The following is a 456,223-nucleotide window of genomic DNA, read 5'->3' as shown; positions in this document are numbered from 1 at the left end:
GCGTCCTCGAGGGTCCGGCGGGGGTGATCCGCCTTGGCAAGCCCGAGCAACGTGTTTGGCACATGTTCTACCAGTACGCCGATGAGCCGGGTGGGCCGAGCCGCTGGGGCCACAACATGAGCGAAGGCGACCCGTTCAGCTGGTTCGAGTGCAACGACGCGATCGTGCCGATTGACGACGAGACGCACGTGCGCGCCGGTGCCGTGGTTGGCAGCGAAATCAACGACGGCGGTGTGGACTTTTACTTCACCTCGCGCACCGACGCCGGCAACACGATTCAGCTCGCGCGCGTCGATGACATTGACGCGCTGTGCGACGACCTCGACGAAGACGTACGCGTCTCCGCGGCCGTCGAGCGCCTAGGGGTCGTTGTCGATGACGCGGGCGAGTACGGCAACTTCCGCTCCCCCTGCGTCATTCCTGGTTGGGACAGCGCCGCCAACCGCGACGAGGGCCATGAAGGCTGGCTCATGCTCGCCGTGTCCGGCCCCACCGACCACCCGAAGCCGGTGGTCCTGCACTCCGCAGACGGCCGCGATTGGACCTTCGACGGCCCGCTCGAGTTCGACGGCGATCCGGGCTTAGACTTGGACGATTCGCTAGTCGCCCCGCGCCTGGTGCGGCTGCGCGACGAGGTGGACGACAACATTTACGACGTCCTGTTCCTCACCATCGAGCGCGACGGCAAGGACATCGCCTGCTACATCATTGGCACGCTCGAGGGCAATGTGTTCCACGTGGTCACGCCGGGTCAGCTCTTCGACCACGGTCACGACTTCACCCGCCCGCGCAACACCAACTACCCGCGCGACGTGGAAAACGAGCTGGGGCGGTACGACCGCGCGTACCTCTACGGCTTCATGACCAACTCTGGCCGCAAAGGCGACCCGACCGGCGAGCCGAACTGGGACGCAGAGGGGTGGGCCAACGCGCTCACACTGCCGCGCCGCGTCACCCTGCAGCACGGACACCTTTATCAGGTGCCGGCGCCGGGGCTGCCGGAAGCGATCGATGCGTCCGAGCGCGCGCTGCTGTGGGCGGCGCTGTGCGACATCCCGTCCGACTCAGCGATTGTCGCCGAGGTGCTCGACGCGTCCGGCGAGCCAGCTGCGCGGATCCGCCACAGCGGCGACCAAATCGAGCTGGACCGCTTCGACGGGGAGCCGAAGACGGCGCAGCTGCACGACGATGACGAGGACAACATCACCATCATCGTCGACGGCTCCACGCTTGAGGTCTACGCCGGCGGCGGCAGCGTTGTCATGTCCTCGCGCTTCTGGCCTACAGGCGGAAGCTCCGGCATCCGCGTGCGCACCAACGGCGACGCCGAGATCTACAGCGAGTGGCGCCGCGGCTACGCCGCGCTGCGCTAACATTCAGCTGGGCTAACACTCAGCGGCTCCCCGCGCCGCACCGCGTCCACTCGCCCGCGTTCACCCGCGCCTACGCCTTGCGCAGGCGGATCAGCTGCGCGCGGGCGGTGACTTCGAGACGCTCCGGCAGCGCGGCCACGCGCTCCTGCAGCGTCGCAGGGTCTACGTGGCGAGCGGACGGACTCATACCCACCTGCGCAGCGATGGCCTCGCGCTCGAGCTGCATCGGGAACTCGATCAGCTCGGCGTCCCCCACCGGCGTCAGGTAACCCTGCGCCTGCTCGAGCATCCGCTCGAGCTTGCCTTCCTCCACGCCCAGGATCCCCAGCGGCTCCCGCAGCTCGTCGAGGTGGCCCTGGTCTGCCGTTAGGATGACTGCCTCGCCACCGTCGACAAGCACTCGGCGAAATTCCGCCGGGTTGCGCGGAGCGAAGATGACTGTGATGGCGTGGGCGCTACCGTCGATAAGCGGGATGCGCTCCCAGACATCGGCGACGACCGCGCCGACCCGCGGGTGCGACTTCGCGAGGTGCTTTGCGGCCGGCACGGAAATGTCGAGGCCGACACCGCGCGAGCCCTCAACCGTGTCGAGAGTGTGCGAGAGGTAGTAGCCGGTGCCTGCGCCGACCTCCAAGATGACCGGCTCGGCGACGTCTGGGGCCGAAGTCTCCAGCACATCCTCGACGGCCTCCGTCACCGCCTCGACAAACGGGGCGAAGTAGCCCTGCGATAGGAATGCTTCGCGCGACTGCACCATCTCAAGGGAGTCGCCGTCATGATTCAGCCCCTTGCCGCCGGCGAGCGTGACGTACCCCTGGCGGGCAACGTCGTACGAGTGGCCGGACTCGGACACGAGGCGGGAAAAGTCGTCCGCACCGCGCAGCGGGGACAGGTCGACCGGGTCAGCCAGCACGTCGACGATATCTTTGAGCATGGACTGATAGTACCGCGCAGCCTCAGCGCGGTTGAAACGCGCTACTCCGCAGCGTCGAGCAGAAGCTGGCCTAGTTCGGCGGCTTCCTCTTTGCTCATCTCCACCACAAGGCGGCCGCCGCCGTCGGACGGGATGCGCATCACAATCTTGCGGCTTTCTTCAACAGCCTCCATCGGGCCGTTACCGGTGCGCGGTTTCATCGCTGCCATGCGTCGGTTCTCCTTCGGGTCTAACCACTACTTCCGGAGAGTCTACGCTCTTTTGCGCGTCCCCATCTTTGCCTGCCGCCACGGACACCGTTCCAGCGGCCGGCTGAGCTGGCGTTTCGCTCGTTCCCGTCAGCTGCGCGATGAGCGCATCCACCTGGTCCATGCGGTATCCCCGGTGCACCACCTCGAGCTGGATGTCGTCGACCCGCCCCTCCTCGACCGCGCGGCGGTTCGCTTCCTTCACGTCGGCAGTTTCCATCATCGGCGGCAGCGCTTCGCCCCGGCCGAACACCGCAGAGAACAGCCACAGGCCGAGCACACTGAACACGATCAGCGCGATGATGAGCATGATCCAGGAAAGCATGGGGCTTATCCTAGCTGGCCGTCCACGGCGGTCGCTGGTCCACCTCCGCACCGAGGCCCGCCCGATTCAGTATGGTGCGCGCCACCACGTCCGCCATCGGCGCCAGCTCAGCCAGCGGTCGGTTGCGGTGGGTGCGATGGCCCAGGTCAGTCTGGGCAATGCTTATCGACGCCCCGTTAGCCGCCACATCGATCAACAACCCGACGTCCACGCCGTAGCCCGCAACAAAGGGCAGTTCGAGGGCGGTGCTGCGGCGGATGGCGTACTCGCCAGCAAGCGGTTGGTCGATGTGGCCGAGTTCAGGGAAGAACGCGCGCAGCAGCGGTTTGGCGGTGAGTTCGGTGACGCGGCCCCCGCCGCGCCCGTGCGCACCCTCGTCACGGGTGTAGGTCGCCTTCACCAGGTCGATGCGGGGCTGGGCCTCGGTGGCACCGTCGGCGAACGGCGCGACGAGGGCGTCGATCCACCACGGCTCGACGTTGGTCACGTCTGCGTCGACGAACACGACGACGTCGCCGCGGACCGCGCGCACCCCACGCCACAGCGCCTCGCCTTTGCCGGGCACCGGCTCACGCGGGTCCACGTCGCGCCAGTTCACCACCGTCGCGCCCGCCTCGGCGGCGACCCGCGCAGTCGCGTCGGTGGAGTCGGAGTCGATGACCAGCACCTCGCCCGCGCCAGTGCCTGTGGCTGCGCCAGTGCCTGTGGCTGCGCCAGCGAGAGCGTCGGATGAAAGGCACGCGGCCACCACGTGCGCGACGGTGGCCTCCTCGTTGAGCGCCGGGATCACCACGCTCACCGCAGGCGATGGGGCCGCCGACGCGGGCGCGGACTCTGTCGGGGTCACGCGAGGCCCCTGACGGTCGCCAACGGCGCGGCGGTGCCCTGGATCGCGGCAGTCATGCGGATCACGTCGACGGTCTCGCGCACCTGGTGCACGCGGAACGCAGCAACGCCGCGCGCCGCGGCCCAAGCGGTTGCAGCGAGTGTGCCGGCGACGCGCTCGTCCACGGCGCGGCCCACGGTCTCGCCGACGAAGTCCTTATTCGACAGCGCCATAAGTACTGGCCAACCCGTCGCCACTAGCTCATCGACGCGGCGCAGGATCTCGAGTCCGTGGAAGGTGTTCTTGCCGAAGTCGTGGGTCGGGTCGATGAACACGGCCGCTTCAGGCACACCGACCGAGACCGCACGCTCAGCAAGGGCGGTGGTTTCGCGGATGACGTCGGCCACGACGTCGTCGTAACGCACGCGGTGCGGCCTGGTTCGAGGAACCGCTCCCCCGGTGTGCGAGCAGACGTAGCCGACCTTGTTTGCGCCGGCGACCTCGACGAGTTCCGGGTCGAAGCCAGCCCAGGTGTCGTTCACCAGCGTGGCGCCGGCGTCGATCGCGGCCTGGGCCACGCTCGCGCGCCAGGTGTCCACGCTGATCGTCACATCCGGATGCGCCGCGCGCACAGCCGCGATCACGGGCGCGACCCGATCGATCTCCTCACGCTCGTCGACGTTGTCGCCGGGGCCTGCTTTGACTCCGCCGATGTCGATGATGCTCGCGCCGTCGATAATGGCCTGGCTCGCGCGCTCGACTGCTTTGTCCACCGCAAAGGTCGCGCCCTTGTCGTAGAACGAGTCGGGGGTGCGGTTCACAATCGCCATGACTGCGGCGAGCTGGGATGCCATCGGGCTAGCGGTTTTCCTGCTCGCCCCGCTGTTCGCGCAGGCGGCCGTCTGTCATCACCTTGTGGGCATCGACGATGTGCTGGACGGCCTCGTCGACGGAGTCAGTGACAATGAACAGCTCGTCGTCGCCCGGCGAGATCAGGCCGCGGGCGAGCTGCTGGTTGCGCATCCAATCGACAAGCCCGGACCAGAAGTCGGTGCCCATCAGCACGATCGGGAAGTTGGTGACCTTGCCAGTCTGCACCATGCACAGCACCTCGAAGACCTCATCCATCGTGCCGAAGCCGCCCGGCAGCGAGATGAACGCCTGCGAGTACTTCAAGAACATGGTCTTGCGCGCGAAGAAATAGCGGAAATTCAGACCCAGATCGACCCAGTCGTTCAGGCCCTGCTCGAAGGGCAACTCAATGCCCAGGCCAACGGAGATGCCGTCGGCCTCATGCGCGCCACGGTTCGGGCCCTCCATCAGGCCCGGGCCGCCGCCGGTGACTACGGCGTAGCCAGCCTCGGTCAGCGCTTTGCCCACCTGGCGGGCCTGCTCGTACTCCTCAGTCCCCTCGCCCAGGCGCGCCGAGCCGAAAACGGTGACGGCCTTCGGCAGCTCGCTGAGCGCATCGAAGCCGGCGACGAACTCGGACTGGATGCGCATGACGCGCCACGGATCGGCGTGCTTCCAGTCGTGGTCGGCATGGCCCATGGATTCAAGTAACCGCTGGTCGTAGGTGGTTGGCTGCTGAGCCTGCTCGCTGCGGACCATTATCGGCCCGCGGAGTTTGCGTTCGCGGCCTGGCCTGGGGGTGATGTGAGGGGCCATGGAGGTAGGTGTGCTCCTTGTATTGGTTGTCGCGCTGGCGGTTATCGCGTCAAGTACTGCAGCAGCTGCTCCGACACGTGCCGGATCTGCGCCGTTGGGCACTGTTCGTCGCGCTTGTGGGCGTACCCCGGGTCGCCGGGCCCGAAGTTGACAGCCGGGACACCCAGACTAGAGAAGCGTGCAACGTCCGTCCAACCGTATTTCGCCCGGAAGTTGCCGCCCACGGCCGCGACCAAGTTCGCCGCGACCGGGTCGTCCAACCCGGGCAGGGCTGCAGGCGCCACGTCGTCGTAGGTGAGCGTCAGGCCGTCGTCAAGCGAAAGTGCTTCCTCGAGGTGGGCCTTGGCCTCCTCGATCGAGCGATCCGGCGCGTAGCGGAAGTTGATGGTCAGGCGCGCGAAATCCGGGATGGTGTTGGTGGCCACGAAGCCTTCCATGCCCACAACGTTGAGGCCCTCGCGGTACTCGCAGCCCGCGATGGTGACGGTGCGCGGCTCGTACGCCGCCACCCGCGTGAGCACCCCGGCGAGGTTGTGCGCGGCGTTTTCCCCCAGCCAGCTGCGCGCGGAGTGGGCGCGGGTGCCGTGCGCGTCGACGAAGACGCGGATCGAGCCCTGGCACCCGGCTTCGATGATGCCGCCGGAGGGCTCGCCGAGCAGTGCGATGTCGCCCGCGAGCAGCTCCGGGTGGTCGCGCTCGAGGTGGTAGAGGCCGTTGAACTCGGTGGCTACCTCCTCGCCCTCGTAGGCGATCAGTGTCAGGTCGAACGCCGCGCGCTCCGGGTCCTGGCTTAAGCGCGCGAATGCGCCCAGGTAACACGCCAGGCCGGACTTCATGTCCACCGCGCCGCAGCCGAACAGCGTCTCGTTGCCGTCGACGTCGGGGCCGATGCGGTGCGGCGTGTTGTCCGCCAGCGGCACCGTGTCCACATGCCCCGCCAGCACGACGCGCTGCTCGCGGCCGAAATTGGTGCGCGCCACCAGCGTGTTGCCGAAGCGCTGCACGTCCACGCCCGACAGCCCGCGCAGCTCGGCCTCAAGCACGTCCGCGATCGCGGCTTCGTGGTGGGACGGGGACTCGATATCGATGAGGGTGGCGGTCAAGGCCACCGGGTCGTCGTTAAGCACAAGCCCTTATTATGGGTGCATGCCGCTAGGAGCTCAAGGTACAGGCATTGCAAACATTGCGATCGACGGCACGGTTCTGGACACATGGTTCCCGAGCCCTTCGCTTATCGACGGCCCGTTAGATGCCCCTTCTGGCACCCACCGCGTCTCCGCGCGCGACCTGTCCGACCGGTTTCTGAACCTGGTCGGGATGGATCATGACCGCCTGGTGGAGCTGGTGCCGGTGCAGACCCGCATTGCGGATCTGTCGGAGCCGCCGGTGGACGCGCACGACGTGTATCTGCGGCTGCACCTGCTCTCACACCGGTTGGTACGCCCCGGCGAGATCAATATGCACGACTGCCTGGAGCACCTCGTGCCCGTGGTGTGGACGAATAAGGGGCCGTGCCTGTCCGACAACTTCGAGTACATCCGGACGAATCTGCGCTCGCGCGGAATGATCCAAGTGTGGTCGATTGAGCCGCTGCCGCGGATGGTGGACTACGTCGTGCCGTCGGGTGTGGCGATCGCGGAGGCCGAGCGCGTGCGGTTGGGTGCATACCTGGCGCCGGGTACATCCGTGGTGCGCGAGGGGTTTGTGTCCCATAACGCCGGGTCGCTGGGGCCCGCGAAAATTGAAGGGCGGATGTCGTCGTCGGTGACGGTTGGCGAGGGCACCAAAATCGCGCTGTCCGCGAACGTGATGGCCGACGAAGGCGAGGGACGCAACCGGCTGCCGCTGCATATTGGGCGCGACTGCGTGCTGCGCCACTCGGCGGGCCTGATTGGCGTGGATCTTGGCGATAACTGCGAGGTCGGCCTCAACGTAGTGCTCGCGCCCGAGACCGTGGTGTTCGACGCGCGCGTTGGCGAGCAGGTCAAGGCGCGCGAGCTGTCGGGGCAAAACGATCTGCTGATTGCGCACGAGCCGTTCTCGAACTCGCCGGTGGTGCGCACCAGGCCGCAGCGCGGAACCGATCTGCGCGAGCCGTAGTTTCCGAGGCGGGTGCAATGGGCCGTCGATAAGCTTTGCGCCGGGCCTTTGGACTGACCCGCAGTGGTTGGGTGCGGTGAGGTGCAGTTTAGAGTGAGGAGCATGTCATCTACGCTTCCCGCTGCGTCTACCGAGACTTCGGAGACTGCGGCGACCTCGCTCGGGCGGGGATTGAAAACGCGCCACCTGACCATGATGGGGCTCGGCTCCGCGATCGGCGCCGGGTTGTTCTTGGGCACCGGCGTCGGCATTTCCGCTGCCGGACCTGCCGTGCTGCTGGCGTATGTGATTGCCGGGGCCATCACCGTGTGCATCATGCAGATGCTCGCGGAGATGGTGGCGGCGCGGCCGTCGTCGGGCACGTTCTCTACTTATGCCGAGATGGCGTTCGGGCCTTCTGCCGGCTTCACCATCGGGTGGCTGTACTGGTTCATGATGATCATGATCATGGCCGTGGAGATCACCGGCGCGTCCGCGATCATCGCCGCGTGGTTCGGCATTTCAGCGTGGATTCCGGCACTGGTTGCCATCGTGTGCTTCACCCTGATCAACTTCGCTGCGGTGAAGAACTACGGCGAGTTCGAGTTCTGGTTCGCGCTGATTAAGGTGCTGGTGATCGTCGCGTTCCTGGTGCTGGGCACGCTGCTGTGGCTAGGCCTGCTGCCGGGGACGTCGTTTATGGGGCTGGAGAACGTGCGCGAGGTCGGGTTCATGCCCAACGGCTGGGGTGGCGTGGCGACAGCGCTGTTGGCCGTGGCGTTCGCGTTCGGCGGCATCGAGCTGGTCACCATTGCCGCGGCGGAGTCCGAGGACCCGGAGGTGGCCGTCCACTCTGCGATCCGCACCATCATCTGGCGCATTTCGGTGTTCTACATCGGGTCGGTGCTACTGATCGTGCTGCTGCTGCCGTTTGAGCAAATCGGCGGCGCGTCGAACGCCTCCGAGTCGCCGTTCACCGCGGTGCTCTCGATGGCGAATATCCCGGGCGCGGTTGGAATCATGGAGGCGGTTATCGTCATCGCGCTGCTCTCGGCGTGCAACACGCAGGTTTACGGCTCCTCGCGGTTCCTGCACAACCTCGCGGTGCGCGGCGATGCCCCACCGGCGTTTGCCGCCACGGATGCGCGCGGCGTGCCGATGCGCGCAGTGATCGTCTCTGTGCTCTTCGGCTTCGGCGCGGTGGCCTTGCAGTACTGGAACCCGCCGGGGTTGCTCGCGTTCCTGCTCAACGCGGTCGGCGGCTGCTTGATTGTGATTTGGTTCGCGATCGCCTTTTCATTCCTCAAACTACACCCGCAGCTCGTTGAGAGCGGCGAGCTCACCCACGTGCGCATGTGGGCCCCGCACTGGCTGCCGTGGGCAACGATTGTGCTCGCAGCCGGCATCGTGGCGCTCATGCTCACCAACCCGGACGGCCGTTTCCAGGTCATGGCCGTTGCCATCGTCGTCGGCGTGATCGCCGCCGCCGGCGCGATCTGGACCCGCACCGACACCTTCGCGCGCAACGCCGCGCCGGAAAGGACCCACCAATGAGTGGCAGCAAGACCTCCGCCAGCAACGAACCCGCCCGCGGCAGCGCCAGTACCCGCGGCAGCGCCAGTACCAGCGGCAGCGCTAGTACCCGCGGCAGCGCCGACGCCGCCTCCGAACTCGGCACCGGCCTGAAGTTGCGCCACCTGACCCTGATGGGCCTGGGCACCGCCGTCGGCGCGGGCCTCTTCCTCGGCGTCGGTGTGGGGATCCGCGCCGCCGGTCCGGCAATCCTCATCGCGTACGTGATCGCCGGCGCGATCGTGATCTCCGTGATGCGCATGCTCGGCGAGATGGCGGCAGCGCGCCCGAGTTCCGGCTCGTTCGCCACCTACGGCCGCCAGGCGTTCGGACACTGGGCGGGCTTCCTGCTCGGCTGGATCTACTGGTTCCTGCTCATCATGGCCTGCGGCGCGGAAATTACCGGCGCCTCCGCCATCATGGCTGGCTGGTTCGACGTGCCGCAGTGGCTGCCGGCGCTGATCGTCGTCTCAATCCTCACCGCTGTCAACCTCGCGCAGGTCAAAGGCTTCGGCGAGTTCGAGTACTGGTTCGCGATGATCAAAATCGTAGTCATCCTCGCTTTCCTGGTCATCGGCGCCGCGCTCTGGCTCGGCCTGCTGCCCGCCTCCGGGTTTGTCGGCTTCGAAAACGTCCGCGCGTCCGGCTTCGCCCCCAACGGCATCACCGGCATCGCGGCGGGCCTGCTCGCCGTCGCCTTCGCATTCGGCGGCATCGAGGTGGTCACCATCGCCGCTGCGGAATCCGAGAACCCCGCCGAATCCGTCAAGCGCGCAGTGAACTCGATTATCTGGCGCATTGCCCTGTTCTACGTCGGCTCAGTCGTCGTCATTATCCTGCTCCTCCCCTACGCGCAGATCGACGGCGCCAACACCGCCGCAGAATCCCCCTTTACCCAGGTCCTCGACATGGCGAACATCCCCGGCGCCGCCGGATTCATGGAGGCCGTGATTGTGCTCGCGCTACTCTCCGCGTTCAACGCGCAGATCTACGGCACCTCCCGCATCGCCTACCAGCAGGCGCTCGAAGGCGACGCCCCGCGATGGATGGCCAGAACCAACGCCAACGCCGTGCCCACCAACTCCGTGCTGGTCTCGGTTTTCTTCGCGTTCGCCGCCGTCGGCCTGCAGTGGTGGAACCCGCCCGGCATGATCGACTTCATCATGGCCGCGACCGGCGGTTGCCTCATCGTCACCTGGATCATGATTACGCTCAGTTACATCAAGCTCCACCCCCAGATCCACGGCTCAGCAGTCCAGGTCCGCGGCGCGTCGTGGGTACCGTGGACCACCCTCGTCGCCCTCCTCGGGCTGACAGGGCTCATGCTTTTCGACGACTCGTCGCGCTCCCAAGTCATCGCAGTCAGTGTCCTCTCCGCGATCTTGATTGCACTGTCGTTTACCACGCGGAACATCCCGCCGCTTGCGCGCGCCAACAACACCGCAAACAACGCAGCGCGAGCCCACGCTGAGACCTCCGAGACGGTGCTTTAAGGTGGATGCCATGACTGTCTCCTTCGCATCCGGACGCGGCCTGGCATCGATCGCGCAAGACGGCACGGTATTAGATGTCTGGTTCCCGGCGCCAAACGTCGATAAGCAAGTGTCCGAAACTGGAACCCACCGTGTGGAAGAAGCCGACTCGCGCTTCGCACACCTAGTGGGGCGCGACGAAAAGCGCAACGTCGAGCGAGTGGCCGTGGAAACCTCGATTGCGGACCTCGCTGCGCCGGCAACCGACGCTTACGACGTGTACCTGCGCCTCCACCTGCTGTCGCACCGCATTGTGCGCCCGCACGAGCTGAACATGGACGGCGTGTTCGGGCTGCTGTCGAACGTGGTGTGGACGAACCACGGCCCGTGCTCCGTGGCCGATTTCCAGACTGTGCGCGGCCGCCTCGCGGAAGATGGTCCGGTCGTGGTGTACTCCGTGGACAAGTTCCCGCGTATGGTGGATTACATCGTGCCGTCGGGCGTGCGCATCGGCGACGCGGATCGCGTGCGCCTGGGCGCGTACCTAGCCGAGGGCACGACCGTGATGCACGAAGGTTTTGTGAACTTCAACGCTGGCACGCTCGGCGCATCGATGGTCGAGGGCCGCATTTCCGCAGGCGTTGTGGTCGGCGACGGCACGGACATCGGCGGCGGCGCGTCGATTATGGGCACGCTGTCCGGCGGTGGCAAGGAGACCATCACCCTCGGCGAGCGCTGCCTGCTCGGCGCCAATGCGGGTGTGGGCATTTCGCTTGGCGACGATTGCGTGGTCGAAGCCGGCCTGTACGTCACCGCCTCCTCCAAGGTGGTCCTGACCAGCGAGGTCGCGGGCGCGCTGGGCAAGGAAGCCGGTGCCGAGGTCAAGGCGCTGAAGCTGTCCGGCAAGAACGGACTACAGTTCCGCCGCAATTCGCTCTCGGGCGCCATCGAGGTCGTGCCGGCGAAGGGCATCGAGCTCAACGAAGCGCTCCACGCGAACTAGCGTGCCCGCAGCTAGCGTGCCCGCAAGCAGCGTGACCGCCGAGTTCTCCTGGCCCATCCCCTGCCTGCCACTGCGCGACGGCGAGCTGGAGCTTGTGCCGTGGGGCGAGGTGGCGTCGATAAGCAATGTGCGCGAGGACCTTGTTGAGTCCTGCAACGACCCGCGCATGGTGCGCTGGACGCAGGTGCCGCACCCGTACACCGAGGCGCACGCCGCGGCCTTCCTGGAGATGCCCGCGAACGAGCTGCGGTGGGCGCTGGTGGTCGACGAACGCTACTGCGGCAACGTCGCGCTGCGGCTCGTGTCGGAGCAGCATCGCGCAGCGGAGTTCGGCTACAACGCGGCGCAGTGGATGCGTGGCCGCGGCATGATGACGCGCGCCGTGCATCTGGTAACCGAGCATGCGTTTGCGCACAGCTTCCACCGGCTGGTGATTCGCGCCAACGTGGACAACGCTGCCTCGCGCCACGTCGCCGAGGCGTGCGGCTACACCCTCGAAGGCGTGTTGCGCGGTGCGGAGCTGTTGCACGGCGAATTCGTCGACCTCGCGCAGTACGCGCGCCTGACCGCGGATTAACTTCTTTACAGAACCGGTTGTTTCGTTTATTGTGCGGGGTATGGCGTTCTCCGCACTTCTCGAAGCGATGTCTAGCTCCGCGCTGGACTCGCTCGTTGCCTTCGACCGCGACGCCGCGCTCGCCGCAGGTCTCGAGCCCAACAAAGTGCGCAGCTGGGGCCTCGTCCACAGCGCATACTTCGGCCCGACCAAGTTCACCCGCAAGCAGCAAGAAGCCGTCGCCCTCGCACGCGCCGGCAGGTTTTCCCTCGATCAGCTCGCCCTCATCGAGCGTCGCATTTCGCATTTGCTTATCGACGCCCAGTGGACAACGCGCCTCCAACTCCTCTCCCGCCCGTGCACGTACGACGCCCTCGCGCGACGTATCCGCCAACTGATCCCCGCCGAGCAGAAGCCGCCGAAGAAACAGATGTCCTTCTCTGCGTCCAAGGCAGGGCTGCGGCGCATGAGCGTCACCGCCGACGAGCGCGACATGGCCGACCTAGAACACCGCCTCACCCGCGACATCGACCCGTCGAAGCCGGTGTCGCCACAGATGCTCGACGCCTTCATCGATCTCCTCCGCAGCGCCGCCCCCGGCGACAACTCCAGCGGCAACTCCGGCGAACACCCCGCCGCCACCCCAAACTGCGCCGACTCGCCCGCCACCACCAGCCCGGCATCGCAGCCGCGCGTGCCGTACGCCAACCCGCGCCCGATCATCATCGTGCCGCTGGAAACTCACCTCAAGATCCTTAGCGGCGAGGGCGACGACGTCCGCCTCGGGCTCACCGACGGCACCACGATGACTGGCGCCGAATACCTCGAGGCGCGTTATGGCAAGGAGCTCGAAGTTGCGCTATTCGCCGCGCAAGACGGTGCGGTGAACCTCTACCGCGAGGTGCGCCTAGCTAACCAGAAGCAGCGAGACCTCGCAAGGATCTCGATGCCAATCTGTCCAGTGCCCGGTTGCCGACACGGCGCCGACTCATGCGAAATCCACCACATCAAAGCGTGGAAACACGGCGGTGAAACCAACATCGCCAACCTTGCCCCACTGTGCCGATATCACAACCGGGTCAACGACGACGACCCTCAGCGTCGAAAACGCGGCCGCATAGAAATGGTGCGCGGAACCCCGACGTGGTGTTCGCCGCGCGGCTATCACGTGCGCAACACGCTTCACCCGTTTGCAGCAATGCACCTGCTATTCGGCTAGCCGAGCTTGCAATTATCGACGTCTGCAATTACCCGGGCTAGCGGGTTTGTACACCTACCGAATTTGCTCGCACACCGATTCTGCGCGCCTACGATAGGGCTGATCAGTTTACTGGGACAACTTTCGGCTTCCCGAAAGTCCAGAACTTATTGATGATGAAGTTCACCGGCATCGCCACCAACGTGGAGATCGCCTGCGCCCAGTACGACTTGGTGCGCAGCCCGGTCGAGTCGTCAAACACGCTGTCCGGCAGCGCGATCGGCGAGGACGGGTTCATGAGCAGTGTCATGCAGGTCAGCGAGACTACGAATGCCACCACACCGGTCGCCAGGAACGGGAAGTAACCGCGCAGCCACGACCGCTGCTCCACGTGGCGGAACGTCCACGAACGGTTCAGCTGGTAGTTCCACGTATTCGCCACCACAAAGGCGATGGTGGATAGCACATGGTACCAGCGCACATTGAAACGCGTGCCGAAGAGGTTGAAAAACACGTCCGTCTCGTGAATGCCAATGCCGGAGTCCAGCAGCTTCTTGCACACATAGAACACGGCAAGGTTGACCAGCACCCCGGAGCCGCCGACGATGCCGAACTTCACGAACTCGCGCAGCCCCACCGCCAAACGGTGAGCGCGCGACGTGCCTACGCCAGCTGTGGCGACGGCGTTGGTACTGCGTGGTTGTGCTGCTCCCGTCACTGCGCGGTGGTCTCCTGGCCGGCGTCACCGGCGGTGGTCTCCTGGCCGGCGTCACCGGCGGTGGTCTCCTGCGCGGTGAGGCGGCGCACGGCGTCGGCGATCTGCTCGTCGGAAGCGGTCAGGGCGACCCGGACGTGGTTCGCGCCAGCAGGGCCGTAGAAGTCGCCGGGCGCGGCCAGGATGCCGCGCTCCGCGAGCCAATCCAGCGCCTCGCGGGAGTTCACCCCATCCTTGCGGCACCAGAGGTAGAGGCCGGCCTCGGAGTCGTCGATAGTAAAGCCCGCGCTGGTGAGCGCCTTGAGCAACGCGGCGCGGCGCATGGCGTAGGCGGAAGCTTGCAAGCGCTCGTGGAGGTCGTCGGCAAGCGCCGCAACCATCGCGTGCTGGACGGGGCCCGGCACGATGAGGCCGGCGTGCTTGCGCACCAGGAGCAGCTCCTGGACCAGGTCGCGGTCGCCCGCGATCGTGCCGGCGCGGTACGACGCGAGGTTCGACGTCTTCGATAACGAGTGCAGCGCGAGCAGACCCGTGTTGTCACCGCCGGAGACCTCGGGGTGCAGCAGCGACACGGGCTGGGTGGCCCAGCCGAGGCCCAGATAGCACTCGTCGGACGCGATGATGGCGCCGGTCTCACGGCCGAACTCGACCCACGCGCGCAGCTCGTCGGCGCCCATCACCCGCCCCGTCGGATTCGACGGCGAGTTCAGAAAGACCAGGGCGGTGTCTGTCGGGGCGGTCGCGGGGTCGTCGCAACGCTGCACCGTGCACCCAGCCATAAGTGCGCCGACCTCGTACGTGGGGTACGCGACCTCCGGGATGACGACGGTCTGGCCGCGCAGGCCCAGCAACGTCGGCAGCCACGCGATCGCCTCCTTCAGCCCGATGACCGGCAGCACCGACTCAGTGTCCAGGCCCGCGATGCCGAAGCGGCGCTCGAGCGCGTCGACGATGGTGCGGCGCAGCTCTGGGGTGCCGGCGGTCTGCGGGTAGCCGGGCTCCGCGGCGTGTTCGGTGAGCGCGAGCTGAATCGACGGCGCGACCGGGTCGACAGGCCCACCCACGGACAGGTCGATCAGTCCGCCAGGGTGCGCGGCGGCGGTTGCCTTGACGTCGGCGATCGTGTCCCAGGGGAAATCGGGCAGCGAAGCACCCAGCGGCGTGCGCTGTGTCATCGCCTACTCCTGGTTCTGCGGCGGCAGCTTCGCCACCATCGGGTGGTCGAAGTCCAGTGGGCCAGTCTTCGCGGCGCCGCCCGGCGAGCCGAGGTCGTCGAAGAAGCCGACGTTCGCGTCGTAGTACTCGGCCCACTCGTCGGGGGTGTCATCCTCGTAGAAGATGGCCTCGACGGGACATGCCGGCTCGCATGCGCCGCAGTCGACGCACTCGTCGGGGTGGATGTAGAGCATGCGCTTGCCCTCGTAGATGCAATCGACGGGGCACTCCTCCACGCAGCCGCGGTCCATCACGTCGACGCAGGGTTGGGCGATCACATAAGTCATACCGTTCAGTATGTCACTTGACAGTGGCGAGGGGCCAAATTATCCCCACCAACAACAGGAGCATTTCGCTTATCGACGGCCCCTTGCCCACCATCATCCAAAACCCAACGGCCCAGACACCCAGCGGCACCAGCTGAATCCAGCGGTTTTGCGTCCACAGCTTCGCGGTTCTGCGGAGCACCGCGTTGAACCATCCGGCGAATACTATTCCCAGCGGCGTCCACAAATAGCCGACCTGCAGCATGACCGCGATGGCCGCGAAGACGGACAGCCAGACGAACGCCTGGACGACCTCGCCGCGGGAAAAGTCTCGGTAGAAGTCGTCGCGGTAGCCGGAGGAGGTCATCTATTTGTCGATGCCGGCGAACAGCGCCGCCGCATCACCCGCAACGGCACCATTGTCCTCGGTAGGGAGCGGCGCACCTTCGCCGAGCTGGAAGTGCTCGACGCGCTGGATGGGCTGCACGATGAGGTTCGACAGGGCGTAGTAGACCACGGGCTGCGCTGCGGCGGATGAGACCGTGGCGGATAAGTGCGTGGCGGATACGTGCACGGCGGATGAGACCGTGGCGGGGAGGGCGGCGTGCGGGTTGACGTCGGTGACCTGGCCGTCGGCGATCCACAGCTGGGTGGCGTGGGCGCGCATGGATTGGACTTTCGCTGAGTACGAGGCGTCGTTAAGCGAAATGCTCAAGTCGGACGAGCTGACTCCATCGAGCTCACCTGGCTGAGGGAGCCGCCACCCTGCGGGGGCTTCGGTGGGCATGAGCGCGGCGGTTTCGTGCTCGAGGCGGACGGCCCAGAGGATGCGCGGGATGTCGGTGAGTTTGGCGGCGGCGTGGGTGATTTCGTGGGCGCGAATGTGATCCGGGTGGCCGTAGCCGCCGTCGGGTCCGTAGGTGATCACGACGTGGGGGCGCTCGGCGGTGAAAATGGCAGCGAGCGCGTCCACGGCGGTGTCGCCGGAGTTGACGAACGCGCGGGAGTGCTGGCTCGCGGCCGAGCCCTCCATGCCGGAGTCGCGGAAGCGGCCGGCGCCGCCGAGGAATGTCCCGCGCGCGCCGAGCGCGGCGAGCGAGGCCCGCAACTCGTGGATGCGGAAACCGCCCAGCTGGTTCGCTTCGTCGGCGACCAGGTGTTGGTAGGGCTCGCCGATGACCTCGCCCTCCTCGCCGAGGGTGCACGTGACGACGAGGACGTCGGCGCCGCGCGCCGTGAGTGTTGCGATGGTGCCGCCGGTGGTGATGGCCTCGTCGTCGGGGTGGGCGTGGACAAGCACGACGCGGTAGCCTGCGAGGTCGCGTTGGGGGCGGGTGTGGGTGTGGGGCTGGGTCTGGGTCTGGGTCATTGTGCGAGTGGCTCCTTCTTGCCGGCGTTGGCTGGGGTGGTGACGCGCCATGTCGGCGCGGTGGCAAGCCCGCCGTCCCAGTTCTTCAGGTTGGGGTCGGGGCCTTCGATGCCTTGGCCGAGCGCGGCGACGCGGGTCTCGGTGACGATAGGCACCCAGAGCGCCTCGGCCGCCTCGATCTGCGCAAAGATCGCGACTGCGTCTTGGACGCTGGTGGTGCCTGCGAGGACGTCGGCGGCCAGCTGCTCGGTGCCGGATGAGCAGTAGCCGGATAGGTTCGCGGCGCGGAAGGCGTGCGCGGGGCAAGCGGCGCGGCCAGCGATCTCGGTGATGCTCTCGGGGTTGGCGGGGCTCGCGACCCTACTCGTGCTGGTGGAGCTCGAGGTGTCGTTGGGGTTGGTCGCGCTGGTCGCGTTGGTCGCGTTGGTCGCTTTGCTGGCGGCGAGGGCGGCATCGGATACTCGCCACCCAAAGACTGCGTCGATGGCGCCGGCCGGGAGCAATTTACCCATGATGGTGTTGTTGTCGGTGCCGACGAACTTCGCCTCGATACCCGCTGCATTGAGTTGGTCGACGAAGGTCTTCCCGGCGGCGGCCGCTGCTGGGTCGGCAGCGTCAGCAGCGACGCGCAGGGCACCTTGTTTTGCGATGTACGCCTCGAGCGCTCCCCCAGCGATTCCGCTCTCGCTAGAGGTGGGTTCACTGGAGGTGGACGCGCCTGAAGTGGACGCGCCTGAAGTGGACGCGTCTGAGGGGAGCGCAGCTGGAGCGGCGCCAGCTGGAGCAGCACCGGCGGGGGTTACCGCGGAGGGAAGCGCCAGATCGGTGGAGCGGTTGGTGGCGATGGACGCGAGCAAGGGGGCGTCGATAAGCGAAGCAAGCTCCTGCCGAGCCTCAAAAGTGACGCCCGCGGTGAGGGTGACCCCGAGGGTGCGCGGGCCGTCGGTGGTGAGGACCTGCGTGTCGGGTACGAGTTCGAGGACGCGGTGCGTGGTTTCATCGGGCGCCATGTCCACGAACGCGATTTGGCCGCTGCGTAGCTGGTCCGCGGTCTGCGTGGTGGTGCGCGCGGGCTGCAGGTTGAGGATGTCGATGCGCGCAGGCGCCGGCCCCCAAAAGCGGTCGTTGCGGTTCAGCGTAATGGTGCCGCGGCCGCGGTCGACGCCGGAGAACAGGAAGCGGCCCGCGGACGCGGGGATGGAATCGTGCAGCGCGGTGGCGAAGTCGGAGGCGTCAGCGGCGAGCAGGTGCGACGGCAGCAGGTGTGTGAACAGGCCGCGGATGTCGCGGATCGGCGTGCGGAAATCGACGTCGACGGTCTTGCCGCTGGGGCCGGAGACGCGGATGTCGGCGATGGCGTCGTAGCCGTAGGCGTTGATGGTGCCGGGTGTCGTGCGCATCGCGCGCCAGAGGTAGATGAAGTCGGCGCCGCTGATCGGGGTGCCGTCGGACCACTGTGCTTCGGGGTCGATGACGTAGCGCACGGTCGCGGCTTTGGACGAGCTGGGCAGGCGGGTCGCGGCGAGCAGCAGATCGGGGTTGCGCTCGCCGTCGACGAAGGCGCTGGGCAGCACCAGGTCAGCGATCGAGCGGACCGTGGCCTGCTCGTCCGCGGCTAGGTGCGGGTTGAAGCCGGCGCGCACCGGGTCGACTCCGACGCTCACCTCCACTCGAGCGGGGCGTTCGCTTGTCGACGTCGCGCTTTCCGTCGTTTCCGCCAGTCGCTCGAGCTCCTTCTCGGCTTCCTCTTCAGTAACCAAAGGGGGCGGCGCGGGATCCGCCGCGCACCCGGAGAGGGCCGTAAGCGCGGTGGCCACGGTCAGTCCGGCGAGCGCGGTGAGCGCAGCGGTCGCAGTGGTCGCAGTGGCCGCGAGGCGCGTGCGCGGGTGACGCGTCCGCGCCGAGCCTTTGCGCGCGGGGTGTGTGAAGCGAGTCATCGACGGGAATTGTAATCCACGCCAGCTTCCCTCCCCACGCAGCGCTCGCGTGGGTTGCGTGCCCGGTTGCAGGTGCGCGAGCAGCTACTTGTTGAGCTGCTTTGCGCGGGAGCGGGCGCGGCCACGCTCGGTGGCGTTGAGGATGATCTTGCGCACGCGCATTGCCTCGGGGGCGACCTCGACGCACTCGTCGTCGTCGCAGAACTCGATGGCCTCGTCGAGCGAGAGAGTGCGCGCCTTCTGCAGTGTGACCGTCGCGTCCGCGGTGGCGGAACGCATGTTGGTCAGCTTCTTTTCCTTGGTGATGTTGATGTCCATGTCCTCATCGCGCGAGTTCGCGCCGACGACCATGCCCTCGTAGGTTTCTGCTCCCGGCTCGACGAAGAAGTCGCCGCGGTCCGCGAGCTGCTGCAGCGCGTACGCGGTGACCTGGCCGGAACGGTCGGCCACGAGCGAGCCGGTCGGGCGGCCCTTGATCTCGCCGGCCCACGGACGGTGCTCGATGGAGTACGAGTTGGCGATGCCAGCACCGCGGGTCTCGGTGAGGAAGGTCGTACGGAACCCGATGAGGCCGCGCGACGGAATGTCGAACTCCATGCGCACCCAGTCGCCGGAGCCGGTGTTACCCATCGAGGTCATGTTGCCCTTACGGTTGGCCATGAGCTGGGTGACGGCACCCTGGTGCTCGGAAGGCACATCGATGACGACGTGGTCGTACGGCTCGTACACCTTGCCGTCGATCTCCTTGGTCACCACCTGCGGCTTGCCCACGGTGAGCTCGAAGCCTTCACGACGCATCGTCTCAATGAGCACGGTGAGCGCCATCTCGCCACGGCCCTGGACTTCCCAGGCGTCGGGGCGCTCAGTCGGCAGCACCCTGATGGAAACGTTACCGATCAGCTCCTGGTCCAGGCGGGCCTTAACCATGCGGGCGGTGAGCTTGTCGCCGCCGTTGCGGCCCGCCATCGGCGAGGTGTTCACGCCGATGGTCATGGAGATCGCCGGGTCGTCGATCTTGATGCGCTCCAGCGGCTCGACGTTCTCCGGGTCGCAGAGGGTGTCGCCGATCATGATCTCGTCGATGCCCGAGACGGCGGCGATGTCACCTGCGACGACTTCGCCGGTCGCCGGCACACGGTCGAGGCCCTCGGTGACAAGGAGCTCGGCGATCTTGACGTTTTTAATGTGCTGTTCGTCGTCTGCGTCGTAGTGCACCCACGCGACCGTCTGGCCCTTCTTCACCGAGCCGCGGTAGACGCGGATCAGCGCGATACGGCCGAGGAACGAAGACGAGTCCAGGTTGGTCACCTGCGCCTGGAACGGCGCGTCGATGTCGGCGGAAGGCTCCGGGAGCACGTCGTAGATGACGTCGAAAAGCGGCTGCAGATCCTCGTTGTCCGGCAGCTCACCGTTGCCCGGGTTCTCCAGGGACGCGCGGCCGGCACGGCCGGAGGTGTAGAGGACGGGCAGCTCGAGCAGGTTTTCGGCGGCCTCGGCGGCCTCCGGGTCTTCGAGGCTTGCGCCGAGCTCGAGGAGGAGGTCCTGCGCCTCTTCGACGACCTCGTCAATGCGTGCGTCCGGGCGGTCGGTCTTGTTCACGCAGATGATCACGGGCTTCTTCGCTTCGAGCGCCTTGCCCAGGACGAAGCGGGTCTGTGGCAGCGGACCCTCAGAGGCATCGATGAGGAGCACGACGCCGTCGACCATGGACAGGCCGCGCTCGACCTCGCCACCGAAGTCGGCGTGGCCCGGGGTGTCGATGACGTTGATGACCAGATCGCGGCCGTCTTTGCCGGCACCTTGGCGTCGGATCGCCGTGTTCTTCGCCAGGATGGTGATGCCGCGCTCGGATTCGAGCTCGCCGGAGTCCATCACGCGGTCGCCGTGCTCGCCGTGGTCGCCGAACACGCCGGACTGCTCCAGCATGGCGTTGACCAACGTGGTCTTGCCGTGGTCGACGTGGGCGACGATGGCAACATTGCGGAATTCAGGGTGCGTCACTGAGCCGCTACTCCTTATATATAGGCGGAATTAACGGTTAAACACTACCGCGCGAGGGGTCCAAGCGCTGAATGGCTTGCGAGGCGTGGCAACGAGGCGTCGATAAGCGAAAGCTCTTTTTCCTGAGTTCGCCTTGACGTTGGGAATATAGTGACTATTGTTACGGGAGTTACTGTAGGTGTTTGTAAGGAGAGCTGTGCGCTTTTCCCGATCACTCGCGCGCGCCGCGGCGCTGGCAACCGCCCTCTGTGCGGGCGCGACTTCCGTGACCCTCCCAGCGGCTCATGCCCAGTCCTCCCAGTACATCGACGGCCTCGGGCGACCGACGGACTACACCGTTGCCCGCGTGCACGAGTTCGCCGACAGTCCGCTTGTGCCTGAACCCGCGGCCAACGCGTTGCGAACCGCAGTGAGCTTCTACGCCGGCACCGGCGAGATTGGCGGACCCCCGCTTCCGGACGACGCTCCCCCGTTCACCCAATTCCTCTGGCCGACCGTGTCGAGCAATTGCATCGGACCTGGCCTGCACTCTACTGCCTCAGCGATCGCGATTCCAGGGCCCACCCGGACTCCGGCACCCGGCGCCGTGCCTGGTCAGACCACGTTTGTATTTACGGCCTTGGGCACGTCTGCCGCCGCCGAGCAGCAAGGTTTGATGCAGGTGTACTGGATAAACCTGAACACGTTCAGCACCGGTGTAACGTCACTTGATAACAATCTGATAAATCCTTCAGGACCGGCAACCTTGTCCGGTACCGCGAACACTGGCCACGGGCAGGTGCTCGCGGTGGTTAACGGCGGTGTCCGCACCACCGATAACGTCTGTAACTTCGCCCCGACCGTCGCAACATTCTCCGTGAGGTAACCATGCACACCACGAATGAGGAGCACATGAACGCCGATCTTCACCCCGTGAAGCAGGAGACGTTCGACACGACGTCGAAGACCAACATCGACCCGAAGGGCTTCTTGCGCGAGGTTGATACTTTCCGGGTGACGGAGTTCGGGCTGTACATGGCACGCGGTGCGAACCACCCGCGGTTCGGCTACTTAGAGAGTTGGCTGCTGCCGACGTTGGGCCTGCGCGCGAACATCTTCCACTTCCGCGAAGGCGTGCAAATGGAGCAGGACTTCTATTTCGACATTGCTGACATCGACGTTGAGGGCGACGTGTGGACCACCCGCGACCTGTACGTCGACCTGGTGTCCAACACCGGCAACCCGATTGACGTGCTGGACATCGACGAGCTTGCCGCGGCGACATCGGCCGGTTTGATCACGGCGGAAGAAGCAGAAAAGGCTATCGACGCCACGCTGAACGCCGTCGAGGGCATCACCCGCCACGGCGACGACGCGATGGAGTGGCTTCGTGCCCTGGGCATCGAGCTGACTTGGGCCGAGGAGGTCGAGCTCGCGCCGGTGGGCTAGCGCCGGGCTGGCGCCGGCGGGCTGTTGGCTTCAGCGGGGTGCGCCCGCGCGGCTTATTTAAACGTTTTCTTCGACCGTCCCAGCAGAAGCATGTGCCTGCGGTGGGCGGTCGCTTGGCATTCCATTGGCTCTTGCCCGAATGTGACTGAACTTTAATCTTGAAAAACGGGTGATACAAGCCAAACGCCGACCCGTCAAGCGAGGTCGTGCTCTCAGTCCGCGACCTCAACGTGTCATTTCCGTCAGAAGCAGGTGTGGTCTCAGCGGTACGCGGCGTTGACTTTGATCTCTACCGCGGCCGCACTCTAGGCATCGTGGGTGAATCCGGTTCAGGCAAGTCCGTGACCTCGATGGCAATCATGGGTTTACTTCCTGAGTATGCAAAGGTCACCGGCTCTGTGATGTACGGCGGCGAGGAGTTGCTGACCAAAACGGACAGGCAGATGTCCAAGATCCGCGGCAATGAGATCGGCATGATCTTCCAGGATCCGCTTTCAGCACTCACGCCGGTATACGACATCGGCACGCAACTTGTCGAAGCCCTCCAAGCACACAACAACATCTCAAAGAAGGCGGCACTAAACCGGGCGGCGGAGCTACTCGACCTCGTTGGTATCCCCGAACCGCAAAAGCGCTTGAAGTCGTTCCCCCACGAATTCTCCGGGGGTATGCGCCAACGAGTTGTCATTGCGATTGCAATCGCGAACAACCCGAAAGTGCTCATTGCCGACGAACCCACCACTGCGCTCGATGTCACTATCCAGGCGCAGATCCTCGACGTGATCAAGGTCGCTCAGCGCGAAACTGGCGCCGCGTGCATCATGATCACGCACGATATGGGCGTCGTCGCTGGGACTGCCGATGATGTACTGGTGATGTATGGTGGGCGGCCTGTGGAAAAGACTGATGTGCATACTCTTTTCCACCAGCCGCAGATGCCCTACTCGATTGGTCTGCTCGGCTCGACCCCTCGTGTGGATCAACCGTCAACTGAGCCCCTAACTTACATTGAGGGCACCCCACCGAAACTGGTGAACATGCAGCACAGGTGTCAATTCGCGCCCCGCTGCCCCATCGCCATCGAGCAGTGTTTGGACGGCGAACCACCGATGGTCCCGCTCAGTGGCCACGTGCCACATGAAGTCGCTTGCATCCGGCACGCTGAAATCCACGACGGCAAGCTCAACGGCAAGCCGCTTTACCCCACGCCGAAGCTTCCCGACGACTCGCTTGCCGGTGTCCCCCGCGACCAACGCGAGGTCACGCTCGAAGTGGAGAACTTGAACAAGGAGTTCCCCTTGACCAAGGGCTCGCTGGTGAAGCGGCGGGTGGGCACTGTGCATGCAGTGAAGGATGTTTCGTTCGACTTACGCGCTGGCGAGTGCATGGCAATTGTCGGCGAATCAGGGTCCGGCAAAACCACCACGTTGCTGGAGATTATGAACCTTGACCCGGCACCAGACAGCCGCATTGTGATCTGCGGTGAGGACGCGTCGAAGTTCACCACCGCTACGCGGCAGAAGGCACGCCGCAACATCCAGATGGTGTTCCAAGACCCAATGAGTTCGCTCAACCCTCGCATGACGGTGAAAGAGATCATTCGCGAGCCACTCGATGCGCTTGGGTACGAAGGTGACAAGGATGCACGGGTTACTGAGCTCATGCGCACTGTAGGACTCGACGAGTCTCAGATTGACCGCTTTCCTGGCCATTTTTCCGGTGGCCAGCGACAGCGCATCGGCCTTGCCCGGGCACTGGCTACCAACCCGGCCGTGATCGTGCTTGATGAGCCTGTTTCGGCACTCGACGTCTCCATTCAGGCGGGCGTGATCAATTTGCTTGAGTCACTCAAGCGCGAGCTCGGGCTGTCGTACTTGTTTGTCGCTCACGATTTGTCGGTGGTGCGCCACCTCTCCGATCGCGTCGCGGTGATGTACAAAGGCGACTTTGTCGAGTTTGGTGAGTCGGACGCTGTATTCGACAACCCGCAGCACCCGTATACCCAAGCGCTGCTGTCGGCGATCCCAATCCCGGACCCGGACGCTGAGCGCAATCGAACCCGTGTGAAGTACGAGCCGGTAGAGAACAAGTCGAAGTAAGTCACGGTAGGCTGTGCACTCGCATCTTACGCCTACTGAAAGGACCCGCCCATGGCCGGTGGCTTGCTCGCCTTGCTTGACGACGTCGCGCTGATCGCACGCACTGCAGCATCTTCAGTCGACGATGTCGCAGCTCTTTCAGCGAAAACATCTGCCAAGGCTGCTGGCGTTGTCATCGACGATGCCGCGGTGACCCCGCAGTATGTTTCCGATGTCACCCCGGCTCGCGAGCTGCCGATGATCTGGAAGATCACAAAGGGTTCGCTGCGCAACAAGCTCGTGATCATCCTGCCGATCGCGCTGTTGCTGAACGCTTTCGCGCCGTGGGCACTCACTCCCCTGCTCATGGCCGGCGGTACCTACCTCTGTTTCGAGGGTGCGGAAAAGATCGCGCACAAGCTTGCCGCAGATAAGCATGCTGAGGAAGAGCGGGCCGTCAACAAGACCCCGCAAGACGAAGACACGTTGGTGAAGAGCGCGATCACCACCGACCTCATCCTGAGCGCGGAGATCATGATTATCGCGCTCGATGAGATCGCGAACGAATCGATTTGGATGCAGGCCGCAGTTTTGGTCGCGGTGGGCATCTTCATCACCCTCGCTGTCTACGGCGCGGTTGCGCTTCTGGTCAAGGTTGATGACATCGGCCACGGCATGATTCGCCGCGGCAACGCCCCCAAGACAGGACGCGCGTTGGTTAAGGGCATGCCGTACGTGCTCAGCGCCATCGGCATCATCGGCACCATCGCCATGCTCTGGGTTGGCGGCCACCTCATCGTGCGGGGTCTCCACGAGGTGGTGGGCTGGCACTGGCCACACGACCTCATCGAGCGTCTATCCGAAACCGTCGGCGGTGGATTCTCCGGTTGGCTCGTTGACACCGGCGTCTCGCTGGTGTTTGGCCTGATCACCGGGTTCATCGTGCTCGCGATCGTGCAACTGGCGAAAAAGTTCATGCCTGAACGGGACGAGTCGGCTCCGGGCCGGGAGGCTGCAAGCACTGCCTAGTCTCGGCTCTGCCGTATGATGAAGAACCTGAGTGGGTCGGGGCGGGATGAGATTCGCTGAAGGAGGCACCATGGGTCCGAGGATTTACCCTTTGGCGCCTGCGACCTGGGGAGAAGGCGTTGAGCTGCCGGTTGACAACGTCGTACAAGCACCACTGTTCAACGACTTCGCCGGCATGGCTGGCATGGCGCATGAAGAGGTTTTGCTTCAACCCAACCCGCTCAGTGGCTCGTGGCGGGTGCGTCTGCTCGGGGCGAGTATCGACGATCAGGAGACCGCGCAAGGCCGAGTGATCGGCGAGATTGATCCCTACTATCGAGAGCGCTTCACCGATATGCGGCGCGTCGATGCGTCACTACTGATGCCGAAAACCAGCGCAACTGTTGCGTGGGATGAGGCCGCAGGCCAGTTCGCGGTTCGCGTGCTGCTGCCTCCCCCATTGCTCGCCGTGCCGCGTAACGACGCGCCGGACGACACCCTGACACTGCCTTCGGGCGAAATGCTGGTCGTTGACACCTCGATGGGGGAATACACCCGAGAAGAAATCACGGCCCGCTCGCCAGGCCAATGGCTGGTAGCCCTCCACCACATCGGCAGTCTGGTTGCAATCACCTTGGGACCGAAACTGCTGGGCGCGATCCGCGGGGACGAGGCGACACAACTCATCTCCTACATGCAGGCCACCCACACTGATTCCCAGGTTCCGCAGTTATACGCGCGCGCCGTGCTACTGCAGGGCATGGCGGCACTCGATGTAGCTGAGCCGAGTGAGGACAACCCGGCATATCCGGTGCAGCAGCTGAAAGTACCCGACGTGCGTTTGGCAAAGCCGTGGTCACTCATCGAGTTCCCCGACAACACCTGGGGTGTCAGCGTGGAGCGTGACCACGTTGCGGATCCTGGCGATTACCTCCACCCGAAGCACACTGCACGGTACGTCTCCCTCGCTGGGATTGAGCGTCCGGACAGCGTTGCTCCTACGACAGAGGAGTTCGAGAGTGTGCAGGTTGCAAAGCCTCAGCCTCAGCCGCAACCGGTATCGCAACCGGTGCTGGAGCCGCAGCACCCAGAGCCGGTCGAGCGAACAAACTCGGCGCCGGAAGACACTGCGCCGGAAGACACTGCGCCGAAAGACACTGCGCCGAAAGATGTTGTGCCAGAGGAAGCGGTGCAGGAACCGGCACCGGAATCGCCCTCGCAGACGGAAGCCGTGCCCGAACCTGAGCCTGATGACGAGCCCGAGATTGAGTTCACCCCCGAAACAGAGCTGGTCCCAGAACCTGAGTTCGTGCCCCAAGTAGACTTCTCGCAGGAGTTCTCGGTGGAGTCGCTCCTTGCTTCCGCATCTGTTCCGAAGCTGGCGCCAGAACCCGAGCCAGAACCCGAGCCAGAACTCGAGCTGGAGCCAGATCATGCGCCCGAAAACCAAGACGACGAGGAGTTCTTCATCGACTTGGATGACCCCAACCTCTCCGAGGTTGAAAAGGTAAGGCTGCGGCGGAAGCAGCGAGAACGTGAAGGGGGTGGGCGCCACCGTCGTTAAGCGAAAAGCTTCGCTACGGTGGGAGTTGTACCTAACCGGTGAGCGAAGGAGCGATTATGAGCAACGACCACGGCCCGAACCCATACGTGGTGGATATTGAAAAGGCGACGCTGGACAACGAGGCCTTCCGCGACACCTTGTGGACCGGCAAGAACCTGCAGCTGACGGTGATGACCATCCAGCCGGGCGGCGAGATCGGCGCCGAGATTCACGACGACCACGACCAGTTCCTGCGCCTCGAAGAGGGCGAGCTGCGCGCAATGATCGGCGCGAGCGAGGATGATCTCGAGGTCGACCAGGTTGTCGGCGCTGACTGGGCGGCGTTCGTCCCGGCCGGCAAGTGGCACAACTTTGTCAACGAGTCCGAGAAGCCGGCGAAGCTGTACTCGATCTACGCTCCGCCGGAGCACGAGCCGGGGACTCGCCACGAGACTAAGGACGACGCGGACAACGACCCGCACGAGGACGCAGGCGTGTAACCCGCCTCCCCCGCAACCTGTGAAACGCGGTTCGCCCTACTGGGCGGGCCGCATTTTTGCTACATTCGAGATGTTTTGCCCCGCAAGCCAAAGGTAGCTATCGCGATGTCTCGCACTCCCCTTCCCCGCCTTACCGGTGCCGTGAGCGCCGCCACCGCATCCGCACTCATCCTTACGGCAACGGTGGTGCCCGACGCGCTCGCGCAGTCAAGCTCCAGCTCCGGTTTGAGTTCGGAACTGTCTAGCTCCTCCGGCCCAACGGTGGACAACTCCGCCCCGCCGCAGAAGCAAGCGTCGCAGCCGTACACCATGCCCGACGGCACCGTGGTGCAGATCATGGACGATGTTGCCGGCAAGCACTCGCGCCACGTCGGCCTCGGAGCGACTGACCTGGGCACGATGGCTCCGCTGGGTGGCGGCGAGTTCGCGATGATCTTCGGCGACTCTTTCAGCGGCCAGCGCTTCGGCGAGGGTGACTGGATGAGCCCGGTCGGCGTCGTCGCGCGCATGAACGAAGATGGCTTCATCGAGATCATCCGCCCGCTCAACCGCGGCGAGCGCGTCGAGCAGACCGTCGGGTACCTGCACGAGGATGAGCTCACGCTGATTCCGTCCGACGTGATCAACCTCGACGGCACGCTGTACATGCAAGCGATGTGGAACCACGGCATCGGCAACGTGCGCGACACCGAGATCTTCAAGTCCACCGACGGCGGCAAGTCGTGGAGCTCGATCGGCACCACCTCCGCCGACTACATGAGCGGCATGGGCAACCTCATCTCCTGGGAGAAGGGCCCAGACGGCTACATCTACGTCGTGTCCACGCAGTTTAAGCGCGACGACCCGGTGTACCTGTCGCGCTTCCGCGAGCAGGACATCGCGGACCGCTCGAAGTGGCAGCTCTTCGACCCGGCTTCGGGTAAGTGGGGCGACTCGGGCGCACCGATCCTTAGCGGCTCGAACATCGAGGCCGGCGAAATGAACCTGCGCTACATCCAGGGCAAGTGGGTACTGGTGATGTTCAACGAGGCGACCTTGGCAATCGAGGTCCGCATCTCCGACACCCTCGCGCAGGATTGGGCGAACGTCCCGGTGGCGACGGTGGCCAAGCACGGCCCCTGGTCCAACGCGCAGACCCCGGGCAATTTCTCCCAGCCGTATGGTGGCTACATCGTGCCAGGCTCGACGATCGCGGACATGGACATCGTGGTCTCGCAATGGAACACCGACACCCACGCCCGCTACATGTCCACCCAGTTCAACGTGAAGGGCTTGGACAAGTTCTTCGGCATCAACTCTGCGGCGCTGCCTGCGGATGAGACTCTCTCCGTCACGGAGCGCCCGGCCGCGCAGGTCATCCCGGAGACCCAGGCCGAGGACTCTCTGGTCGAGCAGAAGCCGCAGCGAATGACCCTGTCCTCTGAGTCGAACGATTCCGCAACCACCGCGGTAATCGTGCTGAGCATCCTCGCGGTGCTTGGCGGTGTCGCCACCGTCGCGTTGCCCACCGTGCGCCCGCTGCTGCCGCCTCAGGTCCAGCAGATGTTGCCTTTCTAGGAGCTTTTCGCTTGTCGACGACCCCTGCAACGGCCACATCCGCATCACCGTGGCCCGCTCTGTGGTCGATGATGCTGGGGTTTTTCATGATCCTGGTGGATTCGACCATCGTCTCGGTGGCAATCCCCGCGATCTCGTCAGGCCTGGACGCGACGTATAACGAGGTCATCTGGGTCAATAGCGCGTACCTTTTGGCGTACGCGGTGCCGCTTTTGATCACTGGCCGCCTCGGGGACCGATTCGGGCCGCGCACGATCTACCTCATCGGCCTCGCGCTCTTCACCGCATCTTCGCTCGCCTGCGGGCTGGCTAGCTCAGCCGCCGCACTGATCACCGCCCGCGCGTTCCAAGGCCTCGGCGGGGCGCTGGTCACCCCGCAGACAATGTCGGTGATGATCCGCACTTTCACACCGAAGCAGCGCGGCAGCGCGATGGGCGTGTGGGGCGCGACCGCCGGCCTCGCCACCGTCACCGGCCCGCTGCTAGGCGGTGTGCTTGTCGACGCCGGCGGCTGGCCGTGGATCTTCTGGGTCAACGTGCCAGTCGGCGTTGTCGGCCTCATCCTGGCAATGACTTTCGTGCCGAAGCTGGAGCAGACCAACCGGCGCTTCGACTGGGCCGGCATGGCACTCAGCGCAATCGGCATGTTCTGCCTGGTCTACGGCATTCAGGAGGCCCAGCACTTTGGCTGGGATTGGCGCGTGTGGGCGCTCCTCGCAGTCGGTGCGGTAGCCATGGTGCTGTTCGTGCGCTGGCAGGCGAGCCGCGGGACGGACGCGCTCGTGCCGCTGGAGTTGTTCGCCAACCGCAACTTCGCTCTCGCCGGCGGGGTGATCGCCACTGTCGGCTTCGCGGTGTCTACGTTCGCGATCCCGTGGATGATCTACGTCCAAACCGTCCAGGAGTTCACGCCTACACACGCCGCGCTGCTCATCCTGCCGTCGGGTGCGGTGTCGTTCTTCCTCTCCCCCGCTATCGGCAGGCTCACCAATACTCACGACCCGAAGCCGTTCGCTATCGCGGGCCTCACCATGGCCGCCATCTCGATCGGTGCGGCGGCGCTGATCACCACCCCCGCCGTCGACGCGCGCTGGATGTACGCCATCTCGGTGCTCTACGGCGTGGCCAACTCGATGATGTGGGGCCCGCTGTCCATGGTGGCCACGCGCAACCTGGAGCGCCACCTCGCTGGCTCCGGCTCATCGGTGTACAACACGATGCGCCAAATCGGCGCCGTCATCGGCTCGGCCGCGATCGCCGCGATGATGTCTGCCCAACTGGCACGCCAGCTGGGCGAGGATGCGGCTGCTCGGGTGGGCGGCGGAGCGTCGATAAGCGGACCGCTCCCCGAAACCCTCCACGAACCTTTTGCTGCGGCGATGAGCGCAACCATCTGGCTGCCCGGCGCGGTGATTGCGGCGGGTGCGGTGCTCGCCTGCTGCTTCCACCGGACGCAGTCGTGGAGCGAGTGAGAAAGCCCCGGGCGTCGAAGAAGCGCATCGCGGGCACATACCCGATTTACACTGGCGAGGCATCGATCGTCGCGGACCCGGCGCGCGACGGCGGATACGTGCTCGAGGTCAACCGCGTGCCGTCGTCGTATGTCGTGCCCGGCGCGCCCGAGGTGCTCGAGTACGACTACATGCGCTGGATCGCAGGATTTGCGGAGTCGCACGCGCTGCGCCCTGAGGGCGCGGTGCATCTCGGTGCGGCCGGGTGCGCGCTGCCGAGCTATTTCGCTCATCGCTTCGGCGGCGAGCAGGTCGCGGTGGAGATCGACGCCGAGCTTGCGGAGCTCGTTCGGTGGGCATTCGACCCGCCGGTTGCCATTCAGGTTGCGGAGGCTCGGGCATTCATCGATTCGCTTATCGACGCCCCTTCCAACGCCCCGACCCCTGTGCACGCAATCACCCGCGACGTCTTCGCCGGACCCGACACTCCCCGCGCGCTGACCACGGTGGAGTTCTTTCGGGCGGTGCGTTCGGTGCTAACGCCGGGTGGGCTGTACGTGGCGAACGTCGGCGACCGCGCCGGGTTGGAGGAGACGCGTGCGGAGCTCGCGGGGCTGCGGGAGGTGTTCGCGCACGTAGCTGTGGCGGGTCCGGAGGAGATGCTCGCCGGACGCGCCTACGGCAACGTCGTGATTGCCGCGTCGGACGCACCCCTCGCGTTCAACGGCGAGGTGCCGTGGCGCGGCAGCGACCGCGACGGAGCTTGGATGGCGGACCGCATCGCGGGCGCCGCCCCACGCCACGACTGAGCTGCCAGGCGTTACGAAGTGGGCGCTAGAAAGCGAACTCGGTGCCCAGTCGCGGCTGGTAGAACACAGCGCGCTCCGCGGTGATTTCGGTGAAGTGCGGCGAGGTGACCTCTCCCAAGGCCGCGACGTAGTCCGGCACGATGGCCTTCGGCAGGCGCAAGCCCATCGTCAGGTGGGGTACCCACCGCTCGCCGCGCCCGTCGGGGTTCATCGCGCTTAAGCGCCGGGCTGCGCGTTCGAGCTCATCCGGGGCCTCAAGCAACCACGTCACTGTCTGCTTCGATTTAGTGCCGAAGATGACGACGCCAGCTCGTCGTAAAGCTTCTGGCAAAAGCCCCGGGAGGAGTTCTGCTGCTTCCCCCACCACCCGGGTGTCCATGGTGGGCGCGAAGGTGATCGAGACGTGCGGGCGCTGGTGCTGCTGCGGGAAGCCACGCTCCGCTAGGGCAGCGTAAATCGCCCGGACAGCCTCCTCTTCCTCCTTGGGGAGGCGAAGCAGGATGTTCTCGGGCGATCGCTGGGACACGCTTGGAAGCTTAGCCAGCTCGGCCGCGCGTGTGGCAGTCGCAGACTCCAGTTAAAGCGCCCCCGCTAGTATCGGATGCACCACGTTTTACTGGTGAAAGGAACGAAAGCATGCAGAACGATCCAGCAAAGCCCGGCTACACCACTGAGGGCAGCACGAACAAGCCGATCGATCACGACGACGACCAGTTCGCGCAGGACACCGGTTCGGCTTTGGGCTACGGCCAGGAAGCTGACGACTCTGTCGAGGAGTCGCAGCTCACCTACGACATCAGCCAGGACGACGACGGCGAGCACCCGACAATCCGCGACGACAAGTAGCCGCTGAGCCGGTCTCGCGCGAGATCAACTGGCCAGCTAGACCTCCCAGCGCACCTCGCTGGGGTCCAGGTCATCGCGCCATCCGCGCCACGACGCCTGGCGCACCTTCTTGCCTCCAGTCGCGCCCGCAAGTGCGACCTCGGCAACATACTTCGGCGTCACCCAGAAAACGCCTTCGGTATCGGACTTCGGAACGTCCACCGGGGGCGTTTTCCGCTGGCTGCGCCGCAGCTTCCTCTCAATCTCCGCGAACTGCCCGGCAGAAAACCCGGTGCCCACCCGCCCTGCGTATGCCAGCTCGCCGTCCTCATCCGGCACCGCCACCAGCAGCGACTTGCCCTCGCGCACCCCAACAATCACCACCGCTTGGTGCAGCGCCCGCTTGATCTTCAGCCACGCGCGGCTTCGTTCTCCAGGCTCGTACACAGAGCTTGTTTGCTTTGCGACGACCCCTTCCAGCCCCATTTCCTCAGCCACCCGCCAAGCAGATTTGAAGCTGCCCGCATGGGCGGGAGGCACAACAATGTGCTCGCTCTCCCCCAGCGCTTCCAAAGCTTTACGACGCTCCGTGTACGGCTCGCCAGTGAGGTCGCGCTCTCCGAGGCGCAACAGGTCGAACGCCATGTAGCGCAGCTCGACACCCTCGGTGGCACCGTGCTTGTCCACGCCGTGCAGCGCCGAGAAATCGGGGCGTCCGTCCTCGCCGAGGGCGATGAGCTCGCCGTCGACGGTGGCGTCGTCAAGCAATTGCTCGAACTCCTCGATGTGGGGGAAGAGTGAGGTGTAGTCCTTGCCGTTTCGGCTGATCAGGCGGGTGGTGCCGGCGCGGGTGTCGGCGATGATGCGGTAGCCGTCCCATTTCATTTCGAACGCGAAGGTGGCGCCGTCTTTGATGGCGAGGTCGATGTCGGCTTTGGTGCCGGCGATGGCAAGCATGGGTTTCGGCGGGGCAAGCTCACCCGGCGCTGGCGTGGCCTCGTCCGGCTGACGCTTCATGAACTTCAGCAGCCAGTGGTTTTCCTCCGCATCGGTGCGAATCAGCGCAAAGCGGCGCGGGACCCCGCCGAGACCGCCGTCGTCGCGGCCGAAAAGCACGGCGATGATCTCGTCGTCGCGCCACTTCTCAATCTCGCAGGTGCCGATGTCCCAGATTTTCACATCTCCCGCGCCGTACTGGCCCTTCGGAATCGTGCCTTCGAACCAGGCATACTCAATCGGGTGGTCTTCGGTCTGCACGGCAAGGCGGTTCTTTTCCGGGTCGAGCGGCGGACCCTTCGGCACGGCCCAGGAGACGAGCACGCCATCGTGCTCAAGGCGGAAGTCCCAGTGCAGGCGGCGCGCGTGGTGCTCGCCGATCACAAAGATGGGCACCCCGTTGCGCGGACGTGGCGCGGCCTCGGGCACGGGCTCGCCGGTCTTCGTCGCGTCACGCATGGAGCGGTAGGTGGCCAGGCGGTCGCCATCCGACCCCGGCGCCTCCCCACCCCCAAGCACGGCGATCGGATTGATGCCGTCCTGAACGCGTTCCATCACCTCCCCGAACTCGAGGTGCTTCAGTCCCGGCTCCGCGACCTCCTCCCAGGTCCGCGGCGTCGCCACCGTGGGCCGCTCCCGCCCGCGCAGCGAGTACGGACTCACCGTCGTCTTGTTGCCGTTGTTCTGGCTCCAGTCGAGAAAGATTTTCCCGGCGCGCTCCGTCTTGCGCATCACGGCCGTCACGCGCTCCGGGTATTCCTCCTCCAGCGCCTGCGCAAGCGCCTTCGCCACCTGGCTCACGCCCGCCGCATCGGTCTCCCCATCCAACCCCGCGTAGATGTGAATGCCTTTCGACCCCGACGTCACCGGCACACTCACCAGCCCCATCCCGTCGAGCACCTCTTTGCACGCGAGCGCGATCTCCGCAGTCTCCACGAGCGTCACGCCCTCGCCGGGATCAAGGTCGAGCACAAGCCGATCCGGGTTCAGCTTCGAATCGCCCGCACCGAAGCGCCACTGCGGGGTGTGCAGCTCAAGAGCGGCAACTTGGGCGAACCAAGCAAGCACGGCTGGGCCGTCGACAAGCGGATATGTATTCGTCGAGGTCTTGTGCTCGATCTCCCCGGTGGTGACCCAGCTCGGTGCGGAATCCTCCAGGTCTTTTCGGAAGAAGCTTTGCTTATCGACGCCATCTGGCCAGCGTTTTCGAGTCACCGGCCGGCGCGCGATCTGGGCACCATGACATCGGCGACCTCGAGGTAGTAGCGCATGACGTCGGCCTTGGTGGTGCCTGTGGCCGGGTAGAGCACCTTGTCGAGGCTGCTGACCTTGAGGTCGTGCCCGTCAACGCGCACTTTTGTGCTTTGCTGCGCCACGCGCTTGCCTCCCTCCTGTTTCCGTACACTTTTGCACATGCGCGCAATCTGGACCGGCTCAATCACGTTCGGCCTTGTCAATGTTCCCGTCAAAGCATTCGGCGCGGCCGAAGACCACGACATCTCCTTCCACCAGGTCCACGACAAAGACGGCGGGCGCATCCGCTACGAGCGCCGCTGCGAGGTCTGTGGAGAGAAGGTCGAGTACAAGCACATCGATAAAGCCTTCGAGGAAGACGGGGATACGGTCGTGCTCACTGACGACGACTTCGCTTCCCTGCCCGAGGCCGACAACGACGAGATCGATGTCGTACAGTTCGTGCCCGCGGACCAGATCGACCCGATCATGCTGGAGAAGTCTTACTACCTCGCGCCCGAGGGCAAGACCCCGAAGTCGTACCTGCTGCTTCGCCAGACGCTCGAAGACACCGAGTTGATCGCGGTGGTGCGCTTCGCGCTGCGACAGAAGACGCGCCTTGGCGTGCTGCGGGTGGTGGGCAAGGTCATTGTGCTGCAGGGCATGATGTGGGCCGACGAGATCCGCGAGCTGGACTTCGACGGCGAGTTCAAGGGCGTGAAGTCCCGCGCGAAAGTGTCGAGCAAGGAACTGGAACTGTCGCAGCAGCTCGTGGAGTCCTACGCCTCCGACTTCACGCCGGAGGAGTTCGAAGACGACTACCAGATTGAGCTGCGCAAGCTCATCGACGCGAAGTTCGAGCAAGGCGACACCATCGACACCGAAGCCACCTTCGGCGAGCAGCCGGACGATGAGGACGACGACGACAACGTGGTCGACCTCATGGAGGCGCTGAAGGCGTCGCTGGACAAGCGCGGCGGCAAGAGCAGCGGCAAGAAGAAGTCGACGAAGAAGAGTAGCGCGTAAATGGCGAAGAAGATGAAGGACTACTTCGACGCGGAGGCGGCGAAAACGCTCGGCGACCAACTGGGCATCGACGGCGACGAGTACGCCGCCTACGTTGTCCCGCGCGTGGGCGAACTGGAGATCCTCGACCGCGTCACCGTCTTCGCCCAAGCGCTGCGCGATCGGCTTCCGGAGGATTATGCCGAGGCGGTAGAAGGGGTCGTCGATAAGCTTGGCCCCGAGCTTCAAGAGGGCGAGGGCTACTTCAACCATGGCTTCCACCTGTGGCCGGTGAGCCGCTATATCGAGCTGTACGGGCTCGAGCATCCAGATGAGTCGCTTGATGCGATTGAGGCGTTGACCCGCGCGTTTACCGGTGAGTGGGCGATGCGCCCCTACCTCGAGCGCTACCCGGAGCTGACGCTTGCGCGCGTGGACGAGTGGTCGCGCTCGGAGAGCCACAATGTGCGCCGCCTGGCCTCCGAGGGGATTCGGCCTCGCCTGCCGTGGGCGCGGGTGCACACCCCGTTTGTGGCCGACCCCTCCCCGATCATCCCGGTGCTGGACCGGCTGTACGCGGATGAGTCGCTGTTCGTGCGCAATTCGGTGGCGAACAACTTGAACGACATCACGCGCACGCACCCTGATCTGGCGCTGGAGACGGCGCGTCGGTGGGCGGCAAGCGATGCGCCGCATGCGGCGTGGGTGGTCGAGCGGGGCCTGCGCGGGCTGATCAAGCAGGGCCATCCGGAGGCTTTGGGCATCGCAGGCTTTGCGACGGGTGACGCGATCCAAATCAGCGACGTCGAGTTCCCCGAAGCTGTCGCGGTGGGCGACGCCGCGGTGCTCACGGTGTCGCTGACCAATACCAGCTCGGAGCCGCAGGAGGTGCTCGGCGAGTACCGCGTGTACTTCCTGAAAAAGAACGGCACCCGGCGTCCGAGCGTCTTCCGGTTAGGAAAGTTCACGCTCGCGCCGGGTGAAACCCGCGTGGTGGAGAAGAACCATGTGTTCCGCGTGACGAGCACGCGGACGTACTACCCCGGCACGCAGGCGCTATCCGTGGTGGTCAACGGGATGGAGAGCGAGCTCGAGAAGTTCGAGCTCACCACTGCGTAATCGCAGCGAGTAATGCCCTACTCCCCGACTACATCCCGGTGATGCCCTTGAGGCGGTCGATGTGCTGCGATGCCTCGGCCTTGGTCATGTTCGCAGGAAGCTGCTCCCCAGCCTGCTTGGCCAAGGTGTCCAGGTAGGACTTCTGGGATTCGGTCATCGGGTCGTCGCCGGAGACCCAGTCGGAGGGGTCCTTCTCCAGGGTGTTGTCGCCCTGTGCGTCGCCGGTCGCGCCGATCATCTCGCCACTTTGTGCCTCTGCCTGCTGCTGACCCTGCGGCTCCGGTTCCGGACCGTCGAGCTCCGGGTCGTACGGGGCCTCATCCGGCAGTGGCGCCGGCGGCGGCACCTCACCCGGGGTCTGCTGCGGGTCGAGCTGCGGATCATAGTTGTCGTTCACGGTGCGCTCCTTCGGCGGGCGTGTGCGTTCGGTCAGGTTCCCGCCATCCTACTGACTCGATGCAGATCGGGTTTTGACCTTCCGCGTTTGTTTTCCATACAAGGCCAAACGGAAAATTTCGTTTACACCGCGCCCACGAACGTTCGCGCCGCGTACTTGTTCTACAGCACCGGCAACCGCGCTACGTCGAGTCCAAGTAGCAACTCACTCCGGGGGGCGCCCTGCCCCCAGCATTTCCTCGTAACCGTCAATTTTTCCCACCCCCTAATCCACTTGCTCCTTGTATCGGATTTAGGTTTGCCTTACCATGTTCCAATACTGGCTTAATTAGCCTAGGCTTACTCAAATCCCAAGGGGTTGAATTGAAGATCTCTCTCAAGGTCGCCACTGCGGCGATCGCTATCACCACTGCGCTTGGCGTGACCGCCTGCTCAGATTCGTCCGGGAATACGGCACAGACATCCGTGACCGGAGCTCAAGAATCACAATCGACATCATCGTCAGAGCGAACTGCTGATGCCGCGCTCACAGTCACCGACGCTGCTGGGCGCAAGATCGAATTCGAGGAAATGCCCGATCGTATCGTTCTTGCAGAGGGCCGCGCTGCGTACGCCACTGCCCTTTTGCAGGAGAACCCTCTGGACAACATCGTCGCGTACGGCCAGGATTTGGAGACTGCAGCGGGAGCTTTCCGCGAGAAACTCTTCGAGCTCCAACCCGAGGCAAAAGACATGCCTGTGATCGGATCGATCCAAAAGGGAGACGTGACCGTCGAGAACCTTCTGGCACAGGATCCAGATGTGGTGATCATGACCCTCGATCAGAAAAAAGCGGTTGAGGAAAGCGGGTTCATTACTGATCTGGACTCGGCTGGCATCACCTACGCCTTCATCGATTTCCGCCAAAAGCCGCTCGAGAACACCACCGTGTCGATGACCCTGCTCGGCGACCTCCTGGGCCAGAGTGAGCGCGCGGAGAAGTACAACGAGTTCTACAACGCGAAGGTCAAAGACATCACCGAGCGGGCCGCTAAGACCTCCAACAAGCCAGATGTGCTGCTCTGGACCGCAGCGGGCTACAACGATTGCTGCGCAGTGGCAGGCGACGTCCACCTAGGCACCCTGGTCACCGCCGCGGGTGGTCACAACCTCGGCCCCGAGGTCATTGGGCCGGAGAACAAGACCATTACCCCGGAAAAACTCGTGGAGCTGAACCCAGAAAAAATCATCGTCACCGGAGGCGAATGGGCACGCGACCCGAATAAGACCGACACGTTCCGCCACGTGGAGCTGGGCTATCAGTCCACTCCCGAGCTCGCGTTGGAGACCTGTGACGGCCCATTGAGCAAAGCCGGCATGGAGCTTCTGGACGCGCCGAAGAACGGTAACTACTTCGCTGTCTACCACCAGTTCTACGACAACCCGTTCAACGTCTTCGCCCTCGAAGCATTTGCTAAGTGGATTCACCCGGAGGAATTCTCCGACCTCAACCCGACCGAAGACTTCAAGCAATTCCACGAAGACTGGATGCCTTTCGACTACAGCGGCGTCTTCTTCATCGACCCGGCCAACCCTGACGAGAGCTAGACCGTGACAACTCAGGTATCTCCGGCGCTGCAAGCGCCAGACGATGCTCGCCAAGCGGCGATTGAAAGCTACCGTCGGCGCGGACGCAAAAAAGCAATCTCCATTGCTGGGTTGATCGTCGCGGCGTTCGCGAGTTTCATCTTCGCCGTGGTGGTCGGTCCAATCGATATTGCCCCTGCGGACGTATTCAACGCCGTCTTCCGCCCAGAACTGGTCGACGAGCAATCTCGGGTGGTGATCCAGACGCTCCGCCTCCCGGCTGCAGTGATGGCCGTGCTGTGCGGCGCCGCACTCGGTTTGGCTGGCGGCCAGATGCAAACGATCTTGGATAACCCACTGGCGGAGCCCTTCACTCTGGGCATTTCGGCAGCTGCCGCGTTCGGAGCTGCACTGTCTATCGTGATGGGCTGGACCGTCATCGCCAATCCCCAGTTCAACCTTGCGCTGATGGCAGCGCTGTCAGCGCTTATCGCAGTGGCCATTGTTGCTGGAGCGTCAGTGTGGCGCGGTGCTACCGCAGAATCGATGATTCTGCTGGGCATCGCCCTCTCGTTTTTCTTCCAAGCTCTACTTTCGCTACTGCAGTACGGTGCAAACATCGAGGCCCTGCAGCAAATCGTGTTTTGGACAATGGGTTCGATGCAGCGCGCGAACTGGAGTGCGAACATCATCCTCGCAGTGGTGGTCGCAGCTGCGATCCCGTTCTGTATTGCCAACTCGTGGCGGCTCACCGCACTGAGGCTTGGCGACGATCGCGCTGCCGCCCTCGGCATCGATGTCAAACGCTTGCGCATCACTACCCTGCTCGTCGCGTCTTTCCTCGCAGCGGCTGCCGTCGCGTTTACGGGAATCATCGGTTTCGTTGGTCTAGTAGGACCACATGTAGCGCGAATGCTCGTCGGCGAGGATCAAAAGTACTTCCTCCCTGGCGCAGCCGCCGCAGGTGCAATGTTGCTCAGCCTCGCGTACGCCGTAAGCCTGTCAATTATTCCTGGCCTTGCCATTCCGATCGGCATCATCACTTCGTTGGTCGGCGTGCCATTCTTCGTCTTCCTCATCTTCACCCGCGCAAAACGGAGGAGCTGACATGATCGCGGCGCAGAATCTCTCAGTCGGCTACGGCCGCACCACAATCATCGATGACATGACCTTCGACCACCTGGAAGCAGGCAAGGTGGTTGGCCTCCTTGGACCCAACGCCGCCGGCAAGTCCACCCTGGTGAAGACCATCGCCGGTATTAAGACACCGACCGCGGGCAGCGTCTCGATCGTGGTGAACGGTCGCGAAGTGACCGGCAAGGCACGCACCACCGCCGTCGGGTACGTCCCGCAGGACATGCTGACCACGGCTTCGCTCACCGCATTCGAGTCCATCATGGTTTCGGCACGTCGCCGCGGGGAATCAGGCTGGGATCCGATCGGCGCAACTGCGGACATCATGGAGCGCCTCGGTATCACCTACCTTGCAGACCGCATGGTCTCCGACATGTCGGGCGGCCAACGTCAGCTCGTTGGTGTAGCGCAGATGTTGGTACGCTCCCCAAGCATTTTGCTTCTCGACGAACCAACGTCCGCCCTCGACCTGCACCACCAGGTGCATCTGCTCCAGCTTGTACGCGACGAGGTCGTGGGCACAGAACGGGTTGCGCTGGTGGCAATCCACGACCTGAACCTCGCGGCCCGCTTTTGCGACGAGTTGCTGGTGATCAAAGCAGGCCGGGTTGTGGCACATGACGTTCCGCATGAAGTGCTCACACCCGACCTGCTGGAGAAGGTCTACGGCATCCGGGCCCGGATTCTCGACGATAGCGGCGTGCCCGTCATCTGCCCGGTATAAGGAAGGCGTTTACCCCTCCCACTGCGGGTTGGCGGTGTCCACGCCGTCTGCGGCGGCCTGAGCTTCAACCAGCTCGAGCAGGTACTCCTGCGCACCGCCGTAGGCGTCGTGGAAACGCTCATCGGCCACGTACATGCGCGCGAGGATGAGCTGACGCGCGGGCGTTGCTTCGTACCACTGACCGATCATCTCGCGGTGGCGCTGTACCAGCGCTGCTGCCTCAGCCGAGCCAGCCGCTACCCCACCGTCGCGAGCGGCAACAAGGTCAGCTGCAAACGCGTCCTGCTCCTCGCGCAACCGAGCGAAGTCCTCTTCGCCCATCTCGGACAGTCGCTCTTGTGACTGCGCCCACTCGGCGGTGTCGCCCCAGCGCTGCTCTGCTTCCTCCTGGTACGCCGGCATATCCTCGCCGAGGTATCGCTTCATTGCGTCCATATCGACACTTCCTTTCTTCGTTTGGTCAATCAAGGTCATGACCGCATCCAGTTGGCGATCCAGCACGTCGCGCTTTGCGGAAAGCGTTTCGTGGTGGTGGCGTAAGGCGTCGATAAGCATGTGCTCCGATGCCCCGAGCAAACCGGCGATCTGTGCAAGCGGCACACCCACGCTGCGGTAAAGCGCGATCGCCGCGCCGCGTTCGAGGTCGGCCTCGGAGTAGGCGCGGTAGTCGCTCCACGTGCGGGCGGGCTCGATCAGGCCGAGCTCCTCCCAATGCCGCAGTGCTTTCGCTGTCACTCCGAGCGCCTCGGCCGCTTCGCCGATGCTGTACCAACTGGATTCGGTCATGTGCAGAAGTGTCATCCTTTCCGTCGGGGCAAGGTCAAGCGCAAGTTCGATATGCTTGCGATCATGCAGGATAACCCGGAAATCCGAGTGGGCCACGCGGATCGCAACGCTGCTCTCGAGCGCCTGGGAAGCCACTTTGCCGACGGGTATCTGGACTTGGGCGAGTTCGAGGATCGCACGGCACGCGCGGCCAATGCGCGCACGCGCGGCGAGCTTGATTCGCTTTTCGACGATCTGCCAGCCGCGCCTCCCGAAACAGCAAACGCCCCGGTGCTGCGCGGGAACGATGGCGTGGACACGAGGCAGGCCGAGGTGATTGAGGTCGAGCAGAAGTTAGTGCGGAAGAAGCGCATTGACATGATCATCGGCGGTCTCTGGGGCGTGACGGTGGGCGTCTTTTTGATGCTCGGCGTGGTGTTTGACGTGGAGTTCGCGTGGATCGTGTTCCCGATCGCCGGTGTGCTGAACGTGATCCTTGCGAACGCGTACGGCATGAGCGGCGACGAGATCCGGGCGCTGAACGACCTTGAACGTGAACAGGGCCAGCAGCGCGCGGAGCGGATGCGCATAGTGATTGAGCGTAGGAAGGAACTGGGCGGACAGTAGATACTTCAGGCTCAGCTAAGATCGGCGACGATTGCTGAGACGACGTTTGGAGTTGATACCGCCTTGTCCGATACCCCCGAGACCCGAATTGGCCATGCAGACCGCAACGCCGCGCTAGACAAACTGGGGACACACTTCGCGGACGGCTACCTGAACCTGGGCGAATTTGAAGACCGCACAGCGCGGGTGGCAAACGCCAGCACCCGCAGCGAACTCGATGCCCTGTTTGCCGATTTGCCGCAGGGGCCGGCCTCGCCGACAAACCTTCCTGCAACGTCCAGCGCCGGGTCGACCAAGGAGGCGACTCCGGTCGACCCTGTTGAGGCTGAGCTGGAAGAGAAGCTAGAGAGCAAGAAGCGGGTCGACGCCGTGACGATCGCGCTGTGGCTCGCTGGCGCGGGCGGCGTGTTCCTGACGAATAAGTTCGTCGCCGTCGACTTGATGTGGATCATGCTGCCGGTTGCTGTCGTGCTCGCGGTGGTGACGTACGTCCTCTACGACCGTGCAGGCCTGAGCTGGAAAGAAATGGAAGTGCTCGAGGAGATCCAGGAGGAGCGCGAGAAGGAGCGGGCGGAACGCCTCCGCATCGCAGATAAGCGTCGCAAAGAATTGGGGAATTAGGCCCTTTCACATAGTAGTCTTTACTTCTATGCTCCCACCTCCGGGTCGTCGACAAGGCAAGCTCGCCGCAGGTCCTGAAGAGGTGGCGCTCGAAGGGACGCCCCTGGGCTACACCAGCGGCCAAGGGAACTGGTACTGCGACCGCGGCTCGGGCAGCCACGGCAGGCGCACCAGCCGGCCCGCACGGCTCTTCAGCGCTTCCACCTCGGGATCGGTAAGCAGCTCCGCAACCTGATCAGGCACGGACTCCGTCAGCGGTTCGATCGCGGCCAGCCACTCGTCGGGAATCGGAGTGTGTGCAAATTCCCAAATCACCGTCCGCAGCTTTGGGTCCTCGTGGAAGCACAGCCCCTGGTCAATCCCCCACACTCGCTCGCCGCTCACACCGCTCTCACCGCGGTCGCCAATCTTGCCCAGCAACACGTGCCCTGACTTGCGGTCGGTGTTGTTCGCCAGTAGATCAAACACCGCCAGCTTGAAGAACTGCTCGTGCAAATCCTCGCGCGTCTCCACCAGCGGGAAGTAATGCGACCCGTCGTTGTCCACGTAAAACTGCAGCGACCCCACCCCGAACGGCTCTACGTCGCGCACCACCGTCGGCGGCACCTGATTCCACCCCAGCCACTGCGAGAGCAAGAAGGCCGCCCGTTCGCGCCGCCACAATCCAGGCAGAAAATCGTGCAGGTATTGCTCCCCCGCTTCGGGTTTGTAGATCGCCCAGGCGTAGTCGTCGTCAAGCGAAAGCTCCACGATAAACGCCGCGTTGGATGACTCGGTGATCTGCCCGACAAAGCCCACCTCGCCGTGGGTCAGCAGGTTCAGCTGGGCCTCAAAGTTCACGGCTATCAGAGCTCAAGCTTTGCGACGGACCCTGGTTCCGCCTGGGCCTTTTGAAACTCGTCCAAGGGTTTACCGGCGAAGTGAGTCAGCGCAGCCTTGATCGGGTCGGCGTGGGAGAAGCAGGCGACGACCTGGCCCGGGTGCGCGGCCGCGATTCGCTTCAGGCCCGCGACGATGCGCTCCTGCATCTCCACGAAACTCTCCCCGCCGGGAAAGCGAAACTGGCTCGGGGTTTTCTGCACCGTCTCCCACTCGGGCAGCTTCGCCAGGTCGGCGAGCTTTTCTCCGGTCCATGTGCCGAAATCGGCTTCCAAGAGAGCGTCCTCAAGCAGAGGCTCTTTCCTGAACTTTTCCGCGAGCGGCGCGGCGGTTTCCTGGGTGCGCTCGAGCGGCGAAGTGAAGATCGCGTCGACGTGCTCGATGCCCTCGGCGACCTTGCGTGCCTGCTCCTGGCCTTTTTCTGACAGGTGGAGGCCCGGCGCGCGGCCCGGCAGGACGGTGCCGGTGGTCGGCGTCTGCCCGTGGCGGATGAGGAGGATGGTGGTGGGCATAAAGTTGGGAACCTTCGGACTTAGCTTGAGCGGCTCAACTTCGAGATCAACGGGAAGCCCCTCGATCAACAGTTCATCCACGTCTAATTTCTCTGAACCATCCACGGCCCGCTCCTTTTACTGCGACTGGCTCCCCAGTAACGAAGCCGTTCGCGATTCTACGAGTCTCTACTTGCGCGCGTGACGGGCGTACCCTGTCCACCATGAGCCAAGCTCCAAGCCTGTCCACCCTCGGCGAGCTGCGTGCCACCGGGGCAACCTACAAGCCCGTTCGCCAGGAACTGCGCGACAACCTGCTGGCCAAACTCCGCACTGGTGAAGATCCGTGGCCGGGCCTGCACGGTCTCGAAAACACTGTCATTCCGCAGGTAGAGCGCGCAATCCTCGCCGGGCACGACATCGTGCTGCTCGGCGAGCGCGGCCAGGGCAAGACTCGCCTGTTGCGCACGCTCCCATTGCTTCTCGACGAATGGACGCCCGTCCTTAAAGACTCCGAGCTGCGCGAGCACCCACTGCACCCAATCACGGACGCCGCGAAGCGCCGCATCGAAACCGACGGCGACGCCACCCCGATCACCTGGCTGCACCGCTCCGAGCGCTACTCGGAGAAGCTGGCCACCCCAGACACCTCTGTCGCGGACCTGATCGGTGACGTCGACCCAATGCGCGTGGCCGAGGGCCGCCGCCTGGGAGACCCGGAGACCATCCACTACGGCCTGATCCCCCGCTCCAACCGCGGCATCGTGGCCATCAACGAGCTGCCGGATCTGGCCGAGCGCATCCAGGTCGCCATGCTCAACGTCATGGAGGAGGCCGACATCCAGATCCGCGGCTACATGCTGCGCTTGCCGCTGGATGTGCTGGTGGTCGCCTCTGCGAACCCGGAGGATTACACCAACCGCGGCCGCATCATCACCCCGCTCAAAGACCGCTTCGGCGCGGAGGTGCGCACCCACTACCCGCTTGAGCTGGACGCGGAGATCGCCGTGATCCGCCAGGAGGCCGACTTGGTGGCGCAGGTCCCGGACGTGATCATGGAGATTCTCGCCCGCTTCACCCGAGCGCTTCGCGAGTCCGATGCCGTTAATCAGCGCGCCGGCGTCTCCGCCCGTTTCGCAATCGCCGGCGCGGAGACGGTCGCCGCCGCAGCCCAGCGCCGCGCTGCCGTGCGCGGGGAGGACGAGGCCGTGGCCCGCCTGGTCGACCTCGAAGCCGCCGTCGACGTCCTCGGCGGCAAGGTCGAGTTCGAGCACGGCGAGGAAGGCCGCGAGTGGGAAATCCTCGAATACCTCCTGCGCAACGCCGTCGCCGAAGCTGTGCGCGGACGCATCCGCGGCCTCGACTTCGGCCCGCTCATCGAAGCGCTCGACGGCAACACCTTCATCACCACCGGCGAGCAGGTCACCGCTCGCGAGTTCCTGGAAGGTTTGCCCAGCTTGAGCAGTTCGCTTTACGACGACCTGTCGAACGCCTTCGACGCTTCCAGCGACGGCGAGCGCGCCGCCGCGATCGAGCTGGGCGTGGAAGCGCTGTACCTGACGCGCAAGATCTCGAAGGACTCCGGAGAGGGCGAGACAATCTATGGCTAACGCCTATTCTTCGCGCGGGCCAAGGCGGGGCGCCCGTTACCGCGCGTATACGCCGGGGCCGGACCCGCTGGCTCCGCCGCCGGATCTGGCCAAGGCGGTGCGTGCCATCGCGAACGATGTGATGGCGGGCTACTCGGCGGAGCAGGCGCTTCGCGAGTATCTGCGGCGAGGCGGTCAAGGCCTCGAAGGCTATGACGATCTGATGGCGCGTTTGGCTGAGCGTCGACAAGCAATGCTTGCGAAGCACAACCTGACCGGAACCTTGCGCGACGTGCAGAAACTGCTTGATGAAGCTGTACTTGCGGAGCGCGGCCAGCTCGCGCGCGACGTGGAGATGGACGACCTCGACCGCTCCATGCGCGAGATGACCTTGGACAACCTGCCGGATTCGCCTGCGGCTGCCGTGAGCGAGCTCGGCGAGTACGAGTGGGCTTCGCGCGAGGCGCGTGAGAAGTTCGACCAGATCAAGGACCTGCTCGGCCGCGAGATGCTGGATCAGCGTTTCGCTGGCATGAAGGGCGCGCTGGAGAACGCGACGGATGAGGACCGCGCGGCTGTGGCCGAGATGCTGCGCGACCTGAACGTACTGCTGGGCAAGCACCGTGCCGGCATGGCCACCGATGCCGACTTCGAGGAGTTCATGGCCAAGCACGGCCACCAGTTCCCGGAGAACCCGAAGAATATCGACGAGCTGGTGGAGCTGCTCGCCCAGCGTTCGGCCGCCGCGCAGCGCATGCTGAATTCGATGACGGAGGAGCAGCGCCGTGAGCTCATGGAACTCGCCGCCCAGGCTTTCGGCTCCGAGGAACTGATGAACCTGGTCTCGGAGCTGGACGCAAACCTGCGCGGGATCCGCCCCGACCTCGATTGGACCTCCGGCGAGCAGTTTTCCGGCGACGATCCGCTGGGCCTCGGCGAAGCTTCTCGCGCCATGCGCGACATCGGCCGCATGGACCAGCTCGCTGACACGCTTGCTGGCGCGCGCCCCGGCGACATCGATTTGGACGACATCGCCGACCTGCTCGGCGAGGACGCCGCCACCAACGCCCAGATGCTCAAAGACCTCGAGCGCGCACTGCGAGACTCGGGCCTGCTGAACAAGGGAGAGTCCGGCTCACTGCAGCTTTCGCCTCGCGCAATGCGCATGCTGGGCAAAGCATTGCTTGACGACGCCGCGCAGCACCTGTCCAACCGCGAAGGCCAGCGCGACACGCGCCTTGCTGGGCAGACCGGTGAGGCCACGGGCGGGACCCGGCCCTGGGAGTTCGGCGACACGCAGCCGTGGGACACCACCCGCACGATCACGAACGCGATCCAGCGCACGGTGGCCGAGGGCGGTGATCTTGCTGGCGGGCTTGCAGGCGGCGTGCGCATCCAAGTCGGCGACATCGAAGTCGTCGAGACCGAAGCGCGCACCCGCAACGCCGTGGCGCTCTTGGTAGACACCTCGTTTTCCATGGCGATGGAGGGTCGGTGGACGCCGATGAAGCAAACCGCGCTCGCACTGCACCACCTGATGTCCACGCAGTTCCGCGGCGACGAGCTCACGCTCATCGGTTTCGGGCGCTACGCCCAGACGCTGTCAATCGAGGAGCTCACCGGGTTGCCACCCATCCAGGAGCAAGGCACGAACCTGCACCACGCGCTGTTGCTCGCGGAGCAGTTCTTCACCCGCCACCCCGCGCTCGACCCGACGCTGTTGATTGTCACCGACGGCGAGCCAACTTCGATGCTCACCGAATGGGGCGAAGCGCACTTCAACTGGCCAACCGACCGCATCACGCTTGCCCGCACCATTGACGCGCTCGATTCGGTGACTAAGCGCGGCGCGCGCATCACCTTCTTCCGGCTTGCCGACGACCCGGGCCTGATCGCCCTCCTCGACGCCATGGCAAACCGCGCTGGCGCGAACGTCGTCGCACCGGACCTGAACGAGCTCGGCGGCGCTGTCGTCGGCGAGTACTTGCGTGGCTGGTTCTAGCCATCTCCCTTCAGCAGCCGCGCCGCCCCGCCCGCGCCGTGCCCGCACCGCGCCTCACTTCGCCTCCGGTTGTAGACCACAAGAAAATCGCTCCACAAAAGCCCAGGTGAGCTGTGTTGAATGTGACTGGAGTGATCCGGTTCTGGCTGAGGTCTACAACGCTGAGGTCTACAACGGACCGAGCGCACCAACCGGAAGAAATAGCTCGCCCTGCGGGATCCAAGACACGGTCTTAGACTTTTCTCAGCGTTCGTGCGGTGAATCCCGCACCGCTGACTTCGCCTCTTCCCTGTTATTTGCTGAGCTCGAAAGGTCCCGCACACTATGCGTACCCGTCGCTTCCGCCTCAACGTAGCCACTATCACCACCGCGACTGCAACCGCCGCCGCAATTGCTGTCTCCGGCACCACCGTTGCCGTTGCACAACCCGCAAACGCTGGCACCGCCCAGCTGACGATCTCCAACATCACCGATTTCCACGGTTACTGGAACACCACCCAGCGCGTTCCGGGCGCAACTCACCTCAAGTGCGCCGTCGACCGCGCTGCAGAGGGTCGCAACCACATCTTCACCTCCTCCGGCGACCTGATCGGCGCTTCCCCTTTCGAGTCGATGCTCCTGGATGACGCTCCGACGATCGACGTGCTCAATCTCATGGGACTCGAGGTCTCCGCGGTGGGCAACCACGAGTTCGACCAGGGCGCGGAGGACTTCTCCAACCGCGTTGTCAACGAGGCGAACTGGAGCTGGGTTGCGGCGAACGCCGACAGTATCGACGGCACCGAGGAATACGTGATCAAGGAAATCGACGGCGTCAAGGTCGCCTTCGTAGGCACGATTACCGACGACATGCCGAACCTGGTCAACCCCGCAGCAATCGCTGGCATCACGTGGAACAACCCCGTCGCTGTCACGAACTCCGTTGCAGACGAGCTGAAGAACTCGAAGAAAGCAGACATCGTGGTCGCGCTCGTCCACGAGGGCGGCATCAAAGCCAGCGAGTTCTCCGACTCCGTCGACGTCGCCTTCCTGGGCCACTCGCACCAGGTGATCAACGAGCCGGATAACTCCCCGGTGCTCATCCAAGCTGGCGAGTACGGCAAGAACCTCGCCAACGTCGACATCAGCTTCGACCGTGCTACCGGCGAGGTCACCTTCGACAAGGTCGAGCTTCTCGATGCCGACCAAATCCGCGCCTGCGATACCCCGCAGCCAGAGGTCGAGGCGATTGTGAAGGAAGCAGTTGACGCCGCGAGCGCCGAGGGTAACCGCGTGATCGGCAAGGTGGACACCCAGTTCTACCGAAACGGCGCACAGGAGTCGCAACTGAACAACTTCATCGCTGAGGTGACTCGCCAGGGCGTGACTAACAACTCCGCTGTCAAGGTCGACATCGGTGTGATGAACGCGGGCGGTGTGCGCGCAGAGCTCGAGCCGGGCGAGGTGACCTACGCCGAGGCGTTCGCGATCCAGCCATTCGGTAACGAAAACACCTACATCGAGCTCAAGGGCTCCGACTTCCTCGCGGCCCTCGAGCAGCAGTGGCGCGAGGACCCGGACCGTCCGATGTTCCCGCTCGGCATCTCCGACAACGTGACCTACACCTACGACCCGACCGCACCGGTCGGGTCCAAGGTCACTTCCGTGACCATCGACGGCAAGCCGCTCGATCCGGAAGCAACCTACATCGTCGCCGGCTCCCAGTTCCTGCTCAACGGCGGCGACAAGTTCGAGGCTTTCACTCGCGGCAGCGCGCAAGCCAACTTGGGCTACATCGACGTCAACGCACTGGTGGAGTACCTCGGCGCGAACGAGAACCCGACCCCGCGCACCAGCCAGTCCAACATCGGCGTCCACCTGCCTAAGTCGCTCAAAGCCGGCGAAAAGGCGACCATCGAGCTCAGCTCGCTGCTCTACGCCGATGGTGAATCCGCGTCCACTGTTACCGTCACGCTTGGCGACGCCACCGCCTCTGCTCCAATCACCGCCGAGACCGGCGGCGCAACGCAGAATGAATACGGCGTTGCCGCCGTTGAGCTCGACGTGCCCGCGGGACTGACCGGCACGCAGGAGCTGAAGATCACCACCGACGCCGGCACCGAGGCCGTTGTCCCGGTTGAACTCGGCGCGGCGACTACCGCCCCTGGCACCGATGACTCCAAAGGCGACGACTCCAAGGACGGCGACTCCAAGGACGGCGACAAGAAGGATCCGTCACACACCCTCCAGCCGGTCAAGGAGAACCCGGTGCTGACCATCGCGCGCATCGCGCTGGTCGGTCTGGCCTCGATTCTCGGCCTGATCTCGCGGTTCATCCCGGCGTTCCTGCGCGGCGGCATCCTCGCCTAACCTAGTGACGCCGCAGCGCCCAGAAACCGGCGGCAAGGAGCGCGAGCACGCCCAGCCCGAGGGCTGCGTAACGCAGCCACTCGGTGGACCCGCCGCTTGCGGCTCCGGCGCTCGGGGCGTTGCCACCAGCTGCGGTGCTTTCCGGTTCCTGCTCCCCCGCGACTGAGCGGATCCACTCCGCCTGGTCCGCCACCGGCGCGACCGCAACGGCGGAGTTGCTCTGCATCTCCTCCTCGGTGGGGTTATCCGGGTCTTCAAACAGGCCTGCGGACATGATGCCCGCAACTTTCCCGTCGGCGAAGATGGCACCGCCAGAATCACCCGGCTGGATGCGGGCTCCGTCTGCGAGGGTGACTTTGGCGGCTACCGGGGCGTCGTAAAGCGAAAGCTCTGATTCCCCCTCGACCTTGCCTTTTGCTGAGGGCAGCTGGGTTGAACCGCCGGAGCCGTCGCTCGACCAGCCGTAGATGTTGACTTCGCCGCTGGGTGCTTCAGCGGCGACCTCCGCGAAGTGCGAGAGCCGCATCGGTTCGACGGTGTGCATCAGTGCGATGTCGCCGCGGGGCGCGACTTCGACGCGATCAACCTGGTAGACAGCCTGCGAGTCGCCTTGGCCGGTGCGTACGGAGCCGCCGGGTTTGCGCGCCATGTCGGTGCAGTGCCGGGCGGTGATTACCCAGTGCTCGGCAATCGCGGTGCCGGTGCACACGCCGTCTTTCGGGTCGGAGTCGTCGACGCGGACGGAGACCACCGGCTCGGTCTCGGGTGAATCACCGGCGAAGGTCGTGCTCTCCATTGCCAATGCGGGCAGGGAGCTCATGGCCACCGTAGCCACCATCGCCGACGTGTCCGCCGCCCGGGTGAATACTTGCTGCTTCATTCTTCTTTCCTTCCTTCATTGCGCGCTTCTCAATCGCGCCTGCGCCGGATGCCACGAGGCGTCGCACGGCGGCTTCGACCGGCCCCCGCCGGAAAAACTGCAGCCACACGGTGGCAAGCACCGCGGCGACGGCAAGCGTGATCCACAGGCCGACGTAATCCGCAGTCACCACGTGCAAGCAGTACAGGGTCAGCGGCATCGCGCCCATGCGCGGCAGCACCCGTTGCCACGGTTGCGCCGCCAGGCAGCACAAAGCGCACATGCCGATCGCTGCCCCTGCAGACCCGACCACGTCAATCACCCCGCCCGTGTGCCCCTCAGCGTCGAAGAACCAGGGCAGGTACATGTACCAGCGCGCCAGAATCGTCAGCGCCATCGCCACCGGGCCAAGCGCCGCCGCCACAACGCAACGTCGGGTGTGGCCGATGATGTAGCGCTGCGTGAGCATGCCGGCGAGCATCAGCGCCGCCCACATGAATACGGGGTATGGCTCGCTGATGGGCCACAAAGTGCCGTCGTCAAACTGCCACACCAACCCGGACACGACGGTGCAGGCGGCAATCACACCGGCGATCACCCGCCGGCCCCACCGCGGCGCCCACGCCAGTGCGATCATGCAGATGCCAAGCGTGCCCAGCACAACGTAAATCGAACCGGCAAACGGCAGCAGCGCAAGGTGCAGCGCGATCAAGATCACGCCGCGCACGATGAAGTGCACCGGTCGCGCACCGCGCCCGGCCATGAATCCCATAGACACGCCGGCAAGCAGCGCGAACAGGGCAGACGGAAAGCCGTACACCACCTCCGCCGCGATCCCGTCCGAGTATGTCAGGTGCGCAACCATCATCCCGATCAGCGCCACCGCGCGTGCAACGTCAACTCCGATGACACGGTTGGTCACAGGCTTTTCCATTGGCATCTGCATGGCACGAAGCATAGGTGGGCCCAATGTTGCGACGGCGTTAACGCGTGTGCAACAGCCTTCGATTTAGCATCGTGACCATGACAGTTCGCGTTCTTGTGGTTGATGATGAGGTCTACCTCGCCGAAGCAATCGGCACCGCACTCGCTCGCGCAGGCATGGAGGTCAAGCTCGCCCACGATGGCCAGGAGGGACTATTGCTTATCGACGCCTTTGTGCCCGACGTTGTCGTCCTCGACCGGGACCTGCCCGGCGTGCACGGCGACGACGTCTGCCGCCGCATCAGAAGCGATCACCCGTCCACCCGAGTCATCATGCTCACTGCCTCGGGCACGCTGGATCAGCGCTTGGAGGGGTTCTCCCTCGGTGCCGACGATTACCTGCCGAAGCCGTTCGAGCTACCGGAGCTCATCGCGCGCGTGGAGGCACTCGCCCGCCGCACCGGACCGGCCCCCGGGCGCAGCGGGGCGGCCGACCTCCCGCGCGGCGAGGTCTACCGCTGCGGCAACGTGCGCATGGACACTTTCCGCAAGGAGGTCACGCGCGCCGGCGACCCGGTCGCGCTGAGCCCGAAGGAGTTCGCCATCCTCGAAGTCCTCATGGCCGCAGACGGCGGCGTCATCTCCGCGGAGGAACTCCTCGAAGAAGCGTGGGATGCGTACGCGGATCCGTTCACGAACTCGCCGAGAGTGACCATCTCGCACCTGCGCCGCAAACTCGGCGACCCGTGGATCGTGCACACTATCCCGGGCTCTGGCTATTACGTTGCTACGGAGCCACGACCATGAAGCGGCTCGGTTTGCGCGCCCGCATCACGGTGCTCTTCGTCCTCACGGTCCTCGGTGTCGGCCTCGCACTGATCGGCCTGGTGTACCTCTACCTCAAGCTCACCCCGGTGCCGTTCCAAGCCGTTCTCGGCGGAGAAGATTCCGGCGCGGTCATCGACGCCGCGGTGCCCATCACCGAAGAGATCCTCCGTGTGGTGCTCACGATTTCGCTTTCCGTGCTCGGGGTTCTCACCGTGCTTGCCGGGCTGACCGGCTGGTTCGTCGCAGGCATTGTGATCCGACCGCTGCGAGACATCGCCGCTTCAGCTCGCGAGGTCACCGCGGGCAAGCTCTCCACGCGCGTGCGTTACGACGGCCCCCGCGACGAGGCGGCCGAACTCGCCGACGCCCTGAACGTGATGCTTGATTCCCTCGCCGCCCAGGTGGCCGCGCAGCGCCGCTTCGCCGCAAACGCCTCGCACGAGTTGAAGACCCCGATCGCCACCATCCAGACCATGGCCGATGTCGCGCTGGAGGACCCAGATACACCCGTCGACGAGCTCCGCCGCACTCTCACCCGCGTGCGCGAGGTGAATGCCGGTCAGGCTGACACCGTTACTTCCCTGCTGGCGCTCGCCGACCTCGACGCCGGCCGGACGCTTGAGCTACACCCCGTCAACCTGAGCGAGCTCGCGGATGCGATCGCCAACGTCCACGGCATTGAGCGCACCGATATCGAACCTGGCCTTTACGCCACCGGCGAAGGCGAACTCGTGCGCCAAGCGGTGGATAACCTGGCGCGCAATGCAGTGCGTCACGGCACCCCGGGCACCGCCGAGTTGAAGGCATACCGCGCCTCCGAGAGCTCTCCCGACGACGCCCCGGGCACCGTGATTGTCGAGATCAGCAATGACGGCCCGCACCTCACCGCCGAAGACATCGACCAGCTCACCGAACCCTTCGCCCGGTCCCGCACCGGCGGCGGCCACGGTCTCGGTCTCGCACTCGTGAGCGCCATTGCCGATGCGCTTGAAGGCGAGCTGACGATAGTGCCGGGGCGGGTTGGAGGGGTCGTCGTCAAGCTTGAACTCCCTGCTGCGACCGTGCAGGACCGCTAGCGTTGGCACCATGGCTGACTTGAGTCTTGGAGCCCTGCTCGAACTGGAGCGAAGTGGCTGGGACGCGCTGTGCGAATCTCGCGGCGGGGCATTCTACGGGGAGCTGATGCTTGACGACGGGCTGATGATCCTGGTCAACGGGTTTGTCCTGACCCGCGACGCGGTGGTTGAGTCACTAAACGGCGCGTCCGCATGGGCTTCCTACGAGCTTTCGGACGCGCGCGTGGTGCCGATGGGCGAAGATGCCGCAGCCCTGGTTTATCGCGCAGAAGCGAGGCGCGAAGGCGAGGCACCCTTTGAAGCGATCATGACCAGCGTATACCACCTGGTAGATGGCATGGCGCGGCTGGCGGTGTACCAGCAGACCACCGCGACACATTAACGCTGCTGAGTGAATGGCGGGACTTAGTCCAGCTCGCGAATGTAGCAGAGCATACGGTAATCCTCTCCTGCCTCGAAGTTCGAGAACCCGTGGCGCTCGTAGAACCGGCGCGCGTCCACGTCCGGTTCATCGACGTTGATGTGGATCTCTTCGCAGCCGCGATGACGAAGTAGCTCCACCATCCGCGCCATCATTGCCGTGCCAATCCCCTGCCCCCGCAGCTCAGGAGCCACATACAGCTCCTCGAGTTGGGCCAGCGGCCCATCGAAATACGGTGTGGGACGCAGCGTCAGGTACGCGAATCCTGAAGCCCGATCGGGTCCGGCGAGGATGACGATGACGTCGTCAAGCTTCAAAAGCTCCTCGAAGCGACGGGCGAGGATGTGCTGCGGCGGCGCGGGAGTGTCGAACTCCGCGTTGAAGTCGCGCAGAAGCTTTGCGACGATTCCCCCGTCGCCCTCGCCCGCCGTGAAGACAGGGATCATAGCGCGATCCCGCCAACGAGAGCAGCGGCGATTACCACAGCCCAGGCGGGCAGTTTGAACGAATGCAGCGCGACAAACGCGGCGGCCGCAACGCCCATGGTGCCGGGGCTGTGGACGCCCGCGGTGAAGACGGGGTTGTAGAGCGCCGCGGCGAGGATGCCGACCACCGCGGCGTTCGCACCTGCGAGCGCGGAAGCTGCCATCGGGTGCTGGCGCAGCCGGTCCCAAAACGGCATAACGCCGATGACCAGCAGCGCAGCGGGCAGGAAGATCGCGACCGTTGCGATCGTGGCACCCCAGAGCCACGGCACGCCCTCCGCCGATGCGCCGAGGAAAGACGCGAAGGTGAATAGCGGGCCCGGCACCGCTTGGGCGGCGCCGTAGCCGGCGAGGAAGGAATCGTGGTCCACCAGGCCGGTGGGCACCGTTGCTTGCTCAAGCAGTGGCAGCACGACGTGGCCGCCACCGAAGACGAGCGCACCGGCGCGGTAGAAACTGTCGAAGATGCCCACGCCGGTGTTGCGCACCGCACCAGCGATCATCGGGAGGAAGACGAGCAGCGCCCCGAACGTCGCGAGTGCGACGGCGCCCACGGTTCGGGACTGGGTCTTGGATCGGGTTGCGGCGACATGGTCGGCGTCGTTCTCGCCGTTCCGCTCGCGGCCGAACAGCAGTACCCCGGCGACCATGCCAGCGGCGATAACGCCTACCTGCGTGAATGGGTTGGGCACCAAGAGCACTACGAGAAAGGCACCGAGTGCGATAGCGGCGCGCCAGGCGTCGGTAATGATGCTCTTGCTCATGCCCATGACTGCCTGTGTAACCACGGCCACCGCCGCGGCTTTCAGTCCGGCGAGCCAGCCCGCATCCGAGATGTCGCCGAGCCGAGCCACACCGAGTGCGAATGCCACCATGAGGATCACCGACGGCATGGTGAACCCGATCCACGCGGCGAACATGCCTGCGTACCCGGCGCGCTTGAGACCGATCGCCATGCCTACCTGGCTCGAGGCGGGCCCCGGCATGAACTGGCACACGGCGACGAGGTCGGCGTATTCCTCCTCGGTCATCCACTTCCGGCGCTGAACAAACTCGTCGCGGAAGTACCCGAGGTGCGCGGTCGGGCCACCGAACGAGGTGAGACCGAGGCGGAAAAACACGGCGAGAACTTCAAGCACGCCCGCTACCTTACGGCTGTTGCTGGCGAGCTGCCGGTTCTTAAACGATCCGAGCGCCTGCGGTGAGCGGCACGATCGGCAGAAAGCAGCTCGGATTGAAGCAGCACGTAAGGCGAAGCAAGAAGGTACCGACGCTAGTCTCGTTCCCATGACGCAGACATACACCTGGGAGCACTGGGACGACCCCAATATCAAGAACGTCGCGGAGGTCGCATTTACTGACGACGGATTGACCGCCACCGGCACGCAGCACGGCAACGGGTACCGCGCAACGTGGACCCTGGACGCCGCAGAAGAGTGGATCACCCGGCGCGTCACTGTGGAAGCGCAGGGAGACGGCTGGTCTCGCGCCCTGGAGCTCACCCGAAACGATACCGGCGAGTGGTCGAGCGACACTACCCTCACCGGTGCGCAACCCGCCGATCTGCCGTCCCCTGGCATCGCCGACGGGGTTGATCTCAGCGAGGCGCTGGACTGCGACCTCGGTCTGTGCCCGATGACCAACACCATGCCGATCCGGCGGTTGAACCTGCTCACGGAAAATGTCCCGGATACACAGCTGATCATGGCTTGGATCGACATGCCTTCGCTTCAGATCATCGCCTCAGATCAGTACTACGGCTCCATCGACGAGGACACCGTGCACTACCGAAGCGGCACTCGGGGCGTCGACGTCGAGCTCGAGGTGGACCATGATGGCGTGGTCATCGTCTACCCCGACATGGCCCGGCGCGCATAGCCCCCTTGGACCGTAATCTCGTAGCGGCGGGTGCCAGCCACGCGGTGAGTATCTTGCCCGATGGCAACGTCGTTGCCGCAGGCGCGAACTTCCTCGGCCAAAGCGATTCCGGTGCTTGGCAAGACATCATCTCGATCGCCGCAGGCTGACGATTCAGTGTCGATTAGCATCTTTTCCCCTCAGCGCTTGCACTCGAGATGGAATACGGAATACATTGTATTCACCATGCATAAGGAGTGTTTATGGCGACTATGACTATTCGTATGCCGGATGAAGACGCAGAGCTTGTACGCAAATTCGCAAATTTCGAGGGGGTTACCCTTTCTGACTTTGCTCGATCAGCGATCCTCGAAAAAATCGAGGATGCCTATGATCTGCAGGCATTGCGGGAGGCGATCGCAGGAGATTCAGGAGAGCGGTTCAGTATCGACGAGGTTCTGAGTGAACTCAGGTAATCAGAGAACCTATCGTGTCGTACTGACAAGCAGCGCGCGCGAGCAGCTACACAAGATGGATCCATTCGACGCGATGATCCTTGCCACCTGGATCAAAGACAATATAGACGGCTGCGCAGATCCACGGGCATTCGGAAAAGGTCTATCAGCTAATCGATCTGGCGAGTGGCGGTACCGCGTCGGCTCTTACCGCATCTTGGCAGTAATCGAAGACGAGATTGTCACCATCGAGGTTTTTTCGATAGGGCGCCGCGACAAAGTGCACGGCCGATAATCCTGCCCACTTTCGAGGCACGGAGGAACGGCTGGATGGTCAAAACGCGACAGCCGCAAATACCGGACTATTGCAGGTGCGGCGCCACGCGCCAACAATGGGGACTATGAACAACACCGACTTCGCCATCCGCCAGATCACCTTTGACTGCCACGATCCCTCTAAGCTCGCCAAGTTCTGGTCCGCTGCAACTGGCTGCGAGATCGCTGCCGACTACGGGGACTTCGTCATGGTCGATTCCACTCCGGCGCTGGGGTTCCAGCGCGTCGAGGACCCCACGCCAGGGAAAAACCGCATGCATATCGACGGCGGTGGAGCCGACCGCGAAGCGATCGTTCAGCGCCTGAAGGGGCTGGGTGCGACGGAACTCGGCACTCACAAGGCACCGGGACTCGTTTGGACTGTTATGCAGGATCCTGAGGGCAATGAGTTCTGCGTGGGCAGCCCCGAAGCCTAGCTACACGTTAGATTTGAACTCCACCGCTACGCCGAAACACTTTGGAGTGGCTGAATATTCTCGATCTCGGCGAGGATCTTGTCCTTTGCCACGTCCAGGTCGTACTGGGTCTGCAACCCAAGCCAGAACTGCGGGCTCAACCCAAAAAACTTCGCTAAACGAAGCGCCGTATCAGCGGTGATCGCACGCTTTCCATGAACAATCTCGTTAATCCGACGAGGGGGAACACCAATGGAGACCGCGAGCTTGTACTGGGTAATGCCCATCTCCTTGAGGAAATCCTCCATCAGGATTTCCCCCGGGTGCACTGGGGGCAGCTTGTCAGTGGTAGTCAACGATCTCAACCTCCTCTGGCCCAGCTGCAGTCCATCGGAAGCAGATCCGCCACTGGTCGTTGATTCGAATACTGTACTGACCCCGCCGATCGCCTTTCAGGGCCTCGAGACGGTTCCCCGGGGGAACTCGCAGCTCGTCGAGGCTCTGCACGTACCCAAGCTGGCGTAGCTTCCGCAATGCCACCGAGTGAATGCGCGAATCGATTGAACGCACCCGTTCTCGATTCCAAAGACGCTCAGTGTCCTTATCAGCGAACGACTGGATCATTTTTCACCCTACCCCCCATAACGCGAAGCGTCAATAACGCTACACGTTAAATTTGAACTCCACAGTATGTCGTTGCAAAGTTACTTTCTCATTAGCCTGCAACAATCAAAAAACAGTAATTTGCGTCATTACACAGAGAACATATGGGGCGCACGGAAACACGCATAGGTTTTGCGGGATGGGCGTGGACGCCAACGTGAAGATTCTGGAGAACTTCGCCACCCGCGTCGCCCCCGCCTTGGGGTGCCAGCCGAACCGCGAAGGCCCAGTCACCGGCTATCCCATCGGCTAGTTCCTGCAGGTCGCAGACTCTTCGCGTTCTTGGCAGTTCAGCCAATCTTGAATAGTTCAGTGACTACTGTATAGTTCAGCACATGCTGACTATTGCTTCACGCCTCGACGTCATGAACCGGCTCGGCCGGGCCATGGCGGATCCGACGCGTTCCAGAATCCTGATGACCCTACTTGATGGCCCGAGCTACCCGGCCATGCTTTCGCGCGACCTGGACCTAACCCGCTCGAACGTCTCGAACCACCTGACCTGCCTGCGCGACTGCGGCATCGTCGTCGCCGAGCCAGAGGGCCGCAAGACCCGCTACGAAATCGCCGATCCGCACCTCGCGGCAGCGCTCGACGCGCTGGTGAACGCGACGTTGGCTGTCGACGAAAACGCCCCCTGCATCGACCCTGAGTGCTCCGTGCCCGGCTGCGGCGAGAAGGGAGCGGACGCATGAGCTCGGCGTGTGGGTGCGAACACGAACCCGCCAAGGAGATCGAAGAGCTCGATCGGCCATGGTGGAAGGACCCCGAGTTGCTACTGCCAATCTTCTCCGGCGTAGCCCTCTGCATAGGCCTGGCGCTGGACTGGACCGGGCTGGAGACACCCGCAACAGTACTGTTCTGGGTCGGCCTGCTGCTAGGGGCGTATACCTTCGCGCCCGGCGCAATACGGAACCTTGTCACGAAGCGCAAGCTCGGCATTGGCTTGCTGATGACGATCAGCGCGGTCGGCGCGGTGATCCTCGGTTACGTCGGAGAGGCCGCGGCGCTAGCGTTCCTGTACTCGATCGCCGAGGCACTGGAAGACAAGGCGATGGACCGGGCCCAGGGCGGACTGCGGGCACTGTTGAAGTTGGTACCGCAGACCGCGGCGGTGCTGCGCGACGGCACAGCGGTCGAGGTCGCAGCGAAGGACCTCGTGGCTGGCGAGCTGATGCTCGTGCGCCCCGGGGAGCGGATCGCCACGGACGGCATCATTCGGTCTGGGCGCTCCAGCCTTGACACCTCAGCGATCACCGGAGAATCCATTCCGGAGGAGGTCGCGCCCGGCGACGAGGTGCCCGCGGGAGCGATCAACTCCGCCGGTGTGCTGGAGGTCGAAACGACCGCAGCTGGAACGGACAACTCACTGACCACACTCGTGGACCTGGTCGAGCAGGCGCAAGCGGAAAAGGGCGACCGCGCCCGGATCGCCGACCGGATTGCCCAACCCCTAGTGCCCGGAGTGATGATCCTGGCGGTGCTGGTCGGCGTGATCGGCTCGCTGCTGGGCGACCCCGAGACGTGGATCACGCGTGCGTTGGTGGTTCTGGTCGCAGCGTCGCCGTGCGCGCTGGCAATCTCCGTGCCGCTGACGGTCGTGGCTGCGATCGGCGCGGCCAGCCAGTTTGGCGTGGTCATCAAGTCCGGCGCGGCGTTCGAGCGGCTCGGCGGCATCCGTCACTTGGCGGTGGACAAGACCGGAACCCTGACCCGCAACCAGCCCGAGGTTACCGGCGTGGTCCCGGCAGGGGGATTCGATCAGGCGCAGGTGCTAGCCTTCGCGGCGGCAGTTGAGCAGCAATCGACGCACCCCCTCGCCGCGGCGATCGCGGCAGCGGGGCCCGAAGCGCCCGCCGCCCTGGACATCAGCGAGGAAGCCGGACACGGCATCAGCGGCACCGTCGAAGGTCGACGGGTGCTGGTGGGCAGCCCCCGGTGGATCAACGCCGGGCCGTTGAAAGCAGACGTTGAGCGCATGGAGTCCGAGGGCCAGACCTGCGTCCTGGTCACCGTCGATGGCGCCCTCGCCGGGGCGATCGGGGTCCGCGACGAGCTGCGGCCCGAGGTACCCGAAGCCGTACAGACCCTGCACGCCAACGGCGTGGAAGTGAGCATGCTAACCGGCGACAACACTCGCACCGCCCGGGCGCTGGCTGCAATCGCCGGAATCGACGACGTGCGCGCCGAGCTGCGCCCAGAGGACAAGGCAAGCATCGTCGCAGAACTTTCCTCCAAGACGCCGACGGCGATGATCGGCGACGGCATCAACGACGCTCCGGCACTGGCGGGCGCAACGGTGGGCATCGCGATGGGAGCGACCGGCTCTGACGCCGCGATCGAGTCCGCTGACGTCGCCTTCACCGGCCACGACCTCCGGCTGATCCCGCAAGCGCTGCAGCACGCCCGCCGAGGCAGCAGGATCATTAACCAAAACATCGTGCTGTCTCTGGCCATCATCATCGTGTTGATGCCGCTGGCGATCAGCGGCGTGCTGGGCCTGGCCGCCGTCGTGTTGGTTCACGAGGTCGCCGAAGTCATCGTGATTTTGAACGGCCTGCGAGCTGCGCAAGCGAAGCGCTAAGTCGAGTTACGTGGACCGCGCGCTACGGGTCTCCAACGCGGATCGTGGAAGGATCCAGCTGCTCAGGGACCAAGCGTCATCTCAAAACTTTTGCTACCGAGCTTCATCGACACGGCCCGCGATTACCTGGGCAGTGTGTTTGGCAAAGGGCCCCACACCCATCAGCGTTGCCGATCCATCGCCGGTCCAATTGCCGTAACCGACTAGATGCAGATTCTTCACCGCGGTTTCGCGGCCGCGCATGAGGTGGCGGAATGGGCCGAGGGCCGGACGGAAACCAGTGCACCAGATCAGGTGGTCGTGGTCGAGCTCGCTCAAGCTATCAAAGATGGGGGTAGCGGTGAGCTGACCGGAGTTGCGGAGCTCACGTAGATGAGGAAGCGCGACAATGTCCCCGAGGTTCGGGCCGGAATCGCCGCCGAGAATCCGGCGGCGGCTGCGGAGAAAGAGATCGCGGCCATCGACATCATCAGGCATCCAGCGCGGCCGCTCAAGTGTGAACCATGTGACCTCCGACGTCTCGATGAGGTCAGCGGCGATCTGGGCACCCGAGTTCGCCCCACCGACCACCGCGACCTTCGCGCCGCGGAATGGTTCGGGGCCCGGGTAGGTCGCCGAATGCGACTGGTGTCCGCGGAAGGTACCGGGATAGTGGGGCACGAAGGGCGCGGACCACGTGCCTGTGGCCGCGACAACGTGCTCCGCTGTGACTTGACCAACGGTCGAATCTAAGTGGAACACCCCTCCCTCATGGGACACGCTGCGAACGTGCACTGGGCGCCTAACCGGGAGGTCGTACCGTTGTTCGTAGCGTTCGAGGTAGTCGATGACATGGCTTGCCGGCGGGTACCCCGGGTACTGCGGCATCGGCCAGCCGGGCAGATTGGAAAACTCCGCGGCGGAGAAAAGCGTCAGTGAAGGCCACGTGTGCAACCACGCTCCGCCGGGTTCCTCTTGGTTGTCCAAGATCAAGAAGTCCACTTCGTAGCGTCGCAGGTAGTATGCCGTGGCTAGGCCGGACTGGCCACCACCGACGACGATGGCCGTGTGATGCTCAGCCAATCGATCATCTCTCCGTAATCACCACATCGGGCAAATGCCCACCCAGTTGTGTCTCCGCGAGCTTACCCTCCACAACCGTTGCCTCGCTATACGTTGAATTTGAACTCGACGGCGTGTCGACGCAAAGAAACCTTTCCGCTGAGGACAGCAAGTAAATCCAGAGGAGTACCGCAGGATGCGGTCATGGCGCTATCGCTCCCGGAACATCTAGCAACTCAGAAAACAAGAGGGCACGGAAAGATGCGCGCCAAATGTACATATTTTTCACGTTGCAGGACTACTGGGGAGATTCACGCAAGAACGGTTCCGGCGACGGCACAGCGAGGACATGGCGGAGTGTCTGCTGCATCGTTGCCGCGAAAATACGCAGAAGTTACGAAACCACATCACCGCAGGTCGCAGTAGGCATTTACGGGGTGTTTTGTAATCTGTAAACGAAACGAACAAAACTACAAAACACAAAAACACATGTTGAGCTGCGTAAATGACCACCGCCGAACACCAGGGCGCCTGAGCGGTAGAAGCTGTCGGAGATGCCCCAGCTCGTGCCCACGCGTCCTGCCAGCGGCAGCAGTGCCAGCAGGGCCGCGAACACAGCGAGCGCGCCCACGCCGACGGTGCGGCTGGCGGCGGGGGTGCGGCTGGGGGCCGAAGGGGCGTCGATAGGCGAAAGTGCGAAGGTGGCCACGAGCATGCCCGCAACGATCGTACCGACCTGGGGCCGCGGGGTGCGGCACGAGTAGCACGATAAGGAAGGCAGTGAGCGCGACGCCTGCGCGACGACTGCGACCGCCGCCGCCTTGAACCCCGCGAGCCAGCCGGCGTCCGAGATGTCGCCGAGGCGCGCCACCCCGAGCGCGAACGCGACCATGAGGACCACCCTCGGCAGCGTGAAACCCACAAACGCCGCGAGCGTGCCACCGTATCCCGCACGCTTCAGCCGATTGCCATGCCGACCTGGCTCGACGCGGAGCCCGGCATGAACTGGCATAACGCGACGAGGTGCGCGTACTCGTCGTCTGAGAGCCACTTTCGCCTCTCGACGAATCCCTCACGGAAGTACCCCAAATGCGCCGTCGGTCCGCCAAACGACGTTAGGCCAAGGCGGGTGAATACGTGTAATACCTCAAGCACAAGATGTGAGGCTAGCGGTCGGCGCCACGCTGAGCAGGTGCCCGCGTGTGACCCGACGCGGCGCGGGGTAGCACTGCAATCACCACGGCGGAAGCCGCCGCAGCAGCCGCGAATGCCGCCACGGCGCTCGCAGCCGAATTCGGGATTCCCAGGGCTTGGACCGAGCCGAAGGTGTTCCACGCCGCGTGCACCGCAACCGCGACCCAGAGGCTGTTGAACGCCCACACCAAAAGCGCGTAGAGCAGCGCGTCAAGGAAATAATGGGCGAAGGGAACCGGTGAGCCGTACGCCTGCGGGTGCATCGCCACGAACGGGATTGCGGCGAGCGCCGCGCCCACGGCCGGGTGCTTGGTCCACGCCGTGAACGCCTGGAAGAACACGCCACGAAACGCCATCTCCTCCGCGAGCGCGGCGAGCACAATAGCGACGAGCTCTAACGGAGAATCGCTCCGAATATCTCCGATAATTTGGTCCCAGGACGCGCCGTAACCGACCACGCCGACCGCGCCCATGACAGCGGCGATGACCAGAAACGCCAACGCGTACGCGGCGAACGGCACCCAAGGTTTCGTTCCTGTTCGCGCCGTGAACACCGACGCAACCGGCCTGCGCCCGATGAACCGGACTGCGACGAGCACCGCCAGGATCTCCACGACCACGGAGCCGTACCCGAAGTACTTGTCCGCCGCACCGCTCGTCGTATCCACTCCCGCGGCTTCAAGAGAAACACCAATCACCGCGACGAACGCGACGGTGAGCACGGCGACCGCGACGATTTCGGCGAGCGGCCTCCACCAGGCGTAGTTGGGTTGGTTTCTTGACGCGAACGCGTACTCCCCCGCGTGTGACACTGTGACGAAACTCCTTCTCGCGGTTACAACGACCGGGCCATCATACGCCTGTCTGTTGATACGTTCACGGGTCGATCAGCCCCGGCGCGGCGCCCGCGCTAGACTCTGCCCGCGGAAAACCACAATCGAGCACGGATCGCGTATGGGGGTCCCCTGTTGCACCACTTCAGCCCGCTGTTTGAGATGGGTCCTGCCCGGCGTGCCGGCATCCTGGGGTTGATCTCCGTGACGATTTCCGACCCCCTCACCCACTCCTACTGGGCCATGGTCGCCGCCGTCGCGCCGCTGGTTAACCCCCGGTTCAAACTGCAGTACTACCGCGCCATCGAGCGCGTCCTGGGCACCCTCACCGGCATCGCGGTAGCCGGCTTTTTGCTGTCCCACCCAATGCAGGGCTGGCAGATCGTCGTGTGGATTGTGATTCTGCAGTACCTCACCGAGATGTACGTGACCCGCAACTACACCATCGCCGTCAGCTTCATCACCCCGACCGCCCTGCTGATGGTGCAGACGGTCGAGGCCTCCCCCGTCTGGCGGATGCTGCTCGCCCGCACCGCGGAGACCGTCATCGGCGCGTCCGCGGCGCTCGTCGTCATCGCGGTCGGCTACGTGCGCAAGTACCCAGAGGTCGTGCTGCAGCGGCGTTAGCGCAGGTGCTTTGCGACGAATTTGCCGCCCGCCAATACTACAGTTTCTGGACATGGAGACTTCAAGCAAGGACCTGGCTTTCCTGGCAGATGGAGAGGGTCTGCTGATCCTTAGCGAGGAAGACCGCTTTCCCGCTACTTCTGCACCCGCGTTTTCGCCTGCGTCACCGCAAGTGCTTTTCCGCGCTAACAATGTGCTGAGCACGATTTCAAACCGGCAGTTCAAATCCGGCAAATATTACAAAGCTACGGACGAAACTGCGAAGCTGCTCCAGCATCGCACGTCGTCTGGACCGGTTCCTGGAGTCCTACGCCGAAGCGATCTTGGACTCGCTGACAATCCAAGTCGATTCTTCAAACACACCTCGTTTCAAGAGGTCAAGTTTTCACCCGCCATGACTTCGACCGCCGCGGGCATCGCAGCTCAGGCCGCAATTGAGGCAGCAATTGCTGAAATCAAGGAGTATCTAGAGGTCATCGATGAGAAGCTTGATACTCTCCTCCGGCAGCGCAAGGTTGACGCACTAGCGCAGCTTGGGGGTATCCAGTACGCGATTGAAGAAGCGGACGAACTTTACCGGCGCAGCAGTAGCGTCTCCTCTACTACTTGGTCGAAGGTCGACCACCTCGGATCAGCGCTCAACGGCATCGAGTCTTACGCCATCGAGCAACTCGATGACGCCGTTGATCAGCTCCGGAAGCAGAAGAACAACTCCAAGAAACTTGAAACCCTCCTAGCTGGGTTGAAAGGCGATCTGCCGCTTTGGCTGGGTGTGGCTGCTCGGAGCATCTACCTCCATGATCGGATGTATGTCTTGGAGATCGCCCACGTGAATGAGTTTGAGCCCCGCCAGCTGGATTCTCACCGAGAGGGAATCCACGACGCGCGCAAGGATCGATTGGAATCGACCACCCGACGTCTGCTCGAGATGGATACAGCCGTCCGTGAGACAGCCAAGTTGAGTAATCAGGTCTGGGTCACAAACCCGATTCGTGCTCGCCACATCACCGCGCAAGCGAACGAAATTCACGACATTATTAGTGCGTTTGCGCAGCATTTGCGGATGGGCGTAGAAGACGCAGAGCGTCTCCGCGTCCAGGGATGGCGTCAATCTGTGGTGTCGCTAGCAGGCGACACCGTCGATGCTGCGAACCGCGCCCGCCAATCGGCGGTGGATCAAGCGCAAAAAGCCACTGAGAAAATTCGCGACATGAACGACGACCGACTGCTTGCAAAGGCCGCAGAAATCGAAGCGCGACGGGAGCGGGAGGAGCAAAAAGCGCTCGAGTCGACCGGCGACGAAGATCAATCTGCGACAGAAACAAGCACGACTCGACGCGGTTTCGCTTTCCGTCGAGACGAGAAGAAAGCATAGAGGTTTTCTCCACGAGATCGGTAGCAGTTATGTTTTCGAGAATCCGTTTGAGCAGCGAGGAAGCATCACTCGTAACGAAGCTTGCGCGTGCTGAGGGCGTAACTGTTTTCCGAGTTTTGCTCGATTCGCCATCGCGGAAAGAATCGAAGATCTTCAAGACCTGCAGGAACTTCGCTCAGCCGTCGAGATTGACTCCGGTACGAGGTTCACGATGGATGAGATTTACCGGGAGTTCGGTCGCTGAGACTTGCGTTGCAACTGGGCTGCGGTGTTGACGCAGGACGCAAGAACGTAGGGTGTTGGGCATGCAGGACCTGACCATCGCACCCGGCCCGGGTATCCCCGGCGGCCTCGTCGTCGCCGCCGCGGATCTGACGGAGCGGTTCGCGAAAGCGTCGGGCCCCGGCGGCCAGGGCGTCAACACCACCGACAGCAAGGTGCAGCTCTCCATCGACATCGCGGAATGCGCATCGCTTTCCGACGCCCAACGCCGCCGCGCCCTCCACAACCTCGAACACCGCCTGGACGGCACTGTGCTCACCATAAGCGCGTCGACGCAGCGCTCACAGGTCCGTAACCGCGCCGAGGCGCGAGAGCGCATGGCCACCCTATTGCGGGAGGCGCTCGCCCCACCGCCTCCTCCGCGGCGGAAAACGAAGCCGACGCGCGGCTCGGTGCGGCGCCGTCTCGAAGCGAAGAAGCGGCGCTCGGAGCTGAAGTCGACGAGGCGTAAGCCCCAGCTGTGATTTCGGTGGAACTTCGCCAAAGTTACGAGGGTTTGGTCGGTTACCGCATTCAGCTAGCCCATTGGTGAAGCTCACATTGAATTTGAGCTCCACCGAGCTTCAGGCAATACCCGTCTTCCTCTAGAAGTTCCAATGATTTCCGTATTACGATTAGTTTCTATGAAAACGATTAATGGCCAACCGGTGAGCGAGGCGCAAATTGACAGGTGGGTAACCGAAGCCGAAAACGGTTACGACGTGGAGACGCTGCGCCGACGAGGACGGAAGCCGCGAAACAACGACGCGGCAAAAGTGATTTCCATCCGACTCTCGCCCAAAGAGATTGCGAACCTCGACAAGTATGCCGCTGCCCACGGTTGGTCACGGTCGCAGGCGATCCGTGAAGCTTTGAAGAACACGATCTAAAGATGGAAGTCCGACGGAGCGCGACCAAGCACGGCATCGAGCCCGAAGATTCCATTGTCGCGGCGACCTCAGGCTGCGCATTTCACGCTCCGCTAGACGATGAAAATCCTCAACGAGAGCTCCGTCTTGGATTCGACACTTCGATGCGCTTACTTGAGCTCGTCGTTCTCCTTTGGGATGACGGAACGGAGACAATCATCTATTCAATGAAGGCACGTAAGCAGTACCGGAGCCTTCTCGGCTAATCGGAATACAGGTTCAATACGAACTATGTGTGACACAGTCTCCGCTGTCAGCCAGATAAATTTCGGCTGTAACGGTCCCTCTAAGCTCACCGAATTCTGATCCGCCGCAACAGGATGCCAGATCGTCACCGACTACGGAGCCTTTGTCATGGCCGACTCCACCCCAGGCAACGAGTTTTGCGTGGGCAGTCCCGAAGCGTAACTACACGTTGAACTTGAACTCGACGGCGTGTCGGCGCAAAGAAACCTTTCCGCTAAAGACAGCAAGTAAATCCAGAGAAGTACCGCAAGATGGGGTCATGGCGCTATCGCTCCCGGAATATCTAGCAACTCGGGAAGCAACAGGGCACGGAAGGATGCGCGTTCAATGTACATATTTTTCATGGTGCAGGGCTACCTGCACACCCAGTTCCAAGCGGATACCTTCTCCCCCAATCCCGATGATCCCGACAAGCTACGCTGCCGCCCCGGCATTGCGTACAACACCGACCCGTCGAACAGGTACAAGGATGATCCGAAGAAGGGCAAGCAGATCAGTGGACAACATAAAACGCTGACGGCGCAAAAGGGCCTGCGCGAACAAATGCACTCGCTCGGTTACCCGGTCGAGCTCGAAGTCTCCGAACGACACAACGAGTCACTGAACCCGGACCGCTACGCTGAGCAGCAAGACTGGGAGCGTGATCTCGCGAACCGAGAGAGCGAAGTCGAACTGAAGCGACGCTCCGTGCAACGTGACATGGACGCGACGCAACGTGATCGCAAACAGGACGCCGACGAGCTCAAGAAGGCACAGCGTATCCAACAGAACGCCGAAGAGCAGGCCCGCAAAGTTGCTGACCGAGTATTGCAGGAAGCCCGTGAGAAGGCCGAGCAAGACGCCGAGCAGATTCGCAGCGACGCACGCAAGGAGGCGGAGCACGTCGAAGGCCTAGCCGAAGTGGTGCGACCAGAGGGAGAAGAAACATCCACCCCGGTGCACCCGCTGCGGTGACAACGACCCATCGCCCGCAGCAGGTCGCAATCGTCACGGTTATCCCTCTTTTTCAGATTCCTGTCCTCGGGATCAGAAAAAGACGGGGACCTGTCATAGGTCAGTGAGCATCTGCTGCATCTGGGCGATCTCGGCCTCCTGGTCGTTGATAATTTGTTCGGCCAGGGTGATCGCATGGGGATTCTGGCCGTCAGCAACCTCGTCACGGGCCATGTCGACCGCACCTTCGTGGTGGGCGGTCATCTGCTCCAGGTAGAGGCGGGCAGCCTCGGTGCCCTGGGCTTCCTCGAGGGCTGTCATGTCCTCCTGGCTCATCATCCCGCTCATGCCACCCATTTCCCCGTGATCCATTCCACCCATCTCGTCCTTGGTCCCCATGCCCCCGGAGTCGGTGACCGGCTGCTGGCCCCAGGCCTCGAGCATGGCGTTCATCCGGTCAACCTCCGGTCCCTGGGCGTCAATAACCCCCTGGGCAAACTCCACGACCTGGGCGGGGATACCCTCCTTGGCCAGGAGCATCTCACTCATCTCCACGGCCTGTTGGTGATGCGGGATCATCATCTGGGCAAACATGATGTCCGCGTCGTTGTGATCGGCGGAGATCTCCCCGTCCGCCTCAGTCGTCGCCGTGGTGGTCTCGGTCGTCTCAGCGGTAGTCGTCGCAGTGCTGGTGGCCGAGGTGGTCGCGTCGGTGTTGCCTGACTCGGTGGCCTCACCGCAGGCGGCCAGCGCCAGGGTGGAGGCCACGGCGAGAGCGGAAAGAACAAGGGTGCGCTTCATCGTGGAGCCTTTCAGGGTCATAGGGGGGCAGTGGAGAGAAGTAGTGGATCAGCGGACGGCGGTGGATGCCGGAGTAGGCGTGGTGTGTTCCTCCTTCGACTCGGTCGGAGCCAGGTGGGCCGGATCCAAATCAATGCGGCGCAACAGCTGGGCGTTCAGGGCCACCACGATGGTCGAGGCAGACATCAAGATCGCGCCCACGGCTGGGGACAGCACGAACCCGATCGGGGCGAGCACGCCGGCGGCCAGCGGCACGGCGAGGATGTTGTAGCCAGAGGCCCAGATGAGGTTCTGGATCATCTTGCGGTAGCTGGCCTGGGACAGCTCAATCATCGACAGCACTGCCCGCGGGTCATCACTGGCCAGGACCACTCCGGCGGATTCCATGGCCACATCCGTGCCGGCCCCGATGGCGATACCGACCTCCGCGCGGGTCAGAGCGGGGGCGTCGTTGACACCGTCGCCGACCATGGCCACGCTCAGGCCACGCTCCTGTAACTGGGTGACCTTGGTGTCCTTGTCCTGGGGCAGGACCTCGGCGAAGACCTCATCGATCCCCAGGTCCTGGCCAACCGCCTGGGCCACCTGCTGCGCGTCACCGGTGATCATCGCGACCTTCACCCCGCGGTCCTGCAGGGCTTTCACGGCGGCGTGGGATTCGGGGCGGATCTTGTCCTCGACAGCCACCGCACCGATGATCTGACCGTCGCGGACAATATGGAGCACACCGGCCCCACGCCCGGTCCAGGCGCTGGTGGTGTCGGTGAGCTCGGCCGGGGTGGTGAGGTTAAGCTCGCGCAGCATGTTCGGCCCGCCCACGAGGATCTCAGCGCCATCGACAGTGGCCCGGACCCCCCGGCCGGAGGCGGCGCTGAAACCAGTTGCACGGATTTGCCGACGGGAGGCCTCGGGATGGGCGGCCGCGGCCGCCACGATGGCGCGGGCCACGGGGTGCTCGCTGTCGGCCTCCGCGGCGGCGGCCAGGGCCAGCAGCTCGCCCTCGGTGACGCCGACAGCTGCCGCGACACCGGTGACCGCGTGCGCCCCCTCGGTCAGGGTGCCGGTTTTGTCGAAGAGCATCACGTCGATGGTGCGCATCCGCTCGAGCGCCATCCGGTCCTTGATGAGCACCCCGGATTTCGCGGCCCGCTCGGTGGAGATCGCAGTGACCAGCGGAATCGCCAGGCCCAGGGCGTGCGGGCAGGCGATGACCAGTACCGTGACTGTGCGCGCCACGGCATCGTCCGGGCTGCCGATGATGGTCCACACCACCGCGGTGATCAGAGCGGAGATCAGCGCGAACCAGAACAACAACGCCGCCGCCCGATCCGCCAGGGCCTGGGCCCGGGAGGAGGACTCCTGGGCGTCGGCAACCAAGCGTTGGATCCCGGCCAGGGCGGTGTCCCCGCCGGTAGCCTCCACCCGGATACGGACGGTGTTGTCGGTGGCCACAGTACCGGCGACCACCTTGTCACCGGTGTCGCGGAAGACGGGACGGGATTCGCCGGTGATCATCGCCTCATCGAATTCGGCGGCTCCGTCGAGGATGGTTCCGTCGGCCGGCACCCGGGCACCGGCCCTCACCAGCACGACGTCGTCGACGACCAGCTCGGAGATGGCCACGGTGCGGGTGGTCCCGTCGATGACTTTCTCGGCCTCATCCGGCAGCAGGGCAGCCAGCGCGTCAAGCGCGGAGGACGCGGCCCCGAGAGCACGCATCTCCAGCCAGTGGCCCAGCAGCATGATGGTCACCAGCAGGGCCAGCTCCCACCAGAAGTCCAGGTCAAAACCGCCCAGCCCCAGAGTGGTGACCCAGGAGGCGACAAACGCCACGGTGATGGCCATGGCGATCAGGAGCATCATCCCGGGTTGGCGGGATTTCAGTTCGTTCCATCCACCCTTGAGGAAAGGCGTTCCGCCGTAGACGAAGATGATCGTGCCCAGCACCGGGGGGATCCAGGTGGATCCGGGGAATGCCGGGAGGTGGTAGCCGAGCAGCTGGGCGACCATGGGGCTGAAAATAACGACGGGAATGGACAGAATCAGCGACCACCAGAAGCGGTCCCGAAACATTGCGGTGCTGTGTCCGGCGTGTTCGCCGTGACCATGAACGTGGTGGTCATCGTCCAGGGCGGAGTGCGGGTGATCGTGGGGCATCGCCTGGCCGTGGGTGTCGGCATCTACGTGGTGTTCGTGGCTGGCATGATCCGGGTGGTGGGTGTGGTCTGCTTCCGGAGCGGGGTGATCACCATGGTGATCGCCGGAATGGTGGGGAGTGCTCATGACGTTCCTTCCGCTCAACCCGGTCGGGGTCGAGATGATGGGCAAAACTGATCAGGATAAGACGGTGTAGCCGGCCTCCTCGATGGCCCGACGAACCATCTCCGGAGGTACGGCACCGGTGACCGTGACGGTGGAAACACCACCAGCAGCGAGATCAATCTGGACGTCGTCGACCTGGGGGAGGGCCTGAAGGGCCTGGGTCACGCTTTTCGCGCAGTGCCCGCAGGTAAGGCCGGTGACCTGGTAGCTAGGGGAGGCCCCTCCTGCTGACGAGTCGCTGGCGGCAGGGATGGAGGCGGTGTCGGCACGTGAGGCAGGTCCGCAACAGCTGCAGCCGTGGGAGGCCATCGGCAAGAGGCGGGGCGGGGAGGTGATCATGGGAAAGCTCCTATGGGTCGGTGGGATGCGGTAACGCTCGCTAGCATATACCCCCCGGGGGTATATTTTCAAGGGGTGCAGGGCACGGCCCTCACGCGGGGCAGGGTGTGGTCACCGAGCAGCCTCCTCACTGTCGGGAGGGGACAGCGGGAGGCGGAGGGCAAACACCGCTCCGCGACCGGGTCCGGGGGAGGTGGCGGTGAGAGTGCCGCCGTGGGCCTCGATCAATGCCTTGGAGATGGTCAGACCGATACCGGCCCCGCCGTTGTCCCGGCTGCGGGCGGCATCCCCCCGGTAGAAGCGTTCAAAGATGTGTTCGAGCTGGCCAGGTGGGATGCCCTCGCCGTCATCGGCGACGTGGATGAGCGCGGTGGACGCCCCCTGTCGGTGGACGCTGATCCGGACCAGCCCGCCGGCTGGGGTGTGCCGTAGCGCGTTCGACAGGAGATTGCTCATCACCTGGCCGAAGCGTTGCCGGTCCACGAGCACCCGGGCGGTGTCCGTAATGGTCTCGACCTGTAAATCGACGCCTTTGTCAGCATAAGCTTCCCCCGCGGCAGCAGCGGCGGTATGGAGCAGATCCCCGAGCCCTTCCTCCGCCAGGTCCAAATCGATCCGGTGTTCCTGGGCCCGGGAGACATCGTCGATGTCTTCCATCAACCGGGTCAGGCGGGTGAGTTGGTCAGCCATGATCGTGTGGGTGGCATTATTCCAGTCCACGACCCCGTCCTGGAGACCATCGAGGTAGACCGTGAGCACCGATAAGGGGGTGCCCATTTCGTGGGCCAGATCAGAGAGCATCTGGCGGCGGACCTGTTCGGTGTGTTCCAGCCGGTCGGCCATGGTGTTGAAGGCATGCGCCAGGGTGGTGACCTCGGGGCCTGCTTCTCCGGCGGGCACACGGATACGATAGTTGCCGGCCGCCAGGCCGGTAGCGGCGCGGGTGAGATCCTGCAGGGGGATGCGCAGGCGACGCGATAACCACAGGCTGGCCAGCAGGGCGCTGATCAAGGCGGTGGGCAGGGCGACGGCCAGGGTGATCAGGTTGGCGTCCCGGTAGGCCTGCCCGGCATGGAACAGCTCCAGCGAGGGGTTCTCCTGGCCGGTCATCAACATATGATCATGGAACAGGGTCGGGCCCACCATCGTGGCCACGGCCGCGGCCACCAGCAGGCTAATCACCGCGACCAACACCTGGGCGGCCAGGAAGCGGAAGGTCAGGCCGGGTCCGTGATTCATGGCTGCCCCACCCGGTAGCCCACGCCACGCACGGTGTCGATAAACCCCCGGCCCCGGGTGTCGGTGCCGAGCTTGCGACGCAAGTTGCCGATGTGGACATCGACGATGCGTTCATCACCGACCCAGGTGGTGTCCCAGACCTCGGTGACCAGGTCGTGGCGGGTCAGCACCTGGCCGGGGCGCAGGGCCAGGGCAACCAGCAGCTCGAACTCCGTGCGGGTGAGCTCCACGGTCGTCTCCCCCACCCGCACCTGATGGGCGACGGGGTCAAGGATGAGGTCACCAACGATCAAGGGGGTGGTCACCTGCGGTGGGGTGATGCTGGTGCGCGGGCGGCGCAGCACCGAATGCACCCGGGTCACCAGTTCCCGGATGCTAAAAGGTTTGGTGATGTAGTCATCCGCCCCCAGGGTCAAACCGCTGATCTTGTCGTCCTCGCTGCCACGCGCGGTGAGCATGAGGATGTAGCAGTCCGAGAAGGTGCGGATCCGTCGGCACACCTCCAGGCCGTCGAGTTCGGGCAGCCCCAGATCCAGCACCACAACATCGGGGGAAAAGCGACGGGCCTCGTCCACGGCCTGGGTGCCGGTGTGCGCCTGGCGGGTATCGAAGCCGGCCCGGATGAGGTAGGAGGCCACCATCTGAGCCAGGGGTTGTTCATCATCGACGACCAGCACCCGCCCCGGGGGCGTGGCGGTGGTCGGTGTGCGGTCAGCCATAGACCCCAGTATCACTCCGTCCAGGGGGAATACCACCCTCGCTCAGTGCCCGGCGGGGAAATCTTCATCAAATCTTCAAATATCACCCTTCGACCGCCGTCACCCCTGTGCCCCACCCCGGGCCGGCGGCATCGCCTCCCCTGGTCGGTTCAGCAGGCGCCACCAGGGATTTTCACTGCCTGCACCGCATACCCGGGGCGGGTAGAAGGACATCGCCCACGGCTGTGGGGTGGTGTCTCGGTGGTGACCCAGCCCACCGAATTCACCCCCTCTTCGCCCTGCTATAACGCTATGAGCAGGGTATTTGGCTTCTAGTCCGTCCGGCACCCGTGCTAGATAAAGGTATGGCATCGACCTTGAGGCGGTGTCTTCTCACAGTGTTGCCACGATCCAAGGAGATTGACGTGAAACGAGCAGCGATCGCAGCCGCCGCCCTTGCCCTCGCCCTCACGGGGTGTTCGGCCGCCGACCCGGAACCCACGGCCGACGGGACGGTGTCCCAGGATACATTCCTGACTACCCATGGCCTGGCCGACATGGACGCGGTGGAGATCATTGATCACCTCGACCGGCAGAAGGTCGCTGAGCGTCCCACGGATCTGATCGCCTCAGTGCGTGCCGATGAGCTGCTGCTCTCGAGCGGTGACCAGGAAGTCGTGGTCGATCTTCCCGACAATCAGACGTATGTCTCGATCGCACCCTATCTCACCTCCACCCACGACTGCTTTTACCACAGCCTCACGACCTGCCTGGGGGAACTCAGCAATGAGGACATCCAGGTCACGATCACCGATGAGGCGACCGGTGAGGTGCTGGTGGACGAGGCGACAACCACCTTCGACAACGGGTTTATTGGCTTCTGGCTTCCCGATGATGTCACCGGCCTGATTGAGGTCAGCTACCAGGGGCGTACCGGCACCACGGAGTTTTCCACCACCGACGACGGTGCCACCTGTGTCACAGACCTGCGCCTGACGTGATGGCTCAGCAGGGTCCTCACCTGCGCCTGTCTCCCGTGTCACTGAATACTTACACCAGGAAGGTTAAATCATGACGAACGCGTTTTCCCGACGACAGTTTCTGCTCGGCGGGCTCGTCCTCGCCGGCACCGGCGCCCTGGCCGCCTGCACCAGCGACCCTGGACCCGCTGCCTCGGCACCAGGTCCCTCCCTTCGCCCCACTCCCACCCCCACTGCGCTCGGTGAGCCGACGGTGCGCCGGACACTGACCGCCCGGCCCCTCTCCCTGGATATCGGCGGCATCGAAGCCAACACGTGGGGATACGTCTCTGACACCGGGGATGCGGCCATTGAGGCCACCGCCGGCGACGTCCTGCAGGTCGATATCACCAATGAACTGCCTGAGAGCACCTCCATCCACTGGCACGGCATCGCACTCCACAACGCAGCCGACGGTGTGCCCGGCATGACCCAGGACCCCATTGAACCTGGCGAGTCTTTCTCCTATGTTTTTGAAGTCCCCCACGGTGGCACCTACTTCTACCATTCCCACACCGGCCTGCAGCTTGATCGCGGCCTCCACGCCCCTCTGATCATCCGTGACCCGCAAGACGCTGAGGACCAGGACGTCGAGTGGACCATCGTGCTCGACGACTGGGTCGATGGCATTCAGGGCACTCCCGACGATGAGCTCGACAAGCTCACCGGAATGGGTTCGGGCGACCATAACGGGAGGATGGGAATGGGAGGTCACGGCCAGATGATGCACGGCACCCCGGACCGGGTACTGGGCGGGGATGCCGGCGATGTGATGTATCCGCACTACCTCATCAACGGACGTATCCCCCGTGCTCACCGGACCTTCGAGGCTCGCCCGGGCGACAAGGCCCGCCTGCGGTTTATCAACTCCGGCGGTGACACCATCTTCAAGGTGGCCCTCGGTGGTCACCGCATGACCGTCACCCACACCGACGGCTTCCCTGTCCAGCCCAGGGAGACCGAATCGATCTACCTGTCGATGGGCGAGCGTGTCGACGTCGAGGTCATCCTCGGCGACGGCATATTCCCGCTCACGGCTTTGGCGGTGGGTAAGGACGACCGCGCCTTCGCCGTCATCCGCACCGCCGGCGGCCAGGCCCCCCGCCCCGATGTCGACTTCCCCGAGTTGTCGTCCACCGGACTGCTTCTGTCCTCCCTAAAGCCAGCAGACCGTGCACTCCTGCCCGAGGGCACACCAGACCGAGAAGTCAGCATCGACCTGGGCGGGCAGATGATGCCGTATGAATGGAGCATTCTCACCGACGGCCAATCCTCCTCCGCAACCGTGCAGGAGAGCCAGCGCCTGCGGATGGTCATGCGCAACAGGACCATGATGCCCCATCCCATGCACATCCACGGCCACACATGGGCGCTGCCCGGCAGCGGCGGGCTACGCAAGGACACCGTCCTTCTCCGCCACGGTGAAACCATGATCGCCGACCTGATCGCTGACAACCCCGGTGAGTGGGCATTTCACTGCCACAACGCCTATCACATGGAAACCGGGATGCTCAGCTCGCTTCGCTACGAGTAACCCCCCACAGCAGGGTTGAGTGCCGAGGTGGGCAGAGTCGCTGCAGACCACCCACCGGGCAGCACGATGACCTCCCTCGGTGTTGTGGTCTTCCGGGACAAGCAGAACACCGTCTTCTTCCCCACCGCCCCGGAATAAGGAGATCTAATCCATACCGAGCACACCCCCGCAGAGCCGCCATCGCGGTTGCCGCGGTGCTCACCGCCGTGACCCTGGTGGCCTGTTCTCAGGCGACGGCGCCCGAAACGCCGTCGCCGTCGGGGGCACCTTCCAGTTCCACTCACCAGGAGGCCAAACCGAGATTATCTACGCAAAGGAGGAACGTGCCCCGCTGCCGGACTTCTCCGGCCCGTCACTGAAGGAGGCGGGTGATGAGATCAGCCTGTCTGATTTTGAAGGCGAGGTCGTCGTCCTCAACGCTTGGGGCCAGTGGTGTGCACCGTGTCGGGCGGAAGTCGATGACCTGCAGCTTGTCCAGGAGACTCTCGACCCCCTCGGTGGCACGGTGCTGAGCATCAACGTCCGTGACTACAACCAGACCATCGCCCAGGACTTCAAACTCGACAACGCGGTGACCTATCCCTCGATCTACGACCCGCCGTTTCGTATCGCTGCGGCCCTGGGTGGGGTGCCGACCTCGGTCATCCCGACCACCATTGTCCTGGACCGAAGCCACCGCCCGGCCGCGGTGTTCCTGAGGGAAGTCACCGCCGATGACATCCTTGATGCCGCCCTGCCGCTGGCCGAGGAGGCACCAGCATCATGACCGTCGATGTGATGGCGTAGTTGGCGATCGGCCAGCAGTTCGCCGACGCCTCGGCCACCGGGCCACTGATGATCGGCATCCTGGCTGCGGCAGCTGCGGGTCTGATCTCGTTCGCCTCCCCGTGCGTCGTACCCCTGGTACCCGGGTATATGTCGTATCTGGCCAGTGTGGTCGGCGGGGAGGTCGACTACGACGCCGAGGGGGCACGGTGGTCACCAAACGCCAGTGGGCGGTAGCGGGTGCGGCCGGGTTGTTCATTCTCGGCTTCACCATCGTCTTTGTGCTGGCCACCGTCACCGGGGGTGTCCCCCGAGTAGTGGACACGGCGTTGGTGTCAATCTATTGCGCAGTAAACGTGCCTATAGAATGGCTGGCCACTTCACTGTTTAATTAACGTGTCAATGAAATAGCTGCCTAGTACATAGTGCAATCTACGTGTCAATAAAGTGGCTGGGACAGTAGAGAGCACGCAAGAAGGGCCAATTGAAGCAGCAATGCACTGCACGCTGGCGATATCGCGCATGGAATTACCGCGTTCGATAGCACGATAGATACCAAGTACAGCCTCCGCCTCAGCAGAGATGATCTCACCTGTTGAGCTGTAGCCAATAGGACGTGCACCGCCGGAACACCAGCGCCCTTGCTCAGCACGCTGCTGTTGGGCGCGTAACTGCCTAGCCCCTTTACGCTCGACTTCACCGCGTGCCACGGCCGCCTTGATGCGCGCGAACATCCGGCCTCCGTCAGTACTGAGGTCCGCATCATCATTCGCGGTGACAAGCTTCAACCCGTGCTCTTCTGCTCTGTCGATCCACTCTTCGAGCTGCGCAGGCTGTCGTGTTAGACGATCCAAGTCCCAGCAGATAATTGCGTCTAGCTCGCCTCGCTCATAGCTAGGACCATCGCGTCGTAGTCAGGACGTGCCACGTCTTTATTAGAGGCCGAGATCGACTGATCCACATAGGTGGGCACGACAGTCCAGCCACGCTGCTTTGCAATCGCTTCACAGTCTTCTCGCTAACGCTCGATGGCAAGACCGTCCATTGCAGCATCGAGCGAGATGCGACGGTAAATGGCAGCACGTGTTGTCATATGACTAACACTGGCGCGCCTTACGTTACGTTGAACTTGAACTCCACGGTATGTCGTTGCAAAGTTACTCCCTCTCGTTAACACCATCAAAAGGAGTGTTATCCAATGAAAGCGTTCGGCTTCTTAAGCTTCGGGCATTACGCCTTCGGCAGCTAGTGCGGGCCATCTGCGGAAAAGATCGGCAAGACTCGTCTGGAGATCACCCAGGCTGCGGACGAAATCGGCGTGAACAACGCGTCCTTCCGAGTCCACCACTTCGCGCTGCAGGCCTCCGCCCCGATGCCGCTGCTGTGTGCTATCGCGACCACCACCAAAATCATCGAGGCGGGCACCGGCGGCATCGACATGCGCTAGCGCATATCGGGGTTGTAGCGTTTGAGTCATTGACTCCCGCCGTCTACAAGTACCTACACACTTGATCGGTGCTGCACGTTTCAGGATCCGGGTGCGCGGCGTCCTGGCTAAGGTCCGCGATAGTGTCGCGCAGCACGGAGAGCTGCGCGATCTGCTGCTCGATCTCAGCGAGGCGCACGTCAAGCAGGTCGCGCACGTGCTCGCAGGGCGCATGGCCGCCGTCGCGGATGTCGAGGATCTGGCGGATCTGGGCGAGGGTGAGGCCCGCGGCCTGGCCGCGGTGGATGAAGTCGATCCGAGCGACCGTCTCGGGCGCGTAGTCGCGGTATCCGGACGGCGTGCGCTCGGTCGGGGGCAGAAGGCCCTGTTCCTCGTAGAAGCGAAGGGTCTTCGCGGTAGTGCCCGCCCTCTCGGCGAGTTCTCCGATCCACATTGCTGTCTCCCTCCGTGGCCGCGCTTGACCTTCCCCTGCACTGGAAGGTCCAGTATGGCTGAGACAGAGCAGAAAGCCAAGAGTTGACAGGAGTAGCGATGCCTACGAAGTACGATCTCGCCATCATCGGATCGGGAGGCGGCGCGTTCGCCGCTGCGATCCGCGCCAGCACGCTCGGGAAGTCGGTGGTGATGATCGAGCGCGGGACGCTCGGCGGCACCTGCGTGAACACGGGCTGCGTCCCGTCGAAGGCGCTCATTGCCGCGGCCGGCGCGCGGCACGTCGCGATCGACGCCGCAACCCGGTTCCCCGGGATCGCGACGACGGCGGATCCCGTCGACATGCCCGCGCTGATCGCTGGGAAGCAAGCGTTGGTGGAGTCGCTGCGCGGCGAGAAGTACGCCGACGTCGCCGACTCCTACGGCTGGCAGGTCCTCCGCGGCGACGCCTCGTTCGTGGGCACCCCTGATGCGCCGGTTCTCGATGTTGCCGGATCCGACGGAAGCGTCGAGACCATCGAGGCCCACCACTACCTGGTCGCGACTGGTTCTCGCCCGTGGGCACCGCCGATCGACGGCCTGGAGGAGACCGGATACCTGACCTCGACCACGGCGATGGAGCTGACGGAGGTCCCCGAGTCGCTGCTGGTGCTCGGCGGCGGCTACGTCGCCCTGGAGCAGGCGCAGCTGTTCGCCCGCCTCGGCTCGCAGGTCACGCTGCTCGTGCGGTCCCGGCTCGCCTCGAAGGAGGAGCCGGAGGTGTCGAAGGCGCTCCAGGGGGTGTTCGCCGACGAAGGCATCCGCGTCGTCAGCCGCGCAGTGCCCACCCGGGTCTCCCGCGGCACGGGAGGCGAGGCCGTCGTGACCGCCGCCTTGTCCGGCGGCTCGCAGGAGTTCCGCGCCGACCAGGTCCTGGTCGCCCTCGGACGCCGTCCCGTCACCGATGGCCTGAACCTCGATGCGGTCGGGGTGAATACCGGAGACTCCGGCGAGGTGGTCGTCTCCGACCGGCTGCAGTCCTCGAACCCGCGGGTCTGGGCCGCGGGCGACGTGACCGGGCACCCCGAGTTCGTCTACGTCGCCGCCCACCACGGCACCCTCGTCGCCGAGAACGCGTTCGCCGACGCCGACCGGTCCGTCGACTACGCCCGCCTGCCGCGGGTGACGTTCACCGGGCCCGCGATCGGCGCGGTCGGGATGACCGAGAAGGACGTCCTCGCCGCGGGGATCCGCTGCGACTGCCGCGTCCTGCCCCTGCACCACGTGCCCCGCGCCTTGGTGAACCGCGACACCCGCGGGTTCATCAAGATCGTCGTGAACGCCGAGACGAACGAGATCCTCGGCCTGACCGCCGTCGCCAAGGACGCCGGGGAGCTCGCCGCCGCAGGCGTCCACGTGCTCGGCAGGACCGTCGCCGAGGTCGCCAACGCCTGGGCCCCCTACCTGACCATGGCCGAGGGCATCCGGATCGCCGCGAAGGCCTTCACCACCGACCCGTCGCTGCTGTCGTGCTGCGCATGAACGGCAACGCAGGCAATCGGGGAGATCTCATCCTGAAGCAGACGATGAGCGCCGATCAGGACCGCGACGAATGGCGCGCCGGTCCCGTCGTCGCTGCAGTGACCGGGCTGCTCTTGCTGGCATGCTGCGCGCTTCCGTCGCTGCTCTGCTGCGGCCTGCCGTTCATCGCGGCGGGCGGAGCACTCGCAGGCGTCGGTGGGCTCCTCGGTAATCCCTGGATCATCGGTGCCGGGACCGCCGTCGTGATGGCCGTCATGGCGGGGATGCTCGTCAGGCTACGGCGGCGGCACCGGCGCCGCAGGTCCGGCTGCTGCGAAAATCCTTCGACCGCTGATCGGAACCGGTAGTTCGAGCGGATCCAGCGATCACTGCCACCTGCGGAGGCCGCTGAAATCGAAGCCCGACGGGAGAAGGAGGAGCAAAAAGCGTTCGAATCAACCGGTGACGAGGATAATACTGAGGCTGGATCCCGGCCGTCGCGACGCGGTCTCCGCTTCCGCCGAGACGAGAAAGGGTTGTGGGCACCTAGGCTGGGCGGCATGAACGACCTGACCATAGCGCCCGGCCCGGGGATCCCCGACGGTGCGGTCATCGCCGCCGATCTCGCGGAGCGTTTCGCGAAATCGTCGACTCCAGGCGGCCAGGGCGTCAACACGACGGACGGCAAAGTTCAGCTTTCCATCAATGTCGCCGAATGCGCATCGCTTACCGACGCCCAGCGTCACCGTATCTCGCGCAACCTCGAGCACCGCCTAGACGGCTCCGTCTTTACCGTGACTGCGTCGACTCAGCGGTCTGTGTTTCGCTCCTGGTCCTCTCGCTTGCACCTGCGACACAGCCTCGTGCCCCGGGCCGTAGCGTTCGGGGGAGCACAATAGCCCCAGTCCTCATCACGTCCCGGGATCAAAGAGTTCATCGCAGAGGTTAAGCACTACACGTTGAACTTGAACTCGACGACGTCGCCGTCGACCATGACGTAGTCCTTGCCCTCTTGGCGGACCTTGCCCTTGGCGCGGGCCTCAGCCATAGTGCCCAGCTCGTCCAGGTCGTCGAAGGCCACAATCTCCGCCTTGATGAAGCCCTTCTCAAAGTCGGAGTGAATCACGCCGGCCGCCTTCGGCGCGGTGTCACCCTTGCGGATGGTCCACGCACGCGCCTCCTTCGGCCCCGCGGTCAGGTACGTCTGCAGGCCAAGCGTGTCAAAACCAGCCTTGGTCAGAGTCTGCAAGCCCGGCTCCTCTTGGCCGACTGCGGCGAGCAGCTCGGCGGCGTCTTCGTCGTCAAGCTCGAGCAGCTCCGTCTCGGTCTGGGCGTCGAGGAATACAGCCTCCGCCGGAGCGACTAAGTCACGCAGCTCTTGCTTCTTGGCATCGTCGGTGAGCACCGCCTCGTCGGAGTTGAAGACGTAGAGGAACGGCTTCGCCGTCATCAGGTGCAGGTGGTGCAGCAAGCCGAGGTTGACTTCCCCGCCCTTGGAAGCGGCGAAGAGCGTGCGCCCGTCTTCAAGCACGGCCTGCGCCTTCTTCGCTTCAGCAGCCTGCGCGGCGACGTCCTTATCCTTGCGGCCGTCCTTCTCCAGACGCGGCAGGGCCTTTTCAATGGTCTGCAGGTCCGCGAGGATCAGCTCGGTGTTGATCACGTCGATATCGTTAGCGGGGTCGACACGGCCGTCAACGTGAATGACATTGTCGTCGCTGAACGCGCGTACGACCTGACAGATCGCGTCCGCCTCGCGGATGTTAGCCAGGAAGGCATTGCCCATACCCTCACCTTCAGACGCGCCCTTGACAATGCCGGCGATGTCCACGAAGGACACGGTGGCGGGCAGAATCCGCTCGGAGGTGAAAATCTCCGCGAGGCGGTCAAGGCGCGGGTCCGGCAGCTCCACCAGGCCAACATTCGGCTCGATGGTGGCAAACGGGTAGTTGGCAGCCAGCACCTCATTGCGCGTCAACGCGTTGAACAAGGTGGATTTACCAACGTTGGGCAGACCGACAATTCCAAGAGTAAGGCTCACGCTGGGCAATCCTAGCCCACGGCAGGTCACGGTCGTGCAGGTGGTTTGGAAAGCAATCGTCGCAAAGCAAATGCCCGTAGTGCACAATGGTGCGGGTGAGCACAACCAAGAACGATGCCGACGACAAGCAGGTAATTCGGGGCGCGGCGGAAGACCACGGCGACCGGGTTGATCGTGGCTTGGTGCTCAACGAGTGGGTGAAATCCACCGCAATGTTCGCGCTGCGGATGATCATCATCGCGGTGTTCCTGTACGCCCTCGCGCAAGTAATCGGCGCGTTTTGGGCCGGCATCTTGCCGATGGTGCTCGCGCTGATCATCTGCACCGTGCTCGCGCCGATCGCGACATGGATGCGCCGCCGTAAGGTGCCATCCGGGATTGCAGCTGCGATAACCCTGCTCGGTTTCGTTGCAATCATCGGCGCGATTTTCATGCTCATCGCCCCGGATGTCGTGGCCCACTCGCGGGTGCTGTACCTGCAAGCTTTGGAAGGCATCCAGCGTCTGCAGCTTTGGCTGCAAGGCGAGCCGCTCAATCTCAACCCGGATGACCTCAACCAGGCGGTCAACGAGATCGCGCAGTGGGTGCAAAACCAGGCGGGTGCGATCGCCGGCGGCGTGATTTCGGGCATCGGCACAACCGCAGGCCTCGCCGTCACCCTCGTCGTCATCATGGTGCTCACTTTCTTCTTCCTCAAAGACGGCCACCGTTTCCTGCCGTGGCTGCGTTCCGCATCAGGCGGGCGCAGCGGCCTGCACGCCACAGAGCTGCTCACTCGCGCATGGAACACCCTCTCCGGGTTCATTCGGGCACAGGCAATTGTTTCGCTTATCGACGCCCTCTTTATCGGCGTTGGTATCTGGCTCGTGGGCGTGCCCATGGCGTTCACCCTGTCGGTGATCACGTTCATGGCCGGGTTCATCCCAATCGTCGGCGCTGTGGTCGCCGGCGCGCTCGCGGTTCTGGTCGCGCTCGTGTCCCTCGGCTTCACCAAAGCGCTGATCGTGCTCGGCATCGTCATCCTCGTGCAGCAGCTCGAGGGCAACGTTCTCTCCCCCATGCTCCAATCTCGCGCGATGAACCTCCACCCCGTCATCGTGCTGATCTCGGTGACCATCGGCGGTGGCTTGTTCGGGCTTGTCGGCGCATTCCTTGCTGTGCCGGCCGCGGCAATGATCGCGGTGGCCTACCGCTACATGCTGGACATGCTGCGCATCCACTCCGGCGAGCGCAAGGCCGAAGAGATCGACTTCCTCACCCCCGAGGGATTGGCAATTGCCCAGATCGAAGAGCGTGAATCGGTTTACGCGCGTAAGGAGTGGCGCGGCGAGCGCGACTGGTCCGCCTCCCCCGTCATTGATGACGTCGTCGAGCCTGCTGCAGCGACGAGCCGCGGCAGCACCAGCTGGGCGAACTTGCGCAAGCGCAGCGCCAAGATCCGCCGTCAAGGCGGGAAGCGCATCGCAGAAACGTTCGAGAAAACGGCGCGTAATAGAGACTCGAAGTCGGAGTCGTCTGATTAGCTAGCGGTATGCCTACCGCCACCGGACTCCTCATCTTTCTCACCGGCCTGCTGCTCGGCGTCCTCGCAGGCGGAATTGCAGCACTCACGTGGGCGCGCCGCACCGCCCCAGAGCCCACGCCCAGCGCGCCCATACCCGACATGCGCCCGATCGTCCGCTCCCTCGAGCGCATGCAGGACCAGCTCGGTGCGATGGAACGCGATCAAGCCGTCTCCGTCTCCGCGCTCGCCGGGCAAGTCCAAGCCATCGGCCGCACCTCCGCGCGTCTCGGCGATCGCACCGACCAGCTCCTCAACGCACTTCGCTCGCCCCAAACCCGCGGGCGGTGGGGCGAAATGCAGCTACAGCGGGTGGTTGAGCTCGGAGGCATGCTCGAGCACGTCGACTTCGAGGTTCAAGAGCACATGCTTATCGACGCCTCGGTGGTACGCCCCGACATGATCATCCGCCTTGCACAGGGGCGCATGATCGTCGTCGATGCGAAGGTGCCGTTCAGTTCCTACCTCGACGCGCTGTCGACGGAGGATCCGGAAGAAAAGCAGGGGTACCTGCGCCGCCATGCCCATCTGCTGCGTGCACACGTGGACACCCTCTCGAAGAAGCCCTACATCGAGGCGTTCCAGCCCACTCCGGAGTTCGTGGTGATGTTCGTGCCCGCCGACCCGTTCCTCGACGCTGGTCTGGCGATCGACCCGGAGCTGCTCGACTACGCTTTTGCCCGCGACGTCATCATTGCGACCCCAAGCAGCCTGTTCGCGCTCCTCCGAACCGTCGCACTCGGATGGCGCCAAGACGCGCTGAACGAAAAGGCGCGGGAGATTCAGCGCCTGGGTACGGAGCTGCACCACCGACTCGGGGTCATGGGTGAGCACTACAACCGCCTTGGTGCGTCACTCGAGAAAGCGGTTGAAGCCTTCAACGCCACACTTGCCTCAGTGGATTCGCGGGTGATGGTCACCGCTCGCCGCCTCGAAGAGCTTGACGTGCCTGGTAAGCGCAGTGCCTCAGCCGCCCTAAAACCGGTTTCTGTCACCCCGCGCAAAGTTGATATTGGCTGAATCGATGGTTGAGACTTGGCCGCGGGGTAGACTCTTTCAGCGTGTCCCAAACGCCGAACCGAACCCGCCACGCAACAACGACCACGTTCGTTGGTTTGCCGACAGGTTCGGCGATTGGAATTAACTTTGCGGCTCTGTTCACCGGGGCGTTGATCGCAGTCTGGACCGGTTCCATCGGCTGGCCACTTTTGGCCCTGTTCGCGGCGGCCGTGATTATCACAACCACGGTCGTGAACCCGCGCGGTATTTACCTCACCGTGGTCACAGCACCACTGCTCTTCTTCATTTCTGTGATCGCGGTCGGGTACCTGCTGTCGCGGGATCAATTGTCCACAGGTGGAACCTCCTCTCGGACAGCCCAGCTCCTCGTGGTCTACCCGCTTGTGGAGTTGTTCCCTGTCCTGGCCGCAGTCACGCTCGGCGCGATCATCATCGGCTGGGTTCGCATTCGCTTGATCAAGCGGCAAAACGACGCGCTTCTCGAGCGTGAAACTGCGGAGCGCAGCCGCGCATCGGAAAGCAACCGGCGCACCAATATCGAGGGGCGGCGGGCTCGCGAGCGTTCTCGCGCGGTGTCGGTGCAAGAACTTGTCAGCCGAGAGCGCGACCGCAGCGGACGCGCGAGGTCAGCACACGGCGGGTCGACGCGAGTTGTCAATCGCCTAGGTGACGACCTCTACAGCGAATAGCTATTGCTTCGCCGGTACGCGCAGATCGCGGGGCAAGGCGAAGGTAATGGTCTCCACTGTGGTGGTGACTTCCTCCACGTTGCTAAAGCCCCGCTCATCAAGGTGCTCAACAACCTGCTGCACGAGGATTTCCGGCACCGATGCACCCGAGGTCAGTCCCACAGTCTCGACACCTTCAAGCCAGGCCTCATCGATTTGGTGCGCGTAATCCACAAGGTGCGAGTCCTTTGCCCCCGCCTCGAGCGCGACCTCAACTAGACGCTTCGAGTTCGAGGAGTTCTGCGAACCAACGACAATGACCAGGTCACAGCGCGGTGCAATGTTCTTCACCGCAGCCTGGCGGTTCTGCGTCGCGTAGCAAATGTCGTCGCTTGGCGGATCCTGCAGGTGCGGGAAGCGCTCCTTAAGCTTGGTGACGATCTCCATCGTCTCGTCCACACTCAGCGTCGTCTGGCTGAGCCACACAAGCTTTTGCTCCGGCGCAAATTCCGGCAGCGCCTCGACGCCTTTAACTCCGTCAACGAGGTGGGTCACTTCCGGCGCTTCGCCGGAGGTGCCCTCGACTTCCTCATGGCCTTCGTGCCCGATGAGCAGAATCTGGTAGCCGTCGCGCGCGAATCGCTTCGCCTCGTTGTGCACCTTGGTCACCAGCGGGCAGGATGCATCAAGCGCGAGCAGATTGCGCTTCACCGCGGATTCACGGACGGCCGGGGAAACGCCGTGGGCGGAGAATACGACGTGGGCACCTTCCGGCACCTCCTCGTTCTCTTCAACAAAGATGACACCTTGGTCCTCGAGGGTGCGGACGACATATTTGTTGTGCACGATTTCCTTGCGCACATAGATCGGCGCACCGTACTTCTCCAGCGCTTTCTCCACGGTCTCCACCGCGCGGTCGACGCCAGCGCAGTAGCCGCGCGGCGCGGCCAGAAGAACAGTCTTACCCTGATCAGTCATGGAACCGACCCTACCGAAGTTGCGTCTAAAACCCTAGATACCAGCAGCGCTCGGAAGCGGCGCTCTAGCCTATTGTTAAAGATTCTCGACGGCTTCAAACGGTGCGGGACGACAGTGCGAAAAGGAGATGATGGTGACGCAGGCGAGCAAGCAAGCTGACGATGCTGCCGGTTCTAAGAGCTCCGCTGAACAACCCTGGAGCGTGTCCAAGCTCAACACAAGCGTGAAAGGCTGGATTGAGCGCCTCGGCTGGCTGTGGGTGGAGGGCCAACTCACCCAGGTCAACACCAAACCGACCTGGAGCTTTTCCTACCTCACCCTGCGCGATACACAAGCGGAAGCGAGCGTGGAGCTGATCGCCGACACGCGTCTGCTCACATCGATGCCCAGTCCACCACGTGACGGCGACCACGTCGTGGTGCACGGCAAGCCGAACTTCTTCACCAAACGCGGTTCGTTCTCGATGCGGGTAAGCGAGATCCGCCACGTGGGCGCTGGCGAGCTGCTTGCGCGGATCGAGGAACTGCGCCGCAAACTGGCGGCTGAAGGACTGTTTGCGCCAGAACGCAAGCGTCCCATCCCCTACCTTCCAAACAAGATCGGCCTGATTACCGGCAAAGGATCGGCGGCAGAGCGCGACGTGTTGAGCGTTGCGCGTGGGCGCTGGCCGGGTGTGAAGTTCGAAGTCATCAACACCGCGGTCCAGGGCGTGCGCACGGTTCCTGAGGTCATCGCTGCTTTAGAACGATTGGATCGTGACCCCGAGGTAGATGTCATCATCATCGCCCGCGGCGGCGGCTCGGTAGAGGATCTGCTGCCGTTTTCAGAAGAGGCATTGCAGCGAGCAGTCGCAGCTGCCGGCACCCCGGTGGTATCTGCGATCGGACACGAACCGGATAGCCCAGTACTCGACAACGTGGCCGACGTGCGCGCTGCGACACCGACTGACGCGGCAAAACGAGTCGTGCCAGATGTCGCAGAGCAAATAGCTTGGGTTGCGGAGATGCGAGACCGCAGTGCCGCAGCATTGCGCGGCTGGGTGCAGCGCGAATTTCAGGGGCTGCAGAATATGCGTTCTCGTCCCGCGTTGGCTAATCCGCTTGCGTCGATCACGCAGCGCAGCGAGGAGATCTCGCGAGAGATCCAACGGATGCGTCGGGAAATCTCGTTGACAGTGCAGCAGCAGAGCGCCTTGGTTGCATCCTTGCGCGCCCAGGTGGCAACGCTTGGCCCATCGGCGACGTTGGCGCGGGGATACGCCGTCGTCCAAGTCCTGCCACGCGATGGCAGCGGCCCCGAGGTAGTGACAAGCATTGAACAGTCCCCGCCCGGCTCACAACTGAGGGTGCGCGTTGGCGACGGCTCCATCTCAGCTGCATCGATGGGTGTCACACGCGCAGACTAAGCAGCGCAAAACGGCGTTTCTATAAAACCAAGTTACAAACCAAGGAGACTTTGAAATGGCAGAGAACACATTCGGCGCGGGCCAGGCCGGAGCAAACGCATTCCCAGATCCAGAATCGCTGAGCTACGAGCAGGCGCGAGCCGAGCTAGTCGAGACAGTGAAGATTCTCGAGTTAGGACAGATGAGCCTGGACGAATCGCTGAAGTATTGGGAGCGCGGCGAAGCGCTCGCAAAGCGCTGCGAGGTCCTGCTCCAAGGTGCTGCCCGGCGCGTTGAGGCCGTGGTCGGTGAGCGTGAGGAAGCATCATCAAGCGCTGACGACCCTGACAACGCTGACAACTCTGCCGACGCTGAATAGGTTTTCCTCGCCGCGTTGGCTACTGATTAGCGTCGGCGTCAATTGGGTCGGCCGCCAGCGTCGCGGCCACCAGAGCACGGAACTCGTCATCTGTACCCGCTCCGGTCAACACCAACCGAGCATCACCGGCATCAACGGCCCAGATCGGCCGCACATCGGCGGCGTCGGAGCGCAACACTCGAGCAGTCACACCCTCGACGACTTCCGAGCTTTCAATTGGTCGAGGCTGACTGTCTTCTGCAGCAATCGCTGCATCCAACTCAGCACCCGTTTGGGTCAACTGGAGAAATCCGCCGTCGGGCGTAACCCATCCCACCACCGGTGCCGGTTCCTGATCAACCATGCTGCGCCGAGCGGAATTGGTCACCCACCCTTCAGGCAACTCCGGGTAGCGGACCGGGAAGTCCACCGCCCGAGCTTCGAGCTCGAGGAAAGTTCGGGCGTCGACTTCCTGCACCGGCCCTTGCTCGGGGCGTCCGGGGTTATAGGTACACAACCCGGTCGCACCCACCCCAATCAGCATCAGCACGACTACGACCGCGACATTGAAGAACATGTCGCGGCCGTCTTGAAACACACGCGGTTTGCTGTTCTGAGCCACGCGTTTCAGTATCGCACGGTGGTCAATTGCACCTGCTGACGCACCACTGAACGCGCTGTCGATCGCCCGCTACCAAGCTGACCACACAGCGCCTATACAGCGAGTATCCACGCAGAGCATCAAATGTACTGAGGTAACTACACATTTGTTTTCAGTTCGTTATAACATTCATGCATGCAGAATTCTCGTCGCCGGCTCGTCGCGCTTGCCACGGCCGCCACACTCTCGCTGTCGCTTGTCACTGTCCCATCCGTAAGTGCCCAAGAAGCCGCCAGCCCACTCGTCGATGCCTCTCCCGCCCAGCCTGCACAGCTGGACGTAGAAGAGGGTGCCCCTGTCCAACCTGAAGCAGCCGACGCTGCTCCCGTGGACGCCGCTCCCGACCAACCCGCAGCTGCGCAGCCCTCCGCCGCGAGCCCCGCCACGAAACCAACCGCCTCGAACCAGTCGGGGGCCGGTACCACCGAGACGCAAACTTCCGGCTCCCGCGCCAGCCGATCCAGCGCCCAGAACTCTCAGCCCACCGACATTGGCCGTACGCTGCTTTACGAGTTCAGCCAACTACCGTTCATATCGCTGGGCCTGCTGCGCGTGCTCGGCGGCGTGTTCGGGAGCCGGAGCACCCAGCTTCTGAAGGACTTCCAACAGCCGCCGGAGAATTTCCCGTACCCGATCGACACCTCCATTACCTCCGTCTCGCTCGTCTCCCGTGAGACCGCGTCGATTTACCCGCGCGCAGAAGAGCGTCGCCTGGAGCGCTGGACCGTCGCATCGCCGTCGATGGGCCGCAACATCACTGTCGACGTGCGCTTGCCGCAGCCGACCGGTGAGCCGGCTCCGACGCTGGTCATGCTCGACGGCCTGCCGGCACCGACCTACTCCGGCTGGCTCCGGGAGTGGAGCGGCACCGACTTCGACCGCGTGCTCGGCGATGAGAACGTCACTGTCGTCTTCCCGCTCGATGCGGAAGCCACTTGGTACACCGACTGGATCAACGACGATCCGGTTCTGGGCCGCCAGAAGTGGGAAACCTTCATCACCCAGGAGTTCCTGCCGCTGCTTGATGCGCAGCCGGACATCAACTCCAACGGCAAGCGCGCCATCGCGGGTCTGTCCATGGGCGCAACCGGTGCGATGAACATCGCCAACCGCCACCCCGACAAGTTCGACGCGGTCATCGGCCTTTCCGGCTACTACTCCACCATGGACACCAACGGCCGACAGGCCATGCAGTTCGTTCCGGGCTCCCGCGGCGCCAACGTGCAGAACATGTGGGGCCCGTACGGCAGCACCGAGTGGCGCCGCCACGACATCACCCTCAACCCGAGCGGTCTGCGCAACCAGGCGGTCTACCTCGTCGCTGCCACCGGCGGCATCTACCTGAACCAGCACTACTCCGACGCCACCACCCGCGGCCTGGCCATGGGTTCGGCCATGGAGGTGCTGGCATACGAGAGCACCCAAAAGCTCGACAAGGCTATGAAGAGGGCCGGCATGCGCCACCAGAAGGTGGTCTACCGCGACCGCGGCACCCACAACTGGGAGATCTTCCGTGTGGAGCTCGAGGACGCGTGGGCGCACATCCGTCCTGCGCTGTTCTAACTCTGCTCTAACTCTGCGTGATACTCACCTGTTCGGCCTTTCGGGGTCGACGTAGGCGTCGTCAAGCAAAAGCCCCAACTGTGGGGTGGGCTGGCGGCGCCTCTTGCTTTCCCCTCCCCTTTTAAGGTGTGAAACCACCGCTTTGGTGCCAGAGAAAATGCCAGAATGAGGGGTGTACTGTGGCGCGCGCTAGTCGCGCCTGCCCAAAGTGACGACGAAACTTGCAACCCGCCTTCAGGAGGCCCTGTTCAATGACTGATCCGCAGACCGAATACTTCCCGGACCGCAACCTTGCGATGGAGCTCGTCCGCGTGACGGAGGCGGCAGCGCTTGCCTCTGGCCGCTGGGTTGGTCGCGGAAAGAAGAATGAGGGCGACGGCGCCGCGGTGGACGCGATGCGCAAGATGATCAACTCCGTGAACATGGACGGCGTCATCGTGATCGGTGAGGGCGAAAAGGACGAGGCGCCCATGCTGTTCAACGGCGAGCAGGTGGGTAACGGCCAGGGTGCGCAGGTGGACCTCGCAGTTGACCCGGTTGATGGCACCCGCCTCATGGCCGAGGGCCGGCCAAACGCGATCTCTGTAATCGCCGCTGCAGACCGCGGCTCCATGTTCGTACCAACGGACGCGTTCTACATGAACAAGATCGCTGTAGGCGCCGAGGCCAAGGGCACGATCGACATCACCGCACCGGTGGCGGAGAACATCAAGGCCGTAGCGAATGCGAAGGGCATCAAGCCGGCTGATGTCACGGTTGTCGTGCTCGATCGCCCGCGGCACAAACAGCTTGTCGACGACATTCGTGCGGCCGGCGCAAAGGTTCGCTTCATTATGGACGGCGACGTGGCCGGTGCGATCGCTGCAGCCCAGGACACCAACTCCATTGATATCGCGATGGGCGTCGGCGGTACCCCGGAGGGTGTTGTGGTGGCGTGTGCGATGAAGTGCCTCGGCGGCGAGATCCAAGGCCAGCTGGCGCCGCAGAGCGACGAAGAGCGCGAGAAGGTGCTTGCTGCCGGCCACGACCTGGACCGCGTGCTGATGCTCGACGACTTGGTGACGTCTGACAACTGCTACTTCGCAGCCACCGGCGTGACCAATGGTGACATGCTGCGCGGCGTGTCTTACCGCAAGAACGGTGCGACCACCCGCTCGCTGGTGATGCGTTCGAAGTCCGGCACCGTGCGCTACGTCGAGTCCATTCACAAGCTGGCGAAGCTGCAGGAGTACTCCGTGGTGGACTATTCCGAGCCGAGCAACTAGCTGCGGAATGTTTGCCCTCGGTTTCGGCCGGGGGTTTTACGCGCTCAGTCCTGCAAGGACAATCAGTCCGACTAGCAGATTGTTGCACACGTGGGCGATGATGCTGGCCCACAAGGAACGGTGTCGGCGCGCCACCAGCGCGAACGCGATGCCGCCGAAAAACGCGTGGAGTACTTGGACAGGCTCCAAATGCAGGACGGCAAAGATCGCCGACGAGAGCAACACGCTCCCAAATGCGGGCATGATCGTGTCGAAGTAGCCCATCACCATGTGGCGGAAGATGAGTTCCTTCAAAAGTGGTGCGAGCACTGCGCCTACCACGAATACCTTGAGCAGGGATGCAGGCTCCATCCCCACGTTAGAACCCAATCCCCCATTCTCGATGGGTTCCAAGCCAGCTACGTGCGAGACTACCTGCGTCAGCAAAGGCACCGCGATGAAGATGAGCGGTAGCTCCCACAGAATGTGCCAGGCGTCTCTGCCCAGCGGCCGTAATCCGGCTCCCAGCCCCCGCTTTCGCAGGTACCAAACCAGTAGCGCAATTGCTCCGAGATGCATCGCGAAAAGAATCGCGGTCTCCGTGGCTTGCAGCGCCTCGCCGTCGAGGCCCAAGCCACTGATCAGTCTTCCCCCCCCCCCACCCACCTGATACCGAAAAGGCCGATCATCACACCAAGGGCGACGGCGAGATCGATCAACTGAAATCGCGGCTGTACGTTCGCGCCCGCCGTCACAGCGCCCCTCAAAGTGGGGGTCTTGTTGGTGTTACGTTCGGGCATAACGTCTCCTCAGCGTGGTCGATTCGGGCATAATCGTGCAGTGGAAAGGCACGCGCAGACTGCACTCTATGCGACGTGTACGCGATAGTTGCAAAGGACAATCATGGCTGATCAGGAATACCGCATTGAGCACGACACCATGGGCGAGGTCAAGGTCCCCGTTGACGCCCTGTGGCGCGCGCAGACCCAGCGCGCGGTGGAGAACTTCCCCATCTCGGGTCGCGGTCTCGAGGCTCAGCAGATCCGCGCGCTCGGTCTGCTCAAGGCGGCGTGTGCACAGGTGAACAAGGACCTGGGCAACCTTGACGCGGAGAAGGCTGACGCGATTATCGCCGCCGCCAAGGAGATCGCCGATGGCCAGCACGACGACCAGTTCCCGATCGACGTGTTCCAGACCGGTTCCGGTACCTCCTCGAACATGAACACCAACGAGGTCATTGCATCCATTGCGAAGGCGAACGGTGTCGAGGTCCACCCGAACGACCACGTGAACATGGGCCAGTCCTCCAACGACACCTTCCCCACCGCCACCCACGTCGCCGCCACCGAGGCCGCCGTCGAGGACCTCATCCCGGCGCTGAAGGTGCTGCACGAGTCTCTGGACAAGAAGGCCAAGGAATGGCACGACGTGGTCAAGTCCGGCCGCACCCACCTCATGGACGCCACCCCGGTCACCCTGGGCCAGGAGTTCTCCGGCTACGCCCGCCAGATCGAGCTGGGCATCGAACGCGTTGAGAACACCCTCGTGCACCTCGGCGAGCTGGCCATCGGTGGCACCGCAGTGGGCACCGGTATCAACACCCCGGCCGAGTTCGGCGGGAAGGTTACCGAGGAACTGAAGAAGCTCACCGGCGTCGACCAGCTCTCCGAGGCCAAGAACCACTTCGAAGCACAGGCCAACCGCGACGGCCTCGTCGAGTTCTCCGGTGCCATGCGCACCGTGGCTGTGTCCCTGTACAAGATCGCAAACGACATCCGCCTGATGGGTTCCGGCCCGCTTGCCGGGATCGGTGAGATCCACCTGCCGGACCTGCAGCCGGGCTCCTCGATCATGCCGGGCAAGGTCAACCCGGTACTTTGCGAAACCGCGACCCAGGTTTCCGCCCAGGTCATCGGCAACGACGCCGCGGTCGCCTTCGCTGGCACCCAGGGCCAGTTCGAGCTCAACGTGTTCATCCCGGTCATGGCCCGCAACGTGCTCGAGTCCGCGCGCCTGCTGGCCAACACCTCCCGCCAGTTCGCGACCCGCCTGGTCGACGGCATCGAACCGAACGAGGAGCGCATGCGCACCCTCGCTGAGTCCTCCCCGTCGATCGTGACCCCGCTCAACTCCGCGATCGGCTACGAGAACGCGGCCAAGATTGCGAAGCACGCTGTCAAGGAGGGCATCACCATTCGCCAGGCCACAATCGACCTCGGCTTTGTCGACGGCGAGAAGCTCACCGAGGAAGAGCTGGACAAGCGCCTCAACGTGCTCGACATGGCCAACACCGACCGCAACTAGCGTTAAAGGGTTTGGCGAGACGACTTGCCGAAACGCAGTACAGCCCCGGGGTTTTCGGATCCCGGGGCTGCTTGTTTTCCGTAGTTTGTCTATTCGCTTGCTCGCTCCACTAGCTCGGCAGCAGAAACGGGGCCACCATCCGCCTCGAACTCACGCCGAGCTTCCTCCAGCAGCGCTGGATCATTTAGCACGTCAGCGACAACCTGTGCGAGACCCACAGCTGCGTCGACCGCCCCATCCAACGCGGCATTCGAGATTGCCGCCTCAGCGAAGTCTGATGTGTGCAGAGCCGTCCCCTCCTCCGCAATCTTGACCATTGGATGAATGCCGGGAACGAGGTAGGAAACGTTGCCGAAGTCGGTCGACGCGGCCTGCGAATCGGGAAGAATGCCACCTGGCAGCACCCCACGGCCGCGGCGAATCTGGGTCGCACCCCAACGAGCGGCAAGTACATCATTGTTGCGAACAGGAAGCGACATCGGGTGATTGTCCCACTCCACTTCCACCGCCGTGCCCGTCATCAGCGCCGCGCCGGACAAGATGTCGTTAACGCGCTTGCTCAGATCCATCAGCGTTTCGGTATAGAGCGAACGAACGTAGATCTGAAGCGTTGTAGATTCCGGAATGATTGAGGCTCGCGCGCCTCCGTCGGAAATGATGGCATGCAGGCGGTCGGAGGGCGGCATCTGCTGCCGCAGCAACCCGAATCCTTGGTACGCCAGAGTCGCGGCGTCCAGCGCGTTGCGTCCCATATATGGCTGCATCGATGCGTGAGCGGCGACACCGGTGAATGTGGCCGTGAGTGTTCGGCGACCAACCCAGACATGCGACACGAGGTCGTAGGAAAATGGGTGGATCATCACCGCACAGTCGATGCCGTCCAACATCCCGCCACGGATCATGTACTCCTTGCCGGAGTGCCCCTCCTCTGCCGGAGTTCCCAGGAACACGATGCGTCCTGAACCGCTGCCAACTGCTCCGAGGAAGGCCCCGACGCCCGCTGCTGCGATCACGTTGTGGCCACATGCGTGGCCGATTCCGGGTAGAGCGTCGTACTCAGCAAGCACTGCCACCGTCGGGTGAGTGGCTGGATCAAAGTCTTCACTTTGCCATTCAGCTCGAAGCGCGGTCTCCACTTCGTGCGCGCCCCGCTGCACATCGAAACCGTGGCGTTCAAGATTGTCCGCGATCACCGCCTGCGCGTGATGCTCTTGGAACGCTTCTTCTGGGTGGGCATGCAGATCCCGCACGATGAATTTCAGATCTTCGCGCGCATTCTCAACCCGCGCCTCGACTTCACCCCACACAGTCTCGCGGTTGGGGTAACCGGATTCAACTTCGAAGGTGGCATCTGCGGTTTCCAGACGATGCTGCACAATGGCATCCATCTGGTCCAAGAATGCACCGGAAGGCGTGGTGGGTTGATCGGGAGCGTGGCGGCGTGGGTTCATAGTGTGAAGCTCAGTTACTCGGATTTAGGCGGTATCGAGGGGAAAAATCGATTTCCATCGAATATTTCTCCCAGAGGTTAGCAAAATCGAGCGGTCCGGAGAGTGTGACTGGTAGAACAATGAGGCATGAGTTCGAAGAAGAGCACACCAGGATTCGGGTCCGATGCTCCACCCGGGTCCAAGAAGACGTCGGCTGAAGCTAAGGCCTCGGATGCCACAGCAGCTGACACCACAGAGCGGTCGGACAACTCCGCGTCCAGTTCGTCTTCATCTTCCCCAGCGAACAAGACGGCCATGGATCGAGTACTCGGCGCAATCGAGTACGTGGGCAACAAGCTGCCCGAGCCGTTCACACTTTTCCTCATCCTCTTCCTGATCACCGCCGTTATTTCGACGGTGCTGGCGTCTATGGGCGCGGAAGTGCAGATCCCGGGCGAAGAAGAGACGGTGAAAATCAAGGGCTTTTTCACTGGTGAGGGCCTGACCTGGTTCACTACGAACCTTGGCCCGAACTATCTCGGCTTCCCACCGCTGGTCACGGTGCTGACAATTATGTTGGGCGTCGGCGTGGCTGAGCGTTCCGGGATGCTCTCGGCACTCATCCGCAAGCTTTTCGGATCCGCAAACCGCGCTGTCTTGCCGTACGCGGTGGGCATCATCGGCGTCACCGCGTCGGTTATGGCGGACGCTGCCTTCGTCGTGATTCCTCCGCTCGCCGCGATGGTGTTCAAAGCTGCCGGCCGCCACCCTGTCGCAGGTCTGCTTGGCGGTTTCGCGGCGGTGGGTGCGGGTTACTCAACCGCGCTTGTGCCCACCTCCCTCGACGCCTTGTTCGCAGGCATCACCAACGCGGTGATGCAGACGCTGCCCAACCTCGACGCGACGGAAGTCAACCCGGTCTCGAACTACTACTTCAACATCGCCGCGTCCCTCGTGCTGGGCATAATCGCGGGCTTTATCACGGACAAGGTGCTCGAGCCGCGCATGCACAAGCTCGACGTCCCGCAGGAGATAGCCGACGGAAACGACATGGACACCGACGCGGACGGAAATCCGATCTCTGCGCAGCTGACCAACGAAGAAATCCGCGGCCTCGTCTTTACCGGCATCGCAATGGTGGTGGTCACCGCGATTATTCTTTTCGCGGTTCTGCTTCCGGACTCACCGTGGCGCAACGAAGAGGGCGGCTTCCTGCCCAAGTCGCCGCTGCTGCAGTCAATCGTGTTCATCGTCTTCACGTACTTCCTCACAATGGGCGTGGTCTACGGAGCCGTCGTCGGCTCGATCAAGGGCGTGAAAGACGTCGTCGACATGATGACGTCTGCGATGGGCGACCTACTCGGGTTCCTAGTGCTCGCGTTCATCCTGGGCAACTTCATCGCCCTGTTCAACTGGTCCGGAATTGGCACGTTCTCCGCCGTCAAGGGCGCCGAGTTCCTCGAATCGACCGGAGTCACCGGATTCGGCGCAATCCTGGCATTCATCATCCTGGCGTCGCTGCTGAACCTGCTCGTCATTTCCGGCTCCGCCATGTGGACGCTCATGGCCGCGGTGTTCGTGCCCATGTTCGCGCTCATCGGTTTCGAGCCCAGCTTCACCCAGGCAGCATTCCGCGTCGGCGACTCGGCTACCCAGATCATTACCCCGCTCAACCCCTACATCATCGTGATCCTGACGTTGCTTCGCCGCTACGAGCCCAAGGCCGGTCTGGGCACGCTGATGTCCCGCCTGGTGGTTTTCGTCATCCCGTTCTGGACTGCGTGGGCCATCTTGCTGTTCATTTGGTACACGTTCGACCTCCAGCTCGGCCCTGGCTCCTCGATCTTCCTGGGATAAGCGGAGCGCCAACGGTCCTTAGCTAAGATCTATCCCCAGCACTGCCCACACTCAGAGCTGGGGATTTTCTATGGCCGATTCGTTCTCTGAGCTGCGCGGCTCCGGCGGCTCAAACAAGCCGTGGATCGCCGCCGGCGTCTCCGCACTCGCCGTAGCGCTGATCATGATCGCGCTCGCCGCGGCCTGGTGGTCAGCTCAACCCCAATCAGAGCCGAACCCACTCCCAGCAACCGTCACGGTCACCGCGCAGCCGGACGCACAGGCCACAGCCCCGGACGAGCTCGCCCCCGCCAGCACCTACTCCGGCAGGTTCAACTCACTCGACCCAGCCACAGAAACTCAGTCGTGGGTCGCGGTCGCCACATTCGGAGGCGGCAGCGCCACACTCACCTATCCAGACTCAGGGTGCAGTGTGCTTATCGACGAATCCTTGGACAACCACCCACTCACCCAAGCGTGCATCACTACGCCGGGCACCACAGGCACGTGGGAGATTGACGCATCCGAAGCAGGCCTAGTACACATGACGTTCCTGGAGGACAACCAGCCTATCGCCGGTGGCACACTTTCTATCGGCCTACCTGGTTAAAGAGGCGTTGCGCGCGGGGCGTGTGTCCCACCGGGGTGAATGTCTGCGGGGCGGCGAGATCGGTCCAAGCGACCTCACCGCCACCACAGACACACTGGTCAGTTGAGGCCCATGAACATGTAGACGGCACTGATGAGGCCATCTTCGTCGCGAATGATGACGTCGGCGCCACGGCCGACCACGTCGCCCTCGGGGTTGGAGACGAGGGAGGTCAGGTAGGTCGCCTCCGCGTTGTCGACCTGCTGTCCGTACGAGAACGACATGCCCTTGTCCTCGATGACGTCCGCTCGCACGCGGGAGATGTGCTGGTCGATCTCGTCGATGCCGGTAAGGGTTTTGCCGATGGAAGAGACGACCATCTTGCCCTCGGGCGCGAAGAGGCTTTCAATGTTTGCACGGCGCTGCTGCGCGTCGGGCTCGGTCCAGATCTTGAGGTAGTCCTGCGAAAAGGTGGACTGTGACATGGGGTTCCCTCCGGATGTGGGTCGGGGTGTCCCGGGCCGGGCGGCCGGGCTGCACCCAAGTGTGCCACATGGAAGGTTTGTTTTGCCTCCGTAAAGTTGGGTGGGCGATGAACGCGCCGATTTGCAGGTGCTTGCACCGAGTGTAATATTGCACTCCGTGCAAAACGATGGAATCCGCGATAAGAAGCGGCGCGAAACCAAGCGGCGCATTATCGACGAAGCGGTGAAGCTGGTCCAAGCCAACGGTTACGGCAGCGTCACGGTCGAAGATATTTGCCGGTCCGCGGAGATTTCACGTCGCACGTTTTTCAACTACATGGACTCGAAGGACGAGGCTGTTCTCGGTGTGTTTCCGTTCGCGTTCACGTCGGCATCGCTGGAGCGGATCCGGACAACGCCGACGGGCAACATGATCGACCTCATCGTCACCAGCTTGGAGACGGTGGAAGATGCTTACGGCCCCAACCAAGAAACCCGCCAGCGAATGCTGGATAACAACCCGGAGCTCCTCCACGCGGAAGCGGCGAGAAAGCGCGGGATGTTGACGGATCTCGGCCGCGCCGTAGGCGATCACCTCGAGCACTTCCCCGCCGACAGAGTTACCGATTGGGGGGTTCAGGAGGAAGCCCACATGATCGTGGGCCTGTTTAGTACCGCCATGGCACGTTACCTCTGGAACCCCTCCACACACGAAGATCCCCTCGAAGGACTCCGACACACCGCGCAACGCATCACCACTTACACGAAGGAACTTCAATGGTAGAAACTCCGACCACCTCAGCGCCTGAGGTGGAAGAACCGCAGCACAAACCAAACGTCGGCTGGGTCTTTGCTGCCCTGCTGACCACGATGCTCATGAGCTCGCTGGGGCAAATGATCTTCTCCACCGCGCTGCCGACCATCGTCGGCGAGCTCGGCGGCGTAGAGCACATGAGCTGGGTCATCTCCTCATTCCTGGTTACCATGACCATCGCAATGCCAATCAACGGCAAGCTCGGCGACATCCTCGGCCGCAAGTGGCTCTACATCGGCGGCATTGCGCTGTTCATCATCGGTTCGGCCATCGGCGGGTTCGCCCACACGATGGAACTGCTCATCCTCGGCCGCGCCGTGCAGGGTCTCGGCGCAGGCGGGATGATGGTCAACTCTCAATCCATCATCGCCGAGGTCGTCCCGGCCCGCGAACGCGGCAAGTACATGGGCGTGATGGGTGCCGTCTTCGGCGTCGCATCCGTCCTCGGCCCGGTACTCGGCGGCTGGTTCACCGACGGTCCCGGCTGGCGCTGGGCACTGTGGATGAACATCCCGCTTGGCCTCCTCGCAATGACTATCTCAGCGATCGTGCTGAAACTGCGCCGCGGTTCCATCAAAGACCTTGAAGCCGACTGGCTGGGCACCTTGCTCATGGTGGTCGCCACTACCGCACTTATTCTCACAACCACCTGGGGCGGCACCCAGTATGAGTGGGCCTCTCCCACCATCATCAGCACCGCTTCGATCGCGCTTGTGGCTGCGGTGGCGTTCGTCTTCGTCGAGCTGCGCGCAAGCAACCCGCTTATCCCACTGGACCTGTTCACCAACCGCAACATGGTGCTCACCACGACAGCAGGCACGGTGCTCGGTTTCGCCATGACTTCGGCTTTGGCGTACCTGCCCACCTACCTGCAGATGGTGCACGAGCTCACGCCTACCGAGGCGGGCCTGATGATGCTGCCCATGGTCATCGGCATGCTCGTGACGGGTATGGCCGTCGGCTTCATCATCTCCAAGACCGGCCGCTACAAGATCTACCCGCTCGTGGGCATGGCCGTGACCACGGTGGGGCTGTACCTCTTCTCCACGTTGCAAACGGAAACGACGCTCACCCGGCTCGGGATCTACATGTTCGTCTTCGGCTTCGGCCTGGGCCTGGTCATGCAGGTTCTCGTGCTCATCGTGCAGAACTCCTTCCCCCTTTCTGCCGTCGGCACCGCCACCAGCACCAACAACTTCTTCCGCCAGATCGGATCCGCCATCGGTGCCTCGCTGTCCGGTTCGCTGTTCATCCACAACATGCGCAGCCACCTCGAAGACCGCCTCCCGCAGGCACTCACCGAGCTTGGCCCAGAGGAAGGCCCCAAATGGGCGGCACAGTTCAACAACGGCGCAGCAAACAGCCTCACCCCGGAGCTGGTTTCTCAGCTCCCGGGGCCGCTGCGCGAGGTCGTGCTCTCAAGCTACAACGACGGTTTGACCCCCGTGTTCTTGCTCATGGTCCCGCTCGCTGTGCTCGCGCTCGTCATCTTGCTCCCAGTCAAGGAGGAACCACTCAAGGAAGACTTGAGTTAGCTTGACGACGAAAAAGCCCCAACCGGATGATTCCGGTTGGGGCTTTCGACGTGAAAGAGGGCAAACCCTACTTCTTGGTCACCAGCGCCTCGAATGCGTCGGTGGAGCCAGCCTCGCGCTTCCACTCGATGGTGCCGTTCTCGAACTCCTGGTTCCAGCCGGTCTCATCGGTGTTCGGGGTCTCCGGCATGGTCGGGAAGCCGAGCTCGCGCGCACCGTCAACGTCGTTGATCCAGACGTTTGCGATCTCGCCCCAGATCGGTGCGCCACCGGTGGCCTCGTTCCAGGTCACGTAGTGCTCACCGTCGTAGGAGATGATCCAGCCGCCGTCGGTCTCCTCAGCAGCGATCGGCTCGCCCCAGGACGCCTCGCCGTGCTTGTCGATGGCATCGATGACGCCCTGCGGCACCAGCGCGGTCTCGCCGCTAGCCAGTGCGAGCTCCTCGGTTGCCTCAGCACCATCTGCAGCAGCGGCGTCGGACGCAGCGCCGGACTCAGCAGACTCGGATGCATCGGAGCTTACGGTCTCGGTCTCCTCAGCGACGGTCTCGGTGGAGACGTTGGTCTCGGTTGCGGTCTCCTCCACAGTGGTGGAGGTGTCGCCGTCGTTGGAGCACGCGGCCAGGCCGGTTGCAAGGCCCAGAGCGGCAACGGAAACAATGATCTTGCGGTTCATCATCTTGATAATACCTTTCTCCTATTTTCGAGCTGCATTCCATTATGCATACACCTATTGTTAGACAACCGACCGACACCCCTTAATGGGGGCGACGAGTCCGCTTCCGGTTGCGTGAATGCTCGCGATGGACTTTCCCTTTACCACGAATGCGTGAGTTTGCAGAACTGCGCTTCTCTTCCGAACCCCTACCCCGCGATGAACGCACCGTTCTCCCCTTTGCAACGCCAACGAAGTCCTGCACGTCCTCGGCATCTCGCTCCTTGCGCCACACCAGCCCGATCTGCGTCTCCCCGTCCGCAGCGCCTTTCAGTTCAAGCGGCACCACCTGTTTCTTGCTCAGCGCCTTGAGCAACGGCAACGGTGCACGCGCAACACCGACATTGGCGGCGACCACCTGGAGCGCCGCCCGCAGCTCGTCGACACTGGCGGCGGAGTCCGCCCCCGGCAAGTAGGTGAAGTTGCAGATCTCGCCGTCGAGGTCGCGCTCGGCCACAGCCTCACCCAGCTCCGCGAAAATGGAATCCTTCGGCACCGCCACGCCCGGGGCTTCGTCGTAAAGACGCACGACGTGGTGCTCGTCCCCCACGCGTGGATCGGGAAGACGCATGAGTGCGATGTCTGCCTGCCCCGTCTCGGCCTCCTCGCCGGCGGCGAGGAGGCGGAAAGGATCGGTTGAAGGGACCGTCGATAAGCGATTGCCCGAAAGCTCCTCGTAGCGGCGAAACCATTTCCCCGGCTCGGTGCCCGTGACAAACGCGATGGTGAGCATAGGCTTCGATGCTACCGTTTGAGCCATGAGTGACCAGCAGCCTTCCGGCACCGCAATGAAGCCAGCGACCGCAGCGAAAAAGCTCGGCATCTACCTCCCCGCTACCCCAGAGGACTTCCAGCAGGGTGCAATTACCCATGCTGAGCTGCGGGATCTGCAAAACAACCCGCCGGAGTGGCTGGCGACCCTGCGTCGAGAAGGGCCGCACCCGCGCCCCGAGGTGGCGCGCAAACTCGGGATCTCGATTACGGCGCTGAAGAACAACGACATGGACGAGCCGTTGACCACCACGCAGATCAAAGCGCTGCTTGAAGACCAACCCGAATGGCTGCAAAAGGCCCGTGCCTCCTTTGCGGAGGAACACGGGCAGGAACACGGGCCGGCGGCAAACTCTGACGCTGAGGCTGCTGAGGGCTAGAGCATCTTCCAATCCTCGATGCCTGGGTAGAGCGGGTACTTCTCACCCAGTGCGGCGGAGCGCGCCTTGAGCGCCTCGAGATCGGCGCTCTTGCCCTTGATCAGCGTCTCGGCGATGATCTCCGCAACCTCGCGGAAGTCCTCCTCGCCGAAGCCGCGGGTCGCCAGCGCGGAGGTGCCGATGCGCAGGCCGGAGGTGACGGCTGGCGGACGCGGGTCGAACGGCACGGCGTTGCGGTTGACGGTGATGCCCGCCTCGTGGAGCAGATCCTCCGCCTGCTGGCCGTCCATTTCGGAGTTGCGCAGGTCTACAAGCACGAGGTGCACGTCGGTGCCGCCGGAGATGACGCTGACACCGGCTTCACGTGCGTCGTCGGCAAGCAACCGCTCCGCGAGAATCCTGGCGCCGTCGATGGTGCGCTGCTGGCGATCCTTGAACTCCTCGGTGGCCGCGATCTTGAACGCGATGGCCTTTGCAGCCACGACGTGCATGAGCGGGCCACCCTGCTGACCAGGGAAGACAGCGGAGTTGAGCTTCTTGTTCAGGTCCTCATCGTTGGTCAGGATGAAGCCGGAGCGCGGACCGCCCAGCGTCTTGTGCACAGTGGAGGAAACCACGTGTGCGTGCGGCACCGGCGACGGGTGCAGGCCAGCGGCGACCAGGCCAGCGAAGTGCGCCATGTCCACCCAGAGGTACGCGCCGACCTCGTCCGCGATGGCGCGGAACTCGGCGAAGTCCTCGTGGCGCGGGTACGCGGACCAGCCCGCGATGATCACCTTCGGCTTGACCTCGCGCGCCTGCTCGCGCAGCTTCGCCATGTCGATGAGGTGGGTGTCTTCCTCCACCTCGTAGGCGGCGACGTTGTAGAGACGCCCGGAAAAGTTGATCTTCATGCCGTGGGTGAGGTGGCCGCCGTGGGCCAGCGACAGGCCGAGGATGGTGTCGCCCGGCTCAGCCAGCGCCATGAGCACGGCCGCGTTCGCCTGCGCGCCGGAGTGTGGTTGCACGTTCGCGAACTTCGCCCCGAACACTTCTTTGGCACGCTCGCGGGCCAGATCTTCCACCACGTCGGCGTGCTCGCAGCCGCCGTAGTAGCGACGTCCTGGGTACCCCTCGGCGTACTTGTTGGTGAACACGGAGCCCTGCGCCTGCAGCACGCTGCGGGGCACGAAGTTCTCCGACGCGATCATCTCCAGCGTGGTGCGCTGGCGCTCCAGCTCGCCCACGATCGCGGCGTGCACTTCAGGGTCGTAGGTTGCAAGGTCCTGGTAGCGGAGGTCTTCAGAGTGGTTGTCGGGCGCAGACACGGACGTTTCCACCGAATCCTTTCAAGGTTTGGAATGAAGGTGTTTGGAATGAAGGGGAGAAAAACAAACTCAGTCGTTTCTTTGCAGTATAGGCACCCGCCCACCGCGCGCCCCGAAAGTCACCTGAGTGAACCAGGGTGCGACAATGGAGCACATGTCTCGACCTCCGCGCGGCTTCGACTCCAGCCCGTACCTTGACTTCCACCGCAATGATTGGAAGCAGCGTCGCGCGGCCATGCCGCAAGTGCTCACCGAGGCAGAGGTCGAAGAACTTTCCGGTATCGGCGAAAACCTCGACCTGAAGGAAGTCGAGGACATTTACCTACCGATTTCGCGCCTGATCCATCTTCAGGTTCAAGCCCGCCAAGAACTCATCGCCGCGACGGAGAGCTTCCTCGGCGACGACCCTGGCCACGTCCCTTTTGTCATCGGCATCGCCGGCTCCGTCGCCGTCGGCAAGTCGACTACCGCGCGCGTGCTGCAGGTATTGCTGCAGCGCTGGGAGTCGCACCCGCGCGTCGACCTGATCACCACCGACGGATTCCTGCTTCCCACCAAGGTACTGCGTGAACGCAACCTGCTCAGCCGCAAGGGCTTTCCCGAGTCCTACGACCGCCGCAACCTGCTGCGCTTTGTCACCGAGGTCAAGTCCGGCTATCCCCTGGTCAACGCGCCGATCTACTCGCACAAGGCCTACGACATCCTGCCCGGCGAGCACATTGAGGTGCGCCGCCCGGACATCCTCATCCTCGAAGGCCTCAACGTGCTGCAAACCGGCCCCACCCTCATGGTCTCGGACCTCTTCGACTTCTCCATCTACGTCGACGCGAAAACCGAAGATATCGAGCGCTGGTACATCGAGCGCTTCCTCAAACTGCGTTCCACCGCGTTCCGCGAACCGGGCGCGCACTTCGCGCGGTTCGCCGATCTCGACGATTCCCAGGCCACCTTCCGCGCCCGCGAACTTTGGCAGACCATCAACTTGCCCAACCTGGTAGAAAACATTCTCCCCACCCGCGTGCGGGCCTCACTCGTCCTGCGCAAAGGCTACGACCACACGGTGCAGCGAGTGCGCATGCGCAAGATTTAGAGCCATTCGCTTATCGACGGCCCCTACTTACCGAATCGGCGAGACCGCTGCGAATAGTCCCGAAGCGCTCGAAGGAAGTCGATCTTTCGAAACGCGGGCCAGTACGTGTCCGTGAACCAGATCTCTGAATACGCCGCCTGCCAGATTAAAAACCCGGAGAGGCGCTGCTCGCCCGAAGTGCGGATCACCAGATCCGGATCCGGCTGGCCCGAGGTGTAGAGGTGTGCACCGAGCGAATCCACCGTGACCCGCTCACACAACTCGTCAATGCTGTCGACATGATCCGCCTCTGCCGCAATGAGAGAGCGCACTGCGTCGACAATCTCCTGCCGCCCGCCGTAACCGACGGCGATATTGACAGTCAGCCCGGCCTTTTCTGTGGTGGCATCCGCGGAGCGTTGCATCCGCCCCGCCACCTCAGGTGGCAACAGGTCGAGGTGGCCGACCAGCTTGACGCGGCACGAATAGTGCTCGGTGGCTAGATCATCAATCACGTCGGAGATGATGGTGAAGAGCAGCTCGACTTCCTCCGAAGTGCGCTGGAGGTTCTCGGTGGACAACAGGTAGATGGTGACCACCTCGACGTCCATCTCCGCGGACCAGCGCACCAATTCACCAATCTTCGCGCCGCCTGCGCGGTGGCCGTGGGAAATGTCGTCGTACCCGGATTCACGCGCCCACCTGCGGTTGCCGTCGGCCATTACCGCGATGTGTTTTGGGCGCGGCTTGTGGCGAAGTTCGCGCATGAGGCGAGCTTCGTACAGCGGGTAGAGAACTGGATCGAGCACTGACACAGTTCGATATCCTACCCCGGCGAAAGTGGCCTACAGGAAGCGCTTCTGCCGCCTGTCGAGCACACCCGCGGCCGCCATAGCCTCGTCGATCCCCTGCTCGTCGAACGGGTCCAGCCCGTGCATCTCAGCAAACGCGCGGCGGCGCTGGAACCTGGAGTAGCGCCGGTGGAAACGGAAGCCGATGAACAGTACGACTACGAGCAGCACGACGATCAGAAGCAGACCGATCGGTGAAGCCTTGCCAAAGTCGGGCCCGCGCGGCACCTCCGGCTGCTGGGCCAGAACGAACCAGGTCGCCTCCGTCATCGCGTCGCTAAATTTAGTCCCCATTTATTGCTCCGCCTCCTCCGCGTCGGACTGGGAAATACCGGCAAACAGGTCGTCCTCGGGTAGCGGCGAATCCACACGTGAGCGCGCGAGCTCGAACTCCTCGGTAGGCCAGACCCGTTGCTGGTCCTCAACCGGGCTCGCCAAGAACGCGCCAGCCGGGTCGATTTGCGTGGCGTGCGCGGTCAAAGCCTGTGCGCGGCGATCAAAGTACGGCGCGCAGTTCACCTGGGTGGTTACCCGGTGCATGACGTCGCCCTCATTTTCTTTCCACCGCTTGATCATGAGCTCGTATGGGCTTTTGCTCCCCCGCTCCAGAAGCAGCTCATGAAGCAGCACCATGCGCTGGAGGATGAAGCCGTGGGTGTAGTAGAGCTTCAGCGGTGTCCACGGTTCCCCGACCTCGGGCGCAAAGTTCGCATCCCCGGACTTCTCCCAAGCGATCATGGACGCTTCGTGCACCATGATGTGGTCTGGGTGCGGGTATCCGCCATTTTCGTCGTAAGTGATGATCACGTGCGGGCGGAACTCGCGGATCGATTGTACGAGCCGCTTTGCGACCTCGTCTTTCGGCTTGGTGGCAAACGAGCCTTCCGGCAACGGCGGCAGCGGGTCCCCCTGCGGCAGACCGGAATCTTCGTAGCCAAGCCACTCGTGCTCAATCCCGAGCGCGCTGACCGCCTCAGCCATTTCCCCTTTTCGCACCTCGTAGATGTTTTCCAACACTCCAGGGCGCTCCATTGCCGGATTCAGAATGTCACCGCGCCGACCATCGGTACAGGTCACCACTTTGACCCGGTGGCCTTCCGCCGCGTACTTCGCCATCGTGGCGGCACCCTTCGAAGACTCATCATCGGGGTGCGCGTGAATTGCCATTAGGCGCAGGCCAGACACTCGTTCTCCAACTTTTGTAGGGGGTAAAACGTTAACGCCGCCTTATCTTAGTACGATCAGTGGAAAATCCATCCTTCGATTCCGCCACCGATTTCTCTTCGAGGTTGTCCGATAGTGTCCCGCCGCCCGCCTAAGCCAACTCCGCCGCAGCCGCGCCAGCGCGCCCGCTACGGCTCCAGCACCGGGTCACCAAACGCGGAGGGCTCTGCTGGGAAGGGCGTGAGCGGTAAGGTCATTGCAATTTTCGCGGTGGCCATGGTGCTTCTCGTCGTCGTTATGGCCGGCCAAGCATTCATCAGGGCCCAGTCGCGCCCGGTGACAGCGGAGTTCATCACGCAGGAGCGTATCGACGACTCCACCGCACGTCTTTGGATCGAGGTGGACCGCAAAGACACCACGGTCGACGCCTACTGCGTCGTATTTGCCGTCGATTATGAGCATGCGGAGGTCGGCCGCCGCGAAGTGCTCATCCCCGCGGGAGGCGAAAAACTGCAAAGCGTCGCCGTTGATCTGCCCACCCGTGCACCGGTGTCCTCGGGCCGAATCTACGGATGCTCGCAAGACGTGCCGTTCTATATAGATACGGCCAACTCTTACCTTGGCGCTCGCTAGGCCGCTCGATAGGCGCAGATAGCCTGGGGGTTCCTGCCTGGGAGCACTGCGGCTGTGTTAGGATTTCGGCTTGACAACCTGACGATGCCCAGCTCGCCGACGGCGTGCGGGCTCGTTTGACGTATGAGGGAAGGTTTGAAAGACCCCATGGCTGAGACCCAGCAGCAGTACATCACCCCCGAGATGAAAGCGAAGCTGGAGTCCGAGCTCCAGCAGCTCATCGACAACCGCCCGGTCATCGCTGCCGAAATCAATGAGCGCCGCGAAGAGGGCGACCTGAAGGAAAACGCCGGCTACGATGCCGCCCGCGAGCAGCAGGATCAGGAAGAGGCTCGCATCAAGCAGATCTCCGAGCTCCTCGCTAACTCCACAACCGAGCGTTCCGGTGTCATTGAGGGTGTGGCTCACGTGGGAAGCGTGGTGCACGTGTACTACGACGGCGACGAGAACGACAAGGAAACCTTCCTGATCGGTACTCGCGCCGCCTCGACCGGCAACAAGGATCTGGAGACCTACTCCGAGAACTCTCCGCTCGGTGCTGCAGTTGTTGGTGCGGCTGAAGGCGAGACCCGTTCCTACACCGCCCCGAACGGTCGCGAGATTTCGGTGACGATTATCTCCGCAGAGCCTTATGATTCGGATAAGGCTTCCACGCCGCGCGCAAAGTAGCGCACAGTTCCCAAAATCAAGACGACATTTTAAGGACTACCCGTGACCTCCACCTCCGCACGTAAAGTCGCCGCTGGAGTTGCAGCCGTCGCCGCACTGGCCATCGCCGCTTGCTCCCCTCCGCACGAGAACCCCTCTGCCTCTGGCAAGGTTGATACCGCAACAAGTCAGAACCCGGATTCTTTGGCTGGATCCGACCTCGCGGGTGAGACTTCTGCGGCATCCGTGACCAACGTGACTGCAGCTGAATCCGTGCGCGAGTCGGCGGGTGCAAGCTCCACCGCTGCAGCGGGTGAGCTTCCGAAGTTCAACAACTGCGATATCACGGGTGTTGAGCGCCCGTTTAGCCTGAACCTTGATTGCAAGGGCAACAAGGATCGCCTTGAGGACATCGTGTGGGACGAGTGGACCGCCACCGGCGCTACCGGTACCGCGACTCGCATCACGGTTGATCCGGAGCGCGTGATGGAGGGGTCCACCGTTACCCTCGGCGGCCCGCAGGTTGTTGATGGCGAGCTGGTGTTCACCACCATCACTGTCGACGGCAAGCCGGAGAACCCGGAGTCCGGCATCTAGCCATATGCCGAGTAGAACGGGCTCAAACAAGGTTTGGATCCTTGCTTGAGCCCGTTTTCCTTGCAACCTTTCTAACGTGCTGGCGGTGCAACTTCCGAGCGGCGTCCGCTCGTCCACGGGTCAACCTACCGGCGCCGCAATACTGCCACGGCGACTGCGATAGCTGCCAACAACACCACGATGCCGATGCCAATTGCGGCGGTCAACATGCCTCGTGAGCCGGAACCCCCGTCGCCCGTCTCAGGAGTATCCGACTCTTCCGATTCGGCTTGGGTGGTTTCCGATTCTGTAGCCTCGGGCTCCTCGGAGCTCCTCGTACTTGGCGGCGTATCACTGGGCTCCGGGCCGTCCTCGTCGGTAGGACGCCATTCCGGACCATTAGTGGTCTGCCCGTCTACGGCGAAAGCGATCTCGAAGGGCTGCTCAACGCCCATGAGTTCCTCGCCCTCACCTTGGTCCATAGCAAGGCCCACGTAGTAGTAACCGGCATTGGCAATCTGCTTGCCGGTGGATCCATCCTCACGATTGCGAAAGTTAACCGTGTCTCCCGCAACCGCGCCTTCAGCTGTATAACTCGTGGCAAAGAGGGCGAGATCCGTGTCTAACGTCGCGCGGAACGGCGAATAAAGATTCGCGTTCAACGATTCGCCTGTTTCTCGTTCAGCTACCCCCGTCCGGTAGTTGATGACTGGCCGTTGGCCGTATTCGACCGGAATTTTGTAGAAGCGGTATTCACCTGGAACGATCGCGTCTTTGTATGCCCCCGGCTCCACCTCAACTGCGTTGGCAAAACTAGAGCCCCCGTGGATCTCCTGTGCGCCATTAAAATCGAGCTGGTCCTCGCTATCCATCGGCTGTTCAGGTGCAGCAAAATCTGCAACTTCTGCTTCGTCGGGGATCGGCTCGAAGTTGATCACCACTTCGACATCGACTGCTTCTTCCCCCGATCCCTGAGGCCCATAGGTCAGCTCACTCGCACCGTAGGTGAGAAAGATCTCGTCTGCTACCGTCCAGTGCGGTTCACAACCTCGCTCCTCGCGAACCGGCTCGATTCGTCGGACGTATGCTTCGGGGGTGTTGTCCGCGTTCCCCCGCGACCTCCCCCCGTCGCCGGACCAAACGCCACCGGCCACTCCGCCGCAAGATTCATTGGCGTTAATGAGCTCGGTTCTTCCCACCTCAACATCGACATCGCGAGCCCGTCCAGAGGTGGAACGCTTGGGGATTACAGCGGTTGAAATGATCGCATTGTGGTTTTTGGGAATAGCGATCTTAAAGTAGCGCTGCTCCACCGCGTCCTTTGGGTTCTCTCGAACTTTGGCGGTCACTGTTGTGCGGTACCGCCCCTCCCCCAGCCACTTGGCATTCTCCGGGGTGTCGGAATACTCGAACTCCGTACCAGCAGTCTTGTACAAGCTGGCATCACGCTGCGCGAGAAATTTCAACGAATCAGCTAAGGATCCAGCGTCGTCCGCCTCCATAAAGATGCCACCAGCAGCATCGGCAATGCACTCGAGCTCTTTGCGTGCTTCCTCGTCCGTCTTGAAACCAACCGTATGGATTGTCAGATCGATTCCTTCATTGGCCAGCTCCTTCGCCACTTCGCATACCGGCGGCGGAGCACAAGTGTCAATACCGTCGGACACCAAGATGATCGTGCGCTCACCCTCGTTGCCAAGCTCTTTCGCTGCAGCCCTCAACGCGTTGCCGATCGGCGTATACCCACTCGGCGTCATCTCGTCAATCTTTGTGATCATCGCTTGCTTATCCAATTCGCCCACCGGCACCAGCGTCTCGATGTCACGACATCCGCGCTCACGATTGTCTGGCGCACTCGACTCTCGCATCCCGTACGCCAATAGCCCCAGGTTCGCGGTCTCTGGCAAGGAGTTCACAAGATCACGGGAGGCTTGCTTGGCCGCATCCATGCGAGTTCCACCATCGACATCCGCATCCGCCATCGATCCTGACGCATCGATCACCAGCGCAGCCTTATTTTCTACGGTCGCCTCGCTCGCGGAGGCGTTTCCGGGTGGTGTGGATAGAGAAGAACTCGTGGCAGAAGCGCTGCTGTCATGCTGCGCTTTCGAATCACCCGGGGCAAAGATGCCCCACACAACTACAAGCGCCAGAACAAGAAGCGCCGAAGAGAAACCTACTGAGAATCTGCGCGTCATTTCCATGATCCTTAGAGAGCCAGTAACTAGGCCGGTGTTCTAGGCGATCATATTCATTAATTGTCATCTACGCCACACTGACGGCGACGCTTTGGACGCACCGAGCGTCTCTCGAGAGGGGCGACACTTCTACCTTTTTCACTGTTTCACCGAGACCCCTACAAAAGAGAAAAGGCTGATCGAAAGTACGATCAGCCTTTTCTAGAAGTCGACGGGGTGTCCCACCTCAGTTAGATCGCTCGACCATGCATCTTCTCAAAATCGATACCGTGGCCCTGGCCGGAAAGGAAGAGTGTGGTGGAATCGAGCTGGTAGAGCTGCGGGTTGGAGCGCAGGATCAACTTCAGGTCGTCCGCATCCTTCTGGGTGCCTGGCTCGCAGGCCAACTTGGTTTCCGCTAGGTCACTGATGCGGAGGGCACCAGTGTTGTCGATCTGGTAGTTGGCGGTACCCGTGTTGCAGCCGTCGTTGTAACTCAACAACCCGTTCTCCCGGAAGTCGACCGTGATCTCGTGATTGTTCTTGACTCGCAGCGTGGAGTCCAGTGCTGACCCGAGCCGCTCACCCTGCAGCTGATCACTTTCCTCGGGGATGGGGCGGATCAGATCCGAGCCAACTGGGGCATCGGGGGCCGGTGCAGGGCTTCCCCCGCGGTCGCGGAAGAGATCTGAGCTCATCTGCACAAACTGGTCGATGCTGGAGGTGGCAGGTCGCTCCTGAGCCTCGGCTGCACCGACTCCGAGCACGCCACCCGCAAGGGCTACGACTGCGGTCGCTATGGACAGTTTCCTTAAAGACTTGGCTGAAGTAACCATGTGCCGGATGTTACTGATTGGGATCGCTGCCACAAGGGGCTCGAAATGACGCTCATCAACCTTCAATCCAATTTTGATCCAGTTTGACGCTCTTCGTCAGGTCAAGGTTCCTCCATTTACAACCGCGAAGGCAGGGTCTGAAAATTACAAAAGCCCGGCCGGCGAAACGCCGACCGGGCACAAGGTTTGCTCGTAGCTCTGAGCTGAACAATGCGGAGCGTTAATCTGCCACAGTACTTAGCGGTCAGCGAAGTACGACAGCAGACGCAGGATCTCGGTGTAGAGCCAGACCAGGGTCACTGCCAGGCCAAGCGCAACGCCCCATGCAGCGCGTTCCGGTGCACCGGTGCGCACCAGCTTGTCCGCCATGTCGAAGTCCTGCAGAAACGCCAGTGCGGCGAGGACCACGCACACCACACCGAAGATGATGGACAGGGTACCGCCGTCGCGCAGCGGAGACATACCGGTGAAAATAGCGAGCAGGAAATTGCCCAGCGCCATGATTAGGACACCGAAGATCGCGCCGGTGAGGACGCGGTTGAAGCGGTTGGTCACCTGGATCGCGCCGGTGCGGTAGACGAAGAGCATGCCGATGAACACGCCGATCGTGCCGATGATCGCCTGGCCGATGAGTGCGCCACCGTCAGCACCTGCAACGGTGAACCGGCCAGCAATCATGAAGGAGAAGCCGCCGAGGAACAATCCCTCAAAGACTGCGTACACCAGGGTGATGACCGGCGAGCCGAACTTCGACCCGAAAGAGTGCACCAGCACGGTGATGAACGAACCGATTGCACCGACGATGGTCAGAATCGACGCGAGCGGTTGGAGCCCCGCAGCCCACAGGAAGAACGACGCCACCGCAGCGACGATGATGACGGCGAGCGTGATGCCGGTCTTGGCAGTCACGTCCGCCACGGTCATCGGGCGCTGCTGCTCGCCCATCTGCGGCATCTGCGGCGCCCCTGCGCCATAGCCGTCTTGGTAGCCGTAGCCCTGCTGCTGGTAGCCATAGCCGTTCTGGCTCTGCGCACCAGGCAAGTTTGTTAACACAGGGTTGTTGCTGCTCACGTACCCCAGTCCTTTCAGATTCTCTTGATACTTCAAGTTTTAAGACGCTCACGAATATATCTGGAAACGACATATCGCGTGAGTTGCCCCACTCGTCAAAACTCAGGTTTTTCAAAGACAACTCATCAACTTTAACGTCACCAGCGGTGTTTTAGTTCCCGCGTCGTTTGCCGGGTTGTGCGCGGTGCGTAGATTGGTGCCCATGCGGTGGTTGTCGGAGTTCGCCTCGCGGGTGAAGCGTGGGCCTCGCCTCGGCGGTGATGCGATCCTCGAGCACATCACCGCGCTCACTGGCGCCGAAGATCCCTTCGTGTTTCATTACGACGAGCTCGAAGTCTTGGCCTACCACGTGGAAACTCCGCTCCCACATACCCTGTACGTCACGTTTGGCCTCTCCCGGGTGCGCACCGCAGTGCCCACCGCGGGAACGCAAACTGAACTCACACTGCGTACCCCGGCCGATACCCCGGTGCCGTATGAATGGCCAGCACGCCAACTCGCGACAATGGTGCGCAACGTCCGCCGCTCCGGCTATGAGATTGCTCCGGGCCACCACATGCGCATGCGCTCCCCCGTCACCGACGATGCCGTAATTGAGGCGTTCACCTTTGTCACGGATCCGGTCCTCGGTGTCATCGACCCGCCTACCGGCATCGTGCGCTTCACCTACGCGGTGGGGCTCACCGCGCGCGAACTCGAAGCCGCGCTCGCTTGGGATCCACTGCGATTCACTGGGGTACTTGGCGACGTCGTCCCGCTCGGGATTAGCGACCCGGCGCGCGACGACATCTTGAATGACATTCACGTGCGTGCGCGGGTGGAGCGAGGAATGCGTGATGAGGGATCGTCGATAAGCGCAGTGCACGCGAAACTGCTGAGTGTTGATGCGACCGGCCGCATCGACTTGGATGCGCGAGCGGCGCAGGCGCTGATTCGCGCGGCGCGCTACCGGCTGCCCCACGGTCACTCGTTTGCACTGGTATGCGAGAGTGCCTGGGTGTTCTTGCACCCGGAGGGATCATTTGAAGCCGATGCGGAACACATCCAACTGGCCGCCACGAAGTCGCTGATACATGAGCTCAACGCCACCTTAGACACCGCCCCCGGGGTGTACCGATTTTCGTCTGCGCCGGTGACAATTCATGTTGTGGATGAGCGAACCTAACTAGGTTGGATAGACGTGATTGAATTTTCGCGGGTCTCGAAACGCTACCCCGGCTCGCAGACCCCGGCCGTTGCAGACTTTTCCCACACCATTGAAGAAGGTGCCACCACCGTCTTCGTCGGCCCGTCTGGATGCGGCAAGACAACGCTGCTGCGCATGGTCAACCGCATGGTGGAGCCAACCGAGGGCACGGTGCACGTACGAGGTGTCGACGTGAAAGATGTCGACCCGGTACAGTTACGCCGCAGCATCGGCTACGTCATGCAGCACTCAGGGCTGATGCCGCATCGCACGGTGACGGAAAATATCGCCGACATCGCGCGCCTTGGCGGCGCCTCAAAGCGCGAGGCCCGCGCCCGCGCCGCGGAGCTGCTGGAACTGGTCAATCTCGACCCCGTTCTGGGCACGCGCTACCCTGCCGAGCTTTCCGGCGGACAGGCGCAGCGCGTCGGTGTCGCGCGCGGGCTTGTCGCTGACCCGGACATTTTGATCATGGACGAGCCGTTCGGCGCTGTCGACCCCGTCGTGCGGCGCAACCTGCAGCAGGAAATTTTGGCGCTGCGCGAACGGATCCACACCACGATTCTCATGGTCACGCACGATATCGATGAGGCGTTTCTGTTGGGCACCGAGGTGGTGCTCCTCGGGCCTCAAGCCCGCATCGAACAAGCAGGCGCCCCCGAGGCGATCGTGGCGCATCCCGCCAACGACGCGGTGCGCGATTTCATCGGGATGGATTCGCGCAGCCTGACCGTCCGCGAACGCGACGGGGAACGCCTGGTGGTCGACGCCATGGGCAACATCAAGGGTGTGCTGCGGTGAACTGGCACTGGCTGAGCGCGAACTCCGGTCGCATCGCCGAGCTCACATGGATGCACCTCAAGATTGCGCTGCCGGCGATCGTGCTGGCGTTTCTCATCGCCGTGCCACTGGGTTGGGCCGCGCACCGCTTCCCCGCCGCACGAGAGGCGGTGGTGGTTGCAACCGGACTCATCTTCGTGGTGCCCTCGCTAGCCATGTTCATTTTGATGCCCTTGGTGCTGGGCACGTCCATCCTCTCCCCGCTCAACGTGGTGGTTGCGCTCACGCTCTACGGCATTGCGCTCATGGTGCGCGCCGCCGCCGACGCCTTCGACGCTGTCCCGTCCGCGGTGCGGCAATCGGCAACCGCCGCGGGCTATGCGCCAGCGCGCCGGGTGTTCGCCGTCGATCTGCCGCTCGCGGGACCGGGCTTGCTCTCCGGCATCCGGGTGGTCGCTGCATCCACCATCAGTCTGGTCTCCGTGGGCGCGCTGATTGGCGTTCCATCCCTGGGCACGCTGTTCACCGAGGGTTTCCAGCGCAGCTTCCCCACCCAGATTCTCGCGGGAATCATCGGCACCATCGCCCTCGCGGTGCTTATCGACGTCGCGCTGGTGCTGCTCGGCCGACTGGCCATGCCGTGGACAAGGCGGGTGGGCTGATGCAATTCCTCCTGGAAGCTTTCGAGTACCTCACCGCGGCCGAGCACTGGTCCGGCCCCAGCGGGTTTCCCGCCCGCATCGCCGAGCACCTCGGCTACACCCTGCTCGCGGTCATCCTGGCCGCAGCGGTGGCGGTGCCAATCGGCGTTGCCGTCGGTCATAGCCGCAAGGGGGCGAGCGCAGTGCTCGCGGTCGCCGGCGCCATGCGCGCGTTGCCGGCACTCGGCATGCTCACGTTTTTCGCTGTCACCCTCCCGCGCGGGGTCACCGCACCGCTCATCCCCGCCACCCTCACGCTCGTGCTCCTCGCGGCCGCACCGCTCGTTGCCGGCATCGTCGCCGGTTTTGACACCGTCGAGCGCGACGTCGTGCTCTCCGCCCGCGCTGCTGGCTACAGCGAGGCCCAGATTCTCACTCGCGTCGAGCTTCCCTTGGCGGCCCCGACGATCGTCGGCGGCCTGCGGTCCTGCGTGGTGCAGGTTCTCGCCACAGCGACGGTCGTCGCATTCATCGGTCTCGGAGGGCTGGGGCGATTGCTTATCGACGGTCTCGCGGTACAGGATTACCCCCGCATGATCGCAGGAGCAATCGCGGTGATCGCACTGGCGCTTGCAGTGGACCTCCTCCTCGCCGCAGTGCAGCGAGCGGTACGCCCTACAGGAGTTGAGCAACTGCCAGGTTCACCGCTTAGCGTCTGAATCTGTCTACAGTCGTTGTGTATGACTGCACGCATAACCAAAACCGCATCTGTCCCCGCTTTCGCGGCTGTCGCGACGCTTACCTTGGCGTCGTGCGCCAGCGAAGACCCGACAGCTACCACCACTGCCCCGGGCACCGACACGGAAAGCGCAGATGGCACGGTGAAAATCGGTACCGCGAACTTCCCCGAGTCTGAGATCATCGGCCAGATCTGGGCGGAGGCACTGCGCGAGGCAGGATTCGACGTAGAGGTCACCTCCGGCATCGGCTCGCGCGAGGTCTACATCACCGCGCTGGAGGAGGGATCGATCAACCTCGTGCCGGAGTACTCCGGCAACCTCACCCAGTACTTCGGTGAGCTCCCGGCCGGCGCCGACGAAGACGCTGTGCGCGACGCGCTCAAATCTGCACTGCCCGAGGAGCTGAACGCAGGCGACTTCGCCCCCGGCGAATCCAAGGATGCCTACCGCGTGACCAAGGAAACGGCCGAGAAGTTCAACCTGGTCACCATCGGGGACTTGGACAACCTCGACACCATCACCATCGCTGCGCCCCCGGAGTTCGCGGAGCGCCCTTACGGCCCAGAGGGTCTGACCGGCGTCTACGGCATCGACGCTTCCAAAATCACCGTCACGCCGATCTCGGACGGCGGCGGTCCGCTCACCGTTGCGGCACTGCTGGAGGGCACCGCGGACGCCGCGAACATCTACACCACCTCGCCTGCCCTCAACGACGACGGTGAAGAAGCGGATCTGGTGACCCTGGAGGATCCGGAAAACCTCATTCCGCCGCAGAACGTCCTCCCGCTCTACCGCGCGGGCGAGCTGCCGGACGGCGCGCTCGACGTGATCAACTCCGTCAACGCAATGCTGACCACGGAAGATCTAGTCTCGATGAACCTGCGCAACGTGGGCAAGGAACGCGCAGAGCCTGCGCAGATCGCAAAAGAGTACGTCGCCGACCGCACGTAGGCCCCGGCGCCACCATGACCCGCCCAATTATCGTCTGGTTCCGCGACGATCTGCGCCTGACCGACAACGCCGCACTGCACTGGGCAGCCGAACGCGGCCCAGTGGTCGGGCTCACCGTCGACGAAACGGTAGGTCGGCCGCTCGGTGCGGCTGCGCGCTGGTGGAGGCGCCACAGTGAGGCGTCGATAAGCGAAAAGCTCCCCTTGATCCGAGCAAAGGGTGACCCGCGAGCGGTAGTCCCCCGCATCGCGCAGGCGCTGGGTGCGGAGGTGACCTGGAATCGCCGCTACCACCTCACCGACGTCGACGCGGCCGTGAAAGAGCGCATTGGGGCGACCTCGCACCCCGGTTTCCTGCTCAACGAGCCGTGGGAAGTGGTCACGGGATCAGGCACCCCATTCAAGGTCTTCACCCCCTTCTACAAAGCGGTTCAGGCATTGCTTATCGACGCTCCCCCGCACCCGCTCGAAGCCCCGCAGTTCGAGTCCGCCGACGTGGATGTCGCTGCGCTGTCGGACGCGGACGAGGTCGAGGAACCGGCGTGGAGTCAGACCTTGGCAGCGCACAACACCCCCGGCGAGGACGCGGCGTTGGCACGGTTCCACGAGTTCCTCGAGCGCCTGCGCGACGGCGGGAGCTACGACAACAACGACCTTGCTGGCGGAATGACGTCTGGTCTGAGCCCGCACTTAAGGTTCGGCGAACTCTCGCCCGGGTACGTGTGGGCCGAAACTGCCGCGCTTGCCGACGAGTACCCGGCAGCGGCACCCCACGCGTGGGCGTTCCTGCGGCAGGTGGTGTGGCGCGAGTTTGCCTGGCACCGGTATTACCACGTGCCGAAGATGGAGACCCACAACGTGCGGGGCCAATTCGACCACTTTGACTGGGCGTGGACCGAACGCGCTGTGCCGAGTTCGGACAAGCACGCGTTTGCTCACCAGGCGATGGATCCTGAGGCGGAGCACTTGGGCGAGCTTGCGCAGTGGCAGCGCGGAGAAACGGGTGTGCCCTTGGTGGATGCCGGGATGCGCGAACTGTGGGCGACGGGTGCGATGCACAACCGGGTGCGCATGGTGGCGGGCTCGTGGCTGACCAAGAACTTGGGCATCCATTGGCGCCACGGCGAGGAATGGTTCTGGGACACCCTGGTAGATGCAGACGTGGCGTCCAACCCTTTCAACTGGCAGTGGGTGGCCGGCTCCGGCGACGACGCGGCACCGTACTTCCGCGTGTTCAACCCGGAGCTACAGCGCGAGAAGTTCGACCCAGACGGCACCTACGTGAGTAAATGGGTGCCGGAGGCGTTGACGCCGATGTATCCGGAGCCGATGGTGGACATCAAAGAATCGCGCAAGCGGGCGCTCGCCGCCTACGACGATATGAAGGCCGCCACCGAGTCGTGATTCCTACTGTCGCCGTTGTTGTTCCCTGTTTGAACGACGCCGCGCTTCTCAAGCGCTGCCTGCGCAGCTTCGCCGCCCAATCCAGCCCGCCTGAGCACGTCATTGTGGTGGACAACGGCTCAACGGACAACAGCGCGCAGGTTGTTGCTACCGACTTCGGCGCGCAGGTGGTTAGAGAGCCTCGCCACGTCGATTACTTGCACGATTGCAAAAATAAGGGAATGCTAAGAGGCAATGGTTACTGCACGACAGGCCCCACATGGCGCCTAACCCAGCAGCGTCGTATCTTTCGCGCTACGACGACATGTGTGACCACGCCGCCGCGCAGGTCATCGCTCGCTACTCCACCAGTTTCTCCCTGGCCACCCGCTTCCTCGAACCGGGTCTGAAGCGCGACATCCGCAACCTCTACGCCATGGTGCGCATTGCCGACGAGATCGTAGACGGCACCGCCGCTGAAGCCAGCACTGACCCAGCTACGCTTCTCGACGCCTACGAGGCCCAGGTCCGCAGCGCGCCCGAGATCCGCTTCCACACCGACCCCGTCATCCACGCCTACGCCCAGAGCGCACGGCGCTGCGGTTTCCGCGATGAGCTCGTGCAGGCTTTCTTCGCCTCAATGCGCCGCGACCTAGAGCAGACCACGTATACCGACACGGAGTTCTCTGACTACGTCTACGGCTCCGCAGAGGTCATCGGCCTGTTGTGCCTGAGCGCTTTCCTCGTTGACTACCCAATCACCGCTGCTGATCGAGAAGAGTTGGAGTGCGGTGCTCGCGCACTGGGCTCAGCATTCCAAAAGATCAACTTTCTGCGCGACTTCGGCGAAGACTTCGGCACGCTCGGCCGCAACTACTTCCCGCAGTTCAAGGGGCATTCGCTTGACGACGGCACCTTGCGCGCCCTCATCGCCGACATCCGCAGCGAGCTCGACCACGCAAAGTCCACGATCCCCCTCCTACCCACCTCGGCGCGCCCGGCGGTTGCCGCGGCCGAGGCGCTGTTTCGCGAGCTGACCGACATGGTCGCCGCCACGCCCGCGAGCGAGCTCGCGCACACCCGCATCAGCGTGCCCAACCGGCGCAAACTCTTCATAACCGCACGCGCTGTCGCCCGTTCCAGGCGCTCCGTGAAGAAACCCCCGCTGCAGAGACGAGACCGAACATGACCAGCTTCACCCACATACCAAGACATGCGATCGTGATCGGCGCTGGTGTCGCCGGCTTATCCACGGCGGCACTGTTGGGCCGCGACGGATACCAGGTCACCGTGGTCGAGCGCCTCGACTCACTCGGTGGACGCTCGGGTGAAGAAGCAGTAGACGGTTTCCGCTTTGATACCGGCCCCTCGTGGTACCTCATGCCAGACGCCTTCGACCACTTCTTCGCGCTGTTCGGCAAACGCACCGAAGACATGCTCGACCTGGTTGAGCTGCAACCGGCGTACCGTCTCTTCCCGGAAGGTCACGAACCGATTGACGTGCATTCGGGCCGCAACAACGCCGAGGCGTTGTTCGAGTCGATCGAGCCCGGGGCGGGAGCCGCCCTCCACGACTACTTGGATTCAGCCGCCGAGACGTATGACATGGCGCTTGAGAGGTTCTTGTATACGAACTTCGATTCGCTTGAAGGGTTCGTCGATAAGCGAATGCTCCGTCGCTACGGTGACCTGGCGAAATTCTTGACTGTTCCGCTCGACCGCTTTGTGGCCAAGCGGTTCAAAGACAGGAGGCTGCGGCAGATGCTGACGTATCCGGCGGTGTTTTTGTCCTCGCACCCGCGCCGCACGCCGTCGATGTACCACTTGATGAGCCACACGGATTTGGTGCAGGGTGTGCAGTATCCGCAGGGTGGGTTCACTGCGGTGGTGGATGCGCTGCACACGCTGGCGGTCGAGCACGGCGCCCATGTGCGGTTGGGCGCGGAGGTTGCTGCGATTACGTACGAAGGACGAGAAGCGACCGGAGTTCGACTGACCGGAGGCGAGGAGCTGCGCGCGGATGTCGTGGTGTCGTGCGCGGACCTGCACCACACAGAGACGCGGCTGCTGCCAAAGAAGTTGCGCACCTACGACGAGTCTTATTTCGCGCCGCGCGACCCTGGGTTGGGCACGGTGCTGGTGATGCTGGGCGTTAAGGGCAAGCTCGAGCAGCTCGAGCACCACAACCTTTTGTTCAGCGAGGCGTGGGAGGCGGATTTCGACGCGGTATTCGACGGTCCGGTGTCGGCGCGACCGCTCGGTGCGTCGCATTCGATCTACGTGTCGATGCCGTCTGCAACGGATCCTTCGACTGCGCCTGAGGGCTGCGAGAACCTGTTTCTGCTGGTGCCTGTGCCTGCGAACGAGGATTTGGGGCACGGCGACATGTACCGCGAGGCAAGCTCGGAAGCTGTTTCGCGGATTGCCGATGCTGCCGTGGATCAGCTCGCGTCTTGGTGCGAGATTCCGGATCTGCGTGAGCGCATTGTTGTGCAAAGAACGCTCGGACCCGCGGATTTTGCCGAGCGCTACCACGCGTGGCGCGGCGGATCGATCGGACCGGCGCACACTTTGCGCCAGTCGGCGTTCTTCCGCGGATCGAATGCGTCGAAAAAGCTTGACGGGCTGTACTACGCCGGTGCAACGACGCTGCCGGGCGTGGGCGTGCCGATGTGCTTGATCTCTGCCGAAAATGTGGTGAAGCGGCTACGCGGGGATCGCTCACCGAGCGCGCTCCAGGTGCCGCTGGCCGATCGGTCCCCCAACTCGAAGGCGTAACCGACACGCGTCCTTTGCGATCCTCCCCTGAACGCGTCTTCGTGCAGAAATGACAAAAGCCGACTCGGAGTACCAATCCTCGTACTCTTCGTCGGCTATCTGCCGGAGTTCGGCGACCAGCCCAGGGTGCGTTCCATGAACCTACGGAGCGGGCTCACATCCCGACTATCAGGGTCTGCATTTGCATTTTGACTGGCCGCTCGAGGCGGGGTGTCATCCGCAGAGGATGACACTACCTTTTCATCTTTCCGATCGTCTTCGCTGTCAGCATCGGAACTGCCAGCATCGGGGCGGTCCCCGGAAGCCGCAAGGGCCTTGTCCTCTTCGCCTTCCTGCTCACGCTTCGAATTGGAATCGGACCGGGAGACGGTGGCCACGTAGCCGGCCATGATGTCGGCTGCGGTGCTGTCACCGATACCACCGTTGTCGCTGGCGTTAGAAGTGGTGCCGGAAGCTGCGATGGTCGCAACCTTAAAACCAGTATCAGCGCCGTCGGCAGACGTTGGTCGAACGACGAGAGGACTCTCAGCTATTCATGCGAGGTCGTATTCGCGGACCTTGGTGATCACGGCCTTACGCATGAGGGCGAGGTTGCTCTGTGCGGAGTTGACTGCCAGGTAGATGAAGGTGTCCTTGTCCAGGAACTTAATCAGGTGAAGCTGGCCGGTCAGGGTGAGCAGCATATCCTCCAGGGTCGCGTTGATCGACAGCGCGTCCATGGTCTTGAACTTTGCCTTCACCATCTCAGAGTTGTACGCAGCTGCGACATCGAGGTCGAAGTCCGGGTACTTGGACACGGAAGCCAGGGACATACCGGTGTCGAGGTCAACGATGGATGCACCGATGAATCCGTTGAGATCCTCTGCGAGAGAGTTCAGGAAATTGTTCAGTGTGTCCTGCTGAGTCATTTGAAACCTTTCGGCTAGTCTCGTTCTTACCAAATCTTAGGGTAAGGTCGACGTTTAGATTTTACGGGCGAAAACGAGACTAGCTTTCCCAGAGATTTTCTTCAACGACACGCGAAAAATATCTGCTAATTCTGGGAGAAAATTAATGTCCCTCACTTTGTCAGCACCCATCGACAACGCAGCTCCGTTCATCATTCCGGACGACGCAATCATCGGTTCACACTCGGATTTCGAGGTAGTTTTCCTCGGCCCGGTCGGCATCGGCAAGACCACCGCAGTACGCACGCTTTCCTCCGTTCCTGCAGTAAGTTCGGAGGTTCTGGCCGTCAGCGGTGAAGACTTCGTAGCACAGGAGAAGAAAACCACCACGGTCGGTATTGATATGGGCATGTGGGAGCGCCCGGACGGTTCGCAGGTAGCCCTTTTCGGCACCGCGGGCCAGGACCGTTTCCATTCATCGCGTACCCCCGCCCATAACCCCGAGGCAGGTATTGTCCTGATGCTTTTCGGCTACGAGCACATGCTTCGCGAACAGCTCGAGCTGTGGGTAGACATTTTGGACCAAAAGCGGGCGCTACACCGTACGGTAGTGGGAGTGAATTTCGTCTCCCAGGACGAGCCGGACCCGCTGCAAACGGTTCGCGAGATCCTGAACTCGATGGAACTCGGCGATATCCCCGCACTCATGGTGGACCCGCGTGATCCTGGAGACGTTGCTTCCATTGTCGAATCGGCACTGCAACAAGTTGAAAGGTTTCTGTAGCCCATGCAACGGGACTTCCCGACCCTGAATGATGACTGGAAGGAAGAGATCGGCCGCCACCGCCAGGTGCGCGGTCACGATTTCGACAACAACGAGCTCGCCGCCGCGGCTCTGCCGGCAATGGCGCGGATGCGCGAGAGTGTTCCAGGCCTCTACGCGGTAGCCCTTGGCACCGGTGACGGTATGCACGTGTGCTCGCTCGGTCTCCCGGATTCGCAAGCCGCCTCTGAAATCAGCGCGCTGAGTTCTTCAATGCTCGGAGTCGCCGAAGCCCAGGGGCGAGTGCAGCGCCCGGACCAGGGCGATGCCCAGCCCGGCATCGTCACCATTTCCCGGCCGAACAACGAGTTCGTGTCGCTGGTCAAGATCGATCATGCGCCGGTCGGCCACCTCGTCCTCACGATCTTCGCCCGCGAGACCCAGCTCGGCATGGTCGTGTACCACGCCCGCCAGCAGGCGAAAGAGATGAGCGATTGGCTCAGCGAGGAATAGCCCCCACCCCGTCAGTGCCCCCAGTCGTGTCTGGTTCCATGACATCGTTCCGCATGTCTCATGAGATCGTTCCGGTCTGGCTAGGCGGTATGTCTCACCACATCGTTCCGGTGGGCAACCCGTGCCCGGAAACCGTCCCGCGACGGTGTGAACTGATGTCTCGAGACATCGTTCCGGCTCCGGACAATCCTTGCGCATGCGAAGCGCCTAAACAGATGGATTCGGCCCCGTGGCAGATGCGTCACGTTCATGGGCCGTCAATCGCTAGATCCATTGGGACCGTCTGAACGAAGCTGCTCTGGCCCAATGCCGGGCACGTTCAAGGGCCGCAGGAGGACCATGCCGGAGCGGTCCATCTCCCTATCTGAATGCTGCGCTCAACCCACTCTGGGGCACCCAAAAATGACGAAATCTCGAGACACGACCGGAACGATGTCTCGAGACAACACACAGTGCCCCCAGTCGGACTCGAACCGACACTTGGCGGATTTTAAGTCCGCTGCCTCTGCCAATTGGGCTATAGGGGCCAGTGCTTATCGACGGACCCTTGTCCGACGCATCGCACAAGAAGCATACGGCACGGCTTCCGGCCCCTCAGAACCGCCTTGGTTACAGCACCTCCGTGGCGGTTGCTGAACGGAATTCTCTCGCACAGCGAGGTTGCTAACGCAGACCTATTATTACTGTGCGCGATTTAAGACGCGCCTGAGGTTTTGCCAAACACCACGACTCCGGGAGAACACCATGAAGCTGCCTCCGCAGTTGCAACACTTCCTCAATTCGCCCCAGCTCCAGCAGGCACTTGCCGTCATCGTCGGCCTGCTCGCTGCCACCGGCCTCTTCGGCGCGTTCATCGGTGGTGGCAGCTCGAACCCGGACGGCTCGAGCAACAACGGTTCAAGCTCCGGTGGCAACGGCACCGTCACCGCCACGGCCTCCGCCACTCCGTCTGCTTCCGCGACTTCGTCTGCTCCGGAACCGAAGGCGTCCAACGCGGTGCTTGAGGCGCGCGCCAAGCTGAGCGCCACCTACCTGGCCGAAGGCCCGCAGTCCGGCAAGGACACCAATGCTGCCAACGGCCAAAACCCGCCGTACGACGGCCAGGTTATCCCGGGCTTCTCCGGCGTGCAGGAGATCGGCGACGGCACCTTTTACGGCCTGCCTGATAACGGCTTCGGCGCGAAGGGGAACTCCTCCGACTTCCTGCTGCGCATCTACACCGTGAAGCCGACCTGGGAGACCGCAGACAACGCCGCCAACCCGGAGAAGGTTGGCGGCATCCAGGTACTCAACTTCATCCAGCTCAAGGACCCGAACAACGAAATTCCGTGGGACATCGTGAACAAGGACGATGCGAACCGCCCGCTCACGGGCGCCGATTTCGACCTCGAATCCTTCTGGGTTGCGGAGGACGGCACGTTCTGGATCGGTGAAGAGTTCGGCCCGTACATCCTCCACTTCGCCAAGGACGGCACCCTGCTCGAGGCACCGTACGCGCACCCGAGTGTGAAGAGCCCGTCGAACCCGACCCTGGGCACCGAGACGGCGAACCTGCGCAACTCCAAGGGCTTCGAAGCGATGGCTAGCGACGGCCGCTACCTCTACCCCATCTTCGAGGGCTACGTCGACGATGCCCAGAACAAGAAGGCGCGCGTCATCTCCCAGTTCGACATGCAGACGCAGCAGTACACGGACAAGTCGTGGACCTACCTCACCGAGGACGACGACTCGCTGATCGGTGACGCGTTCCTGACCAAGGACGGCACCCTGCTCGTCCTCGAGCGTGACGATGCCCTCGGCGCGGAAGCAAAGCTGAAGAAGATCTACGCAGTGAAGAACTTCGGCGATTCCACCCCGGCCGGTGAATTGAAGAAGGAAGAGCACGCAGACCTGCTCAAGATCGCGAACCCAGGCAAGATCGGCATGGTGTCCGACAAGGGCGCGTACGGCGTTGCCGACCCGTTCTCCTTCGCATTGCGCAGCGTAGAGACCATCATCCAGCTCGAGGACGGCCGCTACCTCACCGCTTTGGATAACAACTTCCCAGGCGATGACGGCCGCTACTCCGGCAAGCCGGACGACACCGAAATCATCATCTTCTCGGTGAAGTAACCCGCACGATTCACGACAACCCGCGCGTTATCCCATCTGCAAAGGGATCGCGCGGTTTCGTCAGAGCCGAGGCGGCTGAGCGCCCACGCTTGGCTACTCATGGAAGGACAGCACCCCGGTCGGCTGGCCGGTGAGGTTGTCGGTGTCTACCGCGCTCGAGCCCGATACAGATACCTTGGGGGCATCGAACATCTCGGTCAGGAAGTCGGACACCCACTGCAACAGCGCGGTGTCGCGCAGGTTCGGGCTGTTGATTGCCTTTGATTCGCGTGGCATCGGTACCTGGAGCGTCTTTGCCGCAGCGCGGTAGTTCGCACCGGGATATAGACGCTTGAGGCGCACCTGCTTGGAATCCGGGAGATCAACGGGGTGAAGTTTGAGCCGGGTGCCCTGAGTCAGGATGTCGGCAACACCCACCTCACGGGCCTGGTGGCGCAGCCGGGCAACAGCCATGAGGTATTCCACTTCGGTCGGCAGCGGTCCGAAGCGGTCCACCATCTCATCCGCGACGGTGCGCAGCGCATCTTCGCTGCGGGCCTCGGCAAGTTTGCGGTACACCTCGAGGCGGAGGCGCTCGGAGTTGATGTAGGACTCCGGGATGTGCGCATCGACAGGCAGGTCGACGCGGATTTCCTTCGGCCCCTGGTCGGTAGCGTCAACCACCTCGCCCTGCATGAGCGCCTTGAACGTCTCCACCGCCTCGCCGACTAGGCGGACGTACATGTCGAACCCGACTCCGGCGATGTGGCCGGACTGCTCAGCACCCAGTACGTTGCCGGCACCGCGCATCTCCAGGTCTTTCTGCGCCACCGCAATGCCCGCGCCGAGATCGTTATTCTGCGCGATGGTGGCGAGGCGGTCGTAGGACGTCTCGGTCAGTGTGTACTCCTTCGGGTACAAGAAGTAGGCGTACGCACGCTCACGCGAGCGCCCCACACGACCGCGCAGCTGGTGCAGCTGGCTCAAACCCATGTTCTGCGCATTTTCGACGATTAGCGTGTTCGCGTTCGCGATGTCGAGGCCGGTCTCCACAATCGTGGTGCACACCAGCACATCGAAGTCACGGTTCCAGAACCCCTGCACCGTCTGCTCGAGCACCTGCTCGCTCATCTGCCCGTGGGCGACCACGACTCGCGCCTCGGGCACGAGTTCTCGCACTTGGCTTGCCACTCGCTCGATGTCGGCGACCTTGTTGTGGATGTAGAACACCTGGCCGTCGCGAAGCAGCTCGCGGCGGATTGCAGCCGCGACCTGTTTGTCCTCGTGCGGGCCGACGTACGTCAGCACCGGGTGGCGGTCCTCGGGTGGAGTGGTGATAGACGTCATCTCGCGGATGCCGGTCAGGCTCATTTCGAGGGTGCGCGGAATCGGCGTCGCAGTCATGGTGAGCACATCGACGTGGGACTTCAAGGCCTTGATGTGCTCCTTGTGCTCCACGCCGAAGCGCTGCTCTTCATCGACCACGATGAGGCCCAAGTTCTTCCACTGCACACCGGTTGCCAGGAGGCGGTGGGTGCCGATGACTACGTCGACCGAGCCGTCGGCAAGCCCAGCGATGATTTCTTTGGCTTCCTTCGTTGAGGTGAAGCGAGACAGCTCACGCACGGTGACCCCGAAACCGTCCATGCGCTCGGAGAATGTGGTGAAGTGCTGTTGCGCAAGCAGCGTCGTGGGCACCAGCACCGCGACCTGCTTGCTGTCCTGGACCGCCTTGAACGCGGCGCGGACTGCCACTTCGGTCTTGCCGAAGCCGACATCGCCGACGATGACGCGGTCCATCGGCACGGGCTTTTCCATGTCCTCTTTCACCGCTTCGATCGCCGCGAGCTGGTCCTCGGTTTCGACGAACGGGAACGCGTCTTCCATCTCGTGCTGCCACGGCGTGTCAGGGGCAAACGCGTGGCCCGGCGCGGCTTGGCGCTTTGCGTAGAGCTCAATGAGCTCGCCGGCGATCTCGCGGACCGCGGCGCGGGCCTTACGCTTGGTGGTCTTCCAGTCGGAGCCGCCCATCTTGCTCAGGTGCGGTTGCTCGCCGCCGGTGTACTTGGACAGGAGGTCAAGCGACTCCATGGGCACCCACAGCTGATCAGCGGGTTGGCCGCGTTTGGCGGGCTGGTATTCGAGCACGATGTACTCGCGGCGCGAGTCCTCATCGCCGGCTTTGATGGTGCGCTCAGCCATCTTGAGGAACCGGCCAATGCCGTGTGTTTCGTGCACGACGTAGTCGCCCGGCTGCAGCGCAAGCGGATCAACGCGGTTGCGGCGACGCGGCGCGCGGCGCTTGGCACCCGCAATGTCGCCGACGCGGTTGCCGGTGACGTCGGTTTCGGAGACCATAACTAGCCCGGGGGTCGAGCCCTGGGCAGAGAAGACGAGGCCTCCGTGGTTGAGGGCCTGGTACAGCGTCACCGCGCCTTCGACGGGTTCCAAGCCCGGCGTGGCGATGCGCGCCGAGATGCCGTGCTCGCGCAGGCGCTCCGCGGTTCGTTCAATCGTGCCCTTGGCTGGGGCCACAAACGCGGCTTTGCCGTGGTTGTCCTGCACGTGCAGCTTCAACGTGGCGTAGAGCTGCTCTATGGCCTTTTGATCGCCCTTGGGCGCGGGAGCGGCATCGAACTCAAGTGGCAGCGTCGCAGCGTCGTCGGCCACGAACATGCCGGGCGGGGCAAACGTCCACCACGCGTTTCCGGCCTTGCGGGCGGAAACCTCCAAGGATTCGAACGAGCGGTAGGACGATGCCGAGACATCAACGCCCTCGACAGCGACCGGGCCGTCTGCACCCATGGCGGCCGCTTCCCACCCCGCTTCGAGAAATTCACGGTCGGTGGCGGCCAGGTCCTCGATGCGCGCACGCACCTTCTCCGGGTTGGTCACCAGCACAACCGCGCCGGAAGGCAATAATTCCGGGAGGACCGCCCACGGCTGGTCGGTGAGCGCTGGCAGCAGCGCCTCTTCCCCATCGGCGTGGGCGCCTTCGGCCAGGCGGCCAAGCAGGCTCACCAACGTGGGGTTCGACGGGTAGGCGCGGGCGAGTTCATCGGCCCGCGTTTTGACGGAGTCGTCGATAAGCAACTGTCTTGCCGGGTAAAGCTCGACGGTAGGGGCTTCCTCGATGGTGCGCTGGTCGGCCACCGCGAAAGTGCGGATGTCGGTGACCTCATCGCCCCAGAACTCGATGCGCACGGGGTTGAGTGCCGTGGTGGGAAAGACGTCGATGATGCCGCCGCGGGTGGCGAACTCACCGCGGCTGGCGACCATGTCCACGTGCGTGTAGGCGAACTGCTCGATCTCGCGGACCAGCCCGGTGAAATCGCGTTCCGTGTCCACCGCCACAGTGATCGGCGCCGGTGCGGGCAGCGCGGGCTGGCACACGGCGCGGGCGGCGGCGACAATGACGCGGGGCAGCTCATGCAGCACCTTGGCGCGGCGACCCACCACGTCGGCGGCGGGCGAAAGCCGCTCGTGCGGAAGTGTCTCATACGACGGGAAGTGGGCGACGCGGTTCTCCCCCACGATGGCTTTGAGCTCCGCCGCGAGATCCTCTGCCTCGTGCGCGGTGGCGGTGACCACCAGTGTCGGCGCTTGACGCGCGATCGCGCCAACAACCCACGGGCGGGCTTGATCGATCGCGGTGATGTGCAGTGCTTCGTCGCCGACTCGCGCGCCGACGCCTTGCAGCTTCGGGTCGGCGAGCGCGGAGGTCAACACACCCGCAAGCATCGGAGGAGCGGTCTGCGGTGTCGGGGAATCGCCTGGGGTCATTCGTCCTTCTCGGAATGTTCTGTGTGGTCTGCTTGGTGTGCGTGGTCTACTTGATCATCGGGGGCGACGTGCGGCAGGGCTTCGAGCCCGCGCAGGCCGTTCCAGCACAGGTTTGCGATGTGTCTGGCCACCGAGTGTTTGTCCGGCGTGCGCTCATCCAACCACCACAGGGCGGTGTTGGAGACCGTGCCAACCAGAGCCTGACCGTACAACGTCGCCGCGTCCTCATCTAATCCCCGGTGGTTGAACGCCAACGCAAGCAAATAGGACACTTGCGCGGTGACCCGGTTCAAGATAGTGGAGTAGGTTCCTTCCTCCCCCGGCACCTGACCGTGCGCGAGGATGATGAACCCGTCGGTGTCATCTTCAACGTAGGTCAGCAGTGCGAGCACGCCGCGCTCGATGCGCTCGCGCCAGCGGCCCTCCTGGATCGCGGCCACGATGGCTGCCTGGAGGCGTTCCATCTCCCGCTCGATCACGGCGCGGTAGAGCCCCTCTTTGCCGCCGAAGTGCTCGTAGACAACGGGCTTGGAGACGCCGGCCCGGCTCGCGATCTCCTCGACTGAAGTGCCGTCGTACCCGCGCTCGGCGAACACACAGCGACCCACGTTCATAAGTTGATCCCGGCGCTGCGTGCCGGTCATCCGTTGACGAGCCATGGAATGCAGTTTACGGAACCGTAGCTTTGTACGGAGTGGCAGCTTCCGGCTAGCCGTTTAAACCCAAACCGATGCTCCAACCGATGCCGAAGACGGTGACGGTACGAAGGGTGTCCTTCCAGTGCTACCCGCGTCTTTGGGTTCACCGGGCGATGGTCTACACTCTTCTACTGTCTTTCCCCATGGTGTAATTGGCAACACTACGGTTTTTGGTACCGTCATTCTAGGTTCGAGTCCTGGTGGGGAAGCTTTTTTCGTCTGCAAGCGGGAAGGCTGAATCCAGATGGCACGCACCATCACAATCGACCTTGACACGATGGAGATGACCTCCACCGCCGAGACGCTGGGAAACTCCGAGACGCTCACCGCCGGGATCGGCATGATTTTGACCAGCCTGAAGCACACTGCGGCATCTGAGGGGTGGGACGAGGCGAACCGCATCGGCGGTGAAGTGTGTGCGTTGATTGGGCAACTCGTGGACGAAGCGCAAAGTTCCTAAGCCACCCCTAAAGGGGTGTCCCCAAGCCCACACTTGGGACCGTGACTATTTTTGGTCTTTGAACTGTCAATCACCTGTGTCGCCGTTTCCGCGGACACACTGATGAGAGGAACGTCCACAAATGAGCACCGCAACCCCGAACCCGAACGATCCGAACCGCGCGAAGGACACCACCGCAGCTCGTGCTGCGAACGAGCGCGCCGAGACCTCGCCGGATCCTGACCCGAGCGAGATCGAAGAGCAGATGCCGACCGGCCAGAAGAAGTTCCCGACCTGGCTCATCTGGATCGGCCTGGTCATCCTGGCATTTGCGCTGATCTGGGGCTTCCGTTCCTGCTCCGACGACTCCGACGAGCAGCCGATCTCTCCGACCGCCGACGCGACCGCGACCGCGACCGCCGCAGAGAGCCCAGCAGCGGAGCAGGAGAACCCGGACACCGCTACCGAAGAGGTCACCGAGGACGCGCCTGCCACCTCGACGAACTAAGCGCCCGAAATTCTTCCGCGGCGCGGAAACCTGGAACCGGCGTTTCTGGGTTTCCGCGCTGTTTTTTCGTCATTAAGCGACAAGCCCCTAGTGCCCTGCAAGCTGCGGGGACTGGCCCGGCTCGACCACCACGAACTGGCCCATCATGCCCTCGTCCTCGTGGAAAAGCATGTGGCAGTGGAACATGTAGGCGAGCGTGGGATCCGGGTAGTAGCCGAATTCGACGAGCAGCTCCACCGTGGCCAGCGGCGGGATGTTGATCGTGTCGTGCCACCCGTGGGTGAACGCGAGCTCGCCGCCATCTACCCCCACAACCTTGAATCTCGCGTTGTGGATGTGGAAGTTGTGCGGCCAATCGTCGTTCTCGTTGGTCACCCGCCACAGCTCCGGCCCCTTATGGTCCACCACCACATCAACCCGGTGCATGTCCATCGATTGCTCGTTGATCTGGAAGCCGTTGAGGCGAAACTCCCGCTCGGTTTCAGGAGCAGTTTGCTTATCGACGGCCTGGGCAACGAGCCGGCGCGGCAACTGCGGAGCCTCGGCGGCGTCTTCCGGTGGGCCGGTGATCTCGAGCAGGTCGAACGTGTCATGGAGCCCGAAGCCGTCCGCCGTCTTGCCTTTTGCCACGCCGCCGGAGCGCAGCGTGAGCTCCTCCCCCGGCTCGAGGTCCACGATGATTTCGACGCGCTCGCCGGGGCTGAGCAGCACTGTGTCGACTTCGACTGGCGCCTCGAGGAGCCCTTGGTCGGTGGCGATGACATGCACGGGCTTCCCCAGCATGAGGTTGTGGAAGCGCATCGTCGCGCCGTTGAGCACACGCAGGCGCACACGCCGGGTGGTTGCCTCGAAGCGGGGTTTGGTGATGCCGTTGATCAGTGGCGTATCGCCGAGGAGGCCGTAGGTGGAATCGATCGTCTCGTCCAGCTGGCCGTTTTCGGTGAACTTCGCGTCCGTGATCACCACCGGGATGTCGTCAACGCCGTAGTTGTTGGGCAGCTCGAGGGCGTCCGCCTCCTCGTCCGCGATCACGATGGCGCCGGCAAGACCCCTGTAGGCGTGCAGCGCGGAAACCTCGTGCGGGTGCGGGTGGTACCAACACGTCGCCGCCGGCTGGTCGACGTCCCAGGCAGGCTCCCAGGTCTCGCCGGGATCGAACATCTGCGCCGGTCCCCCGTCGGCGGCCGCGGGCAGGTGCAGGCCGTGCCAGTGGACCACGGTCGGCTCCGAGACTTCGTTATGCACCGTCATCTCGATGCGATCGCCGCGGCGCATGTACAGCGTCGGGCCCAGCCACGCGCCATTAAAGCCCCAGGTTGCGGTCATGGTGCCCGGGACGATCTCGAACTCGCCCTCCTGCGCGGTCAGCTCGAAGCGCCGGGTGGTGCCGTCCAACTCTCCCTCCTCGAGCGGCGGGATGGGCAGCGGGCGCGCCTCCGCGTCGACGCCTTTCGGCACCGCCTGGTCAGAGCGCGTACCGCCGGGCCCTGCCGGCCCATCCATGTCTGTGCACGCGGCAAGCAGCGCACCGGTAGCAATCAGCGTGCCCTTGAAAAACGTCCGCCTGCCAAACCGCTCGTTCACCAAAACCTCCTGCTTAGCCGACACTTATTTCTGCGCCTCTACTCACTCGACCCTACTATCCGCACTATGGCAGACACCCCCGGCGATCACGCCCCCGCCAACGAAGAACGCAACGCGAAACGCTTCATCTGGTCCAACGGTTTGCAAAACGTCGGCGACCAGATCGTCGCGCCCAAAACCGTCCTCCCGTGGCTGTTCACCGCCGCGGGCGTGCCCCACATTTTCACCTCGCTGCTTGTGCCGGCCCGCGAGTCGCTCTCGATGCTCCCCCAGGCATTCCTTTCCCCCTGGGTCACCTCGCACAAATCGCGCAAGCGCGTGTGGCTCATCGGTTCATGGGGCCAAGCCATCGCCGCAGGGATCATTGCGCTTTGTGCTTTGCTTTTCGACGGCTGGCTGCTCGGCATCGCAGTCGTCATCCTCTTAGCCATCCTGGCGCTCTTCCGGGCGCTGTGTTCCATTGCTGGCAAGGATGTGCAAGGCCGCACTATCTCCAAGGGCAACCGCGGGCTGATCACGGGCCGGGCCACAGCGCTCGCGGGCGCGTTTACGCTAGCGATCGGTTTGATACTCATGTTCCTGCCAGATGAGCTGCCCGCCTGGGGGCTCGCAGCGCTGCTCGCGCTCGGTGCGTCGACCTGGGCCTTCGCTTCGCTGGTGTTCCACGGAATTGAGGAACCGGAGCCGGAGAAATCCGACTCCAACGGCGCCGACATGCGGCAGGTGTGGGAGTTGGTAAAAAGCGACGCGGACCTACAGCGCTTCTTGCTCGTGCGTTCGCTCATGCTGGTCACCGCCCTCTCTACCCCGTTCATCGTGGTGCTCGCGAGCGAGCGGGGTGCCAACCTCAGCGGGCTGGGTGCCTTCATCATCGCCTCCGGCGGCGCATCGCTGCTTGGTGGCCGGATCTCGGGGTTGTGGTCGGACAAGTCGTCGAAACGCACGATGGCCTGGTCGGCTGGCTTCGCTTCCGCGGTCTTGGTCGCGCTGGTCGCGTCGGCACGGTTGGCGCCGGACAACGTCAACGCGTGGGTCTTCCCCGCCGGGTTCTTCCTGGTCAATTTGGCTCACACCGCGGTGCGCGTGAGCCGCAAGACCTACCTCGTCGACATGGCCGAAGGTGACCGCCGCACCGTGATCACCGGCGCGTCCAACACGGTGATGGGCGTGGTGCTGCTTGTCGTCGGCGGCATCTCCTCCGTGGTGTCCATCTTCGGACCGCAGGCAACCTTGCTCTTCCTGGCAGTGGTGGGTTTTGCAGGCGTGTTCGGCGCATCCAGTTTGAAAGAGGTCTCCGCGCAAAACGCTGAAAACAGCTAGGCGTTAAGCTGGTCTGCGTTCCCGTGAACTGTCCCTTCCCTTAAAAGGAGAACCCGAGTGGCCAATCACTCCGAACGCGCCGTAGTCGTCCTCGCGGCAGGTGCCGGCACCCGCATGAAATCTGACCGCCAGAAGACGCTGCACGAGATCGGCGGGCGCAGCCTGTTGTCCCACTCGCTGCACGCGGCAGCAGGCGTCCACCCGACCTACCTCGTGGCCGTGGTCGGGCACCAGCGCGATCAGGTCTCCCCGGAGGTCGAGCACATCGCCGAGCAGATGCAGGTTGAAATCCGCCAGGCCATCCAGGAGGAGCAGAACGGCACCGGCCACGCGGTCCAGATTGGCCTTACCGCCATTCCGGAATTCAATGGCACTGTCGTGGTGACAAACGGTGATGTTCCGCTCTTGACGGCTGAGACCATTGAGGCCCTCGTCGATAAGCATGAGCGTGAAGCTGCTGCGGTGACTGTGCTGTCTCTGGAGTTTGAGAACCCGACCGGTTATGGGCGCATTATCCGCGACCAGACTGGCGATGTGCGCGAAATCGTCGAGGAGAAAGACGCCAACGATGAACAACGCAAGGTCAAAGAGGTCAACTCCGGTGTCTTCGCGTTTGACGGCGCGGTGCTGCGCGACGCGCTGACCCGCATCACTTCCGACAACGCACAGGGCGAGCTCTACATCACCGATGTGCTGGGCATTGCGCGTGGCGACGGCAAGAAGGTCGCCGCATTCCTCGCCCCTGACGCGCGCGAGCTGGCTGGCGTGAACGACCGTGTGCAGCTTGCCGAGGCTGGCAAGGAACTCAACCGCCGCCTGGTCGAGCGCGCGATGCGCGACGGCGCAACCGTGATTGATCCGGCAACCACCTGGATCGGTGTGGACGTAGAGATCGGCCGCGACGTGATCATCCACCCGAACACTCAGCTGTGGGGCTCGACCGTGATCGGCGACGGTGCCGTGATCGGCCCGGACACCACGCTCACCGATATGGAAGTGGGCGCTCGCGCAAAGGTCGTGCGCACCCAGGGTGAGCTCGGCGTGATCGGCGAGGAGGCCTCCGTCGGCCCGTTCACCTACATCCGCCCGGGCACCGAGCTGGGCGCGCGCGGCAAGCTCGGCGGCTTCGTCGAGTCGAAGAACGCCAAGATCGGTGAGGGTTCCAAGGTGCCGCACCTGACCTACATCGGCGACGCAACCGTGGGCGTGGAATCCAACATCGGCGCTTCCTCCGTGTTCGCCAACTACGACGGCGTGAAGAAGCACCACACCACCATCGGCGACTACTGCCGCACCGGCTCGGACACCATGTTCGTCGCACCGGTTAGCGTGGGTGATGGCGCATATACCGGCGCGGGTACAGTTGTTACGCAGGATGTGCCGGCTGGCGCGCTTGCCATTAAGGAAGGTCGCCAGCGCAACATCGAAGGATGGGTGGAAGAAAACCGCCCGGGCACCGATGCGGCCGAGGCCGCGAAACGAGCACGAGAGAAATAAAGGACGGCATCTGAAGCTATGACTGGTTACTCGACCGAAAGCCACAAGGACCTCAAGGTTTTCTCCGGCCGCGCCCATCCCGAGCTGGCCGAGGCTGTGGCGAAGGAACTCGGTATCGAGTTGGTGCCCACCACCGCCCGCGACTTTGCCAACGGCGAGATTTTCATCCGCTTCGAGGAATCTGTGCGTGGCTCCGACTGCTTTGTCATGCAGTCCCACGACAAGCCGCTGAACAAGCAGATCATGGAGCAGCTCATCATGATCGACGCGCTGAAGCGCGGTTCCGCGAAGCGCATCACCGCGATCCTGCCGTTCTACCCCTACGCGCGCCAGGACAAGAAGCACCGCGGACGCGAGCCGATTTCCGCTCGCCTGATCGCGGACCTGCTCACCGCCGCGGGTGCGGATCGCATTGTCTCGGTGGATCTGCACACTGATCAGATTCAGGGCTTCTTCGACGGTCCGGTGGATCACATGCACGCCATGCCAATCCTGGTGGACTACATCAAGTCCAACTACTCGATGGACAACCTCTGCGTGGTCTCCCCGGACGCTGGCCGTGTGAAGACCGCAGAGAAGTGGGCGAACGCGCTTGGAGACGCACCGATGGCCTTCGTGCACAAGACCCGCGACATCGACGCAGCCAACAAGGTCGTGTCCAACCGCGTAGTTGGCGAGGTTGAGGGCAAGGACTGCATCCTCATGGACGACATGATCGATACCGGCGGCACCATCGCCGGCGCGGTCGGCGTGCTCAAGGAAGCCGGTGCGAAATCCGTGGTCATCGCGTGTACCCACGGTGTGTTTTCCGACCCGGCCCGCGAGCGCCTCAACGACTGCGGTGCTGAGGAAATCATCACCACCGACACCCTGCCGCAGAACACTGAGGGCTGGAAGAACCTCACCGTGCTCTCCATCGCACCGCTGCTGGCCAAGACGATCCGCGAGATCTTCGAAAACGGCTCGGTGACCACCCTTTTCGAGGGCCAGGCGTAGCAGTAGCCGGTCCCGAATAGCACCATGCGCCCCTCCTACAATGGGGCGCATGTTTCGTGCTGACCTTGAATCCCTGGCTGCTTATGTGCCCGGCGCGCGCAACGACCGCGCCGTGAAGCTGTCCTCCAACGAGTCCGCCGAGGCCCCGCTGCCCGGCGTAACCCAGGCAATGGTGGATGCACTCGCACAGGTGAACCGCTACCCCGACATGGGCGCGGTGGAACTGCGCGAGGCGCTGGCCGCGCACCTCGGTGTGACCGTCGAACAGGTCGCGGTTGGCACCGGGTCATCCGCGCTGTGCCAGCAGCTGGTCACCGCAACCTCCGGGCCGGGTGACGAGGTCATCTTCCCGTGGCGCTCATTCGAGGCATACCCCATCTTTGTGCAGGTCGCTGGCGCTACTGCGGTGCCCGTGCCGCTCACAGAGGACTACCGCATGGATCTCGCGGCGATGGCCGACGCCATCAGCGAGAACACCAGCATGATCTTCGTGTGCAACCCGAACAACCCGACCGGCACCACGATCACTTGCGCCGAGTTCACCGAATTCATGTCACGCGTTCCCGCCGACGTCCTTGTTGCGCTTGATGAGGCGTACTTCGAATACAACCGCGCACACGACACCCCCGTCGCCACCGAGGAAATTGCGAAGTACCCGAACGTGGTGGGGCTGCGCACGTTCTCCAAGGCCTACGGGCTCGCCGGGGCGCGCGTCGGCTATGCGTTCGGCCCCGCCCCCATCATTGAGGCACTGAACAAAGTCGCCGTCCCATTCTCGGTCAGCACCCCAGCACAAGCAGGTGCTGTCGCATCGCTTTCGCTTGACGACGAACTTTCGGACCGCATCGACGAAACCTGCACCGAGCGGACTCGCCTGGTGGAGTTCTTCGCCGAGTACGGCACCCCGGCGACGGAGACCAACTTTGTGTGGGTCCCCGCGGACGGTCTGCCGGTCGCTGCGAAAGAATTCGCAGCCGCCCTCAGCGAGGCCGGAGTGCTCGTGCGCGCCTTTGACGACGGCATCCGGATCAGCGTGACCAACGCGCACGAGACCGACGCGTGCATTGCTGCCTGGGAGACCGTGGCAGGTAGCTACCGCTAGGAGCTGCCGCTAACGGCTGCCGCTATCGGCGCACGTCGTCACCGATCACCGTCGGCAAGACAAGCGGAGCCTCGCCGAGCAACGCGCGTAGGTTGCCGTCACGTTCGACTGCAGAAGTGACCGCCTTGACTTTCGACGACTTGCGGTCGTTGTTGTTGCCGTTGCCCGCGGCACCTGCCATGGGTGCACCACCGACTGCCATGGCACGTGATTGCTGGTTCGCATGGGTTTGATTGCCGTGAGCTGAGCCATTCGCACCGTGGGCAAGTCCACCGGCACCGAGTCCGCCACCGGTTGCTCCTGCGCCCGCCCCTGCTCCGGCACCGAACCCGCCACCCATCGCACCTCCGAGCGGCATGCTTGTAGGCGCGAAGCCAGCTCCGCCGCCGATGCCGCCGCCCATTCCGCCACGCGGAATCGCGCCGCCCTGCCCGGCACCGCCTGCGCCTGGCAACGGAGGACGCGGTCCCCCAGCTTGGCCCGCCAGGGGTTGCATGACGGGAATCTCACCTCGGCCGTTAATGCCGCCACCGGCCGCGCTACCGCGCTGGCTCTGTGCTGTCGTCGCTGCGTTCGTGGCGCCAGGCGACAGTGGAGAATAACCCGCGCCACCACCAGCACCGCTTCCCAACGCGCCCGCGGCACCCCCGCCACCCGTCGGCGCAATCATGCCACCCGCAGGGCCAAGACCACCGGCTCCACCTCCGAAGATGCCGGTGGCCCCGTTGCCCGCCAAGCCATTGAGCGAACCAGTGTTCTGCGCCAGGTTGCCGAGTGCAGAACCGGGAGTGAGCGAAGGTGGCATTGTGGGAGCCGCCACCGATGCCGCCTGGGTCCTGGTTTCACCGGCAGCGATAGCTGCCAAAGTGTCGGGGTTCGGCTGGCCGTATTGGCTGATGACCTCACTCGGGGTCTGCGCGCGGGCGAGATCACCGTATCCATTTGCCGTCAGCGCTTCGGCCACGATTGACGGAAGCGGCGAGCGATCGAACGTAGGTGCATTTGGCTCAGTGATCTCGTTGATGGAAAAAGGATCTCCCGAGATCGTTGAGAGGTCAGGTAGCAGCTTGTCGAAGCGCGGAACTGTTGTCGTCAGCGATGCCGTCGCACGCGGCGAGAACGCGGCCATCACCGCGCGTTCAAAAGCGAGCTTCAGCTCCGGCTTTGGGATTGCCATGTACGTCGCGTAGGACGCCGCAGCCATGGTGGATTCAGCAGAAGTCGTTGCAGCGAGTGCGATGTTGTGTCCAGCCATCTGCGATGCGTGCATCGCGTACTGCGCTCCGGCCCGCTGGATCTGGTTGATGCGGGCATCGCCGTTGCGAACCCACTCTGTCTCCATCGATGACCCAAGCAGATTCTTGACACCGTATAGGGAAGTCACGCTATCGGTAATTTGAGTAGCGACGCCGTTCCAGAACACCGATTCAGCATGTGGGGCTGCCACATTCGAGGCCATAAACTGGTTATGCAGAAGCGGCAAGCTGCGCTGCGGTAGGACAACGGGTTCCTGCGGAATGAAAGGTGATGCCTTGGCGTTGACCGATTCCATGTTCGCGAGAAATTGGCCCATAATTCCGTGAAAATCGACATTGGGCACGTGAAGAGAATCAAAGGTGCTGGCGAAAGATCCGTCGGCTCGCTGAGCATTCGCAACGTTTGTCTCCGTGATCTTCGCGGCGTCCATGACGTGATCAGCAAGGGCGCTAAAGGATTCCGGCGAGTAAAAGTTTGAAACGGTTTCAAGTTTGCGCCCCATCTGCTTGAAGCCCGAAACGGGCGAGAAGCTAGCTAGGCTCGAAAGCTGGTGGTTGCGACGCGAGCGAACTAGTTTCGCTGACTCTACTTTCAGAGCCGAGACAGCCCTTTCCAAAGATTCAACATCGAGACGGATTTGATACCCCACAGTTCCCCCATTTGAATTAATTCATCGTCTGCGTGGAAGCGGTCACAACAAACGCTACATCCACAAAGTCCACCCGACTAGATCAACGGTGCGCACTAAAGTGGACGATTCACTCTTGCCCGTGGGCTCTGAACAACTGTTCCGTCATATCGATTGCAATTCGGCAGATATCATCCTGGGAGACCCGACGCGACATGCCCCCAACCGCCGCACCTATGCCTCCGCGCAGTGTGTCGATTTGTGCGTAACAATCACCGTCCACGCCATCCTTAGGCCCGTAGACGATTATTTCTGGGATCAGTGCTGAGGCGTATTGGTGATGGATGACTGCTGCTTCTTCCAACATCCTTCGATTGAGGCTGCCGTTAGAGAAGCTTTTGACAACGTACTCGGAGTCACTGGTTACTTCGCAGATCGATATGGCACCGAATTCGTTAACCGAGTCGAACTCCGGCAGCCTTTCAAACCCCGCCTCCGCGTACTCCGCTTCCGTGATCTCGGTGCAGGGGTCGAAGAGGTCATCACCGAGCGCGTAGGGGTCGAAGTCCCCGAACTCCAACACCCCGCTCTCAAAGACAAACGCGCGCGGCGAGCCAGCCGCTGGGGTCACGGTTTCGTTGGGCGAATTTCCATCGGGCGAATCAGTGGCAACCTCAGTGAACGCCGGCTCGGCTAACTGACCGTCCCCGCTTACCGTGCAGCCAGCTAACGCCAGCGCGAGCAGCAAGACAGTCGTACCAATTTTGCGCATGAGCTCATTCCCCCTGAAAGTGACGCGGTCCCGCCTATAGTGCCCTATCCCTAGCTGCGTTGCTGGCTGGGAAGGCGTTGCTATGAGCCGTCGATAAGCAAACTAGCTCTTGGCGTGCGGGTCGCGAACGCCGATCATCTTCGCCTCGGAGTACTCGAGCATGCCCTCCTTCACGCCTTCGCGGCCCAGGCCGGAAGCCTTCAAGCCGCCGACCTCGAGGTTGTCCAAGGCGCGCCAGAGCATGTCCGGGTTCTCGGAGAAGACGTAGGACGCGAGCCCGTACTCGGTGTGGTTGGCCAACACGGTATCCAGTAGATTTTTCGTGTTAGCATTTCGTCTCCTTCGCCTGCGATCCGCGCCTTCCGGTTTATCAGCACCCAGGCGTGTCACGCCGGAAGCTGACTTAGCGATAGAAGAGTGGACGCGAGCTACATTTTGAGCTTTTCGCTTATCGACGATCTTTTGAACGCCCCGGAGGCCCCATGACCGTTTCCCACACCACGCCCGCGGAGCGCCGCCGGGTCATTGCCGCCACCACGATCGGCACCGCTATCGAGTGGTACGACTTCTTCCTGTATGCGGCAGTCGCCGGCTTGGTGTTCAAGCAGACGATGTTCGCTCCGCTTGGTGCTGCCTCCGCAACGATTGCGGCGTTCATGACCGTCGGCCTGTCCTTCCTGTTCCGCCCGCTGGGTGCGATTCTCGCGGGCTACTTCGCAGACCGGTTCGGCCGCCGCGCGGTGCTCATGGTCACCCTGTTTGCCATGGGCCTGGCTACGACGCTGATCGGCCTGATACCCACCTACGCCACCATCGGATGGCTGGCGCCCGCGATCCTGGTGATGCTGCGCATTATCCAGGGCATCTCTGCCGGTGGCGAGTGGAGTTCGGCAGTGCTGATGTCTGTCGAGCACGCCCCCGTCGATAAGCGAGGGCTCTTTGGCTCCGGCCCGCAGGTCGGTGCTCCCGCCGGCCTGCTGCTGTCTTCGGCCGCTCTGGCTTTGATGAACATGATTGCGCCGGGCGACGCCTTTGTGGAGTGGGGCTGGCGAGTGCCGTTCCTGTTCTCCCTTGTCTTGATGCTGCTGGGTTGGTGGATTCGTACCGGTGTGGACGAATCCCCGGTGTACGCGGAGATGGCGCAGGATCGCTCCCACGAAGCGAAGAACCCGCTGGGCACGCTGTTTGCCAACCACTTCCCGCTGGTGATCACCGCTGCGCTCGCGTTCGCCGCGAACAGTGCGGTGGGCTACATGACCACCGGCGGTTACGTGCAGAGCTACGTGACCAACCCGGATGGCCTTGCCATCCCGCGCGGTGACATCCTGTGGGCCGTGACCGCATCGGCTGCGACCTGGATGATCAGTACCGCGTTCGCCGGCTGGCTGTCGGACTACCTGGGCCGCACCATCACGCTCACGATCGGTTTCGTGGTGCAGTTCATCGGCGTAGCTGTGCTGTTCCCATTGGTGGACACGGGCGAGATTGCGAAGATCTACGGCGCGCTGATCTTCCTGGCAGTGGGCATTGGTCTCTCGTACGGACAGGTAGCGGCGCTGTACGCCGAGTTCTTCCCGGCATCGGTGCGCGCCTCCGGAACGGCGATCAGCTACGCGCTCGGCGCGATCCTGGGCGGTGCCTTCGCCCCCACCATCGCAGCCCGCCTGTACGAGTCCACCGGCGGCAACCGTGCGATTACCATCTACCTGCTGGTGATGACAACGGTCGGCCTGTTCATTTCCATCATCATGCGCGAGCGCAAGGGCATCCCGCTCGGCCACGAATACGAGGACATTCAGTCCCAAGGTCATTTTGTGTGGCAGCCGCGCCCTGCTAGTCTGTAGCGGTCTCGGCGAGGGCTGACATTCCGCGAAAGAACGAAGCCGTTATCGACGCGATACGATCCTTATCCTGCGATCACTCGACGAGCACGTACCCGTTGAAGTGGTCGCGGTTTTGTTTCCTCGCGGCCCTTCTCATTCAGACAGAAGGAGCATCACCATGGCTATTACCCCGCCGATTGTGAAGGCTGAACGCCGCGAAGAGTTTGGCAAGGGCGCTGCACGTCGCCTGCGCCGCGAGGGCAAGATCCCGGGCGTTCTTTACGAAGCCGGCATCGAAAACACCCACTTTGCGGTTGACCGCATCGAGATCACCGCGCTGGTGCGCAACAACGGTACCAACGCAATTCTGGAGCTTGAAGTCGACGGCACCAAGCTGCTCTCCATGGTCAAGCACATCGACCAGAACGTGCTCACCCTGGAGATCGACCACATCGACCTACTGGGCATTAAGCGCGGCGAGAAGGTTGTCGTGTCCGTCCCGGTCATCACCGAGGGCGAGACTGCCCCGGACGCAGTGGTCCTGCAGGAGGCCACCGAGATCGAGATCGAGATCGACGCGCTGAACATCCCGGACGAGATCTCCATCTCCATCGAGGGCAAGGAGATCGGCGACCAGATCTTCGCATCCGACATCACCCTGCCGGAAGGCGCAGAGCTCATCTCCGATCCGGAGACCCTGCTTGTCAACGTCACCTTCGAGCAGGTTGATGAGGAGCTCGAGGAAGCCGCTGCCGAGGCTGAGGAAGGCGGCGCAGAGGCTGGCGCCGATGCGGACGCAACCGTCGAGATCGCCGATGGCGGCGAGGGCGACGAAGGCGCTTCCGAGTAAAAGCATTTCGCTTATCGACGGCCGGCGGGAACGGTGTACAACCGTATCCCCCGGCCGTTTGCCGTTTTGGGGCTCAGCGCCACACGGCGGCGCGAAAGTTTTCAGTCCTGCGCGTCGAAGGTTTGCCGGTGCTGCTGGATATCGGCGAAGTTTGCCTCCACCCACGTCCGCAGCGAGACCATCGGTCCAACCAAACCGCGGCCGAGCTCGGTGAGCTCGTACTCGACGCGCGGCGGTGATTCGGCGTAGGACTGGCGCGCAACGATACCTTCACGCTCTAGGGCGCGAAGCTGTTCAGTAAGAACTTTGGCGCTGATGCCGCCAACCTCGCCCCGCAGATCGCCAAATCGCTGAGGCCCATCTTGCAAGCTGTTGACCACGAGCACTGTCCACTTGTTCGCAATGGTCACCAGCGCGGATCGCGAAGGGCAGGTGGCGAGCATGACGTCCCAGAGCTGCTCACCGGCTTGTTTCTCAGACACGGGCCCAGTGTATCGCCGGGCCTTGACATTCAGTCCCTGGGCAGTAGCATCCTCCATTAGTTACATTTTGTAACTATCACCCTCTATGGCTCACCAAGGAGCAACCATGTCCTCTGCGCTAAATACCGTGAACATCTATTTCTCCAACCTCGCCGAGGGTCGCGTCCCCGAAGCGCTCGCTCTGCTCGCCGACGATGTCATCTGGCACCAGCCCGGCGCGAACAAATTCTCTGGCACGCACACAGGCCCCGGTGCAGTCGCCTCCATCCTTACCCAAATGGGCGAGGACACTAGTGGCACCTTTATCGTCGCGCCGACTGGCCCCGCGATGGTCAACGAGGACCACGTAACCGTGCCACTTTCCTTCAGCGGCACTAAGGGCAGCCAGTCGCTCGATCAGCCCGGCATTGACCTGCTCATTGTCCGCGACGGCAGGATTGCTGAGGTGTACCTGTTCTCTTCAGACCCCGACGCAGAAGACCGGTTCTGGGGCAACTAACCGCCGATGCCTACACTGGCTGGCGTGAGCGACTCCCCCGTCTTGATCGTCGGCCTGGGCAACCCCGGCCCGCAGTACGCATCCACCCGCCACAACGCCGGCGTAGTGGTGATTGAGGAGCTGCTCGAGCGCGCCACCCCCATGGCTGCGCGGCTCTCGGTGCACAAGCGTACAAACACCGAGGTCGCCGAGCTCGCCGCCGGCCGCTTGACGCCGGACCGCCAGGTCGTGCTCGCCCGCACCCGCGCGTTCATGAACCTCTCGGGTGGACCGGTGAAGGCGCTGCTCGATTACTTCCGCGTCCAACCTGCTGACCTGTACGTGGTCTACGACGAATTGGATCTGGAACTCGGCGAGGTCAAGCTGCGCCTCGGCGGCGGCGATCATGGGCACAACGGCTTGAAGTCGGTGACCAAGTCGCTCGGCGGCAAGCCCTACAACAAGCTCGCGGTTGGTATCGGTCGCCCGCCCGGACGCATGGCACCGGCAGACTACGTGCTCAAGCCATTCTCCGCGAAGGAGCAAGTCGATCTCTCAATCGCAGCCGCTGATGCCACCGACGAACTCCTCCGCGCCATCAACTGATCAGGCAGCGCCCCTGCCTCTGCCCCAGGCCCTCTACCTCTTCTCCCCATGCGTGCCAACCCCTCTACATCCAATGTAGAGGGGTCCGTCTTTTGCGTATCCGCCACCTGGGCTTTTCGCCTTCGATGTGCCGACCCCTCTACAACCGTTGTAGAGGGGTCGGGTGAGGGAGGTGCGAGGCACCGCATTTTGGGATTTCGCAGTGTCGATTAGGACTACCCTGGCTTCATGCGACTTGCCACGATCAGAACGAGCACAGCAAACGGTGACACCACCACCGCAGCGCGGATCGACGGCGACGGCACCGCGACCGCAATCAAGGGTTACGCCGATGTCGGTGCGCTGCTCCACGAGCCAGAGTGGGCACGCATTGTAGCGCACGCCGAAGGCGGGCGACTTGATTTCACCGAGCACCACCTCGCGCCCGTGATTCCCCGCCCGGGCAAGATCATCTGCGTCGGGTTGAACTACGCCAAGCACATCGACGAGATGGGGCACGACCGCCCCGACGTGCCCACCCTGTTTATCAAGTACCCGGAAGCATTGATCGGTGCCCGCGATGACGCGGAAATCCCCGAGTTCAACTCGGCCACGTTGGACTTTGAGGGGGAGTTGGCGGTGGTCGTCGGCAAGCATGCGCGCCATGTGCGCGAGGCCGACGCGGAGCGCTACATCGCGGGCTACACCGTGATCAACGATTACACGCAGCGCCACTTCCAGAAGCGGACCCAGCAGTGGCACCAGGGCAAGTCGCTGGAGAAGACAGCCGGGTTCGGCCCTTGGCTGGACACCGACTGGCGGCCGGGGCCGACGCTGACCACCACCGTCAACGGCGAGGTCATGCAGCACGCACCCACGGACGATCTAGTGTTCTCGCCGGCGAAGCTGGTGGAGTTCATCTCGCACCTCTACCCGCTGGCACCCGGCGACGTGATCGCCACCGGCACTCCGGACGGCGTGGGCCACGCGCGCGACCCGCAGCGCTACCTTGCCGACGGCGACACGGTCCGCGTGGAGATCGAGGGCCTAGGCCACATCCAGAACACCACGCGCGTGCTCCCGACGAGCTAGCGGTACTGCGAGGAGAGCATAGCCTGCAGGCGCACCTCGGCCTCGGCGATCATCTGCAGCGGGAACAGCAGGACAATGAACGGTGCCGAGCTGAGCATGACACCGCCAAACTTCTCCGTCGGGTGCATGTCCGGACCACCGATGAGCTGATCGAGGCCGTTCAGGAGGTTGCTCACCAGGGTGCTGTAGAGCCACATCGCGCTGCCGCCTTGCGGAACATCGTCGGCAGCAGCAGCGGCTGGGGCGAACGCGCCCGTTGCAAGCGCTGCGGAGGTTGCGGCGGCGACGGCGAGTTTCGAAAACTTCTTCATGACTTCCTCTCCGGTTCTCTTTTGTGTACCTACCTATTCCTTCGCCGACTCTGGCCCGGACGTTAACAACCGCTCGATCTCTCCCGCGGGCGCCTCCATGAGTTCCCCCCGATCAGCGCCCACGAGGCAGTAGTCGTTATCGCTGGTCATCGGCCGCAAGTACGGGTACACCGGCGGCATGTCCGGGTGCTCCCGCGTGAACTCCGACTCCAACCCGCGCGCCCACCGCCCCGAAAACGCCCGGGTGAGCACACTTTCTCTGTCACCCCGCAGCAGCTCGCGGTTGCGCTCGGAGGTCCCGGCCTCGTCCGCCAGCAAGAAAGCAGTCCCACACGACACAGCCACAGCACCGAGAGCAAGAAGCTTATCGACGTCTTCTTTCACCCGCACTCCCCCAGCAGCGATCACCGGCAAACCCATCGGCACGATCTCCTCGAGGAGCCGCTCGAGGCTTCGCGCATCGGGGTCCTCGGCGACGGTCCAGGTGCCGCGGTGTCCGCCTGCCAGCGGTCCTTGCACGATCAGCCCGTCGGCGCCGTTTTCTTTCGCGGTTTGAGCGTCGCGCGGGTTGGTCACCGTTGCCCACGCTTCCGAGCCGGCCTCGTGCAGCTGATCGATCTGCGCGGAGGTGAAGCATCCGAACATCGATGCGACGATCGCGGGAGCGGCTTCGCATACAGCTGCGAACTTCGCTTCGAAGCCGTTGGTCAGGTCCACGTCGGGGACTGTGGTGTTGAGTGAGGTGGCGACAACGTGGGCGTCGTCAAGCAAGAGCTCTTCTTGAGGGAGGAAGAGGTTGGCTCCGAACGGTGCCTGGCACTCGGCAAGCCACTCGCGGGCTTGCGCTGGGGTGCACGAGCCGAGTGCGAGGAAGCCGAAGCTGACCGCGTTGACTAGGGCAGGAGTGGTGGGCCCGCCGGCCATGGGGGCTGCAAGGACGCGTGGGAGTTGCATGCCTCGCGAGTTTAATAGGCCTCGTCCTCGGTTGCCGACATCCACGGTTCAAGGCCGTGGCCGCAGCCGAACACGTAAAACCAGCTCCCAAGCGGCGGGATTCCGCCTTGGCCGAACGACTCCGTAGCGTAAGCCTGCAGCAGCGCGCCGTAATCCCTCAGTGTGCCAAGGTATTGATCCTCGAAATGCCGCGAGTCGACGACGCCATACAGCGCTCTGACTCGCTGGCTCAGTTCTACCAACGCGTCGCGCAGCTGCAGGTGCGCGAGTGACGAGGTCTGGCAGGCATTCTGCGCATATCGAAGGTCGCGGTCGAGGCTTTCTAGAACAGTGAGCCGCGCGTGCAAATCGCCCTGTTCGAAGGCGGCGAGGATGCGGCAATCGGCGTGGATGCGAATCAATCGCCGAGCGGATCGCATGGCGGCGTTGACCTGGCGGCGTCGTTTGGAGCGCGGCATCGGGGCAATCTCGTTGCGCGCTTCCTGCCACTGCGCCGCCACTCCCGCAGCGAGCGGTGTACGGAGCTGCGTAACCATCCGGTCAATCTCAGGAATGAGCGAGAGTGCGTGCTGGTACAGCTCATCGTCTCGACGCTCAGTGTGCGACGGGGATGTGTACCTGCCGTGCGTGTCCAACCTGCGAACCCGAACGTCGTCTACCAACGCCAGAATGGTGAAGAAAGCAGCGACGGCAAGGATGATGGTGAGCCAAGTCATGGGATCACCCTGCCGGTCTCCCGGAGCGAGGGGATGAAGCGGGTGAAAAACAGACCAGTGTTGCTGTAGGTGACCTCGCAGCTGTCGCCATGGAGATCGATCTGAGGTTCGCATTGGCGCCAGACGCTGTATCGGGGGATGAATCCTCCCTTGCCCGCTCCGGGGAGGAAGTCGCTGTGCCCCAGCAACGGCGGCGAGAGTGTGAGCTCTTTGGGCCGGCTGAACGGTTCGTACTTCTTCGCAAACGCGAGGTCATTGTCCAGCCGTTGCCGCGCCACAGGCCCAAGCATGCCGACGAGGTGGGCGTATTCATGGATGAACGCGTCTGACCCCAAACGCCTCTGCAGGTGGAGGATCTGTGCCGTTACCTCGTCGGCTCCGTAGGCGGCGGCCTCTGCAAACAGCTCCATGACCGCTTGAGCGCGAAGGTGCTGGTCGCCCTGCTCTAGGCCCAGCACGTAGGCAGCGTTTTGCGGTGCCACGCGAATCTGTTCGATCACGTCGCGGGCAGGTGGTTCCGCGGCGAACCGGCGTTTGAGCACTTCCCATTCCCGCCGTGCTTCAGCGGTAATCAACGGAGTACTGGGCATGCGTTGCAATATCGCATCGACTTCACGAATGCAGCGCTGTGCATTGAGATGTTGCTCGGCGCAATACGCCGCATCGGCTTCAGCTTGAGCGCGTTTTTGCTCGCGGCCGGTGCGAGCGATGGCCACGATCAGACCCGCGAACATAAGCACCCCTACGAGGAACGTGAAGAGATTTGCCATTTTGCTCCTCTGAGTTCACCACCGCGATCGCTGCTACTTCGGCGCGAATTGTAATCCTGCCTCAGGGCGACCGCGACAGATGCGGGCCAAGCTCGTCGGCTACTCCGTGACACGGTGCTTGTCCAGGGAATACGCTGTCGTCCACGGCACGAGACCGTGGGTGCAGCCGAAGACGTAGAAGATGCTGCCGATGGGCGGGGGCTCAAACGGTGCGTCTGCTCTCATGCGCTTGAAGCACACGGGCCGCGCCCTTACGACTAGCGCCGCGTAGTCGCGCACCAGCGAGAGATAGTCGTCGAAGAAACGGGGCGATTCGACCGTGCCTTTCAACGCGCGGGCGCGATCCGCAATGGCGCGAAGCTCGTCGCGGATGCGCAGCTGTTCGAGGGTCAGCGTCGGGCACTTTGTGTCTGCGAAGCGAAGATCCCGGTCGAGCGTTGCCACGATGGCCAGGCGCGCGTCCGGGTTCCCCTGCTCCGCGGAAAGCAGCGTGGCGCAGTCCCGGTTAATGCGCATGAGACGCTGCGCGCAGCGCATTGCTGCTCGTACTTGATCATCGTGGTCATAGTTGGGAAGCGCGGGCAACTCGCTGCTCGCGATCGACCACTGCTGCGCGATGCCGGCTGCAAGGGGCGAGCGCAATTGCGCAACCAGCTGGTCGGTGTGCGGAATGGAGGCTAACGCTTGGCGGTAATACTCTTCGTTTCGCCACTCGGTCCTTCCGCCAGTTTTATAGGTGCCGAAGGTATCCAACGCGTAGTCCGAGTCCGCAACCCGGTGTTCGGACCGGCGCAACAGGAAATACACGTAGGCGAACAACAGGACAATGCATACGAGGACGATCGTGGCGAACATCAGCGCACGTCCTCCGCCGACGGCAAGAATCGGGTGAACAAGATGGCCTCGCTCTCGTAATTCACGCGGCTGTTTTCTCCGCCGATGTTGATGTGCGGTTCGCACTGACGCCACGCGCTGTAGCGGGGAATGAACCCGCCGAACCCCGCTCCCGGGACGAAGTCGCGGTGCCAAAGGGAGGGAGGCTTCACCTCAAACTTGGCTGATCTGGAGAACGCATCGATCCCGCGCAGCACCCGCATCTCGCGCTCCACCCAGCGCTGCGTGACCGGCCCAAGCAACGCGGCGATCTGGATGTACTCGTTCGTGAAGGTGGACGAGCCCACGTTGGCACGCAGTTGGTCCGATAAGAAGGCCGCATCACGCGCGCCATAGGCGTGCGCCTCCTCCCGAAGCTCGTTCACCGCCTGCACCCTCAGTTGCATGTCCCCCTGTTCGATGCCCTGCAGGTACATGGCGTTCTGGCGTGCATTGCGGATGCCATCACACACTTCGCGCGACTCCAGCTCGGAGTCGAGTCGACGTTTGAATGCCTCCCACTCGGCCCGCATTGCCCCCGCAACCAAGGGTGATGCCGCCAAGTGCGCAAGCGCAATGTCCACGTCGCGGGCCCAACTCTGGGCGAACGCTCGGTGATCCGCGGCATACTGCCGGTCGGTCTCGGCTTGGGTGCGCCGCTTGCGGAGTTCGGTCAGCAGAATTACCCCGAAGGAGATCGCGATGACAGCAACGACGAACCCAAAGAAGACTAACTCTGCAACCACGCCGATCCTCCGATCATCACCCGCGCCACAGTGCGATGCGGTCATCGTACGTTTGACGCCTACCGTGCGCTCGTTCACCGAGCGCACACGTTTCCTACACTGAGGGTCGTGCTCACATTCATCCGCGCGATGTTCCGCGCCCGCTCCAGCTCCCCCACCAAGACCGCGTCACCGCAGGATCTCGTAGCCGACCTCGCGGCTGACTGGCTGGTCGTCGGCCTCGGCAATCCCGGGGACAAGTACGCCGCAACCCGCCACAACGTCGGCTACATGGTGCTCGACGAACTCGGCGCGCAGCTTCAACCAGCGCGCGGATTCAAAGCGCTCGTCGACGTGCAGAACAACACGGCCTACGCCCGCTCCACCACCTACATGAACACCTCCGGCGAGGCCGTCGGTCCCCTCGCAACCAAACTCGGCATCCCACCGGAGCGCATCATCGTCATCCACGACGAACTCGACCTCCCCGCCGGCAAAGTCCGCGTCAAACTCGGCGGCAACGAGAACGGCCACAACGGGCTGAAGTCCATCACCGAAGCCCTCGGTACGCGCGACTACCTGCGGGTTCGCGTCGGCATCGGCCGCCCGCCCCAAAGCACGGCAGTCACCGATTGGGTCCTCGGTCCAGTCGAAGAGGACATCGAGGCCCAGCTCCAGCTCGCAGCGGAAGCTGTCCATTTGCTTATCGACGACTCATTGCAAGCCGCCCAGAACACCATCCACGCAAAGTCCTAGTCTTGTTACCATGCCGCTATGCCCTACCACGCCATGATCGACAGCAAGTTCCCTCCCGCGGACGGCCTCTACGAATCCGCGGAGACCTCCAGCAGTATTTCCCTGATGCTCTGCCACGGGTGGAGCAGCGATGAGATCACCACGTGGGTTGAGGACGATGACGAGCCAATCTCCGACCCAGAGGCACTTGTCGAGGAGGTTCGAGAAGAGTATGCCCGCGTGATCCCGAAGGCGTCAGAGGACGCGCAGCGTATGGAGAATCTGCGGGAAGCGCTCGCGAAGCGCGATCTCTCCTTTTCATTCGACGAGGGATACGACAAGAAAGAAGCAGCCGAAGACGGCGCTGAGAAGGCCCAGGAAGCAGGCCACAAAGGCTACGCCTACTGCACCTCGCAGGACGTGGATACGGTGATCCACATCGGGGAGCTCTACTTCGGTTTCAGCTCGCTCGACAATCCGGGCTCGGAGTCGGACGCAGAAATCGGCCGAGAGGTCTTCGAAGCGCTAGAGGAAGTCGGGTTCTCCCCTAGCTGGAACGGCAAGCACACCGGTCGCATCGAGTGCACGGGGGTCGTGTTCGAGCTTCCGCTCGCGGACTAGTCCAGCTGCCCCGCCAGGTCGCTGAGCATCCGGTCGAGGTCGTTTTGCTTCTGCTCGCGTGGGGCAAAGGTGGCGTCCGACATGTCGTCGATAAGCGAAAGTGAAACCTGATTGCGGATGTCGAACATGGAGAAGTTGGAGACGATGACCCGCCAGTGCTCGACGGCGCGGATGCCGGTGTCGAAGCCGTAGCCGACGAAGCCGACCGGCTTGCCCAGCCATTCCGGGCCGAGCGAATCGAAGGCGTTTTTCATGGTGCCGGGCACCGAGCGGTTGTACTCGGGGGTGATGAAGACGTATCCGTCGCAGGCGTCGATGGCCTCAGACCAGCGGGTCACCGCTTCATCGTCGTACTGCTTGTTCGCCGCTCCGGGCGGCGTGGTGGACACGAGGTGGGGGACGTCGAAGTCCGCGAGGTCGATGAGCCGGTAGTCATGGTCGCCGCGGGCCTGCGCGCTCTCGAGCACCCAGTGGGCGATCTGCTCGCCAGCGCGGCCTTCACGGACGGAACCAAGGATGATGCCAATTGTTGCCATGCGGAGATAGTACCTAGAATCTGCTAGTTATGACCGCCACCCTCGCCGAAGCCGCTCGCCGTCGCACATTCGCCGTTATCGCCCACCCGGACGCCGGTAAGTCGACGCTGACAGAGGCTTTGGCGCTGCATGCGCACATGATTTCTGAGGCCGGCGCGGTGCACGGCAAGGCGGGCCGCAAGTCGACGGTGTCGGACTGGATGGAGATGGAAAAAGAACGCGGCATTTCGGTCGCGTCGTCCGCGCTGCAGTTCGAGTACGCACCCGAGTCTCACGAGGGCGAGCCGTTCGTGATCAACCTCGTGGACACCCCTGGCCACGCCGACTTCTCCGAGGACACGTACCGCGTGCTCTCGGCGGTCGACGCCGCGGTGATGCTCATCGACGCCGCAAAGGGCCTCGAGCCGCAGACGCTGAAGCTGTTCCGCGTGTGCAAGGCGCGCGGGTTGCCGATTGTCACCGTGATCAACAAGTGGGACCGCATCGGCCGCGAGCCGCTCGAGCTAGTCGACGAGATTGTTACCGAGATCGACCTGCAGCCCACGCCGCTGTACTGGCCAGTCGGCGACGCGGGCGACTTCCGCGGCCTCGCCCGTGTCAATGGCGACGGCGAGGTCGACCACTACGTCCACTTCGTGCGCACCGCGGGTGGTTCCACCATCGCGCCCGAGGAGCACTTTTCGCCCACTGAAGCGGCCGAAAAGGAAGGGGATGCCTGGGAGACAGCAGTTGAAGAAGCAGAGCTGCTCGCCGCAGACGGGGCCGTCCACGACCAGGCGCTGTTCGAGCAGTGCGTGACCTCGCCGATCATTTTCGCGTCCGCGATGCTCAACTTCGGCGTGCACCAGATCCTGGACACGCTGTGCGCCATCGCACCGGCACCAGAGGGCCGTGAGGCGGATCCGGCGGCAGTCGAGGCGTCGACAAGCGCAATGGATGCGAACCGACCGCTGGACAGTGACTTTTCTGGGGTGGTGTTCAAAGTGCAGGCGGGTATGGACCGCAACCACCGCGACACCCTGGCGTTTATGCGAGTGGTCTCCGGCGAGTTCGACCGCGGCATGCAAGTCACGCACGCGCAGTCGGGCCGCAGCTTTTCGACGAAATACGCGCTGACCGTGTTCGGTCGCTCCCGCGACACAGTGGAGACGGCCTACCCGGGTGACATCATCGGCCTAGTTAACGCGGGCGCGCTTGCGCCGGGCGACACGATCTACGCCGGCAAGAAGGTGCAATTCCCGCCGATGCCGCAGTTCGCGCCGGAGCACTTCCGCACCCTGCGGGCGAAGAGCTTGGGCAAGTACAAGCAGTTCCGCAAGGGTCTTGACCAGCTCGACGCTGAGGGCGTGGTGCAGATTCTGCGCAACGACACCCGCGGTGATGCCGCGCCGGTCATGGCCGCGGTCGGCCCGATGCAGTTCGAGGTCATGCAGGCGCGCATGGAGCTGGAGTACAACGTGGAGACGGTCACGGAGGCAATCCCCTACTCCGTGGCACGCCGCACCGACGAGGCCTCGGCGCCGGAGCTGGGCCGCCAGCGCGGCGTGGAGATCTTCACCCGCTCCGATGGCGAGCTCATTGCCCTCTTCGGCGACAAGTGGAAGCTCGCGTTCGTGGAGAAGGAGCACCCCGAGCTGACCATGGAGCCGCTGGTCGCCGACTAGATGCCGCTCCGGCCGCCGCCGCGGAGTTCCGCGGAGGCTTAAATGTTGCACACTGTCTGCAACTTTGCATACACTGTGCAACATGTCTGAATTCCTCTACCGTCTAGGCAGCTGGTCATACAAAAAAGTCTGGCCGTTCTTAGTCGTCTGGCTCATCCTCTTGGGTGCCCTCGGTTTCGGCGCCGCGAACTTTGCAACATCCCCCAGCCCCACATTTTCCATGCCTGACATGGACTCCACTGTCACGCAGGAGGAGATGAATGAGCGCTTCGGCACCGACGAAGACGCTATGAGCGTGCCTTCCGGCACCATCGTGATCAAGGCGCCGGAGGGCACAACGCTGAAGGACCCAGAGGTGATGGCCGAGGTTGATGCGATGCTCGACGAGCTCAAGGCCACCGGCGATTTCCGTGAACCCGAGGCGATTGTCAACCCGGTGCTCGCCGCCGGTGGGATGGCTCAACAAATGGGCGAGGCCAAGGCTGCCCAGGGCATGCCGCAAGAGCAGATCGAGGCGGACCTCGCGGCGCTGTCGCCGCTGAGCCCGGACGAAACTACCGGCACCGTCAGTGTCACATTCACCGATGACACCGTAATGGACATTCCGGCGGAGACGCTCGACGAGGTGGAGAGCATCCTCGAACGCTACGACAACACTGACCTCACGGTGAAGTACAACGGCAACGCATTCACCAGCGCAGTAGAGATGGACGGCACCTCCGAACTGATCGGCTTGGCCGTCGCTGCACTTGTTCTGTTGGTGACATTCGGTTCCCTCGTCGCGGCCGGCCTGCCACTGATCAGTGCCGTTATCGGTGTCGGCGTGGGTATCCTCGGCATCCAACTGGGCACCCTGTTCACGGATTCGATTTCTGACATGACGCCGATGCTCGCATCCATGATCGGTCTTGCAGTGGGCATCGACTACTCCCTGTTCATCGTGGCGCGCTTCCGGAACGAGCTGATCTCCTCGTCTGGCCTCAATGACCTAACGCCGAAGGAGCTGGCGCAGGAACTGAAGAAGATGGACAAGGCTAAGCGCGCGCACGCGATGGGCTTGGCGCTGGGCACCGCTGGCGGATCTGTCGTCTTCGCAGGCACGACCGTGTTAATCGCGCTTGCTGCTCTGTCAATTATCCGTATCCCGTTCCTCACCACCATGGCGCTCGCCGCAGCTGCGACTGTCGCCATAGCGGTGCTGGTGGCTTTGACGTTCCTGCCGTCATTGCTCGGCCTGCTGGGCACCCGCGCATTCGCGATCCGCATCCCCGGCCCGAAGGTGCCGGACCCGGAGGACGAGAAACCGACCATGGGCCTTCTGTGGGCGCGCCAGATCCGCTCCCGCCCCTGGCTCAACCTCATCGCAGGGGTGGTACTGCTCGGCATCCTCGCCATCCCCGCCGCCAACCTGCGCCTGGCCATGCCGACGGACGGCACCGCGAAGCTCGGCTCCCCGCAGCGCGAAGCCTATGAGCTTATCGACGACGCCTTCGGCCCCGGCCGCAACGCCCCCATGATCGCCTATGTGGATACCGCCAACGTCGCGGAGCAGGACCGAATGGGCGCCTACCAGTCGCTACTGCAGGACTTTGCTGGCACTGAAGGCGTGGTCAACGCCCAGATCGTGCAGACCACCGACAACCTCGACGCTGCCCAGGTACTGATCACCCCGGACTCTGGTGCCACCGACCAGGCCACCACCGACACCCTGGAACGCCTGCGCGAGTTCAAGCAGCCGTTCGAGGACGAAACCGGCGCCACGTTCGGCATCACCGGCATCACGCTGATCTTCGACGACATCTCGCAGATGCTCTCCGACGTGCTCGTGCCTTACATCGCCATCGTGCTGGGACTTGCGTTCATCGTGCTCATGCTGGTGTTCCGTTCCATTTGGGTGCCGCTGATCGCCGCGCTCGGCTTCGGTCTGTCCATGGCGGCGACCTTCGGCGTGACCGTGGCCATCTTCCAGGAGGGCATGTTCGGACTCATTGAGGATCCGCAGCCGTTGCTATCCTTCCTGCCCATCATGCTCATAGGCCTCACCTTCGGTCTGGCCATGGACTACCAGGTGTTCCTGGTCACCCGTATGCGCGAGGGCTACGTCTCCCGAGGCAAGACCGCTGGCAACGCCGTTGCCAACGGCTACAAGCACGGTGCTCGCGTGGTCACCGCGGCCGCGCTAATCATGATCTCGGTGTTTGCGGCGTTCGTGCTCATCGACGAACCGTTCATTAAGGCCATGGGCTTCGCGCTCGCCGCAGGTGTGCTTATCGACGCCTTCGTGGTCCGCATGACCCTGATTCCGGCGGCGATGTACCTGCTCGGCGACCGCGCCTGGAAGATCCCGCGCTGGTTGGACAAAGCGCTGCCGAACCTGGATATCGAGGGCGAGAAGCTCCACCGCGTGTACTCGCAGGAACAGCAGCCGGTTAGGGTATAGGTCATGAGCCTGCGCGAAGAGAAGAAGGCTGCGACCCGCTGCGCCATCTCGGAGGCGGCTGCGACACTGCTGATCGAGGAGGGTACGGACGCGGTCACCGTCGCGCGGGTGTCCGAGCGCGCGGGTGTGTCCGCGCGCACGTTTCACAACTACTTCGCGGACATTGACGAGGCGCTCGTGGAGTTCCTGCGCAAGGTATTTGTCACCATTGCTGACCAGCTCGCCGCGATGCCCGCGGAATTTTCCGCAGCGGAAGCGATGGAAGCCATCTTGATCGACGCACTCAACGAAGACGGCTTCGAGCTCTATTCCGCCTCCACGCTGGTGCTCATCGGTGACCGCACCCGCTCCGAATCCAAGGCTCCCCCGAAGGAGGAGGCCATGAACGAGCTGGCCGAGCCGCTGGTTACCAGTATGCGCGGGCGCATCCCTGGCGCCACACGTTTCGACGCCGAGGTGCTGCTCAGCGCGTACGGTGTCGCGGGCGCCACAGCAGTCAAGACATACCTTGCGCTCCCGCAGCCACGGGACCCTGACGAAGGGTGCGCCCTCGTGCGGCGGGCATTCGAGGTGCTTCGCGACGTGCGCTAGCGCCGCTTGACGTTCCCTTTTCCTTGCAGAGCGCGGGCTATGGGCCGCATGCCCGACAGCGGCATCCGCTGAGATTGAAAGGACACCTCCTGTGGGTTTTTGGCTAACTGAACTCCAAACGCTTGAAGCGTTGCTCGGCGAGATTGAAAGCAACCCAGACGCGCTAGAGAACCTCCGTCGAGTGGATCAGACCCTGTCGCCGGGCAATACCGCGCCGTGGGCGATCAATGAGGTGGTGACCGTCAGTTTGCACCGGATGTTTTTGTACCCCACACCGAAGGAGTTCGATCAGCAACGCTCCGCTGACGAAGTTTCTCGACGGCGCGAGCAGGTGCTCGACGCTCTGCGCCAAATTGGCGGCGATGCAGCCACGGTAGCTGCATCGATCGTCGAGAAGCTGAGCACGGGGGAAACGCCGATCAGCACCCCCGCATTCTGGGACGCGTACTTCGACTTGCTCGAGTCTCCGTCGGAATTCCGCGTAGAGCCGGTGGACAACAATCGTGAGCTTGGAAACAAGTTTGGCGACACTAGTTGGTACTCTATTGAACTTTTGCTCAGAGAACGCAAAATTAAGCAAGCATGCGAGACGGCCCGGCGCCAGTACAAACGTGACGACGCACGTAAGCGCAAGCTGTCCTCGTGGGAAGACGATATCTATCGACGCGTGCTGCGGGAAGCGGAGACTGTAGAGCGGCTTGAAGAGAGGGCGAGACGTAATGCCGCGTTGCTGAAGATCGCGGAGCTTGAAGAGACGCTGCGCGAGCTGCACGAGCGGGTCATCGACTCCCCCACCGCAACAGAACTCAAAGGGCAATTGCCTGAGCTGCGCCGGCACGCCTCATACTTGTCAGCCTCGCCGCACAGCTCGGAACTGGTGAACCTGCAATTACTTGAAGACGTCAGGTTTCAGATCTCGGCTGGGTACTACGCACTCTGCAGTGCCCTTGCCATATGCATGATCATTCGCGCGATCACTGAACTTGGAGCTGAAGATCAACCGCGCGGAGGAGTCTACGGCCTCATTCCCGCAATCGCTGGAGTCCTCGTGGCCTTCGGCTTTGCACGCATGTTGCAACAACGAACCCCGCACGCGTGGGCGTGGGCACCTCTGGCGTTCATCGGCAGCACCACACTCATGTATGTCTCGTTCGGCGAGTGGTGGCTGGTCTTAGTTGCGACAGTCATCTTCTTCCTCGGGCTACTGCTCATGGAGCGGCCGCAGGCCCGACTGAGGGAATGGGAAAGGTGGAACGACTTCGTCCATCAATCATTGCGGCTTACCGGGGAGGACAACGGCGGCGGCATCCACACTGTCGTGGCGATTGAGGATTCCTACCCGTGGATTGTCACCGTTGAACCGCTTGAGGGAGCACCGGAGCCGTTCTCCCGGATCACCGAAGAACTCGAACCGGAATTTGGGATCGGCGACTACGTCATCCTCACCAGAGGGGGCTCGGTCCATGCCTGGTCGCACCCGTTGAAGTTCGTACCAAAACGCACTTACCCCGGCCAGAACAGAACGCCGCAGGCATTGCCGCCGAAGCGGGCGTGATCGGGCTACGGGGTGAACCTGCGGGCGTGTGGTCCGAGTACCTCTTGTGTCATCGCTGCAAAGTCCTTAGGGCTAAGTTTGCCCGCACCTGCCGGAAGTGAGCCGAGGTACGGCACCCCGGTCACGCGTGGCAGCTCTTCAACATTGAGCGCGGTGGCCAGGTCGGGCTCAGCGGGCATTGCCCCGCCGACCAACCCCAGAACATCCAGCCCTCGCTGACGGGCATGCACACACGTAAGCTCCGCGAGGTTCAAGCTGCCCAACCCCAGCGAGGTCACCACCACTAGCGGTGCGTCGAGCTCCACGGCGACGTCGGCAAGCGAGTAATCATCCCCGATGCGTACCAGCAGACCACCGGCTCCTTCAACGAGCACCGTGCGATCGGGTGCATCGAGATCTCGCACCCACTGAACGACTTCCCTTAACGACGGTGCCTGCTCCCCTGCTCGGCGCGCTGCAAGGTTCGGTGCCAGGGGCTCGGGGAAACCCCATCCCTGCACAGTAGGCAACCCGGTTAGCCTGGTCACGGTGGCAGCATCGCCTGGATCGGTCGTGGTGCCGGTTTGCACGGGTTTCGCCGCGATGACGTTGTAGCCAGCCTGGTCGATGACGTTGGCCAGCGCCGCAGTGGCAATGGTTTTTCCCACATCGGTGTTCGTTCCGGTGACGCAGATGATCATGCTTCAACCCTTCCCGCTGCGTCCACCGCTGCCGCGATGCCGCCACAAATCTTCGCTACTTCATCCTCGGTACAGATATACGGCGGCATGGTGTAAATCAGCCGCCCAAAAGGACGGATCCACACGCCCCGTGCCATCGCGGCCTCGGTGGTTTCGCGCATCGGCACGTCACGGTCCATTTCAACAACGCCGATCGCCCCGAGCACACGAACATCGGCAACCCCCGGCGCACCGCGCAGCTGCCCCAGCCCCCGCTCGAGACCCCGCTCGATCGCCGCTACCTGCTGCTCCCACTCGCCCTCTGCAATCATCGCGAGCGACTCTGCCGCCACCGCGCACGCGAGCGGGTTCGCCATGAATGTCGGACCATGCATGAGCGCTCGGGGCTGCATCCCCGCCGCAATCCTCTCCGTAGCCAGGGTTGCAGCCTGCGTGGTGAACCCGCCGGTCAGCGCCTTGCCCACGCATAAAATATCGGGCACAACCCCATTCGACACCGTGGTGAACAATTTCCCAGTGCGTCCGAAACCGGTCGCGATTTCATCGGCGATGAGCGGCAACCCGGCGCCGTCGCAAAGCTCGCGAAGCCCCTGCACGAGCTCGGGGTCGTGGAACCGCATGCCACCTGCGCCCTGCACGACCGGTTCGATGATCACCGCCGCGATTTCGTCGGTGATCAGCGATGCGAACTCCTCAAGGTAGGAGCTTCGCTTGCTTGTCGACGCCCCCGTGACCGGCGGCGCCGGCGCGAACACCTGTGATTGCAGCGCCGAGCCCCAAAACGCGTGCATGCCACCGTTGGGATCGCACACGCTCATGGTGGCGAACGTGTCGCCGTGATAGCCCGAGCGCCAGGTGAGGAACTTCGTGCGTTCCGGATGACCGGTGCCGCGCGCGTATTGAAGCGCCATCTTCATCGCAACTTCGACCGCGACCGATCCAGAATCGGAATAGAAGACTTGGTTGAAGTGACCGCCGGTGAGCTTGAGCAGCTGCTGCGTGAGCCGGGCTGCAGGTGCGTGGGTGAGCCCGCCGAACATCACGTGGCTCATTCGGTCGATCTGCGCCTTCGCCGCGTCGACCAGGCGAGGGTGGCCATGCCCGTGGATGGCGGCCCACCAGGAACTCATGGCGTCGATAAGCGTGCGTCCATCTTCGAGCGTGAGGTACGCACCACCCGTTGATGCGACGGGGTAGGTGAAAAGTCCTGGCTCGGCGTAAGGGTGCCAGATGTGCGCCGCATCGATCGCGGCAATTTGCTCCGGTGCAATTTGCTGGCCCACCTCTGCTCCCTTCATGACGTCCCTTTGAACAGTGTTCAGAATTTTGCCGAATTCGACCCTAGCAGTCTAAAGCTGCGTGCATACTGCTCTTTGTGACTCAACTTGAACACCGTTCAACCGCTCGTGCCCGCACCCCTTCCAAAGGCCCTGTTGTCGCTGCACTTGCTGGCGTGGAAGCCTGGGAGCGCTTCAGCTTTTACGGGATGCAGGCCATCCTGGTCTATTACCTCTACCGCGAGCTGGGGATGGCAGAAACGCAGGCCACCGCACTTGTCGGCGCGTACGGTGCGTGCCTGTATCTCTTCGCCTACGTCGGCGGGTGGTTCGGCGATCGAGTCTTCGGGCCCGAGCGCACGCTGCTCACCGGTTGCGGTTTGTTGGTTGCCGGGCACCTTTGCCTGGCGTTCATCCCCGGGTACGCCGGCCTTGCCGCGGGCCTGCTTGCGATTGCGCTTGGCTCGGGGCTGCTAAAAACCGCCGCGATCACCTTGCTGGGACTTGCATTTCCGGACCGTGCTGGCTCGCGGGATGCGGCGTTTCAGATCTTTTACCTGGGAATTAATGTGGGCGCGCTCTTCGGACCACTTTTGACCGGGTGGTTGGCGCAGCAGTACGGCTTCCATGTTGGTTTCGGCGCCGCTGCGGTGCTCATGGTTGCCGGAGCCGTGATGTACCTCGCCTTGCGTCCAAAGGTGCTCGCTGTCCTCGGCCAGGAAGCAATCGGGCGCCCGGCGCAGCCGATTGCTTCGAAACGCGCCGCTTCGATCGTCGCCGCTGGAACTGCCTTTGTCGCGCTCATTTTGGCCCTGTTGGCCACGGATGTCCTCCAGCCCGACGGGCTCGTGATGGGTCTGCTTGCTCTCACTGTGCTCGCGGCAGTCGGTCTGTTTGTGCAGGCACTGACCTCCCCGGAGACCACAAAGGAGGAGCGCTCCAAGGTGCTTTCGTATATCCCGCTATTCATCTGCTCCACTGCGTACTGGGGTCTCTTCGCTCAAACCGCAGGTGTCTTCGCGGTTTACTCAGATCAACGCCTTGATCGCACCATTGGCGATTTCACCATCCCGGCGCCGTGGACGCAGTCTCTCAACCCGTTCTACATCCTGGTGTTCTCACTGCCCATCGCGTTTGCGATGGCCCGGTTCGCGCCGAGACGTCATGTCGTCATGGGCGGTGGGCTCGCGCTCGCCGGGGCTGGGATGTTCCTTTTGCTGCCGTTTGTGGGCGGCGGTGAAGCCAGCACACCCTTCCTCGCGCTTGCCGGCTGCGTGCTGTGCATGTCGCTCGGCGAACTGTTCATCGGCCCTGTCGGCATGTCCTCTACTGGAGCGCACGCTCCGGCGGCGTTCCGAACGAGGTTCGCGGCCTTGTACTTCCTCACCATGGCAATCGGCACATCGCTCGCAGGTACCGCATCGGTGCTCTACGATTCAACGAACCCGTCATCCGAGCGCGCCTACCTGCTCGTTGTCGGTCTAGTTCCGGTTGTTATCGGGCTCACCGTTGCGCTGCGCGGAGCACGCGTTGTGGCCCGCGCGGAGAAGTGATCATCCTAGCCAGAGGCGGCGACGCCGATCCAGAATTCGACGGAGGTCGCGGACCCGGCGCGGGTCGAATTCTGTGGCGTTAATTATGCGCTCGGGCGCATCCTCGGTCGTCTTGAGAGCCAACTCCATCACGCGTTCCGCAGCTCTTTGTGGTAGCCCAATCTCTGCACAAAATGCACGGAAGATTTTCGCGCTGATGTTGTCGTTTCTCCCTTGTAGCTCCAGAGCCATCGTCGTATCGCCATACGGGACAGTCGAGGGAATGTCGTAGATCGGCGCGGGTTCCGCTGCTCCGTTGTGCCAGATCAACGAGACATTCTTCGCGTGAAGATCGCCGTTGCCGGTAAGCCAAGCCAAAGCAACCTGGAATGCAACGGAGCGCGCAGTGAGCACAGGCGACGCACTCACCGATTTCAATGCCTCAACGACATCTTCCATGGGCGGGTCATACTTCGCACTCGGGTAAAGACCCATGATCTGCGCAGCATCCTCCATGTGGAGGCGTCGTTTTCCCTCCCGGTCAAAGCGAGTGACTAGCAAACCGGGGCGCCCATGCACGTCATGGAGCAGTTGCGTTTCGGCTAGTGGAAACCCTGTCCCGCGTGCAATGTCGAAGCACGCGGCCTCATTCTCAACGAGTTTCGGAAACTCTGGCGGGGAGACCTTAAGTATGAACTCATTTCCGGCTCCCGCCACCGGTGCCGCAATGATGCGCGCCGAGGCCTTATCCTGCACACCCGGAACCGCCACCGGATCAGGGATACCGGAGTCGGACAGGGCTTTGCTGAAGTCCAATTCGCCGCCCAGGTCAATCATCGCTGGCGCACCAATGGGCTCTTCCCCGTGAGGTATAACCTGGACGTCGCCGATCGTGTCTGCGCCAACGGCGATTAGCAGCGCTAGTTCGTCGTCAAGCGAAGCTTTCACCTGTCGTTTAAGGGCAGATAGCCTCCTGCCCTCAGGAAGCAGGTTGGTGAAGAACGCCGGAAGCGCTCCGGCCACGCCGATGTAGTGTCCACCGTCGAGAGGCAACGTTGTCGCAACAGGGCTCTTGGCGGATTCGAGATACCGAAATTCAACAATGCCCCCCTCGGATTTTGCGAGGTGGCCGACGAGCTCCTCATTCCGATAGACATCGGCTGCAATCACGATAGGACTCCCCGGTGGATGACGGGCTCGAGATCAAATCCAAGAGTTGTAAGCACCGCGATCACCTTGCCGATCTCGGCTGAAGGTTTGCCTTTTTCCATTTCTCGTACAAACCGGTCTGAGACACCTGAGAGGTCGGCAAGGTCTTGTTGCGTCAGGCCCTTATCTTTGCGGTTTATTCGGACGAACTCACCCAGCTCCGTCACATCCATATCGAGCCACTCACTTCCATCGGAACGCTCACTCCGTTTAGGCAAGCCTGCGTCGCAGTATAGCTATAAACCGCTAAAAAACAGAGCGTTCGTTCCGATCCGGGCTGGTTCCGTGAGGAACATTAACTTGTTCGCACAAAAACGGAATGCTCGCTCCGTCTACGGCGTAAGTGCGCCGCCGGTGACTGCCAGCGTCTCCCCCGATACGTAGGACGCATCCTCGGAGGCGAGGAACACGTACGCCCCGGCGAGCTCCGCCGGCTGGCCCGGACGACCCATGTCGGAGCCCTTACCGAAGTTGTCCACCACTTCCTCCGGCTGGCCCTCGGCCGGCTGGATCACGGTCCAGATCGGGCCCGGTGCCACCGCGTTGACGCGAATGCCCTTCGACGGAAGCAGCTCACCGGACAGTCCCTTGGCGAAGTTGTTGAAGGCCGCCTTGGTCATTGCGTAATCAAGCAGTTCCTTCGACGGGTCGTACGCCTGGATCGAGGTGGAGAAGATAATCGACGACCCCGGCGGCATGTGCGGCACAGCCGCCTTGGTCACGCGGAATGCGGAGTAGATGTTGGTCTTCATCGTGGCGTCGAAATCCTCGTCGGAAATCTCGAGCACGCCATCGTTCCACACCTGGCGCGACGCGTTGTTCACCAAGATGTCGAGACCGCCAAGCTCATCGACGGCCTTTTGCACCGTCTCCTCGCACACGGAGCGCTCGCGCAAGTCACCCGGAATACCGACAGCTTTCTGGCCAGCGTCCTCGATGGCGGAAAGAATGCGCTCGGCGTCTTCCTGCTCTTTTGGCAAGTAGGCGATGGCCACGTCAGCACCTTCGCGCGCGAACGCAATCGCGGTCGCCGCGCCAATGCCGGAGTCGCCGCCGGTGATCAGTGCTCGACGGCCCTGGAGCTTGCCGGAGCCCTTGTAGGTGCTCTGGCCAAGGTCCGGCTCGGTGGTCATTTTCTCGTCGAGACCGGGATCCTTTTGGCGGTCTTCCTTGTCGAATTCGGAAGGGTACTTGGTACGGGGATCAATAAGTGCCATAGCGGCCAGGCTACTCGCGTTCTTCATCTTGGCGTCGGGCCTGAATTTCGGCCACTGTCTTGTCCGCCCACGCCAGCGTCTGCAGCCGCCACTTGGCCCCATCGTTGGAACGCGGCGGGGCCTGGATGAGGTGCCCAGAATCGAGCCCGGCCTGGAGCTCCTTCGCGCGCAAGATCTCGGCGTCGATCTTGACCCCCTCGAGCAGCACGATGTTCATCACCCACAGCAGGCCGAGTACAGCCAAGACGGTACCGAACGCACCGTAGGGCGAACGCACACCGATCGCGGACAGGTACCAACTGAACAGACTCCAGATGGTTGCAATGACGACCAGAGCGAGCGTCGAACCAACGGTGAGCAACCGGAACCGCCCGGGTTTGACATTCGGGGCGAGGAAGTACAGCACCGAAATCAGCGCGATTGCAGCAACGATAATGACAGGCACGCGCGCGTACGCCCACACCGGCAAGAAGATCGAGGTGAGGTACTCCAGCGTGTCCTCGAGCTTGAGAGGCGCGGCGAGTGGACCAAGAACGGCAGTGACGATGGACTCGGTAAGGAACATGCCCATGAGAATGAGCACTGCGCCAACTACCATCACCAGCGTGATCAACCACATGGTCAGCCACGTGATCACGATGTTGCGGCCCTCGGTGCGCCCGTAAATCAGGTTCGCGTTGCGCGAGAACGAGCGGACATAGGCGGAAGCCGACAAAAGGGAAATAATCACAGAGATCGTCAACGCAATCGTGGACTGCGCCGGCGTACCGATGATGTTGAGCACGAGTTCCAGCGCCTGCTCCTGCAGCTCGGCCGGGACATATTCCGTGACCAAGCCAGTGATCAGCGACTCGGCCGCCGCCTCATCACGCGGCAGCAACAAGGTGATGATGGAGTACGCAGCCAAGAGCATCGGCGCCATCGAAAGCACGGTGTAGTAAGTCAGCGTTGCCCCGCGGTCCACCATTGCGTCGGGACCCCAGTCGATCACGCAGCGCTTCAGCACCAACTTCCACCCGGGCTTAGTGAGCCGGTTGCCGCGCCGCAGCGGCTCCTCCTCGCGCGGCTGCGCCACGCGCAGCTCCCCCGTTCCATACGGCAGGATCATTTGCGCACGGTGGGAGGTTCCCTGAGCAAGCTCGTGCTTATCGACGTCCTGCGTCATCCCCGTTTCACCTTCTCCAAGGCCTTGCCCTTCGCAAGTTCGTCGACAAGCTTGTCCATCATGCGGATCTTGCGCATCAGCGGGTCGTCGACCTCCTGGACCTTGACCCCGCAGACGCTGCCGGTGATGAGCTCCGCGCTAGCGGGCAGCTGGGCGGTGTGCTCGAAGAACTCGCGAAGCGTCTGCTCCCCTGCCGCCGCGAGCTGATCCGGGCTCAACCCGGTGAACCACCCGAGGACGTCGTCGAGCTCGCCGCGGGTGCGATTCGTGCGCTCAACTTTGGCGACGTAGTTGTTGTAAATGTCGCCGAATGGGTAGGAAAAGACGCGCTCGAGCTTCGGGTCAGTCATGCTTCGAACGCTACACTTTCGGCCATGGGTTTTATGGACCGTGTGCGGGGCGTTTTCGGTGGCGGCGATACTGCGTCGGGCCTTGTCGAGTTGCCTAGGCGGTATGAGCGCGTCGTCGTTAAGCAATTGCTCGTGCACACTGCGAACCTCTCCCCTGACACCGATGAGAAGCTGGTGATTATCACCACTACCCCCCAAGCGCTGGAGGAGCTACGTGCCCTTCGCGGGCCCCTGCAGCTTGCCGCCGAGGGCCAGCGCCCGGTGACGTTTGTGCCTTCGCACGCGGCGTCGGCTCCGGTGCTGGACCCGAAGCAGGGGTGGATCATTCCGGTCTCCCCCGCCGCCGCTGCGGAGCTGCAAGCGCTCCCCGCCGGGCCAGGCGAGCACGAGCTCACCACAATTCACGTGGGGCTCGTGCTGCAATAACCTCGGAGCGACTTAAACCAGGCCGATCCAGTTCCAGTACGTCGCCGACAGCAGCAGGATCAGCAGGTAGCCGACCACCGTCAACGGAATACCGGTACGTAGGAACTGCTGCGGGGTGAACGCGCCGGTGCCGTACGCCAGCATATTCTGCGGCGCGGAAACCGGAAGTAGGAAGCCGAAGCAGATCACAAACTGCTGGATGATCACGAAGCCGAGGCCGCCGTTCGGCGCATCCAGGGTCGCGGCGAGCGCGATGAACACCGGAATCAGCGCAGACGCGAGCGAAGTCGCCGAGGCGAAGCCGAGGTGGATGACGATGTTGAACAGCGAGACAATCGCAATCGTCGCCAGCATTGGCATCCCCGCCAGGCCCAGCGCACCGAACGTCACCTCGGAGAGCCAGGTCGCCGCGCCAGTGTTCAGGAGGAACGTGCCGAGTGAGATGCCAGCAGCGAACACGACCAGCGTGCCCCAGTTGATCTTCTCCTGCGCATACTTCCACGTCATCACACCAATCCCCGGCATGAGCATGACGCCCACTGCGACGATGGTGATCACCGACGAGCTAATCGGGTGAAGCACATCCTCGGTCGCCCAGAACAGCAGCAGGGACACAGCGATCGCGGTCAGTCGCTTCTCGGCACCAGTCATCGGGCCCATCTCCGAAATTTGCTTTTCGACGAGCTCTTTACCGCCAGTAATCGAATCAGTTTCCGCCTTAATCGCCCACCGCATGATGAAGTAGAGGGCAATCGACATGAGGATGGACCAGGGTGCCGCCCACATGAGCCACTGACCCCAGGAGACGGACTGGCCCATCTGGTCCTCGATGAAGCCGATGGCAACGAGGTTTTGCGCCGCGGCGGTTTTGATGCCGACGTTCCAAATCGAGACCGCCTGCGTTGCGGTGATCACCAGCAGCGCTCCGAGTTTCGAGTCCGTGGGTAGCCCGAACGCGGCGACCATGCCGATCAGAATCGGTACAACGGCACCAGCGCGCGCGGTTGCCGACGGCACGAAGAACGCCAGCACAATCGAGATCACGATCGCGCCGATGACGATGTTGGAGACCTTCTCGCCCGAGATCTTGAGAATGTAGAGCGCCAAGCGACGGTGCAACCCGGTCGCCTGCATCGCAGTGGCGAGCGCAAGCGCCGCAGCCACCAGCGCGACCGCCGATGACGAGAATCCTGTCATCGCGGTGGACAACGCCGTCTTCGACCCCACCATTTGACCAGGGTTTTCCGGGTCGGGCGCGAACGTGAGCAAGATCGAAATGAGGCCAACGATCATCACCGCACTGACCGGGTAGGACACCGCCTCGGAGACCCACATGATGACGGCAAATGCGAGCATTGCCAGCGCGATCTGGCCAGTCGCGTCGAGGCCGGGAATCGGGACGAGCAGCACCGCAATCAGGGCGACGAACGCGAGGACGAATGCGATGTTCTGACCGGTGGTGCGTTCCTTTGGCGCTTGCGCTGCGGCGGTTTGGCCGTCGGCTTTAGCGTCGGCATCTGGCACTCTGGCGCCACCGGCGCCGCCGTTGACTTTTGTAGTCACGGTGGTTCCTCCTCCATATTCAAATATTCAAGGTTCACCACCCACGTTAATAAGGTCTCAGACTCACTCCAATGTGATTTTCCTTTCAACTACACAAGTCAACAATGTGGATGTAGAAGGGTACGCAATCGCGCTCGAACCGACCTGCGGTTTTATACCCCCGGCACCCCGACCCTTCTACAATCTCGCAGATGATTTCGCGCCTGGATTCGCACTTGGATGGCAGACGCATTCCCCGACCTCGCGTTCGCGGCCGAAGCTAGGCCCGGCCACGAGACCACGCTGACCAGAGCTGCGCATAGCGGCCGCCTTGGTCGAGGAGTTCAGCGTGGGTGCCGCGCTCGACTATCTCGCCAGCGTCCATCACGAGGATGAGGTCCGCTTCCGCCGCCTGGTCCAAGCGGTGCGCGATGACCACCGAGGACCGGCCCGAGGTAACCACGCGGGCTGCGTCTTCGAGTGCGCCTGCGCCGGCGGATCCGGCTTCAGCGGTGGCCTCGTCCATGAGCACAATCGCTGGGTCGAGCAAGTGGATGCGCGCTAGCGCGAGCTGCTGCGCTTGTACGGGTTCGAGGCGCATCCCGCGGCTGCCGACGATGGTGTCGAGGCCATCGGAAAGCGTTGCAAACCAATCGGCGCCGACGTCGGCAAGCGCTTGCTCAAGCTCTGCATCTGTCGCGTCGGGTTTGGCGATGGTCAGGTCTTCGCGCAAGGTTCCGGAGAACACGTGCACTTCCTGGGATACAAGCGCGAGGCGGGCGACGCGTTCTGAGTCGGAAAGGGCGGTGACGGAGGTGTCGTCGATAAGCACAAGGCCCTCGTCGGGGACCCGCAAACCTGCAAGTAGTGCCGCAACCGTCGACTTGCCAGCACCCGAAGCGCCGACGAGCGCGACCTTTTTGCCTGGCTGGAGTGTGAAGTTGATGTTGCGCACAGCCCAGTCGTCGCCGTAGCGGAACCAGACGTCGCGCAGCTCCGCGCGGCCGGCGGGTGCGGGCGCGTCGCAATCCGGCACCCGCGCGGGCGGGTTGTGCACTACGCCGACGATGCGTGCGAGCGAGGCGTAGCCGGAGTTGACCGTGTCGAGGGTGTGGATAATGCCCATCATCGGCCTGCGGATGCGGATGATGATCATCATCGCGCCCGTGACCTGGCCGATCGTGAGCTGGCCACCGCGCACGGCGAAATAGCTCATGACAAGGCCGACGATGAGCATGCCGGCCTCGATGATCGTCATTTGCACCTGCGTCACCATCATCGTGCGTCGCGCGCGGTAGCCGTTTTCCACGACTCGCCACGACGATTCCCCGATGCGCTCCTGCGCGCGGTCTTCGCGCGAGAACGCGTGCAGCGTTTCCAGGCCGTGGATGGATTCGAGCATGCGCCGCGCGCGCTCGGCCATCGAGGCGCGCTCGTTGGCGTAGCGCTCCGGGGCGCTCTTGAGGTACTGCCGAAAGCTGAGGAAGTACGCCGGGCCAGCCAGCAGCGGAATGACGGCGTAGTACGGATCGAGGCCGATCAGAGCGATGGCGGTTGCGCTGAGCACAAAGATCGCGGAGGTGACATCGGGCAAGGTTTGAGAGATTGACGACGACAACTCGGCGACATCATCGGTCGATCGCGACAGCAAATCCCCGGAGCCGGCCTCCTCCACGCGGTGGGTGGGCAGGTGCAGTGCTGTATCGACCATATCCTCGCGCAGGTTGCTGATCGCTCGCTCCGCGACTGTGGACAGCAGGTAGAACCCGACGGCGTTGAGCCCAGCGCTGACCACCGCCGCGATGGACACGCCCGCGCCGATCCAAAGGATGCGCGTGACCATGTCTGCGCCACCCGCGAGCACGACGTCGACGACGCGGCCGAGCAGAATCGGCACCGCCATTGAGCCGAGTGCGCCGATGGAGAGCACAACTACCGAGGCCCAGAACCGCCCGCGCGCCTGCGGAATCCGGCTAAGTTGCCGCGAAACTTCCTGGCGGACTTCGCTGCCTGACGCTGTGGGGAAGCGCATGTTATTCCGCCACCGCCTTCCACGCCGGCGAGGAGGAGTAGACCACGGTGGTCTTTCCGGCACGCGTCTTTGCGACGTTTACGGCGATCACCTGCTCGGTCACGGAGTCAACCGCGGTGGTGGGATCCTGCAAAATGAGCACGTCTGGGTCGACGGCGATTGCACGGGCAAGGGCGACGCGCTGTCGCTGGCCGCCGGACAGGCCCGCGCCGTTCTCCCCTACTTCGCGCTCTGCGGCGGCAAGGATGTCGCGGCCTGCGGCGACCACGAGTGCGGCGCGAGCGGCATCCGCGTCATCGGCAACGTTGCCCAGCACGGTGCCTTCAAACAAGTGCGCCGCGTGCGGGGCGACCAACACCTCAGTGCGGTCGAGCTGGGCCAAATCCGCGGGTGGAGTGCGGTCGATGACTGTGAGGCCGGGTGGGAACTGTGGTGCGGGCAACGGGGCGTCGATAAGCGAAGGCTCTTGTAAAAGCCGGGTGATGCGGCGCGCACTGGCCTGAGCTGGGGCGAGGCGCGCGGCGATGTGCTTGCCTAGGAATGTCATGGGCGTGATGACGAACTGGGTGACACCGAGGATGGTGATGAGATCGCCGACGCTGATCACCCCGCGGGCGGCGAAGATCGCGGCCGCGATGGTGGCGGCGATGATGTAGAGGGTGCCGAGTGATTCGGTCGTCGCGTCGAGGCGGGCGTGCGACGCGTTGGCCCGGATGGTGGCGAGACGAGCGCGTATCGACGCTTCCTTGTACCTGCCGCTGACTACGTCCACCGCGCCGAGGCCTTTGATGATCCGCAGGCCTTCGACGACATCGGTGGCGGTGGCGGCGGCATCTGCGAGTGCTTTTTGGCGCTCGCCGGACCGTTTCTGGAGCGGTTTGCCTGCGGCAATAGTGCCAAATACGACGAGTGGGCCGCCGGCGAGGATGGCAATGCCGAGCGGCAGGTGGATTGAGCCGACAACGTATGCGACGTACGCGATGGTGAGCAGGTGGCCCACCGGGAAGACCATGAGGAAGACCGCTTCGGAGACGCGTTTGACGTCGGTGGATGCGATGGACAGCAGCTCACCTGGGGTGTAACGGGTGGCGCCGCCAATGCCGCGCGGGTCGAGGATGCGCGCGGTGACTGCCATGCGCAGGTCATGGCCGACGGTGAGGACTGCTTTGGAGAGCCAGCTGCGACCGAACCATCCGCCAACTGCGCCGATGGCCATGACGATTGCGAGCAGGGCGATGTAGCGGGTCAGGCTGGCGAGGTCCTGAGTAGCGATGGCGGTGTCAATTGCGCGGCCGACGATCACGGGCGCGGACGCGTTGGTGACCATCATCGTGGTGATGCCGAGTGCCGCGGGCACCGAAAAGCGGGCCCGGGAGTTCAGGGTTTTCCAAAGCCAGCGGGGGTCGTCGGGGCGGGGCAAGGTGCTCACCGGCCTAACCATATTCGACGTTGCCGACACGACCTTGGTTCCGACGGGTTCCAAATGCCCGTTCGAAGCCGGCAGATGGCGTGTGGGGGTTGTTTCCTAGAGTTCGGGTCATGGAGGAGCAACGCATCATCGCCAGACTGCGCGAGTTCAGCGCAACGCAGCTTGACCAGGTAGCCAAGCCTGTGTCCATCGCGCGTGCGACAGACATTCCGGGTGACTATATTGCCCTGCTCGAGGTGCAAGACGATGAACTACAAGCCCAGATTGTTGGCACGCAGCCGTATCTGATCACCCTCCGCCTGACGGCGAAAGGAGTCAGTGCAAGCTGCACCTGCTCGGTGCGCGACGAGTGGTGCAAGCATGCGATCGCGGTCGCAGTCCACGCCGCCGAGCTCAAGCCGGGAGGGCACCCGCTACTCGACGCCGCGCTCGACAGGATGACCGCGGTCGAGCTCGTTCAGCTCGTCAACGCGTTGCGCGCGGAGCTCCCCCAGGTCGAACCAGTGCTCACCAGACTTGCCATGCCGCATTGGTTCGATCCCAATTTTTCGGAAGCAGGCGGTGCGAAAGAGACCCACGCCGTTTTGCGCGAGCAATTCCTCGCCGAGCCGTCGATCGCAACTTTCGCCGCCTACCTCGACGCGCCGGAGCAAACCTACATCGAGACTATGATCACCCTCGCCGAACTGGGCCGAGACACTGACTACGCCACCTTCGAGCTCATGGCGGCGACAGAGTTCTCGCTCTACGAAGAGGGCCTGCTTACCATCGAAACCTCCAGCGTCGACTCCTTTGTTGCAGCCACCTGGGCGGTGGGCGTCGAGCTGCCCCGCGACCCAGTGACTGCGGTGCGGCGCCTCTTCGCTTACTTCCGCCTGTGGCTTACCCAAGCATCGTCCGAATTGCCGCCGCCGCGAACGCCCGATAGCGCCGCCCACGTTGCACTCCGGATCGCGCAGCTCCAGCTGTTGCTGATGCAGGTCGAAGATCCTGACCTGGCCACCGACGGCCTTTACCAGTGGGAAGGCCAGCTCGACCTACTGAGAAGCGAATTCCAATTCTGGCCGCACTTCGCCGATGCCCTTGCAGACTATGAGCTTTAAGACACCGTCCCACCGCGTCAGCGCTACCCTGGCTGGCATGACACCCCTGAGTTCAACGCTGCACCACAACTTCCACTCCGGCGCGCAGGATGTGCGCGATTTCGCGGCCAGTGACTTGGCCGCCCAGTGGATACCCGGATCTTGGCGGCAATCCCTGACGGATCTGTCCTACTCGGTGACCGGCCTGTGGGATTCACTGGTTCGCGCTCTCATGCTCGTTCTGTAGGCGCAGGAAATTCAGCTACCACGGGGGGAGACGTGGCCGACACCGAACGGACTCAGAGCCAACTCCGTAACCCAGTCAAGGTAGAAGAGAAAGAGAGTTAGCCCATGTCACATCTATTACCGCAGCATCAGTATTTCGAGAGAACTTACTGGTTTAACAAGTTGGCGGAATTTCTCTTTTTGCCATTCTGGGGCACAGGCTTGTTCGTGCTCTTCTTCCAAACTGGCTTCGATTTCTTCAAATCGTTCGCCATCTTCATCGCCGTGATCTGGTTCCTCATCACGCTGAGCACGCGGAGTGAGCACGCAGAAGATGAAGCGGTTGGTACCGGGCTCAGTCTTGGAGCCGGCTTCGCGGGAGTTGTGCCTGCCCTGGTGTGTAAGTGGGCATTGCGCAAGGTTACAGGGTGGAGGGCTCCGAAACCCGTGACGGCAGAAGTGCTTTCGGATTTTGCGATGCTGTCGGGTACGTTTGCGGGCACCTTTGATAACAATGTGCACGTGACCGACCCCCGCGGTGCAACGCTAGTCCTTGGTCCGCCCGGTTCAGGGAAAACATCGTGCGTGATTGCACCGACTGTGGCTATTGCTACTGGGCCGGTCGTAAGTACATCAGTGAAGTGGGAGGTGCTGTATGACACCCACCAGACCCGTTCGAAGCGAGGCCGTATTTGGGCACTCGACCTGGGCAGCGGCATTCCCGATGGAGCATTGCGCGTGCGGTGGTCGCCAGCATGGAGTGTCTCTGGATGGGACTCTGCCCGTGTGATCGCGAACGAGTGGACGGCACCATATGCGGTGGGTTCGCCTAACGGTGACTGGATTGATTCGGCGACTGAGTGGCTCGCAGTCTTCCTTTTCGCAGGCCAGTACGTTTCTTTGCCGACGTTTGCTGCTTGGTGCCGGGAAACCGAGGGGGCATTGGACCAGGTTGAGAACACAATTCTGCAGCACAGGACCGACCCAGAGGACGTTGACGCAGACTTAGCCCTTTCGACGTTGCGCGGGATCAGGGCCACACCGGATAAAGAGCGAGGATCAATCGCTTCCACGCTGCGTCGGCTAACTTCGGTTTACAACTCTGCCGCGGTGCTGTCCAACAAAGGCGAGGACTTCGACCCTGCGCGATTCATACGCACGTCTGACACGCTGTACATCGCAGCGTCACCGGAGGAGCAGAGCGTGACCGCAGGTCTGATAATGGCGCTTTTGTCGGCGATTACCCGGGAGCGAAAACGAGCTGCTAATGAGGGTGAGGACCTGGACTGGTTGAACGTCGTGGTGGATGAAGCAGCGCACGTGGCACGTCCGCCTTTAGACACTTGGGCCTCGCAGTTCGGCGGGCAAGGCATTGCGCTAACGGTGGGGCTGCAGGATCTCTCGCAGGCACGCGCGGCATGGCCAGGAATTAACTTTTTGGGGATGTTCCCGTCCGCCATTTTGATGCCAGGTATTCGCGACGATCAGACGCTTCGTACCTTTAGCGCGATTGCCGGAGATTTTGACCGCCAAGTTATTTCCAGCTCATCGGGCACGAGCCGTCCGGACTTTTGGTCGAGGAGCAATAACGTTTACCACTCCGACACGCAAAGCGTGCACACCGAGCGGACGAATATTGTGCCCGTTGAAGCCATCGCGCAGATGCCGATGGGCGAAGCAATGTTGTGGGAGGGAAGCGCCTGGAAGTTCATCGGAACGTACCCGTGGTCGAGCGAGTTCTTTGATGGGTACCGAGAGCGTGTGCCGCAGCAGTGGCGCGAGGTCGAGCAACCCCGTTCGTTGCTAAAGAACGCGACTGACCAGCCCGGTGACGAGCTTCTCCGAGAGGCAGAGCAATACCGCGCTATCGCCGAAGGCCGCGATCCTATGCACCCGGATTAAGACAATCGCACAGCGAGCCTTTTCATCCGGCGCGCCTGCGCGTGTCCGGGTAACGTATCCGGGAAGTTGTTTTTCTAATCATGCTTGGAGCTCTTTCGTGAAAATTGCAGTACTTGGTGGGGACGGATTCTGTGGCTGGCCCGCTTCGCTGCACCTGTCGGACATCGGACACGACGTGGTGATTGTGGACAATCTCTCCCGCCGCGCAATCGATGAAGAGCTCGGCGCCCAGTCGCTGACACCAATCGCCACTATCGACGTCCGCTTGGCCGCGTGGAAGGAAGTCACCGGTAAAGAGATCGGTTTTGAAAACATCGATGTCGCCCAGGATTACGAGGGCCTGTACGACTTCATCACCACCTACGAACCGGATGCGGTGATCCACTTCGCTGAGCAGCGTGCGGCGCCGTACTCGATGAAGAATCACCGCACGAAGCGCTACACGGTGGATAACAACGTCAACGCCACCCACAACCTGCTCGTCGCCATCGTGGAATCCGGCCTCGACATCCACGTTGTGCATCTGGGCACGATGGGCGTTTACGGTTACGGCACCGCGGGCATGCAGATCCCGGAGGGCTACCTGGACATCCAGGTCGACGCTGGTGAGAACGGCATTGTGGAGCAGCAGATCCTCTACCCCACCAATCCGGGGTCGGTCTACCACATGACCAAGGTGCTGGATCAAAGCTTGTTCGCGTACTACGCCAAGAACGATGAGCTGCGGATTACGGACCTGCACCAGGGCATCATCTGGGGCACCCACACGCCGCAGACCGAGCGCGATGAGCGTCTGATTAACCGCTTCGATTACGACGGCGATTATGGCACTGTGCTCAACCGCTTCCTCATGCAGGCCGCCGTCGGCTACCCGCTCACCGTGCACGGCACCGGCGGGCAGACCCGCGCCTTCATCCACATCCGCGACATGGCGAAGTGCATCCAACTCGCGGTGGAGAACCCGCCCGCCAAGGGCGAGCGCGTGAAGATCTTCAACCAGATGACCGAGACCCACCGCGTCCGCGACCTCGCCGAACTGATCAGCAACATCTCCGGCGCCGAGGTACAGATGGTGCCCAACCCGCGCAAGGAGTCAGCGGAGAACGAACTCCACGTGGCCAACGACACCTTCATCGGCCTGGGCCTCGAGCCGACCTACCTCGCCGAGGGCCTATTGCAAGAAGTCGAAGATGTCGCGCGCAAGTACTCCGACCGCGCCGACCGCAGCAAGATCCCGGCGCGTTCCCTGTGGACGAAGCAGCAGCACGAAGGCGTGCCGGAAGGCGAGAAGTAACCGCAGTGCGCATCGCCATCCTCACCGAGGTCTTCCTGCCGAAGATCGACGGTGTAGTCACCCGCACCATCCGCCACCTCGAAAAGCTTGCAGAGCTAGGCCATGAGGTGCTCATTTTCGCCACCGGCGACGCTCCGGATGAGTATGCGGGGTTCGACGTGGTGCACGTGCCGTCGTTAAGCTTTAAGCCCGTTTACCCCGAGATCCAGTTCGGCCTGATCACTCCGGTGATTCCGCGCAGGCTCGCGCAATTTCAACCCGATGTGGTGCACGCGATCAACCCGATCTGGACTGCCGGTTGGTCGAGCCTGATCGCGAGCTTCCAGGACCTGCCGCTTGTCGGTTCCTTCCATACCGATGTGCCCGAGTACACCCTCAAGCTGGGCATTCCGTGGGCGAAACCGGCCGCCGAGTGGGGCTTGCGCACCTTCCACGGCAAGGCGCAGTACAACCTGGTCACCTCCGGGCCGATGATGGAGCGCGCAGCGAGCTACGGCATCCCCAACGTCGAGCTGTGGCCGAAAGCAGTGGACACGGTGAGTTTCGCGCCGGGGAAGCGCACCGTGGACATGCGCGCCCGTCTCACTGGCGGCCACCCCGACGCTCCCCTGGTGATCTTCGTCGGTCGTGTTTCCGCCGAGAAATCCGTCGATCGCTGCCTGCCGATTATGGAGGAACTGCGCGCCCGCGTCCCCGGCACCCGCTTCGCCGTCATCGGCGATGGACCCCAGTTCCGCGAGATCAGCCAACTCTTCAACCGAGATTGGATCACACTCACCGGCTACCTCTCCGGCGCTGAGTTGCACGCGGCCTACTCGTCCGGCGACGCACTGCTTTTCCCCTCCACCACAGAAACGCTCGGCTTCGCGGCACTCGAGGCATTCGCGTCCGGCGTGCCGGTGGTCGCCGCCAAGGCCGGCGGCTTACCCTTCGTCGTCGACGACGGCACCACCGGGTTCTTGGTCGAGCCCTCCCTGCCCGATTCCGCGTGGGCGGAAAAGCTCGAGCAGTTGCTTATCGACGCCCCCTTGCACACGCAAATGGCACAAGCAGCACGCGCCGAGGCAGAGCGCTGGAACTGGCGCACCTCCACCGAGGCCGTTGTGGAGGTCTACAAAAAAGCGATCACGGCACGCCGCGCGCTACATCGCTAAGCGTGCCGAGCCGCTGAAGGGTGCGGCAATCGGCTACTGGATTTCAGCCGGCGCCTTGCGGGCCGGGTAGATCTTCGGGCGCACGCCTGCGATGTCCTCAACCACGCGCACAACCTGGTTGGAGTAGCCGTACTCGTTGTCGTACCAGACATAGAGCACCAGGTGATTGCCGGAGGCGATGGTGGCCAGGCCGTCGACGACACCTGCGTGAGTGGAGCCTAGCAGGTCGGTGGAGACCACCTCTGGCGAGTGGATGTAGTCAATCTGCTGGCGCAGCTCGGAATCGGTGGAGACGCGGCGCAGGAAGTTGTTTACCTCGTCCTTGTCCACCTGCTGCTCCAACTCCAGGTTGATCACCGCCATGGACACGTCCGGCGTGGGCACGCGGATTGCGTTACCGGTGAGCTTGCCGGCGAACTCCGGCAGCGCCTTCGAGACGGCCTTCGCTGCACCGGTCTCGGTGAGCACCATGTTCAGGCCAGCTGCCCGGCCGCGGCGCGGGCCCTTGTGGAAGTTGTCGGCCAGGTTCTGGTCGTTGGTGTAGGAGTGCACCGTCTCCACGTGGCCGTGGACGACACCGTAGCGGTCGTTGATCACCTTGAGCACCGGGGTGATGCCGTTGGTGGTGCAGGACGCGGCGGAGAGGATCTTGTCGTCGCCGATCATGTCCTGGTTGATGCCGTAAACAATGTTCGGGATGTCACCCTTGCCCGGTGCGGTCAGCAGCACGCGATCCACGCCCTTGGATTCGAGGTGGCGGGACAGACCATCGCGGTCGCGCCATGCACCGGTGTTGTCCACCACGATGGCATTGTCGATGCCGTACTGGGTGTAGTCAATCTCCGACGGGGAGTCGGCGTAGATCATCTGAATCGGAGTGCCGTTCGCCCAGATAAGGTCATTCTCACGGTCCACGGTGATCGTGCCGTTGAACGCACCGTGCACCGAGTCGCGGCGCAGCAGGGACGCGCGCTTCACGATGTCCTCATCACCCTTCTTGCGCACCACGACGGCCCGCAGGCGGACACCACCGTAGGTGGCCTCGCGGGCGATAAGGATGCGAGCAAGCAAGCGGCCGATGCGGCCGAAACCGTAGAGCACGACATCGCGACCCTCGAGTTCGGAGGAAGTACCGACAACCTCGGCGAGCTGCTCCTCCAGGAACGCACGCAGATCCTGCTGGTCAGATTCCTTGTACAGGTGCGCCAGGTGGCCGAGGTCGATCGAAGCGGTGCCCAGGTCCATCTCGACGAGTTCGCGCAGGATCGGCAGCGTTTCATCCAGCGGCAGCTCCTTTTCCACAATGCGACGTGCGTAGCGGTGCGCCTTGATGATTTCGATATCGGTCAAGCCGATGAGCAGACGGCCGTGAATCGAGGTCACTGCGTTGTGTTCGCGGTGCAGACGGCTGATCAGCGGCAGCATCTCCTGCGCGAGCTCAATCTTGTGGTTCCAGTCGTCGCGGGGGGTGGTGTCCACCTGGTTCTCGGTCACGTCGCTCCTTAAGCGGTCATTGAAATCAATCACGTATGTGGTTTTTGGGGGCATACTCTGCTCAAACCGTCCCCCCATACTAACGTCCAAGCCAAATTCAGGCGCGGTAAGGGAAGACGGATATTCACCCGCCATTCATCGCGCGGTAACTCCGCGGCGGTAGCTTGGTGGGCGCGCCCGCCACCCAATCTGAGGAGCCTGTTTTGACCACCCTGACCGCGTCCGCAAAAACCACCCGCACCGCTCTCGCAATGTCGCTTGCTGCCGCTCTCGCCGCGCCGCTTATGGCCACTCCGGCGCTCGCGGCTGAGAACCAGACCACCTACTACTCCACCAAGCAGCCGTATTCCCCCGCCGCTCCGATCTCTAGCTACAGCCAGCCACCTGCCGGTTTCAAGCAGATCTACACCTCAACCGTGAACCGCCACGGATCGCGCGGACTCTCCGGTTTCAAGTACGACGACCTCGCGCTGCAGATGCTCCTTGAAGCAGAGAAGCGCGGCCAAATTACCGACTTGGGCAAGCGCCTTATCCCGCAGGTCAAGGCGATGACGAAGGCGAACGAGGAGCTCACCGGGCCAGAGACCGGCTACGGAAACCTCACCGTGTTCGGCCGCGAAGAACTCCAAGGAATTGGCGAGCGGAACGCAAAGCGAAACACCGAGCTGCTGAACGCGATCGTCGGTTCTGACGCAAAGGTCAAATTCATGTCGTCCGGCGAAGACCGCGCGACGGAATCCGGCTGGGAGTTCGGCCGCAGCCTGCTCGCGGCGAAGCCTGAACTGGACAGCCACTTGATCGACGGCATGGAAGACGACCACGTCAAGATCGAGGCTCGAACCGACCTGCTCAAGGCCCACGGTGACAAATCTCTCGACAGCTACGAGCGGTACGCAGCGTGGGAAGACGGGGAGATCGTTGAAGCGAAGATCGATGAGGCCTATGCGAAACCAGCTTCCCGCGAAGCGTCGCAGAAGCTTCTGCTGAAGATTTTCACGCAGGACTTCGTCGATGGCATCGACGACGGGTCCCTCACCTTCACTGCCCAGAACGGCAAGAACACCGTGGAAGGCGTTGCCGACGCTGCGCTGCAGTTCTACAACCTGTACATCATCGCCCCGGCGATGGATCGCGAGGCAGCGAAACCCGCCGAAGGGTGGATCTTCAACGAGTTCATGGACGATGAAATCGGCCCCACCTTCGCGTACCTCCTCGATGTCGAGGACTACTACCAGAAGGGCCCCGCCAACGAAGGCGAGACCGTGGCGTACGACAACTACGCTCCGCTGCTGGACCACATGATTCAAGGTGTCAAGGACCGCGCGGCCGGCGGCGAGATCGCCGCCGAGTACCGGTTCAGCCACTCCGGTGCCATTGTTCCGCTCGCAGCATTGCTGAAGCTGCCGGGCTCCGAGAAGGGAGTGCCGGCAGATGAGCTCATGACGTATGAGAACTCCAAGTGGCGCGGCGACACCGTCGATCCGATGGGCGCGAACATCCAGTGGGATGCGTTCCAGAATGACCAAGGTGTCACCCTGGTTCGCATGCTGTACAACGAGGCTGAGATCCCGTTCCACGCTGGCTGCATGCCGGTGGTAGATGGTTCCGCGTTCTACACCATCGAGGAGCTGGCCGACTGCCTGCCGCTCGGTTCGACCTCGGACCACTCCAAGGCTCGCCCGGACATCACGCCTGGCACCGATACCCCGGCCAAGGATGGTTCGTCGAAGGACGGCTCGGCGGAGAACGGCTCCACCGGAGACGGTTCGTCGAAGCCCGGTGCCATCGCCATCGCCGTCACCGCGGTGCTCGCTGTCCTCGCGGCACTCGGATTCGGCGCATGGCAGCTCGGCGTTATCGGCGCTGGCTTCTAGCTACTTCAGCACGTCGCGGTACTTCTCCGGCCCGGGCTGCTCGACGAACTTCGGCTCCTGGTCCTTGTCCACCAGTACCGCGCGCACGCCTTCAGCGAAGTCGGGCTCGCGGCGGATGAGTTCGCCGAGCACGCGCTCGTTCTCCAGCGCGCCTTCGAGGTCGTGCTTCGCGTTCGCCTCGAACAGCTCGGCCGCAGCCACCAGCGCCGACGGCGACGCTTTGGCGATCAGGCTGCGCACAAAGTCACCGAACGCGCCCTCAAGGCGCGCCTCGATCTCGGGCCAGGAGCCGTCGAAGGTCGCTTCAATATCGTCGAAATACTGCGCGATTGTGCTTGAGGACGGCGCTACCGAGGCGTCGTCAAGCGAAAGCTCCCCCTCCTCCACGATGCGATCGAGCAAACCGTCGAGCGAGGCGACCTTGTGGGTGGCGAGGCCGAGCTCGAGCATGTCGTCCGGGGTCATGCGGTAGCCAGTGAGGCCGAGGAATTTGCCGAGGTTTTTCGACGGTCGCTTCGGCAGGTTTTGCAAGGTCCAGCTCATGCCGACATCGGTGATGTAACCGATGTTCATCTCCGGCATGGAGGCGAACGCGTCCTCGGTAACCACGAAGTGCGAACCGTGCGCGGACACGCCCATGCCGCCGCCCATGATCACGCCGTTGGCCAGGGCGATGTAGGGCTTGCCAAAATTGGCCAGGCGCAGGTTCATGTCGTACTCGTCGGCGAAGAACTGATCCACGGTGGCCTCGTCGCCGTCCAGGATCGCCTGCCGGGCGTACTTGACGTCGCCGCCCGAGCAGAAGTGCTTGGAGTTGGAGGTAGTTACGACGCGCTCGACCTGGTCGTCCTCGGCCCACTCGCGCAGCGCCGCGTCGATGATCTTGATCATGTCGTAGTCCAGCGAGTTCAGGCCCTTCGGGCGGTTCAGCGTGATCACGCCGGTGGTGTTGCGGACCTCGGTGAGAACCTTGGCTTCGGTGTCAGTGTTTTCGTTCGGTGCAGTCATGCGACCAGTGTTCCACATCACACCGCGGCGCCGCACCGCATTGGCGGTACCCTGGCCGATATGCACACCCCCCGACTTGTAGCGCTGGATATGGACGGCACATTGCTCATCACAGGGGGTGACATCCCGCAGAGTTTCTGGCCGGTGCTCACCCAGTCTCGCGAGCAGGGCATGACCATCGCGCCGGCGTCCGGTCGCCAGCTAGCTACGTTGCGGGACATGTTCGCGCAGGATGCGCCGGATACGTTCATCGCGGAAAACGGCGCGGTGGTATGGCACGAAGGCGAGGTCGTCTCAACGACTCCGATGCCCGAAGCCCCGGTGCGCCGCCTGGTTGAGGCGTTGGAGTACGCGCCGTTTACCGCCTATGCAGTGGTGTGCGCGCCAGAGGTCTGCTTCACCCGCGAGAATCTCCCTGCGGAAATCTCGGAAGAAATCAACAACTACTACCACTCGCGGAAGGAGCTTGCTTCGCTTATCGACGCCCCGTTGAACGCCACCGTGAAACTAGCCCTGTACATCCAGGGCGACGCTGAAACGGAGGCGCTCGACTGGGTGAAGGATCGTGTTCCGGAGCTGCGTGTGTTGCTGAGCTCGAAGCACTGGATCGACATCATGCAGCCAGATGCAGACAAGGGCCGGGCGCTTGAGGCGCTTGCACAGACTCTCGGCATCGATGCAGCCGACACTGCCGCTATCGGCGACTACCTGAACGATCTAGGCATGCTGCAAGCAGCCGGCCATGCGGTGGCGATGGGCAACGCGCACGAGGACGTGAAAGCGATCGCCGATGAGGTGTGTGGGACTGTCGCGGAGGAAGGGGCCGTGGTCAAGCTGCGGGAGTGGCTGGCGTGATCGACTTCTCTCAACCGGCCGACGTGGTCGGTCCGCAGCTGCTCGGCTGCGTGATCACCATGAACGGCGTGAGCATTCGCCTCACCGAGGTGGAGGCCTACCTCGGTGCCGCCGACGCCGCCGCCCACACGTTCAACGGCATGACCGCGCGAAACGCGACCATGTTCGGCCCACCCGGACGGTTGTACGTGTACTTTTCCTACGGCATCCACCACAACGGCAACCTTGTATGCGCGCCCGAGGGCGATGGCCAAGGGTGCCTCATGCGCGGCGGTGAAGTGGTCGCTGGTGAAGACCTCGCCCGCGAGCGCCGGCAGCGCCCGGATCGGGCACTCATCCCATTTGCAAACCTTGCGCGCGGGCCCGGCAACCTCGGCCAGGCGCTGGGCCTTCAGCTTGAAGATAACGGGTCGGAATTCGAGCTAGCGATGCGCGACGCCGAGCCGGAATGGGTTGCCGGCCCGCGTATCGGGATCTCGAAAAACGCCGGCGCGCCGCTGCGGTTCTGGATCCCGGGCGACCGCACGGTGTCCACCCCGCGCGGGTATCCGAAGATCGCGCTGTAAGGGCGCTAGTCTTTCTTTTTCTTGCCCTTCTTAGCGTCTTTCTTAGCCGCCTTCTTCGCGGCCTTCTTCGGCTCGACCTTGCGCTCCTCCAACTTCGCGGCGGCATCGGGCACGTAGCGGAATTCCTCACGCGGCGGGCGCTCGTAGCCGCTCGGCTCAGGCCGCTCCGGGATCTCCGGCAGCTGCGGCTCAAGGTGCTCATACGGCACCGTTGACAGCAGGTGGGAGATCACGTTGATGCGTGAGCGCTTCTTGTCCTCGCTCTCCACCGTGTACCACGGCGCGGACGGGATGTCGGTGTGCAAGAACATCTCATCCTTGGCGCGGGAGTACTCCTCCCACTTGGTGATGGATTCCAAGTCCATCGGAGAGAGCTTCCACTGGCGCAGCGGATCCTGGCGGCGCGATTCAAAGCGGCGGTACTGCTCCTCGTCCGACACGGAGAACCAGTATTTGCGCAGCATGATGCCGTCTTCCACCAAGAGGCGTTCAAAGATCGGCGCCTGGTGCAGGAACCGGCGGTACTCCTGCGAGGTGCAAAAGCCCATCACGCGCTCTACGCCGGCGCGGTTGTACCAAGACCGGTCGAAGATCACGATCTCGCCGGCAGACGGCAGCTTCTCCACGTAGCGCTGGAAGTACCACTGGCCCTGCTCGCGCTCCGTCGGCTTCGGCAGCGCCTCGATACGGCAGGTGCGCGGGTTGAGGTACTGCGTGATGCGCTTGATTGCGGAGCCTTTACCGGCGGCGTCGCGGCCTTCCATGATGACCACGAGGCGCGAGCCGGTCTGCACGACCCACTCCTGCATGGAGACGAGCTCTGCTTGCAGTCGTAGCAGCTCCTTCTCGTATGCCTTCTTGGACAGCTTCGGCGGTTTGCTGGCAGACGTTTCGCTCATGCGGACAACCGTAGCGGATGCCCATGGCGCCACCCGGAAGATCCCCTATCATCAGTGCCATGTATGGGTTCGAGCGGTTCGATGATTCTTTGTTCTGGACATTGACCTCACCCGAGGGGGCGACCTCAATGGTGGTTGGTACGGTGCACGTGCTCGACTCTTCGCACATCTCGATGCCGCTGTCTGAACTGGAGGCAGAGCTTTCGCGCCTCCGACACCTGTATGTGGAAATTGATCCGGAAGAGATGAAGCGTTTGAAGTCCGAAAGCGAAGCGGGCGGACTCGGCGTCTTTGCCTCCGCAGGTGGCACGCCGGCTACACCAAAGCAATTGCAGCGCGTAGCAAAAATCGCCGAATCATCTCCGCGGCTCGCCCCGCTGAGCGACCAACTCGCAACTTTGCCCACCACCATCCTCACCCATCTGATCAAAGTGGAAACCCAGTTGCGCTCCGAGCTGTTTGAAACCGCTGACCTCGAGTTGGAGGATCACTTCATCGCCTACGCCACCGAGCATGACATCCCGGTCTCGGGCCTCGAAGAGGCGGCGGACCAGTTCGCGCACGTCAACGCTGACGATGATCTCGATGCCGCCCTTGACGCCTACGACGACCCGCAATCGGAGGACATGTTCCTCAATTACGCTTTCCAACACCCGGAGCTGCTCAGCGGTGCGGAGATGCGCTCGGAGGCAATGGTGACCCGCAACGCAGCACTCGCCGTCGCGCTTGAGACGAAGTTGCGCAAAAACCCTGGGCTTGTCCTCATCGGGGCTGCGCACCTGCCCTTAGACACGGGTGTCCTCGCAGTGCTGGAGAACAAGGAGTGGGATGTCGGCCGCGTTGAGTTGACCGTCGAAAATCGCCGTTAACCCTCGAGCTTCTCCCCTGCCTCAAGCCACTCAAGCTCCAGTTCCTCGCGGGCCTCGCGCAATTCGCCGAGCTCGCGGGTCTTCGCCCCGATCGCCTCGAAATCGCCCGTCTCCGACAGCACCGTAATCTCCGCCTCTAGTGCCTCGGCCTGCGCGTCCGCCTTCTCCAGCTTGCGCTCCAGCGCGTTCATCCGCTTGCGCAGCTCGCGCTCCTCTTGGGAAGACAGGGCTTTTGGCTTATCGACGGCATGTTGTTCCGCCCCAGGCGCCTCCCCCAAATCCAACACGCCAGCATTGCTCTGCTGCGCGGCGCGCCGATCCAGGTACTGCTGGATGCCGCCGGGCAGGTTCGTCAGCTTGCCGTCGCCGAAGAGAGCGTAGGTTGAATCCGCGATGCGTTCGATGAGGTAGCGGTCGTGTGAGATCACAACGAGGGTGCCTGCCCAGTTGTCCAGGAGGTCCTCGAGCTCCTGCAGGGTGTCGATGTCCAAGTCATTCGTGGGCTCGTCGAGCAGCAGCACGTTCGGCTCGCTCATGAGCACGCGGGTGAGTTGCAGGCGGCGGCGCTCGCCACCGGACAGGTCTCCGACCGGGGTGCGCTGGCGCTTCGGAGAGAACCCGAGGCGCTCCGCGAGCTGGGACGCGGAAAGCTGGCCCTTGCCCAGCTCGATGTAGGTGGCCACGTCTTCGACGGCGTCGATCACGCGGCGGGTGGGATCGAGATCGTCGAGCTCCTGGCGCAGCCACCCGATGCGGGTGGTCTGGCCCTCGATGCGCTTGCCGGCCGCCAGGGGGTACTCCCCCGCCAGCGTCCGCAGCAGCGTCGTCTTGCCGGATCCGTTGACGCCCACCAAGCCGAGGCGCTCGCCCGGCGCGAGCCTCCAGGTGAGATGGTCCACCAGGGTGCGGCCGTCCGGGGCATCGATGCGCGCATCTTCCAACTCGATGACCACGCGGCCCTGGCGCTGCTTGGAAAACGCCATGAGCTCGACCGAGTCGCGCGGAGCGGGCACGTCGGCGATCAACGCTTCGGCGGCCTCGATGCGGTAGCGCGGCTTCGAGGTGCGCGCTGGGGCTCCGCGGCGCAGCCACGCCAGCTCCTTGCGCGCAAGGTTGCGGCGGCGCTGCTCGATCGCGTCGGCCTGGCGGGCGCGCTCCGCACGCGCGAACGTCCAGTCGTTGTACCCGCCCTCGTAGACGTCGACCTGGCCGTCGTGGACCTCCCACGTGAGGTTCGCCACGGTGTCCAGGAACCAGCGGTCGTGCGTGACCACCACGACCGCGAGCTTGCGCGAGACCAAGTGGTCGGCAAGCCACTGCACACCTTCGACATCGAGGTGGTTCGTCGGCTCGTCCAGCACCACCAGGTCCAGGTCCTGCACCAGGGCCGCAGCGAGGTTCACGCGCCGGCGCTCGCCGCCCGAGAGCGACCCCACCGGGGTATCCAACCCGAGCTCGGCCACGCCGGTGCCCTGCAGCACCTCGCGCACCTTAGCATTCGACGCCCACTCAAACACCTGCAGACCAAGCGGCTCAACCACGGCCTGACCGACGGTGACCGCGCTATCCAGCTCGAAGCGCTGGGTCACCACCGCCATGCGCAGCGAGGAGTTGTGCGACACGCGGCCCGCATCCGGCTCCTCAATGCCGGTGAGCACCTCCAGCAACGTCGTCTTGCCGCCGCCGTTCACACCGACGATGCCGATGCGGTCGCCGGACTGCACACCCAACGAAACGCCGTCGAGCAGGGTTTTCAGCCCCCAGGTTTTGGAAACGTTTTCCAGGTTGATCAGGTTAGCCATCGCGAAAACATCTTACGGGGCGAGCATTGCGTGCAGACTCCGGTCCCGCTGCAGCTGCGCCACAATGTGCGCGCAGGCCAGCGCGTCCGAATCTGCCCGGTGGTGGTTGAGTACGAACCCCGGCGCGCAGTACCCCGCCACCGTCGGCAAGCGATGATCCGCCAGCTCCGGCAGCATCCTGCGGCTCAACCGGCACGTGCAGTACATCCGCTCGGGGAACGTCCCGGTGAAGTAATACCGGTCCAGTCCGCGCCACACCGACGCGTCAAACGTCGCGTTGTGCGCGTACACCGGGGCGTCGCCGACGAACTCCACCACCGCATCCGCGATGTCGAACCAGCTCGGCGCGTCCTCCACATCGCCGCGATAAATGCCATGAATGTGGCTGAACTCGAACGCGATGTGCTCCTCCGGCGGCCGCAGGAACGTGCACAGCTCATCCACCACCTCACAGCCGCGCACCTTCACCAAGGCCACCTGGCACGCCGAAGCGCCGCTCACACGGTTCGCGGTTTCAAAATCCACGCACACATACTCGTCGCAAAGCAATTCGCTTAACGACGGCACGTACTTCCCCGCTTTCCGCTTTCCCGACCCCGCCACGCTTGTGGCTGGCTGCAGCTCAAGGCGCGGATCGACCCCGGAAGTGGCGCCGTCAAGGTGGTAGCGCAGGGCGTCGAGAAGCATCATGTCCCGAAATCGTACACCTGTTCTAACGCGCGTTCTACAACAAGGTGGCACCCGCTGCCGGGCCATGCGCCGCGATGAGTTCGTAGCCGGAGAACCGCCCGGCAAGCGCATCGCGCACTTCGTGAGCGTGGTCGCTGTCGCGGCACAGCACTGCCACAGTCGGGCCGGAGCCGGACACTATCGCAGCTAGTGCCTCTGCTTCCCCGGCGCGGATGAGCTCTGTGAGCTGCGGGCGCATCTCGAGCGCGGCAGCCTGCAAATCGTTGTGCAATGCCCCTGCCAGCACCTCGGGATCGCTCGAGGTGAGCGCCTGCGCAACTGTGGTGGTGTCGAGATGCGGCACGAGTGCGGGATTGTCGTGGCGCAGGTCGTCCAACACGCCGAAGGCCTCGCCGGTGTTGATTGCCACGCGCGGGTTGACAAACACCCACCAAAACTCGCCGCGGCCAAGCATCTCCACTAGGTCGTCGCCGCGGCCGGTGCCCAGCGCGTTGCCGCCCATGAGGGCGAATGGCACATCGGCCCCGAGGTTCTTGGCCAGCTCGGTGAGCTTGTCCTGGTCCAGTGCGGTGCCGCTGTAGTGCTCCAGGTAGGCGCTCGCGGCAACGAGCGATGCAGCCGCGTCCGCGGAACCGCCCGCCATCCCGCCCGCTACGAAGATGGCTTTGTCCACCTCGATGCGCACCTTCGGCAGCGCAACCGGGGTGAATGCGGCGCGGTGCGCCTCTACTGCTGCGTCGACCGCACGCCATGCCAGGTTCGATGGGGTATCGATCTGCTCGCTGAGTTCCCCCTCGAGCATCCAGTGTGTAGTGATTCCGCTGACGACACTTTCCCCTTCGCTCGCAGCGGCGTCGTCAACCACGAGGCGCACCACTTCGCGTTGGTCGACGGCCTGGAAGACGGTCACAAGGTCGTGGTAGCCGTCGGCCCGAGCCTCGCCGACGCCGAGGTGCAGGTTCACCTTGCCCGGCGCGGACGCTGAAAACTGGTTAGGCACGCTGCTCCCCCAGACGGACAAAGTCCTCGACACCGAGTGCCTCGCCGCGGAGCCCTGGGTCGATGCTCGCGGCGCGCAGGGCATCTTCGGCTGCGGCCGGAGTGCCATACACCGATGCGAGCGTGGAGCGCAGCGTCTTGCGACGCTGCGCGAATGCCGCGTCCACCAGGGGAAATACCGCATCGCGAAGCGTGCGGTCGCAGGTCTCGGAGACGTCGATACGCACGAGCCCCGACTCGATGTTCGGCGCCGGCCAGAAGACGTTCTTGCCGATTGTGCCCGCGCGCGAAACCTCGCCGTAGAACGCGGCCTTGACGCTGGGCACGCCGTAGATCTTGGATCCGGGTTCGGCAGCAAGCCGGTCGGCGACTTCCTTCTGCACCATGACCAGCACGCGTTTGATGGACGGAAACTCCGCCAAAAGGTGCAGCAGAACGGGCACGGAGACGTTGTACGGCAGGTTTGCCACGAGCGCGGTCGGCTCCCGGTCGAGGTCTTCCGCGCGCACCTTGAGCGCGTCCGTGTTGATCACGGTGAGCCGCTCCGCGAATTGTGGGGCGCGGGTGTCAACGGTCTGTTGCAGCCGCCCCGCCAGGCGCGGGTCGATTTCCAGCGCGATGACGTGTGCAACGGAATCAATCAGGCCGAGCGTCAACGACCCCAGGCCAGGCCCCACCTCGACGACTACATCGGAGGGCGAAAGCTCCGCGGCCGCGACGATGCGGCGCACTGTGTTTGGGTCGTGGACAAAGTTTTGGCCGAGCTTTTTCGTCGGCGTCACGCCGAGCTCGCCAGCAAGCTCGCGGATCTCAACGGGGCCTAGCAGGTGGGAATCGCTCATCCCGGTCGAAGTTTAGCGAATGCCCAGCTTTGCGGTGCATGCAGGCCATGCGCCCCAACCCTGGGAAGCCTGGGTGCGCTCCGCAACAGCGATCTGCTGCTCGCGGGTTGCCTGGTCAGCAGTCGGCGCGTACTGGGTGCCACCATACGCAGCCCACGTGGAGGCGGAGAACTGCAAACCACCGTGGTAGCCATTGCCGGTGTTAGTGGACCAGTTTCCGCCGGACTCGCACTGTGCAAGGTTGTCCCACACGGAGCCGTTCGCAACCGCCGGTGCCGCTGCACCGGTGTTGCCGCTAGTCGGCTTGGTGCCGCGGGCGATGGTGGCCGGCTTGCCCTTGATGGTCTCACGCTCGCGCAGGATCTCGTCGGTCTCAACTTCACCGTTGACGATCACGGTGTTGCGAATGACCATCCGCTCGTTCGGCTGGCCCTTTTCGCGGACCTCCTCGATGCCCTCTTCAAGCTCCGGGTCGTCGATATAGTTCGCCGGCAGGTCGGTCTTAATGATCTCGGAGCCGCGCTGCACCTCAACTCGGTCGAGCACGATCTCCATGTTCGGGGTGATCGGGTCGGTCAGCGCGTGGTTTAAGCGGTCGTTGGAGTCGACGGTCACGCCGCGCGACGAGAGCAGCTCGCCCACGGTCTTGGCGGCCTGGGTAGTAAGGACAGTGTCCCCGGCAACGGTGATTGCAACTACTTTCGGAGTGGTAACGTCCACGGTCAATCCCTCGGTGACCGGCTCAGAACGGTCAATGTCAGTGGCGGCGTCCACACCCACACCAGCCTCAGCCATCAAATCCCCCACGGTTTCGGCGGTCGAGGTGAGCTGCTGCTGCACACCGTCGACTACCACGGCGACCGGCTTCGCCGTCCGCACAGTCACAGTATCGCCATTAACCACCTTGTCGGTCAGCGCCGGGTAGACCAGGTCTTGCGCACCGTATGATACCCCCGCAGCTTGAAGGGCGCCTTCCACGTCGCCCGCGAAGGTCTTCAAGTTGGTGGCTTCGCCGTTGACATCGACAACGATGTCCTTCTGGGCGGCTAGTGCAGTGCCCGTACCGCCAACCACCACGGCGCCTGCCAGGACACCCGCTGCCACGCGCTTCGGTGCGGAGTTCGCCGGGTTCAGACGCTGGGTCGAGTGTTTCGCCGAGTGAGCAGACATAGAGAAAAGACCCATCCTTAAAGGTTTAGGATTTTTGTTACTAGGTCACAATACGATAACGGGTTCATTACTTTCAAGCCATTGCCTCAAATTGGCATGAATTCACACGCCGTAGACCTGCGAGAACGTCTCTCCCGCCTCTCGGGCAACTTGAGTCACATCCACACCGCGGGCCTCTGCAACGATCTTCGCAGTGTGGCCGATAAACGACGGCTCGTTGCGCGCGCCCCGGAACGGTTCCGGCGTCATGAACGGCGCGTCTGTCTCAATGAGGTACTGCCCCGCCGGCGCCAGCGCAGCAGCCTCCCGCAGAAACTCATTGCGCTTGAACGTGACGTTGCCCGCGAAGCTCAGCACGTAACCGCGATCCAACGCCTCCCGCGCCACCTCGATCGGTGATGAAAAGCAGTGCAAAATCACATGTTCCGGGCGCGGCGAATCGTCCAAGATTCGCATCAGCTCTGCGTCGCCCTCCCGATTGTGAATCATCAAGGCCTTGCCGGATTGCACTGCCAAGTCGATGTGCCAGCGCAGCGCCTCCTCCTGGACCTCCAGGGGCGCGGTGCGGTCCGGATCGTGCTTTAGCCAATACGTGTCGATGCCCGTCTCCCCGACCGCAACGCAGCGCGGATCAGCGGCCATCTCGGCAAGCCGGCTCCGCGCGCCGTCGTCAAGCTCTTGAGCTCTGGTCGGGTGAATCGCGCAGGCCGCAACCACCCGGTCGTTGAAATGCGCGGCCTGCAGGGCGAGCTCTGCCTCCTCGAGCCCATCGCCGACCGTGCAGATGCGCTCAACGCCCGCCTCGACCGCGCGGGCGACGATCGCGTCAACCTCCTCCTTCGTGCGCGCCTTCGCCGATGCGAGGTGGGTGTGCGCGTCGATCAGCCCGTCGATTCGTTCGGCAGGCACGGGTGTGGGTCGTGGCTTCTTGCTCATAGAATCCAAGACTATGGCATTCCGCGACATCGACCCCGCCACCCAAACCCAAATCGAGTCCGACCTCGCCGAAGCCGCCGGACGCGGCATCAACGGCTCCCCCACGGACATCGTCGGCAGCTTCGAAGCCGAGCTCACCGACTTCCTCGCGCTTCCCGCCGACGTGCAGCGCGCCTACCCGCGCGGCGAGACCGCCCGCATCTACGCCACGGCACTCGGCCAGTCGCTGGTTCGCGAGGGCTACCGATGGCAGTTGCTTGACGACGACTACGGCACCGATTTGGTCGTCGTGAACCCGGACGCAGGCGACGAGAAGTACATGGCGCCGCTCGTCGTCGTGCACGCCCGCTTCGACGACGAGAAACCTGGCAAGCTCACCACGTTTTTGGCGCAGTTCCTGTGATCACTCCTACGACCACTCCTACGACCACTCCGCACAGCGGCGAGCCGTCGATCATGCCGTACGTGCGGCCCGAACTGCGCCGGCGCGCCAGGCTCATCCCGCACCCGCCGGTGCAATACCGCACAGCCCGCTGGGTCACCTCGAACGGGCAACTGCTCTTTCCCACCCCGCGCCGCGAGGGGGTTGACGTGCTCCGGCGCGGGCACTACCTCATTTTCCGACCTCACAAGCCCAAGGGAGCCCTCCTGTGGCTCCACGGAGGCGGCCACATCATTGGCCACCCCAGCCAAGACGGACCGATGTGCGCCAACACCGCCGCAGAGGTGGGCGTGACAGTTGTCGCCCCGCGCTACCCGCTCTCGCCCGCGCACCCCTTTCCCACCGGCCTCAACTTCGCGCTGGAAGCGTGGGCGTGGATGCATGCGCACGCCGACGAGTTTGGCGCACCGTTTGCGATCGGCGGCGAAAGCGCCGGCGGCGGATTGGCTGCGGCGGCGTGTCAACAGCTGCTCGATGAAGGCGGCCCACTGCCGCGTGCACAGTGGTTGTTTTGCCCGATGCTTGATGATCGCCCGACGGCCGATCGCTGCCGCGACCTCCCGCGCGACCGGCCCGTGGCAAACAACGCGCAAACCCGGTTTGCCTGGGCCTCCTACTTAGGCCAGTCGCCGGGAGCAGTTGTCGTACCACAGTATTCGGTCCCCGCCCGGCGAGACGACTTGCGCGGGCTGCCGCCTGCATGGCTGTCCGCCGGGGATATCGAGCTGTTCTACCCGGAAATCTGCGAATACGCCCTGCGGCTGCGTGATGCCGGCGTGCCAGCCCAGCTGGAAATCATCGAAGGTGCTCCGCATGCGGTTGAGCTCTGGGCGTTTGACATAGGCGTCGTCAAGCAAATGCTTGCTTCTGCGCGCCGTTGGCTCGGTGACCAGCTGAACTAACTGCGAACTTGCGAAGTAGGAGCTACTGCACCGGCGCCCACTCTGGGCCGGTCTCGCCAAGCTCCGGATCCAGCTTTGCAATCAGCGGCTGCGGCTTTGACAGCTCCGTGCCCGGGGTGACCTCGACGCGCTCCCACACGGCCTGCTCGGCGGTGTAGTCGCCGGTGATGATCGGGTAGGTTTGCCCCTCCTCCGGCAGACCGACGCCAACCAGGTTGTAGTCGGCGGTGTGCTCGGCGTCGTCGACTACGTCCTCCACGCGCGGCTCTGCGGACCACACGCCGGTGCGGCCGAGCGTCGCGTGCACCCGCTGCGCTGTGTGCGGCAGGAACGGGGTGAGCATGGCGTTGCAGTCGCTGACCACCTGCAGTGCGGTCCACAGCACGGTAGCCAGGCGCTCGCGTTGCGCGTCGTCTTTGGCCAGCTTCCACGGCTCCATCTCGGCGATATAGGCGTTCGCCTCGCCGACGACGTGCATGATCTTGGTAATCGCGGACTTGAAGTGCGCGCGCTGCAGGTCCGCACCGGCGGATTCGAAAGTCTCTTCCGCCAACGCCAGAATCCGCTGGTCCGCCTCTGTGAGCGGGCCCGGCACCGGCACCTGGCCGAAGTTCTTGTGCGCCATGGAGACGGTGCGGTTGACCAGGTTGCCCCAGCCGTTAGCCAGCTCGTTGTTCACGCGACGGACGAACTCGTCCCAGGTGAAGTCGGTGTCGTTGTTCTCCGGGCCAGCAACAGCGATGAAGTACCGCAGCGGGTCCGGGCCGAACTCGGCCAGGAAGTCCTTGACATAGATGACCACGCCTTTCGACGAGGAGAACTTCGAACCGGACATGGTGAGGAACTCGCTCGACACGACCTCCGTCGGCAAGTTGAGCTCGCCTAGCTCGCCCGCGGTGCCGCCCTTCGCCCCGCGGCCGGCATAGCCCAGAAGTTCCGCGGGCCAGATCTGGGAGTGGAACGTGATGTTGTCCTTGCCCATAAAGTAGTAGCCCTCGGTGGCCGAATCCTGCCACCACGCCTTCCACGCCTCCGGGTCGCCGGAGCGGTGCGCCCACTCGATCGAGGCGGACAGGTAGCCCACCACCGCGTCGAACCAGACATAGAGCTTCTTCGACGGGTTGTCCTCCCAACCCTCAACCGGCACCGGGATGCCCCAGTCGATGTCGCGAGTCATGGCGCGCGGGCGCATGTCCTCAAGCAGGTTGAGGGAGAACTTCAGCACGTTCGGGCGCCAGTCTTCACGCGCGCGCAGCCACTCCTCCAGCGCATCGTGCATTGCCGGCAGGTCGAGCAGGAAGTGCTCCGTCTCCACGAACTTCGGCGTTTCGCCGTTGATCTTGGACACCGGATTGATCAGGTCCGCCGGGTCGAGCTGGTTGCCGCAAGTGTCGCACTGGTCGCCGCGCGCATCGGTCGCACCACAGATCGGGCAGGTGCCCTCGATGTAGCGGTCCGGCAGCGTGCGCCCCGTCGACGGCGAGATCGCACCCTGGGTGGTTTCTTTGACCATGTACCCGTTGTCGTACAGGCCGCGGAAGAGCTCCTGCACCACCGCGTAGTGGTTGCGCGTCGTAGTGCGGGTGAACAGGTCGTACGATAGGCCCAACCCCGCCAGGTCCTCAACGATCTGGCGGTTATAGCGATCGGCGAGCTCCTTGACGGTCACGCCCTCCTTATCCGCCTGGACCAGAAGCGGCGTGCCGTGCTCGTCGGTGCCGGAAATCATCAGCACGTTCTTGCCGCGCATTCGCTGGTAGCGAGCGAACACATCCGATGGCACGCCGAAACCTGCAACGTGCCCGATGTGGCGCGGCCCATTCGCGTACGGCCACGCCACGCACACAAGAACATTCTGAGAATCAGTCATGGTTCAAAGCTTAAGGCACTCGAGCTATTTGCTTTTCGACGATCCCTTGAACACGCCCGCGACCTGCTTGCGGCGCTGTTCGAACTCGGCTTGGTCGCGCAGCGCGCGTCGCTCGATCGCCAGCTGCCGGGCGAACCGCTCCTGCTCCTTTTGCGCCAGGTAGATGGAGTCGTTCGAGATGTCCTTCACGATGGCGAACATGAGTGCCACCAGGATGATCAAGAACGGAGCGACAGCCACGATGGTGACGTTTTGCAGGTTGTTCAGCGCGTCGGAGCCACCGGCGATGAGCATGACCAGGCCGACACCTGCGGTGGCCAAACCCCACACTGCCGCGAGCCACGGGCTGGGGTTGGTCTTGCCGTTCTGGGACAGCGACGCCATCACGGTGGATGCGGAGTCGGCAGAGGTGATGAAGAAGGTGCCTAGGAGAATCACGGCGAAAATGCCCATGAAGAAGCCGCCGGGCAGGGTGTGCAGCAGGTTGAACAGCTGCTCCTCGTTGGAATCGCCGGTGATTGACTGGCCGGTCTGCTCCAGCTTGATGGCGGTGCCGCCGAAGATGGCGAACCACACGGTGGACACGCCGGAAGGCACCAGCAAGACGCCCAGGCAGAACTCGCGGATGGTGCGGCCGCGGGAGATGCGCGCGAGGAAGGTGCCCACGAACGGAGTCCACGACGCCCACCATGCCCAGTAGAAGATGGTCCAGCCGGAGAGGAACTCGCCGGCAGTGCCGTCGGCGGACTCGGCGGTGCGGGCCGCCATCTCGAAGAACTGTGAGAGGTAGGTGCCCACAGAAGTCGGCAGCATGTTCAGGATGGTCACGGTTGGCCCGAACACGAACACGAAGATCGCCAACAATGCGGCGATGACCATGTTGAAGTTACTCAGCCACTGGATGCCCTTGCTAACGCCGGACATGGCAGAAAGCAGGAACGCCAAGGTGAGCACGGCGACGATGCCAACGATCATCGTGGTGGAGGCGTTGCTGACAAAGCCGGAGGCCTCCAGGCCGGAGGAAATCTGCAGCGCGCCCAAGCCCAGGGAGCAGGCGGTGCCGAAGATGGTGGCGAAAATTGCGAAGCCGTCAATCAACTTGCCCAACCAGCCGTCGGCACGCTCCTGGCCGATCAACGGGACAAAGGCGGAAGACAGCAGCTGTTTGCGGCCGAGACGGAACGTGGAGTAGGCAATTGCCAAGCCAACCACGGCATAGAGGGCCCATGGGTGCAGCGTCCAGTGGAACATGGTCTGCCCCATCGCGGTGCCCACCTCGTGCGGCTCGTGGCCAGGCACGCCGTCGAGGTACATCGCCAGCGGCTCCGAGGCACCGAAGAACATCAGGCCGATGCCCATGCCGGCGGCGAACATCATTGCGATCCACGACGTGGTTCGGAACTCCGGCTGCTCGTCATCCGCGCCGAGTCGGATGGAGCCGAACTTCGACAGTGCGATCACCAGAATGAAGACCACGAACACCGTGCCGAAGAAGATGAAGGCCCAGCCAAAGTTCTCCATCAGCCAGGCAAAAGCCTCCGAGGCGAAGGTGTTGAAACTCTCGGTGGCCGCCAGAGCCCATGCGACGATGGCCACGATAATGATGAACAACGGAGCGACGATGCCCCAGGACACCGGGGCGTTCTCCACGTCGGACTGCATCTCGACGTTGTTTTCCGGCATCGTCACATCTGAAAGGTCCCCGCGCTGATCGGCGGCGATCAACGCCGCGAGCTCACCCGTGGCGGTCGCTTCTTGCGCTTCGGGTTGATGTTCTTGCTTCTCATCTCGTTGTGACATCACGTCTCCTGAATCGAATTGGGAATATCAAAGCAACACGCAGGCTAGCTGAGATTTCGAAGGCAAGCGAGTTCACTCTTGGGAATTGCTGAGGGCCAACAACGCGGCGTCGTAAAGCGAACTGCTCTTGACTCCATGTGACCTAGCGACTTCCTTGACGGCATCCTTCATTCGCTGGCCATCGTCGACGCGGCGTGCAACCTCGCGAACGAGATCCTCGGGCTCGGCCGCTTCCGGCTCACCGCCTTCGATGACGACCGTGATCTCGCCGCGCACGCCGTCGGCCGCCCACTCGGCGAGCTCCCCGAGGCCCGCGCGGCGGACTTCCTCGTAGGTTTTGGTCAGCTCGCGGCACACGGCCGCGCGGCGGTCCTCTCCCAGGATCCGCGCGGCGTCGGCAAGCGTCGCCGCAATCCGGTGCGGGGATTCGAAGAAGCACACTGCGCGACGCTCGTTTTTCAGCGACTCCAGCCACGCCTCGCGCGGGCCAGCCTTGCGTGGGGCGAAGCCGTCGAAAATGAAGTGCGCCACGTTGAGGCCGGAGAGCGCAAGCGCCGTCGTCACCGCGGACGGGCCGGGGATGCACGTCACCGGCACCTGCGCGTCGTGCGCGGCCGCCACGAGCGCAAGACCCGGGTCCGACACGATAGGCATGCCCGCATCCGTGACCACCAGCACCATCCCGGTGCGAGCCTCCCGCAGCAGTTCCTCGCGGCGGGCATCCTCGTTGTGGTCGAAGTTGGACACGTAGCGCCCGCGCGGGTCCACCCCGAGAGCCGCCGCGAGCCCCTTCGCCCGGCGCGTGTCCTCCGCCGCGATCACGTCCGCCTGGGCGAGCGCGTCGCGCAGCCGCTCGGACGCGTCTTGGATGTTGCCCAGCGGAGTTGCCGCGAGCACCACGCCGGTTGTGGGCAAAGACATGTCTGTGACCGGAGGGACCATAGGGCTTGATCTTAGCTGCGCCCGGCTACAATCCTTCGGCGTGAGTACCGTCGCGCCGAACCCCACCACGCCCGCGCCCAAGCCCGTGCGCCCAAAGCGGCCCGCGCCGCAAGCGCCGGTGACGGTGCCGTGGTCGAAGCACGACACGCAAGCCACCATCGTCATCGCCGCCTTCGCACTGTTCACCCGTTTTCTCGGGCTGACCCAGCCCACCAGCGGCGGCACGCCGATTTTCGACGAGAAGCACTACGTACCCCAAGGCTGGGATATGGTGCGCAGCTCCTTCAACCCCGTCCTCGGCGGCATCGAGTCCAACCCGGGCTACGGCCTGGTCGTGCACCCACCGCTGGGCAAACAGCTGCTTGCCATGGGCGAGACGCTCTTCGGTTATAGCCCGCTCGGCTGGCGCATCATGACCGCGCTGTTCGGTTCAGCCGTGGTCGTCTTCGTGTTCCTCTTGGGACGCCGGCTCAGCCAGTCCACCGCCATCGGCATTCTCGCTGGAGCCATTGCGCTTTTCGACGGAGTCTTGTTAGTCGCCTCGAAGTTCGGAATGCTCGATATCTTCCAGGTGCTCTTCATCGTGATCGCATCGTGGACGCTGGCCGGGGACATGCGCCAGGTGCACCATCGCTGGCACGACGCGTGGCTGGCCGGGGAGGTGCAAAAAGCTGGGCCGCTGGGTCCTCGCGTGGGTTTTCGGTGGTGGCGCTTCGCTACCGGCGTGTTGCTGGGCCTGGCGCTGAGCGTGAAGTGGTCGGGGCTGTACTACATCGCATTCTTTGGCCTGCTCGGTTCGTTCTGGGACCTGTGGCTGCGCAACCGCTACGGCGTGCAGAAGCCGATCGTAGGTACCTTGCTGCGCGATGTGCCTTCTGCGCTCGCGTCGATCGTGTTGCTGCCGGCTGTGCTCTACCTCTGGTCGTGGCGCGCGTGGTTCGCGTCTGAAACCTCGGTGTACCGCCACGCGAATGTGGACGGCACGGTTGCAGATTCGGACTGGCCGTGGCTGAACCTTCTGCCGCCGTCGGTGGGCAACTGGCTGTACTACCACTTCTCCGTGCTTGAGTTCCACGGTTCGCTGACCTCGTCCGGCGGGCATTCCCACCCGTGGGATTCCAAACCCTGGGCGTGGCTGGTGGCCGCGCGCCCGATCCTCTACTACTCCTCCACCGGCATCGAATGCGGCAACGGCGGGCAATGCCGCGAGATGATCTTCCTCTTTGGCACGCCGCCGATTTGGTGGCTCACCGTGCCGATTCTGCTCTGGGCAGCCTGGGTTTGGCTCACCCGCCAAGACTTCCGCGTGATCGTGCCGTTCATCGCCTTCGCCGCAGGATTCTTGCCGTGGCTGGCCGCATTCGACCGCCAGATGTACTTCTTCTACGCCACCGCGCTGGTGCCGTTCACCGCGGTACTCATCGCGCTGGCACTTGGCAATCTCGCCGAGAAGGGCAAACCGGTGGCGTGGACGTGGGTCCGCAAACTCGCAGGCCAACAGCTGCGCACCGGCCAGCTCGCTGTGGTGGGTTACATGGCGCTCGTCGGCGCTGCGTTTGTTTACTGGTCGCCGATTTTCTACGGCTTCATGGTGCCGGAGGACTACTACCAATCCCTCATGTGGCTGCCGAGCTGGAAGTAGCCCCGCTACTTCGGGTCGGCGTTCAAGTGCGCCCATGCGCGGCGCAGCTCACCGCCGCGGTCCGCAACCCACGTCCATACCAGCGCGACCGATGTGAGCAACGGGATGAAGACCAGCGCCGGCTGGAACTCGCCCGTATGCAGCACCGCGTCGCGCACCGCGAACCCCGCCGTGAACGTGAACATGGTGCCCACGACCAACAGCACGCCAACGACCTGTTGCGGGCACCACGCGCACAACCCGAGTGCGAGCGCAACGCCGAACCGCACCGCCGCGAAAGAAGCGAGCACCGGATCCGGTTCACCGCCGGTGGCCACGAGTTTGACTGCCCACAGCGCCCAGGTCACGGCCATTACCGCAAGCGCCACCCGGCCCACCGCCAACGTCAAGGCACGACGCTGCTCCATTTTCAGGAACGGGTCGCGCACCTCTGCCATGATCACGTCGGACAGGTCCGGTGGCACCATGTCACGCTCCCCATCGACCATGCTCAGCTGCTTGGACAGGACCAGCGAGCGCTCCCAAAACCGGGAACATTCCGCGCAGGCGGCGAGGTGGGCGTCCACCACTTCGTCGTCAAGCAATGCTAGCTCCCCATCGAGTCGTGCAGACAGGGCTGCCTGAACGTCCTCGTGGTTAATCATTGCGGGTGAGCACCCCGTCTAAGCTGGCGCGGCCTGAGCCGAACACCACAACCATGAACAGAGACACGGCGAGCACCAGCGGGTATTCCACCCCGCCATCTTCGACGAAGAGGCCGTGGTCGAAGTGCACGAAGTAGCCCGCCGCCAGCACCATCAGCGCCAACACCGACGCCGCAATCGTGGTGAGCAACCCGATGAGCAGGAACACCCCGCCGAGCAGCTCCGCCGTGCCCACCACATACGCACTGATCTGCGGCTGCGGCACTCCCGCGGCAGCAAAGTCGCGTGCGGTCTGCGCCATACCGGTACCAAACCAGCGCTGGTACCCGCGCGCGATAAACACCACGCCAAGCACAAGGCGCAAAAGCAGTAGTGCAAAATCGCGTACAGCGGGCCGGTTCATGCGACTAAGACTACTCATGGAACCAAACCACATCGCAGGGAGTCGAATGAGTATGGAGCACACTTATCCAATCACCGGACCCGACGGCCTCACCCGCCCGCCGTGGGCTGCCACCGACCCGCTGCTGCGCGACTACTACGACACCGAATGGGGCATGCCCATCCGCGACGAAGCCGGCATGTTCGAGCGCCTCGCACTCGAAGGGTTCCAGGTAGGGCTGTCGTGGCGGTGAAGCGTCCTGGGTCTGGTTCCGATATTTTCTAGGGAAGGTTTGGATTCATGCCAAGGAGGGGCAGACCTACTCGCTGGATTCGACGCCGATAGCCAACCTCATGCTCGGACTTCTCGGTAGCGTGGCGGAGTTCGAACGTGCCATCATTCGCGAGCGTCAGGCCGAAGGTATCGCCAAAGCCAAAGCTCGCGGTGCCTACAAGGGCCGGGCAAAAGCTCTCAGCGACGAACATCTAGCTCAGGCGCGCAAGTGGGTGAGCAAGGGGATACCGAAGGCAGAAGTCGCCCGACGGCTCAACGTAGGAAGAACCACCCTCTATAAATACATTTCTCCTAATGGAGAGGCTTGAAAAACTTAATGACACCATTGACACGGACATTCGCACCGATATCAGCTAGTTTCCATAATGGAAAGCGGTTATACTATAGGAAACTTCAAGGAAGGATCGCCAAAATGACTACAGGTCGCTTCACTGACAGGGCCCAAGCCAGTCGATCAGCATCGCCTCAAAAGGTCTCTAAAAAAGAGGGGTACTGGATCCTATTGGCGTCGGGATTGATATTCCTCTTCGTCAGCATCCGATTAGTTTCACTAACCTCTTCCTCCGAATGGCTGTCCGTAGCCTACGTATTATCCCCCCTCCTCTTTCTCCTGTCGATCCTGGTCGTTGCGGTGATGATTAGAAAAACAAGGAAGGTTCAACCCTACGGGTGGAAAAGGGCTTACGTGGTCGCCACTCTCCTATCAATTGCCGTTGTCGCGATCGGCGAATGGGTCTGGGCAAGAACGGACGGAGGCGCGAATCTCCCGGCAGTGGCATTTCTAATTGGTGTGCTGGCGGCCATCCCGTTTGCGGGGCTTGGTGCCTGGAAAGTTAAGTCGGGTAGCTAGTGGACATCAGTCAAGCTCTGGAGGGGATCGACCCTCTCCTTCATTCGCCCAACAGGCTGGGGGTAATGGCGTGTCTGGCGTCGGTAGATTCTGCTACATATCAGACGCTAAAAGGACATCTAGACCTCAGCTATCCTTCCCTATCAAAAAGTATTAGCGCTCTCGAAGATGCGGGAATGGTTAACGTTTCAAAGGGATTTGCAGGAAAAAAGGCCACAACTGACCTCTCCCTGACTAGGAAAGGCCGCCAATCGTATGCCTCATATCTCGCATGCCTTGACCGTATAGTTATGGGCTTTTCCTCACACGCAGAATAGCTGAGAGAAGAAATTATCTTTAACCGTTAACGGGATTGAAGTGCCCTAAAACCCAAGAGCGCTACTCATCGAACCGGAAGATCCAGTAACCCCCGCCCCACTAGGTTCATGCTCCTCGGCCGTCCTCCCCGCAATTTCTTCAATCCAAGACCGAGAGGGAAGCACAGACGTATGGAGCATCCCTCGTGATCGATGACCCGGCGCGCGCTTCGCGCGTTGTCGCGGACGCAATCCACCTTGCGAACTCCGGTCGTCGCGGACCAGTCGTGGTTGGCCTGCCCGAGGACATCATCGAAGAGGCCTATCCCGGCGAAATCGCCTCGCCGTTCGCGCTCAGCCGCGGCGCAGTGTCAGACGACGATATCCGCGTCATCACCGAGGCGCTGTCAAGCGCCGATCGCCCACTCATCTTCGAGGGCGGCCAGGGCTGGTCGCAGGACGCCGCGGACGTCTGGCAGCGCTTCGCGGAAGCACACCAGATCCCGGTGCTCAACGACATGCGCTCGAGCGACAAGATTCACTTCGACTCCCCCGCCAACGCCGGCTGGCTCGGTGCCGCCCGCAATGAGGACACCGCGCAACTGCTTGAAGACGCCGACGTCCTGCTGCTCGTCGGTGCGAAGCTGTGGGACAAGCCCACCGACAACTACTCCCTGCGCCAGGGCCTTAACCGCACCAACATTGTGATCAGCACGGATGCGGACCAGCTAGCCACCAGCGGCGCGATCACCCACCACGTGCTCGCCGACCCGTCGATCGCCGCCCAAGAACTGGGCCGCATCGACCTGACCAACAAGCCCGATACCTCCGAATGGTTCACCCGCGCCCGCGCGCTGCACGAGGACTTCAGCTCCATCCCGCCCGCCGACGAGCGCTTCCCCGAGCTTCCCGAAGGCACCGTCGACATGTACGCGGTGATGGAAGAACTCACCGCTCGCCTCGACGAATCGGCGCTGGTCACCTACGGAGCCGGCAACCATTGCTTCTGGCCGCAGCGCTTCTTCCCCACCCGCAGATTTCCCTCCATGCTGGCCACCCGACTGGGTGCCATGGGCTATTCCATCGCCTCTGCCATGGCCGCGAAACTCGCGGACCCGCAACGCACCGTGGTCGCGTTCACTGGCGACGGCGAGCTCATGATGAACGGCCAGGAGCTCGTCACCGCCGTGCGCTACAACACTCCAATGCTGGTCGTGCTGGTGGACAATGAGCTGTACGGCACCATCCGCGCCAACCAGGAAAAGACCTCCCCGGGCCGCGTCTCAGGCACCCAGCTGGTCAACCCGGATTCTGCCGAGTGGGCCCGCTCCATGGGCGCGTGGGCCGAAACCGTCGAGCGCAACGAGGAGGTTCCCGGCACCATCGAGAGAGCTTTTCAAAAGCTTGACGACGGCCACGTCGTCCTCCTCCACGCCAAAGTCGACCAAGATCACGCCACCCCTGAAGGCAGCGCAGAGGCGTAATTCGGTTCCGTCGGTAAAAGTGAAGGCGATTCAGACGCGGACCGTTATGTATTGCAGAATCCATAACCCTGCTAGAGTCGCCCGTATGGGCCGACCAAGGATGTTTGACGAGAAATCTGTACTTGACGCTGCGGCGGGCGAGTTCCGTGTTCACGGTTTTACAGACACCTCAACGGAGCAGCTCTGTGAAGCAGCGGGCGTTCGACGGAGCACGTTGTACAACACTTTTACTTCGAAGGACGAGTTGTTTGTACGAGCACTGCAGCACTACCTGGAAACTACGTCGGCAGCCCAGAGAGAGGTACTGGGTGACGAATCGCTCAATGGCATCGAGCGCTTGTACGCCTACTTCGACCTCATGATTGGAGAAGAAGTGTGTGCAGCAGAAGATGGCCACGCTGCCGGATGCATGGCGATCGGCACTCGCATGACACCCGACATTGCGAGGCGAGACGATCGCATCAAACGTCTACTGGACAAAGGTTTAAGCAATCAGCTGTCCGCACTATCACTAGCGGTTCGTCAGGGTCAGGCCGATGGCTCAATCTCGAAGAATGTTGCCCCCGAGAACGCGGCACAGCTGATTGCGTCACTTGTCGCAGGGCTACGAGTGATGGCTCAAGCTGGGCGGTCTCCCGACGAGTTGCGTTCTATGACCTCGCTTGGGCTGACTGCTCTCCTGCCATAGAACATAAAACCGCTACCCCAAAACGGCTTTGCCCTAATTTTGTACTCTCTTATACAGAAAGTGACCTAATGAAAAAGCATTTATACCTGCTGATGACCATGATCATGGTCGTGTCAATGAGCGAGTTGCAGGTGGCCGGAATGATGCCGTCAATCGCAACGGATTTAGACACTTCGGTCAGCCGGGTGGGGCTCCTCGTTTCGATGTATTCACTCGGCATGGCGCTTGGAGGTCCTGCTGTTGCCTACATGCTGCGCCACATCCGACCTAAACTAGCTTTACTGTCTGTCGTCGGCTTGTATGCGGTTCTCGAGGCCCTAGTTCCGCTGATCCACGAGTACTGGTGGGTAGCCATTCTTCGAATCTTGACCGGTTGCTTGTCGGGGGCCACGTTTGGCCTATCAGTGACCTTCGGAGCTCAATTGGCGGAAAGTCCAACGAAAATCGGGGAAGCAATTTCAATTGTGCTGGGTGGAATCATGGTTGGCACCGTATTCGGACTGCCGCTGTCACACTACGTTGCTGGTGCACTCAGTTGGCAGACCAGCTTCTATCTGCTGGCACTTATAGCGCTCTGCTTGTTTGTTGCGAGTCTATTTGCGTTGCCTTCGCGGGATCCCGCATCGCAGGAAGCTAGCGAACAAGACCTACGCAACCTCCGTTCCCTCCGACTATGGTCCCGCTATCTGGTCAGCCTGCTGACCATCGGCGCCGCCTACGGTTCATTCACCTATTTCACGCCTCTCCTGGAACGGAATTCGGGACTAAGCCCGAACACCACGACCGTGGTCTTGCTGACGTATGGACTGTTTTCGTTCATCGGGAATCTTGTGGTGGGCAAGTTCGCCGACAGTCACGCAGTAACGGTGTTGCGCATAGGACACGCAGTCTTAATCATTTCGCTCAGCATCATCGCCATGTTCGCAATCATTGGTTGGCTCACGGTAACAATGGTGCTTCTAGTCGGACTCGCAGGTGTCTCGATGAACCCCGCTCTTGTCACACGCGTAGCCGAGGTTGGCGGGACCGGAAATCTGGTTAGCACTGTCCACACCTCTGTGATCACAATGGGCGTGACACTGGGAACGGCCGTCAGCGCGCTTTCCATGAATTCCGCCGGTAATGACCCTGCCATCGCTATGTGGACCGGGGCTGCGTTCGCCGGCCTTGCGGCGATCGTATTGGCAACGCAAACCTATCCCTTTAAGAGATCCACAGCGCCATTTATCTAACTCCCAATAAAGGGGGAACGACGCGCAACTGCAAAATCCAAGACCACGCCACCCCTGAGGGCAGCGCAGAGGCGTAGTCGGAGGTTTAGTCGCAGTCCATCTCCGCGAACGCTTCTTCCACCGAGTCGTGCTCCTCGCGGGATTCCTCCCACACTTCCTTCGATGCAGACAGGTTGACCGCGGCGATGATCGCGCCGACGATGATGTCGAACCAGGCGGTCGCCCAGACGAACGTGAGAAGTCCGGCGGCGATGATGAGCAGGTTGGCGAGAGCATCGTTGCGGGCGGCGAGCCAGGCGCCCGTCGTCAAGCTTGAGCCCTCTTCCCGAACCCGCAGCAAGATGACTGCGCACGCGAGGTTGACTACGAGCGCGCCGAGTGCCACGCCGGTGAGCCCTTCCGGCGATGGAGGGACCGGATTGAGCAACTTGTAGATGACGGTGGCGATCGCGGCGACGGCCGGGATGAGGATGAGGACGGCGAGGAAGGCACCCACCTTCCGGCGGCGCTGCGCCGGCCACGCGACCGCGAAGAACACGAGGAGGTTAATCGCGGTGTCTTCGAGGAAGTCGGCGGAGTCGGCGAACAGCGACGCAGAACCGATTGCGATCGCGGCGGCGAATTCGACGAAAAAGTAGGCCAGGTTCAGCAGCGCGACGATGAGCACGGCGCGGCGGATACGTTCAGTAGACACGCGTGCGCATGCTACCCCATCGTGAGAACAAACACCCTTGAGGTATACCCCCCAGGGGTATATGGTCGGAATCATGCATGACCACGACACGCGCGAAGTACAAACGCACGCGCACCACCAAGATCACGACGACAATCAACACCACGATCACGAGCACCATGAGGAGCATGGCGGTCACGGTGGCCACAGCGGCCACGGCGGCCATCACGGCCACGGTGGACATGGCGGCCACGGGGACCACGTCGCCCAGTTCCGCCGCCTGTTCTGGATCATGCTGGTGCTCTCCATCCCAGTCGTCGGCTTCAACGCAATGTTCGCCGACCTGATTGGCTACTCCCTCCCTGACGCTTCCTGGGTGCCGTGGGTCTCGCCTCTGCTCGGTACGGTGATCTACTTCTGGGGTGGCTGGCCGTTCCTCACCGGCGCGGTGGATGAGATCCGCCAGCGCCAACCCGGCATGATGCTGCTCATCGGGCTCGCCATCACCGTCGCCTTCGTGGCGTCGTGGCTGTCCAGCCTCGGGGTGCTGCCGCACACCTTGGACTTCTGGTGGGAACTCGCCATGCTTGTGGTGATCATGCTGCTGGGGCACTGGATCGAGATGCGCTCGCTCGCGCAGACCACCTCAGCGCTCGACTCGCTCGCGGCGCTACTCCCGGACGAGGCGGAAAAGGTCGACGGCGACGAGGTGGTCAAGGTCGCCCCGGCAGAACTTGAGGTCGGCGACGTGGTCATCGTCCGCCCCGGTTCCTCGATCCCAGCAGACGGCGTGATTGTCGAAGGCAGCGCTGCAATGGATGAGTCCATGGTCACCGGCGAGTCGAAAACCGTGCGCCGCGAAACGGGTGAGCACGTTGTGGCTGGCACGATCGCGACCGATTCGGGCTTGCGCGTTGAGGTGACCGCCACCGGCGACGACACCGCGCTCGCCGGGATCCAAAAGTTAGTCTCGGATGCGCAGGCGTCGTCGTCACGCGCCCAGCGCCTCGCTGATACCGCTGCTGGCTGGCTGTTCTGGTTCACCATCGGCGCTGCCGTGATCACTGCGGTGGTCTGGAGCTTCCTCGGCCGGCCCGATGAGGCAGTCGAGCGCACCATCACCGTGATGGTCATCGCTTGCCCGCACGCACTCGGCCTTGCCATCCCGCTGGTTGTCTCGATTGCGACGGAGCGTGCCGCCCGCGCCGGCGTGCTGATCAAGGACCGCCTCGCGCTCGAATCGATGCGAAACGTCGACGCGGTGCTCTTTGACAAGACCGGCACCCTGACGCAGGGCGAACCCACCGTCACCGCGCTTGAACCCGTCGAGGGTTACAGCGACAACGAACTGCTCGCCCTCGCCGCCGCGGCTGAGTCCGACAGTGAGCACCCGCTGGCCCGCGCGATCGTCAGCGCCGCCGAAGAACAGCAGCTTGAGGTTCCCCGCGCCAGCGACTTCTCCTCCTCCCCAGCAGTCGGCGTGCGCGCCACGGTCGACGGCACCGTCATCGAGGTCGGCGGCCCGTACCTCCTCGAGGAGCGCAGCGCCGACGAACTCAAGGTCGCCAGCACCTGGCGGGAGGAGGGGGCAATCATCTTGCATGTGCTTGCCGACGGCCACGTTATCGGCGCCCTGCGCCTCGCCGACAAGATCCGGGAAGCGTCCTTCGACGCGGTCAAGGCGCTCCACGCAGCCGGCATCGAGGTCGTGATGATCACCGGCGATGCCGAAGCTGTCGCCGAGAGCGTCGCGGCAGAACTCGGCATCGACCGCGTCTACGCGGGAGTGCGCCCCGAGGACAAGGCCGCGAAGGTCGAGGAGCTGCTGCGAGAGGGTCGCACAGTGGCCATGGTCGGCGACGGTGTCAACGATGCCCCCTCCCTGGCGCAAGCCGACGTCGGCATCGCCATCGGCGCGGGCACCGATGTGGCAATCGGCTCCGCAGGCGTCATTCTGGCGTCCTCGGATCCGCGCTCGGTACTGTCCGTCATCGACTTGTCCCGCGAAACCTACAAGAAGATGCAACAGAACTTGTGGTGGGCAGCGGGATACAACCTCGCGGCTGTGCCGCTCGCAGCTGGTGTGCTCGCACCCATCGGCTTTGTGATGCCGATGAGCGTGGGAGCAATCCTCATGTCCGCATCCACGGTGATTGTGGCGCTGAACGCCCAGTTGCTGCGCCGCCTCGATCTCAACCCCGAAGCCAGCACCGCCCAGCTTCTCGAGAATGCATAGGTAGACCATGTCATCTACGTCCGAACACTACGGCTACATCAGCGACAAGGACCGCTACCTCGCCCGGCTCAAGCGCATTGAGGGCCAAACCAGAGGTTTGCAGCGAATGATTGAGGAAGAGAAGTACTGCATCGACATCCTCACGCAGATCAGCGCGGTCAATTCCGCGCTGGAGAACGTCGCTGTGGCGCTACTGCAAGACCACCTCAAGCACTGCGTCACCGAGGCCGTGAACAGCGGCGAGGGTGCCGAGCTCAAAATAAAGGAAGCATCCGAGGCAATTGCCCGGATGCTGAAATCCTAGAAGTGGAGCTAAGGGGAATCGAACCCCTGGCCTTTGCATTGCGAACGCAACGCTCTACCAACTGAGCTATAGCCCCGTGTGGGAAGTGAGGTTACTCCCCTCCCACGCAACTGTTAAATCGCCAGGCTGAGCTGGACTAACGACGTAGCCCTAGCTGGCGCGGTCGCCGAAATCGCCGTAGCTCTCGTAGTCGTCGTAACTGTCGTCATCGCCAAAATCGTCGTAACGGCCGCCGACTCGAACAGGCACGCGGCGCTCGCGCTCGATGGTGCCGTACTCCGGCTCGGCCTGACGGTAGCGCGGCAGGTGGTCGAAGTCCGGGCTCTCATCATCAAGGTCCATGATGACGGCACCGGCACGGTAGCGCTGCCGCTCCACGATGGCAGGACGGTCCTCGGTGTCCACACCCAGGCGGGCGCGGCGCAGCTGGCGCATCCGGCGGGCGCGCAGTTCCTGCTCTTGCTTGACTACGCGGCGCAGCGCGACCATGAACCACAGCGTCAGACCGACAGTGATCGCAGGCAGCACCCACATCCAACCACCGACGATGAGCGCCGCTATAAGCGTGATCGCGGATGCCGCCAGGAGCGAGATGAACGTGATCTTGCGGCGCTTGAGCCGGTCAGCGCGGGTGAGCGCATCACGCTGCGGATCGTAGCCGCCGCGGCCCTTGCGAGCTTCGGCGAATGCAATGTCGGCGTCCTCGAGTTCGACGCTCGAAGTATCGGCATCCGCAGCCACCTCGATGTCCGAATCCGCCGCGTTGTCCTCGGTGTCAGTCTCTCCATGTTCGAGCACGACAGCCTGATCCTCAGCCGCGGCCGATGCCTCTTCTGAGACGTATCCGAAGTCAGCGGGTGCAAGGTAGGACTCAGCCAGCTCGTACTCCGCCTGCGCTTCGTCTTCGTCTTCGTCTTCGTCCGAGTCTTCCGCCTGCGCCTGCAGCACCGAGTAGGCAGTGGAGCCACCTGCCGCCGGAGCCTCGACCTCGTTGGATTCAACAGTGCCCTCGGCACCCTCGGCACCCTCGGCCGCCTCGGCTTCCTTGACCTCCTCGACCTCATCAGCCTCGATCACATTGGGAGCGAGCTTCCGGCTCACGCCGGCAGTCCTGGAGATGAGGGTCTTCATGCTCGCGGAGGTGTCGTCGATAAGCACTTGCTCCTCATCCGAAACTGCCTCGACAAGCTCGTAGTCCTCGTCCTCCGAAGCCTCGTAGTGGTGCACATCAGCAGCCGTGAGCTTGGGGCGGCGACGCTCGACCATTGGCATGGTGCCGCCTTCGTGGAGCACGCGGGTCTCCTCGTAGCCCTGGCCGGAGCGGCGGATCGGCTTGTTGTTTCCGAACGCGAGCGGGGCGAGAACAATCACCCACACGACGACGATCAGCAGAATGATCAGGCTCGGGCTGCCCATAAGGACGTGCCACCTTTCCTCGACAAAGTTCATCAAAGTTGTGCCCAACGCTAACGGGGCCATGCTTGGCAACGAACCCGGCGCGCCGGTTAACAACCCATGAATTGCCTGAATAATGCGTGCTTTAGCGGATCCGGCCCGCGGCGGCGAGACGCTCCACCGCCGTCGTCGGGTAATCCTCGGCATTAAGAGCGACGAAGTGGTGGTCACGCCATTCACCGTTGATATGGAGGTTGCGGCGCATGAACCCTTCCTCCCGGTATCCGCAGGATCGAAGCACTCGGCCCGATGCTGGGTTATAGGGCAGGTACGTCGCGGTGACGCGGTGCATGCCAACGCGGTGGATGGCGTGGTCGGTGCCGAGAGCACAGGCTGCAGTTGCGACGCCGCGGCCCATGTACGGCGAAAACACCCAGTAGCCGATCCAGCACTCCCCCACGGCCCCGTGCTGAATGTTGCCCAACGTGACCTGACCGGCGAACTCACGGTTCACCTCGATGACCATGGGCACCACTGTGCCGTCGTAGGCCAGACGCCGAAGGTTCAGCCAGTTGTTGCGCCAGGAGGCGTGGGAGTGCGCCTCCCACCAGGTGCCGTGTGTGGTGGGCTCGACGGGTTTGAGCCACGATTCATCATGCAGGCGCATGTGGCTCCAGGCTTCGCCGTCGGAGCTTGCCAGCGGCCGCAGCTGCACGCTGGCACCGTCGCGAATGCGCACCGCTGGCGTGGTTTCGGGCCAGCCTGGAGTCGGTGCGCGGAAAGGAGCGATGAAACGGTCGAGCATTAACGCACGCTATGACCGTTGTTGTAAGAACTCGACATCGACGATCTCGCCCGGACGCACCTGAGTCACGCCTTCAGGCAGTCGAATCATCGCGTTGGCTTCGGCGAAACCTGCGAGCAGGTGCGCCGGTGCCCCGCCTACCCCGCCGAGGCTTTCTACCAGGTAGTCCCCGGTGTCAGCGTCGCGCATGAGGCGAGCTCGGACGTACCCGCGGCGCCCGCCGATGGAGTCAATCGCCCGCAGCGAACGTGCGCGCACCGCGCGTCGACCGGTCGCCTTCTTCCCCAGCGACTCGCGGATCACTGGACGGATAATCGTTTCTGCGATGATCAACGCCGAAACCGCGTTCGACGGCAGCAAAAAGGCCGGGATGCGCTCGTCGCCCAAGAGTCCGAACCCTTGGACGGAGCCGGGGTGCATAGCCACTCGCGTGGTATCCACCTCACCGAGTTCGCGGAGCACATCCTGCACGGCGTCCGAACCTGAGCCGCCCACCGCGCCGGTAATGATGACCAGTTCGCTGCGCGAAACGTGGCCAGCGATCACCTCAGCGAGGCGGCGCGGTTCCGCGTTGATGATGCCCACGCGGTTGACATCGGCACCGGCTTCTTCGGCGACTGCCGCTACCACGTAGGAAGCTACGTCGTAGACCTGGCCCAATCCGGGGTCACGTTCGACGTCGACAAGTTCGAGCCCGTAGCTCATGACCGTCACGCGCGGGCGCGGGTAGACCAGCACTTTGTCCCGCCCGGTGGCGGCGACGAGGCCGATCTGTGCGGGGCCGAGCACAGCCCCTTGACGCACTGCGATGTCTCCGGGCTGAATGTCATCCCCCGGACGGCGAACGAAGTCACCGGAGCCAACTGGACGCGTCGGCGTCATGCGTTTGCGCCCGCGGTCCGACCACTCAAGTGGCAGCACAGCATCGGCCAACGTAGGCAGCGGCGCGCCGGTGGCCACGCGAACTGCCTGCTTCGGTTGGAGGCGGAGCGGCTTTTGCGAACCTGCGGCTACCTCGCCTACCACCGGCAGAGTGTGGTCCCGCGAGGCCGAAGGGGTTTCAGCACCGCCCTCGTCGTCGCGCGGCTCCGGCCGGCGCAACCCTGCGGAACCGCCGACATCCACGGCACGCACCGCGTACCCGTCGACAGCAGCTTGGTGGAAACCAGGAAGCGACTTTGTCGCGGCGATCTCCTCGGCACACATCAGTCCGAGCGCATCAGAAATCCCGACGCGGACCGGTTCCGGTGTCACCGCCGCATCGATCACTATCTCAAGCTGCTCGTCAACGCTGCGCATTGGGTCGTGGTTTCTCGCTTAACCCTGCTGCCCCCGCTCGAGCACCTCCGGGTGCTCCGCCTCAAATTCAGCGAGGATTTCCTTGAGTGCCGGGTAGAGGGCAGGTCCGTACTTCTCATCACGAAGGCCGAAGTCGACGTTTGCCGGGATGTAACCACCAGGGTTACCCAGGTCGTGGCGCTTGCCGCGGTGCACCACCACGTGCACTGGATGCCCCTCCTGGATCATCAGCTCGATAGCGTCAGTGAGCTGCAGCTCGCCGCCCTTGCCCGGCTCGATGCGCCCCAGGGCGTCAAAGACCGCGCGGTCCAGCAGGTAGCGACCGGTTGCGACGAGGGTGGACGGCGCTTCTTCCTTGGCAGGCTTTTCCACCATGCCGCGGACCTTTTTCACCTCAACGCCCTCAATATCGCGCTCAGCGTCTTCGACGTCGAACACGCCGTAGTTGTACACCTCATCCGGGGTGACGTTGAATGCGCACAGCACGGAGCCGCCGAACTCCTCGCGCACGCGCACCATCTTGTCCATCACACCGATTGGCAGCACCAAATCGTCTGGCAGCATGACGGCCACGGCGTCTTCCTCGGCGTCAAGCGCAGGCTCAGCACAGCCAACCGCATGGCCCAAACCAAGCGGCGACTCCTGGGTCACCGCGACAGCGTCAATCAGCTCGTTGGCGCGGCTGACTTTCTCCGCCTGTTCCTCCTTACCGCGGTTGAGTAGCCGCTTTTGCAGCACATTGAACTCACCGAAGTGGTCCATGATTTCCTGCTTCTGTGGAGCCACCACGATGACCAGGCGCTCCGCCCCCAAATCAGCAGCCTCTTCCGCGATCAGCTCAATGCCCGGAGTGTCCACAACTGGAAGCAGTTCCTTCGGAACCGTCTTGGTCGCCGGCAAGAACCGAGTACCCATTCCTGCCGCGGGTACGACCACCGTCCGCACACCGCCATGCGCCGCCTGCTGAGACTCCTCTTTAGAATTCCGCATGGGCATGGAGTCTACCCGTGATTGAGGCTTCTCCGCTTTCCGACCCGACCAGAAAGGTATACCGGTGGCCATACAACGGAGCAAACCAGGAACCGAAAAAGACCAGCTCCGACGCGAGGTCGCCGAGGGCAGAAGCTCCCTGAAACGCATGCCTGAGCGCAAGGCCCAACTGGACGCCGAAATTGTGACGTATTCCATCGCCGCAATGACGCACTTTGGCGCTTTGAACCAGCCGATCGCAGCGTATAACCCCCTGCCTTCCGAGCCGGGCCCCGCGGACTACGCGGCCCGCCTCAACGCCCACGCTCAAAGCGTTTGGTTGCCGATTTCGCTGGCAGACGGGGTCCTCGCGTGGGCCTCGACACCCCAAGACGGGCAGGCGGAGCGCCAAGGCGCGCTCGGCATCACCGAGCCGCAAGGGCCCCGCTTCAACTCGAATGTGCTGCGCGCGTGCGCGCTGGTGATCGCGCCGGCAATGGCCGTCGATAAGCATGGCCTGCGACTTGGCAAAGGCGCAGGCTACTACGACCGAGCGTTGGCGGGGCTGGATGTGCCCGTGGCCGCGGTGGTATATGACACAGAGTTTGTCGCTGCCGTGCCGCACGAAGCGCATGACGCGCCCATCGATGCGGTGATCACCCCCTCGGGGTTTTTCCCGCTCTAGGGAACGGCGGCGGCTCGGCGCGCGTCTAATCCTTATGAACCTCGCCCGTTTTGACGCCCTCCTGCACCCCGGACATCACCGAAGCACAGTCATACGGCGGGTGCTCGCCTTTGTGCTCGTGGTGGTTGCGGGGTTGAGCATGCTTATCGACGCCCACCGGGCTGCCCCTTCAGTGCTCATCTTTGCCCGGCCCGTGGCAGCCGGGGCGGTGCTCACCGAAGAGGATCTGACAACCACTCGCCTTCCCAGCAACGTGGTGCCCGCGAACGCGATTCAAGAAAGCGAGTTGGCGACAGGCCAGATCCTCGCTGCCGGTGCATCGGCTGGTGAGGTGGTCACCACCACCCGGCTTGTTGGCCCCGACCTGATTGCGCAGCTAGTTGCCGAGGAGCCGCCCGGCGAGGACTTCACCATGGTGCCGTTGCCGCTCGCGGAGCCGGACATCGTGCCCATGCTGCACCACGGCGCACGGGTCGATGTGATTGGCCACGGCCCCGCAGTGATCGCTGAGGGCGGGCGAATCGTCACCGTGGGAGAGGAAGGCACGGTATTGGTGCTGCTGCGAAAGACGCATGCTGCGACCGTTGCTGCCGCATCGTTGGTCGACCCGCTTACGGTGGTGCTCAGCGGCGGCGGGTACTCCGCGATTCCGCAGTCGAAGTAGGCGCGGTAGCTGGGTTATTCACCGTGGTGGGGTGGGCGTTCGTGCTCGTAGAATTCCCGGTCGCTCAGCAGCTCGGGCGCGTTGTCATCAAGTTCGACGACGCGCTCGTCGTCAGACGTTGTATCGGCTGACTGCAGGGGCACGTCAGCCGTGCGGTCGTAGTCCACATCCGCGGTCCGCTTGGCGCGGCGGCGTGCTCGAGCCATCCGTCTAGCTGACGCTGTGTTCGTCGAGCTCACTGATCAGGTGCGAGATCAGCGGACCGATGGTTGCGATGCCGTCGCGGATCGCCTGGCGGCTCGGCGCGAGGTTCACCACAACGGTAGAACCCGAAACGCCGCAGATCCCACGCGAGGTGCAGGCATCGACCGCACCGCAGGCCTGACCGGAGGAGCGGAGGGCCTGACTGACCCCGGGCACCATTTTGTCAATCACGGCGCGCGTCGCTTCTGGTGTCTTGTCGCGCGGGCCAACACCAGTGCCACCGATTGTCAACACCAGATCAACGCCGCCGACAACACCGGTCTCAATCGCTTTGCGGATCTCCGACTTCTTCGACTTCGTGTGCACAACGGCATCAACCTCGAGGCCGATTTCGGTTAATAACTCAGCGACCATCGAGTGCGTGTTGTCGTCGGGACTGTCGAAGCGACGGTCGCCGACTAAGACCACAAGCGCGCAGGGTGCGGGCCGAGAGCCAGTTTCAAGTTCCGCGGCGCGGAGAAACTCCTCATCCGGTTCTAAGAAATCCAGCGAGTCTTGCGCGGTAGTCATAGATTTTCCACCTTTACCTCTGCTGCTCATCTGACGAAGCTACGCATCGCACTTTACTCGGAACTTAACGTCACCTCTACCGTTCTGAGTTCGCCGTCGGTACCGCGCACCTCGAGGGTCACCGTCTCGCCGAAATCGCGCGAACGCGTTGCCGCGATCAATGCGTCTGCGGACTCGATCGGGCGGTCATTCAGCCGGATAATCGTTTCGCCTTGTTTCAGCCCGGCCTGCTCCGCGGGGCTTCCCGGTTGCACGTCGGCGATGACGGCACCTTCTGATGCGTCTCCCATCACATTGACCTGCACACCCAGCATCGGTTGCTTCGCCTCGCCGGTTTCGATGAGCTGGTTGGCGACTCGCTGGGCGAAGTTCGACGGAATCGCAAAGCCGAGACCGATCGAGCCTCCGCCCTGTCCACCTGGACCACCCGACGACAACGACGCGATGACCGAGTTCATGCCTACGAGACGACCTTGCATGTCGACCAATGGGCCGCCCGAGTTACCGGGGTTAATCGCTGCGTCCGTCTGGATGCCGTCCATAAGCGAGCTCTCTCCCCCACCCTGGCCCGCACGAACGGGACGGTTGAGGGCGGAAACGATGCCGCTTGTCACGGTTGCGGAAAGCCCAAGGGGCGAGCCGATAGCGACGACCTGCTGGCCCACTCTGAGGTCATTCGAATTGCCGAACTCCAAAGTCGGCAGGTTTTCCACGCCGTCAATCTTGATAACGCCGATGTCAGTATTCACATCGGATGCGACATAGGTCGCTGGGTGCCGGGAACCGTCATTCAAGGTGACGGTGATTTCGCCGTGGTTGTCCGCAGCAGACTCGATGACGTGGTGGTTCGTCAGCACGTACCCGTCAGAAGAGACGATGGAGCCGGACCCCTCAGCTGCGGAACGCTGACCGATCACCTCGATGGAGACAACCGCCGGCAACACCGCGGCAGCGACCTTTTCGACGGAGCCGTCTGGAGCTTCTTCCACCAAGTCGGTCACCGGCTGGTTCAAGCTGTTCTGGAAATCGCGCGGCTCCGGGGTAGCGTTGGAACCCGCGAGATAGCCCGCGCCTCCGCCAACGAGGAGCGAGGTCACTGTTGCCACCGCAATCGCCGCACCGACGCCAGAGCGTCGCTTCGGCTGCGAGGCAGGGTTTGACTGAGGTTCGTTCAACGCTGGTTGCACACCAGCGTTCGAGGTAGATGGCTCGTAGGAGGAGTTCTGGTTTGGCTCGTACGGGCCTTGAGGAGGATATGCGTTACTCACCCCACCATGATGCCCGATGCGTCTGTGACTGCACTAACGAAGAAAAACTTTCCTGCCAAAGATTCTCCAGCCGCACCCTGGGCACCGGCTGTGAAAGAGCTTGATGGCGGGAAGCGTTACAGGTCTACGCTTGCGTCCGGCACCTCAGCAGCGGAGTCAACCCCTCCGGCCAGCTCCAGATCGGACGGGACGCGGCCGGGGAAGACAACGCGGAAGCGTGCGCCGCCGTCGTCGGATTCTTCTACGAAGACCTTTGCCTTGTGGCGTTCGAGGACCTGGTGGGTAATTGCAAGACCCAGACCAGAACCCGGCGTCGAGCGGGTTTCCGTCGCGCGGTAGAAGCGCTGGAACACTTTGTCACGCTCCTCCGGCGGGATACCCGGGCCGGAATCATCAACGATGAGCACTGCGCGCCGCGTCGCGGCACGCAGTGAAATGCGCACAGTGCCACCTGGCGGCGACCACTTCAACGCGTTATCGATGATGTTGAGCGGGGCACGCACCATGGCCGCACGATCTCCTCGCATGATCCACGGGTCGGCGCGGTATCGGAACTGCACGTCAGGACGGCGGCGCCGGCCACGCTCCAGGGCTTCCTCGATGACCTCATCCAAGCGGAACTCTTCCGACACGGTGCCAGGCGCGTCTTCCCTCGCCAGATCGACAAGGTCCGTGATCAGAGAAGACATCTCTTCCATTTGGGCAATCACGTCGTGCTGCAGGTCGGCCAGATCTTCTTGCGAGATCTGGTCCTGGCGCCCCGAGGAGTACAGCATGTTCAGCAATTCGATGTTGGTGCGCATCGAGGTCAGTGGCGTTTTCAGTTCGTGGCCGGCATCGGCAACCAGCTGCGCCTGACGTGTGCGGGAATCTTGAATGGTGCGCAGCATGTCGTTGTATGACGCGCTGACCTGCGCCCATTCGTCGTCCCCATCGACTGGCAGCATGCGCAGCTTTCCCGTGCGCGTGACCCCTTCGGCCGCCCGCTGGAGGCGTTGGAGGGGTCGCAGGCCTGCGGCAACGACGAGGTTGCCCAATCCCCACGCCAACAGCGCCCCAAGCCCGGAAATGATGAGCAATCCCGCCCCGAGGCTGCCCACCAGTTGTCCATAAGGATCGATCATCTGGGAAAGCGCGACGTACTCGCCTTCTTGTGAACGACGCACCACTACGCGCTCCGAACCCAAGGTGCGGGTGGACAGCTCGTCGCCGTTTGACAGCGGCGCGAACTCCCCACCGACCGGGACCGGATCGCCGTAGAAACCCTCGGACCCTGCGGGCGAAACCGCAATGCGCACGAAGGGGTTATGGGTCTTGAACCGCCACACTTCTTGGCGGATCGCGTCCGGGTCGGCCAATCCGTCCTCGCGCAGCTCAGTCATCTCCACAAACGCTTTGGAGCTCAGCTCGCTATCCAACCTGCTCAAGCGCGCAGACGAAACCGCCCACGTGCCCACCGTAAAGGTCAGCAACACGGTGACCACCACCATTGCACCCGCCAAGAACGCTAACTGCTGGCGGGTGGTCAGTCCCAGCCCAAAGAAACTCGCCGGGTGGAACTCAGCGTCCGCGTTGTCACTACTATTGTCTAGCCTCGCGTGTTTGTCGCGGGTGTAGTTTTCTGCGGACTGTCGGAGGATCACGGAGCGTTCTCCCGCAGGACGTAACCAACACCGCGCACGGTGTGGATCAGCCTTGACTCACCTTCGGCCTCGGTCTTGCGCCGCAGGTAGCCGATGTAGACCTCGAGTGCGTTGCCAGACGTCGGGAAGTCGTAGCCCCAGACCTCCTCGAGGATCTGCTGCCGGGTAAGCACGCGGCGTGCGTTGTTCATCAAAAGAAGCAGCAGTGCGAACTCGGTTCGGGTCAACGTGATCTGGCGGCCAGCGCGGGTGACCTCGCGGGTCTCCGGATTCATCGTCAAATCCCCGAACGTTAGCGCCGCACGTTCAATGGTCTCCTCCGACGTTGGGGTCTCCCGGGTGCGACGCAGCAGTGAGCGAACGCGGGCGAGCAACTCCTCGAGCGCGAACGGCTTCGGTAGGTAGTCGTCGGCACCGGCATCCAAACCGGCCACTCGATCCGCAACATCATCGCGCGCGGTGAGCATCAGGATCGGGGTGTGATCCCCTTCCTCACGCAGCACTCGACACACGCCGAGGCCATCGAGCTTCGGCATCATCACATCAAGAATCGTCAGATCCGGGCGCTGCTCACGGATTAATTGAAGAGCTTCCTCGCCGTCCTCCGCGAGTAACACATCGTAGCCGTTGAACCGCAACGACCGCTTCAGTGATTCGCGGACGGCTTGCTCGTCATCCACAACCAAAATTTTCATGTGATAAATCTTAACGTATAGCAAACTCAAATTGCGCTTGATTACCCAATTGAGCCGTAAATTGACCAGAAAAAACCGGACCTACCAAACGCGTTGGGAGATCCGGCGCGCCGAGTTCAGTTTAGAACTGCTCGACATCGATCAGGCCAGCCTTTGCCGCCTTGACCAACCGGCGCGGGATGCGCACTTCCTGGCCGTCAATCTTGACGGTCGTCAGCTCCGGATTGTCAGCCTTCCACTGCGAACGACGCATGCGGGTGTTTGCACGGGACTTACGAAACTTCGGGGTTGCCATCGTTGTACCTCCTTACAGGGTGCGCTTAGTTGGACTTCTTCTTGCGGCGAGCCATGCCACCGAAACGCTGGTTGAACTTCTCCACGCGGCCAGCAGTGTCCATGAGACGCTGGGCGCCGGTCCAGAACGGGTGCGACTCGGAAGTCACGTCAACGACGACGAGCGGGTACTCGTTGCCGTCTTCCCACTGGTCAGTGCGGTCGGAGGTCAGGGTGGAACGCGTCAGGAACTTGTGCCCCGTGTTTGCGTCCTGGAAGATCACCGGGTGGTAATCCGGGTGAATGTCATTCCTCATTGTTGGATTCGTCTCCCTCAGGGTTGAACATCAGGTCGATTCCGTAGGCGTACGGCCGTGCCTGAGTTGGGTGCGAAATTGGACTCGCAAAAGCTTACAGCTCAGGCGCCCATTCTCATAATTGGGCGGTTCGCTTATCGACGAGTCCCCCGTCCACCTTTGTCCACCCGCGACACTCCGGTAAACCGCTTTGGTTTCGCACTTAATCCGCGCGTCAGATAAGTTCTTCACCCGATCCACGTCAACTAGGCCTGTATTTAGGAGAGCACATGCTTCAAGGATTCAAAGATTTCATCATGCGCGGCAACGTCATCGATTTGGCTGTCGGTGTCGTCATCGGTTCGGCATTCACCGCCGTTGTCACCGCGTTCTCGGACAACATCATCAACCCGCTGATCTCCGCGGTCGGCGGCGCAGACTTCTCCCCCTTAGGCATCCACGTCCTTCCTGGCAATGAGGCCACCTTCATCGACTTCGGCGCACTGATCACCGCCTTCATCAACTTCCTGCTCATCGCCGCAGTTGTCTACTTCATCATCGTTGCGCCGATGAACAAGCTTGACGAGGCACAGAAGCGCCGCAAGGGCATCGACCCGGAGGTTGAGGACCCGACCGAGACCGAGCTGCTCACTGAGATCCGTGACCTGCTCGCCGGCCAGCCTGGCCAGCCCGGCCAGGCGACTCGTACACCCAATGCATAACGGTCTCCACCGGCCCCCGCGGAAACTTTCGTAGCTAGAACACACTGAGCCCGATAAGCACCGCACAGAGGCCGATGTAGATCAGCGTGACCCTCAACCATTGCAACTCACCGTCAGTGACCCGGGCCGCGCCAAGGCCGAAGTCGTAAAACACGATTGATGCCAATAGATTCTGCAGGATGTAGCACGTCACAGCCATCCTGCCCACAGCCGCCAAGGCGCTGCCCGCAGCGCCGAGGCGGTTGTTGCGTTTCACGTAGAAACCAGCAATCAACGCCAGGACCCCAAAAGCAACAATGGTGGAGCTGAGGTACCGGGTGAAGACACCGGAGGACCCGCTTGCGAAAAGCCGCAACCCCCAATCAAGTGGAAGCCCGATGCCGAGACCGACCCGTGCAATCTTGCGTCGTAAAGCAACCTGCTCTGGCTGGAACAAGCCGGCGCGGTAGAGGCGCGCGGCGAGGGTGAAGATGCCGACACCCATCATGACCATGAGCAGCTAAAGCAGGATTCCGCCGAGGATCTCCTTGCAGCATGAGCGCCAGTCTTCCATCACCCTGCGCTGCACGGGAACCATCTGCACCGGTGCGGTGGAAAATGCTCGTGGGCGGGCATTGCGGAACGCGATCAGCGATTAGGAATCCGCGCGGCAAAGCTGTAAGGTTGTCACTCGCTGTTGTCGAAGAACACGTAAACGCCTGCGTCAACCGATTACACCTGCACCGATGCGTTTTCCAATGCATCCTTTCGGTGCCCTCCTCACAACGTGATCAGTGCGTGGGCGGCAGAAGTAAAGGAAGTAACCAATGTCGGCACATTGCCAGGTCACGGGGAAGCAGCCGTCGTTCGGCAAAACCGTGTCCCACTCGCACCGCCGCCACTCGCGCCGTTGGAACCCCAACGTGCAGAAGCGGAAGTTCTACCTGCCCTCCGAGGGCCGCACGATTACCCTGAACGTTTCCACGAAGGGTCTCAAGATCATCGACCGCGACGGCATCGAGTCCGTCGTGGCACAGATCCGCGCACGAGGTGAGAAGATCTAATGGCACGTAACGATATCCGTCCGATCATCAAGCTCAAGTCCACCGCTGGCACGGGCTTCACCTACGTCACCCGCAAGAACAAGCGCAACAACCCGGACCGTATTTCGCTGAAGAAGTACGACCCGATTGTGCGCAAGCACGTCGAATTCCGCGAGGAGCGATAATCCATGGCGAAAAAGTCCAAGATTGCGAAGAATGAACAGCGCAAGGAGATCGTCGCTCGCTACGCAGAACGCCGTAACGAGCTGAAGGCGATCATCCGCAACCCGGAGACTTCCGACGAGGATCGTCTCGACGCTCAGTTCGAGCTCAACCGTCAGCCGCGCGACGCCTCCCCGGTGCGCGTGCGCAACCGTGACTCTCGTGACGGCCGCCCCCGCGGCTACCTCCGCAAGTTCGGTGTTTCCCGTGTCCGTATGCGCGAGATGGCTCACCGTGGTGAGCTGCCTGGCGTCCGTAAGTCTTCGTGGTAAGGAGGACAACTACCAATGAAGCGCAACAACCAGCGTAAGCCGCGCATGGAGCAGTCCCGCCGCCCGAAGAAGAACCCGCTGAAGGCAAAGGGCATCGAAACCGTCGATTACAAAGACATCGAGACCCTGCGACTGTTCATCTCTGACCGTCACAAGATCCGCTCCCGTCGCGTGACCGGCCTGACCCCGCAGCAGCAGCGTCAGGTGGCCACCGCCGTGAAGAACGCGCGCGAGATGGCTCTTCTGCCGTTCACCAGCCGCTAAGAATCGGTTGACAACAGCGTAAGCATCTTCGATCCACCCGTTCTCCCCTGTTTCGCCAGGGTTGAGGACGGGTGTTTTCGTGTCTAGAGTTGTCGTTCGATCTTGAAGCCACGAATGGAGATGAGGCGCATATGGCAGGAACGGTCGGCCGCCCGCGCAAGCAGAGTCCCCGACGGCGCGGTAGCACCGCCCGCGAGGAGATCCTTGACGCCTCGTCCGAGCTGTTCACCCGCCACGGTTTTGCGACTACTTCGACGCACCAGATCGCGGAAGCCGTCGGCATGCGACAAGCTTCGCTGTACTACCACTTCCCTTCAAAGAACGACATCTTCATGACGTTGCTGATGAGCACGATTCAGCCCGCGTTGGATCTCGCGTCCGATCTTGCAGAGTCGGACGAGTCACCGGCGCTCAAACTCTGGGCGCTTGTCGCGGCCGAGACCCGTATCTTGCTCAGCTCGAACTGGAACATCGGAAGGCTTTATCAGCTCCCGGTGCTCACCAACGATGAGTTCGCCGAGTACCACGCGGCCCGCGCCCAGCTCGAGGGCATTTACCGCGACCTCGCCGCACAGATCGTCGGTGAAGACGATCCCCGCATCGAGCTGCCGTTCCATATGACGCTCGCGGCCATCGAGATGCGCGATAACACTGGCATCGCGCCCTATCCGCTTGTCGACGACGCACTCCCCGCGCCGTCGGTCACCATTGCTGATGCGGTGCTCGACGTGCTTCACGCCGACATTCCACAGCGACGCGGTGAACGGACACTGGAGCTAGTATCCCGGGTGAGCGCGGAAATGCCGACGAGTTAGTTCACGACCAGCACTCTGCGACGGGAAGAGACTGCGCTTGCGTCGCAAGCGTGGTCGCAGCGTGCGTGAGCATCGCCTGGCCGGTCGCGTAGGCTCCGTCCGCGGGGAAAGCGCTGAGTGCCGCCGGGGCAAAGGTGCCGTCGTGACGCGGTATGAGTCCGAACTGGCGAACCTGGTAGCTACCCGCTTCGTCCGGCCCCCACCCGCCTTTGAAGCGTGCCCCTTCGACGGCCCCAAGCCCGTACGACTGGCTCGGGTCAACGCGCCCCATCATCTCCAACACCGGGTCCGCGCCTTCGAGGCAAGCGAACCTGCTCGCGAGCACAGCCTCATCCGAAACACTAAGCGCCGTCTGGCCGAACGAGCTGAAGCCGGGACGCAGCACAACGTCATTGACTGGGGTGCCCACCCCGGCTTCTTTGAGCACCGTGTTCACGGCCTCAGCTCCGCTGGCCGCGAACAAGCGCTCCGCTGCTTCGTTGTCGGAGACCGTGATCGCCAGTCCGGCGTCGACAAGCTGATGTGGTTGCGTGCGCAGCGCGGCAATAGCTATCGGCACCTTGACGGTGGTAGACCATGCCGGGCTCGCGTCTTGGAAGCCTGCTGCGATCGCACCCTGTGAACTGGCGGTCGCGATGCCGAGTTTCCCGCCAAACGTTAACTCAACGTCTGCGATCACGGATTCAAGCGCAGCAAGTGCGCCGGCCTCTTCCCCACCCTGCGGCTGCGCCGTGTCTGGAGACGCCGTCACGTTCACGGAAGCAGAAAATTGCGACTGCGTGGTTGCAGTAGCTGGCCCAGGGAGGTCCTCGACGCGTAACGGCAGCGTGCAGCCGTGAGCAAAGATCAATACTCCCGCAAGGCCAAATCCAGCGGCCACAGTGTGGAGTCGACCTACCAAATCTTCACCCGGGCGTTGTTGCCGCCGGAGCAGTACACAACCTCGTCACCGCCGCACGTCATGGCGTAGCTATTACCCGTCACCGGGCTGTACGCAGACACGCTCACATCTGTCCGACCTTCTCGCTGGGAAACCTCCTGGAACGCCTTGAATACCTCTGCGGCAAACTGTTGCGACGTGACATCAGTGTCGGGTGCGAAGTTAGAGTAATCACGTACCGGAGGTTTCTCTGTGGTGGTCACCGTCTCCGGCCCAGGGCTTGCCGAAGTCGCGGGACTGTCAGTAGACGGTGCGTACGTTGGCTCTTCGATCTCACCCTTCGAGGATCCGAAAAACCCACTGCCGAAGAAGTAGATCAGCAGGCCGACAAGCACGGCGAGCAGCAGCACGAGAGTCGCCACAAGCCACGCGTTGGTGCCGCCTTTCTCCTCCTCGTAGTAAGCCGGGCCGAAGAAGGCGTCATCGCCGCTGGAGTAGCTGGGCGACTGGTCCCAGCTACTTTCGCCGTAGGGGTGTGTCATGCTCGCACCTTAACGCACTGCCCCAGCTACTGCGCTCAGCAGCGCGACGTGGGCAATTGTGGAGTAAGCTTCGCCAGTCCGTCGGCAAGCTCATCGAGCATGCGGTAGCTGCCCACGTACCCGTCCGGGCTATACGCCGTGATCGCAACCGCAACGTCTCCATCCGGCCCTGGAATCAACCCGAATTGGCGAGCAACGTGGCCGTCTTCGTGGAAATTCCAACCGCCCTTGAACCGTGCCCCCTCAATGCGCCCAAGACCCCAGCGCTGCTCAGGCACGATCCGGCCCATCATGTCCAGCACGGGCTCATGCCCTTCAACGCAGCGCAGGCCGGAAGCGAACTGTGCCTGGTCTGAGGTTGTCCACTGCGTGCCCATCCGCCATCCGGCCGAGTTGGTCGTGCGTGAGCCTGCCTGCGCGATGACATCGGCAACCGCGGTGGCAGGAACAACCTCCTCCATCCGCCATGTTGCCTCGTTGTCGGAGCGCGTCACCGCTGCTTCCGCGTCCGGGTAGAGACCCGCATCCTGGCGCAAGGCCGCAATCGCCAACGGCACCTTCATCGTCGAAAATGCAAGCACCGGCCGGTCATCGCCAGCGGTGTACTGCCCGTGCACGCCAGCGACCGAGATCGCGACGCTGCCCGAGTGGCGCGCGCCCACCTCGGCAACCAACTGATCCAGGACCGCCTGGTTCGCGCGGTGATCGTTGCCACCAGGATAAGACGGACCTGCCGCGTCGGGTTCTGGTAGCGCCGGAGGCAGAATCTGCGCGCGGACGTTGGGCGAGATGCGCCCCTGGATCTCCTTGGGCAGCTGGTAGTAGGCCTGCGCGATTGCAGGGCCGAGCACTGGGACGTCGTACAACGCGGGCATCGCCGGCCACACCAGGCCAGCGGCGAGCAGCGCGGCAGCTATGCGGGAAGACATAGGCTTGCTCTTTAAACCCTTAGTGGGCGAAGTGACGGGTGCCGGTGAGGTACATAGTCACGCCGGCCTCCTCGGCCGCGGCGATGACCTCTTCGTCGCGGATCGAGCCACCCGGCTGCACGACAGCCTTCACACCGGAATCAGCGAGAATTTGGAAACCGTCAGCGAAGGGGAAGAACGCGTCCGAAGCGGCGACAGCGCCGTTGGTGCGGTTCTTGCCGTCGTCAAGCGTGTTCGCGCGGTCCACTGCCAGTTTCGCGGAGTCGACGCGGTTGACTTGGCCCATGCCGATGCCCACCGACGCTCCGTCGGCGGCGATGAGGATAGCGTTGGACTTCACGCAGCGCACCGAGCGCCACGCGAACTCGAGATCGGCCAATGTCTCCGCGCCGACTGCGTCGCCCGCAGCGAGCGTCCAGTTCTCGGCGTTGTCGCCCTCCGCCTGGTAGATGTCGCGGTCCTGGATCAGGTAGCCACCCGAGATCTGCTTGTGCTCTTCACCGTCGCGCTCGGGTTTCTCCGCAGTCAGGATGCGCAGATTCTTTTTCTCCTGCAGCTTTTCCAAAGCCGCCGGCTCGTAGCCCGGCGCGATGATGACCTCGGTAAAGATCGGCGCGATTTGCTCCGCCAGCTCGAGGGTCACCTCGCGATTGCAGGCGATCACGCCCCCGTAAGCGGATACCGGGTCACACGCGTGGGCCTTCTTGTGCGCGTCGGCGATTGAGGTGTCGGACACGGCTAGGCCGCAGGGATTGGCGTGTTTGATAATGGCCACGCATGCCCGCTCATGGTCCCAGGCAGCGCGCCACGCTGCGTCGGCATCCTGGTAGTTGTTGTAGCTCATTTCCTTGCCGCCGTGCTGGGTCGCAGCAGCCAGACCGGTGCCAAACGACACGAGTCGGGCCGACTGGTGGGGGTTCTCCCCGTAGCGCAGGCTGGTCGTCTCCCCGCTCGTGGCTCCTGTGCGCCCCAACTGCTCGTTGAACCAGGCGGACACCGCGGCGTCGTAGTGCGCGGTGTGTTCGAATGCCGCGGCCGCTAGCTCCCGACGCTGCTCTTCGTCGAACCCGCCATTCTGTACCGCTGCGATCACATCCGCGTAGCGCTCCGGGTTGACGACCACTGCGACGGAGGGGTGATTCTTCGCTGCAGCTCGCACCATGGATGGCCCGCCGATGTCGATCTGCTCGACACACTCGTCGAAGGAGGCACCGGAGGCCACGGTCTCCTGGAACGGGTAAAGATTCACGACGACAAGCTGGAACGCCTCGATGCCCAGTTCCTCGAGCTGGCGGACGTGGTCATCTTTGCGCAGGTCGGCCAGGATGCCTGAGTGAACCCGCGGGTGCAACGTCTTCACGCGCCCATCGAGCACCTCAGGGAAACCAGTGAGCTCTGCGACCTCGGTGACCTTCACCCCGGCATCAGCGATGCGCTTCGCGGTCGATCCGGTCGAGACAATCTCAACGCCCGCGTCCCCCAGCGTGCGTGCGAGCTTCTCGAGCCCGGTCTTGTCGTACACGCTGATAAGCGCGCGCTTGATCTCGATGCCCATTTAAAAGGTCACCTTTCCATTGTCCAATCGTGCCGAGGCGAGCAACCCAACAATTTGCTCGCGCTCAGCCTGCTTGATGCGTTCGTGAAGTGTGTCCTTCGTGTCGCCGTCTTCAACGCGGATGGCACGTTGCGCAATGATCTCGCCCGTATCTACCCCCGCGTCAACGAAGTGCACGGTGCAGCCAGTGACCTTTACACCATAAGCCAGCGCATCACCGACCGCGTCCGCACCGGGAAATGCCGGGAGTAACGACGGATGCGTGTTCACTGTCTTGCCCTGGAACCGGTCCAGAAACGCCTGCCCCAGGATCCGCATGAACCCCGCGGAGACCACCAGGTCCGGGTTTCCAGCAGCGACTGCCTGGGCGAGTTTCTCGTCCCACGCGCCGCGGTCTGCCCCCAAAGCAACGACGCGCGTAGGCACACCGACGCGTTCGGCCCGTTCGAGCGCCGGGCACGGTTTATCCGCGACCACGAGTGCGACGCGGTACGCCTCGGATTGGTTATCAAGAATCGCTTGCAACAGCGTGCCGGATCCAGAAACCAGCACGGTGATCAAAGTAGTCACAGCAGTCGAGTTTAGACCTGGCCGTCTTCGCCGCCGTCTTCGCCGCTGTCTTCGCCAGCAGAACGCGCCCGAGCGAGAGAAACCAGCCACGCGATCAGGCCGGGCAACGCGGTCCAGAGGAACAGCAAGACCGCGAATGTCCACGGGTTGGGGCCGACATGACCGTAGGCACCCGCAGTGCCGCTTGCATAGCTTGCCACCACAAGGCCCAGGACTGCCGCCCAAGTGGCGGTGGCGGCGACGTCGATAAGCGAAAAGCTCCTGGTAAGAGCAAACCGCAAGACGACTGCGACCGGGATGAGCATGAGTGCAGTCACCCAGACGGGCGCGCTGGCCGGCACGGCCGCGAAGATTGGCAACGGCGGCAGTGCTACGGAGGTGGCATCGAAAAGGCTTACCGTCGCTCCTGCGTATTCGAACGTGCCGCCTAGGAGCACTGCAAGCGTTGCCACGGCCGCGTTCGGAAGGTAGCCGAGGCACAGCAGCGTGAGCGCGAGTCCCCCGGACCAACCGAGGTTCGGATATGCACCGACCACCTCAGCGATGTGGCGGTAGTTCAGTGCGAGCAATACCAGGTACACCACGGCTGCGGCGAGCACGAGATCCCGCATGACGCGTAGCGCGGCACCAGCAGTGATGACAGTTTCAGGTGGGATTCCGGAGCGTTTCGCGATGACCCGCCAAACGACAGGACTGATGCCGAGCGCAAAGCCGGCGAGGTGCAGGCCGAGCGGCATGAGGATCGCGGCCGCTGGATGGGGCGGAGCAATCGCAAAGACATGGGACGCATCCGCGACCATGAACAGGGAGACCACACTTAGCACGAGCGACGTCACCGTCACGAGGACAAAGATGGCTCCGAGGTCCAACACGCTGACGCGAGTCTTCGTTGCGGCGCGGATGCGGGAGGCGACAAGCGCAACGATCCCCACGGCGGGTAGCAGCGGCACGAGCGACAACTCGACTCCGTCGATGCGCAGCGGCACGCCGTGCAACGTGAGCCAGGACTGCCCGATTGCGGCGGGCAGGTATTTCATGCCCCAATCTGAGAGCAAGATCACTGCGAAGCAGGTAACGCCGGTAGCGAGGGCGAGCACAGCGAGCGGCGCAACTGCGGACGGCACGTATTGCTTCAGACGCTGCGCCCAGGTTTCGGGCGCTTTCGGTTCAGGCTTCTCCCGTTGTTGCCCGGTCACGAGCCCTTTTACCGGCCTCCGGCGACGGGAGGCGGTAGGGCGCGTGCTCTGTGTGTTACTCATCCCCGCTTACTTTGCCATTACATAAGGCACTGATTGGATAGGGACACTCGTCCGCATATGGGGGCAACCGACGGTAACGCGTGTGACTAAAGTGGCTCAAGTAACGACGTAACGGAAATTCAGAGAAAAACGACGTACTTTGTTCGCGAACTGGGTTGCTCCACCGAAACCGATTCGTTACAGTAGCAACGTCAAGATAACGAGATGGTTACGGATGAGCACGAGCGGTTTAAACGTAACCTAAGGATCTGCGCAAAGAGGGTATATGTACAACTCGTCTCGTAAAGGTGGTAAGCACCGCAAGCAGTCCCCGAACAAGGGCCGCGTTGCCATGGTGGCAGTTACCACCGGCGCGGTCTCGACTGCAGGTTTCTCCGGTGCCGCCGCAGGCGAACTGACCACCAACAAGACGGCGGAAGCCAACCTCGACTTTGAGCTCGCCGCTGACTCTGAGGAGCTGCTCGACGTTGTCGATACCGCAGCTGAAGGCGTGATCGAAGAGGCCGCCCCGCAGATCCTCACGATCACCGAGTACAAGCCGGTCGAAGACCTGTCCAATCAGCTGGTGAAGGCCGTCGAGCACTCCGCCGAGGTCGCGGCAGCCGACCTGCAGGCCCGCATGCCGAACGTGGTCAAGCCGGCCGAAGGCGCTTTCACCTCCGGCTTCGGCCCGCGCTGGGGCGCATTCCACTCCGGCGTCGACATCGCCAACGCGAACGGCACCCCGATCCTCGCAGTCATGGACGGCACCGTGATCGATTCTGGCCCCGCCCAGGGCTACGGCAACTGGATCCGCATCAAGCACGATGACGGCTCACTCTCCATCTACGGCCACATGGAGAGCCTTGATGTGGTCGCCGGCCAGCGCGTGACCGCGGGCCAGAAGATCGCCGGAATGGGCAACATGGGCTTCTCCACCGGCACCCACCTCCACTTTGAGATCCACCCGGACGGCAACACTCCCGTGGATCCGGCCGCATGGTTTGCCGAGCGAGGCATCTCCCTCTAACCCTCGCGCGCAATCGCCTTAACTAGCGCAGAGCAACGCACCCGCCACCCTCAAGGTGGCGGGTTTTTCGCGCTCGGGCAACCCCGGTTTTACCCCCGAACAATAATCACATTCGTAACAATCTTCACACCAGTAACATTTCGTTGACCTGCGCATTTCTTTGGCGTTTGAAACACTCTTTCGACAAACATGCACGTCAACGCATTGTCAAAGGAATGTAACGGCGTTACATTCTACGGCGGTATCACCCACCGAACGTAAAGGTTTCGCTCCACCATGAACCGTCGTCTGCTTTCCACCGCTCTCGCAGCGGTGCTAGTACTAACTGCCGCAGCCGCCCCGCACGCTGGTGCTGTCACCCTCCACGTCAACGGAGTTCCCACCGACAACGGCCAGCAAACGCTCAAGGCCCTGGCCGACGCAGCAAACACGATCGTGACTTCCGGTGCCACCCTGAGCTACGCCGGATATTCGGTAGTGTACGACCCTCGTTCACTGGGTGATGAGGTAGCAGAGGCATTCGCACCTGAGTTGCCCGAAAACTGGGTTTCCTCCCAGGAGGGCAGCACTTCTGACGGCCGCAAAGTTGTCACACCCACTGAGGGCACATTTACCTCTGGCTTCGGCTCGCGTTGGGGAACGCTGCACAACGGCATCGACATCGCGAATTCGATTGGCACCCCGATCTACGCTGTGATGGACGGAACCGTCATTAACGCGGGTCCCGCCCAGGGTTTCGGCAACTGGGTCGTCATTCGACACGATGACGGCGAGGTCTCCGTCTACGGCCACATGCGCGACTACAACGTCAGCGTCGGCCAGCGTGTCTCCGCCGGCGAGCAGATCGCCAAGATCGGCAACGAAGGCCAGTCCACCGGCCCGCACCTGCACTTCGAAATCAAGCCGGATGGAGTCACCCAGGCTGATCCAGTGGCGTGGTTCAACGCCCGAGGCATCTCGATTCCGAGCTAAAGCTTCTCCATTGGCACGCCACCGATCAGCATGAGACGGACCGTGCCAGAAGAACCGAAGTCCACCGTTACCGTCTCACGCACACCGGTACCTTCTACGGTGAGCACCGTGCCGAGGCCGTACTTCGCGTGGTTGACGCGATCACCAACGGCCAGTTCGAGGTTCTTATTCACTTTCATATCGCCCGCAATACCGCGCCGTGTACGTTTCGCCCGTGCGGGAACGGAAGCAGGTGTGCCCCACGCGCTCGAGTTGAACTCCGGCTCAGGTGCCACCCTCCGCCAGTCGACGAGGTCCTCCGGGACCTCAGCGAGGAAGCGACTGGCGGGATTAGTTACCGGAGCGCCCCACGAAGCGCGCAGGATCGCGCGCGTGAGGTACAGCCGCTCGCGGGCGCGGGTGATGCCCACATATGCCAAACGGCGCTCCTCGGCAAGTTCCTCCGGATCGCCGAGCGAGCGCAGGTGGGGAAACTGCCCGTCTTCCCAGCCTGTAACAAACACCACCGGAAACTCCAGGCCCTTTGCGGTGTGCAGCGTCATCATCGTGACCACACCCTGATCATTGTCCGGCAGCTGATCCGCGTCAGCGACTAGCGAAACCTTCTCTAAGAAGGCCTGAAGTGATCCTGGGGCGGGTTCCCCCTCTTCCATTGCTGCGTCAAGGTCTTCCTGCGTCATGTATGCGAGCTGGTTGGCCGCCTCCGAGGAGAATTCGCGCGCGACGGAAACAAGCTCGTTGAGGTTGTCGAGACGCGCAGCATCTTGAGGATCGTTCGATGCCTCGAGCTCCGATTTGTACCCGGTGGCATCTAGAATTCGCGCTACCAGCTGGCCGAGGTCCGGCATGCCGGTGACCTCGTTGACCATCTGCGGCATTTCCTCACGGATACCCTCCATCATTTGCACGAACCCGGAGATGGCGTTGGTTGAGCGGGAGTTGAGCATGTCGACGTTGCCCAACGAAGCGTCGATAAGCGAGCGGCCAAAGCTCTGACCGTGATTGTCGGCGTGGAGTGCAACCATCGCCTGGGCTTTGTCTCCGATGGCGCGCTTGGGCACGTTGACGATGCGCCGCAGACTCACCGTGTCATCCGGATTATCTAGCACCTTGAGGTACGCAACGATATCGCGGATCTCTCGCCGTTCGTAGAAGCGGGTGCCGCCAACGACCTTGTACGGGATGCCGGAACGGATGAAGATGTCCTCCATCGCACGAGAGGCGTTGTTGGTGCGGTACATGATCGCGATATCGGAGTACCGCACGCCCTGGTCGGTCAGTGCGTCGATCTCGGCGGCGATGAAGCGTGCCTCATCGTGCTCATTGTCGGCGACGTAGCCCACAATCTTCTCGCCCGACCCGTGATCCGTCCAGAGCTTCTTCGGGCGACGGTCAACGTTTTGGGCAATCACCGAATTCGCAGCACTGAGGATGTTCTGCGTCGAACGGTAGTTCTGCTCCAGCACGATCGTGGTGGCATTTGGGTAGTCGCGCTCAAACTCCTCGATATTGCGGATGGTCGCGCCACGGAACGCATAAATGGACTGGTCGGAGTCGCCCACGACGGCGAGCTCTGGCGCGTCTGGCCCATCGCCTACCAGGGTGTGAATCAGCTCGTACTGGGCATGGTTCGTGTCCTGATACTCGTCCACCAGCACATGGCGGAAGCGGCGACGGTAGTAGTCGGTGACCTGCGGGTGCATCTTGAAAATGCGCACCACCTCACCAATGAGGTCGTCAAAGTCGAGAGCGTTGGACTGACGCAACCGGCGTTGATATTCCGCATAGACCTTCGCCACCGTGGTCTCGAACGGGTTGTGGGTCCGCTCCGCCTCTGGGAGCGCCTGCTCAGGGCCGATGAGCTCGTTCTTGAGGTTTGAGATCGCGTTGGCGAGCGTGCGGGGCGTGAACTTCTTCAGATCGAGGTTAAAGTCCTTCGCGATCATGCCGAGCAAGCGGCGAGAATCATCCGCGTCGTAGATAGTGAAGTTGGTGTTCAACCCCGGCACGAGCTGGGCCTGCTGGCGCAAGATGCGCACGCACACCGAGTGGAACGTTGCCACCCACATGCGCTCAGCTGTTTGCCCGACTAACGCCGCAACGCGCTCGCGCATCTCAGCCGCGGCCTTATTGGTAAACGTGATCGCGAGAATCTGCCAGGGTGCCACTCCCCTGTCTTGCAGCAAGTGCGCAATGCGGCGGGTGAGCACCGCAGTTTTGCCCGAGCCCGCACCCGCGACGATGAGCAGCGGGCCACCTTCGTGCACTACGGCGGCCTGCTGCTGCGGGTTCAGCCCCAGCGTCAGATCGGTCTGATTGCTCATGGGCTAAACCCTACCCACCGCCTCCAACACGACTCGTGCGGGTGTTCGAACTCCGGGAGACGCACCGCGGTAATCTTTCGAACCATGCCTGCAAGCGCCCTCGGTACCGGTTTTGCGATGGGACTCGGACTCATCGCCGCAATCGGAGCGCAGAATGCGTTCGTGCTCCGCCAAGGTATTCGGCGCGAGTTCATTGTGCCGGTCGTTGCGATCTGCATCGTGTCCGACGCGACCTTAATCATGGCTGGCTATTTCGGCCTCGGGGCGTTTCTGAGCCAGCAGCCCAAGTTGATCACCGCGATGAAATGGCTCGGCGCCGCATACCTCGTTTACATCGGGCTTCAGTCTCTCCGGAACCTTCGCAACTCAGCGTCTCTCGAGGTCTCTACACCGGACCAGGCGAATGGGCACGCGGACGCGACGACGCTACACAACGTCGCGGTGACCGCACTCTCTCACCTGGGCGAATCCGCACGTCTACCTGGACACCGTTATTTTGCTGGGCAGCGTTGCGCACCAGCACGGGGATCACGGTTTTTTTCTTCGGTGCCCTGTTGGGCTCCATCGTGTGGTTCTCAGGTCTCGGGTTCGGTGCCTACCAGCTCGCTCCCCTACTCTCCTCTCCCCGAGCCTGGCGGATCATCGAGGTTCTGGTGGCCATTACTATGTTCATCATGGCTGGGATGCTGGTCACGTCGTCTATCTAGGGGGGGAAAGCAACAGGTCGGCGCTGGCGGTCAGGCATAATCATTTCCCATGAGCGAGCTTGAGATCCGCATGCCCTCCGGTACCGACGACCCGTTGTCCGACGCGGAGATCCAGGAGTACCGCAAGGAGATTGATCGGCTAGATCGGGTCATCCTGGACGCAGTGAAGCGCCGCACCGAGATCTCGCAGGCCATTGGCAAAACCCGCATGGGGTCCGGAGGCACCAAGCTCGTGCACACCCGCGAGGTGGCGATTATTAACCAGTTCCGCGACGAGCTCGGCGAAGAAGGGCCAGGGCTAGCGCAGATTCTTCTGCGCCTCGGCCGCGGCAAACTGGGGTAACGGGACTGAAACCGCGAGAGCTCTAGTCCTGCTCGAGCGAGTCGAGGACAACCTCGAACTCAAGCAGCTCAGCCTTCGAGGAAACTGGCTTGCGCTCGCCGCCGCGCCCCTCAGCGTGACCTTCATCGTGTCCGTGGCCCTCGCCGGGATCGCCGGACTGGGCATGGCCTGCACGGCCTTCACCCTCCCACCATGCGTTGTATGCATCCTCGTCGGCCCAGCGGGTGACTACGAAGTAGCGCTCTTCACCCTTGACCGGGCGTAGCAACTGGAAGCCTTCGAACCCAGGCTGCGAATCGATAGCATGCTTGCGGGCTTGGAAGCGACGCTCCAGTTCCTCCCCGGCTCCTTCAGGGACAGTAATCGCGTTAATCTTCACAATGCTCATGCCCGCCATTATGCCCCGCCCGAAGAATGTTCCACCGGCCCCGACAACTGTTTTTGATTACCGTGGAAAGCAACTACCGGCGACGAATACCAGCACGCACCTGGGAGGAACAATGAGCGACATCACCACGACCGATGCCTGGAACAACCTGAAGAAACTGCACGCGGAAAAGTCAGAGACGACACTGCGCGATCATTTCGTCGCAGATAGCAACCGCGCGGAGCACTTCACTTTCGAGGCTGCCGGGCTGCGGGCTGATCTTTCGAAGAATCTGGTTGACGCGGACGTCGTGAAGCAACTTGTTGCTCTTGCTGAAGAGGCGAGCTTGCGCGAGCGTATCGACGAGATGTTTGCCGGCGCCCACCTGAACAACACGGAGGATCGTGCGGTTCTGCACACGGCGCTGCGCATGCCAGTGGATGCGGAGCTGGAGGTAGACGGCCAGGATGTTGCCGCCGATGTGCACGAGGTGCTCGGCCGGATGCGCGACTTCGCATCCGCCCTGCGCTCCGGCGAGTGGCAAGGCCACACCGGGCACACGATCAAGAAGGTGGTGAACATCGGCATTGGTGGCTCCGATTTGGGCCCGGCAATGTCGACGAAGGCGCTGCGCGCATACGCCACCGCGGGGATTACGGCGGAGTTCGTGTCCAACGTCGATCCTGCTGACCTGGCCGCTGTGCTGGACCGCTGCAACGCGGAAGAGACCCTGTTCATCGTCGCTTCGAAGACCTTCACCACCCAGGAGACCTTGGCCAACGCGCACGCGGCAAAACGTTGGCTGCTGGAGCAATTCGACGGCGACGAGTCCGCGATTGCGAAGCACTTCGTCGCAGTGTCGACGAACGCGGAGAAGGTTGCAGCGTTCGGCATCGACACCTCCAACATGTTCGGCTTCTGGGACTGGGTCGGCGGGCGCTACTCCATGGACTCCGCGATCGGCCTGAGCCTGATGGCCGTGATCGGCCCGCAGGACTTCATGCGCATGCTCGACGGCTTCCACGCCATGGATGAGCACTTCCGCACCGCACCGTTCGAGCAGAACGTGCCGGTGCTTATGGGCTTGCTCAACATTTGGTACCGCAATTTCTTCGACGCGCAGACCCACGCGGTGCTGCCGTACTCCGAGGACCTTTCCCGCTTCCCCGCATACCTGCAGCAGTTGACCATGGAGTCCAATGGCAAGTCTGTGCGCCACGACGGCACCGCCGTGACCTACAACACCGGTGAAATCTTCTGGGGCGAGCCGGGCACCAACGGCCAGCACGCGTTTTTCCAACTCATTCACCAGGGCACATCGCTCATTCCCGCAGACTTCATCGGGTTTGCCACCCCGAAGGAGGACTTCCCCACCGCCGACGGCACTGGCTCAATGCACGACCTGCTCATGGGCAACTTCTTCGCCCAGACCAAGGTGCTAGCGTTTGGCAAGACCCAACAAGAGATTGAAGACGAAGGCATCTCACGCGAACTCGCCCCACACAAGGTGATGCCGGGCAACCGTCCCACCACCACAATCTTGGCCAAGGAGCTCACCCCGTACGCGCTGGGTAGCCTGATCGCGCTCTATGAGCACATCACGTTCACCGAAGGCACCATCTGGGACATCAACTCGTTTGACCAGTGGGGCGTGGAGCTGGGCAAGCAGCAGGCCAACGATCTAGCCGACGCTGTCGCAGGCAGGGAAACCCCGAACACCGGCGACTCCTCCACCGACGCTCTCATCTCCTGGTACCGGAGCAACCGCTAATGGGCGAGCAAATCTCGGTTGATTCATACACCCCTCGCCAGCGCACGGTCTACCGCCGCCAGCTCGAGGAGGAACTCGAAGCATTCGACCGCCACTTGCAAGAGGCAGAGTTCATCGACAAAGGCACGATCGGGCTCGAGCTTGAGCTGAACCTTGTCGACGATCGGATGCGGCCCCACACCACGAACCAGCAGGTCCTTCAAACGCTGAGTGATGAGTACCAGGCAGAAGTTGGCCAGTTCAACGTGGAGCTCAATCACCCGCCGCTTTCCATCGAGGGCGATGGCCTGTCGAAACTGGAGCAGGGCTTACAGGAGCGTCTTGACCACGTGCGTCGGGCAGCTGGCGAAGTCGGGTCGCAGCTTGCAATGATCGGTACCCTGCCCACGCTGAGCACGGCTTTCCTCGAGGATCCGGAGTGGATGACGCCGGAGAACCGCTACTCGGGGCTGAACCGCTCTGTCATGGAGTCGCGCGGCGAGCTGGTTGAGATGCATCTGTGGCGCGAGGAGACTTACGGCCACGACTTCGACAGCATCGCACCGGAGTCCGCCTGCACCTCGATGCAGTTGCACCTGCAAGTAAAACCGGACATGTTTGCCAACGCGTGGAACGCCTCGCAAGCCATTGCTGGTGCCCAGGTCGCTCTGTCAGCCAACTCCCCGCTGTTTTTGGGGCACCGCGTGTGGCACGAGTCGCGCATCCCCGTGTTCAAGCAGGCGATAGACACGCGCACCAAGGAGCTGATCAACCAGGGCGTGCGCCCGCGCGTGTGGTTCGGCGAGCGCTGGATCACCTCGGTGTTCGACCTCTTCGAGGAGAACGTCCGCTACTTCTCTCCCCTTCTGCCGGAGGGCCGCGCGGAGGCAGGCAAGCCCGAGATGCTGGGCGACAGCCCCGGCCTGCACTACCTCAACCTGCAAAACGGCACCATCTGGCGCTGGAACCGCCCGATTTATGATCCGAATGGGGAACTCAGCCACATCCGCGTGGAAAACCGCATCCTGCCCGCAGGTCCCACGGTCAAAGACATCATCGCTGATGCGGCGTTCTACTACGGCTGCGTGAAAACTCTCGCCGACCAGACCCGTCCGGTCTGGTCGCGGCTGAGCTTCGAAGCTGCGCGGGAAAACTTCCGTCAGGGCGCGCGCCACGGACTCACTGCCAACCTGGAGTGGCCGACTCTGGGCACGCTTCCAGTGACTGACCTCGTTGAGCACCATCTGCTGCAAATCGCGGCCGATGGGCTGAAAACGCTCAACGTTTCCCCGAGCTGTGCCGACGAGTACCTCTCCATCATGGAGGGCCGCGTGCGAAACCGGCAGAACGGCGCGATGTGGCAGCTCAACGCGCTCAACCGGATCGCACCCGCATCGCGCCCCGAGACGGCCGAGCGTCGGGACGCACTCGAGCGTCTGCTCAGGCAGTACCTGAAGAATCAGAACACTGGCGCGCCGGTGCACACTTGGTCGCTCGAGGTTGAGTAGGGCACAATAGCCGGTTGTGCAGAGCATCATTGACTGGATTGTGAACCTCATGGAGGTCCTCGGTGCCCCTGGTGTCGGCATCGCCATTCTTTTAGAGAACCTCTTCCCCCCGATTCCTTCGGAAGTGGTGCTGCCCCTGGCGGGCTTCACCGTCGCCCAGGGCAGCTTGAACTTCCTCTCGGTGTTCATCTGGTCGGTGGTCGGTTCCGTACTCGGCGCCTACGTCTTGTACGGTATCGGCGCGTGGCTGGGCCTTGCCCGCCTGCGCGCGATCGCCGATTGGATGTGGCTGGTGAAGGCGTCCGATGTCGATGCCGCGATGAGCTTTTTCACTAAGTACGGTAAGCCGTCGATCTTCTTCGGCCGCCTCATCCCAGGTGTACGCTCACTGATTTCGATCCCAGCCGGCCTCGACCGGATGAACCTGGTCACCTTCGGCCTATGGACCACCCTCGGCTCCGGCATCTGGAACGCCATCCTCATTTACCTCGGCTTCATCCTCGGCGATAACTGGGAGAAGGCCACCGAGTACGCGGACACCTACTCCAATGTGATCTACGCGATCCTCGCCCTGATCATCCTGGGCTTCCTTATCTTCTTCATCCGCCGCGCAATCAAGGAGCGCGGCCAGGCTCAGGCGTGATAGCATGATTGCTATCAAACGGTAGGAGGTGGGGTAATGACATCGATAATTGTTCGGGGCCTCGACGAATCGGTAAAAAAGAGGCTCGTTCAGCAGGCCGAAAGAAACGGTCGCTCGATGGAAGCAGAAGCTCGTAGACTTATCGAAGAAGGAACCCGCCCCCACAACATCGCGTTGGCTCTCTACGAAGCGACCCGCGAGCACGCTGTCGACGACTTTCCCTTACCACCCAGAGAGGGCGAAGCGCGTTACGCCGATTTCTCATGATCGTTCTGGACACGAATGTGCTCTCCGAGGTAACTAAACCGTCGCCACATTCTTCCGTCCTGCGGTGGTTAGCGGCTCTCAACGATGAAACTTCGATCACCGCGGTTACGGCGGCAGAGTTGAGGGCAGGCTTGAGTGCCATGCCGCACGGGCACCGCAAGACAAAGCTTTCGGAGGTTGTAATCGCGCAACTCTCCGAGTTCGAGCAACTCGGCTCGGTTCTCCCTTTCGACCATTTCGCCGCGGTCGAGTACGCCACAGTGTTGGGATTGCGAAAGGCAGAGGGGAAACCTATCTCACCGCAAGACGCAATGATCGCGGCTATCTGCAGGAGCCACGGCGCCCCGCTGGCCACCCGAAACGTGGGCGACTTCGAGCACACGGGAGTTGAAGTAATTAATCCTTGGGCTCAGGCTGGCACACCGGACACCACCAAATAACCCGCTCGAGGTCCCCCTCTCCGCCGAGGAACCCCTTCTTGATCAGCGTCGTACACCTCCGACACGGCTTATTGTTGCGCCCAAACACATACGACGTCTCTCCCGCCCGCTTCACACCCGTGGTCACCCGCACAGGCTCGTCCTTGTTCGCCCACATCAGACGTCGCGAGAGCTCCAAGAGCTTATCGACGTCCACGTCCCCCACCTTTGCACTCGGGTGCACCCCTCCGAGGAAGCAGATCTCCGCGCGGTACTCGTTACCGATGCCCGCCACCCGATACTGATCCAAGAGGGAGCGTCCGATTTCCCGATCGGGGTCTTCCACGAGGCGTCGATAAGCTTCTTCGAAATCGAAGTCCTCCGCGAGCAGGTCCGGGCCGAGGTAGCCCATCCGCTCGTCGTATTCGCGCGCGGGCCAGACCTCAACAAGGCCGAGCTCGTGGCCGACCAGCTCGATGTCCTTATGCGGCGGGTCCGCGAGTCGCAGGACTACCCGCGCGGTGTAACCGGGCTTGCGCCACCGGTCGCCGGCGCGGTGCATCGCCCAGGTGCCCTCCATCTTCAAGTGGGTGTGCAGCACCTGCGGCTCGTAGCCCTCGGCGGCAAACTCCATAAACAGGTGCTTGCCGTAGGGCCACACCCGCGTGCAGGTCATGCCGGTGAAGTCGGTGGTGGCGTAACGCGGCACGCGCAGCGACGTATGCGTGACCTCGCGGCCGGCCATGAACTGCAGGCGCTTGGACAGCTGATAGACGGAATCGCCTTCGGGCATGCGTGCGAGGGTACACCCCTCTCGTCTCGTCCCATTCTGTAAGACGCGGGCAATCTTTTACAGAGCGGGCACCTCATAACAGCCGCCGCTAGGCATCAATCGTCGAAGCTGAGCTCCTCGTCGAAGCCGTCGAGGTCAACCAGCCCAGCCGTCCGCGCGGTCCCCTCCATCTCCTCGATGGCCTCGGCGACGCTGCGGCCGCGGCGCTTCGAGGCGGCGTGCACCTTCCCGCCGATGCGCGCGCCCTTGTGCGTCACCGTCGCGCCGTAGTCGCGCAGCACAAACGCGCCGCCACCGTTGAGTTTCTCCACGCTCAGCGGCGACATGCGGCCGCGGTTCACCGCGTCGGTCAGCGCCTGCACCACCAGCGGCATCGGGTCGCCGACACCGTCCGGGAAGCGGTCGAAGAACGTGGTCATGGTTTTGCCGCCGCGGGTGATGTGGGCGGCAAGCAAGCCGTCGATAAGCACGACAAGTGCCCCTGCCGAGCGAGTGGGGCCCTGCTCTGGCCAGGGAAGCGCGGCGCCGTAGGGGTTGGCCGGGTCGGTGGCGGCGAGGACGTGGACCAGCGGCTCGCGCGCGCCGGAGGGCCAGCCGACAACGTCGTCGGAGTCCTGGTAGCCGCGCAGCCGGTCGATGGTGGCGGGCGTGGAGAACTGCGAGGCACCGAGGCCTTCGATGAGGTATCCGCGCATCGCTTTGCCGGATTCCTCGAAGCCGGAGAGCACCTTGTACGCCAGCGCGAACCCGCCGAGCACGTCTTCGGCGACGACGCTGCCGCGCGTGACCACGCCGTAGCGGTCCAGCCACGCCTCGCCGAACGCGAGCGAGCGCCGCGTCGCGTCGTTGTCGGGCGCGGGTGTCGCGGCCCAGCGCCCAGCCATGTCGGGGGGCGTGAGGTTGGCAAAGCTTGTGCGGCCGGAGCGCACCCTGCTTCTCGACGGTCTCCTGCGCGCCCGGTGCGCCGTCTTCCCGCCCGCCAAGCGTGCTCGGATCGGGGCGAAGGAGTCGGGCGATAGGAACCCGGCCTCGACAAGGTCCCACATTGCCTCGCGCAGCTCTTCGGAGGTGGTGGTCTGTTGGCCAGTGGGTCCGGCCAACAGGTCCGTGAAGAGGTACCCGCCGCCGCGGCCGATTTGGTCCAGCACCTGTTGCTGCGTCAGCGAGAGCACGGGCGGCTCGACCTGCGGCATGAGCTGGGCGGCGTAGTCGGTGGGTAGCAGCATGATCCACGGGTCGCGCGCGCCCGCCTTGCCGGCGCCGACGATGGCGATCTCGCCGCTAGAGGTGAGCTCGTCGAGCATCTCCGGCGCGTAATCCCCAATGCGTGACGGCAAGATGTGCGATTCCCACGCGCTGGCCGGCAACCGCACGCCGGCGAGCTGCTCCAGCACCGAGTACACGCCGTCCGCCCCGCGCAGCGCCGGCACCACCCCGGACGGTGCCACGTTCGCCCACGCCGGCAGGAAGCGGCCGAACGCGGACTGCGACACCGGCCGCGATTGCGCCCGCGCCGCCGCCAAAGACCGCGTGCGGATGGTGCGCAGCACCTCTGCGGCGACGTACTCTTGCTCGTCCACGCCCTGACGGAAGCGGCCCTCGATGACCTTGTCCGACTCCACCAGGCGCGACAGCGGCTCAAACGCCGCACCAACCGCAAGTCCGAACGCGTCGGCGAGGTCGCGCAGCGTGAACAGCCCGCGGGTACGCACCCAGCGCCCCACCAGTTGGGCAAGCGCGTCGGGAATCGTGGCCACCTGGGCGGGTACGCCCGGCGGGATGGGCACCCCCAATCCGTCGCGAAGCAAAGGCGCGTCGAGCACCTGCGCAACGTGCTCGCGGCCGCCGATGCGAACCCGCATCATGCGTGCGGGCCCGAGCGATTGCTCGAGCGAGACAAGCGGCACGGAGGTGTACTCCCCCAGCTCGTCCACCGGCACCGGGCCGATGATGCGCAGCGTGTCCGCGAACTGCTCGGATGTCTCCGCGCGCCCCACGCGCCGCAGGTTGCGGTCGACTTCCGCGATCACGTCGGCGTCGAGCAGCTCGCGCAGCTCCACCGTGCCCAAGAGTTTCGCCAGCAGCGAAGGATCCAAAGACAGCGCCGCCGCGCGTTTTTCCGCCAGTGGCGTATCGCCCTCGTACATGAACGCGCCGGTGTAGTTGAACAGCAGCGATGACGCGAACGGGCTCGGCTGATCCGTCGTCACCTCCGCGATGCGCACCCGCCGCGTGTTCAGGTGCTGCATCACCTCGGTCAGCGCAGGCAGGTCGTACACGTCCTGCAGGCATTCGCGCACCGTCTCCAGGATGATCGGAAACGACGGATAGTTGCGCGCCACGTCTAAGAGTTGCTCAGCGCGCTGGCGCTGCTGCCACAGCGGCGCGCGCTTGCCCGGATTGCGCCGCGGCAAGAGCAGCGCACGCGCAGCGCACTCGCGGAACCGGGACGCGAACAGCGCTGAGTTGCCCACCTGCTCAGTCACAATGTCGGCGATCTCGTCCGCATCAAACAGGAACACCGACGCGTCCGGCTCCTTGTCGCCTTGCGGCAGGCGCAGCACAATGCCGTCGTCGCCCGCCACCGCTTGGGCGTCCATGCCGGTCTCCTGCGCCACTCGCCAACCGGTCGCCAGCGCCCACGCGGCGTTCACACCCTTGCCAAACGGGGTGTGCAGCACCACGCGCCAGTCCCCCAACTCGTCGGTGAAGCGCTCGAGCACCAGCGTCGTGTCGTCCGGCAGGATTCCGGTCGCTTCCTCCTGTTCGGCCAGGTAGGCCAGCAGGTTGTTGCGGGCCCGCTCGTCTAAGGAAGGATCGAGGGCTTCGCTTGCTTGTCGACGAAACTCCCCAACCGCCTTCCCCAACTCATACGGCCTCCCAAGCGCGTCACCGGTCCAGAACGGCAAGCGCCCCGTATGGCCCGGCGCGGGGGAAACCTGCACTTGGTCGCGGGTGATGTTCTCGATGCGCCAGCTCGACGCGCCGAGGGTGAATACGTCGCCGACGCGCGACTCGTAGACCATCTCCTCGTCCAGCTCGCCCACGCGGCGGGGTACGCCGCCTTCCGCATCGGAGCCGACGAGGAACACGCCGAACATGCCGCGGTCCGGGATGGTGCCGGCGTTGGTCACCGCGACGCGCTGTGCGCCGGGTCGGGCCTTCAAGGTGGTGCCCTCCAGAATCGCGCGGGGGCGCAATTCTGCGAAGTCCGTCGACGGGTAGACCCCGGTGACCAGGTCGATCACCGAGTTGAACACATCTCGCGCCAGGTCGCGGTACGGCCAAGCGCGGGTGACGGTCTCGTACCACTCGTCCACATCGAGATCCTCGAACGCGATCGCGGCCACCGTGTGCTGCGCGAGCACGTCGAGCGGGTTTTTCGGCGGGTGCAGCTCCTCAATCAGCCCGGCGCGCATGCGCGGCACGGTCACCGCGGTCTGCACCAGGTCAGAGCGGTGCTTGGGATAGAACGTGCCCTCAGAGACCGCTCCCACGGAGTGTCCGGCGCGGCCCACGCGCTGCAAACCAGATGCGACGCTCGGCGGCGCCTCCACTTGAATCACCAGGTCAACGGCACCCATGTCGATGCCCAGCTCCAGTGAAGACGTGGAGATCACGGCCTTCAGCGTGCCCTCTTTCAGCATCGTTTCGGTTTGCAAGCGTTCTTCTTTGGACACGCTGCCGTGGTGCGCACGCGCGATTACATTCGCGGCGTGCCCCGCTGTATCCACCGGCTTCATCAGCTGCGCGGGCGGACGCCTGGTCGGCGCGCTCAGCGCCTCCGGGTCGTGCTCTTTCGCCCACAGCTCGTTGATCTGGCTGGTCAGCCGCTCTGCGGTCCGGCGCGAGTTCACAAACACAATCGTCGAGCGGTGCGCCATCACCTCCTCGTATACGGCTTGCTCAATGTGGGGCCAGATGCTTTTCGACGCCCCGATCGGCGGCGCTATCGGCTCCGCGGCGGATCCTGCGCCGTCACCTGGAGCCCCGTCACCGGGAGCCCCGTCAAGGAACAGCTTGTCGTCGATGATCGCCTCGCCGACGGTGGAGGCATCTTCTGGCACGGGCAGGTCGCTCATGTCGTCCACCGGCACGCGGACGGTGAGCTCCCACTTCTTCTCCGCAGGCGGATTGATGATGGTGGTGCGCGGCCCAAGGAAGTTCGCCACCGTCGACAATGGGCGCACGGTCGCGCTCAACCCGATGCGTTGGAACTTGCCTGCCAAACGCTCCAGCCGCTCGAGGGAGAGCGCTAGGTGCACGCCGCGCTTCGTGCCGGCGAGCGCGTGGATCTCGTCCACAATCACCGTGTCCACGGTTTTGAGAATGGCCGCCGCCTTGGAGGTGAGCATGAGGTAGAGGGACTCGGGCGTGGTGATGAGGATGTCCGGGGGTTTGCGCAGCTGCCGGTTGCGCTCGGATTGGGGGGTGTCGCCGGAGCGCACCGCCACCGAGATATCCGGCATGTCCTTATCCATGCGCCGCGCCACGCGTGCAATACCGGACAAAGGCGCGCGCAGGTTATTCTCCACGTCGACGCCGAGTGCTTTGAGCGGAGAGACGTAAAGGACACGCGTTCCACCGTGCGTCGATAAGCTTGAGCCCTCAATGGGCAAAGCCTGCTGGCCGGCGCGCTCCACGAGCGAATTGAGCGACCACAAGAACGCGGCGAGAGTTTTGCCCGAGCCTGTGGGCGCAACCACCAGAGAGTTCTCTCCCTCCGAGATCGCGCGCCACGCCTGCTCCTGCACGGCGGTCGGGGCCTGGAAGACTTCCTCGAACCAAGTGGCCACCTGCGGGTGGAACCGGTTCAGGATGGAAGAACTCTCAGGGGGCATGGGCATACTTTAGCCGGTAGAGTCTGGAACCATGAGCGCCCAGTACTCTGATTCCCGGCTGACCAACCTCATCGCCCAAGGCACCGGCGAGATTCTCAAAGGCATCCGCGGTGTTGGCCTCCTGCGCGGCCGTGAACTCGGTGAAGCTGGCGACGACCTCGCGCAAAACTGGATTGCACGCGTGCTTGAGCAGCACCGCCCGGGCGACGGATTCCTCTCCGAGGAAGCGGCGGACGATCACAGCCGTTTGGGCAACAATCGCGTGTGGATTGTGGACCCGCTTGACGGCACGAAGGAATTTGCCACCGGTCGCCAAGACTGGGCTGTGCACGTGGCGTTGGTGGAAGACGGCGTGCCCACCCACGCGGCTGTGGGCCTGCCGGACCTCGGGGTGGTGTTCAAGTCCTCCGACGTCCGCCACGTCTCCGGCCCGTTCGCGGGCAAGATCGCGATGAGCCGCAACCGTCCCCCGGCTGTCGCTGCGTATGTGGCAAGCGAGCTGGGTTTTGAAACTGCCCAAGTCGGCTCCGCCGGCGCGAAGGCGATGCACGTGCTGCTCGGCGATTACGACGCGTACGTCCACGCCGGTGGTCAATATGAGTGGGATCAGGCCGCTCCCGTGGGCGTGTCAATGGCCGCGGGCCTGCACTGCTCGCGCCTCGATGGCTCGGAATTGCGCTACAACAACGAGGACACCTATATTCCTGATCTACTGATCTGCCGCCCGGAGCTTGCCGAGGACATCCTGGCCGCCTGCGCGCGCTACCACGACGAGCACGGCAGCTACGAAGGAGTTTCCAACTAGTGAGTGTGCCCACCCCGTACGAGGAGTTGCTTGCAGACGTCTTAGAGCACGGCACCCCGAAGGGCGACCGCACCGGCACCGGCACCAGGAGCGTGTTCGGCCGCCAGATCCGCTACGACCTCTCCGAGGCGTTTCCGCTGCTGACCACGAAGAAGGTCTACTTCCACGGGGTCGTCGGCGAGCTGCTGTGGTTCCTGCGCGGCGATTCCAACGTGCGCTGGCTGCAGGAGAACAACGTCCGGATCTGGAACGAATGGGCGGATGAGGACGGCGAGCTCGGCCCGGTTTACGGCGTGCAGTGGCGCTCCTGGCCCACCCCGGACGGCCAGCACGTCGACCAGATCGAGCAGGCAGTGGAGATGCTGCGCTCCAACCCGGACTCGCGCCGCATCCTCGTGTCCGCGTGGAACGTCGCCGAGTTGGACAAGATGGCGCTTATGCCCTGCCACTTGCTGTTCCAGCTCTACGTCGCCGACGGCACCTTGTCCATGCAGGTGTACCAGCGCTCCGCCGACATGTTCCTCGGCGTGCCGTTCAACATCGCGTCCTATGCGCTGTTGACCCACATGTTCGCGCAGCAGGCTGGCTTGAAGGTGGGCGAGCTGATCTGGACTGGCGGCGATTGCCACATCTACAACGACCACGTTGAACAGGTCAAAGAGCAGCTCTCTCGCGAGGCGCGGCCCTACCCGCAGCTGAAACTGCGCAAGGCCGATTCGATCCTCGACTACACCTTTGAGGACATCGAGGTCACCGACTACGACCCACACCCGACCATTACGGCGAAAGTCTCCGTCTAATGGCCACACTCGGTTCGATCTGGGCGCAGTCACGCGACGGCGTAATTGGCGATGGCGCTGACATGCCCTGGCACCTGCCGGAAGACCTCAAGCACTTCAAAGACACCACCATGGGCCACCCCATCATCATGGGGCGCCGCACGTGGGAGTCCCTGCCGATTAAACCGCTGCCAGGACGCGTGAACCACGTGCTCTCCTCGCGCACCCCAGGCGCGTGGTCTGACGGCGCGTACGTGTCTCACGACTTGCCGGACCTTCAGGCAGATGCATGGATCATTGGCGGTGGCCAACTTTACGAGGCGACGCTTGACGAGGTCGACGTCATTGAACGAACGCTTATCGACGCCACCTTGGAACCCGCCGTTGACAATCCCGTCTACGCGCCGCGCATCGGCGACGAGTTCGAGCTCGTCTCCGACGGCGAATGGCAAACCGCTACCACCGGCTTGCGCTACAAGTTCCAGCGCTTTGAAAGGAAAGCATGACCGCCCTCACTCCCCCATCCACTGATGCACACGTGACCATTTTCGCCGCGGACTGGTGCCCGTTCTGCCGCAAGCTGCGCGAGCGTTTGGATCGCACGGAGACCCCCTACGACCTCGTCGACGTTGAGGCCGAGGGGATGGACGAGGTCAACGCATGGATCGAGAGCGTGAACGACGGCAACCGCGTCATACCGACCGTGCTCTACTCCGACGGCACCCACGAGACTAATCCAGAGGCCTCCGCGGTGCGCGCGAAGCTGCGCGAACTCACCAGCGAAGCATAAGCGTCTAGCTGGTCTAGCTAGCGAAGTCCTGCAGCGCCGCCTCCGCTGCCCACCAGCCAGGCATGCCGTGGACACCTGCCCCCGGAGCCGTCGATGCCGACGCAAGGTAGAGACCCCTGCGCAGGCGGTGAGGCTGGCGCAGCAGCATCTGCGTTCCGCTCATCGCGCCGCCCGCAATGTCGCCGCCGACGAGGTTGGGGTTCCACTTCTCCAGCGCTCGCGGTGAGGTTTCGAGCCTTTGCGTCACCACGTTGCTGAAGCCCGGGGCGAACCGCTCGATCTGCTCCGTGATCTTCTCTGCAACCGCGCCGGGGTAGCGCTCCCGGTAGCCGTGGGGCACGTGTGCGTAGGTCCACAGCACCAGCCCGCGCGACGGATCGGCGGCGTATTGCTGGCTCACCATGACGAATGGGCGTGCTGGAAGTGCTCCCTTGGCCACTGCTTTTTCGGCGTTCACAATTTCGTCCGCGGAGCCGCAGACGTGCACCGTAGCCGCCTGGCCCACCCGCGGATCTGCCCACGGCACCGGTGCGTTGAGGAGGAAGTCCACCTTGTGCACGGCCGGTCCGTAGCGCCACCGCCGCATGGACCGGCTGCGGCGGGCAGACAGTGCAGTGCCTCGAAGACGCAGCACCTGCGCCGGAGTGAGGTTCAGAATGACGGCATCAGCGTCCGGAAGTTCGCGAGCCTCCTCGCCGCAGCGCACCACCCCGCCGTGCTCTTCGACGATCTGGCGAAGCGCCGCCGTGATCGCACCCGAACCGCCTTCGGCCACCGGCCAGCCGCGCGTCATTCCGAGTGCACCGAAAAGCAGTCCGAACGCCCCGGTCAATGGCTTCGATGGTGACGTGATCGCGTGCGTGGCACTGCCCGCGAACAACGCGCGCGCCTCCTCGGTGCGAAACGCTGCACGCCCGAGCGCGGTCGCAGGCCACAGCCCTCGCGCACCGAACCGGCTGAGCAACACAGGGTTCTCGGGCCATTGCGGCATCGGGGCCAGCGCATCGGTGAGAATTCCGTCCACCCGCCTCACCACCGGCCGGTGCAGCCGCGTCCACGCGCCCTCGTCCGCACCGAGACCCGTCGCCGTCTCCTCCAGCGACCCCGCCAGTATGGCCGCCCCGCCATCCAGGGGGTGCGCCATCTCGTAAGGTGCGCGCAGCCACCGCACGCCATAATCCTCCAACCTCAGCGCTTGAAACGCTGGGCTTGCTGCCCCGAAGGGGTGGCAAGCGGAACCGAGGTCGCGCAACGAAGCGTCGTCAAGCATCTGCGTCGATGCTGCACCCCCGACCGAGCTTGCGCACTCGCGCACCTCCACCTGCCAACCGCTGGCGGCGAGGCGCGCTGCTGCCGTCAACCCGTTCGGGCCGGCGCCCACGACCACTGCAGAAGGTTTCACCCCGCCCATGCTAACCAGGCGCGCTAGGCTGTGGCAGGTGACTGCGAAACAGATTGGGTGGGCGCTGCACTGGGTTGTGCGCATGGCAGCATTTGCGATGCTCATGCCGTACGCGTTGGCCAAGCTCGGGCTGATGCAGATGGGCAGGCCGGATTTTCCGGACCTGCTGATCACCCTCGGCGAGAAATCGCCAATGGGGCTGTTGTGGACCTTCATGGGCTTCTCCCCGGTCGTGCAGTTCCTCGCCGGCCTGGCCGAGTTCGTCGCGGCGGTACTCGTACTGTGGCGGCGCACCGCCTGGCTGGGCGGGCTCATCGGCTTCGTGGATTTGGCCGTGGTGTGGCTGCTGAACATGACGTTCGACATCCCCGTCAAAATCCCGTCCGCGTTCCAAGCGTTGCTGTATCTGCTGGTGCTCGCCCCCTGGCTGCCACGATTGTTCCGATTCATCGCGGGCAAGGCGACCGAGGCGGTAGCGGCGCCGCGAGTGATCACCTCCGAGAAAATCCATCGCGTGACCCGCTTCTTCCCCGCGCTGGCCACAGTGGTGGCACTCGGCGCGGGCGGGTACGTGATGGCCACCGGCATCCCGCGAGCGCTGGACCGGGAGGGCACGGAATTGTCCGGCGTGTACTCGGTGGCTGGCGGCTCCATCGCGCCCGCCGACGACCTTGCGCAGGACGACCGCTGGTCCGAGGTCGCATTCGGTTCCTACGACGGCGCCCAGGCCGGCAATTTCTACCGGGTGGAGGGCGGCGAGACCCCGGAGGGAGATTTCCATGGGCTTTTCGCTTTGCGACGAGCTTCCGGCGCTCTCCAGCTCGGCTTCTACACCCTTAACCATGACCGTGTGATAATCCAGCTCACTGCACCCGTGACCGATGATGGTGTCAACGCTGCCCCACGCGGTCCGGTAGAGGAAACCCTGGAGTTCACGTGGCGTGCGGACGGTGACGCGCTGGAACTCGTGCCCGCGGACGGGGACGCGTTCGTGCTCACTCCGTCCGAAATCGGCACCACTCTCTTGGACCGGCCATTCAGCTGGGTATCCCAACCGTTCAACCGCTAAATACGCGGAACAGCTTGCGCCCGTTGGGAGTTTGAGCCGCGCAACGCAAGCTCACGGGCTTGAGTAGCTGATTTCCAAGCCCTCCGGCACTGCGGTAACCTTTGCCTGTTGCCCTAGTAGCTCAGTGGATAGAGCACGGCTCTCCTAAAGCCGGTGTCGGAGGTTCGATTCCTCTCTGGGGCGCCATGTCCTGAGTCGCGACATGCTTGACAGATGAGTCGCGACATGGTGGACAAACCGGTGCCTCGGTTTTTGGTTTTCTGGGGTGCCGGCTTTGTCATTGGTGGGGGTTGAGGTGGGGCGCTCTGTCTTTGGGACCGCTGTCGGGGACGTTCGGGCCGAACTGCTGCTGGATATGACTGTCAGTTAATCGCTTCTAGCCCCCCCCTTCTCAAATCAGCCCCCAATCATTGGCTCATGTGCTCGGAGGCGAGTCGCGCGTAGATGAGGGTGTCAGTCCATTCGCCCTTGCTGAACCAGTCTTGGACGTGATGCGCTTCGAGCCGGAGCCCAACGCGGTTAGCAAGTGCCGCGGAGGCGCTGTTGCGAGCATCCATCTTCGCGGTGATGCGGTGGAGATGGTAGTGATCAAACCCGAGGGCAAGTACCGCGCGAACGGCTTCACTGGCGAAGCCTTGTCCACCGTGCGCTGGGTCCAGCACCCACCCGATCTCACCCTGGCGGTACTCCTTATCTGTGAGCCATAGTGCGACGTCCCCGATCGCGTTGCCTTCATGCTCGATGACCAGTGCAAGCGCATCAGCCTCACCATCGAGGTCAGTCTTTGATAGACGCTCCGTGAGCTTGTCGCGGGTGACTTCCATAGTCCATGGCTCGTCCAACAGATATCGGGCAACGTCGGGTTGCGAGTACAGATTGTGAAGCCATGTGACATCGCCTGTCTCATGCAGGCGGAGTTGAAGTCGTTCTGTCACCAACGGCCACTGGGCGGTGGGCACGAGATCGCGCTGGTAATGGAACAACTCCTCGCGCTGTCCTGCAGGCGTGGCTCCTACGCTGCGTCCGGTCTCTCGGAATCCCGCCGTTGTCAAGCAGTGCTGGGAGGCCTTGTTCTCCGGAAGCGTGCGTGCCGTCAGGGTTCGAAGTCCACTGCCGCGCGCGAAGCGCGATGCCAACTCCAGCCCCCGACGAGCGTGTCCATCACCCCGTGCATCGGGATGAATCCAGAACCCGACCTCGGCAGCCTCGGGGCTGACGTCGAAAAGCACTAAGGAGCCCACGAACCGGTCGGTCTCAGCGTCGCCAAGCGCGAGGACTGCCAACGTGCCGGATGAGAGGCCCGTCGCGACCTCCTCACGAATCATCCGTCGCACGGACTCGGGGGTGTAGTCGGGTTCAGGCAGGTGAGCGAAGCGCCGCACAGCTTCGTCTTTGGTGCCGGCTGCATACGCGTCTGCGTCCAGTTCGGAGAGAGGGCGCAGGCGAGTGTTTTCAAAGGCGATCGGGAGGTTGGTGGCATCCAGCATGTGCCAAACCTAACATAGTTAGGATAGGTGGTTCAAGCATGTTTGGTTAGGCTGGTGGGGTGAGCTACTGGGAACACCGAAAGCCTGTTCAACGTCACCGCGCCGTGGATATTGCGGAGGTCGCGAGAGCATCGGTGAGGCTGTTGGATGAAGGTGGGTTGAGGGCACTCACCTTGAGGGCGGTAGCCCAGCAAGTGGGCGTCGCTCCAGCCAGCCTGTACTCCCGCGTGGAGACAGCCGAGGACCTATTCGACCTTGCCCTCGATACGGCGCTTGCAGATGACCCCGCAATGTCCGAGTCAATCCGCAACGCAGACCTGCCCACTCTGATACAGGCTTTCTTCGTGCACCTCACGACCCACCGGTGGGCCGGTCAGGTTATCGGCATGCGCGCCCCCAGGGGCCCTGCTTACCTGGCGCTCTCTGAGCGTATGTGCGTCCTGCTCGAAAGAGAGGGCATCCCGGACCCGTTGGGAACTGCCTACTGTTTATCAAACCTAGTGATCGGCGCCGCCCTGACGGCTCCCATGGCACCTGACGAAAAGCGCGTCGCCGTCGCCCCCGAACAAGCCCCGACTTATGCGCGCCTCCACGCGGCACACCACATTAGCCCACGCGAGATCCTCTCCGAGGGCATCAAGAAACTCTTATCTTGACGGAACCATCTCATTTCGGGCAGAAGCAGTGTGAGGATACTCAGATCCGACAAGCAGTTTCGCTCCCTCGCATCCACGACTGTGCTGACGGCGCCGCAGGTTCGAAACCACGGATGCCGGCTCCAATGCGCTAAATGCGCGGCGTGACACGATCAGCGCCGGCCTGGAACGAGAGGAGCAACGTTCACTCGACGCGGAGACCATTGCGGGTCTCGCCATCTCGGTATTGCACGGACTCACGCTCTCAGCGGTAATCAGCCCGGAGGATCTGCCCCGCGCGGCACACATCGACGTTGCCGCGCGAGCACTGGCCAAAGGGCTGCTCAGCTAGCGACAAACCGAGCCTGCGGCAAGCACGTACGATTACACCGATCTACCATTCGGCATTGTGCGCAATTCTCTCCCCCGCCGCCGGTTCCTCGCTGCAGCCTTGTTCGCGCTGGGGCCGGCAGTGGCCTGCACACGGCCCGAACAGGACCAGCCACTAACGCGGCCGCGAACCTCGTCGCTTGCGCCTGCCCCAACGCCAACGTCCTCAAGCGCGCAGCCAAGTAGCACGGTTCCCTCGACCCCGCTGACGTCGACTTCGGCGATAACGGAGGCGTCGATAAACATGCCAAGCCCCGACACCTACGCGGGCGAGGTGCCGACAAGCTTTGGCACGCACCTGCCCGGCATTGTGGAGACCGTGCCGACCGTGCCGGGCGAGCGCACGATTGCGCTGACTTTCGACGCCTGCGGCGGCGCGTACGACGAGGCCCTGATTGCCGTGCTGCGCGAGTTCGAAGTGCCCGCAACACTCTTTCTCGCGCAACCGTGGATAGACGCGCACACGAGTATCGCCCGCGAGTTGGCGGACGATGAGCTGTTTCAGATTGAGAACCACGGCACGAGACATGTACCGCTCAGCGTGAACGGGCACGCGGCGTACGGCATTCGCGGCACGGCGAGCCCCGCGGAAGCGATCGAGGAGATCGAGGGAAACGTGCAGCGCCTTGCGAAACTTGGAGTGCGGTCAACATGGTTCCGTTCGGGCACAGCGCACTACGACGATGTTGCGGTTCGGATTGCCCGCGACGGTGGGATGCGGATCGCCGGATTCACCGTTAACGGGGATCGCGGCGCGACGGCAAGTGCCAGTGAGGTGGCCTCGCTGATTCAGCACGCGGGCGATGGGGCGATTGTGCTGGCGCATATGAACCACCCGCTCTCTGGGACCGCGGCGGGGGTTCGGCTGGCGCTTGAACAGTTGCAAGGCAGCAACGTGCGGTTCGTTGCGCTGCAATAACGGCGTGGCGCAGACTGCCCAATTGTTACAGATGGGTCTATTGTTACGAATGTGACTACTCTCAATCGCCGCACCATGCTCAAGGCCGCCGCCATCGCTACCGCCGCGGCCGCCGTTTCCCCCGGCCTCGCGCAGGCACAAGGCCGCGTTGTTGGCACCGTCATCGACTATTCCGCAGGCGTGCCCTCCGCACGCGCAGTCAAAGCCGCCGGCCACATGGGCGCCGTGCGCTACGTCTCAGAACGGCGCCCCGGCGCGAACTGGATGCTGGGCAAGCCGGTCACGCTCGCTGAAACCCAGGACTTTAAGGCACAAGGCTTAGCGACGGCCTCCGTGTACCAATTCGGCCGCGATACCACCGCCGACTGGCTCGGTGGAGCTGGTGCCGCAGCGCAGCATGCCCCATCGGCAATCCGCCTGCACATTGCGGCCGGTGGCCCAACGGGACGGCCGATCTACGTCGCGATTGACGATAACCCGTCGCGCGCCCAGTACGAGAACCAGATCCGCCCCTATCTGCGCGCATTCCAAGCAGCGCTCGCGCTTGCCGGGTACCAAACCGGTGTCTACGGAAACTACAACGTGATCCAGTGGTGCGTGGAAGACAACATCGGCACTTTCTTCTGGCAGCACGACTGGGGCTCCGGCGGCAAGATCCACCCTCGCACCACCATTCACCAGAAGGCGAAGTGGCAGGCGACGATTGATGGCATCACGGTGGACATCAATAACGTCTACGCCTCGGACTGGGGTCAGTGGACTCCGGGCCAGACCGCATCGGCGCCGATTGTTCCCGCGGCACCGGCTGTTCCGAGCACACCGGGCGCACCGACTGCTCCCGGAAAGGCGCTAAGCGGCCTTACCCAGGAGGAGAAGGAAGCCGTTGCGGCGATCAGTGATCTAGTCGCCACTGGCGGCAAGTTGATCGGGGATGTCGCCTCCAACTCGAGCCTGCCGGGTTCAAGCTTGCCGGGGTCGAGCATCCGGGGACTCTTCTAGATTCTTCTAGCACCCCCGAAAACACCTCAGCGGTGACCAGGATTACTCCTGACCGCCGCTGTTACTGTGAGGCGAGAACGAAGCCTTTAGTGGTCAACCGGGGCTTCGACACCAACACCGGTGAGCGAGCGGACTTCCATTTCCGCTTGCAGCTCATCGAAGTTGTCCGGCTTGCCAATGAAGGTGCCGATGATGCCGGCCAAGAAGCCGAGCGGGATGGAGACAATGCCCGGGCTGGACAGCGGGAAGATCGACCAGTCAGCGTTCGGGAACATTGCGCTCGGAGCGCCGGAGACTGCCGGCGAGAAGAAGATCAGCAGCAGGCAGGAAATCAGACCGGTGTAGATCGAGGCCACCGCACCGGTGGTATTGAAGCGCTTCCAGTACAGCGAGTACAGAATCGTCGGCAGGTTCGCGGACGCGGCGATAGCGAACGCGAGCGAGACCAGGAAGGCAACGTTCTGGGTCATCGCCAGGATGCCGAGGATGATGGCGGCGATACCCAGGATCACCACGGTGATGCGGGAGACGCGGACCTGCTCCTCTTCGGAGGACTTGCCGTCGCGAAGCACTGCATCGTAGACGTCATGCGCGATGGAGGCGGAGGCAGTAATTGCAAGGCCAGCCACCACTGCGAGCACGGTAGCGAACGCGACCGCGGAGATCAGTGCCATGAAGACGGAGCCACCTAGCTCGAACGCCAGCAGCGGTGCGGCAGAGTTCGCACCACCCGGCGCTGCAAGGATGCGGTCTGGGCCCACGAATGCTGCGGCAGCGTAGCCAAGGACGAGGGTCATCAGATAGAACGCGCCGATGAGCACGATCGCCCAGGTCACTGACTTACGAGCTTCCTTTGCCGTCGGAACGGTGTAGAAGCGCATGAGCACGTGCGGTAGACCAGCGGTACCAAGCACCAGGGCAAGACCCAGGGAAATGAAGTCGATCTGCTTCGTCAGGGTGCCGCCATACTTCAGGCCCGGCTCCATGATCGCCTCAGCTGCGTAGCCCTTCTCAGCAAGCGTCGCAGACGCCGCGTGCATGTCGATGGCAGCATCAAAGAGGCCACCTCCACGAAGCTTGACGAACACCAGGACGGACATGATGCCCACACCGGCGATCAGGAGAACTGCCTTGATCATTTGCACGTATGTAGTGCCCTTCATGCCACCCACGAGGACGTAGATGATCATGATGACGCCGACGATCGCGACACAAATTGCCTGGGAAGAGAAGCTGTGCAGGTCCAGCAGCACGGACACCAGGGAACCGGCGCCCGCCATTTGTGCGATGAGGTAGAAGAGCGACACGAAGAGGGTGCCGAATGCCGCAGCAACACGGACCGGTTTTTGCTTCAGACGGAACGAGAGCACGTCAGCCATGGTGAAGCGGCCGACGTTACGCAGCGGCTCCGCCACGAGCAGCAGAGCCACCAGCCAAGCCACGAAGAAGCCGATGGAGTACAAGAAGCCGTCGTAGCCGCTCAATGCGATGGAGCCAACGATGCCCAGGAACGACGCCGCAGAAAGGTAATCGCCTGCAATTGCGAGACCATTCTGCGTACCGTTGAACGAGGCACCGCCGGTGTAGAAGTCAGCGGACTCGCTGGTGGTCTTTCCGGCTCGAGTTACCACGAAGAGGGTGACCATAATGAAAATGCCGAAAACGGCGATATTCAGAATCGGGTTGCCGGCACCTTGGGCAGGAGCTTCAGCAGCGGCAAGAAGATGAGTCTGCATGGTTGCTTACCCCTCCATCTCTTGGCGGATGTGAGCCGCGCGGGGCTCGATGTTGGCATTCGCCCAGCGGACGTAGATCCAGGTGATCAGGAACGTCGTAATGAACTGAGCCAAGCCCAGCCAGAGACCGACGTTAAGACCAAGGAACGGGCGTCCCATGGCCTGAGGGAAGAACGTAGCGAGAAGCACGTAAACCACGTACCAGATGAACGCCACGATCATCACGGGGAAGGTGAAGCCACGGAACGTGCTGCGCAGTTCCTGGAATTCCGGGCTCTGCTGCATCGCGACAAACTCGTCTGGAGTTGGCTCGCGACGTGTCGGGGCAGCGGTAGATCCAGCCACGGCTCAGTCCTTTCTCTCTAGGGGAACAAACACTCGCCTCATTACCGGCTCAATGCGAATCCAGTAACTCAACACAAAGAATGTAACCTACCGCACATTTTCCCTAGCCAACTTCACCTTCCGGGATTTAAAATCTAAGCATCCACTACCCCCGTAAGGTGCACCGAGCTGCGCCAATGTGCGTTCTGCGAACTACCCCCGTAAGTGACCTAACGCAATGAAAAAGCCCGCCGGATGGGCGGGCACAAACCTTTTCAAACTAGTCGAGCATTTGCTTAGTCGGGGAACGTACGCGGGTTGCCCCAGAGTCGCTCTCCCGCCACTGCGTTGAGCATCTCAACATCATCGTCGCCAAGCTCCACCTCAACCGCAGCGAGGTTTTCCACCAGACGTTGCGGGTTCGCGGTCTTCGGAACCACCGAGCAGCCAAGGTGAAGGAGGTACGCCAAAGCAGCCTGTGCCGGGGTGACTCCGTGCTTGTCAGCTACGGCCACCAGCTCGGGAGCATCGAAGTTCGCGCCACGAGCAAGTGGGGCCCACGCTTCGGTCACAATGCCGTGCTCTTCGTGGTAAGCGCGCAGTTCCGGCTGGGTGAAACCGAGATGGAGCTCGATCTGGTTCAACGCAGGGGTCACACCCGTTGCGTCGATAAGCTCATCGAGTACCTCCTCGTAGAAGTTCGCCACCCCAACCGACTGCAGTTGGCCCATGCCCTGGATTTGGGCGATTTGCTCAAACGCGGACACGTAGGTTCCGCGTTGCGGCATCGGCCAGTGCACGAGGTAGAGGTCGATGAATTCGAGGTCGAGACGACGAAGCGACTCCTGGTACGCCTCCGCAGGACGGTGCTGATCATCGTTGGCCAACTTGGTGGTGACGAACAGTTCCTCCCGCGTGACATCGCCCGCTGCAATCGCCGCGTTGATGGCTTTGCCTACTTCCACCTCATTTTCGTAGAGCGTGGCCGTGTCGATGTGCCGGTAGCCCAGCTCGATGGCGGTGCGGACGACGCGCTCTGCCTCATCGCCGCGGAGCTTGTACGTACCTAGCCCCAGCAAGGGGAAGTCGTACCCGTCGTTCAGTGTCGTTACCGGGATGCGCACTGTGCCACTCCCCTAGTTCGCGTCGAGCAGGTCAATGACAAACACCAGCGTCCGCCCCGCAAGCGGGTGGCCTCCACCGGCAGGGCCGTAGGCCATCTCCGGCGGGATCGTGAGCTCGCGCCGGCCACCGACGCGCATCCCGGGAATGCCCTCTTGCCAGCCCTGAATCAGGCCGTCGAGCGGAAACTCCGCAGCCTCACCTCGGTCCCAAGTGGAGTCGAACTCGCTGCCAGAATCGTAGGTGACTCCGAGGTAGTGGACCTTGACGTAGCCGCCCGCCACCGCCTCAGCGCCGTCGCCGACAACGAGATCCTCAATCACGAGGTCTACCGGCGCCGGCTCCTGGGGGATTTCAATGGTTGGCTTTTCCATGTGGTCGTTCGCTCCTTGGAAAGTTCATAGACGTAGAAAAGAAACCGCCGAGACGGCGTCCCCCGAAGTATAAGGGAATGCACATCTGTGGCGGTTCAGCTGTAGGGCCCGATGCTGTCGGCCGTGCCCACAGGGTTCAACGAAATGTCGCTGTTAGCGCTGGTCCATCGGCACGAAGTCGCGGTGCGCGTAGCCGGTGTAGATCTGACGCGGACGATTGATCTTGGTGTTCATCTCCAGCTGCTCGCGGTACTGCGCGATCCAGCCCGGCAGACGGCCGATAGCGAAGAGGACGGTGAAGAAGTCCGTCGGGAAACCCATCGCGCGGTAGATCAGGCCGGAGTAGAAGTCCACGTTCGGGTACAGCTTGCGCTGGACGAAGTAGTCGTCCTTGAGCGCGATCTCCTCGAGCTTGAGCGCGAGATCCAGCAGCTCGTCGCCGCCGAGGTGGTCGAGCACCTCGTGTGCGGTGTCCTTCACAATAGCTGCGCGCGGGTCGTAGTTCTTGTACACGCGGTGGCCGAAGCCCATCAGGCGCACGCCCTTTTCCTTGTTCTTCACGCGGTTCATGAAGTCGGTGGCATCGCCGTCGTGGTTGTTCTTGATGTCCTCGAGCATCTCTAGCACGGCTTGGTTTGCACCGCCGTGCAGCGGGCCTGCCAGCGCGTTGATGCCGCCCGCGATGGCCACGAACATGTTCGCCTGCGCGGAACCGATCATGCGCACGGTGGAGGTGGAGCAGTTCTGCTCGTGGTCGGCGTGCAGGATGAACAGCTTCTCCATTGCACTGGAGAGCACCGGGTCGACCTCGTAGTCTGCGGTCGGGTAACCGAACATCATGCGCAGGAAGTTCTCGGTCTGGTTGAGGTTGTTGTCCGGGTACATGTACGGCTTACCGCGGGAGGCGCGGTAGGCGTACGCAGCCAACATCGGCACCTTCGCCATGAGGCGGACGGTCGCCTTGTCCAGCTGCTCCTCGTCGAGCGGGTTGAGCTGGTCCTGGTAGTAGGCGGAGAGAATGTTCACCGAGGAAGCCAGAACCGCCATCGGGTGCGCGTTACGCGGGAACACGTTGAACGCGGCCTTGAAGTCCTCGTCCAGCAGCGTGTGGTGGCGGATGTCGTCGGAGAACGCGTCGTGCTGCTCCTTGGTCGGCAGCTCACCGTTGATCAACAGGTACGACACCTCGTTAAAGGTCGCGTTCTGCGCCAGGTCGGCGATGTCGTAGCCACGGTAGCGCAGAATGCCCTCTGCACCATCGATGTAGGTGATCTTCGACTCGGTCGAACCGGTGGAAACGTAACCCGGGTCAAAGGTCACCAGACCGGTCTCGCCCAGGAAGTTGCCCAGCACAACGCCGTCGTTACCTTCAGAGGCGGGCATGATGTCCATCTCATACTCGCCGCCTGGGTAGTGAAGTACAGCCTTGTTTTCGTTTTCAGAAGCCACGGTCAAGCCTTTCCGCGTGTCGTAAGTAATCCGAGATGGCGCGCTGCGGTCGAAGGGTGCAGCAGTGGCCCAAGCCCGGAAATTCCAATCGCCATAGTAACAAATCCTGTGACACGGGTGACACTAATGCACCTTGTTGAGACGGACCACATAAACTGAACCAATAATCCTTGGTCAGCGCTGGATTCTGGTGCGGTATATTGAGCGCATTCCAACCCGACCTCACGGCCAGCACGGCTAGGAAGTTTATACCTATGAGCGCGTACCCCACCCTCCCCTCAGACTTAATTCCCGCCGACGGCCGTTTCGGCTGCGGCCCGTCGAAGGTTCGCCCGGCCCAGCTCGATGCCATCGTGGCAGGAGCTGGCATCATCGGCACTTCGCACCGCCAGCCGGCAGTCAAGAACCTGGTGGGCGACGTGCGCGAGGGCCTGAGCGCGCTGTTCAACTTCCCGGATGGCTACGAGATCGTGCTTTCCCTCGGCGGAGCCACTGCGTTCTGGGATGCCGCCACTTTCGGCCTCATCGAGAACAAATCGGCTCACTTAAGTTTCGGCGAGTTCTCCGGCAAGTTCGCCAAGGCCTCGAAGCAGGCACCGTGGCTCGAAGCACCGCAGGTGATCGAGGCAGAGGCCGGCACCGCTCCGCGCCCGAGCCAGCTCGACGGCACCGACGCTGACGTCGTCGCCTGGGCGCACAACGAGACTTCTACCGGCGCAATGGTGCCGGTCACCCGCCCCAACACAGAGGCACTTGTGCTTATCGACGCCACCTCCGGGGCCGGCGGCTTGCCCGTCGAGATGGGACAAGCCGACGTCTATTACTTCTCGCCTCAGAAGTGCTTCGCCTCCGATGGCGGGCTCTGGTTGGCTGCGATGAGTCCGGCGGCGATCGAGCGCATCGCAAAGATCAAGGAATCTGGGCGCTTCATCCCGGCGTTTTTAGACCTGCAGACCGCAGTGGATAACTCGCGCAAGAACCAGACCTACAACACCCCTGCCGTTGCCACGCTGCTCATGCTTGCCAACCAGGTGGAGTGGATGAACGACAACGGCGGGCTCGACGGCATGGTCGCTCGCACCACCGCGAACGCGGAGGCGCTTTATGGCTGGGCCGACAACCACGCGCACGCGACCCCGTTCGTGGCGGAGCCGGCATCCCGCTCGCTGGTGGTGGGCGCGATCGACTTCGACGAGTCCATCGATGCCGCCGAGCTGGCAAAAGCGCTGCGCGAGAACGGCGTGCTCGATATCGAGCCGTACCGCAAGCTAGGCCGCAACCAGCTGCGTATCGGCATGTTCCCTGCCATCGATGAAGCGGACATTACGAAGCTCACGGCTGCGGTCGATTACTTGCTCGAGCAGGGCGTGGGCGCGAAGTAAACGCAAACTCGTGCGTTAAGCTGGGCGCAATTGTGTTCGGCTTGAAGGAGTGCTATGCGCGAGCTGTACCTCAGCGAAGAGGAATCCACGGAAACTTTCTTCGTGCTGTTTGATGCCGAGGGCGTTCGCTACCAACTTGCGCGCGCCGAGATGGATCCCATCTTGGAGCAATTGCGCGAAGCACAAGCTAACAAGAACCAGCTCGAGTTCCCCTCCGCCAGTGCCGGCGGCGACTCCGAGACGGCTGAGGAGCAAGAGGAGCAAGCAGCCCCCGCTGAGGAACGAGCACTCCCCGAACCGGATCCGTTGTACGCAACCGCGCTTTCGATGCGCCCCAACGAGATCCAAGCCCGCGTTCGGGCAGGCGCGACCGCAGCGGAACTTGCTGAAGAAATGGGGGTGGCCGAGAGCCGCGTCGAACCTTATGCGCACCCGGTGTTGCTCGAGCGGGCGCAGGTAGCTGAGGCGGCGAAGCAGTCACACCCGCTGCGCGAAGACGGCCCCGCGAAACTCACGCTGTTTGAGATCCTGGCATCTGCATTCGCGGCCCGCGGCCACTCGCTGTCCGAAGCCACCTGGGACGCCACCCGCGAACCCGGCGACACCTGGGTAGTGCGAGTTCGTTGGACTGCCGGATTGAGCGAGAACGAGGCGGTGTGGTCGTACACCCGCCAAATGGGTTCAAGCGCAACGACTGAAGCCCGCAACGCGGTTGCCGCGGACCTGACCGACCCAGACTTTGTGCAGCCAGTGCGCTCGCTCACGGCCGTCGATACGCATGCTCCCCAACCTGAGGCTGACCTGGAGCCGGATGCTGAGGTGCGGCAGGGTGCGGCCGAGGACATCGCCGAAGGCGAGTTCCTGCGCCACCCGGATGAGCAGCAGCATCCGCAAAAGCGTCGTCGGAAGGCCGTCACACCCCATTGGGAGGACGTACTTTTAGGGGTACGCACCAACACGAAGCGGCCTCGGGATTAACCCCCGGGAGTAAGAGGAGCGCAACGGCATGCACACAATCAGCTATCCCGCGATTGTCACCTTTTGGTTTGTCACTACCGCAGATCCCGGTGCGGTGCTTGACGCGGAGCCCAAGGCCGACCGTGGTTTCGGACGCAAGCTGCTTGCCCAGATCAACCCGACTTGGCCGATTACCCCAATCGGCGAGTTTCCGCTGAATCGGTCTTCGAAACCGGGGCGCGACGAGTTCTACATCGCTGGCTACCCCGGTGTGGCGGTGGTGCAGACGTTTGTGGCGGACTCGGAGAAACTTACCGAGACCGTGGGCTACCTGCGCGAGGCGTTGCCCGCGGCGGATACGTACTTGTTCGCGCAGGGCACCGACTCCGACTACGCGGGCTTCGCGCACTACGTCGGGGAGGACTTGCGGCGCTCGTTGACGGCGACCCGCGCGCAGGTGCTCGAGGATATTGGGCTGCCGGAGCCGTTCGAGGCGCCGTACTGGGCTGGAGAGAAAGCCGAACAGCTCGGGGGCATCACCCTGCCATTTGAGCCGAAGGATCTGGTGCGGGAGGCCCAGAAGAGCTGGATCGGGATTGACCTCGAGCCAGGCGCCGGCGGCCCTGACGTCCACGTAGTGGGCTACGCCATCGACGGCCGGCCAGAACCGAAGATTGCGAAGAAGCAGGAAAAGAAGACCAAGACGGTCATTGAGGTCGCCAGCAAGTTCGCCGAAAAGGATAAGGCATACGACGACTACGAGGCCGCTGGGGACACCGACGAGGGCAACGAGTTCGCCGAGCTTGCCGACGCTTCCGTCGCTGCCGCCCGCCGCGTCGGCCGGGACTTGCGTCGCCGCCTTGGCCAGGCGAAGAATTCGTTACAGGATCGTCTGCGCCATTCTGACCGGTAGCGGCGCAGGCTAGCGCATGCGCTCGTAGAACGCGATTGCAGCGGATGTCGCTACGTTGAGCGAGTCGGTGCCGGGCGCCATGGGTATTTGCGCCCGCACGTCGGAGGCGCGCATCGCGTGCTCGGTGAGACCGGGCCCTTCCCCGCCGACGAGGAACGCGATCTTTTCGTACTGCTCACCGGTACGGGGATCACACACGGCATCTTTCAGCTCGACCGCATCGTGTGCCGGGGTGAGTGCGACGACGTGGAACCCGGCATCTTGAAGCTGCGCAAGGCTGCGCTGCCACGTGGTGGGTGTGCCGTCGAGGTGCGCGAAGGGCGTGCGCAGCACGTGCCCCATAGACACGCGCACGCTGCGGCGGTAGAGGGGGTCGGCGCAGCTCGCGCCGAACAGCACGCCGTCGACGCTCATGCCAGCAGCGTTTCGAAAGATCGCGCCGATATTCTCGTGGTCGCCGACGCCCTCGAGCACGACCACGGTGCGGGTTCCCTCGATGACTTCCTCGACTGCCAGCGGCGCAGGCTTGTCGGCAGAGGCCAGTAGGCCCCGGTGCATGTCGTATCCCGCGACCTGGCCCATAATCTCACGCGTGATCTCGTAGACGGGGACATCGCGCCGCGCGAGCTCCTCACCGTGGGATTCGAGGAAGGTTGCTAGACGGCCCCCGAAACCGAACACCGCGCGCATTGGAAAACGCGACGCCACTAGACGTTCGCAGACCAGTGGCCCCTCCCCATACACCAGCCCTTTCTCCGTATCGGAGTGTTTCAGGTCGCGGATGTCGTCGAGGCGGGGGTCCAAGGGGTCGTCGATAAGCAAAACCTGCTCCTTGCTTGGTTTCTAGCTCAGCGCGGCGAGCAGCGGGCCTTGGACGAAGTAGACCACGAACAACGCCGAGATGAGCCACATGATCCAGTGGATGTCTTTGGTCTTGCCCGCGAAGACGGCCATGAGAGTGAACGCGATGAAGCCGACGCCGATGCCGTTGGCGATGGAGTAGGTGAACGGCATGACCACGATGGTGAGGAAGGCTGGCAGCGCAACGTGGAACTTGTCCCACTCGATGGACCCGACCTGCATCATCATGAGCGCGCCGACGACGACCAGGACGGGCGCGGCGGCCTCGATGGGCACGATCTCATAGAGCGGGGTGAAGAACATCGCCGCGAGGAAAAGCAGACCGGTGACAACGTTGGCCAGGCCGGTGCGCGCACCGTCGGCGATGCCGGCGGAGGAATCCACGTAGACGGTGTTGGAAGAGCTGGAGGCGAAACCACCGGCGACGGCGCCGAAGCCCTCGATCACCAGGGCGCGCTTCATGTCCGGCAGGTTGCCTTCCGCATCAGCCAGCTCGGCCTGGCGGCCCAGCGCGGTCATGGTGCCCATGGCGTCGAAGAAGTTCGCCAGAACCAGGGTGAACACCATCAGGGACGCTGCCACAGCGCCGGCGTTGAGGAACGCGCCGACGAGGTCGACATTGCCGACCAGGGAGAGATCCGGCACGCCACCGAATGACTCCGGCAGGCGCGGCACGGCGAGCGACCAGCCGTGCGGGTCGTCCGCCGAGGAGCCGGTGCCGGTGGCAGCCTCGACGATCATGGCGATTATGGTGGTGGCGATGATGCCGATGAACAGCCCGCCAGGGATATTGCGGATCACCATGAAACCGCAGATGATCAGGCCGATCACGAACACCAGCGTGGGCCAGGAGGCGATGGAGCCTTCGAAGCCGAGCTGAACCGGGACGGTGGTCATCGCGGCATCCGGTACGCGGCGCACGAAGCCGGCATCCACCAGACCGATCATGGCGATGAACATGCCGATGCCCACGCTCATGGCCACCTTCATCGAGTTCGGGATGGCGTTGAACACGGCGGTGCGGAAGCCGGTAATGGCCAGGGTGCAGATGATGATGCCGTCGATGACCACCAGGCCCATGGCCTCAGCCCAGGTCAGCCCCTGCTGCCCCACCAGCGTCACGGCCACGAGCGTGTTCAGCCCCAAACCGGTCGCAATACCGAAGGGGTATTTCGCAATCACTCCGAAGAGGATGCACATCACGCCCGCGACCAGCGCCGTGACCGCGGCGACCTGCGGGATGCCCAGCACGGCGCCCTCGCGGTCGGGGCTGGTGCCGATGATCAGGGGGTTGAGCAGCACGATGTAAGCCATCGCGAAGAAGGTGACCACGCCGCCGCGGATCTCCCGGCCCACGGTGGAGCCACGCTCAGTGATGTGAAAAAATCGGTCGAGTCCACCGGTCGGCGCGAGTTCGGCGGGCGCGCCCTGTTCGGACGCGGGCACGTGTCGTGTAGTCACGGGAAGTCAAGGCCCTTTGCTGTGCAATGAAACGTTGGATGGGCATTGGGATTGTCTGCCCAATACCTGTCATAGACTGGCACTCGCGTGGTGGTTTTCCAAATACAGTTGGTGATTGGTCGCGTGAAGGACCGCGGGAAGGACGCAGGAAAGACGCAGTGGAACTGTTCAACTTCGTCGTCACGGAGGGGGCGTTGACGGATGCGGAACGCTACGTCCCTGCACTGCGCAAACTTGGTGTGTCTGTGGCGGACCTGCAACGGCTTCGCATCGCCATCACGGAAGTCTCCGGCACCCGGCGCGGCGTGCTTGAGGTCCGCGCCGGCACCCCGTCGCTCGCGCTGCGTCCGCTCGCACCGGCACCGTCGGAAATCACGGTGGACGCTCTCCCAATCCGCGACGAGCGGCTCGAGCCCGGCACGTTCGGCCCGGATGTCGGGTGGCAGCAGTCGCAGCTAGCTCAGCTCGGGGCTCATGAGGGCTTGCTTGTCGACGCCTCGTCCCGCGTGATTTCCGCAATCATGTACCCGCTTTTGGTTGTCGAGCCTGGTCGCGTGCGGGTTTCCTCCCACCCGGACACGGCTCGCTCGATCGCGTTGGAAAGCGTGCTCGACCTCTTAAGCCACCAAGGCGTGGAGATCGTGGAAGAACCGCGAGGCTTCGACCGCGGTGAACTCATGGACCGCGAGGTGTGGGTGATCGACCCGGTCTACGGAGCGCGGCTAGTGGATACGTGGATCGAGTACGGCACGAAGCGCCCGGCGCGCCTGCTGTTCGAGCGCCACGGGGTCCCCTCCCACCGCGAGGTGAACGAGGTGCGCCGCCGCAGCGCGGCGACGGTGTGACTATTCTCTCCCGTTGCAGGCTAGTTGTACTGAGTCCAACACCGCATCGAGCACGCGATGTGACTTCGTTCTACTTTCTGCCGAATTTCTCTGGTCCGCGATCCAAAGCGCCGCTTCATTCATGGCACCTGAGAGTTGGACCGCGTACGCGTCAATTAGCGCCGCGTCGACGCCGCATTCTCTGAGTCCGCCCCGCAATAGGACCTCCGAGTTCGCTGCGTCAGCTTCTCGCCAGGCTCGCCACCCCACGGCAGACGGGGCCTCTACGAGCAAGATGCGTAGCCGGGAGGGCTCGGTAATGGCATCTACAAAGGCGTGGCAACCTGCGCGCAGCCTCGCTTCTGCATCGGACCCTGTGTTTTCGGCCGCCTGCCGAACATCTGCCGCAACTTGCGACTGGAGCATACCCATCACTGCCTGGAACAAACCGCGTTTGTTGGTGAAGTGGTGGTAGACAGCTCCCCGGGTCACCGAAGCGCGTGTAGCAATCTCTTCGAGCGAAGCACCGGCATATCCGCGGGCTGCAAATTGCGCCTGTGCTTCTTGCAACACCCGTTCGCGGGTTCGTTGCGTTTCCTCCGCAGTAGATCTCGCCATCACTTCCCCTTACATACACGCTGTATGTATAGTCGAACTCGATACATACAGTCTGTACGTTAAGGAGTTTCCGTGGCTATTACAAGCACCTACCCTGTCCTGATGTCGAGCGATGTTGCCTACGCCGCAAAGTTTTACGTCGACTACTTCAACTTCGAACCCACATTCAGCTCCGATTGGTACGTGAGTCTTCGCCACGATGATTTTGAGCTGGCCATCCTTGACCAGCACCACGAGACGATCCCAACCGGTTACTCGAGCGCACCTGCAGGGATCCTCTTCAACATCGAGGTCGATGATGTTGACGCGGTTTACACAGACCTTGTCGCGACCCGAGGTTTGGACACCGCCCTCGAGCTTCGTGATGAAGCGTTTGGGCAGCGCCACTTCATCCTGATTGGGCCAGATAACGTGCTAATAGACGTAATTGAACCCATCGATCCGAGCCAGGAGTTTCAGGCTGCGTACGCCGACTCGGCCAAGTAGCCGGAGCTAGTCCGCGACCGTGACATCCGAGTGCGCACCGCACCCGTACGACGCCGCCACGACGTGACCGTCGGCGGAGAACTCGTTGGTGCACACCCCGAAGTTGTCGCCCACTGGCTCACCCATCGGTAAGTAGAACGCGCAGCTGCGACAGTGCAGCGTAGCCTTTTCCGCGAACTCACTGTTCGGGCCGTATTCTCCTGTGCGCCAGCGCTTCTCCGCATCGGTCAACCCCTGCTCCGTGAGGTAGCGCTTGGTCTCGCGGCCAGGGAAGGTAATTGCGTGGCGGGAGAACGAATCCTCCGTCACTCGCGGGTCACCCGGAGCAAGCTCCATGATGTCGCCGGGGCCAAGGTCGCCAGGCAAGACACGCTCGGAGTACGGCACCCAGTCCGGCGCTTCAAGCGCGCCGTTGGCGGGCACGAGCGCGACCTCGTTGATGGTCACCACGTCAGAGCCGGTCGCACAGGCCACGACCACGTTCCACTCCCAGCCGGCGTACCCCGGCACGGTCGCCTCGAAGCGGTGGGTAGCCACGTTGGCGCTCAGTCCTGTTACTCCGACGTGCTCGCCGATTTCGTGTTCGTCGGCAACCTCTTCCAGGCTCTCGAGCGCGACGGCTACGGCCTCCGGAGTGAGCAGGGTCGACTGCGCCGCGGGCCGACGGCGCGAGCGGTTGCGTGAACGCTTCTTCGGATCAGACACCCTCCTATTATGCGTTGCCCACCTTCTCGGTAGTGCAAGATGGTGGGCATGGCTCACCGTCTTCTGCGTCGCATCTTCGCCGCGTCCACAGCCGCCACCGCGCTCGCCGCCGGCGGATGCAGCATCGACAGTGGGCCCGATTCCCCCGAGAAACTGACCGCGGTAGTGCAAGAACGCTACGACTTCGACGATGAGAGTTTCACCCAAGGCCTCGAGGTCGCACCTGACGGGACGCTCTACGTCGGCACCGGCCAGCGCGGCGAGTCACGGATCTACCGCCGCACACTCGACGGCACAGAGCTCGTCTCCAAAGACATCGACCCGGAGTTCTTCGGGGAGGGCATCACGCTTGTCGACGATTCACTGTGGCAACTGACTTGGCAAGCAGGTGTCGCCATGCGCCGCGATGCTGAAACGCTCGAAGAGCTCGAGCGGGTCGCGTACGAAGGCGAAGGCTGGGGTATCTGTTACCGCGAGGACGCCGATGAGGTGATCTTTTCCGACGGCAGCGCAGAACTCCGCCGCATGGACCCCAGCACCTTCGAGGTGCGCGAACGCATCACCGTTGAGCTCGACGGGAAGCCAGTGACTGATCTCAACGAGCTCGAATGCGTCGGCGATGAGGTGTACGCCAACATCTTCACCACCACAGACATCGTGCGCATCAACGCCGACACGGGAAAAGTCACTGCTGTCATCGACGCCTCCGATGTACCAAATAACGCTGTCGTCGACCCAAACAACGTGCTCAACGGGATCGCGCATATTCCGGGCACTGACGAGTTCTACCTGGCCGGCAAGCGGTGGCCGGACATGTACCGCGTAAGATTCGCGCCTCGCTAGACTTCTCACCATGGCTGACACCAAGCGCACCAAGCGCGCAGCGGGCAAAAAGACTCAGCACTGGAACCAAATCGCGCTCATCGCGACGGCGGCCCTTGTGCTGGTCGCTGCCGTGTACATGTTCATGGAGTGGCAAAGTGCCCGCCCGGACACGCCGGCGAGTGACCTCCGAGTCGAGGTCACGTCGGCTGGTGAGACGCGCGAGATCGAGCCGTACACGGTCTGCGAGTTGGACGACGAGTGCGCTGGCGACACGCCCCCAACCATGGCGCTGGACGCAAACGAAGTCGCTTTCAAGGTGCCCGAAGAGGTCGCTGCCTTAAGCTGGCGGCTGCTGTTAATTTACGACGATCCGGCTGCGAATAATGAGGTCGTCTTCACCTCGGGCGAGGCATCGCACTACACCGCCGACGCCGTCACCGAATCCGGGGCGCGGCTGGTGGTGGGCGAGGTTTCCGCCCTGGGAGTGGATGTGAACGATGCGGGAGAAGAGATTCCCGTCATCGCCACGTGGTCGGTCGGGTTCGAATAGAACGTCGCCGAACGCAAGCCGTCGTTAAGCGTCGAGCTCCTTGGCCACGGCGCGCAAGATTTCGGCGACCTGGCGTGACTCCTTGCGGTCTGGGTAGCGACCCGCGGTGAGCGCCGGCTGGATCTGAGTTTCGATCATCGTCATGACATCGGCGAGCATGCTGCCCAACTCCTCCGGCTTGCGTTGGTGCGTGGGCCTGCGCTTCGGAGTGTCGAGCACCTTGACGCGCAGCGCCTGCGGGCCACGGCGACCGGCCGCGAAGTCGAACTCGACGCGCTGGCCGGCAACCAGCTCGTCGACGCCGTCGGGCAACACGTTTTTTCCGATGAAGACATCCTCTTCACCTGGATTCGACGCGAAACCGAATCCCTTCTCCGCGTCGTACCACTTCACCTTTCCAATAGGCATGGCCAAACCTCCTGTGCAAAATCTAGAAATGTTGAAGTCTACTATCGCACTTTTGCAGCCCCCTAAAGCTTGAGATTGTGACGCAGATCACCAGACCGGCATTTCTGGTCATTTACCTGGAGAAATGCCTGTAAATCGCAGGACCAGGCCGAGGCCAAACGGACATTGTTCACCTATTTTGTGCTCGGTACGTGACTCAATCGTTATAAACCGTTAGGCTGTCCCGCAATGCGGCAACGGGTGCACGCTTCATCCTTCCCAGCCCCGTCGCCGTGAGCAGCAAGAGGACTTGACAGCAACCGACTTCACTGGGAAGGAACGCTTCACACACACCGTGTGCGATGCGGAGGCGGTGAACACGAGAGGAACTTTCGATGGGACGCCACTCCAAGCAGACCACTTCGATGACCAAGAAGACGTTCGCAGGCGTCGCAGCGACCGCTGCGATGGCCGGCATCATGGCTCCGCAGGCAGCGGCCGCTCCGGATTCCGACTGGGACCGCCTGGCACAGTGCGAGGCTGGCGGCAACTGGAACATCAACACCGGTAACGGCTACTACGGCGGCCTGCAGTTCTCCGCTTCCACCTGGCGCGCATACGGCGGCGGCGAGTTCGCTCCGTACGCTCACCAGGCAACCCGCGAGCAGCAGATCATCGTTGCTGAGCGCACCCTGGCCGCCCAGGGCTGGGGCGCATGGCCGGCGTGCTCCGCTCGCCTGGGCCTGAACTCCGCACCGACCAACCGCGACCACCAGGCTGCCAGTGCTTCGGCCCCGATCGAGTCCTCCGCTCCGGCCGAGTCGTCGGTACCGGCAGAATACTCCGCACCCGCAGAGTCCTCTGAAGCTGAGGCTCCGATCGATCCGCGCGAGGCAGCAGCACAGGCCGTCGACGTGCTCTACGGTGAACTCACCGCCGCACTGCAGCGCTCCGGCATCGCAGTCCCGCAGTTCGTGCAGGACACCTACGCAGCGAACCGCTACGACTACGGCGCGTTCTACAAGGCGAACCAGACCCTGATCGAGGCAGTTCTTACGGGCAACACCCAGGCTGTGGTCGCTGAGGCAGGTCGCTACGCCGCCAAGGCACGCGGCGTCCAGGCATAAGCAGTTGCGCAAACGTAAAACACCGGTTCCCCACCAAGTGGGAAGCCGGTGTTTTGCCTTTGACGCGAGCGCCGCAGCTGGTTTTCTGCGGCTACTTGTTAATGCGCGTCGCGGTGTGCACGTAGCCAGTCTGCTCCGCCGGCATCGGCAGCACCAGTTCGTTGCCAAACGGGCTGTTCGCACCAGTGAGCTTGGAGGAAATCTCGGTCACAGGGTGGCCGTTACCAGGGGTGTGCGCGGGCCACGCCGGATTCGCGCGACCGATCTTCTCTGCTTCTTTTGCCATGCCCCTCATTGTTTCACGTTCGCAGGCAAAACGCACGTAACATGATCGCGAAATGTCTACGTTCACCCAAGCACTCACAGAGCTCACAGAGGAAGAGCTCCGTTTGCTTATCGACGCACGCCCAGACGCTTTCCTCCCCACCCCACCCTCTCTCGGGTCCCTGGCAACCCGCCTCGCTTTGCCGGGGTCGGTTGCACTGGCACTGCGCTCCCTCAACGCTTCCGACCTGCGGACGCTGGAGCGCCTTGCTGATGCGGGTGCTGAGCTGGATCCGGTAGACGCGTCCAACGCCGAGCGACCTGTCATTCCGCCTGGCGCCCTTACCCGCCTGCGCGAGCGCGCATTGGTGTACGGACCGGACACCGCCGTCCGCATCGCGCCGGGAACCCTCTCCGCGTTGCCTCCGGGGTGGAGAATCAGCGACACCGCCCCGGATGACTTTGAAGCACGGTTGGCCGCACTCCCCGCGCGAGAGCGCCAAGTACTAGAAACGCTTGCGAACGCCGGTGGCGTTGGCACCACCAAATCCGCAGCGGCCGACGCCAACCCGAACACGCCCGTCGCGCGCCTCATTACCGCCGGGCTTCTCGTACGAGCCAATTCCAGCACCGTGCGACTCCCCCGGCCCGTCCGCGACGCGATCGCTGGCCACCGCCCACGCATCTTCCCCACCGAGCCGCCCGCGTTGCCTGACGTAGATCTTGCGGCCGTCGACGAAATGGCTGCGAGCCGGGGCTTGGAAGCCGTGCGCCAGATGCGGCAGCTCATTACCGCGCTCTTGGCGCACCCGGTTGCGCTGAACAAAGACGGCACGGTCGGGGTGCGCGCCCTTGCGAACCTGGAGAAGGATCTCGGCTTCGACCCTTCGTTGCTGATCACAATCGGCGAAGCAGCCGGTGTGATCGGTCGTGGCAACGCCGACGATACAGACGTCCTCGCCGCCACCCGAGACGCTCTCAGCTGGCTCGATGCCACGCTGTCGGATCAGTGGGCTGTGCTGCTTGCGGGCTGGGTCGCTACACCGTGGCGCATCGACACCGGCCACAAGCTCCTCTCTGCGGAAAGCCACGTTCCCGAGCTGCGCCATGCCCGGGCCACGATCCTGCGCCACGGCGGGGACATGCAGCAGTTGCTGTTCCACGCCCCGCTCGCAGCATCGGGCATGCGGGACGCACTCATCAACGCGGTGGTCGCCGAGGGACAGGCAGTCGGTGCGCTCGCCCAGCACGTGTCGTCATCCCCGGCTGTTGCTGTGCTTGATGGCCGCGACATTGCGGCCGCCACCAAGGACCTGGTCCCGGACGAGGTCGGATACGTAATCGCTCAGGCAGATATGACTGTGCTCGCGCCTGGCCCCCTCAACCCTCGGGCGGCGCGCTTTGTTGAGCGAATCGCCCAACTGGAATCCCCGGGACTGGCAAGTGTATGGCGGGTGACCGAGGCGTCGATACGCAATGCTTTTGATAGTGGACTGACCAGCTCGCAGATCCATGACTGGTTGGCTGAGCACGTGTTGGGCGACGTTCCGCAGAGCATCAGCTTCCTGATCGACGATGTCGCGCGCACGCACGGCTCGATCCGTGCGGGAAGCGCGCTGAGTTATGTGCGCAGCGACGACGAATCGTTGATCGCGACCGCGGCGCAACAATGCGGCCTGCGGGTCCTCGCCCCGACCGTTGCCATCTCGGAGTTGCCGCTGGCGCAGCTGATCACTGAGCTGAGAGACGCGGGCCTGCAACCGATTGCAGAAGACGCTCACGGCATCGAGATCAACGTGGCACCCGAACCGTCGCTTGTGCCAGCCACCCCATCCATGCTCCCTCGCCCGCGCGCCATCGATCCGGCGCACCGGGAACGCATCATTGAAACCCTTCGGTCCGGTGACACTGAAGAAACCACCCCCGCGGAGCAAAGCGACACGCTGGAGACCTTGCGTGCGGCTGCCCGGGGCCGGCGTCACGTCACACTCGGTTACGTGGATAAGAGCGGACGGGGTCGCACGCTGACAGTACTCCCGCTGTCCGTGAACGCCGGCCAGGTCGATGCCTTAGACGAGGCGACGGAGCGAGTGGTGCGCATCGCCTTGCCCAGGATCACGCGCGTCATACTCGCTTGATCCGCAGCGTCACCGGGTTGTCACCGGGTTGCAGCTTCTAATACTTCAAGCACGTGCACGTAGTCTGCGCCGGTAGCGCGGGTTAGCCCCAGCTCACAGGTACGGTTGCAGCTCGCGTGCACCTCGGCGCCGAGCTGCTTCGCCTCCCGGGCCTCGCGCGTGGTAGCGGAAGCGGTCAGCTCCGAATGCAACATGCCACGATCGCCCGCGTATCCGCAGCAGCCCCAGTCCACCGGTACGTGCACCTCTTTCGCAGCAGCCGCCGCGACGGTCTCGAGGTCTTTTTGGATGCCTAAGTGCGTTGTCGAGCAGGTCGGGTGCAGCGTGATCGAGTCGACTTTCTTGGCTTCTGGCAGGGCATCGAGATGGCGCGCGATAAACGTCACCGCGTCGATCACCTCTATACCCAGGTGTTCGACCATCTCAGCCATACCGTGGGTGCAGCTGGCAGCGTCAACAACAACGGGCAGGCGCCCACCGCCTGTGGCGCTGCCAAGCACGCGGCGCACCCGCTCCTCCATCACATCGTGGCCGGCGTGCATGCCTTTCGAGGTCCACGGCGTCCCGCAGCACAGCTCGTCTATCTCATCCGGGACGATGAGGGCAATACCCGCCCGCTTGGCAAGGCGCACGAACGCCTCGGTGGCACCGACACCCGCGGAGGACTGTGGGCCGAACATGGCGTTAACGCAAGCTGGGACGAAAACCGCGCTCGGCGCTGCGAAGCGGTCGCCGACTACCTGGCCCAGCTTCGAGCGACGCTGCCCGCCCTTCGACAGCTCCGACTGATACTGCGGCACCACATCGGTGCTGATCAGCGCGCGGGCAACGTCGGTGACCTTCTGCACCAAGCCGGTGGGCAGGTAATAGGCACCGGTCAGCGCCGTAGAAGCCGCTGTGTTGAGTGGACCCCAGCCCTTCGCGGCCGCACCCCAGCCGGAGCTCAGCATCACCCCGGCCTGCTCCCCGCGCAGTTGCTTGACAAACTTGCCCGTGTCAATGCCCACCGGGCACGCGGTCACGCACAGTGAATCCACGGCGCAGGTTTCGATGCCTTGGTACTGGTAATCGGCATCGATCGCCTTTACTAGCGCCGTGTCACCCTCCGCCACGGCCTTCGCGCGGGCGCGGCGCACCACAATGCGCTGGCGCGGCGTCATTGTCAAGTCTTTCGAGGGGCACACCGGCTCGCAATAGCCACACTCTACGCACGGGTCAATCTCGTCTTCCACCTGCGGATTGAGCTTGAAGTTCTTCATGTGTTCGCGCTCATCGTCGGTGATGATCACGCCCGGGTTCATCACCCCGCGCGGGTCGGCCGCACGCTTGAGCTCCACCATGACGTTGTAAAGCTCATCTCCGTACTGGCGGCGCACATAGGGTGCCATCACGCGCCCGGTGCCGTGTTCAGCCTTAAGGTTGCCGCCGGCGCTGAGCACGAGATCCACCATGTCCTCGTTGAATCCGTCGTAGCGAGTGAGGTTCTCCTCGCCTTCGAAGCGGTCGGTGATGAGGAAGTGAATGTTGCCGTCCTTGGCGTGGCCGAAGATGACGGCATCGTCGTAACCGTAAGCATCGAACAGCTGCTGCAAACTGCCGCACGTGTCAGCGAGGTCTCCAACTGGCACCGCGATGTCTTCGAGTAGAGCGGTGGTTCCGGAGGGACGCGCTTCTGCGACCTGGGCGTAGAGCCCCTTGCGGAAGGCCCATGCCTTGGCCGCCTCGGCAGCGTTGGTGGTGAAGGCGGCCGAAGTTTGCAGCTCAAATTCTTCAAGCAACTTTCCTCCAGCCTGCTCGAACTCGCGCAGCTGTTCGACTTCGTTGGCGTGGTATTCGATGAGGAGTGCTGCCTGACCGGAGAGCTCAAAACCTGTGATCTGTTCCGGAACCGAGTCGAAGGTGCGGCCAACTTTGATGGAGCGTGAATCCATCAACTCCAGCGTTGCCGCCTGGGAATCGAACAGCGCAGGCAGTGAGCGCGTCGCCGCTTCCAGCGTGGGGTAGACGGCGATCGTGGTGGTCTTCAACTTCGGCACCTCAACGGTCCGAAGCACGGCCTCGGCAATGAATGCGAGCGTTCCCTCGGATGCGACCAGCAGGTGCATGAAAATATCTAGAGGTGAGTCATAATCCAAAAACGCGTTCAGGCTGTAGCCCATCGTGTTCTTCAACGCGAAGTGGCGCTCGATGGTTTCCACGGATTCCCGATTCTCACGCACCCGGCGCTTCAGTTGCTCCAGCTTTGCGACGAGCTCCGCTTCTTCGCGCCCAAACTGCGCTTCCGCGTCTGTGTGCGCCGTGTTAATCACGGTGCCAGAGGGCAGGACGAAGGTCATCGACTCGATGGTGTTGTAGGTGTTGAGCTTGGTGCCGCATGCCATGCCGGAGGAGTTGTTGGCGATCACCCCGCCCATAGTCGCCGCGCCCTCGGAAGCTGGGTCCGGGCCGATTTTGCGGCCGTAGGCAGCGAGGTGAGCATTCACCTGGCGCACCGTGGAGCCAGGCTGAACGCGAACCCGCGCACCGCCGTCAAGGACTTCAACGCCGCGGAAGTGCTTGCGCACGTCCACCAACATTCCCCTACCGCTGGCCTGGCCTGACAGGGAGGTTCCACCTGCACGCAACACCACCGGGGCGCCGGACGCGGCCGAGGCGCGAAACGCCGCCGCCACGTCGTGGGCGTTGCGCGCCTCCACCACTACGTCCGGGGTGTAGAGGAAATGAGAAGCGTCATGAGCGTATTTAATACGGTCGATGGGGCGGGTGGAAAGCACCTGTTCAGAGCCGAGTTCTCGAGCTAGGTGCTCCGTCGGGGAGGAAATTGTTGCCGTCATAGGTCTATGTTATCCCCCACGGGTGAGTGAATAGTCGCTTTCCCCATTGACGCCACCACCGCTGCATTGCCACAACGACGACCAGGATCGCGATTCGCTGATCGAGCGGGTCCGCGGACATACTCATGCCGCGCGCGGACAGTATTACCGCCGTCCGTGAACGCCGGACAGTACTACCGCCGTCCGTGAACGCCGGACAGTACTACCGCCGTCCGTGAACGCCGGACAGGTCGATGCCTGGGACGAGGCGACGGAGCGAGTCGTGCGCATCGCCTTGCCAGGATCACCCGCGTCACGCTTGCTTGATCTGCAATGCCTCCGACCACTTGGTCACGCGTCCATTATTAAGAATCGTCCGCTGGTACACCCGCGCGGCGAACCACACCACTACTCCGGTGACGGCGGTGGCGATCGCGAACGACCCAAGCAGTTGCGCTGCTGTGAAGTCTCCGGCCGCGTAGGACAACGGCGCGGCGAAAATGGAAAACGGTGGGATCCAGCTCATCACCTGCATCCACGTCGCGCCGGTTGCAGACCATCCGAATGCCGGGACATAGGCACTCGCCATGAGAAGCAGCAGGATCGGCATTTGTGTCGATTGCAGGTCCTCCGTGCGCTGCACCATTGCACCGGCAGCAGCGTAGAGCCCACCGAAGAACAACATTCCCAGTAGCCACGCAACCAACAAGATCGGGAAAATCGACCAGTCAAAGTCGATGCCTTCCAGCAGTCCAGTTGCCTGCACGGCGACCGCGCCCACGATGATGAGCAACGCGGTGGCAAGGAATCCGTAGGCCAATGCGCCGAGCAGCTTGCCGGCAAGGAAATCGAGCGGACGCACGGATGCCAAAATCAGTTCGATGACGCGAGAGGACTTCTCTTCGGTGACGCGGCTACCCACCTGCGCGGCGAAGGTGATCACCGAAAGCACGACCACCGACAACGCAATCAGCGCGGTGAACAAGCGAGCAAAGGAGCTCTCAGAGTCTGTATCCTCCCCGGCGGCTTCATCGACATCCACTGCAACGACATCGATCTGTGGCGCGGCGGCCTCGTAGTCGGCGGGTGACACCCCGAGTTCAGTCAGGGCCTCCGTGCGCGCGTAGGCGTCGGCGAGGCCATCGATGCCGGTCATGATGTCAGAAGATGGAAGCCCGTCCGAGATGACCTGCCACTGCGAACCATCGACCACAACTGCAGCTTCGACGTCACCGTCTCGGACAAGTTGCACCGCATCATCCAGGTTGGCTGCTGTGCGGCCATCGTAACCGGCGTCAGTGAGGTATTGATTGTCAAGGTTGACGGCGGCGATTGCAGGTGCTTCTGCGTCATCATTCTTGTTTTTCTGCCACGCGCCGAAACCTGTGAGACCAACAATGGCAATCAGGGTGATCGCGAGCGTGAAACCGACGCCCTTGGAGCGCAGAAGAAATTGAATCTCCCGCATCGCGGTGGTGAGCACCGTTTGCAATGGTGAATACGTCTCGGCGACGTTGGTATTTGCAGGCATTACTTCACAACCTCCTTGAATAGGTCGGCGAGGTCGGGCACGACACGGGTGAACTCGTGGACTGGACCGGCGTCGAGTGCTGCGCGGAGAATGCGCTGGTCATCATCGGGGGTTGCGGCTTCAACGATGGCGTGGTCCGCGGAGCCGTCGATAAGCGATGCGCCCTCGGGCAGCCAACCGGTAGCTGAGGTGCCGACCCGGAAACGAACCGGGCCGCGGGCGCGAAGTTCAGCAACGGTGCCTTCTGCCACCATGCTGCCTCGCGCCACGATGCCGACACGATCACACAGGCGCTGCACCAGATCCAGCTGGTGCGAAGAAAAGATCACCGGCACGCCCGCACGGGCGCGGTTGATCAGCATTGTGCTCATCACGTCCACTGCCACCGGGTCGAGGCCGGAGAACGGCTCGTCCAGAATTAGAATGTCCGGATCGTGGATGAGGCTGGCGGCGAGCTGGACGCGCTGCTGGTTGCCAAGTGAAAGGTCGTCGAGCTTGTCGTTCTGACGCTCGGCGAGGCCCAACTCCTCGAGAAGTTCGGTTCCCCGCCGCTTGGCGGCGGCGGCGTCGACACCGTGAAGCTTAGCCAGGAACACCAACTGTTCGAGAATCTTTTCTTTGCCGTAAAGCCCGCGTTCTTCGGGCATGTACCCGATCCGGCGGCGGGAACTCTGGTCGAGCGGGCGGCCGTCGAGAAGCACCTCGCCGGAGTCTGCCGCGAGAACGCCGAGCGCAATGCGCATGGTGGTGGACTTGCCGGCACCGTTCGAACCGACGAACCCGTAGATCTCTCCGTCTGCGACGCTGAAGCTCATGCCGTCCAGGGCTTGGACATCACCGAAGCGTTTGCGCAGATCACGGATTTCTATTGTTGCCATAGGTATGACCTCCTCCGGGATTAAGGTACAGGAGGCAGGGCGGACGGAAGAGCGAGGGTGGATGCACAAAACGAAACCGCACCTTCGGCCTCGGGCTTGCCGTGACCACAGGTGCGGTAAATGGTGCGCAGGAGAACCGGCTACATCTTCGGCAGGAACTGGTTCAGCGCCGGGAACAGGTTCTGCTGCGCGGCGAAGAAGACGCCACCGAGTACTGCAGCAACTGCTGCGATCACACCGATTGCGATGCCGGCATTGCGGGACGAGCCGTTGTCTGCCTTTTCATCCGCATTCTTATCGGAGGACGCAGCACTGCCGTCCTGCTTCGGGTCCTGCGGCTTCGGATCGGCCGGCTTCGGGTCCTGCGCTTGGTCTGCGCCTGCGCGGGTCAGTGTGAATTCATCCACGGTGGCACCCGTTTCGGTGTCAAACGTGGACACCTTCAAACCGTCCTTGGTCACGGCGACGTTGGAGTAGTTCGGGTTTTCTTTCTGCTCCCACAGCGCCGTGTAGGTGCGAATGGTCTTGTCGTTGACCGTCTGACCGAACTCGTGCTTGGTGTCCTCGTCACGCTCGCCCTTCTTGAAGTCGAAGAACTGGTAGTACTTCGAGCCCGACGCAGAGTTCGAGGTCACGTACTGCACCTGACCCGGCTGCTTTGCCACGGTCTCGCCAATCTTGGCTTCGCGGCCGGTATCCACAGGGTTGTGGCCGTCCATGAGGTAGGAACGGGTGTAGATGTGGTCGTGGCCGCCTAGGACCAGATCCACATCCAGCTCAGAGAACACCGGGGTCATGCGCTCACGCCAGTACATGATGCTGCGGTCTTCCTGGTGGTAAGCCTGCGAGAAGGTCGCGTGGTGGTAGGTCAGAATGACCCAATCCTTGTCAGCGCCTTGCTCCTTGACCACCTTGCGCAGGAACGCAACGTCGTCATCGAAGTCTTGCCAGTCGTTGGAGTCCAGCGAGACGAACAGTGCGTTGTTGTACGTGAACCAGTAGTTCTCGTCCTCAATGTTGGGACGGTTGTACACGGCTTCGTACGTGGGCGCGTGGTAGCGGTCGTGGTTACCCATGTTGACCACGGTGCGGTACTGACGCACCGCATCAGGAGCCATGAAGCCTGCGTGCTCCTGCAGCGAGGAGTGGTTGGCCTGGTCGCCTGCGGAAAGCAGGAAGGACGTCTGTGGGAACTTGTTGGTGGCCTGGTCAACGGTGTTGTTCCAGCCAGCGACCTGGTCCTGGAACTCTTCCTTGTTGGAGTAAACCTGCACGTCACCAAAGTGCAGGAAGTTCCAGCTGTCGCCGTAAGTGCCGGTGTTGAAGGTGTACTCCTCAGACCAGCCGTCAGCCTCGGAACCAACTGCGTAGGTGTACTCGGTATTCTCCTTGAGGTTGTCAACGGTGACCTTGTGGGCCGTGACCTCAGTCAACACCGGGGTGATCTTGCGCGGGTCACCCTCGGTAACAGACACCGTCTCCTGGGTGGCAGTCGCGGAGACAACACGAGCGGCATCGTTCGTCTGCCCAGCTTCACGGATGCGCACACTCTGGGCCTCAACGCCGGCCTCGGTGATCCAGTTCAGCATCACGGAAGACTCGGTTGCACCAGCCTGGAGGATGACATTCTCCGGCTTCTTCGTCGGCAGCGAGAACGTGTTGATGTAGTTGCTCTGGATGTACTCGTTCGTAGCAGTGATCGGAGCGCCCTGCTGCTCCTCCTGGCCGAAAGCAACAGGGACGGTGAGACCGGACACGGCGACTGCGGCCGCGACGGATACGGTGAGGAATCGGGTGCGCATGACGAAGCAACTCCTGGGAGGTGGGGTGTGCGGTATGACAGCGGTTTTTCAGCCTGTCTAAACGCCATGCTAAGCCTGTTCCCAGGACCCTGCAACAGCTCACGCGATTCGAGGAAGCGCTCCCCCACAGCGTAAGCTCACATCGCGAATCACCAGCGAAAAGGAGCAGATGCATGGCGCTTGGCGACGGCCCCCTGATCGTCCAGTCCGACAAAACAGTGCTCCTCGAGGTCGCCCACCCGAAGGCCGACGAGGCCCGCGCTGCACTGGCACCGTTCGCCGAACTGGAGCGCGCTCCCGAGCACGTGCACACCTACCGCGTCACCCCGCTCGCGCTATGGAACGCGCGAGCGGCTGGCTTCGACGCTGAACAGGCCGTCGATACGCTCGAGCGCTTCTCGCGATTCCCGGTGCCGCAGTCCCTGCTGATCGATGTGGCGGAGACCATGGCGCGCTACGGGCGGCTGAAGCTAGTGAAGCACCCCGCGCACGGGCTGATCCTGGAAGCCGAAGAGCCGGAGATCCTCACCGAAGTATTGCGGAGCAAGAAGATCAAACCGCTCACCGGTGCCCCAATCGACGCCGTCACGGTACCCGTCCACCCGTCCGAGCGCGGCCGCATCAAGCAGGAGCTGACCAAACTCGCCTGGCCGGTCGAGGACCTCGCCGGCTACGTCGATGGGGAGCACCACCCGATCGAGCTCACTGCCGGCGATAACTGGCAGCTGCGCGACTACCAGGAGTACGCCACGCAGTCGTTCTGGGAAGGCGGCTCCGGCGTTGTCGTGCTGCCCTGCGGCGCCGGCAAGACCATCGTGGGCGCCGCGTCCATGGCGCAGGTACAAACCACCACGCTGATTCTGGTGACAAACACCGTCGCCGGGCGCCAGTGGCGTGACGAGCTGCTGCGCCGCACCTCGCTCACACCCGACGAGATCGGCGAGTACTCCGGCGAGCGAAAAGAGATCCGCCCCGTCACCATCGCCACCTACCAGGTGGTCACGCGCAAGACCAAGGGCGAGTACAAAGCCCTCGAGTTATTCGACTCGCGCGACTGGGGCCTGATCATCTACGACGAAGTGCACCTCCTCCCCGCCCCCGTCTTCCGCATGGCCGCGGACCTCCAATCGCGTCGCCGCCTCGGCCTCACCGCCACACTCGTGCGCGAGGACGGCCGCGAAGACGACGTCTTCTCCCTCATCGGCCCGAAGCGCTACGACGCGCCCTGGAAAGAGCTCGAGGCCGCCGGCTTCATCGCCACCGCCGAATGCGTCGAGGTCCGCGCCTCTCTCACCGCCGAAGAGCGCATGCTCTACGCCACCGCCGAAACCCGTGAGCGCTACCGCATCGCCGCCTGCAGCCAATCCAAACTCAGCGCGCTCGATAACATCCTCCGCCAGCACGCGGGCAAGCAGACCCTCATCATCGGTGCCTACGTTGAGCAGCTCGAAGAAATCGCCGCGCACATTGGGGCCCCGCTTATCGACGGCTCTTCCACAACCAAATCCCGAGAGCAGACGTTCGCTGCCTTTCGCAGCAGGGAGTTGTCCACGCTCGTCGTCAGTAAAGTGGCGAACTTTTCGATCGACCTGCCTGAAGCTGCGGTGGGTATCCAAGTGTCCGGCACGTTCGGGTCGCGCCAAGAGGAGGCGCAGCGGCTCGGCCGGTTGCTGCGCCCGAAAGCGGACGGCTCGGAGGCGTTGTTTTACACAATCGTCTCCCGTGACACCCTCGATGCGGAGTACGCGCAGCGCCGCCAGCGCTTCCTGGCAGAACAAGGCTACGCCTACAGGCTGGTAGACGCCGCAGACCTCTAACACCCGCCCGATACACTCAAACCCATGAGTGCGATGAAGGTGTTCAAGTTCGATGTTGACGAGGCGTACGCAAAACAGCACAACGAGATGCTGCGCAACACCAAGAACCTGGTTATCTCCGGCATCGCCCTGTTCGTCATCAGTGTGGTCGCAGCCGTCCTGATCTGGTTCCTGGTCGATCCAGCCTCACCCTGGCGCCTACTCGGCTCCCTCGGTCTCGGTTTGTTCGGAGTAATGATGCTGGTGGTTGCACTTGTCATCCCCCGCTCCGTTGGCAAGGCACAAGAGCTTTACGACGCCCATCCGCTCGCCCCGGCAATCATTACCGAGAACGTCGGCACGACGCTCACCTTGACTGCTCTCGTGAACGCGAACGTGGATCCCGAGCTACCGCCAAACTGGGCCATCACTTCCCAGGTCGTGCAACCGATCCCCAACACGAAGGACGCCATCGGCACAAAAGTGCCAGTCACTGCCGTCGGTGCTCAGCGCTCCAACCACGATAAAGCGCACTGGCAGACGATTACGCCAATGCCGATTGCGTGGGCTACCCCCGATGAAAGCGTGATCGCCCAGGCGCGGAAGTCCATCCCCCAGGATCAGTGGAACACCCTCGAACGCGCGCGCAAGAACAGCGACCTCATCGAAGCGTCGAAGAAATCGCTGACCGCTCTGTAGCTCTTTCCACCGCCCGCCTACGTCAGCTGCTGCCACTGGCGGCGTTGCGTCCACTGCAATCCCAACGCAGCGAGCAAGCACGCTGCGGGCAGAGCGAAGCCTGCAACCGGGGACTTGAAGTAGATCGGGAGGATCAGAATCGGGGTCAAAGCGAGACCGAAGAAACGGAACGCCAGAACAGTGGAGTTGAAGGACGCTCCCCCAGGCATCCGCAGTACTGAATAAGTCACCGTGGTTTGCATCCCTTGGGCAGCAACGAAAGCTACCGCCCAGAACACGGCAATGACAATCGGCGAAGGCAAAATCGGCATGACACCGATGCTCACAGCCGCGGCGATGGCGGTCATGGTGAGGATACGCAGTGCCCCGTAGTCGTCGACAAGCGCTCCGATCTTGCGCGCAACGAAGAATGCCGCCAAGCCACCCACCATAATGACGAATCCGCGCGAGGACGCCGGCATCCCGAAGACCCCTTCGAGGTGGACGGTGAGCACCGCTCCCATTCCGATAATGCCCATACCTACCGCCAGGATGGTGAGGATATGCACGATCATTGGGCGGATCGCGGCCCGCCTCCGCGTCTGTTCCTTCGGCACGGGGTTTACTGGTGGCACCCCGACAATCACCATTGCCAACGAAATCGCCATGACCGCGAGGTACATAAACTGCCAGTTCGCGATCGAGGCTAACCCGGCGACGAGCGGAGCCGCACAATTGCCGAGCGATTGCATCGCAAAGTACGTGCCAAGGGCTTGGCCGAGCTCATCTGGAGGGATGATCTCTCGCAGGATCACTTGAAGAACCGGAAGTGTGAACGCGTTAGAAAGCGACATGATAACGATGCCCGTAATGAACACCGGCCAGGAACTGGCAGTGAAGCAGACCAGCGAGCCCAGCGCGGTGGCCACGTACGCCGAACGCACCACCAGGTGGGGTGGAAGCTTCCGCACCAGTGCCGTTGAGAACAGCATCGTCGTGGCGAACGGAATCATGTACGCGCTTACGGCAAACGCCGCTTCCTGAACTGTTTTACCAAATGTGGCGCCGATGTCTGGAATCACAGCGATCATTGACTGCGCCGCAAAGGGGCCAACAAACCCACCGACGTACACCATTTTTGCTTGCAGACCACGCCCACGCATGGTAGGCACAATACCCGCCAGCAATGAGCGAGGAGCGAAGTTTGTACAGGCAGACACAATGCCAGCAGCCCAGCAATGAACATTTCGTTCAAGCTGGGCTGCTGGCTTGTCTCTGAAGTTGTTGGGTCGGCGGTAACCTACTCTCCCACACCCTCCCGGGTGCAGTACCATCGGCGCGGGCGGGCTTAGCTTCCGGGTTCGGAATGGGTCCGGGCGTTTCCCCGCCGCTATCAACTACCGACACATTTGTGGTTGTTGGCCACACACTGTTGTGTCCCCTTGGTTGGGGTCCCCTTTTGGTGGTTGGGGTGGTGTGGTGTGTCAGATACCGGAGAATGGACGCGTTGCGGTGCAGGTTTTGTTCTGCTGGTTTGTGTTGGTGTTTTGGTTTTGGTGTATTAGTACCGGTCGCCTGACCACATTACTGTGGGTACAGTTCCGGCCTATCAACCCCATCGTCTTTGGGGAACCTATGAAACCTCATCTTAAAACAGGCTTCCCGCTTAGATGCTTTCAGCGGTTATCCTTTCCGTACGTAGCTAACCAGCGCTGCTCCTGGCGGAACAACTGGCACACCAGAGGTACGTCCGTCCCGGTCCTCTCGTACTAGGGACAGCCTTTTTCAAGTTTCAACGCGCGCGGCGGATAGAGACCGAACTGTCTCACGACGTTCTGAACCCAGCTCGCGTGCCGCTTTAATGGGCGAACAGCCCAACCCTTGGGACCTACTCCAGCCCCAGGATGCGACGAGCCGACATCGAGGTGCCAAACCATCCCGTCGATATGGACTCTTGGGGAAGATCAGCCTGTTATCCCCGGGGTACCTTTTATCCGTTGAGCGACACCACATCCACAAGTAGGTGCCGGATCACTAGTCCCGACTTTCGTCCCTGCTCGACTGGTAAGTCTCGCAGTCAAGCTCCCTTGTGCACTTACACTCTTGCACCTGATTGCCAACCAGGCTGAGGGAACCTTTGGGCGCCTCCGTTACATTTTGGGAGGCAACCGCCCCAGTTAAACTACCCACCAGGCACTGTCCCCAACCCAGATCATGGGCCAAGGTTGAGGTATCCACTACGGTCAGAGTGGTATTTCAACAACGACTCCACAACCACTGGCGTAGCCGCTTCACAGTCTCCCACCTATCCTACACAAACCGCACCGAACACCAATACCAAGCTGTAGTGAAGGTCCCGGGGTCTTTTCGTCCTGCCGCGCGTAACGAGCATCTTTACTCGTAGTGCAATTTCACCGGGCCTGTGGTTGAGACAGCAGGGGAGTCGTTACGCCATTCGTGCAGGTCGGAACTTACCCGACAAGGAATTTCGCTACCTTAGGATGGTTATAGTTACCACCGCCGTTTACTGGGGCTTAAATTCTCCGCTTCGGACAAAAGTCCTAACAGGTCCTCTTAACCTTCCAGCACCGGGCAGGCGTCAGTCCGTATACATCAACTTCCACGTCTTCGCACGGACCTGTGTTTTTGATAAACAGTCGCTCCCCTCTCTTCTCTGCGACCACCACCAGCTTGAAACCGCATGTGTTTCGCACCAGGTGTGGTCCCCCTTCTCCCGAAGTTACGGGGGCATTTTGCCGAGTTCCTTAACCACAGTTCACCCGCTCGCCTGAGTATGCTCTACCTGACAACCTGTGTCGGTTTCGGGTACGGGCCGTCTATCCACATCGCTAGAGGCTTTTCTCGGCAGCACAGGATCACCAACATCACCCCACTAGGGCTACGCATCACGCCTCACACCTTCTAACGGCCGCATTTGACAAGCCGTCGTGCTGCACGCTTGCACCACAATCCAAATACGTGGCTTGGCTACCACTCTGCGTCACCCCATCACTGACCTACCACGGATCAGGCCCCACGCATCACCACACCACAGGCACCCAAAAGGATGCTGTCAGTACGGCTCTGGGTGGTTAGTCTCACCGCTTCGATACTGGGCGCGGATACACGGGTACGGGAATATCAACCCGTTGACCATCGACTACGCCTGTCGGCCTCGCCTTAGGACCCGACTCACCCTGGGAAGACGAACTTGACCCAGGAACCCTTCGTCATTCGGCGGGCAAGATTCTCACTTGCCATTCGTTACTCATGCCTGCATTCTCACTCGCACACAGTCCACTGCCCCTTCCAGTACAGCTTCACCCCATGCACGACGCTCCCCTACCCAACGCAAAAACGTTGCCGCGGCTTCGGCGGTGTACTTGAGCCCCACTGAATTGTCGGCGCAAAACCACTCGACCAGTGAGCTATTACGCACTCTTTCAAGGATGGCTGCTTCTAAGCCAACCTCCTGGCTGTCTTCGCGATCCCACATCCTTTTCCACTTAGTACACCCTTAGGGGCCTTAACCGGCGATCTGGGCTGTTTCCCTCTCGACTATGAAGCTTATCCCCCACAGTCTCACTGCCGTGCTCAATTTTCACCGGCATTCGGAGTTTGGCTGACATTGCTAAGATGATAGTCCCGCTCAACCAACCAGTAGCTCTACCTCCGGCAAACACACACAACGCTGCACCTAAATGCATTTCGGGGAGAACCAGCTATCACGGAGTTTGATTGGCCTTTCACCCCTACCCACAACTCATCCCCTCAGTTTTCAACCTAAGTGGGTTCGCGCCTCCACAACCTCTTACAGCTGCTTCACACTGGCCATGGGTAGATCACCCCGCTTCGGGTCTAGGACATGCCACTAAAAGGCACCCATTTCGGATTCGCTTTCGCTACGACTCCCCAACCAACTGGTTAATCTCGCGACATGCCGCTAACTCGCAGGCTCATTCTTCAAAAGGCACGCCATCACACACAAGAGGTGCTCTGACGGATTGTCAGCGCACGGTTTCAGGAACTCTTTCACTCCCCTCCCGGGGTACTTTTCACCATTCCCTCACGGTACTTCATCCGCTATCGGTCACACTGAGTATTTAGGCTTACCGGGTGGTCCCGGTAGATTCACAGCAGATTCCACGAGCCCGCTGCTACTCGGGGCGACAACCACACCACGCATGTGCACCTTCACGTACAGGACTCATCACCTACTCCGGTGTGCCATCCCAGACACTTCCGCTAACACACAACACCATGATGCGACAGTTGACAGCCTGCCACGGTCATACCCCACAACCCCACGCATGCAACCCCTGCCAGGTCTCACACACACATGGTTTAGCCTCATCCGCTATCGCTCGCCACTACACACGGAATCACACTTGTTTTCTTCTCCTACGGGTACTGAGATGTTTCACTTCCCCGCGTCAACCCCCACACAGGCTATGCATTCACCTGCAGGTAACCGCCCACAACGACGGCTGGGTTTCCCCATTCGGACATCCTCGGATCAACGCTTAGTTGGCAACTCCCCGAGGCATAACGCAGCCTCACACGTCCTTCATCGGCCCAGCATGCCAAGGCATCCACCGTACGCCCTTGAACAAAACACACTAAACAACACCCACACACACCCCACCACCACAACAAAAGGTGACAGCAGGATATGCGCGGGCAACACACAAAAAAGAAAGAAAAAACACTACCCAACCAACCCCAACCCCACACAAGGAGCCAGGCAATTGATTGGTTCATGCTCGCGTCCACTCTCCAGTTCTCACACACCACACCCACACACCCCACACACAACCACCGGCTGCGTCCAGGACTATGCAGGCCACAAGAACACCACACCATGCACACACAGTGCACACAAACGGTGTGCTGTTCCAGACACCCAACAGCATGCCAATACATCCGCACACAAACGCGCGTGTTCATGAACATTGCATTCATACAGGGTGTATTCGGGTTGCTTACAACGCGGGCGACGTTTCTGAAGCCACCCGCCGGTATGTGACCACCCGGACATTTTGCAAATATATTTAGTGGCAGGCGCACCCACGGCAACCTCAACCACCACACACCCCACAACTGCAGGGCTTATGAGTACTGCTCCTTAGAAAGGAGGTGATCCAGCCGCACCTTCCGGTACGGCTACCTTGTTACGACTTCGTCCCAATCGCCGATCCCACCTTCGACAGCTCCTTTTGACAGGCCACTGGCTTCGGGTGTTACCAACTTTCATGACGTGACGGGCGGTGTGTACAAGGCCCGGGAACGTATTCACCGCAGCGTTGCTGATCTGCGATTACTAGCGACTCCGACTTCATGGGGTCGAGTTGCAGACCCCAATCCGAACTACGACCGGCTTTCAGCGATTCGCTCACCCTCACAGGCTCGCAAGCGCGTTGTACCGACCATTGTAGCATGTGTGAAGCCCTGGACATAAGGGGCATGATGATTTGACGTCATCCCCACCTTCCTCCGAGTTAACCCCGGCAGTCTCTCATGAGTCCCCACCACAACATGCTGGCAACATAAGACAAGGGTTGCGCTCGTTGCGGGACTTAACCCAACATCTCACGACACGAGCTGACGACAACCATGCACCACCTGTACACCAACCACAAGGGAAACCACATCTCTGCGGCGATCTGGTGTATGTCAAGCCCAGGTAAGGTTCTTCGCGTTGCATCGAATTAATCCACATGCTCCGCCGCTTGTGCGGGCCCCCGTCAATTCCTTTGAGTTTTAGCCTTGCGGCCGTACTCCCCAGGCGGGGCGCTTAATGCGTTAGCTACGGCACGAACCCCGTGGAAGGGACTCACACCTAGCGCCCACCGTTTACGGCATGGACTACCAGGGTATCTAATCCTGTTCGCTCCCCATGCTTTCGCTCCTCAGCGTCAGTTACTGCCCAGAGACCTGCCTTCGCCATCGGTGTTCCTCCTGATATCTGCGCATTTCACCGCTACACCAGGAATTCCAGTCTCCCCTACAGCACTCAAGTTATGCCCGTATCGTATGCAACCCCGAAGTTAAGCCCCGGTATTCCACAAACGACGCGACAAACCACCTACGAGCTCTTTACGCCCAGTAATTCCGGACAACGCTCGCACCCTACGTATTACCGCGGCTGCTGGCACGTAGTTAGCCGGTGCTTCTTCTCCAAATACCGTCAAAATTCGTCTTTGGCGAAAGGAGTTTACAACCCGAAGGCCGTCATCCCCCACGCGGCGTCGCTGCATCAGGCTTGCGCCCATTGTGCAATATTCCCCACTGCTGCCTCCCGTAGGAGTCTGGGCCGTATCTCAGTCCCAATGTGGCCGTACACCCTCTCAGGCCGGCTACCCGTCGACGCCTTGGTAGGCCATTACCCCACCAACAAGCTGATAGGCCGCGAGCTCATCCCACACCGAAAAAACTTTCCACCACGATCACCACACCGTGGTCCTATCTGGTATTAGACCCAGTTTCCCAGGCTTATCCCAAAGTGCAGGGCAGATCACCCACGTGTTACTCACCCGTTCGCCACTCGAGTACCAAAGCAAGCTTCGGCCTTTCCGTTCGACTTGCATGTGTTAAGCACGCCGCCAGCGTTCATCCTGAGCCAGGATCAAACTCTCCACAAAACACCAAACAATAACTGCCCAGTGCGTGTTTCAGAAGAAACAGGCCGTGAAAAGCCCAATACCCAACCAAAACAAACCACCCAACACAAAACCGTGCTGGACTGGCTATCCAAAAATTACTCCGTGTCTGCTTGTTGCATCCGACGAGGAAAAACCAACAAACAACACAGTTTAAAAAAATACTCGTGAAACCATCACACGCATGATGCTGTGTAGCGTCTCACCAGCACACCACAAGCCCCAATCATTGGTTCAAGGCCATGATGACCGGCACACACCAACCACCCCACACAAACAGCAAGGCAGCAAGCACCAACCACAAACACACCACACAACGCAAAAGTTCACAAACAAAAATGCATTGGCACACTATCGAGTTCTCAAACAACACACGCACACCCGTCAGCCAGATTCAACCGGCTTCCGTAAGCGGCTCACCTCAAGTTACAGGGAAGAATATCTTCTGTCAATCTCGGGTTCATGACCCGTTTTTGACGAGTTCACTTTGCTGTAACCATGTGATGAAGTTTTCTGTTCCCTACCAGCATCTGCGCTGTAAGGCAACGGGCAGTTACTTAACCACGCTCTGAAAAATTTGGCAAATAGCCTGCTCAACGCCGCTAGTGGTAAGTTGCAAGTGGCCCATTCGGCCCCTCAATCACCTTTACCGGTGTATTGAAGATCTCGGTCAGAAGATCGTCTCGCATGATCTCCTCTGCCGTGCCGAATGCAACGATCTGCCCATCCTTGGCTGCGCAAATGTAGTCGGCGTACCGAGCCGCGAAGTTGATGTCATGCAACACAATCACGATCGTCCTGCCTAGCTCGCGGGCAGCGTTGTGCAAGTGCTGCATCATTTCCACACTATGCGCGATGTCGAGGTTGTTCAGGGGCTCGTCGAGAAGCACATGCTCCGTTTCCTGGCAAAGGACCATGGCGACGTATGCGCGCTGGCGTTGACCACCGGAGAGCTGGTCTAAAAACCTCCCCTCCAGGGGCCGCAACCCGAGGAAGTCGATGTACTTCGAGATGATCTCCTCGTCTTCGGCGGTAAGCCGACCACCCGAGTACGGGAAGCGGCCGAAACCGACCAGCTGCCGCACTGTTAGCCGGGTGACAAAGTGGTTCTCCTGGCGCAGGGTCGAGATGATTTTGGCCAGATCCTTCGACTTTGCGCTACTCACATCCATCTGGCCGATCTTCACCGTGCCGGCGTCGATGGCCAGTAGCCGCCCGATCATAGTCAGCAGCGTTGACTTGCCTGCGCCGTTCGGACCGACCAGAGCCGTGATGCCCCCGGTGGGGATTTGCACGTTGACCGGGCCAATTGCCACGTCATCGCTGTACTGCTTCTGTACCCCTTCGAGCGTAATCACAGCCGCCCCTTTCTCAAGATGACCACGAGGAACGTGGCACCTCCGACAAGTTCGATGATGATAGAGACCACGCCCTGCGCGTAAAAGATGTGGTTCATAACGAAGTATGCGCTGGTAAGCACGCAAAAACCCAGGAGCGCGGCCATCGGGAAGATGTAGCGGTGATCGTAGGTGTCCGTGAATTGGTACGCCAGTGTCGCTACCAGGAAACCCAGGAACGTCATCGGTCCGACCAGCGCCGTCGAAACCGCCATGAGAACCGAGACCAGCACGAGTGTGTAGATCGCGTGCCAGCGAAAGTCCACACCGAGGTTGACTGCAGCGTCGCGACCAAGCCCCATGACATTCAACCGCTGCGCGTTCAGCAGCATCAGCACCACCGCGAGCACCACCAGCGGGATTGCCAGCGGGTAATACGCCGGGTCAGCGTTGTTCACCGAGCCAAACAGTCGGGCGGTGAGTATATCGAAGTCGCTCGGTGTGAGCATGCGCTGCATAAACGTGGACAAGCTTGCCAGCCCCCCGCCGATGACAATGCCGACCAAGAGCATCGCGTGCAGATTCGCCTCGCTGTCCGTAAGCAACCACGAATACAGCAGCAGGCTCAATCCCACCATCACAGCGATCTGCAGCAGGAACATCTCCAGTGAGCGCGCGGCCAGCAGCCCAGAGGTGCCAAAGAAGTACACGGTCGCGGTATGAATTGCCACGTACAGCGACTCAAAACCCATGATCGACGGCGTCAAGATCCGGTTGTTGGTCACCGTCTGAAACGCCACCGTCGCCACTGCTTGGCACACTGCAACGATCGCCATAGCGATCACCGAATCCATCCGGCGCTCCGCAATCAGCCAGTACCCACGCGTCCCAAAGTCCATTGGGTTGCCGTATGCGAGCAAGCCAGCAGTGCTCAGTGCAGCAAGCACAGCCAGGAAAGCGAGCAGCAGCCAGTATCGCCTTTTGCTTGTCGACGACTCAAACGCGCCTACCGAGCGATCATCCTTCCTTGCTTCCAGCGTTTTAGCCATTGCGTGTTTGCCTCACGATCAGCGCGATGAACACGACAGCGCCGACGACACCGAGGATGACCGACACCGGCATCTCAAACGGCGCGATGATGGTGCGCCCGAGGATGTCGCAGATAGTCACAATTGCGATGCCCAGCAGGCACACCCACGGCAGGTTCGAACGCAAGTCGTCGCCACGCACCATGGACACGATGTTGGGCACGATCAGGCCGAGAAACGGCAGGTTTCCTACTACAACAGTGACAACGCCCGCCGCCACGGCCACCATCGCCGTCCCCACCAGCACGATGCGGTTGTAGTTCAGCCCAATGTTGGTGGCGATTTCCTCTCCGAGGCCGGCAGCGGTGAGGTGATCAGCGTAGAAGAACACCGCGATCACAATCACCAGCACCACCCAGAGGATTTCGTACTGGCCCGCAATCACCGAGGTGAATGAGCCGGCGAACCAAATGCCGAGCGATTGCAGCAGGTCGTACTGCAACGCAACGAAGGTGGAGATAGAACTCACCACAGCACCGAGCATGATGCCAACGATGGGCACGATGAGGCTGGAGCGCAGGGTTACGCGCCGCAGAAACGCGAAGAACACCATCGTGCCGACGAACGCGAACCCGACGGCCATAAGCATGCGTGCCATAACCGTGCCGTTGGGAAACAGCACAAATGAGGCCAAAAGCCCCAACCCGGCCCACTCCGTAGTTCCGGTGGTGGTCGGTTCGACAAACCGGTTTTGCGTCAGCATTTGCATGATCAACCCGCACATCGCCATCGCGGCACCCGCAAGCACTAGCGCGATCGTGCGCGGTACGCGGGTGGTGCGGAACATGGCCCACCCGTCGTCCGAACCCAGAATGTCGTACTGCCCCACCGCCAGCGAGGCCACTAGGAGCGCGACTACCGCGACTGCCGCGAGTCCAAACTTCCAGTTAAGGAGGGCGGGTCTAGTGGTCGGAGCGTGTTGTGCCGGTGGCGCTGCTGTCATCAAAGGTTTGCGGGGAAGGGTTATGGGTTACTTCGAGGCTTCGAGCTGGTCTGCAATGCCGTTAAGAATCTCAGTGTAGGTGAGGATGGACTCGTTGGTGTAAGTGTCCTTCGGTGCGATGTAGATGTTGCCCTTCTGCACGGCGGCAACGTTTTGCAGTGGCGCGGAATCATTGATTACGGACAACGCTTCCGGCGAGCCTGCAGAATCAGTCTTCGTGCCCGCATCGCGATCGAGCACCAGCATGATATCCGGGTTGGAATCCGCAATGGCCTCGACAGAAATGTCATCACCCTGGTGATCGGTGGAAGCGCTGTCAATCTCCAGTGCCGGGGTGAACCCAACCAGGTCAAACAGCGGTCCCCAGGTGCGGCCGTTGCCCGGCGCGGAGTAACCGATTTCACCACCGGAGACGATCACCGCCATGACCGTCTGCTCCGAGTCGTAGGCGCTGCGCACGCGTTCAACAGCCTTGGTGAAGTCTTCGACGACCTGCTCTGCTTCCTTCTGCTTGCCGAATACCTCTCCAAGCTCAAGGGTCTGGCGGATGAGTTCCTTGTCGAAGTCTTCGCCTTCACGAGGCTCAAGCTCGAGCAAGACCGCGTCCGGCGCAAGCTTCATGATGTCCTCGTCGTGTGAAGTGAATCGCTGGCCCGAAATGATCACGTCCGGGTCTGCCGCGACAATTGCCTCGAGATTGGGCTCGCGGTGGTTGCCGATATCCACGATGGAGTCGTCGTCCGCGATGCCCGGAATGGTCTCCGGCACGAGCGCTCGCGCCGCAGCAACCGGCTTGATGCCCCACGCATCCAGCAACTCGAAGGTGCGATTGTCCAGCGCCACGACACGCTCCGGCGGACTCGGAACTGTCTTCTCACCGTAATTATCGGTGACAGTGACCGTGCCCGCTTCCGCACCCGCAGTATCGGTGGAGGAACCGCCCGCGGTCTCGTCGGCCGCGCTAGTCGGAGTGTTGGAATCCAGCGCTGGCTCAGAGGTCGAGCAACCAGCAAGCAGCAGTGATCCAGCAACCACGAAGCTGACCAAGCTTTTCGCAACGGTGTGTCGGGACATGAATTCGGCTCCTTCTCGCATTAATTAAGCGTTACCTAACTAAGATTAGCCGAGGCTATGCAAAGCGGCAAACATGGGGTGCCCCTAGCCCACTCACCCGGTACCCTCACTACCCATGTCGACAGCCGTTCCGGTCTCTCCCCGATCCGCACTCGCATACCCATTAACTTTGTGGATCGCATGGGCAGCATCGAGACTGATCGGCCTGGCGATCGTGACCCAAGGTACCGGGGCACACCCGGAGCTCGACTACTACCTCGACATCGTTTCCGAGACCGAAGCCCCCGAATACCCCGTGCCCCTCTTAGTCCCCCTGACATGGATCTACGCGCTCGGGCCAAGCACCCAGCCTGAGTTCGGCAGGGCGTTCGTGTACCTCGTGCTCATTATCGACGGCCTGATCACCGCCTTCCTGATCCACTTTCGCAATCCGCGCGCAAACGCAGCCGAAAGCCATACCCGACGCCTGTGCGCCGTCGGGTTTTGGATCCTCTTCGGGTTGTCTGCCGGACCGTCGATGTACATGCGGTTGGACATCTTCCCGGCAGTGCTCGTGGGCGGTGCCCTCGCGCTCATGGCGCAACACCCACGGTCAGCCTCAGCACTGCTAGGCCTTGCCACCTCCTTGAAATTGTGGCCCGGCATCCTCGCGGCGGGGCTGGTAGGCCGCTGGTCGGACCGGGCGTCATGGTATCGGCTGGCTTCCTTCGCCGCCGCCCTCCTTGGGATGGCTGGCCTGGTCGCCGTCATCAATGGTCCCGAGCGCTTGATCAGCCCGCTCGGATACCAGGGCGACCGCGGTCTGCAAATCGAGTCAATTGCAGCCACCCCGTTGATAATCAACGGCTACCAGCATCCGGACCACTACTACGTAGGGCTTGCAGTTTCGAAAAGTTACGAAATCGAAGGACCTGGTGTCGATGCGGCGCTGACCTTCGCATCCATCGGCACGGCTGTAACGCTGCTTCTCGCAGTTGCATGGGCGTGCTACCGCCTTTTCGCGGGGCGCTGGTCGGCACGCTCAACCGCGCATTTCTCAATTGCCATCTTGCTGCTGTTGCTCGCGACGAACAAAGTGTTTTCGCCGCAGTACATGGTATGGCTCGGCCCCGCGGTCGCCGTCACACTGCTCCAACCGTGGACCACCCGGCGGGGTGAGGAACTGAACGGCACGCCAGCGCAGCGGTACCGCTCGGTGCGCGGGATGTATCTGATCGCTGCCGCGGTGATAGTAGCGATGGGGTTGACCACCTACGTTTACCCGTTCGCCTACGACGAGATCGCCTACAGGCTCGGTGGCGAATGGGCCCCGGTCGCGGCGCTGACGATCCGTAACGCGTTGATTCTCGCGGCGGCGATCGGAGCGTTTGCACTGGTCGTTGTGGACGAACATAACGAACGCCCGGCGTCTGCAAGCAACCCGGAAGAGACGCGCAAACCGGCCACCCCACCTACCGTGCCGGAACAGCGTGACAAGAACCGCCTCGCACTCCGCTTCTCTGCTTGGCGTCGATCGGTATCGAACTCGCCGGACACGACCCACAAGCTGGGCACGCCAGGCAAGCGAGACACACAAGGTTTGACGCGTGGCATCGATTGGGCGGCGGTTGCGCTGATTACCTTTGCCGGATCCGCGATCCGGTTGCTTTTCCTCGCATTAATGGCCGCAGCCAACGGGACCAGCTTGGCTGACGAGCTCGGCGCCTGGGATACGGAGTACTACCTCGCGATTGCGAAGGACGGATACTTCGACGCCGACATCCACCCCGAGGGGCCGCCACACCATCACACCTTGGCTTTCTTCCCCGCGATTCCGATGATGATCAGGGCCATTCATTCGGTCACGTTGATGTCTCCCGCAGTCGCCGGATTCGCGTTGAATTTCGTGTTCCTTTTCTTCGCCACTGCGGCGGTGTTCGCATTGGCGGACCGCATGAAGGCCTCGCGCTTTGAGGCGTTCATTGGCGCCGTGGCGGTGACATGTGCACCGTTGACCATCGTGTTCCACATGCCGTACACAGAGGCGCTTTTCATGGCATTGTCATTCTGGGCCCTGGTCGCAATGGTGGATAAGCGCTGGATCGTCGCCGGGGTCTTTGTCACGCTCACGGGATTCGTCAGGCTCACGGCCGTCGACCTCATCGCGGTTTTCGGATTGATGGTGCTGCTGCAGGCACGCAAAAACTGGAAAGCGTGGATCGCTGTTGCGGTTTCCGCGCTGCCCATTGCGGGCTACCTCGGTTGGGCAAACCGGCATCTGGCTGAAATGGGCGGCTACTTCGGCATCCAGGCGGAGTTTTGGAATTCGGAGTTCGATTATGGGGTGCGCTCGGTGACCTGGGTGATCGAGCGGATGCTTACCGGGGAAGATCTCGCATCGATGTTCGCTGCAACAAGTATGGTGGTCGTCCCGCTGCTTGTCGCAGTGACCTGGAAGCGCATTCCTTGGGCTGTGTGGTTCTTTAGTGCCGCCATCGCTACCAACGTTTTGCTGTCCGACGGAATCATGAGTTCGCGCCCACGATTGCTTCTGCCCACAGCGATCTTGCTTCTCCCCGTAGTGATGTGGTGTGCCCGCAAGCTCGGTGCGCGCCCAGTCATCCTGCTCTCGGGCGGTTGGGTGTTATTCAGCGCCTGGTACTCGGCCCACATGTTAGCTGTGTTCCCGCACGCAATCTAGAAAGCAAAAGGCCCGCGGACCATGATGAACTGCTCCCATGATTCCACCCCCAATGACGGAAGCGTACCGCGCACCACCCGCGGGACCTGGGGTTGTTCGCAGGGTCACCGCCACGGGAACGACAAGGAATAAAGTAGACATCACCCCGGTTGTTGATACGACACCAACAAGGAGTGGGAATCAATGAAAGCTTTTGGGTTTTTGAGCTTCGGGCACTACGCCTTCGGCGGCCAGCGTGGTCCGTCTGCGGAAAAGGTGGCCAAGATCCACCTTGAGGTGGCCCAGGCCGCCGACGAGATCGGCGTGAACAACGCCTCCTTCCGCGTCCACCACTTCGTGCCGCAGGCATCCGCCCCGATGCCGCTACTCGGCGCAGTCGCCGCGACCACCAAACACATCGAGGTGGGCACCGGCGTGATAGATATGCGCTACGAAAACCCGCTCTACCTGGCGGAAGAAGCGGCCTCCCTATACCAGCTCTCCGGCGGCCGCGTGGCCCTTGGCGTATCACGCGGCGCCCCCGAGGTAGCCGACCGCGGCTGGGAAGCCTTCGGCTACAAGGGCGACGCCCCCAACGGGGCGGACGTGGCACGCCGCCACCTTGAAAAGTTCATGGCCGCCGCCGATGGCAACGGGTTTGCCACCGCCGCACCCTTGGACCGGCAGTACCCCAACATGTTCCAGCCCGGCTCAGCCCTTCCGGTCTTCCCGCTCGCGCCTGAACTGCGCAAGCACATTTTCTACGGCTCCGGCACCCACGCTTCCGCGCAACAGACCGCCAAGGACGGCCTCAACTTGATGTCCTCCACTCTGGTCTCGGAGACCACCGCTCAGACCCTGGGCGAGATCCAGGCAGACCAGATCAGCCGCTACCGCGCCGCGTGGAAGGAAGCCGGCCACGATTGGACCCCGCGCGTGTCCGTCTCCCGATCCATCTTCCCCATCGTGGACGGAGCCGACATGCAGCGCTTTGGCATGCAGGCCTCCAGCTCCGACCAGGTCGGGATGCTTCCTGACGTGGGCGCTTCCACCTTCGGCCGCACCTACGCTGCCGAACCGGACAAGCTCATCGAGCAGCTCAAGGCCGACCCCGCCGTCATGGCAGCCGACACCCTGTTGATCACTATCCCCACCGGCATGGGCGTAGACGTCAACGTGAAGATTCTGGAGAACTTCGCTACCCACGTAGCCCCCGCGCTGGGCTGGAAGCCGAACACCGAGGGCCCGGCCACCGGCTACCCCATCGACTAATCATTGCCGGTCGCCGCGTTTGACGTTAGTTCAGTACACACTGAACAATTCAGTGCGTACTGACTTGCGTCGTTGGTACACGAGGTTGCTGAGATCATCGTGATCTTGAACGGTCTGCGCGCTGCGCGAGCGAAACGCTGAGGCTGCGACCGACAAAGGGTTGTAATGACACCCCTTGCAAACAAGAAAACCGCTGGCTGTTGTGGCCAGCGGGTTTCTTGCTTTTCGGTGGAGCCGCCGGGAATTGAACCCGGGTCCTTCACCACCGCGCCAGGGCTTCTCCGTGCGCAGTCCGCGCGGAGTCTCTCATCGGCCCTCCGGATCAGGCGAACATGTCCAGATGACGGGCCCAGTTGGTGAAAGGAGTCCCCTCCAAGGCCGCACCAACACGACCGGAAGGCAAGTCCCCTAAGTCGACGCCAGGGATCGGGACGGGGACGATCCCGGCCTGACGGACACGCAGGTCGCTAGCGCTATTACTTAGGCAGCGAGGGCGTAGTCACGCTGAGAGTTCTTCTCTGCGTTTATTAGTTACAGCGACGCTCACGGTGGTCTCCTGCCTGCACCGGCACGCTTCCCCTGGCTTAGTCGATGAAGTCGAAACCAAAATCGACCCCTCACAACTACGGGAACCGTAGAGGGCTTATGCTAGCCGCCCGGCTGCGCAAGCACAAGATCCACTATCCAGTGGCGGCCAGAGGGTGCGTGCGAGCTGCCTGGCGGGCCGGGACCAGCGCGGCCACGATTCCCACCACAACAGCTACCGCGAGTACGCCACCAAGCTGTGCCCAAGGAATGAGCGTCCGGTCCAAACCGGTGTCCGAGAGCGTTTGCACGAAGGCGTAGCCGACCCAGGTTCCGAGCACAATGCCAGCGAGCGCGCCGAACACCGCTATGACAACTGATTCCATCGCGATCATGCGACGCACCTGCGCCCGTTGCATTCCGACGGCACGCAACGTGCCAAACTCGCGCCTCCGCTCGGTGATGGAGAGCGCCAAGGTGTTGATGATGCCGAAGATGGCGATGATCACCGACAGCGCCAACAGACCATAGACCACCGACAGCAGCCCGTTTATCTGCCCCGCACTCTGGTCGCGGAACTCGTAGCGATCCTGCACTTGCAGCACGGCGAAGGGCTTGACAGTTTCTTCAAGTTTTTCAATCCCCTCCTGCTCGTCCACATCGTCTCGGAATGTCACCATCGCGTTGACGCGAACCCACTGGTCCTCATTGGGCACGAGTTTCTTTGCCGTGTTCGCGGAGATTCCCACCCCCATGAATACGTCGGAGTCCTCCCAAATCACTGCAACCGGTTCGTCGATAAGCTCCGGCGAAACCGGCGAGACCACCTGCACTGTGTCGCCGAGCTTTACCCCGAATTTCTCCGCTTCGGAGCGGCTCATGCCCACCCCCGATCCGTTGACCAGGTCAGCGAAGTCACCCTCCAAGACTTCGAGGTTGATGATGCCGGTTGGATCGCTCGCGATGATCGCATCGAAGCCGTTACCGGATGCGGCTTCGGCGGTTTGCTCAGGCGTGCTCCCCGGCCGGACCACAGCAACTGGCGCAGCCAGAGAGTCGAACGACCCCGTAACCTCGGGCATCGCTCTGATTTCATCCATCGCGTTAGCGGGAAAATCGAGGGACGGCGCTGACTTGGTGATCACGGCATCGGCACGCAGCTGCTCATCGACGACACCAAATACCGAGTTCTTCATTGAGGCGCCGAGGATGCCGACGGCAGACACGAGGGTGACACCAATCATGAGTGCGAAAGCGGTGGACGCGGTACGGCGCGGGTTGCGCGCCAAGTTCGTCCCGGCCAAGACACTGACTGGCGGCCACGAACGCGGGGTGGCACTCGAAGTGACCCGGACGATCCAGGCGGACAGCAGCAGCCAACCTGCGATCAGAGCCAGGGCGCCGGCACCGACCAGCACCGCCCTTGTGGACGTCGACGCATCCGTGAACGCACCGAAGGCTGACGCACCAAAGCCGGCCAGCATCAGCACCAGGCCAATGATCGTGCGGGCGCGCAAGGGTTGTGCGGTGGAACCCTCCCCCGATCGCATTGCTTCCACGGGCCGCACGGCTCCAGCGCGGCGGGCGGGAGCCCATGCGCCCCACAAGGTGACCGCGAGACCCACGACGAGCGAGACGACTATGGCCTGCCAGTTCAGCCCGATGCCGGCGTTGGGGAAGCCCACTTCGGCTCGTTCCATGCCCCAGACGATCAGCGCGATCAAACTGAAGCCCAAACCGATGCCGAGCACCGAGCCAAGCAACCCGATGAGGAACGCTTCCACCGCCACCGATCCGGTGAGCTGGCGCTGCGACATACCGAGTGCGCGCAGCAACGCGTATTCCTTCTGCCGTTGGGCGACGATCATGGAAAAGGTATTGGAGATGATGAAGGAGCCGACAAGCAGGGCGATCAGGCCGAACGCCGCCAAAATGTAGCTGATGAAGGCAAGCTGCTCGCGCACGGAAGCGGATTCATCCTCGGTGGCTTGCTCTCCGGTCTTGACCTCGGCGTCAGGCAACGCCGCGCGAACCGCGTCGACTGCCTCATCCGGAGAGGTGCCTTCTGCGGCGCGAGCACTGACCACGGTGGCGGTGTTGTCAACCGAGAACTCGTCCCAGTACTGGTCTTGCGGGATCTGTAGGCCCGCCCAGTTTCCTGCATCGAAACCGGGGTCGTAGATTCCGTCGATGGTGAATTCATGCCGACCGGTGCGGTCGACAACGGCAACGGTCTCGCCTACCTGCACGTCGTACTGCTCGGCGGTGGAGGCGTTGATGACTCCGTGCCCGGGCTCAACCGGGGTGTCGCCTTCAACCATGGTGAGCTTGCTGAAGCCGACGCGCTCGCCATCGGGGGTGAACGGAAGTATCCAGGTACCACCGCCGCGCGCCTGGACGGGAGTGTCGTCGATAAGCAATGCAACCGCTTGTGTCCCGCTGGGTTCGGCGAGTTCGATTTCCGGTAGCTTTTCCAAGGTTTCTTTGGTGGTGGTGCGGTCGAGCGGGTGCTCCATCGAGCCTTTGACGACGACGTCGACGCCCTCGTAGTTGTTGGAAATGATGTCCTCGAACGCCTTGTTCAGGGTGGCTGCGAGGATGAATCCGCCGGCGACGAAGCTGGTGCCGAGCACGACGGCGAGCAGGGACAGGAGCAGTCGCGTTGTATTGGCGCGAATGTTGCGCCAACTCAGTTGGGCGATGGCGGCGTTCATGAGCGCTCCACTCCCGCCATCGTCGCGAGGATCTGGTTGGTGGTCGGTGAATAGATCTCGTCGACGAGCTGCCCGTCGACAAGGAAGATCACGCGGTCCGCGTAGCTCGCCGCCTTTGCGTCGTGAGTCACCACGACGACGGTCTGCCCCATCTCATCGACCGAGGTGCGGAGCAGATTCAACACCTCCGTCGCGGAGTTGGAGTCCAGGTTGCCCGTGGGCTCATCGCCGAAGATCACCTCCGGCTTCGACGCGATCGCCCGGGCGCAGGCCACGCGCTGCTGCTGGCCGCCAGAAAGTTCCGCGGGGCGGTGATCCAGACGCTGCTGGATGCCGAAACGGCGCGTGACATCGGCGAGCCATTGCTCGTCGATGCTCTTACCCGCAATTCGCGCAGGCAGGGTGATGTTCTCCTCCGCCGTCAGCGTGGGCACGAGGTTAAAGGATTGGAAGATGAATCCGATGCGGTCGCGGCGCATCGCGGTCAGCTCGGCGTCGTTGAGGTTGGAAATGTTCGTGGTACCGAGGAAGACGTCGCCTTCGGTGGGTTCGTCGAGTCCGGCCATGCAGTGCATGAGGGTGGATTTGCCGGATCCGGACGGGCCCATGATCGCGGTGAATTGGCCAGCGGCGAGGTCTACGTCAACGCCGTCGAGAGCGTTGACGGCCGTATTGCCCCGCCCGTAAGTTTTGCGGAGGTTGCGCGCGTATGCGGCAGTGGTCATTAGGGGGTTCCTTTGCGTCGGTTGCATCAGATGCTTAAAAAGCGATGTTTCGCTCACACCCAATTGTTCTTGCAATGGGGTCCGACCGCGTCGGGTGTCGCCCCGATTTCCACCCTGAAACCCGCATCGGGGATGACCCGTACGACAGGTGCCTAAATACGCGCGGGGCGCACCCGCATGAATTCCACTACCGCGCCCGGACCCGCGTCGACGGCGAGTCGCGCAGCCTTTGCCACGTTCACCGCGTCCATTTTCGGCCGCCCATCGTCACCGGCGAGCATGTCGGTATCCGTGCGCCCCGGATGCAACGACGTCACCCGGACCTTGCCCGCCTCTTCCTCCTGCAGCGATTCGGTGAACCCGCGTAGCGCGAACTTCGACGCGCAGTACGCCGAGTTGTCCTCTACACCGTGCAAACCTGCGCCGGAGTTGATGGTGATGATCAGTCCAGAGGATCGTCGCAAAGCTGGGAGCAACTCCCTGGTGAGGGTGACTGGAGCCATGACATTGACCTCCAGGCTCTCCCTCCACTGCGCGTCCGTGAGCTCGGTGAATGGGGCCTTGTGCAGCACACCAGCGGCCAGCACCAGCACGTCCAGCTGCGCAATCTCGCGCGCGGCACGGATCAAGGCCTCAGTATCGGTCAGGTCAACTTCGAACGGCTCAGCGCTCGGAAGCTTATCGACGATCTGGGACGCGTCCTTCGACGCTCCCGCGTAGATGTGGTGGTCTTTGCCGAGTTCTTCGGCGATGGCGCGGCCGATCCCGCGCGATGCTCCGGTGATCAGTGCAGTCTTTTGGGGTTGCATGCCCCTCAAGCGTAGCTAGGCTTTGATGCCTTTGAATTTGCGTCCCAGGTCGCGCGCGATCTCGCGGTCTTCGGTGCGGCGCTTGATGGACTGGCGTTTGTCGTAGTCTTGCTTACCCTGTCCAAGGCCCAGCTCAACCTTCGCGCGGCCGTCTTTGAGGTAGATCGACAGCGGAATGAGGGTGCGGTTGCCGTCGCGAAGCTTGCCCTCCAGCGAGTCGATCTCGCGACGGTGCATGAGCAGCTTGCGTGTGCGGCGCGGCGGGTGGTTGGTCCAGTGCCCCTTCGAGTACTCGGGGATGTGCATGTTGCGCAACCACACCTCACCGCTGTCGATGGTGGCAAAGGCTTCGACGAGGGAGACCTTGCCCTCGCGAAGCGCTTTGATCTCGGTGCCCTGCAGCACAATCCCGGTCTCCCAGGTATCCAAGATGGTGTAGTCATGCCGAGCTTTCCGGTTGGTGGCTAGCACCCCGGAATTGCTCGACTGCTTTTTCTTCTTGGCCATAAGGTGGCTAATGCTACTACCCCATCTGGGCGCGAAGCTATTTGCGCACGTAGGAACGCAGCGCGATCTGCGCCGCGAGCCCGCCGATGAGCATCGCCGCAAGGCCGATGAGCGGCATGACCGTCCACACGGCAGATGTTGGCACATTGGCGATGAGCTGGGAGGAGTACAGCTCCGCCAGGATCGTATCGACGATTGTCCGCTTGCCCACGAACACCAGCACCGTCGCCAGCACGGCGCCGATGGCCACGGCCATGACCGCCTCGAGGACGAACGGAGCCTGCGTGAACCAGCGCGAGGCACCCACCATGCGCATGATGCTGATCTGGTCGCGGCGATTAAAGGCGGCGAGCTGGACCATGTTCACAATCAGGAAGATCGCGGCCAATGCCTGGGCGCCTGCAAAGAACCAGGTCATGTTGCGGAATGTATCCATGGTGCTCGCTGCGTCGCGCACGGTGTCTGCTTGGTCGGTGATCACGGCAACCTGCGGCAGTTCGCGGATCTCATCGATCGGCGAGGTGTCCGACGGGTCGCTAAGCCGCACGTGCAGGGCGGCGGGCAACGCCTCTGGGCCGGTCTCGCGCACGAGATCCGGTTCGCTGGCCTCGAACAGCTCCACGAACCGCTCGTAAGACTGCGCACGCGAGCGGAACGTAACCTGCTCAACCCTGTTGTCGGCCTGCAGAGTGTCGCGCACTTCGCGGCACGCGTCGGAAGAACAGTCCTCATCGTTGGCGGAGATCGCCTCGTCCAGCTCCACCATCACTTCGACACGGTCCAGGTAGAGGTCTTTGGTCTGCGCGGTCGCCTGCGACAGCAGAATGCCGGCGCCCACAAGCACGAGCGACAGTGTCGTGGTGATCACCAACGCGATCGTCATCGTGATGTTTCGTCCAAGCCCTTTGTAGCCCTCACGAAGAATAAAGCCCCAGTTCATTTATGCCCTCCCGTAGACGCCGTGACTGTCGTCGCGAACGAGTTTGCCCAGGTCGAGCTCCATCACGCGGCGGCGCATGTCGTTGACGGCACGCGCGTTGTGGGTAGACATCACCACCGTCGTGCCGAGTCGATTAATGCGTGCGAGCAGCGCCATAATCTCGTCGGCGGTTGCTGGGTCTAGGTTGCCCGTCGGTTCGTCGGCAAGCATGAGCGGAGGCTTGTTCACAAAAGCCCGGGCAATTGCCACTCGCTGTTGCTCGCCGCCGGAAAGTTCGTTGGGCATGCGCTTGCTTTTCGACGCCAGGCCAACCAGATCCAGAGCATCGGGGACGAGCTTGTTGATGCGCGTCTTTCGCATCCCGATCACTTCCAGTGCAAATGCCACGTTGTCGTACACGTTGAGCGTGGGCAGCAAACGGAAGTCTTGGAAGACGTACCCAATTGCTTGACGCAACCTGTTCACGTCTTTGCCCTTGAGCGTGTTGACGTGAAAGTCGTTGAATTGGATGTCGCCGGAGGTGACGTTTTCTTCGCGGACCATCAGCTGTAAGAACGTGGATTTACCGGAACCTGACGGGCCGATGAGGAAGACGAACTCTCCATCCTCGATGGTGAACGAGACGTCATCCAACGCGGGCCTGGTCGATGTGGGATAGACCTTGCTGACGCGGTCGAATCGGATCATGCGATAAGAGTAGCCATGGGTGATACGTCCCAGAAATCACCGACACTCGTCAGTTACGCGGCGCTCACCCCTTCCGGGTGGGACGGTGGGACTCATGAACAAAGGCGGGGCCTTGATGCTGGAGTTGGACTTGGTCTTGGATCTTGGTCGCGCTGACCTAGCAACCAGTGTCAGCAACCCCTGCGTGCTAGACGCACGCGAAAAGAGCAAAACAGCGGCCGGCCCGCTCGGCAGTGCTTACCAAACGGGCCGCCCGCCCTCAGCGCGGATCTCGACCTAGTCGTTGATGTAGCGGTATTGCTTGTTAACGAACTCGTCAAGTGCGAACACGGAGAGCTCACGGCCGAAGCCAGAGCGCTTCACGCCACCGAACGGCAGGATGGCCGAGAAGTACTGGCCGAGGTTGACGTGGATCATGCCGGTGTCGATCTGGTCAGCGACCTTGGTTGCCTTCTCCACGTCGTCGGAGAAGACAGCGCCGCCCAAGCCCTGGTAGGAGTTGTTCGCCAGCTCCACAGCCTCCTCCTCAGAGGAAACCTTGTAGATCTCCGCCACCGGGCCGAAGAACTCCTCGTAGTACGGCTCGGAGCCGACCGGCAGGTCGGTCAGGACCGCCGGCGAGAAGTACGCGGTGGTGTCGTCGATCTCGGCGCCGGTGCGCAAGTTCGCACCAGCTGCGACGGAGCGGTCGATCTGGTCCTTGAGGATCTCGGCCGCGCGGCGCGAGGACATCGGGAAGTACTCGTTCTCGCCCGGGTTGGACGGGTCGCCCTTCTTGTAGCCCTCAGCGATGCTGACCATCTCATCGACGAACTGGTCGTAGATGTCGTCCATGACGATGATGCGCTTGTTGGAGGTGCAGGCCTGGCCGGCGTTGTGGACGCGCTTGTCCCACGCCTCCTGAGCAGCCGCGCGTACGTCGGCGGCGTCGAGAACGATGTACGGGTCGGTGCCGCCAAGCTCGAGCACCACCTTTTTCAGGTTCTTACCAGCGGTCTCAGCGACCTTGGCGCCAGCGCGCTCAGAACCGGTCAGGGAGACACCCTGCACGCGCGGGTCAGCGATGATGGTCTCGATCTGGTCGTGGGTGGCGTAGACGTTGATGTACACGCCGTCCGGCAGGCCCGCGTCCTTCAGGATCTGCTCGAATGCCGCGGCGGACTTCGGGGTGATCTCGGCGTGCTTCAAGATGATGCAGTTGCCGTTCATCAGGTTCGGGCCGGCGAAACGGGCGATCTGGTAAATCGGGTAGTTCCACGGCATGATGCCCAGGATGGTGCCCAGCGGCAGACGGCGCACAACGGCCTTGCCACCCGGAACGTCAACGTTCTTCGGTGCGCAGTGCTCCGGGGCGTTGTCGGCGTAGAACTGCATGATGTCGCCGGAGAAGTTCATCTCCCACTCGCCCTCCGGGATGGGCTTGCCCATCTCCTCTGCGGCAATCTGGGCCAGCTCGTTCGCCCGCTCCTTCAGCAGATCGGCTGCCTTGCTCACGATGACGGCGCGCTCTTCGTAGGTGGTGTTGCGCCACGACTTGAAGGCCTCCTCGGAGCGGTTCAGAACATCCTGGATCTCCTCATCGGTGGCGAAGTCGAAGGTCTCGACGATCTCGTTTGTGACCGGGTTCTGCACGCGGTACTGGTTGCTCATTTGGTGTGGGTTCCTTTCAGGAATGTGTGGGAAACGTAGTCGGTGGTAGTAGTCAGTGGTGGGGTGTGCGTTATGCACCCGGGCGGAACTCGCCGTCGTTCATCTTGATGCCCTCGTCCTGACCCATGTAGGAGGTCTCGTGGGTCAACGCGTCGAGCAGGATCTGGTGGTTCTGCTGAACTTCCTTTTCCAGCGCCTCAGGGTTGGCGCGAAGCAGATCGTAGCCTGCCTGCACCTGCGGCACCGCCAGTTCAGTGAAGGGGCGGGAGACGGCGTGCGGCACGTTGTACTTGTCCGCCACCTCGTCGCCGTGCATGATGCGGGTCGCAGCGTACATCCAGTCGTAGATGGACTCGTCCGGGAACGGCAGCAGCGCTTTGACGTTGGTGACGAAGCCGCTGAACAGGGCGTCGACAAGCGCGCGCGACGCATCGTTCGGCTCACCGTCGACGAAGTGGATCGCGTCGATGGTTTCCTGGGAGGCGTCGATGTCGGTCTCCGGTGCGAGGAGATCGCCCGGGATGCCCAGCATCAGACCAACGACCTGCCACAGGTAGAACAGGTCCTGCTCCTCCTCCACCGACATGCGGTAGCCAAGGTTGCGGCAGTAGGTGAACGCGATGTAGGTGAAGTCGAACCAGGTGCGGAACATGTCGAACTCGCTGATCGGCGCGCCCCACTCGGAGTAGTCCAGGCCCAGCTTGGTCTGGACGCGGCGTACGTGCGCGTGCATGGCGCGCACCATGCCGGTGTGGATGTAGCTGGTCCCTCCCGGTTTCAGCTCGTCCTTGAGATAGACCGAGTAGATCCAGTTGGTGGTGTAGGCGAGGCGGTGAACGGCACCCTCGGTCAACTCTCCGGTGTTGACCAGGATGTCCGCGATTGACGGGGTGGAGTAGGTGTGGATCAGCGCGCCCGGGCCGAGAGAGAGGTTCTGCGCCAGGACCGGGACGGAAAGCGCAGCCTTTTGGCCGCGCTCCATGCGCTCCCAGTCAACGTTTTCGAGCGCGGCATTCATGTCGTCGATAAGCGCAGCGACCTCTGGCAGGGTGTTCTCGTCTGCCTTGCCGCGCGCCAGCGCGTCACGCAGGTTCGGCATGACGTCCTTGCTCTTGTTGCCGCTGGTGTACAGCGCGTCCGCGATCGGATCCATCGCCCAGTACGCCTGCTCGAAACGCTGCGCGCGATCTTCGCCGAACTTTGCGACGAACTCTTCGCGGCTACCGCGGTTCGCCGGCCAACCGGTGCGATCGTAGTGGTCGGCGGCCAATGGGTTCTCGGTGAAAGTCTGAGTCATTGGTCTTGCTCCTTCAGTGTCGGGGTGGTTGCCGCTGCTTAGCGCAGTGCTTCCTTGGAATCGTCGTGAAGCTTGTACTCGGCCTTGACGTCGGGCGCGTTCTCCGCCACGTAGTCCTCGATCTGCTTAAACACATCGGACCAAGGCGGCTTGCCGTCGGCGGCCTTCTTGATCTTGGCGGCCTCAGCCCCCGGCAGCTTGTCGCGTAGGCTCCAGATCACAGCTTCAGCCTTGGCTTTCGCCGCGAACGCGAGCTTCCAGTGCAGGTAGGGGGTGTCCTCGAAGCGGGAGCCCTTGACCATGAACTTGGTGTCTGCGTCACCGATGACCAGCGACAGCGCGCCCAGCACCTGGCCCGGCATCTGCGGATCGAGCTTTTCCAGAATGTCCATCAGGGCGGTGGCGACCTGGACGTGGTACGTCGAGGAGTAGCCACCGTTGGCGTAGATGAAATCGGTCATCTTGCGCATCTCGTCGCCGGTCTTGGGGATCAGGCGCTCCTCCGCACCCATGAGGTGCAGCACCCACGCCCAGTACATGGCGACGTCATCCCACTCCTCGCCGGAGTGGTAGCGGCCGAAGAACTCGTCGACGCCGATCGGCATGAGGGCGAACCAGCCCTCGCCGGAGACGAGGAAGGACGAGCCGATCGGACGACCGAACTCGTTGTAGTGCTCCGGGCCCCACAACTTCTCCAGGCCGCGGTTCGCCTGGGCGTGGAGTAGACGCACGCGCACCGCAGCCTTGAGACCGTCCGAGTAGCGGTCGAACACGCCCTTCTTGCCCAGGTCAACGAAGAACTTCACCGTCTCCATCACTCGGGTGAAGGCCTCAAGCTCGAACATCTGGGTCTCACCCGTGGCAGCGGAGGTGCGGTCCTCCATCGTGGTTGCCCAATACGCGAACCCGATGGACAGCAGCTCAGCGGACGGGGTGACGTTGTAGTACGCGACGCGGCCACGCTCTGCAGCTTCGAGGTCGATCCATTCCGGGATGTTGTCCACCTCTGCGAAGAACTCGACGAGCTCCGGCGACGGGTCTGCAACCTTGTCGATGCCCTCGTTCAGCGCGGTTTCGAAGTCCGCACGGGATTTCTTGGCACCGTCGCGCTTAAACGCCTCGGCCAGCTTCGCACCGGTCTCGTCGGTTTGCCACATGTGGTCGTCGAGCAGCTTGGTTTGGAACGAGTCGTATCCATCCCAGCTGTCGGCGACGGTGTGCCACCTATCGAAGAGGTTGTGGCGCAGTGTGGACCAACCTGGCGTCTTGGTGCGGCGCTTCGGCGCCGGCCGCAGCGGCATGCCGTCGCGGTAGAAATAGCGGAAATCCTCGTACGGGTTGTCCGACATCGGGAGAATCTCAGGCCTCAACGTGTCTTGATGCTGATTCTCGCGACGCGGATCAATAGTCGCGGTCATGAAAGTCCTTTCCTTTTTCAGGAATTCAGCGCAAACCTAATGGCGTGAGACCCACAAAGGAGCGATTGTGGCGTCCATCACGTTTGCGTGAATCTATCGTAACTATTACAAAATGGAGCGGCAACCGTTTTTAGATTGTGTTTTCCTGACGGTTTGCCGAAGTAATTAGTCACACTATAGTTCTTGCATATCCGCAGGTAGATGGAGGAATTCGTGAGCGCGCGCGGCAAAGGTATGAGCGGTTTCGGGGCCCTGTTTAGGGGGAAGGGCAAATCGCAAGATCCGAATGCCGAAGATCGAGCAGCAGCGCTGGCGGCGCGCCCACAAAATGAGGCCTCTAAGAGCGCCGAACGCGCTAGCACCGATAGCCCCAAAAGCGGCGATGCCAACGGCCGCATCGTTTTGACCGTCACTGAGGTCAACAACGCACACGGCCTCTCCCTCGTGACACTCCAAACGCCCGATGAAGCACCGTTGGAAGGATACGAGCCCGGCTGCCACGCTGATTTCTACCTCCAGTCCCCCACCGGCGAAGAGCTCATCCGCCAATACTCCCTCTTCCCCATGTCTCACGCCGACGCGGAGGGCCAAGGCGAGGAGCAGGGCACCTACGGCATCTCGGTCAAGCTTGAGAACGACTCGCGCGGAGGGTCTATCGCTGTGCACAACCTCTCGGAGGGAGACACGGTCACGATCAGCACCCCGCGAAACAACTTCGGCCTCGCACCTGAAGCCAAGCGCTCGATTCTGGTTGGCGCCGGAGTCGGCATCTCCCCGATCTATTCACTTGCCCGCGAGCTCAAGCGCCGGGGCGAGGATTACACCGTGCTCTACTTCGCTTCGAGCAAAGAGCGCGCAGCGATGAGCCACCTGATCGACGAATACCTCCACGGCCAGACCAAGAGTATTTTTGCCACCGGTGAGCGGGACAAACAGGCGGGCTACATCAACGAAGCGCTCGCCGCCTCCGACGTGGATGCAGCAGACACCCACCTTTACGTGTGCGGACCCCAAGGGTTCATGGACGGCGTGATCGAAGCTGCAAGTCACGCCCTACCTAAGCAGAACATTCACTGGGAGGCATTTCGCTCTAGCGAGGAGACGCTGGCGGGTGACCACCGGGCTGACGGCCCATTCGAGGTGACGTTCCTGGGTGAGACGTATCAGATCCCCGAAGGCGAATCGGTGCTCGATGTCTTCGAGGACGAAGACGTACCGATCATGTCGCGCTGCCAAGACGGCACCTGCGGTACCTGCGTAGTGAAAGTCATCGAAGGAGTGCCCGACCACCGCGACAGCTTCTTCACCGAAGAACAGCATGAGAACGGGGCATTCACTACCTGCGTCTCGCGGTCGCTGTCCCCCTCGCTCACGCTGGAGCGGTGGAAGAACCTCTAGAGCAAGCGCACCATCGCCACACCCGTAATCACAAGCACAAGTCCGAAGAGGCGATACGGCGTTGGTAGACCGCGGCGTTTGCCGGTGCCGACGCCGAGGGATTCAAGCACCTGACCGCAGATGATGGTGCCGGTTAGGGATCCGATCACCGTCGTGCCGGTCCCCAACTTCGGCACCAGCGCGGCACCGCCGAAAACAAAGAACGCACCGAGCACGCCGCCGAGCCACATCCACCACGGCCCCGGGGTTACTCCGGTGGCGATTGCGCGGCGGTCTTTCGGCAGCACCAGCACCAAGACCAACAGGATTAGGAGCCCCACCGCCAGGGAAATCTGCCCTGCTTGGAGCGGGCTGCCCAGCACTCTGCCGAGATGGCCGTTGACCGCAGTTTGGGTGGCGGAACCCATGCCCATCAACACGCCGAAGGCGCGCAACCCCCACAGGCGCGCTCCACTCGCGTTCGCGGCAGTCCGGGCGTCGCGCCCGAGCTCCAGCACCATAGCGATACCGGCGACAACTACGACCGCGCCGAGAAGGCGTAGGGCCCCAACGGAGACTCTGGGTGACTCGAACAGACCCAAGGCGTCGACAAGCAAGCCCATGATGACTTGGCCCAAGATGGGCAGGATGACGGTCTGCACTGGGCCGAGCTGCGGAAACAACACGATGTTGCCGGCGATGAACATCACGCCCATGAACCCGCCGAGCCAAATCCACCACGGCTCTGCTGCGGGAAGAGAGAGCTCGGGGATGACAGCGGCCGTCGCTAAGCCTGAGATAGCTGTAGCGACGGCAACGGCGATGGCGAAAGAGAGAAAGGTCGCCGCAATGGGCGACCCAACACTCACCCGCAACCGGGTGTTGACGGCGGTCTGGACGGGGACAATCGCCCCCACCAGCATGGCCAACAGAACAAGCATGTCCGCAGATGCTACTCCGCGTCAGACGGCAGCTCGTCCATGTTCTCGAGCATCTTTGCGACGTAACCGGTGTTGATATCACCGCTGCGGAACTGCTTCGAGTTAAGCAGCATGGCCTGGAACGGGCCGGTGGTGACAACACCGTCGACCTTGAGCTCATCGAGGGCGCGCAGAGTGCGGTCGATGCACTCGTCGCGGGTCTCAGCCCAGCAGATCAGCTTGCCCACCATCGAGTCGTAGAACGGCGGAATGGTGTAGCCGGTCTCGATGTGGGTATCCATGCGTACGCCGAAGCCGCCCGGAGCGCGGTAGTGCTCGATCTTGCCGGGGCGCGGAGCGAAGTTCTCGTTCGGGTCCTCGGCGTTGATGCGACACTCGATCGCGTGACCACGGATCTGGATGTCGTCCTGCGTCAGGCGCAGCTTCTGCCCGGAGGCGATGCGCAGCTGCTCCTTGATCAGGTCGACACCGGTGATCATCTCGGTGACCGGGTGCTCCACCTGGATACGGGTGTTCATCTCGATGAAGTAGTACTTGCGATCGATGTTGTCGAACACGAACTCGACCGTGCCGGCATTCTTGTACCCGACCTCCTTGCACAGGTTGATTGCGGCTTCCTGCAGGCCCGCTCGCAGTTCCTCATCGATGGCGGGCGACGGGCCCTCCTCGATGAGTTTCTGGTTACGGCGCTGCGAGGTGCAGTCGCGCTCGCCGAGCGCGATCGCGTTCTCGCCGTCGGCAAGCACCTGGATCTCGATGTGGCGGATGTCGGTGAGGTAGCGCTCGATGTAGACACTCGAGTCGTTGAACGCGGACTGCGCCTCGTTCATGATCTCGTTCAGGTCGCGCTCGAGCGTGTCCTCGGACTCAACCACACGCATGCCGCGGCCGCCACCACCGGCAGCGGCCTTGATCAGCAGCGGGAAACCGGTTTCCTTCGCCACAGCGAGGGCTTCTTCGAACTCAGTGACTACACCGTCTGAACCCGGCACGGTGGGCACTCCTGCGGCCTGGGCGATCTTCTTCGCCTCAATTTTGTCGCCCATGCGGCGGATGTGTTCCGAGGACGGGCCAACAAAGCCGATGCCCTCGTCCTCGACCATCTTGACGAAGTCGGACTTTTCGGAAAGGAATCCGTAGCCGGGGTGGATGGCGTCTGCCTTGAAGGCCATGGCGGCGGAGACGATGAGCTCCGGGCTGTTGTAGCTCTTTGCCGCGTTAGCTGGGCCGATGCAGACGGCCTGGTCGGCCTCCTTCACACCGAGGGAATCCTTGTCGCCCTCCGAGTAGGCCAAGATCGACTTGATGCCGAGCTCCTTGCAGGCGCGGATGACGCGCAGCGCGATCTCGCCGCGGTTGGCAATGAGGACGCTGCCGAGCAACTGTTCGTTGTCTGCCATTGGGTGCCTACTTTTCTTCGATGACCATAAGGACCTGACCGTGCTCAACTGCGTCCTCGTTCTCCACAAGGATCTCGGTGACGGTACCGGCAACCTTGGCCTCAATGTTGTTCATCAGCTTCATCACCTCGACGATGCAAAGCACCTGGCCAACCTCAACGGTGTCGCCAACCTTGACGAACGGGTCTGCACCCGGCTTCGGCGCAGCGTAGAAGGTGCCCACCATCGGGGACTTGACCTCGGTGCCGTTGCCGGAGGATGACGGAGCAGCTGGCTTCTCGTCGGCTGCAGCCGGTGCCGGAGCCTCAGCCTCTGCCGGTGCTGGCGCTTCCTCGGCCTTCGGCGCCGCCGGAGCCTCAGCCTGAGCTGGGGCGGGAGCAACCGGAGCCGCTGGCGCGGCGGCCGGAGCAGCAACGTTCAGACCACCCGGGGTGCGCGACATCGCCAGCTCGACGTCGCCGTACTTGATGTTGAGCTCCTGGATGTCACCAGACTGGTTGACCCACTCAAGGAGGGACTTGATCTCGTTGATGTTAGGGGTGTTGGACATTACTTGTCTTCTCCTTTGGTGAGGTTGATTTCGAGGTCTTCGGCTTTGAGACGGAACTGTCCGGTCTCGGCGATGTCCGCGATCTGCTTGACCAGCGCGGTGAGGGTGCCGCCAGCAATGCCCTCACCCTGGCCGGAGCGCCCCTCGGCGACGTAGCGCTTCATTTCGTCGACGTTGTTGCCCGAGATGGTTGCGCGCAGCAGGATCGTGTCGATGTCATCGTCTGGGTACTGCTCCTGCAGCGCCGGCAGTGCCGGCTGCAGCTCGGGGCGCTCTTCCTTGATCTCGGAGGAACCGTTGGCGATGATCTTCTCCAGCACGTCCGGGTCGATCGGTGCAAGCGGTTCACCGTAGTATCCGAGCGCGTACTTCTTAATCTCGTTAGGCACAACGGAGTAGCGCTCGCCGGAGATCACGTTCATGACAGCCTGGGTACCCACGAACTGGGCAAACGGGGTGATCATGATCGGGTATGCCAACTCTTCGCGCACGCGGGCAGTTTCGTAGAGCAGGTCCTCGAAGCGGTCCGAGAGGCCGGCGGTCGCGAGCTGGGACTCGAAGTTGGTGAGCATGCCGCCCGGCAGCTGGTGCATGTAGTGCACGCCATCGTAGGCGCGCGGCACGCCAACCGGTTTGCCTTCGTTGTCCGCAATCTCCTGGATGCGCTTGGAAGCGTTGTCCACGCGCTCGTCGTCGATGTTGACGGTGTAGCCCAACGCACGCAGATCGCGGGCAAGCGCCTGGGTGGCGGGCTGACCCTGGCCATTTGCCAACGGAGCGATAGAGGTGTGGATCGCATCCACACCCAGCTCCGCAGCAAACAGGTACGTCAGCGGAGAAAGGCCGGTCAGCGAGTGCGTGTGCACCTCAAGCGTCCTGTCTCCAATCACGGAACGGATCGCAGGAATGATGGTCTTCATGCGGTCCGGGGTGAGCAACCCTGGGGCGTCCTTGAGCATGATGCGGTCGCAGTCCGTGCGGTCCAGCAGCTCCTTGGCCTTGTCGATGTAGAGCTGGTCGGTGTGCACCGGTGAGAGGCAATAGGACAAGCAGCCATAGGTCTCAGCGCCGAGCTCCTTGGCCAAAACCAGGGTATCGGCAATGTTGTCGATGTCGTTGAGCCCATCAAAAGCACCGATGACGGCGAAGCCGTTCGCACGCAGGCGCTCGACCCAGGTGTGGATGACATCGTCCGGCAGGAAGTCGAACGACGCGAGGTTGCGCGAACGAACCATGGCGCGGAACTTCGTGTCCGGTGCCGCCTCGTGGACGAGACGCACGCGCTCCCACGGATCTTCTCGGATGTAGCGCACCGGGACATCGAACTCGATCGGCGCGACGAGGTCGACGTGTTCGAATCCGGCGTTGGTCACATCGTCGATAAGCGAAAGAATGTGCTCCGTGCGCATACGAGTCGCCCAGATGGACTGGTGCGCGTCACGAAACGTGGTGTCGACGATTTTAATTTCACGCTCGCTATCCGCCGGTCGACCACCGGCGGCCAGTACTTCAGCGAGGGTTTCTGTGCTCAGTTCCTCAGGGTTCAGAGCCATGTGTACCTCCTAGTTTGCGCAGTAGATGCTGCGCTCACTGTACGCATCCGGCACTGAAATTCGGCGGGGAAAATTGCGCCCATTTTTCCGTTTTCAACGTTTCACGCGGTAAACCCCACTCTGCCCCTCCCCCGAAATAGGGTGCGCTCTGCGTACCGCCGTTCGTATAGCGAACACTTTTCGGAGTGTCGGTCGATTGAAAATACCTTTTGAGCTGGCGCGATATCAAAAAAGTAGGCGCAGACACCCAACGCCACAAATGCGACCCAAGTCTCGATCCGCGTAAATGTGACGGCGGTTATAGTTTTCGCTCATACGTCCCAAGCTTCCGGAGGAGGAAACGTGACCACACGCCAACGCATGGGTTCTACCCACATTGAGGCAGAGCGCCCAGCCGACCGTAAGTCGCTCGGTGCCAGCCTGATCGGCCAGCTACTCGAATGGTTCGAGTGGAGCTCCTATGCCGTCTTCGCACCGTTTATCGCTGCGGCATTCTTCGATAAGTCGGATCCCACTTCGGCACTGTTGTCCACGTTCGGCGTGTTCGCCGTCGGCTTCCTTGTCCGCCCGCTCGGCGGCATCGTCTTCGGCCGCATCGCTGACCGAATCGGCCGCAAGAACGTCCTGATGACCACGATCATCATCATGGCGCTGACCGCCGTGCTGATCGGGATCATGCCGACTTATGAGCAGATTGGCATCTGGGCATCCGTCATCCTGCTCGTCGTCCGCGTGCTCCAAGGCTTCGCGCACGGCGGCGAGTCTGCGACGGCGAACAGCTACATCCCTGAAATCGCACCGGCCGCCCGTCGCGGCAAGTGGGGGTCTCTGGTCTACATGTCCATCTTCGGCGGTTCCGTGATCGCGTACACCCTCGGCGGCATCATTTCCCTCGCCCTGACCGATGAGCAGATCGCCGCCTGGGGCTGGCGCATCCCGTTCTGGCTCGGTGCGGTTGCCGCGCTCATCGCACTCTACTTGCGCCGCCACATGAAGGAGTCTGACCACTTCGAGGAGCTCGGGGACGGCGGCGCACCAACCTACGACAACCTTTCCGATACCCGTTCCCAGACCCCGCAGCGCCCGAACTGGGTCAACGTTCTACTGGTCATCGGCATGGTCTCCGGCGTGACCTCCGCGCACTACACCTGGACCTCCTACATCTCCACCTACGCCATCAGCCACGAGGGCATGTCCACCCAGGGTGCATACTGGGTCTCCGTGTTCGCCCAGACCTGCGGCCTGATCGCACTGCCACTGTGGGGCGCACTTTCCGACCGCATCGGCCGAAAGCCGGTCATGTACACGTTCGCCATCGCGATGGCGCTGTTGCAGATCCCGCTCATGAACTTCATCGACGCCCGCCCGTGGACGATGCTCGTCGCGGCCACCCTCTCAGTCGTCGTGGTTGCCGCCGGCGGTGCCCTTCTCGCACCGATCATGGCGGAGGTCTTCCCCACCTCTCAGCGCACCAGCAGTATCGGCTTCGCCTACTCCCTGTCAGTGGCAGTCTTCGGCGGCACCGCTCCGTACATCTTCCAGTGGTTCACCTCCAAGGACCTCACCCACATCTCCGGTATCTACGTCGTCGTGCTCTGCGTCCTGACGCTCGTGAGCATGCGGATCTTGCCTGAGACCAAAGGCATCGACCTCCGCGAGGTCTAAGGCCCCAGGTATCAAAGTCCCCAGCATGAAAAGAACTCCCCTCGGGGAGCTTTTGCTTTGCGACGATCCGTTGACCGCCCCGCCTAGACACAAGGCCTAGGGTTTAAACGCCGGAGCGAAACGGTGCTTCGGTGTGTTCCTCAACGGACTCCACGGTTTCACCTTCGGCGACCTCAACGAGCGTGAGGCCTTCTTTCTCATCCACCTCGAATACGGCGAGGTTGGTGATGATGAGGTCGACGCACTTCGCGCCCGTCAGCGGCAGGCGGCATTCCGGGAGCACCTTCGAGTCGCCATTCTTGGTGGTGTGCTCCATCAGCAGGATGACCTTCTTCGCGCCGTGGACGAGATCCATTGCGCCACCCATGCCCTTGACCATCTTGCCCGGGATCATCCAGTTCGCCAGGTCGCCGTGCTGGGAGACTTCCATTGCCCCGAGGACGGCAACATCGATAGCCCGGGAGCGGATCATGCCAAACGATGCAGACGAGCTGAAGAACGAGCCACCCGGGGCCACGGTAATCGTTTCTTTTCCGGCGTTGATCAGTTCAGGATCGACTGCGTCGTCTTTCGGGTACGGCCCGACGCCGAGAATGCCGTTCTCCGAGTGCAGAACAACTTCAATCCCCTCCGGGAGGAACCCCGGAATCAGGGTGGGCATGCCGATGCCCAGGTTGACGTACTGGCCGTTTTCCAGCTCCTTGGCCGCGCGAGCCGCCATTTGTTCCCTAGTCCAAGCCATTAGTTGCTCACCGTCCTAAATTCGATTCCGGTTTCTTGCGGACCGACCTCGACGACACGGTCGACGTAGATGCCCGGCAGGGTTACCTCTGCGGCAGGGATTTCGTCCACAACCTCTTCGGCCTGGACGATGGTGATCTTCCCGCACACAGCGGCATCCGGGTTGAAGTTCTGCGCAGTCTTGGAGAACACCAAGTTGCCGTAGCGGTCCGCTTTCTTTGCGTGCACGAACGAGAAATCTGGAGTCAGCGCTTCTTCCATGACGTACTGCTCTCCGCCGAATTCGCGCAACTCTTTCGGCCTCGAGTACTCGGCGATCGTTCCATCCGGGTTGTAGCGCGTCGGAATCTCGCCGCTTGCCAAAGGCGTGCCCACGCCCGCTTTGGTGTAGAACGCTGGAATGCCGGCGCCGCCGGCGCGCATGCGCTCTGCGAGGGTGCCCTGCGGAGTGAACTCAACGGTGAGTTCGCCCTCGAGGTACTGGCGCGCGTACTCCTTGTTGGTGCCCAGGTACGAGCCAATCGAGCGAGAAATGCGCTTATCCGCCAACAGCAGGCCCAGTCCGAAACCGTCGGTACCCAAGTTGTTGGAAATGATTGTGAGATCGCCGGCACCTTGATTGCGCAGGGCGTCGATAAGCCGAGCGGGAATGCCCACAAGCCCGAATCCGCCAACAGCGATGGAGGCGCCGTCGTGAATGTCGGCGACCGCCTCCTCAACTGAATCAACCACTTTGTTAATCATGTGGCCATGGTAACCGGTGTTCGGATGCTGCACAAGGGTTCACAAAGCGAACACCTTTCGACTAAGCTCACATTCGTGAGCGAAAGTAACGTGCAGCTCGTGCAAAGCCTTAGCCGAGGTCTGGCGGTGATCCGCGCCTTCGATGCGCAACACCCGCGGCAAACCCTTGCGCAGGTCGCAGAGGCGACGGGCCTGCCCCGTGCAACCACCCGCCGGTTTCTCCACACACTGATCGCAGAGGGCTACGCCCAATCGGATGGATCCGTTTTTTGGCTCACACCCCACACCCTCAACCTCGGTTTCTCATATCTCTCCAGCCTCGGTCTGCCGGATATCGCGCAACCGCACCTCGAGTCACTCTCGCACACGCTGAATGAGTCGTGCTCAGTGTCGGTACTCGACGGACCCGATGTCATCTACGTTGCTCGTGCAGCAGCAAACCGCATCATGAGCGTCAACATCACGATCGGCACCCGTTTCCCCGCCTACGCCACATCGATGGGCCGGGTACTCCTTGCGGGCCTTCCAGAGCGAGAACTCGATGCATACCTGGACGCCGTTCCATTGGAGCCAATCACCGATCAGACCATCACCAAACCTGCAGCACTACGAGAGGAGCTCACCCGTGTCGCTAAGCAGGGATACTGCATCGTTGATCAGGAGCTCGAGGCGGGGTTGCGTTCCGTGGCCTGTCCGATTCGCAACGCCGAGGACCAGACGATCGCCGCGATCAACGTCTCGACCCGAGCTGCTGCGTACGCAACCGATGAGGTGGTGCGCAAGCTGCTACCTCAACTCAACGACACCGCGCTCGCGATCACCCGAGACGTCACCACCACAAATCTTTAAGGAGAACCATGTCTGACATTGTTATTTGCAACCCAAAGCGCACCCCGGTCGGCCGCTACGGCGGCGCTTTCGTGGGCGTGCCAGTGCAAACCCTCGCAGCGACCGTAGTCAAAGCCGTGATCGAGGAAGCAGGAATCACTGGCTCGGATATCGACGACATCATTCTCGGCCAAGCCTCCCCGAACGGTTCGGCACCAGCTTTAGGTCGCATTGTTGCGCTCGACGCGGAAATCGGCATCGACGTACCCGGCATGCAGCTCGACCGCCGCTGCGGCTCCGGCCTTCAGGCGGTGGTTACTGCGGCGGCCCACATCGCTTCCGGTGCCGCCGAGCTGATCATCGCGGGTGGCGCAGAATCCATGTCGAACACGGAGTTCACCGTTGATGGCGGCATCCGTTGGGGTGTCAAGGGCGGCACCATGGAGCTCCAAGACCGTCTGCAGGAAGGCCGTGAAAAAGCCGGCGGCAAGCACCATCCGATCCCCGGCGGCATGATCGAGACTGCGGAGAATCTGCGCGAGGAGTACAAGATCTCGCGCGAGCGTCAGGACAAGATGGCGGAGATGTCCCACGCACGCGCCGCAGCTGCCCAGGAGAACGGCGATTTCGCCGATGAGATCGTGCCGGTGGAGGTTCCTCAGCGTAAGGGCGACCCAATCATCGTGGATAAAGACGAGCATGTTCGCCCGGGCACCACGGCAGAGTCGTTGGCCAAGCTCAAGCCAGTCATGGGCCGCCAGCTTGACGACGCCACGGTGACGGCCGGCAACGCTTCTGGCCAGAATGACGGCGCCGCAGCCATGATTGTGACTACCCGCGAGAAGGCTGAGGTGCTCGGTCTCACCCCGATGGCAACACTGCGCGGCTGGGCGGTTGCCGGTGTTGCGCCGGAGACCATGGGCATCGGCCCGGTCGCCGCGACGGACAAGCTGTTCAAGCGTTTGGACCTCAACTTCGACGACATCGACCTGATCGAGCTCAACGAGGCCTTCGCCGCACAAGCGCTGGCGGTTCTGGACGCGTGGTGTATTTCTGAAACCGACGAGCGCCTCAATCCAATGGGTTCCGGCATTTCGCTCGGCCACCCGGTCGGAGCGACCGGTGCCCGCATGCTGGTCACTGCCGCCCACCGCATGCAGCGCACCGGTGCAAAGCGCGCGCTGGTGACCATGTGCATCGGCGGCGGCCAGGGCCTTGCTGCGGTGATCGAACGTCCGTAGACCTCCCAGCCTCAGGCCCGCGCGGCCAGTGCTTAGGCCTCGTCCTGCTGCTCGGCCATGCGCCAGCGGATGCCGGCCTCCAGGAAGCCGTCGATGTCGCCGTCGAGCACTTTTTGGGGGTCGCCGACCTCGTACTCTGTGCGTAGGTCCTTTACCATCTGGTACGGGTGCAGCACGTAGGAGCGCATCTGGTTGCCCCAGCTCGCATTGCCGCCTGCGCCGAGCGCATCCATTTCGGCCTTTTCTTCTTGCCGCTTCTTCTCCAGCAGCCGCGACTGCAATACGTTGAGCGCAGACGCCTTGTTTTGGATCTGCGACTTCTCGTTCTGGCAGGTCACCACAATGCCGGTCGGAAGGTGCGTAATGCGCACCGCAGAGTCGGTGGTGTTCACGCTCTGTCCGCCAGGGCCAGAAGAGCGGTACACGTCAACGCGGATATCTGAATCCGGGATGTCAATGTGGTCGGTCTGCTCCACAACCGGCAGCACCTCCACCTCCGCAAACGAGGTCTGGCGGCGTCCCTGATTGTCAAACGGCGAGATGCGCACCAGGCGGTGCGCACCCTGCTCCACCGAAAGCTGGCCGTACATGTACTCGCCGTGCACGACGAACGTCGCGGACTTAATGCCCGCTTCCTCCGCGTAGGAGATGTCGTACACATCGACCTTGTGGTCGTTCTTTTCCGCCCAGCGGGTGTACATGCGCATGAGCATCTCGGCCCAGTCTGCGGCGTCCACGCCACCTGCACCGGAACGGATGCTCACCACGGCCTCGCGCTCGTCGTACTCGCCGGAGAGCATGGTCTGCACTTCCAACGACTCAATGGCGGAGCCGATATCCTCCAGTTCCTCGTCGGCCATTGAAGGCTCGCCCTCTTCTTCGGCCAACTCGTACATCACCGGCAGGTCAGTGAGCCGCTCACGCAGGCTGGTGACCTTCTTCAGGCGCCCTTGCACACCGGAAAGTTCGGAAGTGACCTGCTGCGCGTGGGCGGGGTCGTCCCACAAGCTGGGGTCACCAGCTTGTTGCTCCAGCTCGCGGACCTTTTCGGCCATTTGATCCAGATCCATCACCTGCTCGATGGTGGTCAAGGTGGCGTCGAGGTCCTTGATTCTCGCTTGGGTCTCCGATTGCATACGTAGGCATCTTAGTTGAGATGCCTGGCCACCCAATTCTCCGTACCTACGTGGGTCGTTACGCTACAGTGGTGGCACACCCCCACACGGGCGCCCGCGGCAGCGGGCTGAGATCGCGCTAACAGCCGCGCGAGCACCGTCCGAACCTGTCTGGTTAGCACCAGCGAAGGAAGCTAAGGAGCGGTCATGGCTGACCTCTACGCCCAAGAAATTCACCCGAAGCACAGCTACGCACCGATTCGCCAGGATGGTCTCGAGGTTCCCGAAACCGCCATCGCGCTCGACGATTCCCCCACCGGCCCGAACGAGCCGTTCCGCATCTACCGCACACGCGGCCCGTACGCCGAGCCGGAGGTCGGTTTGCCGGATCTGCGAGGACAGTGGATCGCAGGTCGCGCAGACGTTGAGGAGATCGAGGGCCGCAGGCGCAATTTGCTTGACGACGGCTCGCGGGCAGCCAAGCGCGGCGCAGCGAGTGAGGAGTGGCGTGGCACCACGCGCCCTGTGCTCCGTGCCAAGGATGGCAAGCGCGTCACCCAGATGCACTATGCCCGCCGCGGTGAGATCACTGAAGAAATGCGATTCGTGGCACTGCGCGAGCACTGCGAGCCGGAGAAGGTCCGCGAGGCAGTCGCATCCGGCCGCGCCATCATCCCGAACAACATCAACCACCCGGAGAGCGAGCCGATGATCATCGGCAACGCCTTTTTGACCAAGATCAACGCCAACATCGGCAACTCTGCGGTCACCAGCTCGATCCGCGAAGAGGTGGACAAGCTGCGCTGGGCAACCCGCTGGGGTGCGGACACCGTGATGGATCTGTCCACCGGTAACGACATTCACACCACCCGCGAGTGGATCCTGCGCAACTCGCCGGTGCCGATCGGCACCGTGCCCATCTACCAGGCACTGGAGAAGGTCAATGGCATCGCCGAAGACCTGACTTGGGAGATCTTCCGCGACACCGTCATCGAGCAGGCTGAGCAGGGCGTCGACTACATGACCGTGCATGCAGGCGTGCGCCTGCCGTACGTGCCGCTGACCTCCAAGCGCGTCACCGGCATCGTCTCCCGCGGCGGCTCGATCATGGCTGGCTGGTGCCTCGCGCACCACAAGGAGTCCTTCCTTTACGAGAACTTCGACGAGCTCTGCGAGATCTTCGCCGCCTACGACGTCGCCTTCTCACTTGGCGACGGCCTGCGCCCCGGCTCGGTCGCCGATGCCAACGACGCCGCCCAGTTCGCCGAACTGAAGACCATCGGCGAGCTGTGCAAGCGCGCTTGGGACTACGACGTGCAGGTGATGATCGAGGGTCCGGGCCACGTACCGCTGAACATGATCCAGATCAACAACGAGAAGGAAGAGGAATGGTGCGGCGGCGCACCGTTCTACACCCTTGGCCCGCTGGTCACCGACATTGCGCCGGGCTACGACCACATCACCTCCGCTATCGGCGCCGCCCACATCGCCATGGGTGGCACCGCGATGCTCTGCTACGTCACCCCGAAGGAGCACCTCGGCTTGCCGAACAAGGACGATGTGAAGACCGGTGTGATCACCTACAAGGTCGCTGCGCACGCCGCTGACGTGGCCAAGGGCCACCCGGGTGCACGCGAGTGGGACGACGCGATGAGCAAGGCGCGTTTCGAGTTCCGCTGGCACGACCAGTTCGCGCTCTCGCTCGATCCGGAGACAGCGCAGTCCTTCCACGACGAGACGCTGCCGGCCGAGCCTGCGAAGACCGCCCACTTCTGCTCCATGTGCGGCCCGAAGTTCTGCTCCATGCGCATTAGCCAGGACATTCGCGACGAGTTTGGCGACAAGATTGACGAGGCACTCAACGACGAGAACCGCGCGTTAATCGCTGACCTGGGCATCCCGACGTTCAACACCGACCGCGAGGAGACCATCGAGGGCGAGGTCTCCCCCGCTGTCGCCGTTGAAGGCGAACAGGAGATGGCTCGCGAGTTCCGCGAGCTCGGCTCCAACGTGTACCTGCCGGAGCGCTAACTCCCCTCGTTAAGCCGGCTGGCGTGGAAGCTGCGATACTGAGCCGCATGGCTAGTACCGCTGACTTCATCCACGCCCACCGAGATTCTTCCGACGCCGAGCTCGCCGCAGCCCTCGTTGAGCACGCAGGCCAGCTCGCCCTGCGGATGCGCGGCGAAGGCATCGCCGCCGATCAGAAGACGTCCGTGTCCGATGTGGTGACGGAAGCGGATCGCACCGCGGAGGCGTTCGTCGCCGAGGCGCTCGAGGCGCTGCGCGGGAGCGACGGGCTGCTCGGCGAAGAGGGCGCCTCGCGCCCCTCGTCGACCGGGCGTACTTGGGTCATCGACCCGGTTGACGGTACCTACAACTTCTCGCAGGGTTCGGACTATTTCTGCTCGGCGATCGCGCTGGCGGAGGGCGACCCTGCAGACGGCAACGCGCTCATTGGCGCAGTGCACCGCCCGGCGACTTCCACCACGTGGCTTGCCGCGGATGGTGTGGCAACTCGAGATGGGGTTGAGCTGGGGCGTTTGGCAGAGTCGTCGATAAGCAATCAAGCCCTGGTGACCTACCTGCACCCGACCTGCATGCGCAACCCGGAGATTGTGGCGGCTTGGATGCGGGCGAGCGTGGACGCGGCGACCGTGCGGATGTGGGGCGCGGGGTCGGTCGATCTAGCGAACATCGCCGCAGGACAAATGGGCGGCTGGCTGCAGCACTCGGTGGCGGACTGGGATTGGCTGCCGGGCAAGGCGCTGGTCGAAGCCGTTGGCGGGCGCGCGGTGAAAGTCGACGCGGGTGGGGTGACCTGGTGCGTTGCTGGAAACGCGAAGCTGGTCGAAGACGTGGTGGCTAGACTTGGCGACCATGACTAGCCCGAATTACTCAGACGACCTCGCGCTTGCGCTGGAGCTCACGGACCTGGCGGATTCCATCACCCTCGACCGGTTCGAAGCCGCCGATCTGAAGATCGAGTCGAAGCCGGATTTGACCCCCGTCTCCGACGCGGATTTGGCCGTCGAAGAAGCGCTGCGCGCACGCCTGACTGAGGCTCGTCCGGCGGACGCGGTGTTGGGCGAAGAGTTCGGCGGCGAAGCTGCGTTCGAGGGCCGCCAGTGGGTCATCGATCCCATCGACGGCACCAAGAACTTCGTGCGCGGGGTGCCGGTCTGGGCCACGCTCGTCGCATTGCTTATCGACGGCTCCCCCGTCGTCGGCGTCGTCAGCGCCCCGGCTCTCGCGAGGCGCTGGTACGCCTCCAGCGGCGCCGGGGCGTGGCGCACGTTCGGCGGCCAAGGGCTCAAGCGGCTGAGCGTTTCCGGGGTGGCCGAAGTCGAGGATGCGTCGTTGTCCATGTCCTCGCTGTCCGGGTGGACCGATCGCGGCCTGCGGGACAACTTCCTCGGGCTGGCTGAGCAGACCTGGCGGCTGCGCGGTTACGGCGACTTCTTCAGCTACTGCCTTGTCGCTGAGGGTGCGGTGGACATCGCAGCGGAGCCGGAGGTTTCCCTGTGGGATCTCGCGCCGCTCGTGCTGTTGGTTGAGGAAGCCGGCGGCAAGTTCACCTCATTGACCGGCGAGGACGGCCCGCACGGCGGCGATGCACTCGCGACGAACGGGTTGCTGCACGAGGCTGCGCTGGCGCAGATCGCGGCGCCGGGCGCTTAGCTGCGCGCGTAGCCTATGGCAGGCGGAACCCGCCCGGAATGTGCGGGAAGATCGCATCTGCGCGAGCGGAACCGGTTGGGGCATGAATCGGCCCCTGCAGCGGGCTGTGGCACGCGACCGCAAACGGCTGCGGGAACATACCGCCGTTGATCAGGCCGACAAGGCGGTCACCAACGTAGAGCGGCGCGCCTGAATCGCCCTGCATCGCGCAGACCTGGTTGATGTTCATCAAGTCCCAGTCGCGCCAGGTCACGCCACAGGTGACTCCGGAAGCGACTCCCTTCTTGCACACCTGCCCGCCCGGCTGGATCGGCGCGGAACCGAGGTGGTTGATGGTCAGCCCGTCGTAGGAGCGGGTGACCTCGGTGTTCGGGGCGAGGTGGATGAGGGCGTAGTCCAAACGCGAGTCCACGTGGACCACACGGCCGGTCTGCCCGAGGCCGCGCGCGTCGGCGGAGACGACGGGAGCACCGACTTCAGCACAGTGCCCAGCAGTGACGGCGACTTTGCGGCCCGCATTGTCGTATCCCGCGACGGCGACGGTGCAGATCACTTCGTTCTCCCCCGTACCCACGAAGACTGGGGTACCCGGGCCGTAGAGCGCGTTGCCCCGCGCTTGCGCATCCAACGCTTCCTGCGGGATTCGCGGCGCGTCATGTAAAGAACCAGGAACGCGGTGAAGAACGCTCTGAGCTAGCGGTTTACCGGCCAGCGTCTTAGAAACCGGATCGTTGCGCCACACGTAGTTCGGGTCCTGCTGCGCGTGCGCGATAGGCATCGCGGTAACGGCGAGCAAGGCAGTCGCGGCGGCGGCGACGAAACGGCGGATCATGCTGACCTCTTTCAGTTGTGGCTCTGCACTTCGACAACACTTGTCACAGTAATAACAACGAAACCATACGCGATGTGGGGGCTACACTGCACTGCGTGACACACCTCGAGTTCAAGCGCCTGGATGAGATGACCTCCCGCGAGGCCTATGACCTGTTCAAACTCCGGGTAGACGTTTTCGTGGCCGAGCAGCAATGCCCGTTCGCAGAGATCGATGAGACGGATGCGGCGCCCGACACCTCCCACATTCTCGCGTACGACGCTGACGGCAGGCTCGCTGGGTGCGCCCGGGTATTCCCCACCGCCGATACCGAAATGACCGAGACTCCGGGCTCGCGCTTCGGCCGGTTCATTGTCGCCCCGTTCGCCCGCGGCACCGGACTCGGTCCGCGCATCGTCGAGGCTGGGATTAAGTTCACCGAGCGTTGGCCCGGCGATCTCGTAATTGAGGCGCAGGCAGGGCTCGTCCCCTACTACAACCAGTTCGGATTCGTTGAAGAGGGAGACGAGTTCTTGGACACGGGGATACCGCATCGGGTGATGCGTATCCGTCGATAAGCGAAAAGCTCTAGCGGGGGCGGAACAGCGCGCCGGCGGCCGATGAAGTGACTGCCGAGCCTATGAGGACCAGCACGGTATAAGTGATGCCGCTGATACCCAGCATCTGCAGCAGCCAGCCGAAGAAAAGGGCGCCAACCACGGCGCCTGCGATCGCAACAATCCAGCGTTCCATGGGGCCAACCGTAGCAGTGTGTTAAACTGCCTGGCTGTTGAAGGGGAGTAGCTCACCAACAGCATGCTCGACATACTGGCCTTTACATGGGGCCCGGGCAGCCGGCTCACGTGGCGTGAGCGAGCGAGACCTTCGGCCGATTACCGCACCGAAAGGAACCCCCGTGAGCGAAGCTCTCCGCGAAGAACAGCGCCTGCTCGAGCGCTTCATGTGGCTTTCAATCATCGCCTCCATCTTTGCCATTGCGCTGAAGCTGTACGCGGCGTGGGTGACGGGTTCGGTCGGCTTCTTCTCCGACGCGATCGAGTCCTCCGCCAACCTGGCCGCTGCGGTAGTGGGGCTTTGGGCGCTGAAACTCTCTGCTAAGCCCGCCGACGCGAACCACAATTTCGGCCACGCCAAGGCGGAATACTTCGCGGCGCAGGTGGAAGGCACGATGATTCTGGTGGCCTCCGTGGTCATCATCGTCACCGCCGTGCAGCGCATCATCGACCCGGCTCCGCTTAACCAGCTCGGGATCGGCCTGGTTTTCTCCGTTGTTGCCACCGTGATCAACCTCGGTGTCGGTGTGGCGCTGGTGCGGGCGGGTCGCACCCACCGCTCCAGCACGCTCGAGGCCGATGGAAAGCATTTGCTTACCGACGTCTGGACCACCGTGGGAGTCATCGTAGGCATGGCGTTGGTGTGGTTGACGGGGTGGGAAGTCCTCGACCCGATCGTGGCGCTCATAGTCGGAGCCAACATTTTGTTCACGGGATACCAGCTGCTGCGTCAAGCGATGATGGGGCTGCTCTCCGAGGCACTGCCGAAAGACGAGGTCGAGACTGTACAGGCGTTTTTGGACGGCTTCGCGGCGGAGCACGGCGTGGCGTTCACCTCGCTGCGCACCTCGGCGTTTGGTCGTGACCGCTTGGTCAACGTGGTCATGCAGGTGCCAGGCGAATGGACCGTGGACGCCTCCCACGACTACGCGGACGAAGTCGAGGTGGGCATCGCCGCCGCGCTGGGTCACGCAGAAACCATCGTGCACATCGAACCGCTTGGACATCACACCAAAACAGGTCCAAGGGCGGTGTAGCGGCCGCCGTAGAATCGGGTCATGCCACAGGAAAAATTGCAGAAGATCGTAGATAGTCTCGAATCCTCCCGCGTGGAACGCGAAGCACTCTACAAGTGGTTCCATCAGCACCCGGAAATGTCGATGCAGGAGCACGAAACCTCCAAGCGCATCGTCGAGGAGTTGGAGAAGCTCGATCTCGAGCCGCAGAACATCGGCGTGACCGGGCAGGTCGCCGTGATCGAGAACGGTGAAGGACCGCGCGTGGCGTTTCGGGCCGACTTCGATGCCCTGCCCATCACCGAGAACACCGGGCTGGACTACTCCGCTGATCCCGAGCTGGGCATGATGCATGCCTGCGGCCACGACTTGCACACCACTGCCCTACTCGGTGCGGTGCGCGCGCTGGTGGAGAACAAGGACCTGTGGTCCGGCACGTTCATTGCTATCCACCAACCCGGTGAGGAAGGCGGCGGCGGAGCCCGCCACATGGTGGATGATGGGCTTGCGGAGAAGATCGCTGCGCCAGACGTGTGCTTTGCCCAGCATGTATTCAACGAAGACCCCGCCTTCGGCTTCGTGTTCACTCCCGGCCGGTTCTTGACCGCTGCTTCGAACTGGAAGATCCACATTCACGGTGAAGGCGGACACGGTTCGCAGCCTCATTTGACCAAAGATCCGATTGTCGTGGCAGCCTCGATCATTACCAAGCTGCAGACAATTGTCTCCCGCGAAGTCGACCCGAACGAGGTAGCGGTGGTCACCGTCGGTTCTATCGAGGGCGGCAAGTCCACCAACTCGATCCCGTACACCGTCACCCTCGGCGTGAACACCCGAGCTTCCAACGACGAGCTCTCCGAATACGTTCAGAACGCAGTCAAGCGCATCGTCATCGCGGAATGCCAGGCGGCGGGCATTGAGCAGGAGCCGGAGTTTGAGTACCTGGACTCCGTTCCAGCCGTGATTAACGACGAAGACCTCACGGATAAGCTCATGACACAGTTCAAAGACTTCTTCGGCGAGGATCAAGCCGTGGCGATCCCGCCCCTATCCGGCAGCGAGGACTACCCATTCATTCCGAACGCCTGGGGCGTGCCCAGCGTGATGTGGGGGTGGTCCGGCTTCGCCGCAGGTTCCGATGCGCCAGGCAACCATACTGACAAGTTCGCGCCAGAGCTTCCCAACGCACTCGAGCGCGGCACCCAATCGATCTTGGTGGCCGCCGCGCCCTGGTTAATGAAGTGATATTTTCGGGGGCGTGCAGCGCCCAGGTAGCCAACCTCGTTTGATCGTCCCCGACCTCGCCAGAGGTCTCGCCCTTGCGGGCATCGCGATGGCCAACGCTACGCAGGCCTGGATGTACAACGGCTTCGACGATCCTGACGTGCCCGGCAGTTCGCTCGGTGGCCTACGCGAGGGCAGCGCCACTGACCAGTTCGCTGCGGTCTTTTCCGCGCTGTTCGTCCACGTGCGCGGTCTGCCCATGTTCAGCACCTTGCTGGGGTTCGGCATCGGGTTGATCGCGGCAAGCCTGTTTCGCAAGCAGTACCCGCTTCGCGACGCCCGGCGCGTCATCGTGCGCCGCTACGGTTTCCTCGCACTGTTCGGCTTGATCCACATGTTCGGGCTGTTCTTCGGCGACATCATGTTCTTCTATGGGCTGATCGGCATGTTGCTCGCCACGATGTTCACACTCAGCAATACGTCGTTGCGGATGATCGCCTACGGCGTGCTGAGCCTGTTCACGCTCCTGGGCACCGTGCTCGCCGTGGCGGTCTACTTCTTCGAACTCCCGATTGACGAGGCGCTCCGCCCCAGCAATCCCGAGCTGACCAATATCATTGACTACTTCTCCGCCAACGCGTTTGCCGGCCTCTTTACTTTGATAGCTGCACCTGTCTCGGTGATTCAACTGGGCAGCCTCGCCATCATCGGTTACATCTGGGCGCGCGAGGGTTACCTTGTCAACGTCGACGCGCACCGTGGGATGCTGTGGCGTTGGGTCATCTTCGGATCGGTGGTTGCTGTAGGTACCGGCCTGCCGTGGGGGCTTTCTGCCATCGGTGTCATCAACCCGTTCACTGAGCCTGCGTGGGCTGTGCTGAGCCAGAGCTGGGGTCTGTTCACCGGCCCGGCGATTCTCGCCGCGATAGCACTGGCCACCAACCGCATCCAAGAGCAGATGCACGCCAACGGCGGCATCGCGCCAGCGTGGACGTACCCCTTCGTCGCACTCGGCAAGCGCTCGATGTCCGGATACCTGGCCCAGTCATTCCTGTTCATCGCCATCGCCATGCCGTTTGGGCTCGGCGTCGGCTTAGAGGCGTCGATAAGCGGCAAGCTCCTGACCGGCCTCGGCATCTGGCTGATCACCCTGCTCCTAGCGACCGTGATGGAGAAAGCCGGCATCCCCGGCCCGTTCGAGCAGGTGCACCGCCGCCTCTCCTACGGCAAAACCGGCCGCCTCGAGCCCTACGAGCTTCCCAAGTCCCAGTAACGCCGCACCGGCCCTGGGCTACGCTGGGGCGCATGGCCGAAGACACCCACCCCGAGAAAACCCCTGGCGGGCCGAGCGTCAAAGACGGCGAACTCTACGAGCGCCTGCGCGAGGAGGGAAACTCCAAGTCGAAAGCGGCGGCGATCGCCAATGCTGCGGCAAAGGAAGGCCGCGAAACCGTCGGTAAGCGCGGCGGCAAGTCCGGCTCCTACGAGGATTGGACGAAAGACGAGCTCTACGAGCGCGCCCAGGAACTTGAGATCGAGGGCCGCTCCAGCATGTCCAAAGACGAGCTAATCGAGGCGCTGCGTGAGCACTAAACCAAGCCTTGACCTGCGGTGTTACTTTGTCACCGGGCAGAGCCCCGACCTAGTCGAGCGCTGCGTCGAGGCCGCGCACGGCGGCGCCGGGGTCATCCAGGTTCGCTCGAAGCCGATTTCAGCCCGCGATTTGTACGCACTCTCGGCAGCAATCGTGCGGGCAGTGCCGCCATCAACACGCGTGCTTATCGACGATCGGTTGGACGTGGCCCTGGCCCTTCAAACGGAAGGCATCGCCGGCGTGCACCTCGGACAAGACGATATTGATGTCCGCGTAGCTCGGCGCCTCCTCGGGCCCGACGCGATCATCGGGTTGACCACCGGCACTCTCGAGCTTGTGGAGGCTGCGAACGAGAACGCCGATGTGCTGGATTACATCGGGTGCGGCCCGTTCCGGGCAACGCCGACGAAGGATTCCGGGCGCGCGCTGATCGGGTTAGAGGGTTACCCAGAGCTCGTCGCTGCATCGCAGGTGCCGATGGTCGCGATCGGCGACGTCACCGCAGACGATGCGCGCGACCTCGCCCGCACCGGAGTCGACGGGGTTGCCATCGTGCGCGGCATCATGCACGCCGACGACCCGCGGACGTATGTGCAGCGCGTGGTGGCTGAGTTCGACGCTGGCAACGAGGCGTCGATAAGCGAAAAGCTCTAGTACGAGCTGAAGCCGTCCTCGGTGAGTTCGTGGACCTCGTCGCCGGTAATTGCGGGGTTGAAGACACTGACCAGGATGAGGTCTTCGTCCTTGCCGCCGCGCAGGTAGTGAGCGTCGTGGTTGTCCAGCACGTAGATGGTGCCCGGGGTGATCGGGTAGATGTTTCCCTCGGTGTCCTCCACCTCGCCGGAACCCGCAATGCAGTAGCAGGCCTCGAGGTGGTTGCGGTACTGCAGCTTCGACTCGGTGCCGGCGCTAACGACGGTGTGCGCGACGGCGAAGCCCATGTTGTCTTTCGCTGTGAGCAGGCGTTCGCTGGTGCCGCCGCCCCACTCAACGGTTTCTACATCTTCGCGGGATCGAATAAACATGTCGCTCCTTGTATCTGTAGGAATCGTGTTCCGTACCCACGGTACGGAAAAACGGCCGGCTGTGACCTGAGGGTTGGAACCCATGACTGGAGTCACGGGTGAAACGTGACTGCGCAGCTAGGCCGCCGCTGGTCTCGGCTGGTCCAATGGAAGACATGATTGAAACACACAGCTTGACCAAGAGATTTGGGCAGGTCACCGCACTCGACGGCGTGGACATCCGCATCGGGCCCGGCGAGATTGTTGGCCTACTTGGACGCAATGGCGCTGGCAAGACCACGCTGATCGACCTCATCTTGGGCCTGACCACCCCCTCAAGCGGGACCGTCACAGTCGGTGGGGGCACGCCGAAACAGGCAGTGCGCAACGCGCGCATCGGCGCTGTGATGCAGACAGGCGGGCTGCTTCCGGATGTGAGCGTGCGCGACACCTTAGCGATGATCAACGCAACGCATTCCGATTCCATTGGTGTGGAAGCCGCACTAGATGCTGCGCGCCTGACCGACATCAAGAACCGCAAAGTGGGCAAATGCTCCGGCGGCGAGCAACAGCGGCTGCGATTCGCCATCGCGCTGCTCGGCCGGCCTGACATCCTCATCCTCGATGAACCGACCACCGGCATGGACGCCGCCACCCGCCACGAATTCTGGGATTCGCTGCGCACCCAGACACAGCAGGGACGAACCATTGTGTTCTCCACCCACTACCTCGAAGAGGCCGAACAGTTTGCGCAACGAATCATCGTGCTCGATCGAGGCGAGGTGATTGCGGACGCGCCGATGGACAAGCTGCAAGCCAACGAGAAGCGGGTACAGGCGGCATCGTCAAAGGGGCCGATCGATGTCACTACCACTGACGCTGATGGTGTGGCGCGCGAGTTGCTCACCGAAACCGACGCGCACGACCTGACCATTATGCGTACCTCACTTGAAGACGTATTCGTGCGACTGACCGAGGAGACCGATCGTGACCACGCTTAATTTCGCTCTGCACAATCTGAAGCGGCTCAAGTCGGACTTCGCGTCCCTGTTCTTCAACATCGCCCTGCCAGTGGTGCTCTACCTCATCTTCGGAGCCAGCCAGCCCGACGGTGAGGCGGAGATCGCGAACGGCAACATGGCCGCCTACGTGATGCTGGCTATGGCGCTCTACGCCGGAGTATCCGGGGCGGTCTCGCAAGCGTCCACCGCGGTCGTTGAACAATCGACCGGGTGGGGCCGCCAACTCGCGCTCACACCGCTGAGCGACGCCCAGCTCACTGCCGCGCGGTTTCTGGTGGTGCTCATTCACGTCGCGCTGCCCGTGGCGGCAGTGTTTCTCACCGGCGCGGTGACCAAGGCCCAGATGGAGCCTTGGACCTGGCTGTGGACGTACCTGATCACGGTCGCGGTGGCGCTGCCGTTCGGGTTTTACGGCAGGATCTGGGCGCAGGCGATGAGGTCCTATACCGCTGTGTCCATCGCCGCGACATCGGTAGTGCTGCTGGCCATCGCCGCCAATCTGCTCATTCCGCTCACTGAGGATCTCTTGTCGTTCGCGCGCTTTACCCCGCTCTACGGTGCCGCCGTGCTTTCGCGCTGGCCATTGACCGAAGGCGAGCAGTTTGTCCAAACCGACCCATACTGGGTCACCGACCCGCTATGGGTGCCGGCTGTCAGTATCATTTTCTGGACTGCACTGTTCACACTCACGTCGCTCGCGCTGGACAGAAGGGAGAAGCACCGCGCGTGATCACCCGCTCAGACTTCGACCGCCCCGCTGCACGCTCCGCTGCCGTATGGCTGTTCTTCCTGCTCAGCCCAGCGCTGATCGTCGCGGTTGCAGATATTTCACCGTGGCAGCGCGCGATGAGCCTTGTCCTGGTCGGCCTCACGGGCCCTGTGTTCGTGGCCGGGCACAGCTACCGCGGCCCGTTGTACGAAAGGGAGTGGGCAAACCTTGCGCTATGGCTGACACCGCTGCTCCTGCTCACTGCCGCGCTGAGTTGGTTCATCGGGCCGTGGACTGCGACCATGCTGCCGTTTGTCACATCGGTGGCCAGCTCGGTGGCCCGGTTTCGCTACAGCGCCTGGGTCAACCTGGCGGTCATCGTCGCTTACGGGGTGTACGTGGCATTCGCCGGCGGGCCGAATGCATTGTTGTTCTTCGGATTCATGGCGACGATCGCCGCAATCGTGGGCGCCCAGGTGGCCAGTTTGCGCATCAACGAGGAACGCGCCCAGCTGAGCACGGAACTGCGGCTGGCGCACCAGCGTGAATCCATCTCCCGCGACATTCACGACCTGCTCGGTCACTCATTGACCGCCATCAACGTCAAGTCGTCGCTCGCACTCAAGCTGCTCGACCGCGACCCTCAGCGCGCTCGGCAAGAGGTGGAAGAGTTGGTGGAGCTCTCGCGCGCCGCGCTTGATGACGTTCGCGCTGCCGTCTATGGTTCTCACACCCCCACCCTGGCGCGTGAACTCAGCTCTGCGACATCGTCATTGCAGGCGGCAGGTATTACTCCGCAGGTAGATGCCGACCCGGATGTGGAGTCGCCCCTGTTCGCGTGGGCGCTTCGCGAGGCTGTCACCAACGTCATTCGCCATTCAAGAGCCGACGCATGCCGCATCACGGTCACGCCACAGCGACTCATGGTGGCGGATAACGGCGTGGGCATTCAGGAAGGCACTGCGTTGTCGAGTTTGTCGTCGCGCATCGACGCAGCTGGAGCACGCTTGCGGGTCAGTTCACCGGTTGCATCGACCGGCACAGTTGTCGAGGTGACCGTATGATCCGTGTGCTCATCGCCGACGACCAGGCGCTGCTCGTCGGAGCGTTGTCGGCGCTGTTGGAACTCGAAGATGACATCACGGTTGTAGCCACCTGCGATCGCGGCGATGACGTCGCAGACGCGGTGCGCCTACACGACGTAGACGTGGCGCTGTTGGACATCGAAATGCCCGGGCGCACCGGCCTCCAGCTCGCCGGCGACCTCGCAGATTCACCGTGCAAAGTAATCATCGTGACCACGTTCGGCCGCCCCGGGTACTTGCGCACTGCGCTTGAGGCGGGCGCGTCCGGGTTCATGGTCAAAGACGCTCCCCCGGAGCAACTTGCCGACGCAGTGCGCAAGGCCCACGCCGGACTTCGCGTTGTGGATCCGACGGTCGCCGAGGAGTCGCTGTTCACCCCACCGTCGCCGCTGACCCCACGCGAAGTCGAGGTCGCGCGCGAAGCGCTCAGCGGCGCGGAAATCAAGGAAATCGCCAACATCCTCCACCTCTCTCCCGGCACGGTGCGCAACCACCTATCGTCGATAATGGCGAAGACGAACACCAAGAACCGTTACGCCGCCGCCCGCCTCGCTGAAGAAAAGGGCTGGTTGTAGCCGCCTCGGTCCGACCAGCTTGAGGCGTACGCTGGTGAGCGTGAGCGATTTGAGTGTGGCAGTCATCGGTGGCGGCATCATCGGTCTCGCGACCGCCCTAACCCTGGCCGACCGCGGCCACGCAGTCACGGTCTACGACCCGGATCCCGCCTCCGGCGCCACCCTGCACGCTGGCGGCATGCTCGCCCCCACCGCTGAGGTGGTGTACAAGCAAGAACCGCTGTTTCCCCTCATGCAGGCCGCGGCGCAGTGGTACCCGGAGCTCATCGCGCTGACGGAGAAGTACAGCACCAAACCGACCGGGTACCGCACCGACGGCACGCTGGTGGTGGCGCGCGACCGCGCCGACAACACCCACCTGGAAGAACTGCGCGAGTACCAGTCGCTGCACGGCATGGAAGTCGAGCGGTTGACCACCCGCCAGGCCCGCTCGCTCGAGCCCGCCCTCGCCCCAAGCCTTGCCGGGGCGGTGGCGATTGACGGGGACCATCAGCTCCAGCCGCGGCTGTTCACCCAAACGCTTCTCGACGCCTGCGCGAACGCCTCGGTAGAATTCCGCGCCGCGGAAATTACGGACGTGAACGAGGTCGACGCAGACCAGGTGCTCATCTCGGCCGGACTCGGCGCGGCGGACATCACCGGGTGGTACGAAAGCGCGAACCCGCTCGACCTGCGGCCGGTGTACGGCGACATCATTCACGTCAGCGTCCCGGAGCACCAGTACCCGCTGCTGACGCGTGTGGTGCGCGGATTTGTCGAAGACCGCCCGATCTACCTCATCCCCCGCGAAGACCGGACGCTCACCATCGGCGCGACCACTCGCGAGGATGGGCGCGAGCAGCCGCAGGTGCAGGGTATCTACCAGCTCCTGCGAGACGCGATCGAGATCTGCCCGGCAATTGAAGAGTGCGATTTCCTCGAAGCCGACGCAGGCGCGCGCCCAGGCTCACCCGATGACCTGCCGTATCTCGGCCGGGTCAGTGACCGGGTGACCGTGTCCACCGGCTACTTCCGCCACGGCATCCTGCTCGCCGGCATGGCGGCGCGCTGCGGGGCGGAGCTGGTGGAACAGATCGCACCATCGATATCGTTGGAAGCATGCGACCCGTGGCGGCATCGCCGCGACAGCTAGAAGGAGTTGAGACCCATGCGAATCACCGTGAACAACGAGGCCCGCGACACCCAGGCCGACACCGTCGAGGCGCTCGTGAAAGAAACCCTGGGCGAGGTGCTCGAGGCCGGCACGGCAGTGGCCGTCGATGGTGAGGTCGTCCCCCGTTCGCAGTGGTCAAGCACGAAGCTTGTCGACGGCTCCACCGTGGACATCCTCACCGCCGTGCAAGGAGGCTAGGCATGCTGGAGATTGCCGGCAAACAGTTCGACTCGCACCTGATCATGGGCACCGGCGGGTCGAGCTCGATGGACATGCTGGAAAAGGCGTTGGTGGCTTCGGGGACACAATTGACCACCGTGGCGATGCGTCGTCACGCGAAAGCCCCGACCAGTGGCGAGAGTGTGTTTGACCTGCTGACCCGGCTCGGGATCGACCCCCTGCCGAACACCGCGGGCTGCCGCACGGCGCGCGATGCGGTGATTACCGCGAAGCTTGCGCGCGAGGCGCTGGGGACAAACTGGGTCAAACTCGAGGTGATTGCGGACGACCGCACGCTGCTGCCCGACGTCGTGGAAACCGTGGATGCCTGCGAGCTGTTGATCGCCGAGGGGTTCACCGTGCTGGCCTACACCTCGGATGACCCGGTGGCCGCGAAGCGCCTCGAGGATCTGGGAGCGGCGGCCGTCATGCCCCTCGGCTCGCCGATCGGCACCGGACTCGGGATTTTGAACCCGCACAACATTGAGCTCATCTGCTCGCGCGCCGAGGTACCAGTGCTTATCGACGCTGGCGTTGGCACCGCCTCGGATGCAGCCCTGGCCATGGAACTCGGCTGCTCAGGCGTGCTGTTGGCGAGTGCGGTGAACCGCTCGCAGGACCCGGAAGCCATGGCACAGGCGATGAAGCTGGCCGTTGAGGCGGGTCGGCTCGCGCGCTCTGGCGGGCGCATCCCGAAGCGCGAACACGCGGTGGCGTCGTCGAGCTTTGAGGGGCTCGCTAGCTGGGCCGACCAGGTGCTCTAGTTCTGCCCCTCGCGCCCTTCCTGCCGCCGGATCGTGCCGCGTCGCGCGAGCCACGCCGCGACGAAGGAGAAGACCAGCGCCACGAGCACCCCCAGGTTGGCATCTGCCCAGTGCTCGCCGACGAGCGGCAGCAGGTAGCCCTGCCAGTTGTTCCACGCCGCCTCCTCCGCGAAGGCGTTGGCCACCAGCCCCCAGCCGACGACGGAGGCGATCGCCATGATCGCGATCGAGGCCCAGTCGACGGCGCCGTAGCGGCCGTCCGCGTCGTAGAGTGCTGCCTCGTCGTAATCCTGCGTGCGGGAGAAGATGTCCGCGATGAGGATGCCGGCCCAGCTGGCCAGCGGCACGCCGAGGGTAATCAGGAAGGATTGGAACGGCCCGAGGAAGGACTGGGCGAAGAACACCACATAGATGGTGCCGGCGGTGAGGATGAGGCCGTCGATGGCGGCGGCTGCCGGGCGCGGGATGTCGATGCCCAGGGTGATCAGCGTCAGGCCAGAGGAGTAAATGCCCAGCACCGCGCCCGAGACCAGCGCGAGGACGGCGGTGAGCAGGAACGGCACCAGCACCCAGGTTGGCAGGATGACGGCGAGGGCGCCGATTGGGTCGTCGGCAATCGCCTCGGCCAAGGCTGGGTCCGAGCCGGCGATCAGCAGGCCGAAGATGATGAGGAGTACCGGCGCCACTGCCCCGCCGAAGGTGTTCCAGAAGATGATCGCGCTGTCCGGGGTGTCGCGGCGCTGATAGCGCGACCAGTCGGCGGCGATGTTGATCCAGCCCAGGCCGAAGCCCGTCATCACCATCACCAGCGCGCCAATGACCGCGCCCGTGCTGCCGGCCGGGATGGCCTGCACGGCTGCCCAGTCGATCTGTGGGACGGTGAGCAGGATGTAAAGCACGGTGATAGCGCCGGTGAGCCAAGTCAGCACGGACTGCAGCTTCATGATGGTGTGGTAGCCCAGCACCGAGGCACCCACAATCAGCGCGGCGACGATCACGGTGGCGGCTACCGGCACGGCCAGCCCCGGTTCAGCGCCGAGCTGCCGGATCACCGTGGTGATGGCCAGCACGGCCATGATACTTAGCGAGGTCTCCCACCCGATCGACGTGAGCCACGAAACGATACCCGGCACTTTCTGGCCGTGGACACCGAACGCGGCACGCGAGAGCACCATCGTGGGCACGGAGCCGCGCTTGCCGGCTACGGCAATGAGACCGCAAAGGAAGAAGGAAAAGGTCACGCCAATCGCGGTGACGATGGCGGCCTGCCAGAACGAAATCCCAAACCAGAGCAGGAACGAGCCGTAGCTGATGCCGAACACCGACACGTTCGCCGCGAACCAGGGCCAGAACAGGTCCGATGGCTTCGCAGTGCGCTCGTGTTCGGGGACGATGTCTATGCCGCGGGTCTCGATGACCGGCGCCGTACCGGAGGCCGACGCGGCGGGGTGCTGTGCATTTTCCATGAGCAAACTGTACGCCGGACGCACAGCCGGCGAGACAGCGCGGGTTGCTTCGCGGGGTTCCGCGGGATGAAGCTGACCGTGGGAGCGGGCCGACCCACGCGCACAGGCGGGCTCGGCTGACCGGGTGCCCTAGTCCGGTTGGCGCTTAGTCGGCGCTACTGGTCGAGCTCTTCGAGGATCTCCCAGTGGCGCTCGTTCATCTTCGACAGTGGCGTCAGCGCCATCGATAGCCCCTCCCCTGATCGCAGCGACGTCTCGACCTCACGGTTGGAGAGGTCGCCCCACAATCCCACGGCAATAGTGATGCGGTCGAGTTCTTCGGGGCTGAACCGCTCGGTGAGGCCGGTGGCGACATCACTGATCGCGTCCGGCGACTCGTCGACAAGAGCCGTGTAGGCCCACAGCGAGAGGTCCGAGCCGGTCGCGAGGATGTCCTCGTAGCGGTGGCCGGATTCGAATCGGTTCGAGCCTGGTTCGTCGAAGTTCACGCGCGCGTCCATCTCGACCTGCACGCCCGCCGCATCGCGGCAACGCTCAATGACCCCGACGATGATGTCGGACTGCCAGTCGTTGAGCGTGTTGTCGGCGATGTGGATGTTGCCCTCGGCGTCACGCGGGAAACCGTCCTCACCGGTCATGTCCCGATACAGTTGCTCGTCTGCCTCGGAGAAGAACGCTTCTCCAATCAGTTCCGTGAGCACGATGTAGTCCGGCGAGTACCTGGTGGCTGTCGCGCCGCACATTTCCACGACGCGGTCACCCACCTCGCCGCGGTGCAGCGCGACTGCGGACGGGAAATCCTCGGCGGGCTTTCCGTCTGCGAAGACGGCCTTGTAATCGTCGTCTTGCTCGACGATACGGGGCGCGAGCACATCGACGGTCAGTCCGACGCGGCGGTCGCTGCCCTCCTGCAACGTGTCAAGAATCTCTTCCACCCGGTCCTGGCCTTGCTCCACCCCCGAAGCCCAGTACTCCTGTTCACCTTCGGCTGGGAAGCCGATGAAGTCGGCGCGGCCGACGGAGACGTTCACGGCATCAACGCCGGCCCGATCTAGGCGCTCACGGATTCCTGGCCAATCAACCTCGTCGGAACTGACTGACTCGTAGCCGATGCCCACCGTAAGGGCCGCGGGTTTAACCCCGCGGCTGGGCTGCTGCATCAAATTGATCAGCAGAAATGCGATCAGCGGAACGGCCGCTGCTATCAGCGCCAGCTTCCAACCCAAGTTGCTCCTCAAACGAGATCACTCCTGTTCGTTCTGGTTTGTTCCACTTCAACTCGGATCGAGTCAGCTCCTGCCACATCGCGTTGAGCATGGTAAACGACATGGCCAGAGAGTAAAACGGCCACAGCGGCAGAGCCCAGATATGGCGAAGGTCGCCCAGCGCGTTGGCGATCACCATGGTGATGATGAGCAGCACGGTCGACAGCACCAGCCCGGATCCGAGCAAGAGGCCCCACGCAGTGAAGTTGGCGTTGGGCAGGGTTACAAGCATTGCGATGAACAGACCAATCTGCAGCACCGGGAAGAACACCATGGTGATCACGGTGAACCACAACAAGCCGGTAAACGCTGGGTTGGAGGGTCTGAACATCAACGGCCAGTAGATCTGCAGGCTTTGCAGCAGCCCACGGGCCCAGCGGGTGCGCTGCTTATATAGCGCCTTGAGGGACGAAGGGGATTCCGCATAGACAAGGGCCTCCGGCGCGAACACAACTCTCCACGGGGTGGTGTGGATGTGCCACGTGAGCTCTAAGTCCTCACCGACCGTGTCTTCTCGCAACGGCCGCCCAGGGGTCGCGCGGGCGACCTCATCCAGGCACGCGCGCCGGAACGCGCCCGAGTTCCCGGAGACCACCGGCACTACCCCGAGCAGGTCGAAGGCGCGTCGCACGAGGCCCGTTCCGACGTGCGTGATCAGAGCGAGGAACCGCGTGAGCACCCGGTTCAAGTTCACGGGACGGTCGTCTCCGCACACAGCGCCGATGTCCTCTGCGTAGAACGCGCGCAGCATGGCAGGAACCGTATCGGGAGTAAAAACAGAGTCAGCGTCGATGAACAGGAGGAATTCGCCCCTGGACTCGCGGTAGCCGTGGTTCAGCGCCGCACCTTTGCCAGCGTTTTCTTGGTAGATGTAGCGCATTTGCGGATGGAGAGACTCCAACTCCTGCGCGATGCGCTGCGTGTCGTCGGAGGAGCCGTCGTCGACAACGATGACCTCGAGGTTCGGGTACCCGGAGCCGACAATCGACGTCACGCACGACCTTAAAACGGTTTCTTCGTTGTACGCCGGAACAACGACGGACACCAAGGGGTTCCGGTCGAGCGCAGTCGGGGTGCCGGCGGCACGCCGTCGCGCCGCCCGGTACTCAAAGAGGAGCGCAAGCGGGACGAACAGAACACGCATGACCAGCAGCGCCATGGTGAACACTAGAAACGCCACGTCACGCTACCTCCTCAAGGAACGCAGCGAGGATCTCCGGGGCGTGCTCCGAATTGGCTCCAAATCGCGCGTTGACCTCCAGCAGTACTGGCCTACCGGCTTCCGTGTAGCGGATATCCATATCCAGCGGACCGGTCAAGCCGATAACGCTGGCGGTTTCGCGAGCGAGGTCAGCGACAGCTTGGTCCGTAGCTCGCTCCACCGCGGCCGCGTTGCCAACCCGGCCTTCCTTCATCGCAGTTTTGTGGAGCACAACGACTTCGGTCTCACCGGTGGTGGGACTGATGAACAACTGGGGGCAGAACTCCTCGCCAGGGGCGAACTCTTGCACGATCAACCCGGGATCGGTGATCTCTGCGAAGCGATCCTGGGTTTCCACAACCTCCACGCCGCGGCCACCGCGGCTCACGCGCGGCTTCACGACAACCGGTAGATGCGGTCGCTGGTCAGCAGCGTACGTCGGGTTCGTCGTCGTCATCACCCAAGCGCAGGTTGCCGTAACGAGACACGAACACGACGATGAGGAAAATGAACACTGCCGAGATGCCGCCGATGTACATCCAGGTCAGGTTCTCCATCAACCAGCCGGAGATCTCTGAGTAGGCTTTCCGGGCTCTGTCGCCGAAGGCAAGAGTCGCGGTGACGAAGGCGATGATGAAGCCCAGCGCCGACCAAAAGATCAGGGGATCTGACTTCAGTTGGCGTTGTCGCGCCATAACGAAGTCCATTTCTGTGGCTTGAAAGAATCGGTAAACCACCTTAGCGGGTTGGAGTACGTTGGCGGGTATGGTTGCACCCCTCCCCCACGACGAACTTGCACGCACCGCCAGGCAGATGAACTTGCCGGGTTTCGGTCTCGAGCAGCAGACCCTCCTGCACAACGCGCACGTACTCGTGATCGGCGCCGGCGGACTTGGGTGCCCCGTCATGCAGACTCTCGCGGCGACCGGCGTGGGTGAAATTACGGTCGTAGACGACGATGTGGTGTCCCTTTCCAACATTCACCGCCAGATCCTCTTCAGCGCTGCCGACGTCGGCCGGAAGAAGGTCGAGGTTGCGGCGGAGCGGCTGCGCGAACTCCAGCCAGGACTCACGGTGCATGCAGTCGATGATCGGCTCCACGAAGGCAATTTCCTCACACATCTCGAGGGCATCGATTTGCTTATCGACGGCTCGGATACTTTCGCGACCAAATTCCTCGCCGCCGACGCCGCAGAAATTTCTGGCACTCCCCTGGTGTGGGGTTCGGTCTTGCGCTACCGGGGAGATGTCGCACTGTGGTGGTCCGGGCCAGGCGCACCCGAAGACGGTGTCGGCATGCGTGACCTCTACCCCTCCCAACCTGACCCAGATTCAGTGCCGGACTGCGCCACCGCCGGTGTGCTTGGCGTGACCACCAGCGTGGTTGGCGGTCTAATGGCCACCGAGGCGGTGAAGTTTCTTGCCGGCATCGGTGAGTCGACGGTGGGCAAGCTGTACATGTACGACGCTCTCACGTCGTCCATCCAGCAGTTCTCCGTTCGCAGGGACCCGGGGCGCGCGTTGGTGTCAGAACTCGGCTCCTACTCCGGTGCATGCGCGGTCCCTGATGCCTCTGATCGGGGGCGTGACCTCATCGATGCACTTGCCCGGGGCGAGGCGTACCCGCTTGATGTGCGCGAACCCCATGAGAAGCTGCTCTCAGACCTCCCCTACCCCGGAGCACATTTGCCCATGAGTCAGCTCGACCAAGCCAGGGAAACCATTGCTGCGCTTCCGCAGGGGGACGTGGTGGTCTACTGCGCCGCAGGGGCGCGCTCGGACCGCTTCGTTGAAGAGTTCGCGGAGCTCGCCGCCCAGCTGGGTATCACGCTGCATTCCCTGCCGGGCGGAACCAACCGCTGGGCCTAATCCAGGGTCGCGAAGTAGTCCTGCACGTGGTAGTAGGACTGCTTTAGACGCGACGGGAACGGCACCTCAACCATGTCCCAGTTCTCCCAGGTGTAGCGCTTCATCGACCCGACGGTAGAGCCAGAGGTCGACGCCGGAAGCGCCTGAACCGGGGTGTCGTATTGGACGTACATGAAGCTCAAGCCGATGTCTTTGAGGAAGTCACTGACACGAATGTCTTCCTTGGTCACGAAATCACCGACGATTTCCTTGCGGCTCGGGTCCTTGAAACTCAACAGCAACCACGGAATTCGAACTTCCACGTGCTTGCGGTCGGCGGACCACGAGTAGTCCGTTAAGGAGTTGAAGTCCTTTGCCTCAGGGTTACCGTTACCCTCTTGGAGGAGACCCGTTTCATAGTCTTCGAATGGGTAAATCTCACCGGTTTCACCGTTACGCATCTGTCCATTCAGCACGTACTTAATCGGCAGGAACACTCCAGAGTTGCGATCAAACATGTAATCGTTGATGTCCATGTAGCCGTAGAGCCAGCCGTAGTAGTACGAGTGCATCTCGTAGTTGGCATCAACCATCACGCGGGACTCGTCATCTTCCAACGAGACGAGGAAGTCAGCCGCGGTGTCACTTGTCGCATTGAGCGAATTGATGTAATTGTTGCCCTGACCTTGGATGGTGTCGATTAACGCCACCGGGTACCCGGTCGACGACGCTGCGTCGTCAAGGTCCATGCGCAGGTACAAATACGCCTCGTCGTGGTCCACGTAGGCCGCCTGGATAGGGTCACCCTTGTCGCCAACGTAGAGCGGGTCGCCCTGCCATTCGTTGACATCCCCGTCTACCTTGATCTTGTCCGGATCAAAGCTGAGCAAGCCGAATTGCTGCTCACTCGTCTGACGGTTCGACCAGTATGGGCGGCGGTCAGGGTTGTCATAATCCATGGTGTTCCACGTGCGCTTGAACCACTCATCCTGCCACGTGAAGATCAGGCCGCCCATGTAATTGGTCTCCAACATGTCCTCAAACATGCGCTGGATGTACTTGCCCTGGTCCTCCTCGCTCACACCACCTTGGTGCATGCCCATTGGGCCGGTGTGGGTACGCCCACGCGATGCCGGCACGCCGAACTCGGCCACCAGCACCGGCATCTCGTGGACTGAACGCAGCTCATCGAGGTACCCGTAATAGGTGTTCTTCTCCCCACGCTGATCAACCGCGTTGAGGTACTTCTTATCCAGGTACAGGAAGTCCGGGTAGTACGGGTACACGTGGTAGGAGGCGAACTGGCCAACCTCGTCCATGATCCCCTTGGTGAAGATGTGGTTCGGGTTGATCTCCGAGATTTCTTCTTTATTGGAGGCGTCGGAGGGGTGATGCAAGATGTCTGTGGTCACCCAGTTGGTAAAGCTCATCGGGCGGATCTCGTTGTAGTTCGAGATCTCGTAATCGGTCACGTACTCCATGTGCGAAGCGATCCAGTACTCCATCGGGTTGGCATCCTTCGTCTCGTAATAGGTGCCGCTGAACTGCCCGACGTCCTGGTGCTTCTGGTTGGTGCCCTGAACCATGAACGGGTCCCACTCGGTACCAATGACCCAGCCGATGACGTAGTCGGAGACATCGGTCGCGTAAACACCGGAAGCGTGTCCCGGAACGTGGTCCACGATCACATTGCCGTGCAACGCGTCGACCACGTGCTCAATCTCTTGACGGAACCCTTGAACCGCCTCTTCGTGGAACGCGTCGGCATCACCAGTGATCCACTCCTCGTTAATCCAAACGCCGTGGAACACGTAAATCTTGTTCTCATGCTCCGCGTTGTACTTGGCTAGCGCGCGATAGAAGCCTGGCGGGTGAAGCGTATACACACGAATGGTGTTCGCGTTCATCTCCGCGATCATCTTGAACCACTCGTAGTATTCGTCTTCGGTGATGCCCGCTTCGCCAGGAAAATGTCCCGGGCTCGCCATACCGAGGTTGACACCCTTGACCAGGGTGGGTTCCCACTGTCCGTCGACATTGATCTCGATGCGGTCGAGGTCATAGTTCATTCGTGCCGGATAGCGGATGTCGCCGTCATTTTCATTAGCGACGGCAGCGAACTCGGCTCCAAGCCCCTCACTGAAGTCAGCGTGAAGCTTCATAGCCTGCGAGATGATCGGAAAGTAGGAGTTCCAGTAGAAAGAGCTCGAGCTGAAGCGGTCAAACACCGAGTAGAGACGTGGCAGACCCTGGAACTGGTAAAACAGCGGAATCGCTTCGGACTGGCTGAAGGTGCCGGCCATGTAGAAACGGTGCGAGGCTCCGTTGCGGTGTTTTGTCACCGCGGGGATCGTCTCCGGGATATCAAGCTCGTCGAACTTGTCTTTGACTTCGTCGCTGAGCGGGATGTCGAAGGTGTAGAGCACATCGGTGCCTTCCGCAGGGGTGACAATGTCGAACCAACCCGAGTACGGCTTGCGTGCGTCTTTGAAACCCTGCTCGCGCCCGGCATCGGTCGTAATGAGGTCAAGCGCGAGGTCATCGTCCTCAGTGTCAATCTCAACGACGTGAGTCACGTTCTCGACGTCGTTATTTAATACGAGTCCGGGGCCACTGAACGTCCAATTGTCGCCGAAGTAGTCGTACACACGATCAGGAATCGCGGAATCATAGTTCTCTAGATTTTCCACGAACAGGCCCGACCACCCGCTGGATTTGACCCCAAGGTCTTGGGCGATTTGGCCCGCGACCGGGCCCGGCTCGGTGTTTTGGATAACGCCGTACTCCGCGAACAGGATGGTTGGGGAGTTTTGGTCAATGTTGACCTTCACGGTGTTCCACTGATCCACCGAAGTGTTGAATCCATCCTCGGTGGTGACGTAGACAGCGTCATACGCCTTGAGCTCATCCATTGTGGAGTCCACGTCCTGGACCGAGGCAACCTTGGAGTTGGCCTTCATGTAGTCGAGTGCGAATGCGGCACCGCTCTGCTTCGGCGTTTCACCGACACGGTTCTCCAACACGAGGGACGTATCGTATGGCGCACTCTTCACCCCCCAAATCAGCACCGGGGTGAAGAAAATTAGGGCAATAAGAGCAATGAAGGAAAACAGCTTCCTCACGAAACAACCTCAGGCTTAGATTCGCTGAAACCCCGACGGTCCATCACACCCCAGTCGCTGCGCTTGGTGAAGAAGCGGTAGAAACCTTCCAACCGCCAGAACAACATGAGGGGTTTGAACCAGAATGCCTCAGTGAATGACAGTCCGAGCACATAAGCCAGCTCTGCAGCATCGGGGTACTTGTCTTGCTGCCAAGAGTGGAGCATCACCGAGATGGTGTTCATTAGACCGGCGTAGATCAGCGAGAGCATTAGAAGGAACAAGGAAAATTCGACAAACACCTGCCCGACGAAGAAACCGGCGATTAGGTAGGCGATGCCGAGCACCTCCACGAACGGGATGAACGCCTCGACCATGATGAAGTACGGAAAGGCAATGACACCGAGGGCCCGGAAGCGAGGGTTGAACCACACCTCCATGTGGGCGGTCAAGCTCTCGAGGAGACCCTGGTGCCACCGCCGGCGTTGGCGGCGAAGCACCTTCAGCGTTTCGGGAGCTTCGGTGTAGCAGATGGCGTCCGGCACGTGCACGATGAGCTTGTTAAGCCTGTGCTTCGTGATGTTCTTCTGCAGACGCACGACGATTTCCATGTCTTCACCGATCACGTTGCGCGCCAGGCCACCGTTCTCGATCAACATGGCCTTGTCGAACACGGAGAACGCGCCTGAGCAGATGAGCATGAGGTTCAGCTCACTGAGTGCAACACGTCCGATCAAAAACGAACGGAAGTACTCGATTGTCTGCATCGCAACGAGAGGGTTCGGCGAGAATTCAATCTGCTTATCGGCCACGCCGTGGTTCACACGGTTCTCATTGATCAGCTCTACGGTGCCGCCGACGGCCGCGACGCGGTCGCCCTCAAGCACGAACGGTCGCATGACCTTTTTCATCGAGTCCTTCTCCAGGACCGAATCACCGTCAACCGTGCAGACGTACTCCATGGTGGAGACGTTGATGCCGCAGTTGAGTGCGTCAGCCTTGCCACCGTTGAGCTTGTTTACCAATTTCAAGTTCGGGAACAAGTTGGAGACATACATGCTTTCAACTTCAGCCGTCTTCAACTTTTGCTCAATCGTGACGTTTTGGACCGGTTTCATCAAGAACTGGTTGATGAGCAAGTCGGCGGTGGCATCGGTGGAACCATCGTTCACCACGATGATTTCAAAGCGCTTGTAGTTGAGGTTCAACAACGACGAAACGTTTTGCACAATGCCTTGCTCTTCATTGAACGCCGGAACCAAGACTGAGACTCCCAGGTTGTAAGCCTCGGTATTGCTCAACAGGTCCATCGTTCGCTCGTATCGACGGTTGCGATTGATCTTGTACACCGCGAAGATCATCATCGCGAAGTAGATCAGAAGCACAACCAACAAGTACGCCGCGAGAAAGTACCCGATCCAGGCAAGAATCCCGTTGATGTTAACCACGGATTTCTCCTCTCCTCCAGACCGGTCGATGTGTAAATCCAGTTCCTAGTTCCCGGGGATTGAGCACATTGCTATCCGCCGACGGCTCCTCAACGTTTCTAGTTGGTTTTTCCTGGGTCCATGGCTCGAGTTCCGATTCCCTCGCTGGTTCAAGCTCAGCAAGCTCAGCCATCGAGTCCGACTGACTCGAACCATCTGTGGGATCCATTGATTCTGCCGAATTGAATGGGGCGAGCGAGGTTTCCCCCTCGAGAATCAGCGACGTGAGAGCGGCCTCGAGATCCGTTTGCGGGCGCAGGGCAGCCACTTCGCTATGTAGAGAAGTCATCTCCAACTGGTTGATAACCAAGAGCGCGTACTGACGGATTGGAACACCGCGCGAATTCAGTTTCGTCGAAAGCTCGGGTGCGAGCACGTCATCCGAAAGCTGACTGACCCTCGAGCGAATGTTGGGATCGTCGTAATTGTTTGCGTAGGACAGGAATATGTCAGTTGTCCATTCCGACTGCTCGGTGTTCGCCAAACGGATGTCGGTCTCTTCGCCGTCGAGGATGGCGCTGACCCAAGTATCGCGAGTCGTCGTCAGGAACTCCGCCTTGCGCTTAGCCTTCTTACGCATCCTCACATTGTTGATCACGAGGTATATGCAGAGGAGAAACAGCAGAAAGAGAAGAACAGTAGCTCCGTATAAGACGTGTGAGGTCTCAAGCAATGATCGTCTCCAGGTAGCGAACCGCTGTCGCAATATCGACCGGAACAATAGGGTAAGAGAACACTGTTGCCTGCGGGAAGCAGCGAACCATTGCGGCACGCTTCTCCGTAAGAATCACAAGTTTGCCACAAGGATCAACAATGTCCTTGTGCGCGAAGAGTTCCATGAAGTTGGCGGTGGACTCGTCAAAGACGATGGCACTGGCCTTCTGGATCGCTTCAGTCGGAACCTCCGAAATGGACCCGTAAGTGCGCATCGACACGTCAGGCATCGCGCGCTGCAGCAGCGGTTCCAGCGTCAGGCTGGTGGTCACCAAAATATTCGTCATCTCCGAGTCTCCCCCTTTTAGAGACTGGCAAGGTTGTAATTTGAATTTAGGAAAGGATAGTTAATTTTTGCTTTTCTAAATGACTAGTTTTAGCCACTTAGAAAAGCTAATTTCTCGAAAAGATCGAAAAGCACGTGTTCAGCTTTTCTGCGACGACCACAGTGTACGGACAAATCATTGATTGGTCTAGCTTCAAAGCGATTTGGTATGCATTATTCGGGAACTACAGACTCGTTTCCAAGTGTTCACGACGCTCTACCACCAGAGATAGAGAATCGAGATCTATATCACTAATCCAGGCCGTCTGCTGATCTCAGTGTTTTCTAAGGTTTGGGCTGGCGGTATCGGTTCACTGGTTTGAGCACTCTCAGGTACGCAAGAAGGCCCCTCTCCGAAGAGAGGGGCCACTCTAGTGTAGTAGCGGGGACAGGATTCGAACCTGCGACCTCTGGGTTATGAGCCCAGCGAGCTACCGAGCTGCTCCACCCCGCGCCGGGTGACTTTTATTTTCACCTGATGCCTTGTTGGCAACGACCATCACTATACGGATGACTCCCCCAGGCGCCAAATCCCCTGGTGATCAGATCTCTCACCAGGGGATTACGGCCGCATCAGGGAGTTTATGTGCGGAGTCAGTCCTGAAGTCGCTGGTAGTCTTCTACAGCCCGGTCGAGAGCGTCGAGGGCGCGTCCGTATTCCTCGAAGGAACCGTCGCGGGCGTCCTCCAAGTTCCGCAGCGCCGTGTTGATGTTCTCCAGCGCCTCATCCCGGTTCGCTGCCCCATCGATCGGCGACTGGCCATCAGTCGTTGCGCCGTCAGAGCCGCTCGCCTCCTCGCTCTCTTCGTTTTGCTCCGGCGATGTCGGAGATGCCATATCAGCCTCCGTACGGGTATCCGGAGCATCCTCGTCCACCACCTCAATGTCCTGGGCTGCGGCGGGGTTGATGCCCACTTGGCTCAGCGCCTGGGAGATCGTCGGCGCATAGCCAACTTGACCGCGGTAGAACACGAGCACGCGCAGCAGCTTCGGGAACGCCGATTCCTGGCCCTTGCGCTGCGAGTAAATCGGCTCGACGTAGAGGATCTCACCGCCGCCAACCGGCAGCGTCAGCAAGTTACCGTTTCGTAGATCGTTTGTGCCCTCCCACAGCGTGCGGTCACGGGCAACCTGATCAGAGGACATCAAAGCATCCTGTGCCTGCTTCGGACCCTGGGTTTGCGTGTTGGTCGGAAGCACACGTACGTGGATTTTGCCGTAGTTCTCGGGATCCGAAGACACAGACATGTGAGCTGACAGGAACTCGCGGTTGAGTCCCCGGAACGGCGTAATCAGCTGGAAGCTCGGGTCCCCGGTCTCGGGGTCGGAGGCAACCACGTAGTACGGCGGCTGGTAGAGCTGTTTACGGTCCTCCGGCGCGGTCGGGTCATTTGGCACGGACCAGAAGGCATCGTTGTTGAAGAACACCCCGGGGTCGTCAACGTGGTAGCGCGCAAGCAGTTCGCGCTGCACCTTGAAGAGGTCCTCCGGATAACGAAGGTGGTCTCGCAGCTGGTCGGAAATGTCGCTTCCCGGCTTCACCGTGTCCGGGAACACGCCCATCCATGCCTTGAGAACCGGGTCCGACTCATCAAAAGCGTAAAGCTCCACCGAGCCGTCGTAGGCATCGACGGTCGCCTTCACCGAGTTGCGGATGTAGCCCAGGTCGTCGGTAATCAGACGCTGGGTTGTGCCGTCAGGGTTCAGGGCATCCTGGGTGGTTTCGGACAACCGTGAACGAGTCGAGTACGGCAGACGCGACAGCGTGGTGTAGCCGTCAACGATCCATTTCACCCGCCCATCGATCACAGCCGGGTAGGTCTTGGAATCCGTAGTCAGCCACGGCGCGACCCGCTCCACGCGCTCGCGCGGATCGCGGTCGTAGAGAATCTTCGATTCCCCGCCGACCCGGTCCGAGAGCACGAGGTTGAGCTCTTGGTACTTCACCGCGTAGGCCAACCGGTTCGCCCAGTTGCCAATGTTGACGCCGCCCTGACCCGTGTAGGTGTACGTGCTTGTGTCTGTGTCGTACTCGACCGCCCCCTGGCCGTTGTCTCCAACGATGGCGTAATCAAGTCCGTCACTCGCCGAGGCGATCACCGGCCCGTAGTAGATCCGCGGCTCGTCAACGCGGATGCCCAGCTCTTCAGCTTGGTCATTTTCGCGAGCAATGGCGTTGGATTGCAGATCGGAAACTGTGAAGATCGGTAGACCACCGCGGGTAGATCCGGCGTCCTGCGCTGCCTCGTCGACGGTGTTGGCTTGCGCCGCGATGAAACCGTTGCCGTGCGTGTACACGGTGTGGCGGTTGATCCAGTCACGCTGGTTCTCGCTCAAGGAGTTCGGGTTGAGCTCGCGGGCAGCGACGACGAAGTCGCGCATCTCCCCATCAACCTCGTAGCGATCCATCGCCAGGGTGTTCGGGAAGCCGTAGAAGTTACGCAGCTGCTGGTTTTGGGTGAAGGTCGGCGAAATGACATCGGGGTCCAACAGACGAATATTCGAGATCGTGGCCGCGTCATCCGCCACTGTGGAGTTGGAGACATTGCCTTGGCCCCAGTTGTCCTCGTATGTCACCGTCGCATCCGTAAGCCCGTAGGCGTACCGGGTGGCCTCGATATTGCGGCCGATGTACTCGTATTCCTTCGCCTGACGGTTCGGCTTCACCGAGAACTGCTCCAGCAGCGCGGGCCACACGTTGCCCACCACCAGAGAAGAAACCAGCATGAGCACGGTTGCGAGCACCGGAACCCGGAAATCCTTGTACACCACCGACACAAAGAACGCGGCAGCCACAAGCACGGCAATGATGGTCAGGATGATCTTCGCCGGCAGCATCGCATTGATCCCGGTGTAGGAGGCACCGGTGAAGATATCGTTGCGGGCGTAAAGCAGGTGGTATCGCTCAATCCAGTAGCTCGCCGCCTTGACCAGCATCCACAGCCCCGCGGTGACCGCAAGCTGTACACGAGCAGACTGCGAAATGTGACCGCGTGCGCCGGTGACGTTGTTACCCACCCGAATGCCGCCAAGCAGGTAGTGGCCGAACAGCGCAATGAGGAATGCTGCAACCAGCAGGACAGACAGCATATCCACGACCGTCGAGACCGCAGGCAGCGTGAAAGCGAAGAAACCAAGGTCCCGGTGGAACTGCGGATCAGTCACGCCGAACTCGCCGCCGTTGAGCCAGAGGAGGAACGTGCGCCAACTACGCTGCCCCGCAAGACCGGAGAACAAGGCTACGACGACCGGTGCCCAGACCAGCAGCGAACGGATGCTCTGCTCCACACTCGCTCGGTGCTGGGCGCCGGGCGAGAACGGATCCATCGACTTAACCTTTGGCCGTCCGCGCCACGCCAACCATGCCGCAATGTACGCAATTGCCCCGCCGATTGCGGCGAACAGCACGAACAGCACCACCCGGCTCAGGATGACGGTGTTGAATACTCCGCGGTAGTCGAGCTCGCCAAACCACAGGAAGTCTGTGTAAAGACCGACAATCAGGGGCAGTAGGAACAACACCGCGGCGATGATGCCGATGGTTGTCCACAACCCAGCATTCGGTTTCTTCGCGTTTGGCCTTGGCTTATTCACGCGGGTAGCCAATCCTTCTCCTTATATATGTGCGAGCGCGTACTAGGCTTCTAGCTTAAATTGTCCAACGACCCAGACGTAAGAAGGGTTCCCGTGCTGCACCAACAGGCATTGAACAAGGCGATGATGGAGGCGGTCGAGTTCGTCCATGCCGAGGGCTGGGACCAGCCTCCGACATTGTTCGGGCTCGTCCCCACAGAGCTCCTCGTTGATCAGTTGGGGGAGCTCGATTTGCTTGACGACGGTGGCGCCTCCAGCCCCCTGACGCTTGTGGTGCAAGACTTGCCGGAATCCATCGATGCTGGGTCCGATGAACTAGCGGACTACGTGGCGCGGGTCGCCTGGCCGCAGACGGTAGAGGGCGTAATTCTGGCGCAGGAGATTATCTTCCGCGACACTGCCGAAGACGTCGACTCCTCCCCGCGCCCAGCCCGGCTCTTCTCAGGCGTGTTGCGCGACGACGACATCGAGCAGACGCTGCTGCAGATCCGCCCTACCGAGGACGAGCTTGAAGAGCGCGGTCTCTTCGCCCAGGACGACATTGAATTGCGAGGCGGGCCCGGTGTCGCGCCGGTGGTGATTGCGGCATTGCGCCATAGTCTTGCCCAAGACCCAGATGAACTGCTTTAAAATAATGGCTGTTTGGTAATCGATTCCAAGGAGCTCTCGGTGGCCCGTATTTCCCGCGCCGTTACCGCTGCGGCAACTATTGCGCTCGCAGCCAGCCTCACTGCATGTGGCGACAAGGCGACCGAGCAGACCGAGACCGCGACTCCGACGCCGGAGGCGACAGCGACGTCAGTTGATTCTTCGTCGGCGGAGGTGACGGAAGCAACCGAAACAGTGTCGGATGAGTCGGAGGCGTCATCCGAGCCGTCGATAAGCAAAAGCTCTTCTGCTGCCCGGACCACTGTGGCTGAGGAGCGCAAGCTTGTGGCCGAGGTTGCTGAGCGCTTCTCAACGCTGGCCCCGGCGACGCTGTTCAGCCAGTTTGAATCTTGCAGCGCTACCGGGATGACGGGATCCTTCGACTGCTCCGGCTCGGAGATTGGGCAGTTCCAGTTCTTTGACTCGGAAGCAAAGGCGGCGTCAACGACCCAGCTGCTGACGGAGCTGCGATCCTCGCGCATCGTTGAGGACAAGGGCGACCGCGTTGTTGGGTGGTCAGTGCTGGGCACCTCTGCGATTATCACCGTGGTCGACAACACCAAGGGCCAGGTCATGCAACAGCTGATCTCAACCGACCAGGACGATCCGCGCCAGCGCATTTACGAGCTGGGCCTGGCCGATCAGGTCAATGAGGTGAAAACCCCGGGTGCGACGCCGCGCGCGGTTGAGACCTTGTCGGCGACGCCGTAGGCGCTACTTGCAGGTAGCGACTTCGCGCCCGGCGGCGTAATCATCCATCGCTTTGACTGCTTCATCGAGGTTGGCAACAGCGGCGACGACCATGTCCCCGGTCTCGACACCAGCGGCTTCCGCACAGTTTCCCGCGGGCGCGAGGAAGAGCTCCATCCCGGCATCACGGGCGCCAGTGATCTTGTGGGAAATGCCGCCGATGGGGCCGACTTCCCCAGCCTCGTTGATGGTGCCTGTGCCCGCGACGGTTTTGCCGCCGGTGAGCTCGCCCGGGGAAAGTTTGTCAATCACCGCGAGTGCGAAGATCATGCCGGCACTCGGACCGCCCACATCTTGCAAGTTGTAGGTGACATCGACGCCGTCGGCCGGCTCAGAGGACATGAGGATTCCGAGCAACGCCACATTTTCATCCCGCTCATCTTTGCCTAGGGCAATCCGCTCTTGACGTTCCGCTCCCCCACGCAGCGCGGTGATCTCGACCTCGTCGCCTGGGTGTTTAGCCCGCACGATGTCCTGCACGTCACTTGGCTTAGTGATCTCGGTGCCATCGACCGCGACTAGCGCATCGCCGGGTTCGAGATGGCCCGAGGCTGCGGCACCGTCCACGACGTCATGGACCACGACCCTGGTCGGGCGGCCGAGGTAGTGCATGGCGGCAACGGTTGCGGACGCCTCCGAGGCGACGAACGCCTGCTGATTGAACTCCTGGACTTCCTCGCGGCTCATATCCCGAGGCATGATCTGCTCCACCGGCACGAACGTGTCATCCGTGGTAATCCACCGGCCGATCGCCTGCGGAAGGGTCATGTTGGTACGCACCGAGACCGTGGTCATGTTCAGTGCTCCGGACGTGGCGTCGAGGTCGGCGCCGTCGATACGCACCACCGGCTCGCCCGAGACCTCGCTGAGCGTGTCAAACAAAGGGCCAGGCCCCTGCGCAGCATAGGGCACCGCCAACGAAATGTCGGTGCCGGGGATGTGGTCGAACGTGAGAACGCCAGCCAAAAGCGCAACCGGAATCGCACCCCAGACCACAGTGGACCAGCGCTTTGTACGCACCCGGTCTTCCTCGATGTCGTCCTCGATTTCACGCCCAGCAGCTTTCACGCTGAGCAAGCTTAGACCAGCAACCCCACCCTCCCCGAACAGCCGAGCTACAAATGCCGAGAGCGAACACGGCGAAATGCCACCTTGCAGACGGTGCTTTTCGCACCTGAGCGTCTGTAGTGTGGCCTGTATGAGCAACGGATTCGGATTCTCCTTCCCTAACGACGACCGGGATGACAACGACGATCGTCGCGGCGATGACGGCCGAGGTGACGGCAACGAACGCGGCAACCACGGCGATTCCAACAACCCGTTTGCCGCGTTCGGCTTTGGCGGTTTCGGCGGCCAGCAGAACTTCCGCTTTGAAGCCGGAGAAGGTGGCCTGGGTGACATATTGAACCAGTTCGGCCAAATGCTTTCCGGTGTCGGGTCTTCGATGAATTCTCAAGGCAGCGAGGATGCCGTCAACTTCGACATGGCGCTGCGGGTGGCGCGCCAGCGCGTGGGCAACCCGCGCGAAATCTCCAGCAGCGACGCGAAAGCTGTTGAGGAGTCGGTAAAGCTCGCAGATCTGTGGCTCAACGAGACCACCAGCCTGCCGGCCTCCGGCGCGACTGCCCAGGCATGGAACCCGAGCGAGTGGCTCACGCAGACCATGCCCATGTGGAAGCGGTTGGTGAATCCGGTGGCTGACCAGATGAACCGCGCGCAGATGGACACGATGCCGGCGGAAGCACGAGAGATGCTCGGGCCGATGGCATCGATGATGCGGCAGATGAACTCGATGCAGTTCGGTATGAAGCTCGGCCACGCGCTCGGCGATCTTGCCCAGCAGGCGCTGACCGGCACTGATTTCGGCCTGCCCGTAGCGCCGCACGGCGTTACCGCTCTCCTGCCGGGCAATGTGTCGGAGATCGCCAACGGTCTCGAGGTGCCGGGCCAGGAAGTCATTGTCTACATCGCAGCTCGCGAAGCGGCGCGTCAGCGCCTGTTCCAGCACGTGCCGTGGCTGGTCGAGCGGCTGGTTGCGGCGGTTGAGGAGTATGCGGCCGGGTTGCAGATTGATACCTCCCACATCGAGGAGCTCGCCCGCAACCTCAACCTTGAATCTGGGGACCCGCAGCAGATCCAGGAAGCATTGCAGTCACTACAGGGTGAAGATCTCTCCCCACGTGTGGGTTCTCGTAACGCGACCGCGACGGAGCGGCTTGAAACCCTCCTCGCGCTGGTGGAGGGCTGGGTAGATGTGGTGGTAGCCGATGCGCTCAACGAACGCATCCCGTCCGCCGACCAGCTCGCCGAGGCGTGGGCGCGCCGTCGCGCTACCGGCGGTTCCGCCGAGCAGGCGTTTGCCAACGTGGTGGGCATCGAGCTGTCTGCACCGCGCGTGCGCGAAGCAGCGAACCTATGGCGCCGCGCCGAGAACGCCGTGGGCATTGAGCGCCGCGATCAGGTGTGGGATCACCCCGACTTCTTGCCTACCGCTGAGCACTTGGCCAACCCTGCCGCGTTCATTGACACCCTGCTCGATGACGCACCGGACACCGATTTCGACGCGGAGTTTGCCAAGCTCGAAGAAGAAATTCGCAACAACCCCGAGGTCAAGCGTGAAAACGGCGATGGCAAGGACGACGGGCGCGACGACGGCACCGAACTTTAGCCGCTGAATCTCTGGCCGCTGGTCTGCTCGCTACCGAAGCGCTGATACGCCTCAAGGTAGCCCTTCGCCCGTTCAGCTCGCGGAGCCCGGTCCGCCCACCGCCAGAATTCGCCGCTATGCCCCGGGATGAACGTGTGCACCAGTTCGTGCACGATTACCGCGTCGAGGACGTAATCAGGCACCTGCGCCAGCCGGTCGCTGATGCGAATGTCGCCGGTGCCGGTGGTACAGGACCCCCACCTGGTGTTTTGGTTACTCACCCAACGAATCGAGCGCCACTTCGCGTTGCCATCCAGCAAATTCGCATTCAGCGTCTCCGCGCGGGCAAGCAAATCTGCATCGGTGCGAGGCGTGGGGGATTTCTTCGCCAACTTCGCCAGCATCTCTTCTACGGCTGTGCGTTCCTGCGCCTTAGTCATGCGCGCCGGAATACGGATCTCCGCCACCCCGTTGACTATCCGCGCCTGCACGGTGCGCTTGCGCCTCGCGGAGCGAATAACGGTGTAGGGAATTTCGGTGCCGGGCATCGGCCAAGATTGTAAGCTGAATGCAGACACTTCGGGGGGTGGTCTCATTGGCGCGCAGTTTCAAAAGCGCCACACCGGTGCGCCTTGCGCCGGGAGTGAGCGTGTTCGTGCGAGCTCCGCACACGCTGCAGTTCGGACTGGATGCGACACGCACCGGCATCATCGAAACCCCTTACGCCACGGAGCTTGCTCAGCTTATCGACGGCACCTTTGAGCCCATATCCCTTCACCATCTGACCAGGTCATTGCAAAGCCGCATCCGCGCCGCCTCGGGCACGGCCGAAAGCCTCATCGCCGATCTACTCTCCTACCGAATTTTCGTGCCGGTGATCGATCTCCCGGTCTTGGTGATTGGCAAGTCGCCGCTGGCCGCAGAATTGAAGTCCCAATTGGCTTCCAGTGGCATCCAAGTTCGCGTGCCCTTGACACCCGAGACTGAGCCCGACTTTGTTGTCGCCTCGGACCAGTCCGCGCCATTAGTATTGGTCGACCAGCTTCCGCACGCCACGCAGTTTGCGCAACTGGTGAAATACCGCACCGGACCCACGGTTGCGGTGTCACTCTTCGACTCGCGCGTCCTCATCGGGCCGCTGCGAACTAGCGCCACCGACCCGTGCCAAGCGTGCGTGCAGCAGCACCTGCGAGACCAGGACGCTGGCTGGGACACGGCGGCCACGCACGTGCCGCAGGGACCGCGCTCCCCCGACCCGGTGTTGGTGCGCGCTGGAGGTGCTGCTGCGGCGGTGTTCATCCGCCGGGTTGCCGGTGTGCCAGACCCGCCGGGGGTGTCCGCGCCGCACCCGGTGCCCGGCGAGTTCCATGTCGCGGACCCATTCGGACCCGTACCGCTGGCCGTGCATCAACTGCAACGGCACCCCGATTGTCCAGTGTGTTTCTAGTTGTCTTCGCGGTAGTCGTCGAGCACCCGCAACACGTCGGCCCCATAGTTTTCCACCTTGACGGGACCGACGCCGGAAACGTCGAGAAGCGATGGCTCATCGGCGGGCATGGCCTCCGCGATGGCGAGCAGCGTCGCATCCGAGAACACGAGATACGCGGGCTGGCCTGCGGCGCGGGAAACCTCGAGGCGCCAGCGCTTCAGTGCCCCGAACGCCGCTTCGTCGTAATCCGGTTCGCAGTCCGCATGGCGGCCCAGCGTCTTCTCCGCCGGAGTGTCGAGCGGGTTCCCGCAAACTCGGCATCGCCGGTTGCGCTTCAGGCGCTGCGGGGTGTTCTCCACCTCGAGTTCCGGGACCAGTCCATCGAGGAACCGGGAACGCGAGCGAGACTTGTGGCCGCCCTCTTGACGCGCCAACGACCATGACAGTTGCAAATGTGTGCGGGCTCGAGTGATGCCGACGTAGAACAAGCGGCGCTCTTCTTCGACCTGGTCTTCGCCGGCTTTGATCGCGTGCGAGATGGGCAGGGTGTTTTCCACCAGCCCGACAAGAAACACCGCGTCCCACTCGAGGCCTTTCGCTGCATGCAAGCTCGCCAGCGTCACCCCGTCGACTGCCGGAGGCTGCTTCGCCTCCGCACGCTGCCGCAGCGAGACCAGTACCTGCGGCAAATGCGCGGCCTCCTGCGACTGCACGATGTCTTCGATGAGATCAACGAGCGCACGCAGTGCTTGCCACCGCTCACGAGCCTGGGCACCCTCCGGCTCCGTGGGCGTCAATCCGATCGTGGCGAAAGCGGCCCGGGCGACTGCTACCGGATCGTCAGGCAGGTCGGTGCGGTTCGCTGCCGCAGTCAGCTGGCGAAGCGCCTCTTTGATCTCCCCGCGCTGGAAGAAGCCCTCGCCACCGCGGACTTGGTACAAGATGCCCGCGTCGGCGAGCGCAGCTTCGAACGCCGCGGATTGGGCGTTGATGCGATACAGCACGGCGATCTCCCGCGCCGGCACGCCGTCGTCAAGCAATCTGCGAATTGCGGTGGCAACTTCGCGCGCCTCGGTCGGTTCGTCATCGTATGCATGAAACGTCGGCTGCGGGCCGGGCTCACGCATACCGATGAGCTCGAGTTTCGGCCCGACAGTATTCCCCTGCGCCTTCCCAATCACTGTGTTCGCAAGCTCAGTGACCTGCGGCGTCGAACGGTAGTCGCGCTGCAATTTCACCACCGTGGCGTGCGCGTAGGTGCGCGAGAAGTTGAGCAGGTACTCCGGGGTCGCCCCGGTGAACGAGTAGATGGTCTGGTTCACGTCGCCGACCACAGTCAGATCATCGCGGTCCCCAAGCCAACCTTCCAGGACCCGCTGCTGCAACGGAGTGACATCCTGGTACTCATCCACCACGAACGACTGGTACTGCGAGCGGAACTCCTCCGCCACTGCGGGCGCGTTCTCGAGCGCGGCGGCGACATGGAGCAACAGATCGTCGAAGTCGAGCAGCATGCCCTCGGGGCTGCGCTTGCCTTCTTCATACAACCGGTAAACCTGGGCGACTTTCGACGGGTCGGTGGGAGGCGTATGCCCGCTACCCGCAATACGCTGGACATAGTCGTCGTGGCCGATCACGTTCGCCTTCGCCCACTCGATTTCCCCGAGGAGGTCGCGCACCATGTCCTTGCCGGAATCTACTCCCGCGGCGCGTGCAGCGCGGCCAACTAGAGGAAACTTGTTGTCCAGCATGCGCCACGGCAAGTCGCCTGCGATCTGCGGCCAGAAATAGGCCAGCTGGCGGCGCGCAGCCGCGTGGAATGTCCTCGCCTGCACACCGCCGATGCCCATGACGCGCAAGCGGTCACGCATCTCGCCGGCCGCGCGCTGCGTGAACGTCACCGCGAGCACTTTGTTCGGCGCCACCATGCCCTGGTCGATCAGGTTCGCGATGCGGTACGTGATCGTCCTGGTTTTACCGGTGCCCGCACCCGCCAGAATGCACACCGGTCCGCGGGGGGCGGTCGCTGCAACCAGCTGGTCTTGGTCGAGCACGCTCAGATCAATGGCCACAGTTGCCACCTTCGAACTCACCGCTGAACTCACCGCTGAACTCACCGCGCGCCCACCGTTCGATGAGGCTGCGTGCAATGCTGCCCTTTGGTGCCAAGGAGATTTGTGGCAGCTCATCCCGGCTTGCCCAGATGACGGAACTGAGCTCACCGTCCAGCTCACCACGCGGCTCCCGATCGTCGGTTCGCGCACTGAACCCCAGCATGAGCGAGCTGCTGAGCGACCACGGCTGGGACCCGACATACGTGACGTCGTAAATCGCGCGCCCGGTTTCCTCCCACACCTCACGCTCGAATGCACGCTCGATGGTTTCGCCGACTTCGACGTAGCCAGCGATGCAGGTGTGGTAGCCGGGACGGCGGGCATTTTCACCGAGCAGGATCTCGGTGCCATCAGCGTTTTGCACCACTCCGATAACGCATGGGTCGATCCGGGGGAACACCATCCCTCCCGCCTCGCTGCGGGCCACAGCACCTGAGACATCCCAGGTCAGCGGAGAGCCGTCCGTGGGGTCGAAGCGCAGCGTCTCTTGGGCGCGCAGCAATGCGACAGCATGGGCGACGAGGGGATGGTCGGCGTGGGAACGCGCATCCCCCACGTCTGCACTCAGCTCTGAGGCGAGCGCGTCAGTCAACCGCGCTGCTGTCACGCCGCCCGGGAGCTCGGCGGTGGTGGAAATGGCGTGCAAGGGGGCGTCGACAAGCAATGGCTCCTTATCGGGCCCGAGTGGGAAAGAATTGTGCGAATCGATGAGTAAAAACATGCTATTCCGCGTGCTTGGAGGCATCGTGGGCATCGGTGGGTTTGGTCAAGCGGACATAGAGCAGGCGATCGCCCGGCTCGACGGTCTCCGCCTCTGGTGAATCAATGCGATAAAGCTCACCGGAACGCACCACGCCCAGGACGATGTCAGCGAGATGGCGGGGGTTGGCGCCCACCTCGTCGTCTGCGATCGGCCGTTCCGCAACTGCAAAGCCCTCGTCCGGGCTCAGCAGGTCCTCCATCATCTCCACCACAGGCGGGGTCACCGTGGCCAGGCCAAGCAGGCGACCCGTCGTTTCGGCTGAGACCACAACGGAATCAGCGCCAGACTGCATGAGCAGGTGCTGGTTCTCGCTCTCGCGCACGCTGGCGACAATCATTGCGCTCGGCGCGATCTCGCGGACAGAGAGGGTGACTAGCACTGCCGTGTCATCGCTCGACGGCGCCACCACGACGGAACGCGCGCGGGTCACGCCGGCGATGCGCAGGATGTCGGACTTTGTTCCGTCACCGTGGACGGTCACCAGGCCGCGCTTCTCCGCCTGGGCGAGATTCACCGGGTCCGCATCGACCACCACGATAGAACCCGGGGCAGCGCCGCCGGCAAGGAGCGCATCAGTCGCTGAACGACCCTTAGTGCCGTAACCGATGACGATGGTGTGGTCGCGCACAGTTTGCCTCCACTGCTGAATCTCAAGCGTTTTGCGGGAATCCTCGGTGAGCACCGACAACGTAGTACCGACGAGGAGCATCAGGAACGCCACGCGGGCGGGAGTGATGAGGAAGATGTTCATCAACCGTGCGCCCTGGGTGACCGGGACGATATCACCGTAGCCGGTCGTGGAAAGCGACACCGCTGAGTAGTACAGCGCGTCGATGAACGTGAGCGGCTCCGAATACGCGCCGCGATCGAAGTACACCAGCCCTGCCACGGCAATGACGAGCAAAATCGCGTACCCGAAACGCCTGGCCATCAACACCCACGGGGTGGTATGGGCTGAACGCGGGATGGTGATGACATCCGTGAGCGTGTGCACCGGCACATCACCAAGTTCCGCGTCTGCGCGGAGCTGGCTGGCGAATCTGAATGGCCGCTTCACTTCCTGCCTTCCTGTTGCGTGCGTGGCGCAAGCATGTCGGCAAGATCTTGACCTGCCGGTAGCTGATCAGGAGCGTAGTCTTCTCCGGTGCGGAGGTAGAAAAACACCGCGCGCACATCGCGTCCGTCGGCAGCAATGCGCCTCCACGCTTCACGGTAGACGGCGAGCTGCAGCTTCGCCGATTCCATCTCCGCTGTGCCTGGTTTTTGGCCGGTTTTCCAGTCCACGACTATCCACCCGGTTTCGTCCTCGAACACGGCGTCGATGCGACCGCGCACCATCGCGTTGCCCATTGCCAGCTCAAACGGGTGCTCAACGAACGCTGGTGTGCGCGATGCCCAGTGGCTCGCTTCGAACGATCGCTTGAGCTGTTCGAGGGTGGCGCGGTCCACCTCGGCTTCATCGTTGCCCGGAAGTTCGTCTTCGTCGATAAGCGGGCGCGCGCCATAGAACTCCTCCAACCACTGGTGGAACGCGGTGCCACGCTTGGCGTAAGCGTTCGGTTTGTACGGCACAGGGCGACGGGCGCGGCGAGCGAATTGGGCAGGATCGGCCCGCATGGCCACCACGTCAGACGCAGTGAGTTCGCCTGGAACTACCACCGCTACCTCAGGCGACAGAGACGCTGCATGCTCCTCAATCAGCGCTGTCGCGTCGCGTTCCCATAATCCGTAAAGCTCTCCTTCTACCAGCGGGGGGAGGGATGCGCGTGCTGCAGTGACAGTCTGAGCCGCGCGCTGGTCGTGGGGTTGCTGGTGCAGGTTAGGCCAGCGGCCTTCGCGCTCGCCGTCAGGGCGTTCGGCGCTGCCACCCTCGTCATCGCCTTCGGCATCTCCATCGGTGTGCCACTGGACGATATCCGCAGGCCTAACGAGCGATGCCAGCTTTTCAAAGTGTGTATACGGGCCCGTCTGCTTCGTCGAACCCGCCGCGTTGCTTGACGCGGTGACTATGAGTTTCCTCTCCGAGCGGGTGATGGCGACGTAAAACAGCCGCGCTGTCTCCTCTGCGAAGTCTCCGCGGACCGTCTTCAACCAGGCCTTGACCGCTTTTTCAAACTGTGGGCGGGTCTCTACCTCCCCAAATTCCGGGGTGAGCTCGGGGTCTCCAAAAGATTCGTCTTGCAGCCGCTTGACAATGCCCAGGAATGTCTCGGCGGTGTCGCTGTAGGTCCTGTCGTCCGCGTGCAGCACCGCAACGGTGTCCCACTCTAAGCCCTTCGCCTTGTGGGCGGTCATGATCTGCACCCGATCGTCTTTCACCGTGACGTTTCCGGGAGCGAGGCCGTCTTCATGGGTGCGGGCAAGCTCGAAGTAATCCAGCAGGCCGGTCAAGCTCGTTCCGGGATACTGGGCCACCTCGTGCAGCAGGCGGTCGAGGTGCGCGGCACGCGACGCGGTAGGGCGTGATAGGACCTCAGCGCGGATACCGAAGACGGAGATGATGTCTGCGAAGACGTCCGTGAGCTGCTTACCCAGGCTATTGGTGCGCAGCCAGCGCAGTTTCGCCGATAATTCACGCAGACGCTGGAGACCGGTCGCCGAGTACCGCTCGGGTTCTCCGAGGTCCGCCACGGCATCCGCCAGCCCCGCAGCGCGCTCGCCAGTTCCAACGATTTCTTCCGCCCGTTGAACGAGCTCGGCGAGTTGCGCTTCGAGATGGGCCTCCGGAGTCCGGGCAGCCTCGTCGAAATCACCGCGCTCCGCGTCGGCGCTGCGGGCTTGGCCGCGCCCGGCCAAATTCGTCGCCCGCACGGCGAGCGCCTGCAGGTCCGCCAACCCGAGCCCCACCGCAGGACCGCCGAGGATGCGAAGCGCTGCAGCCGAATCACCCGGACGGACCAGCATGGTCGCGATTGCGACGGTGTCGGCAACTTCCGGCACGTCGAGCAGGCCAGCGACGCCTACGATTTCGTACGGCACACCCCGCGCTTCAAGGGCTTCCGCGATTGCTGAGCTGTGCTTGTTTTTGCGCACCAGCACAGCGGCGGTAAACGGTTCGTCATCCTGCTTCGCCTGGGTGAACTGAGTTTCCAGCTCGCCGGCAACATAGGCGACCTCGTCGTCCTCGTGCTCGAAGAACCCCAGATGCACCGACCCAGCTCCCGCTCCTGGGCGCGGTTCAAGCTGGGCCACCGCGCGCTCGGCGCCGGTACCCAAAATCGCGTCGGAGACCGAGTTAGCCAGGTCGAGGATTTCCGGAGGATTGCGCCATGAGGTGGTGAGCTGCTTTTTTGGTGCGGGAGAACCATCGCTAGCCGGAAAATCTTCGACGAAAGCGGCGAGGTTAGCCGCGGTCGCACCACGCCAGCCGTAGATCGCCTGCATTGGATCGCCCACGGCGGTAACCGTCAGCTTTGGATCGGTGCCTTCCCCGAACAGGCTGCGCAGCAGCACGCGCTGTGCATGGGAGGTGTCTTGGTACTCGTCGAGCATGATCACCCGGAAGCGTTGACGCTGACGCTCCCCCACCGATGCGTGATCGCGGGCGAGCTTCGCTGCGACTGACATCTGCTCATTGAAGGTCACTAGACCGCGGCGGCGCAGCTCCGTATTGAGCGCCGCCGCCAACGGCAGGTATGCGGTGCGCTCCTCCTGCCTACTGCGCCACTTCAGCATGGTCTGCGAGTAGCCGCTCTCGGTGCGCTTCGACGGTTCCAAGGACTCCGTTTCCTTGAGAAATATCTCCGCACGCTCAATCACATCCTCGGCAGACGCGAGCTCGTTGCCCATGGACGTAATAAGCCCCAGCAGGTTCTCGACGACCGAGTTCACAGCTGGGTTGGTGCCGTTTTCAGAGATAAGGCTACCTCGGTAGTCCAACACTACTTCGGTGGCGATGGCGTGTAGCTCCGCCTCGGTAATCAATCGCGCGTCCGGTTCAACCGGCACCAGCAATCCATATTCGCGGATCAGGTCGCCGGCGTACGCGTCGTAGGTTGACACAGTCGGCGCGATCACGCGGAGGGAGCTCGTCAGCTCGCCTGACGGATCCAGTCGACGCACGAGCGCTTCGTCGCTAGCCAGCACCCCAAGTCTGTCTCTGATGCGCTTCCCCAGCTCCTGGGCTGCTTTGCGGGTAAACGTCAGCCCGAGAATCTCATCTGGACGGGCGTAACCGTTGGCAACGAGCCAAACTACACGCGCCGCCATCGTCTCGGTTTTTCCCGCGCCGGCGCCCGCCACAACCAGCAGCGGGCCAGGCGGCGCACCAATTACGTCTGCCTGTTGCGGGGTCGGTTGGTGGGCCTGGCCGAGCGCCCGCGACAGCGCTACCGGCCCGATTCCATGTTGCATGTCAGCCACGGTGAATCACCTCTCCCTCCGGTTGTACCGGGCAAAGGCTGCGCACCCGGCAGTAGTCACAGTGTTTTCCGGTGCGTGCGGTGAGTTCTGGACCCACCATCTCTTGTGGCAGCGAGCGAATTTCTTCGACAAATTCCGCAAGTTCCTCAGACGTTTTCCCGTCCTGTCCCCGCTCGGTCAGGCGTTTCTTTTCCGCGTTCGGGTACACCAGCACCGCGCTGCCTACTGTGAGCCCGGCATCCTTTGCAGTCCGCACCCCGTCGCCGCCAAGTTCTCCCCTGCTCATAGCGAGCTGATACGCCGCAAGCTGCACGTTCTCCTCAGCCTCGGCATGCGCGACGGGATTTGCGGAGGTCTTGAGATCAACAATGCGCAGCGCACCGTCGGAAGCACGCTCGAGCCTGTCCACCCGTCCGGAAATCCGCAACCCGCGTTCTACCTCGACGTTCACGTCAGCCTCAACCGCCACTTGCTCGTAGGCGGCGCGCGATTTCAGTAGCCATCCGTCAATGCGACGCAGCATCGCTTCAAAATCTGCCACGTCCCGATCCTTTTTCCACTCCGGACCGTCATGCGCTTCCCGTCTGGCACGAATCACCTCAGCGCTCGCCGCCTCTGGATCAACTCCGCGCCCTAGCGCCTCGAAGTACGCGTGCGCCATCGACCCGTAGAGCATCTCCATAGTTTCCTCGAGATCGACCATGCGCTCCAGCACAGCCCGCATCGGGCATTGCAGAAGGGACTCGATGCGCGAAGGTGACAGGGAGGATCGCAGCGGGAGTTTTTCGCTTGTCGACGCCTGCGTCAACCCCCACCACGAATCGGGATCTGCCCCTGCCACACCAGCTTCGGCAAGACGCGCAAGTTGGCGGGCCGCCTGCGTTCTCGTGGCTTCACTGGTGTCTGCGTCGCCGGCTGCGCGACGCAGCTCCGCAATCACATCGTCTCTGGCCAGCACTCGTACTAATGCAGCGCTGTGTGTCTCATCCGGAGTTTCGTTCATCTCCTCAGACGCGGTGCCGGCAGCACGCAGCTGTGTGGCTTCGATCCCATGCTCGGCGCAGAACGCTTCAATGAAGCGCGAAGGCTGAACCACTTCCTCGCTGTACGGATCATCTACCGCTGTGACCAGCAGGTGGTCCGTGGCGCGGGTGGTGGCGACATGGAAAAGACGCTGCTCTTCCAAGAGCCGTTCCGCAACGCGAGGCACAGGTACTGCTGGATCAACGTCCGAATCAATGAGATCGATGAGGTCTTCTTGCCGGAAGATGGTGCCGGTTTCTCCGAGGCTCGGCCAGGTAAGCTCCTGTACTCCAGCCACGACGACGCGCTCGAATTCACGCCCGGCCACACCGTGCGCAGTGAGGAGGGAGACGGCATCCAGAGTCGCGGTACGCCGGTCGCGTACACCGGTTGGCAGCTCTTGCTCTGTGATGTACTGCGAGAACAACTCGATGCTGGCCGTGGGGCGCCGCTCAGTGAAATCGCCAGCTGCATCGAACAGCGCCATCGCTGCGTCAAGATCGCGGTCTGCTTGTGAGCCGGTAGCGCCGCCGCGAAGCGCGGCGGCGAGCAGCCGATCAGACAGTCCGGTCGCGGCCCACACCGCCCACAGCACCTCCTCCACGCTGCCGTCGGCAGCGTGCGCTTGCCGCCCCTGGTCAAGCACCCCGCGCACGTGGGTGAGTAACTGCATTTCGCGCTCGGTCAGCAGCGTGTCAAAGTCCGGCAACGGTGCAGTTGAGGTGAGTAGTTGGTGCAGTGTTTCCTCTGCGCGCAACTCGGGCTTCCACCTGCGTAAGCCGCGGAGCAAGCGACGCAGCGTCACCGGATCTGTAGCTCCCACCGGCCCGAGGAGGAGTTCGCGCCACTCAGAGACCGTGAGCTCTTGGGTGAGCGCCTTGAGGGCTAAGAGCAGGGCGACGACCACACGTTGTTCGGCCAAGACAACGTCCGTCGGGTCCAAAGCAACGGGAACGCCCGCATGCAGCAAAGCGCGACGCAGCGGCTCGATCAGTGGCGTGGAACGCACGACCACCGCCATGTCGCGGTAATCAACACCGCTTTCGAAGTGCGCTCGGCGCAGCGAATCGACGACCGCAGCGTGGTGTGTCTGTTCATCTGGGGCCACAGCAACTACGCGCGTTGGGTTGCGACGGCTTGCGCCTAGATGCCGGACGTTGTGCAGCAAACCGCCGAGGTCGGCGAAGAACTTCGGAGACGCCCCGCGAAACCGGAAGATAGATTGGTCTAGGTCCCCGCCAACCACGCCAAGTGAGGCGCGCTGCAGCAATCGCGAAACGAGTTCTGCAGAGGCAGGAGCGAGGCTTTGCGCGTCGTCGACAAGCACGATGCCCCATGATTGGATGAGCTCCTCTTCAAGTACCTTGGTCACGAGCTCTGCTGCCGAGAAGCGCAATGCCCCAGTGAGCGCCATGACCTGCTGGTACTCGCGCAAAAAGTCGCCGGCCGCCGACCAGATCGGAAGCTGGTGCACCTCGCCGAGCCGGTTGAGATCTTTCGGGCCGAGACCGCGCTCGATGGCGCGCAGGAGGAAATCGCGCAACTGGCGGGCGAACCCGACGAGCGGCAGTGCTGGGCGCAATTCCTCGGGCCAGGTGCCGCCACCGTCTTCAGCGTGTCCGAGAAGGAGCTGACGGATCACCGCATCTTGCTCTGCTCCGGAGATCAGCCGGATTTCTCGCTCCGTGCGTTGGCGCAAAAGCGCAAAGGCTAGCGAGTGCACAGAGCGCACAATCGGCTCTTGTGTGGTGAAACCGGTGGCGGCGAGCCGCTCCGACAGCTCTGAACGCATACGCGCACCGGATTCCTTCGAAGAGGTCAACAACACAATTCCCTCGCGCGACGCTCGCTGCGGGTCAGCGGTGATGGCATTGACAGCGGTGTCGATGAGGAAGCTTGACACACCTGCGCCTGCTTCTCCGGTGACCTTCCACAGTCCCTGGGTTGGAAGGTCGTGCGACCACTGGCGATCAGTGAGCTGGCGCTCGCGCGCGACCAGAAACGCCTGAGGTGTGACCGCTGGCGGAAGCGCCGGAATGTGGGGAGCACTCATGGGAGTAATCGTTGCACGTCAGTCCGACAAGAGTTGGGCAACCCGGACAAAATTGGAACGCACGTTCGAATCATCTAGGAGCTGCGAGGCTTCTCGGTAGTCGAATGCTTTGCGTGCCAATGCCCGCAGATTGGGTACCAATTCCCAACGCTGCAGCACCTTCGCGTCGATGGCGTCCGCAAGAAGCCCGTCCACAATGACCAGTGCGGCAGTGAAGCCCTTCGGACGCAAATCCAGCGAGGGAACGAGTGCGCTCAGCATTGGCGGGTTAGTCCCGTCGAACAAGCAGCACGAGAGAAAATCGAGGTGAGCAACTACCCGGTCACCGGTAATCCGCTCCCCCGCCCAGACCGTGCGATCAGCCGTCGCCCAAGGGTTGGGGCGAGACGGCGCAGAAGGCGCCTCGATGCCGTCGAGAAGCTCATCGAAAACGAGCGCCGCCGCAATCGCTTCATCAATCCTCGCTGCGGGAGCTCCCTCGCCGAACTCATTCGCTGCGAACCCACCCACAACCAGCCGGCCGTCGGTCGCCCGCACGGGTCGGCTAACCCGGAGACTGGCGGACTGCCCCGCAATCCTCTCGCGAACTTTGCCCGACCAAGCGGCGGTTTCCGCCGCCGGAGACACCACCACTCGCCGGAACCGCAACCCGTAATCCCACGGCGCTCCAACCGCTACCCCCTTGCCCTCAAGCTGGAACGCCGCAAGCACATGCTGCGGGATCTCCAGGCGCTTGGAATGCATACCCACAGGCTAGAGCACCGCCGGCCGCGGATACGGCCATGGGTTGGAGCGGCAAGTATAAGAGTTCTCGGGGTACACTTCAGAGGGATTAAGCGCCCGCAATTGTGCGTTATTCAAACTCAGCGTCTGCTGCATCATGATCGGCGCAAGGTCCCCTTCAGAAGGGCAGGGGACGTGCTCTGCAAACCCGACGGCGTGACCGACCTCGTGATTAATCACGTATTGACGGTAGCGCCCCAGGTCACCGTCAAACGGCGCGGCACCGCGAACCCAACGCGACTCATTGATCACCACCGAGTCATCGCCGGTAATCGTCGTGCGGCAGCTGGTTTCCAGCCCTAAGTCACCGCCGCAGAGCTCGCGCGTGGTGGCAACCGAGGTGAGGCGAATTCGCAGTGAGGGCTCCTCGTTGCTGGAGACGTGCTCAAAGCGGAAGCGTGGGTCGTTTGTCCATCCGCGCGGATCCATCAGGGTTGCATCCACCATCGATGCGAACGCCTCGTCGCCGCCGTAAGGCGCGGTGTCGACGCCGTTTTCAATTTCGACGACGTAGCGAACCACAATCTCTTCACCGTCACCCGACTGTGCGCCCGAAGCGCCAACCTCGTAGAAGGTGCCGTCGCCGGACTCGGTGTACGCCCCGCCCGGGGGAAGCTCGTTGATGTCCTGCTCGCCCTCGGGCATCTCTGCTGGCTCGAGCGGCTGATCTTTCTCCTCGTCACCGGCTTGATCCCCTGGCTGGGCCAACGGGTCTTGGGAGGACGCAGTCGAAGTTGACGCAGCGCTCACGACCTGATCCTGCGGGTTTTGGAACATGTTGACCACCACGAACACGGTTATCACCGCCAAAACGGGGATGGCGTATGCCCGCCAACCGTACTCGCGAGCAAACACCACCAGGCGTCCATCTCCGTCGCTTCCCCTGTGAGAGGCAGATGGTTCGGGACCCCGCTGGGGTTGAGTGCTCCACCCGTCGACCACGTCCCGGCCGTCGCCGAGGTCTCGCGGAGCGTGACCGCCGTAATCGGCCCGGTCGTCTCTATCGGGGTAGTGCCTGGTGGTCATAGCAGTAATTTAACGCATGAATCCCACGGAATGCGCTGCCACAGAGCCCTGCTCGACATAAACCACGCGGTCAGTGCGGATCAGGTACTGGCGCCCCTTGTCATCTTCGAGCTTGAACGTCGGGGAGGAAGCGTCGATCGCCTGCTGCACGACCCCGATCACGCCCTCTTGCCCTTCGGGAAGACGGACGACAAGCTCGCGGGGAATGTCTGCAAGACCAATCTTGATATCCATGGTTGTGAAATCACTATCCTTCGGTTCTGTCTTGGGCATGCCTGCAATCCCAGGCACCGCGACCCATTCTAACTACCGGCCACCCACGCTCAGCACCTGCAGCTGGCCCCGCAGCCGGAGGCTAAGATATGCGTGTGCCAAAGAACCTGCCGAAGTTTGCAACAGGTGGCCGCTCCCGCACCGCAGGGCAGCAGTCCCCGACCTTTGCGGACCTCGGCGTTGCCGCCGAATTGATCGCCGGGCTTGCAGACCTGGGAATCACCACGTCGTTTTCTATCCAGGAACTCGCGATCCCTCTCGCGCTAAATGGGCGCGACTTGATTGGGCAAGCCAGAACCGGCATGGGAAAAACATACGCGTTCGGTGTCCCTCTGCTGGATCGGGTGTTTGATGACGCAGATATTGCAGAGCTTGACGGCACCCCGCGCGCGCTCGTCATAGTCCCCACCCGTGAACTTGCAGTACAGGTCGGGGACGATCTGGAACGAGCGGCAAAGTACACGCCGGTGCGTGTCTCGACCATCTACGGCGGGCGCCCGTACGAAGAACAGATCGCGGCGTTGCAAGACGGTGTGGATGTCGTCGTCGGAACCCCGGGGCGCCTCATTGATCTGTACGAGCGCGGGGAGCTCAAGTTGTCTGGCGCGGCCATCCTCGTCCTGGATGAGGCGGACGAGATGCTGGACATGGGTTTCTTGCCGGACATTGAAAAGATTTGGGGAGCGTTGCCGGCTTCGCTGCAGACCATGTTGTTTTCGGCGACAATGCCTGGTCCGATTCTCACGCTCGCCCGTTCGAAGATGCATACTCCGGTGCACATTCGCGCTGAGGCGGCTGATGCACCGACCACGCACGTCACCACCCGGCAAGTGGTGTTTAAATCCCACCGGATGGATAAACCGGAAGTGGTGGCACGCATCCTGCAGGCGCCCGAACGTGGCCGCACCATCATCTTCTCGCGCACCAAACGCACCGCGGCCGAGGTAGCAGAAGATCTTGCCAAGCGCGGGTTCGCCGTCGGTGCCGTCCACGGCGACCTGGGGCAGAACGCCCGCGAGCAGGCGCTTGAAGCGTTCCGCAACGCCGAGGTAGACATCCTCGTTGCCACCGACGTCGCAGCTCGCGGCATTGACGTCGAAGATGTCACCCACGTGATCAACTACCAAACGCCGGACGACCCGATGACGTATGTGCACCGCATCGGCCGCACAGGACGCGCGGGACATAGCGGCACCGCGATCACGCTTGTCGGTTACGACGAAGTGCACAAGTGGGATCTGATCAACCAGGAGCTCGGCCTCGAACAACCTGAGCCGCCGGAATGGTTCTCCACCTCACCTGAGTTCGCGGAAGCACTCGACATTCCGGACTCCGCGTCTGCGACTGTGGGTCCGGCGCGTAAAGTGCTCGGGGCACGCCCACCGCGCTCGAAGGGAGGGCGAAACGGCCGCTCCCACGGTGGCCGGCGCCCGAACCAAAGAGCCGATCAAGGAGGCACACACCGGTGACTCGCCCATTGCGCCGCACCCGGGGCGACGTGATCGCCACCGCTGTCATTGCAGCCGTGGCGGTACTGCTGTTGATGATCGCGTACTTCACCGCGCCGATCCGCGCCTCACAGCTGAACCCAGCTGCGGAGGAATTGGACAATGCCGGGCGCCTTGCGGTGGTGCCGGAATCGCTCTCGGAGAGCTTTCGCCTCCCTGACACTGCTCCAGGTGTCCAGCCCGTCGTGGTGAACGGTCTCATCATCACTTATAACGACGGCACCGTCACGGCCACGACAGTAGAGGGAGAAACTGCGTGGACGTATAAACGGGATACGGACCTCTGTGCGCTGGACAGCGCCTGGGGCAAGGTCGTCGCGGTGTACCGCAGTAATGCAGGCTGCGGCGATGTCGTCGCGCTTGAGGCGCTGACCGGCCAGTACTCGCGTACTCGTTCGGCGATCGCGCCAGATGAGGTCACCGCGATCAGCTCGAATGACCGAGTCGGCTACGTTGGTACGACCCGCGCCGAACTTTGGCGCTCTGACATGGTGCGCACCGTGGAGTACGGGTTCGTCGAGGCACCGCAGGAACCGAACATGCAGCCCCACGTGTGCGACATTTCCTCGGCGCTGACCCGCACCGAGTTGTTGGCTGTCACCGAGACCTGCGAGGACGGCACGTACCTGCGTTTCCAGGACACCACACCGGAGGATTCCCGCAAGCCAGAGATGTACGGCAGCGTCGAGATCTCTGCCGACGCCTACCTGGTAGCCATCTCGCAAGAGGGCGCGGCGATCTACGATCCGGATACCAATGAGATTCGCGCCTACGACAAGGACGGCAACTCCACCGCCTCGTCTTCGGTGACCAATCTGGGTGACCCTCTCACGCTCGAGGGGAACCTCCGCGCGCTTCCCGTCGCCGATCTGCCGCATCACATGACGTATCACGAGGGCGATTCACTGGTGCTTTTGGAGCCAGGCAACCTCCAGGCAACCGGTGTATTCCAAGGCGCGCTCGGCACAGGTTTCGCCGCTGGCGATCGGCTGCTTTACGCCTCCGATGAAGGCGTCGCGGTTGTCAACTGGGACGAGAACAATGTTGAATCAATCATCCCGGTGGACCGCGGCGAGTATTCAGGCCCAGTCCACATTGATTCCGCCGGCGCTACCGTCGTCGAAAAGCGGGGCAACGAGATCGTCGTGCTCACGGCAAAGTAGGGGCTTTTCGCTTATCGACGGCCCCTTGCCACCGCATACCTCGCCTCCGCAAATCGGCGGGTATCCGGGTGCAAAATCGTGATTAACACAAGGACCGACGTGAGCATCGTCGCAGCGCCAAGCCAGGGCGCGCCGCCCCGGAACATGTAAATGGCTACGCCAAACAGGATGGCCTCGATCAGCATGATGGCCCCCTGTCCGCGCGGCCGTCCGCGCAGCGTCTCCACCGATACCCATGTGATGAATCCGAAGATCACTCCAAGGAAGATGGCTGTGCCGAGGTTGACATAGTTTGCGGCGGCGGACTGCGATTCGATGACCGTGTCGCCACCTTCGAACTGGGCCACGATCAGCGTGCCGATGTAGACGAAAATGGCGGCGCATTGCAGCAGCACGACGACGGCACCGAAGCGCATCAGCGGGGGCATAACGGCCGCATCGCGCTCGAGGGATTCCTCGCGCTGGAGGGATTCAATGTCATGGTTCGCACTCACAACCGGTAAGTGTATCCGGCTGGTTTCCCTGGTTGGCGCACTCAGGAACCTCAGTTTGGTGATTTGACCGTCGCATACCTTCTGTGCAGTTCTCGCTCACTAGATTTTCGCAGGTCAGCGCACCGCACCGGCTCAACCCGCCCCGTCGCTAGAACCTTAAGGCGTCTAGATGTAGCTCAGCATTTATGAGTTAGGTCACAATTCACGGCCAACCCCTAGCGAGCTTCAAGAAACCATGCAATTATTCTCGGGTAGCAAAAGCAACGGGCTGGTTAAACAGCCCTTAACCCTAGGCCACCACAGGGTTAACGCCAGGGAAACCGGAAGACGGGCCTCAAAGCAATTTGGGGATCACGGCCTGGGGTCCTGGAATCAAACTTTTCTTTGCAACGTCTCCGAGCAATCGGCGATGGAGTGGTGCGCACCCATCTGATTGACAAACCGAAAACACGATTTTCACAAGGAGTATCACCATGGATTGGCGCCACGAAGCAATCTGTCGCGACGAGGACCCGGAACTGTTCTTCCCAGTCGGCAACTCGGGCCCGGCACTGTCCCAGATCGCCCAGGCCAAGCTTGTTTGCAACCGCTGCCCCGTCACCTCCCAATGCCTGAAGTGGGCGCTTGAGACCGGCCAGGATGCTGGCGTGTGGGGCGGTATGTCCGAGGAGGAGCGCCGCGCGCTCAAGCGCCGCAACAAGGCACGCGCCCGCAACCGCGCCCGCCTGACCGTCTAAGCCCGCGGTACTGATTTCTCCGCCGACATCTGCAGGCGATACAGTTGAAAGCCGACAAGCTTTCATTTCCAGCCCATCAAGGAGGCCCACTATGAGCAAACGTGGTCGTAAGCGCAAGGACCGCCGCAAGAAGAGCGCTAACCGCGGTAAGCGTCCTAACTCTTAAGCAGCGGTGCCCGCAACCAGAATGCGGGCACACAAAAACGCCGCCTTCCACCCTGGCACTCACGCCAGATCGGAAGGTGGCGTTTTCTCTACCGGAGCCAACTCACCGGAGCCAACTTACCGAGGGCGGCGCACCTCGGTATACGTCTCGGTGTAGGTCACCGTCGTAATCGAGGCGATAATGCGCTGGCGCAGCGGCTCCGGCGCATTCGCCTGCCCGCAGCAGTCACGCACCAACCCGCGCACTGTCTGCTCTGATTCAAGGCGCCGCAGGCATTCAGGACAGTTCGCGATCTCGCGGCGAATCTCCTCGGCGCGCCTCTGCGTGGTTTCCGGGTCGAACATCTCGCACAGGAGCAGCTGCGTGTCGTGGCCACTCCCCTGCGTGCACGTGCAGTTTCCGCTAGCCATCTATTTCTCCTCCGGTTCGCGGTCGAGTCCAATGCCTTGTTCGTTAGCTACGTCTTTCAACATCTCGCGGAGCTGTTTTCTTCCCCGGTGCAGCCGACTCATCACGGTTCCCAGCGGGATGTCCATCACTTCGGCGATTTCCTTGTACGCCAAACCCTCCACATCCGCGTAGTAAACGACCATGCGGTAGTCCTCATTCAACGCGTTCAGCGCCTCGGAGATCCGAGAATTCGGCATCAGCTTCAGCGCCTCCACCTCAGCAGATTCCAATCCCGTCGAATCGTGCGAGCTGGAAGTGTAGAGCTGGGAGTCTGTTACGTCTTCTGCCGATGTCACCAGCGGCCGGCGCTGCTTCTTGCGGTAGGAGTTGATGTAGGTGTTGGTCATAATCCGGTACAACCACGCCTTCAAATTGGTGCCCGGTTTGAAGGAATCGAACGCGTTGTAGGCCTTCAGGTACGTCTCTTGCACGAGGTCCTCGGCGTCCTGCGGGTTGCGCGTCATGCGCAGCGCACCGCCGTAGAGCTGGTCGAGCAACGGCATCGCTTCCTCGGTGAAGCGCGCCTTGCGCTCGCTGAGCGCAACCTCGTCGACGGCCTCGTTGACGGACTCGTTGACGGCGTCGGTGTCGGTTTCGGGCATAGTGGCCATTGTAGGGAAAGGATTCATCATGGCTGCACGCACCCGCGCTCTCGAGGCGGTAAAGGACACACCTCACGAGGTGCTCGAGTACACCTCTGCCCAAGACCACTTCGGAGAACACGCGGCACAGGAACTCGGCACTGACCCGCACGCGACGCTGAAAACGCTCGTCATCGCCAACTCCGCGAACGAGCGCGAAATGGCGCTGTGCTGCGTGCCCGTCGCTGGCCATCTCTCGCTCAAGGCGGCAGCGAAAGCGCTCGGCTGGAAGCACGCCGCCCTCGCAGATCCAGCCAAAGCACAGCGCACCACCGGCTACATCGTCGGCGGCATCTCACCGCTGGGCACGCTCACCAGGCTCCCATTGCTTATCGACGCCTCGGTCAACGCCCTCCCCCAAATCACCGTCTCCGCCGGCCAACGCGGCCTTTCGATCGCGATCGCCCCGGATGACCTCGCACGCCTCGGCGGCGGTCACTTCGCCGACATCAGCTCCGCGTAGTCGTTGCGCACATTGCCCACGGCTTTGTCCGCCTCTTGCCACACAAAGCTGCCAGCCACCCGCGACGGTGCCACCAGCGCCAGCGCCTCCTCCGGCGTCCCCTCGACCCAGGTGCGGATTTCCTCTGGAGCCAAAAACAGGGGCAAGCGGTGGTGAAGCCACGACATGTTCTCGGTCGCCTCGGTGGTCACCATGGTCGTCGATAAGCGATCAAGCCCTGTTTCCCACAATGCCGCAGCGTAGAGCAAACCTGATTCCGGGCGAACGTAATACGGCTGCTTGTCGGTGCCGTCTGTTTTCCACTCGTAGTAACCGTCGAGGACCATGAGCCCGCGCCGGGCTTTGAAGGCGGAGCGGAACGAAGACTTCTCCGCAACCGTTTCCCCGCGGGCGTTGAACAGCGGCGCGCCCGTGTCGTCCTTTTTCCAGGTGGGCAGCAGGCCCCAGCGCGCGGCGTCGATCTGCGCGGTGTCGCCCTCAAGCCTGATGAGCGGTACCTGCTGCGTGGGGGAAACGTTGTAGCGCGGCGGCGGGGTGCCGTCGGGCGCTACCACCTCGCGCACGCCGGGGAGTGTGGCGACCTGGTCAAACAGGTCCTGACCGGAGGTGAAAAGCACAAAGCGTCCGCACATACCTGTCATTATGATGGTTCGCATGACAGATCTTTGGCCCGCCCCGCATTCCGCGACCCCGATTACCCACACAGTTGAGGTGCCGGGGTCGAAATCGATGACCAACCGGGCCTACATCCTCACCGCGCTTGCGAACGGGCAATCCACCATTGCCGGTGCGCTGCGCTCGCGTGATACCGATCTGATGGAAGCGGCGCTGGCGTCAATGGGCGTGGAGTTTGCGCACGAAGGCGGCACGATTCGCGTGAATCCGCGCGAACTGCGCGCCGCCGAGGTGGACTGCGGGCTGGCCGGCACGGTCATGCGGTTTCTGCCGCCGGTTGCGGCGTTCGCGCATGGGCCCGTGCTTTTCGACGGCGACGAGTACGCACGCAACCGCCCCATGACCACCATCCTCGATGCGCTGCGCCAGCTCGGCGTGGCTGTCGCCGGCGATACCTTGCCTTTCACTGTCCACGGCCGCGGCAGTGCGGAAGGCGGCGAGGTGGAGATCGACGCCTCCGGATCCTCGCAGTTCGTCTCCGGGTTGCTCTTGTCCGCCGCCCGGTTCGACCGCGGCGTGACTGTGAAGAACACCGCCGGCATGCTGCCGTCGATGCCCCACATCGAGATGACGATTCAGATGCTCGCTGACGCCGGCGTGCGTGTGCGCGCCGAGGGTCAGACGTGGCAGGTGGAGCCGCAGACTATCCAGGCGACGCACTTCGACATCGAGCCGGACCTGTCCAACGCCACCCCTTTCCTCGCCGCTGCGGCCGTGACCGGTGGCGCGGTGCGCATCCCGCACTGGCCGCTGGACACCACTCAACCTGGCGATGTCATCCGTCTCATCTTGGAGCGCATGGGCTGCGAAGTGGACCTCATTGCCGAGGGCAAACACCACACGCTCGAGGTGCGCGGGCCGCAGCGCGGCGGCCTGCGCGGGCTCCGCATCGACATGAGCGACATCGGCGAGCTCACCCCCACCGTCGCCGCCCTCGCCACGCAGGCGACCACCCCGAGCGAGCTCACCGGCATTGCGCACTTGCGCGGCCACGAAACGGATCGCCTAGCCGCGCTGACCCGCGAGATCAACAACCTCGGCGGTGCGTGCGAAGAGCTCCCCGACGGTCTGCGCATCACCCCCGCCGAGCTGCACGGCGGCACGTGGGCGACCTACGACGACCACCGCATGGCCACTGCCGGCGCGATCATCGGCCTTACAACCGAGGGCGTGATGGTGGAGAACATCGGCACCACCGCGAAGACATTGCCGGACTTCGACGAAATGTGGACTGCGATGGTGCACCGTTAATGGCACGGCGAGGCTTCGGCGACCTGTCGCGCTATGACGAGTCCGACGTCCGTATCCGCCCCGGCAAGGGTTCCCGGCCGCGCTCAAAGGACCGGCCTAGCCACGACGACGCTAAGCACGGCATGGTGGTGACCAAGGATCGCGGGCGTTGGGGCGTCATGCTTGACGACGACACGTTGGTCACCTGCATGCGTGCCCGGGAACTCAAACGCCTCTCCATCGAAGTGGGCGACCGTGTCGGTGTTGTCGGCGACACCTCTGGCGAGAAAGACACCTTGGCGCGCATCGTGAAGCGCGAAGACCGCACCTCCGTGCTGCGGCGCACTGCCGACGACACTGACCCGTACGAGCGCATTATTGTTGCAAATGCAGAGCTCCTGCTCATCGTCGTTGCCGCCGCCGACCCGCCGCCGCGCACCGGTTTTGTCGAGCGGGCGCTTGTCGCCGCCTTCGACGGCGGGGTGACCCCGATCGTGTGCATGACCAAGTCCGACATCGCCGACCCGTCCGAGTTCCAGCGCGAGATCGAAGACCTCGACGTCGATGTGTACGAGGTGGGCATCGAAGAACCGATCGACGCACTCGTGGCGCGCATTACCGGGCATGTCTCCGCTTTGATCGGCCACTCGGGAGTGGGCAAATCGACGCTGGTCAACCGCATCGTGCCGGAGGCGGACCGCGAAACCGGCGAAGTGTCCGGTGTGGGCAAAGGGCGCCACACCTCGACTCAGTCGGTCGCGCTGCCGCTCGACGGCGGCGGCTGGGTCATCGACACTCCCGGCATACGCTCCTTCGGGCTCGCTCACATTTCACCCGAGACCATCATCGACGTGTTCCCCGAGCTCGCCGTTGCGACCGAACAGTGCTCCCGCGGTTGCAACCACCTGGGTCCGCCGGCGGATCCGGAGTGCGCGTGGGACGAATTCGACCTTGACTCCCCCATTGGTCGGCGGGTTGCCGCCGTGCGACGCCTCCTCGAGGCGCTGCACTCGAACAACGAGTGGGAACTAAAGCAGCTCGACGAGGAACGGTAGCTCGCTAGGGTCGTAGAACGCCATGTAGTTGTCTTGGGCGTCCCCGACTGCCAACTCGGCGTCTTCGTCGCCGAGATCGGCGGCGTCGACAAGCTCAATGGCTCGTGCGGTAGCTTCCTCCGCTTCCTTCACATCAACGTGGATCGCCGCGACATCCTTGAGCTCAACTGGGCCCGACAACTTGACCACCGACTCGCCCATGTCGGGCGCGAGCTCGGCATCGGTGTCGACAGAGATCACGACCCTGCGGTGCGGGAACTTCTCCTCGTCCCCGATGGCGAGGAGACGCAGGGACGCGAGCGCGGCATCGTCGAAAGCGATGGCCTCGATCTCTTCCTGGTCGCCCGAGGTGTAGAACTCGGTCAGCTCGGGTGTTGCCGCGAACCCCCAGCCGTTACGGGCGTGGACCAGCCCGTCGGCGTCGAGAGATTCGAGCATCCCGAACGTCGCGGGGAGGTACACGCGCACTAGAACTCGCCCTCGATGCCGAACAGTGACTGGATTTCCACCGCGGTGCGCTCGAACGCCGTGTGGAGGATGCCGATCATGCCGTATTCCACGGCTGCGCGGACATTCATGATGTCGTCGTCGATCATCACGCACTCCGGCAGGTCCACATCGATCGCGTCACACGCCGCCTGAAACGCGGTGCGCTCGGGCTTCTCTGCCCCAACCTCGCCGGAGAGGACAACGGCGTCAATGTCGCCGCGGAACTCCCACTCACGGATCGCATCGGCGGTTTCGGTGTCCGCTTCTTCGTTGGAGAGGATGCCGGTGGAGATACCCTTTTCCTTCACCGCCGCAATCAGCGCCTGCCAGCGGGGCTGATCCTCCGGGTCAAGATCCAGAACGCCTGCGTAATCGATGAGCAATCCTTGCATTCGACGTATCGCCTTTCGCTGTAGTCCACCAACGCGGTTCCCTTCCGCGTGCGCATTCAAATGAGCGCGCGCAACCTAGCGGCCGCGCTGCGCGAGCGAGCACAATACTACCTGCCGCCACCGTATTCAGCACCACGCGCGTTTGCCCCGCGCTCGCTGCTGGGACTGTCCGTCAGCCGTTCTGCACCAAGCCATTTTGTCCCCCTGAGGTACCCACCATGTCGCAGTACTACTACGCCCCCGGCCACCAGTACATCAAGGTCGTGGTGCCTCGACCGAAACGGCCAGGCGCCGACCACATGCCGTCGATACGCGCAATGCCCCAGAAACCGGTCTCGCCGCTGGTGCGCGACGCCCTTGAAGCGGCGTTTGGCAACCGCAGCCCCGAATCGCTCACCCACGCCCTGTTCGCGATGGGCGTGCGCAACCACATCCGGGCGCGACGACGCACCACCCCCGAACGCGGCAAGGTGCAACTTTTGTCCTGCCACGTGCGGGAAGGCGGCGAATGGTTCGGCACCGTGGCGGTGTCGGGCAAGCGCTACGGGTGGGCGGCCCGCATTGAAGACGGCCGTCTCACCTCGTTCAAGGTGCTTTAAACCTCTGCGGTGTCCTGCTGCTCGAACTGCTTGCGCATCATGAACAGCTGGCGCACGGTCTCCTCCTGGACGGCCTCGTTCATCGCGTGGAACATGTCGCCGCCCTCCTTCTGGTACTCCACCAGCGGGTCGCGCTGCGCCATTGCGCGCAGACCGATGCCTTCCTTGAGGTAGTCCATCTCGTAGAGGTGCTCGCGCCACTTGGTGTCCATCACTGGCAGGATGACCATGCGCTCGATGTTGCGCATCTGCTCTTCCCCACCGATAGCCGCCACGTTCTGCTCGAGCTCGTCGTACTGGGTCTGCGCGTCGTCGATAATGGCTTGGCGCAGCTGCTCGGGGGTGAGCTCGCCGGCGCGGCCGTACTCGGTGCCGTCAATAAGCTCTTGCGGAGTCATCGTCGGACCGTACAGCGAGTCGAGTGCATTCCACAGCTCGTCGAGATCCCAGTCCTCCACGTAGCCCTCGCGCGTCGCGCCGTCGACGTAGGCGCCGACCGTCTCGTCGATCATGCGGCGCACCTGCGCCTCGATGTCTTTCGAGCCGAGAATTTCTTGACGCTCGCGGTAGACCACCTTGCGCTGCTCGTTGAGCACCTCGTCGTATTTCAGAACGTTCTTGCGCATCTCGAAGTTCTGGTTTTCCACGCGGGACTGCGCGGACTTGATGGCGTTGGAGACCATCTTCGCCTCGATCGGCACATCGTCCGGAACGTTGAGACGGTTCATCATCTGCTCCATGGAGGTACCCATGAAGCGGACCATGAGCTCATCGCGCATGGAAAGGTAGAACCGCGACTCGCCCGGATCGCCCTGGCGGCCGGAACGTCCGCGCAGCTGGTTGTCGATGCGGCGCGACTCGTGGCGCTCGGTGCCGATCACGTAGAGGCCGCCGGCTTCGCGCACCTCGTCGCCAAGCTGGCGCGAACGCTCCTTGGCCTGCGGGAGCTGCTCGTCCCAGGCCTGCTGGTAGCGCTCCTCGTCCTCGAACGGGTCGAGGCCCTGCTCCTGCAGCTTCGCGTCAAGGAGAATTTCCGGGTTGCCGCCCAGCACGATGTCGGTACCGCGGCCGGCCATGTTGGTGGACACGGTCACCTTGCCCGGCAGACCGGCCTCAGCGATGATGCGGCCCTCTTCCTCGTGGTGCTTCGCGTTCAGCACGTTGTGCTTGATGCCCTTGCGGGTGAGCAGCTGCGAGAGGTATTCGGAGCGCTCCACGGAGGTGGTGCCGACCAGCACCGGCTGGCCCTTCTCCACGTGCTCGGCGATGTCGTCAGCCACAGCGGCGAACTTCGCCTCCTGCGTCTTGTAGATCAGATCGTCGTGGTCGCGGCGCTGGTTCGGCTTATTCGGCGGAATGGCCACCACATCGAGCTTGTAGATCTGGTGCAGCTCGGCCGCCTCAGTCTCTGCGGTACCGGTCATGCCGGCCAGCTTGTTGTAGAGGCGGAAGAAGTTCTGCAGCGTCACCGTCGCTAGCGTCTGGTTCTCGTTCTTGATCTCGACGTTTTCCTTCGCCTCGATCGCCTGGTGCATGCCCTCGTTGTAGCGGCGGCCCGGCAGCACACGGCCGGTGAACGAGTCTACGATCATCACCTCGCCCTGGCGAATGATGTAGTCCTTGTCGCGCTCGAAGAGCTCCTTTGCCTTGATCGCGTTGTTAAGGTAGCTCACCAGCTGCGAGTGCTCCGGCGCGTACAGGTTGTCGATGCCCAGCTGATCCTCGACGAACTCCACGCCTTCTTCGGTCACGCCGATGGTGCGCTTGCGTTGGTCAACCTCGTAGTGCTTGCCTTCGCGCATGCGCGGGGCAAGCTGCGCAAAAACCGTGTAGAACTGGCTCGACCCGTCGGCCGGGCCGGAGATGATGAGCGGGGTACGCGCCTCGTCGATAAGAATCGAGTCAACCTCGTCCACGATGGCAAAGTTGTGGCCGCGCTGCACCATGTCCGACGACGAGCGCGCCATGTTGTCGCGCAGGTAATCAAAGCCCAGCTCGTTGTTCGTACCGTAGGTGATGTCCGCGTCGTAAGCTTCCTTGCGCTCCGGCGGGCGCAGCTCGGAGAGGATCACGCCGACGTTCAGGCCCAGGAAGTGGTGGACGCGGCCCATCATCTCCGCGTCGCGCTTCGCTAGATAGTCGTTGACGGTCACGATGTGCACGCCCTTGCCCTCAAGCGCGTTGAGGTAGGCCGGCAGCACCGAGGTCAGCGTCTTGCCCTCGCCGGTCTTCATCTCTGCAACCGAGCCAAAGTGCAACGCCGCACCGCCCATGAGCTGCACCTTGTAGTGCTTCTGACCTAGGACACGCCAGGAGGCCTCGCGCGCGGTGGCAAACGCGTCAATCAGGATGTCGTCGAGCGTCGCGCCACCCTCGAGCTGCGCCCGAAACTCGTCGGTCTTGGCCTTCAGTTCGGCGTCCGTCAGCGCGGAGTATTCGTCGTCAAGCTCGAGCACCTGGTCGGCGATCTTGCCCAAACGCTTGACAGTGCGACCCTCGCCAGCGCGGAGCAGCTTCGTCAGTCCATTAAACACGGTTGTATAAATCCTTTAAGGTCGAGGAAGCGTCAACGCGCTATTGTACCCACACGAAGTTTTGAACTCCGAGCTGGGCAGCTGAGAACTTGCTGGGGAGCAAAAGCGCCCGCACCCTAGTCGGTTTCCAGGGGTGCGGGGGCTCGTTGCTTATCGACGGCTTCGTGCTTACGCCGTACTTACGCCTTCACGTCAGCAGACGCCGGGTTCATGGCCTGGTCCCCGGCAGCCGCAGAGATCTCGGTCTCCGGCGCGAGCGCGATCAGCCCGTAGTCGAAGGCGTGGCGGCGGTACACCACGCTCGGTCGCTGTGTTTCCTCATCGATGAAGAGGTAGAAGTCGTGGCCTACCAGCTCCATCTCGCTCAAAGCGTCGTCGACGCTTATCGGGTTGTTCGGGTGCAGCTTCCGGCGGACGATCTGACCCGGCTCGAGGTCAGCAAACTGATCGGCGTAGGGGTCGACGTCGTACTTGCCCGGCTCCTCGGCGCGGGCCTCCGCAGCCTGGTTGGCAAGCTCTGCCGCCATGACACCGGCCGACTTCGGGGCGCGGTGGCCAGAGCGGGAGATCTCACGGCGCACCTTCACCTTGCGCAGGGAACGCTCCAGTTTGCCAATCGCGGATTCCAGCGCGGCGTAGAAGCTGTCTTCCTTCGCTTCCGCCCGGGCGAGATGACCTTTGCCGGTTGCGGTGATCTGAATACGCTGCGCCTGCGCTTCACGACGCGGGTTGGGCTCGTGCTTCAGCTCAACATGGAAGGAGGTCAGCGAAGGATCAAGCTTCTCGATCTTCGCCAGCTTGGTGTTCACACGTTCCTGGAAGTGCTCCGGCACTTCGACGTTGCGGCCGGTGATGGTCACGTGCGCGGAGGGGCTCAACCCCTCAGCTTGCTCGGAACCGGTTTCAAAACCCTGGTCAAAACCCTGGCCAATGCCCTGGCCAATGCCCTGGCCAATGCCCTGGTCAATGCCCTGGTTGATGGCCTGATCGTGCTCTGCAGATGTCATCTGCTTCCTCCTAGAGATAGTAGGAACGGGGTCACTTCCGAGTATACAACTGGTAATAACCATTCAGACGATAGATTGATTCAGCTTTTGCAAATCAGGCTTCGCAAATTGCCACGCAGGCAGCCACATCGGCGCCGTGAGCAAGCAGCATTTCGACGCTTGCGGTCAACGTCGCCCCAGTCGTCACCACGTCGTCGATGACGATGCATTGCTTGGCCGGCACACCGGAGATGCGCACTGCCCCAGCAAGGTTCGCCCGGCGCGCGGCGGCATCCAAATCCGCCTGGTCGGCGGCGCGCTCCGACAGCTCGAGCACCTCCACCACTGCCCTGCCGGACGCGCGGCACACCGCCGCCACCGGATCACCCCCGCGAGCGCGTGCCGACGACGGCCGCGTCGGCGCCGGCACCAGCACCGCCCCGTGCGGGATCTCGCCGCGCACTTCCAAATACTCCAATGCGGCTGCCAAGACTGCACCCACGTGGCGGCGCACGATGCGGTTGTTGTGCTCCTTCATCGCCAACACCACCGAGCGATGCGCATCGGCGTACGGGCCCAACGCGAAGACCGGCGCGTGCGGCGGGGTCGGCGGAAAGACGCGCCGCGGGGGCGTGGCAAGGCGGGTGCGGCAGGCGTCGCAAAGCACATGCCCCGCCAACCCGCACCCCGCGCAACGGCGAGGCAGGATGAGCTCCCCCAGGCCTGCCACTAGCGAGCCACAATCGGCAGGGCCCGCTCCCCCTGCAGGCCCGGCACCTCGCGCCATAGCGGGTTGTCCGCGCCGGTGTTGGGCAGCTGCAGCACCGCGTTGGCGTCGGTGACATAAAGCATGTTCGGCGAGGCGGCGACCGCCACCACCGGCGCGGAGATATTGCCCACGGACAATGCGGTGGCAGACGAGCCGTCCTGTTCGACGCGCAGCACCGGGGATACGGATACCGACGTGCCCACGATCAGCGAGCCGTCCGGCTGCCAGTCGGCGGAGACCACTTGTCCGCCGAGCTCCGCTGCGTACTCGACCACGTTGACAATCGCGCGCTCGCCCGGCGCGCGGCGCTCTACGATGCCGGTGTAGAGGTGGCCGTCGATGACCATGACCACCCGCGCACCCGAACGCGACAGCCGCAACACCGAGATGTTGCCGCTCACGCCCTCCGGCAACTCCGCGACAATCTCTTCGGTGTTCACGTCCCCGGTGGCCGCGGACTGGACGGAGCGCAGGATGCGTGTGCCGTCGGCAACGGTCCACACCGCGGCCGCCTTCGACTCGAAGGACGGGCGGGTGAAAGTATCCGCGGTGACCAGTTCGCGCGACTCCTCGCCGAACGCCCCGGCGCGCAACGAAGCCCCTCCTCCGCCGCCGCCTGCATCCGTGACCGCGGCCCAGCGCCCGGAGGCGGTGATGTCCGCGGTAATGACGTTTTGTTCCTTGCCCAGTTCGTTGTCCAAAGGCGTCAGTGACCCGCCGTCGATAAGCGAAATGCTCCCATCGCTGAGTGCGTAAAGGGTGGATTCGCCTGCGGTCTGCACAAGTGGGCTGAGCTCGCCGAAATCGTCGGTGGTGAGCTTCGGGGTGTCGGTGAGTAGGGGCGCGCCGTCCGCTTCAAGCGTGAACGGCCCGGAGATGCCGGCCGAGGCGAGCGTCCAGACGATCTGCGCGGCGAAGCGCGTGCGGTCCTGCTCGCTCACCCCACCGAAGCCCGAGAACGTGTACGCGCCGTCCTCGAAGCCGGTGTACGACGCGCCGGCGGGCAAGATGCTGGCGACGGCGGGCTGGAGGCGCTGCGACGGGCCCTCCATGATCAGCGAGATGAGCGCACTCGGCAACGTTTCGCGCCGCGAGAACAACCAACGGCGGTCCGTGACCAGCTCCTGGCCCTGCCCGTCGAAAAAGTACAAATTGAACGGGATGTACTGATTGCGCAGCTCCGTGCGCTCAAGCACCACGCCCGCAGGCAGCGACGCAATACGCCACTCCCCTGCGACCAGCTCCATCTCAATCGTCGCCTCGTATGAGCCGCGTTCCGGGCGGTACGAGCCGCCCTGGCCGAGGATGCCCACGACGTTGCCGTGCACGTTGAAATACGTGCGGTTGGCCTGCCCGCCCGGCAGCGTGGTCACGCCCAACCGGTCCACGATGATCGTCTCCTCCTGCGCGTCCCACGCGTCCGAGGCCTGCGGGGTGAGGAACGCGCGCGCGGCCTCGTAGTCCGAAGACGGGATCGCCGACGCGGAGAAGAAGTCGCGCAGCAGCAGGTCCGGCTCGCGCCCCGCCTCCGGCGTGATAACGGGGGCGGCAGTGACCTCCGAGTTGAACGGCCGCAGCACGTGCGGGTCAGAGTTCGACGGCAGCGTCGCGCACCCCGCTGTCAGTGCCCCCACAAGCCCAAGTGCAGGGAGGATTGCAGTCTTACGCATCGCGCACCTCCGGAGCAGGTTGCTTATCGACGCACTCTTGGTCTCCGCAGTCCACGCCCGCCGCCGCGTCATCCGCGCCTTCGACTGCCGCGCGCGCTTCAACGACCGCGTTCGACTCGCCTGGTGCCCGCAGCTCGACCGGCGCGTGGACGAAACCGGCCTCCGGGTCGCGCGGCAGCACGAGGCGGAACTGCGAACCCTCGCCGGCGACACCCGCGGCGTCGAGAGTGCCGCGGTGAAGCTGCGCATCCTCGCGAGCGATGGCGAGGCCCAAGCCCGTGCCGCCGGAGTGGCGCTTACGCGACTTGTCCGCTCGCCAGAACCGGTTGAACACCAGCTCCTCCTGGCCGGGTTTCAGGCCCACGCCGCAATCCGTGACAGTAACGGCGACTGCCTCGTCGTTCTCGAACAGATCCACGTGGACAGGGTTGCCTTCCGAGTGGTCGATGGCGTTGGCGATGAGGTTGCGCACGATCCGCTCGATGCGGCGTGGATCGCCTTCGATCTTCACCTCGTGGTCGGGGATGCCGAACTCGACGGGCACATTCAGCTCGTCGGCAAGCAAACGAGTCTGTGCCCACGCCGAGTTGATCGGGGTGCGCACGTCCATGATGGTGCTGGCCAGATCCGCCACACCCGCGTCGTGGCGGGAGATTTCGAGCAGGTCGGTCAGGAGCGCCTCGAAGCGGTCCAGCTCACGGATCATCAGCTCGGAGGCGCGGCGTTGCGTAGGCTCGAGCGATTCCTGGTCGGACGCGATCATGTCAGCCGCCATCCGCACCGTGGTCAGCGGGGTGCGCAGTTCGTGCGAGACGTCCGAGGTGAATTGGCGTTGCAGGTCGCCGTACTCCTCGAGCTGGTTGATCTGGCGCGAGAGCTGCTCCGCCATGTTGTTGAAGCTCAGGGCGAGCACCGCCATCTCATCTTCGCCCTCCACCGGCATGCGCTCGCGCAGATGCCCCGAGGCGAAGCGCTCCGCCGTACGCGAGGCGGAACGAACCGGGGCGACGATTTGTTGCGAGGCGAGCCAGGCGATGCCCACCAACAGCACGATCACAATGAGGGCGGCCGAGGCGAGCAAACCGCGCATGAGCGCGAGCGTGGAAGCTTCGTTATCCATGTTGGTGACCAGGTAAAGCTGCAGGTTCGGCACGTCGGAGTCCGTCGGTGTACCGATGATCAGCGCGTTATACGGACTGCCGTCCGGTCGCTCGACCACCGCGAACTGGTAGGCGACGTTGCCCTGCGAGACGAACTCGACGAGCCGCTCCGGCACCCGGTAGGACTCCGGCGACGAGGTCACCGTGCCGTGGGTGCTTTCCACAAGCAGCACCGGCTCATAGACGTTGGCCACGTCCGAACCTTGCTGGGTGCGCTGAGTCAAACTCGCCCGGGCCGAGTTGAGCCGTGCTTGCAACGAGGAAGTGGAGGCGGAGGTGTCGATTTGCTCCTCGACGACCACGCGCGCCCGGTCGATTTCCACACTCGCCGCGTCAATCTTCGCCTGCGCGATGCGCTGCGTGACCACCGTGGCCAGCGTAAATCCAAGCACGGACATGACCACCGCGGACACCAACAGCACTGTGCCCACGAATCGCACCTGCAGCGAGGTGCGCCAAGCATCTGCGACGCGCTCCCCAGCGCGTCTGATCCGGTTCGATGCCAGGATCTACACCCCCGCCTGGCCGGTGCTCGTCGGCTTGCCGGTCTTGTAACCGACGCCACGCACCGTCAGGATGATTTCCGGGTTCTCCGGGTCGTGCTCGATCTTGGAACGAAGGCGCTGCACATGCACGTTCACGAGGCGGGTGTCTGAGGCGTTGCGGTACCCCCAGACGTTCTCCAACAGCTCTTCGCGGGTGTGCACCTGGTTCGGGCGACGCGCCATCTCCAGCAACAGGTCGAACTCGAGCGGGGTGAGGCTGATCTCAGCGCCGCTGCGGGTCACCATGTGTTGCGGCACATCGACGGTGAGGTCGCCGATATGCAGCACTTCCGCGGGTTCCTCATCCGAGCGGCGCAGGCGCGCGCGGATCCGCGCCACCAGCTCCTTGGGCTTGAACGGCTTGGTGATGTAGTCGTCCGCGCCCGACTCAAGGCCAAGCACCACGTCAACCGTGTCGGTCTTCGCGGTGAGCATCACGATCGGCACCGCGGATTCCCTGCGGATCTCGCGGCAAATATCCACACCGTTCATACCCGGCAGCATGAGGTCAAGCAGGATCAGGTCGGGGTCGTACTTGCGAAACGCAGGAACCGCAGCGGCACCGTCGGTCACCGACTCCGTTTCAAACCCTTCCGCTTCCAACACGATGGTCAGCATCTCGTTGATGGCGGGGTCGTCGTCGACAACCAGGATCTTCGGCGTCATGTCGGCTCCTTATCGCAGTGCGTGTACTGCCTTTATAATAACCGCCGAATCAGTGGTGCTCACCCACGGACTCGCCCAGCTCCCGTGCGCAAGCGCCGCGTAAGCCGCAAACGTCGCCTCCTGGAGGGCGCGGTCGCGCTCGTAGCGGTCGCGGGTGCGCTGCGCGTCATCCGCCTCGCGCTTCGCAGCGCGCTCGCCGGCAACCTCCGGGGTCGTGGCGACCAGCACCTGAAGATCCGGTTTCGGCAGGCCGAGGCGGTTAAATTCCAGCTCCGCGACCCAATCAGCCGCAGCTGCGTCCCCGGTGCGTGCCCAGGTGTAAGCGGCGTTCGAGGCGCAGTAGCGGTCCAATATGATCGTCTCATCGGGGTTGCCGGCGTAACGCTCCAATACCGGCAGCGCGCCGTGGCGATCCAGCGCGAACACCACGGCCATCGCGTGGGCCGAATCGGTCATATCCCCCATCTCGCCGTGCAGCGCCGCCTGGGCCAACTGCGCGGCTGCCGATTCGTCGTAGCGGGGAAACGCCAGCGAGGTGGCCTGCAACGGTTCCAAGAGCCCGTCGACAAGCGTGCGCTTGCCGGCGCCATCGATACCCTCGATTGCGATGATCATTAGTACCGGTAGTGCTCCGGCTTGAACGGGCCAGCGACGTCGACCCCGATGTACTCCGCCTGCTCCTTGGTCAGCTCGGTGAGCGTGCCGCCGAGGGCCTCGACGTGGATGCGGGCGACCTTCTCGTCGAGAATCTTCGGCAGGCGGTACACCTCGTTGTCGTAGTGGTCGGCGTTGGTGAACAGCTCGATCTGCGCGATCGTCTGGTCGGCAAAAGAGTTGGACATGACAAACGACGGGTGGCCGGTCGCATTACCCAAGTTAAGCAGGCGCCCCTCGGAGAGCACGATGATCGCGTTGCCGCTCGGCAGGTCGAACAGGTCCACCTGCGGCTTGATATTCGTGCGGGTGACATCGTCGCGGTGGATCAACGAGTGCATGTCGATCTCGTTGTCGAAGTGGCCGATATTGCCCAGGATCGCGTGATCCTTCATCTGCAGCATGTGCTCGAACGTGATGATGCCCAGGTTGCCGGTCGCGGTGATGACGATGTCTGCGTCACCGATCGCGTCCTCCACAGTGGTGACCGCGTAGCCGTCCATGAGCGCCTGCAATGCGTTGATCGGGTCGACCTCCGTGACGCTCACGATCGCGCCCTGGCCGTTCAGCGCTTCTGCAACACCTTTACCCACGTCGCCGTAGCCGCAGACCAAGGCCTTTTTGCCGCCGATGAGCACGTCGGTGGCGCGGTTAATGCCGTCAATGACGCTGTGGCGAGTGCCGTAGCGGTTGTCGAACTTCGACTTGGTCACCGCGTCGTTCACGTTTATCGCCGGAAACGGCAGAACGCCTTCCTTGGCAAAGTGGTACAGGCGGTGCACGCCAGTGGTCGTCTCCTCGGTGACACCCTTGACTTCTTCAGCGGTGCGGGTCCAGCGGGTGCGATCTTCCTCAAGGACCTCGCGCAGCATGTTGAAGAACGCGATCTGCTCGTCCAAGTCGCCCTCCTGCGGCTGCGGCACGGCTCCGGCCGATTCGAACTCGGTGCCCTTGATCACGGCCATGGTCGCGTCGCCGCCGTCGTCAAGAATCATGTTCGGGTACTGATCGCCCCAGTCGAAGACCTGCCGCAAGCACCACCAATACTCGTCGAGGGTCTCACCTTTCCAGGCAAACACAGGCACACCCTCGGGGTTCTCAGGGCTCCCATGCTTGCCGACGACCACCGCAGCCGCCGCGGGATCCTCCGTCGAAAAGATGTTGCACGAAGCCCAGCGCACCTCGGCCCCAAGCGCGGTGAGGGTTTCAATCAACACCGCGGTTTGGGTGGTCATGTGGATCGAGCCGGCGATACGCGCCCCCGCCAGCGGCTGCTCGTCGAAGTACTCTTCGCGCAGCGCCATCAAGCCCGGCATCTCGTATTCAGCGAGCTCGATCTGCTTGCGTCCGGACTCGTAGAGGTTGATGTCGGCGATCTTGTAGTCGCCCACGGTGGGGTTGGCCGCGTCAGCCATAGAGGTGCTCTCCTTGACAAGGATTCGATATTTTTCGGTCTGTTTGCTGCACCTACTGTAGCCGTGCCTGTAGCTGCGCGAACTGCGTCCCCATCGCGCCGGTGCGCGCCGCTGGCAGACCCCTGCAGCTGCTCTAAAGACAGAGAACCTAGGACAGAGCTTCGATGAATTGGTCGATGTCGGTATCCGAATCGGCATCGGCATCTGCACTCACCTTTTCCAGCACCGTTACCGCGGATTCGTTGAGTTGCTCGCTGACTTCGCCCGGGTTTGAGCGGATGAACGGGTAAGACTCGGCGATTTCTCCCGCGGAGAACGGCGCGCCCGCCCAGATTGCGGCGATGGTGGCCGCGGCCTGACCGTTGAGGATCTCTTCCTCGCTCGCTGAGTTCCCGCCGGCAGCGAGGAGTACAGCATCACTGACGGCCTCAAGAATCTCCTCAGGCTCAAGCTGCGCCAACTCATCCAAAAAGTCGGCGTTCGCTTCGGCGGAAAAGATCTCTTGGTCCCACGTGCTCATGTGTCGTCCTTTCGATGCGTACGGGCGGTGCCGCTGCGGAACGCGCGAACGGCGGTAGAAGTAGGTCACACGCTCTAGCCCTATATACGCCAGCGAACGCTTGTCCCGCTAGGGTTTCCCCCGATTTCGGGACTCCAAAAACGTGATTACAGTCACATATAGCGCGCGGTAGGGTGAGCACACTTTCGACTTGACGCGCAGCCCGTTATCATTTCGTAACTGAACGGGGTCTGAGCAATTAGCACAAAGGAGGTCTCACCATGAACGGTAGCCGCCGCGGAGTTGGCGCGTTCATGGCGATCGGCCTTGCCATCGCAGTGATTGTGGGTTTCGCCGTGTGGGGCGCGTCGACCCCTGGACGAACCAGTACCGCCGGCTACGCAGCAGACACTGCGACCGTGGAACAGACCACTTCTCCCAAGTCCTCCCGCAGCAGCGCAGCAAGCGACACAGAAGGTAGCGAATCCGCGAACTCGGCGTCACGTTCTGGAGCCGGTCATTCGACCCTCGCGTTGACATCGCAGACGCTCGCCGACTCCGGGCTCCCACCGACCTCCGGGGTCTACGGCATCGAAGGAGAGGCGCTTCTCAACAACGCGCCAGGCCGCCCCAACCCGAACTACCGAATGGAGTCGGACCCGTACGCGCCGCCGCTTGCGGTGACTTCCGCGCCGAGGTCTACTGCGCCGACCGCCATCTACCGCCCGACGAATGTGGTTCCGCCAACCGCGAGCGGAGGCGACGCGACCGAACCAGCACCTGGACCAGCAACTGCAACTGCAACTGCACAGACGCCTGACACGAATGGGGTCACCACCCCGCCGAGCACTCCTGCGGACGGTGTGCAGACAAGCGCACCGGCCGAACCGGGCCCGGCAACCACGCCGGACCCAGCTCCACCACAAGAGCAGGTTGAGCACCCCCGCCCTGACTCCGAGGCCCACGACGAAATGCGCACAAACGCGGGCAGTGAGCAGGTAACGAACGAAGGACGCGCGCCAGCATCATCCGACACCAGCCGTGAGTCAGCGACTCCGGCACCGATGGTGCCATCGGTGGCACCGACCATGACGCCGTCGGTGGCGCCGACCGTCACACCATCCGTTGCGGAGACCGCACAGCTGGAATCGGCACCCGCGCCGCAAGGTGAGACCGCGCCGGCAGAAGCGTCCTAGGCGCTGACCAAAAACAGCTCAGCGGGCGTATCGCCGGTGGAAGTGAACGCTACCGATGGTTCGGCGGCGGGGATCCACGCGGCCTGCGCTGGTTGGAGTTCCAAGTCGCCGATCGCCGCTCGTCCAGCGGTGCACAGCACGATTGCGGGGCCGTCCGTGTCAACCTGCAAAGTGTCGCCGTTGGCTAAGGTGTGGCGGCTGACGCGAAAGTCCTCAATTGGGAGCTCAAAATGCTCCGCCCCACCATTTTTCGTCGACTTGGCGTGCGGGCGCTCGAGTGCTGCGAAATTGAGCACTCGCGCAAGCTCGGGGACATCGACGTGCTTCGAAGTCAGCCCGCCGCGCAGCACGTTGTCTGAGTTCGCCATCACTTCGACGCCAAGCCCGGACAGGTAGGCATGCGGCTGCCCCGCGTCCAGGTAGAGCGCCTCGCCCGGTTCGAGCGTGACCAGGTTTAGCATCAGTGCAGCAAGTGCGCCAACGTCGCCCGGGTAACGGTCGGTCAGCTGCAGGAAGGTTTGCGCAACATCGACGATCCACGGTTCAGCCCCCGAGTTGGTGGTGGTCTCCGCGCCAGCCTTGACGTCGTTAAGCACGCTCATGCGCAACGTTGTGGGGAGTGAAATGAGCGTGGTGAACACTGCCCGCAGGCCCTCCTCGGGGCGGTCTGTGACAAGCATGGAGCTGTAGCGATCCAACCCGCCGAGTGTGGCAAACAATTGCTGGGTGCGCTCCGTGGGGCGGAATCCGGCGAGCGCCCGGAACGGCGTGAGAGCGACAATTAGCTCCGGCTTGTGGTTCGGGTCCTTGTAGTTGCGGCGTGAATCGTCGAGGGCGATATTTTGCGAGTTCTCGCGGGAGAATCCCTCCTGCGCCTGTTCACGCGACGGGTGCGCCTGGATGGAGAGCGGCTCGCCAGCTGCGAGGAGCTTGACCAGGAACGGCAGCTGGTTGCCGTACTCCCCCGCCACTCGCGCGCCGAGTGCAGCTTCGGGGTCGGCGGCAATGATGTCGTCTAGCGGGTGCCCGCCGAGCATCGACGGCGCAGCCGGGTGGGCACCGAACCACAGTTCAGCCTCCGGTGTCGGGCTCGGCGCGGGAAGGCCGCGGAGCTCTGCGAGTAGGGTGCGCGAACCCCAGGGGTAGGTTCGAAGTGTCCCCTCGAGCAGCTGCATCCGACATCTCCTTCTATCTCTGGCTCTCTTTGACTCCTCCTGCGAGCAGCAACTCACGCAGTCGGATCGTCGAGCGCAGTCGCGGCGTAGGCGCGGGTGATAAGGCGGAGGGCTTGCGCCGTGTCGCCAAGACCTACGGCCTCAACTGCTTCGACACGCAAATTGGGCACGGCAGACTCGCCCGCAGCAGCACTGTCGGGCTGTGCCTGCTGTGCCCACAGAATGGTCTTTAACGGTACCAGCTCCAACGGCCCATCAATGAACGGGTCGTGAAAGATGTCGTTGGCGCCCACCCCGCCGGCAGGGCGGGAAAACTCGGTGGCCAACGGCAGTTCCTCGGCGTGGACGAAGCCTGACGGGATGCCGCGGGCGGACCACAGATCCGCGATCAGCGCAGCAATGGTCGCGCCGCAGCGACTCGTCCCTGTGTGCAGCACCCGCGAATCCGCCGCGAACGCGCGCAGCTGACGTGCCGGATTCATGGTCTCGTCGCGCTCCGGCGAGAGCGACTCAAGTTCGCGATCCACCTCATCGGCGACCACCTCGAGGGCCTGCGTGATCTCCTCGACATCACCCGTCAGCGCGTCCAGGACGGCCCCAACCACGCCCATGGTGCGCGCTGGGGAAGCACCCGCGGCCGTGGGAAGGGCTGGGATGATGGTGGTCTGCGGCGGGGCGTCGTCAAGCAATGGCCCCCTGCCGGGACCAGCGAGGATTGTTTCGCACCCGCGGCTGGCTGCGGAGAGCAACCCTTTGAGATCTTGCTCGCGCGCGGCCGCATCACCGACCATGACCACCACATCGAGCGCCCCGACGTAGCTCGGCAGCGTGTCGGTAACCACTACCGGCAGCGGCACTGGAGTGCGCAGCTCGACCATCGCACGCGCGGCGGCCAACGCAATCTGATCCGTCCCCACCACAACAACGGACCGCGGGTTCATGCCACGCAGTCGCGTGAGCGCGTCGAGCGATCCCGACACACCGCGCAGTTGCGCGCCCTCGTGAGCGACATCGAAAAAGCGCACCGTCTCACGATCATAGTGCGCGGCACCCTCGTAATAGTCCATGGCGGCGAGCTTACGCGCGGATGTGCTCCAGAATCTCGTTCACCAGCGCGTCGACCTCCTCGCGGGTCGGCGCCTCCACGTTCAGACGCAGCAGCGGCTCGGTGTTGGAGGCGCGCACGTTGAACCACGCAGGGGTATCCGCAAGCTGCACGGTCACGCCATCGAGCCGGTCAATCTCGGCAGTGCGATCCGCGAACGCGTCAAGCACACGCTGGGTCGCCGCGTCCTGGTCGGCCACCTCGGAGTTGATCTCGCCGGAAGCCTCGTAGCGGTCAAACTCCGCCATCAGCTCGCTCAGCGGTTGATCCTGGTCCGCCAGCGCCGCGAGCACGTGCAGCGCCGCCACCAACCCGGAATCCGCGTTGAAGAACTCCGCGAAGTAGTAGTGCGCCGAGTGCTCGCCGCCGAACAGCGCCTGGCGCTGCGCCATCTCGGCCTTGATGTAGGAGTGGCCGACGCGAGTGCGCACCGGAGTGCCACCAAGCTCGGTCACGATCTCTGGCACCGCGTGCGAGGTAATCAGGTTGTGAATGATGGTCGCGCCCGGGTGCTGCTCCAGCGTGCGCGTAGCAATCAGCGCCGTGATCGCGCTCGGCGAGACCGGGTTGCCTTTCTCATCCACCACAAAGCAGCGGTCCGCGTCTCCGTCGAACGCCAGGCCGAGGTCCGCCCCCTGCTCCACCGTGAAACGCTGCAGATCAACCAGGTTCTTCGGGTCCAGCGGGTTCGCTTCGTGGTTCGGGAACGTGCCATCGAGCTCAAAATACAACCCGCGCACATCCATGTCGCCCAGCACCGCAGGCACCGTCAGCCCCGCCATGCCGTTCGCCGCATCCACAGCAATGGTCAGCGGTCGGCTCAGAGGCACCAGGTCTCGCAAGAACTTCGCGTAGTCAGGAAGCAGATCTTGCTTATCGACGCCCCCTTGACCGCCCTCGTAAGCCGGGATGCCGTCGATAAGCAACTGCTTCATGCGTGCGAGCCCGGTGTCAGTGGAGACCGGGGTTGCGCCGGCGCGGCAGAGTTTGATGCCGTTGTACTGAGCCGGGTTGTGCGACGCGGTGAACATGGCACCGGCGCAGTTCAGCGTGCCGGCGGCAAAGTACAGCTCGTCGGTGGAAGTCAGCCCGAGGTCGATGACGTCGAGTCCCTGGGCGGTGGCACCCTCAGCGAACGCCGCCGCAAGTGCGGGCGAGGACGGACGCATGTCGTAGCCCACCGCGATGCGGCGCTCGCCTTCCTCGCGCAGGATGTGGGCGAACGCGGCGCCGGCGTCGCGGACGAACGCCTCGTCGATAGTTTCACCGACCACGCCGCGGATGTCATAGGCCTTGATGACCTTGTTCAGAGTGCCTTCGCTGTAAACAGACATGCGGGATAGCTTAGTCCGCCTGGCCCCCCGGATCCTGGCGGGTCGAAGCAGACGCGCCGTTTGTTGCAGACGGGTCAGCGGGGTCTGGCACGATGCGCAAGTGCGAGCGGCGCGCGGCCCGGTCAGCCGCCGCCTGCTCTTCCACGCGCTTTGTGCGGTGAACCGGGTGGTTCGAGGTCTCCGGATCGTTGAAATCGTGGGTGGCGCCGTACTCAATGGGGTCCTGGGAAGTGTCCACGAGGCCGGTAGTGACGCGGCCCGCCTCGCGGACCGCCTCTGCCAGCGCGGTGAGGTCGGCGTCGTCCATGGCATCCAGCTCGTCGTCAGTGATGTCGATCTGCTCGACGCGCACCATCTCCCACCCGACTGGGGCAGTGATGTGCGCGGAGTGGCGCTCACAGAGGTCCCATGCGTGCGGGTCGGCGACCGGCGCGAGGGGGCCGACAACCGCCGTCGATTCCGCGTAGGCGTAAACGAGCGTGGCTACAGCGGGCCGGCCGCACCCTGGCCGGCAGCATCGACGGAAAGTATTCACGCTGGCCAAGTCTAAACCCCGGCTTGAGTTTTGTGTAGTGGAGGTGCGGCGTGCCGGGGTCTGTGCGTCGAGCGCGAGTCTTAGCATTGGGTGCTATGCACCCCGGATCTTCGAACGCACCGCTACACCTGCGCCCTGGCCGCGACCGGCACGGACGCGGCGTACGCGGGCCGGTGCTTCCTGTGGGTGTGCCACGATATCGGACACGCTCTATGGCATTTGACCAGTTGGTGCTGGAGACCTATGCGCCGCTGCACAACGCGTATTTTGATCAGCTCTCCGGAGTAGATCTAGCGGTGGACACCATTCCTCGGATGCGCCTGCGCGCTGATATGTCGGTGCTGCCGGATGAGATTGTCGCCGACGGCCCAGTCCCCCTTGGGCGCGTGCTACAAGCCGGCGTTGACCGCTATGGAAACCCCACCCGAGCGAGGTTTGTTGTGTTTCGCCGCCCTGTGGAGCAGCGGTCGCGTACCCCCGCAGAACGCTCCGAGCTGCTCACTTGGATCCTGACTGCTCTGGTGGCGAACTACCTGAATCTCGACCCCCGAGATGTCGATCCGGACTTTCCCTGGTAGCCACAATAGGTTGTGGTGCTGAGCTTCAGTTTGTGGTGCTCAGCTCCAATGCGAGTCGCAGCGTAAGCTAACCCAGCTGCTTCTTCAGGCGGCGGCGCTCGCGGTCGCTCAGCCCGCCCCAGATCCCGAAGCGTTCGTCGTGCTCAAGCGCGTACTCGAGGCACTCGTCTCGCACCGCGCACGCTTTGCAGATGCGCTTCGCTTCACGGGTCGAACCACCCTTTTCAGGGAAGAACGCCTCCGGGTCGGTCTGGGCGCAAAGCGCTTGGTCTTGCCACTCCTGCTCGACGGTGCCGAACAGCTCATCCAGGGTCATTCCTCCCGCGGCAGCGCCACGGAGAATGGCGTCATCAGCCATAGCCTTCACGCCCTCCCTTGCTTCCGTTGTCGAAGAATATCAATTACATTTTCGCCGTTTGCCTGCGCCAACCCGCTGGTAAAGGCCGGTGCTGACTGCGGTGACTTACACCAATGCGATTAGACACCGGAACGCCAAATGACTGCAACCTTGGTAGGGAGATCTTGGTTCAATCTTATGGATATCCCAGCAAAACAACCTCCTGAGTCACACCAGTCACAGGAGTATCGTTAGGACCCTCCCGGGGGTGAACGGAGGGGGTACAATATGTAGTACCCGCCCCCGCACTAGGTCACAAGTTGACCGATCCGGCGTGTCGCTTATGCATCGGGTGAGAAACGCACTCCGGAGTCGGGAATATTCACGCCTGGCCAGACGCGCATGCCGCCCTCAAGCTCGCACCGTGCGCCGATGGACGCACCTTCGCCGATCACGCAATCTTGGATGCGCACGTTCGCCCCGATGCGCACTCCCGCGGCGATGATGGAATTGCGCACGACGGCTCCGGGCTCCACCGTCACGCCATCGAACAACACCGAATCGTCGATACGCGAGCCGGCACCGATGACGCAGCCGCGCCCAATCGACGTGCCTCCGACGAGAATGACCCCTCCAGACACGCCAGACGAGGCGTCGACAAGCGATTCGCCCGTCTTGCCCTCCAGCAACGGCGAGTACGCGATACCGCGCACCAAGTCCGATGAGCCCTGCACGAAGTCGCTTGGGCGACCCATGTCGCGCCAGTAGGAGGAATCGACGTGGCCGAGGACCCGCGCGCCGTCGGAAAGCAAGCCCGGGAACACTTCGCGCTCAACGGAGATCACGCGTCCGGCATCGATGCCCGCGATCACCTCGCGTTTGAACACGTAGCAGCCGGCGTTGATCTGGTCGGTCGGCGGATCCTCCGTCTTCTCCAGGAACTCGAGCACGCGCCCCTCCGCGTCGGTCGGTACCGAACCGAACGCGCGCGGATCCGGCACCCGCACGAGATGCAGGGTCACATCCGCGTCGCCCTCAATGTGCGTGTTCAGAATCGCGCCGAGATCCGCACCCGAGAGCACGTCACCGTTGAACACCATCGCAGTGTCGTAGCGCAGGCGGTCGTATACGTTGCGGATCGCGCCGCCGGTGCCCAGCGCCTCCTCCTCCACGACGTACTCGATCTCCAGGCCAAGCTCCGAGCCGTCGCCGAAGTACTCCTCGAACACCTCCGCCTTGTAAGAAGTACCCAACACCACGTGTCGCATACCGGCCTTCGCGATGCGCGCCAGCAGGTGGCTCAAGAACGGATGACCCGCCGTCGGCAGCATCGGCTTCGGCGTGGAAACCGTGAGCGGCCGCAGCCGTGTGCCCTGCCCGCCGACCAAGATCACCGCATCAACTTCAGCGGCACGCGTTTCAGTGGTGTGTTCAACCATGCTGTTTCCTCGCTCCAAGATCCTCTGCTGTTTGCTCTCTACTCTGCCTGCTACGGCTTTGCCCCGCGACGCAACGACACGACGCTGCGCAGTTGCAACCCCAGCCACAGCGCCCCACGGATCGGCGCTTGCCACCAGTGCGGGTGCCTGTCGCGCTGGAAACGGAACGCAGATTCGTGGTGCGCCGGCACCGTCACCCTTGCATGTTTGTGCGCTGCGTGGCCCTGGTCATGCTGGATCACCGACGCAGGGCAATACAGATTTTCCCACCCCGCACGGGTGAGTCGATCGCCGAAATCGATGTCCTCGAGGTACATGAAATAGCGCTCATCGAAGCCGCCGATTTCTTCAAACGCTTCCCATCGCACCAGGAGGCACGAGCCGGAAAGCCAGCCCGCTGTACGCTGCACCGACATATCCGCACCTGCCCGATAGCGAGCGGTGAACGGATTGCGCGGCCACACCTGCCCGAGCAGCGCGTGGCCAATCCCCGTCACCAGCCCGGGCACTTCGCGCGCGCTCGGGTATGTCGAACCATCAGCCTCCTCGATGCGCGGGCCGGCAGCACCAGCCCGCGGGGCCCGGTCAAGACAGAACAAAAGCTTATCGACGGCCCCTTCAGCGAACGTCACATCCGGATTGGCCACCAAAAAGTAATTCGGGTTGATCTCGCCACGATCCCGTTTCGCCCGCAGCTTTGCGACGGCCGCATTAATCGCCGCACCGTAACCAATGTTGCCCTCGGTGGAGAACCAATCGACGGTCGGGTGGTTTGCTGCCGCAGACTGGGGTGCGCCGTCGCGCGACCCGTTATCCGCGCACAGTAATACTGTGCCAGTGCTCGTAGCCGTCTCCAGAGAAGCGACCAGCTCTTCCAGATGGCGCCCTGGAGAGTAGGTCACGGCCACCACCGCGAGCGGGGCCTGACCGAAAGTCCCATCATTTGCTGCCTTATTCACAATGGGCAATAGCTTACTCAGCGAACGCAAAGATATAGCTAGCGGTGCCGTATACTCTCCGCCTGTGACGGACAACTCGAGGCGCGCTCGCGACATCCAGCCGGCACCCTCCCGTGTGAGGGACGTCAGCCAGGTTGGACACCCCGTCGTGAAGTGGGTGCTCGCGTTCCTTTCAGCTGCAGCGATCCTTGTTTCCGGTGTCGGTTATGCCACCGTGGGGCGGCTCAGCAACCAGCTCAGCGCATCCGAGCTGGAGCTCCAGTCTCAGCGCCACGGAGGTAAAGGAGGCAACGAGGCAGTCCTCGACGGTGCCGTCGACATCCTGCTTGTTGGCTCCGATTCCCGCACCGATGCCCAGGGCAACCCGCTGTCCGAGGAGGAGTTAGCGCGGCTCAACGCTGGCATCGCAGACGGCGAGATTAATACTGACACGATCATGGTTGTTCGCATTCCGGAAGACGGCTCGCGCGCAACGGCGGTCTCCATCCCCCGCGACACGTACGTGCACACGGATGATTACGGCAATCTCAAGATCAACGGTGTGTACGGCGCGCACGCGTTGGAAAAGCGTGAAGAACTCACGGAATCCGGCATGTCCGAGGGCAAGGCCCTTGAGCAGCAGGTTGCCCGCGCAGGCCAGGAGGGGCTCATCGAGGCGGTTGCCGATCTCACCGGGGTGGAAGTCGACCACTACGCGCAGGTCGGGCTTCTCGGCTTTGCTCTGCTCACCGATGCGGTCGGCGGCGTCGAAGTGTGCTTGAACGAGGCCGTGCAGGAGCCGCTTTCAGGTGCCGATTTCCCCGCAGGCGTGCAGACGCTCAGCGGCGCCCAGGCACTGTCGTTCGTACGCCAGCGCCACGACCTGCCCCGTGGCGACCTCGACCGCATTGTCCGCCAGCAGTCGTACATGGCTTCCCTAGTGCAGAAGACGCTTTCCGCTGGCACCCTGACCAATCCCGCGCGACTGCGAGACCTAGCGAATGCCGCCGAGCGCTCGCTCACACTGGACCAGGGTTGGGACATCATGGGCTTTGCCCAGCAGATGTCCGGTTTGGCTGGTGGCGATGTCACCTTCACCACCATTCCGGTAACCTCCGTCAACGGCGTGGGCGACCTTGGCGAATCCATCGTCACCGTCGATGTCGGTCAGGTGCACCGGTTTATGGATGAGCAGGTGAATCCGCCCGAGGAGCAGGAAACGACGCCGCAGACGACGGCACCGGCGATCGGCACGCAGCTGCAAGGTCACGGTGTTTACGTACTTAACGCTGGCACCATCTCGGGACAGGCGAGCGCCGTTGCAGACCACCTGCGAACCGCAAACGTGAATGTGGTTGACGTTTCCAATGCGATGGAGGGCCTCTACTCGTTCTCCCAAGTCGTTGCAGCCGATGAGAATGATTCGGCCGCGCGGGAGCTGGCGCGCGCGCTCGGCGGTCTGCCGGTGAGCGCAAACCCGAACTTGGAACCGGGCAGCATCGCCCTTGTTATCGCCGACGATTACACCGGGCCCGGCGCCCTTGACGCTGACAATCAGGTTGAGTTCCAAGAGCCCGTCGGCACGCCTGGCGCTGATTTCGGCGAGGCCGAGGTCGCACCCGAAATCACCGCCGGCGGCTCGGGCCCGCGCTGCGTGAATTAATTGGTCTACGCTGGCGGGCATGAGCCTGCTTTCCCCACTCCTGCGCGCTGACCCGGCATCGCCGCGCCTGACCGTTTACAACGACGCGCGCGGCACCCGCATGGAATTCTCGGGCCAGACGCTAGAGAACTGGGCAAGCAAGGTCGCGAACCTGCTCGACGAGGAATTCGAGCTAGAAGACGATTCCTCTGTGCTCATTGACCTGCCCGTGTCATGGCAGGCCACGGTCATCGCCCTCGGCACTTACAACTCCTCGCGCATTCCGCGTTTCGACGGTTCGAATTTCGACGGTCCGAGTTTCGACGGTCCGACGCACAACCCCACCGTCGTCTTCACCTCACTTGCAGGCGCTGACACCTGGAACGGCATTCCGGAGTGCGACTGTGTCGTGGTCTCTGACGATGCGTTCGGTCGCGGCGTTGTGGAAGCCGGAGGTGCCCTTCCCCCTGGCACCATCGACTTCGGGCCGACCGTCCGCTTCTACGGCGACCAGTACTTCGGTGAAAGCCCGGAGCTCAGCACATTTGCGCGGGACGAGCTTGGTGCCGAGCGCTACTTGGTGCCGCACTGGAGCACCACGGATGAGTTCGAACATGCGGTGCTCGCACCCCTGGCTGCGGGGGGCTCGGTGGTAGTTGCCGCCGGGTTGGTTTCGACGAATCGGATGAACGAGATCGCACAGATAGAGAAGGTAACGCGATTCTTAACTGCGGGTTAATCTCCCGGCATTCCCCCAGCTCTACCCCCATTGTCGGGTAAACAACCAAATTGGGCGTTTTCGGATTCCTGGGTCTTCTAGATTAAAGGCACCTCCGATTCGAAAGGTCTGTGTATGAAAAAGCTTGCAACCCGCCAGACTGGCGCTGCCATCTGTGCTCTCGCACTCAGCTCCGCCACCTTGGTGGCCTGCTCCAACGACGGCGACACCACTGAGACCAAAACTGCAACCGACACCGCGACTGCCGTGTCCACCAAAGACGGCGACAAGGCCGCTACTGGCGAGGATCGCGGACCCATTACGTTCGCTATGGGCCGGAACGACACAGACAAGGTCATCCCGATCATTGAGAAGTGGAACGAAGAGCACCCGGACGAGGAAGTCACGCTCAGTGAGCTCGCTGGTGAGGCGGACGACCAGCGAGACACCCTCGTGCAGTCCCTGCAGGCCGGTAACTCCGACTACGACGTAATGGCGCTTGACGTTGTCTGGACCGCCGACTTCGCCGCAAACCAGTGGCTCGAGCCGCTCGAGGGCGACTACAAGATCGACACGTCCGAGCTGCTGCAATCCACGGTGGACTCCGCAACCTACAACGGCACTCTCTACGCCCTGCCGCAGAACACCAACGGCCAGCTGCTGTTCCGCAACGTGGACATGATTCCGGAGGCACCGGACACCTTCGCCGACATCAAATCTGCCTGCGAGGCGATGGAAGGCGACGCAGATTGCCTGACCACCCAGCTCAAGCAGTATGAAGGTCTCACCGTGAACACGCTCGACTTCATCCACGGTTGGGGCGGCGAAGTTATTGACGATTCCGGACAGCCGACCGTCGAATCCGCAGAGGCGAAGGCCGGCCTGCAAGCTCTTGTTGATGCATACAAGGAAGGCACCATCGCCTCCGCCTCCACTGCAGCAACCGAAGAGGAGACCAACCTGGCCTTCACCGAAGGCAACACCGCGTTCGCCATCAACTGGCCGTACATGTACTCCAACTCCGAGGAAGCAGGCCTGAACTTCGAGGTGCAGCCACTCGTTGGAGAAAAGGGGGTCGGCGTGTCTACCCTCGGCGGCTACAACAACGGCATCAATGTGAACTCCAAGCACAAGGCAACCGCCCGCGATTTCATCGAGTTCATTATTTCAGAGGAGAATCAGCTTTCCTTCGCAGAAGCATCCTTCCCGCCGGTGCTGGCCTCCATCTACGACAATGAAGACCTGATCAAGGAGCATCCGTACCTGCCGGCATTGAAAGAATCCCTGGAAAACGCGAAGCCACGCCCAGTTTCCCCGTTCTACCCGGCGATCTCCAAGGCCGTCCAGGACAACGCTTACGCAGCGCTTACCTCTGGCAAGAGCGTCGATGACGCCACCAAGGATATGGCTGCCGCCATCAAGCAGGCCCAGTAGTTCACCCCCCAGTAGTTCACCTGGAAACTCACACACCTGCGAACCAGGTCATCAAACTGGCGCGCCCAACGCCCGCAACCGTTTAAAATCCGGTGCGGGCGTTGGCCCGTTTACTCCCCAATGGAACAAATAGATCCGAAGGCTGGCATGAGTACCATCACTGAGCCTGGCACCACTCGGCGCACGAAGGCGCCAAATTCACGTCGAAACCAGAAGCAGGGTGACAAAGGAAAGGCCTACGCCCTCATCGCACCCGCCCTCATCGTGCTTGCCATTGTTATTGGCTACCCGATCGTGCGCGCGATTTGGCTGTCCTTCCAAGGAAACCGGCGCCTTGACCCATCCACCGGCGTATTTGTGGACGGGGGGTTCGCGGGCCTCGAAAACTACCTCTATTGGATCACCAATCGGTGCATGAGCCCATCCGGCGTGGTGGGCGCCTGCCCTCCCGGCGTTCTTGCCACCGACTTCTGGCCAGCAGTACGAATCACCCTGTTCTTCACCGTGGTCACTGTCGCGTTGGAGACGATCCTCGGCATGGTAATGGCACTCATCATGAACCACCCGTCAAAGGCCCGCGCGCTCATCCGCGCGGCGGTGCTCATCCCCTGGGCCATCCCGACGGCAGTGACCGCGAAGCTTTGGCAATTCATGTTCGCACCCAGCGGCATCGTCAACTCTGTGATGGGTCAAAACATTGCCTGGACGACTGACCCGTGGGCTGCGCGTTTTGCCGTCATCATCGCCGACGTATGGAAGACCACGCCGTTCATGGCACTGCTGATCCTCGCCGGACTACAGATGATTCCGAAAGACGTATACGAAGCCGCGCGTGTCGACGGAGCGTCGACGTGGCAGCAATTCACCCGCATCACCCTGCCACTCGTACGCCCGGCGCTGATGGTGGCCGTACTCTTCCGCACTCTCGACGCACTGCGCATGTACGACCTCCCAGTAATCATGATCTCCGGCTCCTCGAACTCTCCCACTGCAACGATCTCGCAGCTGGTGGTCGAAGACATGCGGCAAAACAACTTCAACTCCGCTTCTGCCCTGTCCACGCTGATCTTCTTGCTCATTTTTGCGGTCGCGTTCATCATGATCCGGTTCCTCGGTGCCGATGTGGGTGGCGCCGTCAGGGAACCCAAGAGGACACCCAAGAGGACACCCAAGAGGACGCAGAAGAAGGAAGAAAAGCACGGAGCAAAGGACCGTCGACAAGCAACTGCTCAAGATGCAGAAGCATTGAATGCCCGACTTGAGGAGGCTTCGCGATGAAAAAGCTTGGTCACTACCTCGGCGTCATCTTCATCATGATCTGGGGCCTTGCCCCGTTCTACTGGATGCTGGTGACCGCGTTGCGCGACAAACGGCACACGTTCGACACCACTCCATGGCCGACGCACGTCACGCTCGACAACTTCCGTGACGCGCTGGCGACGGACAAGGGCAATGACTTCCTCGGGGCGATCGGCAACTCGCTGATCATTTCGCTGACAACAACTGCGATCGCGGTGCTCGTCGGCGTATTCACCGCATACGCACTCGCGCGGCTCGATTTCCCCGGCAAGGGCTTCATCACCGGCATCATCCTGGCTGCCTCGATGTTCCCGGGCATCGCGCTGGTGACCCCCCTGTTCCAGCTATTCGGGGACCTAGGGTGGATTGGCACCTACCGCGCGATGATCATCCCGAACATCTCCTTTGCGCTTCCGTTGACGGTATACACGCTCATCTCGTTCTTTCAGCAGCTGCCGTGGGAGCTCGAGGAGGCAGCGCGCGTCGACGGGGCAACCCGCAGCCAGGCATTCCGCCTCGTGCTACTGCCACTAGCCGCACCGGCGATCTTCACCACCGCAATCATCGCGTTCATCACGACGTGGAACGAGTTCATGCTCGCGCGCCAGCTTTCGACCACCGAGACGGAGCCAGTGACCGTGGCCATCGCGCGCTTCAGTGGCCCGAGTGCGTTTGAGTACCCCTACGCCGCGATCATGGCGGCTGGGTCCCTGGTGACCATCCCGCTAATCATCATGGTGTTGGTGTTCCAGCGCCGCATCGTCTCTGGCCTGACCGCCGGCGGTGTGAAGGGCTAACCGGCCGTCTTCGCGTACTGGCGGGGTGGTAGCCGCGGCTATTGGAGTTGCGGAAACGAGTGGTAAACGCCACGTTCCGCGTTGGACAGGCTTCTGTACGGTGGAAAGTGTCAACCAATCACGGTACGGAAGGAGTACACCATGCCTACTCAGGGAATTGACGGCAAGGTCGCCCTCGTTACTGGTGCCGCCCGCGGCATCGGCCAAGGCTTAGCGTTGCGTCTAGCTCAGGACGGCGCGGACATAGCGGTTCTCGATCTCGAGGAAAACGCTTGCGCGGAAACCGTCGATCAGATTGCGCAGCTCGGCCGGAAAGCTATCGCAATTGGTGCAGACGTGTCGAAGCGTGACGAAATCTACGCCGCCATCGCACGCACCGAAGAGGAGCTCGGTGGTTTTGACATCATGGTCAATAACGCCGGTATCGCCCAGGTCCAGCCGATTGCGGAGATCGAGGACGGGGAAGTTGACGCGCTCTTTGACATCAACGTCAAGGGTGTCCTCTGGGGCATTCAGGCCGCAGCCGCGAAATTCAAGGAGCGCGGCCACGGGGGCAAGATCATCAACGCATCCTCGATCGCTGGACACGATGGATTCCCGATCCTCGGTGCATACTCGGCCTCCAAGTTTGCAGTCCGCGGCCTAACCCAGGTCGCCGCCCAGGAGTACGCCAAGGACGGAATCACTGTGAACGCGTACTGCCCTGGCATCGTGGGCACCAGCATGTGGGAAGACATTGACCGCCGGTTCCATGAGCTAACCGGTGCAGAGCTGGGTGCGACGTACAAGGAGAACGTCGAGGGCATTGCGCTTGGGCGCGCTCAAACCCCGGAGGACGTGGCCAACCTGGTTTCGTTCTTGGCTTCGCCGGACTCGGACTACATCACCGGTCAGGCGATCCTCACCGACGGTGGCTTGGTCTACCGCTAACCGAACAAGGTCTGCATCGCTCCGTACGGATGGTGCGTGTTGGTGGCGCGGTAGCCACGCGGCGAGTGCCATACCGGCGTGCCGCTGACGTACTCAATGCGGCCGCGCCGGGCGCGCTCAGGGTCATCATCATTGACCCTGTTGTGGTACCGGCATAGCGGGGCGAGGTTGTTCAGATTCGTTTCGCCGCCATGCTTCCACGCCCTGATGTGGTTGATCTCGCAGGAGTCGGCTGACTGGCGACAATCCGGCACCGGGCACATCGTGAGCGTCGCCCGCGCGAGATCGCGTTGCTTTTGGTTCGCAAAACGCTGATCGCGGTAGAGGTTCACCGGCCCTTCCTCCGGGTGAAAGAGAGCAGCCTCAAGGCCATTTTCGACGGTTGCGTGGTGCCGGTTCAGGTATTCGGCACCAGTGATCGTCGTGCCGTCGCTAAGCCCGAGCACCGTGTCGTCGCCCTCGTCGCGCAGCACCTTGATCCACTCCGGTAACGGGATGAGTAGTAACGGGCGGGGCACCGCCTTGGGTACGCCCGTTCCGTCGCCACGCATGAGTTCGAGGAAACGCTCCAACATCTGTTGTGCAATGGGTTTTGTCGAGTCGAGATCAGCGCGCAGAGCATGCTCAAGGTCGGCCAGGTCACGCTCGTCCGCTGTGACCCGCATGGTTCGGTACCCTTGACGAGAGCGCGTGAAGCTCACCTGTTTCCGCGGCGGTTCCGGCGGTGTCTTCGGGATTAGCTTGTTTGCCAGTTCGCTGAGCTTTTTGTACGTGCATTTTGCGTCGAGCAGGGCGAGACGCAGCTTCATCCGAGTGCGGGCGTGTTTGATGGGTCTGAGGCGCCGCTCCAGCAGCGCCAGCTGGTCGAGGGAGAAGCCGTGTCGCCTGGCCTTTTCACCAGCGAGCCGCTGCTTTTGGGGTGAGTTGGTGGTTCCGAAGTAAACGTCGTGGAGTTCAGCCCAGGCTTTCGCCCTGGACGGGTCAACGCCGGCGTCGAGTGCAGCCTGCCGGTCGAAGCCCACCAGAGTGTCCAGCGCTGCTGCTGATATCGCGTGGAGGAAATCGTGGAAGTTGTTCATGCTGCGCACCCTAAACGCGATTTGCGTTGAACGGAAGGGCACGACCCTCCAGCCTGTGGATAAGTCCTGAGACACCGCCGAGTTATCCACAGGCTCGGTTCTGAGCTGGTCATTTGTGCTGGGCAGACAGAGAGCGCCGCGCGATACAGCAAGGTAACCCGCTGGCCCAATGGTAGTGCTGGCGCTACCGACAATAGAGTGCGCACACCATTGCGTTTCACTTCGCGTCCCAGTGAGGTAGAGAGTATGCGTACATCGAATACCTCCATCTCTAACCGCATGCTGTCCCTCGACGTTGTGCGCGGGATCGCCTTGTGCGGCATTGCATTTGTGAACGTGCAGCAGCAGTGGATCCTCTACCCCAATCCGGATGCGGAGACGCCAGCGTACATGTGGCTCGATCTGCTGGCCCGCCAGCGCTTCTTCCCTGTGTTCACCTTCCTCTTCGGTATCGGGTTCTGCATGATCATGCAAAGTGCTCGACGGCGTGGTGTGAGCGAGCCGCGGGTAATGGCCCGCCGTCTTGCCCCGCTCCTGCTGCTCGGTATCGCCCACCAATTCCTGCACCCAGGAGAGGCGCTGATGTTCTATGCGGAATTCGGATTCGTTGTGCTCTTTCCCCTCACCTTCGTGCGAGACACCCAACGGCGACGCACCATCGCGACGTGGCTCGGCGTGATTCTCACGCTGGCGGGAGCGCCGCTGGGAGGCATCCTGGTGATTCCGGGTCTGTTACTGCTCGGGTTCGCGTTCGCCGAATGGTCGCTGCCGATGCGGCTTGATCAAGACCCGACACCCGCCGCCTACGCCCTGATCGGCCTTTTGCCTCTCACCGCAGCCATGGAGTACTTGCAGTACTCCAGCTACGGCACGCAGCAGTATCCCTTCGTCGCGTCAGTGGCAGGTTTGGTGTACGCCGCGACGTGGGCGGCCCTCGCCGTGGTGCTTGTCCGCACTCCCCTGCGTCCATTCCTTGGTGCCGTGTTCGCGCCGCTTGGCCGCATGGCGCTGACGAACTACATCGTGGCTACGTTCGTGATCATCGGCGCACGCATCGCCCTGGGCATCCCGCGGCTCCCGGATGTGGTCACCAACGACATGTTCCTCACCGGATTCGCGGTGATGGCCGCGATGCTGGTCGTCCAGTCGCTGCTTTCAACGCTGTGGCTCAAATACTTTGGCCAAGGCCCTTTGGAGAAGGCATGGCGTTGGCTCACCTGGAATGCTGGCGGCGGTCCGAAACCGGTTGGCCCAGAGCCGGCTACCCCGGAACCCGTTACCGCCCCGCCCGCACCCGACGCATCACACGCCGCCACAACACCCGAGCCAAGGAATGCGGCACCGCAATCAGCTCCCGGGCGTACTGCTTGAGATTCTTCAGCGGCCGCCCCGGCGGCATCGGCGCAGACACGACCTCGACCGGGATCTGCAGGTGCCACGCCCACACTCGCGTGCGAGCGACATGAAACGCGCTGGTGACCACCGTTAGGCGCTCCGCATCCGGGTACATCGCCCACGCGCGCTCGAGGTTCTCATTCGTCGAGCGCGCCAGCGGCTCTAACACCACATCAGCCGCAGGCACCCCGTGCTCCACCAGCCAAGCAGCCATCGGTTCAGCTTCACCGCACCCACTGACGACGATCGGTCGCGGGGCAGACCGGTAGACACCCATGGCCGTCGATAAGCGAGCTTGAAGCATGCGTGACGGGCGCCCGTCGATCACTCGGGCGCCGAGCACCACGATTGGGCGCTTACTCACCCATCAAACGCTTTCGCAGCGCCTCGTCCTTGCGTTCCACCTCGGAGGAGAGATCCGACTGGTAGCGCGCCATCTTTTCAACCAGTGCAGGATCACCGGCGCCGAGGATGCGCACGGCAAGCAGGCCCGCATTCTTCGCGCCGCCAATGGACACGGTAGCTACCGGCACCCCACCCGGCATCTGCACGATCGACAGCAGCGAGTCCAACCCGTCCAGGTCAGCCAACGCCCGGGGAATACCGATTACCGGCAGCGGTGTCGCGGCCGCCACCATGCCCGGCAGGTGCGCCGCGCCGCCGGCACACGCGATAATCACCTTCACCCCGCGCACGTGCGCGTGCTTGGCGTACGCCAGCATCTTCACCGGCGTGCGGTGCGCAGAAATCACGCCAACCTCGAACGGCACTTCGAACTCGCTGAGCACCTCGGCGGCGGGTGCGATGGTGTCCCAGTCGGAATCCGACCCCATGATCAAACCAACCTGCGGCTGCATGCTTTACTCTCCTTTTGCGTTGTTCGCGGTGTGCGCAGCGTCGCGCCACGTGCCGTGGACAATGAAATGCGCTGCGTCTTCAGCAACCGTCAGCGCCTCGTCCAGCGATTCGGCGGCCACGTTAATATGGCCCAGTTTTCGCCCGGCACGAAAATCCTTGCCGTACAGGTGCACCTTCGCCTGCGGGTGACGGCGCATCACTTCGGCTACCCGCTGCGCCACCGGCATCTCGGGGCGTGCTTCGCCGCCGAGCGTGTTCACCATGACGGTCACCGGGGCGGTAGGCGTCGTCGCGCCGAGCGGCCAGTCGAGTACCGCACGCAGGTGCTGCTCGAACTGGCTGGTGACACAGCCGTCTTGGGTCCAGTGGCCGGTGTTGTGCGGGCGCATCGCCAACTCATTGACTTGCACACGCCCGTCCGTCTCAAACAGTTCGACTGCCAGCACACCGGTCACGTCGAGCTCCTCGGCAATCCGGCACGCCAACTGCTCACATTCGCGTGCCAACTCCGGATCCAAGCCTGGCGCCGGCGCGATGGCCACGCGGCACACGCCGCCTTCCTGCCGCGATTCCACAACCGGCCACGCCCTCACCTCACCCGAGCGGTTGCGCGCCACCATCGCGGAAAGCTCGCGGTCGAAGCCGATTTTTCGCTCGGCCATCAGTGGGACATCAACGGTTCGCACCAAGTCGAGCATTTCGCTTATCGACGCCGGGAACCAAACGCCATGCCCGTCATACCCCCCGCGGGTGGCCTTGACGCAGACCTCCCCGTTGACGACGTTCCAGAAGGCCTCCGCATCCGCCTCAGTATTAATGGGAGCGAACTCGGGAACCGGGGCGCCAAGTGCCTTCAGGCGGCGACGCTGCTCCAGCTTGTCCTGGGCGTAAAGAAGAGCGTTTGGGCGTGGCTCGACGACAACGCCTTCGTCGATAAGCAATTGTGCATGCTCATTCGGCACATGCTCGTGGTCGAAGGTGACCGCATCTGCACCCTTCGCAATCGACTCGACGTCGCCGAGGTTGGTGTAATCGCCGATGCGCACATCCGCAATTACCTGTGCCGCGGATGCGTCGGGCTCTCGGGCCAGCAGACGGGTTTCAATGCCGAGCTCGATGGCCTCGGTTTGCATCATGCGTGCCAACTGACCGTCGCCGAGAATGGCGACAATGGGCATTCCATACGCGTTACTCACGCCGAATACTCTAGCCCTCCGCGCTACTATCGCAGATATGGCTGACCAGGCTGATTCTGTGCAACGGCACACCATCTTCCAAAACTCGCTAATGACCGCGCTCCTCGACGGAATCTACGACGGCGAACTGACCATCGGCGACATTCTGAGCCACGGGAACTTCGGCCTGGGCACCTTCGATGCGCTAGATGGCGAGATGCTGATTCTCGACGGTGTATGCCACCAACTCACCTCCGACGGCAAAGCTCGCGTGGCGGACTTGGACCAACGCACCCCGTTTACTGTGGTGACGAACTTCGTGCCGCGGATCAGGGTCGACGCGCCGCACGGCATGGTGCGGGCGGAGCTGTCTTCATTCATCGACCAGCTGGAACCCAGCGCGAACTACTTCTACGCGGTGAAAATCACCGGGCGGTTCTCCGAGGTGGTGGTGCGCACGGTGAGTAAGCAGTCCAAGCCGTACCCGCCAATGTCGGAGGCTATTGGCGACGATGCGGAACACCGCTTCACTGACGTGAACGGGGTAATCGGCGGGTTCCGCACCCCGGCGTACGCGAAGGGCATTGGCGTGCCGGGCTGCCACGTGCACTTCATCAACGACGCTCACACTAGCGGCGGGCATGTGCTCGACTACACCGTCGATGAAGCGGTGATCGAGCTGTGCCCCGGCACTGACATGGCGCTACACCTGCCGGTGACCACGGCGTTCCAGGAGGGTGAATTGGCGCCGGAGGATCTGGACAAGCAGCTGCACACCACAGAGGTGAAGGACTAGCGGCGCAGGCGGCTGTGCAGCACCTTCTCTACTTGGCGGGACTTGCCTACGTGCTCGAAGTGGATGGGGCTGCCGAAACCGTAGATACCCAGATCGATGCCGCCGCGCGAGCGACGCACCGAGTGGATCTGGCGAAGCGGAATGGAATCCACCGAGCCGCTGCGCCCGCGAGCAAGGACTCGGCGGTCGGTGACGATAAAGCGCCGCCGGCGCGTGCGCAGCAATGGTAGTAGAAAGCGCAAGAACGCAAGCAATGCCCACAGCGCCACGACGAGGTTGCGAACCACCGGCGGGATCCCCGGTGTGACGTCCATCCACCCGATCGCGATCCAGGCGACGCCAGTGAGCACGACCAGCTCCAGCAACGGGAAGATCAGGGTGGACAAGGGCGCGTTGACATCGGCGAGGACTACTTCGCCCTCGCCGACCCGAAACTCAACCTGTCGCGCCACGTCGGACAAGTGTAGTCGGCGGTTTGTTCACCCCGGGTTATTGCGGGCGGAGGTGGTGGACGTCGCCGACGGCGTAGGCAGTGCCGTCGATGACCACTTCTCCTTCGTCGTTGATGGTGTCTACGGCGCCGGTCACGGAGCCGTCGTGAAGCTCAATGCGAACTTGCTGGCCGATGGTGGAGCAGACCGCTCGGTAGTCGGCGAGCAGTTGCGGGTCGCCCTGTTGCCACTGAGCGAAACGCCGCCCCATTGCCGTGAGGATGTCGATGGTGAAGTCGTCAAAATCGACCTCGATACCCTCAAGGTTGAGCGCGGTGGAGGTGTCGGTGGGCAGGTCATCGGCCCGCATGGCGACGTTGATGCCGATGCCGACAATGACGCGGGGCATCTCGAGCGCCGAGAGTATGCCCGCGATTTTCTTGCCGCCGATTTGCACATCGTTGGGCCACTTCAACTGCGCTTCAGGCACGACATCGGTGACCGCGACTCCCGGCGCGACTGAAAGCAAGCCGAACGGCTGGGGCGGGTCCGGGACTTCGAGCACCATGCTCATCGCCAGCTGCGCACCCTTGGGCGAGACCCACTGACGCCCAAGGCGGCCCTTCGCGTCCGTCTGCTCGTCGGCAATGAGGACGGTGCCGGGCGCGCCCTCGCGCAGCAGGTCCGCGTTGGTGGAGCCGGTGGACTCCACCCAAGTGACATTGGGCCAGTACTCGGCGACGGCGTCTTGGATGCGTTGGATGTCTCGCACAGTCATGGTTTGCGAGTCTAACGCTGGGCGACGCAACGCCGCGGGAAGTAGCTCGGCGAGGTTGTTACACCACCACGTTGTTACAGCACCACGCACACCGCCTGCGCGTAGTCACCGTCGTGACAGATCGACAGTGATGCCGCAGGCGGGGCGACGCGAGCGAGATGTCCCCGCAGCACGATTGCGACGCGGCCGAACACGTCGGGTACGACCTCGATTTCGGCGAAGTTCACCGTGTCGGCCTCGAGCACCGGCGGGGTGCCGTAGTGCGAGTTCGACCATGCCTTGATGTACGCCTCCTTCGCCGCCCACCGCGCCGCGAGGGAGGCGTCTCGATCAACTTTGTCGGCGCAGTTACGCAATTCGCGGTCGGTGAAGACCGTCGCAAAGCGGGTCCCGGGTTGCGACAATTGCGCCGCGAAAGACGGGACGTGGACAAGATCGGTTCCGACGTACATCAGACTCCCCTGGTACTTGTGACTGAATTCACAGCAGCGTATAACGGCACTGTAACGCCCTGAGCTACCTTGACGTAACCTACGAGTTCGTAGGTTTAGGACTCGGCTTGCAATATTTTTGCCTACAAAAGTTTAAGGTGACGAACATGACTGTTTCCTCCGATACACAGGGCTTAGGCGGGATTAAAGGTCCACAAACCACTGCAGAGAAAATTGCCGACTTGCAGCGCCGCAGGCAAGAAGCCCAGGCGCCGATGGGCGAACGAGCCTACGACAAGGTACACGATGCAGGCCGTCTCACCGCTCGCGAACGCCTCGACTACATCTTGGACGAAGGCTCCTTCGTCGAGACGGACATGCTGGCACGCCACCGCACGCACGACTTCGGCATGTATCAAAAACGCCCGGTTACCGACGGCATCGTCACCGGCTGGGGCACCATCGACGGTCGCGAGGTGTGCATCTTCTCCCAGGACGGCACCGTCTTCGGCGGCGCGCTCGGCGAAGTCTACGGCGAGAAGATGGTGAAGATTCAGGAGCTCGCCGTCACCACCGGCCGGCCGCTTATCGGCCTCTATGAAGGCGCAGGCGCGCGCATCCAAGACGGCGCGGTGTCGCTCGATTGGATCGCGCAGACCTTTTACCAAAACGTGCGCGCCTCGGGCGTCGTGCCGCAGATTTCGGTGATCCTCGGCGCGTGCGCCGGCGGCAACGCCTACTCCCCCGCGCTCACCGACTTCGTGGTCATGGTGGACAAGACGTCCAAGATGTTCGTCACCGGGCCGGACGTGATCAAGACGGTCACCGGCGAGGAGATCACGCAAGAAGAACTCGGCGGGGCGTGGACCCACATGGCCACTGCCGGCAACTGCCACTACGTGGCGGAGACGGATGAAGAGGCACTCGATTGGGTGGTGGACCTCGTCTCGTACTTGCCGTCGAATAGCAAACTGCAAGCTCCGAGCGAACCGCACGATTTCGAGCCGACCGTGACCGAGACCGACCTTGAGCTGGACACCCTCATGCCGGACAGCCCGAATCAGCCCTACGACGTGCGCGAAGTGATCAGCAGGCTTGCCGACGACGGCGAGTACATGGAGATCATGCAGCAGCGCGCCGAAAACGCCGTCGTCGCGTTCGCGCGCATCGAAGGCCAGGTCGTCGGCTTCGTGGCGAACCAGCCCAGCGTGTACGCGGGGTGCCTGGACATCGATTCTTCGGAGAAGGCCGCGCGTTTTGTGCGCACCTGCGACGCGTTCAACATCCCGATCGTGATGCTGGTCGACGTTCCCGGGTTCCTACCGGGTGCCGGCCAAGAGTACGGCGGCATCCTGCGCCGCGGCGCGAAACTGCTCTACGCCTACGGCGAGGCAACGATCCCGAAGATCACCGTGACCATGCGCAAGGCCTACGGCGGCGCGTATTGCGTGATGGGTTCGAAAGGCCTTGGCGCCGACGTGAACCTCGCGTGGCCTACCGCGCAGATCGCCGTCATGGGCGCGGCAGGCGCCGTCGGTTTCATCAACCGTAAGGAGATCAAGGCGGCGCGCGAATCCGGCATGGACGAGGCTGCGCTCGCCGAACTGATCACCAGCTTCGAGCGCGAATACGAAGACACCATCTTGAACCCGTACAACGCCGCCGAACGTGGGCTGATCGACGCCGTGATCCTGCCAAGCGAGACCCGCACCGCAATCGCCGCCAACCTGCGCCTCTACCGCGACAAGTCCGTCGCCCGCCCGGCGCGCAAGCACGGCAACATCCCGCTTTAACGCCCCCCAATAGCACTTAAAACCGAGAAAGCCTTCGCCACTATGAACCTCACCCCGCTGCTTTCCATGTCCAACCCGGCGCTCATCTTCCCCGGCCAGGCCAGCGCTTGGCAGACCGCGCTCTCCGACGCCGCCGCCTCTCCCGCCATCGCCGCACGTTTGAGCCAGCTTCTCGACGAAGCGCAGAACATCACCGGCCCGGTTGCCCGCCCGCTGGCGTCGGTCGTGCCGGGCGCTGCGCAGCGCCTTCGCGAACTCATCGATTCCGACGCCACAGCCGCCGGCGCAGTGGCGCGCAAAGACATCGACGCGCTGCCGGCCGTGAGCGTGCCCGGCATCCTGCTCGCGCAGATTGCGCAACTCGAGCACCTGCGCGACCTCGGGCTTCCGGTCGACGCGGAGAGCACGATCATCGACGGCCACTCGCAGGGCATCATCGCCGCCGCCGCGGTGGACAACCCCGCGCAGGCGCTGGCGTACGTGTTCATCCTCGGTGCCGCAGCCTCTCAAGATTACGGTGCGACCGACGCGGAGTCGCGCATGCTGTCCGTGCGGGGCATCCCGGCGCCGCAGCTGCTGGAGCGCTTCCCCAACACCGGCACCGGCACCGACACCGACGCCAACAACCGCGCCGTCGTGTCCGTGATCAACGGCCCGCGCCACGTCATCCTCTCCGGCACCCCGGAGCAGCTCGCCGACGCGCAGCGCGAAATCGAGGCGGTGGCCAAGGCCTACAACGCCAAGCTCGAGGCCGCGGAGTTCGGCGGCTCCGAGCTCGAGCCCATCTTTGACACGCTCGACGTCGCCTACCCCTTCCACACCCAGGGCAACACCGGAGCAGTTTCGCTTGTCGACGACTGGTCGCGCTCCTGCGGCATCGCAATCACCTCCCCCGCGACGCCGCGGGAGATGGCGCAAACCATCCTGGTTGACCAATGCAACTTCCCCGAGCGCATCTCTGGCGTGCTCCAGCGGGGCGCGAGCCACATTGTGTCGTTCGAGCACGGCATTTCTTCCATCATCCGCGGCCTGGTCGCCGGCGCGGGCGTGCCGGTGCTCACCGCCGACACGGCAAAGGGCCGCGATGCGCTAGCCACCCCAGGCACCGAAATCCCCGAGGCGGCCGACTACTCCAAGTTCGCCCCGCGCCTGGTGCGCCTGCCGGACGGCAAGGTGTACACCCAGACCCGCTTCTCTACCGTCACGGGCCTGTCCCCCATCATGCTCGGCGGCATGACCCCGACCTCGGCCGACGGGGAAATCGTCGCCGCAGCCGCGAACGCGGGCTACTGGACGGAGCTCGCCGGCGGCGGCATGTACTCCGAAGAGGTCTTCAACGAGCACCGCGACACCCTGACCAAGCACCTTGAGCCGGGCCGCACCGCCCAGTTCAACACCATGTTCTTCGACCGCTTCCTGTGGAACCTCCACTTCGGCCAGACCCGCATGGTGCCCAAGGCCCGCACCCAGGGGGCGCCGTTCAACGGCGTGTGCATCTCAGCCGGCATCCCGGAGGTGGACGAGGCAACCGAGATCATCGCAGGGCTCATCGCAGACGGCTTCCCGTACATCGCCTTCAAGCCGGGCACCGAGAAGCAGATCCGCGATGCGCTCAAGATCGCGGAGGCGAACCAGGACGTCCCAATCATCCTCATGATTGAAGACGGCCACGCCGGCGGCCACCACTCCTGGGTGAACCTCGACGACATGCTGCTGTCCACCTACGCAGAAGTCCGCGCGCACGACAACGCATTGCTCACCGTCGGCGGCGGCGTGTACTCCCCGGATCGCGCGGCGGCGCTGCTCACCGGCGAGTGGGCGACCCGCTACGGCGTGACCAAGATGCCGGTTGACGCGGTGTTCCTCGGCACCGTAGCCATGGCCACCAAGGAAGCGAAGGCCACCGACAGTGTGAAGGACCTGCTGGTAAACACCCCGGGGCTGACCCCGGAGGACAACGGCGGCTGGGTCTCGCGCGGCACCGGCCGCAACGGCGTGGCGTCGAGCCAGTCGCACCTGCTCGCCGACATCCACGACCTCGACAACTCCTTTGCCAAGGCGGCACGTCTGATCACCAACATGCCGGCGGAGGAATACCGGGACCGCCGCGAGGAGATCATCGACGCCCTCGCGGCCACCTCGAAGCCGTTCTTCGGCGACATCGAAGACATGACCTATGCCGAGTGGATCGAGCGCTTCGTCGAGCTCGCTTACCCATTTGTCGACCAGACCTGGAATGCACGCTTCGAAGAAACCCTGCACCGCATCGAGGCCCGTCTCAACCCACAGGACCACGGCGAGATCGACACGCTGTTTCCGCCCGGGGAAGGGATTGACGCGAAACAGGCCGTCGATAAGCTTTTTGCTTCATACCCGCAGGCCCGTGAGGTGCATGTTTCCCCGCGGGATGCGGCGTGGTGGATTCAGCTGCACTACAAATACCCGAAGCCGATGCCGTGGGTGCCGGCAATCGACGGCGATCTGAAGATGTGGTTTGGCAAGGACACCCTGTGGCAGGCGCAGGACGAGCGCTACACCGCCGACCAGGTGCGCATCATTCCGGGCCCGGTCGCGGTGGCCGGCATTACCAAGAAGAACGAGCCGGTCGCGGAGTTGCTCGCGCGCTTCGAGGCGGCGGCGACCGAGCAACTGCAGGTCGCCGGTCTGGAACCGGCCGAGCAGTTCGCGCGCCTGAACGACGCGGCGACGGTCGAGGAGTTCATCAAGGCCGCGCCGACGATGATGTGGCACGGGCATCTGATGGAAAACCCGGCATACGCGATGGCCGAGTCTGCCTACGAGATCGTTTCAGAAGAACTCGAAGACTGCACCAAACAGTGGTCGATCCGTATCGTCACCGACTCGTTCTGGGACCACCTGCCGGAGGAGCAGCGCCCGTTTTACGTGCGCGATGTGATGATCCCGATCGACCTGCCGGAAGGCGTGTCCACGGGCGCGTCCCCGGTCGTGTCGGACGAGCGCCTGCCGAAGGCCGTATTCGACCTGCTCGCCGGGCTTGCGGGTGTCGGCTCCACTTCGGAGGCCGGGGATGAGATCCGGGAGCTTCCTTCGCTTATCGACGACACCGTGACCGACGCCACCCCGTATGGCCTGGCCAAGTCCTCCTTTACCTTCCCGGCGTCCCTGCTCACGGCGCACACCGCCGTCACCGGCGCGGCGTTGGGCGCGGACGTGAAGGTGGGCACGCCGGACGTGTTGGTCGGCCCGTGCTGGCCGGCGATCTACACCGCGCTGGGTTCGGGTCAGCTGGAGGACGGCTTCCCCGTGATTGAGGGCCTGCTCAACGCCGTGCACCTCGACCACGTGATCAACCTGCGCGCCGACCTGCACGAACTTGCGGACGGCCGCACCATCGAGGTGACGTCGTGGTGTTCCTCCATCGACGAATCTGTCTCCGGGCGCATTGTGACCGTGGAGCTGGAGCTGCGGGATGCGTCCGACCCCGAGGGCGAGGTTGTTGCGACGCAGATGCACCGCTTTGCCATCCGCGGGCGCGCGACCACGAACACACCGCCGACGCAGGCCCCGGCCTACGGCGGCGCACCCGAGGCCGCCGAGATGCAGGCCACCCCGCGCTCGTTTGTAGACCGCGCCGTGGTCACCGCACCGCACGACATGACCCCGTTTGCGCTGGTGTCCGGCGATTACAACCCGATCCACTCCTCGTACAACGCCTCCGGCCTGGTGGGCCTTAAGGCGCCGCTGGTGCACGGCATGTGGCTGTCGGCTACTGCGCAGCACCTCGCTGGCCGCCACGGCGACGTTAAGAGCTGGACCTACTCCATGTACGGCATGGTGCAGCTCGATGACCAAGTGGAAATCACCGCCGAGCGCGTCGGTCGCGTAGGCATCCGCCCGGCGCTCGAGGTGACTTGCCGCATAGGCGGCGAGGTGGTCTCGCGCGGCCAGGCCCTGCTCGCGCAGCCGCGCACCGCCTACATCTACCCGGGCCAGGGCATTCAGGCCGTCGGGATGGGCAAGGGCGACCGCGACGTCTGCCCCGCCGCGCGCGCAGCATGGCGCCGCGCCGACCGCCACACGCGAACCAACCTGGGCTTCTCGATTCAGAAGATTGTCGACGAAAACCCCACCGAAGTCACCGTCAAGGGCGAAGTGCACCGCCATCCGGACGGCGTGCTGCATCTGACGCAGTTCACGCAGGTGGCGCTGGCGGTTGTGGCGTACGCGCAGACCGAGCGCCTGCGCGCGGCCGACGCGCTGGCTGAGGGTGCGATGTACGCCGGCCACTCGCTCGGCGAGTACACCGCCCTGGCCAGCCTGGGCAACATCTTCGATCTCGAGGCCGTGATCGACATCGTGTACTCGCGCGGCTCCTCGATGGGTTCGCTCGTGCCGCGCGACGCGGAAGGCAACTCCGAGTACGCGATGGGTGCGCTGCGCCCGAACATGATCGGGGTGAGCGACTCGGACGTCGCCAACTATGTGGGACAGGTGTCCGAGGACACCGGCGAATTCCTCGAGATTGTGAACTACAACATCAAGGGCATGCAGTACTCCGTGGCCGGCACGAAGAAGGGCCTCGCAGAGCTGGCCCGCCGCGCCAACGGTGTGCGCGAGCGCGCCTACGTGCCCATCCCGGGCATCGATGTGCCGTTCCACTCTCGCGTCCTGCGCTCGGGCGTTCCGGACTTCGCGCAGAAGCTCGACGAGCTGCTCCCGGCCGAGATCGACGTCGAGGCGCTGGTGGACCGCTACGTGCCGAACCTCGTGGCGCGCCCCTTCGAGCTGACCCAGGACTTCATCGACGCCATCAAGGCCGCGGTACCCACCAAGGCGCTCGACGGCGTCACGCCGGAGTCGCTGGAGCCGTCCGCGCTTGCGCGCCTGCTGCTCATCGAGCTGCTCGCGTGGCAGTTCGCTTCCCCGGTGCGCTGGATTGAAACCCAGGACCTCATCTTCCGCCGCGTCGACCAGGCAATCGAGGTGGGCTTGGCGTCCTCGCCGACGCTGACCAACCTGGCGAAGCGCGAGATGGACGTCATCGGCCACCACATCCCGGTGCTCAACGTCGAGGCAAACCAGGACCAGGTCATGCTCAACGACGCCGTCGCCGCACCGGAGCCGGAGCTCGAAGAGCTTGACGACGCCGCCGCCCCGGCCGCCCCCGAATCGGCTGCGCCGGCAGCGGAGACGGCGGAAACTGCGCCTGCCCCAGCACCCGCCCCAGCACCCGCGCCAGCCGCAGCTCCGGCCGCAGCGCCGGCTGCCGGCGCGCCGGCAGGCGCCGCCACCGACATCCCATTCAATGCCGCCGACGCCGTCATGGCGCTCTTCGCCTTCCAAAACAAGCTGCGCATCGAGCAGATCAACGACTCCGACACCATCGAGGAGCTCACCGGCGGTGTCTCCAGCCGTCGTAACCAGCTGCTCATGGACATGTCGGCTGAGCTCGGTGTCCCCGCGATCGACGGTGCGGCCGAAGCGGACGTGGCCACGCTGCGCGAACGCGTGAACTCCGCCGCCCCCGGCTACTCCCCGTTCGGAGCGGTGCTCACCGAGGCAGTCACCGCGCGCCTGCGCCAAGTGCTCGGCGCTGCGGGTCTCAAGCCCGCATACGTCGGCGAGTATGTCACCGGCACCTGGGGCCTGCCGGCAACCTGGACCCCGCACGTCGAGGCGGAAATCTTTCTGGGCACCCGCGACGAGGAGTCCGTGCGCGGCGGCACGCTGAACACGCTGCCGGCCGCGGCGAGCAAGGCCGAAGTCGGTGCGCTCATTGACGCCGCCATTGAGCGCGTCGCTGCGGCGCATGGGCAGGCGGTCAGCCGGGCGTCGACAAGCACAAGCTCCGGTGGTGGAGTGGTGGATTCGGCAGCACTGGATGCCTACCGTGAGGAAGTGACCGACACTCTGGTCGCGACCGCGCGCACACTGCTGAGCAAGCTCGGCATCGAGGACGAGCACGCCGAGATCGAAGCGCCGGACACCACCATCATCAACACGATCGAGGCAGAGCTCGGCTCCGGCTGGGTCTCACAGGTCGCCCCCGTCTTCGACGCGCGCAGAGCAGTGCTTTTTGACGACCGGTGGGCCCAAGCCCGCGAGGATCTCACGCGAGTCGCGCTGGGCGAGGTAGACATTGACGTGGCTCGCTTCGCCGGTACCGGTCAGACGATCGTGGACCAGGCAACGTGGTACGCCGAGCACGGTTTCGACGGGCCGTTGACGGAGATCGCGAGTGTTGCGGCCGAGGCGCCGGAGCTGGAGTACGCGGCAGACGTGGCGCTGGTGACCGGTGCCGCACCGGGCTCGATTGCCACTGCGTTGGTGGAGCGTCTGCTGGAAGGCGGCGCGACGGTGATTATGACCGCCTCGCGCGTGAACCAGGCGCGCAAGGAGTTCGCGCGCAAGCTCTACCGCGACCACGCGTCGCAGGGCGCGGCGCTGTGGCTGGTGCCGGCGAACTTGAGTTCGTACCGCGACATTGACGCGCTGATTGACTGGATTGGCACCGAGCAGAAGGAAACGGTGGGCAACGAGGTCAAGGTGATCAAGCCTGCGCTGACCCCAACGCTGGCGTTCCCGTTCGCGGCGCCGGGTGTCTCCGGCTCGCTGGCCGAAGTCGGCGGCAACGCCGAGACCCAGGCGCGCCTGCTGCTGTGGTCGGTGGAGCGCACGATTGCGCGCCTGTCCGAGCTCGCGCAGGCCTCCGACCAGGCGGTGCGCACCCACGTGGTGCTGCCGGGTTCGCCGAACCGCGGCACCTTCGGCGGCGACGGCGCGTACGGCGAGGTCAAGGCCGCGCTCGATGCGGTGCTGAACAAGTGGTCCGTCGAATCCGGCTGGCCGGAAGGCGTGACGCTAGCGCAGGCGCGCATCGGCTGGGTGTCCGGCACTGCGCTAATGGGCGGCAACGACGTGCTCATCCCGGCGGCAAAAGAAGCCGGCATCCACGTGTGGGATCCGGAGGAGATCTCCTCCGAGCTCATGGGTTTGGCGTCGCAGGAGTCCCGGACACGCGCCGCTGAGGGCCCGTTGGATCTCGACCTCACCGGCGGACTCGCGGACGCGGGTGTGTCCATCGCGGACCTCGCGCGTCGTGGCCGCGCTGCTGACTCAGACGACAACGCTGGCGCGAGCGCTGATACCGGCGCCGGCACTGCCGAGACCATCAAGGCGCTGCCGAACGTGGCCAACCCAGTGCAGCCGGCTGGCATTGAGGTTGGCGAGGTGACCTGCTCGCTCGACGACATGATCATCATCTGCGGCATCGGCGAGGTCTCGTCGTGGGGTTCGGGCAGGACCCGTCGTGAAGCGGAATACGGCATCCAGCGCAACGGCGAGGTTGATCTCACCGCCGCCGGCGTGCTCGAGCTGGCGTGGATGACGGGCCTGGTGACCTGGGCCGAAGACCCGACCCCGGGCTGGTACGACGCTGACGGCGCCGAAGTGCCCGAGGAAGACATCTACGAGCGCTTCCGGGACGAAGTCGTGGCGCGCGCCGGCGTGCGAGAGCTGACGGACAAGTACTTCCTCACTGACCGTGGCTCTATCGATATGACTGAGGTCTTCCTGGATCGTGATGTGACGTTCACGGTGGCGTCGGAAAGCGAAGCCCGCGACTACGCAACTGCCGACCCCGAGAAGACTGTGGTGCGCAGCAACGACGGCGAGTGGACCGTGACCCGGCTGGCGGGCGCGAAGGCCGCGATGCCGCGCAAGGCGACGCTGACGCGCACCGTTGCCGGGCAGATGCCGGACGATTTCGATCCGGCGAACTGGGGCATCCCGGCGCAGATGATCGACGGCATGGACCGTATGGCGGTGTGGAACCTGGTGACCGCGGTGGATGCGTTCATCACTGCCGGCTTCACCCCGGCGGAGTTGATGCGGGCCGTGCACCCGGCGGACGTGGCGTCGACGCAAGGTACCGGTATCGGTGGCATGGAGTCCCTGCACAAGGTGTTCGTGTCCCGCTTCCTGGGCCACGAGCGCCAAAGCGACATCCTGCAGGAGGCGCTACCGAACGTGGTCGCGGCGCACGTCATGCAGGCGCTGGTTGGTGGGTACGGCTCCATGATCCACCCGGTCGGTGCGTGTGCGACGGCGGCGGTGTCGGTCGAGGAGGCCGTGGACAAGATTGCGCTGGGCAAGGCGGACTTTGTGGTCGCCGGCGGTATCGACGACGTCCAGGTCGAGTCGCTGGAAGGCTTCGGCAATATGAACGCCACCGCGGACACGGAGACGATGCGCGCCAAGGGCATCGACGACCGCTTCATCTCGCGCGCCAACGACCGACGCCGCGGCGGCTTCCTCGAGGCCGAAGGCGGCGGCACGGTGCTGATCGCGCGCGGCTCGCTTGCGGCTGAACTGGGGCTGCCGGCGCACGCCGTGATCGCGTACGCCCATTCCTTCGGCGACGGCGCTCATACCTCGATTCCGGCGCCGGGCCTGGGCGTGCTGGCGGCAGCGCGCGGCGGCGAGCAGTCGCGCCTGGCCAAGAATCTCGCTTCGCTGGGGCTAACGCCTGACGACGTCACCGTGCTGAGCAAGCACGACACCTCCACCAACGCGAACGACCCGAACGAGTCGGAGCTGCACTCCATTCTGTGGCCCGCCATCGGCCGCGATGCGCGCGCGCCGCTGTACGTCATCTCGCAGAAGACGCTCACCGGCCACTCCAAGGCGGGTGCGGCCCTGTTCCAGATCGGCGGGCTGATCGACGTCTTGCGCTCCGGCAACCTGCCGCAGAACGCGTCCCTGGACTGCGTCGATCCACTCATCTCACCGAAAGCCAAGAACCTCGTGTGGCTGCGCGCCCCGCTCGCGCTTGGCGAAGGCCGTGTGAAGGCGGCCGCACTGACCTCACTCGGCTTCGGCCACGTTGGCGCTCTGGTCGTGCTCGCGCACCCGGGCGTGTTTGAGGCGGCCGTGGTCGCCGCGCGCGGTGAGGCGGCGGCAGCCGAGTGGCGTGAGCGCGCGACCCAGCGCCTGCGCGCAGGTGCCGATCACCTCGAGGCCGGCATGGTGGGCCGCCGCCCGCTGTTCGAGCAGGTGGAGAACCGCCGCTTCGTCGAGGGCAACACCCACGACGGCGAGATCGCGCTGTTGCTCAACCCGGATGCTCGCCTGGGCGAGGACGGTAAGTACCCGCTCAGCTAGATCCAGCCGCGAAACGTCTGCGCGCCCTGTGCGCTCACCGCGCGCAGCGTTTCGGCGGTAAGCGCCGCGCCCAAGTCAACCGGGCTCAGCTCCCCCGGGCTCACCTGCCCCGGGCTCAGCTCCCCCGCTTGCTCGCCGCCGCGCTCGGACACCGCGACGAAACGCGCGCCGGGCAGCGCGTTGAGCCCGTCGAGCAACCGCGCATCGAACGCTGCATCGAACTCCGGGTCGACCCCGGCCACCCAACCGGCCGGAACTAGTTCGCTCACTTCCCGCGGCAACCAGGCCTCAACCACCTCAAAATCACCGGCGCTGCTAACAGCCGCAAACTCCGGCCCGAACTGCGCCAACACTCGCAAAGCAGGCTCCAACGCCGCTCGGTCCGCCGTCCGGCACGCACGTTTCGCCGCCGCCAGCGCCGCATAAAAATCAATCGCGTGCCGCTGCGGCCCTGTCACCTCCCACGCTGCGCCGGCCAGCGCCCGCGCAAGCTCGGCATCCTCAGTCTCGATCGTGCAGGTCACTTCAGCATCAGGGAGCATTCGCTTAACGACGACCCGACGCCCTCCCACCTCCCGCATTCCCGCGAGCACCCCGCCGAGGAAGTCAGTGCGTAGATCGCCCGCATATTCTTCACCCGCGCGGGCTGCGTACAACGGGCCTGCCATCCGCGGATCACGCTGGGCCAGCCCTGCGAGCCGCTGCGCCACGCCACGAAAGAACTCCCGCAGTTCCACCGGGCTGGAGTCGGCACGCGGCTTGTCGAACTCAGGCAGCATGCGATCGGTTACTCCCGCACCCTGCCCCTCTACCTGTGCTGGGACAAACTCCGCGCTGGCATCCATGAGCCTGTGCACGAGCTTGCGGGCGAGGCGCTCATGCCCGTCACCGAGCTGGCCGCCGCGAACCGGTGTCACGCAGACCTCGACCGGAGCGGGGCACCTCGCAACGTGGTATCGAACGAGACGATCTTGGTCACCGCGCCATCCTCCTCCGCTAGCCTGGCCCCATGCATTTTCCATCGCGCGCGTTGATCCCGATCTTCGGCATCGCAGGAGCGCTGCACTTTTCCAAGCCTGATGTCTTCGACGCGATTGTGCCACCGGCGCTGCCCGGCGCGCCGCGGACCTACACGTACGTCTCCGGCGTGGCGGAGCTGGCGGCGGCGGTGATGCTCGCCGCGCCCGCGCTCGGCCCGCAGTCCAACCCGGGCCACCGCCGCCGCTCTCGCGGAATCCAACGCGCCGGGGGCCTGTTCTCTGCGGCACTGCTCACCGCAGTCTGGCCCGCGAACTTCTACATGGCGTGGCAGTGGCGGGATAAGTCGTGGCCCCAACAGGCGCTCGGAATCGCCCGCCTGCCCCTGCAGATCCCGATGATTCGCGCCGCATGGCGCGTGTACAAGGAAGGGCATCTTGGCTGAGGTGGATAGCGGTGTCATTGGGGCGTCGATAAGCAACCTGCTCGCGGCGCGCAAACCGGAATCCTCGATCTGCGAGGTCAACATCGCCGCGGTGAAGGGCCCGATCCGCATTCGCCGCGGGCTGAATTGGCAGGAGCCGTAACGCACGCGGCAGGGCCGGACGATGGGCAATGTGGCGTTGCAAACCCCGATCTCTACACTTGAGGCCTATGACTTCTAAACCCGACTTGACCACCACTGCCGGTCGTATTGAGGACTTGCGCAACCGTCTTGCGGAATCGCAAGCGCCGGTCGGACAAGACGCGGATCGCGCCGCGCGCGAGCGGGTGGAGCAGCTCCTCGACACTGGCACATTCGTGGAGACGGACGCGCTGGCCCGCCACCGCATCGAGGCGTACAAGATGTACCGCACCAAGCCCGCCACCGATGGGGTAATTACGGGCTATGGGCTTATCGACGGCCGCCGGGTCTGCGTATTCTCCCAGGACGGCACCATCTTCGACGGCGGAGTCGGCGAGGTTTACGCCGAAAAGATGCTGAAGATCTACGAGTTGGCTACCAAGACTGGCGTGCCGGTGATCGGCATCTACAACTCTGCGGGCCCGCGCTGGCAAGAAGGCATCGTGACCGCGCACATGCAGGCGAAGCTGCTGCGCGCGGCGTCGGTGGCGTCAGGGTTGATCCCGCAGATCGCTGTCGTGGCTGGCGACACGGCTGGGCTGGCGGCGGCGACGGTGCCGCTGGCGGACCTCACTGTGATGGTCGACGGTGCTGCGCTGCACCTCACCGATGTCGAAGCGGTTCGCGCGGTGTCCGGTGACGCTAGCGTGGACGCGGATGCGCTTGGCGGCGCCCGCGTGCACGCGGCTGAGTCCGGGCTTGCGCACCTCACTGCGGCAAGTGATGCGGATGCGCTTGAGCAGGTGCGTAGCCTGGTCGGCTATCTGCCGCTGAACAACCTGGCCGGCTCGCCGCTTGGCCAGGCTGCGGGTGGCGCGGGCCGGGCGGGGTTAAATACGGGCGCAACCGGTGCCGATTCTGGTGCCGCCGGCGTCGAAGCGCAGAATCTCGATCTGGATACGTTTATGCCAGACGACGACGCTGCGGCGTACGACGTCGCCGACATCATCACCGCGGTCACCGACGGTGAGCTGTTTGAAGTGGGCGCGGATTTCGCCGGAAACGTGGTCACGGGATTCGCCCACATCGGCGGTCGCGCAGTGGGCGTTGTCGCCACCCAGCCGAGTGTGCTTGCTGGCTGCCTGACTTACGACGGTGCGCGCAAGGCTGCCCGGTTTATCCGCACGTGCGACGCGTTCAACCTGCCGATCGTGCAGTTCGTTGACTGCCCCGGTTTCGTGCCGTCAGCGGAAGAGGAGCGAGCCGGCTCCGCTGCTGGCGCTGCCGCGCTTGCGTACGCGTTCGCCGAGGCCCAGGTTGGCACCATCACGGTGATTACCCGTAAGGCGCACGGCACCGCCTACGCCGTCCTCGGCTCGAAGGGCCTGGGTGCGGACCTGGTGTTTGCGTGGCCTACCGCTCAGATCGCGCTGGCTGATGCCCCAACGGCGGCAACCGCGATCGGTACGGACGCGGCGGAGTACGAGGCCGAGTACCTCAACCCGTACGTAGCTACCGAGCGCGGTCTCGTGGACGCGGTCATCGAGCCACACCAGACCCGGGCGCAGGTGCTTGAAGGTTTGCGCCTCCTCGAGCGCAAAGTGATCTACCCAGTAACGAAGAAGCACGGTAACATCCCCCTCTAGAAACCTACGCCACCGTAAGCTGGCAGAGCCTGAATCCTCGGTGAAAGGAGATTCACCATGACGACACCAAACGCTGCGCCCTTGTTCACCGTGACCAAGGGACACCTGAACGAAGAAGAGCTTGCGGCGCTTACCACCGTCATCGCTGACCTGCAGGCCGAGCAGACCGCACGGGCAGCAGCCCAGAATCCGGCCGACCGCAACGGCTGGGGCGCACCTCGCCCGAGCCACCACCAAGGTGCGGTGTACAACCCGCACGCATTTGGCAACGTTGCCTACTTCTAACGCTGTGCGGCTGGTGCTGGCGTCCAAATCACCGTCGAGACGCATGCTCCTTGAGCAAGGTGGGGTGTCTCCCCTCCTGAGACCTGCCGACATTGACGAGGACGCGCTGATCGCCTCACTCGGCGGCACCGCGCCAGCTGACGTTGTCGCCGCGCTCGCCCGCGCAAAGGCCGACGCGATCGCGCCCGGCCACCCCGACGATGTGGTGATCGGGTGCGACTCAATGCTGCTCCTCGACGGCGAGCTGCTCGGCAAACCCCACACCGTCGAAGCCACAATCGAACGCTGGCGCGCCCAGCGCGGCCGCACCGCGCACCTGCTCACCGGCCATGCCGCGACGTACCGCGGCGAGTGGGTGCAGCACACTGTGCGCACCGCCATCCAGTTCGGCGACGTATCCGACACCGACATCGAGGCCTACGCGCGCTCCGGACAGCCGCTTGAATGCGCCGGCGCGTTCACCCTCGAGGCTCTAGGCAGTTGGTTCATCGACTCCATCGACGGCGACCCGACTAGCGTCATCGGCCTCTCGATGCCGTTTCTGCGCCGCGCGCTCTATCAGTTCGGCCTCGACGCGAGCGCGTTCTGGGACTAGCTTCGCACCCATGGACATCAACGACATGCTCGCTCCCCCACCCGTGAAACTCCCGGAAGACCCCGCTTCGAAGAGCAATTTGCTTGACGACGCCTCGGTCTACGCCCACCCCAACTCCCCGGCGGTTTGGGCCGCCCGCGCGGAGAAGGAATTGTCAGAAGGCGACCCGATCGTTGCCTACGCGTACGCGCGCACCGGCTACCACCGCTCCCTTGACCGCCTGCGCGCCAACGGCTGGAAAGGCTGGGGCCCAGTGCCTGCAACGCACGAGGCGAACCAGCCGGTGCTCAAAGCGATCGCGATGCTCGCCCTGGCTGCCAAAGCCATCGGTGAGACTGATGAGTACGACCGCTGCCGCCAGATGCTTTCCGACGCGGACCCGGCCAGCGTGGAAACCCTTCTCGATTCAAATGTTTAGCCGCAGGTGACACCCATGGGGGTTCCTTGCATTTGGTTTGGTTCCCTGCTCGAACGCCCCAGACCCGGGGGCTGAGCCAACCGTATCTTCGGCACCATCGACTTCCGGTGACCGACAGTGGTCTGAGACAATGGTCTGAGACAGTGGCCGGGACCGCGGCGGAAATCACCGACCAGCCCGCTCCACTTAGACAGGGCAAAACGAAGCCCCAAGCTGCGTGCGTTCACGCGGCTTGGGGTTCGTCGTAAAGAAAAGGTTAGCTGGTGCTGGAGGTGGTGTCGTCCTCAGCCAGGCGCTTAACATCGCGCTGCGTGCGCATCATTGCCACGTAAAACTCCAGGCTGACACGAATCATGATGGTCCAGAACAGCACGCCGAAGGTACCGAGAATCAGGAACATGACAAGTGCCAGCACACCTTCACCAGCCCCCTCGGTGAAAGTGGACAGAGAACCGATGAGACCAAGCACCCAGAAAATGCCGATAAACACGAGCGCGATGGTGAAGAGCGTCTTGTGGAAGTCAAGGGTGAAGGAGCGCTCGAACGATCGATCAAACAACGCCTTGAAGAAGTTCTGGCGTTGGCCCTGGGCCGCGTTGTTCGCGCTGCCACCGTCCTGCTGGAAACCGCTGTAAGGCTGGCCGAAGCCCTGGGTCTGACCGTACTGGCCACCCTGCGTCTGGCCGTAGGCCTGAGTCTGCCCCTGAGTCTGACCCTGAGTCTGGGACTGGCTCTGGCCGTACTGCGACTGACCGTAATCAGACTGACCGTAGCTCTGACCCGCCTGCCCGAAACCGGACTGGCCGTAGGCTGGGGTCTGACCGTACTGGCTGCCCTGGCTGCCCTGGCCGCTCTGGGACTGGCTCTGGCCGTACTGCGACTGACCGTACGGAGAATCGCTGGACTGGGAGCTGCTGGAGTCAGATGCGCCCCAGCCAGATTGGGAACTGTTGGAATCGGATGCACCCCAGCCGGACTGCGACGAGTTCGAGTCGGAGGAACCCCAACCAGTCTGGGACGAGCCGGTGCTGTTGGAACCCCAGGTCGGCTGGCTGGACTGCGAGTCGGAGGAGCCAGCACCGAACGGCTGGGACGAGACGTCCTTATTCGGGTCACGGTCGTTAGGGTTGAACGGAGTGGACATGGGTCCTGCCTTCTTTCATCACTGATTTGAGCTTTTGCTTAATGCATTCTAAGGGGGTAAGCCCCCGGCTGCATAGTGGAGACGGCAAGTCAGCGAAGCACATCGCAAACCTCTGGACCCCAAAAACGCGGAAAACTGGGGCTGACATAGAGGCCATTACTGACTTGGCAGAGACTTCACAGGCGAGCTGCTACCAGGCGGAATCCGACATTGTTGCCCGGTGCTCACCGATACGGAGCCAGCAAAGGTGGCGAAGCACCTATCCTTGAGGGGCATGACGCGACTCAAATTAGCCACCCAAGTACTCATTGCAGTTCCGGCGGCGCTCGCGATTGCGTCGTGCAGCGCCACCGACGACACCACCGCTGAGACTTCAGCGGCAACGTCGGCGCCGGAAACGGTGACGGAAGCGGTCACCCAGGAAGCGACAGTCGAGACAGTCACGCAGCAACCCACCACCGAGGTCGACACCGCAGCCCCGCCGGCCGGGGCAACCACCCCAGCTGGCGACTGCACCACGCCGCCCACAGACCCACGCCAGCAATACGCCACCGGCACCGCTCCGGGACGCATGCCAGCCGAGAATCACACCGACACCAATTACTGGATCGAAGACATCGAGAATCACTACGATCCGTGCGCCCCGTTGAGCTGGATCACCTTCCGCGGCTCACTCGGCCGCGAAGACGGGCCGGCAGGCACCGGCGCCTCCATCAGTGACGGACTAGCGCTCTACTGTGATGTCTGGGGACTTCTTGGACATGGAGTCCAGGAAGTTTTTGGGCATGATGTCTAGAGGCTTTTTGGACGCGTGCGGCGGTGGAATAGTCCGATGGCTATTCCATTGCACAAGCGCAGAAAGGTCGCTGATTTCGATCCGGTCCGCGACGGCAAAACGATCACACAGTTTTGCAAAGAATTGGGCATCTCGCGTCAGACCTACACCAACATCAAAAAACGGGTTGCCCAGAAGGGTCGATCGGGCATTCTGCCGGATTCGACCGCCCCGAAGAACCCGGCGAGAAAGTTTGATGGCGCCGACAAAATCGCAGTCGTCAACGCTCGGCAACATCTGATGGAACAGGGGTTGGATTACGGCCCGTGGTCGATCTATTACTACTTGTTCGATTCCGTTGGTCCTGATCGCACCCCGTCGCGTTCCACCATCGCGTTGTGGCTTCATGAGTTGGGTTTTGTAGAAGCCAATGCCCGTAAACGCCCGCGCAGCTCCTATAAACGATTCGCCCGCGATTTCGTTGGTGAGCTGTGGCAGATCGACGGTCTGGTCTACCGGCTGTTCGACCACGCCCACACTCACGTGACTGTTTAGACCACGTTTTTAGTAACGGCGTGGTGGGTTTCCGGTAACGCCCGGGTGAGTATCGAGTAACGCCCGGGCGTTTGGGTTGGTGGCGGGGGTTATGGGGTCAGTCGCATGTTGGTGCCTTCGAGTGTGATGATTTCGGCGCCGGCGACGAGTCGGTTGAGGATGGATTCGGCGATGACGGCGTCGGGGATGGATTTGTACCATTCGTCGGGTGTGAACTGGGATGTCACGATGGTGGATCCGCGGGGTTCGCGCTCTGCGAGGATGTTGAGCAGCTGGTGTGCGGTGGCGGCATCGATTGGGGTGGTGAGGAAGTCGTCGAGGACTAACACGTCTGTGTGGTGGAGGTCTTCGAGGAAAGTGATGCGGGCTGGGTCGTCGTGTTTGAGCACGGCGAGGTGGTTGGCGAGTGTGTCGGTGCGGAAGAAGCGTGCGGAGTAGTCGTTTCGGCACGCCGCGGTGAGCAGTGCTTGGGCGAGGTAGGTTTTGCCGACGGAGGATTTACCCAGGATGACAATGTTTTGTGCGCTTTGGCACCATTGACAGTGAGCGAGTCGGGTGATTTGCTCTTTGTTGATGATGCGGCCGGGCGTGTAGGTGACGTCTTCGATACAAGCATCGGGATTTGGCGATCGGGATGCTTTGAGCAGTTTGTTGACTCGCCTCTCACGCTTGGCCGCTACCTCTTTATCGAGTGCGTAGAGCACTTTGTCGGAGAAGCTCCAATCGTCGAATGCGGGATCGGCGGCGATGTCGATAACACTTTGTCCGAAGGCGGTCATCCGCAGATCTGTAAAGATCGGCAGGACTGATTCGTCGAGGAAGCGGGCGGATGCTGATGCTGGTTGTGGGCGGGGCATGGGTTATGCAGATCCCTTCTTGGTGAGGTTTTCGAGGCTGAACTGGGCGGCACCACCGAGGTAGGCGCCGCGCGTGTCACGCGCTGTCGGGGTAGGCACGTCACGGGTGGGTCTGCTTGTTGGCAGATCGGTTGAAAGGTCAGTGCCTGTGGGTCGTGTGGAGGTGTCTTTGCGCACGGCGGCCATCATGTTTTTCACCGCGGTATACGACACAGCACGCCTGACGCCGTCGGTGGACACCAAACGCCGGCAGGCCTCCTCGAGGATTGGCTTGTTGGCGTGTTTGCCCATGTTGAGCACGTTGCGGCACGCTTGGTACGCCTGGGCAGGGATCGCTTTGGTTTCGATGAGCTCAAAGATCACCTGGCGGGTGGCCGGCCCGATTTTGGCGGCTTCGCGCAGGAAGTACTCGCTTGTCCACAACCCCCGGGTGTCACCCATGTTCGCCGGGATGTGGTCGGTGTCGGTGACGTACACCCCGCGGACACGTGCGAGTTGGTGGGTGGCCACACGCTGCCCGGCGTCGAAGACGGCGAGGCTGTCACCGGTGATACGCACGTCCACGGTGCGGCCCACCAGTTGGTGCGGTACCGAGTAATGCACGTTGTGCACTCTGATGTGGAAATTGGGCGCGACTTTGGCGCGTTTCCATTCGGTGCGCTGCCACGGTGTTGTAGGCAGCGCGGTGAGCACGTCGCGTTCGAACTGATCGAACAATGCGCGCCTGCTCGTCGCATTGCCGCGAAACGGTTCGGCAGCGTTGATCCCATCGACCAGGGCGGTGATTTTTGCGTTGAGCTCGTCTATCCCGACGCACTGGTGGCCATCGAGTGCGTGGATGACGTTCTGGGTGACGATCTTGACTGCGGCTTCGACGCTGGCCTTGTCTTTGGGTCGTTTCGCGCGGGCCGGCAACGCGGCGGTGTTGTAGTGCTCCAAAAACTCCTCGTAGGTGGAGTTGACCCGGCGATTTTTATCCGCGGCACTGATCGCGTTCGAGGCTGTCGAGGCGTTATCTGGCACGATGACCTCGGCGACCCCGCCGAAGTACTCGAACGCGCGGATATGGGCTGCAAGCCACGCGTCCTGGCGCTCATCCGCGCACGCGCAGGCGAATACCATGCCCGAATACGGCAGCGAGGCGACAAAGATGCTGACCTGCAAGCCTTGCCCGCCGGTGGGGTCAAACAGCGGCAGAGGGTGCCAGGAAGTTTGTGTGTGAGGCTCTGATCTGAAGGAGTTTCACCGATAATGACTACTGTGTCACCGAAGAAAAGCCACGACCCGTCCAGGGTCAACGAGATCAGCGAGAAGCTGATGGATAACCCCGAGCTCGCAAAGCTCATCGGGGAGCTGTCCACCTCCACCGACGACGCCAGCGAGCTGGTCAAGGGGCTTTTGCAGGCGTCGATCAACGCCGGCCTGCAGGCGGAGATGGATGCCCATTTGGGCTACGAACACTCCGACCGCAAAGCGAAAGCCCAGGTAACAGATGCTGGTGGTGGCAACCACCGAAACGGGTCGTACACCAAGACCGTCGATTCCGGCTACGGCCCTGTTGAGGTCACGATGCCACGGGATCGCGCGGGCACGTTCACCCCGCAGATGGTGCCCAAAGGCTCCCGTCGGCTCACAGAGCTCGACGACATGATTATCTCGCTGTACGCCGGCGGGATGACCGTGCGAGATATCCAGCACCATCTCGCCACCACCCTGGGGGTGGATATGAGCCCGGATACGATCAGCACCATTACCGATGCGGTCTTAGAAGAGGTCATGATCTGGCAAAACCGCCAGCTCGACGAGTTTTACCCAGTGATCTTCCTCGACGCGCTACGCGTGAAGATCCGTGACGGCCACCGCGTGGTCAACAAGGCTTGCTACATGGCGGTTGGTGTCGACATGGACGGCATCAAGCACATCCTGGGATTGTGGATCGCTGACAATGAAGGCGCCGCATTTTGGGCATCGGTGTGCGCAGATCTGGCCAACCGCGGGGTCCAGGACGTGTTCATTGTCTGCTGCGACGGGCTCCAAGGCCTGCCAGAAGCCGTGGAGGCAACCTGGCCGAATTCCATGGTGCAGACCTGCATCGTGCACCTGATTCGGGCGGCGAACCGGTGGGTGTCGTATCAGGACCGCAAAGGCGTCTCTCGCGCGCTGCGTGAGGTCTACACCGCTCCCAATGAGGAGACGGCACGCGCCAGCCTGGATGCTTTCGAGGCCAGTGAGCTGGGCCTAAAATACCCCCAGTCGGTCAAAGTCTGGCGCGACGCTTGGGAGCGGTTCGTGCCGTTTCTGCAGTTCCCGCCTGCGGCCAGGCGGGTGCTCTACACCACCAATTCGATCGAGTCGCTGAATGCTGAACTGCGTAAAGCTACCCGTAACAGGGGCCAGTTCCCGAACGATACCGCGGCGTTGAAGACGCTGTGGTTGATGATCTGCAACATCGAGGACAAGCGCGCTGCGCAGCGGGCGAAGAAAGCCAAGCGCGACGTTGAGTGCAACGGCTATATTGAAGGAGCGAAAGCCACCGGGTGGAAACAAGCCATCAACCAACTAGCCGTGGCTTACCCCGACCGATTCGCGGACTACTTGTAAACCAAGCCCCCGCACACAAAGAATCGGACACCCTCCAGCGGCATCTTCGTGCCTGCCCAGTCCACCTGCATCGTATGGCCTGGGGCATGGGTGATCCTGGCGGTCAGCCCGGCTGCATCAACGTGTTGAGCCACAAGCTGGCGAAACCGCTCGTAGCTGTAATACCGCTGGCCTGTGCCCGCAGACTGTGCGGTGTAGCGGCCCCACAGCACCTGCAAGGTCACCTTGTTGCGCCCGGTGCGCGCCTTGGCGACAGCGTCGAAATCGATCGGGACGAAATCCCCCTGAGCATGGCTGCGCCCGTCGACGAACCAGTCCGCCAGCTCATGATCAGCAACCCCACGAAGTTGCTCACGCGTTGTGATGTTGTGTTCCACCAGCGCACCGCGGGCTTTTTGCACAGTGGTGTGCGAGCACCGCAAACTCGAACAGATTTGGCGGACAGACCAACCTTTCAGCACTTGATCCATTACCGCCCGGTAGTCAGTCACAATCAGACTCCTCTGGTAACGCCGCGTGCCCTGAAGTCACGCGGTCACCAGAATCCTCCCCCGGACCGTTACTGGATGCTCACCAATGCGTTACTCAATACTCACCACGGTGTTACTAGACACGACCGCGCAACACACGTGACGATCTACCAGGTCATCGACGACGCCAGCAGATTCGATGTAGGTACCAAAGCATTCGCTTTGCCGGAAAACGGTACTGATGCGCGCGCTGCATTAGCCGAGGCATTTGCTGTCTACGGCAAACCCCAAGAGATCCTCTCCGATAGCGGCGAGGCGTTCGCCACCTACCACCGTGGTCATCTCTCCGCTACTGAAGTGTGGCTTGCCAGCGAAGGTGTTCTTGCTATTGCTGGGTTTGCTCCCACAACCCAGGGAAAAGACGAGCGCTCCCACCGCACCCTGATTCAGTTCCTAGACGCGCGCCACCCGGTCAGCCTTGCTGAGGTCAACTCGTACCTCGTTGAATACCGCCAGGTGTACAACGAGCGACGACGCCACCAATCGCTGCTGGTGGGCAAAATGCATATCACCCCACGCCAAGCTTTCGACACCTTCCCCAAGGCAGCACCACCCACGCATCCGCTTGATCCTGAAAATGTTTGGGCCCGCGTGGTCACTTTCAACCAAGCGCACAACCCGCAAGCAGCACTCATAGCGACAAACGGCCCCGAGGAAGCGGCAACTTCACCCGAGGCCAGCATCGATGACATGGCAGCTCAGCAAGGCTTACCTCCCACCGATACCCCCACATTAACGATGCCGACGACACGATCAACAAACAGTTGGGGCATCCCAGACGAACTCCGAGTAAGCAAAGACGGGGTTGTCCGCGTGCTCGCCCACGGCATCTACATCGGCCTGAGATTCAAAAATCGTCTGCTCTACACCACGGTCACAGCCGACAACGTCGCCGAGTTCTTCACAGCCCACGACGGTGAATTTCTTTTCAGCGTGCCGCTCCCGATCACACTGAGCCACAGGCCACCCGGCGGGCAAATCAACATCAACCTGGTCGAAGGAATGAAACACCGCCAACCACCACAGCTTCAACCGAACCTGTCCAAGCCACGGCCAAAACGCAGACCACAACGATGATCAGCTAAACGCGTCCAAAAACCCCACAGACTCCACGTCCAAAAACTCTATGGACATAACAGGACTAGCGCTCTACGTCAACGGCCAGCCCGACGGCGAAATGCGGCTCTTTACCAAGGTAGAGAGCATTGAAATGCTTGACGACGGCCAGGTTCGCCTCACGTGGGGCGAGCGCGGAGGTGCCACCGCCGCAGGCATCACCGACCATTACACGGTGGATCTCACGGCCCAAAACGGCACCGTGCAAGCGGTCGCCGGGGACACCGAGAAGTTCGCTCAGCTTTGGTCCCAACCCGGCTACCTGCTCAATTAAGCCCGCCGCCACGCGAAAAGCCCCGGCCGCAGCCGGGGCTTCAATCGTCGTCAAGCAGAAGCGCTACGCGGAGTGCTTTTCCTCGACACGCTTGATGGCCTCGTCAGCCACCATCTCCTGGATGCCCATGTCCAGCTCGGAGGTGAAGCCGACGCAGGAGCAGTTGATCTCACCGAGGACGTAGGTGTCTTCGCCGGTCTCGTCATCGTCAGCAAGCATGAAGTCCGCGGTCCAGATCAGCGGGATGTTGTCTCCGCCAAGGTTCTCAGCGATGACAGGGCGTGCCTCGGCGAACATGTCGACGAGCTCCTGCCACTCCTCCGGTTTCTGGTAGGTGTACTTCGCGCCGGAGAACAAGGTCGCGGAGAACGCGTCACCGCCCTCGGCCGGTTTTTTGTGCACGACGAAGACTGGGTGCGGGCCAACGAGGAGGATACGGATCTCACCCTCAGTGATGCGCGGCATGAAGCGCATGTCGACGAGCATGCCGTTGTCACCAACGATGTACTGCTCGCAGAAATCCATGAACTCGCCAAGTTCGCGATCCTCTGTGTGGTTGTCCACAGCTTCGGTGCACTTGAGCTTGGTGTCCAGCGGCAGTGCGGTGCCCGGCTCAACGTTGGCTGCCTGCGATTCGTCCGCGAGACGGACGCGCCAAATGCCCGAACCGGTGGAGCCGCGGTTCTGCTTCAGCACGCGCTCACCGTAGGACAGGGAGGTCGGGAAAGTGTTTTTGAAGGACTCCACGTCGTAGTACGCGGCAGTGTCGGACGGAACCAGGTCGGTCTGGTTGAGCTTCACCAGAGCGTCCTTGGCGCCGTAGGAGATCATCTCCTCCGGGGTGGACATGCCGACGAGGCCAGCCTCGGACAGGCGGGTGAGCAGGTCGAAGTAGCCCTTCTCGCCGCCCGGGATGTTGCCCGGGTTCACGCGGGAGATGTACGCGTCGAAGTTCTCGGAGACGTAATCAAAGAGGTCCGATGCCCACTCCGGACGGAAGTACACAACCTCTGCGTGCCAGCCCTTGTCCTTGATCGCGTTGACGATTGGCATGGTGTCTTTGCGGTGGCCGTCGATGTACTTGTCGGAGCCGCCCTCAACCTCGAAAACTACAATTGCCTTCTTCACTAGGATCCCTTTCGATGTTGATCGTGTTCCCGCATCGAACTCTAAGTCTTTTCTCGTGGGTTGGCCGGGGAAGACCGCCGGTTAGTGGTTAAGCTCACAAGACCCGTCTCAGCGCCGCAAACTCCCCTGATTTCGCCCAGTTGGGCAGCCCACTTCCCGCCAACGACGGTATCGTGGAGTGGCAATTTCATGGCGCCCAAGGAGAGGAATCATCGAAGTGGGAATTGAGCTTGAGCACAACCCGCAGTTCGAGACGTTCGCGCATCCAGAGAAGTTCGTTTCCGCCGCGTGGCTTTCTGCTCGCTTGGGCGTCGACGGTCTGAAGGTCGTGGAAAGCGACGAGGATGCCTACCTCTACGACATCGGCCACATTCCTGGCGCGGTGCGCATCGATTGGAACCGCGACCTCAACGACCCCGTCCAGCGCGACCTGATCGACGGCGCGGCGTTCGCCGCACTGATGCGCGAGCGGGGCATTTCACGCGACGACACGGTAGTGGTTTACGGCGACCGCGCGAACTGGTGGGCGGCCTACACCGCGTGGGTCTTCGAGCTGTTCGGCCACCCGGATGTGCGACTTCTCGACGGCGGCCGCGACGCGTGGATGGGAGAAGAGCGCGACACCTCCTTCGCCGTGCCCACATACCCGGAAAGCGACTACCCCACCGTAGAGCGCAACGACACCCCGACTCGGACGTTCGCGACCGAGCTGCTCGACGGCTTGCGCGAGCAGGGCACGCCAATTCAAGGCATTCAGTTGATCGACGCCCGCACCCCCGAGCTTTACGCTGGCGATGAGGTCGCAGGGGCCGTCGATAAGCAACAAGCTCCGCTTGCCCTGCGGCAGGGACATATCCCTGGTGCTGTGAATGTGCCGTGGGGGCGATCGGTGTACCCGAATGCGCTGTTTCGTAGCGCAGATGAGATCGCCGAGATCTACAGCGACTTCGACCGCGACGCGCGCACCGTTATCTATTGCCAGATGGGGGAAAGCTCGGCGCACACGTGGTTCGTACTCACCCACATCCTGGGGTTCAAGGATGCTTCGCTTTACGACGGCTCCTGGATCGAATGGGGAAACATGGTTCGTGTGCCTATTGAGCGCGGCTCCGAAGCCACGCCCGAGCCCAACCCAGAACCTACGCAAGAGTAACTTAGTGCGGAAAACGCCGAGCGGGACTGTAATATGAAGCGGCACAGCCAAGATATGTTGGTAGACCTAACCATTTAGCAAATATTTAGTAAAGGCGGAATTACTCGTGCCTACTCCCCTATCGAAGGTGCTCATTGCCAACCGCGGCGAGATCGCCGTGCGCGTCATCCGCGCCGCGAAAGATGCTGGCCTCGCCTCCGTTGCTGTCTATGCAGAGCCCGACGCCGACGCCCCGTTTGTGGCGATGGCAGACGAGGCGTTCGCGCTGGGCGGCACTACCGCGGCGGAGTCGTACCTGGACATGGAGAAGGTGCTCAAGGCTGCGGCTGATTCCGGGGCTGACGCAATCCACCCCGGTTACGGGTTCTTGTCTGAGAACGCGGAGTTCGCGCAGAAGGTCATCGACGCGGGCCTGACGTGGATCGGCCCGTCGCCGGAGGCGATTGCGGCGCTCGGCGACAAAGTCACCGCCCGCCACATCGCTGAACGCGCCGATGCGCCAATGGCACCGGGCACGAAGGACCCCGTTGCGAACGCCGATGAGGTGGCCGCGTTTGCTGACGAGCACGGCCTGCCGGTAGCCATCAAGGCTGCCTACGGCGGCGGCGGGCGCGGCATGAAGGTCGCCTACACCCGGGAAGAGATTCCCGAGCTCTTCGAGTCGGCGACCCGTGAGGCCACCGCGGCGTTCGGCCGTGGCGAGTGCTTTGTCGAGCGCTACCTTGATAAGGCGCGCCATGTCGAGGCGCAGGTGCTTGCAGACCAGCACGGCAACGTCATCGTCGTGGGCACCCGCGACTGCTCCCTGCAGCGCCGCTTCCAGAAGCTGGTCGAAGAGGCGCCGGCACCGTTTTTGACCGACGCGCAGCGCGCGCGGATCCACGAAAGCGCGAAGGCGATCTGCAAGGAGGCCGGTTACTACGGCGCGGGCACGGTCGAGTACCTGGTCAGCGCTGGCACCGAGCAGCACCCGGAAGGCATCATCTCCTTTCTCGAGGTGAACACCCGCTTGCAAGTGGAGCACCCGGTCACCGAGGTCACCACCGGCATTGACCTGGTGCGCGAGCAGTTCCGCATCGCGGCGGGTGAAGAGCTTCGCTTTACGACGGACCCGGAACCGCGCGGACATGCCATCGAATTCCGCATCAACGGCGAAGACCCGGCAGTGAACTTCATGCCCGCACCAGGCACCATCACCGAGTACGTGGAACCGGCCGGTCCGGGCGTGCGCGTGGATTCCGGCGTGCGTGCTGGCTCTGTGGTCGGCGGGCAGTTCGACTCGATGCTGGCGAAGCTCATCGTCTACGGCGAGGACCGCGAGGAAGCTCTCCAGCGCTCTCGCCGTGCGCTGAGTGAGTACGTGGTGAAGGGGCTGCCGACCGTCATCCCCTTCGACCAGGCCGTTCTTGACGACCCTGCATTCATTGGCGACGGCGAGCACTTCGATGTATACACCCGCTGGATCGAGGAAGCGTGGGTCAACGAGCTCGCCCCTGCGGATACTGATGCCGACGGCGACGCGGACGGCGCCGATTCGGATGGCGAGAACCGCACTTTTGCCGTGGAGGTGAACGGGCGTCGCATTGAGATTGCGTTGCCGTCGTCGCTGGTCTTCGGTGGCGGGCAGCGCAAACGCCCGAAGAAGCGCCGCACGGCCGGGTCCAAGGCTGCCGCCTCCGGTGATGCTGTTGCGGCGCCGATGCAGGGCACCGTGATCAAAGTCAACGTGTCCGAGGGCGACGAGATTGCGGAGGGCGACGTGCTCCTCGTCCTTGAAGCGATGAAGATGGAAAACCCGGTCAAGGCGCACAAGTCCGGCACGGTGACCGGTCTTGCAGCAGAGACGGGTGCGCAGGTGCAGAAATCTGCCGTCCTCATGGAGTTGAAATAGCGATGGTTGAATCTGCGGAGTTCACGTTCCGACGCGCCAGGGAGGCGGATCGGACTTACCTGCAGCGTTTGAACTTCCTCGCCGACTCGTTCGGCGACGAGACTGCTGACCTGGAGCCGGACGTGCTTCCAGGGGTTGAGAAATACGTGGACGATTGGGACCCCGAGCGTGACGGCGGCGTCATCGCCTTCGATGAGCTTCGTACCCCTGCTGGTGGCGTCTGGTTGCGCTATTGGTCGAAACCGGAAGATGGGTGGGCGAACCTCGGGCCGGACGTGCCGGAAATCGCCATCGCAGTCGAGAACCGGTACGCGGGACAGCGCCTCGGGGCACAGTTGCTGGGACAGGCGGTTCAGCTCGCTCGCGAGCAGGGCGCCACGCGCATCGCGCTGTGGGTGGATGCGAAGAACCCGCGGGCGCGGCACCGCTACGAGGAATTCGGGTTCACCGACCACCCGACCATTGAGGGCGCGATGGTCTATGCGCTGTAGGGCGATGGCGTAGACGTCGATAAGCAAAAAGCTCCGGGCAAACAACCCGGAGCTTTCCACTTTGGTGCGACTAGCTGATCACGACGACCAAGTCGCCGCCCTCAACCTTCGTTGCCTGCGACAGGGCGACGCGCTCGATGGTGCCGTCGACGGACGCAGAGATGGAGGCCTCCATCTTCATCGCTTCGATGGTGGCAACCTGATCGCCAGCCTTGACCTCGTCGCCAGCGCTGACCGTCACGTTGACCACGCCGGCGAACGGGGCTGCGACGTGGCCCGGGTTCGCAGAGTCAGCCTTTTCCACCTCGGCGACGGTGGACTCGGCGTTCTCGTCACGGATGGACATCGGGCGAACCTGGCCGTTGACGGTGAGGATGACTTGGCGCATACCCTTCTCATCCGGCTCGCCGACGGCATCGAGGCGCACCACCAGCGGCGGGGTGTTCGCGTCGATCTCGCCGTAGTAGATCATCGTCTCCTCGCCCTCTTCGAGGCCGTAGAAGAAGGTCTTGTCGCCGAGCTGGTCGGTGATGCCGTAGGCGCGCCTGTGCTCGAGGAACTCGTTGTACTGCTTCGGGAAGAGCAGCTTGTCCAGCGCGATGCGGCGAGTCTCGTGGTCGCCGCTCTCCAGCGCCGGCGCGAGTTCTTCCGGCACCTGCACGGTGTGGTCGACCTCGTCGCGATTTTCCAGGGCCTTCTCGCGCAGCAGCGGCCAGCCACCCGGAGGCGTGCCCAGTTCACCCTGGAGGAAGCCGATCACGGACTCAGGGATGTCGTACTTGCGCGGGTTTTCGGCGAACTCCTCCGGGCTGACACCCTGGCCCACCAGCTGCAGGGCAAGGTCGCCGACGACCTTGGAAGAGGGGGTCACCTTCGTCGGGCGGCCAAGGATCTCGTTCACGCCGGCGTAGTAGTCCTCCACCAGCTCAAAGCGGTCCTCAAGACCCAGCGCCTTTGCCTGGGTGCGCAGGTTGGAAAGCTGACCGCCCGGGATCTCGTGCTTGTACACGCGGCCGGTCGGGCCCGGGATGCCGGACTCGAATGGGGCGTAAACCTGGCGCACGGCCTCCCAGTACGGTTCGAGGTCGGACACGGCCTGCAGAGAGATGCCAGTGTCGCGCTCGGTGTTGGCGAAGGCGGCGACAAGTGCGGACATCGACGGCTGCGAGGTGGTGCCGGCGAGCGGAGCGGACGCCACATCGACGACGTCCGCGCCAGCGTTAGCGGCAGCGAGGTAGGTGGCCAGCTGGCCGCCAGCGGTGTCGTGGGTGTGGACGTGGACCGGCAGGTCGAAGCGTTCACGCAGGGCGGTGACCAGTTTCGCGGCCGCTGCCGGGCGCATCAGGCCAGCCATGTCCTTGATCGCCAAGACGTGGGCACCAGCGCCCACGATCTCCTCAGCGAGGTTGAGGTAGTAGTCAAGGGTGTAGAGGTCTTCAGCCGGATCCAGCAGGTTGCCGGAGTAAGCCATCGCGACCTCGGCGACGGTCGTGTTGGTCTCCAACACCGCGTCGATGGCCGGGCGCATCTGGGAGACGTCGTTCAGCGCGTCGAAGATGCGGAAGATGTCGATGCCGGAAGTCGCAGCCTCCTGCACGAATGCACGTGTCACCGAATCCGGGTACGGGGTGTAGCCGACGGTGTTGCGCCCGCGCAGCAGCATCTGGATGTTCACGTTCGGCAGGGCCTCGCGGATCTCGTCGAGGCGCATCCACGGCGACTCGTGGAGGAAGCGCATGCCCACGTCAAAGGTCGCGCCGCCCCAGGCCTCAACCGAGGTCAGTTCCGGGGTGAGGTGGCCGACGTGCTTCGCCGCCGCGACAAGGGTGTTGGTGCGGATACGGGTTGCCAGCAGCGACTGATGAGCGTCGCGGAAAGTGGTCTCGGTGACGCCGAGCGCCGTCTGGTTGCGCAGATTCTCTGCCCACTTCACCGGGCCGAGTTCAAGCAGTTCGTCGCGCGAGCCGCGCGGAGTCTCGCCGTATTCAGCACGCGGGAGCTTCTTCGACGGCTGGATGTTCGTCGGGCGCGGGCCGTTCGGCTTGTTCACCGTCACCGAGGCAAGGTAGTTGAGGATCTTGCCGGCATCATCGGCGGCGTCCGGTGCGTCGAGCAGGTTCGGGTGATCCGCGATGAAGCCGGTGTTGATGCGCTCGTGGCGGAATTCTGGCTCGGACAGCAGCGCGCGCAAGAAGCCGATGTTGGTGGAGACACCGTCAACGGCGAACTCGTTGAGCGCACGCAGTGCGCGGTCCACGGCAACCTGGAAGTTGCGCCCGCGGCACGTCATCTTCACCAGCAGTGAGTCGAAGTTCGGGGTGATCGTGGTGCCGACGGCCACGGAGCCGTCGAGACGCACGCCCGCACCGCCCGGGGAGCGGTAACCGGTGATCGTGCCGGAGTCGGGCCGGAAGCCGTTCTTCGGGTCCTCGGTGGTGATGCGGCACTGCAGCGCCGCACCGTTGACCTCGATAAGGTCCTGGGTGAGGTGCACATCCTCCAGCTTCGCGCCGGCGGCGATGTACATCTGGTTCTTCACGATGTCGACGCCGGTGACCTCCTCAGTCACCGTGTGCTCGACCTGCACGCGCGGGTTCATCTCGATGAACACATGGTTACCCTGCTCATCCACCAGGAACTCGACGGTGCCAGCACCCTCGTAGTTGATTTCCTTGCAGAAGTTCACCGCATCCTGGCAGATGCGCTGGCGCTGCTCCTCCGTAATGTGCTGCGCAGGCGCGATCTCCACCACCTTCTGGTGGCGGCGCTGCACCGAGCAGTCGCGCTCGAAGAGGTGCACCACGTTGCCGTGAGAGTCCGCCATGATCTGCACCTCGATGTGCTGCGGGTTGATCACGGCACGCTCGATGTAGACGCTCGCGTCGCCAAAGGCGGCCTCCGCCTCGCGGGATGCCTCCGCAGCCAACGACTCTACGTCCTCCAGCTTCTCAATAAAGCGCATGCCGCGTCCGCCACCACCGGCGACCGCCTTGACGAAGACCGGGAACTCGAAATCCTTCGCGTACTCCGCGAGCTGCTTCGGATCCGACGACGGCTCCGAGTCCTTCAGCACTGGAAGACCAGCGCGCTCAGCAGCCTGCACCGCGGCGGACTTGTCGCCGGTCAGATCCAGCGTCTCCGGGGTTGGGCCAATGAACTTGATGCCGTTGTCGCGGCAAGCGCGCGCCAGATCCGCGCGCTCGGAAAGGAACCCGTAGCCCGGGTAGATCGCGTCCGCGCCGGTCTCCTTGGCGGCGCGAATAATTTCGTCGATGTCCAGGTAGGCCTTGACCGGCTGGCCCTCAACACCGATCTGAACCGCCTCATTGGCAAACGGGCGGTGGAAGGAGTTGCGGTCCTCGCGGGGGTACACGGCGACGGTCTTCGCGCCTGTCTCAAACGCGGCGCGGAACGCGCGCACTGCGATCTCGCCGCGGTTGGCGACCAAGATCTTCTTGAAGGAGGGCAGGTCGTTGAGCGGAAGCGTATCCGGATTCATAGGGTGTCCTTTCCGTAGCGAAGGAGCAAGAAGGGTTTAGAGCACAATTCGGCTGAATGTAGTTTAAGTCTAGTTCAGGCTCGGTGTGGCGAATAGGTCATACGAACAACAACGCGGGCGTCGTTAAGCAAAATGCTCCGACGCCCGCGACCGCTGACCTTACTTTTCTACATGGCGCTCGTCCGGGCCGTTGTAGGCGGACAGCGGGCGGATCAGCGAGTTGTTCTCGAACTGCTCGATGATGTGCGCGGTCCAGCCGGTGATGCGGGACATAACGAACAGCGGGGTGAAGAACTCGATGTCGAAACCGAGGATGTAGTACGCCGGGCCGGACGGGAAGTCCAGGTTCGGGCGGATGTTGATCGAGGTGTTCTCGTACATGGTCTTCGCCATGATGTCGTACATCTCGACCCACTTCTGGGAGTCCTTCTCCGGGTGCTCGGCGGCGAGCTTCTTGAACGCGGCCTCCATGGTGGGTACGCGGGAGTCGCCCTTCTTGTACACGCGGTGGCCGAAGCCCATGACAAGCTCCTTGTTCTTGAGCTTGTTTAGGCACCACTCCTCTGCCTTCGCCGGGTCGCCGATCTCTTCCATGTGGTGCATGACGAACTCGTTCGCGCCGCCGTGCAGCGGGCCCTTCAGCGCGCCGATAGCGCCGGTGATCGCAGACCAGCCGTCCGACATCGTCGACGCGATGGTGCGGGCTGTGAAGGTGGACGCGTTGAAGGAGTGCTCGGCGTAGAGGATCATGGTCTTCTCAAACGCCTCAATGTCGGACGGGATGTTCGCCGGGGACTTTTCGTCGTCGCCGAAGACCATCCAAAGGAAGTTTTCGGAGAAGCCCTTCTCCTTGGACGGGGCGATGTACTCCTTGCCCTGGCGGCGGCGAATGTCGGTGGCCACGATGGTCGGGAGCTTGGCCAGCAGCTGGCGGCCGATGGACTGCAGGTGCGCGGCGTCGGTGGTGAACTTCTCCGGGTCGTGGGTGCCCAGGTAGCTCACGGCGGTGCGCAGGACGTCCATCGGGTGGCAGTCCTTCGGCAGGAAGTTGATGACCTGGATCAATTCCTCGTCGATGTCGCGGTTGGCCATGCATCCGCCGCGGAAGTCCGCGAGCTCCTGCTCGTTCGGCAGCTCGCCGTTCCACAGCAGGTACGCGACCTCTTCGAAGGTGCAGTGTTCCGCGAGCTCCTGGACCGGGTAACCGCGGTAGAGCAGGGAGTTCGTCTCCGGGTTGACCTTGGACACAGCGGTGTAGTCGGCGACAACGCCGTTGAGGCCCTTGCGGATATCTGGCTCGGTCATGATGGTTCTCCTTTTCGGCTGGGTTGGAAGGGCTCGGAGCTACTCGGATTCCGTCTGGAACGTGGACTGGTAGGTGTCCTTCGAGTAGGTGAAGACTGACTGGTCGAACTGGTTGTACTCGTCGTAGCGGACGAGCTCGTAGAGGCGGGAGCGGTGCTGCATCTTGTCCAGCCACGGCTCCTGGGTGCCGGTCTGGGCCATGTCGCGCAGCATTTCCTCGGCCTGGCCCATCGCCAGGCGGAAGGTGGTCACCGGCCAGATCACGGCGTTGTAGCCGAGCTCTTCAAGGCGCGGGGCGGGGATGAGGTCGGTCTTGCCGAACTCGGTCATGTTCGCCAGCAGCGGGATGTCGACAGCGGCGCGGAACTGCTCGAAGTCGGCCTCCGAGTACAGCGCCTCGGTGAAGATCATGTCCGCGCCCGCGTCGGCGTAGGCCTTGGCGCGCTCGATGGCTTCGTCGATGCCTTCGATGCCGGCGGCGTCGGTGCGGGCACAGATGACAAACGCGTCGTCGTGGCGCTCGCGCACAGCGGCGGTGATGCGTCGCACCATAAGATCGCGCGGCACGACTTCTTTACCGTCGAGGTGGCCGCAGCGCTTCGGGTTCACCTGGTCCTCCAGGTGCAGCGCCGCGAGGCCGGCAGCCTCAAACTCTGCAACGGTGCGCGCGGCGGACATCGGCTCGCCAAAGCCGGTGTCGGCGTCGATGAGCACCGGCAGGTTCGTCGCACGGGCAATTTGGCCACCGCGGTGCGCCACCTCAGTGAGGGTGGTCAGGCCGATGTCCGGCAGGCCGAGGTCGTTGGCCAGCACGGCACCCGAGACGTAGACACCCTCGAACCCGCCGATATCCTCAATCAGGCGCGCGGTCAGCGGGTTGAAAGCACCCGGAAGCTTGGTGATCGTCTCGCTGGCAAGCGATTCGCGCAATGCTTGACGACGCTCACGTGGAGTCTTTTCCGGCGCGAACATTAGAAGATACCTCCCGGGATCTCCGGCGCCTCAGCGCGCGCAGCTTCATTGACCACGATGTTGAGCTCGCACAGGTCGGTGAGGTTCTCCAGATTCTGCACGGCCTCAAGGAAGCGGTCCTGTTCCGCCTGGTCGACGATGCCCTCGGCCAGGGTGCGGAATTTGTTGATGTAGTTGTCGCGCGTAAACGGGCGGGCACCGAGCGGGTGCGCGTCGGCCACAGCCATCTCGTCCTCGATGACGGAGCCGTCGTTGAAGGTGATGACGGCTTTAGCGCCAAATGCCTTCTCGTTCGGGTCGGTGGAGTGGTAGCGGCGGGTCCACTCCTCGTCCTCGACGGTGGAGATCTTGTGCCACAGCTCCACGGTTTCCGGGCGGCCCGCACGCTCCGGCAGGTAGGAATCCACGTGGTGCCAGGTGCCGTCTTCAAGCGCAACGGCGAACATGTACATGATGGAGTGGTCCAGCGTCTCGCGGGATGCCGTCGGATCCATCTTCTGCGGGTCATTCGCGCCGGTGCCGATCACGTAGTGGGTGTGGTGCGAGGTGTGCAGCACGATGGACTCGATGTCCGCGGTGGACTTGCCCTGCTCTTCGATGGTGGCCTTGATGCGGCGCGCGAGGTCGATCGGAGCCTGCGCCTGGTACTCGGCGGAGTGCTCCTTAGTGTAGGTGTCCAGGATTGCGCGCTTGCCTTCGCCAGGCTCAGGCAGGGGAACCGTGTAGGTGCGCTCCGGGGAGTGCAGCATCCAAGCGATGACGCCATCCTCGCCTTCCCAGATCGGCGCCGGTGCGCCTTCGCCGCGCATCGCGCGGTCAACCGCCTCGATGGCCATCTTGCCGGCGAAAGCCGGAGCGGATGCCTTCCAAGAGGAGATCAGGCCCTTGCGGGACTGGCGAGTCGCAGTCGTGGTGTGCAGCGCCTGGCCGACTGCCTGGTAGATGGTGTCCACGTCCAGATCGAGCATGGTGCCGATGCCGGCCGCGGCCGACGGGCCGAGGTGCGCGACGTGGTCGATCTTGAACTCGTGCAGGGAGATGCCCTTGACCAGGTTGACCTGGATCTCGTAGCCGGTAGCGATGCCGCGGATGAGCGCCTTGCCGTCGAGCCCCTTGTGCTGCGCGACGGCGAGGATCGGCGGAATGTTGTCGCCCGGGTGGGAGTACTCCGCAGCCAGGAAGGTGTCGTGGTAATCAAGCTCGCGCACGGCGGTGCCGTTCGCGAACGCCGCCCACTCCGCGGAGTACGCGCCGTCGATGCCGAAGACCTGCGCACCGTTTTCCTGCACCGGGTGCGCCTCTGCCATCACGCGGGCGGTGGTGACCGGACGGCGCGCGTAGGAGGCAACCGCGGCCGACGCGTTGTCGATGATGCGGTTGATGATCATTTCCTTGGTGTCTTCCGGCACCTCGACCGGATCGGCGGCGACTTGGGCGATCTTGTAGGCCAGGTGCTCTTCAATCGGGAAGTCCTCGGCGGACTTACGCGTGCGTACCTCGTGCTCAATCATGCAGGTCAGCTCCTTAACGGATCCTTTGCGGAAGCCGAAATGAAAGTCGAATACAGCGTTGGGTTGGGCCCGGCCTCACTCGGGCCGAGCGTCACACCTCATAGTAGGGGTCAAAGTGTGGCGTGGGTCATGATCTAGGTTGCGTAAAACTGTGTCGTGATGCCGCGCTTTTTGTAAACTCTGTAAAAGCTCAGCTCACGCCCATTTTTCTGGAGGCAACCAGTTTGGCCAAGCATTATGCGGGGGCACGGATTCACACACTTCGCACGCACCGCGGTCTCACCCAGGTCGAGATGGCGCGCAAACTCGGCATCTCCACCAGCTACCTCAACCAGCTTGAGAACGATCAGCGTCCCCTGACAGTCACGGTGCTGCTGCAGCTGACCCGCGTCTTCGGGGTCGAGGCCTCCTTCTTCTCTCCCGACGCGCAGCAGCGCACCCTCGGCGAACTCGCAGAGCTGCTCCCGAGCGTCGCCGATGACGAACTCGCCAATTTCGCCCATCGGTTTCCATCCATCGCTGAGGCAGTCTTGAGCATTCCATCGCTTATCGACGCTTCGTCATCAAACCCCCACCTCATCGTCCGCGACTTTTTCCAGGACAACGAGAACTACTTCCACGACCTGGACGAGGCTGCGGAACGCTTCGCGCTCCAGGCGCCTTCGCGGCAGTTGCGGCTGACGCGTTTGGCCGCGGCGTTTGACCGGGATTTCGGCTACTCGGTGCGCTTTAACCAGCCAAGTGCGGGTGCAAGGTCAGTCGTCGATAAGCATGCTCGCGAGATTCGGCTGCGAGCCGGCCTGACTGAAGCCCAGCAGACCTTCGAGCTTTCCTACCACTATGGCCGCATCGCGCATGCGAGCTTGATTGATGCGCACGTGGCACAGATTGGGAACGAGCCAGCACGCGAGCTGGGCCGCCATGGGCTGGGGCAGTATTTTGCCGCGGCGGTAACCATGCCGTACGGCGAGATTCTTACCGCCGCCGAGGCGACGCGCTACGACATCGACATGATCGCGGCGCAGTTCGGCACCGGTTTTGAATCGACCTGCCAACGCCTGGGCACGCTGCAGCGACCCGGCGAGCGGGCAGTGCCTTTTGTGTTTGTGCGCACCGATCGGGCCGGCAACATCTCGAAGCGGCAGTCCACGACGTCGTTTCACTTCTCGCAGCGCGGCGGCACGTGCCCGCTGTGGGTGGTGCACCGCGCGTTCGAGACCTCGAACCGTGTGACCCGGCAGGTCTCCGTGATGCCGGATGGCCGGACGTATTTGTGGATGGCGCGCATGGTGCAGGGCCCGCCACTGGGGTTTGGCACCCCGCGGCAGGAAAATGCCGTCGCGCTTGGCTGCGATGCGGCGTACGCCGACCGGCTTGTCTATGCAGACGGACTTGACCTCTCCCCTACCTCGGCGACACCGATCGGTCCAGGATGCGAGACGTGCCCGCGCAGCGCCTGCCCGCAGCGCGCGTTCCCGGCGATGGTGCCGACGCAGTGAGCCGGTCGGGCCAGCGCGGCCGGTCTGGCTAGTCCAGATCGGTGCGGCTGATCAGGCGGCGCGCCGCCTCGGTGATGGAGCCGGACAGCGACGGGTAAACCGCCATCGAGTTCGCCAGCTGGCGCACGGTGAGGTTGTTGGTCACCGCAATGGTGATGGAGTGGATGAGCTCGGACGCGGTCGGGGCGACGATCACGCCGCCGATAACCACGCCGGACCCCTTGCGGGCAAAGATCTTTACAAAGCCGTGCTGCAGCGAGCGCATCTTCGCGCGCGCGTTGGTGGCCAGCGGTAGTTTGTAGATGTCGGCCTCGACTTCGCCGTCGACAATCTGCTGCTCGGTGACACCCACTGCGGCGATCTCCGGACGGGTGAACACGGCGTTGCCCACCGTCTTCAGGCGGATCGGGGCGACGCCCTCGCCGAGTGCGTGGTCGACGGCGATGCGACCCTGCTGTGCTGCGACCGACGCAAGCGGCATGAGGTCGGAGCAGTCGCCGGCGGCGTAGATGCCAGCCACGTTCGTGCGCGACACGCGGTCGACGTGAATGTGGCCCGACGGGGTGACCTCCACGCCAGCCGCTTCAAGGTTGAGGTCGGCGGTGTTTGGGATGGAACCAATGGACATCATGACGTGGGAGCCTTCGATCTCGCGACCGTCGGTGGTGCGCACGATGACGCCCTCGCCGGTGTTTTCCACGTTGTCCACGCGGGCGTCCTTCTCCAGCTTTACGCCGAGGTTCTGCAGCACCGTCTCCAGCACGTCTGCGGCGTCCGCGTCGTCGTGCGGGAGAATGCGGTCGCGCGAAGCCACCATGGTCACCGGCACACCGAGCTCCGCGTAGGCGGAGACGAACTCGGCACCGGTCACGCCGGAACCGACCACGATGAGGTGCGTCGGCATCTCGATCAGGTCGTACATCTGGCGCCAGTTGAGGATGCGCTCGCCGTCCGGCTCTGCGCCCTTGAGTACGCGCGGCGACGCGCCGGTGCACACCAGCACCATGTCGCAGTCGATGCGTTCCTCGGTGCCGTCGGCAAGCTGTGCCACCACACGATGGGTGGTGTGGCCCGACTGCTCGCTGGCGAACCGCGCGCGACCGTTCAAAATTCGCACGCCGACACGGTCGAGCTGCGCATAAATGTCGCGCGACTGTTCCGCGGCGAGCGCAACCACGCGGTTGTTCAACGCCGACAGGGACAGCGATGCGTCGCCCAGGCCGTGGTTCAGGCCCATGTCGTCGGCGCGTCGCAGGTCGGTCTTAATGTTCGCGCCGGCGATGAACCCCTTTGACGGCACGACGTCCTTCCGAATCGCCGAGCCACCCGCGCCCTGGTCTTCAATCAGTGTGATGTCCGCACCGTACTTCGATGCGACAAGCGCCGCCTCATAGCCTGCCGGGCCTCCACCCATGATGACGAGTTTCTTGGACACGTTGCGTACTCTCCTGTGTTCAAGTTCGTGGTTACCGTGCAAAAATACGCAGGCCAGTCTAGGTGAACTCCTGGCTATTCGCTGGCAATATCGTGGCGGGAGTCACGCTCCGCGTGGTTTGCGGCGTAGTACTTCTCCACGATCGAGGCGAAGAGTCGCACTCCGACGCCGATAGCGCGTTCGTCGATAAGCAAATTGCCCTGGTGCAGGTCTGGCTTTTCCCCCTTGCCGTCCCACGCACCGAGACGAACCATGGTGCCGGGGACGTGCTCGAGGTACCAGGAGAAGTCCTCGCCGCCGGACGACTGCGGTGCGGCGACGATCGCGTGCGGGTCGATCGCGCGGCCGGCCTCGACGGCGAGTGCGGTGGCGGCGTCGTCGTTGAGCACGGGTGGCACGCCGCGGATGTAATCGAGCTGGTAGGTGCAGCCTGTCGGCGCAACGATGAGGTCGATGAGGTCGGTGAGCAGATCCTCCAACGCGCGCCACGTGCCGATGTCCGCCGTGCGCACCGTGCCGGCAAGCAGTCCCTGCTTCGGGATCGCATTCGGCGCGTCGCCCGCTTCGACGTGGCCGAAGACCAGCACAGTGCCGGTGCGCGGGTCGACGCGCCGCGACAACAGCGCGGGCAGCTGCGTCGCCAACGCGCCGAGCGCGTAGACCACGTCCGAGGTCAAATGCGGCCGCGCAGTGTGCCCGCCGGGGCCGTCGAGGCGCACCCGGATCACATCAGCGGCAGAGGTGATCGCACCGGCGCGCACGCCGATCTGGCCCACGCGCAGCTTCGGCTCCACGTGCAGCGCGAAGATCGCCGCGACCCCGTTCAGCCCACCCCATTCGATGACATCGAGCGCGCCGCCGCCCATCACTTCCTCGGCCGGCTGGAAAATGCAGCGCACGCCGAAAGGAATGTCCACCGACGCCAGCGCGCACGCGAGCGCAAGCACCACCGTGGTGTGCACGTCGTGGCCGCACGCGTGCGAAATGCCCGGGATGATCGAGGCGAAGTCCAGCCCGGTCTGCTCAGGCACGCGAAGCGCGTCGATGTCCGCGCGAAACGCCAGGCGCTCTCCGCCGTCGGGCCCGATGTCCACGTAACAGCCGGTCCCCGGAAACCGCACGGCCTGGAGCCCGTGCTGGGCCAGCACCTCAACGATGAAGTCGGTCGTGTCCACCTCTTGGTTGGACAGCTCCGGGTGCGAGTGGATGTGGCGGCGCCACCCAATGACGGTGTCTAGGTGCGCACCCAACCACGCGTCCACGCCTGCCGAGATCGCCTCCGCCACCCGCTTGTCCTCCTCACCGTTGTGTGCTTTGTTCTGGGCAGAAGCTTACGCCAGCGCCGAATCCGCGTTGCGCCGAGGTCAACAGGTCCCTCGCACGCGCGGCGCTACGGCAGGCGGTACACCGCGTCGTCGAACCGCGGCTCTGCCGCGGGGGCACCTTGGCGCAGGTAAGACTCATGAAACCGCGCCGTGTCCAGCGGTTCGTTCGGCCACCGCAGAGCGATCTCCACCGCGGCCTCAACCTCCCGCACCAAACCCTGCGCCACAAACGGCTTGCCCACCAGCTCCCCCGCGCCTGGCAGCAACGCGGCCGGCGGCACGTAGAGCGCTGCGGCGAGGCGGTAGACCGTGCTCAAGGTCGGGTCCGCTGCCCGAGCCCCGTTGTAATCATTGCGCTCCAGATTCGAGATCAGGCTTCGCGAGACCCCCGCCAGCTCCGCCAGCCGCGTCTGCGTCAGCCCCCGCATCACCCGGATCGTTTTCACGCGGTTTCCCAAGCTCAAGGCATACGACGCCCAATACGCCTGCGGCAACAACTCCCCCATCAGCAAAGCCCCCCAGCTTCATCCCCCGCACATTTCGTGCTCGCGGCAATAGCGTATCGCAGCCACCCGCACTGCGCCACGGACCGGTTGCCGGGGGTTACAGCTCGATGTTTCGCGGGCCGTACAACCGGTCGCCGGCATCACCCAGGCCGGGCACAATGTAGGCCTGCTCGTTCAGGGCAGGATCAATCGTCGCAGTCACAAGCCGGACCGGTCCCCCATGAGCTTCAAGCTTATCGACGCCCGGTTGAGCGCTCACCATACACACACACGTAATATCGTCCGCCCCACGCTCGACGAGCAGGTCGATGGCGTGGATGAGCGACCCGCCGGTGGCCAGCATCGGGTCGACCAGGAACACAGGCTGACCTGACAGATCCTCCGGCAGCGCCTCAAGGTACGGCACCGGCTGGTGGGTCTCTTCGTCCCGGGCCATGCCGATGAATCCCACCTGCGCGTCCGGGATCATCTTCAGCGCTGGGTCGATCATGCCCAGGCCTGCACGGATAATCGGCACGATGATCGGCGGTGTCTTCAGCCGTGCGCCGGTCGCGGTGCCCACCGGCGTGACGGTGTCAAACGTCTCTACAGGTAGATCGCGGGAAGCCTCGTAGATCAGCATGGTGCCCAGGTCCGAAAGTGCGGCACGGAAGGCGGCGTTGTTGCTTCGCTCGTCACGCATTATGGTCAGCCGAGAGGCGGCCAGCGGGTGGTTTACAACGGTGATATCCATGCGCACCATGGTAAGCCAGCGTGAGGCCCGGGCAGCGGAAAAGTACTCGGCGAGCATTGCGGTGGAACCGAGCCCCGCATTTGTGCGTCTAAGTAGGCATGAACGTCTTCGAACTCGATTCCTCAGTCGTCGCCGCGCACACCACGTCCCTTCGAAGGGATGCTTCGACCCTGCAACCCTTGCACCCCATCGTCATGCCACCCAAGACCCCTTCACCCGCGTTTCGCGCCGCCATCACCCACGCGCTTGAGTGGGCGAACTGGCGCGCAACGGCCGTCAGCGACGAAGCTCGCCGGGTCGCGGGCGCCATGGACCTCACTGTCGGCGCTGCGGACACGGTAGACGGGAAGACTTGCACCACACTGGGAGGTTTCCTGTGATCATCCCCGCAAAAGCCTCCGTGGAGGCGTCTGATCTCGTGGATAAGCGAATCGGCCTCGCGCTTGATGTGCTGGGACCGAACAAGTTCGGAATCGACCCGCTGTTCTGTGCGGTCCAGATCATGGCCCAAAAACCAGAACTCATTCCCACCCTGCCCGGTTACGCAACGCCGAGCTTCGAAGCGTTCACGCCGCTGGCCAAGCTCGTCGGCGCAGACCCGAGCGCCCACTTCGATGCCGTTGAAGCGCTGGCAGAGCATCGCGCCGCGATTAGCGACGCCCTCGTCGGCGGCAACACCCTCACCGCGACTGCAGCGACACAGATGGTGGCGATCGCAGCCAGCGTTGTCCCTGCCGCCAGTGCCGCCGCGGCACTGGCCACTCCGGCGGGGCCAGCAGCGCAGCTGGCGGCAGTAGCAAGCGCCGTGATGATCAAGCTCAACGAAGCGGCGATGACGATCCTCGACTTGCAAGACGGGCTCGACGAAATCGCGGAACGACTCTCCAAGGAAACCGAACGTTCAATGCGAGTCCAGCTTCCCGGCACCGCCCCGGGCGCGGGCGAGGCAGTCGAGCAGCTCAAGCGCTTGGCGGGCACTCTGTCTCCCGCAGCGCCAGGAGAAGCTGTCGCCGATCCGCCGCACACCGATCCAGCGGCTGCGCCGCAGCCGTCTCCGTCAGCACCTCCCGAGGTCAAACCGGTTGAGGTACCGGCGGAGCCGAAACCCGCGCCCACTGACTCACCGGCCTCCGCAGCGCAACCGGCCACCGCAGCGCAACCGACTGTGCACGCAGAGCCAACCTTGGAAGCCACCGCTGCACCGACCGCCGCAGCACCAGCCACCACGACTGCCGGTTCGGCCATCGGAGTCGCAGCGGTTGAGGCTGCGAAAACACAGCTAGGCACGCCATATGTGTGGGGCGGGAGCCAGCCCGGTGGTTTCGATTGCTCCGGGTTGACGTCGTGGGCGTACCAACAGGCTGGGCATGAGATTCCTCGGGTGGCGGCTGACCAGGCCGTCGGCAAGCAAGTGTCCTATGAGGAGCTGCAGCCTGGAGATTTGGTGATTTGGTCGGGGCATGCGGCGATGTACGCGGGCGATGGGATGATGATTGAGGCGGGTGACCCCGTACAGATGAACCCGGTGCGCACCGAAAATATCGGCATGCCGTTCATGGGGTTCTGGCGGCCTACCGGATAGACAGCGGTAGGGAAACGATTTAGTAGAGTTTCCCTCCATGAGCACCCGTGCAATCCTCCCTGTCAAGGTTTCGCTGACCGCCGGCGACTTCTACACCCTGTGGGCCCCCACATGGAAAGAGAAGGGCTCTGAGTGGCAGGCGTTCTTGGGCGACGACGAATCCGTCCTCGCCTTCCACTCGCCTGAGGAACTGCTGGTGTTTTTGAACACCACCGCGCAGCATGACCTGACCGACCACCCGAAGTGGGCGAACTTCCAGGCACAGGCCGACGATCGCGTGGTGCCGAGCGAGAAGCAGTACTACGACATCGTCGGGGCGCCGAACTTCTTGGCAGATCGCCCCAGCCACGGGAACGTCTCGCAGCTGTCGCGCGTGCTGCAGCTTTCGCGCTCGCTCGCTGAGGTGGCGAACGCGGAGCAGGCGCAGATCTTCTTTGCGTCTCACTCAATTCTGGCGAACGTCGCGCGCGGCTCCGAGCACTACTCGGGCGACGCTGGCCTCGACGAGTGGTCCGGTGTCGGCCGTGTGGTTCTGGCGAACTGGGAAAACGTCGTGCACTCGCTTGATGGTGCCGTGCGGGTAGTGGAGACTAACGAGCTGGATGCGGATGCTGTCGCGTCCGCTGGGACCGCGATCACCGCGGCGCAGGAGGAGCGCGCCCGCCGCCGCGAGGAGCAGCAGAAGCAGGAAGTTGCGCAGGCTGCGGCCGAGGACCCGTACGACGTGTCGCCGTGGGCGACGGCAGGCATTGATCCAGTGAAGATCACCGTCCAGGGCAAAACCGTCTACACGCTGCGCACCTACCTGGGCTCGGCGCCAGTGTTCCTGGGCAAGTACGGCGAGATCTTCACCTTCCCCACCCCGAAGCACCTCGGCCGCTGGATTCTGGAGAACGACGACCACGAGCTCGCGGGCGTGTCCACCTGGCAAGACCTGATGAACGCGGCGAACGCCGGCGAGCTGAAAGTGGAGGTCCACCCGGACAACGCCTACTCCTTCAACGGCATTGCCGAGGACATCACGAAGGGGCCGGACGCGGTCGACACCAAGCAGATGACGAAGGCCTACGAGGTGCTTGCCGATGCCGCAGACTGGGCGAAAGACGACTCGCTGAATTCCCTCCTGTTGGCTAACCCGCGGATGCAGGACTACCTGGCGTACATGATGGGCTCGACCGAGTCCGCCGGCTACGTGCCCTCTGCCCCGTTCACTGACAAGGCTGAGGCGTGGACCGAGATGGAAGACCAGCTGACCAAGCGGTTCTCCAAGTTCTAGGGGTTCTAGGCAACCATGGCGGGCGGGGAATCTGCGGAGCTCCAAGCGAAGCTGCGGCATTTCATGCACCTGATGCGCGTGGCGAGTGCGGACCCGCAGGGCCGCAACGCGTTCTCCGGCCAGGGCCGCGTGTTGAAGCTCCTTTCGCTGCAAGACGGAGTGGCACAAAAAGACCTGGCCGCGGTGCTTGGGATCCGCTCGCAGTCGCTGGCGGAGTTGCTTTCGAAGATGGAGGCCAAGGGGCTCGTATCCCGCGCCCCGAATCCGCAGGATAAGCGCACGAGCATCGTGACGCTTACCGACGGCGGCAAAACAGCCGCCAAGGAACACGACACCGCCGAGGAGTTCGACCCATTTAGCGCTCTCTCTGAGCAGGAGCGAGTAGGCCTCGCTGGATTCTTAGACAAGCTAATCGCCGCCGCAGAATCCCACATGGCCCCCGAAGATTTCCCGCCGACTCCCCTCAAATGGCCCCCACCCTCGCCGTCCGGCGATGCCTGGGGTCCACCTCCCCCGCCACGCGGCCAGCACCCCGGCCCGCCACCGGGCCCGCCCCCAGATTTCCTGCGCTAGGCGGTGTCGCGATCGCTGTCGCGCCGCTGCGGCAACACCGCCACGTCCTCACGCTGCGCGTCCGGAGCCATCCCCGGTGCCCCCGGCATACCCATGTCACCCGGGCATCTGGCCGCCTCCGGGCATCTGGCCGCCTCCGGGCATCTGGCCGCCTCCGGGCATCTGGCCGCCTCCGGGCATCTGGCCGCCGCCGGGTCCGCCCATGCCACCACCGCGCGACGCGGTGTTCGCGCTCACCTCGGTGCCGTTGACGCTGTACGTGGCGGAAGGATCAATGTCCGGCGACGAGTACACGACGTTCACCACATCTTTCGGGGTGGTCAAGGAGGCAACAGGGTTGCCCGCCTGATCGCTCACGGTAATTTCTGCGCCGGCTCCCGCCGTCACGCTGCTTTGCAACCACCCTTGCGAGCTCGACGAAGACGGCGACTCAGCCATTCCGGCCGAACCGAGAGCCCATAGCTCACCTCCGCTCACGTCGAGTCCGCCCGCGACATCGATTGCACCGTTTGCGTCGTTCGTCGGCCCGAAAACAGTGACAGTGCCGCCTGTGACCGCTGCGGTGCCGTTCGAGTCGATACCGTCACCGCCCGCGTTGACGGTGACAGCCCCGCCCGTGATAGCGAGGTGCTCGCCGGTGTTCTCGCCCATCGGGCCACCCCCGGGTTCGCCCATCGGGCCACCCGGCGCGCCGCCCATCTCCTGAGGACCTGCCGCATCTTCTGCCGCCTCTTCCTCCGCCTCTTCCTCGGCCTCGTCCGCCTCCGCCGCGGCAAGGCCCTCCTCTACGGTGGTGGAGCCGGAGGCGTTGATGCCGTCATCAGTGGCCGTGAGGTCAACTTTTCCACCGGACACCGTGATCAGGCCGGCCTCGAGGGCTTCCTCGGATTCGGTGACGGTGACATCCGCGCCGTCAAGGACTGCGGCGACCTCGGCGTGCACGCCATCATCCCCGGCTGCTACCCCGACGGTGCCGCCGCTTAAACGGAGCGCACCGTCGGAGTGGATGGCGTCGTCGGAGACGTCGATAAGCAAAGCCCCCTCGGACATGAGCGCGAAGCGCCCGGCGTTGACCCCCTTATCCGTGGCTCGGAGCTCAATCGTGCCGCCGGTGACCAGCACGTCGTTGTGGGCGCTGAACGCATCGTCGCCTGCATCGACGGTGATGTCGCCGCCGGTAACCGCGATCCAGCCCTTCTGCTCGTCGTCATCCTTCGACGAGGCGATACCGTCGCCGCCCGCCTTCAGTTCGAGCGTGCCGTCGGCCACGGTGACGGAATCGGTGCCGCGCAGCGCGTCGTCGCCTGCGTCCACGGTGACACGCCCGGAGGTGACCACGAGATCGTCCTTGGCCACCACGCCGTCGCCGTCGGAGGAGACCTCAAGCGAACCATCGCCAGTCACCGTCAGGTTGCCGGTGGCATGGATTGCGCCTTCGTCGGTGAGGATGTTGGAGGCATCCAGGTGCGAGTCGCCGGTGAGAACGAGCGCGGCGGACGAAGCGTCGATAAGCAATTGCCCCGTGATGTCGGCGCTGTCGAGCACGAGCACCACTGTCTCCCCCGGCGCGTCGACGGTGACGTTGCGCGCGTCGCCGCTGATTCGGTAGGTGCCAGCTTCCGTGATCGCCCCGCCGTCCCAATCGACGGCCTCGCCCGCGGCCTCGACAATCTCGGGCGCGCCGAGCGCGGCCAGTTGCTCGCTTGCGGTGGGCGGGTTCACGGTGGAGCTTTCGCTTGTCGACGCCACCGTTGACGCCACGGTCGACGTCACCTCAGCCGTTTCAGCCACAGGCTTCACGGCCACTTCGGTCGAGCAGGCGGACATCGTCAGTGCTGCCGCAGCGGCGAGGGCAAGAATGGGTTTACGCATGGTT

436 protein-coding genes, 4 tRNA genes, 3 rRNA genes, 1 other RNA gene and 9 pseudogenes (2 of these 453 cut by a window edge) are annotated in these 456,223 nt (G+C 63.0%); 225 read left to right on the top strand and 228 right to left on the bottom strand.

Features of this window, described 5'->3' with window-relative positions; all coding sequences use genetic code 11:
• Positions 1-1,373, top strand: the 3' portion of a protein-coding gene (locus tag CGLAUT_RS04770; protein WP_290186647.1) for a GH32 C-terminal domain-containing protein. 43 nt of this gene lie to the left of the window's left edge; the window shows 1,373 of its 1,416 coding nt (coding positions 44-1,416); the start codon falls outside the window, past its left edge; the stop codon is at positions 1,371-1,373.
• A gap of 70 nt (positions 1,374-1,443) precedes the next feature.
• On the opposite strand, the gene CGLAUT_RS04765 is transcribed toward CGLAUT_RS04770, so the two are convergent.
• Genes CGLAUT_RS04765 through dapE form a run of 7 tightly spaced genes read right to left on the bottom strand, consistent with a single transcriptional unit; the run spans position 1,444 to position 6,501 of the window.
• The gene (locus tag CGLAUT_RS04765; RefSeq protein WP_290186645.1) at positions 1,444-2,307 is read right to left on the bottom strand and encodes a methyltransferase domain-containing protein; all 864 of its coding nucleotides are present in this window, start codon (positions 2,305-2,307) and stop codon (positions 1,444-1,446) included.
• A 41-nt stretch (positions 2,308-2,348) separates the two neighbouring features.
• Positions 2,349-2,516, bottom strand: a complete 168-nt coding sequence (locus tag CGLAUT_RS04760) for a DUF3117 domain-containing protein (RefSeq protein ID WP_095659715.1) — start codon at positions 2,514-2,516, stop codon at positions 2,349-2,351.
• On the bottom strand, positions 2,488-2,880 hold the full coding sequence (locus CGLAUT_RS04755; RefSeq protein WP_290186643.1) for a cell division protein DivIVA: 393 nt from the start codon (positions 2,878-2,880) through the stop codon (positions 2,488-2,490). The genes CGLAUT_RS04760 and CGLAUT_RS04755 overlap by 29 nt, the downstream gene beginning before the upstream one ends.
• A 10-nt stretch (positions 2,881-2,890) precedes the next feature.
• Complete coding sequence (locus tag CGLAUT_RS04750; protein WP_290187026.1) at positions 2,891-3,673, bottom strand: glucosyl-3-phosphoglycerate synthase; 783 nt, start codon at positions 3,671-3,673, stop codon at positions 2,891-2,893.
• A 50-nt stretch (positions 3,674-3,723) separates the two neighbouring features.
• Positions 3,724-4,560, bottom strand: coding sequence for a dihydropteroate synthase (gene folP, locus CGLAUT_RS04745; RefSeq protein WP_290186641.1), 837 nt, complete (start codon positions 4,558-4,560; stop codon positions 3,724-3,726).
• A 4-nt stretch (positions 4,561-4,564) separates the two neighbouring features.
• On the bottom strand, positions 4,565-5,374 hold the full coding sequence (locus tag CGLAUT_RS04740) for an LOG family protein (RefSeq protein ID WP_290186639.1): 810 nt from the start codon (positions 5,372-5,374) through the stop codon (positions 4,565-4,567).
• Between the two features lie 41 nt (positions 5,375-5,415).
• Positions 5,416-6,501 (bottom strand): succinyl-diaminopimelate desuccinylase, encoded by a 1,086-nt coding sequence (gene dapE / locus CGLAUT_RS04735; protein WP_290186637.1) that lies wholly within the window; start codon positions 6,499-6,501, stop codon positions 5,416-5,418.
• Positions 6,502-6,520: 19 nt separating this feature from the next.
• On the opposite strand from dapE, the gene CGLAUT_RS04730 reads away from it, so the two are divergent.
• The 6 genes from CGLAUT_RS04730 to CGLAUT_RS04705 all read left to right on the top strand — a co-directional run bounded on the left by CGLAUT_RS04730 (position 6,521) and on the right by CGLAUT_RS04705 (position 13,275).
• Positions 6,521-7,474 carry a 2,3,4,5-tetrahydropyridine-2,6-dicarboxylate N-succinyltransferase gene (locus tag CGLAUT_RS04730; RefSeq protein WP_290186636.1) on the top strand — a complete coding sequence of 318 codons (954 nt, stop codon included), beginning with the start codon at positions 6,521-6,523 and terminating at the stop codon, positions 7,472-7,474.
• A gap of 102 nt (positions 7,475-7,576) precedes the next feature.
• On the top strand, positions 7,577-9,007 hold the full coding sequence (locus tag CGLAUT_RS04725; protein WP_290186634.1) for an amino acid permease: 1,431 nt from the start codon (positions 7,577-7,579) through the stop codon (positions 9,005-9,007).
• Between the two features lie 152 nt (positions 9,008-9,159).
• The gene (locus tag CGLAUT_RS04720) at positions 9,160-10,518 is read left to right on the top strand and encodes an amino acid permease (protein WP_290187024.1); all 1,359 of its coding nucleotides are present in this window, start codon (positions 9,160-9,162) and stop codon (positions 10,516-10,518) included.
• A gap of 10 nt (positions 10,519-10,528) precedes the next feature.
• Entirely contained in the window at positions 10,529-11,500 is a 972-nt protein-coding gene (gene dapD / locus CGLAUT_RS04715; RefSeq protein ID WP_290186632.1) for a 2,3,4,5-tetrahydropyridine-2,6-dicarboxylate N-succinyltransferase, read from the top strand.
• Position 11,501: 1 nt separating this feature from the next.
• The gene (locus CGLAUT_RS04710) at positions 11,502-12,077 is read left to right on the top strand and encodes a GNAT family N-acetyltransferase (protein WP_290186631.1); all 576 of its coding nucleotides are present in this window, start codon (positions 11,502-11,504) and stop codon (positions 12,075-12,077) included.
• A 40-nt stretch (positions 12,078-12,117) separates the two neighbouring features.
• Positions 12,118-13,275 (top strand): HNH endonuclease signature motif containing protein, encoded by a 1,158-nt coding sequence (locus CGLAUT_RS04705; RefSeq protein ID WP_290186630.1) that lies wholly within the window; start codon positions 12,118-12,120, stop codon positions 13,273-13,275.
• 103 nt (positions 13,276-13,378) lie between these two features.
• Here the strand turns inward: CGLAUT_RS04705 and CGLAUT_RS04700 are convergent, their stop codons facing one another.
• The 7 genes from CGLAUT_RS04700 to typA all read right to left on the bottom strand — a co-directional run bounded on the left by CGLAUT_RS04700 (position 13,379) and on the right by typA (position 20,757).
• On the bottom strand, positions 13,379-13,897 hold the full coding sequence (locus CGLAUT_RS04700; RefSeq protein WP_290187022.1) for a GtrA family protein: 519 nt from the start codon (positions 13,895-13,897) through the stop codon (positions 13,379-13,381).
• 71 nt (positions 13,898-13,968) lie between these two features.
• A complete protein-coding gene (dapC, locus tag CGLAUT_RS04695) occupies positions 13,969-15,144 on the bottom strand; it encodes a succinyldiaminopimelate transaminase (RefSeq protein ID WP_290186628.1) in 1,176 nt (391 codons plus the stop codon).
• Between the two features lie 3 nt (positions 15,145-15,147).
• Complete coding sequence (fdxA, locus tag CGLAUT_RS04690) at positions 15,148-15,471, bottom strand: ferredoxin (protein ID WP_095659707.1); 324 nt, start codon at positions 15,469-15,471, stop codon at positions 15,148-15,150.
• Positions 15,472-15,484: 13 nt separating this feature from the next.
• A complete protein-coding gene (locus CGLAUT_RS04685) occupies positions 15,485-15,817 on the bottom strand; it encodes a hypothetical protein (protein WP_290186627.1) in 333 nt (110 codons plus the stop codon).
• The gene (gene mshB, locus CGLAUT_RS04680; protein WP_290186626.1) at positions 15,818-16,819 is read right to left on the bottom strand and encodes an N-acetyl-1-D-myo-inositol-2-amino-2-deoxy-alpha-D-glucopyranoside deacetylase; all 1,002 of its coding nucleotides are present in this window, start codon (positions 16,817-16,819) and stop codon (positions 15,818-15,820) included.
• Positions 16,816-18,756 (bottom strand): ABC transporter family substrate-binding protein, encoded by a 1,941-nt coding sequence (locus CGLAUT_RS04675; protein ID WP_290186625.1) that lies wholly within the window; start codon positions 18,754-18,756, stop codon positions 16,816-16,818. The genes mshB and CGLAUT_RS04675 overlap by 4 nt, the downstream gene beginning before the upstream one ends.
• An 84-nt stretch (positions 18,757-18,840) precedes the next feature.
• Positions 18,841-20,757 (bottom strand): translational GTPase TypA, encoded by a 1,917-nt coding sequence (gene typA, locus CGLAUT_RS04670; RefSeq protein ID WP_290186624.1) that lies wholly within the window; start codon positions 20,755-20,757, stop codon positions 18,841-18,843.
• 196 nt (positions 20,758-20,953) lie between these two features.
• Here typA and CGLAUT_RS04665 point away from each other — a divergent pair, with 196 nt between their 5' ends.
• From CGLAUT_RS04665 to CGLAUT_RS04625, 9 genes are all read left to right on the top strand, one after another.
• On the top strand, positions 20,954-21,622 hold the full coding sequence (locus tag CGLAUT_RS04665) for an Rv1157c family protein (RefSeq protein WP_095659702.1): 669 nt from the start codon (positions 20,954-20,956) through the stop codon (positions 21,620-21,622).
• A gap of 26 nt (positions 21,623-21,648) precedes the next feature.
• Entirely contained in the window at positions 21,649-22,185 is a 537-nt protein-coding gene (locus CGLAUT_RS04660) for a ribonuclease FAU-1 family protein (RefSeq protein ID WP_290187021.1), read from the top strand.
• Positions 22,186-22,391: 206 nt separating this feature from the next.
• Complete coding sequence (locus CGLAUT_RS04655) at positions 22,392-24,284, top strand: dipeptide ABC transporter ATP-binding protein (protein ID WP_290186622.1); 1,893 nt, start codon at positions 22,392-22,394, stop codon at positions 24,282-24,284.
• Positions 24,285-24,335: 51 nt separating this feature from the next.
• Positions 24,336-25,292: a DUF808 domain-containing protein gene (locus CGLAUT_RS04650; protein ID WP_095659700.1), complete on the top strand. Its 957-nt coding sequence runs from the start codon at positions 24,336-24,338 to the stop codon at positions 25,290-25,292.
• 70 nt (positions 25,293-25,362) lie between these two features.
• The gene (locus CGLAUT_RS04645) at positions 25,363-26,835 is read left to right on the top strand and encodes a hypothetical protein (RefSeq protein WP_290186620.1); all 1,473 of its coding nucleotides are present in this window, start codon (positions 25,363-25,365) and stop codon (positions 26,833-26,835) included.
• Positions 26,836-26,891: 56 nt separating this feature from the next.
• Positions 26,892-27,314 carry a cupin domain-containing protein gene (locus CGLAUT_RS04640; protein ID WP_290186619.1) on the top strand — a complete coding sequence of 141 codons (423 nt, stop codon included), beginning with the start codon at positions 26,892-26,894 and terminating at the stop codon, positions 27,312-27,314.
• 105 nt (positions 27,315-27,419) lie between these two features.
• On the top strand, positions 27,420-28,871 hold the full coding sequence (locus CGLAUT_RS04635) for a DUF4185 domain-containing protein (RefSeq protein WP_095659697.1): 1,452 nt from the start codon (positions 27,420-27,422) through the stop codon (positions 28,869-28,871).
• Between the two features lie 11 nt (positions 28,872-28,882).
• On the top strand, positions 28,883-30,343 hold the full coding sequence (locus CGLAUT_RS04630) for a DHA2 family efflux MFS transporter permease subunit (protein ID WP_232507204.1): 1,461 nt from the start codon (positions 28,883-28,885) through the stop codon (positions 30,341-30,343).
• Positions 30,340-31,131: a spermidine synthase gene (locus tag CGLAUT_RS04625; protein ID WP_232507203.1), complete on the top strand. Its 792-nt coding sequence runs from the start codon at positions 30,340-30,342 to the stop codon at positions 31,129-31,131. Before CGLAUT_RS04630 ends, CGLAUT_RS04625 begins: the two co-directional genes overlap by 4 nt.
• 25 nt (positions 31,132-31,156) lie before the next feature.
• Here the strand turns inward: CGLAUT_RS04625 and CGLAUT_RS04620 are convergent, their stop codons facing one another.
• Positions 31,157-31,657, bottom strand: coding sequence for a 2'-5' RNA ligase (locus tag CGLAUT_RS04620; RefSeq protein ID WP_095659694.1), 501 nt, complete (start codon positions 31,655-31,657; stop codon positions 31,157-31,159).
• Between the two features lie 110 nt (positions 31,658-31,767).
• Between CGLAUT_RS04620 and CGLAUT_RS04615 the strand changes: the two genes are divergently transcribed.
• On the top strand, positions 31,768-31,977 hold the full coding sequence (locus CGLAUT_RS04615) for a hypothetical protein (RefSeq protein WP_290186616.1): 210 nt from the start codon (positions 31,768-31,770) through the stop codon (positions 31,975-31,977).
• A 36-nt stretch (positions 31,978-32,013) separates the two neighbouring features.
• Here the strand turns inward: CGLAUT_RS04615 and CGLAUT_RS04610 are convergent.
• Positions 32,014-34,367: pseudogene (locus CGLAUT_RS04610) on the bottom strand (ATP-dependent DNA ligase).
• On the opposite strand from CGLAUT_RS04610, the gene ku reads away from it, so the two are divergent.
• Together ku and CGLAUT_RS04600 are read left to right on the top strand one after the other, a co-directional pair.
• Entirely contained in the window at positions 34,366-35,211 is an 846-nt protein-coding gene (gene ku / locus CGLAUT_RS04605; RefSeq protein ID WP_290186614.1) for a non-homologous end joining protein Ku, read from the top strand. The pseudogene CGLAUT_RS04610 and the gene ku sit on opposite strands and share 2 nt — an antisense overlap.
• Positions 35,212-36,309 (top strand): DNA alkylation repair protein, encoded by a 1,098-nt coding sequence (locus CGLAUT_RS04600; protein ID WP_290186613.1) that lies wholly within the window; start codon positions 35,212-35,214, stop codon positions 36,307-36,309.
• Positions 36,310-36,337: 28 nt separating this feature from the next.
• Here the strand turns inward: CGLAUT_RS04600 and CGLAUT_RS04595 are convergent, their stop codons facing one another.
• On the bottom strand, positions 36,338-36,547 hold the full coding sequence (locus CGLAUT_RS04595; RefSeq protein ID WP_290187020.1) for a DUF3072 domain-containing protein: 210 nt from the start codon (positions 36,545-36,547) through the stop codon (positions 36,338-36,340).
• Between the two features lie 521 nt (positions 36,548-37,068).
• Here CGLAUT_RS04595 and CGLAUT_RS04590 point away from each other — a divergent pair.
• Genes CGLAUT_RS04590 through CGLAUT_RS04580 form a run of 3 tightly spaced genes read left to right on the top strand, consistent with a single transcriptional unit; the run spans position 37,069 to position 40,129 of the window.
• A complete protein-coding gene (locus tag CGLAUT_RS04590) occupies positions 37,069-38,292 on the top strand; it encodes an ABC transporter substrate-binding protein (RefSeq protein WP_290186612.1) in 1,224 nt (407 codons plus the stop codon).
• 3 nt (positions 38,293-38,295) lie between these two features.
• Positions 38,296-39,378, top strand: coding sequence for a FecCD family ABC transporter permease (locus tag CGLAUT_RS04585; RefSeq protein WP_425551710.1), 1,083 nt, complete (start codon positions 38,296-38,298; stop codon positions 39,376-39,378).
• 1 nt (position 39,379) lies between these two features.
• Positions 39,380-40,129: an ABC transporter ATP-binding protein gene (locus CGLAUT_RS04580; protein WP_290186610.1), complete on the top strand. Its 750-nt coding sequence runs from the start codon at positions 39,380-39,382 to the stop codon at positions 40,127-40,129.
• 9 nt (positions 40,130-40,138) lie between these two features.
• Here CGLAUT_RS04580 and CGLAUT_RS04575 read toward each other — a convergent pair whose 3' ends face one another.
• A complete protein-coding gene (locus CGLAUT_RS04575; RefSeq protein ID WP_290186609.1) occupies positions 40,139-40,915 on the bottom strand; it encodes a MerR family transcriptional regulator in 777 nt (258 codons plus the stop codon).
• Positions 40,916-40,978: 63 nt separating this feature from the next.
• Here CGLAUT_RS04575 and CGLAUT_RS04570 point away from each other — a divergent pair, with 63 nt between their 5' ends.
• Positions 40,979-41,521, top strand: coding sequence for a DUF1707 SHOCT-like domain-containing protein (locus CGLAUT_RS04570; protein WP_290186606.1), 543 nt, complete (start codon positions 40,979-40,981; stop codon positions 41,519-41,521).
• A gap of 63 nt (positions 41,522-41,584) precedes the next feature.
• Positions 41,585-42,142 carry a DUF1707 SHOCT-like domain-containing protein gene (locus CGLAUT_RS04565; RefSeq protein ID WP_290186604.1) on the top strand — a complete coding sequence of 186 codons (558 nt, stop codon included), beginning with the start codon at positions 41,585-41,587 and terminating at the stop codon, positions 42,140-42,142.
• A 108-nt stretch (positions 42,143-42,250) separates the two neighbouring features.
• On the opposite strand, the gene CGLAUT_RS04560 is transcribed toward CGLAUT_RS04565, so the two are convergent.
• Both CGLAUT_RS04560 and CGLAUT_RS04555 read right to left on the bottom strand, forming a co-directional pair.
• Complete coding sequence (locus CGLAUT_RS04560) at positions 42,251-42,991, bottom strand: SCO1664 family protein (RefSeq protein ID WP_290187017.1); 741 nt, start codon at positions 42,989-42,991, stop codon at positions 42,251-42,253.
• A complete protein-coding gene (locus CGLAUT_RS04555; protein ID WP_343898694.1) occupies positions 42,988-43,638 on the bottom strand; it encodes a histidine phosphatase family protein in 651 nt (216 codons plus the stop codon). The genes CGLAUT_RS04560 and CGLAUT_RS04555 overlap by 4 nt, the downstream gene beginning before the upstream one ends.
• A gap of 98 nt (positions 43,639-43,736) precedes the next feature.
• On the opposite strand from CGLAUT_RS04555, the gene CGLAUT_RS04550 reads away from it, so the two are divergent.
• The 3 genes from CGLAUT_RS04550 (at position 43,737) to CGLAUT_RS04540 (ending at position 49,452) form a co-directional block, all read left to right on the top strand.
• The gene (locus tag CGLAUT_RS04550; RefSeq protein ID WP_290186603.1) at positions 43,737-45,122 is read left to right on the top strand and encodes a MoxR family ATPase; all 1,386 of its coding nucleotides are present in this window, start codon (positions 43,737-43,739) and stop codon (positions 45,120-45,122) included.
• Complete coding sequence (locus CGLAUT_RS04545; protein WP_290186601.1) at positions 45,115-47,103, top strand: vWA domain-containing protein; 1,989 nt, start codon at positions 45,115-45,117, stop codon at positions 47,101-47,103. Before CGLAUT_RS04550 ends, CGLAUT_RS04545 begins: the two co-directional genes overlap by 8 nt.
• A gap of 324 nt (positions 47,104-47,427) precedes the next feature.
• Positions 47,428-49,452, top strand: a complete 2,025-nt coding sequence (locus tag CGLAUT_RS04540; RefSeq protein WP_290186599.1) for a bifunctional metallophosphatase/5'-nucleotidase — start codon at positions 47,428-47,430, stop codon at positions 49,450-49,452.
• Position 49,453: 1 nt separating this feature from the next.
• On the opposite strand, the gene CGLAUT_RS04535 is transcribed toward CGLAUT_RS04540, so the two are convergent.
• Complete coding sequence (locus CGLAUT_RS04535) at positions 49,454-50,332, bottom strand: trypsin-like serine protease (RefSeq protein ID WP_290186598.1); 879 nt, start codon at positions 50,330-50,332, stop codon at positions 49,454-49,456.
• Entirely contained in the window at positions 50,223-51,257 is a 1,035-nt protein-coding gene (locus CGLAUT_RS04530) for a DUF418 domain-containing protein (protein ID WP_290186596.1), read from the bottom strand. Before CGLAUT_RS04530 ends, CGLAUT_RS04535 begins: the two co-directional genes overlap by 110 nt.
• Positions 51,258-51,334: 77 nt before the next feature.
• On the opposite strand from CGLAUT_RS04530, the gene CGLAUT_RS04525 reads away from it, so the two are divergent.
• From CGLAUT_RS04525 to CGLAUT_RS04515, 3 genes are read left to right on the top strand one after another with little or no spacing between them, the layout of a single operon-like run.
• A complete protein-coding gene (locus CGLAUT_RS04525) occupies positions 51,335-52,042 on the top strand; it encodes a response regulator transcription factor (protein ID WP_290186595.1) in 708 nt (235 codons plus the stop codon).
• Entirely contained in the window at positions 52,039-53,139 is a 1,101-nt protein-coding gene (locus tag CGLAUT_RS04520; RefSeq protein ID WP_290186594.1) for a sensor histidine kinase, read from the top strand. Before CGLAUT_RS04525 ends, CGLAUT_RS04520 begins: the two co-directional genes overlap by 4 nt.
• Positions 53,140-53,149: 10 nt before the next feature.
• Complete coding sequence (locus CGLAUT_RS04515; RefSeq protein ID WP_290186593.1) at positions 53,150-53,521, top strand: nuclear transport factor 2 family protein; 372 nt, start codon at positions 53,150-53,152, stop codon at positions 53,519-53,521.
• A gap of 23 nt (positions 53,522-53,544) precedes the next feature.
• Here CGLAUT_RS04515 and CGLAUT_RS04510 read toward each other — a convergent pair whose 3' ends face one another.
• Complete coding sequence (locus tag CGLAUT_RS04510; RefSeq protein ID WP_290186592.1) at positions 53,545-54,006, bottom strand: GNAT family N-acetyltransferase; 462 nt, start codon at positions 54,004-54,006, stop codon at positions 53,545-53,547.
• Entirely contained in the window at positions 54,003-55,184 is a 1,182-nt protein-coding gene (gene chrA / locus CGLAUT_RS04505; RefSeq protein WP_290186590.1) for a chromate efflux transporter, read from the bottom strand. The genes CGLAUT_RS04510 and chrA overlap by 4 nt, the downstream gene beginning before the upstream one ends.
• Before the next feature lie 148 nt (positions 55,185-55,332).
• On the opposite strand from chrA, the gene CGLAUT_RS04500 reads away from it, so the two are divergent.
• The 5 genes from CGLAUT_RS04500 to CGLAUT_RS04485 all read left to right on the top strand — a co-directional run bounded on the left by CGLAUT_RS04500 (position 55,333) and on the right by CGLAUT_RS04485 (position 57,109).
• Entirely contained in the window at positions 55,333-55,923 is a 591-nt protein-coding gene (locus tag CGLAUT_RS04500; RefSeq protein WP_290186588.1) for a putative glycolipid-binding domain-containing protein, read from the top strand.
• 5 nt (positions 55,924-55,928) lie between these two features.
• Positions 55,929-56,072 carry an RCC1-like domain-containing protein gene (locus tag CGLAUT_RS12205; RefSeq protein WP_343898691.1) on the top strand — a complete coding sequence of 48 codons (144 nt, stop codon included), beginning with the start codon at positions 55,929-55,931 and terminating at the stop codon, positions 56,070-56,072.
• A 102-nt stretch (positions 56,073-56,174) separates the two neighbouring features.
• The gene (gene relB / locus CGLAUT_RS04495; RefSeq protein ID WP_290186586.1) at positions 56,175-56,378 is read left to right on the top strand and encodes a type II toxin-antitoxin system RelB family antitoxin; all 204 of its coding nucleotides are present in this window, start codon (positions 56,175-56,177) and stop codon (positions 56,376-56,378) included.
• Positions 56,365-56,652: a type II toxin-antitoxin system RelE family toxin gene (locus tag CGLAUT_RS04490; RefSeq protein ID WP_343898689.1), complete on the top strand. Its 288-nt coding sequence runs from the start codon at positions 56,365-56,367 to the stop codon at positions 56,650-56,652. Before relB ends, CGLAUT_RS04490 begins: the two co-directional genes overlap by 14 nt.
• A gap of 97 nt (positions 56,653-56,749) precedes the next feature.
• Positions 56,750-57,109, top strand: a complete 360-nt coding sequence (locus CGLAUT_RS04485; RefSeq protein WP_290186582.1) for a VOC family protein — start codon at positions 56,750-56,752, stop codon at positions 57,107-57,109.
• 26 nt (positions 57,110-57,135) lie between these two features.
• Here the strand turns inward: CGLAUT_RS04485 and CGLAUT_RS04480 are convergent, their stop codons facing one another.
• Both CGLAUT_RS04480 and CGLAUT_RS04475 read right to left on the bottom strand, forming a co-directional pair.
• Positions 57,136-57,396, bottom strand: coding sequence for a HigA family addiction module antitoxin (locus CGLAUT_RS04480; protein ID WP_290187014.1), 261 nt, complete (start codon positions 57,394-57,396; stop codon positions 57,136-57,138).
• 34 nt (positions 57,397-57,430) lie between these two features.
• The gene (locus CGLAUT_RS04475) at positions 57,431-57,712 is read right to left on the bottom strand and encodes a type II toxin-antitoxin system RelE/ParE family toxin (protein WP_290186580.1); all 282 of its coding nucleotides are present in this window, start codon (positions 57,710-57,712) and stop codon (positions 57,431-57,433) included.
• A gap of 178 nt (positions 57,713-57,890) precedes the next feature.
• On the opposite strand from CGLAUT_RS04475, the gene CGLAUT_RS04470 reads away from it, so the two are divergent.
• The 3 genes from CGLAUT_RS04470 (at position 57,891) to CGLAUT_RS04460 (ending at position 60,335) form a co-directional block, all read left to right on the top strand.
• Positions 57,891-58,004, top strand: a complete 114-nt coding sequence (locus CGLAUT_RS04470) for an alkane 1-monooxygenase (RefSeq protein WP_095659658.1) — start codon at positions 57,891-57,893, stop codon at positions 58,002-58,004.
• 82 nt (positions 58,005-58,086) lie between these two features.
• Positions 58,087-58,446, top strand: coding sequence for a Cd(II)/Pb(II)-sensing metalloregulatory transcriptional regulator CmtR (gene cmtR, locus CGLAUT_RS04465; protein ID WP_290186579.1), 360 nt, complete (start codon positions 58,087-58,089; stop codon positions 58,444-58,446).
• Entirely contained in the window at positions 58,443-60,335 is a 1,893-nt protein-coding gene (locus tag CGLAUT_RS04460) for a heavy metal translocating P-type ATPase (protein WP_290186577.1), read from the top strand. The genes cmtR and CGLAUT_RS04460 overlap by 4 nt, the downstream gene beginning before the upstream one ends.
• Before the next feature lie 93 nt (positions 60,336-60,428).
• Here the strand turns inward: CGLAUT_RS04460 and CGLAUT_RS04455 are convergent, their stop codons facing one another.
• The 4 genes from CGLAUT_RS04455 to CGLAUT_RS04440 all read right to left on the bottom strand — a co-directional run bounded on the left by CGLAUT_RS04455 (position 60,429) and on the right by CGLAUT_RS04440 (position 63,382).
• The gene (locus CGLAUT_RS04455; RefSeq protein ID WP_290186575.1) at positions 60,429-61,397 is read right to left on the bottom strand and encodes an NAD(P)-binding domain-containing protein; all 969 of its coding nucleotides are present in this window, start codon (positions 61,395-61,397) and stop codon (positions 60,429-60,431) included.
• 409 nt (positions 61,398-61,806) lie between these two features.
• Positions 61,807-62,388 carry a chromate transporter gene (locus CGLAUT_RS04450; RefSeq protein ID WP_290186574.1) on the bottom strand — a complete coding sequence of 194 codons (582 nt, stop codon included), beginning with the start codon at positions 62,386-62,388 and terminating at the stop codon, positions 61,807-61,809.
• The gene (locus CGLAUT_RS04445) at positions 62,334-62,531 is read right to left on the bottom strand and encodes a chromate transporter (RefSeq protein ID WP_290186573.1); all 198 of its coding nucleotides are present in this window, start codon (positions 62,529-62,531) and stop codon (positions 62,334-62,336) included. Before CGLAUT_RS04445 ends, CGLAUT_RS04450 begins: the two co-directional genes overlap by 55 nt.
• An 11-nt stretch (positions 62,532-62,542) precedes the next feature.
• Positions 62,543-63,382: a CPBP family intramembrane glutamic endopeptidase gene (locus CGLAUT_RS04440; protein WP_290186571.1), complete on the bottom strand. Its 840-nt coding sequence runs from the start codon at positions 63,380-63,382 to the stop codon at positions 62,543-62,545.
• 156 nt (positions 63,383-63,538) lie between these two features.
• Between CGLAUT_RS04440 and CGLAUT_RS04435 the strand changes: the two genes are divergently transcribed.
• The 5 genes from CGLAUT_RS04435 (at position 63,539) to CGLAUT_RS04410 (ending at position 67,795) form a co-directional block, all read left to right on the top strand.
• On the top strand, positions 63,539-64,030 hold the full coding sequence (locus CGLAUT_RS04435; protein WP_290186570.1) for an FUSC family protein: 492 nt from the start codon (positions 63,539-63,541) through the stop codon (positions 64,028-64,030).
• A 52-nt stretch (positions 64,031-64,082) separates the two neighbouring features.
• Positions 64,083-65,405, top strand: coding sequence for a hypothetical protein (locus CGLAUT_RS04430; protein ID WP_290186568.1), 1,323 nt, complete (start codon positions 64,083-64,085; stop codon positions 65,403-65,405).
• 305 nt (positions 65,406-65,710) lie between these two features.
• Positions 65,711-66,151 carry an alternative ribosome rescue aminoacyl-tRNA hydrolase ArfB gene (arfB, locus tag CGLAUT_RS04425; RefSeq protein ID WP_290187013.1) on the top strand — a complete coding sequence of 147 codons (441 nt, stop codon included), beginning with the start codon at positions 65,711-65,713 and terminating at the stop codon, positions 66,149-66,151.
• A gap of 159 nt (positions 66,152-66,310) precedes the next feature.
• A complete protein-coding gene (locus tag CGLAUT_RS04420; protein ID WP_290186566.1) occupies positions 66,311-66,556 on the top strand; it encodes a ribbon-helix-helix domain-containing protein in 246 nt (81 codons plus the stop codon).
• Between the two features lie 612 nt (positions 66,557-67,168).
• On the top strand, positions 67,169-67,795 hold the full coding sequence (locus CGLAUT_RS04410; protein WP_290186563.1) for a F0F1 ATP synthase subunit B: 627 nt from the start codon (positions 67,169-67,171) through the stop codon (positions 67,793-67,795).
• Positions 67,796-67,888: 93 nt separating this feature from the next.
• Here the strand turns inward: CGLAUT_RS04410 and CGLAUT_RS04405 are convergent, their stop codons facing one another.
• The 5 genes from CGLAUT_RS04405 to CGLAUT_RS04385 form a co-directional block, all read right to left on the bottom strand.
• Complete coding sequence (locus tag CGLAUT_RS04405) at positions 67,889-68,575, bottom strand: DUF305 domain-containing protein (RefSeq protein ID WP_290187011.1); 687 nt, start codon at positions 68,573-68,575, stop codon at positions 67,889-67,891.
• Positions 68,576-68,623: 48 nt separating this feature from the next.
• On the bottom strand, positions 68,624-70,858 hold the full coding sequence (locus tag CGLAUT_RS04400) for a copper-translocating P-type ATPase (protein WP_290186562.1): 2,235 nt from the start codon (positions 70,856-70,858) through the stop codon (positions 68,624-68,626).
• A gap of 51 nt (positions 70,859-70,909) precedes the next feature.
• Positions 70,910-71,236, bottom strand: a complete 327-nt coding sequence (locus CGLAUT_RS04395) for a heavy-metal-associated domain-containing protein (protein ID WP_290186561.1) — start codon at positions 71,234-71,236, stop codon at positions 70,910-70,912.
• A gap of 111 nt (positions 71,237-71,347) precedes the next feature.
• Positions 71,348-72,475 (bottom strand): sensor histidine kinase, encoded by a 1,128-nt coding sequence (locus CGLAUT_RS04390; protein ID WP_290186560.1) that lies wholly within the window; start codon positions 72,473-72,475, stop codon positions 71,348-71,350.
• Complete coding sequence (locus CGLAUT_RS04385) at positions 72,472-73,194, bottom strand: response regulator transcription factor (protein WP_290186559.1); 723 nt, start codon at positions 73,192-73,194, stop codon at positions 72,472-72,474. Before CGLAUT_RS04385 ends, CGLAUT_RS04390 begins: the two co-directional genes overlap by 4 nt.
• A 404-nt stretch (positions 73,195-73,598) precedes the next feature.
• Between CGLAUT_RS04385 and CGLAUT_RS04380 the strand changes: the two genes are divergently transcribed.
• The 4 genes and pseudogenes from CGLAUT_RS04380 to CGLAUT_RS04365 all read left to right on the top strand — a co-directional run.
• On the top strand, positions 73,599-74,174 hold the full coding sequence (locus tag CGLAUT_RS04380) for a CueP family metal-binding protein (protein WP_095659647.1): 576 nt from the start codon (positions 73,599-73,601) through the stop codon (positions 74,172-74,174).
• Positions 74,175-74,244: 70 nt separating this feature from the next.
• Positions 74,245-75,726: a multicopper oxidase family protein gene (locus CGLAUT_RS04375; RefSeq protein WP_290186558.1), complete on the top strand. Its 1,482-nt coding sequence runs from the start codon at positions 74,245-74,247 to the stop codon at positions 75,724-75,726.
• 194 nt (positions 75,727-75,920) lie between these two features.
• Positions 75,921-76,492 (top strand): annotated as a pseudogene (locus CGLAUT_RS04370) (TlpA family protein disulfide reductase).
• A 68-nt stretch (positions 76,493-76,560) separates the two neighbouring features.
• Positions 76,561-76,790, top strand: a pseudogene (locus CGLAUT_RS04365) (cytochrome c biogenesis protein CcdA); the annotation flags it as partial.
• A gap of 81 nt (positions 76,791-76,871) precedes the next feature.
• On the opposite strand, the pseudogene CGLAUT_RS04360 reads toward CGLAUT_RS04365, so the two are convergent.
• Positions 76,872-77,452: pseudogene (locus CGLAUT_RS04360) on the bottom strand (recombinase family protein).
• A 237-nt stretch (positions 77,453-77,689) separates the two neighbouring features.
• Between CGLAUT_RS04360 and CGLAUT_RS12200 the strand changes: the two are divergent.
• Positions 77,690-77,935 (top strand): annotated as a pseudogene (locus CGLAUT_RS12200) (LLM class flavin-dependent oxidoreductase); the annotation flags it as partial.
• Between the two features lie 46 nt (positions 77,936-77,981).
• Here the strand turns inward: CGLAUT_RS12200 and CGLAUT_RS04350 are convergent.
• Complete coding sequence (locus CGLAUT_RS04350; protein WP_005290994.1) at positions 77,982-78,371, bottom strand: heavy metal-responsive transcriptional regulator; 390 nt, start codon at positions 78,369-78,371, stop codon at positions 77,982-77,984.
• Between the two features lie 98 nt (positions 78,372-78,469).
• On the opposite strand from CGLAUT_RS04350, the gene merA reads away from it, so the two are divergent.
• The 3 genes from merA to CGLAUT_RS04335 all read left to right on the top strand — a co-directional run bounded on the left by merA (position 78,470) and on the right by CGLAUT_RS04335 (position 80,769).
• The gene (gene merA / locus CGLAUT_RS04345) at positions 78,470-79,891 is read left to right on the top strand and encodes a mercury(II) reductase (protein ID WP_290186555.1); all 1,422 of its coding nucleotides are present in this window, start codon (positions 78,470-78,472) and stop codon (positions 79,889-79,891) included.
• Positions 79,888-80,238 (top strand): mercuric ion transporter MerT, encoded by a 351-nt coding sequence (gene merT / locus CGLAUT_RS04340; protein WP_005293255.1) that lies wholly within the window; start codon positions 79,888-79,890, stop codon positions 80,236-80,238. The genes merA and merT overlap by 4 nt, the downstream gene beginning before the upstream one ends.
• Positions 80,239-80,430: 192 nt before the next feature.
• Positions 80,431-80,769, top strand: a complete 339-nt coding sequence (locus tag CGLAUT_RS04335; protein WP_290186552.1) for a peptide chain release factor I — start codon at positions 80,431-80,433, stop codon at positions 80,767-80,769.
• A 53-nt stretch (positions 80,770-80,822) separates the two neighbouring features.
• Here the strand turns inward: CGLAUT_RS04335 and ychF are convergent, their stop codons facing one another.
• Complete coding sequence (ychF, locus tag CGLAUT_RS04330; RefSeq protein WP_290186550.1) at positions 80,823-81,908, bottom strand: redox-regulated ATPase YchF; 1,086 nt, start codon at positions 81,906-81,908, stop codon at positions 80,823-80,825.
• A gap of 95 nt (positions 81,909-82,003) precedes the next feature.
• On the opposite strand from ychF, the gene CGLAUT_RS04325 reads away from it, so the two are divergent.
• Genes CGLAUT_RS04325 through CGLAUT_RS04315 form a run of 3 tightly spaced genes read left to right on the top strand, consistent with a single transcriptional unit; the run spans position 82,004 to position 85,178 of the window.
• Complete coding sequence (locus tag CGLAUT_RS04325) at positions 82,004-83,431, top strand: AI-2E family transporter (protein WP_425551709.1); 1,428 nt, start codon at positions 82,004-82,006, stop codon at positions 83,429-83,431.
• A gap of 8 nt (positions 83,432-83,439) precedes the next feature.
• Positions 83,440-84,489, top strand: a complete 1,050-nt coding sequence (locus CGLAUT_RS04320) for a DNA recombination protein RmuC (protein ID WP_290186547.1) — start codon at positions 83,440-83,442, stop codon at positions 84,487-84,489.
• A 41-nt stretch (positions 84,490-84,530) separates the two neighbouring features.
• Entirely contained in the window at positions 84,531-85,178 is a 648-nt protein-coding gene (locus CGLAUT_RS04315; protein ID WP_290186546.1) for a DUF6542 domain-containing protein, read from the top strand.
• On the opposite strand, the gene CGLAUT_RS04310 is transcribed toward CGLAUT_RS04315, so the two are convergent.
• Positions 85,179-86,135 carry a 4-hydroxy-3-methylbut-2-enyl diphosphate reductase gene (locus CGLAUT_RS04310; RefSeq protein ID WP_290186544.1) on the bottom strand — a complete coding sequence of 319 codons (957 nt, stop codon included), beginning with the start codon at positions 86,133-86,135 and terminating at the stop codon, positions 85,179-85,181. It lies immediately after the preceding gene.
• A 130-nt stretch (positions 86,136-86,265) separates the two neighbouring features.
• On the opposite strand from CGLAUT_RS04310, the gene xseA reads away from it, so the two are divergent.
• Both xseA and CGLAUT_RS04300 read left to right on the top strand, forming a co-directional pair.
• The gene (gene xseA, locus CGLAUT_RS04305) at positions 86,266-87,540 is read left to right on the top strand and encodes an exodeoxyribonuclease VII large subunit (protein ID WP_425551708.1); all 1,275 of its coding nucleotides are present in this window, start codon (positions 86,266-86,268) and stop codon (positions 87,538-87,540) included.
• Positions 87,541-87,595: 55 nt separating this feature from the next.
• Positions 87,596-87,898 carry an exodeoxyribonuclease VII small subunit gene (locus CGLAUT_RS04300; RefSeq protein ID WP_290186540.1) on the top strand — a complete coding sequence of 101 codons (303 nt, stop codon included), beginning with the start codon at positions 87,596-87,598 and terminating at the stop codon, positions 87,896-87,898.
• Between the two features lie 19 nt (positions 87,899-87,917).
• Here CGLAUT_RS04300 and CGLAUT_RS04295 read toward each other — a convergent pair whose 3' ends face one another.
• Positions 87,918-88,499 carry a DUF4245 domain-containing protein gene (locus CGLAUT_RS04295; protein WP_290186538.1) on the bottom strand — a complete coding sequence of 194 codons (582 nt, stop codon included), beginning with the start codon at positions 88,497-88,499 and terminating at the stop codon, positions 87,918-87,920.
• 174 nt (positions 88,500-88,673) lie between these two features.
• On the opposite strand from CGLAUT_RS04295, the gene CGLAUT_RS04290 reads away from it, so the two are divergent.
• Both CGLAUT_RS04290 and glpX read left to right on the top strand, forming a co-directional pair.
• On the top strand, positions 88,674-90,101 hold the full coding sequence (locus CGLAUT_RS04290) for an alpha/beta hydrolase (protein WP_290186536.1): 1,428 nt from the start codon (positions 88,674-88,676) through the stop codon (positions 90,099-90,101).
• Between the two features lie 251 nt (positions 90,102-90,352).
• Positions 90,353-91,366: a class II fructose-bisphosphatase gene (gene glpX, locus CGLAUT_RS04285; protein WP_290186534.1), complete on the top strand. Its 1,014-nt coding sequence runs from the start codon at positions 90,353-90,355 to the stop codon at positions 91,364-91,366.
• A gap of 36 nt (positions 91,367-91,402) precedes the next feature.
• Here the strand turns inward: glpX and CGLAUT_RS04280 are convergent, their stop codons facing one another.
• Positions 91,403-91,978 carry a CPBP family intramembrane glutamic endopeptidase gene (locus CGLAUT_RS04280; RefSeq protein ID WP_290186532.1) on the bottom strand — a complete coding sequence of 192 codons (576 nt, stop codon included), beginning with the start codon at positions 91,976-91,978 and terminating at the stop codon, positions 91,403-91,405.
• A gap of 270 nt (positions 91,979-92,248) precedes the next feature.
• On the opposite strand from CGLAUT_RS04280, the gene CGLAUT_RS04275 reads away from it, so the two are divergent.
• Positions 92,249-93,649 (top strand): class II fumarate hydratase, encoded by a 1,401-nt coding sequence (locus tag CGLAUT_RS04275; RefSeq protein WP_290186531.1) that lies wholly within the window; start codon positions 92,249-92,251, stop codon positions 93,647-93,649.
• An 89-nt stretch (positions 93,650-93,738) separates the two neighbouring features.
• On the opposite strand, the gene CGLAUT_RS04270 is transcribed toward CGLAUT_RS04275, so the two are convergent.
• Positions 93,739-95,100: a M20 family metallopeptidase gene (locus CGLAUT_RS04270; protein WP_425551707.1), complete on the bottom strand. Its 1,362-nt coding sequence runs from the start codon at positions 95,098-95,100 to the stop codon at positions 93,739-93,741.
• A 126-nt stretch (positions 95,101-95,226) separates the two neighbouring features.
• Between CGLAUT_RS04270 and CGLAUT_RS04265 the strand changes: the two genes are divergently transcribed.
• Both CGLAUT_RS04265 and CGLAUT_RS04260 read left to right on the top strand, forming a co-directional pair.
• Complete coding sequence (locus CGLAUT_RS04265) at positions 95,227-96,936, top strand: AbgT family transporter (RefSeq protein ID WP_425551706.1); 1,710 nt, start codon at positions 95,227-95,229, stop codon at positions 96,934-96,936.
• Positions 96,937-97,006: 70 nt separating this feature from the next.
• The gene (locus tag CGLAUT_RS04260) at positions 97,007-97,525 is read left to right on the top strand and encodes a hypothetical protein (RefSeq protein ID WP_290186529.1); all 519 of its coding nucleotides are present in this window, start codon (positions 97,007-97,009) and stop codon (positions 97,523-97,525) included.
• 98 nt (positions 97,526-97,623) lie between these two features.
• Here the strand turns inward: CGLAUT_RS04260 and CGLAUT_RS04255 are convergent, their stop codons facing one another.
• The gene (locus CGLAUT_RS04255) at positions 97,624-97,989 is read right to left on the bottom strand and encodes a polyketide cyclase (protein WP_095659632.1); all 366 of its coding nucleotides are present in this window, start codon (positions 97,987-97,989) and stop codon (positions 97,624-97,626) included.
• Between the two features lie 157 nt (positions 97,990-98,146).
• On the opposite strand from CGLAUT_RS04255, the gene CGLAUT_RS04250 reads away from it, so the two are divergent.
• Positions 98,147-98,752 (top strand): TetR/AcrR family transcriptional regulator, encoded by a 606-nt coding sequence (locus CGLAUT_RS04250; RefSeq protein WP_290186527.1) that lies wholly within the window; start codon positions 98,147-98,149, stop codon positions 98,750-98,752.
• Entirely contained in the window at positions 98,746-100,317 is a 1,572-nt protein-coding gene (locus CGLAUT_RS04245; RefSeq protein ID WP_290186526.1) for an MDR family MFS transporter, read from the top strand. Before CGLAUT_RS04250 ends, CGLAUT_RS04245 begins: the two co-directional genes overlap by 7 nt.
• Positions 100,318-100,384: 67 nt before the next feature.
• On the opposite strand, the gene CGLAUT_RS04240 is transcribed toward CGLAUT_RS04245, so the two are convergent.
• Positions 100,385-100,996, bottom strand: a complete 612-nt coding sequence (locus tag CGLAUT_RS04240; protein WP_290186524.1) for an LGFP repeat-containing protein — start codon at positions 100,994-100,996, stop codon at positions 100,385-100,387.
• A gap of 79 nt (positions 100,997-101,075) precedes the next feature.
• Entirely contained in the window at positions 101,076-101,765 is a 690-nt protein-coding gene (locus CGLAUT_RS04235) for a LysR substrate-binding domain-containing protein (protein ID WP_290186522.1), read from the bottom strand.
• 25 nt (positions 101,766-101,790) lie between these two features.
• On the opposite strand from CGLAUT_RS04235, the gene CGLAUT_RS04230 reads away from it, so the two are divergent.
• A complete protein-coding gene (locus CGLAUT_RS04230) occupies positions 101,791-102,183 on the top strand; it encodes a DUF5997 family protein (protein WP_290186520.1) in 393 nt (130 codons plus the stop codon).
• On the opposite strand, the gene glyA is transcribed toward CGLAUT_RS04230, so the two are convergent.
• A complete protein-coding gene (gene glyA / locus CGLAUT_RS04225; RefSeq protein WP_290186518.1) occupies positions 102,180-103,490 on the bottom strand; it encodes a serine hydroxymethyltransferase in 1,311 nt (436 codons plus the stop codon). The genes CGLAUT_RS04230 and glyA overlap by 4 nt on opposite strands.
• Positions 103,491-103,644: 154 nt before the next feature.
• Here glyA and coaA point away from each other — a divergent pair, with 154 nt between their 5' ends.
• Positions 103,645-104,580 (top strand): type I pantothenate kinase, encoded by a 936-nt coding sequence (gene coaA, locus CGLAUT_RS04220; protein WP_290186517.1) that lies wholly within the window; start codon positions 103,645-103,647, stop codon positions 104,578-104,580.
• 23 nt (positions 104,581-104,603) lie between these two features.
• On the opposite strand, the gene CGLAUT_RS04215 is transcribed toward coaA, so the two are convergent.
• From CGLAUT_RS04215 to mca, 3 genes are read right to left on the bottom strand one after another with little or no spacing between them, the layout of a single operon-like run.
• Positions 104,604-105,374: an isoprenyl transferase gene (locus CGLAUT_RS04215; protein WP_343898685.1), complete on the bottom strand. Its 771-nt coding sequence runs from the start codon at positions 105,372-105,374 to the stop codon at positions 104,604-104,606.
• Between the two features lie 30 nt (positions 105,375-105,404).
• Entirely contained in the window at positions 105,405-105,704 is a 300-nt protein-coding gene (locus CGLAUT_RS04210) for a hypothetical protein (protein ID WP_232507196.1), read from the bottom strand.
• Positions 105,705-106,577 carry a mycothiol conjugate amidase Mca gene (mca, locus tag CGLAUT_RS04205; RefSeq protein WP_290186515.1) on the bottom strand — a complete coding sequence of 291 codons (873 nt, stop codon included), beginning with the start codon at positions 106,575-106,577 and terminating at the stop codon, positions 105,705-105,707.
• A 132-nt stretch (positions 106,578-106,709) separates the two neighbouring features.
• Between mca and CGLAUT_RS04200 the strand changes: the two genes are divergently transcribed.
• The 3 genes from CGLAUT_RS04200 (at position 106,710) to CGLAUT_RS04190 (ending at position 108,452) form a co-directional block, all read left to right on the top strand.
• On the top strand, positions 106,710-107,207 hold the full coding sequence (locus tag CGLAUT_RS04200) for a DUF4307 domain-containing protein (protein WP_290186514.1): 498 nt from the start codon (positions 106,710-106,712) through the stop codon (positions 107,205-107,207).
• 147 nt (positions 107,208-107,354) lie between these two features.
• Entirely contained in the window at positions 107,355-107,876 is a 522-nt protein-coding gene (greA, locus tag CGLAUT_RS04195) for a transcription elongation factor GreA (RefSeq protein WP_095659623.1), read from the top strand.
• Between the two features lie 42 nt (positions 107,877-107,918).
• Positions 107,919-108,452: a hypothetical protein gene (locus CGLAUT_RS04190; protein ID WP_290186512.1), complete on the top strand. Its 534-nt coding sequence runs from the start codon at positions 107,919-107,921 to the stop codon at positions 108,450-108,452.
• 125 nt (positions 108,453-108,577) lie between these two features.
• On the opposite strand, the gene CGLAUT_RS04185 is transcribed toward CGLAUT_RS04190, so the two are convergent.
• The 3 genes from CGLAUT_RS04185 to CGLAUT_RS04175 form a co-directional block, all read right to left on the bottom strand.
• Positions 108,578-110,629 (bottom strand): vWA domain-containing protein, encoded by a 2,052-nt coding sequence (locus CGLAUT_RS04185; RefSeq protein WP_290186509.1) that lies wholly within the window; start codon positions 110,627-110,629, stop codon positions 108,578-108,580.
• 230 nt (positions 110,630-110,859) lie between these two features.
• A complete protein-coding gene (locus CGLAUT_RS04180; protein ID WP_290186507.1) occupies positions 110,860-111,444 on the bottom strand; it encodes an META domain-containing protein in 585 nt (194 codons plus the stop codon).
• Between the two features lie 237 nt (positions 111,445-111,681).
• Entirely contained in the window at positions 111,682-112,515 is an 834-nt protein-coding gene (locus tag CGLAUT_RS04175; protein WP_095659619.1) for a Bax inhibitor-1/YccA family protein, read from the bottom strand.
• A 202-nt stretch (positions 112,516-112,717) separates the two neighbouring features.
• On the opposite strand from CGLAUT_RS04175, the gene CGLAUT_RS04170 reads away from it, so the two are divergent.
• Genes CGLAUT_RS04170 through crtI form a run of 9 tightly spaced genes read left to right on the top strand, consistent with a single transcriptional unit; the run spans position 112,718 to position 120,973 of the window.
• A complete protein-coding gene (locus CGLAUT_RS04170) occupies positions 112,718-113,680 on the top strand; it encodes a suppressor of fused domain protein (protein ID WP_290186506.1) in 963 nt (320 codons plus the stop codon).
• Between the two features lie 15 nt (positions 113,681-113,695).
• Positions 113,696-114,502 (top strand): ABC transporter ATP-binding protein, encoded by an 807-nt coding sequence (locus CGLAUT_RS04165; protein WP_095659617.1) that lies wholly within the window; start codon positions 113,696-113,698, stop codon positions 114,500-114,502.
• Positions 114,499-115,143 carry an ABC transporter permease gene (locus CGLAUT_RS04160; RefSeq protein WP_290186504.1) on the top strand — a complete coding sequence of 215 codons (645 nt, stop codon included), beginning with the start codon at positions 114,499-114,501 and terminating at the stop codon, positions 115,141-115,143. The genes CGLAUT_RS04165 and CGLAUT_RS04160 overlap by 4 nt, the downstream gene beginning before the upstream one ends.
• Positions 115,143-115,841, top strand: coding sequence for an ABC transporter permease (locus CGLAUT_RS04155; protein WP_290186502.1), 699 nt, complete (start codon positions 115,143-115,145; stop codon positions 115,839-115,841). The genes CGLAUT_RS04160 and CGLAUT_RS04155 overlap by 1 nt, the downstream gene beginning before the upstream one ends.
• Positions 115,842-115,862: 21 nt before the next feature.
• Positions 115,863-116,813 carry an ABC transporter substrate-binding protein gene (locus CGLAUT_RS04150; protein WP_290186500.1) on the top strand — a complete coding sequence of 317 codons (951 nt, stop codon included), beginning with the start codon at positions 115,863-115,865 and terminating at the stop codon, positions 116,811-116,813.
• Positions 116,814-116,827: 14 nt separating this feature from the next.
• Positions 116,828-118,216: a cryptochrome/photolyase family protein gene (locus CGLAUT_RS04145; protein ID WP_290186498.1), complete on the top strand. Its 1,389-nt coding sequence runs from the start codon at positions 116,828-116,830 to the stop codon at positions 118,214-118,216.
• On the top strand, positions 118,102-118,605 hold the full coding sequence (locus tag CGLAUT_RS04140; protein WP_290186497.1) for a glycosyltransferase family 2 protein: 504 nt from the start codon (positions 118,102-118,104) through the stop codon (positions 118,603-118,605). Before CGLAUT_RS04145 ends, CGLAUT_RS04140 begins: the two co-directional genes overlap by 115 nt.
• Positions 118,521-119,384 (top strand): phytoene/squalene synthase family protein, encoded by an 864-nt coding sequence (locus CGLAUT_RS04135; RefSeq protein ID WP_290186496.1) that lies wholly within the window; start codon positions 118,521-118,523, stop codon positions 119,382-119,384. Before CGLAUT_RS04140 ends, CGLAUT_RS04135 begins: the two co-directional genes overlap by 85 nt.
• Complete coding sequence (gene crtI / locus CGLAUT_RS04130) at positions 119,381-120,973, top strand: phytoene desaturase family protein (protein ID WP_290186495.1); 1,593 nt, start codon at positions 119,381-119,383, stop codon at positions 120,971-120,973. Before CGLAUT_RS04135 ends, crtI begins: the two co-directional genes overlap by 4 nt.
• Positions 120,974-121,506: 533 nt before the next feature.
• On the opposite strand, the gene CGLAUT_RS04125 is transcribed toward crtI, so the two are convergent.
• Complete coding sequence (locus tag CGLAUT_RS04125; RefSeq protein ID WP_095659610.1) at positions 121,507-121,881, bottom strand: hypothetical protein; 375 nt, start codon at positions 121,879-121,881, stop codon at positions 121,507-121,509.
• Between the two features lie 145 nt (positions 121,882-122,026).
• Between CGLAUT_RS04125 and CGLAUT_RS04120 the strand changes: the two genes are divergently transcribed.
• Both CGLAUT_RS04120 and CGLAUT_RS04115 read left to right on the top strand, forming a co-directional pair.
• Positions 122,027-122,644: a hypothetical protein gene (locus CGLAUT_RS04120; protein ID WP_290186494.1), complete on the top strand. Its 618-nt coding sequence runs from the start codon at positions 122,027-122,029 to the stop codon at positions 122,642-122,644.
• Positions 122,645-122,647: 3 nt separating this feature from the next.
• Complete coding sequence (locus CGLAUT_RS04115) at positions 122,648-123,136, top strand: roadblock/LC7 domain-containing protein (protein ID WP_290186493.1); 489 nt, start codon at positions 122,648-122,650, stop codon at positions 123,134-123,136.
• Between the two features lie 453 nt (positions 123,137-123,589).
• Here CGLAUT_RS04115 and CGLAUT_RS04110 read toward each other — a convergent pair.
• Positions 123,590-123,663 (bottom strand) — tRNA-Leu (locus tag CGLAUT_RS04110).
• Between the two features lie 217 nt (positions 123,664-123,880).
• Between CGLAUT_RS04110 and CGLAUT_RS04105 the strand changes: the two genes are divergently transcribed.
• Positions 123,881-125,248, top strand: a complete 1,368-nt coding sequence (locus tag CGLAUT_RS04105; protein WP_290186492.1) for an esterase-like activity of phytase family protein — start codon at positions 123,881-123,883, stop codon at positions 125,246-125,248.
• A 93-nt stretch (positions 125,249-125,341) separates the two neighbouring features.
• On the opposite strand, the gene mfd is transcribed toward CGLAUT_RS04105, so the two are convergent.
• Positions 125,342-129,010: a transcription-repair coupling factor gene (mfd, locus tag CGLAUT_RS04100; RefSeq protein ID WP_290186490.1), complete on the bottom strand. Its 3,669-nt coding sequence runs from the start codon at positions 129,008-129,010 to the stop codon at positions 125,342-125,344.
• Positions 129,007-129,669 (bottom strand): TetR/AcrR family transcriptional regulator, encoded by a 663-nt coding sequence (locus CGLAUT_RS04095; RefSeq protein ID WP_290186488.1) that lies wholly within the window; start codon positions 129,667-129,669, stop codon positions 129,007-129,009. The genes mfd and CGLAUT_RS04095 overlap by 4 nt, the downstream gene beginning before the upstream one ends.
• A 283-nt stretch (positions 129,670-129,952) precedes the next feature.
• On the opposite strand from CGLAUT_RS04095, the gene CGLAUT_RS04090 reads away from it, so the two are divergent.
• Positions 129,953-130,168, top strand: a complete 216-nt coding sequence (locus tag CGLAUT_RS04090; RefSeq protein ID WP_095659604.1) for a hypothetical protein — start codon at positions 129,953-129,955, stop codon at positions 130,166-130,168.
• Positions 130,169-130,289: 121 nt separating this feature from the next.
• Positions 130,290-130,655, top strand: a complete 366-nt coding sequence (locus CGLAUT_RS04085) for a hypothetical protein (RefSeq protein WP_290186486.1) — start codon at positions 130,290-130,292, stop codon at positions 130,653-130,655.
• A gap of 87 nt (positions 130,656-130,742) precedes the next feature.
• On the opposite strand, the gene CGLAUT_RS04080 is transcribed toward CGLAUT_RS04085, so the two are convergent.
• Positions 130,743-132,263, bottom strand: coding sequence for a multicopper oxidase family protein (locus tag CGLAUT_RS04080; protein ID WP_290186484.1), 1,521 nt, complete (start codon positions 132,261-132,263; stop codon positions 130,743-130,745).
• Between the two features lie 42 nt (positions 132,264-132,305).
• On the opposite strand from CGLAUT_RS04080, the gene CGLAUT_RS04075 reads away from it, so the two are divergent.
• The 4 genes from CGLAUT_RS04075 to hisC are packed head-to-tail and all read left to right on the top strand — an operon-like array spanning position 132,306 to position 137,154.
• Positions 132,306-133,559 carry an MFS transporter gene (locus CGLAUT_RS04075; RefSeq protein ID WP_290186482.1) on the top strand — a complete coding sequence of 418 codons (1,254 nt, stop codon included), beginning with the start codon at positions 132,306-132,308 and terminating at the stop codon, positions 133,557-133,559.
• Positions 133,560-133,616: 57 nt separating this feature from the next.
• A complete protein-coding gene (gene glmU / locus CGLAUT_RS04070; protein ID WP_301924774.1) occupies positions 133,617-135,056 on the top strand; it encodes a bifunctional UDP-N-acetylglucosamine diphosphorylase/glucosamine-1-phosphate N-acetyltransferase GlmU in 1,440 nt (479 codons plus the stop codon).
• A gap of 18 nt (positions 135,057-135,074) precedes the next feature.
• Positions 135,075-136,052, top strand: a complete 978-nt coding sequence (locus CGLAUT_RS04065; protein ID WP_095659600.1) for a ribose-phosphate diphosphokinase — start codon at positions 135,075-135,077, stop codon at positions 136,050-136,052.
• A gap of 49 nt (positions 136,053-136,101) precedes the next feature.
• Positions 136,102-137,154 (top strand): histidinol-phosphate transaminase, encoded by a 1,053-nt coding sequence (hisC, locus tag CGLAUT_RS04060; RefSeq protein WP_290186480.1) that lies wholly within the window; start codon positions 136,102-136,104, stop codon positions 137,152-137,154.
• 22 nt (positions 137,155-137,176) lie between these two features.
• On the opposite strand, the gene CGLAUT_RS04055 is transcribed toward hisC, so the two are convergent.
• From CGLAUT_RS04055 to CGLAUT_RS04045, 3 genes are all read right to left on the bottom strand, one after another.
• Complete coding sequence (locus CGLAUT_RS04055) at positions 137,177-138,841, bottom strand: hypothetical protein (RefSeq protein ID WP_290186478.1); 1,665 nt, start codon at positions 138,839-138,841, stop codon at positions 137,177-137,179.
• A gap of 328 nt (positions 138,842-139,169) precedes the next feature.
• The gene (locus CGLAUT_RS04050) at positions 139,170-139,811 is read right to left on the bottom strand and encodes a DUF3558 family protein (protein ID WP_290186477.1); all 642 of its coding nucleotides are present in this window, start codon (positions 139,809-139,811) and stop codon (positions 139,170-139,172) included.
• A gap of 102 nt (positions 139,812-139,913) precedes the next feature.
• Positions 139,914-140,114, bottom strand: coding sequence for a hypothetical protein (locus CGLAUT_RS04045; protein ID WP_290186475.1), 201 nt, complete (start codon positions 140,112-140,114; stop codon positions 139,914-139,916).
• A 179-nt stretch (positions 140,115-140,293) separates the two neighbouring features.
• On the opposite strand from CGLAUT_RS04045, the gene CGLAUT_RS04040 reads away from it, so the two are divergent.
• Positions 140,294-141,655 carry an MFS transporter gene (locus tag CGLAUT_RS04040; RefSeq protein WP_290186474.1) on the top strand — a complete coding sequence of 454 codons (1,362 nt, stop codon included), beginning with the start codon at positions 140,294-140,296 and terminating at the stop codon, positions 141,653-141,655.
• Positions 141,656-141,812: 157 nt separating this feature from the next.
• A complete protein-coding gene (locus CGLAUT_RS04035; RefSeq protein WP_290186472.1) occupies positions 141,813-142,484 on the top strand; it encodes a 50S ribosomal protein L25/general stress protein Ctc in 672 nt (223 codons plus the stop codon).
• A gap of 101 nt (positions 142,485-142,585) precedes the next feature.
• Here the strand turns inward: CGLAUT_RS04035 and CGLAUT_RS04030 are convergent, their stop codons facing one another.
• Entirely contained in the window at positions 142,586-142,966 is a 381-nt protein-coding gene (locus tag CGLAUT_RS04030) for a winged helix-turn-helix transcriptional regulator (RefSeq protein WP_232507191.1), read from the bottom strand.
• Between the two features lie 106 nt (positions 142,967-143,072).
• Here CGLAUT_RS04030 and CGLAUT_RS04025 point away from each other — a divergent pair, with 106 nt between their 5' ends.
• From CGLAUT_RS04025 to CGLAUT_RS04015, 3 genes are all read left to right on the top strand, one after another.
• A complete protein-coding gene (locus tag CGLAUT_RS04025) occupies positions 143,073-143,465 on the top strand; it encodes a nuclear transport factor 2 family protein (RefSeq protein WP_290186471.1) in 393 nt (130 codons plus the stop codon).
• Positions 143,466-143,489: 24 nt separating this feature from the next.
• Complete coding sequence (gene pth / locus CGLAUT_RS04020) at positions 143,490-144,050, top strand: aminoacyl-tRNA hydrolase (protein WP_290186470.1); 561 nt, start codon at positions 143,490-143,492, stop codon at positions 144,048-144,050.
• Positions 144,051-144,278: 228 nt separating this feature from the next.
• Complete coding sequence (locus CGLAUT_RS04015; protein ID WP_290186469.1) at positions 144,279-145,121, top strand: fumarylacetoacetate hydrolase family protein; 843 nt, start codon at positions 144,279-144,281, stop codon at positions 145,119-145,121.
• On the opposite strand, the gene CGLAUT_RS04010 is transcribed toward CGLAUT_RS04015, so the two are convergent.
• From CGLAUT_RS04010 to CGLAUT_RS03985, 6 genes are all read right to left on the bottom strand, one after another.
• Positions 145,118-145,432, bottom strand: a complete 315-nt coding sequence (locus tag CGLAUT_RS04010) for a hypothetical protein (RefSeq protein WP_095659593.1) — start codon at positions 145,430-145,432, stop codon at positions 145,118-145,120. The genes CGLAUT_RS04015 and CGLAUT_RS04010 overlap by 4 nt on opposite strands.
• Before the next feature lie 33 nt (positions 145,433-145,465).
• The gene (locus CGLAUT_RS04005; protein ID WP_290186467.1) at positions 145,466-146,386 is read right to left on the bottom strand and encodes an NAD(P)H-dependent flavin oxidoreductase; all 921 of its coding nucleotides are present in this window, start codon (positions 146,384-146,386) and stop codon (positions 145,466-145,468) included.
• A gap of 11 nt (positions 146,387-146,397) precedes the next feature.
• Entirely contained in the window at positions 146,398-147,102 is a 705-nt protein-coding gene (locus CGLAUT_RS04000; RefSeq protein WP_290186465.1) for a hypothetical protein, read from the bottom strand.
• Positions 147,099-147,872, bottom strand: a complete 774-nt coding sequence (locus tag CGLAUT_RS03995; RefSeq protein ID WP_290186463.1) for a flotillin family protein — start codon at positions 147,870-147,872, stop codon at positions 147,099-147,101. The genes CGLAUT_RS04000 and CGLAUT_RS03995 overlap by 4 nt, the downstream gene beginning before the upstream one ends.
• 99 nt (positions 147,873-147,971) lie before the next feature.
• Complete coding sequence (locus CGLAUT_RS03990; RefSeq protein ID WP_290186461.1) at positions 147,972-148,727, bottom strand: hypothetical protein; 756 nt, start codon at positions 148,725-148,727, stop codon at positions 147,972-147,974.
• Complete coding sequence (locus CGLAUT_RS03985; RefSeq protein WP_290186459.1) at positions 148,727-149,536, bottom strand: hypothetical protein; 810 nt, start codon at positions 149,534-149,536, stop codon at positions 148,727-148,729. The genes CGLAUT_RS03990 and CGLAUT_RS03985 overlap by 1 nt, the downstream gene beginning before the upstream one ends.
• Before the next feature lie 84 nt (positions 149,537-149,620).
• Between CGLAUT_RS03985 and pth (CGLAUT_RS03980) the strand changes: the two genes are divergently transcribed.
• Together pth (CGLAUT_RS03980) and CGLAUT_RS03975 are read left to right on the top strand one after the other, a co-directional pair.
• A complete protein-coding gene (pth, locus tag CGLAUT_RS03980; protein ID WP_095661026.1) occupies positions 149,621-150,226 on the top strand; it encodes an aminoacyl-tRNA hydrolase in 606 nt (201 codons plus the stop codon).
• An 18-nt stretch (positions 150,227-150,244) separates the two neighbouring features.
• Positions 150,245-150,826 (top strand): DUF6891 domain-containing protein, encoded by a 582-nt coding sequence (locus tag CGLAUT_RS03975; protein WP_290186457.1) that lies wholly within the window; start codon positions 150,245-150,247, stop codon positions 150,824-150,826.
• On the opposite strand, the gene CGLAUT_RS03970 is transcribed toward CGLAUT_RS03975, so the two are convergent.
• Positions 150,823-151,362 carry an NADPH-dependent FMN reductase gene (locus tag CGLAUT_RS03970; protein WP_095659586.1) on the bottom strand — a complete coding sequence of 180 codons (540 nt, stop codon included), beginning with the start codon at positions 151,360-151,362 and terminating at the stop codon, positions 150,823-150,825. The two genes, CGLAUT_RS03975 and CGLAUT_RS03970, sit on opposite strands and share 4 nt — an antisense overlap.
• A 29-nt stretch (positions 151,363-151,391) precedes the next feature.
• On the opposite strand from CGLAUT_RS03970, the gene CGLAUT_RS03965 reads away from it, so the two are divergent.
• The 4 genes from CGLAUT_RS03965 to CGLAUT_RS03950 all read left to right on the top strand — a co-directional run bounded on the left by CGLAUT_RS03965 (position 151,392) and on the right by CGLAUT_RS03950 (position 157,612).
• A complete protein-coding gene (locus tag CGLAUT_RS03965; RefSeq protein WP_290186454.1) occupies positions 151,392-153,026 on the top strand; it encodes a peptide chain release factor 3 in 1,635 nt (544 codons plus the stop codon).
• A gap of 82 nt (positions 153,027-153,108) precedes the next feature.
• Entirely contained in the window at positions 153,109-155,466 is a 2,358-nt protein-coding gene (locus CGLAUT_RS03960) for an MMPL family transporter (protein WP_095659584.1), read from the top strand.
• Between the two features lie 3 nt (positions 155,467-155,469).
• On the top strand, positions 155,470-156,057 hold the full coding sequence (locus CGLAUT_RS03955) for a TetR/AcrR family transcriptional regulator (RefSeq protein WP_095659583.1): 588 nt from the start codon (positions 155,470-155,472) through the stop codon (positions 156,055-156,057).
• 181 nt (positions 156,058-156,238) lie between these two features.
• Positions 156,239-157,612 (top strand): hypothetical protein, encoded by a 1,374-nt coding sequence (locus CGLAUT_RS03950; RefSeq protein WP_157731257.1) that lies wholly within the window; start codon positions 156,239-156,241, stop codon positions 157,610-157,612.
• A 5-nt stretch (positions 157,613-157,617) separates the two neighbouring features.
• On the opposite strand, the gene bioD is transcribed toward CGLAUT_RS03950, so the two are convergent.
• Together bioD and CGLAUT_RS03940 are read right to left on the bottom strand one after the other, a co-directional pair.
• Positions 157,618-158,292: a dethiobiotin synthase gene (gene bioD, locus CGLAUT_RS03945; protein ID WP_290186451.1), complete on the bottom strand. Its 675-nt coding sequence runs from the start codon at positions 158,290-158,292 to the stop codon at positions 157,618-157,620.
• The gene (locus tag CGLAUT_RS03940; RefSeq protein WP_095659580.1) at positions 158,289-159,590 is read right to left on the bottom strand and encodes an adenosylmethionine--8-amino-7-oxononanoate transaminase; all 1,302 of its coding nucleotides are present in this window, start codon (positions 159,588-159,590) and stop codon (positions 158,289-158,291) included. The genes bioD and CGLAUT_RS03940 overlap by 4 nt, the downstream gene beginning before the upstream one ends.
• A 77-nt stretch (positions 159,591-159,667) precedes the next feature.
• Here CGLAUT_RS03940 and CGLAUT_RS03935 point away from each other — a divergent pair, with 77 nt between their 5' ends.
• Positions 159,668-161,122, top strand: coding sequence for a peptide MFS transporter (locus tag CGLAUT_RS03935; RefSeq protein ID WP_269768552.1), 1,455 nt, complete (start codon positions 159,668-159,670; stop codon positions 161,120-161,122).
• Here the strand turns inward: CGLAUT_RS03935 and CGLAUT_RS03930 are convergent, their stop codons facing one another.
• From CGLAUT_RS03930 to CGLAUT_RS03910, 5 genes are all read right to left on the bottom strand, one after another.
• Positions 161,123-162,271 carry a type II toxin-antitoxin system HipA family toxin gene (locus CGLAUT_RS03930; protein ID WP_290186448.1) on the bottom strand — a complete coding sequence of 383 codons (1,149 nt, stop codon included), beginning with the start codon at positions 162,269-162,271 and terminating at the stop codon, positions 161,123-161,125.
• Positions 162,268-162,483, bottom strand: a complete 216-nt coding sequence (locus CGLAUT_RS03925) for a helix-turn-helix transcriptional regulator (RefSeq protein WP_290186446.1) — start codon at positions 162,481-162,483, stop codon at positions 162,268-162,270. The genes CGLAUT_RS03930 and CGLAUT_RS03925 overlap by 4 nt, the downstream gene beginning before the upstream one ends.
• 159 nt (positions 162,484-162,642) lie before the next feature.
• The gene (locus tag CGLAUT_RS03920; RefSeq protein ID WP_290186444.1) at positions 162,643-163,527 is read right to left on the bottom strand and encodes an SDR family oxidoreductase; all 885 of its coding nucleotides are present in this window, start codon (positions 163,525-163,527) and stop codon (positions 162,643-162,645) included.
• Positions 163,528-163,537: 10 nt separating this feature from the next.
• Complete coding sequence (locus CGLAUT_RS03915; RefSeq protein WP_290186442.1) at positions 163,538-164,692, bottom strand: YihY/virulence factor BrkB family protein; 1,155 nt, start codon at positions 164,690-164,692, stop codon at positions 163,538-163,540.
• On the bottom strand, positions 164,689-165,042 hold the full coding sequence (locus CGLAUT_RS03910) for a DUF2200 family protein (RefSeq protein WP_290186440.1): 354 nt from the start codon (positions 165,040-165,042) through the stop codon (positions 164,689-164,691). The genes CGLAUT_RS03915 and CGLAUT_RS03910 overlap by 4 nt, the downstream gene beginning before the upstream one ends.
• A gap of 24 nt (positions 165,043-165,066) precedes the next feature.
• On the opposite strand from CGLAUT_RS03910, the gene CGLAUT_RS03905 reads away from it, so the two are divergent.
• Positions 165,067-165,468: a hypothetical protein gene (locus CGLAUT_RS03905; protein ID WP_290186438.1), complete on the top strand. Its 402-nt coding sequence runs from the start codon at positions 165,067-165,069 to the stop codon at positions 165,466-165,468.
• Between the two features lie 12 nt (positions 165,469-165,480).
• Here CGLAUT_RS03905 and CGLAUT_RS03900 read toward each other — a convergent pair whose 3' ends face one another.
• The 3 genes from CGLAUT_RS03900 to CGLAUT_RS03890 form a co-directional block, all read right to left on the bottom strand.
• Positions 165,481-167,031: an SLC13 family permease gene (locus CGLAUT_RS03900; RefSeq protein WP_290186436.1), complete on the bottom strand. Its 1,551-nt coding sequence runs from the start codon at positions 167,029-167,031 to the stop codon at positions 165,481-165,483.
• Positions 167,032-167,290: 259 nt separating this feature from the next.
• Positions 167,291-169,042, bottom strand: a complete 1,752-nt coding sequence (locus CGLAUT_RS03895) for an ABC transporter ATP-binding protein (protein ID WP_290186434.1) — start codon at positions 169,040-169,042, stop codon at positions 167,291-167,293.
• A 1-nt stretch (position 169,043) separates the two neighbouring features.
• Positions 169,044-170,471 carry an ABC transporter transmembrane domain-containing protein gene (locus tag CGLAUT_RS03890; protein ID WP_290186431.1) on the bottom strand — a complete coding sequence of 476 codons (1,428 nt, stop codon included), beginning with the start codon at positions 170,469-170,471 and terminating at the stop codon, positions 169,044-169,046.
• A gap of 110 nt (positions 170,472-170,581) precedes the next feature.
• Between CGLAUT_RS03890 and CGLAUT_RS03885 the strand changes: the two genes are divergently transcribed.
• On the top strand, positions 170,582-171,574 hold the full coding sequence (locus tag CGLAUT_RS03885; RefSeq protein ID WP_290186429.1) for an SWIM zinc finger family protein: 993 nt from the start codon (positions 170,582-170,584) through the stop codon (positions 171,572-171,574).
• Positions 171,575-171,611: 37 nt separating this feature from the next.
• Positions 171,612-171,800 (top strand): hypothetical protein, encoded by a 189-nt coding sequence (locus CGLAUT_RS03880; RefSeq protein WP_157731255.1) that lies wholly within the window; start codon positions 171,612-171,614, stop codon positions 171,798-171,800.
• 116 nt (positions 171,801-171,916) lie between these two features.
• On the opposite strand, the gene CGLAUT_RS03875 is transcribed toward CGLAUT_RS03880, so the two are convergent.
• On the bottom strand, positions 171,917-172,105 hold the full coding sequence (locus CGLAUT_RS03875) for a hypothetical protein (protein ID WP_290186427.1): 189 nt from the start codon (positions 172,103-172,105) through the stop codon (positions 171,917-171,919).
• Between the two features lie 258 nt (positions 172,106-172,363).
• Between CGLAUT_RS03875 and CGLAUT_RS03870 the strand changes: the two genes are divergently transcribed.
• The 3 genes from CGLAUT_RS03870 (at position 172,364) to CGLAUT_RS03860 (ending at position 176,128) form a co-directional block, all read left to right on the top strand.
• Complete coding sequence (locus tag CGLAUT_RS03870; RefSeq protein WP_290186425.1) at positions 172,364-173,680, top strand: type IV secretory system conjugative DNA transfer family protein; 1,317 nt, start codon at positions 172,364-172,366, stop codon at positions 173,678-173,680.
• 97 nt (positions 173,681-173,777) lie between these two features.
• Positions 173,778-174,974: an NAD-dependent epimerase/dehydratase family protein gene (locus CGLAUT_RS03865; RefSeq protein ID WP_290186423.1), complete on the top strand. Its 1,197-nt coding sequence runs from the start codon at positions 173,778-173,780 to the stop codon at positions 174,972-174,974.
• A gap of 5 nt (positions 174,975-174,979) precedes the next feature.
• A complete protein-coding gene (locus CGLAUT_RS03860) occupies positions 174,980-176,128 on the top strand; it encodes a glycosyltransferase family 4 protein (RefSeq protein ID WP_290186421.1) in 1,149 nt (382 codons plus the stop codon).
• A 33-nt stretch (positions 176,129-176,161) separates the two neighbouring features.
• Here the strand turns inward: CGLAUT_RS03860 and CGLAUT_RS03855 are convergent, their stop codons facing one another.
• A complete protein-coding gene (locus CGLAUT_RS03855) occupies positions 176,162-177,622 on the bottom strand; it encodes a glyceraldehyde-3-phosphate dehydrogenase (RefSeq protein ID WP_269768551.1) in 1,461 nt (486 codons plus the stop codon).
• Positions 177,623-177,825: 203 nt separating this feature from the next.
• Here CGLAUT_RS03855 and CGLAUT_RS03850 point away from each other — a divergent pair, with 203 nt between their 5' ends.
• A complete protein-coding gene (locus CGLAUT_RS03850; protein WP_290186419.1) occupies positions 177,826-179,496 on the top strand; it encodes a histidine-type phosphatase in 1,671 nt (556 codons plus the stop codon).
• Here the strand turns inward: CGLAUT_RS03850 and CGLAUT_RS03845 are convergent, their stop codons facing one another.
• The gene (locus CGLAUT_RS03845) at positions 179,497-180,504 is read right to left on the bottom strand and encodes a 3-hydroxyisobutyryl-CoA hydrolase (protein WP_290186418.1); all 1,008 of its coding nucleotides are present in this window, start codon (positions 180,502-180,504) and stop codon (positions 179,497-179,499) included.
• A gap of 60 nt (positions 180,505-180,564) precedes the next feature.
• On the opposite strand from CGLAUT_RS03845, the gene CGLAUT_RS03840 reads away from it, so the two are divergent.
• Entirely contained in the window at positions 180,565-181,359 is a 795-nt protein-coding gene (locus tag CGLAUT_RS03840) for an HAD family hydrolase (protein WP_290186416.1), read from the top strand.
• On the top strand, positions 181,356-181,925 hold the full coding sequence (locus tag CGLAUT_RS03835; protein ID WP_290187003.1) for a DNA-3-methyladenine glycosylase: 570 nt from the start codon (positions 181,356-181,358) through the stop codon (positions 181,923-181,925). Before CGLAUT_RS03840 ends, CGLAUT_RS03835 begins: the two co-directional genes overlap by 4 nt.
• A 5-nt stretch (positions 181,926-181,930) precedes the next feature.
• On the opposite strand, the gene ppk2 is transcribed toward CGLAUT_RS03835, so the two are convergent.
• On the bottom strand, positions 181,931-182,824 hold the full coding sequence (gene ppk2 / locus CGLAUT_RS03830) for a polyphosphate kinase 2 (protein WP_290186415.1): 894 nt from the start codon (positions 182,822-182,824) through the stop codon (positions 181,931-181,933).
• Positions 182,825-182,883: 59 nt separating this feature from the next.
• Between ppk2 and CGLAUT_RS03825 the strand changes: the two genes are divergently transcribed.
• Complete coding sequence (locus CGLAUT_RS03825) at positions 182,884-183,693, top strand: TraB/GumN family protein (RefSeq protein ID WP_290186413.1); 810 nt, start codon at positions 182,884-182,886, stop codon at positions 183,691-183,693.
• On the opposite strand, the gene CGLAUT_RS03820 is transcribed toward CGLAUT_RS03825, so the two are convergent.
• The 6 genes from CGLAUT_RS03820 to CGLAUT_RS03795 form a co-directional block, all read right to left on the bottom strand.
• Positions 183,690-185,495, bottom strand: coding sequence for an ABC-F family ATP-binding cassette domain-containing protein (locus CGLAUT_RS03820; protein ID WP_290186412.1), 1,806 nt, complete (start codon positions 185,493-185,495; stop codon positions 183,690-183,692). The genes CGLAUT_RS03825 and CGLAUT_RS03820 overlap by 4 nt on opposite strands.
• Before the next feature lie 12 nt (positions 185,496-185,507).
• Positions 185,508-186,185 (bottom strand): exonuclease domain-containing protein, encoded by a 678-nt coding sequence (locus tag CGLAUT_RS03815; protein ID WP_290186410.1) that lies wholly within the window; start codon positions 186,183-186,185, stop codon positions 185,508-185,510.
• Positions 186,186-186,219: 34 nt separating this feature from the next.
• Positions 186,220-187,185: a 4-(cytidine 5'-diphospho)-2-C-methyl-D-erythritol kinase gene (locus CGLAUT_RS03810; RefSeq protein ID WP_290186408.1), complete on the bottom strand. Its 966-nt coding sequence runs from the start codon at positions 187,183-187,185 to the stop codon at positions 186,220-186,222.
• Positions 187,178-188,026 (bottom strand): 16S rRNA (adenine(1518)-N(6)/adenine(1519)-N(6))-dimethyltransferase RsmA, encoded by an 849-nt coding sequence (gene rsmA, locus CGLAUT_RS03805; RefSeq protein WP_290186406.1) that lies wholly within the window; start codon positions 188,024-188,026, stop codon positions 187,178-187,180. The genes CGLAUT_RS03810 and rsmA overlap by 8 nt, the downstream gene beginning before the upstream one ends.
• A 12-nt stretch (positions 188,027-188,038) precedes the next feature.
• Positions 188,039-189,196 carry a resuscitation-promoting factor gene (locus CGLAUT_RS03800; protein WP_290186404.1) on the bottom strand — a complete coding sequence of 386 codons (1,158 nt, stop codon included), beginning with the start codon at positions 189,194-189,196 and terminating at the stop codon, positions 188,039-188,041.
• A 102-nt stretch (positions 189,197-189,298) separates the two neighbouring features.
• Positions 189,299-190,132 carry a TatD family hydrolase gene (locus tag CGLAUT_RS03795; protein WP_290186402.1) on the bottom strand — a complete coding sequence of 278 codons (834 nt, stop codon included), beginning with the start codon at positions 190,130-190,132 and terminating at the stop codon, positions 189,299-189,301.
• A 13-nt stretch (positions 190,133-190,145) separates the two neighbouring features.
• Here CGLAUT_RS03795 and CGLAUT_RS03790 point away from each other — a divergent pair, with 13 nt between their 5' ends.
• On the top strand, positions 190,146-190,535 hold the full coding sequence (locus tag CGLAUT_RS03790; RefSeq protein WP_290186401.1) for a DUF3806 domain-containing protein: 390 nt from the start codon (positions 190,146-190,148) through the stop codon (positions 190,533-190,535).
• On the top strand, positions 190,532-191,476 hold the full coding sequence (locus CGLAUT_RS03785) for an alpha/beta hydrolase fold domain-containing protein (protein WP_290186400.1): 945 nt from the start codon (positions 190,532-190,534) through the stop codon (positions 191,474-191,476). The genes CGLAUT_RS03790 and CGLAUT_RS03785 overlap by 4 nt, the downstream gene beginning before the upstream one ends.
• 22 nt (positions 191,477-191,498) lie before the next feature.
• Here the strand turns inward: CGLAUT_RS03785 and metG are convergent, their stop codons facing one another.
• The 3 genes from metG to rsmI all read right to left on the bottom strand — a co-directional run bounded on the left by metG (position 191,499) and on the right by rsmI (position 196,067).
• Positions 191,499-193,346, bottom strand: coding sequence for a methionine--tRNA ligase (gene metG / locus CGLAUT_RS03780; RefSeq protein ID WP_290186399.1), 1,848 nt, complete (start codon positions 193,344-193,346; stop codon positions 191,499-191,501).
• 24 nt (positions 193,347-193,370) lie between these two features.
• A complete protein-coding gene (locus CGLAUT_RS03775; protein WP_290186397.1) occupies positions 193,371-195,146 on the bottom strand; it encodes a BCCT family transporter in 1,776 nt (591 codons plus the stop codon).
• A gap of 72 nt (positions 195,147-195,218) precedes the next feature.
• Positions 195,219-196,067 carry a 16S rRNA (cytidine(1402)-2'-O)-methyltransferase gene (rsmI, locus tag CGLAUT_RS03770; RefSeq protein WP_425551705.1) on the bottom strand — a complete coding sequence of 283 codons (849 nt, stop codon included), beginning with the start codon at positions 196,065-196,067 and terminating at the stop codon, positions 195,219-195,221.
• Between rsmI and pmt the strand changes: the two genes are divergently transcribed.
• Positions 196,066-197,730: a protein O-mannosyltransferase gene (pmt, locus tag CGLAUT_RS03765; RefSeq protein WP_425551704.1), complete on the top strand. Its 1,665-nt coding sequence runs from the start codon at positions 196,066-196,068 to the stop codon at positions 197,728-197,730. The genes rsmI and pmt overlap by 2 nt on opposite strands.
• Positions 197,731-197,735: 5 nt before the next feature.
• On the opposite strand, the gene CGLAUT_RS03760 is transcribed toward pmt, so the two are convergent.
• Both CGLAUT_RS03760 and CGLAUT_RS03755 read right to left on the bottom strand, forming a co-directional pair.
• Entirely contained in the window at positions 197,736-198,374 is a 639-nt protein-coding gene (locus CGLAUT_RS03760; RefSeq protein ID WP_290186394.1) for a zf-HC2 domain-containing protein, read from the bottom strand.
• The gene (locus CGLAUT_RS03755) at positions 198,367-198,777 is read right to left on the bottom strand and encodes a DoxX family protein (protein WP_290186392.1); all 411 of its coding nucleotides are present in this window, start codon (positions 198,775-198,777) and stop codon (positions 198,367-198,369) included. The genes CGLAUT_RS03760 and CGLAUT_RS03755 overlap by 8 nt, the downstream gene beginning before the upstream one ends.
• A gap of 52 nt (positions 198,778-198,829) precedes the next feature.
• On the opposite strand from CGLAUT_RS03755, the pseudogene CGLAUT_RS03750 reads away from it, so the two are divergent.
• The 7 genes and pseudogenes from CGLAUT_RS03750 to CGLAUT_RS03725 all read left to right on the top strand — a co-directional run.
• Positions 198,830-199,003: pseudogene (locus CGLAUT_RS03750) on the top strand (DNA-3-methyladenine glycosylase I); the annotation flags it as partial.
• A 49-nt stretch (positions 199,004-199,052) separates the two neighbouring features.
• On the top strand, positions 199,053-199,358 hold the full coding sequence (locus tag CGLAUT_RS03745; protein WP_425551716.1) for a helix-turn-helix domain-containing protein: 306 nt from the start codon (positions 199,053-199,055) through the stop codon (positions 199,356-199,358).
• Between the two features lie 104 nt (positions 199,359-199,462).
• Positions 199,463-199,900: a hypothetical protein gene (locus tag CGLAUT_RS03740; protein ID WP_290186389.1), complete on the top strand. Its 438-nt coding sequence runs from the start codon at positions 199,463-199,465 to the stop codon at positions 199,898-199,900.
• A gap of 65 nt (positions 199,901-199,965) precedes the next feature.
• Positions 199,966-200,217 carry a transcriptional regulator gene (locus CGLAUT_RS12195; protein WP_353959453.1) on the top strand — a complete coding sequence of 84 codons (252 nt, stop codon included), beginning with the start codon at positions 199,966-199,968 and terminating at the stop codon, positions 200,215-200,217.
• Between the two features lie 185 nt (positions 200,218-200,402).
• Complete coding sequence (locus CGLAUT_RS03735) at positions 200,403-201,680, top strand: thiamine pyrophosphate-dependent enzyme (protein ID WP_290186387.1); 1,278 nt, start codon at positions 200,403-200,405, stop codon at positions 201,678-201,680.
• Between the two features lie 85 nt (positions 201,681-201,765).
• Positions 201,766-202,368 (top strand): TetR/AcrR family transcriptional regulator, encoded by a 603-nt coding sequence (locus CGLAUT_RS03730; protein ID WP_290186386.1) that lies wholly within the window; start codon positions 201,766-201,768, stop codon positions 202,366-202,368.
• Positions 202,369-202,436: 68 nt separating this feature from the next.
• A complete protein-coding gene (locus CGLAUT_RS03725; RefSeq protein ID WP_290186384.1) occupies positions 202,437-203,600 on the top strand; it encodes an MFS transporter in 1,164 nt (387 codons plus the stop codon).
• Positions 203,601-203,685: 85 nt separating this feature from the next.
• Here CGLAUT_RS03725 and CGLAUT_RS03720 read toward each other — a convergent pair whose 3' ends face one another.
• Positions 203,686-204,294, bottom strand: coding sequence for a cation efflux transmembrane domain-containing protein (locus CGLAUT_RS03720; protein WP_290186383.1), 609 nt, complete (start codon positions 204,292-204,294; stop codon positions 203,686-203,688).
• 73 nt (positions 204,295-204,367) lie between these two features.
• On the opposite strand from CGLAUT_RS03720, the gene CGLAUT_RS03715 reads away from it, so the two are divergent.
• Both CGLAUT_RS03715 and CGLAUT_RS03710 read left to right on the top strand, forming a co-directional pair.
• Complete coding sequence (locus CGLAUT_RS03715) at positions 204,368-206,509, top strand: heavy metal translocating P-type ATPase (protein WP_425551703.1); 2,142 nt, start codon at positions 204,368-204,370, stop codon at positions 206,507-206,509.
• Between the two features lie 7 nt (positions 206,510-206,516).
• A complete protein-coding gene (locus CGLAUT_RS03710; protein WP_290186382.1) occupies positions 206,517-206,813 on the top strand; it encodes a metal-sensitive transcriptional regulator in 297 nt (98 codons plus the stop codon).
• Positions 206,814-206,816: 3 nt separating this feature from the next.
• Here CGLAUT_RS03710 and CGLAUT_RS03705 read toward each other — a convergent pair.
• The 5 genes from CGLAUT_RS03705 to CGLAUT_RS03685 form a co-directional block, all read right to left on the bottom strand.
• Positions 206,817-206,889: transfer RNA gene (locus CGLAUT_RS03705), tRNA-Ala, on the bottom strand.
• Positions 206,890-206,963: 74 nt separating this feature from the next.
• Positions 206,964-208,229, bottom strand: a complete 1,266-nt coding sequence (sepX, locus tag CGLAUT_RS03700; RefSeq protein WP_290186381.1) for a divisome protein SepX/GlpR — start codon at positions 208,227-208,229, stop codon at positions 206,964-206,966.
• 124 nt (positions 208,230-208,353) lie between these two features.
• Entirely contained in the window at positions 208,354-209,013 is a 660-nt protein-coding gene (locus tag CGLAUT_RS03695) for a GNAT family N-acetyltransferase (protein WP_095659540.1), read from the bottom strand.
• Between the two features lie 9 nt (positions 209,014-209,022).
• Positions 209,023-210,312 (bottom strand): molybdotransferase-like divisome protein Glp, encoded by a 1,290-nt coding sequence (gene glp / locus CGLAUT_RS03690; RefSeq protein WP_095659539.1) that lies wholly within the window; start codon positions 210,310-210,312, stop codon positions 209,023-209,025.
• 18 nt (positions 210,313-210,330) lie between these two features.
• The gene (locus CGLAUT_RS03685) at positions 210,331-211,302 is read right to left on the bottom strand and encodes a UTP--glucose-1-phosphate uridylyltransferase (protein WP_290186379.1); all 972 of its coding nucleotides are present in this window, start codon (positions 211,300-211,302) and stop codon (positions 210,331-210,333) included.
• 64 nt (positions 211,303-211,366) lie between these two features.
• On the opposite strand from CGLAUT_RS03685, the gene CGLAUT_RS03680 reads away from it, so the two are divergent.
• The gene (locus tag CGLAUT_RS03680; protein ID WP_343898681.1) at positions 211,367-211,966 is read left to right on the top strand and encodes a 5-formyltetrahydrofolate cyclo-ligase; all 600 of its coding nucleotides are present in this window, start codon (positions 211,367-211,369) and stop codon (positions 211,964-211,966) included.
• A gap of 34 nt (positions 211,967-212,000) precedes the next feature.
• Complete coding sequence (locus tag CGLAUT_RS03675; RefSeq protein ID WP_290186376.1) at positions 212,001-212,630, top strand: SAF domain-containing protein; 630 nt, start codon at positions 212,001-212,003, stop codon at positions 212,628-212,630.
• Between the two features lie 14 nt (positions 212,631-212,644).
• On the opposite strand, the gene CGLAUT_RS03670 is transcribed toward CGLAUT_RS03675, so the two are convergent.
• The 7 genes from CGLAUT_RS03670 to CGLAUT_RS03640 all read right to left on the bottom strand — a co-directional run bounded on the left by CGLAUT_RS03670 (position 212,645) and on the right by CGLAUT_RS03640 (position 217,600).
• On the bottom strand, positions 212,645-212,836 hold the full coding sequence (locus CGLAUT_RS03670; protein WP_095659535.1) for a hypothetical protein: 192 nt from the start codon (positions 212,834-212,836) through the stop codon (positions 212,645-212,647).
• Positions 212,837-212,840: 4 nt separating this feature from the next.
• A complete protein-coding gene (locus CGLAUT_RS03665) occupies positions 212,841-213,404 on the bottom strand; it encodes a MogA/MoaB family molybdenum cofactor biosynthesis protein (protein ID WP_290186373.1) in 564 nt (187 codons plus the stop codon).
• Between the two features lie 53 nt (positions 213,405-213,457).
• The gene (locus CGLAUT_RS03660) at positions 213,458-214,591 is read right to left on the bottom strand and encodes a S1C family serine protease (RefSeq protein ID WP_290186999.1); all 1,134 of its coding nucleotides are present in this window, start codon (positions 214,589-214,591) and stop codon (positions 213,458-213,460) included.
• A 197-nt stretch (positions 214,592-214,788) separates the two neighbouring features.
• On the bottom strand, positions 214,789-216,315 hold the full coding sequence (locus tag CGLAUT_RS03655; protein WP_095659532.1) for a sensor histidine kinase: 1,527 nt from the start codon (positions 216,313-216,315) through the stop codon (positions 214,789-214,791).
• Entirely contained in the window at positions 216,312-217,010 is a 699-nt protein-coding gene (locus CGLAUT_RS03650; RefSeq protein WP_095659531.1) for a response regulator transcription factor, read from the bottom strand. The genes CGLAUT_RS03655 and CGLAUT_RS03650 overlap by 4 nt, the downstream gene beginning before the upstream one ends.
• Before the next feature lie 121 nt (positions 217,011-217,131).
• Positions 217,132-217,305: a 50S ribosomal protein L32 gene (rpmF, locus tag CGLAUT_RS03645; protein WP_095659530.1), complete on the bottom strand. Its 174-nt coding sequence runs from the start codon at positions 217,303-217,305 to the stop codon at positions 217,132-217,134.
• 25 nt (positions 217,306-217,330) lie between these two features.
• A complete protein-coding gene (locus CGLAUT_RS03640; RefSeq protein WP_095659529.1) occupies positions 217,331-217,600 on the bottom strand; it encodes a type B 50S ribosomal protein L31 in 270 nt (89 codons plus the stop codon).
• Between the two features lie 269 nt (positions 217,601-217,869).
• Here CGLAUT_RS03640 and mscL point away from each other — a divergent pair, with 269 nt between their 5' ends.
• Positions 217,870-218,301 carry a large-conductance mechanosensitive channel protein MscL gene (gene mscL, locus CGLAUT_RS03635; RefSeq protein WP_095659528.1) on the top strand — a complete coding sequence of 144 codons (432 nt, stop codon included), beginning with the start codon at positions 217,870-217,872 and terminating at the stop codon, positions 218,299-218,301.
• 34 nt (positions 218,302-218,335) lie between these two features.
• On the opposite strand, the gene CGLAUT_RS03630 is transcribed toward mscL, so the two are convergent.
• A complete protein-coding gene (locus CGLAUT_RS03630) occupies positions 218,336-218,794 on the bottom strand; it encodes a DUF418 domain-containing protein (protein WP_095659527.1) in 459 nt (152 codons plus the stop codon).
• A 313-nt stretch (positions 218,795-219,107) separates the two neighbouring features.
• On the opposite strand from CGLAUT_RS03630, the gene rpmB reads away from it, so the two are divergent.
• From rpmB to CGLAUT_RS03605, 5 genes are all read left to right on the top strand, one after another.
• Positions 219,108-219,344, top strand: a complete 237-nt coding sequence (rpmB, locus tag CGLAUT_RS03625; protein ID WP_095659526.1) for a 50S ribosomal protein L28 — start codon at positions 219,108-219,110, stop codon at positions 219,342-219,344.
• Positions 219,344-219,508 carry a 50S ribosomal protein L33 gene (rpmG, locus tag CGLAUT_RS03620; RefSeq protein ID WP_095659525.1) on the top strand — a complete coding sequence of 55 codons (165 nt, stop codon included), beginning with the start codon at positions 219,344-219,346 and terminating at the stop codon, positions 219,506-219,508. The genes rpmB and rpmG overlap by 1 nt, the downstream gene beginning before the upstream one ends.
• Positions 219,509-219,511: 3 nt before the next feature.
• Positions 219,512-219,817, top strand: coding sequence for a 30S ribosomal protein S14 (rpsN, locus tag CGLAUT_RS03615; RefSeq protein ID WP_066530427.1), 306 nt, complete (start codon positions 219,512-219,514; stop codon positions 219,815-219,817).
• Positions 219,818-219,832: 15 nt separating this feature from the next.
• A complete protein-coding gene (rpsR, locus tag CGLAUT_RS03610; protein ID WP_095659524.1) occupies positions 219,833-220,081 on the top strand; it encodes a 30S ribosomal protein S18 in 249 nt (82 codons plus the stop codon).
• Positions 220,082-220,212: 131 nt separating this feature from the next.
• Positions 220,213-220,896 carry a TetR/AcrR family transcriptional regulator gene (locus CGLAUT_RS03605; RefSeq protein ID WP_095659523.1) on the top strand — a complete coding sequence of 228 codons (684 nt, stop codon included), beginning with the start codon at positions 220,213-220,215 and terminating at the stop codon, positions 220,894-220,896.
• A 1-nt stretch (position 220,897) separates the two neighbouring features.
• Here CGLAUT_RS03605 and CGLAUT_RS03600 read toward each other — a convergent pair whose 3' ends face one another.
• Genes CGLAUT_RS03600 through CGLAUT_RS03575 form a run of 6 tightly spaced genes read right to left on the bottom strand, consistent with a single transcriptional unit; the run spans position 220,898 to position 226,568 of the window.
• Positions 220,898-221,776 (bottom strand): serine hydrolase, encoded by an 879-nt coding sequence (locus tag CGLAUT_RS03600; protein WP_290186349.1) that lies wholly within the window; start codon positions 221,774-221,776, stop codon positions 220,898-220,900.
• 14 nt (positions 221,777-221,790) lie between these two features.
• Complete coding sequence (locus tag CGLAUT_RS03595; protein ID WP_290186348.1) at positions 221,791-222,318, bottom strand: hypothetical protein; 528 nt, start codon at positions 222,316-222,318, stop codon at positions 221,791-221,793.
• Between the two features lie 35 nt (positions 222,319-222,353).
• Positions 222,354-223,247, bottom strand: coding sequence for a serine hydrolase (locus tag CGLAUT_RS03590; protein WP_290186346.1), 894 nt, complete (start codon positions 223,245-223,247; stop codon positions 222,354-222,356).
• A gap of 19 nt (positions 223,248-223,266) precedes the next feature.
• A complete protein-coding gene (gene purH / locus CGLAUT_RS03585; protein WP_290186345.1) occupies positions 223,267-224,802 on the bottom strand; it encodes a bifunctional phosphoribosylaminoimidazolecarboxamide formyltransferase/IMP cyclohydrolase in 1,536 nt (511 codons plus the stop codon).
• Positions 224,803-225,372: a phosphoribosylglycinamide formyltransferase gene (gene purN, locus CGLAUT_RS03580; protein ID WP_290186343.1), complete on the bottom strand. Its 570-nt coding sequence runs from the start codon at positions 225,370-225,372 to the stop codon at positions 224,803-224,805.
• Positions 225,373-225,383: 11 nt separating this feature from the next.
• Complete coding sequence (locus tag CGLAUT_RS03575) at positions 225,384-226,568, bottom strand: cell division protein PerM (RefSeq protein WP_290186342.1); 1,185 nt, start codon at positions 226,566-226,568, stop codon at positions 225,384-225,386.
• A 328-nt stretch (positions 226,569-226,896) separates the two neighbouring features.
• On the opposite strand from CGLAUT_RS03575, the gene CGLAUT_RS03570 reads away from it, so the two are divergent.
• Both CGLAUT_RS03570 and CGLAUT_RS03565 read left to right on the top strand, forming a co-directional pair.
• Positions 226,897-227,640, top strand: a complete 744-nt coding sequence (locus CGLAUT_RS03570; protein WP_095659517.1) for a M23 family metallopeptidase — start codon at positions 226,897-226,899, stop codon at positions 227,638-227,640.
• 276 nt (positions 227,641-227,916) lie between these two features.
• On the top strand, positions 227,917-228,612 hold the full coding sequence (locus CGLAUT_RS03565; protein WP_290186341.1) for a M23 family metallopeptidase: 696 nt from the start codon (positions 227,917-227,919) through the stop codon (positions 228,610-228,612).
• Here the strand turns inward: CGLAUT_RS03565 and pcrA are convergent.
• The gene (gene pcrA / locus CGLAUT_RS03560) at positions 228,609-230,936 is read right to left on the bottom strand and encodes a DNA helicase PcrA (RefSeq protein WP_095659515.1); all 2,328 of its coding nucleotides are present in this window, start codon (positions 230,934-230,936) and stop codon (positions 228,609-228,611) included. The genes CGLAUT_RS03565 and pcrA overlap by 4 nt on opposite strands.
• Positions 230,937-231,020: 84 nt before the next feature.
• Between pcrA and CGLAUT_RS03555 the strand changes: the two are divergent.
• The 3 genes and pseudogenes from CGLAUT_RS03555 to CGLAUT_RS03545 form a co-directional block, all read left to right on the top strand.
• Positions 231,021-231,272 (top strand): annotated as a pseudogene (locus CGLAUT_RS03555) (LysE/ArgO family amino acid transporter); the annotation flags it as partial.
• 230 nt (positions 231,273-231,502) lie between these two features.
• A complete protein-coding gene (locus tag CGLAUT_RS03550; protein ID WP_290186338.1) occupies positions 231,503-231,643 on the top strand; it encodes a LysE family transporter in 141 nt (46 codons plus the stop codon).
• Positions 231,644-231,692: 49 nt separating this feature from the next.
• Entirely contained in the window at positions 231,693-231,986 is a 294-nt protein-coding gene (locus CGLAUT_RS03545; protein WP_095659513.1) for a chorismate mutase, read from the top strand.
• A gap of 22 nt (positions 231,987-232,008) precedes the next feature.
• On the opposite strand, the gene CGLAUT_RS03540 is transcribed toward CGLAUT_RS03545, so the two are convergent.
• On the bottom strand, positions 232,009-232,374 hold the full coding sequence (locus tag CGLAUT_RS03540) for an antibiotic biosynthesis monooxygenase family protein (protein WP_095661017.1): 366 nt from the start codon (positions 232,372-232,374) through the stop codon (positions 232,009-232,011).
• Positions 232,375-232,486: 112 nt separating this feature from the next.
• Between CGLAUT_RS03540 and pgi the strand changes: the two genes are divergently transcribed.
• Genes pgi through CGLAUT_RS03520 form a run of 5 tightly spaced genes read left to right on the top strand, consistent with a single transcriptional unit; the run spans position 232,487 to position 236,961 of the window.
• On the top strand, positions 232,487-234,124 hold the full coding sequence (pgi, locus tag CGLAUT_RS03535; protein ID WP_095659512.1) for a glucose-6-phosphate isomerase: 1,638 nt from the start codon (positions 232,487-232,489) through the stop codon (positions 234,122-234,124).
• Entirely contained in the window at positions 234,124-235,611 is a 1,488-nt protein-coding gene (locus tag CGLAUT_RS03530; protein ID WP_095659511.1) for a glutamate-cysteine ligase family protein, read from the top strand. The genes pgi and CGLAUT_RS03530 overlap by 1 nt, the downstream gene beginning before the upstream one ends.
• 16 nt (positions 235,612-235,627) lie before the next feature.
• Complete coding sequence (locus CGLAUT_RS03525) at positions 235,628-236,254, top strand: DedA family protein (RefSeq protein ID WP_095659510.1); 627 nt, start codon at positions 235,628-235,630, stop codon at positions 236,252-236,254.
• Between the two features lie 36 nt (positions 236,255-236,290).
• Positions 236,291-236,521 carry a FitA-like ribbon-helix-helix domain-containing protein gene (locus CGLAUT_RS12190; RefSeq protein WP_095659509.1) on the top strand — a complete coding sequence of 77 codons (231 nt, stop codon included), beginning with the start codon at positions 236,291-236,293 and terminating at the stop codon, positions 236,519-236,521.
• Positions 236,518-236,961: a type II toxin-antitoxin system VapC family toxin gene (locus CGLAUT_RS03520; RefSeq protein WP_290186334.1), complete on the top strand. Its 444-nt coding sequence runs from the start codon at positions 236,518-236,520 to the stop codon at positions 236,959-236,961. Before CGLAUT_RS12190 ends, CGLAUT_RS03520 begins: the two co-directional genes overlap by 4 nt.
• Here the strand turns inward: CGLAUT_RS03520 and CGLAUT_RS03515 are convergent.
• Positions 236,918-237,733, bottom strand: a complete 816-nt coding sequence (locus CGLAUT_RS03515; RefSeq protein ID WP_290186331.1) for a DNA-formamidopyrimidine glycosylase family protein — start codon at positions 237,731-237,733, stop codon at positions 236,918-236,920. The genes CGLAUT_RS03520 and CGLAUT_RS03515 overlap by 44 nt on opposite strands.
• A 95-nt stretch (positions 237,734-237,828) precedes the next feature.
• On the bottom strand, positions 237,829-242,574 hold the full coding sequence (locus tag CGLAUT_RS03510; protein WP_290186330.1) for an Lhr family ATP-dependent helicase: 4,746 nt from the start codon (positions 242,572-242,574) through the stop codon (positions 237,829-237,831).
• Between the two features lie 31 nt (positions 242,575-242,605).
• Between CGLAUT_RS03510 and CGLAUT_RS03505 the strand changes: the two genes are divergently transcribed.
• Genes CGLAUT_RS03505 through CGLAUT_RS03490 form a run of 4 tightly spaced genes read left to right on the top strand, consistent with a single transcriptional unit; the run spans position 242,606 to position 244,948 of the window.
• Complete coding sequence (locus tag CGLAUT_RS03505) at positions 242,606-243,379, top strand: 3'(2'),5'-bisphosphate nucleotidase CysQ (protein WP_095659505.1); 774 nt, start codon at positions 242,606-242,608, stop codon at positions 243,377-243,379.
• Positions 243,379-244,179 carry a thymidylate synthase gene (locus tag CGLAUT_RS03500; RefSeq protein WP_290186329.1) on the top strand — a complete coding sequence of 267 codons (801 nt, stop codon included), beginning with the start codon at positions 243,379-243,381 and terminating at the stop codon, positions 244,177-244,179. The genes CGLAUT_RS03505 and CGLAUT_RS03500 overlap by 1 nt, the downstream gene beginning before the upstream one ends.
• Positions 244,179-244,664 (top strand): dihydrofolate reductase, encoded by a 486-nt coding sequence (locus CGLAUT_RS03495; protein WP_290186327.1) that lies wholly within the window; start codon positions 244,179-244,181, stop codon positions 244,662-244,664. Before CGLAUT_RS03500 ends, CGLAUT_RS03495 begins: the two co-directional genes overlap by 1 nt.
• On the top strand, positions 244,661-244,948 hold the full coding sequence (locus CGLAUT_RS03490) for a glutaredoxin domain-containing protein (protein WP_290186326.1): 288 nt from the start codon (positions 244,661-244,663) through the stop codon (positions 244,946-244,948). The genes CGLAUT_RS03495 and CGLAUT_RS03490 overlap by 4 nt, the downstream gene beginning before the upstream one ends.
• A 13-nt stretch (positions 244,949-244,961) precedes the next feature.
• Here the strand turns inward: CGLAUT_RS03490 and CGLAUT_RS03485 are convergent, their stop codons facing one another.
• Positions 244,962-246,359: a phytoene desaturase family protein gene (locus tag CGLAUT_RS03485; RefSeq protein WP_425551702.1), complete on the bottom strand. Its 1,398-nt coding sequence runs from the start codon at positions 246,357-246,359 to the stop codon at positions 244,962-244,964.
• A gap of 28 nt (positions 246,360-246,387) precedes the next feature.
• Between CGLAUT_RS03485 and CGLAUT_RS03480 the strand changes: the two genes are divergently transcribed.
• Together CGLAUT_RS03480 and CGLAUT_RS03475 are read left to right on the top strand one after the other, a co-directional pair.
• The gene (locus tag CGLAUT_RS03480) at positions 246,388-247,419 is read left to right on the top strand and encodes a hypothetical protein (protein ID WP_290186323.1); all 1,032 of its coding nucleotides are present in this window, start codon (positions 246,388-246,390) and stop codon (positions 247,417-247,419) included.
• 110 nt (positions 247,420-247,529) lie between these two features.
• Positions 247,530-247,605: transfer RNA gene (locus CGLAUT_RS03475), tRNA-Arg, on the top strand.
• Between the two features lie 221 nt (positions 247,606-247,826).
• Here CGLAUT_RS03475 and CGLAUT_RS03470 read toward each other — a convergent pair.
• Positions 247,827-248,906 carry a GNAT family N-acetyltransferase gene (locus tag CGLAUT_RS03470; protein WP_290186321.1) on the bottom strand — a complete coding sequence of 360 codons (1,080 nt, stop codon included), beginning with the start codon at positions 248,904-248,906 and terminating at the stop codon, positions 247,827-247,829.
• A gap of 59 nt (positions 248,907-248,965) precedes the next feature.
• Here CGLAUT_RS03470 and CGLAUT_RS03465 point away from each other — a divergent pair, with 59 nt between their 5' ends.
• From CGLAUT_RS03465 to CGLAUT_RS03455, 4 genes are all read left to right on the top strand, one after another.
• Positions 248,966-249,562 (top strand): TetR/AcrR family transcriptional regulator, encoded by a 597-nt coding sequence (locus CGLAUT_RS03465; RefSeq protein WP_343898679.1) that lies wholly within the window; start codon positions 248,966-248,968, stop codon positions 249,560-249,562.
• A gap of 151 nt (positions 249,563-249,713) precedes the next feature.
• On the top strand, positions 249,714-249,893 hold the full coding sequence (locus tag CGLAUT_RS12185; protein WP_353959452.1) for a TetR family transcriptional regulator C-terminal domain-containing protein: 180 nt from the start codon (positions 249,714-249,716) through the stop codon (positions 249,891-249,893).
• A gap of 282 nt (positions 249,894-250,175) precedes the next feature.
• Entirely contained in the window at positions 250,176-250,850 is a 675-nt protein-coding gene (locus CGLAUT_RS03460) for a polysaccharide deacetylase family protein (protein WP_290186319.1), read from the top strand.
• 75 nt (positions 250,851-250,925) lie between these two features.
• The gene (locus CGLAUT_RS03455) at positions 250,926-251,849 is read left to right on the top strand and encodes a DUF1906 domain-containing protein (protein WP_290186997.1); all 924 of its coding nucleotides are present in this window, start codon (positions 250,926-250,928) and stop codon (positions 251,847-251,849) included.
• Positions 251,850-251,935: 86 nt separating this feature from the next.
• On the opposite strand, the gene CGLAUT_RS03450 is transcribed toward CGLAUT_RS03455, so the two are convergent.
• From CGLAUT_RS03450 to CGLAUT_RS03430, 5 genes are all read right to left on the bottom strand, one after another.
• A complete protein-coding gene (locus tag CGLAUT_RS03450) occupies positions 251,936-253,585 on the bottom strand; it encodes a monocarboxylic acid transporter (protein ID WP_290186318.1) in 1,650 nt (549 codons plus the stop codon).
• 6 nt (positions 253,586-253,591) lie between these two features.
• Positions 253,592-253,870, bottom strand: coding sequence for a DUF485 domain-containing protein (locus CGLAUT_RS03445; protein WP_290186995.1), 279 nt, complete (start codon positions 253,868-253,870; stop codon positions 253,592-253,594).
• Between the two features lie 335 nt (positions 253,871-254,205).
• Positions 254,206-255,033, bottom strand: a complete 828-nt coding sequence (locus tag CGLAUT_RS03440) for an aldo/keto reductase (RefSeq protein ID WP_290186316.1) — start codon at positions 255,031-255,033, stop codon at positions 254,206-254,208.
• 12 nt (positions 255,034-255,045) lie between these two features.
• A complete protein-coding gene (locus CGLAUT_RS03435) occupies positions 255,046-255,405 on the bottom strand; it encodes an FKBP-type peptidyl-prolyl cis-trans isomerase (protein ID WP_290186314.1) in 360 nt (119 codons plus the stop codon).
• Between the two features lie 153 nt (positions 255,406-255,558).
• Positions 255,559-256,854, bottom strand: coding sequence for a citrate synthase (locus CGLAUT_RS03430; RefSeq protein ID WP_290186312.1), 1,296 nt, complete (start codon positions 256,852-256,854; stop codon positions 255,559-255,561).
• A gap of 254 nt (positions 256,855-257,108) precedes the next feature.
• Here CGLAUT_RS03430 and serC point away from each other — a divergent pair, with 254 nt between their 5' ends.
• From serC to CGLAUT_RS03415, 3 genes are read left to right on the top strand one after another with little or no spacing between them, the layout of a single operon-like run.
• Positions 257,109-258,236 carry a phosphoserine transaminase gene (serC, locus tag CGLAUT_RS03425; protein ID WP_290186310.1) on the top strand — a complete coding sequence of 376 codons (1,128 nt, stop codon included), beginning with the start codon at positions 257,109-257,111 and terminating at the stop codon, positions 258,234-258,236.
• 54 nt (positions 258,237-258,290) lie between these two features.
• A complete protein-coding gene (sepH, locus tag CGLAUT_RS03420; protein WP_290186309.1) occupies positions 258,291-259,214 on the top strand; it encodes a septation protein SepH in 924 nt (307 codons plus the stop codon).
• Positions 259,215-259,242: 28 nt separating this feature from the next.
• Positions 259,243-260,106 (top strand): DUF6928 family protein, encoded by an 864-nt coding sequence (locus tag CGLAUT_RS03415; protein ID WP_290186307.1) that lies wholly within the window; start codon positions 259,243-259,245, stop codon positions 260,104-260,106.
• Positions 260,107-260,115: 9 nt separating this feature from the next.
• Here the strand turns inward: CGLAUT_RS03415 and CGLAUT_RS03410 are convergent, their stop codons facing one another.
• Together CGLAUT_RS03410 and CGLAUT_RS03405 are read right to left on the bottom strand one after the other, a co-directional pair.
• Positions 260,116-260,928 (bottom strand): TrmH family RNA methyltransferase, encoded by an 813-nt coding sequence (locus tag CGLAUT_RS03410; protein ID WP_290186305.1) that lies wholly within the window; start codon positions 260,926-260,928, stop codon positions 260,116-260,118.
• 21 nt (positions 260,929-260,949) lie between these two features.
• Positions 260,950-262,428 (bottom strand): NCS2 family permease, encoded by a 1,479-nt coding sequence (locus tag CGLAUT_RS03405; RefSeq protein WP_425551701.1) that lies wholly within the window; start codon positions 262,426-262,428, stop codon positions 260,950-260,952.
• Between the two features lie 158 nt (positions 262,429-262,586).
• Between CGLAUT_RS03405 and CGLAUT_RS03400 the strand changes: the two genes are divergently transcribed.
• A complete protein-coding gene (locus CGLAUT_RS03400) occupies positions 262,587-263,273 on the top strand; it encodes a 3-phosphoshikimate 1-carboxyvinyltransferase (protein WP_290186304.1) in 687 nt (228 codons plus the stop codon).
• Here CGLAUT_RS03400 and CGLAUT_RS03395 read toward each other — a convergent pair whose 3' ends face one another.
• Positions 263,274-263,870: a TetR/AcrR family transcriptional regulator gene (locus tag CGLAUT_RS03395; RefSeq protein WP_290186303.1), complete on the bottom strand. Its 597-nt coding sequence runs from the start codon at positions 263,868-263,870 to the stop codon at positions 263,274-263,276. It lies immediately after the preceding gene.
• Positions 263,871-263,942: 72 nt separating this feature from the next.
• Here CGLAUT_RS03395 and CGLAUT_RS03390 point away from each other — a divergent pair, with 72 nt between their 5' ends.
• The gene (locus CGLAUT_RS03390; protein ID WP_290186302.1) at positions 263,943-264,356 is read left to right on the top strand and encodes a VOC family protein; all 414 of its coding nucleotides are present in this window, start codon (positions 263,943-263,945) and stop codon (positions 264,354-264,356) included.
• Positions 264,357-264,362: 6 nt separating this feature from the next.
• Here the strand turns inward: CGLAUT_RS03390 and CGLAUT_RS03385 are convergent, their stop codons facing one another.
• Complete coding sequence (locus CGLAUT_RS03385) at positions 264,363-265,061, bottom strand: DUF3027 domain-containing protein (RefSeq protein ID WP_425551700.1); 699 nt, start codon at positions 265,059-265,061, stop codon at positions 264,363-264,365.
• A gap of 48 nt (positions 265,062-265,109) precedes the next feature.
• Here CGLAUT_RS03385 and CGLAUT_RS03380 point away from each other — a divergent pair, with 48 nt between their 5' ends.
• Both CGLAUT_RS03380 and CGLAUT_RS03375 read left to right on the top strand, forming a co-directional pair.
• Complete coding sequence (locus CGLAUT_RS03380; RefSeq protein ID WP_290186300.1) at positions 265,110-265,904, top strand: glutaminyl-peptide cyclotransferase; 795 nt, start codon at positions 265,110-265,112, stop codon at positions 265,902-265,904.
• Positions 265,905-265,914: 10 nt separating this feature from the next.
• Complete coding sequence (locus CGLAUT_RS03375; RefSeq protein ID WP_290186298.1) at positions 265,915-266,436, top strand: DUF2771 family protein; 522 nt, start codon at positions 265,915-265,917, stop codon at positions 266,434-266,436.
• 24 nt (positions 266,437-266,460) lie between these two features.
• On the opposite strand, the gene CGLAUT_RS03370 is transcribed toward CGLAUT_RS03375, so the two are convergent.
• Positions 266,461-266,844 carry a cold-shock protein gene (locus CGLAUT_RS03370; protein WP_290186296.1) on the bottom strand — a complete coding sequence of 128 codons (384 nt, stop codon included), beginning with the start codon at positions 266,842-266,844 and terminating at the stop codon, positions 266,461-266,463.
• 374 nt (positions 266,845-267,218) lie between these two features.
• Here CGLAUT_RS03370 and CGLAUT_RS03365 point away from each other — a divergent pair, with 374 nt between their 5' ends.
• Positions 267,219-267,950 (top strand): resuscitation-promoting factor Rpf1 domain-containing protein, encoded by a 732-nt coding sequence (locus tag CGLAUT_RS03365; protein ID WP_290186294.1) that lies wholly within the window; start codon positions 267,219-267,221, stop codon positions 267,948-267,950.
• Positions 267,951-268,041: 91 nt separating this feature from the next.
• Here CGLAUT_RS03365 and CGLAUT_RS03360 read toward each other — a convergent pair whose 3' ends face one another.
• On the bottom strand, positions 268,042-268,236 hold the full coding sequence (locus tag CGLAUT_RS03360) for a hypothetical protein (RefSeq protein WP_290186292.1): 195 nt from the start codon (positions 268,234-268,236) through the stop codon (positions 268,042-268,044).
• Positions 268,237-268,288: 52 nt separating this feature from the next.
• Between CGLAUT_RS03360 and CGLAUT_RS03355 the strand changes: the two genes are divergently transcribed.
• Positions 268,289-270,352: a helicase-associated domain-containing protein gene (locus CGLAUT_RS03355; RefSeq protein WP_290186290.1), complete on the top strand. Its 2,064-nt coding sequence runs from the start codon at positions 268,289-268,291 to the stop codon at positions 270,350-270,352.
• A gap of 20 nt (positions 270,353-270,372) precedes the next feature.
• On the opposite strand, the gene CGLAUT_RS03350 is transcribed toward CGLAUT_RS03355, so the two are convergent.
• From CGLAUT_RS03350 to CGLAUT_RS03335, 4 genes are all read right to left on the bottom strand, one after another.
• On the bottom strand, positions 270,373-273,186 hold the full coding sequence (locus CGLAUT_RS03350) for an FAD-binding and (Fe-S)-binding domain-containing protein (RefSeq protein ID WP_290186288.1): 2,814 nt from the start codon (positions 273,184-273,186) through the stop codon (positions 270,373-270,375).
• Between the two features lie 292 nt (positions 273,187-273,478).
• Positions 273,479-274,696: an ABC transporter permease gene (locus CGLAUT_RS03345; RefSeq protein WP_290186287.1), complete on the bottom strand. Its 1,218-nt coding sequence runs from the start codon at positions 274,694-274,696 to the stop codon at positions 273,479-273,481.
• Entirely contained in the window at positions 274,696-275,574 is an 879-nt protein-coding gene (locus CGLAUT_RS03340; RefSeq protein WP_290186286.1) for an ABC transporter ATP-binding protein, read from the bottom strand. Before CGLAUT_RS03340 ends, CGLAUT_RS03345 begins: the two co-directional genes overlap by 1 nt.
• 140 nt (positions 275,575-275,714) lie before the next feature.
• Positions 275,715-277,376 carry a purple acid phosphatase family protein gene (locus CGLAUT_RS03335; RefSeq protein WP_290186285.1) on the bottom strand — a complete coding sequence of 554 codons (1,662 nt, stop codon included), beginning with the start codon at positions 277,374-277,376 and terminating at the stop codon, positions 275,715-275,717.
• A 173-nt stretch (positions 277,377-277,549) separates the two neighbouring features.
• Between CGLAUT_RS03335 and CGLAUT_RS03330 the strand changes: the two genes are divergently transcribed.
• Both CGLAUT_RS03330 and CGLAUT_RS03325 read left to right on the top strand, forming a co-directional pair.
• Positions 277,550-279,193 (top strand): DNA repair helicase XPB, encoded by a 1,644-nt coding sequence (locus CGLAUT_RS03330; protein ID WP_290186284.1) that lies wholly within the window; start codon positions 277,550-277,552, stop codon positions 279,191-279,193.
• Positions 279,194-279,217: 24 nt separating this feature from the next.
• A complete protein-coding gene (locus tag CGLAUT_RS03325; protein WP_343898678.1) occupies positions 279,218-279,871 on the top strand; it encodes a DUF3239 domain-containing protein in 654 nt (217 codons plus the stop codon).
• A gap of 17 nt (positions 279,872-279,888) precedes the next feature.
• Here the strand turns inward: CGLAUT_RS03325 and CGLAUT_RS03320 are convergent, their stop codons facing one another.
• The 8 genes from CGLAUT_RS03320 to CGLAUT_RS03285 form a co-directional block, all read right to left on the bottom strand.
• A complete protein-coding gene (locus CGLAUT_RS03320; RefSeq protein ID WP_290186282.1) occupies positions 279,889-281,013 on the bottom strand; it encodes an MFS transporter in 1,125 nt (374 codons plus the stop codon).
• A gap of 124 nt (positions 281,014-281,137) precedes the next feature.
• Positions 281,138-281,255 (bottom strand): 5S ribosomal RNA (gene rrf / locus CGLAUT_RS03315).
• Between the two features lie 135 nt (positions 281,256-281,390).
• Positions 281,391-284,468: ribosomal RNA gene (locus tag CGLAUT_RS03310) — 23S ribosomal RNA — on the bottom strand.
• Positions 284,469-284,979: 511 nt separating this feature from the next.
• Positions 284,980-286,491, bottom strand: a 16S ribosomal RNA gene (locus tag CGLAUT_RS03305).
• The 16S, 23S and 5S rRNA genes sit together here, the layout of an rRNA operon.
• A 620-nt stretch (positions 286,492-287,111) precedes the next feature.
• Positions 287,112-287,867: an iron ABC transporter ATP-binding protein gene (locus CGLAUT_RS03300; RefSeq protein ID WP_290186280.1), complete on the bottom strand. Its 756-nt coding sequence runs from the start codon at positions 287,865-287,867 to the stop codon at positions 287,112-287,114.
• A complete protein-coding gene (locus CGLAUT_RS03295; RefSeq protein WP_290186278.1) occupies positions 287,864-288,895 on the bottom strand; it encodes an iron chelate uptake ABC transporter family permease subunit in 1,032 nt (343 codons plus the stop codon). Before CGLAUT_RS03295 ends, CGLAUT_RS03300 begins: the two co-directional genes overlap by 4 nt.
• Complete coding sequence (locus tag CGLAUT_RS03290; RefSeq protein ID WP_290186276.1) at positions 288,888-289,877, bottom strand: ABC transporter permease; 990 nt, start codon at positions 289,875-289,877, stop codon at positions 288,888-288,890. The genes CGLAUT_RS03295 and CGLAUT_RS03290 overlap by 8 nt, the downstream gene beginning before the upstream one ends.
• Positions 289,878-289,904: 27 nt before the next feature.
• Complete coding sequence (locus CGLAUT_RS03285; protein ID WP_290186274.1) at positions 289,905-290,951, bottom strand: siderophore ABC transporter substrate-binding protein; 1,047 nt, start codon at positions 290,949-290,951, stop codon at positions 289,905-289,907.
• Between the two features lie 115 nt (positions 290,952-291,066).
• On the opposite strand from CGLAUT_RS03285, the gene CGLAUT_RS03280 reads away from it, so the two are divergent.
• Both CGLAUT_RS03280 and CGLAUT_RS03275 read left to right on the top strand, forming a co-directional pair.
• A complete protein-coding gene (locus CGLAUT_RS03280) occupies positions 291,067-293,631 on the top strand; it encodes a mannosyltransferase family protein (RefSeq protein ID WP_290186272.1) in 2,565 nt (854 codons plus the stop codon).
• 183 nt (positions 293,632-293,814) lie between these two features.
• Positions 293,815-294,882, top strand: a complete 1,068-nt coding sequence (locus CGLAUT_RS03275) for an LLM class flavin-dependent oxidoreductase (RefSeq protein ID WP_290186270.1) — start codon at positions 293,815-293,817, stop codon at positions 294,880-294,882.
• A 226-nt stretch (positions 294,883-295,108) separates the two neighbouring features.
• Here CGLAUT_RS03275 and ssrA read toward each other — a convergent pair.
• The 10 genes from ssrA to CGLAUT_RS03225 all read right to left on the bottom strand — a co-directional run bounded on the left by ssrA (position 295,109) and on the right by CGLAUT_RS03225 (position 306,154).
• Positions 295,109-295,499: a transfer-messenger RNA gene (ssrA, locus tag CGLAUT_RS03270) on the bottom strand.
• A 63-nt stretch (positions 295,500-295,562) separates the two neighbouring features.
• Positions 295,563-298,121, bottom strand: coding sequence for an ABC transporter permease (locus tag CGLAUT_RS03265; protein ID WP_290186268.1), 2,559 nt, complete (start codon positions 298,119-298,121; stop codon positions 295,563-295,565).
• Complete coding sequence (locus CGLAUT_RS03260; protein WP_343898661.1) at positions 298,118-298,846, bottom strand: ABC transporter ATP-binding protein; 729 nt, start codon at positions 298,844-298,846, stop codon at positions 298,118-298,120. The genes CGLAUT_RS03265 and CGLAUT_RS03260 overlap by 4 nt, the downstream gene beginning before the upstream one ends.
• A gap of 152 nt (positions 298,847-298,998) precedes the next feature.
• A complete protein-coding gene (locus CGLAUT_RS03255; RefSeq protein WP_290186264.1) occupies positions 298,999-299,655 on the bottom strand; it encodes an SDR family oxidoreductase in 657 nt (218 codons plus the stop codon).
• 15 nt (positions 299,656-299,670) lie between these two features.
• Positions 299,671-300,162, bottom strand: a complete 492-nt coding sequence (smpB, locus tag CGLAUT_RS03250; RefSeq protein WP_290186262.1) for an SsrA-binding protein SmpB — start codon at positions 300,160-300,162, stop codon at positions 299,671-299,673.
• 37 nt (positions 300,163-300,199) lie between these two features.
• On the bottom strand, positions 300,200-301,102 hold the full coding sequence (gene ftsX / locus CGLAUT_RS03245; RefSeq protein WP_290186261.1) for a permease-like cell division protein FtsX: 903 nt from the start codon (positions 301,100-301,102) through the stop codon (positions 300,200-300,202).
• Complete coding sequence (gene ftsE / locus CGLAUT_RS03240) at positions 301,103-301,789, bottom strand: cell division ATP-binding protein FtsE (RefSeq protein ID WP_290186259.1); 687 nt, start codon at positions 301,787-301,789, stop codon at positions 301,103-301,105.
• Positions 301,790-302,065: 276 nt separating this feature from the next.
• On the bottom strand, positions 302,066-303,439 hold the full coding sequence (locus CGLAUT_RS03235) for an NAD-dependent succinate-semialdehyde dehydrogenase (RefSeq protein WP_290186257.1): 1,374 nt from the start codon (positions 303,437-303,439) through the stop codon (positions 302,066-302,068).
• A 70-nt stretch (positions 303,440-303,509) separates the two neighbouring features.
• Complete coding sequence (locus CGLAUT_RS03230) at positions 303,510-304,736, bottom strand: oxygenase MpaB family protein (RefSeq protein WP_290186255.1); 1,227 nt, start codon at positions 304,734-304,736, stop codon at positions 303,510-303,512.
• Between the two features lie 38 nt (positions 304,737-304,774).
• Positions 304,775-306,154 carry an oxygenase MpaB family protein gene (locus CGLAUT_RS03225; RefSeq protein WP_290186253.1) on the bottom strand — a complete coding sequence of 460 codons (1,380 nt, stop codon included), beginning with the start codon at positions 306,152-306,154 and terminating at the stop codon, positions 304,775-304,777.
• Between the two features lie 201 nt (positions 306,155-306,355).
• Between CGLAUT_RS03225 and CGLAUT_RS03220 the strand changes: the two genes are divergently transcribed.
• Positions 306,356-307,552, top strand: coding sequence for a PDR/VanB family oxidoreductase (locus tag CGLAUT_RS03220; RefSeq protein WP_290186251.1), 1,197 nt, complete (start codon positions 306,356-306,358; stop codon positions 307,550-307,552).
• Here CGLAUT_RS03220 and CGLAUT_RS03215 read toward each other — a convergent pair.
• From CGLAUT_RS03215 to CGLAUT_RS03200, 4 genes are read right to left on the bottom strand one after another with little or no spacing between them, the layout of a single operon-like run.
• A complete protein-coding gene (locus tag CGLAUT_RS03215) occupies positions 307,549-308,472 on the bottom strand; it encodes a DMT family transporter (protein ID WP_290186249.1) in 924 nt (307 codons plus the stop codon). The genes CGLAUT_RS03220 and CGLAUT_RS03215 overlap by 4 nt on opposite strands.
• An 11-nt stretch (positions 308,473-308,483) precedes the next feature.
• Complete coding sequence (accC, locus tag CGLAUT_RS03210) at positions 308,484-309,872, bottom strand: acetyl-CoA carboxylase biotin carboxylase subunit (protein WP_290186247.1); 1,389 nt, start codon at positions 309,870-309,872, stop codon at positions 308,484-308,486.
• A 7-nt stretch (positions 309,873-309,879) separates the two neighbouring features.
• Positions 309,880-310,422: an acetyl-CoA carboxylase biotin carboxyl carrier protein gene (gene accB / locus CGLAUT_RS03205; RefSeq protein ID WP_290186245.1), complete on the bottom strand. Its 543-nt coding sequence runs from the start codon at positions 310,420-310,422 to the stop codon at positions 309,880-309,882.
• Positions 310,422-311,975, bottom strand: coding sequence for a hydroxymethylglutaryl-CoA lyase-like TIM-barrel protein (locus tag CGLAUT_RS03200; protein WP_290186243.1), 1,554 nt, complete (start codon positions 311,973-311,975; stop codon positions 310,422-310,424). Before CGLAUT_RS03200 ends, accB begins: the two co-directional genes overlap by 1 nt.
• A gap of 360 nt (positions 311,976-312,335) precedes the next feature.
• On the opposite strand from CGLAUT_RS03200, the gene CGLAUT_RS03195 reads away from it, so the two are divergent.
• Positions 312,336-313,640, top strand: coding sequence for an MFS transporter (locus tag CGLAUT_RS03195; RefSeq protein ID WP_290186989.1), 1,305 nt, complete (start codon positions 312,336-312,338; stop codon positions 313,638-313,640).
• A gap of 103 nt (positions 313,641-313,743) precedes the next feature.
• Here the strand turns inward: CGLAUT_RS03195 and CGLAUT_RS03190 are convergent, their stop codons facing one another.
• Together CGLAUT_RS03190 and CGLAUT_RS03185 are read right to left on the bottom strand one after the other, a co-directional pair.
• Entirely contained in the window at positions 313,744-314,382 is a 639-nt protein-coding gene (locus CGLAUT_RS03190; protein WP_290186241.1) for a 3-oxoacid CoA-transferase subunit B, read from the bottom strand.
• Positions 314,382-315,125, bottom strand: coding sequence for a CoA transferase subunit A (locus CGLAUT_RS03185; RefSeq protein ID WP_290186239.1), 744 nt, complete (start codon positions 315,123-315,125; stop codon positions 314,382-314,384). Before CGLAUT_RS03185 ends, CGLAUT_RS03190 begins: the two co-directional genes overlap by 1 nt.
• Positions 315,126-315,200: 75 nt before the next feature.
• Here CGLAUT_RS03185 and CGLAUT_RS03180 point away from each other — a divergent pair, with 75 nt between their 5' ends.
• On the top strand, positions 315,201-315,974 hold the full coding sequence (locus CGLAUT_RS03180) for an IclR family transcriptional regulator domain-containing protein (RefSeq protein WP_290186238.1): 774 nt from the start codon (positions 315,201-315,203) through the stop codon (positions 315,972-315,974).
• Positions 315,975-315,982: 8 nt separating this feature from the next.
• Positions 315,983-317,194, top strand: coding sequence for an acetyl-CoA C-acetyltransferase (locus tag CGLAUT_RS03175; RefSeq protein ID WP_290186236.1), 1,212 nt, complete (start codon positions 315,983-315,985; stop codon positions 317,192-317,194).
• A 32-nt stretch (positions 317,195-317,226) separates the two neighbouring features.
• Here CGLAUT_RS03175 and prfB read toward each other — a convergent pair whose 3' ends face one another.
• On the bottom strand, positions 317,227-318,330 hold the full coding sequence (gene prfB / locus CGLAUT_RS03170; RefSeq protein WP_290186234.1) for a peptide chain release factor 2: 1,104 nt from the start codon (positions 318,328-318,330) through the stop codon (positions 317,227-317,229).
• A 186-nt stretch (positions 318,331-318,516) separates the two neighbouring features.
• Between prfB and thiC the strand changes: the two genes are divergently transcribed.
• From thiC to hisN, 3 genes are read left to right on the top strand one after another with little or no spacing between them, the layout of a single operon-like run.
• The gene (thiC, locus tag CGLAUT_RS03165; RefSeq protein WP_095659436.1) at positions 318,517-320,340 is read left to right on the top strand and encodes a phosphomethylpyrimidine synthase ThiC; all 1,824 of its coding nucleotides are present in this window, start codon (positions 318,517-318,519) and stop codon (positions 320,338-320,340) included.
• Between the two features lie 47 nt (positions 320,341-320,387).
• Complete coding sequence (locus tag CGLAUT_RS03160; RefSeq protein WP_095659435.1) at positions 320,388-321,197, top strand: inositol monophosphatase family protein; 810 nt, start codon at positions 320,388-320,390, stop codon at positions 321,195-321,197.
• Positions 321,190-321,990, top strand: coding sequence for a histidinol-phosphatase (gene hisN / locus CGLAUT_RS03155; RefSeq protein WP_095659434.1), 801 nt, complete (start codon positions 321,190-321,192; stop codon positions 321,988-321,990). The genes CGLAUT_RS03160 and hisN overlap by 8 nt, the downstream gene beginning before the upstream one ends.
• A 13-nt stretch (positions 321,991-322,003) precedes the next feature.
• Here hisN and CGLAUT_RS03150 read toward each other — a convergent pair whose 3' ends face one another.
• On the bottom strand, positions 322,004-322,822 hold the full coding sequence (locus tag CGLAUT_RS03150; protein WP_095659433.1) for a S1 family peptidase: 819 nt from the start codon (positions 322,820-322,822) through the stop codon (positions 322,004-322,006).
• 95 nt (positions 322,823-322,917) lie between these two features.
• Between CGLAUT_RS03150 and CGLAUT_RS03145 the strand changes: the two genes are divergently transcribed.
• A complete protein-coding gene (locus CGLAUT_RS03145; protein ID WP_232507174.1) occupies positions 322,918-323,379 on the top strand; it encodes a GNAT family N-acetyltransferase in 462 nt (153 codons plus the stop codon).
• Between the two features lie 10 nt (positions 323,380-323,389).
• Here CGLAUT_RS03145 and CGLAUT_RS03140 read toward each other — a convergent pair whose 3' ends face one another.
• Positions 323,390-323,554, bottom strand: a complete 165-nt coding sequence (locus CGLAUT_RS03140) for a glycerol dehydrogenase (RefSeq protein ID WP_095659432.1) — start codon at positions 323,552-323,554, stop codon at positions 323,390-323,392.
• A gap of 208 nt (positions 323,555-323,762) precedes the next feature.
• On the opposite strand from CGLAUT_RS03140, the gene CGLAUT_RS03135 reads away from it, so the two are divergent.
• Genes CGLAUT_RS03135 through CGLAUT_RS03115 form a run of 5 tightly spaced genes read left to right on the top strand, consistent with a single transcriptional unit; the run spans position 323,763 to position 328,083 of the window.
• The gene (locus CGLAUT_RS03135) at positions 323,763-324,632 is read left to right on the top strand and encodes a cation diffusion facilitator family transporter (RefSeq protein WP_095661004.1); all 870 of its coding nucleotides are present in this window, start codon (positions 323,763-323,765) and stop codon (positions 324,630-324,632) included.
• Positions 324,633-324,653: 21 nt separating this feature from the next.
• Positions 324,654-325,856 carry an amidohydrolase gene (locus CGLAUT_RS03130; RefSeq protein ID WP_095659431.1) on the top strand — a complete coding sequence of 401 codons (1,203 nt, stop codon included), beginning with the start codon at positions 324,654-324,656 and terminating at the stop codon, positions 325,854-325,856.
• Between the two features lie 13 nt (positions 325,857-325,869).
• Positions 325,870-327,108, top strand: a complete 1,239-nt coding sequence (locus CGLAUT_RS03125) for a DUF418 domain-containing protein (protein WP_232507173.1) — start codon at positions 325,870-325,872, stop codon at positions 327,106-327,108.
• 32 nt (positions 327,109-327,140) lie between these two features.
• Entirely contained in the window at positions 327,141-327,428 is a 288-nt protein-coding gene (locus tag CGLAUT_RS03120) for a DUF7218 family protein (protein WP_095659430.1), read from the top strand.
• Positions 327,418-328,083: a thiamine phosphate synthase gene (locus tag CGLAUT_RS03115; RefSeq protein ID WP_095659429.1), complete on the top strand. Its 666-nt coding sequence runs from the start codon at positions 327,418-327,420 to the stop codon at positions 328,081-328,083. Before CGLAUT_RS03120 ends, CGLAUT_RS03115 begins: the two co-directional genes overlap by 11 nt.
• Here the strand turns inward: CGLAUT_RS03115 and CGLAUT_RS03110 are convergent.
• Positions 328,080-328,454 (bottom strand): ectoine synthase, encoded by a 375-nt coding sequence (locus tag CGLAUT_RS03110; RefSeq protein WP_290186227.1) that lies wholly within the window; start codon positions 328,452-328,454, stop codon positions 328,080-328,082. The genes CGLAUT_RS03115 and CGLAUT_RS03110 overlap by 4 nt on opposite strands.
• A gap of 155 nt (positions 328,455-328,609) precedes the next feature.
• On the opposite strand from CGLAUT_RS03110, the gene CGLAUT_RS03105 reads away from it, so the two are divergent.
• The 7 genes from CGLAUT_RS03105 to CGLAUT_RS03075 are packed head-to-tail and all read left to right on the top strand — an operon-like array spanning position 328,610 to position 333,960.
• Positions 328,610-329,434, top strand: a complete 825-nt coding sequence (locus CGLAUT_RS03105; protein WP_290186226.1) for an ABC transporter ATP-binding protein — start codon at positions 328,610-328,612, stop codon at positions 329,432-329,434.
• Positions 329,421-330,185: an ABC transporter permease gene (locus CGLAUT_RS03100; protein ID WP_290186224.1), complete on the top strand. Its 765-nt coding sequence runs from the start codon at positions 329,421-329,423 to the stop codon at positions 330,183-330,185. The genes CGLAUT_RS03105 and CGLAUT_RS03100 overlap by 14 nt, the downstream gene beginning before the upstream one ends.
• On the top strand, positions 330,182-331,228 hold the full coding sequence (locus CGLAUT_RS03095; RefSeq protein ID WP_290186222.1) for a sensor histidine kinase: 1,047 nt from the start codon (positions 330,182-330,184) through the stop codon (positions 331,226-331,228). Before CGLAUT_RS03100 ends, CGLAUT_RS03095 begins: the two co-directional genes overlap by 4 nt.
• On the top strand, positions 331,225-331,824 hold the full coding sequence (locus CGLAUT_RS03090; RefSeq protein WP_290186220.1) for a response regulator transcription factor: 600 nt from the start codon (positions 331,225-331,227) through the stop codon (positions 331,822-331,824). The genes CGLAUT_RS03095 and CGLAUT_RS03090 overlap by 4 nt, the downstream gene beginning before the upstream one ends.
• A gap of 40 nt (positions 331,825-331,864) precedes the next feature.
• A complete protein-coding gene (thiO, locus tag CGLAUT_RS03085) occupies positions 331,865-332,956 on the top strand; it encodes a glycine oxidase ThiO (RefSeq protein ID WP_290186218.1) in 1,092 nt (363 codons plus the stop codon).
• Between the two features lie 15 nt (positions 332,957-332,971).
• Entirely contained in the window at positions 332,972-333,175 is a 204-nt protein-coding gene (gene thiS / locus CGLAUT_RS03080; RefSeq protein WP_290186217.1) for a sulfur carrier protein ThiS, read from the top strand.
• Positions 333,176-333,177: 2 nt separating this feature from the next.
• Complete coding sequence (locus CGLAUT_RS03075) at positions 333,178-333,960, top strand: thiazole synthase (protein WP_290186215.1); 783 nt, start codon at positions 333,178-333,180, stop codon at positions 333,958-333,960.
• Here the strand turns inward: CGLAUT_RS03075 and CGLAUT_RS03070 are convergent.
• The 5 genes from CGLAUT_RS03070 to CGLAUT_RS03050 form a co-directional block, all read right to left on the bottom strand.
• Positions 333,957-335,426, bottom strand: coding sequence for a purine-cytosine permease family protein (locus tag CGLAUT_RS03070; protein ID WP_290186214.1), 1,470 nt, complete (start codon positions 335,424-335,426; stop codon positions 333,957-333,959). The two genes, CGLAUT_RS03075 and CGLAUT_RS03070, sit on opposite strands and share 4 nt — an antisense overlap.
• 155 nt (positions 335,427-335,581) lie before the next feature.
• Complete coding sequence (locus CGLAUT_RS03065) at positions 335,582-336,586, bottom strand: hypothetical protein (RefSeq protein WP_290186212.1); 1,005 nt, start codon at positions 336,584-336,586, stop codon at positions 335,582-335,584.
• Positions 336,561-337,871, bottom strand: coding sequence for a glycosyltransferase family 2 protein (locus CGLAUT_RS03060; RefSeq protein ID WP_290186210.1), 1,311 nt, complete (start codon positions 337,869-337,871; stop codon positions 336,561-336,563). Before CGLAUT_RS03060 ends, CGLAUT_RS03065 begins: the two co-directional genes overlap by 26 nt.
• A 1-nt stretch (position 337,872) precedes the next feature.
• The gene (locus CGLAUT_RS03055; RefSeq protein ID WP_290186208.1) at positions 337,873-338,349 is read right to left on the bottom strand and encodes an ATP-grasp domain-containing protein; all 477 of its coding nucleotides are present in this window, start codon (positions 338,347-338,349) and stop codon (positions 337,873-337,875) included.
• Positions 338,318-338,587, bottom strand: a complete 270-nt coding sequence (locus CGLAUT_RS03050) for a BCCT family transporter (protein ID WP_425551695.1) — start codon at positions 338,585-338,587, stop codon at positions 338,318-338,320. Before CGLAUT_RS03050 ends, CGLAUT_RS03055 begins: the two co-directional genes overlap by 32 nt.
• 70 nt (positions 338,588-338,657) lie before the next feature.
• Here CGLAUT_RS03050 and CGLAUT_RS03045 point away from each other — a divergent pair, with 70 nt between their 5' ends.
• Entirely contained in the window at positions 338,658-339,761 is a 1,104-nt protein-coding gene (locus CGLAUT_RS03045) for a ThiF family adenylyltransferase (protein WP_290186206.1), read from the top strand.
• On the opposite strand, the gene CGLAUT_RS03040 is transcribed toward CGLAUT_RS03045, so the two are convergent.
• From CGLAUT_RS03040 to CGLAUT_RS03015, 6 genes are all read right to left on the bottom strand, one after another.
• The gene (locus CGLAUT_RS03040) at positions 339,758-342,763 is read right to left on the bottom strand and encodes a glycoside hydrolase family 2 protein (protein WP_290186205.1); all 3,006 of its coding nucleotides are present in this window, start codon (positions 342,761-342,763) and stop codon (positions 339,758-339,760) included. The two genes, CGLAUT_RS03045 and CGLAUT_RS03040, sit on opposite strands and share 4 nt — an antisense overlap.
• Before the next feature lie 95 nt (positions 342,764-342,858).
• A complete protein-coding gene (locus CGLAUT_RS03035; protein ID WP_095659415.1) occupies positions 342,859-344,289 on the bottom strand; it encodes a glycosyltransferase family 2 protein in 1,431 nt (476 codons plus the stop codon).
• Complete coding sequence (locus tag CGLAUT_RS03030; RefSeq protein WP_290186202.1) at positions 344,282-344,908, bottom strand: hypothetical protein; 627 nt, start codon at positions 344,906-344,908, stop codon at positions 344,282-344,284. The genes CGLAUT_RS03035 and CGLAUT_RS03030 overlap by 8 nt, the downstream gene beginning before the upstream one ends.
• 85 nt (positions 344,909-344,993) lie before the next feature.
• Positions 344,994-345,329, bottom strand: a complete 336-nt coding sequence (locus CGLAUT_RS03025) for a hypothetical protein (protein WP_290186200.1) — start codon at positions 345,327-345,329, stop codon at positions 344,994-344,996.
• Positions 345,330-345,747: 418 nt separating this feature from the next.
• Positions 345,748-345,821, bottom strand: a tRNA-Met gene (locus CGLAUT_RS03020).
• Between the two features lie 140 nt (positions 345,822-345,961).
• Positions 345,962-348,919 (bottom strand): UPF0182 family protein, encoded by a 2,958-nt coding sequence (locus CGLAUT_RS03015; RefSeq protein WP_435383837.1) that lies wholly within the window; start codon positions 348,917-348,919, stop codon positions 345,962-345,964.
• Positions 348,920-349,084: 165 nt separating this feature from the next.
• Between CGLAUT_RS03015 and CGLAUT_RS03010 the strand changes: the two genes are divergently transcribed.
• Positions 349,085-349,591, top strand: a complete 507-nt coding sequence (locus CGLAUT_RS03010) for a PPA1309 family protein (protein WP_198305064.1) — start codon at positions 349,085-349,087, stop codon at positions 349,589-349,591.
• A gap of 39 nt (positions 349,592-349,630) precedes the next feature.
• A complete protein-coding gene (locus CGLAUT_RS03005; RefSeq protein WP_290186197.1) occupies positions 349,631-350,320 on the top strand; it encodes a hypothetical protein in 690 nt (229 codons plus the stop codon).
• Between the two features lie 3 nt (positions 350,321-350,323).
• Here CGLAUT_RS03005 and CGLAUT_RS03000 read toward each other — a convergent pair whose 3' ends face one another.
• On the bottom strand, positions 350,324-351,427 hold the full coding sequence (locus CGLAUT_RS03000) for a YlbL family protein (protein WP_290186196.1): 1,104 nt from the start codon (positions 351,425-351,427) through the stop codon (positions 350,324-350,326).
• Between the two features lie 130 nt (positions 351,428-351,557).
• On the opposite strand from CGLAUT_RS03000, the gene CGLAUT_RS02995 reads away from it, so the two are divergent.
• Positions 351,558-353,027 (top strand): zinc-dependent metalloprotease, encoded by a 1,470-nt coding sequence (locus tag CGLAUT_RS02995; RefSeq protein ID WP_290186194.1) that lies wholly within the window; start codon positions 351,558-351,560, stop codon positions 353,025-353,027.
• Here the strand turns inward: CGLAUT_RS02995 and CGLAUT_RS02990 are convergent.
• Entirely contained in the window at positions 353,024-353,554 is a 531-nt protein-coding gene (locus CGLAUT_RS02990) for a M48 metallopeptidase family protein (protein WP_095659409.1), read from the bottom strand. The genes CGLAUT_RS02995 and CGLAUT_RS02990 overlap by 4 nt on opposite strands.
• Positions 353,555-353,601: 47 nt before the next feature.
• On the opposite strand from CGLAUT_RS02990, the gene CGLAUT_RS02985 reads away from it, so the two are divergent.
• Positions 353,602-354,453: a hypothetical protein gene (locus CGLAUT_RS02985; protein WP_157731244.1), complete on the top strand. Its 852-nt coding sequence runs from the start codon at positions 353,602-353,604 to the stop codon at positions 354,451-354,453.
• Here the strand turns inward: CGLAUT_RS02985 and CGLAUT_RS02980 are convergent.
• From CGLAUT_RS02980 to CGLAUT_RS02945, 8 genes are read right to left on the bottom strand one after another with little or no spacing between them, the layout of a single operon-like run.
• On the bottom strand, positions 354,450-356,507 hold the full coding sequence (locus CGLAUT_RS02980; protein ID WP_269768549.1) for an ATP-dependent DNA helicase UvrD2: 2,058 nt from the start codon (positions 356,505-356,507) through the stop codon (positions 354,450-354,452). The genes CGLAUT_RS02985 and CGLAUT_RS02980 overlap by 4 nt on opposite strands.
• Positions 356,497-357,270 (bottom strand): NAD(+) diphosphatase, encoded by a 774-nt coding sequence (locus CGLAUT_RS02975; RefSeq protein ID WP_157731243.1) that lies wholly within the window; start codon positions 357,268-357,270, stop codon positions 356,497-356,499. The genes CGLAUT_RS02980 and CGLAUT_RS02975 overlap by 11 nt, the downstream gene beginning before the upstream one ends.
• A 1-nt stretch (position 357,271) precedes the next feature.
• Positions 357,272-358,369, bottom strand: a complete 1,098-nt coding sequence (locus CGLAUT_RS02970) for a potassium channel family protein (protein ID WP_095659405.1) — start codon at positions 358,367-358,369, stop codon at positions 357,272-357,274.
• Complete coding sequence (locus tag CGLAUT_RS02965) at positions 358,366-361,665, bottom strand: ATP-dependent helicase (protein WP_095660998.1); 3,300 nt, start codon at positions 361,663-361,665, stop codon at positions 358,366-358,368. Before CGLAUT_RS02965 ends, CGLAUT_RS02970 begins: the two co-directional genes overlap by 4 nt.
• A 1-nt stretch (position 361,666) precedes the next feature.
• Positions 361,667-364,750 carry an ATP-dependent DNA helicase gene (locus CGLAUT_RS02960; protein ID WP_095659404.1) on the bottom strand — a complete coding sequence of 1,028 codons (3,084 nt, stop codon included), beginning with the start codon at positions 364,748-364,750 and terminating at the stop codon, positions 361,667-361,669.
• 18 nt (positions 364,751-364,768) lie between these two features.
• Positions 364,769-365,494 (bottom strand): hypothetical protein, encoded by a 726-nt coding sequence (locus tag CGLAUT_RS02955; RefSeq protein ID WP_290186189.1) that lies wholly within the window; start codon positions 365,492-365,494, stop codon positions 364,769-364,771.
• Positions 365,495-365,503: 9 nt separating this feature from the next.
• Complete coding sequence (locus tag CGLAUT_RS02950) at positions 365,504-366,559, bottom strand: DUF3152 domain-containing protein (RefSeq protein WP_095659403.1); 1,056 nt, start codon at positions 366,557-366,559, stop codon at positions 365,504-365,506.
• Positions 366,560-366,568: 9 nt separating this feature from the next.
• Complete coding sequence (locus CGLAUT_RS02945; protein ID WP_332461821.1) at positions 366,569-366,832, bottom strand: DUF3107 domain-containing protein; 264 nt, start codon at positions 366,830-366,832, stop codon at positions 366,569-366,571.
• A gap of 89 nt (positions 366,833-366,921) precedes the next feature.
• On the opposite strand from CGLAUT_RS02945, the gene CGLAUT_RS02940 reads away from it, so the two are divergent.
• Both CGLAUT_RS02940 and CGLAUT_RS02935 read left to right on the top strand, forming a co-directional pair.
• On the top strand, positions 366,922-368,301 hold the full coding sequence (locus tag CGLAUT_RS02940; protein WP_095659401.1) for a DEAD/DEAH box helicase: 1,380 nt from the start codon (positions 366,922-366,924) through the stop codon (positions 368,299-368,301).
• Positions 368,298-369,503 carry an Rv3212 family protein gene (locus CGLAUT_RS02935; RefSeq protein WP_095659400.1) on the top strand — a complete coding sequence of 402 codons (1,206 nt, stop codon included), beginning with the start codon at positions 368,298-368,300 and terminating at the stop codon, positions 369,501-369,503. Before CGLAUT_RS02940 ends, CGLAUT_RS02935 begins: the two co-directional genes overlap by 4 nt.
• A gap of 11 nt (positions 369,504-369,514) precedes the next feature.
• Here CGLAUT_RS02935 and CGLAUT_RS02930 read toward each other — a convergent pair whose 3' ends face one another.
• Entirely contained in the window at positions 369,515-369,997 is a 483-nt protein-coding gene (locus CGLAUT_RS02930) for a hypothetical protein (protein WP_232507169.1), read from the bottom strand.
• A 473-nt stretch (positions 369,998-370,470) separates the two neighbouring features.
• Here CGLAUT_RS02930 and CGLAUT_RS02925 point away from each other — a divergent pair, with 473 nt between their 5' ends.
• A complete protein-coding gene (locus CGLAUT_RS02925) occupies positions 370,471-370,734 on the top strand; it encodes a WhiB family transcriptional regulator (RefSeq protein ID WP_095659399.1) in 264 nt (87 codons plus the stop codon).
• A 91-nt stretch (positions 370,735-370,825) separates the two neighbouring features.
• Positions 370,826-370,900 (top strand): 50S ribosomal protein bL37, encoded by a 75-nt coding sequence (locus CGLAUT_RS12220; protein WP_095066802.1) that lies wholly within the window; start codon positions 370,826-370,828, stop codon positions 370,898-370,900.
• Positions 370,901-371,016: 116 nt separating this feature from the next.
• On the opposite strand, the gene rsrA is transcribed toward CGLAUT_RS12220, so the two are convergent.
• Together rsrA and CGLAUT_RS02915 are read right to left on the bottom strand one after the other, a co-directional pair.
• Positions 371,017-371,310, bottom strand: a complete 294-nt coding sequence (gene rsrA, locus CGLAUT_RS02920; protein ID WP_095659398.1) for a mycothiol system anti-sigma-R factor — start codon at positions 371,308-371,310, stop codon at positions 371,017-371,019.
• A complete protein-coding gene (locus tag CGLAUT_RS02915; RefSeq protein ID WP_415877142.1) occupies positions 371,311-371,961 on the bottom strand; it encodes a sigma-70 family RNA polymerase sigma factor in 651 nt (216 codons plus the stop codon).
• A 19-nt stretch (positions 371,962-371,980) separates the two neighbouring features.
• Between CGLAUT_RS02915 and CGLAUT_RS02910 the strand changes: the two genes are divergently transcribed.
• On the top strand, positions 371,981-372,454 hold the full coding sequence (locus CGLAUT_RS02910) for an aminoacyl-tRNA deacylase (RefSeq protein WP_095659397.1): 474 nt from the start codon (positions 371,981-371,983) through the stop codon (positions 372,452-372,454).
• Here the strand turns inward: CGLAUT_RS02910 and CGLAUT_RS02905 are convergent.
• Positions 372,427-373,086: an SOS response-associated peptidase gene (locus CGLAUT_RS02905; protein ID WP_095659396.1), complete on the bottom strand. Its 660-nt coding sequence runs from the start codon at positions 373,084-373,086 to the stop codon at positions 372,427-372,429. The two genes, CGLAUT_RS02910 and CGLAUT_RS02905, sit on opposite strands and share 28 nt — an antisense overlap.
• Positions 373,087-373,099: 13 nt before the next feature.
• Here CGLAUT_RS02905 and aroA point away from each other — a divergent pair, with 13 nt between their 5' ends.
• Both aroA and rsgA read left to right on the top strand, forming a co-directional pair.
• Positions 373,100-374,380 carry a 3-phosphoshikimate 1-carboxyvinyltransferase gene (aroA, locus tag CGLAUT_RS02900; protein WP_095660994.1) on the top strand — a complete coding sequence of 427 codons (1,281 nt, stop codon included), beginning with the start codon at positions 373,100-373,102 and terminating at the stop codon, positions 374,378-374,380.
• The gene (gene rsgA, locus CGLAUT_RS02895) at positions 374,380-375,414 is read left to right on the top strand and encodes a ribosome small subunit-dependent GTPase A (RefSeq protein WP_095659395.1); all 1,035 of its coding nucleotides are present in this window, start codon (positions 374,380-374,382) and stop codon (positions 375,412-375,414) included. Before aroA ends, rsgA begins: the two co-directional genes overlap by 1 nt.
• Here the strand turns inward: rsgA and CGLAUT_RS02890 are convergent.
• Both CGLAUT_RS02890 and CGLAUT_RS02885 read right to left on the bottom strand, forming a co-directional pair.
• The gene (locus tag CGLAUT_RS02890) at positions 375,388-375,882 is read right to left on the bottom strand and encodes a DUF6912 family protein (protein ID WP_198304987.1); all 495 of its coding nucleotides are present in this window, start codon (positions 375,880-375,882) and stop codon (positions 375,388-375,390) included. The genes rsgA and CGLAUT_RS02890 overlap by 27 nt on opposite strands.
• Positions 375,882-376,355: an HAD family hydrolase gene (locus CGLAUT_RS02885; protein WP_332461820.1), complete on the bottom strand. Its 474-nt coding sequence runs from the start codon at positions 376,353-376,355 to the stop codon at positions 375,882-375,884. Before CGLAUT_RS02885 ends, CGLAUT_RS02890 begins: the two co-directional genes overlap by 1 nt.
• Positions 376,356-376,513: 158 nt before the next feature.
• Here CGLAUT_RS02885 and CGLAUT_RS02880 point away from each other — a divergent pair, with 158 nt between their 5' ends.
• A complete protein-coding gene (locus tag CGLAUT_RS02880; RefSeq protein WP_095659393.1) occupies positions 376,514-376,894 on the top strand; it encodes a hypothetical protein in 381 nt (126 codons plus the stop codon).
• Here the strand turns inward: CGLAUT_RS02880 and secA are convergent.
• The 9 genes from secA to CGLAUT_RS02835 all read right to left on the bottom strand — a co-directional run bounded on the left by secA (position 376,891) and on the right by CGLAUT_RS02835 (position 387,813).
• Positions 376,891-379,428, bottom strand: a complete 2,538-nt coding sequence (secA, locus tag CGLAUT_RS02875; RefSeq protein ID WP_095659392.1) for a preprotein translocase subunit SecA — start codon at positions 379,426-379,428, stop codon at positions 376,891-376,893. The two genes, CGLAUT_RS02880 and secA, sit on opposite strands and share 4 nt — an antisense overlap.
• 179 nt (positions 379,429-379,607) lie before the next feature.
• Entirely contained in the window at positions 379,608-380,435 is an 828-nt protein-coding gene (hpf, locus tag CGLAUT_RS02870; protein WP_290186182.1) for a ribosome hibernation-promoting factor, HPF/YfiA family, read from the bottom strand.
• A 94-nt stretch (positions 380,436-380,529) separates the two neighbouring features.
• Positions 380,530-381,144, bottom strand: a complete 615-nt coding sequence (locus CGLAUT_RS02865) for a ComF family protein (protein ID WP_095659390.1) — start codon at positions 381,142-381,144, stop codon at positions 380,530-380,532.
• Entirely contained in the window at positions 381,144-382,853 is a 1,710-nt protein-coding gene (lpqB, locus tag CGLAUT_RS02860) for an MtrAB system accessory lipoprotein LpqB (RefSeq protein WP_095659389.1), read from the bottom strand. Before lpqB ends, CGLAUT_RS02865 begins: the two co-directional genes overlap by 1 nt.
• Entirely contained in the window at positions 382,846-384,504 is a 1,659-nt protein-coding gene (gene mtrB / locus CGLAUT_RS02855; RefSeq protein ID WP_425551696.1) for an MtrAB system histidine kinase MtrB, read from the bottom strand. The genes lpqB and mtrB overlap by 8 nt, the downstream gene beginning before the upstream one ends.
• An 18-nt stretch (positions 384,505-384,522) precedes the next feature.
• Entirely contained in the window at positions 384,523-385,224 is a 702-nt protein-coding gene (mtrA, locus tag CGLAUT_RS02850) for an MtrAB system response regulator MtrA (RefSeq protein WP_290186180.1), read from the bottom strand.
• 9 nt (positions 385,225-385,233) lie between these two features.
• Complete coding sequence (locus tag CGLAUT_RS02845) at positions 385,234-385,839, bottom strand: dTMP kinase (RefSeq protein WP_095659387.1); 606 nt, start codon at positions 385,837-385,839, stop codon at positions 385,234-385,236.
• Entirely contained in the window at positions 385,839-387,293 is a 1,455-nt protein-coding gene (ahcY, locus tag CGLAUT_RS02840) for an adenosylhomocysteinase (protein WP_290186178.1), read from the bottom strand. The genes CGLAUT_RS02845 and ahcY overlap by 1 nt, the downstream gene beginning before the upstream one ends.
• Before the next feature lie 148 nt (positions 387,294-387,441).
• Positions 387,442-387,813: a DUF4259 domain-containing protein gene (locus CGLAUT_RS02835; RefSeq protein WP_095659385.1), complete on the bottom strand. Its 372-nt coding sequence runs from the start codon at positions 387,811-387,813 to the stop codon at positions 387,442-387,444.
• 260 nt (positions 387,814-388,073) lie between these two features.
• On the opposite strand from CGLAUT_RS02835, the gene CGLAUT_RS02830 reads away from it, so the two are divergent.
• A complete protein-coding gene (locus CGLAUT_RS02830) occupies positions 388,074-388,988 on the top strand; it encodes a hypothetical protein (RefSeq protein WP_095659384.1) in 915 nt (304 codons plus the stop codon).
• Here CGLAUT_RS02830 and manA read toward each other — a convergent pair.
• From manA to CGLAUT_RS02810, 4 genes are read right to left on the bottom strand one after another with little or no spacing between them, the layout of a single operon-like run.
• The gene (gene manA / locus CGLAUT_RS02825; RefSeq protein WP_095659383.1) at positions 388,985-390,163 is read right to left on the bottom strand and encodes a mannose-6-phosphate isomerase, class I; all 1,179 of its coding nucleotides are present in this window, start codon (positions 390,161-390,163) and stop codon (positions 388,985-388,987) included. The two genes, CGLAUT_RS02830 and manA, sit on opposite strands and share 4 nt — an antisense overlap.
• A 53-nt stretch (positions 390,164-390,216) precedes the next feature.
• Positions 390,217-391,230, bottom strand: a complete 1,014-nt coding sequence (locus tag CGLAUT_RS02820) for a hypothetical protein (RefSeq protein ID WP_290186176.1) — start codon at positions 391,228-391,230, stop codon at positions 390,217-390,219.
• Between the two features lie 10 nt (positions 391,231-391,240).
• The gene (locus CGLAUT_RS02815; RefSeq protein WP_290186175.1) at positions 391,241-392,602 is read right to left on the bottom strand and encodes a phosphomannomutase/phosphoglucomutase; all 1,362 of its coding nucleotides are present in this window, start codon (positions 392,600-392,602) and stop codon (positions 391,241-391,243) included.
• Positions 392,603-392,612: 10 nt separating this feature from the next.
• Complete coding sequence (locus CGLAUT_RS02810; RefSeq protein ID WP_232507168.1) at positions 392,613-393,137, bottom strand: DUF3499 domain-containing protein; 525 nt, start codon at positions 393,135-393,137, stop codon at positions 392,613-392,615.
• Between the two features lie 95 nt (positions 393,138-393,232).
• On the opposite strand from CGLAUT_RS02810, the gene CGLAUT_RS02805 reads away from it, so the two are divergent.
• Positions 393,233-393,715, top strand: coding sequence for a metallopeptidase family protein (locus CGLAUT_RS02805; protein WP_290186174.1), 483 nt, complete (start codon positions 393,233-393,235; stop codon positions 393,713-393,715).
• Positions 393,716-393,782: 67 nt separating this feature from the next.
• Here CGLAUT_RS02805 and CGLAUT_RS02800 read toward each other — a convergent pair whose 3' ends face one another.
• The 3 genes from CGLAUT_RS02800 to CGLAUT_RS02790 all read right to left on the bottom strand — a co-directional run bounded on the left by CGLAUT_RS02800 (position 393,783) and on the right by CGLAUT_RS02790 (position 396,459).
• A complete protein-coding gene (locus CGLAUT_RS02800) occupies positions 393,783-394,031 on the bottom strand; it encodes a WhiB family transcriptional regulator (protein WP_187370955.1) in 249 nt (82 codons plus the stop codon).
• A gap of 362 nt (positions 394,032-394,393) precedes the next feature.
• Complete coding sequence (manB, locus tag CGLAUT_RS02795; RefSeq protein ID WP_095659377.1) at positions 394,394-395,491, bottom strand: mannose-1-phosphate guanylyltransferase; 1,098 nt, start codon at positions 395,489-395,491, stop codon at positions 394,394-394,396.
• Positions 395,492-395,541: 50 nt separating this feature from the next.
• Entirely contained in the window at positions 395,542-396,459 is a 918-nt protein-coding gene (locus CGLAUT_RS02790) for a glycosyltransferase family 2 protein (RefSeq protein ID WP_415877141.1), read from the bottom strand.
• 55 nt (positions 396,460-396,514) lie between these two features.
• Between CGLAUT_RS02790 and CGLAUT_RS02785 the strand changes: the two genes are divergently transcribed.
• From CGLAUT_RS02785 to CGLAUT_RS02760, 6 genes are all read left to right on the top strand, one after another.
• Positions 396,515-398,092 carry an LCP family protein gene (locus tag CGLAUT_RS02785; protein WP_290186173.1) on the top strand — a complete coding sequence of 526 codons (1,578 nt, stop codon included), beginning with the start codon at positions 396,515-396,517 and terminating at the stop codon, positions 398,090-398,092.
• A 19-nt stretch (positions 398,093-398,111) separates the two neighbouring features.
• Positions 398,112-398,810, top strand: a complete 699-nt coding sequence (locus tag CGLAUT_RS02780) for a TIGR03089 family protein (protein WP_095659375.1) — start codon at positions 398,112-398,114, stop codon at positions 398,808-398,810.
• Positions 398,811-398,924: 114 nt separating this feature from the next.
• Positions 398,925-400,223, top strand: coding sequence for an ABC transporter substrate-binding protein (locus CGLAUT_RS02775; protein ID WP_290186171.1), 1,299 nt, complete (start codon positions 398,925-398,927; stop codon positions 400,221-400,223).
• A 147-nt stretch (positions 400,224-400,370) separates the two neighbouring features.
• Positions 400,371-401,501, top strand: coding sequence for a carbohydrate ABC transporter permease (locus CGLAUT_RS02770; RefSeq protein WP_095659373.1), 1,131 nt, complete (start codon positions 400,371-400,373; stop codon positions 401,499-401,501).
• Entirely contained in the window at positions 401,498-402,319 is an 822-nt protein-coding gene (locus CGLAUT_RS02765; protein ID WP_095659372.1) for a carbohydrate ABC transporter permease, read from the top strand. The genes CGLAUT_RS02770 and CGLAUT_RS02765 overlap by 4 nt, the downstream gene beginning before the upstream one ends.
• Positions 402,320-402,460: 141 nt before the next feature.
• Positions 402,461-403,249 (top strand): acetoin reductase, encoded by a 789-nt coding sequence (locus CGLAUT_RS02760; protein WP_095659371.1) that lies wholly within the window; start codon positions 402,461-402,463, stop codon positions 403,247-403,249.
• Here CGLAUT_RS02760 and CGLAUT_RS02755 read toward each other — a convergent pair.
• Positions 403,246-404,328, bottom strand: a complete 1,083-nt coding sequence (locus CGLAUT_RS02755) for an HNH endonuclease signature motif containing protein (RefSeq protein ID WP_290186166.1) — start codon at positions 404,326-404,328, stop codon at positions 403,246-403,248. The two genes, CGLAUT_RS02760 and CGLAUT_RS02755, sit on opposite strands and share 4 nt — an antisense overlap.
• Positions 404,329-404,574: 246 nt before the next feature.
• On the opposite strand from CGLAUT_RS02755, the gene CGLAUT_RS02750 reads away from it, so the two are divergent.
• Positions 404,575-405,699: a DUF418 domain-containing protein gene (locus tag CGLAUT_RS02750; protein WP_290186164.1), complete on the top strand. Its 1,125-nt coding sequence runs from the start codon at positions 404,575-404,577 to the stop codon at positions 405,697-405,699.
• Here CGLAUT_RS02750 and CGLAUT_RS02745 read toward each other — a convergent pair.
• From CGLAUT_RS02745 to CGLAUT_RS02735, 3 genes are read right to left on the bottom strand one after another with little or no spacing between them, the layout of a single operon-like run.
• Positions 405,605-406,087 carry a YdcF family protein gene (locus CGLAUT_RS02745; protein WP_343898672.1) on the bottom strand — a complete coding sequence of 161 codons (483 nt, stop codon included), beginning with the start codon at positions 406,085-406,087 and terminating at the stop codon, positions 405,605-405,607. The genes CGLAUT_RS02750 and CGLAUT_RS02745 overlap by 95 nt on opposite strands.
• A complete protein-coding gene (purE, locus tag CGLAUT_RS02740) occupies positions 406,080-406,580 on the bottom strand; it encodes a 5-(carboxyamino)imidazole ribonucleotide mutase (protein ID WP_095659368.1) in 501 nt (166 codons plus the stop codon). Before purE ends, CGLAUT_RS02745 begins: the two co-directional genes overlap by 8 nt.
• A 3-nt stretch (positions 406,581-406,583) precedes the next feature.
• Positions 406,584-407,777: a 5-(carboxyamino)imidazole ribonucleotide synthase gene (locus CGLAUT_RS02735; RefSeq protein WP_301925399.1), complete on the bottom strand. Its 1,194-nt coding sequence runs from the start codon at positions 407,775-407,777 to the stop codon at positions 406,584-406,586.
• Between the two features lie 37 nt (positions 407,778-407,814).
• Here CGLAUT_RS02735 and budA point away from each other — a divergent pair, with 37 nt between their 5' ends.
• The gene (budA, locus tag CGLAUT_RS02730; RefSeq protein WP_290186162.1) at positions 407,815-408,552 is read left to right on the top strand and encodes an acetolactate decarboxylase; all 738 of its coding nucleotides are present in this window, start codon (positions 407,815-407,817) and stop codon (positions 408,550-408,552) included.
• Here the strand turns inward: budA and CGLAUT_RS02725 are convergent.
• From CGLAUT_RS02725 to acpS, 3 genes are all read right to left on the bottom strand, one after another.
• A complete protein-coding gene (locus tag CGLAUT_RS02725) occupies positions 408,549-409,004 on the bottom strand; it encodes a hypothetical protein (protein ID WP_290186161.1) in 456 nt (151 codons plus the stop codon). The genes budA and CGLAUT_RS02725 overlap by 4 nt on opposite strands.
• A gap of 37 nt (positions 409,005-409,041) precedes the next feature.
• A complete protein-coding gene (locus tag CGLAUT_RS02720) occupies positions 409,042-409,761 on the bottom strand; it encodes a biotin--[acetyl-CoA-carboxylase] ligase (protein ID WP_290186160.1) in 720 nt (239 codons plus the stop codon).
• 74 nt (positions 409,762-409,835) lie between these two features.
• Positions 409,836-410,213, bottom strand: a complete 378-nt coding sequence (gene acpS, locus CGLAUT_RS02715; RefSeq protein WP_290186159.1) for a holo-ACP synthase AcpS — start codon at positions 410,211-410,213, stop codon at positions 409,836-409,838.
• A gap of 146 nt (positions 410,214-410,359) precedes the next feature.
• Between acpS and CGLAUT_RS02710 the strand changes: the two genes are divergently transcribed.
• Together CGLAUT_RS02710 and CGLAUT_RS02705 are read left to right on the top strand one after the other, a co-directional pair.
• Complete coding sequence (locus CGLAUT_RS02710; protein ID WP_290186158.1) at positions 410,360-411,985, top strand: acyl-CoA carboxylase subunit beta; 1,626 nt, start codon at positions 410,360-410,362, stop codon at positions 411,983-411,985.
• 42 nt (positions 411,986-412,027) lie between these two features.
• Positions 412,028-421,129 carry a type I polyketide synthase gene (locus CGLAUT_RS02705; protein WP_290186157.1) on the top strand — a complete coding sequence of 3,034 codons (9,102 nt, stop codon included), beginning with the start codon at positions 412,028-412,030 and terminating at the stop codon, positions 421,127-421,129.
• On the opposite strand, the gene CGLAUT_RS02700 is transcribed toward CGLAUT_RS02705, so the two are convergent.
• A complete protein-coding gene (locus CGLAUT_RS02700) occupies positions 421,126-422,046 on the bottom strand; it encodes a hypothetical protein (protein WP_290186156.1) in 921 nt (306 codons plus the stop codon). The two genes, CGLAUT_RS02705 and CGLAUT_RS02700, sit on opposite strands and share 4 nt — an antisense overlap.
• Positions 422,047-422,138: 92 nt before the next feature.
• On the opposite strand from CGLAUT_RS02700, the gene CGLAUT_RS02695 reads away from it, so the two are divergent.
• The 6 genes from CGLAUT_RS02695 to CGLAUT_RS02670 all read left to right on the top strand — a co-directional run bounded on the left by CGLAUT_RS02695 (position 422,139) and on the right by CGLAUT_RS02670 (position 425,616).
• Positions 422,139-422,552: a DoxX family protein gene (locus CGLAUT_RS02695; protein WP_095659360.1), complete on the top strand. Its 414-nt coding sequence runs from the start codon at positions 422,139-422,141 to the stop codon at positions 422,550-422,552.
• Positions 422,545-422,694, top strand: coding sequence for a hypothetical protein (locus tag CGLAUT_RS02690; RefSeq protein ID WP_157731241.1), 150 nt, complete (start codon positions 422,545-422,547; stop codon positions 422,692-422,694). The genes CGLAUT_RS02695 and CGLAUT_RS02690 overlap by 8 nt, the downstream gene beginning before the upstream one ends.
• A 67-nt stretch (positions 422,695-422,761) precedes the next feature.
• Positions 422,762-424,318 carry an acyl-CoA carboxylase subunit beta gene (locus CGLAUT_RS02685; RefSeq protein ID WP_290186155.1) on the top strand — a complete coding sequence of 519 codons (1,557 nt, stop codon included), beginning with the start codon at positions 422,762-422,764 and terminating at the stop codon, positions 424,316-424,318.
• Between the two features lie 57 nt (positions 424,319-424,375).
• Positions 424,376-424,603 carry an acyl-CoA carboxylase subunit epsilon gene (locus CGLAUT_RS02680; RefSeq protein WP_095659358.1) on the top strand — a complete coding sequence of 76 codons (228 nt, stop codon included), beginning with the start codon at positions 424,376-424,378 and terminating at the stop codon, positions 424,601-424,603.
• A 4-nt stretch (positions 424,604-424,607) separates the two neighbouring features.
• Positions 424,608-425,198 (top strand): Maf family protein, encoded by a 591-nt coding sequence (locus tag CGLAUT_RS02675; protein WP_290186977.1) that lies wholly within the window; start codon positions 424,608-424,610, stop codon positions 425,196-425,198.
• A gap of 10 nt (positions 425,199-425,208) precedes the next feature.
• Entirely contained in the window at positions 425,209-425,616 is a 408-nt protein-coding gene (locus CGLAUT_RS02670; protein ID WP_095659356.1) for a DUF3151 domain-containing protein, read from the top strand.
• Between the two features lie 256 nt (positions 425,617-425,872).
• On the opposite strand, the gene CGLAUT_RS02665 is transcribed toward CGLAUT_RS02670, so the two are convergent.
• A complete protein-coding gene (locus tag CGLAUT_RS02665) occupies positions 425,873-426,760 on the bottom strand; it encodes a DUF4282 domain-containing protein (protein WP_290186154.1) in 888 nt (295 codons plus the stop codon).
• Positions 426,761-427,034: 274 nt separating this feature from the next.
• Between CGLAUT_RS02665 and CGLAUT_RS02660 the strand changes: the two genes are divergently transcribed.
• Positions 427,035-427,556 carry a hypothetical protein gene (locus tag CGLAUT_RS02660; protein ID WP_290186153.1) on the top strand — a complete coding sequence of 174 codons (522 nt, stop codon included), beginning with the start codon at positions 427,035-427,037 and terminating at the stop codon, positions 427,554-427,556.
• 36 nt (positions 427,557-427,592) lie between these two features.
• Positions 427,593-428,087, top strand: a pseudogene (locus CGLAUT_RS02655) (helix-turn-helix domain-containing protein); the annotation flags it as partial.
• A 92-nt stretch (positions 428,088-428,179) separates the two neighbouring features.
• On the opposite strand, the gene CGLAUT_RS02650 reads toward CGLAUT_RS02655, so the two are convergent.
• Both CGLAUT_RS02650 and CGLAUT_RS02645 read right to left on the bottom strand, forming a co-directional pair.
• Entirely contained in the window at positions 428,180-428,947 is a 768-nt protein-coding gene (locus CGLAUT_RS02650; protein ID WP_290185769.1) for an ATP-binding protein, read from the bottom strand.
• Positions 428,948-428,950: 3 nt separating this feature from the next.
• Entirely contained in the window at positions 428,951-430,069 is a 1,119-nt protein-coding gene (locus CGLAUT_RS02645) for a Mu transposase domain-containing protein (RefSeq protein ID WP_290186152.1), read from the bottom strand.
• Positions 430,070-430,198: 129 nt separating this feature from the next.
• Between CGLAUT_RS02645 and CGLAUT_RS02640 the strand changes: the two genes are divergently transcribed.
• Positions 430,199-431,548: an IS256 family transposase gene (locus tag CGLAUT_RS02640; RefSeq protein WP_290184376.1), complete on the top strand. Its 1,350-nt coding sequence runs from the start codon at positions 430,199-430,201 to the stop codon at positions 431,546-431,548.
• Here CGLAUT_RS02640 and CGLAUT_RS02635 read toward each other — a convergent pair.
• Positions 431,539-432,039: a hypothetical protein gene (locus CGLAUT_RS02635; RefSeq protein ID WP_290186151.1), complete on the bottom strand. Its 501-nt coding sequence runs from the start codon at positions 432,037-432,039 to the stop codon at positions 431,539-431,541. The two genes, CGLAUT_RS02640 and CGLAUT_RS02635, sit on opposite strands and share 10 nt — an antisense overlap.
• A gap of 132 nt (positions 432,040-432,171) precedes the next feature.
• Between CGLAUT_RS02635 and CGLAUT_RS02630 the strand changes: the two are divergent.
• Positions 432,172-433,155: pseudogene (locus CGLAUT_RS02630) on the top strand (integrase core domain-containing protein); the annotation flags it as partial.
• A 49-nt stretch (positions 433,156-433,204) separates the two neighbouring features.
• Entirely contained in the window at positions 433,205-433,468 is a 264-nt protein-coding gene (locus tag CGLAUT_RS02625) for a hypothetical protein (RefSeq protein WP_290186149.1), read from the top strand.
• Positions 433,469-433,531: 63 nt separating this feature from the next.
• Here the strand turns inward: CGLAUT_RS02625 and CGLAUT_RS02620 are convergent, their stop codons facing one another.
• Positions 433,532-434,596, bottom strand: a complete 1,065-nt coding sequence (locus CGLAUT_RS02620) for a Cj0069 family protein (RefSeq protein WP_290186148.1) — start codon at positions 434,594-434,596, stop codon at positions 433,532-433,534.
• A gap of 217 nt (positions 434,597-434,813) precedes the next feature.
• On the opposite strand from CGLAUT_RS02620, the gene CGLAUT_RS02615 reads away from it, so the two are divergent.
• The 3 genes from CGLAUT_RS02615 to CGLAUT_RS02605 all read left to right on the top strand — a co-directional run bounded on the left by CGLAUT_RS02615 (position 434,814) and on the right by CGLAUT_RS02605 (position 438,131).
• Positions 434,814-435,749 (top strand): sulfurtransferase, encoded by a 936-nt coding sequence (locus CGLAUT_RS02615; RefSeq protein ID WP_095659351.1) that lies wholly within the window; start codon positions 434,814-434,816, stop codon positions 435,747-435,749.
• A gap of 106 nt (positions 435,750-435,855) precedes the next feature.
• Entirely contained in the window at positions 435,856-437,640 is a 1,785-nt protein-coding gene (locus CGLAUT_RS02610; protein ID WP_290186146.1) for an acetyl/propionyl/methylcrotonyl-CoA carboxylase subunit alpha, read from the top strand.
• A 2-nt stretch (positions 437,641-437,642) separates the two neighbouring features.
• Positions 437,643-438,131: a GNAT family N-acetyltransferase gene (locus tag CGLAUT_RS02605; RefSeq protein WP_290186144.1), complete on the top strand. Its 489-nt coding sequence runs from the start codon at positions 437,643-437,645 to the stop codon at positions 438,129-438,131.
• 70 nt (positions 438,132-438,201) lie between these two features.
• On the opposite strand, the gene CGLAUT_RS02600 is transcribed toward CGLAUT_RS02605, so the two are convergent.
• From CGLAUT_RS02600 to prpD, 4 genes are all read right to left on the bottom strand, one after another.
• Positions 438,202-441,630, bottom strand: coding sequence for a pyruvate carboxylase (locus tag CGLAUT_RS02600; RefSeq protein WP_290186142.1), 3,429 nt, complete (start codon positions 441,628-441,630; stop codon positions 438,202-438,204).
• A 159-nt stretch (positions 441,631-441,789) separates the two neighbouring features.
• Entirely contained in the window at positions 441,790-442,935 is a 1,146-nt protein-coding gene (locus CGLAUT_RS02595) for a bifunctional 2-methylcitrate synthase/citrate synthase (RefSeq protein WP_290186140.1), read from the bottom strand.
• Between the two features lie 39 nt (positions 442,936-442,974).
• Entirely contained in the window at positions 442,975-443,907 is a 933-nt protein-coding gene (prpB, locus tag CGLAUT_RS02590) for a methylisocitrate lyase (RefSeq protein WP_290186138.1), read from the bottom strand.
• Entirely contained in the window at positions 443,907-445,418 is a 1,512-nt protein-coding gene (gene prpD / locus CGLAUT_RS02585; protein ID WP_290186137.1) for a 2-methylcitrate dehydratase PrpD, read from the bottom strand. The genes prpB and prpD overlap by 1 nt, the downstream gene beginning before the upstream one ends.
• Before the next feature lie 224 nt (positions 445,419-445,642).
• Between prpD and CGLAUT_RS02580 the strand changes: the two genes are divergently transcribed.
• A complete protein-coding gene (locus CGLAUT_RS02580) occupies positions 445,643-446,917 on the top strand; it encodes a short-chain fatty acyl-CoA regulator family protein (protein ID WP_343898701.1) in 1,275 nt (424 codons plus the stop codon).
• 28 nt (positions 446,918-446,945) lie between these two features.
• Here the strand turns inward: CGLAUT_RS02580 and CGLAUT_RS02575 are convergent, their stop codons facing one another.
• The 4 genes from CGLAUT_RS02575 to upp form a co-directional block, all read right to left on the bottom strand.
• Positions 446,946-448,352 carry an NAD(P)H-quinone dehydrogenase gene (locus CGLAUT_RS02575; RefSeq protein WP_290186134.1) on the bottom strand — a complete coding sequence of 469 codons (1,407 nt, stop codon included), beginning with the start codon at positions 448,350-448,352 and terminating at the stop codon, positions 446,946-446,948.
• 74 nt (positions 448,353-448,426) lie between these two features.
• Positions 448,427-449,638, bottom strand: coding sequence for an amidohydrolase (locus tag CGLAUT_RS02570; RefSeq protein ID WP_095659343.1), 1,212 nt, complete (start codon positions 449,636-449,638; stop codon positions 448,427-448,429).
• A gap of 104 nt (positions 449,639-449,742) precedes the next feature.
• Positions 449,743-450,123, bottom strand: a complete 381-nt coding sequence (locus CGLAUT_RS02565) for a helix-turn-helix transcriptional regulator (RefSeq protein WP_415877140.1) — start codon at positions 450,121-450,123, stop codon at positions 449,743-449,745.
• Between the two features lie 157 nt (positions 450,124-450,280).
• A complete protein-coding gene (upp, locus tag CGLAUT_RS02560) occupies positions 450,281-450,916 on the bottom strand; it encodes a uracil phosphoribosyltransferase (protein ID WP_290186131.1) in 636 nt (211 codons plus the stop codon).
• Between the two features lie 98 nt (positions 450,917-451,014).
• On the opposite strand from upp, the gene CGLAUT_RS02555 reads away from it, so the two are divergent.
• Genes CGLAUT_RS02555 through CGLAUT_RS02540 form a run of 4 tightly spaced genes read left to right on the top strand, consistent with a single transcriptional unit; the run spans position 451,015 to position 454,347 of the window.
• Positions 451,015-451,296, top strand: coding sequence for a hypothetical protein (locus CGLAUT_RS02555; RefSeq protein ID WP_095659341.1), 282 nt, complete (start codon positions 451,015-451,017; stop codon positions 451,294-451,296).
• The gene (locus tag CGLAUT_RS02550; protein ID WP_290186128.1) at positions 451,293-452,498 is read left to right on the top strand and encodes a C40 family peptidase; all 1,206 of its coding nucleotides are present in this window, start codon (positions 451,293-451,295) and stop codon (positions 452,496-452,498) included. The genes CGLAUT_RS02555 and CGLAUT_RS02550 overlap by 4 nt, the downstream gene beginning before the upstream one ends.
• Positions 452,499-452,535: 37 nt before the next feature.
• Entirely contained in the window at positions 452,536-453,774 is a 1,239-nt protein-coding gene (locus tag CGLAUT_RS02545) for a SatS C-terminal domain-containing protein (RefSeq protein ID WP_290186126.1), read from the top strand.
• 15 nt (positions 453,775-453,789) lie between these two features.
• Positions 453,790-454,347, top strand: coding sequence for a MarR family winged helix-turn-helix transcriptional regulator (locus CGLAUT_RS02540; RefSeq protein ID WP_290186124.1), 558 nt, complete (start codon positions 453,790-453,792; stop codon positions 454,345-454,347).
• A 96-nt stretch (positions 454,348-454,443) separates the two neighbouring features.
• Here CGLAUT_RS02540 and CGLAUT_RS02535 read toward each other — a convergent pair whose 3' ends face one another.
• Both CGLAUT_RS02535 and CGLAUT_RS02530 read right to left on the bottom strand, forming a co-directional pair.
• Complete coding sequence (locus tag CGLAUT_RS02535; protein WP_095659338.1) at positions 454,444-456,219, bottom strand: carbohydrate-binding domain-containing protein; 1,776 nt, start codon at positions 456,217-456,219, stop codon at positions 454,444-454,446.
• On the bottom strand, positions 456,212-456,223 hold the 3' portion of the coding sequence (locus CGLAUT_RS02530; protein ID WP_290186121.1) for a polyphosphate polymerase domain-containing protein. 687 nt of this gene lie beyond the right edge of the window; only the last 12 of its 699 coding nucleotides appear in the window; its start codon lies beyond the right edge, outside the window; the stop codon is at positions 456,212-456,214. Before CGLAUT_RS02530 ends, CGLAUT_RS02535 begins: the two co-directional genes overlap by 8 nt.

Source organism: Corynebacterium glaucum (assembly GCF_030408855.1).
GTDB lineage: Bacteria > Actinomycetota > Actinomycetes > Mycobacteriales > Mycobacteriaceae > Corynebacterium > Corynebacterium glaucum.
Note: the sequence above shows the minus strand (reverse complement) of the source record. Positions and strands in the feature narration are given on the sequence as shown.

Coding starts and splice junctions, on each gene's coding strand:
- CGLAUT_RS03570 (WP_095659517.1), top strand. CDS start 226,897: ATGTACAACTCGTCTCGTAAAGGTGGTAAGCACCGCAAGCAGTCCCCG.
- sepX (WP_290186381.1), bottom strand. CDS start 208,229: ATGGGCAGCCCGAGCCTGATCATTCTGCTGATCGTCGTCGTGTGGGTG.
- CGLAUT_RS04000 (WP_290186465.1), bottom strand. CDS start 147,102: ATGACTTGGCTCACCATCATCCTTGCCGTCGCTGCTTTCTTCACCATT.
- budA (WP_290186162.1), top strand. CDS start 407,815: ATGGCTGACCAGGCTGATTCTGTGCAACGGCACACCATCTTCCAAAAC.
- CGLAUT_RS02965 (WP_095660998.1), bottom strand. CDS start 361,665: ATGCAACATGGAATCGGGCCGGTAGCGCTGTCGCGGGCGCTCGGCCAG.
- CGLAUT_RS03235 (WP_290186257.1), bottom strand. CDS start 303,439: ATGAGCAACCAGTACCGCGTGCAGAACCCGGTCACAAACGAGATCGTC.
- CGLAUT_RS04450 (WP_290186574.1), bottom strand. CDS start 62,388: ATGCCAGTTCATGCCGGGCTCCGCGTCGAGCCAGGTCGGCATGGCAAT.
- CGLAUT_RS02780 (WP_095659375.1), top strand. CDS start 398,112: ATGAGCCTGCTTTCCCCACTCCTGCGCGCTGACCCGGCATCGCCGCGC.
- CGLAUT_RS03255 (WP_290186264.1), bottom strand. CDS start 299,655: ATGCAACCCCAAAAGACTGCACTGATCACCGGAGCATCGCGCGGGATC.
- CGLAUT_RS03965 (WP_290186454.1), top strand. CDS start 151,392: ATGACCGCCACCCTCGCCGAAGCCGCTCGCCGTCGCACATTCGCCGTT.
- CGLAUT_RS03605 (WP_095659523.1), top strand. CDS start 220,213: ATGGCAGGAACGGTCGGCCGCCCGCGCAAGCAGAGTCCCCGACGGCGC.
- CGLAUT_RS03490 (WP_290186326.1), top strand. CDS start 244,661: ATGACCGCCCTCACTCCCCCATCCACTGATGCACACGTGACCATTTTC.
- glpX (WP_290186534.1), top strand. CDS start 90,353: ATGACTGATCCGCAGACCGAATACTTCCCGGACCGCAACCTTGCGATG.
- CGLAUT_RS03685 (WP_290186379.1), bottom strand. CDS start 211,302: ATGCGGAATTCTAAAGAGGAGTCTCAGCAGGCGGCGCATGGCGGTGTG.
- CGLAUT_RS04055 (WP_290186478.1), bottom strand. CDS start 138,841: ATGGACGCCGCGAAGATCACGGAGACAAACGTTGCGAATGCTCAGCGA.
- rpmF (WP_095659530.1), bottom strand. CDS start 217,305: ATGGCAACCCCGAAGTTTCGTAAGTCCCGTGCAAACACCCGCATGCGT.
- CGLAUT_RS03885 (WP_290186429.1), top strand. CDS start 170,582: ATGGAGGAGCAACGCATCATCGCCAGACTGCGCGAGTTCAGCGCAACG.
- mtrA (WP_290186180.1), bottom strand. CDS start 385,224: ATGACGCCGAAGATCCTGGTTGTCGACGACGACCCCGCCATCAACGAG.
- CGLAUT_RS03320 (WP_290186282.1), bottom strand. CDS start 281,013: ATGCGTGGGCGTGGTCTGCAAGCAAAAATGGTGTACGTCGGTGGGTTT.
- smpB (WP_290186262.1), bottom strand. CDS start 300,162: ATGGCCAAGAAGAAAAAGCAGTCGAGCAATTCCGGGGTGCTAGCCACC.
- CGLAUT_RS03435 (WP_290186314.1), bottom strand. CDS start 255,405: ATGGAAAAGCCAACCATTGAAATCCCCCAGGAGCCGGCGCCGGTAGAC.
- pcrA (WP_095659515.1), bottom strand. CDS start 230,936: ATGAGCAATCAGACCGATCTGACGCTGGGGCTGAACCCGCAGCAGCAG.
- ftsE (WP_290186259.1), bottom strand. CDS start 301,789: ATGATCCGATTCGACCGCGTCAGCAAGGTCTATCCCACATCGACCAGG.
- mca (WP_290186515.1), bottom strand. CDS start 106,577: ATGGCAATTCACGCGCACCCCGATGATGAGTCTTCGAAGGGTGCCGCC.
- CGLAUT_RS02535 (WP_095659338.1), bottom strand. CDS start 456,219: ATGCGTAAACCCATTCTTGCCCTCGCCGCTGCGGCAGCACTGACGATG.
- glp (WP_095659539.1), bottom strand. CDS start 210,312: ATGCGCAGCGTTGACGAGCAGCTTGAGATAGTGATCGATGCGGCGGTG.
- CGLAUT_RS04095 (WP_290186488.1), bottom strand. CDS start 129,669: ATGGCTCGTCAACGGATGACCGGCACGCAGCGCCGGGATCAACTTATG.
- cmtR (WP_290186579.1), top strand. CDS start 58,087: ATGCTGACTATTGCTTCACGCCTCGACGTCATGAACCGGCTCGGCCGG.
- CGLAUT_RS03340 (WP_290186286.1), bottom strand. CDS start 275,574: ATGGCAACAATAGAAATCCGTGATCTGCGCAAACGCTTCGGTGATGTC.
- CGLAUT_RS04430 (WP_290186568.1), top strand. CDS start 64,083: ATGGAGACTTCAAGCAAGGACCTGGCTTTCCTGGCAGATGGAGAGGGT.
- CGLAUT_RS02540 (WP_290186124.1), top strand. CDS start 453,790: ATGGCGGGCGGGGAATCTGCGGAGCTCCAAGCGAAGCTGCGGCATTTC.
- CGLAUT_RS02975 (WP_157731243.1), bottom strand. CDS start 357,270: ATGTTTTTACTCATCGATTCGCACAATTCTTTCCCACTCGGGCCCGAT.
- purE (WP_095659368.1), bottom strand. CDS start 406,580: ATGCAGCCGCAGGTTGGTTTGATCATGGGGTCGGATTCCGACTGGGAC.
- CGLAUT_RS04090 (WP_095659604.1), top strand. CDS start 129,953: ATGGCACGCACCATCACAATCGACCTTGACACGATGGAGATGACCTCC.
- CGLAUT_RS03110 (WP_290186227.1), bottom strand. CDS start 328,454: ATGTTTATTCGATCCCGCGAAGATGTAGAAACCGTTGAGTGGGGCGGC.
- CGLAUT_RS03760 (WP_290186394.1), bottom strand. CDS start 198,374: ATGATTAACCACGAGGACGTTCAGGCAGCCCTGTCTGCACGACTCGAT.
- CGLAUT_RS04705 (WP_290186630.1), top strand. CDS start 12,118: ATGGCGTTCTCCGCACTTCTCGAAGCGATGTCTAGCTCCGCGCTGGAC.
- CGLAUT_RS03990 (WP_290186461.1), bottom strand. CDS start 148,727: ATGTTCGCCACGATCGTCCTCGTATGCATTGTCCTGTTGTTCGCCTAC.
- CGLAUT_RS03970 (WP_095659586.1), bottom strand. CDS start 151,362: ATGGCAACAATTGGCATCATCCTTGGTTCCGTCCGTGAAGGCCGCGCT.
- CGLAUT_RS04320 (WP_290186547.1), top strand. CDS start 83,440: ATGCCTACCGCCACCGGACTCCTCATCTTTCTCACCGGCCTGCTGCTC.
- CGLAUT_RS03140 (WP_095659432.1), bottom strand. CDS start 323,554: ATGGAACGCTGGATTGTTGCGATCGCAGGCGCCGTGGTTGGCGCCCTT.
- CGLAUT_RS02995 (WP_290186194.1), top strand. CDS start 351,558: ATGAGCAACGGATTCGGATTCTCCTTCCCTAACGACGACCGGGATGAC.
- crtI (WP_290186495.1), top strand. CDS start 119,381: ATGACCAGCTTCACCCACATACCAAGACATGCGATCGTGATCGGCGCT.
- mshB (WP_290186626.1), bottom strand. CDS start 16,819: ATGACCCAGACCCAGACCCAGCCCCACACCCACACCCGCCCCCAACGC.
- CGLAUT_RS02830 (WP_095659384.1), top strand. CDS start 388,074: ATGAACGGTAGCCGCCGCGGAGTTGGCGCGTTCATGGCGATCGGCCTT.
- prpB (WP_290186138.1), bottom strand. CDS start 443,907: ATGTTCGCGCCGGAAAAGACTCCACGTGAGCGTCGTCAAGCATTGCGC.
- CGLAUT_RS02820 (WP_290186176.1), bottom strand. CDS start 391,230: ATGGACTATTACGAGGGTGCCGCGCACTATGATCGTGAGACGGTGCGC.
- CGLAUT_RS03195 (WP_290186989.1), top strand. CDS start 312,336: ATGGGTTCTACCCACATTGAGGCAGAGCGCCCAGCCGACCGTAAGTCG.
- CGLAUT_RS02845 (WP_095659387.1), bottom strand. CDS start 385,839: ATGATCATCGCAATCGAGGGTATCGATGGCGCCGGCAAGCGCACGCTT.
- CGLAUT_RS02925 (WP_095659399.1), top strand. CDS start 370,471: ATGGATTGGCGCCACGAAGCAATCTGTCGCGACGAGGACCCGGAACTG.
- CGLAUT_RS02555 (WP_095659341.1), top strand. CDS start 451,015: ATGAACGTCTTCGAACTCGATTCCTCAGTCGTCGCCGCGCACACCACG.
- CGLAUT_RS03275 (WP_290186270.1), top strand. CDS start 293,815: ATGAAAGCTTTTGGGTTTTTGAGCTTCGGGCACTACGCCTTCGGCGGC.
- CGLAUT_RS03030 (WP_290186202.1), bottom strand. CDS start 344,908: ATGCGTAAGAAGGCTAAGCGCAAGGCGGAGTTCCTGACGACGACTCGC.
- hisC (WP_290186480.1), top strand. CDS start 136,102: ATGTTTCGTGCTGACCTTGAATCCCTGGCTGCTTATGTGCCCGGCGCG.
- CGLAUT_RS04120 (WP_290186494.1), top strand. CDS start 122,027: ATGTCCCTCACTTTGTCAGCACCCATCGACAACGCAGCTCCGTTCATC.
- CGLAUT_RS03200 (WP_290186243.1), bottom strand. CDS start 311,975: ATGGCTCTGAACCCTGAGGAACTGAGCACAGAAACCCTCGCTGAAGTA.
- merA (WP_290186555.1), top strand. CDS start 78,470: ATGCCTACGAAGTACGATCTCGCCATCATCGGATCGGGAGGCGGCGCG.
- pgi (WP_095659512.1), top strand. CDS start 232,487: ATGAGCGACATCACCACGACCGATGCCTGGAACAACCTGAAGAAACTG.
- mscL (WP_095659528.1), top strand. CDS start 217,870: ATGCTTCAAGGATTCAAAGATTTCATCATGCGCGGCAACGTCATCGAT.
- CGLAUT_RS04235 (WP_290186522.1), bottom strand. CDS start 101,765: ATGCTCACCATCGCGTTTGTCACGGGCACCGAGCCGGGGAAATGGTTT.
- manA (WP_095659383.1), bottom strand. CDS start 390,163: ATGCAGCTGCTCGAGGGGACACTTCGAACCTACCCCTGGGGTTCGCGC.
- metG (WP_290186399.1), bottom strand. CDS start 193,346: ATGACTGATTCTCAGAATGTTCTTGTGTGCGTGGCGTGGCCGTACGCG.
- CGLAUT_RS03050 (WP_425551695.1), bottom strand. CDS start 338,587: ATGGCGCGACAACGCCAACTGAAGTCAGATCCCCTGATCTTTTGGTCG.
- CGLAUT_RS04405 (WP_290187011.1), bottom strand. CDS start 68,575: ATGAAGCGCACCCTTGTTCTTTCCGCTCTCGCCGTGGCCTCCACCCTG.
- CGLAUT_RS04145 (WP_290186498.1), top strand. CDS start 116,828: ATGACCCGCCCAATTATCGTCTGGTTCCGCGACGATCTGCGCCTGACC.
- CGLAUT_RS03280 (WP_290186272.1), top strand. CDS start 291,067: ATGTCGACAGCCGTTCCGGTCTCTCCCCGATCCGCACTCGCATACCCA.
- CGLAUT_RS02915 (WP_415877142.1), bottom strand. CDS start 371,961: ATGGCCACTATGCCCGAAACCGACACCGACGCCGTCAACGAGTCCGTC.
- CGLAUT_RS02805 (WP_290186174.1), top strand. CDS start 393,233: ATGCACCCCGGATCTTCGAACGCACCGCTACACCTGCGCCCTGGCCGC.
- CGLAUT_RS04260 (WP_290186529.1), top strand. CDS start 97,007: ATGGCCGATTCGTTCTCTGAGCTGCGCGGCTCCGGCGGCTCAAACAAG.
- CGLAUT_RS04210 (WP_232507196.1), bottom strand. CDS start 105,704: ATGGGGACTAAATTTAGCGACGCGATGACGGAGGCGACCTGGTTCGTT.
- CGLAUT_RS04645 (WP_290186620.1), top strand. CDS start 25,363: ATGGGTCCGAGGATTTACCCTTTGGCGCCTGCGACCTGGGGAGAAGGC.
- CGLAUT_RS04025 (WP_290186471.1), top strand. CDS start 143,073: ATGTCCTCTGCGCTAAATACCGTGAACATCTATTTCTCCAACCTCGCC.
- sepH (WP_290186309.1), top strand. CDS start 258,291: ATGCGCGAGCTGTACCTCAGCGAAGAGGAATCCACGGAAACTTTCTTC.
- CGLAUT_RS04545 (WP_290186601.1), top strand. CDS start 45,115: ATGGCTAACGCCTATTCTTCGCGCGGGCCAAGGCGGGGCGCCCGTTAC.
- CGLAUT_RS02600 (WP_290186142.1), bottom strand. CDS start 441,630: ATGAATCCGGATACGCTTCCGCTCAACGACCTGCCCTCCTTCAAGAAG.
- fdxA (WP_095659707.1), bottom strand. CDS start 15,471: ATGACTTATGTGATCGCCCAACCCTGCGTCGACGTGATGGACCGCGGC.
- CGLAUT_RS02705 (WP_290186157.1), top strand. CDS start 412,028: ATGAACCTCACCCCGCTGCTTTCCATGTCCAACCCGGCGCTCATCTTC.
- CGLAUT_RS03325 (WP_343898678.1), top strand. CDS start 279,218: ATGAGTGCGATGAAGGTGTTCAAGTTCGATGTTGACGAGGCGTACGCA.
- CGLAUT_RS04265 (WP_425551706.1), top strand. CDS start 95,227: ATGAGTTCGAAGAAGAGCACACCAGGATTCGGGTCCGATGCTCCACCC.
- CGLAUT_RS04180 (WP_290186507.1), bottom strand. CDS start 111,444: ATGGTTACTTCAGCCAAGTCTTTAAGGAAACTGTCCATAGCGACCGCA.
- CGLAUT_RS03825 (WP_290186413.1), top strand. CDS start 182,884: ATGTATGGGTTCGAGCGGTTCGATGATTCTTTGTTCTGGACATTGACC.
- CGLAUT_RS04725 (WP_290186634.1), top strand. CDS start 7,577: ATGTCATCTACGCTTCCCGCTGCGTCTACCGAGACTTCGGAGACTGCG.
- CGLAUT_RS03520 (WP_290186334.1), top strand. CDS start 236,518: ATGATCGTTCTGGACACGAATGTGCTCTCCGAGGTAACTAAACCGTCG.
- CGLAUT_RS03775 (WP_290186397.1), bottom strand. CDS start 195,146: ATGTCACAACGAGATGAGAAGCAAGAACATCAACCCGAAGCGCAAGAA.
- CGLAUT_RS03175 (WP_290186236.1), top strand. CDS start 315,983: ATGTCTGACATTGTTATTTGCAACCCAAAGCGCACCCCGGTCGGCCGC.
- CGLAUT_RS03360 (WP_290186292.1), bottom strand. CDS start 268,236: ATGGCAAAAGAAGCAGAGAAGATCGGTCGCGCGAATCCGGCGTGGCCC.
- xseA (WP_425551708.1), top strand. CDS start 86,266: ATGGTGACGCAGGCGAGCAAGCAAGCTGACGATGCTGCCGGTTCTAAG.
- CGLAUT_RS04015 (WP_290186469.1), top strand. CDS start 144,279: ATGCGACTTGCCACGATCAGAACGAGCACAGCAAACGGTGACACCACC.
- CGLAUT_RS04300 (WP_290186540.1), top strand. CDS start 87,596: ATGGCAGAGAACACATTCGGCGCGGGCCAGGCCGGAGCAAACGCATTC.
- CGLAUT_RS03955 (WP_095659583.1), top strand. CDS start 155,470: ATGAGCCTGCGCGAAGAGAAGAAGGCTGCGACCCGCTGCGCCATCTCG.
- CGLAUT_RS03075 (WP_290186215.1), top strand. CDS start 333,178: ATGCTGGAGATTGCCGGCAAACAGTTCGACTCGCACCTGATCATGGGC.
- CGLAUT_RS04685 (WP_290186627.1), bottom strand. CDS start 15,817: ATGACCTCCTCCGGCTACCGCGACGACTTCTACCGAGACTTTTCCCGC.
- CGLAUT_RS04400 (WP_290186562.1), bottom strand. CDS start 70,858: ATGAGCACTCCCCACCATTCCGGCGATCACCATGGTGATCACCCCGCT.
- CGLAUT_RS03725 (WP_290186384.1), top strand. CDS start 202,437: ATGAAAAAGCATTTATACCTGCTGATGACCATGATCATGGTCGTGTCA.
- CGLAUT_RS04640 (WP_290186619.1), top strand. CDS start 26,892: ATGAGCAACGACCACGGCCCGAACCCATACGTGGTGGATATTGAAAAG.
- CGLAUT_RS02990 (WP_095659409.1), bottom strand. CDS start 353,554: ATGCCCGGCACCGAAATTCCCTACACCGTTATTCGCTCCGCGAGGCGC.
- CGLAUT_RS02640 (WP_290184376.1), top strand. CDS start 430,199: ATGACTACTGTGTCACCGAAGAAAAGCCACGACCCGTCCAGGGTCAAC.
- CGLAUT_RS04240 (WP_290186524.1), bottom strand. CDS start 100,996: ATGATGAACCGCAAGATCATTGTTTCCGTTGCCGCTCTGGGCCTTGCA.
- CGLAUT_RS04520 (WP_290186594.1), top strand. CDS start 52,039: ATGAAGCGGCTCGGTTTGCGCGCCCGCATCACGGTGCTCTTCGTCCTC.
- CGLAUT_RS03045 (WP_290186206.1), top strand. CDS start 338,658: ATGGTTGCACCCCTCCCCCACGACGAACTTGCACGCACCGCCAGGCAG.
- CGLAUT_RS03365 (WP_290186294.1), top strand. CDS start 267,219: ATGGGACGCCACTCCAAGCAGACCACTTCGATGACCAAGAAGACGTTC.
- manB (WP_095659377.1), bottom strand. CDS start 395,491: ATGGTTGAACACACCACTGAAACGCGTGCCGCTGAAGTTGATGCGGTG.
- CGLAUT_RS03010 (WP_198305064.1), top strand. CDS start 349,085: ATGATGGAGGCGGTCGAGTTCGTCCATGCCGAGGGCTGGGACCAGCCT.
- CGLAUT_RS12195 (WP_353959453.1), top strand. CDS start 199,966: ATGGCGTGTCTGGCGTCGGTAGATTCTGCTACATATCAGACGCTAAAA.
- CGLAUT_RS03395 (WP_290186303.1), bottom strand. CDS start 263,870: ATGGCGAGATCTACTGCGGAGGAAACGCAACGAACCCGCGAACGGGTG.
- CGLAUT_RS02660 (WP_290186153.1), top strand. CDS start 427,035: ATGACGCGACTCAAATTAGCCACCCAAGTACTCATTGCAGTTCCGGCG.
- CGLAUT_RS02605 (WP_290186144.1), top strand. CDS start 437,643: ATGGTTGAATCTGCGGAGTTCACGTTCCGACGCGCCAGGGAGGCGGAT.
- CGLAUT_RS02710 (WP_290186158.1), top strand. CDS start 410,360: ATGACTGTTTCCTCCGATACACAGGGCTTAGGCGGGATTAAAGGTCCA.
- CGLAUT_RS02645 (WP_290186152.1), bottom strand. CDS start 430,069: ATGGTATTCGCCTGCGCGTGCGCGGATGAGCGCCAGGACGCGTGGCTT.
- CGLAUT_RS03920 (WP_290186444.1), bottom strand. CDS start 163,527: ATGGCACTTATTGATCCCCGTACCAAGTACCCTTCCGAATTCGACAAG.
- CGLAUT_RS04290 (WP_290186536.1), top strand. CDS start 88,674: ATGCAGAATTCTCGTCGCCGGCTCGTCGCGCTTGCCACGGCCGCCACA.
- CGLAUT_RS03755 (WP_290186392.1), bottom strand. CDS start 198,777: ATGAACCGGCCCGCTGTACGCGATTTTGCACTACTGCTTTTGCGCCTT.
- CGLAUT_RS04540 (WP_290186599.1), top strand. CDS start 47,428: ATGCGTACCCGTCGCTTCCGCCTCAACGTAGCCACTATCACCACCGCG.
- CGLAUT_RS03290 (WP_290186276.1), bottom strand. CDS start 289,877: ATGACAGCAGCGCCACCGGCACAACACGCTCCGACCACTAGACCCGCC.
- CGLAUT_RS03730 (WP_290186386.1), top strand. CDS start 201,766: ATGGGCCGACCAAGGATGTTTGACGAGAAATCTGTACTTGACGCTGCG.
- CGLAUT_RS03665 (WP_290186373.1), bottom strand. CDS start 213,404: ATGACTACCGCGCAAGACTCGCTGGATTTCTTAGAACCGGATGAGGAG.
- CGLAUT_RS03070 (WP_290186214.1), bottom strand. CDS start 335,426: ATGGAAAATGCACAGCACCCCGCCGCGTCGGCCTCCGGTACGGCGCCG.
- upp (WP_290186131.1), bottom strand. CDS start 450,916: ATGGATATCACCGTTGTAAACCACCCGCTGGCCGCCTCTCGGCTGACC.
- CGLAUT_RS04765 (WP_290186645.1), bottom strand. CDS start 2,307: ATGCTCAAAGATATCGTCGACGTGCTGGCTGACCCGGTCGACCTGTCC.
- CGLAUT_RS04580 (WP_290186610.1), top strand. CDS start 39,380: ATGATCGCGGCGCAGAATCTCTCAGTCGGCTACGGCCGCACCACAATC.
- CGLAUT_RS03370 (WP_290186296.1), bottom strand. CDS start 266,844: ATGCCTATTGGAAAGGTGAAGTGGTACGACGCGGAGAAGGGATTCGGT.
- CGLAUT_RS03375 (WP_290186298.1), top strand. CDS start 265,915: ATGGCTGACACCAAGCGCACCAAGCGCGCAGCGGGCAAAAAGACTCAG.
- CGLAUT_RS04755 (WP_290186643.1), bottom strand. CDS start 2,880: ATGCTTTCCTGGATCATGCTCATCATCGCGCTGATCGTGTTCAGTGTG.
- CGLAUT_RS04760 (WP_095659715.1), bottom strand. CDS start 2,516: ATGGCAGCGATGAAACCGCGCACCGGTAACGGCCCGATGGAGGCTGTT.
- CGLAUT_RS04085 (WP_290186486.1), top strand. CDS start 130,290: ATGAGCACCGCAACCCCGAACCCGAACGATCCGAACCGCGCGAAGGAC.
- CGLAUT_RS02945 (WP_332461821.1), bottom strand. CDS start 366,832: ATGCCCAAGACAGAACCGAAGGATAGTGATTTCACAACCATGGATATC.
- merT (WP_005293255.1), top strand. CDS start 79,888: ATGAACGGCAACGCAGGCAATCGGGGAGATCTCATCCTGAAGCAGACG.
- CGLAUT_RS03230 (WP_290186255.1), bottom strand. CDS start 304,736: ATGACTCAGACTTTCACCGAGAACCCATTGGCCGCCGACCACTACGAT.
- CGLAUT_RS04050 (WP_290186477.1), bottom strand. CDS start 139,811: ATGCGCAAAATTGGTACGACTGTCTTGCTGCTCGCGCTGGCGTTAGCT.
- CGLAUT_RS04515 (WP_290186593.1), top strand. CDS start 53,150: ATGGCTGACTTGAGTCTTGGAGCCCTGCTCGAACTGGAGCGAAGTGGC.
- ftsX (WP_290186261.1), bottom strand. CDS start 301,102: ATGAACTGGGGCTTTATTCTTCGTGAGGGCTACAAAGGGCTTGGACGA.
- CGLAUT_RS04035 (WP_290186472.1), top strand. CDS start 141,813: ATGGCTATTACCCCGCCGATTGTGAAGGCTGAACGCCGCGAAGAGTTT.
- relB (WP_290186586.1), top strand. CDS start 56,175: ATGACTATTCGTATGCCGGATGAAGACGCAGAGCTTGTACGCAAATTC.
- CGLAUT_RS03330 (WP_290186284.1), top strand. CDS start 277,550: ATGGCGCTTGGCGACGGCCCCCTGATCGTCCAGTCCGACAAAACAGTG.
- CGLAUT_RS04065 (WP_095659600.1), top strand. CDS start 135,075: ATGACTGGTTACTCGACCGAAAGCCACAAGGACCTCAAGGTTTTCTCC.
- CGLAUT_RS04600 (WP_290186613.1), top strand. CDS start 35,212: ATGGCGAAGAAGATGAAGGACTACTTCGACGCGGAGGCGGCGAAAACG.
- rsgA (WP_095659395.1), top strand. CDS start 374,380: ATGGCACGGCGAGGCTTCGGCGACCTGTCGCGCTATGACGAGTCCGAC.
- dapC (WP_290186628.1), bottom strand. CDS start 15,144: ATGACACAGCGCACGCCGCTGGGTGCTTCGCTGCCCGATTTCCCCTGG.
- CGLAUT_RS04040 (WP_290186474.1), top strand. CDS start 140,294: ATGACCGTTTCCCACACCACGCCCGCGGAGCGCCGCCGGGTCATTGCC.
- rsrA (WP_095659398.1), bottom strand. CDS start 371,310: ATGGCTAGCGGAAACTGCACGTGCACGCAGGGGAGTGGCCACGACACG.
- purH (WP_290186345.1), bottom strand. CDS start 224,802: ATGGGCATCGAGATCAAGCGCGCGCTTATCAGCGTGTACGACAAGACC.
- ppk2 (WP_290186415.1), bottom strand. CDS start 182,824: ATGAGCGAAACGTCTGCCAGCAAACCGCCGAAGCTGTCCAAGAAGGCA.
- CGLAUT_RS03710 (WP_290186382.1), top strand. CDS start 206,517: ATGTCATCTACGTCCGAACACTACGGCTACATCAGCGACAAGGACCGC.
- CGLAUT_RS03675 (WP_290186376.1), top strand. CDS start 212,001: ATGAACCTCGCCCGTTTTGACGCCCTCCTGCACCCCGGACATCACCGA.
- CGLAUT_RS12190 (WP_095659509.1), top strand. CDS start 236,291: ATGACATCGATAATTGTTCGGGGCCTCGACGAATCGGTAAAAAAGAGG.
- CGLAUT_RS02695 (WP_095659360.1), top strand. CDS start 422,139: ATGCATTTTCCATCGCGCGCGTTGATCCCGATCTTCGGCATCGCAGGA.
- CGLAUT_RS04480 (WP_290187014.1), bottom strand. CDS start 57,396: ATGGAGGATTTCCTCAAGGAGATGGGCATTACCCAGTACAAGCTCGCG.
- coaA (WP_290186517.1), top strand. CDS start 103,645: ATGTCTCGACCTCCGCGCGGCTTCGACTCCAGCCCGTACCTTGACTTC.
- CGLAUT_RS04245 (WP_290186526.1), top strand. CDS start 98,746: ATGGTAGAAACTCCGACCACCTCAGCGCCTGAGGTGGAAGAACCGCAG.
- CGLAUT_RS02720 (WP_290186160.1), bottom strand. CDS start 409,761: ATGACTGTGCGAGACATCCAACGCATCCAAGACGCCGTCGCCGAGTAC.
- CGLAUT_RS03065 (WP_290186212.1), bottom strand. CDS start 336,586: ATGCAGCAGCCCAGCCGCGGGGTTAAACCCGCGGCCCTTACGGTGGGC.
- prpD (WP_290186137.1), bottom strand. CDS start 445,418: ATGATTGAGCACGAGGTACGCACGCGTAAGTCCGCCGAGGACTTCCCG.
- folP (WP_290186641.1), bottom strand. CDS start 4,560: ATGGCATCCCAGCTCGCCGCAGTCATGGCGATTGTGAACCGCACCCCC.
- CGLAUT_RS03345 (WP_290186287.1), bottom strand. CDS start 274,696: ATGCCTGCAAATACCAACGTCGCCGAGACGTATTCACCATTGCAAACG.
- CGLAUT_RS04525 (WP_290186595.1), top strand. CDS start 51,335: ATGACAGTTCGCGTTCTTGTGGTTGATGATGAGGTCTACCTCGCCGAA.
- hpf (WP_290186182.1), bottom strand. CDS start 380,435: ATGACATCTGCAGAGCACGATCAGGCCATCAACCAGGGCATTGACCAG.
- CGLAUT_RS04170 (WP_290186506.1), top strand. CDS start 112,718: ATGCGGTGGTTGTCGGAGTTCGCCTCGCGGGTGAAGCGTGGGCCTCGC.
- CGLAUT_RS03220 (WP_290186251.1), top strand. CDS start 306,356: ATGGAGGAATTCGTGAGCGCGCGCGGCAAAGGTATGAGCGGTTTCGGG.
- CGLAUT_RS02835 (WP_095659385.1), bottom strand. CDS start 387,813: ATGAGCACGTGGGACCAAGAGATCTTTTCCGCCGAAGCGAACGCCGAC.
- CGLAUT_RS03790 (WP_290186401.1), top strand. CDS start 190,146: ATGGCATTCCGCGACATCGACCCCGCCACCCAAACCCAAATCGAGTCC.
- CGLAUT_RS03485 (WP_425551702.1), bottom strand. CDS start 246,359: ATGGGCGGGGTGAAACCTTCTGCAGTGGTCGTGGGCGCCGGCCCGAAC.
- pth (WP_095661026.1), top strand. CDS start 149,621: ATGTTCCGCGCCCGCTCCAGCTCCCCCACCAAGACCGCGTCACCGCAG.
- ahcY (WP_290186178.1), bottom strand. CDS start 387,293: ATGGCTGACGCGGCCAACCCCACCGTGGGCGACTACAAGATCGCCGAC.
- CGLAUT_RS02905 (WP_095659396.1), bottom strand. CDS start 373,086: ATGTGCGGACGCTTTGTGCTTTTCACCTCCGGTCAGGACCTGTTTGAC.
- CGLAUT_RS03450 (WP_290186318.1), bottom strand. CDS start 253,585: ATGCAGACTCATCTTCTTGCCGCTGCTGAAGCTCCTGCCCAAGGTGCC.
- CGLAUT_RS04255 (WP_095659632.1), bottom strand. CDS start 97,989: ATGTCACAGTCCACCTTTTCGCAGGACTACCTCAAGATCTGGACCGAG.
- CGLAUT_RS02650 (WP_290185769.1), bottom strand. CDS start 428,947: ATGCCCCGCCCACAACCAGCATCAGCATCCGCCCGCTTCCTCGACGAA.
- CGLAUT_RS04550 (WP_290186603.1), top strand. CDS start 43,737: ATGAGCCAAGCTCCAAGCCTGTCCACCCTCGGCGAGCTGCGTGCCACC.
- CGLAUT_RS03135 (WP_095661004.1), top strand. CDS start 323,763: ATGTGGCTTTCAATCATCGCCTCCATCTTTGCCATTGCGCTGAAGCTG.
- CGLAUT_RS04275 (WP_290186531.1), top strand. CDS start 92,249: ATGGCTGATCAGGAATACCGCATTGAGCACGACACCATGGGCGAGGTC.
- CGLAUT_RS03460 (WP_290186319.1), top strand. CDS start 250,176: ATGCCAAGCCCCGACACCTACGCGGGCGAGGTGCCGACAAGCTTTGGC.
- CGLAUT_RS03185 (WP_290186239.1), bottom strand. CDS start 315,125: ATGATTAACAAAGTGGTTGATTCAGTTGAGGAGGCGGTCGCCGACATT.
- CGLAUT_RS04460 (WP_290186577.1), top strand. CDS start 58,443: ATGAGCTCGGCGTGTGGGTGCGAACACGAACCCGCCAAGGAGATCGAA.
- CGLAUT_RS02680 (WP_095659358.1), top strand. CDS start 424,376: ATGACGACACCAAACGCTGCGCCCTTGTTCACCGTGACCAAGGGACAC.
- CGLAUT_RS03120 (WP_095659430.1), top strand. CDS start 327,141: ATGGCCGAAGACACCCACCCCGAGAAAACCCCTGGCGGGCCGAGCGTC.
- CGLAUT_RS03895 (WP_290186434.1), bottom strand. CDS start 169,042: ATGCGCTTCCCCACAGCGTCAGGCAGCGAAGTCCGCCAGGAAGTTTCG.
- CGLAUT_RS03090 (WP_290186220.1), top strand. CDS start 331,225: ATGATCCGTGTGCTCATCGCCGACGACCAGGCGCTGCTCGTCGGAGCG.
- CGLAUT_RS03650 (WP_095659531.1), bottom strand. CDS start 217,010: ATGAAAATTTTGGTTGTGGATGACGAGCAAGCCGTCCGCGAATCACTG.
- rpmG (WP_095659525.1), top strand. CDS start 219,344: ATGGCACGTAACGATATCCGTCCGATCATCAAGCTCAAGTCCACCGCT.
- CGLAUT_RS03335 (WP_290186285.1), bottom strand. CDS start 277,376: ATGCGCACCCGATTCCTCACCGTATCCGTCGCGGCCGCAGTCGCCGTG.
- CGLAUT_RS04395 (WP_290186561.1), bottom strand. CDS start 71,236: ATGATCACCTCCCCGCCCCGCCTCTTGCCGATGGCCTCCCACGGCTGC.
- mfd (WP_290186490.1), bottom strand. CDS start 129,010: ATGACCCCAGGCGATTCCCCGACACCGCAGACCGCTCCTCCGATGCTT.
- CGLAUT_RS04155 (WP_290186502.1), top strand. CDS start 115,143: ATGCAATTCCTCCTGGAAGCTTTCGAGTACCTCACCGCGGCCGAGCAC.
- CGLAUT_RS03640 (WP_095659529.1), bottom strand. CDS start 217,600: ATGAGGAATGACATTCACCCGGATTACCACCCGGTGATCTTCCAGGAC.
- CGLAUT_RS03925 (WP_290186446.1), bottom strand. CDS start 162,483: ATGGATGTGACGGAGCTGGGTGAGTTCGTCCGAATAAACCGCAAAGAT.
- CGLAUT_RS03510 (WP_290186330.1), bottom strand. CDS start 242,574: ATGCCCCCTGAGAGTTCTTCCATCCTGAACCGGTTCCACCCGCAGGTG.
- CGLAUT_RS03530 (WP_095659511.1), top strand. CDS start 234,124: ATGGGCGAGCAAATCTCGGTTGATTCATACACCCCTCGCCAGCGCACG.
- CGLAUT_RS02755 (WP_290186166.1), bottom strand. CDS start 404,328: ATGAACAACTTCCACGATTTCCTCCACGCGATATCAGCAGCAGCGCTG.
- CGLAUT_RS04410 (WP_290186563.1), top strand. CDS start 67,169: ATGTACATATTTTTCATGGTGCAGGGCTACCTGCACACCCAGTTCCAA.
- CGLAUT_RS03295 (WP_290186278.1), bottom strand. CDS start 288,895: ATGGCTAAAACGCTGGAAGCAAGGAAGGATGATCGCTCGGTAGGCGCG.
- accC (WP_290186247.1), bottom strand. CDS start 309,872: ATGGCAGACAACGAACAGTTGCTCGGCAGCGTCCTCATTGCCAACCGC.
- CGLAUT_RS03515 (WP_290186331.1), bottom strand. CDS start 237,733: ATGCCCGAAGGCGATTCCGTCTATCAGCTGTCCAAGCGCCTGCAGTTC.
- CGLAUT_RS03495 (WP_290186327.1), top strand. CDS start 244,179: ATGGCCACACTCGGTTCGATCTGGGCGCAGTCACGCGACGGCGTAATT.
- CGLAUT_RS03415 (WP_290186307.1), top strand. CDS start 259,243: ATGCACACAATCAGCTATCCCGCGATTGTCACCTTTTGGTTTGTCACT.
- CGLAUT_RS04335 (WP_290186552.1), top strand. CDS start 80,431: ATGAACGACCTGACCATAGCGCCCGGCCCGGGGATCCCCGACGGTGCG.
- rpmB (WP_095659526.1), top strand. CDS start 219,108: ATGTCGGCACATTGCCAGGTCACGGGGAAGCAGCCGTCGTTCGGCAAA.
- CGLAUT_RS03840 (WP_290186416.1), top strand. CDS start 180,565: ATGCACACCCCCCGACTTGTAGCGCTGGATATGGACGGCACATTGCTC.
- CGLAUT_RS03540 (WP_095661017.1), bottom strand. CDS start 232,374: ATGAGCATTGTGAAGATTAACGCGATTACTGTCCCTGAAGGAGCCGGG.
- serC (WP_290186310.1), top strand. CDS start 257,109: ATGAGCGCGTACCCCACCCTCCCCTCAGACTTAATTCCCGCCGACGGC.
- CGLAUT_RS03800 (WP_290186404.1), bottom strand. CDS start 189,196: ATGTCTGCTCACTCGGCGAAACACTCGACCCAGCGTCTGAACCCGGCG.
- CGLAUT_RS04230 (WP_290186520.1), top strand. CDS start 101,791: ATGAGTGACCAGCAGCCTTCCGGCACCGCAATGAAGCCAGCGACCGCA.
- CGLAUT_RS03215 (WP_290186249.1), bottom strand. CDS start 308,472: ATGCTTGTTCTGTTGGCCATGCTGGTGGGGGCGATTGTCCCCGTCCAG.
- CGLAUT_RS04530 (WP_290186596.1), bottom strand. CDS start 51,257: ATGCAGATGCCAATGGAAAAGCCTGTGACCAACCGTGTCATCGGAGTT.
- CGLAUT_RS03130 (WP_095659431.1), top strand. CDS start 324,654: ATGCCACAGGAAAAATTGCAGAAGATCGTAGATAGTCTCGAATCCTCC.
- bioD (WP_290186451.1), bottom strand. CDS start 158,292: ATGATCATCTGCGTCACCGGAACGAACACCGATGTGGGAAAAACCATT.
- CGLAUT_RS04010 (WP_095659593.1), bottom strand. CDS start 145,432: ATGAAGAAGTTTTCGAAACTCGCCGTCGCCGCCGCAACCTCCGCAGCG.
- CGLAUT_RS04125 (WP_095659610.1), bottom strand. CDS start 121,881: ATGACTCAGCAGGACACACTGAACAATTTCCTGAACTCTCTCGCAGAG.
- CGLAUT_RS03590 (WP_290186346.1), bottom strand. CDS start 223,247: ATGTCTTCCCGCATAGCTGCCGCGCTGCTCGCCGCTGGCCTGGTGTGG.
- CGLAUT_RS03985 (WP_290186459.1), bottom strand. CDS start 149,536: ATGACCGCATCGCACTGTGGCGCGGGTGATGATCGGAGGATCGGCGTG.
- aroA (WP_095660994.1), top strand. CDS start 373,100: ATGGTTCGCATGACAGATCTTTGGCCCGCCCCGCATTCCGCGACCCCG.
- CGLAUT_RS03505 (WP_095659505.1), top strand. CDS start 242,606: ATGAGCGCCCAGTACTCTGATTCCCGGCTGACCAACCTCATCGCCCAA.
- CGLAUT_RS02770 (WP_095659373.1), top strand. CDS start 400,371: ATGAGTACCATCACTGAGCCTGGCACCACTCGGCGCACGAAGGCGCCA.
- CGLAUT_RS04535 (WP_290186598.1), bottom strand. CDS start 50,332: ATGAAGCAGCAAGTATTCACCCGGGCGGCGGACACGTCGGCGATGGTG.
- CGLAUT_RS02545 (WP_290186126.1), top strand. CDS start 452,536: ATGAGCACCCGTGCAATCCTCCCTGTCAAGGTTTCGCTGACCGCCGGC.
- CGLAUT_RS04660 (WP_290187021.1), top strand. CDS start 21,649: ATGAACGCCGATCTTCACCCCGTGAAGCAGGAGACGTTCGACACGACG.
- CGLAUT_RS03160 (WP_095659435.1), top strand. CDS start 320,388: ATGGCTAGTACCGCTGACTTCATCCACGCCCACCGAGATTCTTCCGAC.
- CGLAUT_RS04375 (WP_290186558.1), top strand. CDS start 74,245: ATGACGAACGCGTTTTCCCGACGACAGTTTCTGCTCGGCGGGCTCGTC.
- CGLAUT_RS03260 (WP_343898661.1), bottom strand. CDS start 298,846: ATGACCACTGCCGCATACGCGCGCAACCTCCGCAAAACTTACGGGCGG.
- CGLAUT_RS03795 (WP_290186402.1), bottom strand. CDS start 190,132: ATGAGCAAGAAGCCACGACCCACACCCGTGCCTGCCGAACGAATCGAC.
- CGLAUT_RS03105 (WP_290186226.1), top strand. CDS start 328,610: ATGATTGAAACACACAGCTTGACCAAGAGATTTGGGCAGGTCACCGCA.
- prfB (WP_290186234.1), bottom strand. CDS start 318,330: ATGCAATCGGAGACCCAAGCGAGAATCAAGGACCTCGACGCCACCTTG.
- hisN (WP_095659434.1), top strand. CDS start 321,190: ATGACTAGCCCGAATTACTCAGACGACCTCGCGCTTGCGCTGGAGCTC.
- CGLAUT_RS03595 (WP_290186348.1), bottom strand. CDS start 222,318: ATGACACACCCCTACGGCGAAAGTAGCTGGGACCAGTCGCCCAGCTAC.
- CGLAUT_RS03190 (WP_290186241.1), bottom strand. CDS start 314,382: ATGGCTTGGACTAGGGAACAAATGGCGGCTCGCGCGGCCAAGGAGCTG.
- CGLAUT_RS04005 (WP_290186467.1), bottom strand. CDS start 146,386: ATGCAACTCCCACGCGTCCTTGCAGCCCCCATGGCCGGCGGGCCCACC.
- arfB (WP_290187013.1), top strand. CDS start 65,711: ATGCAGGACCTGACCATCGCACCCGGCCCGGGTATCCCCGGCGGCCTC.
- CGLAUT_RS03350 (WP_290186288.1), bottom strand. CDS start 273,186: ATGACGGCAACAATTTCCTCCCCGACGGAGCACCTAGCTCGAGAACTC.
- CGLAUT_RS03975 (WP_290186457.1), top strand. CDS start 150,245: ATGCCCTACCACGCCATGATCGACAGCAAGTTCCCTCCCGCGGACGGC.
- CGLAUT_RS03715 (WP_425551703.1), top strand. CDS start 204,368: ATGCATGACCACGACACGCGCGAAGTACAAACGCACGCGCACCACCAA.
- CGLAUT_RS04115 (WP_290186493.1), top strand. CDS start 122,648: ATGCAACGGGACTTCCCGACCCTGAATGATGACTGGAAGGAAGAGATC.
- CGLAUT_RS04420 (WP_290186566.1), top strand. CDS start 66,311: ATGAAAACGATTAATGGCCAACCGGTGAGCGAGGCGCAAATTGACAGG.
- CGLAUT_RS03740 (WP_290186389.1), top strand. CDS start 199,463: ATGACTACAGGTCGCTTCACTGACAGGGCCCAAGCCAGTCGATCAGCA.
- CGLAUT_RS04350 (WP_005290994.1), bottom strand. CDS start 78,371: ATGTGGATCGGAGAACTCGCCGAGAGGGCGGGCACTACCGCGAAGACC.
- dapD (WP_290186632.1), top strand. CDS start 10,529: ATGACTGTCTCCTTCGCATCCGGACGCGGCCTGGCATCGATCGCGCAA.
- CGLAUT_RS03695 (WP_095659540.1), bottom strand. CDS start 209,013: ATGCTCGACCGTTTCATCGCTCCTTTCCGCGCACCGACTCCAGGCTGG.
- thiS (WP_290186217.1), top strand. CDS start 332,972: ATGCGAATCACCGTGAACAACGAGGCCCGCGACACCCAGGCCGACACC.
- CGLAUT_RS03380 (WP_290186300.1), top strand. CDS start 265,110: ATGGCTCACCGTCTTCTGCGTCGCATCTTCGCCGCGTCCACAGCCGCC.
- thiC (WP_095659436.1), top strand. CDS start 318,517: ATGGCTGACCTCTACGCCCAAGAAATTCACCCGAAGCACAGCTACGCA.
- ku (WP_290186614.1), top strand. CDS start 34,366: ATGCGCGCAATCTGGACCGGCTCAATCACGTTCGGCCTTGTCAATGTT.
- CGLAUT_RS03470 (WP_290186321.1), bottom strand. CDS start 248,906: ATGCTGGATGCCACCAACCTCCCGATCGCCTTTGAAAACACTCGCCTG.
- CGLAUT_RS04385 (WP_290186559.1), bottom strand. CDS start 73,194: ATGGCTGACCGCACACCGACCACCGCCACGCCCCCGGGGCGGGTGCTG.
- CGLAUT_RS04500 (WP_290186588.1), top strand. CDS start 55,333: ATGACGCAGACATACACCTGGGAGCACTGGGACGACCCCAATATCAAG.
- CGLAUT_RS04675 (WP_290186625.1), bottom strand. CDS start 18,756: ATGACTCGCTTCACACACCCCGCGCGCAAAGGCTCGGCGCGGACGCGT.
- accB (WP_290186245.1), bottom strand. CDS start 310,422: ATGTCCAACACCCCTAACATCAACGAGATCAAGTCCCTCCTTGAGTGG.
- CGLAUT_RS03630 (WP_095659527.1), bottom strand. CDS start 218,794: ATGGTCATGATGGGTGTCGGCATCTTCACCCTCGCCGCGCGCCTCTAC.
- CGLAUT_RS03565 (WP_290186341.1), top strand. CDS start 227,917: ATGAACCGTCGTCTGCTTTCCACCGCTCTCGCAGCGGTGCTAGTACTA.
- CGLAUT_RS02765 (WP_095659372.1), top strand. CDS start 401,498: ATGAAAAAGCTTGGTCACTACCTCGGCGTCATCTTCATCATGATCTGG.
- CGLAUT_RS02665 (WP_290186154.1), bottom strand. CDS start 426,760: ATGTCCACTCCGTTCAACCCTAACGACCGTGACCCGAATAAGGACGTC.
- CGLAUT_RS03150 (WP_095659433.1), bottom strand. CDS start 322,822: ATGATCCGCCGTTTCGTCGCCGCCGCCGCGACTGCCTTGCTCGCCGTT.
- CGLAUT_RS04135 (WP_290186496.1), top strand. CDS start 118,521: ATGTGTGACCACGCCGCCGCGCAGGTCATCGCTCGCTACTCCACCAGT.
- CGLAUT_RS04270 (WP_425551707.1), bottom strand. CDS start 95,100: ATGAACCCACGCCGCCACGCTCCCGATCAACCCACCACGCCTTCCGGT.
- CGLAUT_RS02685 (WP_290186155.1), top strand. CDS start 422,762: ATGACTTCTAAACCCGACTTGACCACCACTGCCGGTCGTATTGAGGAC.
- CGLAUT_RS04310 (WP_290186544.1), bottom strand. CDS start 86,135: ATGACTGATCAGGGTAAGACTGTTCTTCTGGCCGCGCCGCGCGGCTAC.
- lpqB (WP_095659389.1), bottom strand. CDS start 382,853: ATGCGTAAGACTGCAATCCTCCCTGCACTTGGGCTTGTGGGGGCACTG.
- CGLAUT_RS04075 (WP_290186482.1), top strand. CDS start 132,306: ATGGCAGACACCCCCGGCGATCACGCCCCCGCCAACGAAGAACGCAAC.
- CGLAUT_RS02950 (WP_095659403.1), bottom strand. CDS start 366,559: ATGACCACCAGGCACTACCCCGATAGAGACGACCGGGCCGATTACGGC.
- CGLAUT_RS04740 (WP_290186639.1), bottom strand. CDS start 5,374: ATGGCCCCTCACATCACCCCCAGGCCAGGCCGCGAACGCAAACTCCGC.
- CGLAUT_RS03845 (WP_290186418.1), bottom strand. CDS start 180,504: ATGACTGCACCGAACGAAAACACTGACACCGAAGCCAAGGTTCTCACC.
- CGLAUT_RS04635 (WP_095659697.1), top strand. CDS start 27,420: ATGTCTCGCACTCCCCTTCCCCGCCTTACCGGTGCCGTGAGCGCCGCC.
- CGLAUT_RS03355 (WP_290186290.1), top strand. CDS start 268,289: ATGTCTACGTTCACCCAAGCACTCACAGAGCTCACAGAGGAAGAGCTC.
- CGLAUT_RS02940 (WP_095659401.1), top strand. CDS start 366,922: ATGCGTGTGCCAAAGAACCTGCCGAAGTTTGCAACAGGTGGCCGCTCC.
- CGLAUT_RS02880 (WP_095659393.1), top strand. CDS start 376,514: ATGTCGCAGTACTACTACGCCCCCGGCCACCAGTACATCAAGGTCGTG.
- CGLAUT_RS03815 (WP_290186410.1), bottom strand. CDS start 186,185: ATGATGCTTCTCGACGCCCTGCGCTACCACCTTGACGGCGCCACTTCC.
- CGLAUT_RS04140 (WP_290186497.1), top strand. CDS start 118,102: ATGGGTGCCGGAGGCGTTGACGCCGATGTATCCGGAGCCGATGGTGGA.
- CGLAUT_RS02750 (WP_290186164.1), top strand. CDS start 404,575: ATGCGTACATCGAATACCTCCATCTCTAACCGCATGCTGTCCCTCGAC.
- CGLAUT_RS02800 (WP_187370955.1), bottom strand. CDS start 394,031: ATGACCCTGGATGAGCTGTTCGGCACCGTCGAGCAGGAGTGGCAAGAC.
- CGLAUT_RS02595 (WP_290186140.1), bottom strand. CDS start 442,935: ATGACCGAGCCAGATATCCGCAAGGGCCTCAACGGCGTTGTCGCCGAC.
- CGLAUT_RS04650 (WP_095659700.1), top strand. CDS start 24,336: ATGGCCGGTGGCTTGCTCGCCTTGCTTGACGACGTCGCGCTGATCGCA.
- rpsR (WP_095659524.1), top strand. CDS start 219,833: ATGAAGCGCAACAACCAGCGTAAGCCGCGCATGGAGCAGTCCCGCCGC.
- CGLAUT_RS02910 (WP_095659397.1), top strand. CDS start 371,981: ATGGCTGCACGCACCCGCGCTCTCGAGGCGGTAAAGGACACACCTCAC.
- CGLAUT_RS04570 (WP_290186606.1), top strand. CDS start 40,979: ATGCAGGATAACCCGGAAATCCGAGTGGGCCACGCGGATCGCAACGCT.
- CGLAUT_RS04595 (WP_290187020.1), bottom strand. CDS start 36,547: ATGATCGGCGCGACCGGCGACGCACAGGGCGACAACACCCTGGAGAAG.
- CGLAUT_RS03670 (WP_095659535.1), bottom strand. CDS start 212,836: ATGGCTCGAGCACGCCGCCGCGCCAAGCGGACCGCGGATGTGGACTAC.
- CGLAUT_RS03055 (WP_290186208.1), bottom strand. CDS start 338,349: ATGACGACGACGAACCCGACGTACGCTGCTGACCAGCGACCGCATCTA.
- CGLAUT_RS03025 (WP_290186200.1), bottom strand. CDS start 345,329: ATGACGAATATTTTGGTGACCACCAGCCTGACGCTGGAACCGCTGCTG.
- CGLAUT_RS04185 (WP_290186509.1), bottom strand. CDS start 110,629: ATGACGCGCAGATTCTCAGTAGGTTTCTCTTCGGCGCTTCTTGTTCTG.
- acpS (WP_290186159.1), bottom strand. CDS start 410,213: ATGTACGTCGGAACCGATCTTGTCCACGTCCCGTCTTTCGCGGCGCAA.
- CGLAUT_RS04475 (WP_290186580.1), bottom strand. CDS start 57,712: ATGATCCAGTCGTTCGCTGATAAGGACACTGAGCGTCTTTGGAATCGA.
- CGLAUT_RS03445 (WP_290186995.1), bottom strand. CDS start 253,870: ATGCAGCAGAGCCCGGAATTCCAGGAACTGCGCAGCACGTTCCGTGGC.
- CGLAUT_RS04150 (WP_290186500.1), top strand. CDS start 115,863: ATGACTGCACGCATAACCAAAACCGCATCTGTCCCCGCTTTCGCGGCT.
- CGLAUT_RS03960 (WP_095659584.1), top strand. CDS start 153,109: ATGTCTGAATTCCTCTACCGTCTAGGCAGCTGGTCATACAAAAAAGTC.
- CGLAUT_RS04575 (WP_290186609.1), bottom strand. CDS start 40,915: ATGACCGAATCCAGTTGGTACAGCATCGGCGAAGCGGCCGAGGCGCTC.
- CGLAUT_RS03940 (WP_095659580.1), bottom strand. CDS start 159,590: ATGAAGGGAGCAGAGGTGGGCCAGCAAATTGCACCGGAGCAAATTGCC.
- CGLAUT_RS04615 (WP_290186616.1), top strand. CDS start 31,768: ATGCAGAACGATCCAGCAAAGCCCGGCTACACCACTGAGGGCAGCACG.
- CGLAUT_RS02670 (WP_095659356.1), top strand. CDS start 425,209: ATGGACATCAACGACATGCTCGCTCCCCCACCCGTGAAACTCCCGGAA.
- CGLAUT_RS02960 (WP_095659404.1), bottom strand. CDS start 364,750: ATGAGTGCTCCCCACATTCCGGCGCTTCCGCCAGCGGTCACACCTCAG.
- CGLAUT_RS02955 (WP_290186189.1), bottom strand. CDS start 365,494: ATGCATTCCAAGCGCCTGGAGATCCCGCAGCATGTGCTTGCGGCGTTC.
- CGLAUT_RS04105 (WP_290186492.1), top strand. CDS start 123,881: ATGAAGCTGCCTCCGCAGTTGCAACACTTCCTCAATTCGCCCCAGCTC.
- CGLAUT_RS03545 (WP_095659513.1), top strand. CDS start 231,693: ATGAGCGAGCTTGAGATCCGCATGCCCTCCGGTACCGACGACCCGTTG.
- CGLAUT_RS04390 (WP_290186560.1), bottom strand. CDS start 72,475: ATGAATCACGGACCCGGCCTGACCTTCCGCTTCCTGGCCGCCCAGGTG.
- CGLAUT_RS04720 (WP_290187024.1), top strand. CDS start 9,160: ATGGGCCTGGGCACCGCCGTCGGCGCGGGCCTCTTCCTCGGCGTCGGT.
- pmt (WP_425551704.1), top strand. CDS start 196,066: ATGTCTGTGACCGGAGGGACCATAGGGCTTGATCTTAGCTGCGCCCGG.
- rpsN (WP_066530427.1), top strand. CDS start 219,512: ATGGCGAAAAAGTCCAAGATTGCGAAGAATGAACAGCGCAAGGAGATC.
- CGLAUT_RS03455 (WP_290186997.1), top strand. CDS start 250,926: ATGCTCAAGGCCGCCGCCATCGCTACCGCCGCGGCCGCCGTTTCCCCC.
- CGLAUT_RS02760 (WP_095659371.1), top strand. CDS start 402,461: ATGCCTACTCAGGGAATTGACGGCAAGGTCGCCCTCGTTACTGGTGCC.
- CGLAUT_RS04485 (WP_290186582.1), top strand. CDS start 56,750: ATGGGGACTATGAACAACACCGACTTCGCCATCCGCCAGATCACCTTT.
- CGLAUT_RS03910 (WP_290186440.1), bottom strand. CDS start 165,042: ATGACTGACCCGAAGCTCGAGCGCGTCTTTTCCTACCCATTCGGCGAC.
- CGLAUT_RS04510 (WP_290186592.1), bottom strand. CDS start 54,006: ATGATCCCTGTCTTCACGGCGGGCGAGGGCGACGGGGGAATCGTCGCA.
- CGLAUT_RS03225 (WP_290186253.1), bottom strand. CDS start 306,154: ATGACCGCGACTATTGATCCGCGTCGCGAGAATCAGCATCAAGACACG.
- CGLAUT_RS03265 (WP_290186268.1), bottom strand. CDS start 298,121: ATGAACGCCGCCATCGCCCAACTGAGTTGGCGCAACATTCGCGCCAAT.
- CGLAUT_RS03905 (WP_290186438.1), top strand. CDS start 165,067: ATGGGTTTTATGGACCGTGTGCGGGGCGTTTTCGGTGGCGGCGATACT.
- CGLAUT_RS03995 (WP_290186463.1), bottom strand. CDS start 147,872: ATGGCAAATCTCTTCACGTTCCTCGTAGGGGTGCTTATGTTCGCGGGT.
- greA (WP_095659623.1), top strand. CDS start 107,355: ATGGCTGAGACCCAGCAGCAGTACATCACCCCCGAGATGAAAGCGAAG.
- CGLAUT_RS04730 (WP_290186636.1), top strand. CDS start 6,521: ATGCCGCTAGGAGCTCAAGGTACAGGCATTGCAAACATTGCGATCGAC.
- CGLAUT_RS02775 (WP_290186171.1), top strand. CDS start 398,925: ATGAAAAAGCTTGCAACCCGCCAGACTGGCGCTGCCATCTGTGCTCTC.
- CGLAUT_RS03820 (WP_290186412.1), bottom strand. CDS start 185,495: ATGGCTAACCTGATCAACCTGGAAAACGTTTCCAAAACCTGGGGGCTG.
- CGLAUT_RS03915 (WP_290186442.1), bottom strand. CDS start 164,692: ATGACGCAGGACGTCGATAAGCACGAGCTTGCTCAGGGAACCTCCCAC.
- rsmA (WP_290186406.1), bottom strand. CDS start 188,026: ATGAGCGATTCCCACCTGCTAGGCCCCGTTGAGATCCGCGAGCTTGCT.
- CGLAUT_RS03880 (WP_157731255.1), top strand. CDS start 171,612: ATGACACCCCTGAGTTCAACGCTGCACCACAACTTCCACTCCGGCGCG.
- CGLAUT_RS02815 (WP_290186175.1), bottom strand. CDS start 392,602: ATGTCTGTTTACAGCGAAGGCACTCTGAACAAGGTCATCAAGGCCTAT.
- CGLAUT_RS04470 (WP_095659658.1), top strand. CDS start 57,891: ATGGGCGTGGACGCCAACGTGAAGATTCTGGAGAACTTCGCCACCCGC.
- CGLAUT_RS02625 (WP_290186149.1), top strand. CDS start 433,205: ATGGACATAACAGGACTAGCGCTCTACGTCAACGGCCAGCCCGACGGC.
- rsmI (WP_425551705.1), bottom strand. CDS start 196,067: ATGTCTTTGCCCACAACCGGCGTGGTGCTCGCGGCAACTCCGCTGGGC.
- CGLAUT_RS03285 (WP_290186274.1), bottom strand. CDS start 290,951: ATGTCCCGACACACCGTTGCGAAAAGCTTGGTCAGCTTCGTGGTTGCT.